At 69.7% G+C, this 451,433-nt stretch carries 392 protein-coding genes, 1 tRNA gene, 1 other RNA gene and 1 riboswitch (2 of these 395 running past the window's edge); of the genes, 210 read left to right on the forward strand and 184 right to left on the reverse strand.

Translation table 11 applies throughout. The annotated features are described in order from the left end of the window. Window positions 1-59 carry the 3' portion of a branched-chain amino acid ABC transporter permease gene (locus BM393_RS17885; RefSeq protein WP_091729494.1) on the forward strand. The gene continues 919 nt to the left of window position 1, outside the view, so only the last 59 of its 978 coding nucleotides appear in the window; the start codon falls outside the window, past its left edge; the stop codon is at window positions 57-59. Here BM393_RS17885 and BM393_RS17890 read toward each other — a convergent pair. Beyond that, window positions 43-648, reverse strand: a complete 606-nt coding sequence (locus BM393_RS17890; RefSeq protein ID WP_091729498.1) for a hypothetical protein — start codon at window positions 646-648, stop codon at window positions 43-45. The genes BM393_RS17885 and BM393_RS17890 overlap by 17 nt on opposite strands. A gap of 6 nt (window positions 649-654) precedes the next feature. Then, window positions 655-1,782, reverse strand: coding sequence for a helix-turn-helix transcriptional regulator (locus tag BM393_RS17895; RefSeq protein WP_091729502.1), 1,128 nt, complete (start codon window positions 1,780-1,782; stop codon window positions 655-657). Between the two features lie 192 nt (window positions 1,783-1,974). Here BM393_RS17895 and ubiA point away from each other — a divergent pair, with 192 nt between their 5' ends. Next, window positions 1,975-2,892: a 4-hydroxybenzoate octaprenyltransferase gene (gene ubiA / locus BM393_RS17900; RefSeq protein ID WP_091729505.1), complete on the forward strand. Its 918-nt coding sequence runs from the start codon at window positions 1,975-1,977 to the stop codon at window positions 2,890-2,892. 72 nt (window positions 2,893-2,964) lie between these two features. Here the strand turns inward: ubiA and BM393_RS17905 are convergent, their stop codons facing one another. The 5 genes from BM393_RS17905 to BM393_RS17925 all read right to left on the reverse strand — a co-directional run bounded on the left by BM393_RS17905 (window position 2,965) and on the right by BM393_RS17925 (window position 7,833). Beyond that, window positions 2,965-3,579: a DUF4337 domain-containing protein gene (locus tag BM393_RS17905; RefSeq protein ID WP_091729509.1), complete on the reverse strand. Its 615-nt coding sequence runs from the start codon at window positions 3,577-3,579 to the stop codon at window positions 2,965-2,967. A gap of 85 nt (window positions 3,580-3,664) precedes the next feature. After that, on the reverse strand, window positions 3,665-4,870 hold the full coding sequence (locus tag BM393_RS17910) for an HPP family protein (protein ID WP_404932657.1): 1,206 nt from the start codon (window positions 4,868-4,870) through the stop codon (window positions 3,665-3,667). A gap of 39 nt (window positions 4,871-4,909) precedes the next feature. After that, a complete protein-coding gene (locus BM393_RS17915) occupies window positions 4,910-5,470 on the reverse strand; it encodes a chorismate lyase (protein ID WP_091729518.1) in 561 nt (186 codons plus the stop codon). Window positions 5,471-5,536: 66 nt separating this feature from the next. Then, window positions 5,537-6,352 carry a pyrroline-5-carboxylate reductase gene (proC, locus tag BM393_RS17920; protein WP_091729521.1) on the reverse strand — a complete coding sequence of 272 codons (816 nt, stop codon included), beginning with the start codon at window positions 6,350-6,352 and terminating at the stop codon, window positions 5,537-5,539. A gap of 41 nt (window positions 6,353-6,393) precedes the next feature. Beyond that, window positions 6,394-7,833 (reverse strand): PLP-dependent aminotransferase family protein, encoded by a 1,440-nt coding sequence (locus tag BM393_RS17925; protein ID WP_091729525.1) that lies wholly within the window; start codon window positions 7,831-7,833, stop codon window positions 6,394-6,396. Between the two features lie 198 nt (window positions 7,834-8,031). On the opposite strand from BM393_RS17925, the gene BM393_RS25805 reads away from it, so the two are divergent. Further along, window positions 8,032-8,472: a hypothetical protein gene (locus tag BM393_RS25805; protein WP_175538398.1), complete on the forward strand. Its 441-nt coding sequence runs from the start codon at window positions 8,032-8,034 to the stop codon at window positions 8,470-8,472. Window positions 8,473-8,576: 104 nt separating this feature from the next. Here BM393_RS25805 and BM393_RS17935 read toward each other — a convergent pair whose 3' ends face one another. Beyond that, complete coding sequence (locus BM393_RS17935) at window positions 8,577-12,167, reverse strand: L-glutamate gamma-semialdehyde dehydrogenase (protein ID WP_091729531.1); 3,591 nt, start codon at window positions 12,165-12,167, stop codon at window positions 8,577-8,579. Between the two features lie 114 nt (window positions 12,168-12,281). On the opposite strand from BM393_RS17935, the gene BM393_RS17940 reads away from it, so the two are divergent. Together BM393_RS17940 and BM393_RS17945 are read left to right on the forward strand one after the other, a co-directional pair. Continuing rightward, window positions 12,282-12,752, forward strand: coding sequence for an Lrp/AsnC ligand binding domain-containing protein (locus tag BM393_RS17940; RefSeq protein WP_091729536.1), 471 nt, complete (start codon window positions 12,282-12,284; stop codon window positions 12,750-12,752). A 142-nt stretch (window positions 12,753-12,894) separates the two neighbouring features. Then, window positions 12,895-13,248, forward strand: coding sequence for a hypothetical protein (locus BM393_RS17945; protein ID WP_141225384.1), 354 nt, complete (start codon window positions 12,895-12,897; stop codon window positions 13,246-13,248). On the opposite strand, the gene BM393_RS17950 is transcribed toward BM393_RS17945, so the two are convergent. Next, window positions 13,249-15,540: an EAL domain-containing protein gene (locus BM393_RS17950; protein ID WP_175538399.1), complete on the reverse strand. Its 2,292-nt coding sequence runs from the start codon at window positions 15,538-15,540 to the stop codon at window positions 13,249-13,251. Between the two features lie 171 nt (window positions 15,541-15,711). Continuing rightward, complete coding sequence (locus tag BM393_RS17955) at window positions 15,712-17,772, reverse strand: NADPH-dependent 2,4-dienoyl-CoA reductase (protein WP_091729546.1); 2,061 nt, start codon at window positions 17,770-17,772, stop codon at window positions 15,712-15,714. 204 nt (window positions 17,773-17,976) lie between these two features. Here BM393_RS17955 and BM393_RS17960 point away from each other — a divergent pair, with 204 nt between their 5' ends. Beyond that, on the forward strand, window positions 17,977-19,266 hold the full coding sequence (locus tag BM393_RS17960) for a DUF4397 domain-containing protein (RefSeq protein ID WP_091729549.1): 1,290 nt from the start codon (window positions 17,977-17,979) through the stop codon (window positions 19,264-19,266). A 357-nt stretch (window positions 19,267-19,623) separates the two neighbouring features. After that, the gene (locus tag BM393_RS17965) at window positions 19,624-20,376 is read left to right on the forward strand and encodes a hypothetical protein (RefSeq protein WP_254783488.1); all 753 of its coding nucleotides are present in this window, start codon (window positions 19,624-19,626) and stop codon (window positions 20,374-20,376) included. Here the strand turns inward: BM393_RS17965 and BM393_RS25810 are convergent. After that, on the reverse strand, window positions 20,352-20,687 hold the full coding sequence (locus tag BM393_RS25810; RefSeq protein WP_175538400.1) for a DUF2834 domain-containing protein: 336 nt from the start codon (window positions 20,685-20,687) through the stop codon (window positions 20,352-20,354). The genes BM393_RS17965 and BM393_RS25810 overlap by 25 nt on opposite strands. 121 nt (window positions 20,688-20,808) lie before the next feature. Here BM393_RS25810 and BM393_RS17975 point away from each other — a divergent pair, with 121 nt between their 5' ends. The 3 genes from BM393_RS17975 to BM393_RS17985 all read left to right on the forward strand — a co-directional run bounded on the left by BM393_RS17975 (window position 20,809) and on the right by BM393_RS17985 (window position 23,889). After that, a complete protein-coding gene (locus tag BM393_RS17975; RefSeq protein WP_091731775.1) occupies window positions 20,809-21,600 on the forward strand; it encodes a helix-turn-helix domain-containing protein in 792 nt (263 codons plus the stop codon). Between the two features lie 122 nt (window positions 21,601-21,722). Then, window positions 21,723-22,211 carry a GFA family protein gene (locus BM393_RS17980; protein WP_091729563.1) on the forward strand — a complete coding sequence of 163 codons (489 nt, stop codon included), beginning with the start codon at window positions 21,723-21,725 and terminating at the stop codon, window positions 22,209-22,211. 88 nt (window positions 22,212-22,299) lie between these two features. After that, entirely contained in the window at window positions 22,300-23,889 is a 1,590-nt protein-coding gene (locus BM393_RS17985; RefSeq protein ID WP_254783489.1) for a thioredoxin fold domain-containing protein, read from the forward strand. Between the two features lie 34 nt (window positions 23,890-23,923). Here the strand turns inward: BM393_RS17985 and gstA are convergent, their stop codons facing one another. Continuing rightward, window positions 23,924-24,532 (reverse strand): glutathione transferase GstA, encoded by a 609-nt coding sequence (gene gstA / locus BM393_RS17990; protein WP_091729567.1) that lies wholly within the window; start codon window positions 24,530-24,532, stop codon window positions 23,924-23,926. Window positions 24,533-24,734: 202 nt separating this feature from the next. On the opposite strand from gstA, the gene BM393_RS17995 reads away from it, so the two are divergent. From BM393_RS17995 to BM393_RS18010, 4 genes are all read left to right on the forward strand, one after another. After that, entirely contained in the window at window positions 24,735-25,232 is a 498-nt protein-coding gene (locus BM393_RS17995) for a MaoC family dehydratase (RefSeq protein WP_091729572.1), read from the forward strand. A gap of 66 nt (window positions 25,233-25,298) precedes the next feature. Beyond that, complete coding sequence (locus BM393_RS18000) at window positions 25,299-26,882, forward strand: alpha/beta fold hydrolase (RefSeq protein ID WP_091729575.1); 1,584 nt, start codon at window positions 25,299-25,301, stop codon at window positions 26,880-26,882. Continuing rightward, the gene (locus tag BM393_RS18005; RefSeq protein WP_091729580.1) at window positions 26,879-27,694 is read left to right on the forward strand and encodes an ATP-binding cassette domain-containing protein; all 816 of its coding nucleotides are present in this window, start codon (window positions 26,879-26,881) and stop codon (window positions 27,692-27,694) included. Before BM393_RS18000 ends, BM393_RS18005 begins: the two co-directional genes overlap by 4 nt. Beyond that, the gene (locus BM393_RS18010) at window positions 27,691-28,869 is read left to right on the forward strand and encodes an ABC transporter permease (protein WP_091729585.1); all 1,179 of its coding nucleotides are present in this window, start codon (window positions 27,691-27,693) and stop codon (window positions 28,867-28,869) included. The genes BM393_RS18005 and BM393_RS18010 overlap by 4 nt, the downstream gene beginning before the upstream one ends. Before the next feature lie 2 nt (window positions 28,870-28,871). Here BM393_RS18010 and BM393_RS18015 read toward each other — a convergent pair whose 3' ends face one another. Next, the gene (locus tag BM393_RS18015) at window positions 28,872-29,117 is read right to left on the reverse strand and encodes a hypothetical protein (protein WP_091729590.1); all 246 of its coding nucleotides are present in this window, start codon (window positions 29,115-29,117) and stop codon (window positions 28,872-28,874) included. 362 nt (window positions 29,118-29,479) lie between these two features. Between BM393_RS18015 and BM393_RS18020 the strand changes: the two genes are divergently transcribed. The 4 genes from BM393_RS18020 to BM393_RS18035 all read left to right on the forward strand — a co-directional run bounded on the left by BM393_RS18020 (window position 29,480) and on the right by BM393_RS18035 (window position 33,981). Next, window positions 29,480-30,193: a helix-turn-helix transcriptional regulator gene (locus BM393_RS18020; protein ID WP_091729594.1), complete on the forward strand. Its 714-nt coding sequence runs from the start codon at window positions 29,480-29,482 to the stop codon at window positions 30,191-30,193. Between the two features lie 125 nt (window positions 30,194-30,318). Continuing rightward, window positions 30,319-30,507, forward strand: coding sequence for a hypothetical protein (locus tag BM393_RS18025; RefSeq protein ID WP_091729598.1), 189 nt, complete (start codon window positions 30,319-30,321; stop codon window positions 30,505-30,507). A gap of 56 nt (window positions 30,508-30,563) precedes the next feature. Next, complete coding sequence (locus BM393_RS18030; protein ID WP_183493285.1) at window positions 30,564-31,808, forward strand: HlyD family secretion protein; 1,245 nt, start codon at window positions 30,564-30,566, stop codon at window positions 31,806-31,808. Then, the gene (locus tag BM393_RS18035) at window positions 31,801-33,981 is read left to right on the forward strand and encodes a peptidase domain-containing ABC transporter (protein WP_254783490.1); all 2,181 of its coding nucleotides are present in this window, start codon (window positions 31,801-31,803) and stop codon (window positions 33,979-33,981) included. The genes BM393_RS18030 and BM393_RS18035 overlap by 8 nt, the downstream gene beginning before the upstream one ends. Before the next feature lie 219 nt (window positions 33,982-34,200). Here BM393_RS18035 and BM393_RS18040 read toward each other — a convergent pair whose 3' ends face one another. Both BM393_RS18040 and BM393_RS18045 read right to left on the reverse strand, forming a co-directional pair. After that, window positions 34,201-35,202 (reverse strand): tripartite tricarboxylate transporter substrate binding protein, encoded by a 1,002-nt coding sequence (locus BM393_RS18040; RefSeq protein ID WP_091729606.1) that lies wholly within the window; start codon window positions 35,200-35,202, stop codon window positions 34,201-34,203. 90 nt (window positions 35,203-35,292) lie between these two features. After that, window positions 35,293-35,553: a YkgJ family cysteine cluster protein gene (locus BM393_RS18045; protein ID WP_091729611.1), complete on the reverse strand. Its 261-nt coding sequence runs from the start codon at window positions 35,551-35,553 to the stop codon at window positions 35,293-35,295. A 209-nt stretch (window positions 35,554-35,762) separates the two neighbouring features. On the opposite strand from BM393_RS18045, the gene mnmG reads away from it, so the two are divergent. The 4 genes from mnmG to BM393_RS18065 all read left to right on the forward strand — a co-directional run bounded on the left by mnmG (window position 35,763) and on the right by BM393_RS18065 (window position 40,129). After that, a complete protein-coding gene (gene mnmG / locus BM393_RS18050; protein ID WP_091729614.1) occupies window positions 35,763-37,730 on the forward strand; it encodes a tRNA uridine-5-carboxymethylaminomethyl(34) synthesis enzyme MnmG in 1,968 nt (655 codons plus the stop codon). A 48-nt stretch (window positions 37,731-37,778) separates the two neighbouring features. Next, entirely contained in the window at window positions 37,779-38,459 is a 681-nt protein-coding gene (gene rsmG, locus BM393_RS18055; RefSeq protein WP_091729617.1) for a 16S rRNA (guanine(527)-N(7))-methyltransferase RsmG, read from the forward strand. Window positions 38,460-38,547: 88 nt separating this feature from the next. After that, complete coding sequence (locus tag BM393_RS18060; RefSeq protein WP_091729619.1) at window positions 38,548-39,321, forward strand: ParA family protein; 774 nt, start codon at window positions 38,548-38,550, stop codon at window positions 39,319-39,321. A gap of 190 nt (window positions 39,322-39,511) precedes the next feature. Further along, on the forward strand, window positions 39,512-40,129 hold the full coding sequence (locus BM393_RS18065) for a GNAT family N-acetyltransferase (RefSeq protein ID WP_175538401.1): 618 nt from the start codon (window positions 39,512-39,514) through the stop codon (window positions 40,127-40,129). 26 nt (window positions 40,130-40,155) lie between these two features. On the opposite strand, the gene BM393_RS18070 is transcribed toward BM393_RS18065, so the two are convergent. Together BM393_RS18070 and argC are read right to left on the reverse strand one after the other, a co-directional pair. Continuing rightward, window positions 40,156-40,605 carry a GNAT family N-acetyltransferase gene (locus BM393_RS18070; protein ID WP_091729627.1) on the reverse strand — a complete coding sequence of 150 codons (450 nt, stop codon included), beginning with the start codon at window positions 40,603-40,605 and terminating at the stop codon, window positions 40,156-40,158. Further along, window positions 40,605-41,570 carry an N-acetyl-gamma-glutamyl-phosphate reductase gene (gene argC / locus BM393_RS18075; RefSeq protein ID WP_091729632.1) on the reverse strand — a complete coding sequence of 322 codons (966 nt, stop codon included), beginning with the start codon at window positions 41,568-41,570 and terminating at the stop codon, window positions 40,605-40,607. Before argC ends, BM393_RS18070 begins: the two co-directional genes overlap by 1 nt. A 79-nt stretch (window positions 41,571-41,649) precedes the next feature. Between argC and BM393_RS18080 the strand changes: the two genes are divergently transcribed. From BM393_RS18080 to BM393_RS18100, 5 genes are all read left to right on the forward strand, one after another. Next, window positions 41,650-42,240, forward strand: coding sequence for an alpha/beta hydrolase (locus tag BM393_RS18080; protein WP_091729637.1), 591 nt, complete (start codon window positions 41,650-41,652; stop codon window positions 42,238-42,240). Between the two features lie 86 nt (window positions 42,241-42,326). Beyond that, the gene (locus tag BM393_RS18085) at window positions 42,327-43,235 is read left to right on the forward strand and encodes a ParB/RepB/Spo0J family partition protein (protein ID WP_091729640.1); all 909 of its coding nucleotides are present in this window, start codon (window positions 42,327-42,329) and stop codon (window positions 43,233-43,235) included. A gap of 425 nt (window positions 43,236-43,660) precedes the next feature. After that, on the forward strand, window positions 43,661-45,583 hold the full coding sequence (locus BM393_RS18090; RefSeq protein WP_091729643.1) for a PrkA family serine protein kinase: 1,923 nt from the start codon (window positions 43,661-43,663) through the stop codon (window positions 45,581-45,583). A gap of 31 nt (window positions 45,584-45,614) precedes the next feature. Further along, complete coding sequence (locus BM393_RS18095) at window positions 45,615-46,904, forward strand: YeaH/YhbH family protein (protein ID WP_091729645.1); 1,290 nt, start codon at window positions 45,615-45,617, stop codon at window positions 46,902-46,904. Window positions 46,905-47,017: 113 nt separating this feature from the next. Next, entirely contained in the window at window positions 47,018-48,526 is a 1,509-nt protein-coding gene (locus BM393_RS18100) for a SpoVR family protein (protein WP_254783525.1), read from the forward strand. Here the strand turns inward: BM393_RS18100 and BM393_RS18105 are convergent, their stop codons facing one another. After that, entirely contained in the window at window positions 48,527-49,894 is a 1,368-nt protein-coding gene (locus BM393_RS18105) for an FAD-binding oxidoreductase (RefSeq protein ID WP_254783526.1), read from the reverse strand. Window positions 49,895-50,162: 268 nt separating this feature from the next. On the opposite strand from BM393_RS18105, the gene BM393_RS18110 reads away from it, so the two are divergent. Beyond that, complete coding sequence (locus BM393_RS18110) at window positions 50,163-50,474, forward strand: hypothetical protein (protein WP_091729652.1); 312 nt, start codon at window positions 50,163-50,165, stop codon at window positions 50,472-50,474. Between the two features lie 67 nt (window positions 50,475-50,541). Beyond that, complete coding sequence (locus BM393_RS18115) at window positions 50,542-51,156, forward strand: cob(I)yrinic acid a,c-diamide adenosyltransferase (RefSeq protein WP_091729656.1); 615 nt, start codon at window positions 50,542-50,544, stop codon at window positions 51,154-51,156. A 4-nt stretch (window positions 51,157-51,160) separates the two neighbouring features. Here the strand turns inward: BM393_RS18115 and BM393_RS18120 are convergent, their stop codons facing one another. Next, window positions 51,161-52,141 (reverse strand): YafY family protein, encoded by a 981-nt coding sequence (locus BM393_RS18120; protein ID WP_091729660.1) that lies wholly within the window; start codon window positions 52,139-52,141, stop codon window positions 51,161-51,163. Window positions 52,142-52,301: 160 nt separating this feature from the next. Between BM393_RS18120 and BM393_RS18125 the strand changes: the two genes are divergently transcribed. Then, window positions 52,302-53,390: a hypothetical protein gene (locus tag BM393_RS18125; RefSeq protein ID WP_091729664.1), complete on the forward strand. Its 1,089-nt coding sequence runs from the start codon at window positions 52,302-52,304 to the stop codon at window positions 53,388-53,390. A gap of 24 nt (window positions 53,391-53,414) precedes the next feature. Here BM393_RS18125 and BM393_RS18130 read toward each other — a convergent pair whose 3' ends face one another. The 9 genes from BM393_RS18130 to BM393_RS18170 all read right to left on the reverse strand — a co-directional run bounded on the left by BM393_RS18130 (window position 53,415) and on the right by BM393_RS18170 (window position 59,637). Next, entirely contained in the window at window positions 53,415-53,633 is a 219-nt protein-coding gene (locus BM393_RS18130; RefSeq protein WP_091729668.1) for a hypothetical protein, read from the reverse strand. Window positions 53,634-53,648: 15 nt separating this feature from the next. Further along, window positions 53,649-54,131 (reverse strand): putative toxin-antitoxin system toxin component, PIN family, encoded by a 483-nt coding sequence (locus BM393_RS18135; protein ID WP_091729672.1) that lies wholly within the window; start codon window positions 54,129-54,131, stop codon window positions 53,649-53,651. After that, window positions 54,128-54,460 (reverse strand): AbrB/MazE/SpoVT family DNA-binding domain-containing protein, encoded by a 333-nt coding sequence (locus BM393_RS26210; protein ID WP_221211156.1) that lies wholly within the window; start codon window positions 54,458-54,460, stop codon window positions 54,128-54,130. The genes BM393_RS18135 and BM393_RS26210 overlap by 4 nt, the downstream gene beginning before the upstream one ends. A 3-nt stretch (window positions 54,461-54,463) precedes the next feature. Next, window positions 54,464-54,982, reverse strand: coding sequence for a GNAT family N-acetyltransferase (locus tag BM393_RS18145; RefSeq protein ID WP_091729677.1), 519 nt, complete (start codon window positions 54,980-54,982; stop codon window positions 54,464-54,466). 151 nt (window positions 54,983-55,133) lie between these two features. Next, on the reverse strand, window positions 55,134-55,796 hold the full coding sequence (locus tag BM393_RS18150; RefSeq protein WP_091729682.1) for a PolC-type DNA polymerase III: 663 nt from the start codon (window positions 55,794-55,796) through the stop codon (window positions 55,134-55,136). Continuing rightward, the gene (locus tag BM393_RS18155; protein ID WP_091729686.1) at window positions 55,793-56,107 is read right to left on the reverse strand and encodes a nucleotide pyrophosphohydrolase; all 315 of its coding nucleotides are present in this window, start codon (window positions 56,105-56,107) and stop codon (window positions 55,793-55,795) included. Before BM393_RS18155 ends, BM393_RS18150 begins: the two co-directional genes overlap by 4 nt. A 394-nt stretch (window positions 56,108-56,501) precedes the next feature. Continuing rightward, window positions 56,502-57,149, reverse strand: coding sequence for a 7-carboxy-7-deazaguanine synthase (gene queE, locus BM393_RS18160; RefSeq protein WP_091729689.1), 648 nt, complete (start codon window positions 57,147-57,149; stop codon window positions 56,502-56,504). Further along, window positions 57,146-58,258 (reverse strand): 6-carboxytetrahydropterin synthase, encoded by a 1,113-nt coding sequence (locus BM393_RS18165; protein WP_091729693.1) that lies wholly within the window; start codon window positions 58,256-58,258, stop codon window positions 57,146-57,148. The genes queE and BM393_RS18165 overlap by 4 nt, the downstream gene beginning before the upstream one ends. Before the next feature lie 338 nt (window positions 58,259-58,596). Next, a complete protein-coding gene (locus BM393_RS18170) occupies window positions 58,597-59,637 on the reverse strand; it encodes a S1/P1 nuclease (protein WP_175538402.1) in 1,041 nt (346 codons plus the stop codon). A 203-nt stretch (window positions 59,638-59,840) separates the two neighbouring features. On the opposite strand from BM393_RS18170, the gene BM393_RS18175 reads away from it, so the two are divergent. The 7 genes from BM393_RS18175 (at window position 59,841) to BM393_RS18205 (ending at window position 71,540) form a co-directional block, all read left to right on the forward strand. Further along, complete coding sequence (locus tag BM393_RS18175) at window positions 59,841-60,059, forward strand: molybdopterin-binding protein (protein WP_091729700.1); 219 nt, start codon at window positions 59,841-59,843, stop codon at window positions 60,057-60,059. A 36-nt stretch (window positions 60,060-60,095) separates the two neighbouring features. Next, window positions 60,096-60,716 (forward strand): alpha/beta hydrolase, encoded by a 621-nt coding sequence (locus BM393_RS18180; protein ID WP_091729704.1) that lies wholly within the window; start codon window positions 60,096-60,098, stop codon window positions 60,714-60,716. A gap of 118 nt (window positions 60,717-60,834) precedes the next feature. Then, a complete protein-coding gene (locus BM393_RS18185; protein WP_091729709.1) occupies window positions 60,835-61,959 on the forward strand; it encodes an L-dopachrome tautomerase-related protein in 1,125 nt (374 codons plus the stop codon). A 138-nt stretch (window positions 61,960-62,097) separates the two neighbouring features. Next, entirely contained in the window at window positions 62,098-62,544 is a 447-nt protein-coding gene (locus tag BM393_RS18190; RefSeq protein WP_091729712.1) for an SRPBCC family protein, read from the forward strand. A gap of 427 nt (window positions 62,545-62,971) precedes the next feature. After that, window positions 62,972-65,242, forward strand: a complete 2,271-nt coding sequence (locus BM393_RS18195; RefSeq protein WP_091729715.1) for a protein-disulfide reductase DsbD — start codon at window positions 62,972-62,974, stop codon at window positions 65,240-65,242. A gap of 70 nt (window positions 65,243-65,312) precedes the next feature. Continuing rightward, entirely contained in the window at window positions 65,313-65,975 is a 663-nt protein-coding gene (locus tag BM393_RS18200) for a redoxin domain-containing protein (protein WP_217648466.1), read from the forward strand. Between the two features lie 138 nt (window positions 65,976-66,113). Then, entirely contained in the window at window positions 66,114-71,540 is a 5,427-nt protein-coding gene (locus tag BM393_RS18205) for a diguanylate cyclase (RefSeq protein WP_091729718.1), read from the forward strand. Between the two features lie 45 nt (window positions 71,541-71,585). On the opposite strand, the gene BM393_RS18210 is transcribed toward BM393_RS18205, so the two are convergent. From BM393_RS18210 to BM393_RS18250, 10 genes are all read right to left on the reverse strand, one after another. Then, entirely contained in the window at window positions 71,586-72,506 is a 921-nt protein-coding gene (locus BM393_RS18210) for a TIGR02285 family protein (RefSeq protein ID WP_217648467.1), read from the reverse strand. A gap of 288 nt (window positions 72,507-72,794) precedes the next feature. After that, on the reverse strand, window positions 72,795-73,961 hold the full coding sequence (locus BM393_RS25350; RefSeq protein ID WP_141225386.1) for a hypothetical protein: 1,167 nt from the start codon (window positions 73,959-73,961) through the stop codon (window positions 72,795-72,797). A 638-nt stretch (window positions 73,962-74,599) separates the two neighbouring features. After that, entirely contained in the window at window positions 74,600-75,559 is a 960-nt protein-coding gene (locus BM393_RS18215) for a sulfate ABC transporter substrate-binding protein (RefSeq protein WP_091731796.1), read from the reverse strand. A gap of 258 nt (window positions 75,560-75,817) precedes the next feature. Next, window positions 75,818-78,631 carry a TonB-dependent receptor gene (locus BM393_RS18220; RefSeq protein ID WP_091729725.1) on the reverse strand — a complete coding sequence of 938 codons (2,814 nt, stop codon included), beginning with the start codon at window positions 78,629-78,631 and terminating at the stop codon, window positions 75,818-75,820. 178 nt (window positions 78,632-78,809) lie between these two features. After that, entirely contained in the window at window positions 78,810-79,757 is a 948-nt protein-coding gene (locus tag BM393_RS18225) for a CysB family HTH-type transcriptional regulator (protein WP_091729729.1), read from the reverse strand. A gap of 188 nt (window positions 79,758-79,945) precedes the next feature. After that, window positions 79,946-80,869 (reverse strand): CysB family HTH-type transcriptional regulator, encoded by a 924-nt coding sequence (locus BM393_RS18230; protein WP_091729733.1) that lies wholly within the window; start codon window positions 80,867-80,869, stop codon window positions 79,946-79,948. A gap of 52 nt (window positions 80,870-80,921) precedes the next feature. Continuing rightward, window positions 80,922-81,995 (reverse strand): sulfate/molybdate ABC transporter ATP-binding protein, encoded by a 1,074-nt coding sequence (locus BM393_RS18235; RefSeq protein ID WP_091729738.1) that lies wholly within the window; start codon window positions 81,993-81,995, stop codon window positions 80,922-80,924. Continuing rightward, window positions 81,992-82,882, reverse strand: coding sequence for a sulfate ABC transporter permease subunit CysW (gene cysW, locus BM393_RS18240; protein WP_091729742.1), 891 nt, complete (start codon window positions 82,880-82,882; stop codon window positions 81,992-81,994). The genes BM393_RS18235 and cysW overlap by 4 nt, the downstream gene beginning before the upstream one ends. 1 nt (window position 82,883) lies before the next feature. Beyond that, window positions 82,884-83,765, reverse strand: coding sequence for a sulfate ABC transporter permease subunit CysT (gene cysT, locus BM393_RS18245; RefSeq protein WP_091729746.1), 882 nt, complete (start codon window positions 83,763-83,765; stop codon window positions 82,884-82,886). A gap of 51 nt (window positions 83,766-83,816) precedes the next feature. Then, a complete protein-coding gene (locus BM393_RS18250; RefSeq protein WP_217648468.1) occupies window positions 83,817-84,869 on the reverse strand; it encodes a sulfate ABC transporter substrate-binding protein in 1,053 nt (350 codons plus the stop codon). Between the two features lie 483 nt (window positions 84,870-85,352). Here BM393_RS18250 and BM393_RS18255 point away from each other — a divergent pair, with 483 nt between their 5' ends. Together BM393_RS18255 and BM393_RS18260 are read left to right on the forward strand one after the other, a co-directional pair. After that, complete coding sequence (locus BM393_RS18255; RefSeq protein WP_091729749.1) at window positions 85,353-85,856, forward strand: GAF domain-containing protein; 504 nt, start codon at window positions 85,353-85,355, stop codon at window positions 85,854-85,856. Continuing rightward, complete coding sequence (locus tag BM393_RS18260) at window positions 85,853-86,302, forward strand: response regulator (RefSeq protein ID WP_091729751.1); 450 nt, start codon at window positions 85,853-85,855, stop codon at window positions 86,300-86,302. Before BM393_RS18255 ends, BM393_RS18260 begins: the two co-directional genes overlap by 4 nt. On the opposite strand, the gene BM393_RS18265 is transcribed toward BM393_RS18260, so the two are convergent. Further along, the gene (locus BM393_RS18265; protein WP_091729754.1) at window positions 86,280-87,092 is read right to left on the reverse strand and encodes a glycosyl transferase; all 813 of its coding nucleotides are present in this window, start codon (window positions 87,090-87,092) and stop codon (window positions 86,280-86,282) included. The genes BM393_RS18260 and BM393_RS18265 overlap by 23 nt on opposite strands. Before the next feature lie 241 nt (window positions 87,093-87,333). Here BM393_RS18265 and BM393_RS18270 point away from each other — a divergent pair, with 241 nt between their 5' ends. The 4 genes from BM393_RS18270 (at window position 87,334) to BM393_RS18285 (ending at window position 91,202) form a co-directional block, all read left to right on the forward strand. Continuing rightward, the gene (locus BM393_RS18270) at window positions 87,334-88,269 is read left to right on the forward strand and encodes a TauD/TfdA family dioxygenase (RefSeq protein WP_091729757.1); all 936 of its coding nucleotides are present in this window, start codon (window positions 87,334-87,336) and stop codon (window positions 88,267-88,269) included. A 150-nt stretch (window positions 88,270-88,419) separates the two neighbouring features. Further along, window positions 88,420-89,403 carry an ABC transporter substrate-binding protein gene (locus BM393_RS18275; protein WP_222617131.1) on the forward strand — a complete coding sequence of 328 codons (984 nt, stop codon included), beginning with the start codon at window positions 88,420-88,422 and terminating at the stop codon, window positions 89,401-89,403. 2 nt (window positions 89,404-89,405) lie between these two features. Further along, window positions 89,406-90,302: an ABC transporter ATP-binding protein gene (locus BM393_RS18280; RefSeq protein WP_091729764.1), complete on the forward strand. Its 897-nt coding sequence runs from the start codon at window positions 89,406-89,408 to the stop codon at window positions 90,300-90,302. 9 nt (window positions 90,303-90,311) lie between these two features. Further along, window positions 90,312-91,202 (forward strand): ABC transporter permease, encoded by an 891-nt coding sequence (locus tag BM393_RS18285; protein WP_091729769.1) that lies wholly within the window; start codon window positions 90,312-90,314, stop codon window positions 91,200-91,202. On the opposite strand, the gene BM393_RS18290 is transcribed toward BM393_RS18285, so the two are convergent. Together BM393_RS18290 and BM393_RS18295 are read right to left on the reverse strand one after the other, a co-directional pair. Beyond that, window positions 91,177-91,611, reverse strand: coding sequence for a type II toxin-antitoxin system VapC family toxin (locus BM393_RS18290; protein ID WP_254783491.1), 435 nt, complete (start codon window positions 91,609-91,611; stop codon window positions 91,177-91,179). The genes BM393_RS18285 and BM393_RS18290 overlap by 26 nt on opposite strands. Next, a complete protein-coding gene (locus BM393_RS18295; protein ID WP_091729773.1) occupies window positions 91,608-91,811 on the reverse strand; it encodes a hypothetical protein in 204 nt (67 codons plus the stop codon). The genes BM393_RS18290 and BM393_RS18295 overlap by 4 nt, the downstream gene beginning before the upstream one ends. A gap of 395 nt (window positions 91,812-92,206) precedes the next feature. Between BM393_RS18295 and BM393_RS18300 the strand changes: the two genes are divergently transcribed. The 5 genes from BM393_RS18300 (at window position 92,207) to BM393_RS18320 (ending at window position 97,284) form a co-directional block, all read left to right on the forward strand. Next, the gene (locus BM393_RS18300; protein WP_091729777.1) at window positions 92,207-93,622 is read left to right on the forward strand and encodes a pyridoxal-phosphate dependent enzyme; all 1,416 of its coding nucleotides are present in this window, start codon (window positions 92,207-92,209) and stop codon (window positions 93,620-93,622) included. After that, window positions 93,619-94,824 carry a PLP-dependent aspartate aminotransferase family protein gene (locus tag BM393_RS18305; RefSeq protein ID WP_091729781.1) on the forward strand — a complete coding sequence of 402 codons (1,206 nt, stop codon included), beginning with the start codon at window positions 93,619-93,621 and terminating at the stop codon, window positions 94,822-94,824. The genes BM393_RS18300 and BM393_RS18305 overlap by 4 nt, the downstream gene beginning before the upstream one ends. A 287-nt stretch (window positions 94,825-95,111) precedes the next feature. Further along, a complete protein-coding gene (locus BM393_RS18310; RefSeq protein WP_091729784.1) occupies window positions 95,112-96,050 on the forward strand; it encodes a LysR family transcriptional regulator in 939 nt (312 codons plus the stop codon). 108 nt (window positions 96,051-96,158) lie between these two features. Beyond that, on the forward strand, window positions 96,159-96,872 hold the full coding sequence (locus tag BM393_RS18315) for a Bax inhibitor-1/YccA family protein (protein ID WP_091729789.1): 714 nt from the start codon (window positions 96,159-96,161) through the stop codon (window positions 96,870-96,872). 10 nt (window positions 96,873-96,882) lie between these two features. Then, window positions 96,883-97,284 carry a hypothetical protein gene (locus tag BM393_RS18320; protein ID WP_091729794.1) on the forward strand — a complete coding sequence of 134 codons (402 nt, stop codon included), beginning with the start codon at window positions 96,883-96,885 and terminating at the stop codon, window positions 97,282-97,284. 17 nt (window positions 97,285-97,301) lie between these two features. Here the strand turns inward: BM393_RS18320 and BM393_RS18325 are convergent, their stop codons facing one another. From BM393_RS18325 to BM393_RS18335, 3 genes are read right to left on the reverse strand one after another with little or no spacing between them, the layout of a single operon-like run. Next, a complete protein-coding gene (locus BM393_RS18325) occupies window positions 97,302-97,943 on the reverse strand; it encodes a glutathione S-transferase family protein (RefSeq protein WP_091729797.1) in 642 nt (213 codons plus the stop codon). A gap of 31 nt (window positions 97,944-97,974) precedes the next feature. After that, a complete protein-coding gene (locus BM393_RS18330) occupies window positions 97,975-98,535 on the reverse strand; it encodes a GNAT family N-acetyltransferase (RefSeq protein ID WP_091729800.1) in 561 nt (186 codons plus the stop codon). 44 nt (window positions 98,536-98,579) lie between these two features. Beyond that, window positions 98,580-99,623 (reverse strand): Gfo/Idh/MocA family protein, encoded by a 1,044-nt coding sequence (locus BM393_RS18335; protein WP_175538404.1) that lies wholly within the window; start codon window positions 99,621-99,623, stop codon window positions 98,580-98,582. A 228-nt stretch (window positions 99,624-99,851) separates the two neighbouring features. Here BM393_RS18335 and BM393_RS18340 point away from each other — a divergent pair, with 228 nt between their 5' ends. Next, window positions 99,852-102,074, forward strand: a complete 2,223-nt coding sequence (locus BM393_RS18340) for a M3 family metallopeptidase (RefSeq protein WP_091729808.1) — start codon at window positions 99,852-99,854, stop codon at window positions 102,072-102,074. A gap of 36 nt (window positions 102,075-102,110) precedes the next feature. Here BM393_RS18340 and BM393_RS18345 read toward each other — a convergent pair whose 3' ends face one another. Then, window positions 102,111-102,713: a DUF2242 domain-containing protein gene (locus tag BM393_RS18345; RefSeq protein ID WP_217648469.1), complete on the reverse strand. Its 603-nt coding sequence runs from the start codon at window positions 102,711-102,713 to the stop codon at window positions 102,111-102,113. A 90-nt stretch (window positions 102,714-102,803) separates the two neighbouring features. Then, window positions 102,804-103,088, reverse strand: a complete 285-nt coding sequence (locus BM393_RS18350) for a hypothetical protein (protein WP_091729815.1) — start codon at window positions 103,086-103,088, stop codon at window positions 102,804-102,806. 245 nt (window positions 103,089-103,333) lie between these two features. On the opposite strand from BM393_RS18350, the gene BM393_RS18355 reads away from it, so the two are divergent. The 3 genes from BM393_RS18355 to BM393_RS18365 all read left to right on the forward strand — a co-directional run bounded on the left by BM393_RS18355 (window position 103,334) and on the right by BM393_RS18365 (window position 104,490). Continuing rightward, window positions 103,334-103,528 carry a hypothetical protein gene (locus tag BM393_RS18355; protein WP_091729820.1) on the forward strand — a complete coding sequence of 65 codons (195 nt, stop codon included), beginning with the start codon at window positions 103,334-103,336 and terminating at the stop codon, window positions 103,526-103,528. A 34-nt stretch (window positions 103,529-103,562) separates the two neighbouring features. Then, the gene (locus tag BM393_RS18360) at window positions 103,563-103,880 is read left to right on the forward strand and encodes a BON domain-containing protein (protein ID WP_091729824.1); all 318 of its coding nucleotides are present in this window, start codon (window positions 103,563-103,565) and stop codon (window positions 103,878-103,880) included. A 178-nt stretch (window positions 103,881-104,058) separates the two neighbouring features. After that, window positions 104,059-104,490 (forward strand): response regulator transcription factor, encoded by a 432-nt coding sequence (locus tag BM393_RS18365; RefSeq protein WP_091729826.1) that lies wholly within the window; start codon window positions 104,059-104,061, stop codon window positions 104,488-104,490. Here BM393_RS18365 and BM393_RS18370 read toward each other — a convergent pair. Beyond that, window positions 104,468-105,100, reverse strand: a complete 633-nt coding sequence (locus tag BM393_RS18370; RefSeq protein ID WP_091729829.1) for a response regulator transcription factor — start codon at window positions 105,098-105,100, stop codon at window positions 104,468-104,470. The two genes, BM393_RS18365 and BM393_RS18370, sit on opposite strands and share 23 nt — an antisense overlap. A gap of 47 nt (window positions 105,101-105,147) precedes the next feature. Between BM393_RS18370 and BM393_RS18375 the strand changes: the two genes are divergently transcribed. The 4 genes from BM393_RS18375 to BM393_RS18390 all read left to right on the forward strand — a co-directional run bounded on the left by BM393_RS18375 (window position 105,148) and on the right by BM393_RS18390 (window position 111,828). Next, complete coding sequence (locus BM393_RS18375; RefSeq protein ID WP_091729834.1) at window positions 105,148-106,602, forward strand: CHASE3 domain-containing protein; 1,455 nt, start codon at window positions 105,148-105,150, stop codon at window positions 106,600-106,602. A gap of 155 nt (window positions 106,603-106,757) precedes the next feature. Continuing rightward, entirely contained in the window at window positions 106,758-107,204 is a 447-nt protein-coding gene (locus tag BM393_RS18380) for a BON domain-containing protein (RefSeq protein ID WP_091729838.1), read from the forward strand. A gap of 236 nt (window positions 107,205-107,440) precedes the next feature. Then, window positions 107,441-109,588, forward strand: coding sequence for an esterase-like activity of phytase family protein (locus BM393_RS18385; protein ID WP_091729843.1), 2,148 nt, complete (start codon window positions 107,441-107,443; stop codon window positions 109,586-109,588). A 116-nt stretch (window positions 109,589-109,704) separates the two neighbouring features. Beyond that, window positions 109,705-111,828, forward strand: coding sequence for a M13 family metallopeptidase (locus BM393_RS18390; protein WP_091731804.1), 2,124 nt, complete (start codon window positions 109,705-109,707; stop codon window positions 111,826-111,828). 115 nt (window positions 111,829-111,943) lie between these two features. Here BM393_RS18390 and BM393_RS18395 read toward each other — a convergent pair whose 3' ends face one another. Beyond that, window positions 111,944-112,294, reverse strand: a complete 351-nt coding sequence (locus BM393_RS18395) for an H-NS histone family protein (protein ID WP_310732154.1) — start codon at window positions 112,292-112,294, stop codon at window positions 111,944-111,946. Window positions 112,295-112,626: 332 nt separating this feature from the next. Here BM393_RS18395 and BM393_RS18400 point away from each other — a divergent pair, with 332 nt between their 5' ends. After that, window positions 112,627-113,373 (forward strand): GntR family transcriptional regulator, encoded by a 747-nt coding sequence (locus BM393_RS18400; RefSeq protein ID WP_175538405.1) that lies wholly within the window; start codon window positions 112,627-112,629, stop codon window positions 113,371-113,373. 72 nt (window positions 113,374-113,445) lie between these two features. Here the strand turns inward: BM393_RS18400 and BM393_RS18405 are convergent, their stop codons facing one another. Then, window positions 113,446-113,913, reverse strand: a complete 468-nt coding sequence (locus tag BM393_RS18405) for an Lrp/AsnC family transcriptional regulator (protein WP_221211160.1) — start codon at window positions 113,911-113,913, stop codon at window positions 113,446-113,448. Between the two features lie 89 nt (window positions 113,914-114,002). Between BM393_RS18405 and ilvB the strand changes: the two genes are divergently transcribed. After that, window positions 114,003-115,865, forward strand: coding sequence for a biosynthetic-type acetolactate synthase large subunit (gene ilvB, locus BM393_RS18410; RefSeq protein WP_091729853.1), 1,863 nt, complete (start codon window positions 114,003-114,005; stop codon window positions 115,863-115,865). 33 nt (window positions 115,866-115,898) lie between these two features. Here ilvB and BM393_RS18415 read toward each other — a convergent pair whose 3' ends face one another. Continuing rightward, window positions 115,899-116,387, reverse strand: a complete 489-nt coding sequence (locus tag BM393_RS18415) for a nucleotide-binding protein (protein WP_091729856.1) — start codon at window positions 116,385-116,387, stop codon at window positions 115,899-115,901. Further along, window positions 116,388-117,443, reverse strand: a complete 1,056-nt coding sequence (locus BM393_RS18420) for a helix-turn-helix domain-containing protein (RefSeq protein WP_091729861.1) — start codon at window positions 117,441-117,443, stop codon at window positions 116,388-116,390. Window positions 117,444-117,547: 104 nt separating this feature from the next. On the opposite strand from BM393_RS18420, the gene pcaC reads away from it, so the two are divergent. Beyond that, on the forward strand, window positions 117,548-117,946 hold the full coding sequence (gene pcaC / locus BM393_RS18425) for a 4-carboxymuconolactone decarboxylase (protein ID WP_091729866.1): 399 nt from the start codon (window positions 117,548-117,550) through the stop codon (window positions 117,944-117,946). Window positions 117,947-117,953: 7 nt separating this feature from the next. Here the strand turns inward: pcaC and BM393_RS18430 are convergent, their stop codons facing one another. From BM393_RS18430 to dnaA, 9 genes are all read right to left on the reverse strand, one after another. Further along, a complete protein-coding gene (locus tag BM393_RS18430; RefSeq protein WP_141225388.1) occupies window positions 117,954-118,775 on the reverse strand; it encodes a M15 family metallopeptidase in 822 nt (273 codons plus the stop codon). After that, window positions 118,759-120,615: a hypothetical protein gene (locus BM393_RS18435; RefSeq protein ID WP_141225389.1), complete on the reverse strand. Its 1,857-nt coding sequence runs from the start codon at window positions 120,613-120,615 to the stop codon at window positions 118,759-118,761. Before BM393_RS18435 ends, BM393_RS18430 begins: the two co-directional genes overlap by 17 nt. A 9-nt stretch (window positions 120,616-120,624) precedes the next feature. Further along, complete coding sequence (locus BM393_RS25970) at window positions 120,625-122,142, reverse strand: cell wall hydrolase (protein ID WP_217648470.1); 1,518 nt, start codon at window positions 122,140-122,142, stop codon at window positions 120,625-120,627. Further along, the gene (locus BM393_RS18445; RefSeq protein ID WP_091729876.1) at window positions 122,139-123,878 is read right to left on the reverse strand and encodes a hypothetical protein; all 1,740 of its coding nucleotides are present in this window, start codon (window positions 123,876-123,878) and stop codon (window positions 122,139-122,141) included. Before BM393_RS18445 ends, BM393_RS25970 begins: the two co-directional genes overlap by 4 nt. 111 nt (window positions 123,879-123,989) lie before the next feature. Further along, entirely contained in the window at window positions 123,990-124,574 is a 585-nt protein-coding gene (locus BM393_RS18450) for a DUF3617 family protein (RefSeq protein ID WP_091729880.1), read from the reverse strand. Between the two features lie 50 nt (window positions 124,575-124,624). Continuing rightward, entirely contained in the window at window positions 124,625-125,137 is a 513-nt protein-coding gene (locus tag BM393_RS18455; RefSeq protein ID WP_091729883.1) for a hypothetical protein, read from the reverse strand. Further along, window positions 125,134-127,662, reverse strand: coding sequence for a DNA topoisomerase (ATP-hydrolyzing) subunit B (gene gyrB, locus BM393_RS18460; RefSeq protein ID WP_091729886.1), 2,529 nt, complete (start codon window positions 127,660-127,662; stop codon window positions 125,134-125,136). The genes BM393_RS18455 and gyrB overlap by 4 nt, the downstream gene beginning before the upstream one ends. Window positions 127,663-127,780: 118 nt before the next feature. Beyond that, window positions 127,781-128,905, reverse strand: a complete 1,125-nt coding sequence (gene dnaN / locus BM393_RS18465) for a DNA polymerase III subunit beta (RefSeq protein ID WP_091729890.1) — start codon at window positions 128,903-128,905, stop codon at window positions 127,781-127,783. A gap of 70 nt (window positions 128,906-128,975) precedes the next feature. Next, the gene (gene dnaA, locus BM393_RS18470; protein ID WP_091729893.1) at window positions 128,976-130,505 is read right to left on the reverse strand and encodes a chromosomal replication initiator protein DnaA; all 1,530 of its coding nucleotides are present in this window, start codon (window positions 130,503-130,505) and stop codon (window positions 128,976-128,978) included. Window positions 130,506-130,810: 305 nt separating this feature from the next. On the opposite strand from dnaA, the gene rpmH reads away from it, so the two are divergent. The 5 genes from rpmH to mnmE all read left to right on the forward strand — a co-directional run bounded on the left by rpmH (window position 130,811) and on the right by mnmE (window position 135,166). Continuing rightward, window positions 130,811-130,945 carry a 50S ribosomal protein L34 gene (rpmH, locus tag BM393_RS25815; RefSeq protein ID WP_067065970.1) on the forward strand — a complete coding sequence of 45 codons (135 nt, stop codon included), beginning with the start codon at window positions 130,811-130,813 and terminating at the stop codon, window positions 130,943-130,945. A 233-nt stretch (window positions 130,946-131,178) separates the two neighbouring features. Continuing rightward, on the forward strand, window positions 131,179-131,481 hold the full coding sequence (locus BM393_RS26445; RefSeq protein ID WP_404932658.1) for a ribonuclease P protein component: 303 nt from the start codon (window positions 131,179-131,181) through the stop codon (window positions 131,479-131,481). A 26-nt stretch (window positions 131,482-131,507) separates the two neighbouring features. After that, window positions 131,508-131,837: a membrane protein insertion efficiency factor YidD gene (gene yidD / locus BM393_RS18485; protein WP_091729896.1), complete on the forward strand. Its 330-nt coding sequence runs from the start codon at window positions 131,508-131,510 to the stop codon at window positions 131,835-131,837. After that, a complete protein-coding gene (gene yidC, locus BM393_RS18490) occupies window positions 131,830-133,512 on the forward strand; it encodes a membrane protein insertase YidC (RefSeq protein WP_091729900.1) in 1,683 nt (560 codons plus the stop codon). Before yidD ends, yidC begins: the two co-directional genes overlap by 8 nt. A gap of 277 nt (window positions 133,513-133,789) precedes the next feature. Further along, window positions 133,790-135,166 (forward strand): tRNA uridine-5-carboxymethylaminomethyl(34) synthesis GTPase MnmE, encoded by a 1,377-nt coding sequence (mnmE, locus tag BM393_RS18495; protein WP_091729905.1) that lies wholly within the window; start codon window positions 133,790-133,792, stop codon window positions 135,164-135,166. A gap of 12 nt (window positions 135,167-135,178) precedes the next feature. On the opposite strand, the gene BM393_RS18500 is transcribed toward mnmE, so the two are convergent. From BM393_RS18500 to BM393_RS18515, 4 genes are all read right to left on the reverse strand, one after another. Continuing rightward, on the reverse strand, window positions 135,179-135,739 hold the full coding sequence (locus tag BM393_RS18500; RefSeq protein WP_091729909.1) for an adenine phosphoribosyltransferase: 561 nt from the start codon (window positions 135,737-135,739) through the stop codon (window positions 135,179-135,181). Window positions 135,740-135,774: 35 nt separating this feature from the next. Beyond that, entirely contained in the window at window positions 135,775-137,289 is a 1,515-nt protein-coding gene (locus BM393_RS18505) for a diguanylate cyclase (protein ID WP_175538407.1), read from the reverse strand. A gap of 162 nt (window positions 137,290-137,451) precedes the next feature. Further along, on the reverse strand, window positions 137,452-138,711 hold the full coding sequence (locus BM393_RS18510; RefSeq protein ID WP_091729918.1) for an acyl-CoA dehydrogenase family protein: 1,260 nt from the start codon (window positions 138,709-138,711) through the stop codon (window positions 137,452-137,454). Window positions 138,712-138,798: 87 nt separating this feature from the next. After that, the gene (locus BM393_RS18515; protein ID WP_091729921.1) at window positions 138,799-139,545 is read right to left on the reverse strand and encodes a histidine phosphatase family protein; all 747 of its coding nucleotides are present in this window, start codon (window positions 139,543-139,545) and stop codon (window positions 138,799-138,801) included. 204 nt (window positions 139,546-139,749) lie between these two features. On the opposite strand from BM393_RS18515, the gene BM393_RS18520 reads away from it, so the two are divergent. Further along, window positions 139,750-141,855: an acyltransferase family protein gene (locus tag BM393_RS18520; RefSeq protein ID WP_175538408.1), complete on the forward strand. Its 2,106-nt coding sequence runs from the start codon at window positions 139,750-139,752 to the stop codon at window positions 141,853-141,855. 58 nt (window positions 141,856-141,913) lie between these two features. On the opposite strand, the gene BM393_RS18525 is transcribed toward BM393_RS18520, so the two are convergent. Next, complete coding sequence (locus BM393_RS18525) at window positions 141,914-143,911, reverse strand: monovalent cation:proton antiporter family protein (protein ID WP_091729928.1); 1,998 nt, start codon at window positions 143,909-143,911, stop codon at window positions 141,914-141,916. Window positions 143,912-144,192: 281 nt separating this feature from the next. Here BM393_RS18525 and BM393_RS18530 point away from each other — a divergent pair, with 281 nt between their 5' ends. After that, window positions 144,193-145,464 carry a Glu/Leu/Phe/Val dehydrogenase gene (locus BM393_RS18530; protein WP_091729933.1) on the forward strand — a complete coding sequence of 424 codons (1,272 nt, stop codon included), beginning with the start codon at window positions 144,193-144,195 and terminating at the stop codon, window positions 145,462-145,464. A gap of 221 nt (window positions 145,465-145,685) precedes the next feature. Here the strand turns inward: BM393_RS18530 and BM393_RS18535 are convergent, their stop codons facing one another. Both BM393_RS18535 and BM393_RS18540 read right to left on the reverse strand, forming a co-directional pair. Next, on the reverse strand, window positions 145,686-146,264 hold the full coding sequence (locus BM393_RS18535; protein ID WP_091729937.1) for a DJ-1/PfpI family protein: 579 nt from the start codon (window positions 146,262-146,264) through the stop codon (window positions 145,686-145,688). A 70-nt stretch (window positions 146,265-146,334) separates the two neighbouring features. After that, the gene (locus tag BM393_RS18540) at window positions 146,335-147,084 is read right to left on the reverse strand and encodes a phosphatase PAP2 family protein (RefSeq protein WP_254783492.1); all 750 of its coding nucleotides are present in this window, start codon (window positions 147,082-147,084) and stop codon (window positions 146,335-146,337) included. 170 nt (window positions 147,085-147,254) lie between these two features. On the opposite strand from BM393_RS18540, the gene BM393_RS18545 reads away from it, so the two are divergent. Genes BM393_RS18545 through BM393_RS18570 form a run of 6 tightly spaced genes read left to right on the forward strand, consistent with a single transcriptional unit; the run spans window position 147,255 to window position 152,356 of the window. Then, entirely contained in the window at window positions 147,255-147,917 is a 663-nt protein-coding gene (locus tag BM393_RS18545) for a response regulator transcription factor (RefSeq protein ID WP_091729941.1), read from the forward strand. Then, window positions 147,914-149,224 (forward strand): ATP-binding protein, encoded by a 1,311-nt coding sequence (locus BM393_RS18550; RefSeq protein WP_254783493.1) that lies wholly within the window; start codon window positions 147,914-147,916, stop codon window positions 149,222-149,224. Before BM393_RS18545 ends, BM393_RS18550 begins: the two co-directional genes overlap by 4 nt. A gap of 30 nt (window positions 149,225-149,254) precedes the next feature. Beyond that, window positions 149,255-150,244, forward strand: a complete 990-nt coding sequence (locus BM393_RS18555; protein ID WP_091729944.1) for an SIS domain-containing protein — start codon at window positions 149,255-149,257, stop codon at window positions 150,242-150,244. Then, complete coding sequence (locus BM393_RS18560) at window positions 150,244-150,876, forward strand: HAD family hydrolase (protein ID WP_091729948.1); 633 nt, start codon at window positions 150,244-150,246, stop codon at window positions 150,874-150,876. The genes BM393_RS18555 and BM393_RS18560 overlap by 1 nt, the downstream gene beginning before the upstream one ends. Next, window positions 150,876-151,583 carry an LPS export ABC transporter periplasmic protein LptC gene (lptC, locus tag BM393_RS18565; protein ID WP_091729953.1) on the forward strand — a complete coding sequence of 236 codons (708 nt, stop codon included), beginning with the start codon at window positions 150,876-150,878 and terminating at the stop codon, window positions 151,581-151,583. Before BM393_RS18560 ends, lptC begins: the two co-directional genes overlap by 1 nt. Further along, entirely contained in the window at window positions 151,580-152,356 is a 777-nt protein-coding gene (locus tag BM393_RS18570; protein WP_091729957.1) for an SDR family oxidoreductase, read from the forward strand. The genes lptC and BM393_RS18570 overlap by 4 nt, the downstream gene beginning before the upstream one ends. 166 nt (window positions 152,357-152,522) lie before the next feature. Here BM393_RS18570 and BM393_RS18575 read toward each other — a convergent pair whose 3' ends face one another. Further along, window positions 152,523-153,023, reverse strand: coding sequence for an RNA-binding protein (locus tag BM393_RS18575; RefSeq protein WP_091729962.1), 501 nt, complete (start codon window positions 153,021-153,023; stop codon window positions 152,523-152,525). Between the two features lie 296 nt (window positions 153,024-153,319). Here BM393_RS18575 and BM393_RS18580 point away from each other — a divergent pair, with 296 nt between their 5' ends. The 5 genes from BM393_RS18580 (at window position 153,320) to BM393_RS18600 (ending at window position 159,780) form a co-directional block, all read left to right on the forward strand. Continuing rightward, on the forward strand, window positions 153,320-154,252 hold the full coding sequence (locus tag BM393_RS18580; RefSeq protein ID WP_254783494.1) for a helical backbone metal receptor: 933 nt from the start codon (window positions 153,320-153,322) through the stop codon (window positions 154,250-154,252). 8 nt (window positions 154,253-154,260) lie between these two features. After that, window positions 154,261-154,992 carry a two-component system response regulator CreB gene (gene creB, locus BM393_RS18585; RefSeq protein ID WP_091731831.1) on the forward strand — a complete coding sequence of 244 codons (732 nt, stop codon included), beginning with the start codon at window positions 154,261-154,263 and terminating at the stop codon, window positions 154,990-154,992. 6 nt (window positions 154,993-154,998) lie between these two features. Next, window positions 154,999-156,516, forward strand: a complete 1,518-nt coding sequence (gene creC, locus BM393_RS18590; RefSeq protein ID WP_091729966.1) for a two-component system sensor histidine kinase CreC — start codon at window positions 154,999-155,001, stop codon at window positions 156,514-156,516. 62 nt (window positions 156,517-156,578) lie between these two features. Next, window positions 156,579-158,006 (forward strand): cell envelope integrity protein CreD, encoded by a 1,428-nt coding sequence (gene creD / locus BM393_RS18595; RefSeq protein ID WP_091729970.1) that lies wholly within the window; start codon window positions 156,579-156,581, stop codon window positions 158,004-158,006. 70 nt (window positions 158,007-158,076) lie between these two features. Next, window positions 158,077-159,780, forward strand: a complete 1,704-nt coding sequence (locus tag BM393_RS18600; protein ID WP_091729981.1) for a GMC family oxidoreductase — start codon at window positions 158,077-158,079, stop codon at window positions 159,778-159,780. A gap of 21 nt (window positions 159,781-159,801) precedes the next feature. Here the strand turns inward: BM393_RS18600 and BM393_RS18605 are convergent, their stop codons facing one another. Together BM393_RS18605 and BM393_RS18610 are read right to left on the reverse strand one after the other, a co-directional pair. After that, window positions 159,802-161,178: a M17 family metallopeptidase gene (locus tag BM393_RS18605; RefSeq protein ID WP_091729984.1), complete on the reverse strand. Its 1,377-nt coding sequence runs from the start codon at window positions 161,176-161,178 to the stop codon at window positions 159,802-159,804. 174 nt (window positions 161,179-161,352) lie between these two features. Next, the gene (locus BM393_RS18610) at window positions 161,353-161,757 is read right to left on the reverse strand and encodes a thioredoxin family protein (RefSeq protein ID WP_091730006.1); all 405 of its coding nucleotides are present in this window, start codon (window positions 161,755-161,757) and stop codon (window positions 161,353-161,355) included. A 207-nt stretch (window positions 161,758-161,964) separates the two neighbouring features. Between BM393_RS18610 and BM393_RS25825 the strand changes: the two genes are divergently transcribed. Beyond that, window positions 161,965-162,129, forward strand: coding sequence for a hypothetical protein (locus BM393_RS25825; protein ID WP_158238893.1), 165 nt, complete (start codon window positions 161,965-161,967; stop codon window positions 162,127-162,129). A 58-nt stretch (window positions 162,130-162,187) separates the two neighbouring features. Here the strand turns inward: BM393_RS25825 and BM393_RS18615 are convergent, their stop codons facing one another. The 4 genes from BM393_RS18615 to BM393_RS18630 form a co-directional block, all read right to left on the reverse strand. After that, window positions 162,188-164,518, reverse strand: a complete 2,331-nt coding sequence (locus BM393_RS18615) for a DEAD/DEAH box helicase (RefSeq protein WP_091730009.1) — start codon at window positions 164,516-164,518, stop codon at window positions 162,188-162,190. Window positions 164,519-164,567: 49 nt separating this feature from the next. Next, window positions 164,568-165,581, reverse strand: a complete 1,014-nt coding sequence (locus tag BM393_RS18620) for a hypothetical protein (protein ID WP_091730012.1) — start codon at window positions 165,579-165,581, stop codon at window positions 164,568-164,570. A gap of 230 nt (window positions 165,582-165,811) precedes the next feature. Continuing rightward, complete coding sequence (locus BM393_RS18625) at window positions 165,812-166,315, reverse strand: hypothetical protein (RefSeq protein ID WP_141225393.1); 504 nt, start codon at window positions 166,313-166,315, stop codon at window positions 165,812-165,814. Continuing rightward, the gene (locus BM393_RS18630; protein ID WP_175538409.1) at window positions 166,312-166,977 is read right to left on the reverse strand and encodes an RNA polymerase sigma factor; all 666 of its coding nucleotides are present in this window, start codon (window positions 166,975-166,977) and stop codon (window positions 166,312-166,314) included. Before BM393_RS18630 ends, BM393_RS18625 begins: the two co-directional genes overlap by 4 nt. Before the next feature lie 617 nt (window positions 166,978-167,594). On the opposite strand from BM393_RS18630, the gene BM393_RS18635 reads away from it, so the two are divergent. Then, a complete protein-coding gene (locus BM393_RS18635) occupies window positions 167,595-168,356 on the forward strand; it encodes a TSUP family transporter (RefSeq protein WP_091730025.1) in 762 nt (253 codons plus the stop codon). A gap of 155 nt (window positions 168,357-168,511) precedes the next feature. Then, window positions 168,512-169,330: an HDOD domain-containing protein gene (locus BM393_RS18640; RefSeq protein ID WP_091731834.1), complete on the forward strand. Its 819-nt coding sequence runs from the start codon at window positions 168,512-168,514 to the stop codon at window positions 169,328-169,330. Between the two features lie 70 nt (window positions 169,331-169,400). On the opposite strand, the gene BM393_RS18645 is transcribed toward BM393_RS18640, so the two are convergent. Next, entirely contained in the window at window positions 169,401-170,699 is a 1,299-nt protein-coding gene (locus BM393_RS18645) for a diguanylate cyclase (RefSeq protein WP_091730028.1), read from the reverse strand. Between the two features lie 276 nt (window positions 170,700-170,975). Further along, a riboswitch (FMN riboswitch) is annotated at window positions 170,976-171,148 on the forward strand. A 107-nt stretch (window positions 171,149-171,255) separates the two neighbouring features. Here BM393_RS18645 and BM393_RS18650 point away from each other — a divergent pair. After that, complete coding sequence (locus tag BM393_RS18650; RefSeq protein ID WP_091731838.1) at window positions 171,256-171,738, forward strand: 6,7-dimethyl-8-ribityllumazine synthase; 483 nt, start codon at window positions 171,256-171,258, stop codon at window positions 171,736-171,738. A 175-nt stretch (window positions 171,739-171,913) separates the two neighbouring features. On the opposite strand, the gene BM393_RS18655 is transcribed toward BM393_RS18650, so the two are convergent. From BM393_RS18655 to BM393_RS18665, 3 genes are all read right to left on the reverse strand, one after another. Further along, window positions 171,914-172,846 (reverse strand): pseudouridine synthase, encoded by a 933-nt coding sequence (locus BM393_RS18655; protein ID WP_091730032.1) that lies wholly within the window; start codon window positions 172,844-172,846, stop codon window positions 171,914-171,916. 120 nt (window positions 172,847-172,966) lie between these two features. Then, complete coding sequence (locus tag BM393_RS18660) at window positions 172,967-173,797, reverse strand: hypothetical protein (RefSeq protein ID WP_091730036.1); 831 nt, start codon at window positions 173,795-173,797, stop codon at window positions 172,967-172,969. A 113-nt stretch (window positions 173,798-173,910) separates the two neighbouring features. After that, window positions 173,911-175,212 (reverse strand): UDP-N-acetylglucosamine 1-carboxyvinyltransferase, encoded by a 1,302-nt coding sequence (locus tag BM393_RS18665; RefSeq protein WP_091730040.1) that lies wholly within the window; start codon window positions 175,210-175,212, stop codon window positions 173,911-173,913. A 233-nt stretch (window positions 175,213-175,445) separates the two neighbouring features. Here BM393_RS18665 and BM393_RS18670 point away from each other — a divergent pair, with 233 nt between their 5' ends. Beyond that, window positions 175,446-176,570: an RDD family protein gene (locus tag BM393_RS18670; protein ID WP_091730043.1), complete on the forward strand. Its 1,125-nt coding sequence runs from the start codon at window positions 175,446-175,448 to the stop codon at window positions 176,568-176,570. Window positions 176,571-176,770: 200 nt separating this feature from the next. Here the strand turns inward: BM393_RS18670 and BM393_RS18675 are convergent, their stop codons facing one another. Continuing rightward, on the reverse strand, window positions 176,771-177,595 hold the full coding sequence (locus tag BM393_RS18675) for a rhodanese domain-containing protein (protein ID WP_091730046.1): 825 nt from the start codon (window positions 177,593-177,595) through the stop codon (window positions 176,771-176,773). A 143-nt stretch (window positions 177,596-177,738) separates the two neighbouring features. Here BM393_RS18675 and asd point away from each other — a divergent pair, with 143 nt between their 5' ends. From asd to BM393_RS18695, 4 genes are all read left to right on the forward strand, one after another. Beyond that, window positions 177,739-178,587, forward strand: coding sequence for an archaetidylserine decarboxylase (gene asd, locus BM393_RS18680; RefSeq protein WP_091730050.1), 849 nt, complete (start codon window positions 177,739-177,741; stop codon window positions 178,585-178,587). Window positions 178,588-178,730: 143 nt separating this feature from the next. Next, entirely contained in the window at window positions 178,731-180,044 is a 1,314-nt protein-coding gene (locus tag BM393_RS18685; RefSeq protein ID WP_091730054.1) for a tryptophan--tRNA ligase, read from the forward strand. A 153-nt stretch (window positions 180,045-180,197) separates the two neighbouring features. Continuing rightward, window positions 180,198-181,901, forward strand: coding sequence for an AMP-binding protein (locus tag BM393_RS18690; protein WP_091730058.1), 1,704 nt, complete (start codon window positions 180,198-180,200; stop codon window positions 181,899-181,901). A 33-nt stretch (window positions 181,902-181,934) separates the two neighbouring features. Next, entirely contained in the window at window positions 181,935-182,339 is a 405-nt protein-coding gene (locus BM393_RS18695; RefSeq protein ID WP_091730062.1) for a YkvA family protein, read from the forward strand. Window positions 182,340-182,346: 7 nt separating this feature from the next. Here the strand turns inward: BM393_RS18695 and BM393_RS18700 are convergent, their stop codons facing one another. Both BM393_RS18700 and BM393_RS25360 read right to left on the reverse strand, forming a co-directional pair. Further along, window positions 182,347-183,243, reverse strand: coding sequence for a LysR family transcriptional regulator (locus tag BM393_RS18700; RefSeq protein WP_310732156.1), 897 nt, complete (start codon window positions 183,241-183,243; stop codon window positions 182,347-182,349). Between the two features lie 426 nt (window positions 183,244-183,669). Then, entirely contained in the window at window positions 183,670-183,993 is a 324-nt protein-coding gene (locus BM393_RS25360; protein ID WP_221211165.1) for a DUF4148 domain-containing protein, read from the reverse strand. Between the two features lie 397 nt (window positions 183,994-184,390). Between BM393_RS25360 and BM393_RS18710 the strand changes: the two genes are divergently transcribed. Further along, the gene (locus tag BM393_RS18710) at window positions 184,391-185,059 is read left to right on the forward strand and encodes a LysE family translocator (RefSeq protein ID WP_091730075.1); all 669 of its coding nucleotides are present in this window, start codon (window positions 184,391-184,393) and stop codon (window positions 185,057-185,059) included. A 78-nt stretch (window positions 185,060-185,137) separates the two neighbouring features. Beyond that, window positions 185,138-186,484, forward strand: coding sequence for an MFS family transporter (locus BM393_RS18715; protein WP_217648471.1), 1,347 nt, complete (start codon window positions 185,138-185,140; stop codon window positions 186,482-186,484). A gap of 19 nt (window positions 186,485-186,503) precedes the next feature. On the opposite strand, the gene BM393_RS25830 is transcribed toward BM393_RS18715, so the two are convergent. From BM393_RS25830 to BM393_RS18730, 4 genes are all read right to left on the reverse strand, one after another. Then, window positions 186,504-188,153: a SulP family inorganic anion transporter gene (locus BM393_RS25830; protein ID WP_175538410.1), complete on the reverse strand. Its 1,650-nt coding sequence runs from the start codon at window positions 188,151-188,153 to the stop codon at window positions 186,504-186,506. 71 nt (window positions 188,154-188,224) lie between these two features. Then, on the reverse strand, window positions 188,225-189,010 hold the full coding sequence (locus BM393_RS25835) for a hypothetical protein (protein WP_175538411.1): 786 nt from the start codon (window positions 189,008-189,010) through the stop codon (window positions 188,225-188,227). Window positions 189,011-189,150: 140 nt separating this feature from the next. After that, window positions 189,151-190,287 carry an HD-GYP domain-containing protein gene (locus BM393_RS18725; RefSeq protein ID WP_091730086.1) on the reverse strand — a complete coding sequence of 379 codons (1,137 nt, stop codon included), beginning with the start codon at window positions 190,285-190,287 and terminating at the stop codon, window positions 189,151-189,153. 177 nt (window positions 190,288-190,464) lie between these two features. Continuing rightward, window positions 190,465-191,580, reverse strand: coding sequence for an alkene reductase (locus BM393_RS18730; RefSeq protein ID WP_091730091.1), 1,116 nt, complete (start codon window positions 191,578-191,580; stop codon window positions 190,465-190,467). A 96-nt stretch (window positions 191,581-191,676) separates the two neighbouring features. On the opposite strand from BM393_RS18730, the gene BM393_RS18735 reads away from it, so the two are divergent. Continuing rightward, window positions 191,677-192,588, forward strand: a complete 912-nt coding sequence (locus tag BM393_RS18735; RefSeq protein ID WP_091730094.1) for a LysR family transcriptional regulator — start codon at window positions 191,677-191,679, stop codon at window positions 192,586-192,588. A gap of 3 nt (window positions 192,589-192,591) precedes the next feature. On the opposite strand, the gene BM393_RS18740 is transcribed toward BM393_RS18735, so the two are convergent. Continuing rightward, window positions 192,592-193,527 (reverse strand): alpha/beta fold hydrolase, encoded by a 936-nt coding sequence (locus BM393_RS18740; protein WP_091730098.1) that lies wholly within the window; start codon window positions 193,525-193,527, stop codon window positions 192,592-192,594. Window positions 193,528-193,672: 145 nt separating this feature from the next. Between BM393_RS18740 and BM393_RS18745 the strand changes: the two genes are divergently transcribed. Then, window positions 193,673-194,590 (forward strand): LysR family transcriptional regulator, encoded by a 918-nt coding sequence (locus BM393_RS18745; RefSeq protein ID WP_091730103.1) that lies wholly within the window; start codon window positions 193,673-193,675, stop codon window positions 194,588-194,590. Here BM393_RS18745 and BM393_RS18750 read toward each other — a convergent pair. After that, window positions 194,523-195,017: a Cd(II)/Pb(II)-responsive transcriptional regulator gene (locus BM393_RS18750; protein WP_091730107.1), complete on the reverse strand. Its 495-nt coding sequence runs from the start codon at window positions 195,015-195,017 to the stop codon at window positions 194,523-194,525. The two genes, BM393_RS18745 and BM393_RS18750, sit on opposite strands and share 68 nt — an antisense overlap. 57 nt (window positions 195,018-195,074) lie before the next feature. Between BM393_RS18750 and BM393_RS18755 the strand changes: the two genes are divergently transcribed. Next, window positions 195,075-197,447, forward strand: coding sequence for a cation-translocating P-type ATPase (locus BM393_RS18755; protein WP_091730111.1), 2,373 nt, complete (start codon window positions 195,075-195,077; stop codon window positions 197,445-197,447). A gap of 267 nt (window positions 197,448-197,714) precedes the next feature. Next, window positions 197,715-199,256 (forward strand): peptide MFS transporter, encoded by a 1,542-nt coding sequence (locus BM393_RS18760; RefSeq protein ID WP_091730114.1) that lies wholly within the window; start codon window positions 197,715-197,717, stop codon window positions 199,254-199,256. A 63-nt stretch (window positions 199,257-199,319) separates the two neighbouring features. On the opposite strand, the gene BM393_RS25365 is transcribed toward BM393_RS18760, so the two are convergent. Continuing rightward, window positions 199,320-200,024, reverse strand: coding sequence for a hypothetical protein (locus tag BM393_RS25365; protein ID WP_141225395.1), 705 nt, complete (start codon window positions 200,022-200,024; stop codon window positions 199,320-199,322). A 176-nt stretch (window positions 200,025-200,200) separates the two neighbouring features. Here BM393_RS25365 and BM393_RS25370 point away from each other — a divergent pair, with 176 nt between their 5' ends. Then, window positions 200,201-200,557 carry a hypothetical protein gene (locus BM393_RS25370; RefSeq protein WP_141225396.1) on the forward strand — a complete coding sequence of 119 codons (357 nt, stop codon included), beginning with the start codon at window positions 200,201-200,203 and terminating at the stop codon, window positions 200,555-200,557. A 16-nt stretch (window positions 200,558-200,573) separates the two neighbouring features. Here BM393_RS25370 and BM393_RS18770 read toward each other — a convergent pair whose 3' ends face one another. Further along, window positions 200,574-201,470 (reverse strand): hypothetical protein, encoded by an 897-nt coding sequence (locus BM393_RS18770; RefSeq protein WP_091730121.1) that lies wholly within the window; start codon window positions 201,468-201,470, stop codon window positions 200,574-200,576. A 380-nt stretch (window positions 201,471-201,850) separates the two neighbouring features. On the opposite strand from BM393_RS18770, the gene BM393_RS18775 reads away from it, so the two are divergent. Genes BM393_RS18775 through BM393_RS18785 form a run of 3 tightly spaced genes read left to right on the forward strand, consistent with a single transcriptional unit; the run spans window position 201,851 to window position 207,795 of the window. After that, window positions 201,851-203,044, forward strand: coding sequence for an efflux RND transporter periplasmic adaptor subunit (locus BM393_RS18775; RefSeq protein WP_091730125.1), 1,194 nt, complete (start codon window positions 201,851-201,853; stop codon window positions 203,042-203,044). An 18-nt stretch (window positions 203,045-203,062) separates the two neighbouring features. Further along, a complete protein-coding gene (locus BM393_RS18780) occupies window positions 203,063-206,359 on the forward strand; it encodes an efflux RND transporter permease subunit (protein ID WP_091730129.1) in 3,297 nt (1,098 codons plus the stop codon). After that, complete coding sequence (locus BM393_RS18785) at window positions 206,356-207,795, forward strand: efflux transporter outer membrane subunit (protein WP_091730132.1); 1,440 nt, start codon at window positions 206,356-206,358, stop codon at window positions 207,793-207,795. Before BM393_RS18780 ends, BM393_RS18785 begins: the two co-directional genes overlap by 4 nt. Before the next feature lie 91 nt (window positions 207,796-207,886). Here BM393_RS18785 and BM393_RS18790 read toward each other — a convergent pair whose 3' ends face one another. From BM393_RS18790 to BM393_RS18830, 9 genes are all read right to left on the reverse strand, one after another. Beyond that, entirely contained in the window at window positions 207,887-210,043 is a 2,157-nt protein-coding gene (locus tag BM393_RS18790; protein WP_254783495.1) for an alpha/beta hydrolase domain-containing protein, read from the reverse strand. A gap of 96 nt (window positions 210,044-210,139) precedes the next feature. Further along, complete coding sequence (locus tag BM393_RS18795) at window positions 210,140-210,952, reverse strand: LytTR family DNA-binding domain-containing protein (RefSeq protein ID WP_091730137.1); 813 nt, start codon at window positions 210,950-210,952, stop codon at window positions 210,140-210,142. Between the two features lie 66 nt (window positions 210,953-211,018). Next, the gene (locus BM393_RS18800; protein ID WP_091730142.1) at window positions 211,019-212,158 is read right to left on the reverse strand and encodes a sensor histidine kinase; all 1,140 of its coding nucleotides are present in this window, start codon (window positions 212,156-212,158) and stop codon (window positions 211,019-211,021) included. 86 nt (window positions 212,159-212,244) lie between these two features. After that, entirely contained in the window at window positions 212,245-213,000 is a 756-nt protein-coding gene (locus BM393_RS18805) for a class II glutamine amidotransferase (RefSeq protein ID WP_091730145.1), read from the reverse strand. A gap of 30 nt (window positions 213,001-213,030) precedes the next feature. Beyond that, window positions 213,031-214,269, reverse strand: coding sequence for a geranylgeranyl reductase family protein (locus BM393_RS18810; RefSeq protein WP_091730150.1), 1,239 nt, complete (start codon window positions 214,267-214,269; stop codon window positions 213,031-213,033). An 86-nt stretch (window positions 214,270-214,355) separates the two neighbouring features. Next, window positions 214,356-217,043 (reverse strand): TonB-dependent receptor, encoded by a 2,688-nt coding sequence (locus BM393_RS18815; protein WP_175538412.1) that lies wholly within the window; start codon window positions 217,041-217,043, stop codon window positions 214,356-214,358. Between the two features lie 588 nt (window positions 217,044-217,631). Beyond that, window positions 217,632-220,370: a TonB-dependent receptor domain-containing protein gene (locus BM393_RS18820; protein ID WP_091730157.1), complete on the reverse strand. Its 2,739-nt coding sequence runs from the start codon at window positions 220,368-220,370 to the stop codon at window positions 217,632-217,634. A gap of 359 nt (window positions 220,371-220,729) precedes the next feature. Beyond that, entirely contained in the window at window positions 220,730-223,417 is a 2,688-nt protein-coding gene (locus BM393_RS18825) for a TonB-dependent receptor (protein ID WP_091730160.1), read from the reverse strand. Between the two features lie 352 nt (window positions 223,418-223,769). Beyond that, entirely contained in the window at window positions 223,770-225,968 is a 2,199-nt protein-coding gene (locus tag BM393_RS18830) for a malate synthase G (protein ID WP_091730165.1), read from the reverse strand. Between the two features lie 221 nt (window positions 225,969-226,189). Between BM393_RS18830 and BM393_RS18835 the strand changes: the two genes are divergently transcribed. Together BM393_RS18835 and BM393_RS18840 are read left to right on the forward strand one after the other, a co-directional pair. Beyond that, complete coding sequence (locus BM393_RS18835; protein ID WP_091730169.1) at window positions 226,190-227,116, forward strand: LysR family transcriptional regulator; 927 nt, start codon at window positions 226,190-226,192, stop codon at window positions 227,114-227,116. Further along, window positions 227,113-227,568 (forward strand): DUF2214 family protein, encoded by a 456-nt coding sequence (locus BM393_RS18840; RefSeq protein ID WP_091730173.1) that lies wholly within the window; start codon window positions 227,113-227,115, stop codon window positions 227,566-227,568. The genes BM393_RS18835 and BM393_RS18840 overlap by 4 nt, the downstream gene beginning before the upstream one ends. A 168-nt stretch (window positions 227,569-227,736) precedes the next feature. Here BM393_RS18840 and BM393_RS18845 read toward each other — a convergent pair whose 3' ends face one another. Beyond that, window positions 227,737-228,060, reverse strand: coding sequence for a PsiF family protein (locus BM393_RS18845; protein WP_091730178.1), 324 nt, complete (start codon window positions 228,058-228,060; stop codon window positions 227,737-227,739). A 165-nt stretch (window positions 228,061-228,225) separates the two neighbouring features. Continuing rightward, window positions 228,226-229,608 (reverse strand): serine/threonine-protein kinase, encoded by a 1,383-nt coding sequence (locus BM393_RS18850; RefSeq protein WP_091730183.1) that lies wholly within the window; start codon window positions 229,606-229,608, stop codon window positions 228,226-228,228. 85 nt (window positions 229,609-229,693) lie between these two features. On the opposite strand from BM393_RS18850, the gene argS reads away from it, so the two are divergent. The 10 genes from argS to BM393_RS18900 all read left to right on the forward strand — a co-directional run bounded on the left by argS (window position 229,694) and on the right by BM393_RS18900 (window position 242,018). After that, window positions 229,694-231,448 (forward strand): arginine--tRNA ligase, encoded by a 1,755-nt coding sequence (argS, locus tag BM393_RS18855; protein WP_091730186.1) that lies wholly within the window; start codon window positions 229,694-229,696, stop codon window positions 231,446-231,448. Beyond that, on the forward strand, window positions 231,445-232,122 hold the full coding sequence (locus BM393_RS18860) for an SPOR domain-containing protein (RefSeq protein WP_091730190.1): 678 nt from the start codon (window positions 231,445-231,447) through the stop codon (window positions 232,120-232,122). Before argS ends, BM393_RS18860 begins: the two co-directional genes overlap by 4 nt. A 95-nt stretch (window positions 232,123-232,217) precedes the next feature. Continuing rightward, entirely contained in the window at window positions 232,218-232,895 is a 678-nt protein-coding gene (locus BM393_RS18865) for a thiol:disulfide interchange protein DsbA/DsbL (protein ID WP_175538413.1), read from the forward strand. Window positions 232,896-233,108: 213 nt separating this feature from the next. Continuing rightward, window positions 233,109-234,032, forward strand: coding sequence for an SPFH domain-containing protein (locus tag BM393_RS18870; RefSeq protein ID WP_091730196.1), 924 nt, complete (start codon window positions 233,109-233,111; stop codon window positions 234,030-234,032). Window positions 234,033-234,045: 13 nt separating this feature from the next. Continuing rightward, the gene (locus BM393_RS18875) at window positions 234,046-234,306 is read left to right on the forward strand and encodes a hypothetical protein (protein ID WP_091730200.1); all 261 of its coding nucleotides are present in this window, start codon (window positions 234,046-234,048) and stop codon (window positions 234,304-234,306) included. A gap of 67 nt (window positions 234,307-234,373) precedes the next feature. Then, complete coding sequence (locus BM393_RS18880) at window positions 234,374-235,003, forward strand: TetR/AcrR family transcriptional regulator (protein ID WP_091730204.1); 630 nt, start codon at window positions 234,374-234,376, stop codon at window positions 235,001-235,003. 353 nt (window positions 235,004-235,356) lie between these two features. Next, a complete protein-coding gene (locus BM393_RS18885; RefSeq protein ID WP_091730209.1) occupies window positions 235,357-236,643 on the forward strand; it encodes a solute carrier family 23 protein in 1,287 nt (428 codons plus the stop codon). Between the two features lie 214 nt (window positions 236,644-236,857). Beyond that, on the forward strand, window positions 236,858-238,888 hold the full coding sequence (locus tag BM393_RS18890; RefSeq protein WP_175538414.1) for a GGDEF domain-containing protein: 2,031 nt from the start codon (window positions 236,858-236,860) through the stop codon (window positions 238,886-238,888). Next, a complete protein-coding gene (locus BM393_RS18895; RefSeq protein ID WP_141225397.1) occupies window positions 238,885-240,942 on the forward strand; it encodes a diguanylate cyclase in 2,058 nt (685 codons plus the stop codon). The genes BM393_RS18890 and BM393_RS18895 overlap by 4 nt, the downstream gene beginning before the upstream one ends. 83 nt (window positions 240,943-241,025) lie before the next feature. Continuing rightward, complete coding sequence (locus BM393_RS18900) at window positions 241,026-242,018, forward strand: tripartite tricarboxylate transporter substrate binding protein (protein ID WP_091730221.1); 993 nt, start codon at window positions 241,026-241,028, stop codon at window positions 242,016-242,018. 18 nt (window positions 242,019-242,036) lie between these two features. On the opposite strand, the gene BM393_RS18905 is transcribed toward BM393_RS18900, so the two are convergent. Further along, window positions 242,037-242,822 (reverse strand): exodeoxyribonuclease III, encoded by a 786-nt coding sequence (locus BM393_RS18905; protein ID WP_091730225.1) that lies wholly within the window; start codon window positions 242,820-242,822, stop codon window positions 242,037-242,039. A 340-nt stretch (window positions 242,823-243,162) separates the two neighbouring features. On the opposite strand from BM393_RS18905, the gene BM393_RS18910 reads away from it, so the two are divergent. The 3 genes from BM393_RS18910 (at window position 243,163) to BM393_RS18920 (ending at window position 247,027) form a co-directional block, all read left to right on the forward strand. Continuing rightward, window positions 243,163-245,421, forward strand: coding sequence for a TonB-dependent receptor (locus BM393_RS18910; protein ID WP_091730229.1), 2,259 nt, complete (start codon window positions 243,163-243,165; stop codon window positions 245,419-245,421). A 203-nt stretch (window positions 245,422-245,624) separates the two neighbouring features. Beyond that, window positions 245,625-246,302: an orotate phosphoribosyltransferase gene (gene pyrE, locus BM393_RS18915; RefSeq protein ID WP_091730233.1), complete on the forward strand. Its 678-nt coding sequence runs from the start codon at window positions 245,625-245,627 to the stop codon at window positions 246,300-246,302. Further along, complete coding sequence (locus BM393_RS18920; protein WP_091730238.1) at window positions 246,302-247,027, forward strand: hypothetical protein; 726 nt, start codon at window positions 246,302-246,304, stop codon at window positions 247,025-247,027. Before pyrE ends, BM393_RS18920 begins: the two co-directional genes overlap by 1 nt. Window positions 247,028-247,094: 67 nt before the next feature. Here the strand turns inward: BM393_RS18920 and gatB are convergent, their stop codons facing one another. From gatB to gatC, 3 genes are read right to left on the reverse strand one after another with little or no spacing between them, the layout of a single operon-like run. Further along, window positions 247,095-248,549, reverse strand: a complete 1,455-nt coding sequence (gene gatB, locus BM393_RS18925) for an Asp-tRNA(Asn)/Glu-tRNA(Gln) amidotransferase subunit GatB (protein ID WP_091730242.1) — start codon at window positions 248,547-248,549, stop codon at window positions 247,095-247,097. A 16-nt stretch (window positions 248,550-248,565) separates the two neighbouring features. Then, complete coding sequence (gene gatA, locus BM393_RS18930) at window positions 248,566-250,056, reverse strand: Asp-tRNA(Asn)/Glu-tRNA(Gln) amidotransferase subunit GatA (RefSeq protein ID WP_091730246.1); 1,491 nt, start codon at window positions 250,054-250,056, stop codon at window positions 248,566-248,568. After that, complete coding sequence (gene gatC / locus BM393_RS18935) at window positions 250,053-250,352, reverse strand: Asp-tRNA(Asn)/Glu-tRNA(Gln) amidotransferase subunit GatC (RefSeq protein WP_091730250.1); 300 nt, start codon at window positions 250,350-250,352, stop codon at window positions 250,053-250,055. Before gatC ends, gatA begins: the two co-directional genes overlap by 4 nt. A gap of 361 nt (window positions 250,353-250,713) precedes the next feature. Here gatC and BM393_RS18940 point away from each other — a divergent pair, with 361 nt between their 5' ends. From BM393_RS18940 to rodA, 6 genes are all read left to right on the forward strand, one after another. Further along, window positions 250,714-251,757, forward strand: a complete 1,044-nt coding sequence (locus BM393_RS18940; protein WP_091731851.1) for a rod shape-determining protein — start codon at window positions 250,714-250,716, stop codon at window positions 251,755-251,757. A 52-nt stretch (window positions 251,758-251,809) separates the two neighbouring features. Continuing rightward, window positions 251,810-251,891: non-coding RNA, sX9 sRNA (locus BM393_RS18945), on the forward strand. A 41-nt stretch (window positions 251,892-251,932) separates the two neighbouring features. Then, window positions 251,933-252,898 (forward strand): rod shape-determining protein MreC, encoded by a 966-nt coding sequence (gene mreC, locus BM393_RS18950; RefSeq protein ID WP_091730253.1) that lies wholly within the window; start codon window positions 251,933-251,935, stop codon window positions 252,896-252,898. Then, window positions 252,895-253,416, forward strand: coding sequence for a rod shape-determining protein MreD (mreD, locus tag BM393_RS18955; protein ID WP_091730257.1), 522 nt, complete (start codon window positions 252,895-252,897; stop codon window positions 253,414-253,416). Before mreC ends, mreD begins: the two co-directional genes overlap by 4 nt. 22 nt (window positions 253,417-253,438) lie before the next feature. Further along, the gene (gene mrdA, locus BM393_RS18960) at window positions 253,439-255,571 is read left to right on the forward strand and encodes a penicillin-binding protein 2 (RefSeq protein WP_091730260.1); all 2,133 of its coding nucleotides are present in this window, start codon (window positions 253,439-253,441) and stop codon (window positions 255,569-255,571) included. Next, the gene (rodA, locus tag BM393_RS18965) at window positions 255,568-256,722 is read left to right on the forward strand and encodes a rod shape-determining protein RodA (protein ID WP_091730263.1); all 1,155 of its coding nucleotides are present in this window, start codon (window positions 255,568-255,570) and stop codon (window positions 256,720-256,722) included. The genes mrdA and rodA overlap by 4 nt, the downstream gene beginning before the upstream one ends. Window positions 256,723-256,737: 15 nt before the next feature. On the opposite strand, the gene BM393_RS18970 is transcribed toward rodA, so the two are convergent. From BM393_RS18970 to BM393_RS18980, 3 genes are all read right to left on the reverse strand, one after another. Further along, window positions 256,738-257,304 (reverse strand): Uma2 family endonuclease, encoded by a 567-nt coding sequence (locus BM393_RS18970; protein WP_091730268.1) that lies wholly within the window; start codon window positions 257,302-257,304, stop codon window positions 256,738-256,740. Between the two features lie 152 nt (window positions 257,305-257,456). Continuing rightward, the gene (locus tag BM393_RS18975) at window positions 257,457-258,962 is read right to left on the reverse strand and encodes a sensor histidine kinase (protein ID WP_091730271.1); all 1,506 of its coding nucleotides are present in this window, start codon (window positions 258,960-258,962) and stop codon (window positions 257,457-257,459) included. Window positions 258,963-259,015: 53 nt separating this feature from the next. Beyond that, window positions 259,016-259,687 (reverse strand): response regulator transcription factor, encoded by a 672-nt coding sequence (locus BM393_RS18980; protein WP_091730277.1) that lies wholly within the window; start codon window positions 259,685-259,687, stop codon window positions 259,016-259,018. Window positions 259,688-259,999: 312 nt separating this feature from the next. Between BM393_RS18980 and recA the strand changes: the two genes are divergently transcribed. The 12 genes from recA to BM393_RS19040 all read left to right on the forward strand — a co-directional run bounded on the left by recA (window position 260,000) and on the right by BM393_RS19040 (window position 272,100). Beyond that, on the forward strand, window positions 260,000-261,043 hold the full coding sequence (gene recA, locus BM393_RS18985) for a recombinase RecA (RefSeq protein ID WP_091730281.1): 1,044 nt from the start codon (window positions 260,000-260,002) through the stop codon (window positions 261,041-261,043). A 15-nt stretch (window positions 261,044-261,058) separates the two neighbouring features. Beyond that, on the forward strand, window positions 261,059-261,664 hold the full coding sequence (locus tag BM393_RS18990; RefSeq protein ID WP_091730285.1) for a regulatory protein RecX: 606 nt from the start codon (window positions 261,059-261,061) through the stop codon (window positions 261,662-261,664). Between the two features lie 400 nt (window positions 261,665-262,064). Next, the gene (gene sucC / locus BM393_RS18995) at window positions 262,065-263,225 is read left to right on the forward strand and encodes an ADP-forming succinate--CoA ligase subunit beta (RefSeq protein ID WP_091730289.1); all 1,161 of its coding nucleotides are present in this window, start codon (window positions 262,065-262,067) and stop codon (window positions 263,223-263,225) included. Between the two features lie 27 nt (window positions 263,226-263,252). Next, the gene (sucD, locus tag BM393_RS19000; protein WP_091730292.1) at window positions 263,253-264,146 is read left to right on the forward strand and encodes a succinate--CoA ligase subunit alpha; all 894 of its coding nucleotides are present in this window, start codon (window positions 263,253-263,255) and stop codon (window positions 264,144-264,146) included. Window positions 264,147-264,339: 193 nt separating this feature from the next. Continuing rightward, entirely contained in the window at window positions 264,340-265,071 is a 732-nt protein-coding gene (locus tag BM393_RS19005) for a TerC family protein (protein ID WP_091730296.1), read from the forward strand. Window positions 265,072-265,089: 18 nt separating this feature from the next. Next, window positions 265,090-266,160, forward strand: coding sequence for a serine/threonine-protein kinase (locus BM393_RS19010; protein ID WP_091730299.1), 1,071 nt, complete (start codon window positions 265,090-265,092; stop codon window positions 266,158-266,160). After that, complete coding sequence (locus tag BM393_RS19015) at window positions 266,157-266,951, forward strand: Stp1/IreP family PP2C-type Ser/Thr phosphatase (RefSeq protein WP_091730304.1); 795 nt, start codon at window positions 266,157-266,159, stop codon at window positions 266,949-266,951. The genes BM393_RS19010 and BM393_RS19015 overlap by 4 nt, the downstream gene beginning before the upstream one ends. Before the next feature lie 39 nt (window positions 266,952-266,990). Further along, window positions 266,991-267,647 (forward strand): FHA domain-containing protein, encoded by a 657-nt coding sequence (locus BM393_RS19020; protein ID WP_091730306.1) that lies wholly within the window; start codon window positions 266,991-266,993, stop codon window positions 267,645-267,647. Between the two features lie 244 nt (window positions 267,648-267,891). Then, window positions 267,892-268,674 carry an MBL fold metallo-hydrolase gene (locus BM393_RS19025; RefSeq protein WP_091730310.1) on the forward strand — a complete coding sequence of 261 codons (783 nt, stop codon included), beginning with the start codon at window positions 267,892-267,894 and terminating at the stop codon, window positions 268,672-268,674. Window positions 268,675-268,943: 269 nt separating this feature from the next. Beyond that, complete coding sequence (locus BM393_RS19030; protein WP_091730315.1) at window positions 268,944-269,369, forward strand: pilin; 426 nt, start codon at window positions 268,944-268,946, stop codon at window positions 269,367-269,369. 98 nt (window positions 269,370-269,467) lie between these two features. Next, the gene (tfpZ, locus tag BM393_RS19035; protein ID WP_091730319.1) at window positions 269,468-270,229 is read left to right on the forward strand and encodes a TfpX/TfpZ family type IV pilin accessory protein; all 762 of its coding nucleotides are present in this window, start codon (window positions 269,468-269,470) and stop codon (window positions 270,227-270,229) included. Between the two features lie 68 nt (window positions 270,230-270,297). Next, the gene (locus tag BM393_RS19040; RefSeq protein ID WP_091730324.1) at window positions 270,298-272,100 is read left to right on the forward strand and encodes a PglL family O-oligosaccharyltransferase; all 1,803 of its coding nucleotides are present in this window, start codon (window positions 270,298-270,300) and stop codon (window positions 272,098-272,100) included. A gap of 28 nt (window positions 272,101-272,128) precedes the next feature. Here BM393_RS19040 and BM393_RS19045 read toward each other — a convergent pair whose 3' ends face one another. Both BM393_RS19045 and moaC read right to left on the reverse strand, forming a co-directional pair. Beyond that, entirely contained in the window at window positions 272,129-273,694 is a 1,566-nt protein-coding gene (locus tag BM393_RS19045; protein WP_175538415.1) for a sulfatase-like hydrolase/transferase, read from the reverse strand. 38 nt (window positions 273,695-273,732) lie between these two features. Further along, window positions 273,733-274,212: a cyclic pyranopterin monophosphate synthase MoaC gene (gene moaC / locus BM393_RS19050; RefSeq protein WP_091731854.1), complete on the reverse strand. Its 480-nt coding sequence runs from the start codon at window positions 274,210-274,212 to the stop codon at window positions 273,733-273,735. 61 nt (window positions 274,213-274,273) lie between these two features. Between moaC and BM393_RS19055 the strand changes: the two genes are divergently transcribed. Further along, the gene (locus tag BM393_RS19055; protein ID WP_175538416.1) at window positions 274,274-275,845 is read left to right on the forward strand and encodes a M48 family metalloprotease; all 1,572 of its coding nucleotides are present in this window, start codon (window positions 274,274-274,276) and stop codon (window positions 275,843-275,845) included. Window positions 275,846-275,932: 87 nt separating this feature from the next. Here BM393_RS19055 and BM393_RS19060 read toward each other — a convergent pair whose 3' ends face one another. Beyond that, window positions 275,933-276,289 (reverse strand): phage holin family protein, encoded by a 357-nt coding sequence (locus tag BM393_RS19060; protein WP_091731857.1) that lies wholly within the window; start codon window positions 276,287-276,289, stop codon window positions 275,933-275,935. 293 nt (window positions 276,290-276,582) lie between these two features. Between BM393_RS19060 and BM393_RS19065 the strand changes: the two genes are divergently transcribed. The 9 genes from BM393_RS19065 to BM393_RS19105 all read left to right on the forward strand — a co-directional run bounded on the left by BM393_RS19065 (window position 276,583) and on the right by BM393_RS19105 (window position 286,471). Further along, window positions 276,583-277,572, forward strand: coding sequence for a TerC family protein (locus tag BM393_RS19065; RefSeq protein ID WP_091730334.1), 990 nt, complete (start codon window positions 276,583-276,585; stop codon window positions 277,570-277,572). A gap of 355 nt (window positions 277,573-277,927) precedes the next feature. Continuing rightward, a complete protein-coding gene (locus BM393_RS19070) occupies window positions 277,928-280,201 on the forward strand; it encodes a catecholate siderophore receptor Fiu (RefSeq protein WP_091730337.1) in 2,274 nt (757 codons plus the stop codon). A 91-nt stretch (window positions 280,202-280,292) separates the two neighbouring features. Beyond that, the gene (locus BM393_RS19075; RefSeq protein WP_091730341.1) at window positions 280,293-280,973 is read left to right on the forward strand and encodes a Fe2+-dependent dioxygenase; all 681 of its coding nucleotides are present in this window, start codon (window positions 280,293-280,295) and stop codon (window positions 280,971-280,973) included. A gap of 18 nt (window positions 280,974-280,991) precedes the next feature. Further along, window positions 280,992-281,669 carry a PepSY-associated TM helix domain-containing protein gene (locus BM393_RS19080; RefSeq protein ID WP_091730346.1) on the forward strand — a complete coding sequence of 226 codons (678 nt, stop codon included), beginning with the start codon at window positions 280,992-280,994 and terminating at the stop codon, window positions 281,667-281,669. A gap of 118 nt (window positions 281,670-281,787) precedes the next feature. Next, a complete protein-coding gene (locus BM393_RS19085; protein WP_091730350.1) occupies window positions 281,788-282,324 on the forward strand; it encodes a DUF2271 domain-containing protein in 537 nt (178 codons plus the stop codon). A 40-nt stretch (window positions 282,325-282,364) separates the two neighbouring features. Beyond that, window positions 282,365-283,201: a DUF4198 domain-containing protein gene (locus BM393_RS19090; RefSeq protein WP_091730354.1), complete on the forward strand. Its 837-nt coding sequence runs from the start codon at window positions 282,365-282,367 to the stop codon at window positions 283,199-283,201. Continuing rightward, on the forward strand, window positions 283,198-284,283 hold the full coding sequence (locus BM393_RS19095; RefSeq protein ID WP_254783496.1) for an FAD:protein FMN transferase: 1,086 nt from the start codon (window positions 283,198-283,200) through the stop codon (window positions 284,281-284,283). The genes BM393_RS19090 and BM393_RS19095 overlap by 4 nt, the downstream gene beginning before the upstream one ends. Beyond that, window positions 284,283-285,755, forward strand: a complete 1,473-nt coding sequence (locus tag BM393_RS19100; protein ID WP_091730359.1) for a sulfite reductase subunit alpha — start codon at window positions 284,283-284,285, stop codon at window positions 285,753-285,755. Before BM393_RS19095 ends, BM393_RS19100 begins: the two co-directional genes overlap by 1 nt. A gap of 296 nt (window positions 285,756-286,051) precedes the next feature. After that, on the forward strand, window positions 286,052-286,471 hold the full coding sequence (locus BM393_RS19105; RefSeq protein ID WP_091730363.1) for an SWIB/MDM2 domain-containing protein: 420 nt from the start codon (window positions 286,052-286,054) through the stop codon (window positions 286,469-286,471). Between the two features lie 102 nt (window positions 286,472-286,573). Here BM393_RS19105 and BM393_RS19110 read toward each other — a convergent pair whose 3' ends face one another. Beyond that, a complete protein-coding gene (locus tag BM393_RS19110; protein WP_175538417.1) occupies window positions 286,574-286,951 on the reverse strand; it encodes a response regulator in 378 nt (125 codons plus the stop codon). Window positions 286,952-287,256: 305 nt separating this feature from the next. Here BM393_RS19110 and BM393_RS19115 point away from each other — a divergent pair, with 305 nt between their 5' ends. Continuing rightward, window positions 287,257-288,045 carry an MHFG family PEP-CTERM protein gene (locus BM393_RS19115; RefSeq protein ID WP_091730373.1) on the forward strand — a complete coding sequence of 263 codons (789 nt, stop codon included), beginning with the start codon at window positions 287,257-287,259 and terminating at the stop codon, window positions 288,043-288,045. A gap of 69 nt (window positions 288,046-288,114) precedes the next feature. Here BM393_RS19115 and uvrA read toward each other — a convergent pair whose 3' ends face one another. Further along, complete coding sequence (gene uvrA / locus BM393_RS19120) at window positions 288,115-291,009, reverse strand: excinuclease ABC subunit UvrA (RefSeq protein ID WP_091730377.1); 2,895 nt, start codon at window positions 291,007-291,009, stop codon at window positions 288,115-288,117. A 292-nt stretch (window positions 291,010-291,301) separates the two neighbouring features. On the opposite strand from uvrA, the gene BM393_RS19125 reads away from it, so the two are divergent. From BM393_RS19125 to BM393_RS19135, 3 genes are all read left to right on the forward strand, one after another. Beyond that, complete coding sequence (locus BM393_RS19125) at window positions 291,302-293,311, forward strand: bifunctional diguanylate cyclase/phosphodiesterase (RefSeq protein WP_141225399.1); 2,010 nt, start codon at window positions 291,302-291,304, stop codon at window positions 293,309-293,311. Between the two features lie 164 nt (window positions 293,312-293,475). After that, a complete protein-coding gene (locus BM393_RS19130; protein WP_091730383.1) occupies window positions 293,476-293,658 on the forward strand; it encodes a hypothetical protein in 183 nt (60 codons plus the stop codon). A gap of 270 nt (window positions 293,659-293,928) precedes the next feature. Further along, complete coding sequence (locus tag BM393_RS19135) at window positions 293,929-294,198, forward strand: hypothetical protein (RefSeq protein WP_091730386.1); 270 nt, start codon at window positions 293,929-293,931, stop codon at window positions 294,196-294,198. Between the two features lie 151 nt (window positions 294,199-294,349). Here BM393_RS19135 and recQ read toward each other — a convergent pair whose 3' ends face one another. Continuing rightward, a complete protein-coding gene (recQ, locus tag BM393_RS19140) occupies window positions 294,350-296,218 on the reverse strand; it encodes a DNA helicase RecQ (protein WP_091730388.1) in 1,869 nt (622 codons plus the stop codon). Between the two features lie 111 nt (window positions 296,219-296,329). Between recQ and BM393_RS19145 the strand changes: the two genes are divergently transcribed. Together BM393_RS19145 and BM393_RS19150 are read left to right on the forward strand one after the other, a co-directional pair. Next, complete coding sequence (locus BM393_RS19145; protein WP_091730391.1) at window positions 296,330-297,298, forward strand: diguanylate cyclase; 969 nt, start codon at window positions 296,330-296,332, stop codon at window positions 297,296-297,298. 223 nt (window positions 297,299-297,521) lie between these two features. Beyond that, window positions 297,522-298,067, forward strand: coding sequence for a single-stranded DNA-binding protein (locus BM393_RS19150; protein ID WP_091730396.1), 546 nt, complete (start codon window positions 297,522-297,524; stop codon window positions 298,065-298,067). 124 nt (window positions 298,068-298,191) lie between these two features. On the opposite strand, the gene BM393_RS19155 is transcribed toward BM393_RS19150, so the two are convergent. The 3 genes from BM393_RS19155 to BM393_RS19165 form a co-directional block, all read right to left on the reverse strand. Continuing rightward, window positions 298,192-299,256 (reverse strand): beta-propeller fold lactonase family protein, encoded by a 1,065-nt coding sequence (locus tag BM393_RS19155; protein WP_217648473.1) that lies wholly within the window; start codon window positions 299,254-299,256, stop codon window positions 298,192-298,194. Between the two features lie 84 nt (window positions 299,257-299,340). Further along, window positions 299,341-299,796 (reverse strand): VirK family protein, encoded by a 456-nt coding sequence (locus BM393_RS19160; protein ID WP_091730400.1) that lies wholly within the window; start codon window positions 299,794-299,796, stop codon window positions 299,341-299,343. 193 nt (window positions 299,797-299,989) lie between these two features. Next, window positions 299,990-300,871, reverse strand: coding sequence for an aldo/keto reductase family oxidoreductase (locus tag BM393_RS19165; protein WP_091730403.1), 882 nt, complete (start codon window positions 300,869-300,871; stop codon window positions 299,990-299,992). Window positions 300,872-300,988: 117 nt separating this feature from the next. Between BM393_RS19165 and BM393_RS19170 the strand changes: the two genes are divergently transcribed. Continuing rightward, window positions 300,989-301,885, forward strand: a complete 897-nt coding sequence (locus BM393_RS19170) for a LysR family transcriptional regulator (RefSeq protein ID WP_404932659.1) — start codon at window positions 300,989-300,991, stop codon at window positions 301,883-301,885. A gap of 69 nt (window positions 301,886-301,954) precedes the next feature. On the opposite strand, the gene BM393_RS19175 is transcribed toward BM393_RS19170, so the two are convergent. From BM393_RS19175 to BM393_RS19205, 7 genes are all read right to left on the reverse strand, one after another. Continuing rightward, window positions 301,955-302,641, reverse strand: a complete 687-nt coding sequence (locus BM393_RS19175) for a YoaK family protein (RefSeq protein WP_091730414.1) — start codon at window positions 302,639-302,641, stop codon at window positions 301,955-301,957. Next, window positions 302,638-303,090 carry a DoxX family protein gene (locus BM393_RS19180; RefSeq protein WP_175538418.1) on the reverse strand — a complete coding sequence of 151 codons (453 nt, stop codon included), beginning with the start codon at window positions 303,088-303,090 and terminating at the stop codon, window positions 302,638-302,640. Before BM393_RS19180 ends, BM393_RS19175 begins: the two co-directional genes overlap by 4 nt. 79 nt (window positions 303,091-303,169) lie before the next feature. Beyond that, on the reverse strand, window positions 303,170-305,068 hold the full coding sequence (locus BM393_RS19185) for an amidohydrolase (protein ID WP_175538419.1): 1,899 nt from the start codon (window positions 305,066-305,068) through the stop codon (window positions 303,170-303,172). Then, entirely contained in the window at window positions 305,061-305,399 is a 339-nt protein-coding gene (locus BM393_RS19190; protein ID WP_091730422.1) for a XapX domain-containing protein, read from the reverse strand. Before BM393_RS19190 ends, BM393_RS19185 begins: the two co-directional genes overlap by 8 nt. A gap of 29 nt (window positions 305,400-305,428) precedes the next feature. Next, on the reverse strand, window positions 305,429-306,082 hold the full coding sequence (locus BM393_RS19195) for a hydrolase (RefSeq protein ID WP_091730426.1): 654 nt from the start codon (window positions 306,080-306,082) through the stop codon (window positions 305,429-305,431). A 97-nt stretch (window positions 306,083-306,179) separates the two neighbouring features. Then, window positions 306,180-307,169, reverse strand: coding sequence for an alpha/beta fold hydrolase (locus BM393_RS19200; protein WP_091730431.1), 990 nt, complete (start codon window positions 307,167-307,169; stop codon window positions 306,180-306,182). 168 nt (window positions 307,170-307,337) lie between these two features. After that, a complete protein-coding gene (locus BM393_RS19205; protein ID WP_091731869.1) occupies window positions 307,338-307,970 on the reverse strand; it encodes a response regulator transcription factor in 633 nt (210 codons plus the stop codon). Window positions 307,971-308,147: 177 nt separating this feature from the next. Here BM393_RS19205 and BM393_RS19210 point away from each other — a divergent pair, with 177 nt between their 5' ends. The 3 genes from BM393_RS19210 (at window position 308,148) to BM393_RS19220 (ending at window position 312,753) form a co-directional block, all read left to right on the forward strand. After that, on the forward strand, window positions 308,148-308,915 hold the full coding sequence (locus BM393_RS19210; protein ID WP_141225400.1) for a response regulator transcription factor: 768 nt from the start codon (window positions 308,148-308,150) through the stop codon (window positions 308,913-308,915). Window positions 308,916-309,021: 106 nt separating this feature from the next. After that, entirely contained in the window at window positions 309,022-312,210 is a 3,189-nt protein-coding gene (locus BM393_RS19215) for a sensor histidine kinase (RefSeq protein WP_091730440.1), read from the forward strand. An 81-nt stretch (window positions 312,211-312,291) separates the two neighbouring features. Further along, on the forward strand, window positions 312,292-312,753 hold the full coding sequence (locus BM393_RS19220) for a hypothetical protein (protein ID WP_091730443.1): 462 nt from the start codon (window positions 312,292-312,294) through the stop codon (window positions 312,751-312,753). Window positions 312,754-312,981: 228 nt separating this feature from the next. On the opposite strand, the gene BM393_RS19225 is transcribed toward BM393_RS19220, so the two are convergent. From BM393_RS19225 to mnmA, 3 genes are all read right to left on the reverse strand, one after another. Then, entirely contained in the window at window positions 312,982-313,629 is a 648-nt protein-coding gene (locus tag BM393_RS19225; protein WP_091730445.1) for a response regulator transcription factor, read from the reverse strand. Between the two features lie 32 nt (window positions 313,630-313,661). Further along, a complete protein-coding gene (locus BM393_RS19230; RefSeq protein ID WP_141225401.1) occupies window positions 313,662-314,900 on the reverse strand; it encodes a histidine kinase in 1,239 nt (412 codons plus the stop codon). A gap of 230 nt (window positions 314,901-315,130) precedes the next feature. After that, entirely contained in the window at window positions 315,131-316,237 is a 1,107-nt protein-coding gene (mnmA, locus tag BM393_RS19235; RefSeq protein WP_091730450.1) for a tRNA 2-thiouridine(34) synthase MnmA, read from the reverse strand. Between the two features lie 257 nt (window positions 316,238-316,494). On the opposite strand from mnmA, the gene BM393_RS19240 reads away from it, so the two are divergent. Next, entirely contained in the window at window positions 316,495-317,373 is an 879-nt protein-coding gene (locus BM393_RS19240) for a response regulator (protein ID WP_175538420.1), read from the forward strand. Between the two features lie 24 nt (window positions 317,374-317,397). Here BM393_RS19240 and BM393_RS19245 read toward each other — a convergent pair whose 3' ends face one another. Both BM393_RS19245 and BM393_RS19250 read right to left on the reverse strand, forming a co-directional pair. Beyond that, entirely contained in the window at window positions 317,398-317,892 is a 495-nt protein-coding gene (locus tag BM393_RS19245) for an NUDIX hydrolase (protein WP_091730456.1), read from the reverse strand. A gap of 223 nt (window positions 317,893-318,115) precedes the next feature. Continuing rightward, window positions 318,116-318,598, reverse strand: a complete 483-nt coding sequence (locus tag BM393_RS19250; RefSeq protein WP_091730459.1) for a hypothetical protein — start codon at window positions 318,596-318,598, stop codon at window positions 318,116-318,118. Window positions 318,599-318,793: 195 nt separating this feature from the next. Between BM393_RS19250 and BM393_RS19255 the strand changes: the two genes are divergently transcribed. From BM393_RS19255 to BM393_RS19295, 9 genes are all read left to right on the forward strand, one after another. Then, a complete protein-coding gene (locus tag BM393_RS19255; protein WP_091730463.1) occupies window positions 318,794-319,912 on the forward strand; it encodes a Re/Si-specific NAD(P)(+) transhydrogenase subunit alpha in 1,119 nt (372 codons plus the stop codon). Window positions 319,913-319,981: 69 nt separating this feature from the next. Continuing rightward, complete coding sequence (locus BM393_RS19260; protein WP_091730467.1) at window positions 319,982-320,311, forward strand: NAD(P) transhydrogenase subunit alpha; 330 nt, start codon at window positions 319,982-319,984, stop codon at window positions 320,309-320,311. 3 nt (window positions 320,312-320,314) lie between these two features. After that, window positions 320,315-321,736, forward strand: a complete 1,422-nt coding sequence (locus BM393_RS19265; RefSeq protein ID WP_091730472.1) for an NAD(P)(+) transhydrogenase (Re/Si-specific) subunit beta — start codon at window positions 320,315-320,317, stop codon at window positions 321,734-321,736. A gap of 185 nt (window positions 321,737-321,921) precedes the next feature. Further along, window positions 321,922-323,817 (forward strand): hypothetical protein, encoded by a 1,896-nt coding sequence (locus BM393_RS25840; RefSeq protein WP_175538421.1) that lies wholly within the window; start codon window positions 321,922-321,924, stop codon window positions 323,815-323,817. Between the two features lie 141 nt (window positions 323,818-323,958). After that, complete coding sequence (locus BM393_RS19275; protein WP_091730475.1) at window positions 323,959-326,019, forward strand: sensor histidine kinase; 2,061 nt, start codon at window positions 323,959-323,961, stop codon at window positions 326,017-326,019. Window positions 326,020-326,163: 144 nt separating this feature from the next. Next, window positions 326,164-327,837 carry a long-chain-fatty-acid--CoA ligase gene (locus tag BM393_RS19280; protein WP_091730479.1) on the forward strand — a complete coding sequence of 558 codons (1,674 nt, stop codon included), beginning with the start codon at window positions 326,164-326,166 and terminating at the stop codon, window positions 327,835-327,837. An 87-nt stretch (window positions 327,838-327,924) separates the two neighbouring features. Next, entirely contained in the window at window positions 327,925-328,470 is a 546-nt protein-coding gene (locus tag BM393_RS19285; protein WP_091730484.1) for a hypothetical protein, read from the forward strand. Between the two features lie 44 nt (window positions 328,471-328,514). Beyond that, window positions 328,515-329,072 carry an NADPH-dependent FMN reductase gene (locus BM393_RS19290; protein WP_091730489.1) on the forward strand — a complete coding sequence of 186 codons (558 nt, stop codon included), beginning with the start codon at window positions 328,515-328,517 and terminating at the stop codon, window positions 329,070-329,072. Between the two features lie 15 nt (window positions 329,073-329,087). Next, window positions 329,088-329,819: a 16S rRNA (uracil(1498)-N(3))-methyltransferase gene (locus tag BM393_RS19295; protein WP_254783497.1), complete on the forward strand. Its 732-nt coding sequence runs from the start codon at window positions 329,088-329,090 to the stop codon at window positions 329,817-329,819. Here BM393_RS19295 and BM393_RS25375 read toward each other — a convergent pair. From BM393_RS25375 to BM393_RS19335, 9 genes are all read right to left on the reverse strand, one after another. Continuing rightward, window positions 329,799-329,984, reverse strand: a complete 186-nt coding sequence (locus BM393_RS25375; protein WP_141225402.1) for a hypothetical protein — start codon at window positions 329,982-329,984, stop codon at window positions 329,799-329,801. The genes BM393_RS19295 and BM393_RS25375 overlap by 21 nt on opposite strands. Before the next feature lie 95 nt (window positions 329,985-330,079). Next, entirely contained in the window at window positions 330,080-330,337 is a 258-nt protein-coding gene (locus tag BM393_RS19300) for a hypothetical protein (protein WP_091730495.1), read from the reverse strand. A 78-nt stretch (window positions 330,338-330,415) separates the two neighbouring features. Beyond that, complete coding sequence (locus BM393_RS19305; RefSeq protein ID WP_091730498.1) at window positions 330,416-331,702, reverse strand: class I SAM-dependent RNA methyltransferase; 1,287 nt, start codon at window positions 331,700-331,702, stop codon at window positions 330,416-330,418. Between the two features lie 86 nt (window positions 331,703-331,788). Beyond that, the gene (locus BM393_RS19310; RefSeq protein WP_091730501.1) at window positions 331,789-333,312 is read right to left on the reverse strand and encodes an RNA polymerase factor sigma-54; all 1,524 of its coding nucleotides are present in this window, start codon (window positions 333,310-333,312) and stop codon (window positions 331,789-331,791) included. Between the two features lie 14 nt (window positions 333,313-333,326). Then, entirely contained in the window at window positions 333,327-334,094 is a 768-nt protein-coding gene (gene lptB / locus BM393_RS19315) for an LPS export ABC transporter ATP-binding protein (RefSeq protein WP_091730505.1), read from the reverse strand. Beyond that, window positions 334,091-334,714 carry a lipopolysaccharide transport periplasmic protein LptA gene (gene lptA / locus BM393_RS19320; protein WP_091730510.1) on the reverse strand — a complete coding sequence of 208 codons (624 nt, stop codon included), beginning with the start codon at window positions 334,712-334,714 and terminating at the stop codon, window positions 334,091-334,093. Before lptA ends, lptB begins: the two co-directional genes overlap by 4 nt. 179 nt (window positions 334,715-334,893) lie before the next feature. Then, window positions 334,894-336,585 carry an ABC transporter ATP-binding protein gene (locus BM393_RS19325; RefSeq protein WP_091730514.1) on the reverse strand — a complete coding sequence of 564 codons (1,692 nt, stop codon included), beginning with the start codon at window positions 336,583-336,585 and terminating at the stop codon, window positions 334,894-334,896. A gap of 4 nt (window positions 336,586-336,589) precedes the next feature. Further along, entirely contained in the window at window positions 336,590-337,642 is a 1,053-nt protein-coding gene (locus tag BM393_RS19330) for an ABC transporter permease (RefSeq protein ID WP_175538422.1), read from the reverse strand. After that, a complete protein-coding gene (locus tag BM393_RS19335; protein WP_091730516.1) occupies window positions 337,639-338,577 on the reverse strand; it encodes an ABC transporter permease in 939 nt (312 codons plus the stop codon). Before BM393_RS19335 ends, BM393_RS19330 begins: the two co-directional genes overlap by 4 nt. Before the next feature lie 392 nt (window positions 338,578-338,969). On the opposite strand from BM393_RS19335, the gene BM393_RS19340 reads away from it, so the two are divergent. From BM393_RS19340 to BM393_RS19355, 4 genes are all read left to right on the forward strand, one after another. Further along, window positions 338,970-340,769 (forward strand): ABC transporter substrate-binding protein, encoded by a 1,800-nt coding sequence (locus BM393_RS19340; protein ID WP_091730518.1) that lies wholly within the window; start codon window positions 338,970-338,972, stop codon window positions 340,767-340,769. 22 nt (window positions 340,770-340,791) lie between these two features. Continuing rightward, window positions 340,792-342,690 (forward strand): ABC transporter substrate-binding protein, encoded by a 1,899-nt coding sequence (locus BM393_RS19345; protein ID WP_091730521.1) that lies wholly within the window; start codon window positions 340,792-340,794, stop codon window positions 342,688-342,690. 20 nt (window positions 342,691-342,710) lie between these two features. Next, window positions 342,711-344,633 (forward strand): ABC transporter substrate-binding protein, encoded by a 1,923-nt coding sequence (locus BM393_RS19350; RefSeq protein ID WP_254783498.1) that lies wholly within the window; start codon window positions 342,711-342,713, stop codon window positions 344,631-344,633. 78 nt (window positions 344,634-344,711) lie between these two features. Continuing rightward, window positions 344,712-346,754: an acetoacetate--CoA ligase gene (locus BM393_RS19355; protein WP_091730523.1), complete on the forward strand. Its 2,043-nt coding sequence runs from the start codon at window positions 344,712-344,714 to the stop codon at window positions 346,752-346,754. Between the two features lie 66 nt (window positions 346,755-346,820). On the opposite strand, the gene BM393_RS25380 is transcribed toward BM393_RS19355, so the two are convergent. Both BM393_RS25380 and BM393_RS19360 read right to left on the reverse strand, forming a co-directional pair. Further along, complete coding sequence (locus BM393_RS25380; protein WP_141225403.1) at window positions 346,821-347,243, reverse strand: hypothetical protein; 423 nt, start codon at window positions 347,241-347,243, stop codon at window positions 346,821-346,823. A gap of 24 nt (window positions 347,244-347,267) precedes the next feature. Further along, complete coding sequence (locus tag BM393_RS19360) at window positions 347,268-347,741, reverse strand: hypothetical protein (protein ID WP_091730526.1); 474 nt, start codon at window positions 347,739-347,741, stop codon at window positions 347,268-347,270. A 462-nt stretch (window positions 347,742-348,203) separates the two neighbouring features. Between BM393_RS19360 and BM393_RS19365 the strand changes: the two genes are divergently transcribed. From BM393_RS19365 to BM393_RS19385, 5 genes are all read left to right on the forward strand, one after another. After that, window positions 348,204-348,794 carry a PEP-CTERM sorting domain-containing protein gene (locus BM393_RS19365; RefSeq protein WP_091730530.1) on the forward strand — a complete coding sequence of 197 codons (591 nt, stop codon included), beginning with the start codon at window positions 348,204-348,206 and terminating at the stop codon, window positions 348,792-348,794. Between the two features lie 10 nt (window positions 348,795-348,804). After that, window positions 348,805-350,997, forward strand: coding sequence for a phosphocholine-specific phospholipase C (locus BM393_RS19370; protein ID WP_091730533.1), 2,193 nt, complete (start codon window positions 348,805-348,807; stop codon window positions 350,995-350,997). 172 nt (window positions 350,998-351,169) lie between these two features. Next, entirely contained in the window at window positions 351,170-351,973 is an 804-nt protein-coding gene (locus tag BM393_RS19375) for a hypothetical protein (RefSeq protein ID WP_091730538.1), read from the forward strand. Between the two features lie 219 nt (window positions 351,974-352,192). Beyond that, window positions 352,193-353,725 (forward strand): FAD-dependent monooxygenase, encoded by a 1,533-nt coding sequence (locus BM393_RS19380; protein WP_091730542.1) that lies wholly within the window; start codon window positions 352,193-352,195, stop codon window positions 353,723-353,725. A 93-nt stretch (window positions 353,726-353,818) separates the two neighbouring features. Further along, the gene (locus tag BM393_RS19385; RefSeq protein ID WP_091730547.1) at window positions 353,819-354,394 is read left to right on the forward strand and encodes a hypothetical protein; all 576 of its coding nucleotides are present in this window, start codon (window positions 353,819-353,821) and stop codon (window positions 354,392-354,394) included. Between the two features lie 35 nt (window positions 354,395-354,429). On the opposite strand, the gene BM393_RS19390 is transcribed toward BM393_RS19385, so the two are convergent. Beyond that, window positions 354,430-355,896, reverse strand: coding sequence for an ATP-dependent DNA helicase RecQ (locus BM393_RS19390; RefSeq protein WP_175538423.1), 1,467 nt, complete (start codon window positions 355,894-355,896; stop codon window positions 354,430-354,432). A 281-nt stretch (window positions 355,897-356,177) separates the two neighbouring features. Here BM393_RS19390 and truD point away from each other — a divergent pair, with 281 nt between their 5' ends. The 4 genes from truD (at window position 356,178) to BM393_RS19410 (ending at window position 360,126) form a co-directional block, all read left to right on the forward strand. Then, on the forward strand, window positions 356,178-357,191 hold the full coding sequence (gene truD / locus BM393_RS19395) for a tRNA pseudouridine(13) synthase TruD (protein WP_091730555.1): 1,014 nt from the start codon (window positions 356,178-356,180) through the stop codon (window positions 357,189-357,191). Between the two features lie 105 nt (window positions 357,192-357,296). After that, a complete protein-coding gene (locus BM393_RS19400; protein WP_091730559.1) occupies window positions 357,297-357,698 on the forward strand; it encodes a GntR family transcriptional regulator in 402 nt (133 codons plus the stop codon). After that, on the forward strand, window positions 357,695-358,648 hold the full coding sequence (locus tag BM393_RS19405) for an ABC transporter ATP-binding protein (RefSeq protein ID WP_254783499.1): 954 nt from the start codon (window positions 357,695-357,697) through the stop codon (window positions 358,646-358,648). The genes BM393_RS19400 and BM393_RS19405 overlap by 4 nt, the downstream gene beginning before the upstream one ends. Next, window positions 358,645-360,126 carry a hypothetical protein gene (locus tag BM393_RS19410; RefSeq protein ID WP_091730562.1) on the forward strand — a complete coding sequence of 494 codons (1,482 nt, stop codon included), beginning with the start codon at window positions 358,645-358,647 and terminating at the stop codon, window positions 360,124-360,126. Before BM393_RS19405 ends, BM393_RS19410 begins: the two co-directional genes overlap by 4 nt. Window positions 360,127-360,136: 10 nt before the next feature. Here BM393_RS19410 and BM393_RS19415 read toward each other — a convergent pair whose 3' ends face one another. Further along, on the reverse strand, window positions 360,137-360,664 hold the full coding sequence (locus tag BM393_RS19415; RefSeq protein WP_091730566.1) for a flavin reductase family protein: 528 nt from the start codon (window positions 360,662-360,664) through the stop codon (window positions 360,137-360,139). A gap of 35 nt (window positions 360,665-360,699) precedes the next feature. On the opposite strand from BM393_RS19415, the gene BM393_RS19420 reads away from it, so the two are divergent. Continuing rightward, window positions 360,700-361,656, forward strand: a complete 957-nt coding sequence (locus tag BM393_RS19420) for a M48 family metallopeptidase (RefSeq protein WP_091730570.1) — start codon at window positions 360,700-360,702, stop codon at window positions 361,654-361,656. Window positions 361,657-361,787: 131 nt separating this feature from the next. Beyond that, window positions 361,788-363,389 (forward strand): ATP-binding protein, encoded by a 1,602-nt coding sequence (locus tag BM393_RS19425; protein WP_091730575.1) that lies wholly within the window; start codon window positions 361,788-361,790, stop codon window positions 363,387-363,389. 32 nt (window positions 363,390-363,421) lie between these two features. Here BM393_RS19425 and BM393_RS19430 read toward each other — a convergent pair whose 3' ends face one another. Both BM393_RS19430 and BM393_RS19435 read right to left on the reverse strand, forming a co-directional pair. Beyond that, the gene (locus tag BM393_RS19430; RefSeq protein ID WP_091730579.1) at window positions 363,422-364,069 is read right to left on the reverse strand and encodes an MBL fold metallo-hydrolase; all 648 of its coding nucleotides are present in this window, start codon (window positions 364,067-364,069) and stop codon (window positions 363,422-363,424) included. 139 nt (window positions 364,070-364,208) lie between these two features. Further along, window positions 364,209-364,580: a YciI family protein gene (locus BM393_RS19435; protein WP_091730584.1), complete on the reverse strand. Its 372-nt coding sequence runs from the start codon at window positions 364,578-364,580 to the stop codon at window positions 364,209-364,211. 329 nt (window positions 364,581-364,909) lie between these two features. On the opposite strand from BM393_RS19435, the gene rsgA reads away from it, so the two are divergent. Further along, window positions 364,910-365,974: a ribosome small subunit-dependent GTPase A gene (gene rsgA, locus BM393_RS19440; RefSeq protein WP_091730588.1), complete on the forward strand. Its 1,065-nt coding sequence runs from the start codon at window positions 364,910-364,912 to the stop codon at window positions 365,972-365,974. A 7-nt stretch (window positions 365,975-365,981) separates the two neighbouring features. Here rsgA and BM393_RS19445 read toward each other — a convergent pair whose 3' ends face one another. Continuing rightward, complete coding sequence (locus BM393_RS19445; protein ID WP_091730593.1) at window positions 365,982-366,473, reverse strand: plastocyanin/azurin family copper-binding protein; 492 nt, start codon at window positions 366,471-366,473, stop codon at window positions 365,982-365,984. A gap of 346 nt (window positions 366,474-366,819) precedes the next feature. On the opposite strand from BM393_RS19445, the gene BM393_RS19450 reads away from it, so the two are divergent. Together BM393_RS19450 and BM393_RS19455 are read left to right on the forward strand one after the other, a co-directional pair. Then, on the forward strand, window positions 366,820-367,191 hold the full coding sequence (locus BM393_RS19450) for a hypothetical protein (protein ID WP_091730598.1): 372 nt from the start codon (window positions 366,820-366,822) through the stop codon (window positions 367,189-367,191). 87 nt (window positions 367,192-367,278) lie between these two features. After that, window positions 367,279-367,608, forward strand: a complete 330-nt coding sequence (locus tag BM393_RS19455) for a four-helix bundle copper-binding protein (RefSeq protein WP_091730603.1) — start codon at window positions 367,279-367,281, stop codon at window positions 367,606-367,608. A 145-nt stretch (window positions 367,609-367,753) separates the two neighbouring features. Here the strand turns inward: BM393_RS19455 and BM393_RS19460 are convergent, their stop codons facing one another. Both BM393_RS19460 and ribA read right to left on the reverse strand, forming a co-directional pair. After that, entirely contained in the window at window positions 367,754-368,320 is a 567-nt protein-coding gene (locus tag BM393_RS19460) for a hemerythrin domain-containing protein (RefSeq protein WP_254783501.1), read from the reverse strand. Between the two features lie 7 nt (window positions 368,321-368,327). Then, a complete protein-coding gene (gene ribA, locus BM393_RS19465) occupies window positions 368,328-368,921 on the reverse strand; it encodes a GTP cyclohydrolase II (protein ID WP_254783531.1) in 594 nt (197 codons plus the stop codon). A 237-nt stretch (window positions 368,922-369,158) separates the two neighbouring features. On the opposite strand from ribA, the gene BM393_RS19470 reads away from it, so the two are divergent. Next, window positions 369,159-370,895, forward strand: coding sequence for a M14 family metallopeptidase (locus BM393_RS19470; RefSeq protein WP_091730607.1), 1,737 nt, complete (start codon window positions 369,159-369,161; stop codon window positions 370,893-370,895). A 99-nt stretch (window positions 370,896-370,994) separates the two neighbouring features. On the opposite strand, the gene ypfH is transcribed toward BM393_RS19470, so the two are convergent. The 4 genes from ypfH to BM393_RS19490 form a co-directional block, all read right to left on the reverse strand. Further along, the gene (gene ypfH / locus BM393_RS19475) at window positions 370,995-371,696 is read right to left on the reverse strand and encodes an esterase (RefSeq protein ID WP_091730612.1); all 702 of its coding nucleotides are present in this window, start codon (window positions 371,694-371,696) and stop codon (window positions 370,995-370,997) included. A 16-nt stretch (window positions 371,697-371,712) separates the two neighbouring features. Beyond that, on the reverse strand, window positions 371,713-372,051 hold the full coding sequence (locus BM393_RS19480; RefSeq protein WP_091730617.1) for a thioredoxin family protein: 339 nt from the start codon (window positions 372,049-372,051) through the stop codon (window positions 371,713-371,715). A 77-nt stretch (window positions 372,052-372,128) separates the two neighbouring features. Then, window positions 372,129-374,354 carry a HAMP domain-containing sensor histidine kinase gene (locus tag BM393_RS19485; protein ID WP_091730621.1) on the reverse strand — a complete coding sequence of 742 codons (2,226 nt, stop codon included), beginning with the start codon at window positions 374,352-374,354 and terminating at the stop codon, window positions 372,129-372,131. 10 nt (window positions 374,355-374,364) lie between these two features. Next, window positions 374,365-375,075: a response regulator gene (locus tag BM393_RS19490; protein ID WP_091730625.1), complete on the reverse strand. Its 711-nt coding sequence runs from the start codon at window positions 375,073-375,075 to the stop codon at window positions 374,365-374,367. Window positions 375,076-375,241: 166 nt separating this feature from the next. Here BM393_RS19490 and BM393_RS19495 point away from each other — a divergent pair, with 166 nt between their 5' ends. Continuing rightward, entirely contained in the window at window positions 375,242-376,552 is a 1,311-nt protein-coding gene (locus BM393_RS19495; RefSeq protein WP_091730629.1) for an SPFH domain-containing protein, read from the forward strand. Between the two features lie 5 nt (window positions 376,553-376,557). Beyond that, complete coding sequence (locus tag BM393_RS19500; protein WP_254783502.1) at window positions 376,558-378,285, forward strand: hypothetical protein; 1,728 nt, start codon at window positions 376,558-376,560, stop codon at window positions 378,283-378,285. 105 nt (window positions 378,286-378,390) lie between these two features. Here BM393_RS19500 and BM393_RS19505 read toward each other — a convergent pair whose 3' ends face one another. The 3 genes from BM393_RS19505 to pyrF all read right to left on the reverse strand — a co-directional run bounded on the left by BM393_RS19505 (window position 378,391) and on the right by pyrF (window position 384,679). Then, complete coding sequence (locus BM393_RS19505) at window positions 378,391-380,232, reverse strand: type II toxin-antitoxin system HipA family toxin (protein WP_091730633.1); 1,842 nt, start codon at window positions 380,230-380,232, stop codon at window positions 378,391-378,393. 128 nt (window positions 380,233-380,360) lie between these two features. Then, the gene (locus tag BM393_RS19510) at window positions 380,361-383,612 is read right to left on the reverse strand and encodes a PAS domain S-box protein (protein ID WP_091730635.1); all 3,252 of its coding nucleotides are present in this window, start codon (window positions 383,610-383,612) and stop codon (window positions 380,361-380,363) included. 236 nt (window positions 383,613-383,848) lie between these two features. After that, on the reverse strand, window positions 383,849-384,679 hold the full coding sequence (gene pyrF / locus BM393_RS19515; protein ID WP_091730638.1) for an orotidine-5'-phosphate decarboxylase: 831 nt from the start codon (window positions 384,677-384,679) through the stop codon (window positions 383,849-383,851). Window positions 384,680-384,827: 148 nt separating this feature from the next. Here pyrF and BM393_RS19520 point away from each other — a divergent pair, with 148 nt between their 5' ends. The 5 genes from BM393_RS19520 (at window position 384,828) to BM393_RS25975 (ending at window position 388,995) form a co-directional block, all read left to right on the forward strand. Beyond that, complete coding sequence (locus BM393_RS19520) at window positions 384,828-385,595, forward strand: GNAT family N-acetyltransferase (protein ID WP_091730642.1); 768 nt, start codon at window positions 384,828-384,830, stop codon at window positions 385,593-385,595. 99 nt (window positions 385,596-385,694) lie between these two features. Beyond that, window positions 385,695-386,402, forward strand: a complete 708-nt coding sequence (locus BM393_RS19525; RefSeq protein WP_091731895.1) for a winged helix-turn-helix domain-containing protein — start codon at window positions 385,695-385,697, stop codon at window positions 386,400-386,402. Beyond that, window positions 386,402-387,715, forward strand: a complete 1,314-nt coding sequence (locus BM393_RS19530; protein ID WP_091730647.1) for an ATP-binding protein — start codon at window positions 386,402-386,404, stop codon at window positions 387,713-387,715. Before BM393_RS19525 ends, BM393_RS19530 begins: the two co-directional genes overlap by 1 nt. A gap of 207 nt (window positions 387,716-387,922) precedes the next feature. Then, entirely contained in the window at window positions 387,923-388,498 is a 576-nt protein-coding gene (locus BM393_RS19535; protein ID WP_091730649.1) for an outer membrane beta-barrel protein, read from the forward strand. Between the two features lie 287 nt (window positions 388,499-388,785). Further along, window positions 388,786-388,995, forward strand: a complete 210-nt coding sequence (locus BM393_RS25975; protein WP_217648474.1) for a hypothetical protein — start codon at window positions 388,786-388,788, stop codon at window positions 388,993-388,995. Between the two features lie 27 nt (window positions 388,996-389,022). Here BM393_RS25975 and purB read toward each other — a convergent pair whose 3' ends face one another. Further along, a complete protein-coding gene (gene purB / locus BM393_RS19545) occupies window positions 389,023-390,390 on the reverse strand; it encodes an adenylosuccinate lyase (RefSeq protein ID WP_091730657.1) in 1,368 nt (455 codons plus the stop codon). A gap of 217 nt (window positions 390,391-390,607) precedes the next feature. Here purB and BM393_RS19550 point away from each other — a divergent pair, with 217 nt between their 5' ends. Continuing rightward, window positions 390,608-393,439: a polysaccharide deacetylase family protein gene (locus tag BM393_RS19550; protein WP_254783503.1), complete on the forward strand. Its 2,832-nt coding sequence runs from the start codon at window positions 390,608-390,610 to the stop codon at window positions 393,437-393,439. A 161-nt stretch (window positions 393,440-393,600) separates the two neighbouring features. Continuing rightward, window positions 393,601-394,110 carry a GNAT family N-acetyltransferase gene (locus BM393_RS19555; protein WP_091730663.1) on the forward strand — a complete coding sequence of 170 codons (510 nt, stop codon included), beginning with the start codon at window positions 393,601-393,603 and terminating at the stop codon, window positions 394,108-394,110. Between the two features lie 28 nt (window positions 394,111-394,138). On the opposite strand, the gene BM393_RS19560 is transcribed toward BM393_RS19555, so the two are convergent. From BM393_RS19560 to BM393_RS19570, 3 genes are all read right to left on the reverse strand, one after another. Then, window positions 394,139-394,807 (reverse strand): glutathione S-transferase family protein, encoded by a 669-nt coding sequence (locus tag BM393_RS19560; RefSeq protein ID WP_091731899.1) that lies wholly within the window; start codon window positions 394,805-394,807, stop codon window positions 394,139-394,141. Between the two features lie 96 nt (window positions 394,808-394,903). Then, the gene (locus BM393_RS19565; protein ID WP_091730668.1) at window positions 394,904-396,034 is read right to left on the reverse strand and encodes a M48 family metallopeptidase; all 1,131 of its coding nucleotides are present in this window, start codon (window positions 396,032-396,034) and stop codon (window positions 394,904-394,906) included. Further along, window positions 396,034-397,230 carry a YjgN family protein gene (locus BM393_RS19570; RefSeq protein ID WP_175538424.1) on the reverse strand — a complete coding sequence of 399 codons (1,197 nt, stop codon included), beginning with the start codon at window positions 397,228-397,230 and terminating at the stop codon, window positions 396,034-396,036. The genes BM393_RS19565 and BM393_RS19570 overlap by 1 nt, the downstream gene beginning before the upstream one ends. A gap of 229 nt (window positions 397,231-397,459) precedes the next feature. Here BM393_RS19570 and BM393_RS19575 point away from each other — a divergent pair, with 229 nt between their 5' ends. The 4 genes from BM393_RS19575 (at window position 397,460) to metW (ending at window position 402,135) form a co-directional block, all read left to right on the forward strand. Continuing rightward, complete coding sequence (locus BM393_RS19575) at window positions 397,460-398,092, forward strand: glutathione S-transferase family protein (protein ID WP_091730676.1); 633 nt, start codon at window positions 397,460-397,462, stop codon at window positions 398,090-398,092. 214 nt (window positions 398,093-398,306) lie between these two features. After that, window positions 398,307-400,178, forward strand: coding sequence for a signal peptide peptidase SppA (sppA, locus tag BM393_RS19580; protein WP_091730683.1), 1,872 nt, complete (start codon window positions 398,307-398,309; stop codon window positions 400,176-400,178). Between the two features lie 188 nt (window positions 400,179-400,366). Next, window positions 400,367-401,554: a homoserine O-acetyltransferase gene (locus BM393_RS19585; protein ID WP_091730687.1), complete on the forward strand. Its 1,188-nt coding sequence runs from the start codon at window positions 400,367-400,369 to the stop codon at window positions 401,552-401,554. Beyond that, window positions 401,551-402,135, forward strand: coding sequence for a methionine biosynthesis protein MetW (gene metW, locus BM393_RS19590; protein WP_091730690.1), 585 nt, complete (start codon window positions 401,551-401,553; stop codon window positions 402,133-402,135). Before BM393_RS19585 ends, metW begins: the two co-directional genes overlap by 4 nt. Window positions 402,136-402,164: 29 nt before the next feature. Here the strand turns inward: metW and BM393_RS19595 are convergent, their stop codons facing one another. Beyond that, window positions 402,165-403,151, reverse strand: a complete 987-nt coding sequence (locus tag BM393_RS19595; RefSeq protein WP_217648475.1) for a succinylglutamate desuccinylase/aspartoacylase family protein — start codon at window positions 403,149-403,151, stop codon at window positions 402,165-402,167. 66 nt (window positions 403,152-403,217) lie between these two features. Between BM393_RS19595 and BM393_RS19600 the strand changes: the two genes are divergently transcribed. The 3 genes from BM393_RS19600 to BM393_RS19610 all read left to right on the forward strand — a co-directional run bounded on the left by BM393_RS19600 (window position 403,218) and on the right by BM393_RS19610 (window position 406,822). Next, window positions 403,218-404,066, forward strand: coding sequence for an alpha/beta hydrolase (locus tag BM393_RS19600; RefSeq protein WP_091730700.1), 849 nt, complete (start codon window positions 403,218-403,220; stop codon window positions 404,064-404,066). A gap of 91 nt (window positions 404,067-404,157) precedes the next feature. After that, window positions 404,158-405,633, forward strand: a complete 1,476-nt coding sequence (locus BM393_RS19605) for a M20 family metallopeptidase (protein ID WP_091730703.1) — start codon at window positions 404,158-404,160, stop codon at window positions 405,631-405,633. A 142-nt stretch (window positions 405,634-405,775) separates the two neighbouring features. After that, a complete protein-coding gene (locus BM393_RS19610) occupies window positions 405,776-406,822 on the forward strand; it encodes a LysR family transcriptional regulator (RefSeq protein ID WP_091730706.1) in 1,047 nt (348 codons plus the stop codon). Here the strand turns inward: BM393_RS19610 and BM393_RS19615 are convergent, their stop codons facing one another. After that, window positions 406,823-407,962, reverse strand: a complete 1,140-nt coding sequence (locus BM393_RS19615; RefSeq protein ID WP_091730710.1) for an aminoglycoside phosphotransferase family protein — start codon at window positions 407,960-407,962, stop codon at window positions 406,823-406,825. A gap of 203 nt (window positions 407,963-408,165) precedes the next feature. On the opposite strand from BM393_RS19615, the gene BM393_RS19620 reads away from it, so the two are divergent. From BM393_RS19620 to rsmA, 3 genes are read left to right on the forward strand one after another with little or no spacing between them, the layout of a single operon-like run. Beyond that, complete coding sequence (locus BM393_RS19620) at window positions 408,166-410,580, forward strand: LPS-assembly protein LptD (RefSeq protein ID WP_091730713.1); 2,415 nt, start codon at window positions 408,166-408,168, stop codon at window positions 410,578-410,580. 10 nt (window positions 410,581-410,590) lie between these two features. Next, window positions 410,591-411,985 carry a peptidylprolyl isomerase gene (locus tag BM393_RS19625; RefSeq protein WP_141225404.1) on the forward strand — a complete coding sequence of 465 codons (1,395 nt, stop codon included), beginning with the start codon at window positions 410,591-410,593 and terminating at the stop codon, window positions 411,983-411,985. Between the two features lie 18 nt (window positions 411,986-412,003). Then, window positions 412,004-412,777 (forward strand): 16S rRNA (adenine(1518)-N(6)/adenine(1519)-N(6))-dimethyltransferase RsmA, encoded by a 774-nt coding sequence (gene rsmA / locus BM393_RS19630; protein WP_091730722.1) that lies wholly within the window; start codon window positions 412,004-412,006, stop codon window positions 412,775-412,777. A 94-nt stretch (window positions 412,778-412,871) separates the two neighbouring features. On the opposite strand, the gene BM393_RS26305 is transcribed toward rsmA, so the two are convergent. The 3 genes from BM393_RS26305 to BM393_RS19640 form a co-directional block, all read right to left on the reverse strand. After that, entirely contained in the window at window positions 412,872-412,994 is a 123-nt protein-coding gene (locus BM393_RS26305) for a hypothetical protein (RefSeq protein WP_255488907.1), read from the reverse strand. 41 nt (window positions 412,995-413,035) lie between these two features. Continuing rightward, a complete protein-coding gene (locus tag BM393_RS19635) occupies window positions 413,036-413,467 on the reverse strand; it encodes a barstar family protein (protein ID WP_091730726.1) in 432 nt (143 codons plus the stop codon). Between the two features lie 347 nt (window positions 413,468-413,814). Further along, entirely contained in the window at window positions 413,815-416,112 is a 2,298-nt protein-coding gene (locus BM393_RS19640; RefSeq protein WP_091730730.1) for an NADP-dependent malic enzyme, read from the reverse strand. Window positions 416,113-416,345: 233 nt separating this feature from the next. Here BM393_RS19640 and BM393_RS19645 point away from each other — a divergent pair, with 233 nt between their 5' ends. From BM393_RS19645 to BM393_RS19665, 5 genes are read left to right on the forward strand one after another with little or no spacing between them, the layout of a single operon-like run. Continuing rightward, window positions 416,346-418,445 carry a sensor histidine kinase gene (locus tag BM393_RS19645; RefSeq protein ID WP_091730733.1) on the forward strand — a complete coding sequence of 700 codons (2,100 nt, stop codon included), beginning with the start codon at window positions 416,346-416,348 and terminating at the stop codon, window positions 418,443-418,445. Beyond that, the gene (locus tag BM393_RS19650) at window positions 418,442-419,098 is read left to right on the forward strand and encodes a response regulator transcription factor (RefSeq protein ID WP_091730740.1); all 657 of its coding nucleotides are present in this window, start codon (window positions 418,442-418,444) and stop codon (window positions 419,096-419,098) included. Before BM393_RS19645 ends, BM393_RS19650 begins: the two co-directional genes overlap by 4 nt. Window positions 419,099-419,135: 37 nt before the next feature. Further along, a complete protein-coding gene (gene thiL / locus BM393_RS19655; protein WP_091731904.1) occupies window positions 419,136-420,110 on the forward strand; it encodes a thiamine-phosphate kinase in 975 nt (324 codons plus the stop codon). Then, window positions 420,107-420,628 carry a phosphatidylglycerophosphatase A gene (locus BM393_RS19660; RefSeq protein ID WP_091730746.1) on the forward strand — a complete coding sequence of 174 codons (522 nt, stop codon included), beginning with the start codon at window positions 420,107-420,109 and terminating at the stop codon, window positions 420,626-420,628. The genes thiL and BM393_RS19660 overlap by 4 nt, the downstream gene beginning before the upstream one ends. A 56-nt stretch (window positions 420,629-420,684) precedes the next feature. Beyond that, on the forward strand, window positions 420,685-421,185 hold the full coding sequence (locus tag BM393_RS19665) for a CinA family protein (protein ID WP_091730750.1): 501 nt from the start codon (window positions 420,685-420,687) through the stop codon (window positions 421,183-421,185). 76 nt (window positions 421,186-421,261) lie between these two features. On the opposite strand, the gene BM393_RS19670 is transcribed toward BM393_RS19665, so the two are convergent. The 9 genes from BM393_RS19670 to BM393_RS19710 all read right to left on the reverse strand — a co-directional run bounded on the left by BM393_RS19670 (window position 421,262) and on the right by BM393_RS19710 (window position 431,354). After that, window positions 421,262-423,676, reverse strand: a complete 2,415-nt coding sequence (locus BM393_RS19670; protein ID WP_091730754.1) for a bifunctional diguanylate cyclase/phosphodiesterase — start codon at window positions 423,674-423,676, stop codon at window positions 421,262-421,264. 7 nt (window positions 423,677-423,683) lie between these two features. Beyond that, entirely contained in the window at window positions 423,684-424,337 is a 654-nt protein-coding gene (locus BM393_RS19675) for a methylamine utilization protein (RefSeq protein ID WP_254783504.1), read from the reverse strand. Window positions 424,338-424,439: 102 nt separating this feature from the next. Then, window positions 424,440-425,507: a DNA polymerase III subunit delta gene (gene holA, locus BM393_RS19680; RefSeq protein WP_091730758.1), complete on the reverse strand. Its 1,068-nt coding sequence runs from the start codon at window positions 425,505-425,507 to the stop codon at window positions 424,440-424,442. A gap of 19 nt (window positions 425,508-425,526) precedes the next feature. Beyond that, window positions 425,527-426,036 carry an LPS assembly lipoprotein LptE gene (gene lptE / locus BM393_RS19685; RefSeq protein ID WP_091730762.1) on the reverse strand — a complete coding sequence of 170 codons (510 nt, stop codon included), beginning with the start codon at window positions 426,034-426,036 and terminating at the stop codon, window positions 425,527-425,529. Between the two features lie 4 nt (window positions 426,037-426,040). Further along, complete coding sequence (gene leuS, locus BM393_RS19690) at window positions 426,041-428,674, reverse strand: leucine--tRNA ligase (protein ID WP_091730766.1); 2,634 nt, start codon at window positions 428,672-428,674, stop codon at window positions 426,041-426,043. Window positions 428,675-428,763: 89 nt separating this feature from the next. Then, entirely contained in the window at window positions 428,764-429,246 is a 483-nt protein-coding gene (locus BM393_RS19695) for a biopolymer transporter ExbD (RefSeq protein WP_091730768.1), read from the reverse strand. A 26-nt stretch (window positions 429,247-429,272) separates the two neighbouring features. After that, window positions 429,273-429,917, reverse strand: a complete 645-nt coding sequence (locus tag BM393_RS19700; protein WP_091730771.1) for a MotA/TolQ/ExbB proton channel family protein — start codon at window positions 429,915-429,917, stop codon at window positions 429,273-429,275. 40 nt (window positions 429,918-429,957) lie between these two features. Continuing rightward, complete coding sequence (gene dapB / locus BM393_RS19705) at window positions 429,958-430,764, reverse strand: 4-hydroxy-tetrahydrodipicolinate reductase (protein WP_091730773.1); 807 nt, start codon at window positions 430,762-430,764, stop codon at window positions 429,958-429,960. Then, window positions 430,761-431,354: an outer membrane protein assembly factor BamE gene (locus BM393_RS19710; RefSeq protein WP_091730776.1), complete on the reverse strand. Its 594-nt coding sequence runs from the start codon at window positions 431,352-431,354 to the stop codon at window positions 430,761-430,763. Before BM393_RS19710 ends, dapB begins: the two co-directional genes overlap by 4 nt. Before the next feature lie 83 nt (window positions 431,355-431,437). Here BM393_RS19710 and fur point away from each other — a divergent pair, with 83 nt between their 5' ends. Continuing rightward, a complete protein-coding gene (fur, locus tag BM393_RS19715; protein ID WP_091730779.1) occupies window positions 431,438-431,869 on the forward strand; it encodes a ferric iron uptake transcriptional regulator in 432 nt (143 codons plus the stop codon). An 81-nt stretch (window positions 431,870-431,950) separates the two neighbouring features. Here the strand turns inward: fur and hprK are convergent, their stop codons facing one another. The 3 genes from hprK to hpf form a co-directional block, all read right to left on the reverse strand. Then, on the reverse strand, window positions 431,951-432,913 hold the full coding sequence (gene hprK, locus BM393_RS19720; RefSeq protein ID WP_091730781.1) for an HPr(Ser) kinase/phosphatase: 963 nt from the start codon (window positions 432,911-432,913) through the stop codon (window positions 431,951-431,953). A 49-nt stretch (window positions 432,914-432,962) separates the two neighbouring features. After that, window positions 432,963-433,433: a PTS IIA-like nitrogen regulatory protein PtsN gene (gene ptsN, locus BM393_RS19725; protein WP_091730784.1), complete on the reverse strand. Its 471-nt coding sequence runs from the start codon at window positions 433,431-433,433 to the stop codon at window positions 432,963-432,965. A 288-nt stretch (window positions 433,434-433,721) separates the two neighbouring features. Continuing rightward, on the reverse strand, window positions 433,722-434,063 hold the full coding sequence (gene hpf, locus BM393_RS19730; protein WP_091730788.1) for a ribosome hibernation-promoting factor, HPF/YfiA family: 342 nt from the start codon (window positions 434,061-434,063) through the stop codon (window positions 433,722-433,724). Between the two features lie 725 nt (window positions 434,064-434,788). Between hpf and corA the strand changes: the two genes are divergently transcribed. Continuing rightward, window positions 434,789-435,778 carry a magnesium/cobalt transporter CorA gene (gene corA, locus BM393_RS19735; RefSeq protein WP_091730793.1) on the forward strand — a complete coding sequence of 330 codons (990 nt, stop codon included), beginning with the start codon at window positions 434,789-434,791 and terminating at the stop codon, window positions 435,776-435,778. A 588-nt stretch (window positions 435,779-436,366) separates the two neighbouring features. On the opposite strand, the gene BM393_RS19740 is transcribed toward corA, so the two are convergent. After that, the gene (locus BM393_RS19740; RefSeq protein WP_091730796.1) at window positions 436,367-436,987 is read right to left on the reverse strand and encodes a glutathione peroxidase; all 621 of its coding nucleotides are present in this window, start codon (window positions 436,985-436,987) and stop codon (window positions 436,367-436,369) included. 175 nt (window positions 436,988-437,162) lie between these two features. Between BM393_RS19740 and BM393_RS19745 the strand changes: the two genes are divergently transcribed. The 4 genes from BM393_RS19745 to BM393_RS19760 all read left to right on the forward strand — a co-directional run bounded on the left by BM393_RS19745 (window position 437,163) and on the right by BM393_RS19760 (window position 440,070). After that, on the forward strand, window positions 437,163-438,044 hold the full coding sequence (locus BM393_RS19745; RefSeq protein ID WP_091730800.1) for an acyl-ACP desaturase: 882 nt from the start codon (window positions 437,163-437,165) through the stop codon (window positions 438,042-438,044). Between the two features lie 181 nt (window positions 438,045-438,225). Beyond that, the gene (locus BM393_RS19750) at window positions 438,226-438,645 is read left to right on the forward strand and encodes a VOC family protein (protein WP_091730804.1); all 420 of its coding nucleotides are present in this window, start codon (window positions 438,226-438,228) and stop codon (window positions 438,643-438,645) included. 41 nt (window positions 438,646-438,686) lie between these two features. After that, entirely contained in the window at window positions 438,687-439,583 is an 897-nt protein-coding gene (locus BM393_RS19755; RefSeq protein ID WP_091730809.1) for a DUF3034 family protein, read from the forward strand. 46 nt (window positions 439,584-439,629) lie between these two features. Then, window positions 439,630-440,070 (forward strand): group 1 truncated hemoglobin, encoded by a 441-nt coding sequence (locus BM393_RS19760; protein ID WP_091730814.1) that lies wholly within the window; start codon window positions 439,630-439,632, stop codon window positions 440,068-440,070. A gap of 98 nt (window positions 440,071-440,168) precedes the next feature. On the opposite strand, the gene BM393_RS19765 is transcribed toward BM393_RS19760, so the two are convergent. The 5 genes from BM393_RS19765 to rsmB form a co-directional block, all read right to left on the reverse strand. Continuing rightward, window positions 440,169-440,244: transfer RNA gene (locus BM393_RS19765), tRNA-Phe, on the reverse strand. A gap of 75 nt (window positions 440,245-440,319) precedes the next feature. Continuing rightward, entirely contained in the window at window positions 440,320-441,054 is a 735-nt protein-coding gene (locus BM393_RS19770; RefSeq protein ID WP_091730817.1) for a response regulator, read from the reverse strand. Window positions 441,055-441,067: 13 nt separating this feature from the next. After that, entirely contained in the window at window positions 441,068-443,311 is a 2,244-nt protein-coding gene (locus BM393_RS19775) for an ATP-binding protein (RefSeq protein WP_091730822.1), read from the reverse strand. 55 nt (window positions 443,312-443,366) lie between these two features. Beyond that, a complete protein-coding gene (locus BM393_RS19780) occupies window positions 443,367-443,981 on the reverse strand; it encodes a DUF4390 domain-containing protein (protein WP_091730826.1) in 615 nt (204 codons plus the stop codon). A 30-nt stretch (window positions 443,982-444,011) separates the two neighbouring features. After that, window positions 444,012-445,406: a 16S rRNA (cytosine(967)-C(5))-methyltransferase RsmB gene (rsmB, locus tag BM393_RS19785; RefSeq protein WP_091730829.1), complete on the reverse strand. Its 1,395-nt coding sequence runs from the start codon at window positions 445,404-445,406 to the stop codon at window positions 444,012-444,014. A 116-nt stretch (window positions 445,407-445,522) separates the two neighbouring features. Between rsmB and folE the strand changes: the two genes are divergently transcribed. Then, the gene (folE, locus tag BM393_RS19790; protein WP_091730833.1) at window positions 445,523-446,239 is read left to right on the forward strand and encodes a GTP cyclohydrolase I; all 717 of its coding nucleotides are present in this window, start codon (window positions 445,523-445,525) and stop codon (window positions 446,237-446,239) included. 22 nt (window positions 446,240-446,261) lie between these two features. Here the strand turns inward: folE and BM393_RS19795 are convergent, their stop codons facing one another. Both BM393_RS19795 and queC read right to left on the reverse strand, forming a co-directional pair. Then, window positions 446,262-446,810: a LemA family protein gene (locus tag BM393_RS19795; RefSeq protein ID WP_091730837.1), complete on the reverse strand. Its 549-nt coding sequence runs from the start codon at window positions 446,808-446,810 to the stop codon at window positions 446,262-446,264. 14 nt (window positions 446,811-446,824) lie between these two features. Next, window positions 446,825-447,589, reverse strand: coding sequence for a 7-cyano-7-deazaguanine synthase QueC (gene queC / locus BM393_RS19800; protein WP_091730841.1), 765 nt, complete (start codon window positions 447,587-447,589; stop codon window positions 446,825-446,827). Between the two features lie 85 nt (window positions 447,590-447,674). On the opposite strand from queC, the gene BM393_RS19805 reads away from it, so the two are divergent. Then, complete coding sequence (locus BM393_RS19805) at window positions 447,675-449,291, forward strand: DUF4139 domain-containing protein (RefSeq protein WP_175538425.1); 1,617 nt, start codon at window positions 447,675-447,677, stop codon at window positions 449,289-449,291. Window positions 449,292-449,330: 39 nt separating this feature from the next. Here the strand turns inward: BM393_RS19805 and BM393_RS19810 are convergent, their stop codons facing one another. Then, window positions 449,331-450,605, reverse strand: coding sequence for a glutamate-5-semialdehyde dehydrogenase (locus BM393_RS19810; RefSeq protein WP_091730849.1), 1,275 nt, complete (start codon window positions 450,603-450,605; stop codon window positions 449,331-449,333). A 127-nt stretch (window positions 450,606-450,732) separates the two neighbouring features. After that, window positions 450,733-451,433, reverse strand: partial view of a pitrilysin family protein gene (locus BM393_RS19815; RefSeq protein WP_254783505.1) — the final stretch only. Its footprint extends 2,182 nt past the window's final position; 701 of the gene's 2,883 nt are visible here — the last part of the coding sequence; its start codon lies beyond the right edge, outside the window; the stop codon is at window positions 450,733-450,735.

The raw sequence follows: 451,433 nt of genomic DNA on the forward strand, positions 1-451,433 counted from the left end.
GCCGCGGACTGGTGGGCGAGGCGGGGGCGCTGTGGGAGCGGGTCAGGAAGAACGCGTGAGCTCCGGGCCAAAGACCTTCAGGAAGGTCTTGTGCTTGGCCGCACGCCAGGAGGCCGGGAGATCGCCGTTGCGGTCGAGTGCCTCGTAGATTTCGCGGACGAGCGCGTTATCGATCAACTTGGCCGTGCGCAACTTGGCCAACAGTTCATGCCCATGAAGCACCTCGATGTCGAAGGTGCCGGCCAGATCGTGCATGGCCAGGTCATCCGTGACGATCGTCGCTCCATGCGTCTGTCCGAAGGCCAGGACGCGGCAGTCCACCCGGCTCGGTGGTGTCCGTCCCCTCGACGCGAAGCTCACAGCCTCTTCCACGACCCAGTCATGCAGGAACCTGGCCGCAATCTCGAGCTCCTGACGTTGCGCCGCCGTCAGCCGGACGCTCTGCGCGAGGCGTTCAGCGGCCGCGGTCTGATCGCTGGAGAACCAGGGAAAGAGATGGCGCAGACGTCCGCTGCGCAGCACTTCCTGCTCGACGTCAGGCAGCACCGTCAACACATACCGCTTCTGCCCGAACTCGACGCCGAGCAACGGCTTCACGCGACGCGCCAATCGCAGGTACGCGCAGGTATCGAGCAACAGCAGCGTCAACGGAGATCACCTCATCAGCGCCGCATGAAGTGAGGTCGCATCGGAGAGCGGCAGATCCAGGATCTGCTGCAGATATGCGGGGCCGGTGCCGTGGGCCCTGAACATGCGCTGCAACGAGGGGAAGAATTCGCTGCGGAACACGTTCTGGGCCGCCGCCAGATAGGCGGCCGGTTCAGGCGGCTCGCTCCCGAAGAGATCCTGCGCGACCGTCCTGCCACGAATCGCGCTTCGAACCGCGTGGATGTCGGCCCCCTCGTTCAACGCCAGCGGCTTCGCTTCATGCGCCATGGCGTAATCCTGCACCTGACGGTACACGGTGAAGAGCGAGATCTCGTGCTCCGCAGCGTGACGCTTCAACGCGGCGATGACATCGGCCTTGCGACGGCAGGCGCAGACCTCGCGCCATGCCCGTTCAGCAAGCGCTTGAGGGAACAGCAACGCTCCGGCAAAGGCATCGGCGAAATCCTCGCCATCATCGGTCCCGGCCAGCTGCGGCGTATAGACGTGCGCCAGCTCATGCGCCATCCAGAACTTGAAGTCCTCGATCCGGGCGTCAAGATTCAAGTAGATGAAGGTGACGCGCGTGGCGGGAAGCAGGATGTGCAGCGCGTTCTCGTGGCGACTCTTCTCGCCCCAGAGCACGGGCACGATGAAGGCGTCGTTCGCGGCGAATTCGCTGATGAGCACCGAATACGCGAGCTTCACGTCCTGCCCGATGCCCAGCTTGGTTCGCGTCTGGCTGACGGCCCTTTGCAGGTTCGCGTAAGCGACGCTCGGGTTGGGCAGTTCGGTGCGAAGCGCCTTCAGTTCCGGGAGCGAGGGCACCAACGCCCGCAGCAACTTTCCGCGGGTGACCGCATCGTCGACATGCTGTTGGGTCGTCTTGGTGGCAGCCCGCTTCCTGAACGCGATCACGGGACGGTCCGGATCCTCGGACTTGACCAGTTGCCCCAGCGACAGCTTCAGCGTGGTGGCGAGCTTCAGGAGCTTGTCCGGCCGCGGAAGGCCTTCTCCCTTGAGCCACAAGGTCACCGCTTGCGCGGACACATCCAACGCCTCGGCCAACTGCTTCTGCGTCCACCCCTTCTGGGCAAGGGCGGCCCTGATGTTCTCGCTGTGGACAACCTTGTGCATAGCCGGTGGATTGTCTGCGTTGCCTGCCGCTGGATCAAGTTTTTTCAAGTTGTGGACGCCCCACCGTCGTGGGTCGATGCTCGTTAAATCGAGCCTTATCGACTTAACGCTCGATTTAACGAGCATTGCACGGAGCGACCAGTCGTTTCCTCCCGCCCCCCAATCAGAGGCGCGAGCGCGACAATCCCCGCCATGACTCCCGCCGCCCCCTCCCCCGCCGCGCCGTCGCGTCTGTCGCTCTACCTGAACCTGATCCGCTGGGATCGGCCGGCCGGCACCTACCTGCTGCTGTGGCCGACGCTCTCCGCGCTGTGGATGGCCGCCGACGGCTGGCCGGGCTGGCACCTGCTGCTGGTCTTCACGATCGGCACCTTCCTGATGCGCAGCGCCGGCTGCGCCGTCAACGACGTCGCCGACCGCGACTTCGACAAGCACGTCAAGCGCACCGCCCAGCGGCCCGTCACCGCCGGGCTGGTGTCGGTGAAGGAAGCCCTGGTGCTCGGCGCGGTGCTGTCGCTGGTCGCCTTCGGCCTGGTGCTGACGACCAACCCGCCCACCATCCTGCTGTCCTTCGCCGCGCTCGCGGTGACCATCCTCTATCCGTTCACCAAGCGCTGGGTCTCGATGCCGCAGGCCGTGCTGGGCGTGGCGTTCTCCTTCGGCATCCCGATGGCCTTCTCCGCGGCGCTGGGCGGGCGCGAGTGGAGCCTGCAGGCGATCGCCGCCTCGGTGCCGCTGTCGGCCTGGGGACTGCTCGCCGCCAACCTGTTCTGGGTGCTGGCCTACGACACCGAATACGCCATGGTCGACCGCGACGACGACATCCGCATCGGCATCAAGACCTCCGCGCTGACGCTGGGCCGCTTCGACGTCATCGGGGTGATGACCTTCTACGTCGTCTTCCTCGCGCTGTGGGCGGCGCTGGGCCTGCGGCTGGGCATGGGCCACTGGTTCCTGGCTGGCCTGGCCGCCGCGGCGGCGCAGGTGGTCTGGCACTACACGCTGATCAAGGACCGCGGCCGCGACGGCTGCTTCAAGGCCTTCCGCGAGAACCACTGGGTCGGCTTCGCGATCTTCGCGGGCACGGTGCTGGACCTGGCGCTGCGCTGAGCGCCGCGGTCGCGATCCCATGGCAAACGGGCGCCTGGTGCGCCCGTTCCCACGTCCAGCCCGGCGCGCGGCTCAGGACAGCAGCTGGACGATCAGGTCCGGATGCAGCGGCCAGCCGCCCAGGCCCGCCAGGCCCATCAGCACGCCGAACACCGTCGGCACCATGGCCACCGCGAAGAGCGCCCACATCTGCGTGAGCGCCGTGATCGCCAGCAGCGCGATCGCGATGGCCAGCAGCGCATCGGACAGGTCGAACTGGTCGTCGCGGAAATTGAGCGCGTCGTAGCGCTGCTGGTCGGCCTCGGCCTGCTTGCGCAGTTCATCCTTCTTGGCCGACTGCTCGGCCGCCAGCGTCTCGTAATGCGCGATCGCCTGCCGGTAGCCGTCGGCGGCCGACTCCGGCGCGCCAAGCGCCTGCAGCCTCAGCTGCGTCAGCGCCGCCTTGGCGATCTCCTCGCGGGCGTTGCGGGCCTGGTAGAAGGCCCAGTGGTCGATCTTGTCGGCCTGCGCCTGCTGCATGTTCTGGTTGATGTTGTCGTCCTTGACCTTGCAGATGCCCATGAAGGTCGCCAGCAGCGCGACGGTCACCGCCACGACGGCATTGAGCCGCGATGGGCGCGCGGCGGCCTCGGGCCGGTCCACGGCCTGGCGGGCGTTCTCGATCAGTTCTTCGGGGTCGATGTCCATCGGCGCGGCATCCAGGAAAACGGAGCGGCCGCAGCATACCGAGCGAACCTGAGCGGGACCTGTACGGATCGCCGCGCCAGGCGGCCTACAGGCGATCCACCCGGGCCAGCGCCGCGACCAGGTCGGACTGCGTCAGGATCCCGACCAGCCGCGCCTCGTCGCCGACGATGGGGATGTGGTGGTGCCCAGTCGCCGCGAACAGCGGCACCAGGTCCGCCAGTGGGCGGTCCGCGCTGGCCACCCGCACCTGCCGGCTCATGATCTGGCCCACGACCTCCGCCTTGTCGCTGTGCGTCGAGGGCGTCGGGCGGATCAGCTGTCGCAGCCGGGTCGCCCAGTCCGCGTGCAGGTCGAGCGCGGCGCCGCGCAGGAAGTCCGCCAGTGTCACGATGCCGACCACGCGCCGCGCGCGGTCCACCACCGGCAGCGCCTTGATATGGTGTTCCCGCAGCAGCGACCAGGCCTCCTGCAGCGGCGTGCCCCACTCCACCGTCTTCACCTCGCGCGACATCACGTCGGCGCAGCGCAGCGTCGTCATCCGCCGCCGCGCGGCCAGCAGGCCGGCCTCGTCGACGATGGCCTGCAGGTCGTCACGGGGGATGTCCAGCACCTGGTTGTAATGGGCCAGCACGGTCTCGAGGTCGGCGCCGCTGAAGGCGGTCGCCTCGCCGGCCGGACCGCCCCCGGCCGGCGCCGCGGCAGGCGCGGCCACCTGCGGGTGGGGATAGCGCCGGCCGGTGACGCCGTTGTAGAGCATGCCCGCCGCCACCAGCAGCGCCGAGTTCGGCAGCACCGTGTCGAGCGCGACGTGCCAGTCGTGCGCGCCCGACAGCACCATCAGCAGCGCCGCCGCGCCGCCGGGCGGATGCAGGCAGCGCAGCAGGAACATCAGCCCGATGGCGCCGCCGACGGCGATCGCGGCGGCCAGTTCCGGCACGCCGCCGAACAGGTGCACGCAGGCGATGCCCACCAGCGCCGACGCGGTGTTCCCGACCACCACCGACCACGGCTGCGCGAGCGGGCTGGCGGGCACGCCGAAGACCAGCACCGCGCTCGCGCCGAGCGGCGCGACCAGCCGCGGCACGCCCGGCGCATGGCGCGAGAGCAGCTCCATCAGCACGGCCGTCACCAGCACGCCGGCGATCGCGCCGGCCACCACGCGCAGGCGCTCGCCGGCATCGACGCGCATCGGCGCCGGCCGCAGCGCCTGCAGCCAGCGCCGGAACGCGCCGACCAGGCGCTCCGCGAGCGTCATCGGCCCGGCATCGGCAGGGGAAGTCGGATCAGGCATCGGCGTCTCCGGTGGGCGTCACGCGCGGCTCGGCGGCGTTCAGCGCCGAGGCCGCGACTTGCGCCGCAGCGGCCCGGGGTCGCGCAGCGCGACGTCGGGCACGAACATCTCCATCACCCGCAGCTGCTGCCCGTGCCGGGTGAAGACGGAATTGCGCGACCACTGCATCCGCGCGGGCGCCTCGGTGCCGGTCGCGGCCAGCCATTGGCGCTGCATCTGCCGGTGGGTCGCGCCATGGCGGGTCACGCGGCGCGGCTGCAGCTCGCTGCGATGGATGCGGGGATCGTCGTAGAGCAGATGGCCCAGGGGCCGGCTGCCCAGTCCCTTGAGCGCCTTCCAGGGCCCCGCCAGCGAATGGCCGTGCACCGCCGAGCGCGCCCACACCAGCGGCTGGCCGTCGACATGCAGCAGCACCTCGCGCACGACGGTCAGGCCGCGACGCGGCAAACCGAGCGCGGCGCGCTCCTGCGGCCGCAGCGGCGCCACCGTCTGGCGCAGCACCAGCACCTCGTAGCGGCGGCCGGTCGCGGCCAGGCGCTTGCTCAGCGAGCCCGGCGCGCGCAGCCACGCGCGCAGGCCCCAGCGATCGGCGATCCCCATCGGTCGGAACGGAACTCTGGATCAGGACATCGGCGGACGTCGGCGCAGCGCGTGAAGCACGGGGCTTCAGCCGCGGCCGAACTCGTCGCCCAGCTCGCCCGCGCGCCGATGCGCGGCCTTCACCGCGCGCTCGATCGCATCGCCGACGCCGTCCGCCTGCAGGCTGGTGATCGCCGCATGCGTGGTGCCGCCCTTGGAGGTCACCTTCTCACGCAGCGCGGTCGGCGATTCCCCCGACTGCACAGCCAGCGCGGCGGCGCCGCCGCAGGTCGCCAGCGCGAGCTCGCGGGCCTTGGCCTCGTCCAGGCCCAGCGCCCGGGCGGCGGCGACCATGTGCTCGACGAGGAAGAAGAAGTAGGCCGGGCCCGAGCCCGACAGCGCGGTGACGGTGTCGAGGTCGCCCTCGGCATCGACCCACAGCGTGCGACCGGTCGCCTGCAGCAGTTGCTCGACCAGCGCGCGATCGTCCGCGGTCACGGCGGCGCTCGCATGCAGTCCGGTGATGCCCTGCCCGATCAGCGCCGGCGTGTTGGGCATGCCGCGGACGACGCGCGCGGCGCCCGTGGCGCGGGCGATCGCGTCGGCGCGCAGGCCGGCCATCACCGACAGCTGCAGCGCGCCGCCCACATGCGGCGCCACCGGCTCGGCGGCTTCCTGGAACAGCTGCGGCTTGACCGCCCAGACCACCGCGCGGGCACGCGACAGCGCGGCATCGGCGGTCGCCATCGGACGCAGGCCGAAGTCCACGGCCAGGCGCTCGCGCTGGGCCTCGAAAGGCTCGACCACCAGCAGGTCCTCGGCCGGATGCCCGGCGCGGCGCAGGCCGCCAATGATGGCGCTGGCCATGTTGCCGCCACCGATGAATGCGATGCAGGAACTCATGGGCCGGCAGTGTAGCCGCGGGCCCTCGGGCGGGAGGACGGTCAGCGCCCGCGCAGCATCGACGCGCAGAGCTGCCCCAGCGTCGCGATGGCGCGCCGCTGCGCCTCGTCCATCGGATTGCCGGCGTTGATGCGGATGAAGTTGTCGAAGCGGTCCGAGTTCGAATACATCAGGCCCGGGCCCAGCCGCACGCCCTTCTCCAGCGCCGCGTCGAAGAGCGCCAGCGACGACAGGCCCTCGGGCAATTCCACCCACAGGCTGGGGCCGCCCGGCGGCATGGACAGGCGCGTGCCGGTCGGCAGCTCGTCGGACAGCGCCGCGGCCATCTGCTCACGCTGCGTGGCGAGCTTCGCGCGCAGGGCCCGCAGGTGGCGGTCGATCTGGCCGCCGGCCAGGAACTCCGCGAGGATCGCCTGCCCCAGCATCTCGTTCGGCCGGCTCTGCGCGTACTTGAGGATCTCCACCCGCGGCTGCCAGCGCCCGGCGGCGATCCAGCCCACGCGCATGCCCGGCGCCAGGGTCTTGTGCAGCGAGGAGCAGAAGATCACCCGCCCGGTCGTGTCCCAGGACTTGATCGCGCGCTGCGGCGTGTCGCACAGCAGCGCGTAGGTGTCGTCCTCGATCAGCGCCAGGTCACGGGCCTCGCAGCGCGCCAGCAGGGCCTGCTTGGCCGTGTCCGGCATCACCGCGCCGAGCGGGTTCTGCAGGTTGGGCACCACCACCACCGCCTTCAGCCGCGGCTCCTGCGCGGCGGCGGCCTCGAGGGCCTCGACCGACAGCCCCGTGTGCGGGCTGGTCGGAATCTCGAGCGCGCGCAGGCCCAGGCTTTCGAGCAGCTGCAGCAGGCCGTAGTAGGTGGGCGATTCGACGGCGACCGCATCGCCAGGCGTCGTCACCGCGCGCAGCGCGACGCTCAGCGCCTCGGTACAGCCATGGGTGATGACCAGCTGCGAGGGGTCGAGCTGGATCTGCGCGTTGAGCGCCAGTCGCGACAGCGCCTGGCGCAGCCCGAGCAGGCCCTGCGGATCGGGCTGCGTGCCGAGGATCTCCGGGCGGCGGCGCAGCAGGCGCTGGCCGTGCAGCGCCAGCGCGCGGGTCGGATACAGCGAGGGATGCGCGCAGGCGCCGGACAGATTGACTTCGGGCTTGGCCGCGATGCCGCGGGTGAGGATGTCCGAGATGCGCTCATGCACGCCGACGAAACGCGCCGGGTCCGCCTGCGTCTGGCGCGGTTCGGCGGCGCGGGCCAGGCGCGTCGGCCGCGGCGGGCGGACGAAGTAGCCGGCGCGCTGCCGGGCCTGCAGCAGGCCCTGGCTCTCCAGCAGCCGATAGGCCTGCAGCGCGGTGCTGAGGCTCACCCGGTGCAGCCCCATCAGCGTGCGCACCGACGGCATCCGGCTGCCCGGCGGCATCGTGCCGGCGGTGATGGCCTGGCGGTAATGCGCGGCGACCTGGGCGTAGAGGGGGTCGGTGGCGTCCATGGCGGCGATTCTGCGCCCGGCAATCCGCGCGACACCGGAACAGCGGGCGGGCAGTGGATACGGAACAGCAGGCGCGCGAGCGCTGTTGCGCAGAACAAATCGGTCCGCTGTACCTGTCGTGACGCGGCGGTGATCGGAACACTGGTCCCCATCATCTTCATGGCGCCCCAGACCCGCGACAGGTCAGGCGATGACCTCATGTTCCTCACCCATGTCCTGAGATGGCTGCCCGCGACCTGGTCTGGGCAGCACGCGTTGACCCGTCTGGCGAAGGCGAAGGCGAACGTGATGGCGCCAAGCCAAGCGCTAGGCCAAGGCCACGCCCACGCGCGCTCGGAATCGCAGTCGGGAGCGACGCCAGCATCCGCATCGGCGCCGGGCCCGGCGCTCCACGCCGACGCTCACGCGCTGGCGGCCGGTCAGTCGACGCTGCTGCGGCTGGCCCGCGGCACGGTGCTGCACCTGCGCGGCGGCGAGGTCAGCGTCGAAGACGCGCCCGCGCTGTGGGCCGACCACTGCTGGCCGCAACCGATGCGCCTGCGCGCGGGCGAGACCTGGATCGTGCCGCGCACGGGCTGGTGGCGGATCGACGGCCGGCCCTCCCGGGACGGCGTCGGCCGGTTCAGCCTTCGGCGCTGAGCGCCGGGTGCCGAGCACCGAGCACCGAGCACCGAGCACCGAGCACCGAGCACCGAGCGCCGGGCGCTAGGCACGCGGCGCTGGGGGCGCTGAAGCGCAGAGGCTCAGTGCACGCCTGCCAGCAGCGCGGCGTTGCCGCCGGCGGCCGCGGTGTTGATCGTCAGCGTCTGCTCGGCGACCAGGCGGTAGAGCTGGCGTGCATCCGCCAGTTCCATCATCGGCACGACCGGCAGGATCGCGCCGTCGCGGCCGGCGAGCTCGCGCTGCGCCGCCAGCTGCAGGCCCGCGGGCGCGATCACGCCGGCCAGCTTCGCCGCGCGCAGCACCGCGCCGAGCTGGTCGGCCGGCAGCAACTGCATCGCCGCCGCCGCCACGCCCCCGCGCATCAGCGCGGTGCGCAGGTCCTGCGCCGTGTCGCCGCCGCCCACCACCGCCACCGCGTTGCCCGCCACCAGCGCCGCGCCCAGCGCGCGCGCCAGTTCCTCGGTCGACGCCCCCTGCGCCAGCACCGCGATCACGCCGCGGCCGTGCAGGCGCAGCTCGTTGCTCTCGCCAGTCGGGCCGGGCAGCTTCACATCCACCAGCGCACGACGCGCGGCCGCGCCCAGCGTGCGCCAGGCTCCGGCCACCACTGGCGGCTGGCCGGCGCTGGCGCGTTCCAGCGCGGTAGCGCGCTCGTCCAGCGCGCGCTCGGCCCAGGCCTCGTGCGCCGCGAACAGCGGCCCGAGGTCCGCGCCGGCGACCGTCGTCACCAACGCCGGGGCCGCGGCTTCGGTCGCCTCGACCTTGGGCTGCGCCGCGAAACGCAGCAGGTAGTGCGGGCCGCCCGCCTTCGGGCCGGTGCCCGACATGCCCTCGCCGCCGAAGGGCTGCACGCCGACCACCGCGCCGATGATGTTGCGGTTCACATAGACGTTGCCGATGCGCGCCTGCGACGCCAGGCGCAGCGCGCGGCTGTCGATGCGGGTCTGGATGCCCAGCGTCAGGCCGTAGCCCAGCGCGTTGATCTCACGCACGACGCCGTCCACATCGCCGCTCCAGCGCACGACATGCAGCACCGGGCCGAAGATCTCCTGCTTCAGCGAGGCGATCGTCGGCAGCTCGACCGCCACCGGCGGCAGCAGGCGCGGGCAGGCATCAGCCGGCACGGCCTCGGCGATCAGCGTCGCCTCGCGCTTGAGGCGCTGGACTTCCCGGGAGACGCCCTGGAAGGCCTCGTCGTCGATCAGCGGGCCGACATCGGTCGCCAGGTCGGCGCTGTCGCCGACGCGCAGTTCCTTGACCGCGCCGCGCAGCATCTCGATGACGCCATCAGCCACCGCCTCATGCACCGCCAGCAGGCGCAGCGCCGAGCAGCGCTGGCCGGCGCTGCGGAAGGCCGATTGCACGACGGCGTCGATGACCTGCTCGGGCAGCGCGGTGGAGTCCACGATCATCGCGTTCAACCCGCCGGTCTCGGCGATCAGCGGCAGCGCCGCGGCGCCGGGCTTGGCCGCCAGCTGGCGGTTGATGATCTGCGCCACCTGCGTCGAGCCGGTGAAGCACACGCCCGCCGTCTGCGGCGCGGCCACCAGGCGCGCGCCGACGGTCTCGCCACGGCCATGCACCAGTTGCACCGCGTCCTCGGGGACGCCGGCGGCATGCAGCAGCTTCACGCATTCGGCCGCGACCGCGGGCGTCTGCTCGGCCGGCTTGGCGGCGACGGCATTGCCGGCGGCCAGTGCGGCCACCACCTGGCCGGCGAAGATCGCCAGCGGGAAGTTCCACGGCGAGATGCAGACGAACACGCCGCGGCCGTTCAGCGCGACGCCATCGGCGGCCAGGCGCTCGGCCTCGTCGGCGTAGTAGCGCAGGAAGTCGATGGCCTCGCGGACTTCGCTGATCGCGTCGCCGAAGCTCTTGTAGGCCTCCTTCACCAGCAGCGCGCAGTACTGCGGCAGCTGCGCCTGCAGCGCGTCGGCGGCGCGGCGCAGCACCGCGGCGCGCTCGGCCACCGGCGTCGCGTTCCAGCCGGCGAAGCCGCCCTGCAGGCGCGCCATCACCGCGTCCACTTCATCGGGCGAGGCTTCCGTCAGCGTCGGCACGCTGCAGGCGGCCAGCGCGTCCAGCAGCGGCTGGCGCTGCGCCGGCACCGCCAGGTCCAGGCCCGCGGAGTTGTCGCGGCCGCGGCCCGCCGCGTCGCGGTACAGCGCCACCGGCAGCGGCAGCGCCACGGCCTCCTGGATCTGCGTCATCGGCGAGGCCAGCAGCTCCTCCGGCGCTACCGTCGGATCGGCCAGCTGGTGGACGAAGGAGGAGTTGGCGCCGTTCTCCAGCAGGCGGCGCACGAGGTAGGCCAGCAGGTCGCGGTGCTCGCCGACCGGCGCGTAGACGCGGCAGGGGATGCTGCCGTCCTTCAGCACCTCGCGGTAGATGCCCTCGCCCATGCCGTGCAGGCGCTGCATCTCGAACTTGGCGCCCAGCGCGCGGGCCATCTGCAGGATGGCGGCGATGGTGCCGGCGTTGTGGCTCGCGAACTGCGGGTAGATGACGTCGTGGTGCTGCAGCAGCGCCTGGGCGCAGGCCAGGTAGGACACGTCCGTGTGCGGCTTGTGCGTGTAGACCGGGTAGCAGGGCAGGCCCTGCTCCTGGGCGCGCTTGATCTCGCCGTCCCAGTAGGCGCCCTTCACCAGTCTCACCATGAAGCGCAGCCCATGCCGGCGGGCGATCGCGGCGACCGCCTCCACCACGTCACGCGCGCGCGTCTGGTAGGCCTGGACCGCCAGGCCGAAGCCGCGCCACTGCGGGAAGTGGGTGGCGATGCGCGCCGCCAGCGCGTCGAGCAGCTCCAGCGACAGCTCCAGCCGGTCGACCTCCTCGGCGTCGATCGTCAGGTTGATGTTGGCTTGCGCCGCCTTCTCGACCAGCTGCCACACGCGCGGCAGCAGCTCGGCGTAGACGCGCTCGCGCTGCAGCACCTCGTAGCGCGAGAACAGCGCCGACAGCTTGATCGAGATGCCGTCGCTGCCCTCCGGCGACTCGGCCTTGCGACCGGCGGCGATCGCGGCGATCGCATTCAGGTAGGAGGCCTGGTAGCGCTCGGCATCGCGCTCGGTGCGGGCGCCCTCGCCCAGCATGTCGTAGGAGAAGCGCAGCTGGGCCTGCGCCTTGCGCGCGGCGTCGGCCTCCTTCATCGCCTCCTGGATGTTGCGGCCAAGCACGAACTGACGGCCCAGCAGCTGGATCGCCCGCACCGTCGCGGCCACCACCGTCTGCGCGCCCAGGCGCTTCATCAGGCCGCCGTCGGACTCGGCATCCGGCAGGAACTTCTTGGACAGCGAGATCGCGCTCGCCGCCAGGCCGGCCAGCATCTTGTGCGGGCCGTCCGAGCCGCCTTCGAAGTCGGCGCGGCCGAGCTGGTCGGCGGTCAGCGCGATGGCGGTCTCCGCATCGGGCACGCGCAGCAGCGCCTCGGCCAGGCGCATCAGGGCCAGGCCCTCGGCGCTGGTGATGGGGTACTCGCGCAGCAGCGACTCCATCGCCCAGAACGGCGCCGGGTTGGCGCGCACCTGCTGCACCCAGGGGCGCGCCTGGTCGACCACCGCCGGCCAGTGCAGCGTCTGCAGCGGCGCGGCCAGCGCGCGCACCAGCGGCAGCTCCTCGCGGTAGGGGTCGGGCAGGCGGGAGGTCTCGGGCGGCAGGGCGAAAGCGGTCATGGGATCCTCGAATGTTCGTGCGAGGGGCGCTCCCCTAGCGAATATCGGGAGTGTAAAAAGGAGGGCTCCGAATTAATCTCCAATGTTTAGGCCATCCACCGCACGGAATCCAGCATGAGCGACCTCCAGGACCTGGACAAGATCGACCGGCGCATCCTCGCGCTGCTGCAGCAGGACGGGCGCATCAGCAACCTGAAGCTGGCGGAGGAGGTGCAGATGTCCGCGACGGCGGTGCTGGAGCGGGTGCGGCGGCTGACGCGCGAGGGCTTCATCCTCGGCTACGAGGCGCGCCTGAATCCGGCCAAGCTGGGCGCGCAGATGCTGGTGTTCATCGAGATCCTGCTGGACCGCACCGTCCACGACGTCATGGACAACTTCCGCGCGGCGGTGCAGGCGCGGCCGGAGATCCTGGAATGCCACCTGGTGGCGGGCGGCTTCGATTACCTGCTCAAGACGCGGGTGTCGGACATGGCGGCCTACCGCGAGTTCATCGGCGCCGTCATCTGGACGCTGCCCGGTGTGCGCGAGACGCGGACCTACGCGGTGATGGAAGAGGTGAAGCACACGACAGCGCTACCGCTGTGACTTGCACACACCGCCGGCGCCGGCAAGTGATTTCAAGGGGGAGATGTCCTCCCCCGCCAGCCCCTCCATCTGCGGGCTGACGGCCGCGGGCCGACAGGATCACCATGGAGTGCCCCTTCCCCGTGATCCCGGAGTTCCAGCGATGAAGTACCGGTCCTCCCTCCCACAGCTCCCGCCCGCGGCGTCCAGGCCGATGGCGACCGGCGGCGGGTCCGACAGCCTGTATCCCAGCCATTACGGCGAGAGCCGTTTCAGCCATGGCGAGAGCCAGTACGCGGACAGCGGCAGCAGCTTCGGCGACTCCGAGTTCGGCTTCGAACCCCCGCCCAAGCGCACCGTCGCCGGTCCGGTCGAGAGCTGGCATGACTCGAGCTATGTCCTCAGGCGCGGCCTGGAGGTGCGCGAGATCAGCGCCCGCGAATGGCGGCTGTGGGTCAGCGAGCCGGCCCCGCCGACCGCGCCCCGGCGCCGCGTGAACGGCGACGGCGACGCCTGATCAGGCCAGCTGCAGCCGCTTGGCCGGCGCGCGGCGCAGCGGCTCGGGCGGCGGCGTGAGCACGAAGTCCTCGGCCGGCATCGGGCGGCCGTAGTACCAGCCCTGGGCCCAGTCGCAGCCTTCGCGGCGCAGCCACTCGGCCTGCTCGAGCGTCTCCACGCCCTCGGCCAGCACGTCCAGGTTGAGGCTGCGCGCCAGCACGATCACCGTGCGCGCGATCGCGGCGACGTTGGCGTCGCTGCTGAGCTCGTGGACGAAGCTGCGGTCGATCTTCAGCGTGCTGACCGGCATCCGCTTCAGGTAGGCCAGCGAGGAATAACCGGTGCCGAAATCGTCGATGGCCACGCGCACGCCGCGCTTGGAGATGCGGGTCAGCAGGCTGATGGCCTGCTCGGCATCCTCCAGCAGCAGGCTCTCGGTGACCTCCAGCTCCAGCGCGCTGGGCGGGCAGCCGGTCTCGCCGAGGATGAAGTCCAGCGTCTCGATGAAATCGGGCTGGCGCAGCTGGCGGGCGGACACGTTGACCGCGACCTGCTGCGGCTTGCCCTCCTGGCCCTGCCAGCGCGCCACCTGCGCGCAGGCCTGCTCCAGCACCCAGCGCCCGATCGGGATGATCAGGCCGGTCTCCTCGGCCAGCGGGATGAAGTCCGCCGGCGAGATCGGCCCGCGCGTCGGATGCCGCCAGCGCAGCAGCGCCTCGGCGCCGATCAGCTGGCCGTCGCACAGGCGCACCTGCGGCTGGTATTCGAGGCGGAACTGCGCGGCCTCGTTGGCCTGGCGCAGCGCGTGGGTCAGCTCGAAGCGCTGCTGCACCGCCTGGGTCAGCTCCGGCCGGTAGGCCTGGACCGAGCCGCGCGCATGCAGCTTGGCGCGCACCATGGCGACCTCGGCATTGCGCAGCAGCTCGTCGACCTGCGTGCCGTCGGCCGGAAACAGCGCCAGGCCGATGCTGGCGCCGACATTGAAGCGGTGGTTGTCGATCACGACCGGCTCGTCCATCGCCTGGATCAGGCGGTCGCCCAGGCGCATCGCGGTTTCCTCGTCGACCAGGCCGGACAGCACCACGACGAATTCATCCGCGCCCACCCGCGCCACCGAGTCGCTCAGCCGCGTGACATTGGCGAAGCGCGCCGCTGCCGTCAGCAGCACCTGATCGCCGGCGGCATGGCCGGCGATGTCGTTGACGTCGCGGAAGCCGTCCAGGTCGATGTAGAGCACCGCCACGCAGGTGTGCTCGCGCTGCGCGTTGCCGATCTGGCGCGAGATGCGGTCGCGCAGCAGCGCCGCGTTGGGCAGGCCGGTCAGGCTGTCGTGCAGCGACTGGTGCAGCAGTTCGGCCTCGGTCTGCTTGATGCGGGAGATGTCGGTCAGCACGCTCAGGTACTGCACCTGGTCGGGATCGCCCGACGGCGCCGGCACCTTCACGAAGGTGGCCCACATCGGGATCGATTCGCCGTTCTTGTGGCGCTCGGTGACCTCGCCGCTCCACTTGCCGCGGGACTCGATGTCGGCCCACAGCGCGCGCAGCTTCTCGGGGTCCTGCTCGGCCTCGCGCAGCAGCAGCGGGCGCTTGCCCAGCAGCGTCTGGCGGTCGTGGCCGACCATCGCGACCAGCGCCGGATTGACGTCGACGATGCGCAGGTTGTGATCGATGACCATGATCCCTTCGCCGCAGTGCTCGTAGACGGTGGCGGCGCGGCGGGCGGCATCGGTGGCCTGCTGCAGCTGGGTGATGTCGCGCGCGATGGCGACCTGGCCGAGGTACAGGTCGTCGTCGACGACCGGCGCGCTGAGCACGTCCAGGCAGCGGGCGCCGCCGTCGGCGCCATCGCGCCAGGTGAGCGTGCGGCCGTCGGCCTGCGTGTCGACCCAGCCCGGCGGGTTGGGCAGGTCGGCGTCGCGGCGGCCGATGATCTCCTGCTCGCTCAGGCCGACGGCGCGCTCGAAGGCCGGATTGCAGCCCTCATAGGCGCCGTTCGCGTCCTTGAAATACATCGGGTCGGGGATCGCGTTCAGCAGCGCGCTGAGGCGGGCGCGCTCGCGGCGCACGCGCTTGAGTTCCTCGCGGCGGCGTTGCAGCCGGCCGCGCTGCTGCACGAACAGGCTGACCATCACGCCCAGCGTCAGGCCGCCGATCACGCAGCCGGCGCCCAGCCAGAACACGGTCGAGCCGGAATCGATCCACGCCGGCAGGCGCGAGGCCATCCCGGTCGCCGCCGCCTGGACCGACGCAGGCGCGGACGCGCCGGCCCATGCCGTCGTGCTCAGGCACGCAGGCAGCAGCGCGGACACGGCAAGGCATCCCCAACGACGGGTCAGGCGAAGACGCATGGCTCACCCAAGCTTTTCTTATGAATGGAGGGGCAACAGCTGGCCCCATGTCGGCGGCGGCCGCGTGTGGCGGCCGCTCCCTTTGGCTCGACCTTCGGAGTATCGGCGCGCGGCTGAAGGGGCCGCTAGGGTTTACAGCGAGGCCGCCACCTGGGTTCCCTGCAGGATTGCACGCTTTGCGTCCAATTCTTTCGCCTCGGCCGAACCGCCGATCAGGTGCACCGACCGGCCCGCCGCGCGCAGCGGCGCCTCGAGTTCGCGCAAGGGTTCCTGGCCGGCGCACAGCACGATGGTGTCGCAGTCGATGCGCTCGGGCTCGGTGCGGTCCTCGCCCCGGCTGATCCACAGGCCCGCCGCGTCGATGCGCTCGTACTGCACGCCGCCGATCATCCGTACACCGTGCGTCTTCAGCGCCGCGCGATGGATCCAGCCGGTGGTCTTGCCCAGGCCGGCGCCGAGCTTGCCGGCGCGGCGCTGCAGCAGCGTGATCTCGCGCTCGGCCGGCTCGGGTTGCGGACGCGCCAGGCCGCCGCGGGTCTCCTGCGGATCGCCGACGCCCCAATGCCGGCGCCAGGCGGGCGCATCCAGCGCCAGCGAGTGCCCCTGCTCCAGCAGGAACTCCGACACGTCGAAGCCGATGCCGCCCGCGCCGACCACCGCCACGCGGCGGCCGACCGGCTTCTCGCCGCGCAGCACTTCCAGGTAGGTCAGAACCTGGCCCCGCGCGACGCCTTCCTCCTGGCCGGGGATGCGCGGGTCGCGCGGCGTGACGCCGGTGGCGAGCAGCACCTCGTCGTAGTCCATCAGGTCCTGGGCGCCGACGCGCCGGCCCAGCTGCGGCGTCACGCCCAGCAGTTCCAGCCGCCGCTTGAAGTAGCGCAGCGTCTCGTGGAACTCCTCCTTGCCGGGGATGCGCTTGGCCAGGTTGAACTGGCCGCCGATCTCGGTGGCGGCGTCGATCAGGGTGACGGCATGGCCGCGCTCGGCCAGCGTCGTCGCGGCGGCCAGGCCAGCCGGTCCGGCGCCGACCACGGCCACGCGCTTGCGCCGCTGCTCCGGGGCCACCGGCACGATGCGCAGCAGCGTCTCGTGGCCGGCGCGCGGGTTGACCAGGCAGGACGCGACCTCCTGCTTGAAGACATGGTCCAGGCAGGCCTGGTTGCAGGCGATGCAGGTGTTGATCTCGTCGGCGCGGCCCTCCGCGGCCTTGCGCACGAAGGCGGGGTCGGCCAGCAGCGGCCGCGCCATCGAGACCATGTCGGCCGAGCCGTCGGCCAGCACCGACTCGGCGACCTCCGGCGTGTTGATGCGGTTGCTGGTGATCAGCGGGATGCGCAGGCCCTCGGCGTGCAGCTGGTCGCGCAGCTTCTTCGTGACCCAGGCGAAACCGGCCCGCGGCACGCTGGTGGCGATCGTCGGGATGCGGGCCTCATGCCAGCCGATGCCGGTGTTGATGATGGTCGCGCCGGCCTGGGCGACGGCGCGCGCGAGCTGCAGCACCTCGTCCCAGCTGCCGCCGTCGGGGACCAGGTCCAGCATCGACAGGCGGTAGATGATGATGAAGTCCGGCCCGACGGCCTCGCGCATGCGGGTCAGGATCTCCACCGGCAGCCGCATGCGGCGCGCGAAGTCGCCGCCCCAGGCATCGTCGCGCTGGTTGGTCGCGGCGACCAGGAACTGGTTGATGAAGTAGCCCTCGGAGCCCATCACCTCCACGCCGTCGTAGCCCGCTTCGCGCGCCAGCACGGCGCAGCGGATGAAGGCGCGGATCTGGCGCTCGATGCCGCGCTCGCTCAGCGCATGCGGCGTGAAGGGCGAGATCGGCGACTTCAGCGCCGAGGGCGCGACGTTGAACGGGTGGTAGCCGTAGCGGCCGGTGTGCAGGATCTGCAGCGCGATCTTGCCGCCCTCGGCATGGACCGCGCGCGTGATGGCCTGGTGCCGCCGCGCGGCGCCGCCGGTCATCAAGGTGCCGGCGAAGGGCTTGGCCCAGCCGGCGATGTTGGGCGCGTAGCCGCCGGTGACGATCAGGCCGACCTGGCCGCGGGCGCGCTCGGCGAAGTACTCGGACAGGCGCCCGATGTGCTTGCGCGAGTCCTCCAGCCCCGTGTGCATGCTGCCCATCAGCACGCGGTTCCTGAGGGTGGTGAAGCCCAGGTCCAGGGGCGACAGCAGCTGCGGGTAGGCATTCATGGCGCGGATGCTAGCGGCGCGCCCGCCGGCCGTTTAGAGAGTGGAACCCAGGAGGGAAGACCCCAGGTGCGCCCCGCGCTGGGCCGGGCGCCAGCAATGCTGTGTCGGTCTTGATATGGAACTACACAAACCTGGCAAGCGGCCACAAGCCGCAGCAACACGGGCCTCGTTCAATCCCGCCATCCTCAATCGGAGTGTCGGACGATGCGATTCAAGACCTGGGCCTGGGGCCTGAGCGTGGCCGCGGCCACCCTGCTGACCGCCTGCGGGGGCGGCGGTGACAGCAGCACGGCGCAGATGCGCCTTCTCAACGCCAGCATCGGCTATGCCGCGCTGGACATGTCGGTGGACAGCACGACGGTCAACTCCGCCGTGGCCTACGCCGGGGTCGGCAGCTATGCCGACGTGAAGACCTCCGCCACCGGCACCGAGATCCAGAGCAACAGCGTCGGCAGCACGCTGGCCTCGTCCACGCCGACGCTGGCGGCCGGCAGCCACTACGCGATGATCGCCTACGGCTCGGCGGGCTCGCTGCAGACGACGCTGCTGCAGGAGGACCAGGAAGCGCCGGCCTCCGGCAAGTCCAAGCTGCTGGTGCTGAACCTGGCGCCGGACGCGGGCTCGATGGACGTCTACGTCACCGGCGCGGACGAGACGCTGGACACCGCGTCGACGGTGGCGGCCGGCATCGCGGCCGGCTCGGGCAGCGGTTACGTGTCGCTGAACAGCGGCACCTTCCGGGTCCGCCTGACCGCCGCCGGCTCCAAGAGCGACGTGCGCCTGGACATCCCCAGCATCACCCTGCCCTCGGCCGGCGTCTCGACGCTGGTGCTGACCGGCAGCGCCGGCGGCGTGCTGGTCAACGGCATCCAGCTGATCCAGCAGGGCGCGACGACCAACTTCCCCAACACCACCGCGCGGGCGCGGCTGGTGGCGGCGGTGGGCGGCAGCGCGCTGGTGTCGGGCTCGGTCGGCCAGACGGCGCTGATGCCGACCTCGGTCGCGCCGACGATCGGCGATTACACGACCCTCACGGCCGGCGCGGCCGACCTGTCGGTCTACGTCAACGGCCAGCTGATGTCCTTCGCCAAGCCGACGCTGGTGGCGGGCAACGACTACACGCTGATGGTGTGGGGCCCGGCGGCGAGTCCGCAGCTGGCGGTGCTGACCGATGACAACCGCCTGCCCACCAGCCCGACGACGACCGCCAAGATCCGCCTGGTCAACGGCGTGGCGAGCGCCGCAACCGGCCTGACGCTGAACGTGGACTACAGCGCGCTGGCGTCGAACGTGGTGGCCGGGACCGCCTCGACGGCGCAGACGACGCCGGCCTCGACCTCGGCGCTGCTGACGGTGACCTCGCCGTCGTCGACAACGCCGGTGTACTCGCTGAGCGATCTGGGCATCACGGCGGGTTACGTCTACACCGTCTTCGTGATGGGCGACAGCACCGCGATGGTGGGCTCGCTGCGCCGCGAACGCACCAACAACTGACGCGCCGAAAGCGCTGAAATGCGCCGGCCGGGCTCTGGCCCGGCCCTCGGGCCCGTCGATCCGGGCCCAGCAACTTCCTCCCTGTTGGCCACGTCCTCTCACGAGGCGTGGCTTTTTTTCTCCTGTTGAGATCCTCGCCCACCTTTCGCGGTCCGCATGGCTGGACCGGAAGAGGTCTGTCGGGTTTAGGGCTCCCATCAGAACCTTTATGAGCCCTGATAGTCGCCATGACGTCCATTATTCGACCGGGCGGCGTGATAGGCGACGGGGCGCGTGGTAGCACGTGTCCAGGCCCGCCGGGCAAGCGCGTCAGGCAGCACCGCGCATGCCGCGACGTGGCTGCTGCCGGGTTTCGCCATGCCTGTCGGGCAACATCGCCGGATGTCCTCGCCGCCGCTCCGTCCCACCGTGATCCAGATCCGCCGCCTGCGCCAGCTGTGGCGCTCGGCGGGCTGGCCGTGCCAGGACATGCTGGAGGTGGAGCTGCTGGCGCTGGGCTGGCTGGAGCGCCAGCAGGACGCGCACGGCCGCGAGACGCTGCGGCTGACCGCCCCCGGCATCGAGGTCCTGCACCTGGGCCTGCGCAGGAACCGCGCCGCCCGCGACCGGCACGAGGACCTGGTCGGCCGGATGGCCGTGGAGCTGCAGCGCGCGGGGCGCGTGGTCTGGCGCGGACTGTCGCTGCGCGCCGGACTGCCGCGCGAGGACGAACCCGACCGCCTGCGCTGGGTCAACGCGATGCCCGACGTCTATTCGGTGCGCAACACCACCGTCGAGGACTACCTCGAACCGGCCGTCCACGAGATCAAGGTCAGCCGCGCCGACCTGCTCTCGGAACTCCGCCGCCCGGCCAAGGCACAGGCCTACCTCGCGCTGAGCGGCCAGTGCTGGTACGTGCTGCGCGCAGGCATCGCCGCGGTGGAGGAAATCCCGCCCGCCTTCGGCGTGCTGTTCGCGCATGAGCTGGGCGAGGGCTGGCGCTTCGAGCTGGGCCGTCCGGCGCCGCGCCGGCCGATGAAGCCGGACTTCGGCACCTGGATGGCGCTCGCGAAGGCGGCGCCCGAAGCGCCGCCGCTGGACGAGGGTCAGGACTTGCTGGGCGAGGCCTGAAGGCCGTCGGCCCGGGGCGCCGGCGCGGTCGCGGCCTTGGGCGCCAGCAGCAGGTACAGCAGCGGACCGACCGAGCCGGCCGCCAGCGTGATCACCGCATACGGCCAGAAGCGACGGCCCTGCTGCCGCGCGTCGCGCCACAGGAAGCCCAGCAGCAGCACGCAGGCGATCATCAGGTCGGCCACCGCCTGGCGGCTGCCGGGCCGCTCGAACAGCGACATCCACAGGCCGACGTAACCCAGCTCCACGACGACGTGCATCGAATACGCACCGAACACGGCCAGCACCAGGGCGAGGGAGATCTTCAGCATGACGGGCTCCTTGAGGTCATCGACGGGTTGAACATGGCGGTCAGTCTCGTCGGCGGCGCGCGCCGGCTCAATGACCTCCGAGGTCATTGCCGCCCTCCACCCCGCGGCTAGCATGCCCCGCATGAACACGTTCACCGCCTCGACCTCCGCGACCTCCCCCGTCACGGTGCTGCTGCCGCAGCTGCGCCGCGAGCGCCGCCTGAGCCAGCTCGAGCTGTCGCTGCGCGTGGGCGTGTCGCAGCGCCACCTGAGCTGCATCGAGACCGGCCGCGCGCGGCCCAGCCGCGAGATGCTGATCGCGCTGCTGGACGCGCTGGACGCGCCGCTGCCGCGTCGCAACGAGGCGCTGCTGGCCGCCGGCTACGCGCCGCACTATCCGCGCCGCTCACTCGACGATCCCGACCTCGGCGCGGTGCGCGAGGCGCTGCGCCGTCTGCTCGACGCGCACGACCCCGCGCCCGCGCTGGTGCTGGACGGCGGCTGGAACCTGGTGATGGCCAACCGCGGCGCGCACCGGCTGATGACGCTGCTGGGCGTCGACGCCGAGGCGATGCTCCAGCCGGGCTTCAACCTGCTGCGCGCCTGCCTGCAGCCGGGCGGGCTGCGCGCGCTGTGCGAGAACGAGGCCGAGGTCTGCGCCGCGCTCTGGAGCCGCGCCCAGCACGAGGCCGCGCATTTCGCCGAGCTCAAGCCGCTGCTGGAGGAACTGCGTCCGCATGTGCCGCAGCGCGTCACGCCGCACGCACACACGCCGCTGCTGCACACGCGACTGCGCTCGTCGGCGGGCGTGCTCAGCCTGTTCTCGGCGTTCACCAGCTTCGGCTCGCCACTGGACGTCACGCTGGCGTCGCTGCGCGTGGAGCATTTCTTCCCCGCGGACGCCGCGACGCGCCGCGCGCTCGCGGACGGCTGAGCCCTGCTCCGCCGGCGACGGCCGCGAGCCGCGCCGTCCCCGTTTCGCGCGGCGGCGCGGCACTGGCACTCGCCGTTTTCGGCCGGCTATCCTGCGCCCTCCGCATCAGGAGGAGACACGCCATGAGCGACACCCCGGAGAGCTTCGAAGGCGGCTGCGACTGCCGCCAGGTCCGCTACCGCATGACCAGCCGGCCGCTGTTCGTCCACTGCTGCCATTGCCGCTGGTGCCAGCGCGCCAGCGGCGCGGCCTTCGCGCTCAACGCGCTGATCGAGGCGGACCGCGTGGAGCTGCTCGCAGGCGAGCCGGTGCCGGTGATGAATCCGTCGGCGAGCGGCAAGGGCCAGAAGATCTGGCGCTGCCCGACTTGCTGGATCGCGGTGTGGAGCAACTACGCCGGCGCCGGCGACGCGATGCGCTTCGTGCGCGTGGGCACGCTCGACGAGCCGGACCGGCTGCCGCCGGACATCCACATCTTCACCGCCTCCAAACAGCCCTGGGTGCAGCTGCCGCCGGGCGCCGTCGCCGTGCCCGAGTACTACGACGCCCGCGAACGCTGGCCCGCCGAGAGTCTGCGGCGCGGCGCGATCCTGCGGGGCAAGCAAGGTTAGAAGCGTCCCGCATATCGGGCGGGCCGGCGCGGCGCCACAATGCCGCCTTCCCTCGACACCGACGGCTCACGAGGCCGCGCGTTCCGCCATGACTTTCCGCACCTCGACCGCCCGGCGCCTGCGCTCGGCCGCCCGCCTGACCGTTCTTGCCGCCGCGCTGTCCACGATCGGCGCGATCCCGGCGCTGATGCCCGTGGCGACCGCCGCGAGCGCGGCGTCCTCGGTGTCGTGGCAGGAAGCCTCCGGCGACGCCGACATCGAGCGCGCCTTCGCCCAGGCCCGCGGCGAGAAGAAGCCGGTGCTGCTGTACTGGGGCGCCAAGTGGTGCCCGCCGTGCAACCAGCTCAAGGCCACGCTGTTCAACCGCGCCGACTTCATCGAGCAGTCGCGCGCCTTCGTCGCGGTGCACATCGACGGCGACAACCCCGGCGCCCAGCGCCTGGGCGCGCGCTTCAAGGTGCGCGGTTATCCGACCATGATCCTGTTCGGCAACGACGGCCAGGAGCTCACGCGCCTGCCGGGCGAGGTCGACGCACCGCAGGTGCTGCGCGTGCTGCAGCTGGGCCTGGCCGGCGGCCGGCCCGTCAAGACGGTGCTGGCCGATGCCCAGGCGGGCCGGAAGCTGTCCGCCAACGAGTGGAAGCTGCTGGGTTTCTATTCCTGGGAGACCGACGAGCAGCAGCTGGTGCCCGCCGCGCAGCGGCCCGCGCTGCTGGCGCGGCTCGCCGCGGCGAGCCAGGGCGTCGATGAGGAAACCACCACCCGGCTGTGGCTCAAGGCGCTGGCCGCCACCGAGGGCGGCGGCGCGCTCAAGGCGGATGCCGCGCTGCGGTCCCGCGTGGAGCAGGTGCTGGCGGATCCGGCCGCTGCCCGCGCGCAGATGGATGTGCTGAGCAACAACGGCGACGACATCGTCCGCGCGCTGGCGCCCGCCGCGGGTCCGGAGCGGCAGGCGCTGGTCGCGAAGTTCGACGTGGCGCTCAAGCGCTTCGAGGCCGACGCCTCCCTGTCGCGGGCCGACCGCCTGCAATCGCTGATCGCGCGGGTCGAGCTGGCGCGGCTGGACCAGTCCAAGACCGAGCTGACGCCCAAGCTGCCCGCACCGCTGCTGGCGGAGGTGAAGGCGCATGCCGCCAAGGTCGACAAGGAGGTCACCGACGGCTATGAGCGTCAGGCGGTGATCACGTCAGCGGCCTTCCTGCTCGGACGCGCCGGCCTGTGGAGCGACAGCGACGCGCTCCTCAAGGCCAGCCTGGCCAAGAGCCACAGCCCGTATTACCTGATGAGCTCGCTGGGCGGCAACGCTCGCAAGCAAGGTCGCAAGGAAGAGGCGCTGCGCTGGTACGAGGAGGCCTTCAACAAGAGCGAAGGGCCGGCGACGCGGTTGCAGTGGGGGTCGAATTACCTGAGCGCGCTGGTCGAGCTGGCGCCGCAGGACGCGGCACGCATCGAGAAGGCCGCCTCGCAGCTGCTGGCCGAGGCGGGGAAGGACAAAGGCGCGTTCTACGAGCGCAGCGCGCGTGCGCTGCAGAAGGTCGGCAGCCAGCTGGTGGCGTGGAACGCGAAGGGGCAGCATGAGGCCACCCTCGCGCGGCTGCGGACGCAGCTCGATGGCGTGTGCGCGAAGCAGGACGCCGATGACAAGGGCGCCTGCGAGTCGCTGCTGAAGAAGGGGTGAGGCCGCTGGCCCTCACCCCCACCGAGGGCCCCGACTACTTCAGCAGGCCTTCCGCCTTCATGGCTTCCTGAACGGCCGGCCGGGCCGCGACGCGTCCGCGGTAGGCCACCAGATTGGGGTAGCCGGCGAGATCCACGCCCACATGCTGGGCCCAGTTCGAGACGGTGAACAGGTAGGCATCCGCGACCGAGAACTGCTCGCCCATCAGGAACTGCTTGCCTTCGAGCTGGCCGTCGATCCACTTGAAGCGCTCATGCAGCTTGCTGCGGAACACGCCCTTGGCGTCCTCCGAGACCGCCGGGTTGAACAGCGGGCTGAAGGTCTTGTGCAGCTCGGACGTGATGAAGTTGAGCCACTCCTGCAGCCGGTAGCGCGCCATCGTGCCGTTGGCCGGCGCGAGCTGCTTGTCGGGCGCCTGGTCGGCGATGTACTGGACGATCGCCGGCCCTTCGGTCAGCCGCTGGCCGTCGTCGAGCTCCAGCAGCGGCACATACCCCTTGGGATTGATGCCGTAGTAATCGGTCCCGTCCTGCAGCTTGTGGGTCTTGGTGCTGGCCAGCACCGGCTCGAAGGCCAGGCCGGCCTCGCGCAGGACGATGTGCGGCGACAGCGAGCAGGCGCCGGGGCTGTAGTAGAGCTTCATGGGGTCTCCTTCGACGTGGCCCGCTCGGCAGCGAACGGGCGATGGGGGAACGGATTGGGGAAGCGGAACCCGGGGACCATACGCGCCCAACCGGACGGGCGCAATGCCGAGGGCGGCGCGCGGGGATGTCGCCGTCGCGCCAATCGCCCGTCGGCCGCGCGCCTACAGTCGCCCGGTCGCGACTTGTCCGAGGACCTGACCGATGAGCACCCCTACGCCCGCCCCCGCCCCGACTGCCGCTCCGGCCTCCTCCCCGACCCATGCCTTCGAGGACTTCAGCGTCGGCCAGGTCCGCGAGTTCGGCTCGCGCCTTGTCGACCGCGAAGAGGGCCTGGCCTTCGCCGCGGCCTACGACCCGCAGCCGCTGCACCTGGACGAGGACGCCGCCAAGGCCTCGGTGCTGGGCGGCCTCTCGATCAGCGGCTGGCACACCTGCGCGCTGGTGATGCGGATGATGTGCGACGCCTACCTGCTGGACTCGACCAGCCAGGGCTCCCCCGGCATCGACCAGCTGCGCTGGCTCAAGCCGGTGCGCCCCGGCGACACGCTGCGGGTGCGCATGACCGTGCTCGAGACCAAGGACAGCCGCAGCCGCCCGGCCATCGGGCTGGTGCGCTCGAGTTGGGAGGTCTTCAACCAGAAGGACGAGCTGGTCATGACCATGGACGGCTGGGGCATGTTCGGTCGCCGCGGGACCTGACCGAAGGCACCCGGCCGCGTCTCTCCCGCTGGCCATAATCGCCGGGCACGACGGAGGAGAGAGTCCATGTTGACGCGTCCCGGGGCAAGGCCTGCCCCCCGAGCCCGGCCGGTCCCGGCCCTGCGACCGAAGGCGGCGGCTTCAGCAGCAGCGTTCGCAGCGGCGATCGCGGCAGCGCTCGCGCTGGCCGCCGGCGGCGCCCGCGCCGCATCGCCCGAGGCGGCCCCACCGCTGAAGGCCTGCCGCGTCGACGGTGTCTCCACCGAGGTGCTGTGCGGCCAAGTCAGCCGGCCGCTAGATCCAGCCCGGCCCGACGGCGTGCGCATCGACATCCGCTATGTCGTGGTGCCCGCGCTGGCCCGCAACAAGCTGCCCGACCCGGTGCTGCTGCTGGCCGGTGGTCCCGGCCAGAGCGCCATCGCGCTGACGGCCTCGGTGATGCCCCGGCTGTCGCGGTTGAACTATCGCCGCGACCTGGTCTTCATCGACCAGCGCGGCACCGGCCGCTCGGCGCCGCTCTCCTGCCCCGACAACAGCGACCGCAGCCTGGACGAGCTGCTCAAGCCCGGCGCCAAGGTCCGGCTGCTCGAGCAATGCCGCGACGCGCTGCAACGGCTGCCCCACGGCGACCTGCGCTTCTACACCACGACGATCGCGATGCAGGACATGGACGCCGTGCGCGCGGCGCTCGGCGTCGAGCGCTGGAACCTGATCGGCGCGTCCTACGGCACCCGCGCGGCGCTCGAGTACCAGCGCCAGTTCCCCGACCGGGTGCGCCGCGCCGTCATCGACGGCGTCGCGCCGCCGGACATGGTGCTGCCGGTCAGCTTCTCGCAGGACGCGCAGCGCGCGCTGGACCTCAGCTTCGCCGCCTGCGCCCAGGCCGCCGACTGCCAGGCCCGCTATCCCGCGCTGAAGGCGGAATGGCAGGCGCTGCTCAAGGGCATGCCGCGCAAGGTGGCCTTCACCCATCCGCTGACCGGGCGGCCGGAGGAAGTCACCCTGACGCGCGAAGGCCTGCTGGGCCTGGTGCGCCCGCCGCTGTACGCGCCCCAGGTCGCCGCGGCGCTGCCGGCGGCCATCCATGAAGCCTCGCTGGGCCGCTTCGACGCGCTGGCGGGGCTGGCCGGCCAGCTCGGCGGCGGCTCGCGCGCGATGCGGATCTTCGAGGGCATGCACTTCTCGGTGATCTGCGCCGAGGACGCGCCCCGCATCGCCGCCTCGACCGAGGCGCCCTCGCCCGACTTCGGCACCCTGGACCGCGACCTCTACGCGCGCGTCTGCGCCAGCTGGCCGCGCGGCGCGGTCGAGCCCGCGTTCTATGCCCTCCCGCCGGCCCGCCATCCGGTGCTGATCGCCAGCGGCGGCAACGATCCCGCCACGCCCGAGCGCCACGGCCAGCGCGTGCAGGCCGCGCTGGGCGCGCAGGCGCGGCATGTGGTCGTGCCCACCGCGGGCCATGGCGTCGTGCTGGCGCTGCCCTGCATGCGCGACGTGCTGTTCCGCTTCATCGACGCACCGCGGGATGCCGATGCCCTGGCCGTCGACGCGAATTGCGCCCTCAAGCTGCCGCGCCCGCCCGCCTTCCTGCCCCCCACCCCGGCGACCCTCGCGGCCGCCGCCTCCGCCGTCCGGGAGTCCGACCGATGATCCGCCTGCATGCCCTCCACAAGGCCTTCCAGACGCGCGGCGGCGGCGGCTCGCTGGCGGCCCGCTTCGGCCGCAAGGGCCCGGCGCGCACCGTCGTCGCGGTCGATCACCTGGACCTGGACGCGCCCAACGGCCGCATCACCGGGCTGCTCGGCCCCAACGGCGCGGGCAAGACGACCTCGCTGCGGATGCTGGCGGGCCTGTTCCCGCCGGACCGGGGCGCGATCGAGGTCGACGGCGTGGACGTGCTGCGCTCGCCGCGCGAGGCGCTGTCGCGCATGGGCATCCTGGGTGACGCCCATGGCCTGTACCCGCGCCTGACCGCGCGGGAGAACATCGTCTACTTCGCGCGGCTGCAGGACCTGCCGATGGAGCAGGCCCAGGCGCGGGCGGAGTCGCTGGCGGAACTGCTGGACATGCGCGCCATCCTGGACCGCCGCGCCGAGGGCTTCAGCCAGGGCGAACGGATGAAGACGGCGCTGGCCCGCGCGCTGGTGCACGACCCGGCCAACATCGTGCTGGACGAACCGACCAACGGGCTGGACGTGGTCGCCACGCGCGCGCTGCGCGAGGTGCTGCGCCACCTGCGCTCGCCGGCCGGCGGTGCCAAGTGCATCGTCTTCTCGAGCCACATCATGCAAGAGGTGGAACAGCTCTGCGACCAGGTCGTGGTGATGTCGCATGGGCGCTCGGTCGCGACCGGCACCGTCGACGGCCTGCTCGCGCAGACGGGCCGCCAACGCTTCGAGGACGCCTTCGTCGACCTCGCCTTCCCCGAGGCCGCGCACGCGCGCCACCTGGAGTCCGCATGAACGGTCCCTTCCTCAAGGCTTTCCGCACCGTCTTCGCCAAGGAGATCGTCGACGCGCTGCGCGACCGCCGCACGCTGCTGCGCCTGCTGGTGCCGGCGGTGCTGATGGGGCCGCTGCTGCTGATGCTGATGTCGGGCCTGACGGCCTCGCTGCAGGAACGCGCCGAGCAGCGCGAGCTGCTCGCCGTGGGCATCGAGCATGCGCCGACGCTGCGCAACTACCTCGAGCGCCAGACCTACACGATCAAGACCGCGCCGGCCGACTACGAGGCCCAGCTGCGCGCGTCCACGCTGAGCGATCCGGTGATGGTGGTGCCGGCCGACTTCGAGACGCTGCTGGCCGGCGGCGAAGCGCCGCGCATCGAGATCGTCACCGACAGCGCCAACCAGCGCGCCGAGGCCGGCGTGGGCACGATCAGCCGCCTGCTGCAGGGTTTCGGCAGCGAGCGCGCGACGCTGACGCTGGCGATGCGCGGCATCGGCGCGCGGCAGCTGCAGCCGGTCGAGGTCCAGGAACGCGACCTCGCCAGCCTGCAGGCGCGTTCGACGCGGCTGACCCAGATCCTGCCGATGTTCATCATGATGGCGGTGCTCTACGGCGCGCTGACCGCCGCGCTCGACAGCACCGCCGGCGAGCGCGAGCGCGGCTCGCTCGAGCCGCTGCTGGTCAATCCGGCGCCGCATGCCGCCATCGTCGCCGGCAAGTGGGCCGCGGTGATGATGGCGGGCCTGGCGGTGGCCGTGCTGTCCAACCTCAGCTTCCTGCCCGGCCAGTGGCTGATGCGCAGCGATGCGCTGGCGGCGATGTTCCAGTTCGGCTGGAGCGAGGCGCTGCGCTTCCTGCTGCTGCAGATCCCGCTGGCCGCGGGCCTGGCGGCGGTGCTGATGGCGCTGGCCATCCGCACCAAGACCTTCAAGGAAGCGCAGGCCAGCACCACGCTGGTGGTGACCGCGATCTCGCTGGCGCCGGTGGTGGCCATCATCCATCCCGGCGGCGAGGCCTCCTGGCACCTTTGGGTGCCGGGGCTGGGCCAGAACCTGCTCATGATGCAGGTGCTCAAGGGCGAGCCGCTGACCTTCGCGAAGGTGATGCCGACGGTGATCGTCGGCGCCGCGCTCACCGTGGCCGGGCTGGCGCTGGTGGCGCGCTCGATGCGCGCGGCCGTGGCGCGATGAGCTCAGTGCCGCGTCGCGAGCGCCAGCTGCACCTGCTCCTGCCACGGCAGCGTGTGCACGATGCCGTTGAGCTGGATGGCCGATTCGATGGGAGCGAGCACCTCGCCCTCGCCATTCAGGAACTGGAGATTGGTCACCAGTGCCATCGGATCGACCATCGACACGATGCCGTAAGGCATGCGCACCCAGTCCCAGGCCACGCCGGCGGCGCCGAATTCCGACTCGCCACTCCACAGGGTTTGCCCCATGGCCGGGTGATCCTCGTCTCCCGCCACCAACACGCGCGTGCTCAAATGCGCGAACTGTAAGCGGGGTAGACGCTGCACATCACACAATATTCGTGGCCACGCGTACACAATCCAAGCTGGTGTCATTGTCAGAATTGTTTGGTTTGGCTATTGCGGATCGGCGGTTGCTGCTTCTCCCCTTGACCAGCAGTGTGGTCATGATGGGCACGACCCGCCAGCTGTAAACCCTGTCAGGGGCGTGAATGCGTCACGTGGCCTATGCGGTCGCAGTGGGCGCGTGGCGGAACCCCGACGAGCCCGGCGCCCCCCGCGACAGCCACCCGAAGAGGCCCACAAGGCCGGCCGATGGGCCGGAGCGATCAATGCTGCAAGGCGGTTATCAATCAGTCCTGGAAGCGCGCTCACGCGAAGAGTTCCGCAGTGAGGTGATCCGCTTCGCGCAAAAACTGGATTTCCAGACGGTCTCGGCGATCACGGTGGTGGACCACACGCTGGCCGACACCGAGTTCATCACCATCGACAACTGCCCCGCCGGTTATGCGGAGGTGATGCACGCGCCCGAATTCGGCCGCCGCGATCCGGTCATGCAGCACTGCAAGCGCAACAGCATGCCCATCGTGTGGGACCGCCAGACCTACGCCCGCCACGGCGCGAGCGACATCTGGGAATCGCAGGCGCAATTCGGCTACAGCACCGGCATCTGCCTGGCGCTGCACCTGCCCGAAGGGCGGCACTTCGTGCTTGGCGTCGATCGCGACCAGCCGCTGCCCAGCGATTCGGGCCAGCTCACGCGCATGGTCGCGGACCTGCAGCTGTTCGCGGTGCACGCGGTCGACACCGCGCTGCGCGTGCTGCTGCCGGAGGAGAAGGTCACCGAATCGCCGCGGCTCACGCCGCGCGAGCTCGAGTGCCTGCATTGGACGATGGAAGGCAAGACCGCCTGGGAAGTCGGCGCCATCCTCAGCATCACCGAACGCACGGCGGTGCTGCACATCAACAATGCGATGCACAAGCTGGGCTGCTCCAACAAGCATCAGGCGGTGCTGAAGGCGCTCCGGCTGGGCCTGATTCGCTGATGCTGCCCGCGGCGGCACCTTGTAAACACTGTAAGAGCTGACAGTTATGCGTCAGGCGGCGCGCTGCTTCAATGCGTCCCGTGCTCAACACTTTTCCGGGCACGTCACCGAATCTGGAGCCTCTTATGCAAGCCCAACCGCAAAACGTCGCTGTCACCACGCAAGTCGAAGAAGGTCTGGTCGAGTTGGACCTGCAGGCCCTGGTTCACGTCGGCGGCGGCGCCCCGAAGGGCACCTGGCTGGTCGGCAGCGATGCCACGCTGGCCGCGGCCGCATCGGCGGACGTGGAACCCGCGCCCAAGGGCACCTGGTGAGCCCTCGCGGCTCACACGCGATCCGTCAGGTTCGCAACCAGGCGTAGCAAATCGTGGTGGCGCTCTTCCGCGCCGAAGCCCAGGCCTCGCAGCAGCAGGCCTGGCTGGGATCGGTGCAGCTGCATCGGCCCGCCACCTTGCGCTGGTTGAGCCTTCTGGCGCTGGGGGGTGTCGTCGCGGTCGGCGCCTTCCTGTTCAGTACCGAATACACCCGCAAGGCCCGCGTCAACGGCCTGCTGGTGCCCGAGCGGGGCGTGATGCGGCTGAGCGTGCCGCAGAGCGCCACCGTCGTGGCACGGCCCGTCCAGGATGGGCAGCAGGTGCGTGAGGGCGACGTGCTGTTCGTGTTGTCCCTGGACAGCGCGAATCCGACGGGCGACAGCCTGTCGCGGACCTTGAAGGACCGCGAGCAATCGCTGGGTGCCGCGCAGGCGCAGCAGCGGGAACTCGCGCAGAGCCAGGCGGCCTCGCTGAAGGCGCGGATCGCCACGCTCGAATCCACGCTGCGGCAGGCCGATGCCGAGCTGCAGCTGCATGCCCAGCGCGAGGCGCTGGCGCAGCAGAGTCTGGGACGGCTGGAATCGCTGGCGAAGGACCAGTTCGTATCGAGCGCCCAGGTCCAGACCAAGCGGGAGGAGTTGCTTGGCTTGCAGGCCCAACGGCAGGCACTTTCGCGCGAGCGCGAAAACCTGCAGCGGGAGGCGTTGGGCTTGCAAGCTGAGCTTCAGGCGATTCCCTTGAAGGCACAGGTCCAGCAAGGGGAACTCGCGCGCGACATCGCCGCGCTGCAGGCGCAGGGCGTCGAGAACGAGGCGCGCCGCCGGCTCGTGCTGCGCGCCCCGAGCGACGGCCAGATGAGCACCGTGCTGGCCGAGCCGGGCCAGGTCGTGCAGGCCGGCACGCAACTCGCCGCCCTGCTCCCCGCCCGCACGCCGCTGCAGGCGCATCTCTACGCCCCGTCCAGCGCCGTCGGCTTCCTGCGCCCGCACCAGGCGGTGTTGCTGCGCTACCAGGCCTTCCCGTACCAGAAATTCGGCCAGCAGGCCGGCGAGGTCCTGCAGGTCGCGCGCACCCCGCTGCAGGCCGCGGAGCTCGCCCAGCTCGGCCTGCCTGCCGCGATGGCGCAGGGCGAGCCGATGTACCGCATCACCGTGCAGCTGCAGCGCCAGTCGGTCGAGGCCTACGGGCAGGACCAGACGCTCAGCCCCGGTATGCTGCTCGAGGCCGACGTGCTGCTCGAGCGGCGCCGCCTGATTGAATGGATCTTCGAACCGCTGCTGAGCCTCGCCCGCCGTGTCTGACGTCCCAGCTTCCGGCGCCCCGCCAGGCGCTCCGCCGCCGGGCGCCGCGCCCACCGGCTTCCTGGCGAAGCTGAACCTCGGCTGGCGCCGCCGCCGTCCCGTCATCCTGCAGACCGAGGCCGCCGAGTGCGGCCTCGCCTGCCTGGCCATGGTCGCCGCGGCGCACGGCCAGCGCTGGGCACTGGGCGAGCTGCGGGACCGCTTCGCCGTCTCGCTCAAGGGCCTGACGATGGCGGACCTGGTCCGCATGGGCGCGCAGCTCGGCCTCACCGCCCGCGCGCTGCGCGCCGAGCCGCACACGCTGCACAAGCTGCACACGCCCTGCATCCTGCACTGGGACTTCAACCACTTCGTCGTGCTGGACCGCGTCGACGGCGACCGCGCGGTCGTGCTCGATCCCGCGCACGGCGAGCGCCGGCTGCCGCTGGCCGAGGTCTCCAAGCACTTCACCGGCGTCGCGCTCGAACTGCGGCCCGGCATGGACTTCGCCCGCAAGGCGCCGGCGCCGGCGCCCCAATGGCGGCAGCTGCTCGGCCACGTCAGCGGGCTCAAGCGCTCCATCGCGCAGGTGCTCGCGCTCGCGCTCGGACTTGAGTTGCTGGGCCTGCTCGCGCCCTTCCTGCTGCAATGGACCGTCGACGGCGTCATCGTCAGCGCCGACCGCGACCTGCTCGTCACGCTGGGCATCGGCTTCGCGCTGCTCGTGCTGCTGCAGGTCGGCATGGGCCTGCTGCGCTCATGGGCGGTGATGATCCTGTCGGCCTCGCTCAACCTGCAGTGGCTCTCCAACGTCTTCTCGCACCTCCTGCGGCTGCCGCTGGCCTGGTTCGAGAAACGCCATCTCGGCGACATCTGGTCGCGCTTCTCCAGCGTCCAGGAGATCCAGAAAACGCTGACCGGCAGCTTCATCGAGGCCGTGCTGGACGGCCTCATGGTCCTGCTCACGCTGGCGATGATGGTGCTCTACAGCGGCCGCCTCACGGCGGTCGCGCTCACCGCGGTGGCCGGCTACGCGCTGCTGCGCTGGGCTTGCTTCCGGCCGCTGCGCGACGCGCAGGAAGAGGCGCTGACCCACGAGGCGCGCCAGAGCAGCCACTTCCTCGAATCGCTGCGCGGCGCGCAGGCGATCAAGCTCTTCAACGCGCAGGCCGATCGCGGCGCGCGTTTCGCCAACCTGGTCGTCGAGCAGATGAACGCCTCGCTCACCGGCCGCAAGCTCGAGCTCGGCATGACGCAGGGCAACAAGCTGCTGTTCGGGCTCGAGCGCGTCGCCATCGTCGCGCTGGGCGCGATGCTCGTGCTGGACAAGGAACTCTCCGTCGGCATGCTGTTCGCGTTCCTCGCCTACAAGGACCAGTTCAGCCAACGCATCGCCGGCCTGATCGACAAGGTCGTCGCGCTCAAGATGCTGCGCCTGCAGGGCGAGCGCCTGGCTGACATCGTCCTCACCGCGCCGGAGGCCGACCTGGACGCGCCCGGCCGCGCGGTGCCGCGCGAGGCGCCGCTGGAGCTCGACGGCCTGCGCTTCCGTTACGCCGACGGCGAGCCGGAGGTCATTGCCGGCTGCTCACTGCGCATCGAGCCTGGCGAATCGGTCGCCATCGTCGGCCCGTCGGGCTGCGGCAAGACCACGCTGATGAAGCTCATGCTGGGCATCCACGCGCCGCAGCACGGCGAGATCCGCATCGGTGGCGTCGCCCTCGCCCAGCTGGGCACCAATGCCTGGCGCGAGCGCATCGGCACGGTCATGCAGGACGACCAGCTCTTCGCCGGCAGCATCGCCGACAACATCAGCTTCTTCGACCTCAACGTCGATCCTGACTGGGTCCGCGAATGCGCGCGACTGGCCTGCGTCCTGGAGGACATCGAGGCCATGCCGATGCGTTTCCAGACGCTGATCGGCGACATGGGCTCGAGCCTGTCCGGCGGCCAGCGCCAGCGCATCCTGCTGGCCCGAGCGCTCTACAAGCGCCCGCAGTTCCTGTTCCTGGACGAGGCGACGAGCGCGCTCGACGTCGAGCGCGAGCGCCTCGTCAACGCCAGCCTGCGCCAGCTCTCGCTGACGCGCATCGTCATCGCGCACCGCCCCGAAACCATCGCCGCCGCCCAACGCGTCGTCAGCCTGCAAGGCGGCCGCGTCGTGCAGGACCTGCGCTCGGTCCAGCACCGCTGACCCAACCGACAACCCCACGCCCCCACCCCCTGCCACGCCTCACGGCATCAGCGAGTGTCACGCGCACGCGGTGTCAGCGAGCGTCTGTGGGGCCGGAATGATGCGGGGGGTTCCCGGACGGGACGCCCCCCGCGTCGTGGAGAGCCCGCGCTTGGCCAACCGCAGTCGCCCTCCCGAGGGCACCCCAATTGGCCCCCCGGAGGGGTCACAGAAGCCCCCTCAATCGGGCTTGATCTTCGCCCGTGCCACCACCTGCTTCCAGCGCTGCTGTTCCTGCGCAATGAACGCCGCGAATTGCGCCGGCGTATTGCCGATCGGTTCCGCCGCATCGTGGCTGAGGCGCTCCTTCGCAGAAACCGATCGGATGGCCTTCGCCGATTCCACGGCGAGTTTGTCCGTGTTTGCCGCCGCGAGATTGGCCGGCGCGCACAGCCCGTACCACTGGGTCATTTCGAAGCCTGGATAGCCTTGCTCGGCGACGGTTGGCACGTCGGGCAATTGGGGCAGGCGTTCCTTCGAGCCGGTAGCCAGGCAGCGCAGCTTCCCGGCCTTGATGAATTGAAGGATGGCCGGCGCGCCGACCGACGCGGCCTCGAGCCGTCCCGCCAGCAGGTCGGTCAATTGCGGGCCGGTGCCGCGGTACGGAACGTGGAGGATGAACAGGTCGGCGACCATTTTGAGGTACTCCATCGCCAGGTGCCCCGCGCTGCCGTTACCGGCCGAGCCGTAGCTGAATTTGCCAGGGTTCTTGCGCACCAGCGCGACCCATTCCTTGAGGTTCTTCGCCGGCACGTCGGGATGGACGACGTAGAGGCTGGGCACCTTGGCCAGCAGCGTGATCGGCTTGAAGTCGCGGTTGGGGTCGTAGGGCAGTTTGTCGTAGATGTACGGGTTCACTGCCAGCGTCCCGATGTGGCCGAGGATCAGCGTGTGCTGGTCCTCCGCGCGCGCCACCTCCACCATCGCGATGTTGCCGCCGCCGCCGGGTTTGTTGTCGACGTAGACCGCCTGGCCCAGCGTCTTGCTCAGTTCGGCGGCGGTGGCGCGGGCCACGATCTCGCTGCTGCCGCCGGGCGCGAAGGGCACGACCAGCCGCACGTTGCGCGACGGCCAGGTGGATTGCGCGAAGGCGGGGGCGCTTGCGCCGAGGGTCGTGCCCGTGGCGCCGAGCGCGGCGGATTGGAGGAGGAAGCGGCGGCGGTCCTCGTTCGTGGGGGTCATGCGATGTCTCCGGTCGGTTCTTCTGGAGAGGATGACTCTACGAACACGCGCTTTCAAGGCGCTGTCGGTCCGTCGGCGCCGCGTGAGGGCCTAGGCCGGGGGCGCGGTCTGCTCCTCCATCCAGCCGAGCCAGCGCATCGCCTGCTCCCGGGAGTCGCCGCACATGTCCTCCGATGGCGGCAGCGATCCGCAGACCGAGGGCCGTTCCGGCCGGCCGAAGATCCGGCAGCGCAGCTCGTCGTCGAGCTGGATGCAGCGCACGCCGGCCGGCTTGCCGTCGGGCATGCCGGGGATCGGGCTGCTGATCGACGGGGCGATGCAGCAGGCGGCGCAGTGGGGGCGGCAGTTCATGACGGCGGGATTGTCGCCGCACGCCCTTCGCAGACGCCAACAAGGTCCGCCGCCATCTCCCTGAGGCAGTGACTTATCCACAGCCCCGCGTAAAATCGCGCCCTTCCCTCATCTGAACGCCAGCCGGCTGTCCATCGCCTGGATTCGCGCCTTCCGCGCGCCGCGATGGCCTCGATCGACCGATCGCCGATTCCGCTGGACGCCTTGCCATGCTTTATCCGAAAGAGTTCGACGTGATCGTGGTCGGCGGCGGCCATGCCGGCACCGAGGCCGCACTGGCGGCGGCCCGCATGGGCGTCAGCACGCTGCTGCTGACCCACAACATCGAGACGCTGGGCCAGATGAGTTGCAACCCGTCGATCGGCGGCATCGGCAAGGGCCACCTGGTCAAGGAAGTTGACGCGCTGGGCGGCGCGATGGCCGCGGCGACCGATGAAGGCGGCATCCAGTTCCGCATCCTCAACGGCTCCAAGGGCCCGGCGGTCCGCGCCACCCGCGCGCAGGCGGACCGCATCCTCTACAAGGCCGCCATCCGGCGCCGGCTGGAGAACCAGCCCAATTTGATGCTGTTCCAGCAGGCCGTCGACGACCTGATGGTCGAGGGGGACCGCGTCGTCGGCGCGGTCACCCAGTCGGGCCTGCGCTTCCGCGCCCGGGCGGTCGTGCTGACCGCCGGCACCTTCCTCGACGGCCGGATCCACATCGGCCTGGACAACTATGCTGCCGGTCGCGCCGGCGACCCGCCGGCCGTGTCGCTGTCCGGCCGGCTCAAGGAATTGAAGCTGCCCCAAGGCCGTTTGAAAACCGGCACCCCGCCGCGACTGGACGGTCGCACCATCGATTTTTCCAAGTGCGCCGAACAGCCCGGCGACCTGGACCCGGCGCCGGTATTCAGCTTCATGGGCAGCGCCGCGCAGCATCCGCAGCAGTTGCCCTGCTGGATCACCCACACCAATGCCCGCACCCACGAGATCATCCGCTCCGGCTTCGACCGCAGTCCGATGTTCACCGGCGTGATCGAGGGCGTGGGTCCGCGCTACTGCCCGTCCATCGAGGACAAGATCAACCGCTTCGCAGACAAGGACTCGCACCAGATTTTTCTGGAGCCCGAAGGCCTGACGACGCACGAGTTCTACCCGAATGGGATCTCGACCTCCCTGCCCTTCGACATCCAGTTGGCGGCCGTCCAATCCATCCCCGGACTCGAAAACGCGCACATCCTGCGCCCGGGCTATGCAATCGAGTACGACTACTTCGATCCGCGCGAGTTGAAGTCCAGTTTCGAGACGCGGGCCATTGGTGGCCTGTTCTTCGCCGGCCAGATCAACGGCACCACCGGCTATGAGGAAGCTGCCGCTCAGGGGCTGTTCGCCGGGCTGAACGCGGCGCTGCAGGTTCAAGGCAGGGACGCCTGGCTGCCCAGCCGCGACCAGGCCTATCTCGGCGTGCTGGTCGACGACCTGATCACCAAGGGCGTCACCGAGCCCTACCGGATGTTCACGAGTCGCGCCGAGTTCCGGCTCCAACTCCGCGAGGACAACGCCGACATGCGGCTGACCGAAGCGGGGCGGCAACTGGGCCTGGTGGACGACGCCCGTTGGGATGCCTTCAACCGCAAGCGTGATGCTGTTTCACGTGAAACAGAGAAGCTGAAGTCGACCTGGGTGCATCCGAACATCCTGCCGGCCGCCGACGCAGAGCGCCTCGTCGGCAAGCCACTCGAGCGCGAGTACAACCTGATCGACCTGCTTCGCCGCCCCGGCGTCACCTTCGACACCATCGCTGAAGTGGCTGCAATTGCACGCCCGGAAGCCGGCGTGTCGCGCGCCGCGCTGGCCGCGTCCGTCGGCGCGGACTTGAGCGATGCGGTGGTCGAGCAGATCGAAATCAGCGTCAAGTACGCCGGCTATATCAGCAAGCAGCAGGAGGACGTCGCCCGCGCCTCCAACTACGAGCACCTGAAGCTGCCCGAAGACCTGGACTACGGCTTGGTCACCGCCCTCTCCTTCGAGGCCAGACAAAAGCTGAACAAGCATCGTCCCGAAACCCTGGGCCAAGCTTCGCGCATCTCGGGCATCACACCGGCGGCGATTTCGCTGCTGCTGATCCACCTGCGCAAGGGCCGCTTCAAGGGATTTACCGACCAGGATGCAGCCGCCGAATCGGCCGCCGCCTGATTCATCCCTTCCCACGTTCCGATCCTGAATCGACCGACCACGCCGTTGATGACCGACCTCGACCTGCGCTCCCGACTTGCCGCCGCCGCCCAGACCATGGCGCTCGGTCTGAACGACCAGCAACTGGATCAGCTGATCGCCTACCTACAGCTGCTGTCGAAGTGGAACAAGGTCTACAACCTGACGGCCGTCCGGGATCCGGAAGCGATGCTCACCCAGCACCTGGTCGATAGCCTCAGCCTGATTTCGCCCCTGCGCCGCCATGCCGCCGGCCAGCCGCTTCGCCTGATGGACGTCGGCAGCGGTGGCGGCTTGCCTGGCGTGGTGATCGCGATCTGCGATCCGAGCATCGATGTGACCTGCGTCGACACCGTCGGCAAGAAGGCATTCTTCATCGCTCAGGTCGCGGCGGAAATCGGCCTGCCCAATCTGCATGCAGAGCACTCCCGCGTGGAGCAGCTGAAGACGGCGCCGTTCGACGTCATCACCTCGCGGGCTTTCGCCTCGTTGGCGGATTTCACCGAGTGGACCCGCATGCACCTGAAGCCCGGCGCCGTGTGGGCAGCCATGAAGGGGCAGCAACCGGTCGAGGAGCTTGCTGAACTCCGTCAACGGGCCCCGGACCTGAGCGTGTTTCACGTGGAACAGCTGATCGTGCCCGGGCTTGACGCCCAGCGCTGCCTGCTCTGGATTCGCCCCATTGGGGCGGAAGCGACATCCGCAGCCTGAGGTCGCCCTCTCCCGGCGACTCTGCGTCGCCGACCCTTGCGCCAGCGGTTAAGCTGCGCCCTCTCCCGAGTTCGTTCTCCCAGCATTCATGGCCAAGATCTTTTGCGTTGCGAACCAAAAAGGTGGCGTCGGCAAGACGACCACCACCGTGAATCTGGCCGCCGGCCTGGCCAAGGTCGGCCAGCGCGTGCTGGTGGTCGACCTGGATCCGCAGGGCAACGCGACGATGGGATCGGGCATCGACAAGCGCGCCCTCGCCCTCACCGTCTACGACGTGCTGCTGGAATCGGCCACCATCGCCGAAGCCCGGCAGCGCAGCGAGAAGGCGGGCTATGACGTGCTGGGCGCCAACCGGGAACTGGCGGGCGCCGAGGTGGAGCTCGTCGAATTGGAACGCCGCGAGCAGCGCCTGAAGACCGCGCTGGCCGCCGCCGCGCAGGATTACGACTTCGTCCTGATCGACTGCCCGCCCTCGTTGTCCATGCTGACGCTCAACGGCCTGTGCTCGGCTCACGGCGTGGTCGTGCCGATGCAGTGCGAGTACTTCGCGTTGGAAGGCCTGACCGACCTGGTCAATACGATCAAGCAGATCCACGCCAACCTGAACCCGGACCTGCAGATCATCGGCCTGCTGCGCGTGATGTTTGATCCGCGCATCACGCTGCAGCAGCAGGTGAGCGAGCAGCTGAAGGCGCACTTCGGCGAGAAGGTCTTCGACACCGTCATTCCCCGCAATGTCCGTCTTGCCGAGGCGCCCAGTTACGGTCTGCCCGGCGTGGTCTTCGATGGCGGCTCCAAGGGTGCGCATGCCTTCATCGACTTCGCCAAGGAAATGGTGAAGCGCGTCGGCGGCATGCGCTGAGCGCGTCCCATCGATGTCGCCGGAACTGGAAGCCCTCGCCCGCCGCGCCGAACTGGCCGGCCTCAACGCAGCGTCGGCGCCACGTGAAGCCCAGGTGGAGGGGTGGCTGCTGCGCTTGTCGCCGGGCAAGGCCAAGCGGTCTCGCTGCGTGAACCCACTCGCGGGGGGATCGCTTCCCCTGGAAGAGCTGTTGCGCCGCTGCCGTGTCAGCTTCGAGCAGGCCGGGTTGCCGCTGATCCTGCGCCTCACCCCGTTCAGCCAACCGGACGACCTCGACGACCGCCTCGCCGCGATGCACTGGCATCGCTTCGATCCGGCCGACGTGATGGTGCTGCCGTCCCTGGACGGCTTCGGCGAGCCTGGTTCGTCGGAGCGGCTGACGCCGCTTTCCGCAGCCGACTACGCCGCGCTGATCGGCGCGCTGCGCCGCTCCAGCGTCGAGGAGATCACCGGCCATGCGCGGCGCCTCGAAGAAGCCAGCGTGCGTCACCAGGCCTTCAAGCTGGAACGCGATGGCGTGCTGCTCGCCTGCGGCCAGGTGGCCATCGATCCCGGGCCGGCCGGCACCTCGGTGGGCGGCATGGCGGGACTCTTCGACATCTTCACGCCCGAGGACCAACGCGGTCGCGGGCACGGCCATCGGCTCTGTGCCGCGCTCCTGGCCCAGGCGCGCCTGCAGGGCGCCACGACGGCCTATCTCCAGGTCGGCGCCGAGAACGACGCCGCGCAACGCCTCTATGCCCGCCTGGGCTTCCTGCAGGCCTACCGCTACCACTACCGCAGCGACGATCCCCGCGCTTGGGCCTGAGCGCCCTCGTCTCGCGGCGGCGAGGCTCAGTCGCGCGCTTGCCAGACCTTCAGCAAGGTGTGCCGGGTGAAGCCCGGCACGAAGTCGTGGACGTGGCTGATGCAGGCGTAGCCGAGGTGCTCGTAGAGCTCGGCGACCTCGTCCAGCAAGGTTTCGATCAGCGCATCGACGCAGCCGCGCTGCAGGGCCAGCGCCTCGAGCTGGCGCAGGCAGTCGCCGCCCAAGCCTTGGCCGCGGTGGTCGGCCTCGACCCACAGGTAGCTGATGTAGAGCCGCTGGAACTCCGTGCGGCCAAAGCCGCCGGCGATCAGCACGTCGCCGTCATAGAGCGCCACCGCGATGTCGCGGGCGTCGCTGCCCTGGGTCTGCTGGCGTCCGTGGGTGATGACGCCGTCGCGGATGGTGTCCAGGTCAGCCTGCGGAACGGCGCCATCCCGGCGCCATTCGCGGCTGGCGATCCGCGTCGGATCCGCCATCAGATGCTGTTGAGGTCCGGACCGGTCAGGCCCAGCGATTCGTCGACGCCCAGGTGCACGTTCATGCTCTGCACTGCGGCGCCGCTGGCGCCCTTGCCCAGGTTGTCCAGACGCGCCATGACGAGGATCTGCTGCTCGCTGCCAAAGACGAAAAGGTCGACGTTGTTGGTGTCGTTGCAGGCCTGCACGTCGAAGAAGCCACCCGCCAGCGTGTCCGGGTCGCGCAGCGGTTTCACGTGGACGAAGCGTTCGCCCTCGTAATGCGCAGCCAGCGCGTCGCGGACCTGCTGCGGCGTCGTGCCGGCGCGCAGCTGGCTCAGGTGCAGCGGCACCGTGACGGCCAAGCCCTTGTAGAAGTTGGAGACGATCGGCATGAACACCGGCGCCTGCTTCAGGCCGGTGTGGGCCATCATCTCCGGCAGATGCTTGTGGGCCAGGCCCAGCGCGTAAGGACGCGGCGCCGTCAGCTTCGGCTGACCGCCGGCCTCGTACTCCGCGATCATCGACTTGCCGCCGCCGGAGTAGCCGGTGATGGAGGTCGCGGTCACCAGCGCGTCGGGCGACAGCAGGCCGGCATCGACCAGCGGGCGCACCGCCAGGATGAAGGCGCTCGCATGGCAGCCGGGGTTGGCGATGCGTTTCGATTCGCGGATCGCGGCGCGCTGGCCCTTGGCCAGTTCCGGCAGGCCGAAGGCCCACCCCGGCGCGGTGCGGTGCGCGGTGCTGGCGTCGATCAGGCAGGTCTTGGGATTGGTCACCATCGCCGCCGCCTCGCGCGAGGCGGCGTCCGGCAGGCAGAGGAAGGCGACGTCGGCGGCGTTCAGCAGCCGGGCGCGCTCGTCGGGATCCTTGCGCTTGTCGGCGTCGATGCGCAGTACCTCGATGTCGGCGCGCTGCGCCAGATATTCATTGATGCGCAGGCCGGTCGTGCCTTCCTGCCCGTCGACATACACCGCGTACTTCATCGCCGCTCCTGCAAAATCCGCTGCCGCCGAGGCCCTTCCCCGATGGCGCCAAAGAAAGCGCGAAGCATAAGGCCAACAGATGTCACAGCATGCCCTTCCCTCGAATGACCTCGACGATCCCCTTTTGGCGGGTCCGGTCTACCTGCTTCCGGGTTGGTTGAATTCCGATCCCGACCATTGGCAGAGCGAGTGGCAACGCCGCCATGGCGACACGCGTGTCGAACAGGACGACTGGGAATGGCCACGCCGCGGCGACTGGATGGCGCGCCTGGACGAGGTGCTCCAGCAGGATGCGCGCCTGGTCGAACGACCCGCGCTGCTGGTCGCGCACAGCCTGGGCTGCCAGCTGGTGGCGGCCTGGGCCGACCACTCCAGCCACACGCGCCTGGTGGCCGGCGCGCTGCTGGTCGCGCCGCCCGACACCGAGCGCGAGGACACCCCGCCCCAGCTGCACAACTGGCGGCCCATCCGCCGCCCGCGCCTGCCGTTCCCGGCGATCGTGGTCGCCTCCACCGACGACCCTTTCTGCCGCCCTGAACGCGCTGCCGGCATGGCCGCGGACTGGGGTGCCGAATTCGTCCTGGCGGGCCCGCTCGGCCACCTGAACGCGGCGTCCGGACTCGGCGCCTGGCCCGAAGGGCGGGCGATGCTGCAGCGCCTCGCCCGCTGAAGCACCCGGTCGGCCGCGAGCCTCCCCCGCAAGGCGGTCGGCGGGGGCCGTCGGAAGAGCGAAGGAATCACGGAGAATCGCGCCCCATGGCGACAAAGAAACCCAAGGGCCTGGGCATGGGCCTGGAGGCCCTGCTGGGCCCCAAAGTGAGCGACGCACCGGCGGTGCGCGAAGGCGAACCCGGCGTGCTGCCGCTGGCGCAGATGCAGGCCGGCAAGTACCAGCCGCGCACCCGCATGGACGAGGGCTCGCTGTACGAGCTGGCCGAGAGCATCAAGGCGCAAGGGATCATGCAACCGATCCTGGTGCGCCCGATCGCGCCCCAGGGCGCGGTCCGCTACGAGATCATCGCCGGCGAACGGCGCTTCCGCGCCGCCAGGCTGGCCGGGCTGGCCGAGGTGCCGGTGCTGGTCAAGCCGGTGCCGGACGAGGCCGCCGCGGCGATGGCGCTGATCGAGAACATCCAGCGCGAGGACCTCAACGCGCTGGAAGAGGCGCAGGGCCTGAAGCGGTTGGTCGACGAGTTCGGCCTGACCCATGACCAGGCGGCGCAGGCGGTGGGCCGTTCGCGCAGCGCGGCGTCCAACCTGCTGCGCCTGCTCAACCTGGCCGAGCCGGTCCAGAACATGCTGATGGCCGGCGACATCGACATGGGCCATGCCCGCGCGCTGCTGGCGCTCGACGGGGCCCACCAGATCACCAGCGCGACCGAGATCGCCGCCAAGAAGCTCAGCGTGCGCGAGGCCGAGAAGCTGGTCCAGCGCCAGCAGGGCGCGGGCCGCCAGGCCCCGCTGCTGCGCGTGAAGTCGGACAAGAGCCGCGACGTGCTGCGCCTCGAGGAAGAGCTGTCCGACCTGCTGACGGCGCAGGTCGAGATCCGCGTCCGCAAGAAGACCAAGCGCGGCGAACAGGGCGAGGTGGCGATCAGCTTCGGCTCGCTCGACGAATTGAACGGCTTGCTGCAAAAGCTGCGTCCGCCAGGCGCGGAGGAGTGAGCGCGGACGGGCCGCGTTGCGCGCCGGTCCGCCGACTAATCCATGAGGATGGCACGCGGGATGCGTGCTGTCTTCTTCGTACTTCCCACAGGTGCCCCACACACGGGGGGGCGTCAACGGCAGTGCTTCACAGACGTTGCACGAGGGAGTACAACGGGGTCACGTCTTGCTATCGCGCATCGCTCTCGATGGGCGTAGCATGGCCTCCAAAGCCGCGCCGCCCTTGAGGTTGTCGATCGCGATCCGCGACAGGGCGAAGGACTTTGGGCCAGCATGGGCTGGCCGTTTGCTGAATGCTTGCTGAGCTCGGAAAGCTCTGATGACGCCTTGAGTCATGGACGTCGCCAGAACTTCCTGGACGATGCGAGGTCCGTGGTCACACCTGGACGCGCGTCGCCTCCCTACGAACTACTCCGGAGGTCAGCATGGATGTGATCAGCCATTTCGCGGCTCGTTATGAACGCAGCAAGGTCGAGGAACTCACGCTGGAGGAGTACCTGGACGAGTGCAAGCGCAACCCCCTTGCCTACGCCACCGCGGCCGAGCGCATGCTCAAGGCGATCGGCGAGCCCCAGATGCTGGACACGCGCAACGACCCGCGGCTGTCCCGCATCTTCCAGAACAAGGTCATCAAGATCTATCCCGCCTTCGCCGAGTTCTTCGGCATGGAGGACGCGATCGAGCAGGTCGTGAGCTACTTCCGGCATGCCGCGCAGGGGCTGGAGGAAAAGAAGCAGATCCTCTATCTGCTCGGGCCGGTGGGCGGCGGCAAGAGCTCGATCGCCGAGCGCCTGAAGCAGCTCATGGAGCACGTGCCCTTCTACGCGCTGAAGGACAGCCCGGTGAACGAAAGCCCGCTCGGGCTGTTCGACCCGGTCGAGGACGGCCCGCTGCTCGAGCGCGAGTACGGCATCCCGCGTCGCTACCTCAATCGCATCCTGAGCCCCTGGGCGGTCAAGCGCCTGGACGAATACGGCGGCGACATCCGCAAGTTCAAGGTCATCAAGCGGCTGCCCAGCGTGCTCAAGCAGGTCGGCGTGGCCAAGACCGAGCCCGGTGACGAGAACAACCAGGACATCAGCTCGCTGGTGGGCAAGGTCGACATCCGCAAGCTCGAGACCTACGCGCAGGACGACCCCGATGCCTACAGCTATTCCGGTGGCCTGTGCCTGGCCAACCAGGGGCTGCTGGAGTTCGTCGAGATGTTCAAGGCGCCGATCAAGGTGCTGCACCCGCTGCTGACGGCGACCCAGGAAGGCAACTTCAAGGGCACCGAGGGCTTCGGCGCGATCCCCTTCGACGGCATCGTGCTCGCCCACAGCAACGAGAGCGAATGGAAGAGCTTCCGCAACAACAAGAACAACGAGGCCTTCCTCGACCGCATCTACATCGTCAAGGTGCCCTACTGCCTGCGCGTCAGCGAGGAAGTGAAGATCTACGAGAAGCTGATCCGCAACTCCTCGCTGGCCGAGGCCAAGTGCGCGCCCGGCACGCTGAAGATGATGGCGCAGTTCGCGGTGCTCACGCGGCTGAAGGATCCGGAGAACTCCAGCGCCTTCAGCAAGATGCAGATCTATGACGGCGAGAACCTGAAGGACACCGACCCCAAGGCCAAGTCCATCCAGGAGTACCGCGACTACGCCGGCGTCGACGAAGGCATGGCCGGCATCTCCACGCGCTTCGCGTACAAGATCCTGTCGAAGGTCTTCAACTTCGACTCGACCGAGGTGGCGGCCAATCCGGTCCACCTGATGTACGTGCTGGAGCAGCAGATCGAGCGCGAGCAGTTCCCTCAGGAAGCTGAACAGAAATTCGTCGGCTTCATCAAGGAGGTGCTTGCGCCGAGGTATGCCGAGTTCATCGGCAAGGAGATCCAGACCGCCTACCTCGAGAGCTACAGCGAGTACGGCCAGAACATCTTCGACCGCTACGTCACCTACGCCGACTACTGGATCCAGGACCAGGAGTACCGCGACACCGACACCGGCGAGGTATTCGACCGCTCCGCGCTGAACGCGGAACTCGAGAAGATCGAGAAGCCCGCGGGCATCAGCAATCCCAAGGACTTCCGCAACGAGATCGTGAACTTCGTGCTGCGGGCGCGGGCCAACAACGCCGGCAAGAACCCGACGTGGACCAGCTACGAGAAGCTGCGCACGGTGATCGAGAAGAAGATGTTCTCCAACACCGAAGAGCTGCTGCCGGTGATCAGCTTCAATGCCAAGGCCAGCGCCGACGAGGCCAAGAAGCATGAGAACTTCGTGCAGCGCATGGTCGACAAGGGCTACACGCCCAAGCAGGTCCGGCTGCTGTGCGAGTGGTACCTGCGCGTGCGGAAGTCGAGCTGAGCCGAACGGACGCCACCGGAAAGGTCCCTACATGACAGGCCTTCAACAGATCATCGATCGGCGGCTGTCGGGCAAGAACAAGTCGATCGGGAATCGGGAGCGCTTCCTGCGCCGCTACAAGGACCAGATCCGCGAGGCGGTGCGGCGGGCGGTCGACAAGCGCGGCATCCGGGACATGGAGCGCGGCGAGGACGTGCACATCCCCAAACGCGACCTGAGCGAGCCGGTCTTCAGCCACGGCGAGGGCGGCATCCGCGAGGTGGTGCGGCCCGGCAACACCGAGCACATCAAGGGCGACCGCATCGGCAAGCCGCAGGGCGGCCAGGGCGGCGGCGGCGGGTCGCAGGCGAGCGACTCCGGCGAGGGCGAGGACGACTTCGTCTTCCACCTCAGCAAGGAGGAGTTCATGCAGGTCTTCTTCGAGGACCTGGCGCTGCCCAACCTGGCGCGCACCACGCTCGCCGAGACGCCCGAGTACAAGACCGTGCGCGCCGGCTACGTCACCGACGGCACGCCGACCAACCTGCATGTGGTGCGCTCGATGCGCGGGGCGCTGGGGCGCCGCATCGCGCTGGGCATGGAGAAGCGGCGCGAGCTGCATGAGCTCGAAGCCCGGCTGCAGACGCTCACGCAGGAAGAGGACGCGCGCAAGCCGGAGGTCCAGGCGCTGATCGCGGAGACCGAGGCCCGCATCGTGCTGCTGCGCCAGCGCCTGTCCAACATCCCCTTCCTGGACCCGATCGACCTGCGCTTCCGCAACCGCATCAAGGTGCCGCAGCCGACCACGCGGGCGGTGATGTTCTGCCTGATGGACGTGTCGGGCTCGATGGACGAGAGCCGCAAGGACCTGGCCAAGCGCTTCTTCATCCTGCTCTACCTGTTCCTGACGCGGCATTACGAGAAGATCGAGGTCGTCTTCATCCGCCACCACACGCAGGCGCAGGAAGTCGACGAGCAGAACTTCTTCCACGCCACGGAGACGGGCGGCACGGTGGTGTCCTCGGCGCTGGTCCTGATGGAAGAGATCATCCGGGCGCGATACCCCTCCGGCGACTGGAACATCTACGGCGCGCAGGCCAGCGACGGCGACAACTGGCATCACGACAGCGGCCGCTGCCGCGAGCTGCTGGCCGACAAGATCCTGCCGCTTTGCCGCTACTACGCCTACGTGCAGGTGGCGGAAGCCGAGCAGAACCTGTGGGAGGAGTACGCGAAGCTCGAGGAGGACGTGCCTCACTTCGCGATGCGCAAGGCGGTCGAGGTCGCGCAGATCTACCCGGTCTTCCGCGACCTGTTCAAGAAGGAAGGGGCGGCCGCGTGAGCGCGACGCCGGAGGACAGCACCATGAGCAGTCTCGAGAACCGTCGCCAGGTGGGCGTGGGCGTGGGCGCGAACGAGTACGGCGGTCGCCGCGTGCGCGCGCCGCTGACGAAGATGCGGCCCCTGGAGAAGCGGCCCGACCGGCCGCTCGAGTCGCCCAGCGACTGGACCTTCGACCTGATCGAGCAGTACCACGAGGTGATCCGCCAGACCGCGGAGCGCTACGGCCTGGACACCTACCCGAACCAGCTGGAGGTCATCACCGCCGAGCAGATGATGGACGCCTACGCGTCGGTCGGCATGCCGGTGAACTACCGGCACTGGAGCTATGGCAAGGAGTTCATCTCGACCGAGCGCCACTACAAGCGCGGCCAGATGGGCCTGGCCTACGAGATCGTCATCAACTCCGACCCGTGCATCGCCTACCTGATGGAGGAGAACACGATGGCGATGCAGGCGCTGGTGATCGCGCATGCCTGCTACGGCCACAACAGCTTCTTCAAGAACAACTACCTGTTCCGGATGTGGACCGATGCGTCGTCGATCATCGACTACCTGGTCTACGCGAAGAACTATGTCGCCGACTGCGAGCAGCGCCACGGGCTCGATGCGGTGGAGTCGACGCTGGACTCCTGCCATGCGCTGATGAACCACGGCGTGGACCGCTACCGCCGCCCGGCCAAGCTGTCACTGGCCCAGGAGCAGGCGATGCGCAAGGACCGCGAGTCCTACGCCCAGCAGCAGGTCAACGACATGTGGCGCACCCTGCCGCGCCGGCCCGAGGACGAGGCCAAGGCGGAAGAGAAGCGGCGCTTCCCCGACGAGCCGCAGGAGAACCTGCTGTACTTCATCGAGAAGAACGCGCCGCTGCTGGAGCCCTGGCAGCGGGAGATCGTCCGCATCGTCCGCAAGATCGCGCAGTACTTCTACCCGCAGCGACAGACCCAGGTGATGAACGAGGGCTGGGCCACCTTCTGGCATCACAAGCTGCTGAACACGATGTACGACGACGGTTATCTGTCGGACGGGATGATGATCGAGTGGCTCAAGTCCCACACCAACGTGGTGGCCCAGCCGCCGATGGCGCAGCTCAATCCGTATGCGCTGGGCTTCGCGATGTACACCGACATCAAGCGCATCTGCGAGCATCCCACCGATGAAGACCGCGAGTGGTTCCCGGCGATCGCCGGCAGCGACTGGCTGCCGACGCTGGATCACGCGATGCGCAACTTCAAGGACGAGAGCTTCATCGCGCAGTACCTGAGCCCGAAGATGATGCGCGACTTCCGGCTGTTCTCGATCCTGGACGATGAGCATCAGGCGGAGTACGAGATCTCCGCGATCCACGACGAGCAGGGTTACCAGCACGTGCGCCAGACCCTGTCCCGGCAGTACGACCTGTCCACGCGGGAGCCCAACATCCAGGTCTGGAACGTGAACCTCAGAGGCGACCGCTCATTGACCCTGCGCCACCAGCAGCACCTGGACCGCCCGCTGCACGACGACGCCCAGGAAGTGCTCAAGCATGTGGCGCGCCTGTGGGGCTTCGGCGTCCACCTGGAGAGCGTCAATGCGCGCGGCGATGTCACGCGCCGGTGGAGCGTGCCGGCACCGCAGCATTGATCAGGCGAAGACCTTCCCCGGATTCATGATGTCGTTCGGATCGAGCGCCCGCTTGAGCGCTCGCATCTGATCGACCGCGCCCTCCCCGGCCTCCTGGAGCAGGAAGCCCTGCTTGTGCAGGCCGATGCCGTGCTCGCCGGTGCAGGTGCCTTCGAGCGCGATCGCGCGCGCCACCATCCGCGCGCTCAGCGCCTCGGCGGTTGCGCGTTCAGCGGGAATGGTGGGATCGATCAGGTAACCCATGTGGAAATTGCCGTCGCCGACGTGGCCGACGATGAAGTACGGTAGCCCGCTCGCTTCGACTTCCTCCACCGACGCATTGATCGACTCCGCCAGGCGCGAGATCGGCACGCAGGTATCGGTTGTCACCGCGCGGCAGCCGGGCTTCATCTGCAGCGCGGACAGGTAGGCGTGATGCCGGGCCGTCCACAAGCGCGTGCGCTCCTCCGGCGTGGTCGCCCACTCGAAGCCGGTGCCGCCGTGCTCGGCGGCGATCTCCTGCACAGTGGCCGCCTGCTCCGCCACGCCAGCGTCGGAGCCGTGGAACTCCATCAGCAGCATCGGCGCCTCGCGCAGCGTGAGCTTGTCATGGCGGTTGACCGCCCGCACCGCATGAGCATCAAGCAGCTCGCAACGCGCGATCGGCACGCCCATCTGGATGATCGCGATCGTGGTCCGGACCGCGGCATCGATCGATTCGAACGAGCAGACCGCCGCCGACACCGCCTCCGGCAGCGGGTACAGCCGCAGCGTGATTTCGCAGATCGCGCCCAGCGTGCCCTCGCTGCCGACGTACAGGCGCGTGAGGTCGTAACCGGCGCTGCTCTTGCGCGCGCGGGAGCCGGTGCGAATCAGTCGCCCGTCCGGCGTCGCGACCGTCAGCCCGAGCACGTTCTCCTTCATCGTGCCGTAGCGCACCGCATTCGTGCCGCTGGCCCGCGTGGCCGACATGCCGCCGATCGATGCATCCGCGCCGGGGTCGATCGGGAAGAACAGTCCCTGGTGCCGGATCTCCGTATTGAGCTGGTTGCGCGTGACGCCGGCCTGCACGGTCACCGTCAGGTCCTCGGCGTTGACGCTGAGGAGGCGCTTCATCCGCGACAGGTCCAGGCTCACGCCGCCCTGCACCGCCAGCAGGTGGCCTTCGAGCGAGGTTCCGGCGCCGTAGGGGATCACCGGCACGCGATGCGCGTTGGCCAGGGCCAGCACCGCGGCGACCTCGTCGTTGCTTTCGGCGAAGACGACCGCCTCCGGCGGCGGCACGTCGAAGGGCGATTCGTCGCGACCATGCTGCTCGCGCAGGGCCATCGCAGTGCTGCAGCGGTCGCCGAAGCGCGCCTTCAGCGCCTCCAGCATCGCCGCCGGCATCGCGCGCGGGGCGTAGACCGGCTGGTGCGGCGCGCCGGGGTCTCCCTGGTCGTCACCGAGTTCTCGAGGCGCGTTCATCGTGGTCTCCTGGTGCCGCCGTTCCCGGATCGGCAGCACCGATCGGCCGGCGGGTCATCGCTCGTCGATGCGATGGATTCTAGGAAGACGCGTCGCTGCATTCACTTGCATCGTCCCGCTTGCGCCGCGACCCGCACAGTGACAGCATGAACGGATCGCGCGCCTGGTCGCGCGCCACGAGGAGTCCGCCATGTCCCACCTGTGGTTATGGACGATCTGGGCCCTGCTGCTGGCGCTGGTGGTGCTGGCCACCCTGCGCATGGATTGGCTGAGGGTCTGGTGGATGGATCAGCTGCGCCACCTGCCCGGCGACGCTGCCGACGAGGACATCGATCCCGGACAGCCTGCCCGCGGCCACCTCGAACCTGGCGGCCGTCAGCCGGCGCCGCATGTGCCCCGGCCGGTCGGCATCCCGAGACACACCGTGCACGACGTGCATGGCCATGCCGCCGCCATGTCGCACCATCGCCCGGTCTTCCATCGCAGCGGCAGCCGCAACTGACCGCCTTCCCGGTCGAGTTGCGGCAAGATGCCGGGTTTGCACTTCCGCAGCCCGCGCGGCATCCGCCATGGCCAATCGACTTTCCCAGATCGCGACCCGCACCGGCGACGACGGCACCACCGGCCTCGGCGACGGCACCCGCGTCCCCAAGGACCACCTGCGCATCCAGGCGATGGGCGATGTGGACGAACTGAATTCCCAGATCGGCGTGCTGCTGGCCGAGCCGCTGCCCGACGAGGTGCGCGAACTGCTGGTCACCATCCAGCATGAGCTGTTCAACCTGGGCGGCGAGCTGTGCATGCCGGGCTACAGCCTGCTCAAGGAAGCGGCGGTGCTCCACCTCGACCAGGCGCTGGCCGACCACAACGCCGCCCTGCCCCGCCTGGCGGAGTTCATCCTGCCGGCTGGCACCCGCAGCGCGGCGATCGCGCATGTCTGCCGCACCATCGCCCGCCGCGCCGAACGGGCGGTGGTCACGCTGGCCGCGAACGAGGCCGTCAACGCCACGCCGCGGCACTACCTGAACCGGTTGTCGGATTTGCTGTTCGTGCTGGCGCGGGTTCTCAATCGCGCCAACCTCGACGGCAAGGGGGGTGATGACGTCTATTGGAAGAGCGAGCGGTTGGCGCGCTATGAGGCGCAGGAGGCTCAAGAGGCTCAGGAAGACCGCGGACAGGGGTGAGGGCTCAGGCAAGGGCAGCTGCAGCAGCGGTAAGGCGCTTCGCGTAAGCCTCCCGCAGCGCTGGCGGCGACAGCACGTCGACCTGGCCGGCATGGCGCAGCAGGTCCATCAGCAGTTCCGTCGCGTCCACGAAGGGCAGTTCCAACTGCCAGCGTCCATCGGACAACCATTCGCTGCGCTGGGACGGATGCCATTCCTCGCTCGACACCCACGCGGCGATCTGCGCGCTGAACACCACCGTCGCCCATTGCGGATCGCCACCCGCGAAGATCCCGTAGCCCTGGTCCAGTTCCCCTTCGAGCTCTTTCAACGGCAGGCTGCGCGCGGCCTGCCCTTCGAGGACTTCCGCATCCTCCATCGCGTCGAGCGCGAACCGTCTCAGCCCATCGCTGGCGTGGCACCACGCGTCCAGGTACCAGGTATTGCGGTAATGCACCAGGCGCTGCGGTGACACCACGCGCTCGCTGACCGAGCCGCCTCCCGCTCCCCGCTTGCGATAACGCAGCCGCAGCCGCTGGCGCTTCACGACCGCGCTGCCCACGGTCTCGAAATGCTCCGACGGCACTCGGCGCCGCGCCGTCGAGATCAGCTTGATCCGCCGCGTCATTTCCTGCGCTTCGGCGGCATCGCCGCCCAGCATGCCGGTGAGCTTGTCCAGCATCGGCTGCAGGTGCCGGCTCAGCAGGCCGTTCTCGTCGAGGCCGGCCATCATCTGATGCATGGTGAGCAGCGCGTGCAGCTCCTTCTCGCTGAACCAGACGCCCGGCAGCTCATGCCGCTGACCCCGCCATTGCTGCCCGAAGCGATAGCCGTTCTCCGTGGCGTCGTATTCGATCGGCGCATCCATCCGCTCGCGCAGGTACTGCAGGTCGCGCTTGAGCGTTGCCGGCGACACCTCCAGCAGCTCGCGCATCTCCGCGAAGCTCACGCAGCCGCGGCTGCGGATCAGCATCTCGATCTTGTAGAAGCGCTCGGTGCGATCCATGCGGGGGGCCTCCTGACAGATTTAGGTGGGTCAGCCCCGACTTTCTACTGACCAATTTCGGGGTGGCTCATTCTATGAGCTACCCAACTTGAATACTTGATCCCAAGCCTGAAGCAGTAGCCGCAGGCCACCCGGTATCCCAGTCTTCAAGGAGCAGCCCATGGTCGCCACGATCCACCGCAACGCCGACGACATCACCCTCCAGCAACTGGCCCTGCCGATGACGGCCGCCGACACGCTGGAGGACCGGAAGGACGAAGCCGGCGCGTCGAGCCATGAGCGCGTCGGCTTCGAACTGGGCTGGGACTATGCCCATCACGGCTTGACGCCACCGGTGGAGCAGCTGTTCCGCCAGTCGCCGCTGCAGCAGGGATGGCAACTGGGACGCTCGACCTTCGGTGCCCGCACGCTGAAGTCTCATCGGCACACGCAGCTGTGGCTCTCGCTGCGCTTGCATGCCTGGCAGCGCGGCCGCAGCTTCGAAACCCTGCTGGTCACGCCCAACTACCTGCAGCAGCTGGACACCAGCCATTGCCCGGTCAGCCGCCTGCCGTTCAGCGACGAAGCGGACCACCCGCAGCGCCGCTCGATCGACCGGGTCCGTGACGACGCCGGTTATGCGGCTGGCAACCTGGCGCTGATGAGCCACGCCGCCAACGTCGCGAAACTGGACCGCGGCTGGCAGCAATGCTGGGCCATGGGCCAGAGCCTGCGCCAGGGCCCGATGACGATGGCCGGCGGTTTGAACGCCGAGGCCTGGGAACGGATGGCGATCCTGGCGAGCTTCGTCACGCCGATGGCGCACGAGCTGGCCGCGCAACTGCCGATGCTGGTGCTGCCGCCCAATCGGCTGCGCCTGTTCAACCCCGTCCAGGCGCTGCAGGCGCTGGTGACGCGCCAATTGGCGACGCCCGGCTGGAGCCAGCGGCTGACTCGCCTGGAGGCGCTGATGGCCACGCAGCAGCGCGCGGATTTCTCGAAGTTCGTGCTGGCGCTGGTGCCGCGCGTGCTGCGCTGCCAGTCGCTCACCGATCCGATGGAGATCCGCTGGGCTCTGGAAGACGCGTGGCGCGATCCGCTGCTGCAGAAGCGCTGGACGCACTTCGCGCAACAACTGACCCCCGAGCAAGCCGAACAACTGGTGCAGCGTGCCGCGAAGAAGCAGCTGAGCAACGTTCGCGTGCAGAGCCACGCCGCGCCGACCGACGGCTGGGCACTCGAGCGTCAGGGATTCCGCGCGGCGGCGTGAGAGGCGGCCCGAGGGCGGTGGGCCTCAGCCGGGCAGTCCGACGTGCAGCTTCTCCAGACCGCCGTTCTGGTCCTGCAACGCGACGTGATAACCGCGCTCGATGAACCAGTGAGCCCAGTTGCGGGCGAGGGTCTTCTCCGGCAACCAGGGGCCGGTGCGGTCGAGGTGGACGCGATTGCCGCGGCGTTCATAGAACACCACGCGCCACATGTTGGCAGGGATGCGGTCTTGGAAGCTGGCCATATGCGACCGCGGAATCTAGCAAAGCAGCAGGTCGCGTTGGGAGGGGGGCAACACCTGGAACCATGCGGACATCGGCTGAACCGTGCAGAGTTGCCGCGCGGCCTGGCTTCGACTGTTCGCAGACCATTCCGCGAGCACCGCATCGTCGCTGAGCAGCAGTGAGGCCTCGCCTTGCAGCGCCAGTTCAACGAGGGCCTGGGCGTCCTCCGGCATACCAGCCAGACGCGCTTGCCGCTGCGGCTTCACGACCTGCGCATACGGCAGGAAATCAGCCAGCAGTTCCTGCTGCTGCGCCGCGGACAGCCGCAGCTTCGGATAGGCCAGCGCGCGCATCAGCGTCGATGCGAGCCCGGGACTGACCAGCGGGCGCAGCACGCCCTGCTGCCAGGCGCGACGCAGGCCCAGCGATTCGCCGCCGGACCTCAGCAAGGCATGCAGGATCAGGGCGGGATCGATGACGACGAGCACCGACGCCGCCGGCTTCGATCGACGGCTCATGCGGACTTGCGGGTCTTCTTGCCGGCGGCCTGTTTCGCGGCCGGGGACTTCGCAGTTCTCGCCGGCTTTTTCGCCGCCACTTTTGCCGCCGCTTTCGCAGCCGGCCTGGCGGCCTTGGACGCGAAGGCGATCGCCTGCGCGACCACCTCGTCACCGAGCTCGAGTTCCGCCAGCTTGGCCCGCACCGCATCGCCGCGCTGGATGCGCACCGGCGTCAACAGCACCTGGCCAGCCTGCAGCTGGACCTCGAAGTACTGCACTGGACCGAGCTTCTCGGTGACGCTTTTCGGCAGGGTGAGCTGGTTCTTGGACGTCAGCTTCGCCAGCACGGCTCAGACCAGCGAGCGCTGTAGGCGCAGTTGCTCCAGCGGCTTGCCCTCGACGTCCACCGCCTTGACGCTGTCCGACTCGGCGCGGAAGCCGGCGATCTCGAAGAAGCGCATCGCGCGCTCGTTGTTCCTGTAGGTCCAGAGCGTGACGCGGGTGCAGCCCTCTTCCTGCAAACCTTCCTGCGCCGCCTCGACCAGCGCCTGGCCGACGCCCTTGTCCCAGTGGGACGGTGCCGCGTACATGGCCCAGATCTCGCCCGTCGTCGACGGCGTGCCCTTGTCGCGCGAACGGTCGAAGCCGACGAAGCCCATGACCTCGTTGTCCAGGTGCGCGACCAGCACCTGCGGCTCGCACATGTTGATGGCCTCGCGCCAGTAGGCCTGGCGCTGGGCGACGGACAACCCGTTGAGGGCGGTGTCGGGCCAGAACGCCTTGTACGCGTCCTGAGCGGAACTCACCTGGATCTGGGCGATGGCCTTGGCATCACGCAGCGTGGCCGGGCGAATCTGAATACTCGACATACCTTGAGAACAAACGCAATTCAGGAAAGGGCGGGATTGTCCCAGCCAATGCGGCGAAACGGGCACCTTGACAGCAAATGTTTTGCTGACCTTTGATCGCCGGACGCAGCGTCGACGGGACGAGGCGCCCGAACGTCACCACATCCGAACTTCAGACCAGCGACGCCTGCAGATGCCGACGGAAATCGCGCGCGAAACCGGTGGCCGCCTTGTGCCATTGCGGCCGCGCGACCGCCTGCAAGCGCAGCAGCAGTTCGTGCTCGACGGACAACTCGCCAAGGAACTCGGCAAGTTCGGTGCCGATGTCGCGCTGCATGCGCTGCACCAGCTGGGCGGTGGTCATCGCATCGGCGAGCGCTCGGTGCGCGCGGCCGTTGTCGGGCAGGCTGTGGAATTTGGCCAGCGTGCCGAGCTTGCAGTTCGGCGACTCCGGATAAAGCCGCCGAGCCAGCTTCACGGTACAGGCGAACTCCGGCGCGATGCGGGGCGCGGCTTCCGCGCGGTCCAGTTCGTGCAGCCAGAAGCCGCGATCGAAACCCGCGTTGTGCGCGACGAAGCCGCAGCCGGCGGTGAACTCGGCGACCTCGCGCATGACGCGGGCCGCGTCGGGGGCGTCCTCCAGCATCTCGTTGCTGATGCCGGTGAGGCGCTCAATCATCGGCGGGATCCAGGCGCCGGTGTTCATCAGGCTCTGGTACTGGCCGACGATCTCGCCGTCGCGCAGCAGCACGACGCCGATCTCGGTGGCGCGTCCCCCACCCTGCGGCGAATGGCCGGTGGTCTCGAAGTCGATGACGGCGATCGTGCGTTTCATGCGGTCGGTGCGGGGTACTTCTTCGCGTTCATCGCGATCTTGCGGTCGACCGCCGCCGGCACGTCGATGCCGGCGCGGTCCGCGATCTGCAGCAGGTACATCAGCACGTCGGCCACTTCCTCGCCAAGGTAGCGATGCTCGTCGGGCGACAGCTGCTGCGACTCCTCGGCCGTCTTCCACTGGAAGATCTCGACGAGCTCGGCCGACTCCACCACCAGCGCCATGGCCAGGTTCTTCGGCGTGAGGTAGGGGTCCCAGTCGCGGGCCGCGGCGAATTCGCGCAGCCGTCGTTGCAGGTCGGCAATGTCCATGGGTCGGCAGTGTGCAAGTCCGGCGTCGCCCGCTCAAGCGGCCTGTGCGCAGGAAGCGCCCCACAGCAACGCCGGGACGAAATTTCCTGCCTCTCTTTTCAACATCAAGGTTTTATATATCTCTCTGGTCGTCTTAGTAGAGGGCTGTAGTTTCTGTGGACAAGTCGATATTTCTCTTTGGAACCAACGACTTGTCGGCATCCAAACCCTGTGCGTGGAGGGCCGGTTTGGCATTGCATGAACCGACAACAAGACCGGGCGGACCCTCTCCGGCTGTGGAGAAGGCCCCGGTTGCCAGAAAGTTTTCCACAGCGTTGTTGGCTTTACAGCCCGCCCTCGGATGCGCTAGCGAGCGCCGAACTGGGGACAACTGCCGCCCGTTCCTGGCATCGCGTCAATCGATCCCGACCACCTTGTGCATCTGGATCGACAGCTTCCACTGCGGATGCGCCATGCAATACGCGACGGCCTCGCGGGTGTTCTGCTTCTGCAGGATCGAGTCCATCGGCTGCAGGAAGAAGTGGTCGAAGTCCAGGTCGGCGAAGCGCTCGGGCAAGGCCAGCGGCTGTGGATAAACCAGCTTCAGCTCGTTGCCCCGGGTCAGCACGAGTTCGGCGTCCGCCTTGGGACTGACGCAGATCCAGTCCAGCCCCTCGGGCGCTGGCTGGGTGCCGTTGGTCTCGACGGCGATCTCGAACCCCAAGGCCTTCAGCGCGGTGATGAGCGGCCCGTCGAGCTGCAGCAGCGGTTCGCCGCCGGTGCAGACGACGTAGGGCGTGCCGGTCTTGCGGCCATCGGCGTCTTTGGGCCACTGCGCGTCGATCGCCTCCGCGAGCGCATCGGCGGAAGCGAACTTCCCGCCACCCTGCCCGTCGGTGCCGACGAAGTCGGTGTCGCAGAAGCTGCAGACGGCCTTCTCGCGGTCCTGCTCGCGACCGGACCACAGGTTGCAGCCGGCGAAGCGGCAGAACACGGCCGCGCGGCCGGCCTGGGCGCCCTCGCCTTGCAGCGTGTAGAACATTTCCTTGACGGCGTAGGTCATACCGGGATCAGCTCCTCGAACGGACCGTGGCTGACGATGACGCCGCTGCCGCGGGTCTCGTAGAGGTCGACGCGCTCCAGCGGCGGCAACTGGGCCTTGGCCTGGCGCAGCACCCACGCGGCCAGGCTGGCGGTGTCGGCGTCCGGCAATCCGGCCAGCTCATGCAGCGGATGGTGGTCCATGGCCTTGAAGATGGGACCGAACAGCAGCTTCACGTCGCTGAAGTCCATCGCCCAGCCGAAGACCTGGTCCAGCGCGGCGCTCAGGTGCAGTCGGAGCGTGAAGGTGTGGCCATGGATGCCGGCCAGCGGATGGTCCGCCGGCGCCCGGTTGAGCTGCACCGCGCTGTCGAGGGTGAATTCCTTCCAGATCCGGTAGCGCTCGCCGTCGAAGTTCGCACCGCTGGAGCCGGTCTCGTACACCGTCACCCAGCTCAGTTCCGGCAACTGCGGCTTGAGCCGCGCCCAGAGCCAGGACGAGATCAGCTCGCTGGTCGGATTGGACAGACCTTCGATCTCATTGAGGCAGCGGTAGTTCAGCTGCGCATGGAACGGCGCCCAGAGCTCGTCGAGGTGGTCGTAGTCGATGCTCAGGTCGCGCTCGCCGAGGTCCTGGTTGGCATGCAGGATCAGCTCGAAGCCATGACCATGCATGCGGCCGCACTTGTGGCCCATCGGGACATTGGGCAGCTGGTGGGCGGCCTGGAAGCGATAACGGCGCCAGACATGGGCATGGCCATTGGCGTCCAGGTCCACGCCCGAGTTCGAGGTGCTCTGGATGCCGACCTGGGTGATGCCAGGCACCTGGAATTCGGATTCGAGGCGCTGACGGATCCAACGGGCGATGTTCTCGTCGGTCGGCTGCGGGATGTGCGTGTTCAGCAGCCCATGGTCCAGCGGGGCGATGCAGCGCTCGAGGCAGTCGCGCAATGCGCTGACTTCAGCGCCGGGAAACGGGGCCCAGCCGGCGGGAAGCTCGGCGCGGATGGTGGCCAGGTAGCTGTGGCCATGCAGGCCGCGCGAGCGGTGGCCGGGGGGCAGCGCGTCGATCTGGCAGGCCGACTCGAAGCCGGCCGAAGCGGTGAAAAGGGAAGCAGGAAAAGCAGACATCCCGACAGTGTGACACGCCCGGTTTTCTTATCTCCTTGTGTTGAATATCTCTTTGGTCGTATTGGTAGGTGTTGGCCGGTTTCTGTGGACAACCACCGTTTCCCCTGGCCCGACAAGGACTTGCGACCGGCGCAACGGTGTGGGCCGGACCCGGGGCAACAGCGGGATGGCGAGACAACAACTTCCGGCGCGCCCACGCCGCTGTGGACAAGCGCCGAGTTGTTCAAGCGCCATCCCCAGGCTTGTGCACAGGTCCGTTCTCAAGACCGGATCGTCCGTCAGGACGAAAAAAAGCCCCGCTATCGCGGGGCGCTGACCACGAGGCCGGGTTCAAGGGCTCAGGGCTTGTCCGGCCAGATCGACCGCAGCAGCTGCGCCAGACGCGCGCCGCCCTTGATGACGTTCTCGCGGGTCTGTTCCAGGCTGCGGGCTTCATAACCGGCCGGCGGCGTGCCCATCCAGCGGGGGCCGCGCAAGCTCTGCTGGCGGGCGCCGAAACTCATGCCCTCGAAGGCCTCCTTCGCGCCGATCAGCGATTCACTTGCCCACAGCACCGGCCAGTCGTCCGGATTCCCCGCCGTCGGCGGCACGGCCTTGGCGAGCGCCGGCATCGCGGCCAGCTGCTCGGCGCTCAGGCGCCCGGGCAGGCCGTCCCAGTAGCTGTGCAGGTTGCCGCCCGGCGTGCCGTCCGGACGCGGCATCGTGATCGCATTGCCGCCGACCGTGTGCGTCAGCGCATCCGCGCCCTGCCGGTCCGGGTCATAGGGCTTGCCGTCGGCGTCCAGGTAGAGCGAGCCCATGTGCAGCGGCTGGTGCATGTCGCCCAGCGCGTGGACCACCAGCGCCAGCGCCTCGCGCTCGTTGAAATCCATCGGCGGCGTCTGCCGGCCGGTCTTGAGCACGAGGATCGCGGCCTTCAGCGCCGGCACGATGTCGTGGTCGCTGGTTCCGATCGCGCCCGGCACATAGCGGCCTCGCTGGATCGCGACGTTGGCGTAGTGGTACTGCTTGTTGCAGGATTCCTCGCCCGGCTTGGGTCCGCATTGCTCGAAATTGCGCTTCACGTAGTCGCGCATCCGGGCCTCTTCCTCGGCGTTGTTCTCGAAGACCGCGCACTCGGGAAAGCGGCCGGTCACGGCGTACTTGAAGTCGTTGCCGGTGTCGATGCCCTTCACGCAGTCGTCCCAGACGGCGATGTCGCGCAGCGAGACCGGTCCGAGGATGCGCTGGACCTCGGCTTCGGCGCGATGACCCTTGATCAGCTGGGCGGCGATGTCGCCGACCGCGTTGTGGCCGGCGGCGCCGAAGCCGAAGGCGGAGCCGCAGCAGGCGGCGAGCAGCGACAGCGCGGCGATGCCGCGCGCGAAGGAAGTGGTCATGACAGGAACCCGTGTCGGACGATGCGCCGGCGGTGCGCCGGCAAGGGATCGCGGATTGTGCATGGCGCCTTGTGACGGACATCAACGGAGATCCCCGGGGTCCGGGGCTTATGCGCCGGCCGCATGTCCATGGGCAAAGCGCTTCGTTCGGCAAATGAAGGGCGCTGCCTAAGCTGATCGTCACCTTTTCAGGAGCCCCTCGCATGACCATCACCGCCATCAATGTCCGCAACCAGTTCCGCGGCACCATCAAGGAGATCGTCGAAGGACCGGTCGTGTCCGAGGTCGACGTGCAGACCGCCGGTGGACTGATCGTCACCTCGGTGATCACGACGCGCTCGGTCAAGGAACTCCAGTTGACGGTCGGCAAGGAAGTCGTCGCGCTGGTGAAGTCCACCGAGGTGTCGATCGCGACCCTCTGACGCGCGCTGTCCGCATCGACCCCGCAGGAGACCGCCATGGCGCTCTACCCTCACCGCTCCGCGCAGCACAACGGCAGCGCCGAGCCGCGGCTGCTGATCATCCCCGGCCTGCACGACAGCGGGCCGGCGCACTGGCAGAGCTGGCTCGAGCAGCAGTACCGTGACGCCCACCGGGTGCGGCAGCGGGACTTCAGCCAGCCCGACCTGGAGCGCTGGTCGGACCGCATCCACGCGCGGATCGACAGCGCCGGCCCCGGCGAATGGATCGCCGTGGCGCACAGCTTCGGCTGCCTGGCGCTGGCGCATCACCTGCAGCGCCATCCCGATTCGCCGGTGCGCGAGGCCTTGCTGGTCGCCCCCGCCGAGCCCGACAAGTTCGGCCTGGCGGAGAGCCTGCCGCACCAGCGGCTGGGCCGGCCGACGGCGCTGATCGCGAGCCAGAACGATCCCTGGATGAGCGCCTCCAGCGCGCTGCGCTGGGCGACGCGCTGGGGCAGCAGCTACAGCAACATCGGTCTGGTGGGCCACATCAACAGCGAATCGGGCTTCGGCCCCTTCCCGCTGGCCAAGCGCTGGGTCGAGGCCGCCCGGGCCCGCGCCGCGCGCGAGCGCCGACCGGCGCGGGCCAGCATCCTGGAGTGGTCGTTCTCGGTCTGATCGGGTGGGCCGGCTTCAAACGAGGCTTGAAATAGGTTCAACGGTTGACCCGTTCATTGAAAGTCGGCCCGGCGGAACACTGCGTCCCGTCTCCACCGATTGTCTGAACGAGGACTCCATGAACCGCCATCCTTCGAAGCCATCCGCCCGCTCCCACTCGATCCATCGCGCCGCGACCGCACTGGCCGGCGCGCTGACTTTCGCGCTCGCTGCCGTCCCCGCCCTGTCTGCCCGCGCGGCGACCCCCGGAGAGCTCGAAGTCGTCGCCGAACTCCCGATCCGTCCCGGCAACGTGGCGCCCGGGCCCGGGGGCCGACTGTTCGCTACCGTGCATCCGCTGGGCGCGCCCGCCGCGGCGCAGTTGATCGAGATCACCGGCCGGGATAGCTTCAAGCCCTGGCCGTCCACCGAGCTCCAGCGTGGCACGTCGACCGCCAGCGACGATCGCATCGACACGCCGCTGGGCATCATCGGCGACGGCCTCGGCCGCATCTGGATCGTCGACATGGGCCTGAACCTTGGAAAGACCCGGCTCTGGGCCTTCGAGGCCGAATCGGGCCGGCAGGTCCAGCGCATCGAGTTGCCGCCGGAGATCGCGCCCAAAGGCAGCTTCGTGCAGGACCTGGTCGTCGACGACCGCGCGGGCTGGGTCTATCTGGCCGACATCGCCAACCCGGGCCTGATCGCCGTCGAGATCGCGACCGGTCGTGCCCGCCGCTTCGGCGGTCACGCCGCGCTGCAGGCCGAGCCGCAGGCGCGGATGGTCATCGGCGGCCGGCCGATCCAGTTCCAGGGCAAGCCGGCGAATGTCGCGGTCAATCCGATCACGCTCTCGGCCGATCGCGAGACGCTGTTCTTCGGCGCGATGAACGGTCGCAGCTGGTACTCGGTGCCGGCGCGGCTGCTGCGCACCGGCGTCCCGGACGCCGAGACCGCCGCGGCGATCCGCCGCGTTGGCCCGAAACCAGTCTCCGACGGCGCCGCGACCGACGCGAGCGGACGCCACTTCTTCACCAACGTCAACGAGGGCGGCATCGACCGCCTCGGTACCGATGGCAAGCTCGTCCCGCTGGTGCGCGACGCACGGCTGGACTGGCCCGACAGCGTCCATGTGGGCGACTCGTCCTGGCTCTACATCTCGGTGAACCAGCTGTACAAGACGCCGGCCTTCACCGGCGGGCGGGACGAAGGCAAGCCGCCTTACCGGATCATGCGGGTGTGGGCAGGCGACACGGCGCGCTGAGCCCCCGCGCCGGGACCCTGCGCTGACACGCCGGGCCGAGGTCCCGGGGAATCCCTGTCAGGGGCGAGGAGTCTCGCGCCGGACACGATCCAGGGCTATGGTCCGTCTCCCATTCGTGCATGAATCCAGGAGACACCGATGCCCTTCACCCTCCGCCTGCACCGCGTCCTGAAGGCGCCGCCGGAGCGCGTCTATCGCGCGTTCACCGACCCGGCGGCGATGTGCAAATGGCTGCCGCCGCATGGCTTCACCGGCACCATGCACCACATGGAACCGAAGGTCGGCGGCAGCTGGCGCATGTCCTTCACCAACCTCTCGGCCGGAGCAACCCACACCTTTGGCGGGAACTACCTGGAGCTGCAGCCCGGCAAGCGGCTCCGCTACACCAGCAAGTTCGACGACCCCAACCTGCCGGGGGAAATGACCACCACGGTGGAGCTGTCGCAGGTCTTCTGCGGGACCGAGATGCAGATCACCCAGGAAGGCATCCCGGACGTGATCCCGTCGCAGGCCTGCCATCTGGGATGGCAGGAGTCGCTGGCGCTGCTCACCCAGTTGGTCGAGCCGGACATTCCGAACGGCTGATTCCGAACGGCTGATCGGTGGCTCGATCGGGCGGCCCGATGGGGCCTCCCTGGTTTTGCCTGTTTTGCCTGTTTTTCTGCCCCTCTGATTTTTTGGAGCGCCGGCGCTGCCCGGCGTCGGGTTGCGGCTGTCAGGGCTTGTCAGGCTCTCCTCATTTTTTTCGCCGTCGCCCAGGGTCCTCTCCTGCGTTTCGCCAAGCGCGGGCTCTCCACAGGGCATGGGGGATCCCTCCTGGACCCCCAAGCCCTGTTCCGGCCCCAGCCGCGCTCGTGGTCGTCGACGTCGTGGCCGAGAGAATGACTCGGGGGCGTCACGGATCGAGCGAATCCAGGATCACAGGGACACCGGATTCTTCGAATCCAGGGAGTAAGGAAACAAGGAAGCCGACGCCTTGTGAGGGTCGGCCCCATTCCCTAGCATCGCGCCCATGCGTCTTTTCCGACTCGCCATCGCGCCAGCACTCGCAGCGATCACCCTTGCGGCCCTCACGAGCGCGTCGCTCGCCGCGCCACCCTCGGATCGCGCCGCCACCGATGAAGTCCAGGTCCGGTTGATCAGCGACAGCACCCAGGTCGCGCCCGGCCAGACCCTGCTGCTGGCGCTCGAGCAGAAGATCGCACCCCACTGGCACACCTACTGGAAAAACCCCGGCGACTCCGGCCAGCCCACCAGCATCGAATGGAAGCTGCCCCAAGGCGCCACCGCCAGCGACATCCTCTGGCCCGCCCCCAAGCGTTTCGATGTCGGCCCCATCACCAATTACGGCTACGAGGACCGGGTCGTCCTCCTGACTGAAATCCGCCTGCCGCAAGGCCTGACCCCCGGCTCCACCGCGACGATCGGCGCCGAAGCCACCTGGCTGGTCTGCCGCGAGGAATGCATCCCGCAACAGGCGACGCTGTCGCTCTCCCTGCCGGTGGGGCCCACGGCCAAGCCTTCGCTCGAGCACAGCGCGCTTGCCGTGGCTCGAGCCGCGCTGCCCGGTCCGGCGCCCTTTGCCGCCGTCGCGCGGCTCGAAGGCCGGGACCTGATCGTGAGCTGGCCGTTCACAGGTGCCGGCGGCGCCTCAGCCAGAGAGGCCCATCAGGCGCTGTTCCTGCCGGAGGCCTGGGGACGCATCCAGCATGCGGCGAAGCCCCAACTGGATCGCGATGGCCAGCAGTGGCGGCTGCGCATGCCGGTTGGCGATGAGCCGCCTTCAGCCGGCAAGCCGCTGGACGGCCTGCTGCTGATCGACGGCCAGGCCTGGGCGGTCAGACTGCCCGTCAGCGGGAGCCTGGACACGGGTGGCGGGACCTTGTCGTCCAACACGGCCAATGCGACGAACGCGACGAACGCCGGGAACGTCGCCAATGCGACCAATCCCGCGACTTCGCCCGCCGCGACAACGACGAAGACCCCAGGCGCCACCGCAACCGCCACCGCCGGTGCCGGTGCCGTTGAGGCCGCTGGTCTCGGCCTGTGGGCCGCGATGGGCTTGGCGCTGATCGGCGGCCTGATCCTCAACCTGATGCCCTGCGTGTTTCCGGTGCTGGCCATCAAGGCGTTGGGCTTTCTGCACGGCAGCGCATCCACGCATCGCCGTCAGGGGCTGGCCTATACCGCCGGTGTGCTGGCCGCATTCGCCGCGCTCGGCGCGGTGCTGCTGGCCCTGCGCGGCGCCGGCACGGGCGTGGGATGGGGCTTCCAGTTCCAGTCGCCGCTGTTCGTGCTGCTGCTCGCCTGGCTGATGTTCGTGCTCGGCCTGTCGTTGGCCGGGCTGCTGTCGATCGGCGCTGGTTTCGCCGGTGTCGGACAGGGCCTCGCGGAGAAGCCGGGTCTCAGCGGCAGCTTCTTCACCGGCGTGCTGGCGACCGTCGTGGCGACGCCATGCACCGCGCCCTTCATGGGCGCTGCCATGGCCTACGCGCTGGCGCAGCCGGCCGTGGAGCTGATGGCGGTGTTCCTCGCGTTAGGTCTGGGGCTCGCGCTGCCCTACCTCGCGCTGGCCTGGTGGCCGGCGTTGCAGCGCCGCATGCCTCGGCCCGGGCCCTGGATGGACCTGCTCAAGCAGGCGCTCGCCTTCCCGATGTTTGCCGCGGCGATCTGGCTGGTGTGGGTGATCGCGCAGCAGGCCGGACCGATGGGCGTGCTGGTGGCGCTGGCCGGCATGGGTCTGCTGGCGCTGGCCGCGTGGATCCGCACAGTGAGTCGTCACGCGACGCCGCGTTGGCGGTGGACGGGCGCGGGCGCCGCCTTGGCTGCCGTCGTCGCCGCGGCGGCGCTGGTGCCGACGCTAGGCACGGTGGTCGGCGAGGACGTCGCACGCGCCGGCGGCTCGGGCAGCACGAGCGGTCCGTCGGCGAGCGCCGATCACGAGCCGTATTCGCCGGAGCGCCTGGCCCAGCTGCGCGCGCAGGGCAAGCCGGTGTTCGTGAACCTGACCGCGTCGTGGTGCATCACCTGCCTGGTCAACGAGCGCGTGGCCCTGTCCACCGACGAGGTGCGCGAGGCCTTCGTGCGCGAAGGCGTGACCTACCTGAAGGGCGACTGGACGCGCCAGGACCCGCGCATCACCGAGCTGCTGAAGCAGCACGATCGCAGCGGCGTGCCGCTCTACCTGTTCTATCCGGCCGGCACCGGCAACGACGCCCAGGTGCTGCCGCAACTGCTCACGCCGGGCATCGTTACCACCGCGCTGCGTGGCGGTGCCGCCTGAGCGAGCTTCCCGATCGATCCCCCGGATCCGATCAACCCTCGGCTTCGATTTCATCCCTGGAGACTGCAACATGACCCGCTCGATGACCTCCAAGACCCCTTTCCTGCGTGGCCTGCTGTCGCGCCGCACCGTGCTGGCCGGCGCCGCGACGACGGTGCTGCTGGCCACCGGCGGCCTGGCCCGAGCCCAGGCGCAGCTGGACCAGCCCGCGCCCGCGTTCACCGCGACGACGGCCGAAGGCAAGACCGTCTCGCTCGACAGCTACAAGGGCAAGACCGTCGTGCTGGAGTGGACCAACCACGATTGCCCCTTCGTGAAGAAGCACTACGGCAGCGGCAACATTCCCGCGCTGCAGAAGGAGGCGACGGCGCAAGGCGTCGTGTGGCTGCAGGTGATCTCGTCGGCGCCGGGCCAGCAGGGCCATGTGGACGGGCCGACCGCGCTCAAGCTGAACAAGGACCGCGGCGCCGCGCCGACGCAGGTGCTGCTGGACCCGAGCGGCCAGATCGGCAAGAGCTACGGCGCGCAGACCTCGCCCCACCTGTTCATCGTCAATCCGCAGGGCGTGCTGGTCTACAAGGGCGGCATCGACAGCATCGCCACCGCCAAGGTCGACGACATCCCCAAGGCGGATCCCTACGTGAAGACCGCGCTGGGCGAACTGGCCGCCGGCAAGAAGATCACGCACGCCAGCACCAAGCCCTACGGCTGCTCGATCAAGTACGGCAGCTGACGCGGCGATCGGCGCGCCGCGCGCCGATCTGTCGCTTTCTTCCGTTTCCGGCCGCATTCGTCGCGGTACTGGCGCCGACGCGACGCGGTGCCGGGCCGGTCTCCCGTTACAGTCCGTCGACAACCGAGAGCGGACGGGATGACGGACAGACGAGCGTGGGAGGCGGCCGATCCAGAGGCCTGGCAGGCGGAGCGGACGATCCATCAGGGTCAGCGGAGCGAGGTCCTCCAGGTCGGCGACGGCCGGGGCGGGCGGGCGCTGCTCAAGCGCCTGCGCGACGCCCGGCCGGACGCGGCCGCCATCGCCCGGCTGCGCCGCGAATATGAACTGGCCCAGCGCCTGGATCCCGCCTTCGTGCTGCGACCGCGCGCGCTGGTCGAGCATGACCAGCGTCCCGCGCTGTTGCTGCCCGAGCTGGAAGGCGAGACGCTGCGGCAGCGCCTGCGGCGCGGCACGCTGGACAACGACGCGCTGATCCGGATCGCGCTGGATCTGGTGGAGGCGCTGCAGCACCTGCATGGCCAGGGTCTGATCCATCGCAACCTCGGGCCCGGCCAGGTGCTGCTGCTGCCTGGCGCGGGCCGCGAGGCCGGCCGGACGCTGATCGCGGACCTCGGCCTGGCCGCCGAGATCGAGCGCGAACGGCCGCTGGTCCAGCGCGCCGAGCTGATCGAAGCCTCGCTGGCGACGTTGGCGCCCGAGCTGACCGGCCGGATGAGCCGCGATGTCGACTACCGCGCGGACTTCTACAGCCTCGGCGCCACGCTGCTGGAGGCGCTAACCGGCGCGCCGCCCTTCAGCGTCGACGATCCGGCGCGGGCGGTGCATGCGCACCTGGCGCTCGCCGCGCCGATGGCGACCAGCCGCAATCACCAGGTCTTCGCGCCGCTGGCGCAGGTCGTCGCCCACTGCCTGCACAAGGAGCCCGAAAGCCGCTACCAGAGCCATCAGGCCCTGCGCCAGGATTTGCAGCTTTGCCAGGCGGCGCTGGCACAGGGCCGCGACCTGCCCGGCTTCGAACCCGGCCATGGCGATGCCGCCGTGCGCTTCCAGCCCAGTGGCCGGCTCTACGGTCGCGAGTCGGCGCAGGCGCAGCTCGGGCAGGCCTTCGACGAAGCCGCGTCGGGCCTGGCCGGCGGGCCGGGGCTGGTGGCCGTGGCAGGCTTCTCCGGCATCGGCAAGACCGCGCTGGTGCTGGCCGCGCAGCGCAGCCTGCTGGCCCAGCGCGGCCACTTCGCCGCCGCCAAGTTCAACCAGTACGGCCAGGACCGGCCCTACGGTCCGCTGCTGCACCTGCTGCAGCAGCGCGCGGCGCAGGTGCTGTCGCTGCCCGATGAACATCAATCGAGCTGGCGCGATCGCCTGCGGGAGCGCCTGGGCGCGAATGCCGCGCTGCTCGCGCAGGCGCTGCCGGAGATGGCGCCGCTGCTGACGCCGGACGCGCCGCTGGTGCCGGTGGGCCCGGCGGAGGCGGAGAACCGCTTCCTGCGCAGCATCAGCCAGGGTTTCGCGGCGCTCGCGCGCGAGGGCGAGCCGCAGACGCTGTTCCTCGATGACTGGCAATGGGCCGACCGCGCGTCGCGCCGGCTGCTGCGCGAATGCCTGAACGACGCGACGCTGCGCCACACCCTGTTCGTCATCGCCTACCGGGACAACGAGACTCCGCCCGGCCATCCGATCGCGCAGGAACTGACGGAACTGCGCCAGCAGCTCGGCGAGCGCTTCACGCCCTTGCGCGTCGGACCGCTGGGCCTGGACGACACGCGGCGCCTGCTCGCGGACAGCCTGCGTCGCGATCCCGAGGTCGAGGATGCCGGCCTGGATGAACTCGCGCGCCTGTGCCAGACCCGCACCGCCGGCAATCCGTTCTTCCTGCGCCGCCTGCTCGAGGACCTGGTGCGCCGCGGCCTGATCCACTACGACGCCGCGACGCAGCGCTGGGACCATGCGCTCGAACGCATCGCGGCGACGCGCACGGCGGACAACGTCGTCGCGCTGATGCTGCAGCAGCTCGAGCGCCTGCCCGATGCGACGCGCCAGGCGCTGAGCGTGGCGGCGCTGCTGGGCGCGAACTTCGGCCTCGACGGCCTGGCCACCGCGCTGGACGTGCCCGCCGACGCCCTGGCCACCGACCTGCTGCCGGCGCTGCAGGCGCAGCTGCTGGTGCCGGCGAGCGCGCTGTACCGCTACGCCCCGCAGCTGCAGGGACAGGCCAGCGAGGGCGTGCGCTACGCCTTCGCCCATGACCGCGTGCAGGAGGCGGCGCTGCAGCGCATCGCGGCCGACCAGCGGCCGGCGCTGCAACTGCGCATCGGCCGGCTGCTGCGTGACAGCCACCTCGCCGCCCATTCCGAGCTGCCGCTGCCCTACACGGTCCTGCATCACCTGAACGCGTCGCGGCTGCTGCTGTGCGAGCCGGCGCACGAAGCGGAGCGCGAGGCGCTGGCCGCGTTCAACGCGCAGGCCTCGTTCCAGGCGATGGACGCCGCGGCCTTCGAGCCCGCCGCCGACTACGCGGAGCTCGCGCTCGAGCTGGCGCCCCTGGCGCCGCAGCGGGCCGCGTGGCTGCATCACGCGGCGCGTATGGCCTACCTCGCGGGCCGGCCGTCGCGGATGGATGCGCTGCTCGAATCGGCGCTCGCCGATGCCGCGGACAACGCGCAGCGCGCGCGGCTGCTGGAAGTCCGCATGGAGGCCTTCTACGCGCAGGGGCGGCTGGCCGAGACCGTCGACCTGGGACTGGAGCTGTTCCTGCTGCTGGGCGCGGAGCTGCCGCGCGCCGCGGGGCCCGACCCGATGGCGCAGGTCATGGAATTGCTGGCCGGATTGCAGCGCGAGATCGCCGCGATCGGGCTGGACACGCTGGCCGCGCGCGCACCGATGCGCGACGAGCAGCGGCTGCTGCTGATCTCGATCGCCGCCAAGATGACCGCCGCCGCCTACATCGTGCGGCCCGCGCTGCTGCCCTTGCTGACGCTGTTCCAGGTCCGCCTGATGGTGGACCACGGCCATGTGCCGCAGGCGCTGTCGGCGTATTCGGTGCTCGGGCTGATGTGCGCGGAGTTCCTAGGCGACTACCGCTTCGCGCATGACCTGGGCCGCATGTCGACCGAGCTGGTGAGCCGGCACGGCTGGATGCAGGTCTACGCGCATGCGGGCTTCTCCTTTCATGCCTTCCTCAGCCACTGGGTGCAGGGCCTGCGCGTGAGCATGGACGGCCTGATGCAGACGCATCGCAATGGGCTGGAATTCGGCAACCTGCGCCATGCGGGCCTGGGCCTGTACGTGCACGACGCGCATGCCTTCCTGGCCGGCATGCCGCTGCCGGCGCTGGAGGAGCAGCTGGTGACGCACGGCCGGCGCCTGCGCGCGATGCGCCAGCCGGTCGCGGCGGACTACGAGGACGCGCTGCTCGCCCTGGTGCGGACGCTGCAGCAGCCGCGGCTGCCCGAGGACGGCTTCGACGGCCTGGAGGCGTTCGCGCGCACCTATGGCGAGCGTCAGGACCAGACCGGGCTGATGTTCCTGCACGGCTGGCAGGCGGTGCTGCACTTCGTGGCGGACCGGCCGGAGCCCGCGCTGCGGCTGGCGCTCGAAGCGCGCGGCCTGTTCGCGGCCGGCCGCGGCATGCATGCGCAATCGCTGCTGCTGTTCATCGCGGCCTGGGCGGCGCAGCGCGTCGCGCTGGCCGGCGGGGCGCGCGACCAGGCGCTCGAGGACGACGCGCTGCGGCGCCTGCAGCGCTGGCAGGACGCGGGACCGGGACACCTGGCCGATCGCGTCGCGCTGCTGCGGGCGCAGCAGGCGATGCTGGCCGGTGAACCGGACGAGCAGATCGCCGCGGCCCTGGACCGGGCGCTGGCAGCGGCGGAGGGGCGGCAAGGCACGCCGCTCGATGTCGCGGCCGTGCTGCGCGCGCAGGTCGACTGGTGGCGCGAGCGCGATCCAGCGCAGGCCGACCGGGCGCGTCAGCGCCTGCAGCTGGCGTGGAAGGACTGGGGCGTGATCGCGCTCGCCGGCGAGGCGCTGGTGCTCGCGCCCTTGTCCGATGCGCCGGGCAGGTCGGCCGGTGCCACCACCGAGGGCACGGAGATCCGCGCCGATGCCGCCGACCTCAGCACGCTGACCAAGGCGGTGCAGGCCATCAGCAGCCAGCCGGACCTGCCGCGCCTGCTGCGCCGCCTGCTGGAGGTCGTCGCCGAGAACGCCGGCGCGCAGCGCGCGGCGATCGTGCTGGCCAGCGGCACGGCGGGCGCGTCGCGCTGGGTGCTGCAGGCCGAGGCGACCCTGGGCGAGCAGCCCCGGCTGCACCTGTTGGAACAGTTGCCGCTGGAACGCGCCGGCGCGCAACTGCCGCTGGCGCTCATGGCTCGGGTGCTTGGCGACGGGCGACGCGAGCTGATCGTCGACGCGCGGGGCCTGGCGACGATGGAGGACTACTTCCAGCGCCATGCGGCGCCGCCGCGCTCGGTGCTGGCGCTGCCGCTGCTCAAGCAGGGGCAGACGGTGGGCGCGCTCTACCTGGAGAACGCGGCCGCGGCCGGCGTGTTCACCGAGGCGCGGGTGAGTTTCCTGGAGCTGCTCTGCGCCAACGTGGTGAACGCGGTGGACAACGCGCGACTGGTGGCGGAGCTGCAGGAGCTCAACGCCAGCCTGGAGCGCCGCGTGACGCAGCGCACCCGCGAGCTCGCCGACAGCGAGGAGCGCCTGCGCGCCGTGCTGGACCACGCGCCGATCCCGATGGTGGTGACGCGCGAGCGCGATGCGCTGATCGTCTATGCGAATGGCCCGTCGGCCGTCATCGCGGGACGCACGCTGGATGAGCTGGTCGGCAAGCCGGCGATCAGCTTCTACCGCGACCCGGGCGATCGCGAGCGCATGCAGCTCAAGTTCAAGGAGGAAGGCCGTCTGCAGGGCGAGGAGGTCTGCCTGCTGGCGGCCGACGGCGGCGAGCTGTGGATGCTGCTGTCGATGGTGCCGGTCGTGTACGACGGCGAGCCCTCGGTGCTCAGCACGCTGGTCGACTTCACCGACCGCAAGCGGCTGGAGCTCGAGCTGCAGCGGCTGGCGACCACCGATGCCCTGACCGGCGCGGCCAACCGGCGCTGCTTCCTGGACCACGCGGAGGCGGAGGTGGCGCGCAGCCGGCGCTACGGGCTGGAGATGGCGCTGGTGATGATGGACGTCGACCACTTCAAGCGCATCAACGACACGCTGGGCCACGCGCGCGGCGACGCGGCGCTGTGCCGCCTGGTGCAGCTGTGCGCGCAGGTCGTGCGCAAGCAGGACCTGCTGGGACGGCTCGGCGGTGAGGAGTTCGCGCTGCTGCTGCCGCAGACCTCGCTGGCGCATGCGATGCAGTTGGTCGAGCGGCTACGCCATCACATCGAGACCAGCGGCATGGCCTTGCAGCCGGGCCTGCCGCCGGCGTCGCTGACGGCGAGCTTCGGCGTGACGGCCCTGCGCCCCGAGGACCTGCGGGTGGACGAACTGCTCGGCCGCGCCGATCAGGCGCTGTACCGCGCCAAGGACGGCGGACGCAACCGCGTCGAGTACCAGGTCTGATGGGCGGCGGCGGTCCTGAGGTCGCTGCCGGCATCGGCACCGGCATCAGGGATCGATGCGAGAGGGCTTGGCGCGTTCGCGATAGAACGCGTCGAAGCGGGCTGCGTAGTGGGCCTTCGTTTCCGGCGTGAGCCAATGCATCAGGCCCTTGCGCAGGCTGGCGGCGCCTTCGGGGCGGCCGTAGGCCTTGTCGATGCCCCGGATCGCGGCCAGGCCCCAAGGCGTGCGGGGACAGGCGATGCCGGCCATGACCAGCTCACTGGCGCCGTGGATGGGGACGCTGACGAGGTCCGCCGGATGTCCGGCCATGACCAGCGCCATGTCGAGTTCGACTGAATAGTCCGCGCGCCCGAGGCTGATCATCTGCAGCAGGCGCGCGCCGAAGTCCTTGGGCGAGTACAGCGAGACGGCGCTGTCGGCCGGCCGTGCGGCGAGTGCCTCGTCGAGCACCGGCCCATAGCTGCGGCCGTCGATCAGCGCGCCCCGCATCGAGGTGTCGGCGAGCAGGCGTGGCAGCACCACTTCGCCGGCGCCGTTGCGCGGCAGCCGCTTGAGCAGCTCGCGTCGCACGATCAGTTGCGGCGGCGGCGTGAGTTGCGTGTTGATGAAGTAGGCGGCCCGCTCGCGCTCCGGCGTGCGGACCACGTTGGCGCGGCACACCTCGTCGCCGTTTTCGATCATCTGCCAGCTGCGCTTGGCGTTGGCGAAGACGATCTCGTGCCGGACGCCGGGCCAGCGCCTGTCGAGGTAGGTGATCACGTGGCCGGTGACGCCACTCGCGCTCGCCCCGGTCATCTGCGGCGCGTGGTCGGAGGCGAGCCAGGTGATCTTGGCGACCACTGGCGGCGCGACCGCCGCCACCGCCACGGCATCCCCCTGCGCGTGCGCGGACGCCCCGCCCAAGAGCGAGGCGGCCAACGGAAGCGACGCGACGAGACGGCCGCGGGTCGAGGCAAGGGGGTTCACGGCGGGCAGCATACGGGGATCACCCGCGACGCTCGTCCGCCATCCTTCACGCCGGAGCCGCGGAGCGGTAGTTGGTCACTCCCGGCGTGTCTTCGAGCGCGGAGCGTCGGGCCGGCCCTCCGGCCAATACGCCAACCAACTCGTCAATCAATCCGCCAAATAGCCCGCCATCGATGTCTGTCAAATTCAGCGGCCTGGGTCTGGCCCGGATGGTCTGAACCGAACTGGCAGCGGGCAACAACGAGACAAGGTCCAGGTCTGGGCGTCTGGGCGCAATGCTTCCTGAACTCAGGTTCGTGGCCCGCGTGGGTTGTTCGGACGCGAAAAGATTCGGGCGTGGTTGTTGTTCGGGTTTTGCGGATCGCCCATCAGCTCGGTCGGATAGTGCCCCACGTCGAATGGGCCACGGTGTGCCGGAGTCGCCGAGCCATTGTCCAGATGACGGGCACGCGAACGGGCGTGGTTTGAGCCCTGTACGGTCTGCGCTCCATTCCTGCGCTCGCCTTGGTCGGCTGCCGGGGAGCGCCGGTCTGCGGTCTGTGTTGAAGGGCTCGGGTTGTTCGACAGCACCGGCGGGTTCGCGGTCACAAGGGTCAGCAGACTGCTGGCCAGCTGTTCCGGGTTGTCGTGCCACCGTTGTGCCGCCTGCCGCACGCCTGCATGCAATGACGAGAAAGGCTGCGTCACGATGTCCCGCAGATGGCCGGCCACATCGCGCCGGTTTTGCTCGGTGGCCTGCGGCATGCCGGTGCCGCGCGCCACCAGCACGACGGCGTCACCAATCACTTCTGCGCTCGGCACGGTCGGCGGCTGAACCGATGAGGTCGCTCGTGTGGACAGCACCGGTTCTTTCCTGGTCACAAGACGCAGCAGGTTGAGCACCAACTGCTCGGGGTCGCCGTTCGCCCGGGTCGCGGCCCTTGCCACCTGCGCATTCAGACCGCCAGAGGGCGGCGAGTGGATGTCCTGCAGATGATCGACCAGGTTTTGCGTGTTGCGGCCCGCCACGGCCGTCAAGTCGATGTCGTGCATGCCGGTGAGCATGTCCATGGCGTCATGCAACATCGCTGTGCGACGGTCGGCATTGGACTGGACGTCCTGCCTGGGCATGTTTGTATGGCTGGGGCGGTTGGTCGCCCGATCAGGCTGATTTGCGGGGGCCGAGGCCAACAACTGATCGCCAGGACGTATTTCCGATCTCTGGCTTCGCGGCAATACCGGCGAGTCTGACGTCACCAACGCCAACAGGTTGCGCACCAGTTGTTCCGCGCTGCCGCTGCCTCGCTGCGCAGCTTCGACGACCCGTGGGTCGAGGCGAGATGCGGGCAGCATGGCGATCTGGTGGACGTGATTGGTCACGTGGAGCACCTCTTGATGGCTCATGCCTGTGATGTTGGAGCGGTCTGTCCCACCCAATAGGCGCAACGCGCCTTCCATCACTTCACGGTTTGGCATGCGCCCAGGGCCAGCCACGGTCGCGCCAGCTGCCGCCCCAGCGTGGCGTGCTGCATCGCTGCGTGGCGTGGGATTGCCGATCTGCACTCGATGCCTGCGTCCATCTTCAGCCGTGGCCGCAGCCTGATGGCGCCGCCCGGTCGGAATACCGTAAGGCGATGCTGGCGCGTTCTGCGAGGCTCGTGCCTCGGGAGCCGTCTCTTGGCGTTGCGCTGGCGAGCTACTGGATTCCGCAGAGGGCGTGCGATTCGTCCGGAAGAGATTGCGAAGATTGTTGATGGTCATCTGTACTGCCAGGTGTGCCGGCGGTCGGCGCCGGTGTCGAAGACGTTCCACAGACCTTATGTGCGGTCTCGGCATCGAACCTTGCCGGCGCGAAAACTCCTTCAACGATGCGAAGGCGCGGGCGCCGCAGCGATGACGCGGCGCTCCGGAGTCTCCCGCTAGCAAGCGGCCGTTCCCCATTCACGAATGTTCATGGGGTAGCTACGAGAACGTCAGGACAAAAAAAGCCCCACCGGCCATCGCCAGCGGGGCTGCTCGCACAGAGCGAACGGTCTGATTGCCTGTGACGCCGCTTGCGCGGCGCCCGAGACCGACCGAGGAGACAAACAGGTGTTCTTGCTCGAGGCGCCGGATCAGCGCTTCTCGTTGATCTGGTCGAAGACGCCGCCGTCGTCGAAGTGGGTCTTCTGTGCATTGCGCCAGCCGCCGAAGACCTCGTCGATGGTGACCAGCTTCACCGGCGCGAACTGCTTGGCGTACTTGGCGGCGACCTTCGGGTCACGCGGACGGTAGTAGTTCTTCGCGGCGATCTCCTGGCCTTCCGGCGAATAGAGGTACTCCAGGTAGGCCTGCGCCACCTTGCGCGTGCCCTTCTTGTCCACCGTCTTGTCCACCACCGACACCGGCGGCTCTGCCAGGATCGACAGGCTGGGCGTGACGATCTGGAACTTGTCCGGCCCCAGTTCCTTCACCGCCAGGTAGGCCTCGTTCTCCCAGGCGATCAGCACGTCGCCGATACCGCGCTCGACGAAAGTCGTCGTCGCGCCGCGTGCGCCGGAATCCAGCACCTTGGTGTTGGCATAGATCCGCTTGACGAAGGCCTTGGCCGATTCGGCATTGCCGCCCGGCTGCTTCAGCGCATAGGCCCAGGCCGCCAGGTAGTTCCAGCGCGCGCCGCCAGAGGTTTTCGGGTTGGGCGTGATCACGTCGATGCCGCCGCGGGCCAGGTCCGGCCAGTCGTTGATGTGCTTGGGATTGCCCTTGCGCACCAGGAAGACGATCGTCGAGGTGTACGGCGACGCGTTGCTCGGCAGGCGCTTCTGCCAGTCGGCGGGCAGCAGCTTGCCGTGGTCGTGCAGCGCGTCGATGTCGTAGGCCAGCGCCAGCGTCACCACGTCGGCGTCCAGGCCGTCGATGACCGAGCGCGCCTGCTTGCCCGAGCCGCCGTGCGAGTTCTTCACCGTCACGGTCTCGCCGGTCTTGGCCTTCCAGTACTTCGCGAACGCGGCGTTGAAGTCCTGGTACAGCTCGCGCGTCGGGTCGTAGGAGACGTTGAGCAGCGTGACCGCGCCCTGCGCATGGGCCTGGGGCATCAGCGCGGCACCCCCCAGCAGAGCGGCGGTGGCAAGCAGCGAGACGGTGCGTCGGAGTGCGTTCACGGGAGTCTTCTCTTCACGGGGGGGTTGAGGGGAGCGCCCAATGTAGGCAAGCGCACCGGCCAAGGGAACGAAGAAGATCTGCTTTGCTTTGCAGCCTTGCCTGGAAAAAGGGCCGCTCCCTCGTGAGGAGCGGCCCGCAATGCCGGCGCGGGGTCGCGCCAGCAGTCGGATCGACGCGAGGGACCGCCGCGCTCAGCCGCCGAAGCGGTAGTCCAGCTCGATCCAGGCCTGCCGCCCATGCGGCAGGTAGTAGCCGACCGGGTAGTACGGCCAGGTCGCGCTGGGATCGCGGCGGATGCTGTCGAACAGGTTGTTGACGATGACGCTGACGCGGGTGCGCTTGTCCAGTTGCCAGGCGGTGCTCGCGTTGACGTTCCAGTACGGGCCCAGCCAGCCGTCCTGCGCCTCGCGGGCGATGCGGCCGTTGCGCTGCGCGGCCAGCGTGTGCGTCCAGTCGCCGACCTGCCAGGACAGGCTGGCGTTGAGCTTGCTCGGCCAGTCGCTGAAGTCCGGCGTGCCCACCAGGTTGCGGTTGTCGTCGCCGGCGAACTGCTGGTACTTGAAGCTCTTGACCCGCGTGTACTTCGCGTCGGCCGTCCAGCGGCCCCAGGTCGCCGTCGTCCAGCTGTAGCGCGCGCCGACATCCACGCCCCAGGTCGATTCGTTGGCCGCGTTGATCGGGTTGACGCGGATCTCCGCCACCTCGCCCGGCCGCACGAGCGCATCCAGTGGATTGCGGCGCACGCGCGCCACCGCGTCCTGGCAGGTCGGCGACTGCGCGTCCTTCACGCCGGTGCGGCAGTCCGCCTCGGTGCGCAGCACGCCGTCGGCGCTGAGGTCGGTGACCAGGTCGCGGATGGCGATCTTCCACAGGTCCACAGAGAGATCGAAGGACGCGGCCGGCTGCCACACGGCGCCCAGTCCCCAGGAGCGGCCGCGTTCGGACTTGAGGTCCGACGAGCCGGTGCGCACGTAGTTGAAGCCCGGTGACACGCCGGCGAAATCGCATTGCGACAGCGGCTGGCCGGCCTGCGCGCAGCGGTAGTAGTCGGTCGACGACGAGTAATAGCCCTTGGTCTGCTGCGCGAAGATGTAATTCATGTCCGGCGCGCGGAAGCTGGTTGCGTGCTGCGCGCGCAGCAGCAGCGTGGACAGCGGCCGGAACTCGAGGCCGGCGTTGTAGGTTGTGCTGCCGTCGCTGCGACCGGCGAATTCATAACGGTCATGGCGCGCGGCGACGGTGGCCGTCAGCTGGCGGGTGATCGGCGCGTTCAACTCACCGCCCAGCGCCAGCCGCTCGCGCGTGCCGCGCACCGTCGGCGAGGCGCTGGTGTTGTAGAAGACGCCCTGCCCCAGTCGCGGGTCGGCCTCGTTGCGGAAGCCCTGCGTGCCGGCCTCCGCCACCACCGCGGCCCGCACCGGACCACCGGGCAGCCGGAACCACTCCCCGCTCGCAGAGGCGCTCAGCTGCTGGTTCCAGCTCGCGTTGCGCGTCCAGCTGCGGTCGCTGACGCTGTCGATCTCCTGCGGCGTGAGCGGGCGGAACAGCCGCGCCGGATCGGCCGAGTAGATCGCCACGCCGTCCGCGTCCGTCCCGATGCGCGGGCCGAGCAGCAGCGACTCGATGCCAGCGGTCAGGCGCGGCGTCGTGGTGCGGTTGAGGTAGTAGGAGCTGTTGGCCGCGACCTCGAAGGTCCAGCTGCCGGTGAGCTCCCCGCGCGCGCCGACCGCCACGTTGTGCGTCGCGTCCCGCCACTGGCGGTTGAAGCGGTCCACGCCGCCCAGCTCTTCGGGCGCGAAGCGCCGGGTCCAGATCTCCAACTGGTCGGTCGCGGCATTGCGGAAGTAGCCCTTGCCGGCGGCGTCCGAGGTCCAGCTCGGACCGCGGGTGTTGTTCTCGGTCCGCGCCCAGCCGAACTGGCCTTCGGCGAACAGCTCCAGCCCGCCATCGAGCTGCCAGGTCAGGCCCCCGGCCGCCTGCGCGCTGCGGTTGCCGGTCTGCGTGGTCCAGTAGGTCGGCGAGGCCCGACCGCTGCCGCAGTAGGTGCCGTTCCTGGCTTGATAAGGCGCGACCGAGCCCTCGAAGAGCCCTCCGGCCGCGGCGCAGCCGTCGCTGGGCGTGAGGTAGGCGCCGCCGGTGGCGTTGCGGCGGCCGAAGACCACCGTCGGCGCCGCGCCGCTCAGGGTGGTGTCGGCCATGAAGTCGCGCTGCCGGCTCCAGATCGGCTCGCGGCCGCTGAGCTCGATGCCCCACACGCCCTGCAGCCGGCCGCCGTCGAAGCCGCCGGTGACCTGGGCCCGGGCGTTCTCCCCGCCGCCGCGCTGCGTGCCGCCGGCGCGCAGGTTTACCGAGACGCCCTCGACCCGCTTCTTCAGCACGATGTTGACCACGCCGGCGATCGCGTCCGAGCCGTAGACCGAGGACGCGCCGCCGCTGAGCACCTCGATGCGGTCGATCAGCGCGGACGGGATGTTGGCGATGTTGACGAAGTTGACCGAGCCCTCGTAGGCGGTCGGGTAGTCGGCGACGCGTCGGCCGTTGACCAGCACCAGCGTGTGGTTGGGCCCCAGGCCGCGCAGGCTGATCGCATTGGCGGCCGGCGTGAAGGTGTTGCCGAAATCCTCGCCCTGGGTGAAGCCGGTGTTTTCGGTCAGGCCGCTCAGCGCGTCGGAGACGTTCTTGTAGCCGAGCCGGTCCAGGTCCTCCGACTTGATGACGGTGACCGGGCTCGGCCCTTCGCTGTTGACGCGCGAGATGCGCGAGCCGGTGACGACCACCGACGGCAAGGGCGCGTCCTTCGCGTCGTTGACCGCCTTGGCGTCCTTGGGATCTTTGGCCGGACTGGCGTCCTGGGCGGGCGCCGTGGCCGGAACCTGGGCGTGAACGCTGCCGACGGGAAGGACAGCGATGGAAAGGACGGCGATGGGAGATGCGGCCGCCAGTGCGGCGGCCAGCGTGGCGGCCGATCCGGTGAGGCGGGCCGCGTGCTCGACGAAGGGCTTCAAGAGACTTCCTCGTGGGAGTGAACTGGTGAGCCCGTCACTCTAGGAAGCGCCCTCAGGTCGATGAAGCAATCGTTTCTGCTTTGCTTTGTTGTGCGGTCCGGTTATGCACATGCGGAATTTCTTCCGGCACCCCCGGCGGTCCTCACTCCGCCGGTCAGCCGGAGCTTCCGCGAGGCCCTCAGTCCGACCCGTTGGGCGACACCCGCGCCTGCTCGACCAGGTCACGCGTCAGCGGCGGCGCGAAGGTCTCGATGAAGGCGTAGACATAGTCGCGCAGGTAGGCGTCGCGCCGCACCGCGAGCCGCGTCAGGTTGTCGGCGAAGAGATGGCGCGCATCGATCGCGCGCAGATGGCGGTCGCGCTCCTCGTCGTAGGCGATCGCCGCGACGATGCCCACGCCCAGCCCGAGCTCGACGTAGGTCTTGATCACGTCCGCGTCCATCGCCACCAGCACGACGTTGAGGTCGAGCCCGGCCGCCGCGAAGGCGTCGTCGATGTGCGAGCGGCCGGTGTAGCCGGTCTCGTAGGTGATGACCGGGAACTCCGCCAGACGCTCCAGCGTCAGCGGCGTGCCGGCGCTGGCCTCGGCCTCCAGCGGATGGCCCGGCGGCACCAGCACCGTGTGGGTCCAGCGGTAGCACGGCAGCGTCAGCAGCTGCGGATGCAGCGCCAGCGCTTCGGTCGCGATGCCGATGTCGGCCTCGCCGTCGATCAGCAGCCGTGCGACCTGCTGCGGCGAGCCCTGCGTGAACTGCAGGCTGACCTCGGGATGGGACTCGCGGAAATCGCGCACCGCCGGCGGCAGCGCGTAGCGCGCCTGGCTGTGCGTGGCGGCGATGCGCAGATGCCCGCTGTCGGCGCGGGCGAAGTCCTCGCCGGCGCGGCGCAGGTTCTCGGCCTCGCGCAGCAGCCGCTCGACGATGGGCATCACGTTGCGGCCCGGCTCGGTCAGGCCGGTCAGGCGCTTGCCGGCGCGCACGAAGATGTCGATGCCGAGCTCGTCCTCGAGCTCGCGGATCTGCCGGCTCACGCCGGGCTGCGAGGTGTGCAGCGCCTGCGCCACCTCGGTCAGGTTGAAGTTGCGGCGCTGGGCCTCGCGGACGGATCGGAGTTGCTGGAAGTTCATCGTCGGCAGTCACATCGGGGGGAGGGCTCGCCGGCCTCGACGGCATTCGATGAACGTCGCGAAAGCGGCTTGCTTATGCGGATTGATTATTCGAATCCGCGCCGCCGATGTCCTCCAACAAATTCCGATAAGCAATCCCGCGGCGCCCGCATGAGCAATGCAGGCGCGATGCGCCTGCGCTTCAGGCCTCAGGCGTCGGGATCCATCGCCTCGCGGACCGCGTCCTCGGTCAGCTCGGCCACGCATTCCTGCAGGAAGCGATAGGCGAAACCGCGCAGGTAGTGGCCGCGCTTGAGCGCGATGCGCGTCGTGTTGGGCGGGAACAGGTGGCTCGCGTCGACCAGCTGCAGGCCCGAGTCGCGACCCGGCTCGAAGGCCATCGCCGCGATGACGCCCACGCCCAGCCCGATCTGCACGTAGGTCTTGATGACGTCCGCATCGAGCGCCGACATGACCACGTCGGGCGCCAGGCCCGCGGCGGCGAAGCTTGCGTCGATGCGGGCGCGGCCGGTGTAGCCCTCGTGATAGGTGATCAGCGGCTGCTCGGCCAGCGCCTCCAGCGTCAGCGGCTGGCGCGTGAGCGCATGGCCCTCGGGCACGACCACCGCATGGCGCCATTCGTAGAACGGGAAGGTGACGAAGGCGTCGTCCTTGCCGAGCGCCTCGGTGGCGATGCCGATGTCGGCCTCGCCCGACTGCAGCAGCGAGACGATCTCCGACGGACTGCCCTGGTGCAGCACCAAGTGCACGCGCGGGTAGGCCGCCTTGAAGCGCGCCACCACCTGCGGCAGCGCGTAGCGCGCCTGCGTGTGCGTGGTGGCGATCGTCAGCTGGCCTTGATCCGCACTGCTGAACTGCTGCGCCAGCCGCTTGATGTTGCGCACGTCCTGCAGCATGCGGTCAACGACGACCGCCAACTCCTTGCCCGGCTCGGTCAGCCCGAGCAGCCGCTTGCCGCGGCGCTGGAAGAGCTCGACGCCGAGCTCGTCCTCCAGGTCCTTGATGTGCTTGCTGACGCCCGACTGCGAGGTGAACAGCGCCGCCGCCACCTCGGTCAGGTTGAAGTTCTGCTGCACCGCCTCCCGGACGATGCGGAGCTGTTGGAGATTCATGGTCGGAGGACTCGAGGGATCGCGCGCTCTGCGGCTCGCTGATCGAGGGGGATCAAGCAGCCTGATCGATGCCGAACAGGCTCAGGCGCGAGGCCTGCAGGCGGACGCGCTGGCCCGAGGCCAGCTGCAGCGCCTCGGCCTGTTCGCGGCTGAGTTCGGCTTCCAGGTGCTCGCCAGAGGCGCCGCGCAGTTCCACGCGCGCGGCGGCGCCGAAGGCCAGCACGCGCTCGACGGTGGCGGGCAGGCCCGGCGCGTCCTGCGTCGGGATGATCACCAACTCGTGCGGGCGCGCGTAGGCCTGCACCAGGCCCTGCTGGGCACCTTCGATCGCTGCGGCCGCGCCCTGCGCCAGCGTCTGGTCGCCGACGCGCACGATGCCGCTGTCCACGCGGCCTTCGAAGCGGTTGACCGCGCCGAGGAAGCCGTAGACGAAGGGCGTGGCCGGACGCTGGTAGACCTCGGTCGGCGAGCCGACCTGCTCCACGCGGCCGTGGTCCATCAGCACGACGCGGTCGGCGACTTCCAGCGCCTCTTCCTGGTCGTGCGTGACGAAGATGCTGGTGATGTGCAGCTCGTCATGCAGGCGGCGCAGCCAGCGGCGCAGCTCCTTGCGCACCTTGGCGTCGAGCGCGCCGAAGGGCTCGTCCAGCAGCAGCACGCGCGGCTCGACGGCGAGCGCGCGGGCCAGCGCGATGCGCTGGCGTTGACCGCCGGACAGCTGCGGCGGATAACGATCGGCCAGCCAGTCCAGCTGCACCAGCTGCAGCAGCTCGTGGACCTTGCGCTTGATCTCCGACTCGGGCGGTCGCTGCTTGCGCGGCTTCACGCGCAGGCCGAAGGCGACGTTGTCGAACACCGTCATGTGGCGGAACAGCGCGTAGTGCTGGAACACGAAGCCGACCTCGCGCTCGCGCACGTGGGTGTCGGAGGCATCGGCGCCGTCGAGCAGCACCTGGCCGCGGTCGGCGGTCTCCAGGCCCGCGATGATGCGCAGCAGCGTGGTCTTGCCGCAGCCCGAGGGACCCAGCAGCGCGGTCAGCTCGCCGGTGGGGAAGTCCAGGCTGACGTCGCCCAGCGCGGTGAAGCTGCCGAAGGACTTGTGGATGTTGCGGACCTGGATGCTCATGCTTCTTCCTTGATCACATTGCGCGAGGCCTGCCACTCGACGAACTGCTTGAGTCCGAGCGTGACCAGCGCCAGCAGCGCGAGCAGCGACGCGACGGCGAAGGCCGCGGCGAATTGGTATTCGTTGTAGAGGATCTCGACCTGCAGCGGCAGCGTGTTGGTCTGGCCGCGGATATGGCCCGAGACCACCGATACCGCGCCGAACTCGCCGAAGGCGCGCGCGTTGCACAGGATCACGCCGTAGAGCAGGCCCCACTTGATGTTGGGCAGCGTCACATGCCAGAAGGTGCGCCAGCCGCTGGCGCCCAGCACTGTGGCGGCTTCTTCTTCATCGCGGCCCTGCGCCTGCATCAGCGGGATCAGCTCGCGCGCGACGAAGGGGAAGGTCACGAAGACGGTGGCCAGCACGATGCCGGGCACGGCGAAGATGACCTTGATGTCGTGCTCCGCAAGCCAGGGCCCGAACCAGCCCTGCGCGCCGAAGATCAGCACGTAGATCAGGCCCGCCACCACCGGCGAGACCGAGAACGGCAGGTCGATCAGCGTGATCAGCAGCTGCTTGCCGCGGAAGTCGTGCTTGGTGATCGCCCACGCGGCGCTGACGCCGAAGACGACGTTCAGCGGCACTGCGATGACCGCGGCGATCAGCGTCAGCTTGATCGCGGAGACGGCGTCGGGCTCGATCAGCGAGGCCAGGTAGGTGTCCCAGCCCTTGCGCAGCGCCTCGGTGAACACCGCGGCGAGCGGCAGCAGCAGGAACAGCGCGAAGAAGGCCAGCCCCAGCGTCAGCAGCGTGTAGCGCACCCAGCGCTTTTCCGCGGTGGCGGGGTTCCCTTGATAGTGACCGGCCGAGCGGGCCCGGCCGAGCGATGCGGCGGATCCGGCCATGTCAGCGCTTCCCGTCCAGTCCGTTGCGGCGCAGGCTCCAGGCCTGCAGTCCGTTGATGCCCAGCAGCAGCACGAACGAGAACACCAGCATCACCACCGCGATCGCGGTAGCGCCGACGTAGTCGTACTGCTCGAGCTTGGTGATGATCATCAGCGGCGTGATCTCGCTGACCATCGGCATGTTGCCGGCGATGAAGATGACCGAGCCGTATTCGCCCACGGCCCGCGCGAAGGCCAGCGCGAAGCCGGTCAACAGCGCCGGCGTCAGCATCGGCAGCACCACCAGGCGGAAGGCCTGCCAGCGGTGCGCGCCCAGCGAGGCGGCGGCCTCCTCGAGCTCGGTGTCCAGGTCCTCGAGCACCGGCTGCACCGTGCGCACGACGAAGGGCAGGCCGATGAAGATCAGCGCCACCAGCACGCCCAGCGGCGTGAAGGCGACCTTGATGCCCAGCGGCTCCAGCCACTGTCCCATCCAGCCATTGGGCGCGTACAGCGCGGTCAGCGCGATGCCGGCCACGGCGGTGGGCAGGGCGAAGGGCAGGTCGATGAGCGCGTCCACCAGCTTCTTGCCCCAGAAGTCGTAGCGCACCAGCGACCACGCCAGGATGAAGCCGAAGATCACGTTGATGAAGGCACCCAGCAGCGCCGCGCCGAAGCTCAGGCGATAGGACGCGAGCACCCGCGGCGAGGTGGCCGCGGCCCAGAAGGCCTCGACGCCATGGCCGGCGGACTTCAGGAAGACCGCGCAGAGCGGGATCAGCACCAGCAGCGAAAGGTAGAAGAGCGTGAAGCCCAGCGTCGGCGCGAAGCCGGGCAGCACGCGGCGTCGCTTGCGGGCGGGCGCCGGGGCGGCCTGCGTCGCGGGGAGCACGGCGGTGTTCATCGGATCAGTCGGTCAGGAATCGGCGGGGAGGGCGGACGGCGCGGGCTTCGATCAGCGGCGCGCGGCCATGATCTGGTCGTAGGTGCCACCGTCGGCGAAGTGCGTCTTGCCGACCTTGGCCCAGCCGCCCAGCGTCTGGTCGACGCTGAACAGCTTGATCGGCGCGTAGCGCTTCTCGTGCTTCTTGAAGATCGCCGGATCGCGCGGGCGGAAGTTGTTCTGGGCAATGATTTCCTGGCCCTCGGGCGTCCACAGGAAGTCCAGGTAGGCCTTGGCCAGCGCGGCCGAGCCCTTCTTGGCGACGACCTTGTCGACGATGGCCACCGGCGCGTCGGCCTCGACCGAGATGCTGGGCGCGACGACCTCGAAGTTGCCCTTGCCGAATTCGTTCTCGATGAGCTCGGCCTCGGACTCGAAGGTCAACAGCACGTCGCCGATGCCGCGCTGGGTGAAGGTGGTGGTGGCGCCGCGGCCACCGCCGTCCAGCACCGGCACGTTGGCCAGCACCTTGGAGACGAAGTCCCGGGCCTGCGCGTCGCTGCCGCCCTTGGCGATGACGCTGCCCCAGGCGGCCAGGTAGCCGTAGCGGCCGTTACCGGTCACCTTGGGGTTGGGAATGATCACCGAGATGCCGGGACGGGCCAGGTCGGCCCAGTCCTTGATGCCCTTGGGATTGCCCTTGCGCACCAGGAACAGCATGGTCGAGCTGTAGGGCGCGGCGCCGTTGGGGAACCTGCTGCGCCAGTCGGCGCCGGTCAGGCCCTTCTCGGCCAGCGTGTCGACGTCGGTGGCCTGGTTCATCGTGACCACGTCCGCCTCCAGCCCGCCGATCACCGAGCCGATCTGCTTGGACGAGCCGCCGTGCGACTGGTTCACCGTGATCGTCTGGCCGGTCTTGGCCTTGTACGCGGCGACGAAGGCCGGATTGATCTGCTTGTAGAGCTCGCGCGCCACGTCGTAGGAGACGTTCAGCAGCGTCGTGGGCTGCTCGGCCGAGGCCAGCATCGGCACGCCCAGCAGCGGCGCCGCGGCGGCCAGCATCAGGGCCCGGCGGCGCGTGGCGGAGAACAGGGAGCGGTTCTTGTGGGCGTTGTTCTGGAACATGGCAAGCAGGCGGAGCCGGCGACGTTGAAGGTCGGGCTGCGAAGCTTGCCAAACAGTCCTTATTCCAGGAACGATTGTTTGAGCATTTGCTTATCTCGCATATCGAATATGCGAGGCGGGCGGGATGAAAGGCGCCAGGACCGCGATCGGGCTCCGCCGGAAGCGCCTCCCCCAAGACCCCGAGGGCGGCCCCCGGTCGCGACCTGGGCTTTCACCATGCCTTCCCGGCGACCCTACTGCCGCCGCCGGCGGGGGCGACATGGGCGCGCCCCGTGGAACGGAGTCTGGTGCGGGTCGCTCGTCGTCGCCAATGCGGAATGCAAGTGAGCAGCGTCGGCCGGCTCATATGGGACGGGCACCGGCCGCGTGCGACAGGCCGCGCTGTCCTCCCTCCGATGGACGAGGGTGGTGGCGAGCGCTGGGGGAGTCGGCTAGGCTGCGCAGGGAGCACGAACCCCACCGCAAGAGCGAGGAACCGCCTCCATGATGACTGCCCCGATCCCCGCGAACGAAGCGGAGCGGATCCAGGCGCTGCGCGAGCTGCTGATCCTGGACACGCCGCCCGAGGAGCGCTTCGATCGCATCGTCGAGTTCGCCGCCGAGGAGTTCGGCGTGCCGATCGCGCTGATCAGCCTGGTCGACGACGACCGCCAGTGGTTCAAGGCCCGCTTCGGCCTGGCGGTGTGCGAGACCGACCGGCGCAGCAGCTTCTGCGGCCATGCCATCCATGTATCGGAGGTGATGGTGGTGTCCGATGCCACCCAGGATCCGCGTTTCGCGGACAACCCGATGGTGCTGGGGCCGCCGCACATCCGCTTCTACGCCGGCGCGCCGCTGGAGATCCGCCCGGGCGTCCGTGTCGGCACCCTGTGCCTGATCGATCGGCGTCGCCGCACGCTGGACGACACCGACCTGGCCATCCTCACGAGCCTGCGGGACGTGGTGGTCTCCGAACTGCTCGGGAAGGCCGCGGAGTCGGGTTCATGAGCGCCGTCGCGCCGCCCCAGCTGCTGCTGGTCGACCCGCATTCGCTGTTCCGCCGCACGGTCGCGATGGTCGCGCGGCAGCTGGGCATCGCGCAGGTGCATGAGTCCAGCAGCCTGGAGGCGGCGCAGCGCCTGCTGGAGCACCAGTCGATGGACGGCCTGCTGCTGGACATCGGGCAGGGGCTGGACGCGCTCGCGCTGCTGCAGAGCGTGCGCGCCGGCGCCCTGCGCTGCCCGCCGTCCACCCCGGTGGCCTTGACCGCCGAGGCCTGCGACCTGCCCACCGCCCAGCTCTACAAGGAGCTGCAGGTGCGCCGCATCATGCTCAAGCCCTTCAAGGTCAAGACCGCGCTGGAGGTCATCCAGGACCTGGCTCGCCCCGAAATCGGCCCAGTGAGGGCCGCGTGCACACGCCCGACGGGGGTCACTCCACCCAATGCTGGGTGAGCCAGGGGGTGGGCAGCACGTAGCTGCGCAGATGGCGCCAGCGGTGCTTGACGCCGCCAGCGAAGGCGGCGCGGAAGTGGTCCCACGGCTTCTCGTGCGGCGGGTCCTGGGTGTTCCAGCGGCCCAGCATCACGTCGGCCGGGTTCGGGCCGCCCGGGAAGGTCACGATGCGCGCGCCGGCCGGCAGCTTGGCCGGCTTGAAGTAGCGCAGCGGGAAGGCCGGCAGGCAGTGCAGGCGGAAATGGCGCGTCCACAGGTGCGGCCAGAACTTGATGCCGCCGGGCACCGACGCGGTCACCCAGTGCTGCTCGAAGCCATGCTTGTCGGCCACGGCCTGGGGGTCGGCGCGGAATTTCTCGATGATGTGCGGGTACTTGCCGACCGGGAAGCGGAACACCGAGGTCTGCCCCAGGCGCTGCATCGGCTTGGCCCAGTTGCGGGCCAGCACCACATCGTCGGGATGGCCGTGGGTGAAGTAGCCGTCGATGTTGTCGACGATCACCGAATCCAGGTCGATGAACAGCACCGGGCCGGACAGGCCGGTCTTCTGGCCCAGGTCGGCGCTCCACATCACCAGCTTGCGCCACTTGCCCAGGGACTTCTTCGGCCATTCGCAGCCGAGCTCCTCCAGCGGGTAGGCATCCACCTCCGGGCGCAGGCCCTCGGCGTTGTCGGTCAGGCAGACCAGGCGGAAATCGCCGGTCACATGCCGGCGCAGCATGCCGTAGAGGCGGTTGACGTATTCCGGGCCGTAAGCGGTGCCCCACTTGACGCAGATGACTTGTTTCATGGGGGAGCGATGGCTCATTTTGGTTGTGGTCTCACCCAGATAGGGAAGGACCACACTATACGCAGCTGCCTGTAACTGGATTGCAAACGGGGCTTTCCGTCTCGATGAGGCGGGACATCGGGCGCCCCGCCGGGCGACTGACGCACCCGCCGCCGGACTGGCTTCGATATGCGATGGGCGCAGTTGGACATGCCAGGACCTTCGTTCCGGCGAGGAAGCGCGCTGCCTAGAGTCGGCGCCCATGACAGCCCTCGCCCCGCCCCTGACCGTCCCGCCGCCGCGGCCCGCCGCGTTCGTGGAAGACGCCGACGAGCCCTCGCAGGCCTTCCAGATCCAGGCCTTCGACGCGCCGCTTGGCGCCGAGGTGCTGGGGCTCGACCTGGCTCGGCCACTGAACGACGCCGACTTCGCGAGACTCCACCGCGCGCACCTGGACCACCACGTCCTCGTCTTCCGCGACCAGCGGATCACGCCCGCGCAGCACATCGCCTTCAGCCGGCGCTGGGGGCCCTTGCAGATCCATGTGCTGCGCAACTTCCAACTGCCGGGCCATCCGGAGATCCTGCAGGTGTCCAACCTCCGCGATGCGCAGGGCCAGCCGGTCGGGCTGGGCGACGCCGGCCAGTACTGGCATTCCGACCTCTCCTACAAGGAGCGCCCCAGCCTGGGTTCGCTGCTGCATGCGCAGGAACTGCCCGCGGAGGGCGGGGACACGCTTTTCGCGAACCAGCATCTCGCCTACGACGGCCTGCCGCTGGCGCTGAAGACCGCGGTCGCCGGCAAGCGGGCGGAGCACAGCTACCTGGCGAAGTACGAGGAACTGCGGGCGCGCAATCCCTGGCGCCCGAAGCTGACGCCGGCGCAGATCGCCGAGGTCAAGCCGGTGTCGCAGCCGGTCGTGCGCATCCACCCGGAGACCGGCCGACGCGCGCTCTTCGTCAGCGAGCACTTCACGACGCGCATCCTGGACCTGCCCGAGGACGAAAGCCGCGACCTGCTGGCGCAGCTCTTCCAGCACAGCAGCCGGGAGAGCATCGTCTACCGCCACCGCTGGCAGGCGCACGACCTGGTGTTCTGGGACAACCGCTCGCTGCTGCACCTGGCCGCGGGCTGTCCGGATTCCCTGCGCCGCCACCTCCACCGCACCACCATCGAGGGCGACGTGCCGGTGGGATGACCCACCCCGTTGCTGCGTCACCCGCCCCTTCGAGGGCCCCCTCTTGATCGCCCTCCAGCGGGCGAGCCCGAGGTCCCTGGCGCCACTGGCGTCCCGCACATCGTCCGATCCCACTTCCCCGCCATGACCTCTTCCTTCAAGAAACCCCTGATGGCCGCCCTCGGACTGGCGCTCGCGCTGGCCGGCACCGCCTCGCAGGCGGAAGGCAAGCTCCGCATCGCCGAGCAGTTCGGCATCGTGTACCTGCTGCTCAACGTCGCCCAGGACCAGCAGCTGATCGAGAAGCACGGCAAGGCCGCCGGCGTCGACATCCAGGTCGAGCGCGTGCAGCTGTCCGGCGGACCGGCGATCAACGAGGCGCTGCTGTCCGGCAGCATCGACATCGCCGGCGCGGGCGTCGGCCCGCTGCTGACGCTGTGGGACAAGACGCAGGGGCGGCAGAACGTGCGCGGCATCGCCTCGCTGGGCAACTTCCCGTACTACCTGACCAGCAGCAATCCCGCCGTCAAGAGCATCGACGACTTCAGCGACAAGGACCGCATCGCGCTGCCGGCGGTGGGCGTGTCGGTGCAGTCGCGCATCCTGCAGCTGGCCTCGGCCAGGCGCTGGGGCGATGCACAGTTCAACCGGCTGGACCGCCTGCAGGTCGCCTTGCCGCATCCGGAAGCGACCGCGGCGCTGATCAAGGGCGGCACCGAGATCAACGCCCACTTCGGCAACCCGCCGTTCCAGGAACAGGGCCTGGCGGGCAATCCCAACGTGCATGTGGTGCTCAGCAGCTACGAGGTGCTGGGCGGGCCGGCGTCGGCCACGGTGCTGTACACGACGGAGAAGTTCCGGCGCGACAACCCGAAGACCTACAAGGCCTTCGTCGGCGCGCTGGCCGAGGCGGCGGACTTCATCGCGAAGCACCCCGAGCGCGCGGCCGACATCTACATCCGCAACGAGAACTCCAAGGTGCCCAAGGACCTGCTGCTGAAGGTGATCAAGAACCCGGAGGTGCAGTTCAAGATCACGCCGCAGAACACCTTCGCGCTGGCGTCCTTCATGCATCGGATCGGCGCGATCAAGAACAAGCCGGCCTCCGCGCAGGATTACTTCTTCGACGATCCGCACAACGCGGCGGGGAGCTGAGCATGAGCGCGGTGCTGGAACGGCTTGACGCGATCGACACCCGGCCTGGCTGCGAGGTGTGCGAGGCCGGCGGCCAGGCGGCGGGCGTGCCGCTGGCGCAGCAGGCGCGGTTGAGGGTGGAAGGCGTCAGCCTCGAATACCGCGGCGAGCGCGGCCCGATCCGCGCGACCCATCGCGTCGGCTTCGACGTGATGCCGTCGGAGCGCTTCGTGCTGCTTGGCGCGTCGGGCTGCGGGAAGTCCTCGCTCCTGAAGGCGGTCGGCGGCTTCATCGCGCCCGCCGAGGGCCGGATCCTCGTCGACGGCCGACCGATCGACGGACCCGGGCCGGACCGCATCGCGGTGTTCCAGGAATTCGACCAACTGCCGCCGTGGAAGACGGTGCTGGAGAACGTCGCGTTCCCGCTGATCGCCTCGGGGTCGTCGCCGCGCAAGGTGGCGCTGGAGCAGGCGGGGGACTGGCTCGCCCGCGTGGGCCTGGCGGACTTCGCGTCGGCCTATCCGCATCAGCTGTCCGGCGGCATGAAGCAGCGCGTCGCGATCGCCCGCGCGCTGGCGATGAAGCCGCGCGTGCTGTTGATGGACGAGCCCTTCGCCGCGCTGGATGCGCTGACCCGACGTCGCATGCAGGACGAGCTGCTGGCGCTGTGGGAGCAGGAGCGCTTCACCTTGCTCTTCGTGACCCATTCGATCGAGGAGGCCTTGATCGTCGGGCACCGGGTGCTGGTGCTGTCGCCGCATCCGGGACGGGTGCGGGCGGAGTTGAATGCGCAAGGGCTGACGCCGGCGCAGCGGGCCGCGCAGGCCAATCGCATCGAACGACTGCTGTTCGGCGACCCGGCGGCGGTCGATGCGATCAGCGAGCCGGTGGCTGCTGAACGGGCCGCGGCCCTGACTTGAGGAGGCGCGATGACCGTGACCGCGTTGCCGACATCTCGGCTGCTGGATCCCGCCGCGCGCGCCGAGCGCGAATTCGCGCTGACCGACGCCCCGCCGGTCGAGGCGACGCCCGTGCCGCTGTGGCGGCGCGCGCTGGACTCGAGCGCCTGGCGCCAGGCCGCGCTGCTGGCGCTGCTGGCTGCGTTGTGGGAGATCGCCGCGCGCGCCGCCGGCAACGACCTGCTGTTGCCGACCTTCACCGCGGCCGCGAGCGCCCTCTGGGAGGGGCTCGCCAGCGGGGAGTTGCTGCAGCGGGCGTTCATCTCGCTGAGGCTGCTGCTGCAGGGTTATGCGCTGGGCGTGACGCTCGCGCTGGGTTTGACGGCGCTGGCCACTTCGTCGCGCTGGGGCCGGGACCTGCTGTCCAGCCTGACGGCGATGTTCAATCCGCTGCCCGCGATCGCGCTGCTGCCGCTGGCGCTGCTGTGGTTCGGACTGGGCTCGGGGAGCCTGATCTTCGTGCTGGTGCATGCGGTGCTGTGGCCGCTGGCGCTGGCGGCTTCGGCGGGGTTCGCGGCGGTGCCCGAAACGCTGCGCATGGCGGGCCGCAACTATGGCCTCAGGGGGCCGCGCTATGTCGCGCAGATCCTGCTGCCCGCGGCGCTGCCGGCCATCCTGTCGGGGTTGCGCGTGGGCTGGGCTTTCGCGTGGCGGACGCTGATCGCCGCGGAGCTGTTCTTCGGCGCCTCCTCGGGCCAGGGCGGCCTGGGCTGGTACATCTTCCAGAACCGCAACGAGCTGATGACCGATCGCGTCTTCGCGGGACTCGCGTTGGTGATCCTGATCGGATGGCTGGTCGAGCGGCTGGTGTTCAGCACGATCGAACGCGTGACGGTCAGGCGGTGGGGCATGCAGCGCTGAAGGCCTTGTCGAGGGGCGCATGCGGTCTGGCCGGCGTCTCGGCGTGAGCGATGCCCAAACGCCTCGCGAGCGCCGCGAGTCGCCTGTCTGTGGCCCAAAGGCACGCGCCAGGCGTCTTGAGCGTTGACATCAGCAATGCGATGTCGACCAGCCCGCAACCCTTGCCGAAGATCCGCTGTCCTTCGATCAGGCCGATCACCTCGTCCACGTCGACCGGCGCGCTCAGCTCCAGGTCTTCCAGCGTCGAGAGCGCGGTCGTCCGCGGCTCCGGCAAGGTGCCGCAACGAAGCTCCCCGAGGATCATCGGATGCGCGAGCACGACGTCCAGTTCGAGGAGTGCCAGGAGCGATGGATTGGCGCGGCGGAAGTGGTCGATCCAGACCGAGGTGTCCACGACGACCTTCATCATTGCAGGTCCCTCTCGTCCTCCGGATCCTGCCGACGACGCGGAATGTCGGGCAGGTGGGGGGCTATGCCACCCATCGTGGCCAGGCGAAGTTGCGCTTGGCGAGCAATGAACCAGCGCAATGCCGTGTTGATGAGCTGCTCGCGACTCATGGGCTGGTCCGCGACTTCGAGCGCGCGTTGGCAAAGCGCTTCGTTGATCATGACTGTCCCCGGGGTGCGTTGAAGAAGGGCATGAGCTTGCCCCGCCTCGCCCCCGCCGTCAGTGGCCTGTTCCTATGCCGCTGCCGGACCGACCCACCGACTCCAGTGGTGCCGCCCCCAAAAACAAACGCCCCGGCCGAAGCCGGGGCGCTGCTCGCATCGGATGACAAGGGTCAGTTCATGGCTGGGTCTTGGACTTCCTCATGCTGGACGACATGGATAAAGGGTAGGGACGCGGCGCCACGCCGGGAACGAAGCGAAGCGGATAAGCTGCGGCGACAACCGCGCTTGGAGCGACCCGCTCCCGGCAGATAGGCTGCGCGGTTTGCCCGCGTCCGGTACCACCCCGCCGGACGCGTCGCCGGACCATCCCACCAGGATCACAAGGAGCGCCCATGAGTGCCAAGGAGACCTCTTCCCCCACCGCGTCGCCAGCGATCGAGCGGCCCGACCGCCCCGCCGTGCTGGACCTGATCGGCAACACGCCGCTGGTGCCGGTGAACCGGCTCGACACCGGCCCCTGCCAGCTCTTCCTGAAGCTGGAATCGCAGAACCCCGGCGGCTCGATCAAGGACCGCATCGGCCTGTCGATGATCGAGGCCGCCGAACGCGACGGCCTGCTCCCGCCCGGCGGCACCGTCGTCGAGGCCACGGCCGGCAATACCGGGCTCGGGCTCGCGCTGGTCGCGCGGGCGAAGGGCTACCGGGTCGTGCTGGTCGTGCCGGACAAGATGTCGGCCGAGAAGGTGCTGCAGCTCAAGGCGCTCGGCGCCGAGGTGCACATCACCCGCTCCGACGTCGGCAAGGGCCACCCCGACTACTACCAGGACCGCGCCGCGCGCCTGGTCCGGGACCTCCCCGGCGCCTGGTACGCCGACCAGTTCAACAACCCCAACAACCCGCTCGCGCACGAGACCACCACCGGTCCGGAGATCTGGCAGCAGGTCGGCCACCGGATCGACGCGCTGGTCTGCGGCGTCGGCTCCGGCGGCACGATCACCGGTCTGTCGCGCTTCTTCGCCAAGGTCCGGCCGGGCCTGGACGTGGTGCTGGCCGATCCGGCCGGCTCCATCCTCAAGGACTTCATCGAGACCGGCAGCTTCGGCGAGGCCGGCTCCTGGGCCGTCGAGGGCATCGGCGAGGACTTCGTGCCGCCGATCGCGGACCTGAGCGGCGTGCGCCACGCCTACGCGATCACCGACGAGGAGAGCTTCGCCACCGCGCGCGACCTGTACCGCGCCGAGGGCATCCTGGCGGGCTCGTCCACCGGCACGCTGCTGGCCGCGGCGCTGAAGTACTGCCGCGCGCAGACCACGCCCAAGCGCGTGGTGACGCTGGTCTGCGACACGGGCACCCGCTATCTCTCCAAGGTCTACAACGACCCGTGGATGTTCGACCAGGGCCTGCTCAAACGCGAGAGCAAGGGCGACCTGCGCGACCTGATCGCGCGGCGGCCGGAGGATGGCGCCGTCATCAGCGTCAGCCCCGAGGACACGCTGGCCACCGCCTTCTCGCGCATGCGCCAGGCCGAGGTCTCGCAGCTGCCGGTGCTCAAGGACGGGAAGCTGGTGGGCCTGCTGGACGAGTCCGACCTGCTCGCGCAGATGCACATGGACGCGCGCCACTTCAAGGACAGCGTCGACAGCGCGATGAGCCATGATGTGCAGACGCTGCCGCCGGGCGCGCCGCTGTCCGACCTGATCGCGCAGCTGCGCAAGGGCCTGGTGGCCGTGATCGCCGACGATCGCGGCTTCCACGGCCTCGTCACCCGCTTCGACCTGTTGAACCACCTGCGAAAGGGCTTGTCATGAGCCATTCCCCCGAGAAAGACAACGACCATCCGGCCGACGCCGACCTGCGCTTCGACACGCGCGCGATCCATGGCGGCCAACGCCCCGATCCGCTGACCGGCGCGGTGATGCCGCCGATCTACGCGACCTCCACCTACCGCCAGCGGAGCCCTGGCGTCCACCAGGGCTACGAATACGGCCGCACCCACAATCCGACCCGCCAGGCCTATGAGCGCGCGATCGCCAGCCTGGAGGGCGGCGTGCAGGGCTACGCCTTTTCGTCGGGCCTGGCCGCGATGGCGACGGTGCTGGACACGCTGGACGCGGGCTCGCACATCGTCGCGGGCGACGATCTCTACGGCGGCAGCTACCGGCTGTTCGAGCGCGTGCGCAAGCGCAGCGCCGGCCTGCAGGTGAGCTACGTCGACAGCAGCGATCCTGAGAACGTCCGCGCCGCGCTGCGGCCCGAGACGAAGATGATCTGGATCGAGACGCCCAGCAACCCGCTGCTGAAGCTGACCGACCTGGCCGCCGTCGCGAAGCTCGCGCGCGAGCACGGCGCGCTGGCCATCGCCGACAACACCTTCGCCAGCCCCTGGGCGCAGCGTCCGCTGGAACTGGGCTTCGACGCGGTGATGCATTCGGCGACGAAGTACCTCAACGGGCACAGCGACGTCATCTCCGGCGTGGTCGTGGTCGGGGGCGAGCAGCGCCAGGCGGCGCTGCGCGAGCAGCTCGAGTTCCTGCACAACGCGGTGGGCTCGATCGCCGGCCCCTTCGACAGCTTCCTCGCGCTGCGCGGGCTCAAGACGCTGGCGCTGCGCATGGCGCGCCACAACGAGAGCGCGCTGGCACTCGCCCGCTGGCTGGAAGGCCAGCCCAAGGTGCGCCGTGTCCACTATCCGGGCCTGGAAAGCCATCCGCAGCAGGCGCTCGCCCAGCGCCAGATGCGCGGCGGTGGCGGGATGATCAGCGTCCAGCTCGACACCGACCTGGCCGGCGCGCGCCGCTTCCTGGAGCGGGTGCGGATCTTCTCGCTGGCCGAGAGCCTGGGCGGCGTCGAGAGCCTGATCTCGCTGCCGGCGCTGATGACGCACGCGTCGATCCCGGTGGAGACGCGGGCGCGGCTGGGCATCACCGATTCGCTGGTGCGGATCTCCGCCGGCATCGAGGACCTCGAGGACCTGCGCGACGACCTGAAGGCGGGCCTGGACGCCGTCTGACCGAGGGGCGCGCCGCGGGAATTCCGCGGCGGACGAACGCGCCGGGGCCGGGAGGCCGCCGGCGCGTTCTGCTTTTCCGAACCGCTGGCCGCACAAGAATCGAAGTGCGACGTGAAGAATGCGTGAAGATGCGCGCGTCAAACGCGCGAAGCGTTGCGCCGCCAAGTGGCGAATCCACGCGCACCGGATTTGTTGGCTCGTCGGAAAAACCTTCGACAAGTCTTTCTTAACTTCCGTTTAAGCGAAGTTATTTATGATCCGGCTTCGTTTTTCTCGGAGGCCCTCTCATGTCTGCCCTCAACTACCGCCATCTGCACTACTTCTGGGTCGTCGCCAAGGAGGGCGGCTTCGCCCGGGCGGCGGATCGCCTCGGCATGGCGGTGCAGACGATCAGCGCGCAGGTGCGGGAGCTCGAGCGCTCGCTGGGCCATCAGCTGCTCAAGCCGGAAGGCCGCGGCCTGGTGCTGACCGAAGCCGGCCAAGCCGCCTTCGCCCGCGCCGAGGAGATCTTCCAGATCGGCCAGATGGTGCCGCACGAGGTCCACGAGGCGGCCACGCAGCGCGTGCAGCGCCTGTCGGTGGGCTTGTCTGACGGTCTGTCCAAGCTGGCCGCCCATGCCCTGCTGGCGCCGGTCCTGGACACGCCGAACCTGCGCCTCGTCTGCCATGAGGGCGAGGTCGACCAATTGATCGGCGAGCTGGCCCTGCACCACCTGGACCTGGTGCTCACCGACCAGCCCGCGCCGGTGAATCCGACGCTGCGCATCACCAGCCAGCTGCTGGCCAGCACCTCGGTCGACTGGTACGGCCCCGCGGAACTGGTCGAGCGCGCCCGTCGCGCGCCGAACAAGGGCTTCCCTCACGTGCTGGAGACGCTGCCGGTGCTGCTGCCGACGCGCCACGCCTCGCTGCGCGCGGGCCTGGAGCGCTGGTTCGAGCAGCACCACATCCGGCCGCAGATCGTCGGCGAGTTCGAGGACAGCGCGCTGATGAGCGTCTTCGCCGCGCGCGGGCTGGGCGTCTTCCCGGTCAGCCGATTGGGCGCGGACGACCTGTCGATGATGGCCGGCCTGCACCTGCTCGGCCAGACCGAGGTCGTCGAGGACGTCCACGGCATCTACTCGCGCCGCGGCCAGAACCATCCGCTGGTGGCCAAGCTGCTGCAGCGTCGCGGCACGCAGGAACCGGCGATGGACAACGAATCGGAAATTGCTTCAGAAGAATGAGATTGAAGCAGGTTTATACGAAGTGAAGACGACGTTAAGGTCCGCACCTCGTGCGCGCGAGAGCGCGCGTTCCGTCCAACGGCTCACTCGGATCCAGGAGAACCAGTCATGAGCGACTACCAACGACATCCGGCGTCCCCCTCGGCCTGGACGCCCGCCACCGCCAGCGGCGGCGATTCGGTCTTCACCCAGCGCGCCGACGTGGCGCGCGTGCTGCGCAACACCTATGCGCTGCTGTCGATGACGCTGCTGTTCAGCGGCGCGGTGGCGGCGGCCGCGGTGGCGTTCAAGCTGCCCGCCCCGGGCATGATCCTGACGCTCATCGGCTACTTCGGCCTGCTGTTCGCGATCCACAAGACGCAGCATTCCGCCGCGTCGGTGCCGCTGGTCTTCGCGCTGACCGGCTTCATGGGCTACACCCTGGGCCCGCTGCTGAGCGCCATCCTGAACCTGCCCGGCGGCGCCAACACGATCGCCCTGGCGCTGGGCACTACCGGCGCGACCTTCCTGGTGCTGTCGGCCTATGTGCTGGCGACCAAGAAGGACTTCAGCTTCATGGGCGGCTTCCTGTTCGCCGGCATGATCATCGCGATCCTGGCGTCGCTGGCCAACCTGTTCTTCCAGCTGCCGATGCTGGCGATGGTGGTCTCGGGCGTCGTGGCGCTGCTGTCGGTGGGCATGATCCTGTTCCACACCAGCATGATCGTGAACGGCGGCGAGCGGAACTACGTGATGGCCACGGTCAGCCTGTTCGTCTCGCTGTTCAACCTGTTCACCAGCCTGCTGAGCATCTTCGGCTTCGCCGGCTCCAGCGACGACTGACGGCGCGACGATGAAGACCTTGCTGTGGTCCTTGACCGGCGTGTTCGCGCTGGTCTGGAGCGGACTGGCCTGGGCGGCGGCCGGCCTGGTGCGCTGGACGGTGGAGGCGCTCTCCACCGGCCGCGCCACCGAGCTTGGCAAGGCCGCGGTCGAGTTCAAGTTCCCGGCCTGGGCCGAGCCCTTCCTCGACACCGGGCTGCTCGAGATGCTCCAGTCCTTCGTGCGCTGGCTGATGGAGATGGCGGGCACCGGCGCCCCGATGGCCGGGACGGCGATCGGCTGGCTGGTGCCGGTGGTGTGGGTCACCTGGGCCTTCGGGCTGACGGCGCTGATCGTGATCGCGCTGCTGCTCAATCACCTGATCAAGAGCCTGCCGCGCACCGGCGGCGGCACAGCAGCGGCGACACGCTGACGCGTCCCCGGCCTCGTTCAGCCCCCGCAGGGCTGGACGAGGCCGTCGCCATGAGGCGCGGCGCGGAACTCGGGCAGCTGCTCGACCTCGGTCGCATAGGCGATCAGCGTCTGCAGCCGCTCCGCCGGCGGCAGCAGCTCCGGCGTCATCTGCCGGACGAATTCCCACATCACGCCGATCGTGATGCCCGCCAGGCCGATCGCGTCGCGCTCGGCCGAGAGCGGCGCCTTGCCCATCTCCGCCTCGAGCTCCAGCAGCGCGGCGCGCAGCTGGGCGCCCACCCGCTCGAGCCAGGGCGCATGCTGCTTGTCGTCCGGGCGCAGCTGCTGCTCGTACACCGCCTGCACGCTCTTGTCGGTGGCCGCCAGCGCCAGGCCGATCAGCCGCAGTGCGCGCTTGAGCGCCGGATCGCTGGGCGGCAGCAGCGCCCGTCCCGGCGACAGCGACTGCGCGTACTGCAGGATCAGCGTCGAATCCATCAGCACCGTGCCGTCGTCGCAGACGAAGGTCGGCGCCTTGACGACCGGGTTGATGCGGCTGAATTCGTCGAAGGTGCGGAACACCGACAGCGAGCGGTGCTCGAAGTGCAGGCCCAGCAGCTGCATCGCGATCGCGGCGCGGCGGACGTAGGGGGAGTCGAGCATGCCGATGAGCTGCATGGCGGAACTTTCGTGAGGGGACGTGGTGGGCTCAGGCGCCGGCGGGCAGCGCCACGGTGAAGCGGTAGAGGCAGCACTCGTCGCCGTGGAGGGTGCGGACCTCGCGATCGATCTCGCCGGCGGCGCGGCCGCGGATGACGCCGGGCCAGAACTGCGCGGCGGGGGTGTTGGCCATCAGGTGGTAGACCTCCCAGCGGCCCGGGAAGCGCGCCAGCACCTCGCCGGCCGCGCGCGCCGCCAGGCCGTGGCCGCGATAACCCCGCGCGAGGAAGAAGTAGCCCATGTTGTGGTCGGACTGGCTGTCCTCGCAGTCGCGGTCGACCACCGCGAAGCCGGCCAGTTCGTCGCCGACCCAGATCAGGAACGGATGCACGTCCGGCTGCGCCCAGTACGGCGCCTTGGGCCGCAGCTGGTAGCGCCCCTCGGGCGCGAACGCCACCGGCGTCCACTCGCTGAGGTCGTAGTTGTAGAACTGCATCAGGTTCTCGATGCGCGGCAGGTCGTCGGGCGCCGCGCGCTCGATCCGTAGCGCCGGGCTGTCGGGACGCGGCACGGGGATCGAGTCGGAAAAGGCGCCGGGTCGTGTCTCCATGAGGCCTCGCTGCTGGCTGTTCCTGTGGTCTTCTCCCGGCCGCGTCAGCGCGGCGGCGGGAAGTCGTCGTCGAAGGGATAGCGCACGCCGGCCAGCGCGCGGATGCGATCCATCCAGCCGAGCACCGCCAGCGTCTCCGCATGCGGGACCACCGGGCTTTCGATCTCACCGGCGCGGGCGCAGCGCATCGCCTCGCGGATCTCGTTCTCGAAGCCGTTGATCTCGAAAGGGCGCTCGATCGTCTCGACCGTGCCGCGCGCCGGCAGCCACTGCAGACGCGTCGCTTCCCAGAAGGTCTCCGGCAGCACGATGGCGCCAGCCGCGCCCAGCACCTGCATCGTGTTGGGCGCGAAGGTGTCCACCGCGCAATGGAACTGCGACACCAGCCCGTCGCCGAAGTCCAGCGCCACCGCCAGCCGCGCGTCCACGCCGGTCGGCGCGAGCTTGGCCCGCACCTGCAGGTCCACCAGCGGCGGCACCTCGCCGAGCGCGTGCTGCAGCACCCAGCGCGTGGCGGTCAGGTTGTAGATGCCGACGTCCAGCAGCGCGCCGCCGGCCAGCGCCGGGCTGAAGATGCGGCTGTCGGGGTCGTAGGGCGCGGGGAAGCAGAAGCTCGATTGCAGCCCGTGCAGCGCGCCGAGGCGGCCGTCGCGCAGCCAGGTCGCGAGTTCCTGGTAGGCCGGCAGGAAACGCGTCCAGACGGCTTCCATCAGGAAGCTCCGGTGCGTGCGCGCGGCCTCGACCAGGCGGCGGCCCATCTCCTGATTGGGCACCAGCGACTTCTCGCACAGCACCGCCTTGCCGGCGCGCAGCGCGGCCAGGACGGGCTCGTAGTGCTGGCCATGGGGCGTGGCCACGTAGACGCCGTCGATGGCCGGATCGGCCAGCAGCACCGCCGGATCGGTGTGGGCGAGCACGGCGGGTTCTCCCGCTGCGGACCAGCGGTCGGCGAACTGCTGCGCGCGATGGGCATCGCGGCCGCAGACCGCATGCAGGCGGCAGCCGTCGAGGCGCGCGACGGCATCGGCGAAGCGATGGGCGATCGCGCCCGGGCCGATCACGGCCCACTGGAAGGTGGAGTCGGACATGGGTCGGTGGGGAAGCGGGCCGGTCCCGCGATGTGCGGCAAGGGGAGCCGACATGCTAATCGCCAACGCCGTCGTGACGTCTTGCCGCGGAAGGCCTCAGGGTTGTCCCGGGGCAGGGTTCGCCACGGGGGCGGACGACGCCCATGCCCTTCGTTCCCGGCGGGGTCATCGGCTAAGGTGGCGGCCTCGCACAACACGAATGCCTGTGACCCACGCGGGCCGTCTCCCATGAGGATTCCCTTCGTCCTGGCCGCCACCGTGGCCCTCGCCGCGCCCGTCCTGGCGCAGACCGTCACGCCCGCCGCGGCCCCGGCCTCCGCCGTGGCGTCGGCCGCCACCGGCGCGCCGTCCGCCAACCTGCTGCTGGCGCCGAGTCCGCTGCCGCTGCAGTACCCGCCGTTCGACCGCATTCCCGACGCCGACATCGGCCCCGCGCTCGACCAGGGCATGGCGGAGCAGCTGGCCGAGGTGGCCGCGATCGCCGACAACCCGGCCGCGCCGACCTTCGACAACACCATCGTGGCGCTCGAACGCGGCGGCCGCACGCTGGGCCGCGCGACCACGCTGCTGATGAGCCTCACCGGCGCCGACGCCAACCCCGCGCGGCTGAAGCTGCAGGCCGACTACGCCACCCGCCTGGCCGCGCACCGCGATGCGATCCAGCTCAATCCCAAGCTCTTCGCCCGCATCGAGGCGCTGTACCAGCGCCGCGCCGCGCTGGGCCTGGGCGCGCAGGAGCAGCGCCTGATCGAACGCCAGTACCAGCAGTTCCTGCGCGCCGGCGCGAAGCTTGACGAGGACGGCAAGGCCCGCATGAAGGCGATCAACGCCGAGATGGCGCAACTGGGGGCGCGCTTCAACCAGAACGTCCTGGCGGAAGTGAACGACTCGGCGGTCGTCGTCGACAGCCTGGAGGAGCTCAAGGGCCTGGACGAGGAGCAGATCTCCGCCGCCGCGGCGGCTGCGAAGGCCCGCGGCCTGGACGGCAAGTACCTGATCGCGCTGCTGAACACGACCGGCCAGCCGGTGCTGGCGCAGCTGGAGAACCGCGCGCTGCGCCAGCGGGTGTACGAGGCCTCGGTGGCACGCGGCTCGCGCGGCAATGCCTTCGACAACACCGCGCTGGTCTCACGCGTGGTCACGCTGCGGGCCGAGCGGGCGCGGCTGCTGGGCTTCGCCACGCATGCCGACTTCGTGCTCAAGGATGAGACGGCCAAGACCCAGCAAGCCGTCAACGGCATGCTGCGCCAGCTGGCGCCGTCGGCGGTCGGCGCGGCCCGGCGCGAGGGCGCCGAACTGCAGGCCGTGATCGATCGCGAGCAGGCCGCGCGTCATCAGCCCTCGTTCAAGCTGGCCGCCTGGGACTGGAGCTTCTACAGCGAGAAGCTGCGGGCCGAGAAGTACGGCTTCGACGAGTCGCAGCTCAAGCCCTACCTCGAGATGAGGAACGTGCTGGAGAACGGCGTGTTCTACGCGGCGGGGCAGCTCTACGGCCTCAAGTTCAAGGAGCGCCGCGACCTGCCGGTCTACCACCCCGACGTGCTGGTCTACGACGTCTTCAACGCGGACGGCTCGCAGCTGGCGATCTTCCTGGCCGACCTGTACGCGCGGCCCTCCAAGCGCGGTGGCGCGTGGATGAATGCCTACGTCGACCAGAGCGGGCTGATGAACCAGAAGCCGGTGGTGGCGAATCACCTCAACATCCCGAAGCCGGCCGACGGCAAGCCCACGCTGCTGACCTGGGACGAGGTGACGACGCTGTTCCACGAGTTCGGGCATGCGCTGCACGGCATGTTCTCCAACGTGAAGTACCCGAGCATGGCCGGCACCAAGGTGCCGCGCGACTTCGTCGAGTACCCGTCGCAGGTCAACGAGATGTGGGCCGATTGGCCCAGCGTGCTGGCGAACTACGCGAAGCACTACAAGACCGGCGAGCCGATGCCGCGCGCGTTGCTGGACAAGGTGCTGGCGGCCAAGCAGTTCAACCAGGGTTTCGCCTCGACCGAGTACCTGAGCGCCGCGAGCCTGGACCAGCGCTGGCACCAGCTGCCGCTGGACCGGATCCCGGCGGCCGACGGCGTGATGGCCTTCGAGGCCCAGGCGCTGCGCGAGGAGGGCTACGACTACGACGCGGTGCCGCCGCGCTACCGCACGCCCTACTTCAGCCACATCATGGGCGGCTACGCGGCCGGTTATTACGCCTACGTGTGGTCGGAGGTGCTGGACGCCAACACGGTGCAGTGGTTCAAGGCCAATGGCGGCCTCAAGCGCGAGCTGGGCGACACCTTCCGCGCCAAGCTGCTGTCGCAGGGCGGCAGCCAGGACGCGCTGACGCTGTTCCGCGGCGTCGTCGGCCACGAGCCGCAGATCCAGCCGCTGCTGGAGCGCCGCGGGCTGGTCCTTGAGAAGACCCGCACCGCCGGGTCGCCGCAGCAGGCGGCGCAGCCCTGATCGCAGGCGGCGCCCGCCGCGAGCGGGCGCCCGTCCTCAGCCGCCGGTCTTGTCGAGGTCCTTCGTGTCGTCGGCCCCCTGCTGCGTGATCAGCCGCTGCATCAGCGCGAAGAAGCGGTCGTAGAACTGTCCGGCCGGGATGGTCTCGGACGCGACCTTGACCAGCGATTCCGAGGTCGACGACAGCGGCACCGAGATCGAGCCGATCGCGCTCACGCCGAGGCTCGTGGAATTGGCGCTGCGCTTGACGTTGTAGCGGTCCTGCAGCGCGGACACGTAGGCGGTGGCCAGCTTGCCGCTGCCGCCCTCGGGCACGCAGACGATGGTGAAGCTGATCTCCACGTGCACCTCGCCCTCGGGCTGGAAGCGCTTCGTGCCGGCGATCGAGTCCGGCGTCGCGGTGTTGATCACGTAGCCCTGGCTCAGCAGCGCGCGCCGCGCGGCCTCGCAGGTGTCGTTGACGCTGGCGTCGAACAGGCGCGAGAAGGTCTCGTCCGCCGCGAAGCGCTCGTTCTGGTAGACGGAGTTCTTGCGCGCGGCGCTGCCCGGCCCGAAGGCGCCGCAGCCGGCCAGCAGCGCGGCCGCCAGGGACGCCATGGCCCAGGGGCGAAGGGAATCGGAAGTGAGGCGTCGGATCATCGTCGTCGGGCCGTGATCGGCCAGCGGCGGATTATCCGTGTCCGGGCTGACGACGCCCCGTCGTCATCGCACCGCTGTGCGGCTGCGGGCTCAGTGGGCCAGCTGCGAGGTCAGCAGCGTCTCCCATTCGCCGTCGATGCAGACCTGCAGGCGGCGCGCGCTGCCGGGGCAGCGGTGCCAGTGCTCGCTGGCCGCGGACATCAGCGCCGGCCATAGCGGGCGGTCGCCGTCGCAGCGGCTGCGCGGGATCACCAGGGCCAGTTCGCGTTGCGTCTCGTGGCCGTCGGCTTCAATGAAGTCCAGCCGCGCCCGCACGACCACCGTCAGCGGGGTCGACAACAGCAGTTCGGCATTCACAATTTCCAGCGTTTCCATGGCCGCGATCGTAGGCAGGGCGCATGCCCGTGGGTGTCGGGGTCGCCCGCGACGCCCTGTAGGACATTGCCTCATCCCGCAGGCGGTGATCGCCCTCGCCGCCTTTGACCCGAACCGCGGGCGCGCCATTCGCCGGTGATCTCCGCTTGTCCTACACAACAACGCGCATGCGGACGACAGGGCCGGCTGTTCGGCATACGTAGAGTCAGTTCCAGCGCACCGCGGGGTGCACAAGGAGCCGACAGATGGGTATCGCCGACCACCATTCCCTCGCCCTGCATGTTCATGAGATCGCCTGCCAGGTCCAGTGGACCGCCGTCGGCGACCACGAACCGGTCCTGGGACTGGAAGCGGCCCTGCCCTACCTGATGGACCACGCCCCCGCGACGTTCGCCGAGCCGGCCCCTGCCGTCGTGTCGACAGACCGCCACGCCGCGTGAGTCCGAGCCCTGTCATCAATCCAAGGAGATCAACATGATGATTCGAGCCACCGTTCTCGCCCTGGCCACCGCTGTGGGCGCCATCACGATGCTGCCGGGCTGCGCCGTCACCCGCGGCCAATCCTCGGTCGGCGAGTACGTCGACGATGCCGCCGTCACCACCGCGGTGAAGTCCAAGTTCGTCGAGGCCAAGACCGTCGACGCCAGCTCCATCCACGTCGAGACGCTGCAGGGCGAGGTGATGCTGTCGGGCTTCGCCAAGAGCGCCACCGAGAAGGCCGATGCCGAGCGCCTGGCCCGCGAGGTCAAGGGCGTGAAGCGCGTCAAGAACGAGATCGCCATCCGCAACTGATCGGGTGACCGATCGGGCCGCGGAGGCCCAGCCTGACGCGCTGACGCGCGACCGACACGCGCCCGGTGGCGGCCTGACCGACCGCCCCGGGCGCTGTGCGCGAACGGACGGTGTGCCTCCGCATCCCGTCCGTTCGCGCGCACCCGCTTGTGGTTCCGAGAAGTACACGAGTCCCGCCATGGAGTCCCAGCCCGCCAGCGCCGCCCTCACCTGCTTCCTCGTCGAGGACAACGCCGTCATCCGGGAGAACCTGGTGGCGACGCTCGAGGAGATGGTGGACTTGCGCGTGCTCGGTCACGCGGAGGACGAGCGCGGCGCGCTGGACTGGTTGTCGGAAACCCATCCCGGCTGCGACCTGCTGATCATCGACATCTTCCTGGCCCAGGGCACCGGGCTGAACGTGCTGCGCGCCGCCAGCGAGCGGATGCCGCAGGCGCGCCGCGTGGTGCTGAGCAACTACGCGACGCCGGACATGCGCCAGCGCTGCTTCGCGCTGGGCGCCGACAAGGTGTTCGACAAGTCAGCCGAGCTCGAGGACCTGCTCGCCTACTGCGGCGGCCTGGCCGATGCGGCCCATCGCGATGCGGCTACTCGATCAGCCCGTTCTTGAGGGCGTAATACGTCAGCTCGCTGTTGGTGTTCAGCGCGAGCTTCTCCAGCACGCGCGAGCGGTAGGTCGAGACCGTCTTCACGCTCAGCGACATGCCGTCGGCGATGTGGCCGACGGTCTCGCCGCGGGCCAGGCGCAGGAAGACCTGCAGTTCGCGCTCGGACAGGGACTCGTGGGGCGCCTGGTCGGCCGGCGCGCCCAGGCCCTCGGCCAGCAGCTCGGCCACCGCGGGCGTGATGTACTTGCGACCGCGGAACACGGTGCGGATCGCGGTGGCGATCTCCTCGGGGTCGCATTCCTTGTTCAGGTAGCCGCTGGCGCCCTGGCGCAGCAGCGTGGTCGCGTAGTGGGTCTCGGGGAAGCCGCTGAGGATCAGCACCGGCAGCTCGGGCTTGCGGGCCTTGATGGCGGCCAGGGTCTCGACGCCGCTCTGGTCGGGCAGCGAGAGGTCCATCAGCATCACGTCGACTTCGCCGGCGCGGGCCAGGTCCAGGGCCTCGCGGCCGGAGCTGGCTTCGCCGGTGACGCGCAGGTCGACCTGTTCGGAGAGGAATTGCCGCAGCCCGGCGCGGACAATCGCGTGGTCGTCGACGATGGCGATTCGGATCATGGTGAGGCGATGGTCAAGCGAGCGAAATCGCTCGGGGAGTGTAGAGGATGAGCCTGAAGGACACCGTCACGAACCTCGGTCGCAAGACCTGGGCAATGCCGCTGGGCGTGTTCGTGGCCCTGTTGATGATCCTGATCAGCGAGTTGGCCTATTTCGGCGCCGTGTCGCAGATGGACCGCCTGGACACGCTGGGCCGGGCCCGGATGGAACTGCTCCGGCTGATGGCCCGCGTGACCGACGCGGAGTCAGGGCAACGGGGATACCTGATCACCCGCCGGCCGGAATACCTGGACCCCTACCGCTTCGCCGCGGAAGACGCCTCGCAGGGGCTCAGCGCGCTGCAGCGGATGTACGCGCAGGTCGGCGCCGAGGATGCCGAGCGCCGCAGCAAGGAGATCGCCAGCGCCGTCGGCGCCAAGCTCAGCGAGCTGCAGGAGGTGCTCAAGCTCTATGAGAGCGGGCGCGAGGCGGCCGGCCGGGAGCTCATGATGACCGACATCGGCCGCGACCAGATGGAGCAGATCCGCCGTCGCTCGGCCGAGCTGCTGGCCGACGAGAACCGCCGCATCGCGCTGGGCACCGGCCAGGTCTACGACACGTTGATGCTCAGCCGCATCGGCGTGGCCGGCATGACGCTGCTGAGCCTGATCGTGTTCGTGCTGTTCGTGCGCAAGAGCCGCGCGCTCGACGACCAGCGCGCCGAGCAGGCGCAGGAAGTGCGCGCCGAGCGCGACCGGCTGGAGGTCGAGGTGGCGCGCCGCACCGCCGAGCTCACCCAGCTGGCCCGCCACCTGCAGACCGCGCGCGAGGACGAGCGCGCCCGCCTCGCCCGCGACCTGCATGACGAGCTCGGCGCGTTGCTGACCGCGGCCAAGCTCGACGTCGCGCGGCTGCGGCCCAAGCTGCAGGCCGGGGCGCCCGACCTGATGCAGCGGCTCAACCACCTGACGGAGACGCTCAACAGCGGCATCGCGCTCAAGCGCCGCATCATCGAGGACCTGCGGCCGTCGACGCTGGACCAGCTCGGCCTGGTGCCGGCGCTCGAGATCCTGTGCCGCGAGACCTCCGAGCGGCTCGGCGTGCCGATCCGCATGAGCCTGGATCCCGCGGTCGAGCTGCCGCCCAGCGCGCAGTTGACGGCCTTCCGGCTGGTGCAGGAGGCGCTGACCAACACCGCCAAGTACGCCCGGGCCACCGAGGTCGAGGTGACGCTCAAGCGCGAATACGCGCAGGCCATGGTCGTGGTCGCCGACAACGGCCAGGGCTTCGAGCCGGACCGGCTTACGCTGGGCTCGCACGGGCTGCTGGGCATGCGTTTCCGCGTCGAGGCCGAGCGCGGCCAGCTGCGCCTGCGCAGCGCGCCGGGGCAGGGCACCGAGGTCTGCGCCTGGCTGCCGCTCAAGCGCGATGAGCCGGAGATTCCGCGCATCGACTTTCCGATTCCCGGGATGGCGGGGATGCCCGGGGAAGGTGGCGCCTCGTCTGCGGGTGGCGGGCTGTAGGCGGGCTCCTACGAGCGTCCGGGACGCCCGGCGACCGTCGCTTCCGGTGGCCGCCGACCCGGCGGCGCCGGGCGCCTGCCTAGAGTGAGGTCATGGATCCGCGGCCTTCCGCGGAATTTCCGCGACACCGCGATATCCCCGAAAGGAGCCTCGCCATGAAGCACTCTTCCCGCCCCAGCCAATTTGCCCTGCTGCTGCCCGCCGTGGTGGCCGCCGTCGCCCTGACCGCCTGCGGTCGTGAGGACGACGGTCGCACCGCCGGCCAGCGCCTGGACGACGGCATCTCCAAGATGGAGCAGAAGTCCGAGGAAGCGAAGCAGGACACTCGTCAGGCCATGGACAACATGGGCAACAAGATGGACCGGACCGCCGACAAGGTCGGCGCCGCCGTCGACGACGCCCAGATCACCACGTCCATCAAGACCGCGCTGGCGGGCGACCCCAAGCTCAGCGCGCTCGACGTGAAGGTCGAGACCGAGAAGGGCCACGTGACCCTGGACGGCACCGCGCCCGACCTGGCCGCGCGTGACCGCGCCGGCTCGATGGCCCTGGCCGCCAAGGGCGTCCAGTCGGTCAACAACCGCATCAAGGTCAACGGCTGATCTCCTCCTCTGCAGCCGGCTGACCGGGGCCCCGGCCCGCGTCGCCCGACGCGGTGCCGGGGCTTTCTGCTGTCGGCCTTCGCCCGGGGTATTCCCGGTTTCCTGTCGTATTCGTGACGATTCGTTAACGCGCTTCACGGGGCTGTCATCCGCGCTGCCTAGCGTGCCGCCCTGTCGCCACCCGGCCCCGTCGAGGGAGACCGGGCCGCAGCGTCCTCGAGCCACGAAAGATCGACATGAAGAAGACGACCGTCCGTTCCGTTCCCCGCCTGTGCCGCCCCAGCCGGCTGGGCCGGACCCTGATGAGCCTGGCCGCGATCGCGGCGCTGAGCGCCTGCAACACCAAGGACAACGACGGCTACGACATCCCGGTCGTCGTCCAACCGACGCAGGGTCGGCTCGTCGATGCGCCGGTGGAGGGCGTCAGCTACCAGGCCGCGCCGTCGGCGATCTCCGGCAAGACCGGCGCGAACGGCGTCTTCACCTGCAAGGCGGGCGACACGGTGAGCTTCAGCGTCGGCGGCGTCATCGTGGGCAGCGCCGCCTGCGCGGCAACCGTCGCCGCGGCGGACCTCGCCGGGACCAGCACGCTCAGCGACGTCAAGCTGCAGAACCGCCTCGTCTTCCTGCAGGCGCTGGACGAGGACGACGATCCCACCAACGGCATCCGCATCACGGCCGCGGTGCACGACGCGCTGACCAAGGCGCTGGACTTCAACCTGGCCGCGGCCGACTTCGACAAGGCCTTCGCCGCGCTGCTGCCGGCCGGGCAGAACGACGTCTACGGCCAGCCCTACGCCGGCCGCGCGATGAGCGCCAGCCGCCGCGCCGCCGCGGTCGACCACTACGAATCGACGATGGCCACGCTGCTCGGCAAGACCGAGACCAGCAGCGCCACCCAGGACAGCGCCGGCGGCGCCGTCGCGATCACCAAGTTCCAGATCCGCGCCGCCGACAACCAGTACGTGCCCTACGAGGGCAGCAACGCCGACGCGAAGAAGGACTTCCCCAAGGGCTTCTATCCGGCGGTCGGCTCGGGCCTGGCCTACAAGGGCAGGAACGCCGACGGCGCGCTGGAGTTCTGGGGCATCACCGACCGCGGCCCCAACGGCGACAGCCCGAGCGCGCCGCGCCCGGACACCGGCGCGGTCGTGACGACCAAGATGTTCCCCGCGCCAAGCTTCGCGCCGTCGATCGGCGTGATCACGCTGGGCAAGGACGGCGCCGTCATCGCCAGCCTGAATCCGCTGAAGAACCCGGATGGCTCGAAGGTCACCGGCCGCCCGCTGCCCTTCGGCGCCGTCGGCAACAGCGCCGAGGTGCCGCTGGCCGACACCCTGAAGTTCGACCAGACCAAGGGCAACTTCGACGCGAACGGCCTGGACAGCGAGACGCTGGTCCACGACGCCGCCAACAAGGTGTTCTGGACCTCGGACGAGTACGGCCCCTTCATCGTGAAGATCGACGCGGCCAGCTTCCAGGTCGTCAAGCGCTACGCGCCCGGCACGACCGCCGGCAGCCTGCCCGAGGTGCTGAAGCATCGCCGTCCCAACCGCGGCATGGAGGGCCTGACGATGGACGCGGCGACCGGCCGGCTGCATGGCTTCCTGCAGAGCCCGATCGATCCGGTGGACGCCGCCGGCAAGAGCATCGAGGTCGTCGACAGCGCCGACATGGACCAGGACGGCAAGACCACCGACAAGGTCAAGGTGCGCGACTTCGCCCAGTTCGCGCGCTGGATCGAGTTCGATCCCAAGACCGAGACCTCGCGGCTCTACGCCTATCCGCTCAGCTACCCGCTCGCCGCCAAGGGCGAGAAGTGGGACCGCAACCGCACCGGCAGCGCCAAGCTCGGCGACCTGGTCTCGCTGGGCAACGGCAGGTTCATCGTCATCGAGCAGGGCGCCGACTCGACCGGCGCGGTGCGCAACTTCCTGATGCTGGTGGAGCTGCCGGCCGCGGCGACCGACATCGCCGCCATCGGGACCGAGCTCGAGCGCAACAGCATCGATGGCGTGACCGCCTCGGCGGTGACCTGGGCCAAGGTCGTGAAGCTGAAGAAGACGGTGCTGCTGGACCTGAACGCCGCCGGCTGGAAGGCCGAGAAGGCCGAGGGCCTGGCGGTCGTCGACGGCAACACGCTGGCGCTGATCAACGACAACGACTTCGGCCTGAAGTCGACGCTGGTGGACGCGAAGGGCAAGCCGCTGGCCGGCGATCCGACCGAGTGCAGCGTCGACGCCAACGGCGTGATCGTCCAGGACGGCAGCTGCGCGGCCGGCGCGGTCACCGCGCGCGTGACCCGCGGCAACGAGGTCGACCGCCTCACCCACCTGTGGCTGTTCAAGTTCCCGAAGGCGCTGAGCAGCTACGTGGCACCCTGACCGGCCGGCGGCCCGGCCCTTGGCGGTCGGGTCTACCCGAGGTGTCCTCCGGCACCTCGGCGGCCGCGGGACGCTGACGGAGAATGCCCGCCAGCAAGAACTCCAGGCTGTCGCGCATGACCCGTCACCCCCTCGCCCGCACCACGGCGGCCGCGCTTGTCGCGGCCGTTTCCCTTGGCGCCGCCCCCTTCGCCCAGGCCGCGACGCCCGCGCCCGGCGCGGCCGCGTCCGCACCCGCCGCCGCGCCCGAAGCGCCGCTCGACCAGCTGCCCTACACGCCCAGCCTGGACACCGCGGCGATGGATCGCAACGCCGATCCCTGCGACGACCTCTACCAGTACGCCTGCGGCGGCTGGATGGCGGCCAACCCGATCCCGCCGGACCAGGCGCGCTGGTCGGTCTACGCCAAGATGGCCAACGAGAACCAGCGTTATCTCTGGGGCATCCTGGACAAGCTCTCGGCCGCCGATCCGGCGCGCAGCGCCAACCAGGCGCGCATGGGCGACTACTTCGCCGCCTGCATGGACGAAGCGGCGGCCGAGCGCCACGCGCTGGCGCCGCTGCGGCCGCTGCTGTCGCGCATCGACGCGCTGAAGGACCGCCGCGATCTGCCGGCCCTGCTGGCCGCGCTGCACCTGGCGACCAACAACGAGCGCGTGCTGTTCCACTTCAGCTCGGGCCAGGACATGGCCGACTCGACGCGGGTCATCGCCTTCGCCTACGCCGGTGGGCTGAGCCTCCCGGACCGCGAGTACTACTTCAAGGCCGACGAGAAATCCCGCACCCTGCGGGACCAATTCATCGCGCACGTCGCGCGCAGCTTCGAGCTGCTCGGCGACGCGCCCGAGGCGGCGCGCACGCAGGCCAGGCAGGTGATGGCCCTGGAGACCGCGCTGGCGCGCGCCTCGCTGAGCCGCGTCGACAAGCGCGATCCCTACAAGGGCTTCCACCCGATGAAGGCGGCCGGGCTGCAGGCGCTCACGCCGGGCTTCGACTGGACGGCCTACCAGCGCGCGCTGGGCCTGGACCCGCAGGCGGCCTACAACGTGACCGAGCCGGCCTTCTTCAAGGCCATGGCCAGGGAGCTGCGCCAGCGCGACCTGGCGCAGTGGCGCCATTACCTGCGCTGGCAGCTGGTCAGCAGCCAGGCGCCGACGCTCTCCGGCGCCGCGGTGCAGGGCAACTTCGAGTTCTTCGGCCAGACGCTGCAGGGCGTGCCGCAGAACAAGGCGCGCTGGAAGCGCTGCGTCGAGCTGGTCGACGCGCAGCTCGGGGAGGCGCTGGGCCAGGAGTTCGTCGCCCGCAACTTCAGTCCCGACCTGAAGGACAAGACGCTGACGATGACCAAGCAGATCGAGGACGCGATGGCCGCGCGCATCCGGTCGCTGAGCTGGATGAGCGAGACCACGAAGCAGCGCGCCCAGGAGAAGCTGCATGCGATCGTCAACAAGGTCGGTTATCCGGACCGCTGGCGCGACTACGGCGCGCTGACTGTCGCGCGGGACGACTTCGCCGGCAACGTGATGCGGGGCAATGCCTTCGAGCTCCAGCGCCAGCTGGCCAAGATCGGCAAGCCGCTGGACCGTGGCGAATGGGGCATGACGCCGCAGACAGTCAACGCGTATTACGACGCGCAGATGAACGACATCAACTTCCCGGCCGGCGTGCTGCAGCCGCCGCTGTTCGACCCCAAGCTGGACGACGCGCCTAACTACGGCAACACCGGCGGGACCATCGGCCATGAGTTGATCCACGGCTTCGACGACGAGGGCCGGCAGTTCGATGCCAAGGGCAATCTGCGCGACTGGTGGACGAAGAAGGACGGCAAGGCCTTCGAGCAGCGTGCCGCCTGCGTGACGAAGCAGTACGCGCAGTACGTGGTCGTCGACGACATCCGCATCAACAGCAAGCTGACGTTGGGCGAGGACCTGGCCGACCTGGGCGGCCTGGTGCTGGCGCATGCGGCCTGGAAGGCGCAGATCGCGGACATGTCGCCGCCGCCGGCGGACCGCGACGGCCTGACGCCGGAGCAGCGCTTCTTCGTCGGCTTCGCGCAGTGGGACTGCAGCCACGCGCGGCCGGAGTACGCGCGCGTGCATGCGTTGACCGACCCGCATTCGCCGGGGCGCTACCGGATCAACGGGGTCGCGGTGAACATGCCCGAGTTCGAACGGGCCTTCCACTGCAAGCCGGGCCAGAAGATGGTCAAGCCCGACGCCGAGCGCTGCCGCATCTGGTGACGCGGCCCGGCCGGCCTCGCGGCGCGAGGGCCCGCCGACCCGGGCCGCTGACATCGATGGTCGGCCGCGGCTGCCAGGCGGCGCCGCGGATCCTGCGAATCAGCCGATCGGCAGATCAACCGATCAGCAGGTCCTCGGCCGTCTTGCCGGCGGCCAGCGCGTCCTTGAACCAGGTGGGCCGCTTGCCGACGCCGGTCCAGGTGCGACCGGCGCCATCGTGGTACTTCGGCGTGCCGGCGCCGCGCGGCGCCTTGCGCTTGGCGGTGGTGGCCGCGCGGGCGGGTTTCGCGGCGGCCTTGCGGCCGGCGCGCGGACGCTGCAGGGTCGCGCCGAACAGTTCCTCGGGGGTCAGGCCGTAGTGATCGATGGCCTCGCGGATCCGCGCGACCACGCCGGAGATTTCCTTCGCGCGCAGCGCCTCGGCTTCTTTCTGAAGTTTCTCGATCTGACTCAGGACTTGTTTCAAGGATTTCGCCATTCGGCTGACTCCATTCGGGGTGAATTGACCTGGGCATCTGCCTCTGTGTCGCTGACCTCCCGGGCGCGACTGTAGCGCCCTGCGAGCGAGCGATGCGGAAACGACACAGCCTGTCCCATTGACACGGGGTGACTCGACTGATTCCAGTAGGGCGCAGGGCGACATATATGTCGATTGCGCAGTCCATGCCGGGACGAGACATCGGTTCATTGCGCTTCGGCAAGAACGCGGGCGGCGACGCGATTCGCCGGGAATGGACAGGGAGCGCGCTCCTTAGAGTGAATCGTTCATTCACCGCAATTGCTGGACGGAGTGCCGCGATGGTTCGATCCACACACCCGATCAATGCGCCGACCTACCTGCGCCTGCGCGACCAGATCCGCGCCGACATCGAGGACGGCTGCTGGCGCCTGGGCCAGCACCTGACGCTGCACGAGCTGAGCGCGCATTACCAGGTCAGCAACGTGCCGGTGCGGGAGGCGCTGCTGCAACTGCAGGGGGACGGCATGGTGGACATGCGGATGAACAAGGGCGCGGTGGTGCGGGCGGTGGACGCGCGCTTCATCGAGGAGTATTTCGACGTACGCGAAGCGCTGCACACGATGCTGCTGGCCCAGGCCTGCGGGCGGCCCGAGGCCCGCGAGGCGGCGCAGGGGCCGCAGATCGAGGCGCTCGTGCGCGCGGTGGAGGAGGCCGCCCGGGATGGCCGTGCTCAGGAGCTGCTGGCGGCCGATGAGACGCTGCAGGAGGAACTCGCGCGCTGGGGCGGCAATGCGCAGGCGCTGGGGATGCAGGCCTCGCGCGGGCGGCTGCTGGAGGCGGTCCGGCGCTCGCGCATGGCCTTGTGGGCGTCGGAGCTGGACGTGTTGGCTGTCCAGGACCGGGCGATGGTGGAGGCGATCCGGCAGGCCGACCCAACCACCGCGGGCGAGGCGATGCGCCGCCATGTCGCGGCCGCGCGGACCTACATGCTGCGCCTGCTGCGGCTACCCGAGCTGCCGGCGCGGGTCGAGGGCGCGTCGTTCGCGCCGGGTTCGACCTCGAGTGAGGCGCCGGACGCCGACTGAGCGGTCTCGATCGGAGGTCGCGCCGACCGCGGCAGTCCACCATTCTGCGCGGCGCCGTTCACGGGGCGCCGTTCACAGGGGCAGGGAGCTCGCCTTCAGGCAGCGCAGCACGAAGCTGGACTTGCTGTGGCGCACGCCGGGGATCTTGTAGAGCTTCTCGCGCAGCAGGCGTTCGTAGTCGCGGGTGTCGCGCACGGACAGGCGCAGCACGTAGTCGTAATCGCCGGAGACCAGGTAGGCATCGATGACCTCGGGGATGGCCTCGAGGTGGCGGGCGAATTCCGCCATCGCCGCGTCGGTGTGCTTGTTCAGGGTGAGCTGCACGATCAGCTGCTCGGGCCGCCCGATCTTCTCGGCGTTCACCTTGACGGTGTAACCCTCGATCACGCCGGATTCCTCCAGCCGCTTGATGCGCGTCCAGCAGGGCGAGGTGGTCAGGCCGACCTCCTCGCTGACCTCCTGCAGGCTGGCGCGAGCGTTGCGCTGCAGCGCGCGCAGGATGGCGCGGTCGAACTTGTCGAGCTTGATTTGCTGATCCATCGCGCTTTGGAAGGAAGATTTGCTGTGCGGCGAATTCTATGAGGCAAGAACGGCAACCCTTTCCGAGCCAGTGCCGGGACACTGGACGCATGAATGCCAGGTTCGACGGCGCCCAGGTCAGCGCCCGCGGCGCGGTCATCGACGCGCCCTGTTCTCCCTCCTCCCCTTCATCGCCGGCCAGCGCCGGTCCTGTCGCGCCGCTCGGGAACGCGCCACCGCGCAACGGCGCCCAGACGCTGCTGGACACGCTGGTGGCCTGCGGCGTGGACACCGTGTTCGGTTATCCCGGCGGCGCGGTGCTGCCGCTGTACGACGCGCTGCACGGCGAGCCGCGCCTGCGCCACATCCTGGTCCGCCACGAACAGGCGGCCGTGCATGCGGCCGAGGGGTATGCGCGCAGCACCGGCCGGCTGGGCGTCGTGCTGGTGACCTCGGGCCCCGGCATGAGCAACACGACGACGGGCCTGCTGGACGCGCTGTGCGACTCGGTACCGGTGCTATGCATCAGCGGCCAGGTGAATAGCGCGGCGATCGGCACCGACGCCTTCCAGGAGTGCGATGCGCTGGGCATCTCGCGGCCGGTGACCAAGTGGAATGCGCAGGCGCGGCCCGGTGGCGACGTCGCGGCGCTGGTGCGCAAGGCCGTCGAGATCGCGCGGGGCGGTCGTCCGGGCCCGGTGCTGCTGGACGTGCCGAAGGATGTGCAGCTGGCGCCGGCGCGGCCTGATGAGAGGCTTGATGCCAGGCCCACCGCCCGGACCGCACACGAGCGGCCGCAAGCGGCGGCGCTGCCCGTCTCGCCCATCGTCGACGTGCGTGCGGTGGAAACGGCCGCGGACTGGATCGCCACCGCGCGCCGGCCGGTGTTCTATGGCGGCGGCGGCCTGATCAACGCCGGCGACGAGGCCTGCGCCGCGTTCGCGGCCGCGGTGGCGCTGGCCGGCGCGCCCTGCACGCTGACGCTGATGGGGCTGGGCGCGGTGCCGGCGTCGTCGCCGCACTGGCTGGGCATGCTGGGCATGCACGGGACGCTGGAGGCCAACCTGGCGATGCATCACGCCGACCTCATCGTCTGCGCCGGCGCGCGCTTCGACGATCGGGTGACCGGCCGGCTCGATGCCTTCGCGCCCGGCGCGCGCGTGATCCACCTCGACATCGACCCCGCGTCCATCGACAAGGTCCGGCGCGCCGACCTCGCCCTGTGCGGGGACGCGCGGACGCTGCTGCCGCGCCTGCGCCGCGCGCTGGAGCGACGCCCGATGCCACCGGAGCGCTTGGCCGACTGGTGGGCGCGGATCCAGGACTGGCGCTCGCGCCGATCGCTGGCCTTCGAGGACACGCCGGAGGTGATCGCGCCGCAGGCGCTGATGGCGCGTCTGCAAGCGCAGCTCGCCGGCCGGGACGCGATCGTGTCGACGGACGTCGGCCAGCATCAGATGTGGGCGGCGCAGCACCTGGCCTTCGAGCGCCCGCGGCGCTGGCTCACCTCGGGCGGCGCCGGCACGATGGGCTACGGCCTGCCGGCGGCGATCGGCGCGCAGGTGGCGCATCCGGGGCGGCTGGTCGTGTGCGTCAGCGGCGATGCGTCGATCCTGATGAACCTGCAGGAGATGGCCACGGCGCGGCAGCACCGCGCGGGGGTCAAGGTCGTGCTGTGCAACAACGGCCACATGGGCATGGTGCGGCAGTGGCAGGAGCTGCATCACGGCGAGCGTTACAGCCACAGCTACAACGCCTGCATGCCGGATTTCGTCGCGGTGGCGAAAGGCTTCGGCTGGGAGGCGGCGCGGGTCACGCGGCGGGATGCGCTCGATGCGGCGCTCGCCGAGTGCCTGGCGAGCGACGGCCCGTATTTCCTCGACGTGGCCGTCGCGCCGGTGGAGAACTGCTTCCCGATGATTCCGGCGGGGAAGGGGCATCACGAGGTGATGTTGGCGGCCCGGACGCCCTAACCCCCGCGGCAACTTGTCATCGACCGTGCGGGATCAAGTCGCCCATTCCTTGAATCGCCGTTGGCACTCTTCCGAAGGGAATCGGGCACCCGCCGCCAACATGCGATGAAGGGCCGCCGCGAGCGCGCTTTCGTCGACAACCGCGTGCGCCAGCAGTTGATCGAGCAGCCACAGCGCGCCGTGCACCGCCATGCCGTCCTTCTGGGCTTGCCTGCGCAGCCGGCCATCGCCGGTCAGCAAGGGCAAGCCGGACTGCCGCGCCAGGTAATAGCAGGAAACGTCCGCCAGAGAGCTGTTGTTGTGCTCGGCAGTGAGGTGCATGAGGTCCGCCACGGCCTCGCTGCCAAGTGATTCCACGATCAGACCGCGCCGGGTCAGCTCTTCGTGGGCAAGGTCCTGCAGTTCGTGGAGGACAAAGTCGGTGCTGCAGAAGCGGAACGGGAGTCGGAAAAGGACGTCCAGGAGATCAGCGTTCCGGAAATCAATCCAGATGTTGGTATCGCTGACGTAGACCCGCTGCATTCATGCTCCCACCGGCGCTGAGAGGGCGGGCTCGAGCGTGTCCAGCGGACGTTGCAGGAACTCGGCGGCACGGGACGGGGTGAAGAGGCCCTCGGCCAGGCCCCAGAACACGAGCGACTCGAAACGTCGCGGTTGCTCCGGCAACAGCGCCTCCGGCTCCGCGGTGCGCCAGCCAGCCTGGGAGAACTGGATGACCGCTGCCTTGTAGCCGGCCTCGTTCAGCAGGCCGAGATCCTTCAGGCGACGAAGGGCCACCTGCATCGAAATCCCGTAGCGCCGCTTTGCATTCAGGAGCTCCGCAGGATGCACGCGTGATCGGCGGTGACTGCCGAAGTCGAGCAGCACCTGTGCGCCGGGATAGAGAAACGCGCCGGCGAAGCGATGACAGCATCGCTCCTTGTCGGCTTCGGACATGTCCTCCGGCAAGGCCATCACCCAGTGGCCGAGCTCATGTGCCGCCGTGAAGCGCATGCGCTCACCTGGCCGCGCGGTATTGAGCGCGATCAGCACATGTTCGTGATCCTCCGTGGCGGCGCACGCACCGTCGAAGTCATCTTGCGCATCGAGCAGCGCCACCTTGATGCCGCGCTCTTCCAGCAACTGCGTCAGGTTCGCGATGGCATCGCCGCCGATGCCCCAGTCGCGGCGCAGGCGCTCCGCCGCGCTCTCCGCCGCGTCGAAGGACTCGACCTGAAGGATCTGAGGGGCCGTCGGGGCGATGCGGACATTGACGGCGTCGAAGCAGCGCTCGAGACCGATATAGCGTTCGAGGTGGTCGCGCATCTGCTCTTCCACCTGTCGCTGCCGGTACTTCGGCATGCGGGCCAGCTTGCGGAACTCGAGCGGCGACAAGGTCACGGCTTCAGCGCGGAAGAAGTACTCGGGTCGCACGCCCAGAGCTTTGGAGAACTGGAGCAGGCGCGTCGAATTCGGGATGGCGTCGCCGCGCTCGAACTTGCTCAGTGCTTGCTTGGTGATGTCACCGATGGCCTGGGCCAGTGCGTCAAGGCTGAGCCCTTTCAAGACGCGGGCCCGCCGGAGTCGGTCGTGGATCATCGCGTGCTCCTAGGTTGACGGGAATTCTATTCCTGATCGTTTCGTCAACCAACGACTGATTCAAGTAGCGTGTCCAGTCGCGCACCGGCTACAGGAGACCCTCAATGACTCGCCCCTTCGCTCCGAGCAATCCCGAGCTCTTCGAGCAAGGCCTGCAGACCCGACGAGAGGTGCTGGGCGATGCCTACGTCGATGCGTCGATCCGGAACGCCACCGACTTCACCATCGACATGCAGGAGCTGGTGACCCAGTACTGCTGGGGCGATGTCTGGAACCGGCCGGGGCTGGACCGGCGCTCGCGCTCGCTGCTGAACCTGGCGATGCTGACCGCGCTGGACCGGCCGCATGAACTCAAGATCCACGTGCGCGGCGCGCTCAACAACGGGCTCACGCGCGAGGAGATCAAGGAGGTCTTCCTGCAGACGGCGATCTACTGCGGCGTGCCGGCGGCGATCGATGCGTTCCGCTCGGCCGCCGAGGTCTTCAAGGAGATCGACGGCTGAGCCGCGGTCAGGGATTGCGGCGGGCCAGCTCGAAGTGCATGCCGTCGACGTTGCTGCTGAAGTGGCCGCCCCACGCGAAGCCCTGGGCGGCGAAGAGCGGCACCAGCGGGGTGAGGTCGCCTTGCTGGCCGGGCGACGCGGGGGGATGGCCGGCGCCGTTCCAGCGCGCGTTCAGGTCGATCGCGACGCCCCAGCTGTGGGAGCTGAGGTCCGGATTGCCCGGATCCCAGTTCTTGTGGCGGGGCACCCAGCCGCCGTCGAAGGTCTGGATGAGCGAGCCCAGTCCGAGCGCGTCGATGCGGTCGAACACGGCCTGGAAGTGCGGATGGGCCAGCCGGTGCAGGCTCACCGCCGGATGGCCGAGCGCCGCGAGCACCGGATGGCTGAAGGGCGCGATGTGCTGCGTCACCCAGGCCGCCGGCGTGATGACGATCGAGCCGCGCTGCGCGCCCGGCGTCGACTGGAAGGCGCCGAAGGTGCCGGCCAGCTCCGCCTGCGAGAGCGGCAGGATCGTGCCGTTGCCCCGCCGCCGCACGTCGGGCGCGACCGCGCCGGCCGGTGCCGCCGGCACCGGCGTGGCGGCGTCCTCGAACTGGGCGGCGCCTGACCAGAAGTAGTGCTCGCGCCCTTCGACGCCATACCAGGCGCGCCGTCCCAGGTAGGCCTCACCGTCGATGACGCGATCGACCATCAGGGTGTCGCCCGGCTCGAGTCGGCCGATGCGGGCGAAACCGACCGCCGGCCCGCCGCGCAGGTTCAGCTTCTGCTCGATGCGCACGCGGCGCGGCGGTGCGAGCGGCGTCGCGACTGGCTTAGGCGAGGTAGTCATCGTCATTGCTCCCGGGAGCCAGGCCGAGCAGTTCCTGGATCTGGACCAAGGTCAGCTCGGCCGTCTGCGCCTGCCCGCGCTCGCCCTGCCAGGTCTTGATCGCGGCGCGCGTGCGGCCATCGAAGAGCGCCGTCACCTCGGCGCCGGTGAGGCCCAGGCCCCGCTGCACCCGCTCGACCTCCTGCGGCGACAGGCCGCGCTCGGCATCGTTGAGCGCGTCGCTCATCGCTTCCGGGGGCGCTTCTTGCGTCGCACCGGGCGCGGCGGTGGTGGGCGTGCGGGCCAGCATCGACTTGGGAGGCTCCGCGGCACTCGCGGCATTGGCGGCCGCGGGCGTTTCCTGGGCCTTCGTGCCGGCGGCGCGCAGCTTGACCAGCCGGTTCAGCAGATCGAACCAGAACGGTCCGCCCAGGGTGCAGGCCACTGCCGTCATGCTCCAGCCCAGCAGCGCGATCAGCAGGTTGCCCCACCAGCCGCCATCGCCGATCCGGTCGCCGAGGTGGCAGGGGACCACCTTCCCGGCCGGATCGCAGGCTTCGTCGAAATAGGTCGGCCAGGCGGATCCCGTCCAGCCCAGCGGCAGGCCGATGCTCTGCAGCGTGTCCAGTTCCGCCAGGCGCGTGCAGTAGGACTTGGCCGCCACGTCGTCCCCGAAGCGCTCGCACTGGCGCGGGATCTCCTTGCCCGTCGGCTTGACGAGACGGGCGAGCGCCGTCGGCGCCGAAGCGGCGCCCGGCGCGGCCGTAGCCGCCGCCGTGGGCGTGACGAGGGCCAGCCGTACCGGCTCGAACAGCGCGCGCAGCTCGGCATGCGGCTCGCCGGGCAGGAAGGCCTGCTCCAGCGCGGCGCTCGATCGGGCGATGGCCTGCGCATCGGGCGGGGTCGCGTTGAGCGCGCCGCGCAGCGTGATCGCGGCACGCAGCAGCGTCTCGAGCGGCTGGCGGACCTGCGCGTCGCTGGTGTCCGCGAGTCGCTTGAGCAAGGCGGCATTCAGGGGCTGCAGCGACGCCTGGGCCCGCGCGAGTGCCGGAGCCGGCAGGCCCGGTGTCTTCGAGGCCGCTGCAGCCGCGGGGGGCGATGCGGCGGGGATTGCCGGTGCGGCGGCAGGCGCGCTGACCGGCGCCGCGGGGGGCGTGACGGCCGGCTTGTCCGCGGCGGACACCTGCTGGTTGTAGTTGGTGGCGACCTCCTGCGCGACGGTCAGCGTGGCCTTGCGCAGCGCCTCGTCCTGCCAGAGTCGCGCGGAGATCAGGATGGGGTTGATGTTGGCGACCATCGCGGCGAGGAAGCCGAAGACGAACAGCGTCACCTGCGTATGGCGCTTGAACCAGCCGATCGAGCGTTCGCCGACCGCGTCGTACCAGGCCGCGAGCCGGGCTTCGAAGGCGGGCCAGTCCTGCTCCACGCCCATGGCGAGCCCGCGCATCGCGTCGACGAAGGCCGGGTTGGGCAGGGCGCCCGACGAGGCACCACCGGCGCGCTGCGAGGCGTCCGTGACGGTGGCCACGAACTCTGCCGGCGTGGCCGGACGCAGCCCGGCCAGGTGCTTGTCGCAGAGCAGCGCGATCAGGGAGCTGATGACGGCGTCCGCGTTGATGTAGGACGGCTTGCGGTCCTCCGCGCGGGTGGCCTTCGAGAGCGCGACGATCAGCGGGTGCGCGAGCAGGCCCTTGGCGAAGACGGGGTCGTCGCCGAAGAAGGAGACCACCGCGCGTTCCATGTACTTGCCGCGCAGCGACCGGATGGACGCCCAGAGCTCCTGCAGGGCCGTCGCGAGCAGGCTGGTGATCGCGAACACCAGCGCCACTCCGATCACGACGTCGATCATCCGGGTGTCCATCGTTTGGCCTCACGGAATGTCGTTGAAGAACAGGTGCGCGCCGATGCGCGCGCAGGGCCGATGGCCGGCGGCCCACCGGGGCGGCGGCGCCAGCCGCGCGGCGTGGTAATGGGTGGCGCCGGCCGTCGGGTCGCCGCGCAGCCGTTCCTGCGGACGATCCTGTTCCTGGGCCATCAGCCGCCGCGCGATCGCGAGCGCCTGGGCGAAGCGCGCGTTGGTGGCGTCCACCGCGAGCAGCTGCGGCAGGTTGGGATCGTTGCGGTTCCAGCAGCTGAACTGCCAGGGCTTGCGGCAGACCTCGACGACATCACGGCCCCAATAGGTCGCGCGCCGGACGCGGTTCAGCACCACGTGGGCGACGGCCTCCATCCCGTCGATCTGGCCGCGCTCGCCGCGGGCCTCGCCCCAGACGGTACGGGCCAGGATGACGACGTCCTGCCCGGCCGGGCCGGCCGCGGCGGGAACCGCGGTCGAGCTCGCGGGGACCGACGCCGGACCCGGTCCAGCCATCGGCGCGGGTACGGGCGCCGCCGGCGTCGCGAGAGGCCCGGCCCGGACCAGCGGCTCATCCCGGCGCACGAGTTCGGCGCCGGCCCATGCCAGCACCGGCGCGATGGGAACGGCGATCGCGCAGCGCAGGCCCACGCCATCGGGGGCGACGCCGGCATGCAGGCCGACCAGCTCGTCGCGGCTGTTCCAGATCGGCGCGCCGCTGTCGCCGCCGAGCGTGGCCTCGTCGGGCGTCCAGCACAGCGCGCCATCGAGCAGGTAGGGGCGGGACTCGTCGCCGGCGATGCACAGGCTGGCGCCGAACAGATGCGGGGCCTGGCCGCCGATCGCGCGGCCGCGGGTGCGGATGAACAGCTGGTCGTCGGCCAGCGCCGAGGCGGTGCCCACCGGCCACTCCGCGCCGCGACCGGCGAGCGGCCGCAGCGCCGCGGCGGACACCTCCACGAGCGCGGCGTCCACGGCGCAGGTGACCGGCAGCGCCTGGAAATTGGGCTGCCAGTCGAAGAGGCGCCCGTTGATCGGGGGCGCGTCCGGTTCGCCGTCCAGCCACAGCGTCACGTCGTCGCCGCGGGCGCTCGGCCGGGCCGCGGCCAGCACATGGCCCGAGGTCAGCGCCAGCAGGCTGGACGGGCGCGCGGTCCGGCGCAGCACGGCGGTCAGCGTGCCTTCGAGGAAGCGGTTGGAGGCGTTCTCGGCGCGGACCCAGGCGGCCTGGGCGTGGCCGAACCGTCCGCCACGGACCGCGTCGACGGGCATCGTCTCGCCGGTCAGCGGCGAGCGGAGCGCGCGCGGCAGCTGCCGTCCCGGACAGTCATCGCCGAAGGCCAGGGTGAGGCGCCGCGGCCCTTGGCCGCCCACCAGCGGCAGGCGCCACCAGTGAAGCGCGCGCGCCGCGTCCGCCGACAGCCCGAGCCGGGCGGCCAGTGCCTCGTCCTCGCGACGCGACGTCATCAGCGCGCCGAGGGCGGTCCGCACGGCGAGCAAGGGAGCGGCGTGGGCGGCCATCGTCCCGCTCACGGCTTGCAGTCGCCGCGCCCGGCGGCCTTCTGCGTGGCGTCGTCCCACTCGCCGGTCTTCGGGGCCGCGCCCTTGGCCTGGCAGCGGTCGATGGCGGCGTAGAGCTCCGCCTCGCTCGCGGGCGGCGTCAGGCCCATCTTCCGCTGCGTGTCGGCATCGATGGCGGGCAGTTTCCGGCGCGCGCCGGTCGCCTCGATGATGGACAGGCTGACCGCATGCTCGGCGCTGCCGTCGCGGATCGTCAGCAGCGCGGTGTCGCCGGCCTTGACGTCCTTGGCCGTGTAGTCGACGCGGAACTGCCCACCCTGCACCTGGACCGGCAGCGAGCTCGTCTTGCCGTCCACCTCCACGTCGGCCGAGGGCACGCCGCCGGTGCTGCTGACGAAGAAGGGCTGCGTCTTGCCGAGCTCGAGCGGCAGGCTGGTCGCGTCGGGCGAGACCCGCAGGGTGGTGTTGTTGATCTTCATCGTGCAGGCCGCGATGGCCTTGCGCGCCTTCGCGGCGCCACTGCCGGCGACGTTCGCCGCGATCTCGTCGAGGCTCGATGTCGCCTCCTGCAACTCCAGCGTGAGCTGCGCGAGGTCTCGGAGACGGGCGCGGTCGCCGGCGCTCAGCGCGCGGACCTGCCGGGCCGTTCCCTGCGATTCGCCGGTGGCCGACGCGCCGCCAGGCGCCGATGCGGGCGTCGACGCCCCAGTGACCCCGGCGCGCTTGAAGCCGTCTTCCAGCGCACCGGCCACCGGCCCCGCGGCCTTGATGGCGGCCAGCACGGCCGTCTGGTTGGGGATCGTCTTGTCGACCTCCTCGCTGACCTTGAGCTGCACGGCCACGGCGCGGGCCCACAGGTCCGAGGCCGCGCCTTCGATCAGGTCGATCGCACGATCCGCGCGCCGCCGGGCCCGGTTGCCGTCTTCCAGGCTGGCGCGGGCCTCCTTCATGGTCTGGATGGCCTCCGGGGCTGCGGGGAGGGTCTCGGTCCGTTCCGACGTCGAGACACAGTCGCGATCCCATGTCGCCTGCTCACGCAGGCAGGCGGACCGGTTCAACAGCTTCAGTTCCTCGGCGGTCGCGCCGGCGGGCGCCGCCGGGCAGGCTGGCCTGGGGCGCGGGCAGCTGCGCGTCCGCGCCGGGACGATCCTGAGTTCGGGCTGGTCCACCTCCTGGGACTGGCGCATCGCCACGCGCAGCTCGTCGCTGCGTCGCGCCACGGCGGCCTTCAGGCCATAGAGGGTGTCCTTGTAATCCGGATCGTCGGGCTCGCCGACGAGGCGGGCCTTGTTCCGGAACGGAGCCGCCGCGTTGAGGCCGCATTGGAGCGCCTCGGCGCCGGCGCGATAGACATCGATGCGCGCGCGCACGATGAAGAGGTTGCCCGCCGCATAGCTCGCGGCGCCGACACCGGCGATGCCCGCGACGGTGCGCGCGCTGCCGTCTCCCAGCGCCACGGCGGCGCCCGCGGCGGACAGGCCCAGCAGCCAGGCGGACAGCTGCGGACTGGCGTTGGACAGGTCGCTGACCGCCGAGACGTAGCGGCCGCGGACCAGGGCGACCTCCTTGTAGACCTCGTCGAAGGTCTTGGGCTCGTCGTTCTTGTCGAGCGTGTATTCGCCCGACACGTTCTTCGACGCCGTCAGGTGCCTGGAAAAGATCTGCGGCTGCAGCGCGGTGCTGCAGCCGGCGATCAGCACGAGCACCGGCAGCGTTGCCCGGCGCAGGCAGCGGTCAAGGCTGTTCACGGTGGGACCCTCCTGGGGGAGGCAGGATCGGGGCCACCGGCGGTGGGCGTCATCCTCAAGCTTGAGGACCGCCCCCCGCTTCGCGGGGCGGGTCAGGCGCCCCGCCGGGGATCAGCGCATCAGCTCCATCAGCGACGGATCGATGCCGGGCGGCGGTGCGCTGCAGTCGCTGCCGATCCACTTGTGCACCGACGTCGATTCATAGGTGATCGGCATGCCCTGCGCGGTCGTGCCCTTGAACGTCACCTTGACGGTGGCGCTGGACTTGTCGGTGACTTGGTAGGAGCCGTTGCCCATGCCGCTGGCCGTCGCGCTCTTGCAGCTCATCGTGAAGGTGCCGCTGGTGGCGTCGCCGGGCTTCACTTGCGTGGTGCAGTCGTCGACGCTCTGCGGCTTGGGCAGGGCGAACTCGGGGCTCTGCTGGCAGTCCAGATGCGGGCTGCCGCCGGTAGGCAGGCCGACCTTGGCCATCGCGGCGGCGAGGCTGCTCTTCTGCTGCGGCGTCAGGGCGCCGTTGATGTCGAAGATCGTGGGCATCTTCCGGCCGTTGAGCGTGTTGACGCTCGCGCTGGCCCACAAGCCGGGCTTGACGCTGATGGATTGGGCCTGGGCGGGCGCCGACAGCGTCAGCAGGCCCAGCGACAGGGCGAGCGCCGAAGCGGCGGCGGAAGCGAGAGGGGAACGGGAAGCGCGCATGCGTGAGCCTCGTGGAATCGGACGACGAGGCGCAGTCTCCACGGGCGCGGCTACCGCTGTCGAGGCGGCTTGCCCCCTTCAAAGGGGGCGGGTGTGACCGAGGTCATGTCGGCCGGTGGACCGGCGTGCCATGCCGTACCGTCCTCGAAAGTGACCCGCGTGACGGCGGCGTGGGATTGCGGGCAGCGCATCGGACGGGCCGGTGACTGATCACGCGGCCGGTCGAATTCATGGCTCATGTCGACGTGATGCGCCGGCGCGATGCTGCCGTCGCTGATCGAAACGCCGGCGAACTCGCTGAGCACCTCGTGGCCGGTGCCGCGCTCGCGGACGCAACCGAGCTCGACAGCGACGATGCCCCGCGGGCCGCGGTTGGTCAGCACCAGGGCGAGCTCGCCGCGCACCGGCTTGAGCTCGAGCACCATCGGCGCGGTCGGCAGGTCGATCCAGTCGGGCGGATAGACCGGAGGGGAATGCGGCTCCGATTGCCCGAGCGCGGGCAGGCCGGCGATGGCGAGGAGCAGGCCGGTGAAAGGGGGAGCGAGGCGGGAACGGGTGATCACACGTCGATGTTGGCCGCGCGCAGCGCATTCGTCTCGATGAACTCCCGGCGCGGCTCCACCTCGTCGCCCATCAGCATCGTGAACACGCGGTCCGCCTCGATGGCGTCCTCGATCTGCACGCGCAGCAGGCGGCGGACCGTCGGGTCCATCGTCGTTTCCCACAGCTGCTCGGGGTTCATCTCGCCCAGGCCCTTGTAGCGCTGGCGGCCCACGCTCGATTCCGCCTGCGTCATCAGCCAGGCCATCGCGCCGCGGAAGTCCGTCACCTTGCTTTCCTTGGCCTTCTCGCCTTCGCCCTTACGGATCACGGCTTCCTCGCCCACCAGGCCCTTGAAGGTCTTGCCGGCCTCGGCCAGGACTTCATAGTCCGCGCCGTGCACGAAGTCCGCCGTGATGATGCTCGAGCGCACGTTGCCGTGATGACGACGGCTGATGCGCAGCAGCTGCTTGTCGGTGCGCGGGTCCGTCTCGGCCGTCACCACCGCGTCGTGCAGCGCCGAGGCCAGCGCCGTCGCGGAGATCTCCGCCGCGTCCTTCGTGTCCAGGTTCAGCGACAGGCCCGACGCCAGCAGGTGCAGCGCCTCGCCGTCCATCCAGGCGGACAGGCGCTCGATCACGTTCTGCGCCGCCACGTACTGGCGCGCCTTGGTCTCCAGGTCCTCGCCCTTGAGCACCGGACCCGCGCCCACGCCGGCGGTGTGCAGCTCGGCATCGTTCAGCGCGACCTTCAGCAGGAAGCCGTCCAGCTCGTGGCCGTCCTTCAGGTACTGCTCGTGCTTGCCGACCTTGACCTTGTACAGCGGCGGCTGCGCGATGTAGATGTGGCCGCGCTCCACCAGCTCCGGCATCTGCCGGTAGAAGAAGGTCAGCAGCAGCGTCCGGATGTGCGCACCGTCCACGTCCGCGTCGGTCATGATGATGATGCGGTGGTAGCGCAGCTTGTCCGGATTGAAGTCGTCGCTGCCCGCGCCGCGGCCGATGCCGGTGCCCAGCGCCGTGATCAGCGTGATGATTTCATTGCTGGTCAGCAGCTTCTCGTAGCGCGCCTTCTCGACGTTCAGGATCTTGCCGCGCAGCGGCAGGATCGCCTGGAACTTGCGGTCGCGGCCCTGCTTCGCGGAGCCACCGGCGGAGTCACCCTCCACGATGTAGATCTCGCACAGCGCGGGATCCTTCTCCTGGCAGTCCGCCAGCTTGCCCGGCAGGCCCATGCCGTCCAGCACGCCCTTGCGCCGCGTCATCTCGCGCGCCTTGCGCGCCGCTTCACGCGCCCGCGCCGCCTCGACGATCTTGCCGCAGATGATCTTGGCGTCGGTCGGGTTCTCCAGCAGCCAGTCGCCCAGCTTGCTCGCGACGATTTCCTCCACCGGGCCGCGCACTTCGCTCGACACCAGCTTGTCCTTGGTCTGCGAGCTGAACTTGGGCTCCGGCACCTTGACGCTGACCACGCAGGCCAGGCCTTCGCGCATGTCGTCGCCGGTGACGTCGACCTTGGCCTTCTTGGCCAGTTCGTTGTCCTCGATGTACTTGTTGATCACCCGCGTCATCGCCGCGCGCAGACCCGTCAGGTGGGTGCCGCCGTCGCGCTGCGGGATGTTGTTGGTGAAGCACAGGACGCTTTCATTGAAGCCGTCGTTCCACTGCATCGAGACCTCGACCCCGATGTTGGTGTTCTGCTCCGACATCTTGTCGCCCTGGGCGTGGAAGATGTTGGGGTGCAGCGCCGTCTTGCCCTTGTTGATGAACTCGACGAAGCCGCGCACGCCGCCCGCGAAGGCGAAGTTGTCTTCCTTGTTGTTGCGCTCGTCGACCAGGCGGATCTTCACGCCGTTGTTCAGGAACGAGAGCTCGCGCAGGCGCTTGGCCAGGATGTCGTAGTGGAACTCGGAGTTCTGCGTGAAGATCTCCGTGTCCGGCAGGAAGTGGACTTCCGTGCCGCGCTTGTCGGTCTCGCCGACGATCTTCATCGGGCTGGTCTCGAAACCGTCGCGGACCTCGATCAGGCGGTCCTGCGGCACGCCCTTCTTGAACTCCAGCTGATGGACCTTGCCTTCGCGGCGCACCGTCAGGCGCAGCGTCTTGGACAGCGCGTTCACGCAGGACACGCCCACGCCGTGCAGGCCGCCCGAGACCTTGTAGCTGTTCTGGTTGAACTTGCCGCCGGCGTGCAGTTCCGTCAACGCGATCTCGGCCGCCGAGCGCTTGGGCTCGTGCTTGTCGTCCATCTTCACGCCGGTCGGGATGCCGCGGCCGTTGTCGATGACGGAGATCGAGTTGTCGGTGTGGATGGTGATGACGATGTCGTCGCAGTAGCCGGCCAGCGCCTCGTCGATCGAGTTGTCGACCACCTCGAACACCAGGTGGTGCAGGCCGGTACCGTCCGAGGTGTCGCCGATGTACATGCCGGGGCGCTTGCGCACCGCCTCCAGGCCTTCCAGGATCTGGATGCTGGACTCGCCGTATCCCGCGCCGTCGTTTTGAGGCGCGGGAGCCGGGGTGTTGTCAGGAGTGCTGTTATCGGTCATCGGAGGGGTACTCAGGCCGCCGCGGCGGCCGCTGAAAAAACTGGCTGGAACCCCCGCCTGGCGGGGGCAGGGGGTGCGCAACGTTCACGCTCCGAGGAGCGAAGGTCGCGCAGCGACCTTAGATCCTCATCGGCATGACGACGTACTTGAAGCCGGTGTGTTCGGGGATGCTGAGCAGCGCGCTGGACGAGCTGTCGTTCAGGTCCACCCGCACCATGTCCTGCGACATGTTGGCCAGCACGTCCATCAGGTAGGTCACGTTGAAGCCGGTTTCGATCTGGTCGCCGCCGTAGTCGATCTCGAGTTCTTCCTTGGCCTCTTCCTGCTCGGCGTTGCTCGAGGCGATCGACAGCAGGCCCGGCTCGAAGGACAGGCGCACCGCCTTGAACTTCTCGCTGGTCAGGATCGCGGCGCGCTGCAGCGCGGCCAGCAGCGGCTGGCGGCCCAGGATCACGTGGAAACGGTGGTTCTTCGGGATGACGCGGTTGTAGTCGGGGAACTTGCCCTCGACCAGCTTGGTCACGAACTCCATGCCGCTGAAGCTGAACTTGGCCTGGTTGCCGGCGAAGCGCATCTCGATCGGAGCGCTCTCGTCGTCGCCCTTGCCGCCGTCCTTGAGCAGGCGCATCAGTTCCAGCACCGTCTTGCGGGGCAGGATGACTTCCTGCTTGGGCATCTCGGTGTCCGTCTCGGCCTGGGCCAGCGCCAGTCTGTGGCCGTCGGTCGCGACCAGCGTCAGGGTCTTGCCCTCGGCCACGAACAGGATGCCGTTCAGGTAGTAGCGGATGTCATGCACCGCCATCGCGAAGTGGACCTGGTTGATCAGGCCCTTGAGCGTCTTCTGTGGCACGCTGAACGCGGGACCGAAGTCGGCCGCTTCCTGCACCAGCGGGAAATCGTCGGCCGGCAGCGTCTGCAGCGTGAAGCGGCTCTTGCCGCCCTGCAGCGTCATCTTGTTCTGGTTGGACGTCAGGCTCACCGTCTGGTCCGACGGCATCGAGCGCAGGATGTCGATCAGCTTGCGCGCGCCGATGGTGGTGGAGAAGTCCCCGTCGTCGCCCTCGAACTCGACCGTGGTGCGCACCTGGATTTCCAGGTCGCTCGTGGTCAGCTCCACCTGCTTGCCCTGCTTCCGGACCAGCACGTTGGCCAGGATGGGCAGGGTGTGGCGCCGTTCCACGATGCCGGACACCGCCTGCAGCGCGGCAAGCACTTTGTCCTGGCTGTCTTTCAACACGATCATGTCAACCTCTCTCCACTGTTGGCTGTTCGGGCGAACGCGGCATTTTCGCTGAAGGCGAAGGCGTTTTTCCTCATCCCTTCAGCGTTTGCTCCAGCACATGCAACTGCTGGTTCAACTCGGTGTTCTTCTGACGCTCGCCGCCGATCTTGCGGACCGCATGCAGCACCGTCGTATGGTCGCGGCCGCCGAACAGCTCGCCGATCTCCGGCAGGCTCTTCTGCGTCAGCTCTTTGGCCAGGTACATCGCGATCTGGCGCGGCCGGGCGATGCTGGCCGGGCGCTTCTTCGAGTACATGTCCGCGACCTTGATCTTGTAGAAGTCGGCCACCGTCTTCTGGATGTTCTCGACCGAGATCTGCCGGTTCTGGATCGAGAGCAGGTCCTTGAGCGCCTCGCGCGCGAGCTGGATGTTGATTTCCTTGTGCGAGAAGCGGCTGTAGGCCAGCACCTTGCGCAGCGCGCCCTCGAGCTCGCGCACGTTGGCGCGCACGTTCTTCGCGATGAAGAAGGCCACGTCCTCCGGCATCGGCGCGCTTTCGGCCTCGGCCTTCTTGATCAGGATGGCGACCCGCATTTCCAGCTCGGGCGGCTCGATCGCGACGGTCAGACCGGCGTCGAAGCGGCTGGTGAGGCGCTCGTCGATGTCCACCAGGCCCTTCGGATAGGTGTCCGAGGTCATGATGATGTGGGCCCGCTTGGCCAGCAGCGCCTCGAACGCATTGAAGAACTCTTCCTGCGTGCGGTCCTTGCCGGCGAAGAATTGCACGTCGTCGATCAGCAGCAGGTCCAGCGAGTGGTACTTGGCCTTGAGCTCGTCGAAGGTCTTGCGCTGGTAGTTCTTGACCACGTCCGAGATGAACTGCTCGGCGTGCAGGTAGAGCACGCGGGCGTCGGGGCGGTCCTTGAGCAGTGCGTTGCCGACGGCGTGGATCAGGTGGGTCTTGCCCAGGCCGACACCGCCGTAGATGAACAGCGGGTTGTACATCTGGCCCGGCGCGCCGGCGACGTGCAGCGCCGCGGTGCGCGCCATCTGGTTGGCGCGACCGGGGACCAGCGTGTCGAAGGTCAGGCTGGTGTTGATGCGGTGGCGGGTGGCGCTGGGCGGGACGTTGGGGGTCGCGCCCGGCTGGATCAGGCTGGCGGCGGTGGCCGGCGCCGCGGGCGGCTGGGCGGCCACGGGCGCGGCGGCCGGACGGGCGGCCACCGAGGCCGGCACGGCCGGCCGACCGGCCGCCGGCGCGCCCAGGCCGTGCTGGTTCAGCACCTGGCCCATGGTCATGTTGGACGGCTGCGTGCGCGGCAGCGGCGCGATCGCCTCGCGCGGCGCCAGCGACAGTTCCAGGCGTGCCGGCTTGCCGGCGAGCTCGGTCAGGATGGCCTCGATGCGGCCGGCGTACTGGCTGCGGATCCAGTCCAGCTTGAATCGGTTGGGGACACGGAGGGACACCAGGACGGCCTCGTGGCCGTTCTCTTCCTGCTGGGCGACCTCTGCCGGGGGCAGCGGACGGATCCAGGTATTGAATTGCTGCTCAGGCAGTTCGGCGGCCAGGCGTTCGCAGCCGCGCTGCCACAAGGCCGCCCCTGACAAGTCTGCGCTCATTGTGGAAAACTTATTCTTCGAGCGGCCGGATTGTACCGATGCGAGACCGCGAAGCCAGGGTTATCCACAGATTTTTTGCCCCGGTCAAGTGCTGGTAATCCCCGTGCCTGCCAGCCTCCGGATTGACCCTGATGCAAATCTTTGCTGTAATCGCGGGTTTTCCGGACGCCCGGACGTTGCTGCGTGGGCCTCCGCTTTTCGAGCGGCTTGCGACATCCCTCCGAGATGTCCACCGTCGCCACCGTCCGCGGCGCCAAGGTGGCGCGAGGCGACGGGAAGTACCGAAGATTTCCAAGAGGTTGAACATGAAACGCACTTATCAAGGCTCCAAGACCCGTCGCGCCCGCACCCACGGCTTCCTGGTCCGCATGAAGACGCGTGGCGGCAAGGCCGTCATCGCCGCTCGCCGCGCCAAGGGCCGCAAGCGCCTGGCCGTCTGAGCGAAGCGCAAGACGACTCCGACAGCACCGTGATCGGCCGCATCGTGCGATCGGCCGATTTCGAGCGCGTGCTGGGCACCCCCAGCCGCGCGCGCAGCGCGCACTTCGCCGTGCATCACCTGGCCGCCAGCCCCTCGCTGCCGAAGCGCCGTCCATCCACAGGAACGGCTGACTTGTCCACAGGTGATGCACCGATTCATCCCCAAGCTGTGGATGAACCGTCCTCCGCGAACGTGGCGCCCACCCCCGTTGAATCGGTTCCAGCCGCGCCCGACCGGGCCTGGCTGGGCTACGTCGTGCCCAAGCGGCACGCGAAGCGCGCCGTGACGCGGGCGCTGCTCAAGCGCCAGATCCGCGCCGTGTTCGGCGACCTGCCGACGCTGCCGCCCGGCCTCTGGGTGGTGCGGCTGCGCATGCCCTTCGACCGCAAGCAGTACCCCAGCGCCTCTTCCGATGCGCTGCGCGCCGCCGCGCGCGCGGAGCTGCTGCAGCTGACCCGCAAGCTCGCGCCACCGCCCCCGGGCGCCGCCGGCTGACCGGATCGCGGTTCGGAACAGCGAGCATGGACGACCGCCCCGGCCTGCCGACGCGACTGCTGATGGGGCTGGTGCGCGGCTACCAGCTGCTGTTCAGCGCCTGGTTGCGCGCGGGCTGCCGCTACAGCCCGAGTTGCTCGAACTACGCGATGCAGTCCCTGCGCCGCCACGGCGCCGCCGCCGGCACCTACCTTGCGGTCGGACGGGTCCTGCGTTGCAACCCTTTCTGTCTGGGCGGACACGATCCCGTGCCCGACAATCCGCCCCGCCTGTTCACCCGGTTCACCGAGCGTCCCTCCAGATGCCGTCCGGGGTCAGCCTCTTCAACCGCCAATCCAAAAGCTTCCCATGACTGATATTCGCCGCACCATCTTGTGGGTGGTGTTCACGATGTCGCTGGTCCTTCTGTGGGACGGGTGGCAGCGGCACAACGGCCAGCCGTCGCTGTTCCATCCGGCGCCGGCCAAGGTCGCCACCGCACCCGCCGCCCCGGCATCGGCCGCTTCCGCCGCCGCGCTGCCGGCCGCCGCGGCTGCTTCCGGCGCCACTGCCGGCGCGCCGGTCGCGCCCGTCGTCAAGAACGAGCTGGTCACCTTCAGCACCGACGTGGTCAAGGCCACCATCGACACCCGCGGCGGCAGCCTGGTGCGCGTCGAGCTGCTCAAGCATGCCGACGACACCAACCCCAGCGGCCACGTCGTCGTGCTGGATCCGATGCGCAACTACAGCGCCCGCTCCGGCCTGCTGAACGTGCCGAACGCGCCCAGCGACCAGACGGTGCTGACGCTGGTCGACGGCCCCAAGGAGCTCAAGGATGGCCAGGACACCCTGGTCGTGCGGCTGGAAGGCGAGCAGGGCGGCGTGAAGCTGGCCAAGACCTACACCTTCAAGCGGGGCGACTACGCCATCGCGGTGAACCACGAGGTCACCAACACCGGCGCGGCCGCGGTCACGCCGCAGCTGTACCTGCAGCTGGTGCGTGACGGCCATGTCGAGCACACCGGTCCGTCCTTCGCGCCGACCTCGTTCTCCGGCCCGGCGATCTACACCGACAAGGCGAAGTACCACAAGCTCGCGTTCGACGACCTCAAGAAGGGCAAGGCCGAGTACGAGAAGAACGCCGACGACGGCTGGGTCGCGATGGTCCAGCACTACTTCGTCAGCGCCTGGATCCGCAACGAAGCCGGCCCGCGCGAGTTCAACGTCCGTCCGCTCAACCAGGACCTGTACACCGCCGGCATGGTGATGAACTTCCCGGCCGTGGCGCCGGGCGCGTCGGCCAAGCTGGACAACCTGCTGTACGTCGGCCCGCAGGAAGAGAAGAAGCTGGAAGTGCTGGCCCCGGGCCTGGAGCTGGTGAAGGACTACGGCATCTTCAAGATCCTGTCCAAGCCGCTGTTCTGGCTGCTGGACGTCCTGCACACGCTGCTGGGCAACTGGGGCTGGGCGATCATCCTGCTGGTCGTGCTGCTGAAGGTCGCGTTCTACGGCCTGAACGCCAGCGCGTACCGCAGCATGGCCAAGATGAAGGCGGTGAATCCCCGCATCCAGGAGATGCGCGAGCGCCTGAAGGACAAGCCGCAGCAGATGCAGCAGGAGATGATGCGGATCTACAAGGAAGAGAAGATCAATCCGCTGGGCAGCTGCCTGCCGATCTTCCTGCAGATGCCGTTCTTCATCGCGCTGTACTGGGTGCTGCTGTCCAGCGTCGAGATGCGCGGCGCGCCGTGGGTGATGTGGATCCACGACCTGTCCAAGCCCGACAGCCTGTTCGGCCACCTGTTCGGCGCGCCGATCGGCCCGCTGCCGCTGCTGATGACGGCCTCCAGCCTGCTGCAGGTGTGGCTGAACCCGCAGCCGGCCGACCCGGTCCAGGCCAAGATGATGTGGATCATGCCGCTGGCCTTCAGCGTGATGTTCTTCTTCTTCCCGTCGGGCCTGGTGCTGTACTGGTTGGTGAACAACATTCTGTCGATCGCCCAGCAATGGATGATCAACAAGCAGATCGGCGTCAGCGGCTCGAAGAAGTGATCGACGGCGGCGGGGGATTCGCCAATTCCTCACGCCGATCGCAGGAGCCCCCGCACCCCGGGGGCTTTTTTTCGTCCGCGCGCAGGCGCTTAATCGAGTCCATGCGGGGATCGCTTCTCCACCTGACTCGGGACGGTGGGGGACCGGAGGCGCAAGACGCCGGCTCACGAGAGGCGGCGACGAGGCCTGCCCCGCGCCATCCACGATGACGGCGATGCGGCCTGGCGGCCCATCGCCGTTGTTCTTGGTGCCCGGACGCTGCGAGACAATCGCGCCCATGCTGTCGCGACACCAGGATCCCATCGCCGCCATCGCCACTGCGCCCGGACGCGGGGCCGTCGGCATCGTGCGGGTGTCCGCGCCACAAGACCTGGCCCCGCTGGTGACGGCGATCTGTGGCCGTGCGCTCAAGCCTCGCGAGGCGACCTACCTGCCTTTCCGTAGCGCCCAGGGCGAGGCGATCGACCACGGCCTGGCGCTGCTCTTCCCGGCGCCGCATTCCTACACCGGCGAGCATGTGCTGGAGCTGCAGGCCCACGGCGGCCCGGTGGTGCTGCAACTGCTGCTGGCGCGCTGCCTGGAGGCCGATCCCGCGCTGCGGATGCGGCTGGCCGAGCCGGGTGAGTTCACGCGCCGCGCCTTCCTCAACGGCAAGCTGGACCTGGCGCAAGCCGAGGCCGTGGCCGACCTGATCGACGCCAGCACCGAAGCCGCCGCGCGCAGCGCCGGTCGGGCGCTGGCCGGTGCGCTCAGCGGCGAGGTCGGCGGGCTGCGCGATGGCTTGATCCAGCTGCGGATGCTGGTCGAAGCCACCCTGGACTTCCCCGAGGAGGAGATCGATTTCCTCGAGCAGGCCGATGCGCTGGGCAAGTTGCGCCGGTTGCTGCAGCGGGTGGAGGCGCTGCTCGATCGCAGCCGCCAGGGCGCGATCCTGCGCGAGGGCATCAAGGTCGTGCTGGCGGGGCAGCCGAATGTCGGCAAAAGCTCGCTGCTGAACGCGTTGGCCGGCGCCGAGCTGGCGATCGTGACGCCGATCCCGGGCACGACGCGGGACAAGCTGAGCCAGACCATCCAGATCGAGGGCGTGCCGCTGCACATCAGCGACACGGCCGGCCTGCGCGACACCGAGGACGAGGTCGAGCGCATCGGCGTGGCCCGCAGCTGGGACGCGATCGCGGATGCGGACGTGGTGCTGTTCCTGCACGACCTGACGCGCGTCGGCCATGCGGACTACGAGGCCGAGGACGCCGAAATCCGCGGCCGCCTGACGAGCGTCGATCCGGCGCGGATCCTCCAGATCTACAACAAGGCCGACGCGCATGCGCCGGCGGGCTTGCCGGCGGACGCGCTGACCTTGTCGGCGAAGACGGGCGAGGGCCTGGACGCTTTGCGCCGACGCCTGCTGGAGCAGGTCGGCTGGCACGCGGTGCCGGAGGGGCTGTTCATCGCGCGCGAGCGCCACGTGCAGGCGCTGCGCCGCACCCAGGAGCACATCGGGCTGGCGTTGGCCCAGGCCGAGACCGAGCCGCCGGCGCTGGACCTGATGGCGGAGGAGTTGCGCCTGGCGCACGACGCGCTCGGCGAGATCACCGGCGCGTTCACCGCCGACGACCTGCTGGGGGAGATCTTCAGCCGGTTCTGCATCGGGAAGTGAGCGCCGAGGCCCTCAATGCCCCTCGAACGCCACCAGCGAAAACACCTTCAACCCGCCCTCCCGCAAGCGCTTCGAGCCGCCCAGCTCCGGCAGGTCCACGATCGCCGCGCCCTCGATGACCTCGGCGCCCAGCCGCTCCAGCAGCCGCTTGCCGGCCATCATCGTGCCGCCGGTGGCGATCAGGTCGTCGATCAGCAGCACCCGATCGCCGGCCTTCACCGCGTCGGTGTGCATCTCCACCGTCGCGCTGCCGTACTCCAGCTCATAGGTCTCCTGCACCGTCGTGAAGGGCAGCTTGCCCTTCTTGCGGATCGGCACGAAACCGACGTTGAGCTCATAGGCCAGCACCGAGCCGATGATGAACCCACGCGCATCCAGCCCCGCGATCGCATCGGGCCGCAGGTCGAAGTAGCGGTGCACGAACTGGTCGATCAGCACGCGGAAGGCCCGCGGGTTCGCCAGCAGCGGCGTGATGTCGCGGAACTGCACGCCTGGCTCCGGCCAGTCCGACACGGTGCGGATCTGCTGCCTCAGGAAGGCGATCGGGTCAGGGGTGAGGTCGGTGTGCGGCATGGGCGCGATTGTCGCGCCGGCCGGGCTCGGCGGGGTCAGGCCGTCTGCTGCTGGCAGATCAGGCGGGCGCGGCCAGCCTGCTTGGCTTCGTAGAGCGCGGCGTCCGCCGTCTGGATCAGGCGCTGGGCCTCTTCGCCGCTGCGCGGGATCAATGCCGCCACGCCGATCGACAGGCTCACCGAGCGCCGCACCGGCGAGCCCACATGCTCGATCGCGGCCAGCCGCACGCTGTCCAGGCAGCGCTGCGCCACCACCTGCGCGCCGGCCAGGTCCGTGTCGACCAGCAGCACCGCGAATTCCTCGCCGCCGTAGCGGCACACCGATTCACCGCCGCGTCCGGCGCAGCTGCGCAGCAGCGTCGCGACGCGCCGCAGGCAGTCGTCGCCGGAGACGTGGCCGTAGCAGTCGTTGTATTGCTTGAAATGGTCGATGTCGACCATCAGCAGCGCCAGCGGCCGGCCCGCGCGGGTCGCGCGCTGCCACTCCGTCTGCAGCAGCTGGTCGAACAGCCGCCGGTTGCCGACGCCGGTCAGCCCGTCGGTGGTGGACTGCCGGGCCAGCAGCTCGTTGGCGCGGCGCAGCCGCTCCTCCTGGCGCTTGCGCTCGGTCAGGTCGGTGACGATGCAGACGTAGAGGTGGATCGTGTCGGTCCGGACCTCGGCGATCGCCAGCTGCAGGTGCAGCGCCTCGCCGCTGCGGTGACGGGCGGTGAACTCGCGCGGCTGGCCCAGCAGCGAGCGCGGGTCCAGCGGCGCCTCCTGCGTCGCACCCGCACCACCCGCCGCCGCCGACGCGGCGCCCAGCAGCATGCCCAGGTGGACGCCCTGCAGCTCCGAGGCGGTGAAGCCGAACAGCGACTCGCAGCTCGGGTTGGCCTCGAGCACATGGCCGCCGGAGTCCAGCGTGAGGATGCCGTTGGCGGCCGACTCGATCGTGGCGCGCAGTTGCGCCCGGCTCGCCGCCAAGCGCTGCTGCTCGTGGATCAGGTCGGTCACGTCCATGCGCACGCCGACGATGCCGCCGGATGGCGTGCGGGATTCGTAGATGCGCAGCCACATGTCGTCGTGCACCCGCTGCAGCAGCGGCGACACCTGCTTGCCGCGCGCCTGGCGGCGCTCTTCCAGCCATTCGGGTTCGCGGCCGCGCGCCTCCGGGATGCCGCCGCGCGCCAGGGACTCCCGCACCAGGTCCTCGAAGGTGCTCTTGCGCTGGAAGTGCCGCAGCATGTGCGGGTAGATCTCGACCAGGCGGCGGTTGTAGGCGATCAGACGGTCCTCGGCGTCGAAGATCTCGACGCTGGCCGGCAGCGCGTCGATCGCTTCCTCCATCGTGCGCTGTGCCAGCCGGGCGCGGGCCTGCGTGCGCGCCAGCGTCGACACGACCGCCACCGCCAGCAGCACCGTCAGCGCCAGCGAGGCCACGCCCACCCACGCCAGCCAGCCGTCGACCGCGTCGCCGCCGAGGGTGACCGTCAGCACGATGGCCTGCAGGCCCACCAGCAGCGCGAACGCCAGCAGCGGCCAGGTGCGGACTTCGGCGGATCGGTTCATCGCGGAGCGCGGCGCCGGCGGCGACGCCATGGAAAAGGGTGGCTGATCCTAGCCAGCCCGCTCCGCGATGAATACCGCTCCACGGGGGGAGAAGCGGGTTCGGGCGACGTCCCCTCGTTGGTGGGGTGCCACGCTTTGTGAGCGACGGTGTACGGGGACGGGTCAGCCGCCGCGGGTGACCGGCATGTCGCCCGCGTTCGGCAGGCTCATGTGGCGCGCCAGTTCCAGCTTGGCCAGCGAGTTGCGGTGCACCTCGTCCGGGCCGTCCGCGAAGCGCAGCGTGCGCTGTCCCGCCCACATGTAGGCCAGCGGGGTGTCGTCGCTGACGCCCATGCCGCCGTGGACCTGCATCGCCCAGTCGATCACCTTCAGCGCCATCGTCGGCGCCACGATCTTGATCATCGCGATCTCGGCCTTGGCGACCTTGTTGCCGACGGTGTCCATCATGTAGGCTGCCTTCAGCGTCAGCAGCCGCGCCTGCTCGATGCTGCAGCGCGCCTCGGCGATGCGCTCCTGCGTCACCGTCTGCTGCGCGATCGTCTTGCCGAAGGCGACCCGGGAGATCGCCCGCTTGCACATCAGCTCCAGCGCCCGCTCCGCCGCGCCGATCGAGCGCATGCAGTGGTGGATCCGTCCCGGGCCCAGGCGCCCCTGCGCGATCTCGAAGCCGCGGCCCTCGCCCAGCAGGATGTTCTCCACCGGCACCCGCACGTTCTTGAGCTCGATCTCCATGTGGCCGTGCGGCGCGTCGTCGTAGCCGAAGACGCTGAGATGGCGCTTGACCGTGATGCCGGGCGTGTTCGCCGGCACCAGCACCATGGACTGCTGCTCGTGGCGGCCGGCGTCCGGGTTGGTCTTGCCCATCACGATGTAGAGCGCGCAGCGCGGATCGCCGGCGCCCGACGACCACCACTTCGTCCCGTTGATGACGTACTCGTCGCCGTCCCGTTCGATGCGGCACTGGATGTTGGTCGCGTCCGACGAGGCCACGTCGGGCTCGGTCATCAGGAAGGCGGAGCGGATCTCGCCGCGCAGCAGCGGCTCCAGCCAGCGGTCCTTGAGCGCTTCGCTGGCGTAGCGCTCCAGCGTCTCCATGTTGCCGGTGTCGGGCGCGGAGCAGTTGAAGACCTCCGGCGCCCAGTACACGCGGCCCATGATCTCGCACAGCGGCGCGTACTCGAGGTTGGACAGCCCTTCCGGCGCGCGCGCCGAGCGCGGCAGGAACAGGTTCCACAGCCCGGCGGCGCGCGCCTTGGGCTTGAGCTCCTCGATCACCTTCGTCGGGATCCAGGCGTTGCCGGCGCGGCGGTTGGCCTCGATCTCGGCGTGGTAGCGATGCTCGTTGGGATAGATGTGCTGGTCGAAGAACGCCAGCAGGCGGTCGCGCAGCTGTTCAACCTTGGGGCTGTAGTCGAAGTTCATGGAGGAGTCTCCCGGTGAGGCGTTCTTGATGCGTTCTTGATGCGTTCGTGAGGCCGTGAGGCGCGCGGCGGGTCGGCGCAGCGCGCGTCAGCCGCGCTGGCCGCGATAGCGGAGGTACTGCGCGTACAGCGCCTCCATCGTGGTGGACCGTTCGTCCGCATGCAGCGGATGCGAGGGTGCGAAGTTGCAGACGCGCAGCAGCCAGTCGCCGGGCGCGTCGCCGGTCGGCGGCGCGACGTCCAGCACGTTGATGCACGCCGGCGACTGGACCCAGCTGCCGAGCATCAGGCGCTGGCCGCCGGTGACCGCATGCGACAGGATCGCGGCGTTGACGACGCCGTGCAGCACCAGCAGCGCACAGTCCCAGTCGGGATCGGCCTGCAGGCGGGCGACGCCGCCCAGCACGCGGTCGAGCAGCTCGCCGACGCTCTCGCCGTTGAGGAAGCGCTGCGATTCCGGGACCGGGCTGCGCTGCAGGCCGGTGAAGGTGCGCGCGAGTTCATCGGTGGGGATATCGCCGAGGCGGCCGCCGCGGATCTCCTGCCACTCGGGCCAGACCTGCGGCGAGAGCTCGCCCTGGCCGGCGTGGCGCAGCACCAGGTCGGCGGTCTCGACGGTGCGCGGCAGACCCGACACGATCACGCGATCGAATCGCACGCCAGCCGCGCGGAACGCCTCGCCGGCGGCCTGCGCCTGCGCGATGCCGTCGTCGTTCAGACGCACCTGCTCGGGCAGCACCGGGCGCCCGGTCGTGCCATCGAAGTAGGTCACCGCGCCATGCCGCATCAGGTAGACGCGGCGGCGTTGCGGGCTGCGGGGCTGGGTGTCCAACATGGGCGGCAGTGTGGCGCAACGACGCAGGCCGCACTGTCACGCAGGCGGCAGGCCCGCGGACCGGGCCACAATTCGCCGCCGTGCCGTGCCGTGCCGTGCCGTGCCGTGCCGTGCCGTGCCGTGCCGTGCCGTGCCGTGCCGTGCCGTGCCGTGCAGCGGCGCGCCCGTGCCGCTTTCGTTCCCCGCCTCCGTCCTGACGCCTTGGTGACAAGCCCCGCTCCGCTCCCCCCTCATCGCCCGCCGAGCCCGCACGCGGCCGGCGAGCCACCGCTGCGCGACGACATCCAGGTACTGCGCGCGGTCGCCGTGCTGTGGGTGCTGCTCTATCACGCGCAGGTCCCCGGCGCGTCGGGCGGCTACCTCGGTGTCGACATCTTCTTCGTCATCTCCGGCTACCTGATCACCGGCCTGATCCAGCGCGCGCTGCGGCGCGGCGACTTCTCCTTCCGCGCCTTCTACGGCCGGCGCGCGCGGCGTCTGCTGCCGGCGGCCTACGTGGTGCTCGGCGCGACGCTGCTCGTCGCGCCGTGGGCGCTCAACCGCCGCGAGCAGATCGACTTCGTCGGCCAGTTGCTGGGCGCGCTGGGCTTCGCCAACAACCTCGTGCTGTGGAAGCAGACCGGCTACTTCGAGGGCGCCAGCGACCTCAAGCCGCTGCTGCACTTCTGGTCGCTGGCGCTGGAGGAGCAGTACTACCTGGTGCTGCCCGCGCTGCTGGTCTTCAGCCCCGCGCGGCTGCGGACGGCGACGGCCATCGCGGTGACGCTCGGCAGCCTGGCGCTGCTGGTGTGGTGGCAGCCGATCGACGCCGGCGGTGCGTTCTACCTGCTGCCCACGCGGGCCTGGGAACTGGGCCTGGGATCGATCGGCGCGCTGATGACGTCCGTGTCGGCGTCGATGGCGACAGCAACGGCGACGGCGAGGTCCTTGGCCGACACGGCCGACGCGCGCGCCCTGCGCTGTCAGCGCGTCCTGAGGACGCTGACGCTGCCGTCATGGGCGCTGCTGCTTGTCGTCCCCGCGGCGCCGCAGTTCTTCGGCACCGCGCACCCGGGGCCGGCGGCGCTGGTCGTCGGCCTGGCGACCCTGGTCCTGCTGCTGCGCGAGCCCCAGCGCTGGCCGCGCGTCGCGGCGCCGCTGATCCGCATCGGCGACTGGTCGTATGCGCTGTACCTCGTGCACTGGCCGCTGATCGCGATCCTGCACAACGCCTGGGTCGGGTTGAAAGCCGATCCGCAGGCGCTGATGGCCTGGCGCATCGGCGCGGTGCTGCTGTCGTTCCCGCTGGCGTGGCTGCTGCACCGTGGCGTCGAACGGCCGGCCAAGGCGGCGCTGACCGGGCCTCGCGGGGCCTGGATCCTGGGCAGCGGCACGGCGGCGCTGGCGCTGGGAGGCATCGGGCTGGCGCTGCACAAGCCGGCGCCGGGGGCGATCGACTTCGTCGAGCTGCGCAAGCCCAACTACGGCCTGTCTGCCAACTGCGATGCCGAGGAGCCCTTCGACGGCCGCGAGGACTGCCGCACGCGGCCGGGCGCGCGCTGGATGGTCTGGGGCGATTCCTACGCGATGCACCTGGTGCCGGGGTTGGTCCGCGTGGCCAGCGACCAGGGGTTGGCGCAGGCGACGAAGTCCTCCTGCGGCCCGTTCCCCGGGCTGACGCCGGTGCGACCGGGACTGGGCCGCGGCAACAGCTTCGCTTCACCGTGGATCGAGCAGTGTCAGGCCTTCAACGCATCGGTGCTGCGCTGGCTGGCGCGGCATCCGGAAATCGAGACCGTGGTGCTGTCCAGCTTGCTCACGCAGTACCTGGATGCGTCGAAGTACGAGTTGCAGCGCACGCGCGGCGATGCGTCGGACGACGGACGGGTGCGCGGCGAGCGGGCGATGAGAGAGGCCCTGCTGGCGGACATGGCCGAGACGGTGAAGCGTCTGAGGGCGATGGGCAAGCGGGTGATGGTGGTGGCGCCGCCGCCTTCCGCTCCGTTCGACATCGCGGGCTGCCTGGAACGCCGGCAGGCGCGTCGCTGGATGATCGGCGCCACGCCGGGCTGCGTGATCGATGTGAAGGACGACGAGCAGCGGCGCGCCTCCGAGCATGCGTTCATCGAGGCGCTCGCGAAGGCGGAGGCGCGGCTGCCGGTGCTGCGCTTCGAGCCGCTGCTGTGCGACGGCACGAGCTGCCAGGTCGAGCGCGACGGCGTGCCGCTCTACCGCGACCAGGGCCACCTCAGCCGCGAGGGCTCGAGACTGCTGATGCCGGCCGTGATGTCGGAAGCCGTGGGCGAACGGCAGCTCGCGTTGCGAAATTGAACTGAATGAGTCCCTCGCCGAGGGAGTTCTGGGAGTGGCAGATCCCGCAGGGGCGGCGTCAGCCGACCAGCAACCCGTGCTCGGCGCGCGCGAGCGCCTCGGGCGTGCCGGAGATGACCAGCGTGTCCCCGCCCTGCAGCACCAGGTCGTCGCTCGCGTCCTTCACCGCGCCGTTGGGGCGGCGCACCGACAGCACGCTGACGCCCCATCCCGCCAGCCCGAGCTCCCCGAGCGTGCGGCCTTCCAGCGCGCTCGCCATCGGCAAGCTGATCGACTGCAGCCGCGCCTGATCGCGTTCCTCCGAGGTGTCGTCGTCCGCCCCGTGGAAGTAGCCGCGCAGCAGCCCATAGCGCCGGTCCCGCGCATCGCGCGCGATGCGCAGCACGCGCCGCATCGGCACGCCGACCAGCGCCAGCGCATGGCTGGCCAGCATCAGCGACCCTTCGATCGCTTCCGGCACCACCTCGGTGGCGCCGGCGGCGCGCAGCTTCTCCAGGTCGGTATCGTCGATCGTCCGGACCACCACCGGCACATGCGGCGCGTGCCCGCGCACCTCGTGCAGCACCTTCAGCGCCGACGGCGTGTCGTGGTACGAGATGACGACGGCGCTCGCGCGCGTCAGGCCCGCGGCGATGAGGCTGGGCAGACGCGCCGCGTCGCCGAACACCACGCTCTTGCCGGCCGCCGCGGCCTGCCGCACCCGGTCCGGATCCAGGTCCAGCGCCATGTAGGGGATGTGCTCCGCCTCCAGCAGCGTCGCCAGGTTCTGCCCGCTGCGGCCGTAGCCGCAGATGATCACGTGGGCATCGGTCTTGATCGACTTCTTCGCGATCGTCGTCAGCTGCACCGACTGCAGCAGCCAGTCGCTGGCCGACAGCTTCATCACGATGCGGTTGCTGTGCTCGATGATCAGCGGCGTCATCAGCATCGACAGCACCATCGCCGCCAGCACCGGGCTGACCCATTGCGCCGCGATCAGGTTGTGCTGCGCGCCCAGCGTCAGCAGCACGAAGCCGAATTCCCCCGCCTGCGCCAGGTACAGGCCGGTGCGCAGCGCCACGCCGGTCGGCGCGCGGAACAGCTTCGCCAGCCCCGCCACGAGCACGAACTTCGCGGTCGTCGGCACCAGGGTCAGGATGATGACCAGCGGCCACTGGAAGACCAGCGTCTGCCAGTCCAGCCGCATGCCGATGGTGATGAAGAACAGCCCCAGCAGCACGTCGTGGAAGGGCCGGATGTCCAGCTCCACCTGGTGCTTGTATTCGGTCTCCGCGATCAGCATGCCGGCGACGAACGCACCCAGCGCCAGCGACAGCCCCGCATGCTCGGTCAGCCAGGCCAGACCCAGCGTCACCAGCAGCAGGTTGAGCATGAAGAGCTCCTGGCTCTTGCGCCGCGCCACCAGCGTCAGCCAGCGGCGCATCAGGTGCTGGCCGCCGGTCAGCAGCAGCACCAGCAGCAGCGTCGCCTTCAGCGCCGCCCAGCCCAGCGACTCGATCATCTGCGTGCCGCTGCCGCCCAGCGCCGGGATCAGCACCAGCAGCGGCACCACGGCCAGATCCTGGAACAGCAGCACGCCGATCACGCGCCGGCCATGCTCGCTCTCGAGCTCCAGCCGCTCGGCCATCAGCTTCACGACGATGGCGGTGGAACTCATCGCCATCGCGGACCCGAGCACCAGCGAGCCCTGCCAGCCCAGGTCCCAGGGCCAGCCCATCAGGCCGAAGAACCAGCGCAGGAAGAGGTTGCCCGCCATGGTGCCGCCGATCGTCACCACCACCTGCAGCAGCCCCAGCCCGAACACCATCGCGCGCATGCTGTGCAGCTTGGGCAGGTTGAACTCCAGGCCGATCGCGAACATCAGGAACACCACGCCGAACTCGGCCAGGTGCTGCACGCCGGGGACGTCGCTGGCCAGCGCCAGCGCGTTCGGACCGATCAGCACGCCCACCACCAGGTAGCCCAGGATCGGCGGCAGCTTCAGCGAGCGGCACACCACGACGCCCAGCACGGCGGCGATCAGGTAGATGAGGGTCAGGTCCAGCGCGGAAAGCATGGCGGCGATGGTACTGGCCCCCCGGCCCCAGGCGGCCCCGGATGCAGCAAGGACAGGCCTCGCCATAGGGCCGGCGAGCGGCGCCCCAGCCAAGCGGGCGCGGGTCGCGACGCGCGGTCCGCCGCTGCGGGACGGGGCTGGCTTTGGTCACGCGTCAGGCGCAAACTACCCGCCTTATGCATCGGGCGCATGCCCGCATGTGTACTCGGCTTTGCCGGACGTGGCGGACGCGCAGGGCTTCGGGGTACCGTTCGCGCCACCGAAAAGTTACGGAGCATTTCATGCCCAACCTGAGTTTCGTTTCCCCCACGCGCAACAGTCCCTGGGGCACCTACCTGTCCCAGATCGACGCCGTCGAGCCCTACCTGGGCAAGCTGGCCCGCTGGGTGGAAACGCTGCGCCGCCCCAAGCGCGCGCTGATCGTGGACATCCCCATCGAACTCGACAACGGCACCATCGCCCACTACGAGGGCTACCGCGTCCAGCACTCGCTGACTCGCGGTCCCGGCAAGGGCGGCGTGCGCTACCACCCGGACGTCACGCTGGAAGAAGTGATGGCGCTGTCGGCCTGGATGACGGTCAAGAACGCCGCGGTGAACCTGCCCTACGGCGGCGCCAAGGGCGGCATCCGCCTGGACCCCAAGACGCTGTCGCTGAAGGAACTGGAAAAGGTCACCCGCCGCTACACCAGCGAGATCGGCATCATCATCGGCCCGACCCAGGACATCCCCGCGCCTGACGTCAACACCAACGGCCAGATCATGGCCTGGATGATGGACACCTACTCGATGAACGTCGGCGCCACCGCCACCGGCGTCGTCACCGGCAAGCCGATCCCGCTGGGTGGCTCGCTGGGCCGCGTGGCCGCCACCGGCCGCGGCGTGTTCGTCGTCGGCCGCGAAGCGATGCGCCGCCTGAACATCAACATGGAAGGCGCCCGCGTCGCGGTGCAGGGCTTCGGCAACGTGGGCTCGGTGGCCGCCAAGATGTTCGCCGCCAACGGCGCGATCGTCGTGGCCGTGCAAGACCACACCGGCACCATCCAGAACGACAGCGGCATGGACATGGCCTCGCTGCTGGAGCACGTCGGCCACACCGGCGGCGTCGCCGGCTTCAAGGGCGCGGACCGCATCGACAACGAGAACTTCTGGGACGTGAAGTCCGACGTGCTGATCCCCGCCGCGCTGGAAGGCCAGCTGTCGGGCGAGCGCGCCAAGCGCGTCCAGACCCGCCTGGTGCTGGAAGGCGCCAACGGCCCGACCACGCCCGACGGCGACGCCGTGCTGGCGGACCGCGGCATCATCGTCGTCCCCGACGTGATCGCCAACGCGGGCGGCGTGACCGTTTCCTACTTCGAGTGGGTGCAGGACTTCTCGTCGTTCTTCTGGACCGAGGACGAGATCAACGTCCGCCTGGACAAGATCCTGGTCGGCGCGTTCAAGGGCATCTGGGACACGGCCGAGCAGCACAAGATCCCGCTGCGGACGGCGGCGTTCACGGTCGCTTGCACGCGCGTGCTGCAGGCCCGTGAAGAGCGTGGTCTGTATCCCTGATCCACAGCCGCGGGTTTCTCGCGGTTACGGAGTGGATGGGCCCCATGTGGGCCCATTTTTCATGGGTCGGCGGAGGGCGCAGGTGGAGTTCATGCGCAGGCCGGGGCGTTGGCCGCCAGGGCATGGGGCCTTGGCGGCGAGCGCCAAAACCCCACGCCCTGCCGTCCCCCATCACCTCCGTCCTTCGACGGTTTTGCGAGCGGGGACTTTGGGGGAGGAGGTCAGTGGCTGATCTTCGTGCCGAGCACCTGCAGGAACTGTGCGATCCAGGCGGGGTGCGCGGGCCAGGCAGGCGCCGTGACCAGCTTGCCGTCGGTCACCGCCTGGTCGACCGGGATGTCGGCGTAGCTGGCGCCAGCCAGTTCCACTTCCGCGGCGCACGCGGGGTAGGCCGATACCTTGCGGCCACGGATGATGCCGGCGGCGGCCAGCAGTTGCGCGCCATGACAGATCGCGGCGATCGGCTTGTCGGCCTGGGAGAAGTGCTGCACGAGCGGCAGGACGCCAGGCATCGTGCGCAGGTACTCGGGAGCCCGGCCACCCGGAATCACCAGTCCGTCGTAGTCCTGCGGCTTGATCGCGTCGAAGCTGGCGTTCAGCGTGAAGCGGTGACCCGGCTTCTCCGAGTAGGTCTGCGCGCCCTCGAAGTCGTGGATGGCCGTGAGCACGAAATCGCCGGCCTTCTTTCCCGGACAGACGGCATCGACCCGGTGTCCCACCGCCTGCAGCGCCTGGAACGGCACCATCAACTCGTAGTCCTCGACGTAGTCGCCCGCCAGCAGCAGCAGCTTCTTGCCCATCGCATCTCTCCAGAGTCGGTTGAGGGAGCGCCGATTCTGGGAGGCCAGGGCCGTCAGGTCGATGAATCCCTCATGTACCCGCGTCGGCGTCGCGGGCTCGCAGCGCCGGCGCGGCAGCGACCGCGAGCGTCCAGCAGATCCAGGCGGTCCACATCGTGTGGCTGGGGTAATGCGCGCCGCGCGCCATCTGCGCCAGGCCGTACAGCGTGCCCATCACGAGCACCGCGCCCAGTGCGATCCGCGCCTGCCGCGGATAGGCGCGGCGCAGCATGAAGAAGAGGCTGAAGAAGGCGAAGGCGGAACTCGCATGACCCGATGGGAAGCAGTGCCCCGGTCCGCCGTCGCCGACGCCAAAGCGCCAGTGCGACACGTAATGCGCGACGCCGCCGAATTCGGCCAGGTCCCACGGGCAGCTGGTGTTGCTGCCCTGCTTCATCAGCGGAATCAGCACCAGGCTGACCGCTGTCAGCGCGACGGCGCCCCAGCGCTCGCGGCGCGTCAGTCCCGGCCACAGGGGTCGCAGCGCGTTGATCAGCAACACGACCGCCAGGCCGGTCGCCACCCAGCGCCCGCCCTGGTGCAGCAGGCCCGAGGTGAGCCAGTGGTCGCGCAGCGCGAAGCCGTGCGCATCGGCGAAGAGCCGCACCACGGCCAGGTCCCAGCCGGCCGCATCCCAGAGCAGCAGCGCAGTGAGCCCCGCCAGCGCGACCAGCCAGCCGCGGCGCAGGTCCGGCAGGCGCAGCGCGCCGACAGGGGACAGGACGGGCGCCGACGCCGATCCGGCGCCCAGCGGCAGGGGGGAGAGGGGAGGCGTGTTCACGGCCTCGCAGTGGGCACCGCCGCCCTGAAGTTCGACTGAAGCCAAGCTGAAGGCCGGCTGAAGTTCTGCGACAGTCCGCACAGTGCGCGCCGCGGCCGGACCGACCGGTGGCCGCTGGTATCGTTTTCGGCCCGACGGCCCCCTTTCCCGCGGCTGCCCGCCGCACGCCCATGCGACTCCTGCTGCTCGAAGACGACGAATTGCTCGGCGAGGCTCTGCGCGATTTCCTGCGCGACGAAGGCCATGCCGTGACCTGGGCCCGCCGCCTGGCCGAACTGCTGCCGCGCCAGCATGAGGACTTCGATGCGCTGCTGGTCGACTGGCAGCTCCCGGACGGCTCCGGCCTGGACTGGCTGCGTGGCCTGCGCCAGCGCGGCGTGTCGATCCCGGCGCTGATGCTGACCGCGCGCGACCTGCTCGCCGACCGGCTGCAAGGCCTGGACAGCGGCGCCGACGACTACCTGGTCAAGCCCTTCGCGCCCGAGGAGCTGGCGGCCCGCTTGCGCGCCGTCAGCCGCCGCCACGCGGGCGCGAGCAGCTCGCAGCGCCGCCATGGCGACGTGGTGCTGGACCTGGCCGCCAAGCGGGCCACGCGCGACGGGCAGCCGGTCGAGCTCACCGCGCGCGAGTGGGCCGTGCTGGAGGCGCTGGTGCAGCGCGGCGGCCGGCTCTATCCGAAGCGCGACCTGGAGCTGCAGGTGCTGGGCGACGACGCGGAGGTGCTGAGCAACGCGCTGGAGGTCCATGTGTCGAGCCTGCGCCGCAAGCTCGGCCGCGAACTCATCGAGACCGTCCGCGGCCTGGGCTACCGGCTCGGCCCGGAGGCGCCGTGAGCGGCACGCCGGGGCCGCGCCGCCCGTCCATCGCCGGCCGCCTGGCGCGCCAGCTGCTGCTGATCTCGGCGTTCTGGGCGGTGCTGGCCGGGGTGAGCGTCTGGCTGGTCGTGCAGGAGGAGGTCGACGAGCTGCTCGACGAGACGCTGCAGGCGTCCTCGCAGGTGCTGGGCCAGCTGCTGCGCCAGAGCCAGGCCATGCCGGCCCAGATCGCCGACAACGACGACCTCAGCACCCATTTCGCCTGGCAGCTGGTGGCGCCGGACGGCGCCTTGCTGCATCGCTCGCCGCTCGCGCCGATCAAGGCCTGGAAGCTGCCGCCGGGCTTCAGCGACTGGCAGGACGACGGCAGCGATGGCGACGACTGGCGCGTGCACGTGCGCCCGCTGCCGACGGCGGCCGGCCCCGGCTGGCTGATGGTGGCGCAGACCAGCGCCGAGCGGAAGGAGGTGCGCAGCCGCGTCGGGCTGGCCAGCGCCTTGTCCGCGCTGCTGGTCGGCGGGCTGTGCATGGTGTGGATGAACCGGCGCGCACGCGCCGAGCTCGCGCCGCTGGGCGAGTTGTCCGCCGCGCTGGGCGGCTACGACCCGCTCGACACCCGGCAACTGCTGCCGGAGCAGCCGCGCAGCGAGCTGGCGGAGATCCGCGCCGCGGTGCTCGACCTGGGCCAGCGCCTGGCCCAGCGCGTCGCCAACGAGCGCGCCTTCAGCGCGCATGCGGCGCATGCGCTACGCACGCCGCTCGCGGGCATGGACGCCCAGCTCGCGATGGCGCTGCGCGAGGCGCCGCCCGAGTCGCGCGCCCGGCTGCAGCGCACCCGCGAGGCGGGCGACCGGCTGCGCCGCGTGGTGACCGCGCTGCTGACGCTGTTCCGCACCGGCATGAGCCTGCGCTGGCAGCGCCTGGACCTGGTCGAGCTGATGCAGCTCCTGCCCCTGCCCGACGGCCTGGTGCTGGACCTGCCGCCGGAGGCCGGCATCGACGCCGATCCGGACCTGCTCGCCGCCGCGCTGATCAACCTGATCGACAACGCCTGGCGTCACGGGGCCTCGCAGGTGCGGCTGCGCCTGAAGGCCCAGCTGGACGGGGGGATGACGCTGGAGCTCACCGACAACGGCGAGGGCGTGGCCGACTGGCAGCGCGTGGACCTCAACGACGCGCTGGAGCGGCAGCAGTACGAGGGGCGCATGGGCCTGGGCCTCATGATGGCCGACCTGGTGGCCCGCGCCCACGGCGGCGACCTGCGGCTGCCGGCCATGGAAGCGGGCTTCGGCGTGGCGCTCAGACTGGGGCCGGCGCCGGACTGAATCGACCCCGGCGGCTACACTTTCGCCCTTATGACGACCCACGCCGCCCTCACCCATTCCCGCGCGCTCGACGTGGCCCGCGCGGCCTTGCAAGTCGAGGCGGACGCACTGCTCGCGCTTGGTCCCCGCCTGGGCGAATCGTTCGAACAGGTGGTCCGCAAGATCCTGGATTGCTCCGGTCGCGTCGTCGTGATGGGCATGGGCAAGAGCGGCCACGTCGGCCGCAAGATCGCCGCCACCCTGGCCTCCACCGGCACGCCGGCGTTCTTCGTCCATCCCGGCGAGGCCAGCCATGGCGACCTCGGCATGGTCACGCCCGGCGACATCGTGCTGGCGCTGTCGAATTCCGGCGAAAGCGACGAGCTCAACGCCATCATCCCGGTGCTCAAGCGCCAGGGCGTGACGCTGATCGGCATGACCGGCGGGCTGTCGTCGTCGCTGGCCAAGCATGCGGACTTCGTGATCGACTCGCGCGTGGCGCAGGAGGCCTGCCCGCTGAACCTCGCGCCGACCGCCAGCACCACCGCGCAGATCGCGCTGGGCGACGCGCTGGCTGTGGCGCTGCTGGATGCGCGCGGGTTCCGCGCCGAGGACTTCGCCCGCTCCCATCCGGGGGGCTCGCTCGGCCGGCGCCTGCTGACCCATGTGCGCGACCTGATGCGTGGCGGCGACGCGCTGCCGCGCGTGAATGCCGAGCTGCCGCTGCTCGACATGATGCGGGTGATGTCCGACAAGGGCCTGGGCTGCGCGGTGCTGGTCGGCGCCGACGGCAAGGCCGGCGGCATCTTCACCGACGGCGACCTGCGCCGGCTGATCGAGCGCGGCGGCGACCTGCGCGGCCTGACGGCCGGCCAGGTCATGCATCCGAATCCGCGCACCGTGGCCGCCGACGCGCTGGCCGTCGACGCGGCCGACCTGATGGAGCAGGCCCGCATCACGCTGGTGCTGGCCGTGGACGACGAACAGCGCCTGGTCGGCGCGATCAGCATCAACGACCTGATGCGCGCGAAGGTGATCTGATGAGCGCTTCCTCCCCGACTCCCGCGGACGCGGACGCGCCGGTCGTGCGCGAGCTCCAGCCCGCGCTGGCCTTTCCGCCGGAACTGCTGCTCAAGGCGCAGGGCCCGGCGCTCGGCCTGCGGGCCGCGATCTTCGACGTCGACGGCGTGCTGACCGACGGCCGCATCTACCTCAGCGCGCAGGGCGAGGAGTTCAAGGCCTTCGCGACGCTGGACGGCCACGGGATGAAGCTGCTCGCGCAGGGCGGCATCGTGCCGATCGTCATCACCGGCCGCGATTCGCCGGCGGTGCGGCGGCGGGTCGCCGACCTCGGCCTGCCGCACGCCGTTTATGGCGCCAAGAACAAGCTGGCCGCCGCGCAGCCGCTGCTCGACCAGCTCGGCCTGCGCTGGGAGCAGGTGGCGGTGATCGGGGACGACTGGCCCGACTTGCCGCTGATGGTGCGCGCCGGTTTCGCCTGCGCGCCGGCCCAGGCGCATGCCGAGGTCAAGGCGGCCGCGCATCACGTCACCACCGCCGCCGGCGGCCACGGCGCCGCCCGTGAGTTCTGCGACCTGCTGCTGATGGCCGCGGGCCAGTACGCGCGGCTGCTGCACGGCCACCTCGAGACCCTGGACGGGAGCGGCCACTGATGGCGGCGCTCGCTCCGCCGCCGACCTCGCCGCGGCGCCGCGTCCAGCCCTTGCTGTGGCGCCTGCAGTCGATGCTGGCCAGCTACGTGCCGCTGCTGCTGATGGCGATGCTGGCCGGCTTCACCTGGTGGCTGATCAAGAACACGCCGCAGCTGGAGACGCCGCGCGAGAAGGCCGCGCCCAAGCACGAGCCCGACTACCGGATGAACGGCTTCGAGGTCGAGCGCTTCAGCAGCGACGGCCGGTTGACCGGGCGCATCATCGGCACCGAGATGCGGCATTACCCCGACAACGACACGCTGGAGATCGACGCGCCGCAGCTGCGCGCCTACGGCAAGCAGGGCGAACTGCTGGTCGCCGACGCGCAGCGCGGCCTGTCCAACGGCGATGGCAGCGAGGTGCAGCTGCTCGGGGACGTGAAGGTCAAGCGTTATCCGGACGGCGATCCGTCGCAGCCGCCCGACCTGGAGCTGTATGGCGAGTTCCTCCATGCCTTCGTCCCGCAGCAGCAGATCCGCTCGCATCTGCCGGCGCGCGTCATCGGCATGGGCGGCGAGATGCAGGTGAAGAGCTTCGTCTACGACCAGCTCACCGGCCGCCTGAGCTTCAGCGGCGGTGGCCGCGCCACCTTCGCCGCCCGACCTGGCGCGCGCGCCGCGGCACCGGCCGCCAAGGCCTCGGCGCCGACGCCCGCACGCAAGCCATGAATCGACTCGTCTACATCACCGGTGCCTCGAGCGGCATCGGCCAGGCGCTCGCGCTCCAGTACTACCGCGAGGGCTGGAACCTCGCGCTGGTCGCGCGCCGCGTCGAGGAACTCAGCGCCTGGGCGGAGCAGCAAGGCCTGGCGCCGTCACGCTGGCGGGTCTACCGCGCCGACGTCAGCGACATCGAGGCCATCACCGCCACCGGCCGCCGCTGCATCGCCGAGCAGGGCCTGCCCGATGTGGTGATCGCCAACGCGGGCATCAGCATCGGCATGGACACGGCGATCCATGAGGACCTGGCCGTGATGCAGCGCGTCTACGCGACCAACAACATCGGCCTGGCGGCGACCTTCCATCCCTTCGTCGGCCCGATGCGCGAGCGCCGCGGCGGCACGCTGGTGGGCATCGCCAGCGTCGCGGGCATCCGGGGACTGCCGGGGCACGGGGCGTATTGCTCCAGCAAGGCGGCGGTGTTCAGCTATTGCGAGAGCCTGCGCGGCGAATGCCGGCCCGATGGCGTGAAGGTCGTGACGATCGCACCGGGGTATGTCGATACGCCGCTGACGCGCGAGAACCGCTACAGCATGCCCTTCCTGATGCAGCCGGACGACTTCGCGCGCAAGGCCTACGCCGCGATCGAGGCCGGCGCCCGGGTGCGCTTCATTCCCTGGCAGATGGGGCTCGTGGCGCACGCGATGCGCCTGCTGCCGGGCGCGGTCTTCGACCGGCTGCTGGCGGGGCGTCCGCGCAAGCATCGGCAGGGCGAGCGCTGAGCGGCAGCGCCCTTCGGGGCGCTCGCGCCCACCGGGGTGGGCCGACGCGCGTCGGCCGCCGTGGCGCCGATGACGATTCCCGCGATGCTCTGCCATGCGGGCAAAAGAAAAGGCGCTCCGAGGAGCGCCTTGTTCATTGCGAGGCGGGGATCAACCCCGCCGTGGCTCAGTAGCCGCCGCGACCGCCGCCGTAGCTGCCGCCGCCGCCACCACCGTAGCCGCCGCCGCCACCACCGCCGCCGTAGCCGCCACGGCTGCCGCCGCCACCGCCGTAGCCGCCGCGACCACCGCCGCCGCCGCCACCACCGTCGCCGCCACCACCGCCGCCGCCGCCGTAGCCGCCACGGCTGCCGCCGCCGCCACCGAAGCCGCCGCGACCACCGCCGCCGCCGCCACCGAAGCCGCCGCCCGGACGGTCTTCACGCGGACGCGCCACGTTGACCACGATCGCGCGGCCTTCCAGGGCCTGACCGTTCATGCCGTTGATGGCGGATTGCGCTTCGTCGTCGGTCGACATTTCCACGAAGCCGAAGCCCTTGGAACGGCCGGTCTCGCGGTCCATCATGACCTTGGCGGAGATGACGGTGCCGAATTGCGAGAATGCCTCCTGGAGCGACTCATCTCGCACGCTGTAAGCGAGGTTGCCCACGTATAGCTTGTTTCCCATGGGGGAAGCCCTTTCAAAACCAAATAACCCAATGTGCTGCTTCAACCCATCGTGAACCACTCATACGAAGGCGCTGCATTCAGGCGATCCGATTATGTGTGACAGGATTGGCGGTTCGCAACGCGTCAAGCCGGTTGTTGTTTTTCGGCTTATGCGCGCAAACCCCGAGCAGTGTCGGAAGCGCTGGAAATCCCTCGCCCCCGGCTTTACATCGGGGCAAAACCGGCTCCCGAGACCCCCCGCCGGCACTCGGTGTTTTCCACTATGCGGGTGAACCCGCCCCCTGATCGCACAAGGTGACGCCCATCGCCCTCCAGCGCCCGCCGTCCACACCCGTCCCGCTCACGCCCGAGCTGCGCATCGTCTCGCTGGTTCCGTCGGTGACCGAACTGCTGTTCGCCCTCGGACTGGGGCCTTGGGTGGTCGGTCGCACCGGTTTTTGCATTCATCCCGCGCCGGCGGTGTCAGCAATATCAAAGATCGGTGGCACCAAGGACGTCAATCTCCGCAAGCTGCGGAGGCTGGCCCCCAGCCATGTCATCGTGAACGTTGATGAAAACCGGCTCGAGACGGTCCAGGCCCTGCGCGAATTCGTCCCCCATGTGGTGGTGACGCATCCCTGCGCACCCGCTGACAACCTGACCTTGGTCACCCAGATGGTGGAGATGGTGGAGGTATTTGCCGCCGATTGGAGGGTCAGGTCTGAACTCACCGGCAGAAATCTCCAAGGCTCGGAAGAAAGTTCGACAGGGGCGAGTTCGCTCCCGCATGTCCCCGATCTCCGTGACCGGGCGAACCGGCTGGCCGACGCCCTGCGGGAGGAATTGGCGGCCTGCCTGGCCCTGCGGACATCCGGCGAGGGGCGGCCGACGCCGCGCGTCCTCTACCTGATCTGGCGCGACCCCTGGATGACGGTCGCCCGCGATACCTATATCTCCTGCATGCTCGCGGAGGTGGGCTGGTCGACCTGGCCCCCGGTCGAGGGCGGCGAGCGCGGCGCGGCGCGCTATCCGGTGCTGACGGGCGACGAGCCCTGGCTGGCCGGCGTCGACGAACTGCTGCTCAGTTCCGAGCCCTACCGGTTCGGCGCCCAGCACCTGGCCGAAGCCCAGGCGCTGTGCCCGAACGCGAGGGTGCGCCTCGTCGACGGCGAGTTGGTCAGCTGGTATGGCCCGCGCGCCGCCGAGGGGCTGCGTTACCTTCGCGGACTGTCCGCCGCTCCGCGATGATCGCGCCCATGAGTTCGACCGCGCCCGCCCCGTCCTCGCCCACCCTGCCGCCCGCGCCGTTTGCCGGCCAGGTCCTGCTGCTGGAGGACGACCCCGCCATCGCCCAGACGGTCAGCTTCGTGCTGGAACGCGAGGGCTACAGCGTCCGCGCCTGCGGCTGGCTGCACGAGGCCCGCGCCGCGCTGGCCACGACCCCGCCGGACCTGGCGATCCTGGATGTGGGCCTGCCCGACGGCAACGGCCTGGACCTGTGCCGCGAACTGCGCCAGGGCCCGCTCGGGCGCCTGCCGGTGCTGATGCTGAGCGCGCGCAGCGAGGAGAGCGACAAGGTGCTGGGGCTGGAACTCGGCGCGGACGACTACCTCGCCAAGCCCTTCAGCAACCGCGAGCTGGTGGCGCGGGTGCGGGCGCTGCTGCGGCGGGCCCAGGCCCCGGCGGAACCGAGCGCGCCGGCCGTGGCCGGTTTCCTCGTCGAGGCCGAGGGCTCCCGCGTGCGTTTCCATGGCGAGCTGCTGCCGTTGACCCGCCGCGAGCTCGGCCTGCTGCTGCGACTGCTGAAGGCGCCCGGCCGCATCCACAGCCGCGAGAGCCTGCTCGATGCCGTCTGGGGCCTGGACGCCGACAGCGGCGACCGCACCGTCGACACCCACATCAAGACGCTGCGCGCCAAGCTGCGCCAGGTGCGCCCGGAGCTGGACCCCATCCGCACGCACCGCGGCATGGGCTACTCGCTGGAGTGACGGCGCATGCGCCTGGGCCTGCGGCTGTTCCTCGGCTTCTTCCTGGTGGCGGGCCTGAGCGCCTTCATCCTGCTGCGCGTGGTGCTGGGCGAGTTCAAGCCCAGCGTGCGCGAGGTGATGGAAGACATGATGGTGGACACCGCCAACCTGGTGGCGGCGCTGGCCCGCGATGAACTGGCCGCGATGCCGCCCGGCGGCGACCTGGTGGGCACCGCTTTCGCGCAACGGGTGAAGGACTACGCGGAGCGGCCGGTGGACGCCCGCATCCTCAGCGCCCGCAAGCGCACGCTGGATTTCCGCATCTATGTCACCGACGCCGCCGGCCGCGTGGTGCTGGACACCAGTCCCGCGCCGGCGGTCGGGCAGGACTACTCGGCCTGGAATGACGTCGCCCGCACGCTGCGCGGCGAATACGGCGCCCGGACGACGCCGGAACAGCTGACCCCCTACGGCAACGCCGGCGACCTGGGCAACGGCAAGGACGCGCAGGGCAGCCCGGTGATGTACGTGGCCGCGCCGGTGCGCCTGGACGGCCGCACGATCGGCGTGGTCACCGTCGCCAAGCCGGCCGCCGCGGTGCAGCAGATCATCTACCGCGCCGAGCGCCGCATCTGGATCGCGGGACTGTCGCTGCTGGCCGTATCGCTGGCGGTGGGCGTGGCGGTGACGGCCTGGATGATCGTCACGGTGCGGCGCCTGCGCCGCTACGCCCAGGAAGTGCAGATGGGCGAGCGCCAGGCGCCGCCCAAGGTGCCCGGTGAACTCGGCGACCTGGCCCATGCGATGGACGCGATGCGGGAGCGGCTCGATGGGCGCGAGCGCCTCGAGCACATGGCGCGCGCGCTCACGCATGAGCTCAAGAGCCCGCTGGCGGCGCTGCGCGGAGCCGGCGAGCTGCTGCAGGACGACCTGCCGGCGCCGGACCGCCAGCGCTTCGCCGCGCAGGTGGTCTCGCAGAGCGAGCGCATGACGGAACTGGTCGAGCGGCTGCTGGCGCTGTCGACGCTGGAGTTGCGGCGCGGGCCGGCGCATCCGCGGCCGGTGGCGCTGGCGGCCACGGTCGACGAGGTGCTCGCGCAACTCGACGACCGCCTGGCGCAGCAGGCGCTGACGGTGCGCTGGCTGCGCCGCGACGAGGTCGAGCTGCAGGCCGACGCCGAGATGCTGATGCTCGCCATCAGCAACCTGCTGGTCAACGCGATCGACTTCTCGCCCGCCGGCGCGGAGCTGACGCTGCAGGTCGGCATCGAGCCCGCGTCCGGGGCGGGCGGCCGCCGCGCGTTCTTCGAGCTCCGCGACCAGGGGCCCGGCGTGCCGACCGCCGCGTTCGCGCAGCTGGGCGAGCGCTTCTTCTCGACGGCGCGACCGGGCAGCCTGCGCAAGGGCTCCGGCCTGGGCCTGGCGATCGTGCGCCAGATCGCCGGCCTGCACCGCGGCGACCTGCGCTTCGAGCCGGCCGAGCCGGGCCTGCGCGTGCGGCTCTCCTTCCCCCACTTCACGGCCGCCACACAAACTTCGTCCTAAGCTCACCCCGCCTGCCGAGACTGCCGCCTTCCCTAAATGGCCCGCGGGCAAGGAGAGGACGAATGCAGAGCAAGGCGCTGTGGTGGAAGCTGCTGATCCTGGGCGGGGTGACGCTGCTGTTGCTGATGGTGCTGATGCGCATCGGCTGGCTGGTCGACGAGCGCCAGCAGCGCCAGCGCGCCGCCGAGGCCAGCGTGGCGCTGGCGCAGGCCGGACCGCAGGTGCTGCTCGGGCCGGTGCTGCAGCGCAGCTGCACCGAGGAGTGGGAGAACGTCAGTGGGACCGGCAAGGACCAGACACGCACCGCCGAGCGGCGCGACTTCGTGCTGTCGGCGGTGCCGGCCGAACTGGCCGTCGACGGCACGCTGAACCAGGAACAGCGCCAGCGCGGCCTGTTCAAGGTGAACGGTTACGCGGGCGAGGTCGCGCTGCAGGCACGCTGGGCGTCGCTCGGCGCGCTGGTGCCGGTGGCCGAGCACAAGGGCCGGTTGAACTGCGAGGACCCGCGCGTGATGGTCGCCGTCAGCGACGCGCGCGGCCTGCGCGCGGTGACGCTCAAGCGCGGCACGGAGGCCCTGGCGGTGCGCCCGGGCACCCGCCACGGCAGCTATCCGCATGGCCTGCATGCCGTGCTGCCGGACTCCGCGCTGGACCAGCCGCTGAGCTTGACGGTGGCCATCAAGCTGATCGGCATGACGGACTTCGGCATCGTGCCCGCCGCGTCCGCGACGCAGGTGAAGCTGCGCTCGAACTGGCCGCATCCCAGCTTCGGCGGCCGCTTCCTGCCGATGTCCCGGCGGATCGACGACAGCGGCTTCGAGGCGCAATGGCAGGTCACCGAGCTCGCCACGACCGCGCCGCGCGACGTGCTCGCCGGCTTCGCGCTGCCCGGCGTGGCGCGGGACCCCGATGCCGGCCCCGCCGCGTATGCGCCGGCCCGGGTCGCCGCGCAGGACGGCCGCGCCGAGGTCGTGGCGGACACGCTGGCCTTCTCGATGATCGACCCGGTCAACCCGTATGTGATGAGCGATCGCGCCATCAAGTACGGCCTGATGTTCATCGTGCTGACCTTCGTCAGCGTCGGCTTGCTGGAGCTGCTGTCCGGCCGCCGCGTGCATCCGGTGCAGTACCTGCTGGTCGGCCTGGCGATGACGCTGTTCTTCCTGCTGCTGCTGAGCCTGTCGGAGCACCTGAGCTTCCCGGTCTCCTATGCGCTGGCGGCTGGCGCGGCCGTCGGGCTGCTGGCTTTCTACGGGGCTTCGATGCTCGGCGCGGCTTGGCGCGGCCTGGGCTTCGGCGCGCTGGTCGCGGTGCTCTACGGCGCGCTGTACGTGCTGCTCAGCCTGGAGACGGCCTCGCTGCTGGTCGGCGCGACCCTGCTCTTCGCGGTGCTGGCCGCGGTGATGGCGCTGACGCGGCGCATCGACTGGTACGCGCTGGGCGGGCGCACTGCGGATCCGCCGGAGGTCGCGCCCGCGGGCACTCCGTGACAACGCGGTTGCCGCCCGCCCGCGGCTCGGTCAGCATGGGTCTCCACGGACCCTGGACGACAAGAGAGACATGGGCGGAGACAACCCTGCGGGCGGGCCGGCGACGGTCCGCGAGGCGGCCTCGGGCCGCTTCGACTTCATCATCGTGGGCGCCGGCACCGCCGGCTGCCTGCTGGCCAACCGGCTGTCGGCGGACCCCGCCAAACGCGTGCTGCTGCTCGAGGCCGGCGGCCGCGACGACTACCACTGGATCCACATTCCCGTCGGCTACCTGTACTGCATCGGGAACCCGCGCACCGACTGGCTCTTCAAGACCGAGCCCGACGCCGGCCTGAACGGCCGCAGCCTGCGCTACCCGCGCGGCAAGGTGCTGGGCGGCTGCTCCAGCATCAACGGGATGATCTACATGCGGGGCCAGGCCCGCGACTACGACGGCTGGGCCGCCGCCTCCGGCGACGACGCCTGGCGCTGGGACGCGGTGCTGCCCTACTTCCGCCAGCACGAGGACCATTGGCGGCTGGACGACGGCGCCGAGCGGCCGCCGGGGTTCGATCCCGCCCTGCATGGCCACGGCGGCGAGTGGCGCGTGGAGAAGCAGCGGCTGCGCTGGGCGGTGCTGGACGCGTTCGCCGCGGCCGCGCAGGAGGCCGGCATCCCGGCGACGCCGGACTTCAATCGCGGCAACAACGAAGGCGTCGGCTACTTCGAGGTCAATCAGCGCGCCGGCTGGCGCTGGAACACGGCCAAGGCCTTCCTGCGACCGACCTGCTATCGCCGCCCCAACTTCGAGATGTGGACCGGCACGCAGGCGCAGCGGCTGCTGCTCGAGCAGGTCGACGGCGCGACGCGCTGCGAGGGCGTGCTCGTGCGCACGCCCCAGGGGCTGGAGGAGATCCGCCTCAACCCGGGCGGCCAGGTGCTGCTCGCCGCCGGCGCGATCGGCTCGCCGCACCTGCTGCAGCTGTCGGGTCTGGGCCCGGCGGCGCTGCTCCAGCGACACGGCATCCAGGTCGTGCGCGACCTGCCGGGCGTCGGTGGCAACCTGCAGGATCACCTGCAGATCCGCGCGGTGTTCCAGGTGGAGGGCGTCAGCACGCTCAACACGCTGGCGTCGAGCTGGTTCGGCAAGGCGCGCATCGGGCTCGAGTACGCGCTGCGCCGCACCGGACCGATGAGCATGGCGCCGTCGCAGCTGGGCGCGTTCGCCCGGAGCGGTCCGGACAAGGCCTGGCCCGATTTGCAGTACCACGTGCAGCCGCTGTCGCTGGAGGCCTTCGGCGAGCCGCTGCACGGCTTCAACGCGTTCACGGCCAGCGTCTGCAACCTCAATCCCACCAGCCGCGGCAGCGTCGCGATCCGCAGCGCGGATGCGACCGACGCGCCCCTGATCGCGCCCAACTACCTCAGCACCGCCGAGGACCGCGAGGTCGCCGCGCGCAGCCTGCGACTGACGCGACGCATCGTCGAACAGCCGGCGCTGGCGCGCTACCGGCCCAGCGAATACAAGCCCGGCGTGCAGTTCCAGACGGACGAGGAGCTGGCGCGGCTGGCGGGGGACATCGCGACGACGATCTTCCATCCCGTCGGCACCTGCCGCATGGGGCGCGGCGACGACGACGGCGCGGTGGTCGACAGCCGCCTGCGCGTGCGCGGCGTGAGCGGCCTGCGTGTCATCGACGCCAGCGTGATGCCGACGATCACCAGCGGCAACACGAATTCGCCGACGCTGATGATCGCGGAGCGCGCCGCCGCCTGGCTGCGCGCCGGGGAATGACCGACGGGGAGGGAGCGGCGGTCAGCCGCTGAAGCGCTCCTCCAGGTAGGCCAGCAGCGTGCGGAGGGTCTGGGCTTCGCCGCCGACCGGGCGGCCGGGGCGTGCGATGTCGTTCCAGGCGAAGAGGTCGACATGCAGCCAGTCCTGCTCGGCCGGGATGAAGGCCTCGAGGAACAGCGCGGCGTTGATCGCGCCGGCCAGCGCGCTGCGACCGGTGTTCACGATGTCGGCGATGCTGGAGGTGATGCCTTCCTTGTAGGGCGCCCACAGCGGCAGGTGCCACAGCGGGTCGTCCATCTTGAGGCCGAGGTCGACCAGGTCGCGGGCGGTGTCCATGTGCCTGGCGAAAAGCGCCGGCAACTGCGCGCCCAGCGCGACGCGCGCGGCGCCGGTCAGCGTCGCCAGGTCGATGATCAGCTCGGGCTTGAACTCGGCCGCGTAGGCGAGGGCGTCGCACAGGATCACGCGGCCTTCGGCATCGGTGTTGCCGATCTCGATGTGCAGGCCGGCGCGCGTCTTGATCACGTCGCCGGGCCGGTAGGCATTGCCGCTGATCGAGTTCTCCACCGCCGGGATGAGCACCTGCAGGCGCACCGGCAGCTTCAGCGCCATGATCAGCGTGGCCAGGCCCAGCGCGTTGGCCGCGCCGCCCATGTCCTTCTTCATCTGGCGCATGCCGTCGGCCGGCTTGATGTCCAGGCCGCCGGTGTCGAAGCACACGCCCTTGCCCACCAGCGTCAGCCGCGGATGCTTGTCGCTGCCCCAGTTCAGCTCGACCAGGCGCGGCGCGCGGGTGCTGGCGCGGCCGACCGCGTGGATGGCGGGGAAGTTCTTCTTCAGCAGGTCGTCGCCGACGATTTCCTTGAACTTGGCGCCATGCTGCTTGCCCACCACGGCGGCGGCCTTCGACAGCTCCTCCGGGCCCATGTGCTCGGCCGGGGTGTTGACCAGGTCGCGCACGGCGGAGATCGCGGTCGCGATGGCCAGCCCCCGCTGGCCGTCCGCGCTGCTCTTGATCAGCAGCTGCGCCGGCTCGCGCTTGCGCGGCTTGTAGAGGTCGAACTGGTAGCAGCCCAGCTCCCAGGACAGCGCCGCGGCCTCGTCCTGCAGCGCCAGGCCCTCCGGCGACAGCGTGTAGTTGCCCTCGGGCAGCGCCAGCGGCAGCGCGGACAGCGCGAACGGATGGGCGGCATGGGCCACGCCGGCGAAGACCTGGGCCAGCTTGCCGTCCTCGCCCGGCACCAGCGCGAAGGTGTCCGGCGCCGCCGAGAAGCCGAGCGTCGCCAGCCATTGCTGGGTGCGCTTGGGCAGCTTGGGGCCGAGGGCCTGGTAGGTGGCGCGATCGAGCGCCAGGATGGGCGTGGCGCGAGCCACAGAGTTCTTGAATTGGACGTTCATCGATGCACCGGTCCGTCGCGGGTCGCGCGGGAGGCCGGCCTGGGGGTTGGCGGTGGCGCATTCTCGCTCGCGCTTCCCTCGGTGGAGGGGGTCATGCCGCCGTCCGGGGGCACGCCGCCGACGAGCGTCGCCCGATGGCGGGTCGCCGTCAGGAACCGGTGAGGGAAAGGGCGATCAGCAGGACTGCCGCAGGCGCGACAGCAGGGCCTGCGCCGCGGCGGTGGTGCCGACCGGCGCGCTTGGGCTGGCGGCGGACATCGCCGGGTTGTCCTCGGCCGCCTGGATCAGACGCTGCGCCGCGCCCGGGCCGGGAAGCACCGGGCCGATGAAACACAGCCGCTCGCCCTGGCCGATCAGCAGCGTGGGGAAGGTCTCGACCTCCAGGTCGTCGACCAGTTCGGCGTCGTCCTCGATGTCGACCCAGAGGAAACGGGCGCCGGGATGCAGTTGGCGCAAGCTCGCGAAATCGTCCCGATAGGTGTCGCAGGTGCGGCACCAGGCGGCGCACAGGCAGGCGACCAGCAGTTCGGACGAGGGGGCCGACGGGCGAGACGAGGGGGACGGCGACACGGCGGACATGGGAGGCGAGCTTAGCGGGAAAGCGCCAGACGCGATCGCGTTCGAATTGCGTCCTATGCACCTGATTGGTGCGTCATGCGTGACGATGGCGCGAGCTTTGTTCAGATTTGTGAGGGCGCTGTCAACGCAGTCCCAAAGGCTTGCGTTAGCTGGCACAAAGCGGTCATCCCCCGCTTCCCGACGCTGAAAAGCCAGAGGTCCCCGACCATGATGAAGTTCCAGACCCGTACCGAATCCCAGCCGCGCCGCCTTCCGATGCCGGAACTGGCGAACCACGACAAGGGCCGCAAGCACGAGGCCTTCGAAGTTGCCAGCCTGGGCTGCGACCGCCGCAGCGTCGCGCGCGCCCTGCGCTTCGATCGCAAGCGCTGATCCCCGGCGCGGAAGCCGCCCCTGGTCCGGGGCCGGCTTCCGCCGCCACAGCCGCCGCTCAGTCCTCGTCCTCCGGTGACTGCAGCGGCGCCAGCAGCCGATCAATCTCGTCGGCGCTGAATTTCTCCAGACTTTCCCCGCCATCGCGGCCCAACAGGCCGTCAGCCAGCGCCCGCTTGCGGGCCTGCAGTTCGAGCATCCGCTCCTCGATCGAGCCTTCGATCACCAGCTGGTGGACGAACACCGGCCGCGACTGGCCGATCCGATGCGCGCGCGCGTGGGCCTGGGCGTCGACCGCCGGGTTCCACCATGGATCGACCTGGATGACGGTATCGGCGGCCGTCAGCGTCAACCCGACGCCGCCCGCCTTCAGGCTGACCAGCATCAGCGGCGCCTCCCCCGCCTGGAAGCGCCGGACCACCTCGCCCCGCCGCCCTTCGGGGGTGTCGCCGGTGAGCTTCATCAGCGGCACGCCCGCGTCGCGCATCGCGTCCTCGATCAGCGCCAACATGCCGGTGAACTGGGAGAACACCAGGATCGTCCGCCCCTGGGCGATCATCTCGGGCACCTTCTCCCGGAGCCAGGCGAGCTTGGCCGTCTCCATCCCTGGGGCCATCTCGATGCCCGGCACCAGCCGCGGGTCGCAGCAGACCTGGCGCAGCTTCAACATGGCGTCCAGCACCGACATCAGGCCGGAGCCGAAGATCTCAGACTCCTTCAGCAGCCGTCGCACCAGGTGGTCGGCGCCGATCCGGACGCTTTCGTACAGCTGACGTTGCCGCCCCAGCAGCGGGATGCGTTGGGTCAGCACCGTCATCGGGGGGAGATCCCGCGCGACCTCTTCCTTCAGCCGGCGCAGGATGAATGGCCGCACGCGGCTCGCGAGCTCCCGCGCGCGGCGGGCATCCCCGGTCTGCTCGATCGGCTTGCGCCAGTGGCGGGCGAAGGAGCGCGACTCGCCGAGGTAGCCCGGCATCAGGAAGTCGAACTGGGTCCAGAGCTCGCCGAGGTGGTTTTCGAGTGGCGTGCCAGTGAGCACGATCCGCTGCCCGGCACGCAGCCGCCGCAGGGCCCGTGCGGCGCGCGAGCGCGGATTCTTGACCGCCTGGGCCTCGTCCAGCACCAGCACCGAGAACGTCGGCCGGGTCAGCGCCCGCACTTCGCGCCAGGCCAAGCCGTAGCTGCACAGCAGCAGGTCGATCTCGCCCAGGCGCTTGAGCACCTCGCCGCGCTCCGCCGGATCGGCGAGCGCGGCCACCCGCAGGCCCGGCGCGACGCGCGCCGCTTCCTGCGTCCAATTGAAGATCAGCGAGGTCGGAGCGACGACCAGCGCCGGCGCCGTCAGCCGCCCGGCCTGCTTCTCGACCCACAGGTGCGCGAGCGCCTGCGCCGTCTTGCCCAGGCCCATGTCGTCGGCCAGGATGCCGCCCAACTGCTGGCGCGCCAGGTACTGCAGCCACGCCAGGCCCTGCAACTGGTACGGGCGCAGCGTGATCCCCAGCCCGGGCGGCTCGGCCGGCACGGGCGGCGGCCCGGCATCGCGCAGGCGTTGCCACATCGTGCGCAACTCGTCGGCGCCGTAGACCTGCCAACGGCTGTCCGGCGTGTCGAGCGCCGCCAGCCGCGCCGCCTCCCAAGCGGTGAGCGCCACTGGTCCGCGCCTCGATCGCTGCGCGACCAGCACGTCCAGCAGGTTGAGCATCAGCCGCTTGAGCGGCGCAGCGGTCGTGTGCAGGCGACGTCCGCCCGGCGCCTTCAGGCCCACGATCGCGTCGTCGTCGATGCCGGCGATCGCCTCGGCGTAGAGCCAGCGGCGGTCCTTGCGCAGCAGATCCCAGATCATCGGCGCCAGATCGACGCGAGTTCCCTGCACGGTCACCCCCAGGCTCAGCAGCCACGACCCTTTACGGCGCGACAGCGCCAGGCCGGGCAGCCGGTCGGCCTGGCCGGGCATCTCGGGCCGGAATCCTTCATCCGGCACGTCACCCGCGGGCTGGACCTCCAGCGACCAGGCATCGATCGCGACGCTGTGATGCGCGAAGCCGGGCAGACACTCGATCTCCCAGCCGAGACCGCGCAGCCGCGGCAACTCGTCGGCGGCGAAATCGGGAAACAGATCTTCCTGTTCCAGCGTCCAGCAGGGCGTCAGGCCATGGCCGAACGAGGCGTCCCGCCACTGCAGCATCTCCACGTCGACCGCATGCAGGGGCAGCGCCTGCCACTGCTCGAGCGCGGCCGGATCCGCCGGCCAGCGCTCCAGCCGCAGCAGCGTCACGCGATCGCCGCGCGGCCCCAGCTTGCCGTGCGGCCGCATCCCGAGCAGGCCATCGCCGCGGCTCAGGGTCTGCAAGGTCAATTTCGGCGGGAGCGGAACGGGCGGTGCGGTCATCGGGCGCGATTGTCGGTGCCGGCCGCGACGCGCGAGTCGGACCGGCCGCCTAGCCTTCCTTGCGCTCCCTGGCGTCCTTGGGCGCCCGCGGCTTGGGCAGGCCCGTCTTCGCATAGTCCGCCGGGACCTGCATCAGCGCGGCATCCGGCTCGGCGCGGCGAATGTTGCGCAACTGGTAGTTCTGCTCGCCACTGCGCGGATCTCTGGTCTGCGCGCTGACGGTGACCTTGAGATCGGGCGAGGTCCACACCTCGCGGGAGATCACGATCGGCTTCTCGTTCCCGATCTTGCCCGCGGGGATGATGCGCGTTGCCCGACCGCCGGTGACCTTGAGGCCCTCGATCTCCTTGGGCGGCAGGTCGCTCAGCGGCCCGTCGACGCCGGGGACGGTCAGCGGTTCCAGACGCAGAGCCAGGGCCGCCGGGAGCGGCGGCATCGGCGGGGTGGGGCTCGTCGGGGTTTCGACGCGGATGACGCGGACTTCCTGGCCGCCCTCGCCCGGCGCGATCACCACTGGCGTCGCCACGCGCGGCGCGGCGGGCGGCGACGGCGGCCGGAGCGTGTCGCCGCGCGGGGTTGGCTCACCGTGGGCGAAGTTCTCCTGCGCCCAATCGCGCATCTTGCGACCGTATTCGCGCATCTTCTCGTTGTAGTCGCGCATCTTGTCCTGGTACTCGCGCATGCGTTCGCCGTATTCGCGCTGCGCTTCGGCCGAGGCGCGGCCGCCGCCCAGGTAGCGGGCGGTCTTGCGCTCGGGGTCGAGCAGCCAGTTCTCGCCGCTGACCGCGTCGCGCAGGTAGACCATCTTGCGGCCCTGGCGTTCCACCTCCTGCCGTGTGCGGCCCTCGCCGTCCCGGCACAGCTGGCTGGTCTGCTGCCGGACGATGCGATTGCCGTCGGCCAGGGCCTGGACAGTCTCGTGCACGGCTTGCGCGCAATAGGGCGCGCCCTTGACGACGCGCTCGGCGCTCAGGATGTGCGTGGCGACGCCCGACTCAGCAATCAGTTCGGCGACGTCGGGGACCGGAGGCGTCGGCGGGACGGGCGGCACGACGGCGGGCATCGCGGGCGGGGAAGGTGGCGACGGGCGCGGCGAAGCCGACCCATGTGGTTGAGGCGCGGGTCGCGCGTCGGGGGCGGGCGCTGGCTGCGCGTGGACCGCGGTGGCGGCGAACGCCAGGGTGAGGGCTGCGAGTGGGGGGAAGGCGGTGTTCATGGCGGTCTCCAGGAAGCAGGGCAGCGGGAATGAAGAGGCAGGGCGATCCATGTCGAGCGATGAGGACGTCGGTCGGTTCAGGGCATGACGCGCATCGCGAGCACGTCGCCGGAGGCGTGGACGAGCAGTTCCGCCCGCACTGGGGCTGCGGCGTCCGTGGGGTCGTAAGGCAGGCCCAGCAGGGCCAGCCGCTCGCGCGGAACTTCAGCGGGAACGAGCCAGGCGGTGCTCGCGCCGGCCTTCTCGTACGCAGCCCAGCGGTCCGCCGACACCAGCACGATGAAGCCGCTGCCGGGGTTGCCCATCACGGTGGCGCCGGACTCGCCCGGCGGCGCCGAACCCAGCAGCCACACGCAGGCGACCAGCACCGACGCGCAGAGCGCGGGCCCCGCCAACGCCCAGCGCCACCGGCCGGCCTTGGCGGCCTTCTGCCGGGCGTCGAACTGGCGCCGCATCGCGTCGAGCACCGCGTCATCGCGTTCGCGCGACGGGGCGCGTTGTCTCAGGTCCTGCGCGACGGCCCAGAGCCAGTCGGCCAATCGAGCGGTGCGAGGCGGGGAGGAGTCGGTGGTCTTCATCATGCGGACTTCGATGAACGGTCGAACGCGGCGGTGTCGGCCCCGGGCCGGCACTCGTCCTGCAAGGCGGCCAGCAACCGGGCGCGGCCCCGGTGCAGGCGGCTGCGCAGCGTGTTGAGCTCGACGCCCGCGATGCGCGCCGCCTCGGCATAGGGGCGCTCCTGCAGGTCGACGAGCACCACCGCTTCGCGAAAGGTCCAGGGCAACTGCGCCAGGGCCGCCCACACGCGCGCCTGGTCCTGTGCGCGGACCAGTTGCTGCTCGGGCGCCTCGGCTGGGTCGTCGGCGGTCTCGGCGTCGGTTTCGTCATGGGCGACCGGGCGGTCCCGCCAGCGGCTCAGCAGGTGATGTCTGGCCATGCCGGCGAGGTAGGCACCGAGCGTCCCGCGGCCCGCGTCCCAGCCCTCGGGCCGGCCGGCGAACTGCACGAAGGCCTCCTGCATCGCGTCCGCCGCCCAGTCAGCTTGGCCGCACAGGGCCAGCGCGTAGCGATAGACGCCGGGCGACTCGCTGCGATACAGCGGTTCCAGCGCGCCGGCATCGCCCTGGCGCAGGCGGCGCACCAGCGCCGCGCTGGTGACGCAGGAGGTCGACGCCGAACGGGCGTCGGGCTCGGCGTCAGGGTTCGGGCGGGCGCGGCCGGCCAGGCGGGTCCACAAGCTCATCGGCGTTCGGCGTGGTCGTTGCGTCGGTGGCGGAACGGCGACCGGCGGTCGCCGAGGAGTTCGGCAGCGCGAGACCGCGTCTCGCAGCATGACCGTATTGCGCGAGCGGCGCCAAAAGTTCCCGGCACGCAAAAAAGAACAGCCCGCCAGCGCGCGCACCACCCCCATGTTTCAGGGAAATGACACCTTCGCGCCACACCGGCGGCCCTCGCCCGAGCGCGAGAACAGTGCGGCGTGCGATGTTCGCAAATCGTTTTCGTTGGGGCCATTTTGCGCAAGTGAGGGCCGGCTAACCGTTCCATCTTGGTGCATGCGCCGGGTGAAAACCCCAAGTGCGTGCATGGGGACCGGGTCCTAGCATCCATCCCACTCGACGCGACACCCGTCCCGCGCCAGCGACAAGCCGACGCCAAGGGGGTTGCCTACGGGGGCTGAGGAGACAAACAGATCAAACCAACACCAACGAATCGCAGTGACACTGTCACAATTCGCGGGCACCTGAATCAGGTGCCCGTTTTGTTTTCGGGGTCCGGTGTTGTGCGTTCCCAGCGATCGTTCGCGGCCCATGTCCGCAGCCTCGCGACCGAGGCTGCTCCTGCCCTTGCGAATCGCTGTTCATGATCGAGTTGTTCACCGCGGCCGTCGCGTCGCTGCTGGCCGGTTTTGTCGATGCCGTCGTGGGCGGCGGCGGGTTGATCCTGGTCCCCGCGCTGTTCAGCGTCTATCCCAACGCGGCGCCCGCCACCCTCTTCGGCACCAACAAGGGCGCCGCCATCTGGGGGACTGCCTGGGCCACCCATCAATATGCGAAGCGCGTGTCGCTGCCCTGGCTGGCGTTGATGCCGGCGGCGGGCGCCGCGTTGGTCGGCAGCTTCGCGGGCGCCTGGGCGGTGACGCAGGTGGATCCGAGCGGGCTGCGCAAGGCCTTGCCGGCGATCCTGCTCGGCGTGCTGCTGTACACGCTGGCGAAGAAGGACCTCGGCCGGCACCATGCCCCCCGTCACGAGACGACGACGCAGACGCTCATCGCCAGCGCGATCGGCCTGACGATCGGCTTCTACGACGGTTTCTTCGGCCCGGGCACCGGCAGCTTCTTCGTCTTCCTCTTCGTGCGCCTGCTGGGCTTCGATTTCCTGCACGCCTCCGCGACCGCCAAGCTGCTGAACACGGCGACCAACTTCGCGGCGCTGGTGCTGTTCGCGGCCAAGGGCCACGTCTGGTGGCACGTCGCCGCGGTGATGGCGGTGGCCAACGTCCTCGGCAGCCTGGTCGGCACGCGCATGGCGCTGGCCAAGGGCGCCGGGTTCGTGCGCGGCATGTTCGTCGTCGTGGTGTCGCTGCTGATCCTCAAGACCGGCTACGACGCCTTCCTGCGCTGACACCGCGCCGCGAACCACGCCGCGGCCGCCGGCGTACACCGTCCCCGGGAACGCCAAACGCCCCGTGAACAACTCGTCACTGGCTGTCCGCCAAAGGCGGGATGCCGGCGTCCCGCCGCCCGGGCTACCATCCGACCAAACAACCGCTGCTCACCATGCCTGTCGATCCTCAACTGCGTGCGCTGGATATCGAGATCCCGACCCAGCCGGAAGTGCTGGTCAAGCTCTCGCTGCTGATGGCGGACGAGGACATCGACCTGCAGGCCGTCTCCTCCCTGGTGGAAACCGACATGGCGCTGGCCGCCGCCGTGCTGAAGGCGGTGAATTCCTCGCTCTACGGCCTGCGAGGCCGGGTCCAGACGGTGCACCAGGCGCTGACCTACCTGGGCATGCGCGAGGTCGCCGCGATCACCTTCGAGATGGGCCTGCGCGCCGCCTTCCCGCCCGCCGTCGAGCTTGAACCCGTCTGGTCTCGCGCCGCCAAGCGCGGCCTGCTGATGGGCCGCATGGGACAGATGCTCGGGGTGGACCCCTGGGCGGCGCACTCGGCCGGCCTGTTCGAGGAATGCGGCAAGGCGGTGCTCTATCGCCACGCGCCCGGGCATTACCCGGCGATGCTGCGGGCGGCCGGCAGCGACAAGGAACTGGTCCAACTGGAGCACACCGCCTTCGGCGTCAGCCATGACGCGCTGGGCGCGGCCCTGTGCGAGAGCTGGGGCCTGGCGCCCGCGGCCGTGGCCAGCGTGAGATACCACGTGCAGGTGCAGGATGAGCTGCAGATGCCCGAGGCCATGCAGCGCCGCGGCGTCGGCGCGATCTCGCTGGTCGCCTGGACGCTGATGAACAAGCCGGAGTCGCTCGACGAGACGGTGATGGAGATCGCCCCGCAGGCGCAGCTCGACGAGACGCTGATGCTGCGCGCCGCGCGCCGCGTTGAAGAGCAGCTCCAGCAGGCGGAATCGCGCGGCCGCTGATCGCGCCGCACCGCGCCCGTTGCCACGACGGCCGCCCTCCGGGGCGGCCGTTCCGTTTGGGAAGACGGGTTCAGGACGCCAGGCAGAGCCGGTCGCGGCCCATGTGCTTGGCCAGGTAGAGGGCTTCGTCCGCCGCCTGCATCAGCGCCTGCGCGCTCAGGTAGGGATGGCCGGGTTGCGAGGCCGCCAGGCCGGCGCTGAGGGTCACGATGCCTTCGTCCGGTGCGCCGTCGGGGAGCGCGCCATGCGGCACCGCGAGCGAGCGCCACGCATCGCACAGCGTCTCCATCAGCCCTTGCGCCGCCTCGGCGTCCAGGCCGGGCAGCAGCACGGCGAATTCCTCGCCGCCCAGGCGGGCGACCAGGTCGGTGTCGCGCTGGAAATGATCCGCCAGCAACCGGGCCAGGCGGCGCAGCACCTCGTCGCCGGCGCCGCGGCCGTGGTGCGCGTTGAACGGCTTCAGGTGATCGATATCCAGGATCGCCAAGGCCAGCCGGCCTTGATCGCGCTGCGCCCGCTTGAATTCGCGCCGCAGCGCCGCGTCGAACTCCCGCCGGTTCGCGATGCCCGTCAGCGCGTCGTGCCGCTCCATCGAGGCCAGCTCCCTGCGCTTGGCCTCCAGCGACCGCTCCGCCTGCTGCAGGGCCCGATGCTGGCGCGCGATTTCCTCGCGCATCTCGCGCCCACGCGACTGCTCGCGATGCAGCTCGTCGCCGAGCGAGGTGCGTACGTGGTCGATGGCCTGCTCCAGCTGCAGCAGTTCGCGCGGTCGCGGCTCGTGGGCCTCCGGCCAGAACGGCGAGGGCGGCGGCAGTGTCGGATCGAAGCGGCTGGCCTGCTCGGACAGCCGCCGCAACTGCTGCAGCACCCAGCGGTCCAGCAGCAGCACCGCGGCCAGCCCGAGCGCCGTCGCGATGGCCAGGTGGATGAGCGTGCTGCGCAGCAGCGGATCGCGTCGCAGGGTATCCAGCACGGTCGCGGCGGTGGCCTGCAGGCGCAGCTCGCCGGTGTCGGCGAGGGAGAACTCGGCGCTCTCGCCGGGCTCGCCGTCGTCGTCGGACAGGGCACGGAACTGCTCGCCGTCCGGCGTGCGCAGTTCCACGCGGCGCAGCTTGTGGCGGGTCAGGATGTGATGCAGCAGGCCATGCACGGCTTCCGGCTTCTGGGGGCGTTGCTGCAGGCTGTAGGCGAGGGGGCCGGCATACATCAGGGGGATGGCGCTCAGCTCCGCGCCGGTCTCCGCGGCGCGCTGCAGCGTGGTCTGGCGCAGCTGCCAGCCGCTGGACAGCACGATCAGCAGCAGGCCCAGCGCGAGCAGCGCCAGCAGCGGGCGCGCGCCGAGCGAGATGCGGATGGCCTTGTGGGTCATGGGTGGATGCCAGGGCCGCGACCGGAGTCGCGGCGGGTCGCCGTCAAGTCACCGTCGAGCCATTGTGCCGAGCCGCGCCCGGCGCTTTCCCCGGGGAAACTCCAAGCGGGACGTCGCCCGGCGTTCCCCGCGGCGATCCGGACGGGCCGTCGGCGGATCGAGGATCGCCCCACCGACCCTTCCCTTCAGGGTCTTGCGCCGAGGCGACATCGACGCCGCGCCGCGCTGCCTAGAATCCGCCCGCCCCGCCGCGCTTTCCCCCGAAGGCGCGAGGGGCAGCGTTCTCAGGGCGGGGTGGAAGTCCCCACCGGCGGTATCCGGGACGCGGTCGTCAGGCCGTCGATCCCGGGAGCCCGCGAGCGCCCGGCATCGCCCTTGCGGTGCCGGGGTCAGCAGACCTGGTGAGAGGCCAGGGCCGACGGTCACAGTCCGGATGAAAGAGATCGCGTCCATCGTCGGCCTCGCGGGCCGGCGCAAGCGTTCGCGCCTGCGCCGCCGGGCGGCCGCGTTGTGCGTGCGCGCCCTGATTCATCGTTCCACCTTGCAAAGGGTTCACATGAATCAGACCCCCCTCCACTCCCCCTCCTCCGCCGTCCCCCGCGTGGCCATCGTGTCCGCGAGCTGGCATGCCGACCTGGTCGGCCGATGCCGGGAGGCCGCGATCCGCGGCCTCGAGGCTTCAGGCCCCGTTCGCGTCGAGACCTTCGAGGTCCCCGGCGCCTTCGAGATCCCGCTGCATGCGATGAAACTCGCCCGCGGCGGGCAGTTCGATGCGGTGCTCGCCTGCGCGCTGGTCGTCGACGGCGGCATCTACCGCCACGACTTCGTCGCGCAAGCCGTCATCGACGGGCTCATGCGGGTGCAGCTCGATACCGGCGTGCCGGTGTTCTCGGCGGTGCTGACGCCGCTGGCCTTCCACGAGCATGCGACCCACCACGGGTTCTTTCACGAGCACCTGGTGGTCAAGGGCACCGAGCTCGCGAGCGCTTGCCGCGCGACCTTGGCGGCGTTGCGGCGGCTCGATGCGTTGACGGCCTGAGCGGCGCTCGACGCGCTCGATGCGCTCGACGTTGCGAGGCGTGCGGGGCGCTTGAGCGCCCTGCTGGCGGTGCTCGCGTGCCGTCGCCAAGCGCGGCCCATCACAGGGCATGGGGCGTCCCGTCCGGGAACCCCAAGCCCTGTTCCGGGCCCAGTGAGATCCAGGCGCTCGGGCCTTATCCAGGCGCGGGGGACCCGGCCAGCTTCAGGGAAGTCACGAACTTCCGCGGCTGGCCGCTGATCGGATCGGTGAAGGCGATCTCGCGCGCCAGCAACTGCAGCGGCCGGCTGAAATCCACCTCGTCCTCGACCGGGCGCAGCACCGGATAGATGCGGTCGCCCTCGATGGGCAGACCCAGCGCGCACAGCTGCGCTCGCAACTGGTGCTTCACGCCGCTGTGCGGCCGCAGCTCGTAACGGGCGCGGTCCGCGGCCAGGCGCTCGATCAGCGCAATGCGCGTGCGCGCGTTCGGCTCGCCCGCCACCGTGCGCATCTGCATGAAGTCCACCGGATGCTCCTCGAGACGACTCTCGTAGTCGAAAGGGAGCCGCGCGGCGACCTCGTCGCGCCACGGGGCAATCGCCTCGTAGACCTTCTCCACATCGCGATCACGGAAAAGGCGCTGGTAGGCGTCACGCGTCGCGGGCCGGACCGAGAACAAGGTCAGCCCCGCGGTCTCGCGGTCAAGCCGGTGGATCGGACTCAGGTCCGCCAAGCCCGTCTCCCGGCGTAGCCGCGTCAGCAAGGTCTGCTGCACGTAGCGGCCCTTGGGCGTCACCGGCAGGAAGTGCGGCTTGTCCGCCACCAGCAGGTGCTCGTCCAGATGCAGCACGCGCACCTGGCCCGGGACCTCGGGCTCCGCCGCGAGCCAGCGCCAGTAGTAGAGGCGCCGCTGCGCCCGGTAAGGTGCGTCCGGCGAGAGCGGCGTGCCGGCGTCGTCCAGCACGTCGCCGCGCTTCATGCGCATCGCCCAGTCGTCGCGTGCGACCAGCGGCAACCGCTCGGCCAGGAAGTCCAGCACCAGCGGCCATGACCCCGGCGGGCAGGCCAGCGCGCTCGCGGCAACACCGTCTCGCAGCGGCAGTTCGAGCTTGGGAGGGCGGGCCATGGCGAGTCGTCGAAGAGCGTCGAGGGAGTGGCGGTGAGCGCGGGCGGCGGTGAGCGGGACCGGTGAGCGAGGTCGGTGGGCGGGAGGGGATCTGAGGAGGGCGGTCGTTCGATCAGGCGATCACTCGATCTGTGCGGGTCCGCGCGCGCGTTCGTCGAGGAAGCGGTTCAGTCGCTGCAGGTCGTCGGCGTCGATCGGGGTGCCCTTGCGCCAGGCCCTGATCCAGGCCTCGCGCTGCGGATCGGCGGCGAGCTGGCGCACCGCCTGGTCCATGGCCTCGATCGCGCGCCGGCCGTCCGGCGTGCGGCTGCAGCCGGCGGTGGCCACCAGCGTGCTGCGGCCCTCGACCAGCGGCAGCTTGACCAGCTCCGGGGGTCCGGCGTGGCTGGCGCTGAAGTCGTCGACGGTCACCGGGTACTCGAGCGTGTAGTCCATCCGCCGGGCGCGCAGCATCGGCAGCAGATGGGCGCCGCGGCCGGCGACGACCGAGCGCGGCGCCCGCTCGGGATGCTCCGCGAGCATGCGGTCGATGCGCGGTCCGAAGCTGCGGTCGCGCGGCAGCAGGCCGGTGAGGTCGGTGCGGCGCAGCAGGTCGGCGAGCTGCAGGGGCTGGCCGTTCGACGCGAACTTCGCCAGGTCCTCGCGGCGCACCACCACGTGGATCTGGCGCGAGAGCATCGGCGGATGAAGCGTGGTGAAGTACAGCCACTGCAGCCGCTCGGGCGTGCGCACGTGCAGCACGGAACAGATCGTCTCGCCCTGGCGCACCTGGGCCTCGAAACGCGGCAGGCTCAGCTCGATGAACTCGTGGCGGTACTGCGGCATGCGCTCGATGAGCAGCCGCAGGAAGCCGTCGACCTCGCCGTCGCCGAGATCCTCGACGCGCTGCGGCGGCCGCTTGTCGCGGTAGGCGAAGTGCGGCGGCATGTCCTGCACCAGCCAGCGCAGCACGGGCGGCGCGGAGGGGGCGGCCGCTGTCGCCCCCGGCGTTGCGGCCGGTGTCGCGCCCGGCGGTGTCGGCTGCGCGGCGGCGCAGGCCGCCGTCAGAATCGCCCAGGTGGCGATCAGTCGCCGTCGACCCATTCCACCTTGGCGCCGAGGCGGGTGATGTTCTCGGCGAACTGCGGATGCGCGCGACGGACTGGCGTCGCGTTGCGGATGACCGACTTGCCGGGGATGCTGGCCGCCACCATCAGCAGCGCGATCGCGACGCGGATGATGTAGGGGCTCTCGACCTCGGCCGGGCTCAGCGTCTTGCCGCCGAAGGTCACCATCCGGTGCGGGTCGGACAGGAAGGCATGGGCGCCGAACTTGGACAGCTCCGTGGTCCAGCCCATCGCGCCGTCGTAGACCTTGTTCCAGAACATCACGCTGCCCTCGGCCTTGACGCCCAGCGCGACGAAGATGGGCAGCAGGTCCACCGGCAGGTAGGGCCAGGGGGCCGCCTCCACCTTCTGCAGGATGTTGCGGGTGAAGGGCTCCTTGACCTTGAGCTTGCCGTCGACCACCGCGTGCGACCAGCCGTCCTCGTGGACGATCTGGACGCCGAACTTGGCGAAGGTGCGGTCGATCAGCGGGAACTGTTCCGGATGCGAGTTCTTGACTCTCACGTCGCCGCCGGTGATGGCGCCCAGGGCGAGGAAGGTCACGATCTCGTGGAAGTCCTCGGCGAAGGTGAACTCGCCGCCGCCCAGTTCCTTCACGCCGTGGATGGTCAGGCGTGAGGTGCCCAGGCCCTCGAGCCTGGCGCCCAGCATCTGCATGAACTGGCAGAACTCCTGCACGTGCGGCTCGCTGGCCGCGTTCATCAGCGTCGAGGTGCCGTGCGCCAGCGCGGCGCAGAGCACGAAGTTCTCGGTCGTGGTCACGGACGCGTAGTCGGTCCAGTGGTCGTTGGCCTTGAGCTGGCCGGGGACCTGCAGCAGCAGGCCGTCCGCGGCGCGGTCAACGCTGGCGCCGAAGCGCTCGAAGACCTCCACGTGCGGATCGATCTCGCGCGCGCCCAGCGTGCAGCCCTTGACGTCGTCCTCGATGCGCGCGGCGCCGAAGCGCGCCATCAGGCCCGGCACCAGCATGATCGACGAGCGCATCTCCTCGGGCAGGTGGTCCTTGGCCGCGTCGAAGTGGGTGTCCCGGTGATGCAGGTCCAGCACGCCGCTCTTGAAGTCCACGGCGACATGGCTACCGAGATTGCGGAAGACCTCGAGGATCTTCTTGACGTCGGTGATCTCCGGCACGCCGTGCAGCCGCACCGGTTCGCGGGTCAGCAGCGTCGCGCACAGGATGGGCAGGACGGCGTTCTTGTTGGCCGAGGGAACGATGCGGCCCTTCAGGGGCGAGCCGCCGTGGACGATGAGATTGGACATGGCCTGGCGCGGAGCGCGCGGTGGGAATCGGTGGGCGAGCGCGAATTATCGGGGGTCGTTCGATGGCCCGGCGCCCGGTCGGGACATGGGGCGACATCTTGCAACGCGGCCGGACCGCCCGCCAGCGCGCGTCCCTTCCGGCGCCGGAGGAAAACTTCCGCCCGCTCGCTGCGTCGCCGCTAGGGGAAGTCATGGGCCTGCGGGCCGGGTCCCGCTCGCGACAATGCCGGCCCATGACCACGCCCGTCGATCCGTCCCCGTCGGCTGCCGCCCCGGCGCTGCCCGACAGCCCGGCGCCCGTTCCCCTCCCCACCACCGCAGCCGCTGCCGCCTCTGCCACCACCGCGGCCGCAGCCGTCGCCTCTGCAACCGTCGCCTCCGCCGCGGTTCCCGCTCGCGCTGCCCCGACCGCCCCGAGCGCTGCGACCGGCGAGGCGCCGCAGGACCCGCGCGACTGGATCACGCCGGAGGACCTCAACGTCGCGCCCGCGCTGCTGGGCCTGCCGCTGGCCTCGCCGTGGCAGCGCGCCAAGGCGATGGCGGTCGACGTGACCCTGGTGACGGTGCTTTCCAACTTCGGCAACACGCCGCTGCTGGCGGGCTTCTGCTGGATCGCGTGGCGCTGGCACAAGCACCAGCGTGCCTCGCGCGGCGAGTTGCGGGCGGACAGCGGCTGGCTCGGCTGGGCGCCGGCGCTGTGCCTGGTCGCGTTCGGGCTGTACTCGAGCACGATGGAGCACATCGACGAGCCGACGAAGCAGGCGCGCCGCGAGGCCGTCGCCGCCGCTTCCCCCGACCGGAACGACCGCTCGGACGACGAGTCGGACGAGGCCGGTGCCGAGACGAAGGACCTGGTGAAGGCAGCGGTCGCCGCGGCGGCCTCGGCCGCGAGCGCGGGCGAACTGGATCTGGCGCGGCTCGAGCACGACCGGGAGTTGCAGCGCAAGGCCGACCGGGTGCGCATCAAGGCCTTGCAGGAGGAGGTCCGCAAGCTCAAGGACGAGGCCAAGCGCTCGCCGATCGAGAAGCTGCGGCACTGGTGGGAGCTGGTGGGCCTGAACCTGGCCTGGGCCTTCGCGTATTTCGTTGCTTTCCCGCTGATCTGGCCGGGCCAGACGCCGGGCAAGAAGCTGATGGGCCTGCGCATCGTCGAGCTCACTGGCAAGCCGCTCAAGCCGATGCTCTGCGTGCGCCGCTACGGTGGCTACGCGGCCGGCGCCACCACGGGCGGCATGGGCTTCCTGCAGATCCTGTGGGACGCCAATCGCCAGGGCCTGCACGACAAGGCTGCCCACACCGCGGTCATCGACATCCGCAACCCCCGCCGCCTGCGCCTGACGGAAGACCTCACCGGCTGACCGCCCCGGCCGCTCTGCCAAGGCCCTACGTCAGCGAGCGCCCGTCCCGCGCTCACGAAAGACCTCGCCGGCGACCACCCCGGCCGCTTCGCCAAGGCCCGCCGTCAGCGAGTGCTTGTGGGGCCGGAACGATGCGGGGGGTTCACGGACGTGATGCCCCCCGCGTCGTGGAGTGCCCGCGCCTGGCCCAACGGAGTCGATCAGCCTTTCGAAGGATCCAAGCGCCTCGCCCGCGCCAACCGCCAAGCCTCGGCCGGATCATCCCCATAGACCTCTTCCGCCGTCGTATCGGTCTCCCTCCGCTGGGTGTCGATCGCGATGCGCTTGTCGAAGACGAAGCACTCTCCGCGCCAATCCACCTCGGCATCGGGCATCTGTTCGAAGTAGTTGAGGATGCCCCCATCGAGCTGCCGCACCGTCAAGCCGCGCTCGGCCATCCAGCCGGACATTTTTTCGCAGCGGATCCCACCGGTGCAGTACATCGCGACGGTCTTCCCCTCGCGACGCCAGGTTTCGGCGTGCGCTTCCACGTACGCGGGGAAGTCGCGAAAGTGCCGCACGCCGGGGTCGATGGCGCCTTCGAAATGGCCGAGCGTGAACTCGAAGTGGTTGCGGTTGTCGAGCACGACGACGTCGTCTCGCCGGATCAGCTCGCGCCATTCGCTGGGCGAGACGTGGGTGTCGCGCGGGTCGGCCAGGCCGGTGACGCCGTCCAGTCCGAAGGCCACGAGTTCCGGCTTTTCATGCACCTTGAGCAGCGTGAACGGCCGCGTGGTGCAGAAGCTGCGTTTGAAGCGCAGGTCGGCGAAGGGAGGTTCGGCGCGCAAGGCGGCCTCGTAGGCGTCGAGCGCCGGCACGGGGCCGCCGAGTGCGCCGGTGATGCCTTCGGGCGCCAGCAGCAGGTTGCCGCCGATGGTGTTCCCGAGGGTCTGGTTGAGCTCGCGCAGGCGCTGGGCGAGCGCGGTCGTGTCGTCCAGGCGGACGAACTTGTAGAACGAGCTGTGCTGGTGCTCGGGGGCGGCCATCGGGGGGCAGAGGGGTGCAGAAGAGGGAAACCGCGATGGTACCGGGGGACGCGCGCCGCCCGGGACCAACCCGGGTGCGGGACCGTTCCTTGCCCGCCTAGAATCCGCCACCCTTTTTCCCGCCCTTCCGGGGGCCCACCGCTGTGTCCGATCGCCTTGCCGTCCTGCCTCAATACCTGATGCCCAAGCTGGCCATGACGCGCCTGGCCGGGCGCTTGGCGAGCGCGGAACTGGGCGGCTTCACGACCTGGACGATCCGGCGCTTCATCGACCGCTACGGCGTGAACATGGCCGAGGCGGCCGAGTCCGATCCCGCGGCGTACGCGACCTTCAATGAGTTCTTCACCCGCGCGCTCAAGCCCGGCGCCCGCCCGCTGGCGGATGCGCCGCTGATCTGCCCGGTCGATGGCGCCATCAGCCAGTTCGGCCCGATCCGCGCGGACCAGCTCTTCCAGGCCAAGGGCCACCAGTATTCGACGGCGGCGCTGCTGGGCGGCGACCAGCACCTGGCCGCGCAGTTCCGCGACGGCCACTTCGCGACGATCTACCTCAGCCCGCGCGACTACCACCGCATCCACATGCCCTGCGGCGGCCGCCTGGTGCGCATGGTGCATGTGCCGGGCGACCTGTTCTCGGTGAACCCGGTCACCGCGCGCGGCGTGCCGGGCCTGTTCGCGCGCAACGAGCGCGTGGTCTGCCTCTTCGAAGGCGAGTTCGGCCCCTGGGTGCTGGTGCTGGTCGGCGCGACCATCGTCGGCTCGATGGCCACGGTCTGGCATGGCGTCGTCAATCCGCCAAGACCGGGCCGTCCCCGTACCTGGCATTACGAGAACGAGCATTTCAGCTACGAGCGTGGCGCCGAGATGGGCCGCTTCCTGCTCGGCTCGACCGTCGTGATGCTGTTCCCGAAGCACCTGCCGATGCAGTTCAACGCGCATTGGCAGCCCGGCAGCGCGGTGCGCCTGGGCGAGCCGATGGCGACGCTGGGCTGACGCGCCTCCCCGGCGTCCCCCTCAAGGGGTCCCCCCACGCATTCCCCGGCGCCTCCCCCAACGCATCGCCATTGGAGGGGGCCCGCGCCGGTCCGCCTTTGCGGGACAATCGCCGTTTTGCGAAACGACGGCGACGAGCTCCCATGACCCTGCGTGTCCTGACCGGCATCACGACCACCGGCACCCTGCACCTCGGCAACTATGTCGGCGCGGTGCGCCGCGCCATCGCGGCCAGCCGCGAGCCCGGCGTCGAGAGCTTCTTCTTCATGGCCGACTACCACGCGCTGATCAAGTGCGACGAGCCGGCCCGCATCGAAGCCTCGCGCCTGCAGATCGCCGCCACCTGGCTGGCCGCCGGCCTGGACACGAGCCGGGTGGTGTTCTACCGCCAGAGCGACATCCCCGAGATCCCCGAACTGACCTGGCTGCTGACCTGCGTCACCTCCAAGGGCCAGATGAACCGCGCCCATGCGTACAAGGCCTCGGTGGATGCCAACGTCGCCGCGGGCGAGGACCCGGACGCCGGTATCACGATGGGTTTGTACAGCTATCCGATCCTGATGGCCGCGGACATCCTGATGTTCAACGCCCATCGCGTGCCGGTCGGCAAGGATCAGGCGCAGCACATCGAGATGGCGCGCGACGTCGCGCAGCGCTTCAACCACACCTTCAAGGCCGAGCTGTTCGTGCTGCCCGAGGCCAGCATCGACGAGGAGATGGAGCTGCTGCCGGGTCTGGACGGTCGCAAGATGTCCAAGAGCTACGACAACGTGATCCCGCTGTTCGAAGGCGGCGCGAGGGCCCTGCGCGAGGCGATCTCCAAGATCGTGACCGACTCGCGCCTGCCCGGCGAGCCCAAGGAGACCGAGGGCTCGCACCTGGTCCAGATCTACGACGCGTTCGCCACGCCGGCGCAGCGCCAGGCCTTCCGCGCTGCGCTGCACGGCGGCCTGTCCTGGGGCGAGGCCAAGGACCAGCTGTTCGCGCTGGTCGATGCCGAGATCGGCCCGATGCGCGAGCGCTACGACGCGCTGATGGCCAACCCCGAGAAGATCGAGGCCATCCTGATGGAAGGCGCCGCCAGGGCCCGCGCCATCGCCGCGCCGCTGCTGGCCCGCGCCCGCGAGGCCGTCGGCCTGCGCCGCTTCCAGCCGCTGGCCGCGCCGGTCGCGCAGGCGGTCAAGGTCAAGTCGACCGTCCCCGCGTTCAAGCAGTACCGCGAATCCGACGGGCTCTTCTACTTCAAGCTGCTCGCCGCCGACGGCACGCTGCTGCTGCAGAGCACCGGCCTGCCGCAGGGCAAGGAAGCCGGCCAGTGGGTCGCCAAGCTCAAGCGCGACGGCGCTGCGGCGCTCGATGGCGCGCCGGTGTCCAGAGAAGTGGGCGACGGGCTGCTGCTGCCGGCGCTCGAGGCGCTGGTCGCGGCGGAGCTCGAGGCGGCGGCCGCCAAGGGCTGAGCGTCTACCCCCGTGTCCAAAGGAAACCCTGGTTTAGGGTGCCAAGTCGATCACGGTCATCGAAGAAACCCGCTCGTTGCCTCGCGCGGGCCGGCGTAGTCTCCGGCGCTGATTCCGTCCGGTTTCAGCACCATCACAACAAGGAGACCACCGATGTCCACGACCCGCCTGCCGGCTGATTCCCTCGCGTTGCAACGCCTGTACGCCTGGGAGCTCGACACGCCGAACCGGGTCACGCTGCGCCAGCCGATGGGCGGCGGCGTGGTGAAGGACTTCACCTGGAAGGAAGTCGCGGACCAGGCCCGCCGCATGGCCGCCCACCTGAAGACGCTGGGCCTGGAGCAGGGCTGGGAACCGGGCGCGCGTGTCGCCATCCTGTCGAAGAACTGCGCCTGGTGGCTGATGAGCGACCTCGCCATCTGGATGGCGGGCTACGTCAGCGTGCCGCTGTACCCGACGCTGGCCGCGGACACCATCCACCAGATCCTCAGCCACAGCGAGTCCAAGCTGCTCTTCGTCGGCAAGCTCGACGGCTGGGAAGGCATGCGGCCCGGCGTGCCGCTGGGGCTGCCGTGCATCTCCTATCCGGTCTCGCCGGAGGACGCGCAGGACGCCTACGACCACTGGGACGCGATCTGCGCCGAGACGCCGCCGCTCAAGGGCAAGCCGACCCGCGGCGCCGATGAGCTGGCCACCATCATCTACACCTCCGGCACGACCGGCGCGCCCAAGGGCGTGATGCACTCGTTCGGCAACTTCGCCTGGGCGATCGGCTCGGGCCTGAAGCGCATCCCGCTGACCGAGTCCGACCGCATGCTGTCCTACCTGCCGCTGGCGCATGTGGTCGAGCGGGCGCTGGTCGAGCACGGCTGGCTGCACACCGGCATGACGGTGTACTTCGCCGAGAGCCTGGACACTTTTGCCGCCGACCTGCAGCGCGCCCGGCCGACGGTCTTCTTCTCGGTCCCGCGGCTGTGGACCAAGTTCCAGCAGGGCGTTCAGGCCAAGGTGCCGCAGCCCAAGCTCGAGCGGCTGCTCAAGCTGCCGATCATCGGCAAGCTGGTGCGCAGGAAGATCCTCAAGGCGCTGGGCCTGGACGAATGCAAGTTTGCCGCCGGCGGTGCCGCGCCGATGCCGGTCGCGCTGCTGAAGTGGTACCGCGCGCTGGGCCTGCCGATCAACGAGGGCTACGGCATGACCGAGAACCTGGCGCTGTCCCACATCACCGTGCCGGGCCAGGACCAGATCGGCAGCGTCGGGCCCGCTTACGACGGCGTGCAGGTGCGCCTGGATCCGATCACCGGCGAGCTGCAGATGAAGAGCCAGGCGCTGATGCTGGGCTACTACAAGCAGCCGGAACTGACGGCCGAGACGCTCACCGCCGACGGCTGGCTGCACACCGGCGACAAGGCGGAGATCTCCGACAAGGGCGCGCTCGCGGGCTGCGTGCGCATCACCGGCCGGGTGAAGGATCTCTTCAAGACCAGCAAGGGCAAGTACGTGTCGCCGGCGCCGATCGAGGACCGGCTGTCGACGCATCCCGCGATCGAGGCCTGCGCGGTGACCGGCGCCAACTTCGCGCAGCCGGTGGGCATCGCGATGCTGTCGCCCGAGGCCGCCGCGCGCGACCGCGGCGCGCTGGAGCAGGAACTGGCCGCCCACCTGGAGAAGGTCAATGCGCGCCTGGACCCGCACGAGCAGCTCGAGTGCCTGATCGTGACGGCCACGCCGTGGACGGTCGACAACGGCCTGATCACGCCGACGTTCAAGGTGCGCCGCAACCGGGTCGACGAGGTCTACGGCCCGCGCCTGGAAAACTGGATCGGTCAGCGCCGGAAAGTCATCTGGGCCGACTGAGCCCCGCTCGCGCGATGAGGGCATGATGCGCGGATGAAACGCGGATCCCTCAAGCGCTGGGCGGCCCTGCTCAAGGGCGAGCTGCTCACCGTCTTCTACGCGGCCCGCGATCCCGAGGCGCCCTGGCTGGCGCGCCTTGTCGCGATCGCGGTCGCCGCCTACGCGCTCAGCCCGATCGACCTGATCCCGGATTTCATCCCGGTGCTGGGCCTGCTCGACGACCTGATCCTGGTGCCGCTGGGCTTCTGGCTGGTGCTGCGCCTGATGCCGCCGGCGGTGATCGCCCGGGCGCGCCAGCGCGCCGCCGCGCAGCGCGGCCGCTTGCCGCGCAACCTCAAGGTGGCCGGCGCGATCGTGGTGGTGTGGGTGCTGCTGCTGGCGCTGCTCGTCATGTGGCTGGTGGGCCGCTCCGGCGGCGCACCCGCCGGGACCGTCTGAGCTCGCGTCAATCGGGCCCGAGGCCCTTCTTCGCCAGCGTCTCCGCCACCCACTCGATGAAGACGCGCATGCGCGCCGAGACATAGCGGTTGGGCGAATAGACCAGGTAGACCGGCACCGCGTTGTGATGCCATTCGGGGAACAGCGGCACCAGCTCGCCGCTGTCGAGCTGGTCCTGCACCGCGTACCGGGCCAGCTGCACGACGCCCAGGCCGGCCAGGCCGGCCGCGACATAGGCGTTGCTGTCGTTGACGTCCAGCCGCCGACGGCCCTCGATCTCGACGCGCTCGTCGCCGCGATGGAAGACGAAGGGGAACACCCGCCCGGTGCGCGACGAGAAGTAGCCCACCGCCTGATGCGGCTCCTGGTCCAGGTCCTGCGGCGCCAGCGGCGTGCCGTGCTTCTGGAGGTAGGCCGGCGCGGCGCAGGTGCAGAACTGGATCTGCCCGACCCGCCGCGCCACCAGCCCGGCATCCTGCACCGCGCCCACGCGCAGCACGAAATCGACGTTGTCGACCAGCAGGTCGATCGCGCGGTCGCTCACGCCCAGCGCGATCTGGATGTCGGGGTAGCGGTCATGGAAGTCCGCCAGCGCCGGGATCAGCACCCGCGAGCCGGTCAGCGTCGTCACGTCCACGCGCAGGCGGCCGCGGGGCTTGCTCTGGTCGTGGAGCATCCCCTGGTCGATGGCCTCCAGCTCGCTGAGCAGGGCCATGGTGCGCTCGTAATAGGCGGCGCCGTCCTGCGTGACGCTCACCTTGCGGGTGGTGCGCGTCAGCAACTGCACCCGCAGCCGCGCTTCCAGCGCCTGCACCAGGCGCGTCAAGCTGGCCTTGGGCAGGTCCATCGAGTCGGCCGCCTTGGTGAAGCTGCCGGTTTCCACCACCCGGGCGAACGCCCGCATTTGCACGATCCGGTCCATCGACACCCTCGCTCTGGCGGCCCGGAAGATGGGGGACTGCTGGCGGGCCGACGGGCGATTCTCAGGGAATCCGCACGGTCGTGCGCGTTCCGCTCCGAATCGGCCTTTTGCGCCGCGTTCTGGTGCCCCGTTTCAGCGCGCCGGGGCGAATATCGATTGAATATCTCCTCGGTCGACACGAGTATCGATTCGCGCATCACCCTGAATTCGGCTTAAATACAACTTAAGTAAAAGAAAACCCCCTCGGCGAGCAGTGGCTCATCCGAGGGGGGTATAGGCGGTCGGCGACGGACAGGAGGGTGGAGTGCGGAGAACCGCCGCCGACCAGGGCCGAAGCCCTTGACCCAAAAATCGCTCTCAGGAATCTATTGTTCGAGTTCTCTCAGGAGGGGACAGGAAACGAGTCGCTCAGCGGCCGGCGACGGCGGTGGCCGGGGCGCTGCCGCCGAACTTCTTCACCAGGGTCGCGTAGTACGGCGAGCTGCGCAGTTCGGCGTAGCGCGCCTTGGCGGCATCGCGGCGGGCGTTGTCGTAGCCGTAGGTCTCCGACTGCTCGACGGCGGCCAGGCCCGATTCGCGGTAGATCTCCAGGTCGGCCAGCACTTCGGCGCGGCTCACGGCGCTGGGGGTGTTGACCGGCTGGGTGTGGGGGTTGTCGTTGGCCATCGCACTGCCGGCCACCAGGGCGGCGGAAGCGAACAGGACGGAAGCGAGGATGTTCTTGGTGCTCATGATCTTTCCTTTCGGTTTCGGTCCCAGGGCGATCAGCGAAGGGGCACGGGTGGAGGATTCGACCCGACGATTGCGCTTGGGATGCCACTGGGTTTCTCTTGAATTCCGCCGGTTGCCCGGAGGTTTCAGCCGTCGCCTCGTGGAAATTTCCTGGAGCGGTTTCGATGTGTCGATGGGCTGAACTATGAGCGATAAGGGTTGACCCTTAAATCCATTCGCTTGCAACACTCCGTTGAAAAGATCGGAACAATCGGCATTCGCGCCGGCGGCGGCCGATATTCCCGCGCGCAGTGCGCGCGGCGTCCCCCGGAAGGGGCGTGATGGCGCATGGCGCCCGCCGCGCGGGGGGGAAGGGCGAGGGGCAGGCATGATGTCGGCCTTTCGGGAGACGCCTTCGATGCTCGGTACCCTCGACCTCGGCCTGTTCATCGCCTCCGGGCTGCTGCTCAACATGACACCCGGTCCGGACTCGCTCCTGATCATGGCGCGCAGCGCCACCCAGGGTTTCCGCGCCGGCTCCGCGGCCGCGCTGGGCATCGGGGCCGGCACCTGCGTGCATGTGCTGGCGGCGGCGCTGGGACTGTCGGCGCTGCTGTCCGCTTCGGCGGCGGCCTTCACCGTGGTCAAGCTGCTCGGCGCGGCCTACCTGATCTACCTCGGCGCGGGGATGCTCTTCAAGCGTCGCGCCGCCGCGGCGGAGAGCGGCTCCCCCGGATCCCTCCAAGGCATGCCCCCGCCGGCGCCATTGCCGCTGCGCCGGATCTTCGCGCAGGGCTTCCTGACCAATGTCTTGAACCCCAAGGTCGGGCTGTTCTTCCTGGCCTTCGTGCCGCAGTTCATCTCGGCCGACGCGCCGAGCAAGGCCGCCGCCTTCCTCTTCCTGGGGGCGATCTTCAACGTGAACGGCATGGTGTGGTGTCACCTGCTGGCCTGGTCGAGCGCCGCCGCGGGTGCCCGCGCGCGCGGTCAGGCCTGGGCGCAGGTCCTGGGCCGCTGGCTCAACCGCGGCATCGGCGCGCTGTTCCTGGCCTTTGGCGTGCGCTTGGCGGTCGCCGAGGTGGGCTAGCCCGACCGCGGTGCGCGTGGCGTTCGGTTCGTCCGAACCGGACGTGAGGGATTTCCATCGCGGGAGTAGTCTGCCGGCATGACTGCCAAGACTCCTCCCCTGACCGGCGGTGCGATGCCGCCGGCCTCCGGCCAGCCCGGGCGCTACACGCCGCACGAGAAACGCGATCGCATCCTGGCGATCGTCGGCGCCTCCTCCGGCAACCTGGTCGAGTGGTTCGACTTCTACGTCTACGCCTTCACCTCGATCTATTTCGCGCACGCCTTCTTCCCGAAGGGCGACCCGACGGTCCAGCTGCTCAACACGGCGGGCGTGTTCGCAGCCGGTTTCCTGATGCGGCCGATCGGCGGCTGGCTGTTCGGCCGCATCGCCGACAAGCAGGGCCGCAAGACGGCCATGATGATCTCGGTCCTCATGATGTGCGGCGGCTCGCTGGCCATCGCCTTCATGCCGACCTACGAAACCATCGGCGTGATGGCGCCCACCCTGCTGCTGCTGGCGCGGCTGTTCCAGGGGCTGTCGGTGGGTGGCGAGTACGGCACCAGCGCCACCTACATGAGCGAGGTGGCGCTGCGCGGGCAGCGCGGCTTCTACGCGTCCTTCCAGTACGTGACGCTGATCGGCGGCCAGTTGCTGGCGGTGCTGGTGGTCGCGATCCTGGAGCAGACCCTGACCGACGCCCAGATGCATGCCTGGGGCTGGCGCATCCCGTTCGTGGCGGGCGCCGCGACCGCGGTGATTGCCTTCTACCTGCGCCGCTCGCTGGCCGAGACCGCCAAGGCCGAGCAGCTCGAGCGCAAGGAAGCCGGATCGATGCGCGAGCTCTTCAGCAAGCACATGAAGCCCTTCCTGATCGTGCTGGGCTTCACCGCGGGCGGGTCGCTGGCCTTCTACACCTACACCACCTACATGCAGAAATATCTGGTGCTGAGCGTGGGCATGGACAAGAAGGTGGCCAGCACCGTGATGACCGCGGCGCTGTTCGTCTACATGTGCATGCAGCCGCTGTTCGGCGCCCTGTCGGACCGCATCGGGCGGCGCACCTCGATGCTGTGGTTCGGCCTGCTCGGGGCGCTGGGCACCTGGCCGCTGCTGTCGGCGCTCAAGGGCGTGCACAGCCCCTATGCGGCCTTCGGGCTGATCGTCGTGGCGATGGCCATCGTCTCGCTGTACACCTCCATCGGGGGCCTCATCAAGGCGGAGATGTTCCCGCCCGAGATCCGCGCGCTGGGCGTCGGGCTCTCCTATGCGATCGGCAACGCGATCTTCGGCGGCTCGGCGGAGTACGTCGCGCTCAGCCTCAAGGCGGCGAATGTCGAGAGCGCGTTCTACGTCTACGTCTCGGTGATGTGCCTGTTCGCCTTCCTCGTCTGCTTCCTGATGCCGGACCCGCGCAGGCATGGGCACCTGAACGACGTGCATTGACGCCGGAAGGCGGGAGCGATCAGCGCCCTTCCCGGTCCTGCATGCCCAGGTGGTGGGACAGGTACAGCCGGCCGCGGAACCAGGACTCCCAGCCACTGACCTTGAGCCGGTCCAGCACCGGCCCCTTGACCTCGCTGAGGTCGAGACGGCGGCCCTGGCGCTCCAGCGTCTCGTGCAGCTCCTTGAGCGCGCTCAGGCCGCTGAAGTCGATGGCGTTGACCGGCGACATCTGCAGCAGCACCCGCTTCGTCGTCGGGTGCGTGTCCAGGTGGGCCTGGACGACGTCGGCGAGGCTGCGGCCGTTCAGGAACAGCAGGCTCTCGTCGATGCGCAGGCCCAGCACCTCGGGGTCGAGCACGACCTGGTGGCGCTCGACGTTGCGGTAATGCTCGGTGCCGGCGATGCGGCCGATCAGGGCCACATGCGGCCGCGCGCTGCGCTGCAGCAGCAGCGCGATCGCGCCGGCCACGCCCAGGCCCAGCGCGGCGGTGATGCCGACGAAGATCACCAGCAGCGTGACCGCCACCATCAGCAGCGCCTCGGCGCGCGCGTAGCGCCAGGCGTCGGCATAGGGGCCGAACTTCAGCCCCGACAGGACCGCCACCATGATGCTGGCCGCCAGCACCGGCTTGGGCACCCAGGCCAGCAGCGGGGAGAGCGTCAGCAGCACCACGCCCATCAGCGCGGCGACGAAGACGCCAGTCATGCGGGTGCGGCTGCCCGCGTCGCTCATCAGCACGCTGCGCGAGAAGCTCGCCGCCGCCGGCATGCCGCCGGACACCGCCGCCGCCAGGTTGGCCGCGGCCAATCCCATCAGCTCGCGCCGCGCATCGACGCGCTGCCCGACCCGGCGCGCCAGCGATTCCGCGACCGCCAGGCTCGAGACATAGCCCAGCAGCCCGATCAGCGCCGCGCCGGGCAGCATCGCGGTCCAGAGCTCGGGATCGAGCCGCGGCGGCGTGAAGACCAGCGCCAGCGGCGGCAGCTCGCCGACGCGCGGCAGGCCTTGCGGGTCCCAGGCCCAGGCGATGCCGATGCCGGCCAGCAGCACCGCCAGCGGCGCGATGCGCGAGACGAAGCCCTTGGGCAGGCGCCGCACCGCCACCAGCGTCAGCAGCGAGACGACGCCGAACAGCGCCGCGACGCCGCGCCCGTCGAAGCCGTGGGCGCTCAGCGAGCGCCAGAGTTCCGGCAGCGTGCCGCCGCTGGCGGCCGAGCCGATCAGCACCGGCAGCTGGCTGGCGGCGATGGCGATGGTGGCGCCGGACTCGAAGCCGTGCAGCACCGGCACCGACAACAGCGCGGCCAGCGCATGCAGGCGCAGCAGCGCCGCGGCACCGAGGAACAGCCCGACCTCGGCGGCCAGCACCAGGGCGGCCTCGCTGGGGCTGACGCCGGCCGGCGCCAGCTGCAGCGTCTGCATGATCATCAGCGCCAGCACCGCGACCGGGCCGATGTTCAGGAAGGGACTGGAGCCCAGCGCCGCGTAGAACAGCGGCGGCAGCAGGCTGGCGTAGAGGCCGACCTGCGGCGGCAGGCCCGCGAGCATCGCGTAGGCCAGGCTCTGGGGGATCAGGAGCACGCTGACCACCACGGCGGCGACGAGGTCGTCGCGCAAGGCGTCGCGCAGGTAGGGCCGCAAGGCGGCGAGGGACGGCAACGGCGGCATGAACGGGGGCGCCGCGGCAGCAGCGCGGCGCGCGGCAGTATAGGGGCCGGGCCGCCTGCCGCCGCCCGTGCTCAGAGGATCAGCGGCCCCGCGGACGGTCCCGTCGGCAGCGGCGGCAGGCGCGGCAGCAGCAGGTCCAGGCTCAGGCGCAGCGTCAGTTCCTCGCCGCGCGGCAGCGGCGCCAGCCGCGGCGCGTCCGCCGTCCACAGCCCCAGCTGGACCGAGTTGCGCGTCGGATGGCGCTCGAAGCGCAGCGTGTCCAGCGGCGCGGCCGCGCGCGCCAGCACGAGGCGGCCGCCCGCGCCGCTCAGCGAGGCGACGCCGCACCAGGGCTCGCGCAGCTCGACGCGGCCGCGCTCGATGCGGCGCACCAGGTCCATGGTGTCGTCCAGCCAGGCGGCGTCGGCGAAATCCTCGGGAAAGTGCATCAGCCAGCCGAAGCGCGCCGGCAGCGGCATGCGGCTCAGGTTGCGCACCGACAGCGACCACTCCAGCCGATGCTCGTCCAGCCGCAGGGTCTGGCTCGCCTGGAAGCCCCAGGTGCCGGGCGCCGAGCGGCCGGGATGCAGCATCAGCGTCACCTGGTCCGGCAACTGCTGGGTCACCTGCCAGGGCTGGTCGAAGGTCATCGGGTCCGGGACCAGGGCGTCCATGCCTTCGGCCACCTCGGTCGGCGCCTCGAGCCGGGCCGCCGCGCCGCCCACCAGCGCGCCGCGCTCGGTGATCAGCGGTCGCAGCCACGGCTCGTGGCCGCCCGGTCGCGCCTGGCCCAGCCAGCGCAGGCGTCCGCCCCGGGCCGGCGCGACCACCGCCCGCCACGTTCCCGACTTCAGTTCCAGCTCGCGCCTCACATGCATCCCCCGTTTGATCGAACGGGTCGCAGTCTGCGCGGGCGGGCGCGCCAAGGCGTCCACCCATAGGAAGGCGGCCCCCGACAGGTGCCACCCATCGGGGTGGGCGGAAAGCAAGAGTGAGCCGGTGCCCGACCGGCGATGCCTCAGGCGCCGGCGATCAGCGTCGCGATGCGCTCGTCGGACAGGCGGATCGGCGCGGCGTGGGCCGGCAGCAGCGCGACCACCGCGTGGTCGTCGCGGCTGCTGTCGCGCAGCACCGGGGTGTGGCGGGGCTCGCCATTGGCGTTGGTCAAGACGCTCACCATCGGGCGATGCGCCTTCTCGCCATTGCGCACGACCAGGCCGACCTCGCCGCTGGCCAGTCGCACCAGGCTGCCGGGCGGGAAGATGCCGAAGGCCTTGATCAGCGCCGCCGCCAGCGGACTCTGCGCCGCCATCTGGTGGAGCTCGCGGCCGGCCTGCGCCGCGCTCATCGCCGGCCGGTTGGCGCGGCTGCTCAGCCGCGCGGTGTAGACGTCGGCGTAGCGCAGCATCTCGGCCAGCTCGCCGATGTCGCCGATGCCGTGCGGGTAGCCGCGGCCGTCCGGCGTCTCGTGGTGCTGCAGCACCGCTTCCAGCCAGTCGTGGTCGTCGATGCCGGCGGCGCTCAGCATCTCGACGCTGCGGATCGGATGCTCATGGATGGCGTCGCGCTGCATCGAGGTCAGCGGCGACACCTGGCTGGACAGCCGCGCCTGCAGGTCCAGCATGCCCAGGTTCATCGTCAGCGCGGCCTGGAAGGCCCGGCGCTGGTCCTCCGGCCCCCAGCCGAGGTAGCGCGCCGCCGCCTGGCAGGCGGTCGCGGCGTGCAGGGAGTGCGTCACGCCGTAATGCCCGGTGCCCGTGCCGGGCTGGCGCACCACCTGGGCGAGCGCCACCTCGGGCGAGCTGTCGATCAGCGAGAGCAGCAGCGTCGTCGCGCCGTCGAGCGCTTCGGCCATGCGGTCGGGCGTGGCGGACAGCGCATTGCGCACGTCCTGCATGCCGCGGTCCCATTCCTCGGGCAGGCGGTCGCGCAGGTAGGCGGGCGAGCGCGTCGGCTGCGGCTGGCGCATCGCCTCGGTCAGCTCGTGGACCTCCACCAGCGCGCCGCGGCCCATCAGCGCACGGAGCTGGGCCTCGTCGGCGATGACCTGCCCGCGCGCCAGCAGCAAGGTCCGGTCGGCGTCGCGCACGCTGAAGGCGAGCGGCTGGCCGAGGACGATGCGGTTCTTGACCGATGACAGTGAACAGACACGCATGAAGGGGCGCGGTGAGCGGAGGGAGGACCGGCCGCGCTCGACATGTCTGAAAGTTGTAACGCGGGCGGCCCGGACTCTACATCGTCCATCCCCCGCCGGGCTGAAGCCCGGGGCCCGCCCCTCCCCCTGCCGGGCGAGGGAAGCGCCGACTCCGTCACGAATGGGGAGGACGGGGGGTCAGGTCGCGGTGATCGCGGGGTAGTCGCTGTAGCCGGCCGCGCTCCCGCCGAACAGCGCCTGGCCGTCGAAGCTCGCCAGCGGCAGGCGGCCCGCAAGCCGGGCCGGCAGGTCCGGATTGGCGATGAACGGCCGCCCGAACGCGACCAGGTCCACCAGCCCCGACGCCAGCAGCGCCTCGGCGCGCGGGGCGTCGTAGCGGCCCGCGACGATGATCCGGCCGGCGAAGGCCCGGCGCAGCGCCCGGCGGAAGTCCTCCGGCACCTGGGGCGCGTCGTTCCAGTCCGCCTCGGCCAGGTGCAGGTAGCCCACGCCGCGGCGCGACAGCTCGGCGGCGGCCTCGAGGATGGTCGGGATGATGTCCGGGCAGGCCATGTTGCGGGCGGTGATGTAGGGCGCGACCCGCACGCCGATGCGCTCGGGCGCCACCTCGGCGGCCACCGCGTCGACGACCTCCAGCAGGAAGCGCAGGCGATGCGCGCGCGGTCCGCCGTAGGCGTCGTCGCGATGGTTGGAGGTGGTGCGCAAGAACTGGTCGATCAGGTAGCCGTTGGCGGCGTGGATCTCCACGCCGTCGAAGCCGGCGCGCATCGCGTTGGCGGCGGCGCGGCGGAAGTCGTCGACGATGGCGCCGATGCCTTCGGTCGTCAGCGCCTGCGGCACCGGGCAATCGACCATGCGGCCGACGCCGTGCTCGTCGGCGACCCAGACCTGAGCCTCGGGCGACAGCGCGGACGGCGCCACCGGCAGGCCGCCGTCGTGGAAGACCGGATGCGACATCCGGCCCACATGCCAGAGCTGCAGCACCATGCGGCCGCCGGCGCGGTGCACGGCGCGGGTCACCAGGCGCCACCCCTCGACCTGCGCCTCGCTGTGGATGCCCGGCGTGAAGCTGTAGCCCTGGCCCTGGGGCGAGACCTGCGTGGCCTCGCTGACGATGAGCGCGGCGCTGGCGCGCTGCGCGTAGTACGCGGCCATCAGCGCATTGGGCACATTGCCGGGCTGCGAGCTGCGCGCCCGGGTCATCGGCGCCATCACGACGCGGCTGGGCAGCGTCAGCGGGCCGAGGGTCAACGGGGTGAAGAGGTCGGTGGAAGGGAGAAGGGAAGCGGTCATCGTCGTTCCAGGTTGTTTGATGGTCGCCAGTCTGGAAGCGATGGCCGGCCAGTTGAGCCGGGTGGCGGTCGAAGCTTTTTCAAAGAAAATCGAACGATGACCCGGATCACCGACCTCGAACTGCTGGTGCGCATCGCCGATCTCGGCAACCTCACGGCGGCGGCCAAGGCGCTGGACTGGTCGCCGGCCGCGGCCAGCGCCGCGCTCAAGCGGATGGAGGAGCAGCTCGGTTTTCCGCTGTTCGTGCGCAGCACGCGCAGCCTGCGGTTGTCGGGCGAGGGCCAGCGCTACCTGCCGCATGCGCGGGCGGCGCTGCGCGCCCTGACCGACGGGCGGGACGAGGCGCTCGCCGGGCGCGAGGCGCTCAGCGGCGTGCTGCACCTGACCGTGCCCTCGGACCTGGGCCGTCATGTGCTGCTGCCGTGGCTGGAGCAGTTCCAGGAGCGCCATCCGGCGCTGACGCTGCGCCTGCAGATCGGCGACCCGCTGACTGACCTGCTGCGCCGGCCGGTCGACGCCGCCGTGCGCTATGGGCCACCGGCCGGCAACGCGCAGGTCGCGCTGCCGCTGCTGCCCGATTGCCGCCGGGTGCTCGTCGCCGCGCCGCATTACCTGGCGCTGCACGGCCTGCCGACCTCGCCCGAGGACATGGCGCGCCACGAGGCGCTGCGCTACCTGCGCGCGGGCGAAGTGCCCACGCATTGGTCGGTGTCTATCGCCGGCGAGCCGGTGAACCTGCCACTGGCCGGCCGACGCGTCGCCGACGACGGCGAGGTGGTCAAGCGCTGGGCGCTCGCCGGGCTGGGCATCGCCTACAAGTCGTGGCCGGACGTGGCCCAGGAACTCGCCAGCGGGCAGCTCGTCCACGTCCATCCGCACTGGCGCGGCGACCCGTCGCCGCTGCATCTCGTCCTGCCGGGCCGCGCGCAGCTGTCGCCGGCCCTGCGGCAGCTGCGGGATGAACTGCGCCGGCGGCTGGAGGAGTTCGCGCGCTCGATGCCGCGCTGAGGCTCAGCCGAAGGTCGCGCGGATCTCGGCCGCCACCCGCGGCGCATGCTCGTCCAGCACGAAGTGCCCGCCTTCCAGCCAGACCAGCTTCGCGTCCGGCAGGTCCTTCAGGTAGGCCCGCGCGCCGGCCGGGACGAAGATCGGATCGTGCTGGCCCCAGACGATCAGCGTCTTCGGGCGATGCCGGCGGAAGGCGGCCTGCCATTCGGGGTAGAGCGCCACGTTGGTCCGGTAGTTTTCCAGCAGGTCGAGATGGGCCTCCTGCATGCCGGGGCGGTCCAGCAGCGCCTGGTCGATGAGCCAGTGGTCCGGGTCGATGCGCGCCGGGTCCTGCGCGCCGACCAGCCAGTGCCACTTCGTTCCCTCCAGGCTGATGAGGTGGCGTGCCGGCGCTTCGGTCGCCGGCGTGCGGCCGGCCCACAGCGGCTGCAGCACCGACTTGGCCTCGTCGCCGACGCCATCCAGGTAGGCGTTGGCGTTCTGGATGATGAAGCCGGTCACCTGCTCCGGGCGCTGCTGGAACAGGCGGAAGCCGATCGGGCCGCCGTAGTCCTGCATGTAGAGCGTGTAGGCCTTCAATCCCAGCAGGTCCACCAGGCCGGCGACATGCGCCGCCAGCTGGTCGAAGCTGTAGTCGAAGTCCTCAGGCGAGGGCGCGTCCGAATGGCCGAAGCCGATGTAGTCGGGCGCGATCACGTGGAAGCGGTCCGCCAGCAGCGGTATCAGCGGATTGAACATGCGGCTGCTGGTCGGCAGGCCGTGCAGCAGGAGCAGCGTGGGGGCGGCGGGGTCGCCGGCCTCGCGATAGAAGACCTGGCGGCCCAGCACGGTGGCGTGGCGGTGGAAGACCGCGGCGGCCGGGGCAGCGAAGGCTCCGGCCGCCGGGTTGGAGGCTTGTGCGGGGACGTGAGCGGGGACGTGGGCGTGGGCGGTGCTCATGACGGTTCCTGGCGCCGTTCCCCGGGTCGGTGACCCGCGTCGGAAGGCATGGCGCCAGTCTCTTGCTTCCCGGATTTCGCGGGAAGCCGCTAGGATCGGGAGCAAGCCTCTCGAAATCCGGGAGGGTTGTCGCACGCTGGACCCGATGGATCGATTCGATGCAATGGCGATGCTGATCGCCGCGGTGGAAGCCGGCAGCCTGTCGAAGGCGAGCCGGCGCCTCGGGCTGCCGCTGGCGACCCTCAGCCGCAAGGTGGCCGACCTCGAGAAGCACCTGCGCGCGGCGCTGCTGATCCGGTCGGCCAAGGGGCTGGAGCTGACCGACGCGGGCCGGGCTTATGTGGAAGCAGCCAAGGCCATCCTGGAGCAGCTCGACGAGGCCGAGCGCGCCGCGGCTGGCGAATACACCGAGCCCCGAGGCGACCTGATCGTCACCGCGCCGGTGATGTTCGGTCGCCTGCACCTGCTGCCGACGGTGACCGGCTTCCTGGAGGCCTATCCGGATGTCGCGGTGGACCTGAAGCTCACCGACCGCATCACCCATTTCCTGGACGACCAGATCGATGTTGCGCTGCGCATCGGCGCCCTGCCCGACAGCGGCCTGATCGCGACGCGGGTGGGCGAGGTCCGGCATGTGGTCTGCGCGGCGCCGGACTACCTCGCCACGCACGGCGCGCCGGCCACGCCGGACGAACTGGCGCGGCATCGCGTGATTTCGTTCGAGAGCGTGTCCACCGGCGGCGCCTGGCCGTTCCGCCAGGACGGCGTGGCGCGCACCGGCGCCTTCCGATCTCGGCTGAGCGTCAACACCATCGATGCCGCACTGGACGCCGGCCGCGCGGGCGCCGGGCTGGTGCGGGCGCTGTCCTACCAAGTGAACGACGACGTCCGCGCGGGGCGGCTGCGGCTGGTGCTCGAGGACTTCGAAGCCGCGCCGCGGCCGGTGCACCTGGTCTACACGCCGCAGGGCCGCCTGCCCCTGAAGCTGCGAGCCTTCATCGATTTCGCGGTGCCGCGCCTGCGGGACCGGCTGACGCGGGCCGCGCTGCCGCTGGCGCCTTGAGGTCCGGGTGGCAGGCGCAGGCCTCGCCATGCGCGGCGGACACGAGTTCCTCGAGGATGCCGCAGGCGTGGTGGTCGTGGTCGGCGTCGCAGCGCTTCTGCAGCGCGACCAGCTGGGCCTCCAGCGCCTGCATGCTCTTGAGCCGGGCGCGGACCTTGCCGAGCTGCGAGGCGACCAACGCATCCACCTGCACCAGGGCCTCGGGGTCGCGGCTGCCCAGGCTGTCGAGCAGCAGCGCGACGTCCGCCAGCGACATGTCCAGCGCGCGGCAGTGCCGGATGAAGGCGAGCCGCTCCAGATGGGCGTGGGCGTAGTCGCGATAGCCGTTCTCGCTGCGCGCGGGCGGCGGCAGCAGGCCGCTCTTCTCGTAGAAGCGGATGGTCTCGATGTCCACGCCGGTGGACTTGCTCAGTTCGCCGATTCGCATGCCGGGCAGGATAGCCGCTTGACCTTGGAGCGGCTACAGACTATCCAATCCACCCCCATGGCACATCAGGAACACGATCACCGTCCCGCCGCGCCCGAGCCCGCGCCGGCGTCCTGCGGCGGCTGCTGCGGTCACCCGGCGGCGCCCGCGCCCGCCCGCGAGATCCGTGAGGACCGCGGTCACGGACACGGTGACGGACACGCGCACGCGCATGACCACGGCCACGACCACGACCACGACCACGACCACGGCGACGTGGCCGTCGAGCGCGCGCCGCGGGTCTCGGCCGAGGCCCTGGCCGGGACGACGCGGCAGCGCTACTTCATCGCCGGCATGGATTGCCCGACCGAGGAGGGCCTGCTGCGCAAGCAGCTGCAGGGCAAGGACGGCGTGGTCGCCCTGGAGTTCGACCTGATCAATCGCCTGCTCGACGTCCATCACCGCCTGCCCGACGACGCCCCGCTGCGCGCCGCGATCTCGGCCGCCGGAATGAGCGCCGAGGCCGTCGACACCGCCGCCGCGCCGCCCGCGCCGCCGCCGGCGATCTCGACCGGCCTGCGCTGGCGCATGGCGCTGGCGGGCGTGGCCGCGATCGCCGCGGAGTCGCTGGCCTTCGCCGGCTTCGACGAATCCGGTCCGCTGGTGATCGCGCTGGCGGTGGCGACCATGCTGCTCGGCGGCCTGCCGACGCTGCGCAAGGGCTGGATCGCGCTCAAGAGCGTGACGCTCAACATCCACCTGCTGATGAGCCTGGCGGTGATCGGCGCCATCGTGCTCGGCCAGTGGCCGGAGGCGGCGATGGTGGTGTGGCTGTTCGGCCTGTCCGAGATGATGGAGAGCCTCAGCCTGGCCCGCGCCCGCGATGCGATCCGCGCGCTGACGCAACTGGCGCCGGAGACCGCGCAGGTCCAGGGCGAGGACGGACGCTGGACCACCGTCCCGGCGGCGCAGGTGGCGATCGGCGCGCGGGTGCGCGTGCCGCCGGGCGAGCGGGTGCCGCTGGACGGCCGGCTGCTCAGCGGCCGCTCCAGCCTGAACGAGGCCGCGCTGACCGGCGAGGCCATGCCCGTCGACAAGGCCCCCGGCGACACGCTGCTGGCCGGCAGCATCAACGGCGACGGCCTGCTGGAGATGGCGGTGACGGCGGACAAGGGCCACACGCTGCTCGACCGCATGGCCGCGGCCGTGCAGCAGGCGCAGTCGCAGCGCGCGCCGACGCAGGCCTTCATCGACCGCTTCGCCCGTGTCTACACCCCGGCGGTGGTGCTGGTGGCGGTCGCGCTGGCGGTGCTGCCGCCGCTGCTGGGGCTGGGCGCCTGGGGCGACTGGATCTACAAGGGCCTGGTGCTGCTGGTGATCGCCTGCCCGTGCGCGCTGGTGATCTCGACGCCGGTCACCGTGGTCAGCGGCCTGGCCGCGGCCGCCCGGCGCGGGATCCTGATCAAGGGCGGGCTGTACCTCGAGCGCGCCCGGCAGTTGAAGACCCTGGCCTTCGACAAGACCGGCACGCTGACCGAAGGCCGGCCGCAGCTGGCGGCGGTGCAGCCGCTGTACCCGTCGGTGAGCGTCGACCAGGCGCTGCATCTCGCCGCGCGGCTGGACGCCGGCAGCGCGCATCCGCTGGCGCAGGCCATTGTCGCGGCCCATGCGCAGCGGCTGGGCACGGCGCTGGAGCCGGTCGAGCATCTGCGCAACCTGCCCGGCCTGGGCCTGACCGCGCAGCTGGAAGGTCAGGACTTTGCCCTCGGCAACGAGCGGCTGGCCGAGCAGCGCGGCGCCGTCGACGACGAGGCGCGATCGGCGGCCCGTTCGCTGCAGGCGCAGGGCCACACGCTGGTCTGGCTGATGCGCGGCCCGCAGACGCTGGCGCTGCTGGCGCTGTCGGACACGCCACGGCCCGAGGCCGCCGAGGTGCTGCGCACGCTGCGCGCTCGCGGCCTGGCGCTGACGATGCTCAGCGGTGACCAGCGTGCCAGCGCGGTGGCGATGGCGGGCCGGCTCGGCCTGCCGGAGGACGCGGTGCGCGCGCCGCTGCTGCCGCAGGACAAGCTCGACGCGATCGCGCGGATGGCCGATGAACAGGGGCCGGTCGCGATGATCGGCGACGGCGTCAACGACGCGCCGGCGCTCGCGCGTGCGGACATCGCCATCGCCATGGGCGCCGCCGGCAGCGCGACCGCGCTGGAGACGGCCGACATCGCGCTGATGCAGGACGATTTGCGCAAGCTGCCGGAGCTGATCGGCCTGTCCGAGCGGGTGGCGACCGTGCTCAAGCAGAACATCGTCGTGGCGCTGGGCTTGAAGGCGATCGTGGCGGCGCTCACGCTGGCGGGCATCGGCTCGTTGTGGCTGGCGGTGCTGGCCGACGCGGGCGCGAGCCTGCTGGTGGTGCTCAACGGCCTGCGTCTGCTGCGCGAGGAGCGCCCCTGAGCCGTCGACGCGGCGTGAACCGGCCATGGACGCCGTGCGAGGGCGCTGGAAAAGGTCCGCGCGACCTAGGGTGAGCCCTAATCCCGAGGCGGCGGTTGACGCTGACCTTTCGCTGACAATGGCGCGCCTGCCGCTGGCGGGCCCCAAGGGATCGACCGGTCCGGGGCCTGGACCAGCGGCAAACGCGTTCTGATCCCTGGAACGCGGTTTCCCGTGACCCGGAGCGCCGGGTCATCGATCCCTCAGCGATCCATCACGGAGCGTCGTTTGAACACAATTCAAACTCCCGGAGCGCGGCAGACCATCCTCGGCCAGCCCAACAGCCTGTTCGTCCTGTTCTTCACCGAGATGTGGGAACGGTTCTCCTACTACGGCATGCGGGCGCTGCTCGTGCTGTACCTGATCTCGGCCACGACCAAGGGCGGCTGGGGCTGGACCCGCGAGGAAGCCACCAGCCTCTACGGCTGGTACACGATGCTGGTCTACCTGACGCCCATCATCGGCGGCTACATCGCGGACCGGATGCTGGGCACGCGGCGCTCGGTGGTGCTGGGCGGCTTCATCATCGCGGCCGGCCACATCGCGCTGTTCTTCGACACCAAGGCGACCTTCTACGTCGGCCTGGGGCTGGTGATCCTGGGCACGGGCCTGTTCAAGCCGAACATCTCGGCGATCGTGGGCCAGCTGTACTCGAAGGACAACGAGGGCCAGCGCGACGGCGGCTACACGCTGTTCTACATGGGCGTGAACGCGGGCGCGTTCTTCGGCATCTCGCTGTGCGGCTACATCGGCGAGAAGATCGGCTGGCACTACGGCTTCGGCCTGGCGGCGATCTTCATGATCCTGGGCGCGCTGCAGTTCTGGTTCGGCCAGGGCATCTTCGGCGACATCGGCGGCGCGCCGAGCAAGGACGCGCCGATGGTGGACGCGAGCGAGCCGCTGGACGACACGCCGGCGCACATCGTGCGTGACCGCCTGATCGCGATCGGCGTGTTCTCGTTCTTCACGATCTTCTTCTGGTTCGCCTTCGAGCAGGCCGGCGGGTCGATGACCATCTTCGCGGCGGACTACACCGACCGCGCGCTGGTGGGCACCAGCGGGCTGGTGTTCAAGATCGTCAATTCGCTGATGACGCTGATCCCGGTGGCGATCCTGAGCTGGCTGCTGGTCAAGCTCTCCCGCAGCACCGAGGGCAAGTACGCGCTGTCCAACGGCCTGCTGGTGGTGGCGCTGGCGCTGATCTGGGGCTTGTCGCTGTGGATGCTGGGGCGTGAGTTCCAGATGGAGCAATCGGAGATTCCGGCCACCTGGTTCGGGGTGCTGAACTCCTTCTTCCTGGTGATCCTGGCGCCGATGTTCAGCAAGATGTGGGAGCGTCACTGGAACCCGAGCGGTCCGGTGAAGTTCGGTGTCGGCCTGGTGCTGCTGGGCCTGGGCTTCGCGGCGCTGTCGTATGGCGCGTCGGGCATTCCGGCGGGCGCCAAGACGGCGCAGGTCAGCATGATCTTCCTGACGCTGGCCTACCTGCTGCACACGATGGGCGAGTTGTGCCTGTCGCCGGTGGGGCTGTCCTACATCTCGAAGCTGGCGCCGGCACGGCTGCTGGGCCTGATGTTCGGCGTCTGGTTCGTCAATGCGGCGATCGCCAACAAGATCGCGGGCGCCACGGGCTCCTACATCGACGCGATCTCGTCGACCTATTCGATGTCCACCTTCTTCCTGATCTTCACCATCATCCCGGCCGCCGCCGGCGTGCTGCTGATGCTGCTCAGCCCGTGGATGAAGAAGCTGATGCACGGGGTGCATTGAGCGCGACCCTTGCGAACCCGGATGGGTTCGCCCCCTCGAAGAACCCGGGCTTGCCCGGGTTTTTTATTGAAGGCGGTCCATTCCTTGGGAGAGAGCCGCGGCGAGTTCTTGCTGGATGACGCGGACGTTGCGGAGGTCTTCCTCGTTCAGCAGCGCCCTGACCTCGCCTGCACATTGGTCCCAGTACTCGTTGCCTTCGGGGGCGGCAAGGGCGACCACCTGCAGATAGGCATAGGAACGAGGTAAGTCCTTGGCCACCTGCTCGCCGGACTGCAACTTCATGGCGAGTGCTTGCAACGCCTCCAAAGAGCCCGCGCGAACCGCGAGCTCCAAACCCTTCATCGCGTCTTCGATCAACGCGGGGCGTCGCGGGTCGCCGTCGGGAAGTCGATCCGCGGTATTCAGCGCAGCGAAAGCTGCAATCCAATAACCGCCTCGAGCGGCGATCCGCATCCAGTTTTCCTTGTGTTCCGGGGTCCAGTTCTTCGGGGCCATGGCATCCTGCTGGTCGAAGCTGGGAATCACTGCCCAAGGCCCACGACGCTCGGTGGATTGAGCGAACGAATACATCGTGTATGCGGCCGTGGCATCGCCTTCGCTGCTTTGCGTGATGAGCGCTTCCAGAAACGGGGCCGCCGCAAATGGATCCTCCAAACGGACACGCCGCTCGTGTGCTGCCTCCGATTCAAAGCCGATCCAATCGGCCCAAGGAGCTGCGTATTCCGAAGTCCGGACGTCGGTCGCGGTAGAAATCTTCCGATTGGCCATGTAGCGATTTTGGAGGCGGTAACACTGACTTATCTCAGTGGGCAAATTGACCAATGAAAGTAATGGTTCTCGCGTCGGCCTCCCGGTAGAACGAGAAGTGCGAGCCAGTATCTGAACCAGCCAGCCAATGGCCGTTTCAACGGTCCCTCCCTCTTGCAACCGAAGGAGATACTGGCTTGTTCGCCTTTCATCATTCCCGCGCCGCATTCAATTCGCTGATCCTGCTCCTGGGAAGCGAGCATGCGTTCGGCCAAAGCCCTCGTCTCGAGCCGGCATGCCACGAAGAGCGCTTGGCGATGGATTCCATCAAGGCCGAAATTCTCGCGTATCAACTAGGAGCAACTTCAGAAGTTCCTGGCAGTGAAATCATGGCCGTGTCCTATTGGGGGCACATTGGAGGAAGCACGAGACAAGCGAAATCTATCGCACGGCGAAGTATCTTTGGCCACTCGGGCAAGTTTACGCAATCAGGAAGAGGGTGGAAATTCACTTCATGGGCCGCGGCGATGCGCTCAGAGTCACCCTCGCTTTGACATTCCAAGGCCCGCGTCAGCGGGCCTTGTTGCTTTCGAGCGCTTTCGCCAGACGCTCCTGCATGGAACGCGCGAACTCGATGTCGATAGGGCGGAGGCCGGGCCGAATCTTCTCGGCCTGCTCTGAGAGGAATGAGTCCCCGGTCGCCGCCGCTGCGACCTGCAGGTAGGCAAAGGACTTTCGCAGGTCCTGCTGCACCAGTCTTCCGTCGGAATGCACCCGTGCCAGGGCCAGGATGCACTCGAGGCAACCGCGCCTGGCCGCATAGTCCAACGACAACACCGCATCCGAGATCGTGTCCGCGCGATGCGGATCCGAGGCGGCCATGAACTCGGCCTCCTGGAGCATGCTCATCGGCGGGGACGGGTCCCCGCTGAACACGGCCTGCCGCCGCCAAGCCCGCCGCTGTTCCCTGGTCCAGCTCTTCGGGACAGAGCAATCAAGCCGCACATATCCAGGCGGTAGCTGGGCGTCGCCACGATGGGCATCACAGTATTCGGCCAGGTCATGCAGCCGCAGCGCCGCTTCAGGCTCTTGCCTCGACGCGCGCTCCAGGAGGTCGCGCAGGTTGTCGACGGCGGTGAAGGGATCGCTTCGCAGTTGCCTGGCCCCTCGTTGGTCGTCCGTCTCGAGCTGCAGGAGTTGCGGCCATGCGGCGGGGAACTCGATGCTCGTCGCGGAGGGGCCGCTCGCGGCCGACACCGGCCGCGCCGTTGACGTCGGCGGCAATTTGGCGACCCTCGGCGCCGCAGAGGGCGCGACGCTGCTCGCTACGAGATCTGGGATCTTCACGCTTGCGCTGATGACGCGTTCTTCCTGGTCCAGCCAAGCCCAACCGAGTGCCCCTGTCAGCAAGGCGACCACCACGCCGGCCGTCGTCTTCGCGAGCGCCCATCTTTTCGTTTGCGTCATTTGCTTCCTTCGTTCAGCCGTCGTATTCGACCGCACCAGTCGGTGACGCGTTCTCCCGGTTCGAACTCGCCCCAAAAAGCCGCACCCGCTTCGAACACGCCGCGCTTCAATCCCTAGCAGGCGCGCTCCTCCTTCGGGCGTCTCGACTGGCCGTTTTCAGAGGGAGTCCGGCGTCCTTGCCTAATCCTCCTGACGTTTTCCGGCATCCGGCCCAACGAGACTTGCGCACAACCTTGCCCAGGCAGTCAATGTCGTCCTGACAAGGCCTGAGCTTCAGGGACAGGTATTGCCCTCGGCACTTTGCGGTCATTCACCGACCGCTTACATTCCGCCGCACGCTGCGGTGCAACAGATGCCGCGGGCGTTTTCGGGAGTGATGCATGGTCGGACCGTCTTTCCATCGCAATGCCGTCGCTGGCGCCTTCGTGGCGCTGCTGCTGACCGCCTGCGGACAACAACAGGATCAACAACAACAGCATGGCGGCCCCCCGCCCGTGACGGTCGCCCCGGCGATCGCGCGCGAAGTCCAGGACTTCGATGAATTCACCGCGCGCCTGGAAGCGCCCGACACCGTGGAGATCCGCGCCCGCGTCGCCGGCACGCTCGACAAGGTGCACTTCCGCGAGGGCCAGGTGGTCAAGAAGGGCGACCCGCTCTTCACCATCGACCCCCGCCCCTTCCAGGCCGAGGTCGCCCGCGCCGAGGCCCAGCTCGCCGCCGCGCGCACCGCCGCCGAGCTGTCCAAGTCGGACCTCGGCCGCGCCGAGAAGCTGGTCTCGATCCAGGGCGTCAGCCAGCAGGAGATCGACCAGCTCAAGGCCGCCGTCCGCAACAACGACGCCAACATCCGCGCCGCCGAAGCCGCGGTGACCCAGGCCCGGCTGAACCTGGAGTTCACCCAGGTCCGCGCCCCGGTCACCGGCCGCAGCTCGCGCGCCAACGTCACGCCCGGCAACCTGGTCAACGTGGGTGAGCCCGTGCTCACGACCGTCGTCTCCAGCGACAAGGTCTATGCCTACTTCGACGCCAGCGAGGCGACCTTCCTGAAGTACGCCGCCGCCGCCCGCGCCGGTGGCGCCAAGCGCGAGCAGGCCAGCAAGGTCCACCTCGGCCTGGCCAACGAGCAGGGCTACCCGCACGAGGGCCGCATGGACTTCGTCGACAACCGCCTGAACCCGGCCACCGCCACCATCCGCGGCCGCGCCGTCTTCGACAACAAGGACGGCGCCTTCACGCCGGGCCTGTTCGCCCGCGTCAAGCTCGAAGGCACCGGCAGCTACACCGCCACGCTGATCCCCGAGCGCGCCATCGGCACCGACCAGGCCAACAAGGTCGTGATGGTGGTGGGCGCCAACAACATCGTGGCGCCCCGGCCGGTGGTCGTCGGCGCCCAGTTCGACGGCTACCGCGCGGTGCAGGGCGTCAAGCCCGGCGAGCTGGTGATCGTCGACGGCCTCCAGCATGCGATGCCCGGCGCGCCGGTCACGCCGCAGCAGGCCAAGCTCGACGACAAGGGCCGCGCGGTCGCCCCGCCGCAAGGCGCCGCTCCCGCCGCCCCGGCCGCGTCGAAGTAACCCGGCGCGAGGTCGTTCATGGATATCTCCCGCTTCTTCATCGAGCGGCCGCGCTTCGCGTCGGTCCTCTCGATCTTCATCTTCCTGGTGGGCCTGCTGGCGATCTTCCGGCTGCCCATCTCCGAGTACCCCGAGGTCGCGCCGCCGCAGGTCGTCGTGCGCGCCCAGTTCCCCGGCGCCAACCCGCGCGTGATCTCCGAGACGGTCGCCACGCCGCTCGAGGAACAGATCAACGGTCTGGAAAACGTCCTGTACTTCGACAGCCAGGCCACCGCCGACGGCGGCATGACGCTGACGGTGACCTTCAAGATCGGCACCAATCCGGAAGCCGCGGAGACGGCGGTGCAGAACCGCATCAACCGCGCGCTGCCGCGCCTGCCCGACATCGTCCGGCAGATCGGCGTGACGACCGAGAAGTCCAGCCCCAACCTGACCATGGTGGTGCACATGGTCAGCCCGGACAACTCGCGCGACGCGCTGTACCTGCGCAACTACGCGCAGCTGCAGGTGCGCGACGAGCTGCTGCGCGTGCAGGGCATGGGCTCGGTGCAGGTCTTCGGCTCGGGCGACTACGCGATGCGCATCTGGCTGGATCCGGCCAAGCTCGCCGGCCGCGGCCTCACCGCCACCGACGTCACCAACGCGATCCGTGAGCAGAACACGCAGGTCGCCGCCGGCGTGGTCGGCGCGCCGCCGGCGCCGAAGGGCACCGACTTCCAGCTGCAGATCAACACGCAGGGCCGCCTGGTCACCGAGGAAGAGTTCGCCGACGTCATCATCCGCACCGACACCGCCACCGGCGGCCTGGTGCGCGTGCGCGACGTCGGCCGCGTCGAGATGGGCCCCGGCACCTACGCGCTGCGCAGCCTGCTCAACAACAAGGAAGCGGTCGGCATCGGCATCTTCCAGGCCCCGCAGTCCAACGCGCTGAACATCTCCAAGGACGTGCGCGCGACGATGGAGCGGCTCAAGGCCAACTTCCCGGCCGGCGTCAGCTACGACATCGTCTATGACCCGACGCGCTTCGTCGCCACCTCCATCGAGAAGGTGATCCACACCCTGATCGAGGCGGTGCTGCTGGTCGTGCTGGTGGTGATCATCTTCCTGCAGACCTGGCGCGCGTCCATCATCCCGCTGTTGGCCGTGCCGGTGTCCATCGTGGGCACCTTCGCGGTGCTGCTGCTGCTGGGCTACTCGATCAACACGCTGACGCTGTTCGGGCTGGTGCTGGCCATCGGCATCGTGGTCGACGACGCGATCGTGGTCGTCGAGAACGTCGAACGCAACCTGGAGGACGGCCTCACGCCGCACGCGGCGACGATCAAGGCGATGCAGGAGGTCTCCGGGCCCATCATCGCGATCGCGCTGGTGCTGTGCGCGGTGTTCATCCCGCTGACCTTCGTCCCGGGCCTGTCGGGCCAGTTCTATCGCCAGTTCGCGGTCACGATCGCGATCTCGACGGTGATCTCGGCGTTCAACTCGCTGACCCTGTCGCCCGCGATGGCGGCCTTGCTGCTGCGTCCGCACGACGCGCCCAAGGACCCCATCATGAAGGTGATGGACAAGCTGTTCGGCCGGTTCTTCCACTGGTTCAACTGCTTCTTCCAGCGCCGCAGCGAGGGCTACAGCCGCGGCGTCACCGGCATCCTGCGCCGCAAGTCGGCCGCGCTGATCGTCTACGCCGTGCTGCTGGGCCTGACGGCGCTGCTGTTCACGCGCATCCCGTCGGGCTTCGTGCCGGCGCCGGACAAGCAGTACCTGATCGGCATCGCGCAGCTGCCGGCCGGCGCCACGCTGGACCGCACCGACGAGGTGATCCGCCGCATGAGCGACATCGCGCTGAAGGTGCCGGGCATCCGGGATTCGATCGCCTTCCCGGGACTGTCGATCGCGGGCTTCTCGGCCGCGCCCAACGAGGGCATCGTGTTCTTCGGCCTGGACGACTTCGAGAAGCGCACCTCGGCCGACCTGTCCAAGGATGCGATCCTGGGCAAGGTCAACGGCGCGATCCAGCAGATCCAGGGCGCGCGCATGTTCGTCGTGCCGCCGCCGGCGGTGGACGGCCTGGGCAACGCGGGCGGCTTCAAGGTGCAGGTGCAGGACCGCAACGGCCTGGGCGAACAGGCGCTCTACGGCGCCGTCTGGGGCACGCTGGGGCCGATCTACGGCGACCAGAAGAGCGGCATCGGCACGCCCTTCTCGACCTACGACATCAACGTCCCGCAGCTGTTCGCCCACGTCGACCGGACCAAGGCCAAGCAGATGGGCGTGAGGCTGCAGGACATCTACGACACGCTGCAGATCAACCTGGGCTCGCTGTACGTCAACGACTTCAGCCGCTTCGGCAAGACCTACCAGGTCATCGTGCAGGCGGACGCGCCCTTCCGCGCCAATGCCAGCGCGATCACCGACCTGAAGACGCGCAACGAGCGCAATGAGATGGTGCCGCTGGGCGCGCTGATGAACGTCGATCCGACCTTCGGCCCGACGCGCGTGACGCGCTACAACGGCTTCCCGAGCGCCGACATCAACGGCGCCGCGAAGCCCGGCTTCTCCAGCGGCCAGGCCGAGGCGGAGATGGAACAGCGGCTGAAGAACCTGCCGCGCGGCATGACCTACGAGTGGACCGAGCTGACCTACCAGGACCGGCTCACCCGCGACATCAAGGCGGGCAGCTTCTCCATCCCGACGATGGCGGCGGTGCTGGCGATCTCGGTGCTGCTGGTGGTGCTGGTGCTGGCGGCGCAGTACGAAAGCTGGACGCTGCCGCTGGCCATCATCCTGATCGTGCCGATGTGCATCCTGTCGGCGCTGTTCGGGGTCTGGCTGTCGCACTTCCCGCCCTTCATGCAGGCGGGGGACCTCAACATCTTCACGCAGGTGGCGCTGGTGGTGCTGGTGGGCCTGGCCTGCAAGAACGCGATCCTGATCGTCGAGTTCGCCAAGGAGCTCGAGGAACGCGGCGAGTCCATGGTCGACGCCGTGATCCATGCCTGCCGCATGCGTCTGCGCCCGATCCTGATGACCTCGATCGCGTTCTGCGCTGGCGTGATCCCGCTGATCCTGGGCACCGGCGCGGGCAGCGAGATGCGCCGCGCGATGGGCATCGCGGTGTTCTCCGGCATGGTGGGCGTGACGCTGTTCGGCATCTTCCTGACGCCGGTCTTCTACTCGCTGCTGCGCAAGGGCACGGAGAAGCAGCGCGCCCATGCGGTGGAGCTGCGTCATCAGATCGATGCCGCCGCGCACCCGTTCCACCCGGGCGTCGACGACGCCGACCCGCCCAAGGGCACTTCGCCGAAGGGGCACGCATGATGTTCTTCCGAGTCTCTCTGATGGCCGCCGCGGCGGCCGCCACGGTCGCGCTGACCGGGTGCTCGACGGCGCCGGCGCCGAAGAAGTCCGAGGTGCCGCTGGCGTCCGGTTTCGCCAACGCGCCGCAGGGCGATGCCGGCACGCTGGCCCAGGCGCCGGTGGGCCGCTTCTGGCAGGGCTTCAATGACGCCGGGCTGGACGCCCTGGTGCAGCGCGCGCTGCAGGCCAACACCGACCTGCGCGTGGCCTCGGCCAACCTGCGCGAGGCCCGTGCGCTGTCGCGCTTCGCCGATGCGCAGCTGTTCCCGACGGTGGACCTGAACGCCGGCGCCGCGCGGGTGCGGGCGCCGGACTATCAAGGCAACCCGCAGACCAACAACGCGTTCTCGGTCGGCTTCGACGTGCGCTGGGAAGCCGACCTGTTCGGTCGCCTGTCCGACGAACGCCGGGCGGCCGCGGCCGACCTGCTCGCCGGCGAGGCGGGCCTGCGGTCGGCGCAGGTCAGCGTCGCGGCGGAAGTGGCGCGCAACTACTTCGAGCTGCGCGGCCTGCAGGAGCAGCTGCGCGTGGCCCAGCAGTCGCTGGACACGCAGCAGGGCGCGCTGAAGCTGGTGGCTGGCCGCCAGGAGGCGGGCCGGGGCACCGGCTTCGACACCGAGCGCGCCCGTGCGCTGGTCCAGAGCACGGCCGCGACGATCCCGGCGCTGGAGATGGCGCTGGCGCGCACGCGCTATCGCCTGGCGGTGCTGACCGGCCAGCCGCCGACGGCGCTGGACGTGGAACTGTCGGACGTCAAGCCGTTGCCGGGCCTGAAGACGATCGCGCTGGACCGCATCGGCACGCCCGAGGACCTGCTGCGCCGCCGCCCCGACGTGCGCGCGGCCGAGGCGCAGGCGGCGGCCGCGGCGGCGCGCGTGGGCGTGGCGCGTTCGGCGATGTTCCCGCGCATCACGCTGGGCGGCACGATCGGGCAGAACGCCTCGCGCATCGGCGACCTCAACGACGGGCCGGCCTATGCGTACAACCTGGGCGCCCAGCTGGTGTGGAACCTGCTCGACTTCGGCCGCATCCGCGCGCAGATCGCGGCGGCGGATGCGCGCAACGAAGCGGCCTTCGCCAGCTACGAGCGCACCGTGCTCGCCGCGCTGGAGGAGACCGAGGGCGCGCTGGTGACCTACAACCGCAGCCAGCAGCAGGCGCAGGCGCTGTTCGACGCGGCCGTCTCGGCGGAGCGCGCCGCCAACATCGCGCGCGAGCGTTTCAAGGTCGGCATCAGCGATTTCCTGGCGGTGCTTGACGCCGAGCGGGAACTGCTGACCGCGCGCAACCAGCTGGCGCAGTCGCAGACGGCGGCCGCGACCTCGCTGGTGGGCGTCTACAAGGCGCTGGCGGGCGGCATCGACGGCGAGGCGCCCGCGCAGACCGCGGCTCGCTGAGGGGTCTGACCGCGGGGACCCCTCGCCCCCACCCCCCTCTCGCGCGCTCCCGCGCTGCGGGAGAGGGGCCTCGATGGCTTGGTGAACTGCCTCACCGGAGCACGTCGCTGGACGCTGCCTCCTTCAACAACCGCTCACGGTCGGCCTTCAGCAGGAAACCTTGCGCCATCGCGCGGTCCGCGGCCTTCCGCACAGCCGCGACATAACCGGCGTGATCGCCGTAGCGCTCCTCCAGCGACAGGCGCGGATCGCCGTTGGCCTCGCGCTCGGCGCGGGTGCGTGCGAACGGCACGTAGCCGCCGGCGTAGTTGCACACCTGGCCGGCGTGGAGGCCATTGGCCGTGATGTTCCAGCCCAGGTAGGTGCCCAGCGGCGCCATCGTCAGCACGGTCGGCACGCCGCCGAGCTCGTTGCCGTCGGCGTCGACCCGCGGCACCTTGGCCGGCAGCACGCGGCGGATCGTCGGCGGGATGCGATCCGGCACGCCCGCGGCTTCGACACGATCGAAGCCCGGCCCCCAGTCGTAATCGAAGACCGGGAACACGAAGTTCTCGGGCCTGAAGACGCTGTCCGGAATACCCGGCACGCCGGGCGGAAAACCCATGGCTTCACGCGTCGGATCGACCAGCTCGCCGCGCGCCAGCGTCGGATAACGGCTCGGCGGCGGTGGCGTTCCCTTGAGCACCCAGTCGCGCATCGCCGCGCTCAGCAGGTTGCGCAGCTCGCGATGCGGCACCGGGTTCGGCGCCAGCGTCGCCTGCCCGAACTGGTTGCCCGGACAGCTGAACGGCGTCGCCCCGCCGGCGTGCCGGAAGCCGCCCGCCCCGCCACCGTGCGGGCTGCCGGCGACGTAGTAGCGGCGCACGTCCGGCGCCAGCGGGATGTCGACATCGGCCGACGACCCCACCCATTCGAGCGAGAGCTTGAGCGCATAGACCTCGGCGGCGCCGAAATGCTCGAACACCTTGGGGCAGGTCTTGCTGGCGGTGCAACGCGTGAGCAGCCCCTTGGCGGGAAGCTCGCGGACGCGGTCCGGCCAGTCGACCCACCATTGGGGGCCCTCGCTGCCCATCTGGTAGAGCTCGAGCACGCCGTCGGGCTGCGCCCAGCGGGCGTTCGCCGCGACGCGGCGGCCCGCGATGATGGCCCAGGCGCCGTCATGGACCTGCCGGCCGGCCTCGTCCTGGTTCAGGCCCATGAAGAGGAACTGCCGGACCATGTTCCCCGATTGGGAGACACCGCGGATCGCGCTGCCGCGCACCTGGCCGGCGATCGGATTGGGCGTGCCGGCGTCGTCCGCCTTCTCATGGCGGAAGAAGGCGCCGACGTCGCGGAACGCCGCCATGCCGACGCCCAGCACGTAGGCGTTGCCCGCCGTGTAGGTCAGCTGGTAGACACGGTCCGCCTGGAAGCCGTGGCGCAGGCAGACGTGGATCGGCAGGTTGTCCGGCGCGCGCGTGGGATCGATGTCGACCGGCGTGCCGGGGAACGGGTGCTCGGCGTCGCAGCGGGCGAAGGCCCAGTCCTTCGGATCGACGGTGCCGGCCGTGGTGACGCGGCCGTCGACGGTCTCCTGCGTGTGGATCGTCAAGGTGGCGCGCGAGGTGTCGAGCGAGACCGGCAGGTAGGGAACCGGGTTGCCCTGCACCAGCAGCGGCTGCGAGTCGGCACCGCGGCGGTTGACGATGCGCGCCATCACCGTGCCGGTCACCGGCGCGCCGTCGATGCGGGCGATGGGCACGCGGACGTAATGGTGGCGCGCCGCCTCCGGGCGCCAGCGCGGCACGCCGGTGCTGCCGGCGTTGTCGGCCTGCCAGCCGCTGCGCAGACCGATGTCGCCCGCGGCCAGCTCGCCGGCCTGCAGCCGGACCTCGCCGCCGCGGTTGGGCACGTCGTGCCACAGGAAGCCGCTCGCGGTCTTACGGCCGACCGGACGGGTCAGCACCCAGTTCGTCTCGTAGCGCACCTTGCCGTCCGGGTCGGCGCCCAGGCGCAGGTCGGTGATCACCGCGTTGCGCGGGTCGGCCGGGTCGAGCTCGCCGAAGGCGCGACCGCGCAGCCGTTCGTAGCCGCGCTGCTCGCCGATCAGCGGCGTCACCTCGTCGATGACGATGCGCGTCACGCGCGCCTGCACCGGGGACGCGCCCAAGGCCGCGATCGCCAGCAGCAGGGCGGCGCGCGCGGTGCCGTTTCGGGGATCGCGACCGCGTTCGCGCCGGTCGCGCGAGGACGTGATGCCGTTGCGCATGCGGGTGGGCTCCGTCAGGCCGTGGGCCTCGTGGAAGAAGCCTTCGTTGTACCTCGACGGCGCCCCTCCCGCGCCCCGCCTCCGCACGAACCGGCGTCACTGGCCCTTGAACAGCCCCTGGAACTGCCGCGAGACCGGCAGCTTCTCCGCGCAGCCCTTCAGCGACAGCTGCATCGTGTTCTCGTCGACGCGCGTCGCGCTGGCGATGAAGCGGCTGTTGACCAGCACCGAGCGGTGCACCTGCCAGAACACCGAGGGATCGAGGTCGCTCAGCAGTTCCTTGAGCGCGGTGCGGATCCAGGCTTCGCCGTCGCGGTGGACCACCCGGGTGTAGCGGCTGTCGCTCTGGAAGAACAGGATGTCGTCGGGCGCGATCAACTGGATCTCGCGGCCCTGGCTGGCCTGGATGGGGCGCATCGCGGGGCGCTGGGCCGGCAGCAGCTGGCGCAGCAGCTCGAGTGTCGCGGCCGGCATCGCCGGCAGCGGGGCCCCGGCTTCCGACGCGCCGTCCGCGCCGTCCGTCCCGGCGGCGCCCTGGGCCTGACGCTGGCGCAGGCGCTGCAGGCAGTGCTCCAGGCGGGCGTCCTCCACCGGCTTGAGCACGTAGTCGACCGCGCCGGCCTCGAAGGCCGACAGCGCGTGGTCGCCATAGGCGGTGACGAAGACGACGCGCGGCGGCTCCGCCAGCTGCGCCAGGCGCTGTGCCACCTCCAGGCCCGACATGCCGGGCATCCGGATGTCGAGGAAGCACAGTCGCGGCTCATGTTCCAGGCAGTCGTCCCAGGCGTCGCAGCCGTTGACGCTGGCGGCCACGATCTCCAGTTCCGGCGCCAGTCGTGCCAGCGCGGCGCGCAGCTGCTCGCGCGGGCCTTCCTCGTCGTCCGCGATCAGCGTGCGGATCTTCGTCATGCGTTGTTCTCCCCTCGATGTGTCCTTGTCCTGCCGCGAGGCGGGGCGCCGTGTCGCGCGCCGCGCTCAGGCGGTCGGCAGCTCGACCCAGGCCAGGCAGCCGGGCGCCTGGTCCGGCGCGGGCTCCAGGCCGAGCCGGGCCTCGGGGCCGAACTGCGCCTGCAGCCGCTCCCGCGTGTTGGCCAGCCCCAGGCCGTCGCAGGCGCCCGGCGTCAGGCCCTGGCCGCCGTCCTGCACCTCCAGCCGCAGCCGGCCGTCCGCCGCCTTCACCCGCACGGCGATGTGGCCGCCTCTCAGGCTGGGCTCGATGCCGTGCGTGATCGCGTTCTCCGCCAGCGTCAGCAGCGTGCCCGGCGGCAGGCTGGCGCCGGCGATCACGGCGCCCGCCCCGGCTTCCGTGTCCAGCGACCAGCTGAGCCGCTGCCCCAGCCGCGCCTGCATGATGTCCAGGTAGCTGCGCACGATCTGCAGTTCCTGCTCGAGCGGCAGCCGGTCCTGCTCGAACATCGGCAGCGTCGCGCGCAGGTAGCGCGTCAGCGAGCGCAGCATCGGGCCGGCGCGGTCGTCGCGGGTGTCGACCCAGTGCTGCAGCGAGGCCAGCGTGTTGAAGAGGAAATGCGGCTGGATCTGCGCCGTCGCCAGCCGCTGCGCCATCGCGATGCGTTCGTCCTGGGCGTCGAGCTCGGCCAGCCGCGCGCCCAGCTGCTGCGTGCGGTACAGCGTCAGGAACCACCAGGACGACACCGTCAGCGTCATGCCGCCGGCGGCGAAGGGCAGCAGGTCGCGCGCCTCGTCGCGGTAGCCCAGCTTCACCATCACCAGCGTGATCAGCACCATCAGGATGCTGAGCGCCAGCGTGGCGCCGTTGAAGCGGGTGCGGGTCGGCTGGCGCCACAGCCAGCGTCCGACGCCCAGTCCCAGCGACGCCATCGCCAGCCCGCCGATCAGGATCACGTGCGCCAGGTGGCGCGGCAGCATCGTGTAGAAGACCAGTCCCAGCACCAGCACGTTGCTCATCACGTAGCAGTCGATGCCGCTGGACCAGCCCTTCAGGCCGGAGCGCGCGATCTCGGCCTCGGAGAAGCGGCGGCGCGGGCCGGGGAACAGCCAGTAGGCCCAGTCGAAGCGGACCCCGGCGCCGGCTTCGGCGGCGGGCTTGGCCGGCACGGCGGTGGCGGCTTCGGCGGGAGCGCTGGGCGAGGTCATGGGGCGAGTCTAGGCCAGGGGTGCGGGGCGGGCCGCCGGATGCGGCGAATGGCGGTTGGCGGGGACGACTGGCCCGCAGCCCGGGCTCAGCAGAGTGGTTCGCCGCCCAGGAACACCTTCAGCGTGCCCGGCTCGATCGGCACCCAGGCTTCGCCGCGCGTCAGCGGTTCGGTGGCGACGATGGCGATGCGGTCGTCCTCGGTGGTCTTGGCGGACAGGTCGACGCTCAGGTCCTCGTCCTGCAGCGTCACATGGCCGAAGGGCGGCTGGCGCAGCAGGTAATGCAGCTTGGTCGAGCCGTGCGCCCACAGCGCCTGGCCGTTGGACAGCAGCATGTTGAAGGTGCCGTGGCGGTTGAGCTGGGGCAGCAGCTCGCGCAGCGTGTGGTTCAGTTCCTCGATGGCCGGCATGTTGGCGTGGGCCTTGGCCAGCTCCTGCATCAGCCAGCAGAAGGCCTGCTCGCTGTCGGTCTGCCCGACCGGCTTGAAGGCCGCGTGCAGCCGGGGCGCGAAGCCCTTGAGGTCGCCGTTGTGCGCGAACACCCAGTAGCGGCCCCAGAGCTCGCGCACGAAGGGATGGGTGTTCTCCAGCGAGACCACGCCCTGCGTGGCCTTGCGGATGTGGGCGATGACGACGTCGCTGCGGATCGGGTAGGTCTTGACCAGCTCGGCCAGCGGCGAGACCCGCGCGCTGTGGTGGTCGACGAAGTGCCGCAGGCCGCGGCCCTCGAAGAAGGCGATGCCGAAGCCGTCCTTGTGCTCATGGGCCCGCGTCGCGAGTCCGGCGAAGCTGAACATGACGTCGGTCGGTCGGCGGGCGTTCATGCCCATCAGCTGGCACATCGCGGTCTCTCCAGGCTCAGGTCGCGGCGCTCATTCGAGGAACAGCCGCGTGATCCCCTTCAGGCTCACCAGGTTGCCGGGGTTGCTGGTCTCGTTGAGCACGCCGCTCATGCGTTGCAGCAGGCGCGGGCTCTTCTTCGCGCGCCAGATCAGGAGGTCGGCCAGCCACGGGAAGCGGTTGACGCGGTTGCCGCGCTCGTAGAGGTCGTACTTGGGCTGCAGCGCGCGCAGGCCCTGCTCGTATTGGGCGCGGACCTTGGCATCGAAGCCGTCGACGCCGGTGGCGTGGGCCAGGATCGCCTCGGCCGCGAGCAGGCCGGTCTCCATCGCCTTGCCGATGCCTTCGCCGGTGAAGGAGTAGGTCGAGCCCGCCGCCTCGCCGGTCACCAGCAGGCCGGGGCGGGTCCAGCGCGCGCCCTTGAGCGTGCAGCGCAGCGGCGCGCCCTTGAGTTCGCCGACCAGTTCGCCCTCGGCCATCAGGCGCTTGGCGGGCGGGTAATGCGCGACGAAGGCGTCGAAGATGGCGCGCAGGTTGACGTCCTTCTTCTGGCCCTTGCCGGCCAGGTCCTGATGGCTGTCGGTGACGCCCACGCCGATGTTGAAGCTGCCGTCGGGCGCCGGGAAGATCCAGCCGTAGCCCGGCTGCACCGGCTTGCACCAGACGACTTCCAGCGCCTTGATCTCGCCGACCATCGACGGCGCGTGGACGTAACCGCGCAGCGCGACGCCGCTGGGTGTGTGGCGCTCGCACATGCCGGCGGCCGTCAGCGCCTTGGGCACGGCGCCGGTGGCCAGGATGACCCAGTCGGCGGCGATCTCGTGCGGCTGGCCCTCGATCGAGAAGCGGGCGCCGCGCACCCGGCCCTGGGCGTCCTCGAGCGCCGCCTCGAAGCGCGCCGGTGCCAGGAAGCGCGCGCCGGCCTCCTGCGCGCCGAGGTTGAGGAGTTCGTCGAGCTGCCTGCGCGGCAGCACGGCGAGGTGGCCGGGGACGTCGATGCGGCCGCCGCGCGGTCCGACGCAGCCCACGTGCGCCGAGCGCTGCGCCTTGGCCATCACCCGGTCCAGCAGGCCCAGGCGCTCGAGCGCCTGGTGCGCGTCGGGGATCAGGCCGTCGCCGCAGACCTTGTCGCGGCCCAGCGGCTGCTGGTCGGCGAACACCACGTCCACGCCCGCCCGGGCCAGCCAGCGCGCCGCGGCGCTGCCGGCGGGGCCGGCGCCGATGATGAGGACCTGGCACCGCGACGGCGGCATGGAAGAGGTGTCGGACATACGGGGACGGAGGCGGCGGAAAACGGATCCGGACAAAGAAAAGGGCCCCGGATGGGGCCCTCGGATTGTGTCGGATTTCCCGGCGATCAGAAGTCGTAGGAACCGCGGACGTAGAAGGTGCGGCCGGTCGGATCGGTGTAGCGCGGGTCGAAGCCGGCCTGGAAGACCTGGGTCTGGAAGCTCAGCGGGGGATCGCGGTCCGCGATGTTGCGCACGCCCAGCGTCAGCGAGGCGGGCTTGATCGGACGCCAGGAGGCGTACAGGTCCGCCGTCGTGTAGCTGCCGACGTGGTTGGTCGGCGTCACGTCGATGTAGCCGGACTTGTAGTGACCGGTCAGGCCGACGGTGAACTTGTCGTAGGACCACACGGCCGACAGCGTGTGCTGCCAGCGGAAGACCGGGCCGGCACCGGAGTAGACGCCGACGTTCTGGTTCCACGGACCGTCCTGCAGGTCCTGGTACTCGTACTTGGTCACGTAGGTGCTGTTCAGGCCCAGCATGACGTTGCCGGCACCGGCCAGGCGCAGGCGGTAGTTGGCGTTCAGGTCGAAGCCGTTGGTGTTGTTGCCGCCCAGGTTGAGCTGGCGCACGTCCACGTAGCCGCAGTCGGTGCCCGGGCACTGCGAACCGTCGACCGAGAGCTGGCCTTGCGAGTTGCGGTGATAGAACTGACCGAACTTGTCCTGGTTGGCAGGGTCGAACAGCGACGCGTCGCCGATCACGCCGATCAGGTTCTTCACGCGCAGCCACCAGAAGTCGACGCCGAAGCTCAGGTCGTTGAGCGGGGCGAACTGGAAGCCCAGCGACGCGCTCTTGCTCTTCTCGGGCTTGAGCTGGTCGTTGCCGCCGTTGCGGACCATGAACTGGGCGTCGCACAGGTTGATCGTGGTGCCGCCGTTGGCGCACAGCACCGGGTCGTTGACCGTGCTCGAGTTCGTGTAGGTCGGCGCGGCATGCAGCTCATACAGCGAGGGCGCGCGGAAGCCGGTCGAGTACGAACCGCGGATCAGCACTTCCTTGGACGGCTGGAAGCGGAAGCTGACCTTCGGATTGGTCGTGCTGCCGAAGTCGTTGTACTTGTCGTAGCGGACCGCGGCGGTGACATCCAGCGTCTTGAGCAGCGGCACGTTCAGTTCGCCGTAGACGGCGTAGACGTCGCGCTTGCCGGAGCTGTAGATGTTGGGGTCGATGCCGGTCGAGGCGACCACGGTCTGCGCATAGGCGTCCTGCGCGTCCTGCGTGAACTTCTCCTGGCGGAACTCCGCGCCCAGCGCCAGGGCGGCGGCGCGGCCGGCACCCAGCCAGTCGCCCAGCTCGCGGCTGGCGTGGGCGTCCAGGTTGGTGGTGCGGCCCTTGCCGATCATCAGGCGGCCCAGCGCGTTGGCGCTTTGGAGGTAGGCCGTGCCAGCCGCATCCTGGTCGCCGAACGGGTTGATGATGCCGGTCAGGATGCCTTCGGTGATCTTGTTGCCGTCCGTGTAGCCGCTGATCAGGTCCTCGGTGACCTTGTTCTGGTTGTAGCTCAGGCCGGCGGAGTAGTCCCAGCCCGCCAGCGTGCCGTCCAGCGACAGCACCAGGCGCTGCTGCGTGTTGGTGTTCTTGTCGCCGCGCGGGCCGTTCGGGGCGTCACGCCACTTCAGCGTGATGTAGCCCGGCTGGATGGTCGCGCCGCCGTCGGTCATCGTCTGGCCGGCGTAGTTGTCGCCGTCGTAGGTCGAGCTGAGCGCGGGGTTGTTCGGATAGAACGGGTTCGGCGAACCGTCCGGACGCAGGCGGTTCTGCACCAGGAAGCCATACGGCACCGGCGCGATGCGCGTCTTCACCTCGGAGCGGGTGATGAAGTACTCGGCGCCGAAGGTGTGGTCGTTGCTCAGCTTGACGGTGCCCTTCAGCATCGCCGAGGCGCGCTGGCTTTCGGGCACGTAGTCCACGAAGCGCGAGGTCGACATCGTGCAGGACGTCTGGTCCGCGTTCGGCACGAGGAAGATGCCGCTGGCGCAGGTCGGGGCGGCCGGGTTGTAGACCGTGCTGCCGTCCTGGTAGTAGTTGGCCGGCAGGGTGGAGCCGGACTTGCCGCCGACGAAGCGCGTGTTGTAGTCGCGCTGCGTGCCGCCGATCGGGTCCTGCTTCTGCAGGTCGACGAAGCCGAACAGGTTGAAGCCCTGCTTGTCCAGGTCGCCGTAGCCGAAGCCGGCGTTGGCGTTGCGGGTCTTGCCGCCGGCGTGCTGCGGCGAGTCGTAGCCCAGCGTCACGGTGCCGCCCTGGTAGTCGGAACGGGTGATGAAGTTGATGACACCGCCGATCGCGTCCGTGCCGTACAGCGAGGAGGCGCCGTCGCGCAGCACCTCGATGCGCTCGATGGCCGCCAGCGGGATCATGTTCAGGTCGGGGGCCGAGCCGTCGAACGCGTTGTTGGCGATGCGACGCCCGTTCAGCAGCACCAGCGTCTTGTTCGCGCCGATGCCGCGCAGGTCGGCGAAGGAGGCGCCGCCGGTCGACGAGCCGACGGCCTGGCTGGTGCCCAGGCTGCTCTGGCTGGCCGTGAGGGTGCTCAGGATCTGCTCCACCGTCGTCAGGCCCTGCTGACGGATGTCGCTCATCTTGAAGGTCGTCACCGGCACCGACGATTCAGCGTCGAGCCGCTTGATCGCGGACCCCGTGACGACGACTCGTTCGAGCTGGCTCTGGTCTTGTTGGTCCTGGGCCAGCGCCGGGAAGGACGCGGCCGCAATGGTGGCGGCGACTGCCAGGCTCACCGCGTTCAGCTTGTACATATGCACCTCTAGGGGGAGAGTGCCCGCCCTCCTTGTGGGTGCGGCGAGCCGGAATTGAAACGGCCCCGCATCGCGAGGCCTGGGCAAAAGTGTGCTGATGAATCCCCAGAGGTCATAGGTCCGTGTTCGTAAATCGCACTGGATCTGACGGCTACCTGTCGAACCTGCATTTTTTGCGGGTTTTTCCTTACTGTTTGGTGACATTTCGGTCGTGCCTGCGCCACAGTTTCCGCATTTACATGGGCATTACTCTCACAGAAATGTCGGATATGGAGATGGATTCAAAACCATCGTATTTCGCACCAAACGTTGATAACCCGTTTGTATGACGTGAAGATACTGAGAAGGCGCGTATGGAATCGGCAACGCGCAGTTGGGGCCGGGCGCCGGTGAAGTATGAAAAAACCGATTTAATTCAACGACTTGGAATTTCATTGAGGCGATGGAAACATTACTTCACGTGCCGGTCGGGCGGATTCCAGTTGCCAAGGCGCCGACGCTGGTGGCAGGACAATAAAAAAGGACCCCGAAAGGGGTCCTTGTGTGCGGTGCGGGATTCGCCGCGGATGCGGCGAATCGCAGGTCGGATCAGAAGTCGTAGCTGGCGCGCGCCTGGAAGGTGCGTCCGATCGGGCTGTAGTAGCGGTAATCGAAGCCCAGCATGTGGCCGCCCTTGACGCGCAGCGACAGCGGGGGTTCCTTGTCGAACACGTTCTTGATGCCCAGGGACAGCGTCAGCTGCTTGTTCCAGGTATAGGCGGTCTGCCAGTCCAGCGTCACGTACGGCTTGACCTTCAGGCGCACCACTTCCGTCTCGCCATTCGCCAGGTTCTCCACCTCGGTGGGGAAATCCTTGTAGCCCGACTGGAAGTTGATGTTGGCCGCATGCACCCAGTTGCCGGTCTGCAGCGTGTTGGTCCACTGGCCCTTCCAGCGGAAGGTCACGTCGCCGATCGACGGATGGTTGTCCGCGATGGTCGAGAAGTATTCGCCGCCGGCCAGCAGCTGCTGCTTGTCGTTCAGCATGTAGGTGGCGCGGACATTCGACGTCAGGCGGCCGATCGGCGTGTTGACGCGGCCGGTCACGTCGAAGTCGATACCGCTGCTGAACGACTTGCCCAGGTTGGTCGTGCTGGCGTTGTAGGCCAGGAATTTCTCGCCGGTGACCGGATCGGTGTAGACCAGCCACAGGTTGGAGTACTTCTGCGGATCGCTGAAGGCCTCGTTCTCGTCCACCGAGCCGAAGGTCTTGTCGATGCCGACCCACCACCAGTCGGCGCCGAACGAGAAGGTGCTCGTCGGCTCGACGCGGAAGCCCAGCGTGGCCTGCTTCGACTCTTCCGGCTTCACCGTCTTCACGCCGCCGGTGAACACGTTGTACTGCTTGTCGCCGGCCTGGCAGGTCGCACCCAGGCTGGCGGCCATGGCGGCCATGCCGGCATTGCAGGTGTAGGGCTCGGCGGTCACGCCGAATTCCTGCAGCGGGCGGTACAGCTGGCGCAGCGTCGGCGCGCGGAAGCCGGTGCCGATGGAACCGCGGACCAGCAGTTGCGGCATCGGCGTGTACTTGAACGACAGCTTGCCGTTGGTCGCGCTGTCGACGTGACGGTAGTTGTCGTAGCGCACGCCGGCGGTGACTTCCAGGTTCTTCACGACCGGGACGATCACTTCGGCGAAGGCGCCCATCGAGTCGCGCTTGGCGCTGTACGGGATGACGACGGTGCTGTCGCCGAAGCGCTGGTCGTCGCCATTGACGCCGCCTTCGCCGCGCGCCACGGCGCCCGGATCGTCGGTGACCTTGTCCTTCTGGAAGGAGGCGCCCAGCGCTAGGTAGGCGCCGCCAGCGGAAGTCGAGAAGATCTCGCGCTGGGCACGGACGTCGGCGTTGAACAGGGTGCTCGTCTCGGTGTCGTAGACGCCCGAGATCATGATCTGCGAGGCCGCGTCGCGCGCCGCCTGCGACTGCTGGCCCGGCAGCACGAACGGGTTGTACAGGCCGCTGCGCAGCAGGGCGCCGAAGGCCTTGGCCAGCGGATAGCCGGAGTTGCTTTCCTCGACCACGGCGCGTTGGTAGCCCGCGGTGGCGGTGTAGTCCCAGCCGGCGAGCTGGCCGTCGAGCTGCAGCCACAGCGCCTTGTTGTCGCGATCGAAGGTGCTGGTGCGGTTGCCCAGGTCGTAGGCGCGATAGGACACCGACGCGATGCGGTTCGGGTCCAGGCCGATGGATTGCAGATAGGCGGGGGTGTAGCCGACCGCCGCCAGCTCGTTGGCGAACGGGCCGTTCGGATCCACGGCGACCGAGCCCGGCACGGCGGCGATCTTGCCGCTGGTCTTGGTCTTGCCCAGCAGCAGGTCGGCACGCAGCGTGTGGTTGCCCAGCTTCACCGAGGCGGAGCCGAACAGGTTGGTGCGCTTGCGGTCCGGGAAGGCCTGGACCGTGCCGGCATAGTCGAAATAGCAGGACTGGCCCACCTGCACGGTGCGCTCGGCACACTTGCCGTTCTGCGCCAGGTAGACGTTGCGCAGTTCCGAGCTCAGTTCGCCGTCCTCGATCACCGGCACGTTCACGTTGCCCGGAATGGACGAGGGCGAGCCGTTGAAGAACTGGTACTGGTTGCCGTTGTGGCTGAAGTTGATGACGCCGGTCTTGGTGAAATCGCGTTGGTCGGCCGTCAGGGCGTCGCGCTTGTCCACCGACAGGGCGGCCATGATGTTGAAGCCGTCGCTGTCCAGGTCGCCGAAGCCACCGGAGATTGACGCGCTGCGCTCCTTGCCGCCCTTGTGCTGCGGGACCGAGACGTTGGCGCTGATGTTCTTGCGCGTCGAGTTGTTGCGGGTGATGAAGTTCACCACGCCCGCCACGGCGTCCGAGCCGTAGAGCGCGGACGCGCCGTCGGTCAGCACGTCCACGCGCTCGATGATCGACAGCGGGATCATGTTCAGGTCCACCGCCCCGCCGGCTTCGCCGATCAGGCGGCGGCCGTTCAGCAGCACCAGGGTGCGATCGCCGCCCAGGTTGTGGATGGACACGGTGGCCTGGCCGCCGCCGCCGCCACCGACGGTGTCACCTTCGGTGATACCGCCCTGCACGGACGACAGGTTCTGCATCAGTTCCACGACCGAGGTCACGCCACTGCGCTCGATCTCGGCGCGGGTGACGGTCTGCACGGGCAGCGAGCCCTCGGCGGCGATGCGCTTGATCGCCGAGCCGGTCACGACGACGCGTTCCAGCTGGGCTTGTTCCTGCGCCTGGGCCAGGGCGGCCGACGACGCGGCGGCGAGGGTGGCGGCGACTGCCAGGCTCACCGCGTTCAGTTTGTTCTTCAAAAGACACTCCTAAAGTGTTGAGCGGCGGCGCTTTTGGCGGCGCGCAAAACGTTACCGGACGGCGGTCGGACGTTTTGAATGCGTGACTGCCGTGTGAAAAGAGTGTCAATGAACGGCCTTCGCCGATCGGCGGGGGTTCCTACCAATTGAGCCGGCGGCGGGCGGTCGGACGCGAGCGGCGCCCTGCAGCGAAAAACCCGCCGTGGCCAGGGTCACGGGTGACTTTCGGCCAGTGGCGGGGATGCGGGCGATGTCGCGAAGGGGACAAACCCGGAGGCGTTATGCGCCCAGCCCGTTGCGACTCGGCAACAGGCTGTCGTCCGGCCGCGACAGGCGGCCGGGGTTTCACGACAACGCGATCAGAACCCGTAAGCAGCGCGCAGGAAGAACGCGCGGCCCAGCGGGTCCGAGTAGCGCGGATCGAAGCCGCGCTGCGAACGCGTCGACTGGTTGGAGAACGGTGGGTCGGTGTCGAACAGGTTCTTCACGCCCAGCGTCAGCGACGTGGCCTTGTTGAACTTGTAGGTGCCCGACAGGTCGACCAGGGTGTACGAGTCGACATTGCCGTAGAACGACGGGCCGCCCACGACGGTGGTCGCATCGTTCTGGTCGCGATAGCCGGACTGGTGACGCACCGCCAGGCGCGCGCCCCAGTTGTTCATCGCCCAGGCGGCCGAGATGTTGTGCTTCCAGCGGAAGACCACGCTGTTGTCGTTGTAGTAGGCCAGACGGCTCTTGAACTTGTCCTCCGGGCTGGTCTGGTACTCGTACTTGTGAACGTAGGTGGCTTCGTACGCCAGCGACAGGTTGCCCCAGCCACCCAGGCCCTGGCTGTAGGCGGCGCTCAGGTCCAGGCCGTCGGTCTTGATGCGGCCGATGTTCTCGTTGTGCGTGATCAGGTAGGCGATCGCCGGGCCATTCACCCACAGGCCGGAGCAGCGCTGCAGGTTGGCCTGCTCGGACACCGGCAGCTGGTTGCATCTGACGATGCGGTCGGCGTAGCGGGTGGAGTTGGCCAGCAGCGTGTCCACCGGCAGCACGTCGATCTGGTCGCGCAGCTTGATGTTCCAATAGTCGACCGCGACGGTCAGCGCCTTGGTCGGCTCGAACACCGCGCCCAGCGTGAAGGTCTTGGACTTCTCCGGACGCAGGTTGGCGTCACCGCCGTTCTGCACCTGCGGCTGCTGGCGGCAGTCGCGGCTGCCGATGCCGCCCAGGGCGACGATCGGGTTGCCGTTGGCATCGCAGAGCACCGGGTCGTTCTTGGCGCCGGAGGTGAAGGTGACCGACTTGGGGGCGTACAGGTCGTCCAGCGCCGGGGCGCGGAAGCCGGTGTTGTACGAGCCGCGGAAGGCCAGCTCCTTCATGGGCTGGAAGCGCAGGCCGATCTTCGGGTTGGTCGTGCGGCCGGCGTCGGAGTAGTCGTCGGTGCGCAGCGCCAGCTGGACCTCGACCATCTTGTGCACCGGCAGCAGCAGCTCGACGCCGATCGCCTTGACTTCGCGCTCGCCGCCGACGTGGTTGGGCGAACGGCCGGCCGACGGAATCGCCAGCACGACGGCGTCGTTGGTGTCGTTCTTGTAGAACTCCTTGCGGAATTCACCGGCGACCGCGATCGCCGCGCGGCCACCCGGCAGGTCGAAGATCTCCTTGCTGACGCGGGCATCGACGCTCTTGGTCGTGCCCAGCGCGTTGGCGAAGACGCCGGCGCGCTTGGCCTGCTGGATGACCGCCAGCTGGGCCGGGGTGGCCTCGCCGAACGGGTTCAGGTTGCCGGCGGCGACCTGGGCACGCACGAAGGGCGCGTTCACGTAGCCGTCCACGGCCGCGTCATTGGCGGTACTGCGCGAGTACAGGGCGCCGACCTTGTAGTCCCAGCCCGCGATCACGCCCGACAGGTCGGCCACGACCCGCTGCGCTTCGGCATGGGCGCCGTTGGTCCGCGAACCGGCCGGCACCATGCGCCAGCCGACGCTGATCGGCTGCGTCAGGTTGATGCCGGGATAGGTGCTCGGGAAGAACGGGTTGCTCGGCTGCATCGTGATGCCGGTCACCGGATCCGGCGCGATGCGCGAGATGTTGTCGTTGACGGTCTGGTTGCCTTCCAGCGAGAACTGGTGGTCGTCCGACAGCTTGAAGGTGAAGCGGCCCGCGAGCGTGTCCTGCTTGGTGTCGGGAATGATGTCGATCGTCGAGCTGAAGTCGAAGATGCAGTTCGCCGCGTTGGTCGGGCTGACCAGCGACAGCGGCGGTTGGCAGGTCGGGGCGGTCGGGTTGCCGCTGAAGGTGCTGCCTTGGGTGAAGTTGCCCGGGAAGGTGGTGCCGGAGCTGCCCGACACGCCGCGCGACGGGATGATGCCGGTGCGCGCGAACTCGCGGTCCAGCGCGCGCACGCGCTGCTGACGGCGCTGGTCGTACGAGGCCCAGAAGTTGATGCGGTCCTTGTCCAGGTCGCCGAAGCCGATCGTCACCGATCCGCCTTCCTTCTTGCCGCCATCGTCCTGCGGACGGGTGGCTTCCAGCACGATCTGGCCACCGCGGTAGTTGGTCTTGGTGATGAAGTTGATGACGCCGCCGATGGCGTCCGTGCCGTACACGGCGGAGGCGCCGTCGCGCAGCACCTCGACGCGGTCGATGACGGCGAAGGGGATCGAGTTCAGGTCGACCGCCGTGGCGCCGAAGGCGAATGCCGTCATCCGGCGGCCGTTCAGCAGGACCAGGGTCTTGTTGGTGCCCAGGCCGCGCAGGTTGGCATAGGCCGCGCCGCCGGTACTGGAACCGATCGAGTTGGAGCCGGTGTTGCTGGACTGGCTGGATGCCAGCAGGTCGATGATCTGCTCGACGCTGGTCACGCCCGACTGGCGCAGTTCCTCGGCCTTGATGACCGAGATGGGCAGCGCGCCCTCGTCGGCGATCGAGCGCTTGATGGCGGAGCCGGTGATTTCGATGCGTTCCAGCTGCTGCGGTTGCGCGTTCTGTGCGTGCGCACCCATCGAGGCCGCGAGGATCGCTGCGGCCAGGCTGACTTGGCGAAGGGAGTGGGACATGCCTGTTCCGTGAAATGGCAAAAATGACAAGCAGCCTCCCGGCCCAGGCGGTGGCCATGTGACGGGATGCTGCGCAGAGGTGAAGAAACTTTAAGGAACAGGTGTTGCCGGCCATCCAAGGGCTGTTCCCTACGGGATTTCCTCCATTGCCGGACGGTTTGCGAACAACTAACGACCGGTGATGCCGGAAGTCATCCTTCGGCGCGGGGCGATGAATGCCGGAAAACGGCAAAAGTGACACGCGCGGAAACGACGAAGCGGCCCGAGGGCCGCTCCGAAAGATCTCCCTTACGCCGCACGATGGCGGCGGTTTGAAGCAGATGGTCGTCGTTGCGCTGGCGTTGTCCCGACCTTATTGAGCGCTCGTCGCCTTACGCCGCTGCCGCCACGCATGCAGCAGCGGTTCCGTGTACCCGCTGGGCTGTTCCCGTCCTTGGAACACCAGATCCAGTGCCGCCTGGTACGCCATGCTTTGCGGACGGCCTGCCATTGCCTCGTAGAGCGGGTCTGCGGCGTTTTGCGCATCCACCACGGCCGCCATCCGTTCGAATGTCGCCCGAACTTGTTGTTCCGTGACGACGCCGTGATAAAGCCAGTTCGCCACGTGCTGGCTGGAGATGCGCAGCGTGGCGCGGTCCTCCATCAAACCGACACCGTTGATGTCCGGCACCTTGGAGCAGCCGACGCCCTGGTCGATCCAGCGCACCACGTAGCCCAGGATGCCCTGGATGTTGTTGTCCAGCTCCTGCTGCTTCTCGGCCTCGGACCAGTTCGGCGCGTCCGTCACCGGGATGGTGAGCAGGCGCTGCAGCAGTTCGGCGCGATCGACGCCAGCGGCTTCCGCCTCGATCTGCTGCTGCACCTGCGCCACGCTGACCTGGTGGTAATGCAGCGCGTGCAGCGTGGCGGCGGTCGGGCTCGGCACCCAGGCGGTGTTGGCGCCGGCCTTCGGGTGCGCGATCTTCTGCTCGAGCATCGCGGCCATCAGGTCGGGCATCGCCCACATGCCCTTGCCGATCTGCGCGCGGCCGCGCAAGCCGGCGCTCAGGCCCACCAGCACGTTGTTGCGCTCGTAGGCCTGGATCCAGGCGCTGGTCTTCATGTCGCCCTTGCGCAGCATCGGGCCGGCCAGCATCGCGGTGTGCATCTCGTCGCCGGTGCGGTCGAGGAAGCCGGTGTTGATGAAGGCGACACGGCTGGGCGCCGCGGCGATGCAGGCGGCGAGGTTGACGCTGGTGCGGCGCTCCTCGTCCATGATGCCCAGCTTCACCGTCGATGCCGGCAGGCCCAGCAACTGCTCAACGCGGCCGAACAGCTCGTTGGCGAAGCCGACCTCGGCCGGTCCGTGCATCTTGGGCTTGACGATGTAGATCGAGCCGCGGCGCGAGTTGCGCAGGCCCGAGCCCGATAGCTGCTTCAAGTCATGCAACGCGATCAGCGTCGTGATGACGGCGTCCATGATCCCTTCCGGGATCTCGCGCCCGCCGTCCAGCAGGATGGCCGGATTGGTCATCAGGTGGCCGACATTGCGCACGAACAGCAGCGAACGTCCCGGCAGCACGACGTCCTGGCCAGCGTCCGCCGCCTTGTAGACGCGGTCCGGGTTGAGGCGGCGCACGAAACTGCGGCCGCCCTTGCTGACTTCCTCGGTCAGCGAGCCCCGCAAGATGCCCAACCAGTTGCGGTAGGCGAGCAGCTTGTCCTCGGCATCGACGGCGGCGATCGAGTCCTCCAGGTCGAGGATGGTCGACAGCGCCGACTCCATCAGCAGGTCGGACACGCCGGCCGCGTCGGTCTTGCCGATCGGCGAGGCGCGATCGATCTGCACTTCGATGTGCAGGCCGTGATGGCGCAGCAGGATGGCCGTCGGCGACGCGGCGTCGCCCAGGTAGCCGACGAACTGCGACGCGTCCGCCAGTCCAACGTCGCGACCGTCCTTCAGCGCGACGGCGAGCGCGCCGCCATTGACGCGATAGCCGGTGGCGTCAGCATGCGAGGCGCCCGCGAGCGGCGCGGCCTGGTCCAGCACCTGGCGCGCGAAGGCAATGACCTTGGCGCCGCGGGCCGGGTTGTAGCCGCCGGCGCGTTCGGCGCCGTCGGTTTTGGGAATGACGTCGGTTCCATAGAGCGCGTCGTACAGCGAGCCCCAGCGCGCGTTGGCCGCGTTCAGCGCGTAACGCGCGTTCAGGATGGGGACCACCAGCTGCGGGCCGGCCTGGATCGCCAGTTCCGCGTCCACATCGGCGGTCGTCGCCTTCGGATCGGCGGGCAGCGGCGCCAGGTAGCCGATCTGCTGGAGGAAGGCCTGATACGCCGCCATGTCGCGGATCGGACCGGGGTGGGCGCGATGCCAACCGTCCAGTTCGGCCTGCAGCCGATCGCGCTCCGCCAACAGGGCGGCGTTCTTCGGCGCCAGGTCATGGGCCAGCGCATCGAAGCCCTGCCAGAACGCGGCGGGCTCGATGCCGGTGCCGGGCAGCGCCTCGGTCTCGATGAAACGGGCCAGGGCGGTGTCGACCTGGAGGCGGTGGTGTTGGCTGCGTGCGCTCATGGCGGCTCCCAAGATGCGAAGGAATGGCGACCGGAAGGCGGGGGCAAGACACGGGCCGGCGCGCGGTCGTCCCCCATCGGAACGCACCGACTGTAGGCTGCGGCACGGCACCGATTCATGTCGACGCCGGTCGGAGATCCCTGACTTTTTTGCACAAATAACAACGCATCGGGTCAGCATTCATTGCCTGGCGCGGTGCAACGGCCCAACAATCGCCGGCCATGGACCGCCTCAAACAGATCGAGTCCTTCGTGCTGGTCGCGACCAAGGGCAGCCTGACGGCCGCGGCGCAGGCCGAGGGCGTGGCACCCGCGGTGATGGGCCGCCGCCTCGACGCGCTGGAGGCGCGGCTGGGCGTGAAGCTGCTGCTGCGCACGACCCGCAAGCTGACGCTGACGCATGAAGGCATCGCCTTCCTGGAGGACTGCCAGCGCCTGCTTGTCGAGTTCGCGAGCGCTGAAGCCAGCGTCAGCGCTGGCGGCGTGAAGGCCAGCGGTCACCTGCGCATCACCGCGCCGGCGGGTTTCGGCCGTCGTCACGTCGCGCCGCTGGTTCCGGCCTTTCTCGCGCGGCATCCGGAGGTCAGCGTCTCGCTGAACCTCAGCGACCGGGTGGTCGACATCGTCAACGAGGGTTTCGACTGCGCCGTCCGCGTGGGCGACCTCAGCGATTCCAGCCTGATCAGCACGCGGCTGGCCGACAACCGACGGCTGTGCGTGGCTGCGCCGTCCTACCTGCGGCGTGCCGGCACGCCGCGGCATCCGTCCGAGTTGATGCGGCACGAGTGCCTGACCTTGAGTTCCGATGCGAGCCAGACGCGCGGCTGGGCCTTCCGTGTGGACGGGCAGGTGCAGCATCTGCGACCGAGTGGTCGGCTCGATTGCAGCGACGGCCAGGTGTTGCACGACTGGTGTCGGCAAGGCCTCGGGCTGGCGTGGCGCAGCACCTGGGAGGTGGCCGCGGCCTTGCGCGCCGGTGAACTGGTCAGCGTGCTGGACGATTTCGCGGCGCCGCCGAACGGCATCTTTGCCGTGCTGCCCCAGCGCAAGCACCTGCCGCTGCGGGTGAGGCTCTGGATAGACTTCCTGAAGGAACACTACGGCAGCGTCGACTACTGGACGCGTGCCGCCACCTGGGAGACCTCATGACGCTCGAAGCCCTGCTCGCCGGCCTGCACATCCTGGCGATCCTCAGCCTGGTCGTATTCCTGTCGAGCCAGGCGGCGCTGTGCCGTACCGAATGGATGAACGCGGCGGTGGTGCGGCGGCTGTCGCGGCTGGACATGATCTACGGCATGACCGCGGTTGCGGTGCTGCTGACGGGCTTTGCTCGGACGTGGTGGGGCATGAAGGGGCTGGGCTGGTACTGGGGCCAGCCGCTGCTGCACCTCAAGTTCGGGCTGTTCGTGGTGATCGGCCTGATCTCCATCAAGCCGACCTTGACCTATCGCCGCTGGCTCAAGGCCTTGGACGGCGGTGGTGGTCTGCCGAGCGACGCCGAGGTGCGCGCCACGCGACGCCTGGTCATGATCCAGGCCCACTTGCTGATGCTGATTCCGATCGCGGCCGTGATGCTCGCGCGCGGCGTGCTGACCAAGTGAACGCACCGCAACCGCCCGAGAGAACCGCTGAAATCGGCCGAGTGAGCTGCTGAGATCGGCCGAGTGACGCGACGCTGCATCGGGATGCTCCGCTAGGCGCAAACCGCAGCCATAGCAGCGCTATGGCGAGGATTTGCAACAACGCGGAGCGCCCGATGCGGCGTTGCGTCATTTGGCCGAGAGGCATTCCTTCATGAATGTCTTGCGCTCGTCGCCGGTCTTGCCCTTGGCCTCGGCGTTGCAAGTCGTCATCTTGGTTTGCTGGGCGGTCTTGGCCGGCGCGGTTTCGCCCTTGAGGCAACTGCTCATGAAGGCCTTGCGCTCGTCGCCGGTCTTGTCCTTGGCGTCGGCGTTGCAGGACTTCATCAGCTGCTGCTGCTTGAGCTGCTTCTCGGACGGCGCTTTCTTGGCATCGTCCGCGGCGTGCGCGCCCAGGGCGGCCAGCGCCAGCAGCGCGCCGGCGAACAGCGAGGTCGGGGTCAGGCGTTTCATCACTCTCTCCTACAGGGCTACAGGGGGTTGGGGAAGGACCTGGGGGCAGTGGAGCACACCAGCGAGCGGCCCTCAATAGCGGTTGATGCCGGTCAAGAGCCGCGCTGACTCGGGTCGGTTGACGCGGATGCGAGCCCGGCCTGGAAGAACCGGTCGGCGCCTGACTCACATGATCCGGCGCGGAGACGCCAGCGCCTCATGCGCAAGATGGAGTCGCCTGACCAGGACCTGGATGAATGCGCGGTCGAACCGGTGCTGGCACTCGGGGCTGAGCTGTCCCAGCGAATCCGGCGTGAAGGACACGGTTGTACAAAGTTGGGTCACCCGGATGTCGGTGCTGTGGCGCCGCAGGTCGGGATTCGGCGCGAGGTAGGCCATCTCGCCGACCGAGGTGCCGGTACCCAGCGTCGCGACCAGCGCGCCGTCGCGCCAGACCTCCACCTCGCCCTGCGTGATGATGTGGAAGGTGTTGCCCTCCTGGCCCTTCTTGAACAGCAGATGGTCCAGCGGATAACGCCGCCAGCGCGCGCGTCGCACCACTTCCCACAGCTCGACGTCGCCGAAGCCGGCGAAGAACTCCAGGTCGCGCAGGAGGTTGAAGCGCTCCGAGTCCTTGACCTCGTTGAGGCGCGCCAGCGGCACCAGCTGCCGGGCCACCAGCTCCGACAGCGCCTGGCCGAAGGCCTCCCAGTCGGCATGGCGCTCGTGCGGATGCTTGGCCAGCGCCTTCTGGATGACCGCGTCCAGCTCCGGCGTCACGCCTCCGCGCTGGCCCAGCAGCGGCTGGGGCGCCTGGTGGTAGATCTGATGCATCAGCGCCATCTGGTTGGGCGCGTCGAAGGGCGGGCGGCCGCAGACCATGTGGTACAGCACCGCGCCCAGCGAATAGATGTCCGCCTGCGCGCCCACGTCGCCGCCCTCGATCTGCTCCGGCGGCATGTAGGCCAGCGAGCCGACCCGGTGCACCTGCGTCATGTCGGCATTGAGGTTGAGCGCGCTGCCGAAGTCGCTGACCTTCACGTCGGTCACCTGGCCCTGGCTGTCGAGCACCGCCAGCAGGTTGGCGGGCTTGATGTCGCGGTGGACCACGCCCTGGCGGAACACGTAGGACAGCGCCATCGCGCACTTGAAGCCGAGCTCGACGATCTGGTCCAGCGGCAGCAGCCGGTCGTTGCGGCAGAAGTGCTTGAGCGTCACACCATGGACGTACTCCATGACGAGGTAGGGCAGGTCGCCGTCCTGCACCGCGTCCAGGATCTGCACCACGTTCGGATGCTGGAGTCGGCCCGCCAGCGCGGCCTCGGCGGCGAAGAAGCGGATGCTGAGCGTGTCCTCTTCCGCCGGGCCGCCGCCGGACCAGGCGCGCATGCGTTTGATCGCGACTTCCTGGCCCTTGAAGTCGTCCATCGCCAGGAAGACGTCGCTGGTCGCGCCCTCGCCCAGTCGGCGCAGCACGCGGTACTTGCCGATCTGCTCCGGCAGGTCGGCCAGACCGCCGAGCGTCGAATCGGTGAAGCTGGCGGGGCGTGGATCGACGGGGGCGCTCATCGGAGGGGCATCCTGCCCCACGAGGAGGGCGCCGGCAAGGGGGCGTACGGCCTCTTACGGGGGAGGTCCCCTAAAATGCGGCGCCATGATCCAAGCCAAGCAGGAATTGCTCGCCGCCCTCGGCACCGTGCTCCAGGGCCTGAGCCAGGAGGCCGTCGACGCCGGCCTCGTCGCCGCCGCGCCGGTGGCCGCATTCGAGACCCCCAAGCAAGCCTCCCATGGCGATTTCGCCTGCACGGCCGCGATGCAGCTGTCCAAGGCGCTGAAGAAGAACCCGCGCGAACTGGCGACGACGCTGATCGCCCAGCTGCAGGCGCAACCGGCCTTCGAGCGCTGGGTCGACGCGCTGGAGATCGCCGGCCCCGGCTTCATCAACATCCGCCTCAAGCCCGTGGCCAAGCAGGCCGTGGTGAGCGAGGTCTTCGCCGCGGCCGAGCGCTTCGGGCACCAGCCCCGGCGCGACACCTCGGCGCTGGTGGAGTTCGTCTCCGCCAACCCGACCGGGCCGCTGCACGTCGGCCATGCCCGCCAGGCGGCGCTGGGCGATTCCCTGTGCCAGCTGTTCGCGACCCAGGGCTGGAACGTCAGCCGCGAGTTCTATTACAACGACGCGGGCGTGCAGATCGGCACCCTCGCACGCAGCACGCAGCTGCGCGCCCAGGGGGTCAAGCCAGGCGATCCGGTCTGGCCGACCGATCCCGGGAATCCCGAGAGCAAGAACTTCTACAACGGCGACTACATCCAGGACATCGCCGACGCCTTCTTGCGCAAGGAGACGGTGAAGGCCGACGATCGCGAGTTCACCGCGTCGGGCGACCCGGAGGACCTCGATTCGATCCGCCAGTTCGCCGTCGCGTTCCTGCGCCACGAGCAGGACCTGGACCTGCAGGCCTTCGGCCTGCGCTTCGACAACTACTTCCTCGAGTCCTCGCTGTACACCGGCGGCCAGGTCGAGGACGCGGTCGCGCGCATGATCGCCAACGGCAAGACCTATGAGGAGGGCGGCGCGCTGTGGCTGCGCTCCACCGAGTACGGCGACGACAAGGACCGCGTGATGCGCAAGTCCGATGGCACCTACACCTACTTCGTGCCGGACGTCGCCTACCACGTGAACAAGTTCAAGCGTGGCTTCTCGAAGTGCATCAACATCCAGGGCACCGACCACCACGGCACGATCGCCCGGGTGCGCGGCGGCCTGCAGGCCACCGGCGTGGGCATCCCCGAGGGCTTCCCGGACTACGTGCTACACAAGATGGTCACGGTCATGAAGGGCGGCGAGGAGGTCAAGATCTCCAAGCGCGCCGGCAGCTACGTCACGCTGCGCGACCTGATCGAATGGACCAGCCGCGACGCGGTGCGCTTCTTCCTGATCAGCCGCAAGGCCGACACCGAATTCGTCTTCGACGTCGACCTCGCGCTCAAGGCCAATGACGAGAACCCGGTGTTCTACGTGCAGTACGCGCATGCGCGGATCTGCTCGGTGCTGCGCAAGGGCGCGGAGCAGGGCCACGACGCAGCCTCGGTCGCCGGCGCCGACCTCTCGCTGCTGACCGCGCCGACCGAGTACGCGCTGATGCTCAAGCTGGCGGACTACCCGCGCATGCTGGCCTCCGCCGCGCAAGACCTGGCCCCGCACGACGTGGCGTTCTACCTGCGCGACCTGGCGGGCGCGCTGCACAGCTACTATGGCGCCGAACGCGTGCTGGGCGACGACCCGGCCCTGACGCGCGCGCGCCTGGCGCTGCTGGCCGCGACGCGGCAGGTGATGCGCAACGCGCTGGCGGTGCTGGGGGTGTCGGCCCCGGACGCGATGGAACGTGACTCGCAGGAGCAGCAATGAGCAAAGAAAAGCAGCGTGGCGGATTCGCCATGGGCCTGATCGTGGGCCTGCTGCTGGGGCTTGGGATCGCGCTGGGCGTGGCCCTGTACGTGACGAAGGCGCCGGTGCCGTTCGTCAACAAGCTGCCGCAACGCACCGCGGAGCAGGACGCCCAGGAAGCCGAACGCAACCGCAACTGGGATCCGAATGCGCCGCTGGCCGGCCGCGCCGGCGCGAAGGCCGCCTCGGGCGTGGTGACGCCGGCGGTCGTGCCGCCGCCCGCGCAGACGCCGCAGGTCACCGCCGGTCCGACGGCCGCGCCGGCCGTCGAGGGCCGTCCCGCCGAGCGCGCGCCCGCCGCGCAGCCGCAGGCCCAGACGACGCCCACGCCGGCCGCCAGGCCCGAGCAGCGTCCCGCCGAGACGCGCACGGCCGACGGCGCCCGCGCCGACGGGTCGCGCGGCAGCTTCTTCGTCCAGGCCGGCGCCTACACCCGCATGGAGGACGCCGAGCAGCAGCGCGCCAAGCTGGCCATCCAGGGGTTCTCGGCCAAGGTGATGGAACGCGAACAGGCGGGCCGCACCGTCTTCCGCGTGCGCCTGGGACCGTTCGACACCCGCGACGAGGCCGAAGCGCAGCAGAAGAAGCTCGAAGGGGCCGGCGTCGAGGCCAACCTCGTCGCGATCCAGCGCTGAGCCGCCGGCGGTGGTTAATGCCACCCTAAGTTTGACTTTCTAGGATGGCCGGCCGCCGCGCTGCCGGTCGCCGCGGAACTACCAAGGAATCGAAGATGAAGCGTCGCGAATTCAACACCCTCACGGTCCTGTCGACCGCCGCGGGCGGTGGCCTGCTGCTGAGCGGCGCGCCCGCCCAGGCGCAGGGCGGCCCGATCGAAGGCCGCCAGTACCAGCGCCTGGCCAAGCCGGTGCCCGGCTCGACGCCCGGCAAGATCGAGGTGATCGAGTTCTTCTGGTACGGCTGCCCGCACTGCTACGTCTTCGAACCGACGATCGAGGCCTGGGCCAAGCAGCTGCCCGCCGACGTCGTCTACCGCAAGGTCCACGTGGCCTTCCGCGCGAACGTGAAGATCCACCAGCAGATGTTCGTGACGCTGGAAGCGATGGGCAAGGAGGCGCAGGTGCGCCCGGCCATCTTCAACGCCATCCATCGCGGCGGCCAGAGCCTGACCGACGTGGACGCGATGGCCAAGTTCCTGGCGCCGCTGGGCGTGGATCCGGCGAAGTTCAAGGAGACCTACAACTCCTTCACCGTGCAGACCCGCGTGCAGCAGGCGACGAAGCTGCAGGACCAGTACAACATCGACGGCGTGCCGACCGTCGCGATCGGCGGGCGCTTCCTGACCTCGCCGGCGATGGCCGGTTTCGGCCTGCGCGTCAGCGAGGAAGAACTGGGCCAGCGCTGCATCGCCGTGGCCAACTTCCTGCTGCCGCTGGCCCGCAAGGGCTGAGCGCCCACGGGCGCCGCGCCAGCGCGGACGCTCTGCGCTCCCTCCAAAGCGCTCCCTCGAAAGCGCTCCCTCGAAAGCGCCCCTCATGGGGGCGCTTTCTGCTTTCTGCGGGACTCTCGCCCGGCCCCTCTCTTGGGGGTGGCTCCGCGTCGGCCCTTGCGCGCCGAGGGCGGTTGCGCTTAAAGTGATATCACCTTTTTGGAGGAGCTGGTGATGAGCACGACCGCAGTCCCGAAGAACAAGCCCTCGCCCGGCGCGGCGCCGACGCCGCTGGAGCGGCGCGCCGGCACGGCCAACGGTTATGCCGCGTTGCTCATCGGCCTGGGCCTGCTGGCTTTCGCGATCTGGCGCTTCGCCGCGCTCGGCCATGACGCGGTCGGCCTGCCGCAGCTGGCCTTGGTGGTGACCGGCGTCATCTTGCTGACCGGCCTGTACATCCAGCAGCCCAACGAGGCCCGCGTGCTGACGCTCTTCGGCCGCTACGTCGGCACCGACCGCACGCCCGGCCTGCGCTGGACGATCCCGCTGTTCATGATGAAGCGCCGCCTGTCGCTGCGCGCCCGCAACCTCGACGCGCCGACGCTGAAGGTCAACGACAAGCGCGGCAACCCGGTCGAGATCAGCGCCGCCGTGGTCTGGCGGGTCGAGGACACGGCCCGCGCCGTGTTCGAGGTCGACGACTTCGAGCAGTACGTCAGCATCCAGGCGGAGGCGGCGATCCGGCATGTCGCCTCGCAATTCGCCTACGACGAGGGCGATGACCTCGACAGCCGCGAGATCACCCTGCGCGCCGGCGCCGACGAGGTGATGGCCGCGATGATCGCGGAGCTGCAGGCGCGCCTGCAGCCGGCGGGGGTCAGCGTCGAGACGGCGATGCTCACGCACCTGGCCTACGCCCCCGAGATCGCCCAGGTGATGCTGCGCCGGCAGCAGGCCGAGGCCATCATCAGCGCCCGCAAGAAGATCGTGCACGGCGCGGTCAGCATGGTCGAGGAGGCGCTCAAGGGCCTGAGCGAGCGGGAGATCGTCCAGCTCGACGACGAACGCAAGGCGGCGATGGTCTCCAACCTGCTGGTGGTGCTGTGCTCCGACAAGGACACGCAGCCCATCGTGAACGCGGGGACGCTCTACAACTGAGCGGCGGGCGCAGATGGCCAGTCCCGCGAAGAAGCAATTCCCGCTGCGCCTCGATCCCGCGCTGTGGGAGGAGATCGAGCGATTGGCCGCGATCGAGCTGCGCTCGTCCAATGCCCAGATCGAGTTGTTGCTGCGGGAGGCGCTCAAGCGCCGCGGCATCAAGCCGGAGCCTTCCCCGGCGCCGCGTCGCGGACGCCCCCCGGCGGGCGCTGCCGAGGACACCGGGCAGGCGATGGACGACGCGGCGCCGCACGCCGACTCCAGCAACGAATAACCCGGCCGTCATCCGTGGCATTCGGGGACCGCGGCGGGTTTCGCACGACCGTGCTAACTTGCGCGCCATGGAAGCCAAGACCGCCCGCAGCGAACTGACGCAGAGCGCCATCGTCGATGTCGCGCTGGAGATGGCCCGCCTCGACGGCCTGGACAGCCTCTCGATCGGCGAGGTCGCCAAGCGCCTGAACCTGTCCAAGAGCGGCGTCTTCTCGCGCATCGGCTCGCGGGAGGCGCTGCAGGCCGCGGTGCTGGACGCTTTCGAGAAGACCTTCCAGCAGGAGGTCATCCTGCCGGCGCTGCGCGAGCCGCGCGGCCTGCCCCGCATGGACGCGATGGTGCGCGCCTGGTTGGGGCGCGTCGGCGGGCCGCACGGCAACTGCCTGTACGTGGCCGGCGCCTTCGAATACGACGACCGCGACGACGCCATGCGCGAACGCCTGCTCGACGGTGTCCGGCGCTGGCGCTCGACGTTGCGCCGCACGCTGGTCCAGGCGCAGGACGCGGGCCAGCTGCGCGAGGACGCGGATCTCGATCAACTGATCTTCGAGCTGGACGGCCTCTTCACCGCGCTGGTCCGCGAAGTGCGCTTCCTGCGCACGCCGGATGCGGTCGAGCGGGCCTGGACCAGCTATCTGCGCCTGATGGCGCCGATGCTGACGGCGCCGCCCACCTCGGCCTCAGAAGCCTCCTGCTGACACACCCGCCATGCCTTCGCCCGTCCCCCATCCCTGCCTCAATTTCGCACGCTCGTGCGAACTGATTCGTTTCCCTCTTCCCTGAGCCCAAGGAGCCCTGCCATGACCATCCTGCTGATCCTGAGCCTGCTGACCGGCGGCGCGCTGTGGCGTGCCTGGGCGTCGTGGCGCCGGCTGCTGCGCATGCTGCCGCGCCACAACCGCGACATGGTGCTGTTCTGAGCGACGGCGCGTGCATCGCATGCGCCATCCCGTCAAGCCTCCGCCGGGCCGCCTGGTCACGGGATATGCCCGGAGTGGCGATGTGATGGGGCCTCCTTACACTCCCTGGCTTGTCCCGTTGAGGAAAGTCCATGGCGTGGTTGATGCGCTGGCGGCCCGTGACCGTCGGCCCCGAGAAGGCGATTGCCCCCGATGAACGCCTGTCCTGGCCGCAGACCGCGGCGCTCGGCCTGCAACATGTGATCGCCATGTTCGGTGCCACCGTGCTGGCGCCGCTGCTGATGGGCTTCGATCCCAACGTCGCCGTGCTGATGAGCGGCGTGGGCACGCTGCTGTTCTTCTTCCTGACCGGTGGCCGGGTGCCGAGCTACCTGGGCTCGAGCTTCGCGTTCATCGGCGTCGTCATCGCCGCGACCGGGTACGCCGGCAGCGGCCCCAATCCCAACCTGCCCCTGGCGCTGGGCGGCATCGTCGCCTGCGGCGTGCTGTACACGGCGATCGGCCTGCTGGTCTCGGCCACCGGCAGCGGCTGGGTCGAGCGACTGATGCCGCCGGTGGTGACCGGCGCGGTGGTGGCGGTGATCGGCCTGAACCTGGCGGCGGTCCCGATCAAGAACATGGCGCCGACGCCCTTCGACGCCTGGATGCAGGCCGCGACCTTCCTCAGCGTCGCGCTGGTGGCGGTGCATGCGCGCGGCATGCTGCAGCGGCTGCTGATCCTGGCCGGCCTGGTCCAGGCCAGCCTGATCTACGCGCTGCTGACCAACGGCTTCGGCCTGGGCACGCCCATCGATCTCAGCAAGGTCGCGGCCGCGCCGTGGTTCGGGCTGCCGAGCTTCCATGCGCCGGTCTTCGACGGCGCGGCGATGCTGATGATCGCGCCGGTGGCGCTGATCCTGGTGGCCGAGAACCTGGGCCACCTGAAGGCCGTGGGCGCGATGACCGGGCGCGACATGTCGCCCTTCCTGGGCCGCGCCTTTGTCGGTGACGGCCTGGCGACCATCGCCAGCGGTGCGGTCGGCGGTACCGGCGTCACCACCTACGCCGAGAACATCGGCGTCATGGCCGCGACCCGCATCTACTCGACTGCCGTCTTCGTCTTCGCCGCGCTGATGGCGCTGGTGCTGGGTTTCTCGCCGAAGTTCGGCGCGCTGATCCAGGCCATCCCGCTCGCGGTGATGGGCGGCGTCAGCATCGTCGTGTTCGGCCTGATCGCGATCGCTGGCGCCCGGATCTGGGTCGACCATCAGGTCGATTTCCGCGACCCGCGCAACCTGATGGTGGCGGCCATCACGCTGGTGATCGGCACCGGCGACTTCACCTTGAAAATGGGTGGGTTTACCCTGGGTGGCATCGGAACTGCCACCTTCGGCGCGATCCTGCTGCATGCGCTGCTGCGGCGAGGCCGCACGGACTGACCCCACGCCGCGTGCGCGGGCGCCGACTCGTGCAGGCTTCACGGGAACCCGGGGATCGGCGCTCAAGTCACGAGACCTACCACTCGACATCAGCACGATGAGCATGCTTGGGGTGTTGCGAGCAACGGAGCAAGCGAGGACGGCCACCGGCCGGGCCGGCGCACGCCCACGCGCGCGCGCGCCAGAATGGGCCGCCGCGCTCCTGGCGCTCGCCTTGAGCCTGGCGATGCCGCTGCTGAGCGGCTGTGGGCCGCAGGGCGGCGTCGACACCCGCGACGCGGCGGCCTCCGCCACCGGCGTCCAGGACCGGGCGCTGCAGGCCGAGCTCGAGCAGCAGGAACGCATCGCCTCGGCGCACCCGCGCGAGCACCTGCGCGAGCTGCAGGCGATCGAATCCCGTGCCGCGCCGGGCAGCGCCGAGCGGCTGGAAGCCCTGAGCCAGCGCGCCGCGCTGCTCGCCCAGCTGCGGGACCGCAGCGGCCACGAGGCCGCGGTGGAAGCGCTGAAGGCCTGGCCGGAGAGCTCGCCGGTGCGCGCGCAGATTCCACTGGCCCTGATGCTGGCGCGGGCGCAATGGCTCAAGGCCAATGGCGAACTGGGCGCCGGCGTGCGCCTGCTGGGCGGCCTCGCCGACATGGACGCGGCCCAGGCCGACCGCCGGATGCTGTGGCGCGCGACCGAGCTGCGCGCCTACATGCAGGGGGACTACGGCGAGGTCGACGCGGCGGTCGAAAGCGGCCTGAAGGCGCTGGAGCAGGCGCGCGCGATGGGCTCGCGCTGGCGGGCCGCCACCAACGACGCCACGCTCGCCTTCAACTACTTCCGCAGTCAGCAGTTCGACCATGCCCTGCGTGCCGCGCGCGAGGCGCTCGAGACGGCGCAGCAGGACCCGGATCCGGTGCTGATGTACTCGGTCTACACCATCCTGGGCATCGTCCACTCGCAGGACGAGGACCCGCGGCTGAGCCAGCAGGCCCGCGAGCAGGCGCTGCAATACGCCCGCGAGGCGCAGGCGCCCGGCCTGCAGGCGCTCGCGCTGGGCAACCTGGCCGACTACGAACTGCGCAGCGGCAACTACGCCCGGGCGCTGGAGCTGTCGACGCAAAGCCTGGCGCTGGCGCATGAGGGCGGCGAGATCTCGACCGAGATCCTGGCGCGCCACAACATGGGCATCGCCAAGATCGGGCTGAAGCGGCTGGACGAGGGCAAGCGCGACGTGCTGCAGGCCATCACGATGGACGCGCAGCGCGAGGCCGGCAGCTACACCGCCGAGGCCTGGCTGGAGCTGGGCGGCTACCTGGAGAAGGTCGACGACCTGCCCGGCGCGGTCGACGCCTACCACCGCGCGCGCAAGGAGTTCGACGCGGTGCTGCGCGACGAGACCCGCAAGGCGGTGCTCGAGGCGCAGGCGCGCTTCGAGGACCAGCAGCGCCAGCGCGAGATCCGGCTGCTCAACCAGGACAACAGCCTCAAGGCCGAGCAGATCCGCACCCGCGACCTGCAGCTCAAGCTCTGGGCGGAGGTCGGTGGCTGCGTGCTGCTCTCGGGCGCCTTGCTGGCGCTGGCCTACCGGCGCATCCGGCGTACCAACGCCGCGCTCGCGCAGACCAACGAATCGCTGCGCGTGCAGAGCGAGCGCGACCCGCTGACCGGGCTCGCGAACCGGCGCCATTTCCAGCAGGCCATCGCGCAGCGCACGCGCGAAGGCGGCCTGCGCGGCAGCCTGTTCCTGATCGACATCGACCACTTCAAGCGCATCAACGACCAGTGGGGCCATGCGGCCGGCGACACCGTGCTGGTCGAGGTTGCGCGGCGCCTGAGCAGCGTGCTGCGCGAGCAGGACCTGGTCGTGCGCTGGGGCGGCGAGGAGTTCCTGATCCTGGTGAACTCCGAGGCCACGGAGGATGCGCGCCAACTGGGCCAGCGCCTGCTCGACCAGATCGGCGGGCAGCCGGTCGACCACGGGCCGCTACGCATCCCGATCAGCGCGTCGATCGGCTTCGCCAGCTTCCCGATGGCGCCGCAGGACCTGACGCTCGAATGGGAGCGGGCGATCGACCTGGTCGACACCGTGATGTACATGGCCAAGGCGCATGGCCGCAACAAGGCCTACGGCGTGGCGGCGATGCAGGCCCGCGACCGCGACCAGCTGCTGGCCCTGGCCGGCCGCATCGAGGCCGCCTGGCACCAGGGCCAGGTGCAGCTGGTCAGCCTGCTCGGCCCGGTGCAGGAGGGGCGCGCATGATCCGGCCGCTCGCCGCCGTCGTGAAGGCCACGCTGCTGGCCATGCTGCTGAGCGGCGCGGCCGCGTGGGCGGCGATCCCCGACCGTGCGCTGGACGCGCAGCTCGTGCAACTGGACCGCTACGGCTACAACGAGCCGGAGAAGGCCGCGCAGCAGCTGCGCGCGCTGGCGGCGGACCCGGCGCACGCCGGTCAACGCCTGCACCTCGACTACGCGCTCGGCCGCAACGCCGTCTACGCCGGGCATCCGGAGACGGTGCGCCGCATCGCGGCGGACCTGGAGCAGCGGCCCGGCGGCCAGCCACTGGCGCGCATGCTGCTGGCCGAGCTGCAGGACCGACAGGGCCAGACCGGCCGCTCGGGCGACATGGCGCGGCAGGCGCTCGAGGCCCTGTCGCCGCCCTGCCCGTCGCAGGCGGCGCAGGCGGTGCCGCCCAACTGCGACGCGCGCGTCGCGCTGCAGGCCCTGCGGCTGATCGCGCGCGCGCAGGGCGCGCGGGGCGAGTACGCCTTCGCCGACACCTCGCTGCGCCGCGCGCTGGCGCTGGCGCAGGCGCTGCAGGACCACACCGCGACCGGCGCGATGATGGGCTCGCTCGCGGTGAACAGCCAGGTCCGCGACGAGACCGCGGCCGCGCAGCAGTGGATGACGCAGGCCTGGCAGATGGCGCAGGGCGATGCGTCCGCGATGAGCCGGGCGAAGATGGTCGAGTCCATGGTCGCGTCGCGACGCGGCGATCGCAACCAGCAGCTGGCGGCGCTCGAGGATGCGCTGCGGCTGGCCCAGCAGTCGGGCGGACGGCGCGACGTCGCGCTGCTGCAGAACAACCTGCTCGACGCCTACATCCACACCGACCAGGCCGCCAAGGCGGTGCAGCTGGCGCGGCTGGCGCTGCCGGTGGTGCAGTCCTACAACGACCAGACGGTCGAGCGCACGTTGCGCCACAACCTGTCGGTCGCGCTGGTGCTGCAGCGCCAGTTCGAGCCGGCGCGGCGCGAGGTCGCGCGGGTGCTCGAGCTGGCGCAGGGCGACTTCGATCCGGTGCGCCGCGCGCTGCAGCTGCGCGAGCTCGGCGAGGCCTACGCCAAGGTCGGGCAGTGGAAGGAGGCGCTGCGGCTCTATCACGAGGAGCGCGCGCTGAGCGCGGAGACGGCCCGGCGCAACCGCGACTCCGCGCTGCAGCAGCTGCGGCTCAAGTACGACAGCGAGGCCAGGCAGCGCGACCTGGAGCTGCTGCGCCGCGAGCAGACGCTCAAGGACCGCGAGCTCGGCAACCGGCGGCTGGCGCAGTACGTCGGCGTCGGGCTGGCGGCGCTGCTGGGGCTGTCGCTGATCCTGATGGGCGTGATGCTGGCGCGCGTGCGCGAGGCCAACCGCAGGCTCAAGGCCAACCAGAGCCTGCTGCGCGCCCAGAGCGAGCGCGACCCGCTGACGGACCTGGCCAACCGGCGCCACTTCCTCGCGGTCATGGACCGCCATGCCAAGGACGTGTTCACCGGCGCGCTGCTGATGATCGACATCGATCACTTCAAGCATGTCAACGACCGCCACGGCCACGCGGCCGGCGACGCGGTGATCGTCGAGGTCTCGCGGCGCATCGCGCAGGCGGTGCGGGCGGAGGACCTGGTGGTGCGCTGGGGCGGCGAGGAGTTCCTGGTCTTCGCCCGCAACGTGGCGCCGGACCAGTTGCAGCTGCTGGCCGAGCGCATCCTCTTCATCGTCGGCGAGCAGCCGGTGCAGACCGCGGCCGGCGCGCTGCGGGTGACCTGCTCGATCGGCTTCGCGCATTTCCCGCTGCCGCCGGCCCAGCTCGCCCTGCATTGGGAACAGGCCGTCAACTGGGCGGACATGGCGCTCTACACGGCCAAGTCGCAGGGCCGCAATCGCGCGCGCGGCATCGTGACCGTCGAGGCCGGCGACGCGCAGGCGCTGATCCAGATCGAGGCCGACTTCGATGCCGCCTGCAGCTCCGAGCGGGTGCAGCTGCAGACCCTCCTCGGTCCGGAGCCGCCCGGGTTGCCGGATTCGACGGCGTCGGTGGAGTCGGCGGACTAGCCGGGCGGGACGGACATCCCCGCCGCATCACGATCGCATCGCCGCCGACGACCCGCATCGAGATCACCACGAGGAGACGTTCCATGAGCCTGAACCGTCGCGCGTTGCTCGCGCTGTCCTCCGCGGCCTGTCTGCCGGGCCTGGCCCGCGCCCAGCAGGGCTGGCCTGTGCGGCCGCTGCGCATCGTCGTGCCCTTCCCGCCGGCCGGCACCACCGACCTGCTGGCCCGCGCGATGGCGCCCGAGCTGCAGAAGGCGCTGGGCCAGCCGGTGATCGTCGAGAACAAACCCGGCGCGGGCGGCAACACCGGCTCGGCCGAGGTGGCGCATGCGACCGACGGGCACACGCTGCTGATGGGCACCGTGGGCACGCACGCGATCAATGCCTCGCTCTATCCCAAGATGCCCTTCGACCCGGTCAAGGACTTCGCGCCGGTCACGCTGGTCGCCGCGGTGCCCAATGTGCTGGTGCTGAATCCGGCCAACGCGCAGAAGTACGGCATCCAGAGCGTCGCCGACCTGGTGCGCGTGGCCAGGGCTCAGCCGGGCAAGCTCAACATGTGCTCGAGCGGCAACGGCACGTCGATCCACCTGGCGGGTGAGCTGTTCAAGAGCCTGACGGCCACCTACATGATCCATTTCCCGTATCGCGGCTCGGGACCGGCGCTGCTGGACCTGATGGGCGGGAACATGGACCTGATGTTCGACAACCTGCCTTCGGCGTTGCCGCACATCCGGTCGGGCAAGCTCAAGGCGCTCGCGGTCACGAGCGCGCGCCGCAGCGAGGCGCTGCCCGAGCTGCCCACGATCGCGGAGAGCGGCGTGCCGGAGCTCAAGGCCTTCGAGGCCTCGTCCTGGTTCGGGTTGCTGGCGCCGGTGGCGCAGCCGGCGGATCAGGTCGCGCGGGTGCAGCGTGAAGCCGCGAAGGCGCTGGCGACGCCGGCGATCCGGGAGCGCCTGGCGTCGCAGGGCGCGGTGCCGGGCGGCGGCACCAGCGCGGAGTTCGCCGCGCTCATGGCGAGCGAGACCGCCAAGTGGGCCAAGGTGGTGAAGGTCTCGGGCGCCAAAGTGGATTGACACCCGGATCGGTGAGCTTCAGATCTTGAAGTCGTAATCGATCGTCAGCGGCGCGTGGTCGCTGAAGCGCTGGTCGAGGTAGATGGCCTCGCGGGTGGCCAGGTGCGCCATGCCGGGCGTGGCGAGGTGGTAGTCCAGGCGCCAGCCCACATTCTTCGCCCAGGCCTGGCCGCGGTTGCTCCACCACGTGTACTGGTCGGGCTTGTCGTTGAGCACGCGGAAGACGTCCACCAGCCCGACGTCCTGCTCCAGCAGCTTGGTCATCCAGGCCCGTTCCTCGGGCAGGAAGCCGCTGTTCTTCTGGTTGCCCTTCCAGTTCTTGAGGTCGATCTCCTTGTGGGCAATGTTGACGTCGGCCACCAGGATGAACTCGCGTTCGGCGCGCAGTGCCATCAGGTAGGGATACATCTCCGCGAGGAAGCGGAACTTCGCGGCCTGGCGTTCCTCGCCGCTGGAGCCGCTCGGGAAATAGCAGCTGATCAGGCTCAGCTTGCGGCCGGGCTTGTCGAAGCGCTTCTCGACCCAGCGGCCTTCCAGGTCGAACTCCGAGCTGCCGAAGCCGACGATGACATCGCTGGGCGTTTCCTTCGTGTAGAGCCCCACCCCGGAGTAGCCCTTCTTCTGGGCGTAATGGAAGTGGCCGCTGAGGGTGTCGTAGCCGGCGAACTGCGACTCGACGACGTCGGCCTGCGCCTTCAGTTCCTGGACGCCGACCACGTCGGCCTGCTGCGGCGGCAGCCAGTCGAACACGCCCTTGGTGGCGGCGGAGCGGATGCCATTGAGGTTGAGGGTGATGAAGCGCATGGAGGGGCCCCTGGAAGAGGGCGGCAGTATCGCAAAGCCGCCTGCCAAAGATGACAGCAGCCGCCCCACGCGTTCGCGAGGCCCGGGAGCTGCACCACATGGCGCGGTGAGCGTGCGCCGTCCACGCCCATTCGGGCGACACGCGAGCGGGTGCAGTGTTTGGACAACAGAAAACGCACCACCGAGGTGCGTGGGGTGACGTGTTTATGACGAACTTGCTAGATTCGCGTCCACCGCGCTACCCCGCACCCACATTTTTGCCAGCTGTGAACCCGGAGCACCCCTCGGGACACCGCCGGCCTCCCCCCGGTTTCCCCATCCTTCCCCCGGAGTTCCATCCATGAATCGATTCGCCACCCAGCGCGCTGCCGTCCCGGCCCTGCGCGAGGCCGCCGCGGCCGTGTCGCTGGCCCTGCTCGCCTGGCCCGCGCTGGCCCAGGACGCCACCGACGCGCCGGCCAAGGAGAAGGGCCAGCTGGAGACGGTGACCATCACCGCCGAGCGCCGGGTCGAGAACATCAAGGAAGTGCCGAACGCCGTCAGCAAGATCTCGGGCGAGAAGCTGGACGTGCTGAACTCCGGCGGTCAGGACGTGCGTTTCCTGTCGGGCCGCGTGCCCAGCCTGAACATCGAATCCTCGTTCGGCCGCGCCTTCCCGCGCTTCTACATCCGCGGCTACGGCAACACCGACTTCCGCCTGAACGCATCGCAGCCGGTCTCGCTGGTCTATGACGACGTGGTCCAGGAGAACCCGATCCTCAAGGGATTCCCCGCCTTCGACCTGGCCGCCGTTGAAGTGGTGGCCGGTCCGCAGGGCACGCTCTACGGCCGCAACACGCCGGCCGGCGTGGTCAAGTTCGATTCGGTGAAGCCCTCGCAGCGCCAGGAAGGCTACCTGAACGTCTCCTACGGCAACTACGGCACGATGAGCCTGGAAGGCGCCGCCAACGTGCCGCTGACCGGCGACTGGGCCGCCCGCATCTCGGCGCAGATCCAGCACCGCGACGACTGGGTCAAGAACCAGGTCCCGACCGGCAAGACCGGCGAGCTCGAGGGCTACGACGACCGCGCCCTGCGCGTGCAGGCGCTGTACCAGCCGCACAAGGACTTCAGCGCGCTGTTCAACTTCCACGGCCGCGACCTGAAGGGCAGCGCGCGCGTGTTCCGCGCCTCGATCATCAAGCCCGGCACCAACGACCTGGTCGACGGCTTCGATCCCGAGAAGTCCTACACCGACGGCGTCAACGAGCAGACGCTGCACGCCACCGGTGGCAGCGCCCGCCTGCGCTGGGGCCTGGGTCAGATCAACCTGTACTCGATCACCGGCTACGAGTCGGTGCGCCCGTTCAGCCGCGGCGACGTGGACGGCGGCTATCTCTATGGCGGCACCAAGCCGTTCACGCAGGAAGGCCAGGCCGGCTTCCCGGCCGAGTCCTCCAGCTCGATGAGCGGCCACCGCCAGGTCACGCAGGAGTTCCGCGTCGAATCCGCCACGCCGGGTCCGCTGCGCTGGCAGGGCGGCCTGTACTTCTTCGACGAGCGCTACACCGCCCGCAGCACCGACTACACGACCTCGACCGGCCTGGCCGCCGGCTACGTCGACACCTACCAGAAGAACACCGCGTGGGCGGCGTTCGGCTCGGTGAACTATGCGGTCACGCAGGACTTCTCGCTGCGTGGCGGCCTGCGCTACACGCATGACAAGAAGGACGTCAACGTCAGCAGCAGCTACACCGACCTGAACACCAGCACCGGCGTGTCGGCCAACACCGCCGACAAGAAGTGGAACTGGGACGTCTCGGGCACCTACGCGCTGACCAAGGAAACCAACCTGTACGCCCGCGTGGCCACCGGCTTCCGCGCCTCGTCGGTACAAGGTGCGTCACGTTTCGCCGGCCAGTCGCAGGCGACGCCGGAAAACGTCACTTCCTATGAGGTCGGCGTCAAGTCGGACTTCTGGGATCGTCGCGCGCGCCTGTCGGCCAGCGCCTTCACCTACACCGTCAAGGACCTGCAGCTGACCGCCGTCGGCGGTCAGAGCAACGCCAACCGCCTGCTGAATGCGAAGAAGGCCACCGGCAACGGCGTCGAGCTGAATCTGGAACTGCTGCCGGTCGACCAGTTGCTGATCACCCTCGGCGGCAGCCTGAACAACACCAAGATCAAGGACCCGAGCCTGTCGCTGCCCGCTTGCGGCGGCGGTTGCACGATGACCGATCCGCTGGTGGCCGGTTCGACGACCAACTACAGCATCGACGGCAATCCGCTGCCGAACGCGCCCAAGTGGGTCGCCAACCTGACCGCGCGCTACGCCTTCCCGACCGCGGCCGGCAACGAGTTCTACATCTACACCGACTGGGCCTACCGCTCCAAGGTCAACTTCTTCCTGTACGAGGCCAAGGAGTTCACCGGCAAGGCGCTGACGGAAGGCGGCCTGCGCGGCGGCTACATCTGGAACAACGGCAAGTACGAGGCGGCGATCTTCGTCCGCAACATCACGAACCAGATCCGCATCACCGGCGCGATCGACTTCAACAACAACACGGGCTTCATCAACGACCCGCGGACCTACGGCGTGCAGTTCAAGGCGATCTTCTGATCGGCTGAACGACGCAGCGCAGCGGCTTCGGCCGCGCGCCTTGCAAGAAGCAGGCCCGCTCCGGCGACGGAGCGGGCCTTCTTTTTGCTTGGTATGCCTGGATTCCAGCGACAGCGTGTCCTGTGAAGCGCCCGGGCAGCGCAGAACCCCGGTCCTACAATTCCGCCCCACTTTCACTGTCACGTCTCGACGTCGCGCCCGCCATGACCACCGCCGCTCCCCAGGACGCCCTGGCCCAGGAATTCGTCGCCTTCGCCGTGGACACCGGCGTGCTGCGCTTCGGCGAGTTCAAGACCAAGGCGGGCCGCCTCAGCCCGTATTTCTTCAACGCCGGCCTGTTCGACGACGGCCTGAAAGTAGGCCGCCTGGCCCAGTTCTACGCGCAGCGGCTGCTGGACTCGGGCCTGGCCTTCGACATGATCTTCGGCCCCGCCTACAAGGGCATCACGCTGGCCGCGGCCGTCGCCATCGAGCTGGCGCGCCTGGGCCACAACAAGCCCTTCGCCTACAACCGCAAGGAAGCCAAGGACCATGGCGAGGGCGGCACGCTGGTCGGCGCCAAGGTGCAGGGCCGGGTGCTGATCATCGATGACGTGATCTCGGCCGGCACCTCGGTGCGCGAATCCATCGCGATGATCCAGGCCGCGGGCGCCACGCCCTGCGGCGTGACGATCGCGCTGGACCGCCAGGAGAAGGCCGCCGAGAACGGGCAGGACCTGCCATGGTCGGCGGTACAGTACGTGCGCGACCAGCTGAAGCTGCCGGTGGTCGCGATTGCAGGGCTGTCCGACCTGCTCCAGTATCTGCAGACGACCAGCAGTACCGCCGTCTCCGCGCACGCGGCGGCGGTCCATGCCTACCGCGATCGCTACGGAGTCTGATGCGTCCTTCCATCTCACGCCGCCTGCTGTCCCGACCGGCCGCGCCCGCGGCGCTCGTTGGCGCCCTGATGCTGGGCGGCGGCCTCGCGGGTCCGGTCCTGGCACAGACCAAGGCGCCGTCGTCGCCGACCATCTACACCTGCACGACGCCCGATGGCCGCCGGCTGACCTCCGACCGGCCGATCCCCGAGTGCCAGACGCGCGAGCAGCGCCTGTTGAATTCCGATGGCTCGGTGCGGCGGATGGTGCCGCCGGCGATGTCGCCCGAGGAGCAGGCCTCCGCCGAGCAGCGCCGACGCGCCGAGGAAGTGCAGCGCTCCGCGCAGCAGGACGCGGTCCGGCGCGACCGCAACCTGCTGCAGCGCTACGCTGACCAGGCCGCGCACCAGAAGGCACGCGAGGCCGCGCTCGACGACGTCCGCGAGGCGATGCGGCAGTCCGAGAAGCGTCTGCAGGCGCTCGCCATCGAGCGCAAGCCGCTGCTGGACGAGGCCGAGTTCTACAAGGGCAAGCGGGTGCCTTTCAAACTGCAGCATCAGCTCGAGGCCAATGAAGCCGCGGCGGCCGCGCAGCGCGAATCGATCGAGAACCAGAAAGCCGAGATCGGCCGCGTGAACAAGTTCTATGACGATGAACTGTCCCGCCTGAAGCGGCTGTGGGCCGGCGCTGCGCCGGGCTCGCTGGAAAAAGCGGCGCCGCAGGCGCCGTCCGCCAGCGGGCGCTGACAGCGTTGACGCCAAAAAAGAACGCCGGTGGATCGCTCCACCGGCGTTCTGCCTTTCAGGGGCCTGATCAGGCGCCGAGCTTCTTCTTCAGCAGCTCGTTCACGGCGGCCGGATTGGCCTTGCCCTTGGTCGCCTTCATCGCCTGGCCGACCAGCGCGTTGAAGGCCTTCTCCTTGCCGGCGCGGAATTCCTCGACCGACTTGGCGTTGGCCGCCAGCACCTCGTCCAGGATGCGCTCGAGCTCGCCGGTGTCGCTCATCTGCTTGAGGCCCTTGGCTTCGATCAGCGCGTCGACGTCCTGGCCTTCGCCGGTCCACAGCGCCTCGAAGACCTGCTTCGCCGCGTTGTTGGAGATCGTGCCGTCCTGGATGCGCTTGATCAGCGCGGCCAGCAGCGCCGGCGTCACCGGGGCGTCGTCGATGGCGCGCTCCTCGGTGTTGAGGCGCCGCGAGATCTCGCCCATCACCCAGTTGGCCACCAGCTTGGGCGCGCCGCAGGCCTCCCGCGCGGCCTCGTAGAAGCGGGCCGTCGCCAGGCTCTGTGTCATCATCGTCGCGTCGTAGGCCGGCAGGCCGTCGACCTCCTGGAAGCGCGCGGCCATCACCGACGGCAGCTCCGGCATCTCGCCGCGCACGCGCTCGACCCAGTCGGCGCCGATCATCAGCGGCGGCAGGTCCGGATCCGGGAAGTAGCGGTAATCGGCCGCATCCTCCTTGGTCCGCATCGCGCGGGTCTCGCCGGTGTCCGGGTTGTAGAGCACCGTTGCCTGCTGGATCTCCAGGCCGTCCTCGATCTGGTCGATCTGCCAGTTGACCTCGTAGTTCACCGCGTCGACGAGATAGCGGAAGCTGTTCAGGTTCTTGATCTCGCGCCGCGTGCCGAAGGGCTCGCCGGGCTTGCGCACCGAGACGTTGACGTCGCAGCGGAACGAGCCCTCCTGCATGTTGCCGTCGCAGATGCCCAGCCACATCACCAGCGCGTGCAGCGTCTTGGCGTACTCGACGGCTTCGGCGCCGGAGCGCATCTCGGGCTCGGACACGATCTCCAGCAGCGGTGTGCCGGCGCGGTTCAGGTCGATGCCCGACTGGCCGTGGTAGTCCTCGTGCAGGCTCTTGCCGGCGTCCTCCTCGAGGTGGGCGCGCGTCAGCTTCACGACCTTCTTCTCGTCGCCGACGAAGAACTCGATCTGGCCGCCCTGCACGACGGGGATCTCGTACTGGCTGATCTGGTAGCCCTTGGGCAGGTCGGGATAGAAGTAGTTCTTGCGGGCGAAGATGGACAGCGGCGCCACCTTCGCGCCGACCGCCAGGCCGAAGCGGATCGCGCGCTCGACGGCGCCGCGGTTCAGCACCGGCAGCGTGCCCGGCAGCGCCAGGTCCACCGCGCTGGCCTGCGTGTTGGGCGCCGCGCCGAATGCGGTCGACGAACCGCTGAAGATCTTCGAGACGGTCGAGAGTTGGACGTGGTTCTCCAGGCCGATGACGACCTCGTAGCCCCGCACCAGTTGGCTGTTCTTGCTCATCGCTTGCTCGTTGTCCTTACACGCCCGCCGGGGTCTGGCGGTGCCAGTCGGTAGCCTGCTGCAGCGCATGGGCGGCGTGCAGCAGCGTGCCTTCCTGGAAGTAGTTGCCCAGCAGCTGCAGGCCCACGGGCATGCCGCCCTCGCCCAGCCCCACCGGCACGCTCATGCCGGGCAGACCGGCCAGCGAGCCCGGCAGCGTGAAGATGTCGGCCAGGTAGACCTTGACCGGATCGTCCGCGCCTTCGCCCTGCTTCCAGGCCACCGTCGGCGCCACCGGCCCGGCGATCAGGTCGCACTGCTGGAAGGCCTGCTGGAAATCGTCCGCGATCATGCGGCGCAGCTTCTGCGCCTGCAGGTAGTACGCGTCGTAGTAGCCATGCGAGAGCACGTAGCTGCCGATCATGATCCGGCGCTTGACCTCGGCGCCGAAGCCCTCGGCGCGGGTCTTCTCGTACATGTCGATCAGGTTGCTGTAGTCCTTGGCGCGGTGTCCGAACTTCACGCCGTCGAAGCGCGAGAGGTTGGAGCTCGCCTCGGCCGGGGCAATGATGTAGTAGACCGGGATGGCCAGTTCGGTGCGCGGCAGCGAGACGTCGACCAGCGTCGCGCCCAGCTTCTCCAGCTCCGCCAGGCCGGCGCGCACGGCGCCGTTCACGTCGGACGAGAGGGCGGCCGGGAAGAACTCCTTGGGCAGGCCGATGCGCAGGCCCTTGAGCGGCTGCGCGGCGGTCGCGCCCTCGCGGGCGGCCAGCATGCGCGCATGGAAGTCCTGCGGCGGCTGCTGGACGCTGGTGGCGTCGCGCTCGTCGAAGCCGCTCATCGCCGAGAGCAGCAGCGCGCAGTCCTCGGCGGAGCGCGCCATCACGCCGGCCTGGTCCAGGCTGGACGCGAAGGCGATCATCCCGTAGCGCGAGCACACGCCGTAAGTCGGCTTGATGCCGGTGATGCCGGAGAAGCTGGCCGGCTGGCGGATCGAGCCGCCGGTGTCGGTGCCGGTCGTGGCCGGCACCAGGCCCGCCGCCACCGCGACCGCCGAGCCGCCCGACGAGCCACCCGGCACGCGCGTGCGGTCCCAGGGGTTCAGCGCCTTGAAGTAGGCGCTGTTCTCGGTGGCCGAGCCCATCGCGAACTCGTCGCAGTTGAGCTTGCCCAGCGACACGGTGCCGGCGGCGTTGAGCCGCTCGACCACGGTGGCGTCGAACGGGCTCAGGTAGCCGGCCAGCATCTTCGAGCCGGCCGTGGTCGGCATGTCGCGGGTGACGAAGATGTCCTTGTGCGCCAGCGGCACGCCGATCAGCGCGCCGGCCTCGCCGGCGGCCAAGCGCGCGTCGGCGTCCTTGGCGCGGGCGAGGGCGTAATCCGGGTCCACGTGCAGGAAGGCGCCGAGATCCTTCGCCGCGGCAACACGCGCAAGCAGATGTTGCGTCAGTTCGGTGCTGGAGACCGTCTTGGCGCGCAAGGCGCGGCCGAGCTCGGCGACGCCGAGTTGATGCAGGGGGGCGGTCATTCGATGACTTTCGGGACCAGGAACAGGCCGTCCTCGACGGCGGGAGCGCTGCGCTGGTTGAGCGCGCGCTGGTCGGTTTCGGTGACGCGGTCCTCGCGCAGCCGCAGGGCCACTTCCTGGACCGCCGACAGCGGCGTGTAGAGGGGATCGACGCCGCTGGTGTCGACCGCGCTCATCTGCTCGACGATCGAGAAGAAGCCGTTGAGCTGCGGCAGCAGCGCGGCCTGTTCGTCGCCGGAAAGTTCCAGCCGGGCCAGTTTGGCGATCCGGCTGACATCGTCGTGGGTGAGTGCCATGGGAATGTGCTCGAGGGCCGGTCCGGACCAGCGGTCCGCCGGGCGCGCGAAACATTCGCCGAACGCTGACGGAAGCCTTGCAGACGGGCCAAACCAAGGGGTGATCAGTTATTATCCCCGCTTATCTCCATGGCGCCGGGGCTGCTTCTGCAGCCTCGTTGCTTATGGCAAGGAATTTCGCTCGCGCGGACGCCGCCGGTCCGCGCGGTTACCCGACAAGAACCGCCCCGAATCGCAGCCGCCCGGACAGAACGCAGACGAACGCCGCCTGATGCCGTCGAATGCCGCCGATTGCGTGTGGTTCGACATGGACTGGCGGCTCCAGGTGCCGAAGCGTCCTGTCCTGGCCTTGCCCACACACATGCTCGCCTCACTGCGCCGCTACTTCTCCACCGACCTCGCCATCGACCTGGGCACCGCCAACACGCTGATCTATGTCCGCGGAAAAGGCGTCGTGCTGGACGAACCGTCCGTCGTCGCCATCCGTCATGAAGGCGGTCCCAATGGCAAGAAGACGATCCAGGCCGTCGGCCACGAAGCCAAGGCCATGCTGGGCAAGGTGCCCGGCAACATCGAGGCGATCCGCCCGATGAAGGACGGCGTGATCGCCGACTTCGTGGTCACCGAGCAGATGATCAAGCAGTTCATCAAGATGGTGCACGACACCAAGCTGCTGCGTCCCTCGCCCCGGATCATCATCTGCGTCCCCTGCGGCTCCACGCAGGTCGAGAAGCGCGCGATCCGCGACGCCGCGCTGGGCGCCGGCGCCTCGGAGGTCTACCTGATCGAGGAACCGATGGCCGCCGCGATCGGCGCCGGCCTGCCGGTGTCGGAAGCGTCGGGCTCGATGGTCATCGACATCGGCGGCGGCACGACCGAAGTGGGCGTGATCTCGCTGGGCGGCATGGTCTACAAGGGCTCGGTCCGCGTCGGCGGCGACAAGTTCGACGAGGCCATCATCAACTACATCCGCCGCAACTACGGCATGTTGATCGGCGAGCCGACCGCGGAAGCGATCAAGAAGAACATCGGCTCGGCCTTCCCGGGCTCCGAGGTCAAGGAGATGGAGGTCAAGGGCCGCAACCTGAGCGAAGGCGTGCCGCGCAGCTTCACGATCTCGAGCAACGAGATCCTGGAAGCGCTGACCGATCCGCTCAACCAGATCGTCTCGGCGGTGAAGAACGCGCTGGAGCAGACCCCGCCGGAACTGGGCGCCGACATCGCCGAGCGCGGCATGATGCTGACCGGCGGCGGCGCGCTGCTGCGCGACCTGGACCGCCTGCTGGCCGAGGAAACCGGCCTGCCGGTGCTCGTGGCCGAGGACCCGCTGACCTGCGTCGTGCGCGGCTGTGGCATGGCCCTGGAGCGCATGGAACGCCTCGGTTCGATCTTCACGAACGAGTAAGCCGGCCTACTGCGCGGGCGCCAGGCGTCGTTGGGCGGTGCTCGGAATCCTCACGTACAGGAAGTACGCTCCGGTTCCTCCGCTCCGTCCGCCTAGCCTGACACCCGCTCGCTACGGCCGATACGTTGTCAACCAGCGTTGTCGTCGGTCTTTCTGAAAGTCTGAGATCCCTGTCATGCCTCTGGGCACTCTGGATCGCAATCCGCCGCCGCTGTTCCGTGAAGGCCCGTCCGCGCTGACGAAGCTGGCCTTCTGCGCCGCGCTGGCAGTATTCCTCATGGTGGCGGACTCCCGCTTCCAGTTGACCGCACCCGCACGGGCCGGCCTCGCGCTCGCGCTGCATCCGCTGCAGCGCGCGCTGCTGGCGCCGGTCGACGCCTGGGAACAGGCCGGTGACTACGCCCGCGGCATGGAAAAAGCCACCGAGGCCGAGAACCAGGCGCGCCAGCAACTGGCCTCGCAGGCGGTGATCCTCAGCCGCGCGGCGCAGCTCCAGGCCGAGAACACGCGGCTGCGCGCCCTGCTCGACCTGCGCGAGGCGCTGCCGGTGAAAGGCCTCGCCGCTGAAGTCCTCTACGAGGCGCCGGATCCCTTCTCGCGCCGCATCGTCATCGACCGCGGCAGCCACCGTGGCGTGCGCCTGGGCGCGCCGGTGGTCAACGACGCGGGTGTGCTCGGCCAGGTGACGCGGGTCTATCCGCTGTCGGCCGAGGTCACGCTGCTGACCGACCGCGAAGCCACCATCCCCGTCCTCAACACGCGCACCCAGCAGCGCGGCGTCGCCTACGGCGGCGAACGCGGCGTGATGGAGCTGCGCTTCATCGCCGCCAACGCCGACATCAAGCCCGGCGACGCGCTCGCGACCTCCGGCCTGGACGGTCTCTACCCGCCGGGCCTGCCGGTGGCGAAGGTCGCCGAGGTGGAGCGCCGCGGCGACACCAGCTTCGCCCGCGTCGGCCTGGCGCCGGTCGCGCAGCCGGACAGCGCCCGGCACGTGCTGGTGCTGGAGCCGCTGCAGGGCCAGGAGGACGCCCGCATCGAAGCCGCGCAGGAAACGGCCAGCGCCGCGAGCGCCGCCGCCGCCGAATCCGGCGCCAGGCCGCGTCGCGCCGCGTCCGCGCCCAAGGGAGGCCACCGATGATCATGCCGCGTGGCGCGAGCCAGCTGCTGCTGCCCGCCAACCCCCTGTTCATCGCCTTCAGCCTGGTCGTCGGCCTGCTGATCGACATGGTGCCCGTCGGCCGCCAGCCCTGGATGCCGGACGTGCTGGCGATCGTGCTGGTGTTCTGGAATGTCCACCAGCCCCGGCGTGTCGGCGTGGGCTGGGCCTTCGTCTTCGGCCTGATGATCGACGTCCACCATGGCGCACTGCTCGGCCAGCATGCGCTGGCCTACAGCCTGCTGGCCTTCGGCGCGGTCGCGCTGCATCGCCGGCTGCTCTGGTTCACGCTCGGCGCGCAGGCGCTCCACGTGCTGCCGCTGTTCGTGCTGGCCACCGCGATCGCGGTGATCGTGCGACTGGTCGTCGGCGGCATGTGGCCCGGCTGGAGCCTGGTGCTGGCGCCGGTGCTGCAGGCGGCACTGTGGCCGATCGCCGCGGCGCTGCTGCTCGCGCCCCAGCGTCGCGCGCCGGATCCCGACGCGCACCGCCCGCTCTGAGCGCGCCGAGGACGGGCCCGCGATGACGGTCATCAAGAACCTCCAGGCGGAGCTGAGCCGGTTCCGGCTGCGGCTGGTCGCCGCGGCGGTGTTCGTGCTGTTCTGCTTCGGCCTGCTGGTCGCCCGCCTCGTCTACCTGCAGATCACGCAGCACGACTCGCTGCTCGAGCGCGCCGAGACCAACCGCGTCACCGTGCTGCCGATCGTGCCGAACCGCGGCCTGATCGTCGACCGCAACGGCGTCGTGCTGGCGAGCAACTATTCCGCCTACACGCTGGAGATCACGCCGTCCAAGGTGCCGGACCTGGAGGCCACGATCGACGCGCTGACCGCCGTCATCGACATCCAGCCGCGCGACCGTCGCCGCTTCAAGCGGCTGATGGAGGAGAGCAAGAACTTCGAGTCGCTGCCCATCCGCACCAAGCTGACCGACACCGAGGTCGCGCGCTTCGCCGCGCAGCGCTTCCGCTTCCCCGGCGTGGACATCAAGGCGCGGCTGTTCCGCAACTATCCGCTGGGCGATGTCGGCGCGCACCTGCTGGGCTACATCGGCCGCATCAACCAGGTCGAGAAGAAGGCGATGGAGGACTGGTCCGAAGAGGACATCGCCAACTACCGCGGCACCGAATACATCGGCAAGCTGGGCCTGGAGCAGGCCTATGAGCGCGAGCTGCACGGCCAGACCGGCTTCGAGGAGATGGAGACCAGCGCCGGCGGCCGCGCCGTGCGCCGGCTGCGCAACCGCCCGCCGACGCCGGGCAACACGCTGCACCTGTCGATCGACATCAAGCTGCAGGCGCTGGTCGAGCGCCTCTATGGCGACCGGCGCGGCGCGCTGGTGGCGATGGATCCGCGCAACGGCGAGGTGCTGGCCTTCGTGTCCAAGCCGACCTTCGATCCCAACCTGTTCGTCGACGGCATCGACGCCGACAGCTGGAAGGACCTCAACGAGGACATCGACAAGCCGCTGCTGAACCGGGCGCTGCGCGGCACCTATCCGCCGGGGTCGACCTTCAAGCCCTACATGGCGATGGCGGCGCTCAACACCGGCAAGCGCGCGGCCAACGTGGTGGTGCAGGACAACCTGACCTACAGCTTCGGCGGTCGGACCTTCGGCAGCGCGACCGGCGACCGCGCCGGCCCCAAGGACATGCGGCTGGCGATCGTGACCTCGTCCAACGTCTACTTCTACTCGCTGGCCAACGAGATGGGCGTGGACATGATCCACGACCAGCTGGAGCCCTTCGGCTTCGGCCGCAAGACCGAGATCGACCTGCTGGGCGAGGTCACCGGCATCCTGCCCAGCACCGAGTGGAAGCGTCGCGCCTACAAGCGGCCCGAGCAGCAGAAGTGGTACGCCGGCGAGACGATCTCGCTGGGCATCGGCCAGGGCTACAACAACTTCACGATGCTGCAGCTGGCCACCGCGATGTCGACGCTTGCCAGCGGCGGCGAACGCTACCGGCCGCGGCTGGTGCGGGAGATCGAGGACGTCGTCAAGCACGTGCAGCGGCGCACCGCCAGCGACGCGCTGTCGCCACTCGCGCTGCGCAAGGCCGACGTCGACGTGATCCGCAACGCGATGCACGACGTGACGATGGAAGGCACCTCGCGGATGGTGTTCGCCGGCGCGCAGTACCAGAGCGCCGGCAAGACCGGCACGGCGCAGGCGGTGGGCCTGCGCGCCGGCCAGACCTACAGCAGCATCAAGGCGGACGAGCGCAAGCGCGACCACTCGCTGTACATCTCCTTCGCGCCGTACCAGGCACCGACGATCGCGCTGGCGCTGATCGTGGAGAACGCCGGCTTCGGCTCCGAGTCCGCGGCGCCGATCGCGCGACGCGTCTTCGATTACGTGCTGACCGGCACGTACCCGAGCGAAGAGGACATCGCCAAGGTGCGGGTCGGCCAGGTGGGCGCGCCGATCGGCACGCCGCGCCGCGTCGAGGACATCCCGCTGCCGGGCGCCGCGGCCAGCGCGCCGGACGCTTCGGCCTCCGCAGCGTCCGCGCCGGTGGCGGCCTCGGGTCCAGCCGGACCGACACCCAGACCCGCCGCTCCGGCCTCGGCCGTGCCTGCCGCGATACCGGGCTCCACGGCGGAACGCCGCCTCGCGCCGGTCGCGCCGCGCCCCAACCCGGGAGCCTCACGATGAGCGCCGTCTTCAGCAAACCCAGCCTGCTGCAGCGCGTGAAACCGCTGTTCCAGGGTTTCGACATTCCGTTGCTGCTGGCCATGGGCTGGCTGATGGGGCTGGGGCTGATGTGCATGTACTCGGCCGGCTACGACCATGGCACGCGTTTCGTCGATCACGCGCGGAACATGGTGCTGGCGATGGGCGTGCTGTTCGTGACCGCGCAGGTACCGCCGCAGCGCTTGATGCAGCTCGCGCTGCCGCTCTACGCCGTTGGTGTCACGCTGCTGGTGGCGGTCGCGCTGTTCGGCATCAGCAAGAAGGGCGCGACGCGCTGGCTGAACGTCGGCGTCGTGATCCAGCCCTCCGAGATGCTGAAGATCGCGGTGCCGCTGATGCTCGCCTGGTGGTTCCAGAAGCGCGAGGGCCAGCTGCGCCTGCCCGATTTCGTCGCCGCCTTCGTGCTGCTGGTGGTGCCGGTCGGCCTGATCGCGAAGCAGCCGGACCTGGGCACCTCGCTGCTGGTGCTGGGCGCGGGCCTGTACGTGATCTTCTTCGCCGGGCTGTCGTGGAAGCTGATCATTCCGGCGCTGGTGCTGGCCGGTGCGGGCATCACCGCGCTGGTCTTCAGCGAGGACCAGATCTGCCAGCCCGACGTGAAGTGGGTGGTGCTGAAGGATTACCAGAAGGACCGGGTCTGCACGCTGCTGGACCCGACCAAGGATCCGCTGGGCAAGGGCTTCCACATCATCCAGGGCGAGATCGCGATCGGTTCGGGCGGCGTGACCGGCAAGGGCTTCATGAAGGGAACGCAGACGCACCTCGAGTTCATCCCGGAGCGGACCACCGACTTCATCTTCGCCGCCTATGGCGAGGAATTCGGCTTGATCGGGGCGCTGGGGCTGCTGCTCGGCTTCACCGCGTTGATCCTGCGGGGCCTGGCCATCGCGCACGAGGCGCCGACCTTGTTCTCCCGCTTGCTCGCCGGGGCGATCACGCTGAGCTTCTTCACCTACGTCTTCGTGAACATGGGCATGGTGACCGGCATCCTGCCCGTGGTCGGCGTACCGCTGCCGTTCATCTCGTACGGCGGCACGGCGATGGTGACGCTGGGGCTGTCGCTGGGGATGCTGATGTCGATCGCCAAGAGTCGCGGCGGCACGCAGCGCTGAGTCGACCGGCGGCCATCAGGCGGCCGCTTCCAGGTCGGCGAAGATGACCTCGCCCGGCAGGGCGAGATCGATCGAGGCCAGGTACACCACCTCGCCGCCGGCGTAGCGGGTCACCTGCCAGGAGCCGTCGATGGCCAGGCGGTGGACTTCCGTCGCGCGCTGCTCCCAGTCGACGACCAGATACTCGCTCAGCGCGGCCAGCCGGCGGTAGCGCGCGAACTTCCGGGTCCTGTCGTCGCGGGCGGAACTCCGGGACAGCACCTCGACGATCAGCGGGCAGGCTTCCATGCCGCGTGGACGCTTGTCCTTGTCGCAATACACCATCACGTCGGGGACCAGGCAGTTGCCGTCGTCGCACCGCACCTCCAGCGACAGGATGGCCCGGCAGGGCGCGCCGTGGAGATGCTGGCGCATCGCGACATAGAGGTTGCAGGCCACGATCTGATGGCCCTCGCTCGCGCTTTCCATGACGACCGTCTGGCCGTCGATCAATTCATATCGGCTGCCATCGCCAGAGTCCCAGGCCAGGAAATCGTCGCTCGTCATCTGCATCGTCGTTGCCGCCGGAAGTCGATATGCCATCAGAGTCACCTGCGCTTCAGTGGGGAAGGAGGCAGTGATTCTTCGAAAGCCCGGAAGGGTTGTCGCTAGCTCGAACTGAGGCGGGATCGCTCGCCGGCTCCAGGTTCAAGGCACCGAATGACGGATGGGTGGAGGATGCGTCGCCGCCGGGTTCAACGTTCGCCCTGGGCAAGCGGATGGGCGGCGAAGCGCACCGTGAACCGCGCGCCAGGGCCCACACCTTCCGCCTCCGCCTGACGGCGTGCCCGCGTGTCGTCGACCGCGATCTCCGCGTCGTGCTGCTGGACGATCTCGCGCACGATCGCCAGGCCCAGCCCCGAGCCGTCGACATTGGTGCCCAGCGCGCGGTAGAACGGCTGGAAGACCTGCTCGCGCTCCGCCTCCGCGATGCCCGGCCCCGAGTCCTCCACCTGCAGCACGCAGACCTGGCCGAACGGATCCTCGACCACCCGCACGGTCACCGTCCCTCCACTGGGGGTGTACAGCAAGGCGTTGTCCACCAGATTGCGGATCAGCTCGCGGATCAGCAGGGGATGGCCGTGGATGCGCAGGCCCGCCTGGCTGGCCTCCGGCCCCTCATAACCGAGGTCCAGGCGCTTCTCCATCGCGCGCGGCACGAAATCGCGCACCGTCTCGATCGCCAGCACCGCCAGGTTCACCTCGCTGCGGCGCGCGGCGTGCTCCTGGTCCTCGGCGCGGGCCATCGCCAGCAGCTGGTTCACCATGTGGGCCGCACGCTGGCTGGAGACCGCGATCTGCTTGAGCGAACGCCGCAGCTCCGACGGCGAGCTGCGACCCTCGTCGATCTCGCGCTGGGCGAGCTCGGCCTGCGTCCGCAGCCCCGCCAGCGGCGTCTTGAGCTGATGCGCGGCGTCGGCCAGGAAGTGCTTTTGCGCGCGGATCGATTGATCGAGCCGCTCGAGCAGGTCGTTGATCGCCTGCACCAGCGGGGCCACCTCGTCGGGGATGCGCTGCTCGTCGATGGGGCTCAGGTCGGAGCTGTCCCGCGAGCGGATGCGGCGCTGCAGGTCGTTGAGCGGCGCGATGCCGCGCGCCAGCGCCAGCCACACCAGCAGCACCGCCAGCGGCAGGATCACGAACTGCGGCAGGATCACGCCCTTGATGATCTCGTTGGTCAGCCGCGAGCGCTTGCCCAGCGTCTCCGCGACCTGGACCAGCATCATCTTGTCGCCACCGGCCATCCCCTCCGGCACCACCCACAGGTAGGACACCCGCACCGCCTCGTTGTTGACCTCGTCGAAGCGACGGTTGACCTCCCAAGGCACGATCGGCGGCTCGACCTCGGGCACCGGCAACTGGGCGTCGCCGCTCAGCAGTTCGCCGCGCAGGCCCAGCACCTGGTAGTAAACCGTGTCGGACTCGTCCGCCCGCAGCAGCGCCGCGGCCTCGGGGGCCAGTGCGTAGCGCGACCGCCCACGTCGCGTGGAGGCGTCGCCGGGCCCCGGCTCCGTCGCGACCTGCAGGCCGAGCGTGCGCGCCATTTCGTCGAGCTCGCGGTCGTAGGGCTTGTTCGCGATGCCCTGCGCCACCAGCCAGGTCAGCGCGACGCTGATCGGCCAGATGACCAGCAGCGGGGCGAGCATCCAGTCCAGGATCTCGCCGAACAGCGAGCGATGGCCGGACGATTCACCCGCCATGCCGCGCGTCCTCGATCAAGCGTGCGCCCAGGGGCTCCGGGACGCCCCGCGCCTCAGCCCGGAATCTTTTCAAGGCAGTAGCCGAGCCCGCGCACCGTCGCGATGCGGATCGGCCCCTGCTCGATCTTCTTGCGCAGCCGATGGATGTAGACCTCGATCGCGTTGTTGCTGACTTCTTCGCCCCACTCGCACAGGCGCTCGACCAACTGGTCCTTGCTGACCAGCCGTCCCGCGCGCTGCAGCAGCACCTCGAGCAGCGACAGCTCCCGCGCCGACAGTTCCACCATCTGATCGTTGATGTAAGCGACGCGGCCGGTGGCGTCGAACGTCAACGGGCCATGGCGGATCACGCTGGAGGCGGTGCCCAGGCCGCGGCGCGTCAACGCGCGCACACGCGCCTCGAGTTCCTGCAGCGAGAAGGGCTTGGCCATGTAGTCGTCGGCGCCAAGGTCCAGGCCCTTGACGCGCTCCTCGATGCTGTCCGCCGCGGTCAGGATCAGCACCGGCACGGACGATCCGCGCGCCCGCAGCCGACGCAGCACTTCCAGTCCATGCAGCTTCGGCAATCCCAGATCGAGGATCAGCAGGTCGAACTCATGCGAGGCGAGCGCGGCGTCGGCCTCGCTGCCGCTGCCGACCTGGTCGACGGCGCAACCCGAGGCTCGCAACGAGCGCAGCAGGCCATCGGCCAGGACCTGGTCGTCTTCGGCGATCAAGATGCGCATGTGTCGTCCCCTCTGGTTATGGAGACATTCTAGGGAGCGGTCCGGGGCGCTTCCCTAGGCGTTTCCGAGCCGTCCTCAGGTCGATGAGCGGGGCACCAGTCAGGTGGGCGACAGCTTGGGAGGCGGCTCTTCCCCCTCTTTGGCGAAAACGGGGGGAGTTGTGCGGCTGGCTCATCCTGTGAGCCACCTGCGGCCTAACATCCCGCCATCGACAGCGCCGAAGCCGCACCGACGGGCGGCACGGGTCGACAAAGTACTGTACAGATATACAGATTGCGCCATAATCCGCCGCAGCCAACAGGAGAAGATTGCATGGACGCCCCCGTGAAGAACGCCAACACCGAAAAAGCCAAGGCCCTGCAGGCCGCCCTCGCCCAGATCGAAAAGCAGTTCGGCAAGGGCTCGATCATGCGGCTGGCCGAAGGCGAGAAGATCGAGGACATCCAGGTCGTCTCCACCGGCTCGCTGGGCCTGGACATCGCGCTGGGCGTCGGTGGCCTGCCCCGCGGCCGCGTGATCGAGATCTACGGTCCGGAATCGTCCGGCAAGACCACGCTGACGCTGCAGGTCATCGCCCAGATGCAGAAGCTGGACGGCGTGTGCGCCTTCATCGACGCCGAGCATGCCCTGGACGTGCAGTACGCGCAGAAGCTGGGCGTCAACCTGCAGGAGCTGCTGATCAGCCAGCCCGACACCGGCGAACAGGCGCTGGAGATCGTGGACTCGCTGGTGCGTTCGGGTTCGGTGGACCTGATCATCGTGGACTCGGTCGCCGCGCTGACGCCGAAGGCCGAGCTTGAAGGCGAGATGGGCGACGCGCTGCCTGGCCTGCAGGCCCGCCTGATGAGCCAGGCGCTGCGCAAGCTGACCGCCACCATCAAGAAGACCAACTGCACCGTCATCTTCATCAACCAGATCCGGATGAAGATCGGCGTGATGTTCGGTTCGCCCGAAACGACCACCGGCGGCAATGCGCTGAAGTTCTACGCCTCGGTGCGCCTGGACATCCGTCGCATCGGCTCGATCAAGAAGGGCGAGGAAGTCATCGGCTCCGAGACCAAGGTCAAGGTCGTGAAGAACAAGGTGGCGCCCCCGTTCAAGACGGCGGAGTTCGACATCCTCTACGGCGAGGGCATCAGCCGCGAGGGCGAGATCATCGACATGGGCGTGACCGCGAAGATCGTCGACAAGTCGGGGGCCTGGTACGCCTACAGCGGCGAGAAGATCGGGCAGGGCAAGGACAACGCGCGCGAGTTCCTGCGCGAGAACCCCGACCTGGCGGTCGAGATCGAGAACAAGATCCGCGAATCGCTGGGTATCCCCCTGCTGGGCGCCGCGCCTGGCGACGCCGAGTAAGCACCGGGCGACGGCATGACTCCGTCCGGAAGCCGGCGGGGTTCGGCCTCGCAGCCGCTGTCGCTCAAAGCCAGAGCCGTGGCCCTGCTCGCGCAGCGCGAGCACAGTGCGATGGAGTTGCGCCGCAAGCTGCTGCGCATTGCCCGTGATCGACAAGCTGCGCTGATCGAGGTCGCCGCCGGCGAGGGCAATCCCTCTTCGAACCCTGGGCCGGGGGGCGGGCGTTCCGAGGCCGAGGATCCGGACAACTCCGAAGCCCAGGCGGTCAACCTGGTTGAAGAGGTGGATGCGGTTCTCGGCTGGCTCAAGGCGAACGGCTATCTCGACGAGTCGCGATTCGTCGAGTCGCGCATCCACGCGCGCTCCCGGCGCTTCGGACAGCGCCGCATCGAGCAGGAGCTCGCCCAGCATGGGTTGGCGCTCGACGCGGAGCAGCGATCGGCGTTGGCGGCTGGAGAGCTGGACCGCGCTTGTGAGTTGCTGCGTCGCAAGTTCGGCGAAGGAGCGCCGGTGGACGCGTCGGCGGAGGCCAAACGGCTGCGCTTCCTGATGGGGCGAGGCTTTGGATACGAACTCGCCCGCAAGGCGGTGCGCCGCGTCGCCGCCGGCCCTGACGCTTGAAGCGGTGACAGGCGCCGAAACCGCCTGAAACTTCGTGCGTCACGAGCACCTTTCGAGCCGCTGACAAGCCCACGCCAGTGCGCGGCACAACCGCGCCAAGGGCTTGATGCAACGCAGCATGCTACATTTTCGGCTTCGCAAACCAGCCCGCCGGCGTTCGTCCGCGGGCGTGTTTTTGCGTGTTTGCATCGGTTTATGTCTTTCACCGCCTCCCCCGAGCGCCATCCGCCGCAACGTCGCCGAACCGTCGACGCGAGGTCCTATGGCCGCGACGACGGGATCCTTGTCGCGGAGGCCCGGCTGAATCCGGCGCTGCAAACCCCATCTCAACGCCGGCATCGCGGAGCGTCCGCGGCATCGGCGGCCTCTTCCTGATTCATCCATCAAGCGAGACCTCCCTATGAAGATTCACGAGTACCAGGGCAAGGAAATCCTGCGCCAGTTCGGCGTGCCGGTGCCGCGCGGCATTCCCGCGTTCACGGTGCAAGAAGCGGTCGAAGCCGCGCAGAAGCTGGGCGGCCCGGTCTGGGTGGTCAAGGCGCAGATCCACGCCGGCGGTCGCGGCAAGGGCGGCGGCGTCAAGCTGGGCAAGAGCCTGGACGACGTGAAGGCGCTGTCCGAGCAGATCCTGGGCATGCAGCTGGTCACGCACCAGACCGGCCCGGCCGGCCAGAAGGTCCGCCGCCTGTACATCGAGGAAGGCGCGGACATCAAGAATGAGCTGTACGTCTCGCTGGTGACCGACCGCGGCACCCAGAAGGTGGCCTTCATCGCGTCGAGCGAAGGCGGCATGGACATCGAGGAAGTCGCCCATTCGACCCCCGAGAAGATCATCACCGAGTACATCGACCCGCTGACCGGCATCACCGCCGAGCAGTCGAAGAAGATCGCCGCGGCCATCGGCCTGACCGGCGCTTCGGTGGACCAGGCCGTCGACCTGTTCGCCAAGCTCTACAAGTGCTACATGGACACCGACGCGTCGCTGGTGGAAATCAACCCGCTGAACTGCGACTCCAAGGGCAACCTGATCGCGCTGGACGCCAAGTTCAACTTCGACGCCAACGCGCTGTTCCGTCATCCGGAAATCGTCGCCTACCGCGACCTGGACGAAGAGGATCCGGCTGAGATCGAAGCCTCCAAGTTCGACCTGGCCTACATCTCGCTGGACGGCAACATCGGTTGCCTGGTGAACGGCGCCGGCCTGGCCATGGCCACGATGGACACCATCAAGCTGTTCGGCGGCGAGCCGGCCAACTTCCTGGACGTCGGCGGCGGCGCCACCGCCGAGAAGGTCACCGAGGCCTTCAAGATCATGCTGAAGAATCCCGAGGTGAAGGGCATCCTCGTCAACATCTTCGGCGGCATCATGAAGTGCGACACCATCGCCGAAGGCGTGATCACCGCCTGCAAGGCCGTCAACCTGAATGTGCCGCTGGTCGTCCGCATGAAGGGCACCAACGAGGAGCTGGGCAAGAAGATGCTGGCCGAGTCCGGCCTGCCCATCATCGCCGCCGACACCATGGCCGAAGCCGCGACCAAGATCGTCGCCGCCGTCAAGTAAGCCGCAGACCCAGCCAAGGAATACGACATGAGCATCTACATCAACAAGGACACCAAGGTCATCACCCAGGGCATCACGGGCAAGACCGGTCAGTTCCACACCCTGGGCTGCCAGGCCTACGCCAACGGCAAGAACGCGTTCGTCGCCGGCGTGAACCCGAAGAAGGCGGGCGAGAAGTTCTCGGACATCCCCATCTACGGCACCGTGAAGGAAGCTGCCGCCCAGACCGGCGCGACCGTCTCCGTGATCTACGTGCCGCCCGCGGGCGCCGCCGCCGCGATCTGGGAAGCTGTCGAGGCTGACCTGGACCTGGCGATCTGCATCACGGAAGGCATCCCCGTCCGCGACATGCTGGAAGTGCGCAACAAGATGAAGGCCAAGGAACTGGCTGGCGGCAAGAAGACGCTGCTGCTGGGCCCGAACTGCCCCGGCCTGATCACGCCCGACGAGATCAAGATCGGCATCATGCCCGGCCACATCCACCGCAAGGGCCGCATCGGCGTCGTCTCGCGCTCCGGCACGCTGACCTATGAAGCGGTCGCGCAGCTGACCGAGATCGGCCTGGGCCAGTCCTCGGCCGTCGGCATCGGCGGTGACCCGATCAATGGTCTGAAGCACATCGACGTGATGAAGGCCTTCAACGACGATCCCGACACCGACGCCGTGATCATGATCGGCGAGATCGGCGGCCCGGACGAGGCGGAAGCGGCTCGCTGGTGCAAGGCCAACATGAAGAAGCCGGTCGTCGGCTTCATCGCCGGCGTCACCGCCCCTCCCGGAAAGCGCATGGGCCACGCCGGCGCGCTGATCTCGGGCGGCGCCGACACGGCCGATGCCAAGCTGGCCATCATGGAAGAGTGCGGCTTCACCGTGACCCGCAACCCGTCCGAAATGGGCAAGCTGCTGAAGGGCCTGCTGTAAGCAGCAGGAAAAACCTGATGAGGAAGATCGTTGGTGCGTAATTTCACGCACTGCGATCCCAGGGGTAGGGCGGGGACAATCCGCGCGCACCCCCTGAACCAAGGAAGGGGCCCAGTGGGCCCCTTCTCTCGTTCATCCCTCCAACGCTTTAGACTGGGCCCTCGTTGCGCGAGGCCCGGCGCGGGTTCCCTCCATGGACATGTTCACCAGCCCCGAGTTCTGGCTCGCCGTCGGCCAGATCATCCTGATCGACATCCTGCTGGGTGGCGACAACGCCGTCGTCATCGCGCTTGCCTGCCGCAAGCTGCCGCCAAACCTTCGCACGAAGGGCATCATGTGGGGCACTGCCGGCGCGATCGTGCTGCGCGTCGTGCTGATCTTCTTCGCGCTCACGCTGCTCAAGCTGCCGTTCCTGAAGCTGGTCGGCGGCGCGCTGCTGCTGTGGATCGGCATCAAGCTGCTGATGCCGGAAGCGGAGGATGACCACTCGAAGATGGAAGCGAGCGACAAGCTCTGGGGTGCGGTGAAGACCGTCATCATCGCGGACTTCGTGATGAGCCTGGACAACGTCATCGCGATCGCCGGTGCCGCGGAAGGTGCGGGCTCCCATCACCAGATGCCGCTGGTGATCTTCGGTCTGCTGGTCTCGATCCCGATCATCGTCTGGGGCAGCCAGCTGGTGATCAAGCTGATGGACAAGTTCCCGATCGTGATCACGCTGGGCGCAATGTTGCTGGGCTGGATCGCCGGCACGATGCTGGTCACCGATCCGGCGCTGAACAGCTGGGTGCCGATGCAGCCGGGCGACAAGCCCGGGACCACGGAAGTGCTGCCACAGGTCTATTACGCGCTGGGCGTGGGTGGCGCACTGTTCGTGTTGATCGTCGGCAAGCTGCTGGCTGCGCGCAAGCCGGCCGAAGCCTGACGAAAGGCCCGCCATGCCATGAGCGCCTCCGGCTTCCTGAAGCGATTGCTGGGCCGGGGCGCGTCCGACGAGGACGGGCATGGCGCGCCTGACACCCTGCCCACGACACAGCCGATGCCGCGCGCGGCCGGCGTGGCGCTCGACGACTACGAGATCGGCGAGGAACTCGGTCGCGGGGCGATGGCGGTGGTCAACCGTGCGATCGACCGGCGCAGCGGCGGAACGGTCGCGATCAAGCGGCTGGCCTTGCAACGCGAATTCGCGCCCGAGGACCTGATCGACGTCCGCGACCGCTTCATGCGGGAAGCCAGCGCGGCGCGACACCTGGATCACCCCGACATCCTTCGCGTCCTGGACGCCGGCGAATGCGCCGGCGACACCTGGATCGCCATGGAGTACGTCGTCGGGCAGGATCTCAGCCACCACACGCGAGCGGGGCAGCTGCTGCCCCTGCGGGAGGTGCTGCTGCTCGGCGCCCGGCTGGCGCGGGCCCTGTCTTACGCCCATGGACACGGCGTCGTGCACCGCGACATCAAGCCGGCGAACGTGATGCTGGAGCGCGAGTCCGGCAGCGTGAAGATCATGGACTTCGGCATCGCGCGCGTCGCCGACGGCAGCCGCACGCGGACCGGCCTGGTGCTGGGTACGCCGTCCTACATGTCGCCGGAACAGCTGGCCGGCCTGCAGGTGGACGGGCGCAGCGACTTGTATTCGCTGGGTGCGATGCTGTTCCAGCTGCTCACCGGCCATCTGCCCCACCAGTCCGAGTCGATGGCCACGCTGATGCATCAGATCACCAACCAGCCGGCGCCGGACATCCGTCGCCTGCGTCCGGAGCTCCCGGAATCGCTGGCGCTGATCGTCGCTCTCGCGCTGGAGAAACGCCCCGAGCTGCGCTACCAGCGCGGTGACCTGATGGCTCAGGATCTGGAGGCGGTGTTGAGCCAGATTCCGGTCGAATTGGCCAATAGCACAGGCGCCACACCCCCCCCGCCAGCGGGACAGGCATTCGAGCGAACTTTGCGGCTACAGTCCCAGGGCGCAGTGCACAATCCCCTTCCCCCAGCCGATCCCGCCAGCAAGACATGACCCTGGAGTTCTTCAGCGCCACCGACACCGGACGCGTGCGCGACAACAATGAAGACTCGGTCGCCCTGGAGCCGGGCGTCGGGCTGGCGGTCCTCGCCGACGGCATGGGGGGCTACAACGCCGGGGAAGTCGCCAGCCAGATGCTGACGACCTTCATCAAGTCGGAACTGGGGCGCTGGCTGGCTGAGAGCGGGCAGCATGCGACCGACATCGATGTGCGGCGTGCGATGGACATCTGCGTCGACAACGCCAACCGGGCGATCTTCAACGCCGCCAACACGAATCCGCGTTATGCCGGCATGGGCACAACGTTGGTCCTGGCAGTCTTCAGAGAACAGAGCCTGCTGCTTGGACACGTCGGCGACTCGCGCGCCTACCGCTTGCGGGAAGGGCAACTCGTTCAGTTGACTCGTGACCATTCGTTGCTGCAGGAACAGATCGATGCAGGTCTACTGACGCCCGAGGAAGCCGTCTTCAGCAGCAACAAGAATCTGGTGACGCGGGCTGTGGGTGTCGAGGACACGGTGATGCTGGAAGTCCATCAGCATGAGCTGCTGCCGGGCGACCAGATCCTGCTGTGCAGCGATGGGCTGTCCGACATGGTCGATGACGCCAGCGTGGCACAGGTGTTGCAAAGCCACGAAGACCTGCCTGAGGCGGCGCAGGCGTTGGTCGACGCAGCCAATGACATGGGCGGCAAGGATAATATTGCGATCGTTCTGGTTCGCGCGGAAAGTCGCACCAAGCCATGGGCGTGGTGGCCATTCAGTCGTAACAATGGGCGCCGTTGAGGCGGCCCGCTACAAATAAGACAGGACTCGAGGTCAAGCATGGGCAAGCTGGTGGTGTCGCTCGACGGCGTGGTGATCAAGGAAGTGCAGGTCACCAAGGACAAGACCACGCTCGGCCGTCGGCCGTACAACGACATCGTCATCGACAACCTGGCGGTCAGCGGCGAGCACGCCGTGCTGCAGATGGTTGGCGCGGATGTCTTCATCGAGGATCTGAACTCGACCAACGGCACGTACATCAACGGCAAGGCGATCAAGAAGCAGCTGCTCTCGCACAGCGACGTGATCGAAGTCGGGAAGTACAAGATCAAGTATCTGGTAGAGGACAACGCCGATTACGAGAAGACGATGATCCTGCGCCCGGGCACGGCCCCGAGCAGCGGTTTTGGATTGCCGTCCTCGTTCGGAGGCCTGGGCCCGGCGCCGGTGTCGACCGCGCCTGCCGCCATCAAGGTGCTCAACGGGCCGGCCGCCGGCCGTGAGGTCACGCTGACCAAGGTGGTCACGACGGTCGGCAAGCCCGGCGTGCAGGTGGCGTCGATCACCAAGCGGCCCAGCGGTTATGTCTTCGCGCACGTGGAGGGGGGCGCCAGACCGGTGGTCAACGGCGCGCCTCTGACCGCCGAGTCGGTCCCGCTGAAGAACGGTGACGTGATCGAGCTGGCCGGCACGCAGATGCAATTCGTGCAGGTCTGACGCTTCGCTCCGCAGATCCGGTCAAAGGGGCTCGCGAGCCCCTTTTTCACGGCCGTTTTGGCCAACTTGGGCGTTGGATCGTCGCCAATCCTGTATCCAGATGATTCAGCGCTGTCGGTCGATCACCGACACGCGTGCAGGTTTTCACGGCACACCCGCGGCGTCACGTAAACGACGGCAATAAGTCCCCGATTCGCGGATTCGGCGCTTAGCGCGGCGCAAGGCTGCCTCTACAGTCCCCGGCATGAAGATTCGCGTGCTCGGTTGCGCCGGCGCCCTGGCGGCCGGCTACAGGACCACCTCCTTCCTGCTGGACGACGATGTGCTCATCGACGCCGGCAGCGGCGTGGCCGAGCTCACCGTGGAGGCGATGGCCAAGGTCGACCACATCCTGGTCACGCATTCGCATCTCGACCACGTCCTGGCGATCGGCCTGCTGGCTGACACCGTCCAACGCCGACGCGCACAGGCGGGCCGCCCGCCAGTGAAGGTCCATGCGCTCCGGGAAACGCTGGAAGCCCTTCGAGCCCACGTGTTCAACGGCGTGATCTGGCCGGACTTCACCCGCCTGCCGTCATCGGATCGGCCCGCGTTGACCTTCCATGAGTTTGCCGTGGGCGATCGGTTGGATCTCGGCGATGGTCGCCGCATCGAGGTGCTTAGCGCTGCGCATACGGTCCCCGCGGTGGGTTTTGCCGTGGATGGCGGCGCGTCCGGTCACTGGGTTTTCACCGGAGACACAGGCCCGAATCCGGCGCTCTGGCAGCGGCTGTCGGAGATCAAGGTCGCGCATCTCATCATCGAATGCGCGTTTGGCGACGACGAATGTGGGCTCGCCGGCATCAGCAAGCACCTCTGCCCGACCACGCTGCGGGACGAACTCGCGAAGCTCGGCGGCTCGATTGACGTACATATCACCCACATCAAGCCCGGTGAACGGGACGCGGTGATGGAGGCAGTCATGGCGCTTCGTACGACGCATCGCTTGTCTGCCCTGGAGAACTTCCAGGAGTTCTCGCTGACCTGAAGTTGGCTCCCCTCTCGCCCCCGCCGCCCGCACCGATCTTCGCTGCGGGCGGCTTCGTTTCGGGTGGTCGCGTACCTTGGCCGACAAACTTTGGCAGCACCTCGGCGACTGACAAATCGTGGCAGGGCGGCTGACAAAAATGGTCACTTGAAGTCAGGTCGCCGCCGACAGGCTGTGAAGTGGGTCACGGAACGGAGAAGGAATGCGGCTGGCACGGCCCCTGCGTTCATGGAGGTCGTCTCTACCCCTAATCTCTCTTTGGAGTGTTTATGAAGCGCGTTCAACAAGGTTTCACCCTGATCGAACTGATGATCGTCGTGGCGATCATCGGCATTCTGGCTGCCGTGGCTCTGCCGGCCTATCGTGATTACATCATCAAGACGAAGGTCTCCGAAGTGATGACGGCCGCCACCCAGCCGAAGGCCGCGATTCAGGAGTTCTACACCGTCAAGGCGGCGATGCCGGACGTCGCTGATGTGCCGACCGACAACATCAAGAGCGTGTACGTGAAGAGCGTGGTTTGGGACAAGACTGCTCAGACCCTGACGGCCACGGCTCAGGCCATCGATTCCACGAAGATCGACGGCAAGAAGATTGTCCTGACTGGCAAGGTCACTGCTGGCAACGAGTCGATCGACTGGACCTGCTCGTCGCCCGATATCGACAAGAAGTACCTGGCTGCTTCCTGCAAGTAAGCGGTTTCCTTTCTGTATATTCAGATGGGGCTTCGGCCCCATCTGTCATTTCCGGCACGCACGCCACAATCGTGCCATTGCATCTACCTTCGCGGCCCATGACGCGCACACTTCGCGGACGCCTCAAGGCGTCCTCGCTGCACTTATTGTTCACGTTGATCGTGGCTGCCTCCGTAGCCGCCATCGTGTTTCTGCTTTGGTATCCCTGGCCATACGACGAGGTATCAGGCGGCTTCGGCCTCTTCGTGCTGATCGTTGGCGTAGATATGGTGCTGGGACCCACGATCACGCTCGTCGTTTTCGACGTCCGCAAGCCGCGCAAGGAGTTGTGGCGAGACATGTCCGTGATCGTCGGGATGCAATTGGCCGGACTGGCCTACGGTGCGCACACGATGTATGTCGCGCGTCCGGTCGTGCTTGCGCTTGAGGACGACCGCTTTCGCGCGGTGATTGCCGCCAGCGTGGTCGAGCAAGAACTGCCGGAAGCGCCTGAATCCTTGCGTTCACTATCGATCACAGGTCCGCGGCTTGTGAATACGCGGGCCGTAACGAAGGAAGAGAAGATGGATGCCATCTTCGCGGCCTTCGGCGGCGCTGATCTCGGGATGCGCCCGAGCTTCTGGCAGGAGTGGGGTGCCCCAGGCCGCGCGCAGGCTTTGAAGGTCGGCAAGCCGCTGGCGGAACTGCTGGGCCGGCGGCAAGCGCAGTCGGAAGTCATCCATGCGGCGGTCAACAAGACCGGCAAGCCGATTGAACAATTGATCTACATCCCACTTCTGGCGCGTCGTACGGACTGGTCCGTGCTGTTGGATAAGTCGACCGGCGACCCAGTCGGCTTTGTCGCCGTCGACGGGTTCTGAACGCGATGACCGATCCGGCGGCGCAAGGGCGTTAGAGTTCCGCCCTGTCCCCACGACCCGGACCGTTCATGACGCTAGCCGTGACGGCGCCTGCCGCCGATCTCTCCGTCTCTGCCTCTGCGCCGCATCGCCAGATCCTCGCGTTGATCGGACTTCTGCTTGGCGTCACCCTGGCGCCGCTCGTCGCGTACAACCAGACCCCGTCGGCGACGCTCTATAACCAGCTGCTCGCGTTCGCGGGAATGGGCTTGGCCGTCGCTGGCTTGGCCTGGAGCGGCTCGCTGCGGGCGGGTTGGCGCGTCGATGGCGTGTCGCTCGGTCTGCTGCTCATGACAGTCGTCGCCCTGGCGGCGCCGTCGACGAACGGCCTTCCGTGGTCGATGGCGCTGACCAGTGCGGCGATGCTGCTTGGCGCGCTGCTCGCCGTGCAGACGGGACGGGCGATCACGCCCGAACATCGCGACGACCTGCTTACCGCTTTCTGCGTCGCCCTCGTGGGTGCGGGTCTGCTGAGCGTGATCGTCAGTGTCGTGCAGATGTTCTTCCCCACCCTGGCCGACGGCACCTTCATCGCCCGCTCCGGGCTGATTGGCCGCGCAGTCGGCAACATGCGTCAGCCCAACCACCTCGCCAGCCTGTTGATGTGGGCTTGCGTTGCTTCGGTGTGGCTCGCGCAGGGTGGGTGGCTCGCGCGCCGCCTTGGCAGGGCGTTGTTGGGCACCCTCGCGCTGTACCTGCTGCTGTTTCTCTTCGTGTTCTGCGTGCTGCTCAGCGCCTCGCGCACCGGAATGATCGGCGTTGGGCTGCTGGCGCTCTGGGGCGCCGTGGATGGACGTCTGGCGCCGCGGATCCGCATCGCGCTGGGTGCCACGCTCGTGATGTTCGCCATCAGTTGGGGGCTGCTCGAGTGGTACACGGCCGTCAGTCATCACGCGTTCGGCGCGCAGTCCCGCGTGTCCGATGAAGGCGCCGGGTCCCCGACGCGTCTGGCGATCCTGAAGAACGCGATCGGCCTGCTGCGGCGGTATCCGCTGACCGGCGCCGGATGGGGCGATTTCAACTTCGCCTGGACCTTGACGCCGTTTCCAGATCGGCCCGTCGCGTTCTTCGATCACACCCACAACCTCGAGATGCAGTTGCTCGTGGAGATGGGTCTGCCGCTGGGTCTGTTGACGCTGGGCCTGCTCGGTTGGGGGCTGTGGAGCGGCTTCGCGCGTGCCGTGCGTGGCACTGCGGCGACGCGTTGCGCCGCGATGCTGGTCGCGATGATCGGCTTGCACAGCCAGTTCGAATACCCGCTCTGGTATGCCTACTTCCTGCTCCCAGCGGCGCTGGCGTTCGGCTTGAGCCTGGCGGAATCCGCGCCGGACGGGACCACGCGCAAGCCTGGCGCGCCATCCCTCGGGAAGCGCCGGCCGCTGCTGACGCTGCTGGGTCTCGCGATCGCGGCGGTGATGCCTCTGGTCATCGCGGACTACCTGCGCATCGTCCATATCTACGCGCCGCCCGCAGGGGCCTCTGCGCTGGAGGATCGCATCGCCGCGGGCCAGCGCTCGCCGCTGTTCTCCCTGCAAGCCGACTATGCCGAAGCGACCGTGCTGCCTCCGGGTGAACTGGCGCTGGACGCCGCCCAGCGCACAGGCCATCACCTGATCGACATCCGTTTGCTGATGGCCTGGGCGAAGTCGCTCAATGCCGTAGGTGAGACGGACAAGGCCCGCTATCTCGTCGAGCGCCTGCGCGAGTTCCACAACAGCGCCAGCGACGAATGGCTTGCCGAATGTGAGGAAGTGATATCGCTTGGCGCCGCGGCCAAGCCCTTCCAGTGCGAGCCGCCACAGCGCGAGTACGGCTTCCGCGAACTGCGCTGACGATCCAAGCCACCGCTTGCTTGGTCAGTCAGCGAGCTTCTTCCACAAGTTGGTCCCAGGTGGCTGTTTTGCCCAGACTGCGCTGGACGACACGTGACCGTTCTGCCGGAACCTCGGTCGAGGTCAGATCGAAGACACCTCTGCGACCGTCTTGATAGCGGATGCCAGCAGCGCCAAGCAGCGTCGGCACCAAATCGGCGTGCATCAATGGCGCGGTCAGATTGGCTTTCAGATGCCGCCAAGCTTCTGGATGGGCCTTTCGCCAAGCGGCGTTTGCCCAGAAGATTGCTGGTACCTGAACGTCCCAACGCGTCGGGTGGCGCATCGCGTGGCCGTAGATCTGACGGTGATCGTCGAGAAGAGCCTCTCCATGATCGGGCGAGTAAATCAGAAAGACGGCACCGGGTTCGCGTTCCAGCCTTGCGATCACTCCTCCTAGAAAGCTCATCGATGTGGAGACGGCGTTGCCGTAGACAGCCTTCCAGTCCGCAAGCGTGTCGGCTGTGGGCAGATTGCCCAGCCGCGCGCACGCATTTGTGAACGGTTGTGCGACATGCTGCGAGATCCGATCGCAGTAAGGCGAGTGCGCATCCTGTGTATGGAGGACGATTGCTCTTCGCGGATGTGGGTCGGCGAGCATTACGTCGAAGGGAGCGTTCAAGACATCCGCATCGAGGCCCGGGGCCGAGACCGCCTGGACGGTCTGCGCGTCTGGCCAGGCAATCGTTGCGTCCTGCGACGCCAGCCAATAGGTATGAAAGCCGACGCGCTCGAACGCCTTCAGGAATGTGGCATCTGCAGGCACTCGGCGCTGAAGGCCAGGAAGGTCGCGTGACACCATCAAGGGGACCGACGTGTGAGTGGCGTCCGAGCCCGCAGTCACGTTGCAAGCCACAAGCGCGTCAGAGGTCATCCTCGGCATCGCGGCCGGCGCTCCGCATTCGCGCAAGGCATCGGCGCGCACGCTCTCACCGATCACCAGGACAAAGGTCTCGCGCGTCACCTCACCAGCCACAGGTACGCGCGTGGCGCGCCAATCCTCGCCGGCCGGACGGGGGTTGCTGAGCGAGTTTTCAGGGAACAGGAGGCTGTCCAGAGCGCTCGATCCCGAGGCGCTCGCAACGGCGACAGCCACGGCATTCAAGGGCCACGCTCTGAGCCACAGCAGGCCGGGAATCCAAAGTGCCAAACCGCAGCCCAATGCGAGCAGGATCGCCGCGGAGCGACGCCGGGCAAGAGGCGGGGGGCTTGTGTCGACGCGGGCGGACAGGTGAGCAAGCACACCAAGCGCGACTGCCAGCCCACTGGCAGGAAGCAGGTATGGCGCGAGAGCAGACTCGATCTGCGTTGAAGGAAAGGTGCGGAGCATCAGTGCCAGCTCCAGCACGTCTACGTTGCGTAGCAAGGAAGATGTTGTGGCTACGATGCCCAACCACTGAAATGGCAGGCTGGCCCAGTAGAACGCCGTTGCAGGCAGCAGCAGGCGCGAGCCGCCAATGACCCACCCCGAGATGCACAGTAGCGAGTAGGGCGCGAAGTCCCAGGCATTGACTGAGCTGTAAACCGTGAGAGCCGGAGCGAAGAGCAGCAGCAACCAGACCAGCGGTACGAGACGTGCAATTGTGCGAACAGTCATGGGGTTGCCCAGGACCCCGACTTCCCGCCGTGCTTCTCCAGCACTCGGATCTGCTCCATGACCATGCCTCGGTCCGCCGCCTTGCACATGTCGTAGACAGTCAGGAGCCCCACCTGCACGGCGGTCAGCGCCTCCATCTCGACGCCGGTACGCCCCAGCGTCTCGACCTGCGCGGTGCAGACCACCGCGTTCGCCGCCTCATCGAGTTCGAACTCGACAGCCACCCGCGTGATCGGCAGCGGATGGCACAGCGGGATCAGATCCGACGTCCGCTTCGCGGCCTGGATCGCGGCAATGCGCGCGACGCCGATCACATCGCCCTTCTTTGCGTTCCCATCGCGGATCAAAGCCAGCGTCGCCGGCTTCATCCGGATGCGCCCCGCCGCGCGCGCCACGCGGTGCGTGACATCCTTGCCGGAGACGTCCACCATGTGGGCTTGTCCGTCGGCGTCAAAATGGGTCAGAGGCGAGCTCATGGGCGCGGCAACAATCGCGAAACCGAAGAGGCGTCATCATAGTTCCCGCCCTGGAGATCCCTTGAAGCGACCGAACCCCATTCCCTTCAGCCGTCGTTGCCTGGCGGTGCTGCTCAGCGCGACGCTGCTTGGCCAGGGCGCCGCTGCGCAGGTGAACCTGCCCGCCCTGGGCGACTCGGTGTCCGCGGACGTCAGCATCGGCGCCGAGAAGAAACTCGGCGACCAGGTCATGCGGCAGATCCGGCCGGACCCCGACTACATCGACGATCCGCTGCTGCTCGAGTACGCGCAGAACACCTGGCAGCCGCTGGTGAACGCGGCGCGCCGGCTCGGCAACATCAGCGACGACACCAGCGACCGTTTCGCCTGGGAACTCTTCCTGGTGCGCGACCGCTCGGTGAACGCGTTCGCGCTGCCCGGCGGCTACGTGGGCGTACACCTCGGGCTGATCGCCATGACGGGGGCGCGTGACGAATTGGCCTCGGTGCTGGGGCACGAGTTGTCGCACGTCACGCAGCGGCACATCGCGCGGAGCATCGTCGGCGATGCCCGGACCAGTGCGCTCGCGACGGTGGGGCTCTTGCTGGGCATCCTCGCCGCCGCGAAGAGCCGCAGCGTCGACGGCGCCCAGGCCGCGATCGTCACCAGCCAGGCGGCAGCGGCGCAAGCGCAACTGAACTTCTCGCGCGACATGGAGCGCGAGGCGGACCGGGTGGGCTTCCAGGTCATGACGCAGGCGGGCTACCAGCCCGCCGGCATGGCCAGCATGTTCGAGCGCATGGAGCAGGCTTATCACCTGATGGATTCGGGGGCTTATCCCTACCTGCGCAGTCACCCGCTGACCAGCGAGCGCATCGGCGAGGCGCGCGCGCGACTGGGCACGGCCGCGCAGACCAAGCTGGTCGGCACCTCGGAGCATGTCTTGATGGCCGCGCGCGCCCGTGTGCTGATGGACCAGCGCACCGATCCCTGGCGCGTGCTCCAGGGCCTGGACGCTGGCTCGAGAGCCGGCGAGAAGAACATCGATCAGCTCGCCGCGCGCTACACCAGCGCGCTGGCGTCGATCAAGCTGAGGGACTTCTCCCGCGCCGAGGCCACGCTGAAGACGGCCGACGCGCTGGCGGGCCTGCTCGGCGCCGACCCGGGCGCGAAGCGGCTGCTCGTCTACGCGCATGCTGAACTGGAGGTCGCCCGCGGCAGGCCGGACGCTGGTTTCGCGGCGCTGGAGCCGCTCAAGAACGAGCGCTCGCGCCCGATGCTGATGATCCGCGCGGATCTGGCGCAGGCGGACCCGCGGCCGGAAGTGAAGCGGGAAGCCGCCGAGGCGCTGCAGACCCACCTGGCGCTGCATGCGCAGGACGCGCTGGCCTGGCAGGAAAGCGGCACCTTGTGGCAGCAGCTCGGCCAACCGCTGCGCTCGCTGCGGGCTCAGGGCGAGAACCGCGCGGCACTCGGCGACATCACCGGCGCGATCGACCGCCTCGCGTCGGCGGAACGCCAGGGTCGCGCTCGTTCGGCGGACCAGTTCGAGGCGTCGGTGATCGACTCCCGGCTGCGCGATCTTCGTTATGAGCGCCGCCAGATGCTGATGGAGATGTATCCCCGCGGGGTGCCACCTGGCGCGGAGCCTTGAGCGCATCTCGCAGGCACCAGAACGAAGGCCGCTCGATGAGCGGCCTTTTTCATGTGGCGGAGGTGCCGTGGAGCCAGCGAGGTCGGCTCATTCGCTGTCGGGGAACAGCCGTTCGATCAGCACGTCGATCGCCATGCCGCACAGCGAGTAGATCAGCGAGCCGATCAGCGCCGCGCCGAATCCCGCGACGGTGAAGCCGTCCAGCACGGTGGCCGTGGCCCAGAAGAGCAGCGCGTTGATGACGAAGAGGAACAGGCCCAGCGTCAACAGCGTGACTGGCAGCGTCAGCAGCACCAGCACCGGTCGCAGGATCGTGTTGAACAAGCCCAGCACGAAGGCCGCGATCAGCGCCGTGCCGAAGCCCTTCACCTGGACGCCAGGGTAGAGATGCGCCACCAGCAGCAGCGCGGCCGCCAGAAGCAGCCAACGGGTCAGCGTTTTCATGCCGCTCAGCATACCGGCAGGCATCATCAGAAAAATACGAACTTGAAATCGCCAACAACACAAGATAATCCGAACCTTCCGAAAGGGGAGTAGCCACGCGGCCCAGGCCGCGGCAGACGCCCGTCAGTACGTTGCCTTGTTGGCAGCCGGGCTCTGCACCTGACACCGGACCGCCGTCACCGACGCGGCCTGGCGCCAGTCTTGCAAGACCTTTTGGCCGGACGGCGGTCGCTCGATCGTCGCGAGTGTCTTGGGGATCGGTACAGTCCGCCCCGTTCTTGCAAGGAGTCTTCATGAGCACGATCGTGCCCACCTGGTTGTGGGTGGTTTTCGTCGGCATCGTCGTGGTGTCGCTGTTCCTCGACTTCGTTGTCCTGCGCAAGCAGGGCGCGCACGAGGTGGGCGTCAAGGAAGCGATCAACTGGTCGCTGGTGTGGGTGGCGTTGAGCGTCGCCTTCATGGGCCTGCTGTGGTGGGCCGTCAAGGACGGCACCGGCGACACGGCGCTCGCCAACACCAAGGCGCTGGAGTTCATCACCGGCTATCTCATCGAGAAATCGCTGGCGGTCGACAACATCTTTGTCTTCCTGATGATCTTCACCTACTTCGCGGTGCCATCGGCCTACCAGAAGCGGGTGCTGATGATGGGCATCATCGGCGCCATCGTGCTGCGCACGGTGATGATCCTGGTCGGCGGCTGGCTGATCGCGCAATTCCACTGGATCCTCTATCTCTTCGGCGCCTTCCTGCTGATCACCGGCATCAAGATGTGGTGGGCGGCCGGCAAGGAACCGGACCTCGAGGACAACCCCGCGCTGAAGCTGCTGCGTCGTGTGCTGCCGGTCAGCAAGAACTTCGACGGCGAACGCTTCTTCACCGTCGAGAACGGCAAGCGCATCGCCACGCCGATGCTGCTGGTGATCGCGCTGGTGGGCATGACCGATGTGATCTTCGCGGTGGACTCGATCCCGGCGATCTTCGCGATCACCAGCGATCCCTTCATCGTGCTGAGCTCCAACATCTTCGCGATCCTCGGCTTGCGCGCGATGTACTTCCTGCTTGCGGCGATGGCGTCCAAGTTCCACCTCCTGAGCTATGGCCTGGCCGTCGTGCTGGTGTTCATCGGCGCCAAGATGATGCTGATCGACGTCATCAAGATCCCGGTGCTGCTCTCGCTGGGCGTGGTGGTGGCGATCCTCGCGATCACGATGATCTGGAGCCTGCGCACCGCGCCCAAGCTGCCCGAGCATCGCTCGAACGAGTCGCCGGACGCGCTGAACTGACGACCCGCTGACGGGCAGGGCGCTTCCCCGCCCGCCATCCCTCTCCGACCCGCGTGACGCGCCAGCGTCCCGCGGGTTTTTGCATTTCCGAGCAGATCCCGAGCAGGCCCAGGCGTCGCGCGTTCGCCACGCGGAAGCGCTATTCACCAGCAAATCTTTGACATGTACAAATGAGAATGCTTAGCATTTGCGGCCTTTGAGTCCAGAACCGGCCTCAATCACCCGCCACCGCCAGCCAGTCGCGATCAGGGAGGGGCCCGCCACCGTGCGCCGTGAAGCGTCGGGACGACGCCGCCAGCGCGCAGCCAGCCGAGCCGATTTCCATAAGAACTTCTCCCCCCGGAGCTCGATCCCCATGTCCCGCTACATCAAGAGCCGCAAGCACGCGGTGGCCCCGCTGGCCGCACTGGCCGCCTCCCTGACCCTCCCGCTGGCCCACGCCGCCGAAGCCACTGCCCCCGCCGACGCCGGCTCGACCGCCGCGTCCTCCTCCGCCGCGCCCTACCTGCCCCAGGTGAAGATCGAAGGCACCGCCCAGTCCGCCTACAAGGCCGACAAGAGCGCCTCCTCCAAGCTGACCCAGCCGCTGCTGGAGACGCCCAAGACGATCTCGGTGATCAAGAAGGAAGTGCTGCGCGAGCAGGGCGCCGTCTCGCTGATCGAAGCGCTGCAGAACACCCCCGGCATCACGATGCAGCTGGGCGAGAACGGCAACACCTCCGCCGGCGACACCTTCCAGATGCGCGGTTTCAGCGCCAGCACCTCGACCTTCGTCGACGGCATCCGTGACCTGGGCGCGGTGACCCGCGACGTGTTCAACGTCGAGCAGATCGAAGTGGTGAAGGGCCCGGCCGGTGCCGACACCGGCCGCGCCGCCAGCGCCGGCTACATCAACCTGATCACCAAGCTGCCGCAGATCGACGACTTCATCGATGGCTCGGTGACGATCGGCGACGCCAGCCGCAAGCGGGCCTCGGTCGACGTCAACCAGAAGATCTTCGACAACAGCGCCGTGCGCCTGAACGCGGTGTGGCAGGACTACGGCGTCCCCGGCCGCGACGAGGTCAAGCGCAAGAACTACGGCATCGCGCCCTCGATCGCGTTCGGCCTGAACACGCCGACCCGCTTCTTCCTGTACTCGCAGCACCTGCGCCAGAACAACCGCCCGGACGGCGGCGTGCCGACCATCGGCTGGCCCGGCTACACGGCGGTGTCGTCCGCGACGGTGACGCCGGCCCAGGCCGCCGCGCTGATGGCCGCGCCCAAGGTCGACCGCAAGAATTTCTACGGCAGCGTCCACGACTACGAGGACGTCAAGGCCGACATGGTCACCGCCAAGCTCGAGATGGACATCGGCAACCAGATGACGGTGCGCAACGTCTCGCGCTACGGCCGCACCTACATGGACCGCCTGGTCACCGGCATCAACTCGATCGTCGCGGTCGATCCGGCCGACCGCAGCACCTGGACGATCAGCCGCTCGCGCCAGCGCGTCAACCAGACCAACGAGATCCTGGCCAACCAGACCAGCCTCAACACCACGCTGGCCACCGGCGGCCTCAAGCATGACCTGTCCACCGGCATCGAGCTGATGTACGAGAGCCAGGACAACCGCGGCTACACCGCCGTGGTCCCGGCCGGCACCAACGTCGCCAACCTGTACAACCCGAACCCGAACGTCGACCTGGGCGGCTCGGTGCGCAATGCCGCCGCCGACACCTCGGGCAGCACGACCACCACCGCGATCTACGCGCTGGACACGATCTCGGTCACCGACGCGCTGAAGCTCACCGCCGGCCTGCGCACCGAGCACTACAAGGTCAAGTACAGCAGCGCCGCCACCGGCGCGCTGGACACCGGCAAGTGGGTGACCAGCTGGAACGTCGCCGCGCTGTACAAGCTGTCCGAGAACGGCACGGTCTACGCCGCCGCCGCCAACTCGCTGACGCCGCCGGGGGGCGCCAATTCGACGCTGGCCGCCTCGGGCCAGAACGCCACCGCCGCCGACGCGCAGGAGACCAAGAACTACGAGGTCGGCACGAAGTGGGACCTGCTGCACAAGCGCCTGAACCTGACGGCCGCGCTGTACCGCAGCGAGAACGACGGCCAGGTCAGCGTCGACGCGGTGACCAACGTTGCCACGCAGAGCGGCAAGACCCGCGTCCAGGGCATCGAGCTGGCGGCCGTCGGCCAGATCACCAACTTCTGGCAGATCACCGCCGGCTTCCAGACCATGGACGCCAAGGCGCTGAGCCTGCGCAGCTTCAACTCGACCACCGGCGTGCAGACCACCACCGATGGCGTGCGCTGGACGCCGAAGTGGTCGGCCACGCTGTGGAACTCGTACCAGTGGAACGACTTCACCATCGGTGGCGGCGTGCGCCACACGGCCGAGCAGAAGCGCATCGTCACCGTCAATGCCGCGCCGGCCAACGGCCTGGCGGCGCTGCCGGCCTTCACCGTCGTGGACGTGATGGGCGCCTACCGCGTCAACAAGAACCTCAGCCTGCAGCTGAACGTCACCAACCTGTTCGACAAGGAATACATGTCCTCGCTGAACAACGGCGGCAGCCGTCTGGTGCTGGGCGCTCCGCGTGCGGTGACGTTGATGGCCAACATCGGCTTCTGAGCCGATTGAGGTAGCGTACGCGCGGCCCGTTCCCGTTCTGGCGGGGGCGGGCCGTTCGTCCGTCCCGCCCCCGAACCGAATCGATCCGGACATGTTGCTTCACATCCCCGAAGTGCTCAGCAAGCAGGACGTGCGCGAGATGCGCAAGCTCCTGGATGCCGCCGACTGGACCGACGGCCGCGCGACCGTGGGCGAGCAGGGCGCGAAGGTCAAGCAGAACCGCCAGCTGCCGGTGGACCATCCGGTCGCGCGCGAGATCGGCGCCCACATCCGCCAGGTGCTGGCGCGGCATCCGCTGTTCATCTCGGCCGCGCTGCCGCTGCGCACCCTGGCGCCGCTGTTCAACCGCTACGAGGGCGGCGAGCAGTACGGCTTCCACATCGACGGCGCGATCATGCGCCAGCAGGGCACCGACCAGCCGCTGCGCAGCGACGTGTCCTCGACGCTCTTCCTCAGCGAGCCCGACGAGTACGAGGGCGGCGAGCTGGAGGTCGTCGACACCTATGGCACCCACGAGGTCAAGCTGCCCGCGGGCGACCTGATCGTCTATGCCAGCACCAGCCTGCATCGCGTCACGCCGGTGACGCGCGGCGCGCGCGTGTGCTCCTTCTTCTGGACGCAGAGCCTGGTCCGCCAGGACTGGCAGCGGGCGATGCTGTTCGAGCTCGACCAGACCGTCCAGAAGCTGCGCGCCCGGCTCGGCGACGACGCCGAGACGACCGCCCTCACCGGCCACTATCACAACCTGCTGCGGCTCTGGGCCGAGACCTGAGCGCGCGAGACCGTTCCGATGACGCCGGCCGACACTTCCCCCTCTTCCGCCGCCAAGCCCGGCAAGGGCCCCGCCGCGCGCGCGGCCTGGCTCAAGCAGCTGCACCAGTGGCACTGGATCAGCTCGGCGATCTGCCTGATCGGCATGATCCTGTTCGCCGTCACCGGCATCACGCTGAACCACGCCGCCGACATCGAGTCCAAGCCGGCGATCGTCGGCAAGACGGCGCAGCTGCCCGCCGAGCTCGCCGCGACGCTCAAGCCGCGCTCGGTCGACGAGGCCAGCGAGGCCGACCGCAAGGCCGCCGTACCCGCGCCCGTGCGCGCCTGGCTGGCGAAGGAACTCGGCCGGCCCATCGATGCCCGCGAGGCCGAATGGAACCGCGACGAGGTCTACCTCGCGATGCCGCGCCCCGGCGGTGACGCCTGGGTCCGCATCGCGCGGGACAGCGGCGAGGTCGAGTACGAGGACACCGACCGCGGCTGGATCTCCTACTTCAACGACCTGCACAAGGGCCGCCATGCCGGCGTGGCCTGGAGCTGGTTCATCGACCTCTTCGCCGTCGCCTGCCTGCTGTTCTCCGTCACCGGCCTGCTGATCCTGAAGTTCCATGCGGTCAGCCGGCCCAGCACCTGGCCGCTGGTCGGCCTGGGCCTCGTCATTCCCGCGCTGCTGGCGCTGCTGCTGATCCACTGACCTGATCCCCACACGACCCCGACCGGCGCCCGCCCCGTCCTTCCCGCTGTCCTTCCCACCCTTCTTCCCGTTCCGAGCCATCGCCAGGATCCTCCCGACCTCCACCGAGACATCGACCATGAATCGCTCCGCAAGTCGTACCCTCCTCACGATCGGTGCCCTGGGCACCCTGGCCACGGGCTCGTCCGCCTGGGCCGCCACCGTCCAGCTCAAGCTCGAGCTGCCGCGCCTGAACGTGGCCGAGTACCACCGTCCCTACATCGCCGTCTGGGTCGAGAAGGCCGGCGAGTCCGGCCCGGCCGTCGCGCAGCTGGCGGTCTGGTACGACATCAAGAAGCAGAACAACGCCGGCACCAAGTGGCTCAAGGACATGCGCCAGTGGTGGCGCCAGGGCGGCCGCAACCTGACGGTGCCGGCCGACGGCGTGAGCGCCGCCACGCGCGCGCCCGGCGAGCATGCGATCTCGCTGGACACGCATCCGGCGCTGGCCGCGCTGCCCCCGGGCAAGTACGACATCGTCGTGGAGTCCAGCCGCGAGGCCGGCGGCCGCGAGGTGCAGCGCCTGCCGCTGACCTGGCCGGTCAAGGCCGCGGCCACCGCCAAGGCGCAGGGCGAGCACGAGCTCGGCGCGCTGGAACTGAACGTCAAGCCCTGAGCGGCATCCCGTCCCCCGACACGACACGGAGCACTCCACCATGACGAAGACTTCGATCGCATCCCGCCTCGCCCCCGTCGCCCTGGCCGTCGCCGCGCTGCTGCCGCTGGCCGCGCACGCCCACATGACCTGGCTGCTGCCCAACAAGTCCGCCTTCGACGGCAAGGAGCCGGTGGCCTCCTTCGACGCGGCGGTCTCGGAAGACCTCTTCAACTTCGAGCGGGCGCTCAAGCTCGACACGCTGCGCATCACCGCGCCGGACGGCAAGACCGTCGAGGCCGAGAACCGCAGCACCGCCCGCCACCGCGAGAGTTTCGACGTGAAGCTGACGCAGGACGGCACCTGGCGCATCAGCAACGTCAGCCAGTCGATGATGGGCAGCTACAAGCAGGGTGGCGAGACCAAGCGCTTCCGCGGCACGCCGGCGAGCTTCGCCAAGGACGTGCCGGCCGACGCCGAGATCACCGCGCTGACGGTGATGACCAACCGCCAGCAGACCTTCGTCAGCAGGGAGGAGGCCGGCAAGGTCGACTTCAAGCCCGAGGGCGATGGCCTGGAGCTGCTGCCGCTGGGCCCGGTCACCGACCTGAGCCATGGCGACAAGACGCGCTTCCGTCTCGTGCTGGACGGCAAGCCGGCCGCCGACGTGCAGCTGAAGCTGGTGCGTGAAGGCAACCGCTACCGCTACAAGTTCGGCGAGATCGAGCTCAAGACCGACGCCCAGGGCGAGTTCACCGTCGAGTGGACCGAGCCGGGCCGCTACTTCCTCGGCGCGAGCACCGGCCCGGCGCGCGGCCCCAATGCGCCGGCCGGCACGCGCCAGGCGCCGGTGCAGCGCGCTGGCGTCAGCGCCACCTTCGAGGTGCTGCCCAAGTGAGCCCGGCGAGCGGGACGACCCACGCGCGGACGCCGGGCCTCGCGCCCGAGCCGCGCGTGCTGGTCCCGCTGCGCATCGATGGCGAGCCGCCGGCGCTGGGGCAGCTGCTGCACGCGCTGGACGGCGAGACGATGGGCACGACCTGGTCGGTGCGCTTCATCGGGCCGAGCGGGCTGCGGCTCGCCGCGATCGAGGCAGCCATCGTCCGCGCCTGCGATGAGGTCATCGCGCAGATGAGCGGCTGGGACGCCGCCTCCGACCTGAGCCGCTTCAACCGCGCGCCCGCCGGCACGGTGTGTCCTTTGCCGGACGACTTCGCGACGGTGCTCGATGCGGCGCTGAAGATCGCCGCCGCGAGCGGCGGTGCCTACGACCCCAGCGCTGGCGCGCTGGTGGCGTTGTGGGGCTTCGGTCCGTCGGGCGAGACGGCGCTCGCGCCACGCCACGACGATCCCGCCTTCCGCGCCCCGTCGCCGCAGGATTGCGCCCGCGTCCACTGCGGCTGGGACGCGCTGCCGTGGGACGGCGCGCGTCGCACGCTGACGCAGGCCGGCGGTGTCGCGCTGGATCTGTCGGCGATCGCCAAGGGGTTCGCCGTCGACCGTGTGTCGGAGCTGCTGGGTGCGCTCGGCCTGCGCGATCACCTCGTCGAGATCGGCGGGGAACTGCGGGGCGCGGGCTTGAAGCCCGACGGGCAACCCTGGTGGGTGGACCTCGAGCCGCCCGCCGCCGACTGCGGCCTGGCGCCGCTGCGCATCGCACTCCACGGCCTGTCGGTCGCGACCTCCGGCGACTACCGCAAGTGCTTCGTCGATACCACTGGCCAGTGGCGCTCCCACACCATCGACCCCCGCACGCGGCGGCCGGTCGAGCACGGCCTGGCCTCGGTCACCGTGGTGCATGACAGCGCGATGGCGGCCGATGGCTGGTCGACCGCGCTGATGGTGCTCGGGCCCGACGAGGGCCTCGCGCTGGCCGACCGGCTCGGCCTGGCGGCGCGGCTCGTGCGGCGCCGCCCACCGGCCGAAGGCGGTGGTTTCGAGGAGCGCTTCTCCGTGGCGATGCGCGCGCTGATGCTCTGATGACTGCGATCCTGTCCCGTCCCGCGGCGGCGCTGCTGCTGCTCGCGCTCTACCTGCTGATGTGCGCCGCGGTGTGGTGGCGGCATCGCCGCCGGCAACGCCAGGCGGCCGCGGAATCGGCCGCGCTGCTGCCGGCCGCCGATGCCGGCCCGCCGGTACTGGTGCTGCATGCGAGCCAGACCGGCCAGGCCGAGGAGATCGCCTGGCAGACCGCCAGGGCGCTGCACCTGGCCGGCATGCCGGTGCGCGTCGCCGCGCTCGGCGAGGTGGACCGCGAGGCGCTGCGCGGCGCGCGGCATGCGCTCTTCATCGCCAGCACCTACGGCGAGGGCGACGCCCCCGACAGCGCGGCACCGTTCGCGCGCGACCTGATGGCGGCGCAGGCCTCGGACGCGGCCACCGGCCTGGACCTGTCGTCGCTGCAGGTGGGCGTGCTGGCGCTGGGCGATGCGACCTACACCCACTTCTGCGGCTTCGGCCGCGCGCTCGACGCCTGGTTGCGCGAGCGCGGCGCGCGGTCGATGTTCGATCGCATCGAGGCCGACCGCACCGATGAACACGCGCTGTCGCAGTGGCGGCAGCGCTTGAGCCACCTGGCCGGCACCGCCGACCTGGCCGAGTGGGAGGCGCCGGTGTTCACCGACTGGCGGCTGGCGGCGCGCCGCCATCTGAATCCAGGGAGCCAGGGCGGACCGGTGTTCCACCTCGAGCTGGTGCCCGCGGGCGGATCGCCGCTGCCCGCCTGGGAGGCCGGCGATCTCGTGCAGGTGAGCGTGGCCGGGGAAGCGGCCCATGCGGCCCATGCGGCCCATGCGGCCGGCGCGGCCGACGCGATCGATGACGACGCGCGGCGACCGCGCGAGTACACGATCGCCTCGCTGCCCGCGGACGGCCGCGTCGAGCTGATGGTGCGCCGCACCGCGCGCGAGGACGGCTCGCCGGGCCTGGCGTCGGGATGGCTGACGGAGCGCCTCGCCGTCGGTGGGGACGTCGCGCTGCGACTGCGACCGCATGCGAGCTTCCGCATCGGCGCCAACGCCGACCGGCCGCTGATCCTCGTCGGCAACGGCACCGGGCTGGCGGGGTTGCGGGCGCACTTGAAGGTCCGCGCGCAAACCCGCATGAACACGGGGAACGGCGCCGTGAGGGCTTGGTTGCTCTTTGGTGAACGGCAATCGGCGCACGACGCGCATTACCGCGACGAGATCGAGGCCTGGCAGCGCGACGGCGTGCTGGCCCGCGTGGACTGGGCCTTCTCGCGCGACCAGGCGGAACGCGTCCATGTGCAGCACCTGCTCGCTCGCGAGGCGCCGCGTCTGCGCGAATGGATCGCGGACGGCGCGGCGATCTACGTCTGCGGCAGCCTGCAAGGCATGGCCGGCGCCGTCGACGCGGTGCTGCGCGAGACGCTCGGCGAGGCCGATGTCGACGCGCTCATCCGCGAAGGGCGCTACCGGCGCGACGTGTACTGAGCGGTCCGCGCCGGTGCTGTCGGCGCCGTGAGGCGCGCGTCGCGCGGACCACGGCGACCACGGGGAACCCCGTAGGCGCGCAGGCATCGCGCGTGTCGGACATGCGGAGATTGATGCGCGCCCGCGACAAACACGGGGGACGGCGTTGACTTCGAGGCCGTTTTCCCCCTGCCAGAGCCTTCTCAATGCAGGAGGTGCGCAGTACCATTGCCCGCGCAGGGTGCCAACGAGTACCGAAGGCGTCAGACCTTCACCAGGGCCCGGCACATCAACAACCCTTGATGGAGAGAATCGAAATGGCAACTGCGAAGAAGGCCGCGCCCGCCAAGAAGGCGGCACCGGCCAAGAAGGCGGCACCGGCGAAGAAGGCCGCCGCGCCCGCGAAGAAGGCGGCACCTGCGAAGAAGGCCGCGCCCGCGAAGAAGGCAGCTCCCGCGAAGAAGGCTGCCGCTCCCGCCAAGAAGCGCACCCCCAACGCCGCCTTCATGAAGGCCCTGACCCCCAGCCCCGCGCTGGCCGCGATCGTCGGCGACAAGCCGCTGCCGCGCACCGACGTGGTGAAGAAGGTCTGGGAATACATCAAGAAGCACAACCTGCAGGACGCTGCGCAGAAGCGCGTCATCAACGCCGACGCCAAGCTGAAGGAAATCTTCGGCAAGGCCAAGGCCGACATGTTCGAGATGACCCGCCTGATCAACAGCCACCTGAAGGATTGAGCGCCGAGGCCGCAAGGCCTCTTCCGCGTTCAGGACAAGGCCCGCCTCGCGCGGGCTTTTTTGCGTCCGCGCCGGTCCGTGGGCAGGCGCGGCGCGATCGCCTCAGAGCCGCTCGAGCGCGGCGCGCAGCTGGCGCACGTCGATCGGCTTGAGCCAGTAATCCTGGAAGCCCGCGGCGCGAGCGCGCTGGCGCTGGTCGTCCATCACGTCCGCCGACAGCGCGATGCAGCGCAACTGGGCCAGGCGTGCATCCGCGCGCACCAGCGCCATCAGTTCCAGGCCATTCATGTCCGGCAGGTTCATGTCCATCAGCACCAGCGAGGGCATGACGCGCGGCAGCATCTCCATCGCCTGGGCGCCGGTCTCGGCCACGTCCAGCGTCCAGCCGGGCATCAGGCGGAACACCTCCTCCATCAGCACGATGTTGATGCGGTCGTCCTCGACGTAGAGGACGTGGCGGGCGGCGGTGGGGGAGGACATGGCGAGGACAGGCAGGGGACAACGCACGATACCAGCGATTGCCTGGACGGCCCGTCTTGTCCATGCCGTCACCGCTTCTTCACCGTCCGTGCGATCTGCGGGAGCACCGTGACAAAAACCACGCGTGGCCATACCCCCGGCTGAGGGGGACGGCCCGATGCGACGGGCCTTCGCTCCCTACACTCGCCGCAACTCCTGTCACATCCGGTGATGCAAAGCGACGGATGGAAACAGGAGCCACAAACGGCAAGGCTTGACCCCGACGAGATGTCTCGCGGAGGCGGCCGCCGAAAAAGAGAACTGTCATGTCGTTGGTGGCCGCATTCGCGTTGGCCGCGTCTACCGTGACGCTGCCCAACTGTTCCTGGGACAAGCCGGGCGTCAATCCCTTCATGGGCGACCTCGTCGCGGCCGTGGACCGGTACAAGGACATCCCGGCGGCGACCCGCGCCAAGCTCAAGGCGCGCATGGCCGCGCGCCAGTACGACGAGATCGTCGACATCCACCGCGACAGCATCGTCGGCCGCTACGAGTACGGCAGCGAGATCCGCGACATGCATTTCGGCGCCGGCTCGGTCTGCCGCACGGTCACGCGGACGAAGTGGACGGCGCAGACGCTGGAGCGCGGCCTGGTCTATTGCGAGGACGGCCAATGCATCCTCGTCCCGACCGTGTGCCGCAACGTCAGCCGCATCGCGCGCGGACCGCTGAAGCCGGGCGCGGCCGGTGGCCCGACCGCCAAGGCCGAGGACGAACCACTGATGTTCGAGCCCCCGGCGGCCGGTGCGGCCGCCGACGGCGGCGCTGGCGATCCGGGCAGCTTCGCGCGCACCGCCGCGCTGCCGCCCACGGCCACCTCGGATACCAGCCTGATCGCGCCCACGCCGGGCGGCAGCGGCGGCGGGGCGCCGGTGGCGCCGCCGCCCACCGGCGTCGGCGGACCGGGCGTCATCACGCTGCCGCAGCTGCCGGCGGGCAACGGTGGTGGCGGCAACCTGCCCGTCGTGCCGGGGGTGCCGGAACCGCAGACCTGGGTGCTATTCGCGCTGGGCCTGGGCGCCCTGGCCATCGCGGCGAAGCGCCGCGCCGCCTGAACCGGCGCAGGCCTCAACCGCGCCCGCCTCAACCGCAGCCCCTCAACCGCGGCCCCGAGCCGCACGCCCTCAACCGCGCGCGAGCAGCGGCTTGAGGTAGCGGCCGGTGTGGCTCGCCTCGCAGGCGGCGACGTCCTCGGGCGTGCCCGCGACCAGCAGTCGCCCGCCACCGGAGCCGCCCTCCGGACCCATGTCGATCAGCCAGTCCGCGGTTTTGATGACGTCGAGGTTGTGCTCGATGATCACGATCGTGTTGCCCGCGTCGCGCAGCTGGTGCACGACCTTGAGCAGCAGCGCGATGTCGGCGAAGTGCAGGCCGGTGGTCGGCTCGTCGAGGATGTACAGCGTCCGCCCGGTGTCGCGCTTGGAGAGCTCCAGCGCCAGCTTGACGCGCTGCGCCTCGCCGCCCGAGAGCGTCGTCGCGCTCTGGCCGAGCTTCACGTAGCCCAGGCCCACGTCCATCAGCGTCTGCAGCTTGCGCGCCAGCGTCGGCACCGCGCTGAAGAACGCGAGCGCGTCTTCCACCGTCAGCCCCAGCACCTCGGAGATGTTCTTGCCCTTGTAGAGCACCTCCAGCGTCTCGCGGTTGTAGCGCTTGCCGCCGCAGGTGTCGCAGGGGACGTAGACGTCGGGCAGGAAGTGCATCTCCACCTTCAGCACGCCGTCGCCCTGGCAGGACTCGCAGCGGCCGCCGGCCACGTTGAAGCTGAAGCGGCCCGCGCCGTAGCCGCGCTCGCGCGCGGTGGGCATCTCGGCGAAGAGCTCGCGGATCGGGGTGAACAGGCCGGTGTAGGTCGCCGGGTTCGAGCGCGGCGTGCGGCCGATCGGCGACTGGTCGACGTTGATCACCTTGTCGAAGGCGTCCATGCCTTCGATCTCGTCATGCTCGGCCGGTTCGGCATGGCTCTGGTAGAGCTTGCGCGAGACGGCGGCGTACAGCGTGTCGTTGACCAGCGTGCTCTTGCCCGAGCCGGACACGCCGGTCACGCAGGTCAGCAGGCCGACCGGGAATTCGGCGGTCACGCCCTTGAGGTTGTTGCCGCGCGCGTTGACGATCTTCAGCGTGCGCGGATCGGCGCTGTCGCTGAGCGCGTGACGCTGCTTGGGCACCTCGATGCGCTCCACGCCGCTGAGATAACGGCCGGTGGACGATTCGAGATTCGCCGCGACCTCCTCGGGCGTGCCCTGCGCCATGATCCGGCCGCCATGCACGCCGGCGCCGGGGCCCAGGTCCAGTACATGGTCCGCGGCGCGGATCGCGTCCTCGTCGTGCTCGACGACCAGCACCGAGTTGCCCAGGTCGCGCAAGCGCCGCAGCGTCGCGATCAGGCGGTCGTTGTCGCGCTGGTGCAGACCGATGCTGGGTTCGTCCAGCACGTACATCACGCCGGTCAGCCCGGAGCCGATCTGCGACGCCAGCCGGATGCGCTGCGCCTCGCCGCCGGACAGCGTGTCGGCGCTGCGGTCCAGGCTCAGGTAGTTCAGCCCCACGTCGTTGAGGAAGTGCAGCCGCGAGGCGATCTCGCGGATCACCTTGTCGGCGATCTCCGCCTTCGCGCCCTTGAGCTTCAGCGATTCGAAATAGGCCAGCGCCTCGCGCAGCGTCGCGTGCTCGACCTCGTAGATCGGCTTGCCGCGCTCGCCCTCGGCGGCGTCGGCCGGCTGCAGCAGCACGTGGCGCGCCTCGCGTCTCAGGCGCGAGCCCTCGCAATGGGGGCAGGGCTTGGCGCTCTGGTAGCGCGCGAGTTCCTCGCGCACCGCGGCGGAATCGGTCTCGCGGAAGCGCCGCTGCAGGGTGGGGAGGATGCCCTCGAACGGGTGGGAGCGCCTGACGCTGCGCTTGCGGCCGTTGGCGCCTTCGGCCTGGTAGGTGAAGGTGATCTCGTCCTCGCCGGAGCCCTGCAGCAGGACCTGGCGCGCCAGCTCGGGCAGTTCCTCGAAGGGCTGTTCGATGTCGAAGCCGTAATGCTTCGCGACCGATTCCAGCATCGAGAAGGTGTAGGCGTTGCGCCGGTCCCAGCCCTTGACCGCGCCGCTGGCCAGGCTCAGCGTCGGGAAGGCGACGACGCGTTCCGGATCGAAGACGGTCACCAGGCCCAGGCCCTCGCAGGAGGGGCAGGCGCCCACCGGTGAATTGAACGAGAACAGCCGGGGCTCCAGTTCCGGCAGCGAATAGCTGCAGATCGGGCACGCGAACTTGCTGGAGTAGATCGACTCGGTGCCGCGGTCCATGTCGAGCACCAGCGCGCGGCCGTCGGCCAGGCGCAGCGCCGCCTCGAAGCTTTCCGCCAGACGCTGGCGCAGCTGGTCGGCGCTGTCGTGGCGCAGCTTGATGCGGTCGACGACGACATCGATGTCGTGCTTCTCCGCCTTCTTCAGCGCCGGCAGGTCCGGCACCTCGACGGTCTGGCCGTCGACGCGGAAGCGCACATACCCCTGCGCCTGCAGGTCCTGGAAGAGCTCGATGAACTCGCCCTTGCGGTCGCGCACGACCGGCGCCAGCACCATCAGGCGCGAGTCGTCCGGCATGGCCAGCACCGCGTCGACCATCTGGCCGACGCTCGAGGCCTCCAGCGGCAGGTGGTGGTCGGGGCAGAAGGGCGTGCCGGCGCGCGCGTAGAGCAGGCGCAGGTAGTCGTGGATCTCGGTGACCGTGCCCACCGTCGAGCGCGGGTTGTGGCTGGTGGCCTTCTGCTCGATCGAGATCGCCGGCGACAGGCCCTCGATCACGTCGACCTCGGGCTTGTCCATCAGCTGCAGGAACTGGCGCGCGTAGGCCGACAGGCTCTCGACGTAGCGGCGCTGGCCCTCGGCGTACAGCGTGTCGAAGGCGAGCGAGGACTTGCCCGAGCCCGACAGCCCGGTGATGACGACCAGCTGGTTGCGCGGCAGGTCGACGTCGATGTTCTTGAGGTTGTGGGTGCGGGCGCCGCGGACGCGGATCATCGGCGGCTCGTCCCCCATCCGCCCGAGCACCTGGCCCAGATACCGGCCGCCCGGGCCCGGCTGCGGCGCGGCCGTGGGCTCGGACGGGGCGGGGACGGCGGGCGGGACTTTCGTGGACATGGGGCCGGACACAGCTGGAGGCGAACTCGCCATGATAGGGCCAGCCCCGTTCCCGCGCCGATCCCTGCTGACACCGCGTGGCAGCGGGAGGAATGCCGAAATCCTTCCCCGCGACCCCGCCTTTGCGGGGGCCCTCCGGCCACATGGGGGTGCAGAATCGCCGCATCCCCTCCTGCCCCTTCCCCCCTCGATGAAGTTCAAAGCGCCGTCGCTGTCGCTGCGCAGTGTGATCCTGCTCGCGGTGGTGGTCGGGATCGCGGCGCCGGCCCTGGCGCTGCTCGCCTACAGCGATGCGTTCATCCGCCGCAGCCTCGAGCCGGTGCTGGAGGGCCAGCGCGCGGCCGTGCTGACGCTGGCCGCCAATGGCCTGGTCGAGCCGCTGTGGACGGTGGACAGCCCGGCGGTGCAGCGGGCGCTCGACCAGCTGCTGTCTGACGTCAACGTCTGCGCGGTGGAGCTCAACGAGGAGCGCGTCGACACCCGCGACATCGTGCGCGCCAAGTGCAGCCCCGGCTGGCCGACGGTCACGCTCGCCGCGACCATCCAGCGCGAGGGCCAGGTGCTGGGCAGCCTGCGGGTGCAGTTCGACGATGCCGCGCAGGAACGCATGCTTGAGGAGGGGCGCCGGCAGACGGCGCTGATCGTGGCCGCGCAGGTGGCGGTGGGCGTGGGCATCGTGCTGATGGTCTTCTATCTGCGGATGGTCCGCCCGATCGACCGGCTCAAGCGCCTGGCCAACGCGATCGCCGAGCGCCAGCCGGTGCCGCGGCTGCGCTGGAACCGCAAGGACGAGCTGGGCCAGCTGGGCGTGCACCTGGACCAGATGGGGCAGCAGATCGCCGGCCTGCTGGCGGACATGGAGAGCAAGAACGCGCAGCTGCATCAGCTCGCGATGTACGACCACCTCACCGGCCTGCCCAACCGGACGCTGTTCCGGGAAGTCTTCCTGCACGAGGCGGCGGTCGCTCGGCGCGAGCAGAGCCACCTGGCGCTGCTGTTCGTCGACCTGGACCGGTTCAAGGCGATCAACGATTCGCTCGGGCATGCCGCCGGCGACCGCATGCTGCTGCAGGCCAGCGAGCGGTTGCGCCAGGCGGTGCGGGAGTCCGACCTGGCCTGCCGCGTCAGCGGCGACGAGTTCCTGCTGCTGATGCGCGATTCCAGCGAGCACGTCGCCTCCGCGGCGCAGCGCCTGATCGAGGCGCTGAACGCGCCGCTGCAGCTCGAGGGCGGCGTGGCCAGCGTGTCGGCCAGCGTCGGCATCGCGCTGTTCCCGCGCGATGGCGACGACTTCGACACCCTGGTCCGCCATGCCGACCTGGCGATGTACCGCGCCAAGCAGCTGGGGCGCTCGCGCTACAGCTTCTTCCAGCAGGACATGGACGCGGCGGCGGTGCAGCGGATGGAGCTCGAGCGCGAATTGAAGCTGGCGCTGGAACGCGACGAACTGCTGCTCCATTACCAGGCCGTCGTGGATGCCCGCACCGGCGCCTGGTCGGGGCTGGAGGCGCTGATGCGCTGGCAGCATCCGCAGCGAGGGCTGGTGATGCCAGGTCAGTTCATCGAGCTGGCCGAGGAGACCGGGCAGATCCTGGACCTGGGCTGGAGCACCATCGAGCAGGCCTGCGCGCAGTTGGCGCGCTGGAAGGCCTCGGGGCGGCATCCGGGGCCGATCTCGATCAACCTGTCGGCCCTGCAGTTCCGCGAGCCCCGGCTGGCCGAGCGGATCGCCGAGGCGATGGGCCGCCACGCGGTCGCGCCCGGCGAACTGGCGATCGAGCTGACCGAAAGCTCGCTGCTGACCGACACCGACACGGTGCTCCAGACCCTGGCGCGCCTGTCCGAGCTGGGGCTGAGCCTGTCGGTGGACGACTTCGGGACCGGGTATTCCTCGCTCGCCTACCTGAAGCTGCTGCGCCCGGCGCGGCTGAAGATCGACCGGGCCTTCGTCCGGGACCTGCCCAGCAGCGCCGACGACCGGGCGCTGGTGCGCGCCATGATGGGCATGGCCGAGGCGCTGGGCATCGACGTGGTGGCGGAGGGCGTCGAGACCGAGGCGCAGCGCGATGCGCTGCTGGCCCTGGGCTGCTGGCAGCAGCAGGGCTATTTCTATTGCCGGCCGCAGCCGGCCGCCGCGCTGGCGGCGCGCCTGGCCGTCTGGCCGCCCCAGGTTGGGGCAGCACGGGCAGCGCGCGGCTGAAGCCCCGCCAGGATCGCCCCCCAGGACCCATTCGCCCGACCGACCGGCATTTCGGCGCGCGATAGCGGCAATTCGTCGCGTCGTCGTGGTCTTGCCGCCGGTGGCGGCGCACAGTGCATCCTCGTTGAAATGCCAGGACAGGGATCGCACCGCAGGGGACCACCATGAACGACGCCGCCAAGACTTTCCTCACCGCCCTGGCCGCCGTGGCCAGCGCCGCTGTCATCGCCTTGTGGCTGGCGGACACGAACGAGGCCGCGCGTCCGTCCCATCCCCTGCCCCTGCACTGGGCCGAGCAGACCATGCCGGGACCTCAGGCCGACCAGGCCAGCAAGCCGCGCGGATGACCCCGCGGCCTGCGCTCCGATAGACGCCACGCTTCCCCCGGCATTTCGAAGCCCGCCTGACCAGCGGGCTTCTTTTTTTTCGGCTCGATCGTCGGGAACATCGATGGAATGGGGCATCCCGGCGATCGACGGTCCGGGCTCATCCATTCGTCGCGGTTCCGCGCAGTTCACTCCGTCGCCGCGCGCATTCGTCGCTTGCGGCTCGCGGAACGGGGGCGCGATGACGACACTGACTTCACTGACACACGCAACCCCATCAAGGAGATCGACATGAGCACTACCTCTTTCAAGACCGCCCGCACCAGCTTCAAGGCCTTTGCCTTCGGCATCGGCGCCACGCTGGCGATCGCCGTCAGCCTGCTGCACGTGCAGGACCAGCGCGAGCAACGCGCGGCCGTCATCACGCTGGATCCGGTGGTCATCACCGCCAAGCGCGAACAGCTGCCCACCGTCTACATCACCGGCCGCCGCGACACCGCGGCCGACGGCCAGCAGCTGGCTTCGGCCGCGCCGGCCGGCTGCACGACCCAGCTCTGCTGAGCTCCGGCGGTTGCGCTGTCAAGGCGGCGACCGCGACGGTCCAGCTGTAGCGATCGCCCACGAGAACGCCCGGCAGTTGCCGGGCGTTCTTCTTTTCGTCGGTGAGTTTTGATGGTGACGATCGCGTGACGCGATCGAGGGCCCAAGCGGCTCAGTCCTCGGCCAGGACCCGCAGCAGCGCCTCGCCATAGGCCTCGAGCTTCTTCGCGCCGATGCCGCTGATGCCGGACATCTCGTCGAGCGAGCGCGGCTGCGCCCGCGCCAGCTCAGCCAGGGTGACGTTCTGGAAGATCACGTAGGCCGGCAGGCCGTGCTCGCGCGCCACCTCGGCGCGCCAGGCCTTGAGCGCGTCGAAGCGCGCCTGCGCCGCGGCGTCCAGGTCGGCCTCGGCCTCCGAGCGCCGGCTGGACGACGACCCGCCGCGGCTCGACTTGCTCTTGCGCGTCGGCACCGCGGGCTGGCGCAGCAGCATGCGCACCTCGCCGCGCAGCACGGCCTTGGCATCGCCGCCCAGCGACAGCGTGTTGTATTCGCCCTCGGTCACCGCATAGCCCAGCGCGATCAGCTGGCGGATCACCGCGCGCCACTGCTGCTCGCTGAGCGCGGCGCCGACGCCCCAGGTCGACAGTTCGTGATGCCGGTACTGGGCGACCTTGTCGGTCTCCTTGCCGCGCAGCACGTCGATGAGGTGGCCGGAACCGAAGCTGAAGCCGGTGACCTGGTGGAAGCGGTAGATGCACGACAGCGCCATGCGCGCCGCCTCGGTCGCGTCCCAGGTTGCGGGCGGATTCAGGCAGTTGTCGCAGTTGCCGCAGGGCTGGCTGTCCTCGCCGAAGTAGGCCAGCAGCCGCACGCGGCGGCAGTCGATGGCCTCGGCCAGCGCGAGCAGCGCGTCGAGCTTGCCGCGCTGCACCTGCTTGAATTCGTCGGACGACGGGCTCTCGTCGATCATGCGGCGCTGCTGCACCACGTCCGCCAGGCCGTAGGCCATCCAGGCCTGGGCCGGTTCGCCGTCGCGGCCGGCGCGACCGGTCTCCTGGTAGTAGCCCTCGATGTTCTTGGGCAGGTCCAGGTGGGCGACGAAGCGCACGTCGGGCTTGTCGATGCCCATGCCGAAGGCGATGGTGGCGACCATCACGATGCCGTCCTCGCGCAGGAAGCGGTCCTGGTGGCGCTTGCGCTGCTCCTGCTCCATGCCGGCGTGGTACGGCAGCGCGTTGATGCCCTTCGCGCGCAGCCACTCCGCCGTCTCGTCGACCTTCTTGCGGCTCTGGCAATAAACGACGCCCGCCTCGTCCTCGTGCTCGTCCTGGATGAAGCGCAGCAGCTGCTCGCGCGGGCTGTCCTTCTCGACGATCAGGTAGCGGATGTTGGGCCGGTCGAACGAGGCGACGAAGATCCGCGCGCTGTCGAGCTGCAGCCGCTCGATGATGTCGGCGCGGGTGATGTCGTCGGCGGTCGCGGTCAGCGCGATGCGCGGGATGTCGGGGAAGCGCTCGTGCAGCAGGCTCAGCGACAGGTATTCGCTGCGGAAGTCGTGGCCCCACTGGCTCACGCAGTGCGCCTCGTCGATCGCGAACAGCGCGAGCAGGCCGCGCTCGTACAGCGACTGCATCTGCGCGATGAAGCGCGGCGTGTTGACCCGCTCCGGTGCCGCGTACAGCAGCGTCAGGCGCCCGGCGAGCATCTCGCGCTCGATGCGCTGGGTTTCCTCGAGCGTCTGCGTGGAGTTGAGGAAGGCGGCCTCGACGCCCGCTTCCTCGAGCGCGCCGACCTGGTCATGCATCAGGGCGATCAGCGGACTGACGACCACGGTGACGCCATGGCCGGCGCGCTGCCGGGCGATGGCGGGGATCTGGTAACAGAGCGACTTGCCGCCTCCGGTGGGCATCAGCACCAGCGCGTCGCCGCCGGCGGTCACGTGGTCGACGATCGCCGCCTGCTGGCCGCGAAAGGCGCTGTAACCGAACACCTCTTGCAGGATGGCTAGCGGGACGGGATGATGCTTGGACGAACTCATGGAGCCCTCGATTGTCCTGCACATCGACGGGCCCGCCGTTCACCCGGTCCCGATCCGTCGTGGACGGCGCTTTCCGAGCGCCTTGCTCCTCCGCACCGCACAGACCTGCCCATGATCGCTGCGCCGTTGCCCGACGACGAGAATGCCCGGCTGGCCACGCTGCGCGTGCTGCAGGTGCTGGACACCGACCCCGAGGAACGCTTCGACCGCCTGACGCGCATGGCGCGGCGCCTGTTCGAGGTGCCGATCGCGCTGGTCAGCCTGGTCGACGCCGACCGGCAGTGGTTCAAGTCGGCGCAGGGCCTGGACGTGCCGGAGACCCCGCGCGACATGAGTTTCTGCGGCCACGCCATCCTGTCGGACGACATCCTGCTGATCCCCGACACCCATGCCGATCCGCGCTTCGTCGACAACCCGCTGGTGACCGGGGCGCCGCACATCCGCTTCTACGCCGGCTGCCCGGTGCGGGCGCCGAGTGGCCACCGCCTCGGCACGTTGTGCCTGATCGACCGGGTGCCGCGCGGCTTCGACGCCGACGACCAGGCGACGCTGCGCGACCTGGCCTTCATGGTCGAGCAGCAGTTCGCGGCGATGTACATGGCGATGGTGGACGAGCTGACCGGGCTGGCGAACCGGCGCGGCTTCGAATCGCAGGCCGGACATGTGCTGGCGCTGTGCCGGCGCAAGCAGTGGCCGGCGACGATGCTGTACTTCGACCTCGACCACTTCAAGCATGTCAACGACCGCTATGGCCATGCGGAGGGCGACTGGGCGCTGAAGTCCTTTGCGGACATCCTGCGTTTCTGCCTGCGGGCCTCGGACGTGATCGCGCGCACCGGCGGCGACGAGTTCGTGGTGCTGCTCAGCGGCACGGCGACCGAGCAGATGTCGCCCGCGCTGGAGCGGGTGCGCACGCAGGTCGGGGCGCTCAACCTGAGGGCGCAGCGGGGCTATGCGCTGGATTTCAGCGTCGGCGACGCCGCGATGGCCGCCGACCGACCGCTGACGCTGGAGGAGCTGATGCAGCAGGCCGACGCGGCGATGTACGCGCACAAGCAGAGCCGGCGCCGCATGGGCTGACGGCCCGCCCGCGCGGGCGCGGCGGCCACGGCGGCCCTGAATCCGGTGATCGGCTGCCACGAAGCAGGCAGCGGATCGGCGTTTCCCGGGGATCGTCGGCGGAATGGGCGGGCGGCATAATCCGCCCCCTGCGCCGCTGTTTCCGACCCGATGTCCCGGGCGATGGGCGGCGCCGAGTTTCCCATTCCGAACATTCAACGACACGCAAGCGAAGGCAACCCTCATGGCCTCGGTCAACAAAGTCATCATCCTCGGCAACCTGGGCCGTGATCCCGAACTCCGCTACACGCCCAGCGGCAGCGCGGTGTGCAACGTCAGCATCGCGACGACGCGCAACTGGAAGAGCCGTGAAGGCGGCGAGCGCCAGGAAGAGACCGAATGGCACCGCGTGGTGTTCTACGACCGCCTGGCCGAGATCGCGGGCGAGTACCTGAAGAAGGGCCGTCCGGTCTATGTCGAGGGTCGCCTGAAGACCCGCAAGTGGCAGGACAAGGAAGGCAAGGACAACTACACGACGGAAATCATCGCCGAGCAGATGCAGCTGCTGGGCGGCCGTGAAGGCGGCGGCGACGACATGGGCGGCGGCGGTGGTGGTGGCTACAGCCGTGAGCGCTCGTCGGAGCGCGGCAGTGGCGGCAGCGGTCGCGACAGCGGCGACTTCGACGCACCGCGCGCGCCGGCCCCGCGCGCCGCGGCGCCTCGCGCCCCTGCCCCCGCGCCGAAGCCGGCGACCGGCTTCGATGACATGGATGACGATATTCCGTTCTGATCGATAGCGATCCCGGCTGTCCCGGGATCGGATGATCACGATGAAGGAAGCCCGTTGGCGTTCACGCCGCGGGCTTTTTTCCTTTTCGGGCCGGACGCCCACCTTCGGCCGAAATGGCCGCCGCTCAGGGCAGGTCCACGATCTCGATCCAATTCGCGGCCCGTCCCACGGGTTGACGGCCGATCAACCGGAGCGCGCCGCTGTCCGGATCGATGCGGTACACGGACAGCCGGTCCGATTTCTCGCCGGCCACGAGCAGGAACTTCCCGGTCGGATCGATGCGGATGCCACGCGGCTGCGTTTCCGTCGGATAGGCGTCCACCAGGCTCGGCTTGCCGGACGCCGCGGCAAGCGTCAGCAACGAGATCGTGCTGCTCGTCCGTTCGGACGTGTACATGAACCGGCCGTCCGGCGTGATGGCGATGTCGGAGGACCAGATGCGTCGCTGCTCGTCGCTCGCCGGCACCGTGAGCGTGGTCGAGAGCTCGGTGAGCGTCCCCCGATCGCGATCCCTCCCGAACTGGATGACGTTGCCGCTCAGCTCGCCGATCACATAGAGGAATCGACCGTCGGGGGAGAACTCGATGTGCCGCGGGCCGTTGCCCGGCTTCGTCTTGACGAGCGGCGGATCGAGCGGCGTCAGCGTTCCGCTGGCGGCGTCGAATCCGAACTGCAAGATCTGATCGCTGCCGAGGTTGGTGACGTACAGGAAGCGATTGCCGGCGTCGATCCGGATGCTGTGTGCCTTCTCGCCGGTGGGCAGGACCTGGATGGCGCCCTGCTCGACCAGGCCGTCCTTGATCGCGCTGATCGCGATCCGGCTTCCGTCATAGGAGGCCGTGAACAGGAAGCGTCCGGTCCGGTCGGTGGACGCGTACGCCATGCTGTCCGGGAGCGGCGCGTCGGCCTTCTGGCGCAACGCGCCGCTCGCGGCATCGATGTCGTAGGTCAGCACGCGGAATGGCTCGGAGCGCACGACCGCGTACAGATGCCGTCTGGCGGGATCCACCGCCATCGGCATCACGAGCTTGCCGGCCGCCGTCTTGCCCAGCGGCGTGAGCGCGCCGGTGGCATCCATCTCGAACGCGTCGATGACGCCGTCCTGCGCCGCGGAGACATAGACGTAGGTCTTGGCCGAGACCGGGACGGCGGCAGCGATCGCCATGGCGGCGGCGCTGGCGATCTTCATCATTCCACTTCTGAGCTTGCGCATCGACTCTGCTCCGGGCCTGTCATGAATGCTGGTGCGCCCGCATTCTGCCGGCGCGGAGTGTCACCAGCCGCGACGTGCGGTCCGGAACTCCACGCCATTGCCGATGGTGCAGTTGAAGCTCGACTGGCTCACGAGGGCGTAGTCCGGCAGGTTGAAGAGCACCTGACGGAAGTTCACGCTGCCATCGACCTTGACCTGATAGCGCAGCGTCTGGAACAGCGGCGCGGCGCTGTCGGACGCCGTGAAATGCGTGTCGGCGAAGGAGATGGTCCCGTCGGGCAGGACGCGATAGGCATCGATGGCCAACAGGCCGCCCTTGGTCTGCGACGGCCGGCCGCCGGCCTGGGGCTGGCAGCGGCTCAGGTCGATGGTGACGGAGACCTTCTGGCCCGCGTCGAGCGCCTCCAGGAGCGCCGCGGGTTGGTTCAGCGTGGTCGTCGGCTCGGCGTGGCTGAGCGCGGCGCCCAGCAGCAGGGGCAGCATGACGAGCGACTTCTTGGGGAACACGGAGGTCATGGCAATGGCTATGGCGTTGAAGAGAACGTCAGCGTGCCATGTCTTGCCTGGCCGGAGAGCGGCCAGGCGCCGCGTTCGCGGCCGAGTTTGCAATCAGCGGTTGAAGCCCGTAAACGACTGAAATTGTCTCGATGGAAGTCTCTATGGGATCCTCGCCGATCGCAGCGAGGGGCCCTGCATCACCAGCGTCCGGTCATGCGTATGGAGCGACCTCGGCCATCCGATCCAGACGCCCCACCGCTTCCTCGGGCAACCGCAGTTCAGCGGCCACGAGGTTCTCCCGCAGATGCTGGACCGATGAGGTGCCCGGAATCAGCACCAGGTTGGGCGAGCGCTGCAGCAGCCAGGCCAGTGCCACCTGCATCGGCGTGGCGTCGAGCTGGCTGGCGACCTCCGACAAGGCGCTCGACTGCAAGGGCGTGAAGCCACCGAGCGGAAAGAACGGGACATAGGCGATGCCGTCCCCGGCCAGCTGCCGCACCAGCGCGTCGTCGTTCCGATGGACGAGGTTGTAATGGTTCTGCACGCAGACGATGGCGCAGAGGCGACGCGCATCCTCGACCTGCCGCGCGGTCACGTTGCTCAGCCCGATGTGCTGGATCAGGCCCTGCCGTTGCAGTTCGGCCAAGGCGGTGAGCGGCTCCTCCAGCGAGCCCTCGGCCGGCCCGTGGACGTCCAGCATGCTGCGCAGGTTGACGAGCTCCAGCGACTCCAGACCGAGGTGGCGCAGGTTGTCGTGTACCGCCCTCGTCAGCTCGTCGGCGGACAGGGCAGGCAGCCACGACCCATCGGCCCCCCGCTTGGCGCCCACCTTGGTGGCGATGAGCAGATCCTGGCGATAGGGGTGCAGGGCCTCGCGAATGATCTGGTTGGTGATGTGCGGGCCATAGAAGTCAGCGGTGTCGATGTGGTCGACACCGCGCTCCACGGCCGCCCGCAGCACCGCCACGGCGGCTGCCCGGTCCTTGGGAGGGCCGAAGACGCCGGGTCCGGCGAGCTGCATCGCGCCGTACCCGAGGCGCTTCACGTTGCGGTTGCCGATGCGGAAGGTGCCGGCCTTGTCGAGTGAGTTCATGAGCATGTCCTTTCGAAGGTGGCTCACTCTAGGCAGCGCCGCGGCGTACGATAAGTGGATCCAATCCGCACGGGCCGTGCGGAAATCAGAACAGTGGCGGGTGCGATGGCGGATCACATGGCCGATCTGGCGGTTTTCGTGGCGGTGGCGCGCGCCGGAGGCTTCCGGCAGGCGGCGCGCGGCGAGGGCGTCAGCGCGTCCAGCCTCAGCGAGGCCCTGCGCAGGCTGGAAGCCCGCCTGGGGGTTCGGCTGCTCCACCGCAGCACGCGCAGCGTCGTGCCCACCGAAGCGGGCGCGCGACTGCTTCATCGGCTGGGGCCCGCGTTGGGCGAGGTGGAAGCGGCGCTCGACGAGATCAATGGCTTCCGTGACCGTCCGGCAGGCACGCTGCGACTGAACGTCCCCGTCAGCGCGGCGCGCCTGGTGCTGCCGGCCCTGGTGCCGCCTTTCCTCGCCGCCTATCCGGACATCCGACTGGAAGTGGTGGTCGACGAAGGCTTCGTCGACGTCGTCGCGGCGGGCTGCGATGCCGGCATCCGCTACGAGGAACGCCTGGAGCAGGACATGATCGCCCTGCCCATCGGCCCACGTCGCCAGCGCATGGCGACGGCCGCCGCGCCGGGCTATCTCGCGCGCAGCGGCCGGCCGCTGCATCCCCGCGACCTGCTGCAGCACGCCTGCCTGCGGGTGCGCTTCGCCAGCGGGGCCATGCCGCCCTGGGAGTTCCAGCGCAAGTCGGAGGTCGTAACGGTCGATCCGGCCGGACCGCTGGTCGTGCGGGCCGGCGGCGGCGTGGACCTCGCCATCGATGCGGCACTGGCCGGCAGCGGGGTCATCCACCTGTTCGAGGACTGGCTCCAACCCCATCTGGCCAGCGGTGCGCTGGAGCCGTTGCTGCAGCCATGGTGGCGCCCGTTCACCGGGCCGTTCCTGTACTACCCCGGCCGGCGCCACGTGCCCGCGCCCTTGCGGGCCTTCGTCGACTTCCTGCGGGCCCGTCACGCCGAAGGCTGAGCGGCGGCCTGGGCGCATGCCCGCGGCGCACGCGGCGCACGCGGCACAGACGACAGGCCACCGGCCGGCTCAGCCCTTCTTATCCGCCTTCACATCCATCACCACCAGCCCGGCCAGCATCACCAGCGGCAGCAGCAGCGCCCAGAACTTCCACGCCGCATACGCGAATGCGCCCGTGAGCGCGCCCACCGCGAAGGCCGCGACCGGCCAGATGAAGCGGCCCAGCCGCTCCCGCACGTCCGGACCGGCCGCGCCGCGCAGCAGGTCCACGCCGTCGATCACCACCTGCGTCACATTGCCCGTCATCACCGTCGTCGGTGTCAGCGCCGGCCAGGCCAAGCGGCCCGCCGCGTTCTGCACGCCCATCGCCGCGGTGATGAACAGGCCGGTGGCCATCGCCCACGGCGCGTCGGGCGCCAGCGCCGCACCCGCCGGCACGCTGCAGATCAGCGCCACCACCAGCAGCGCCGCCTGCATCACCAGCAAGGGCCGGCTTGCCACCGTCTTCGTCCGCTCGCAGCGCAGGGCCACCATCCGCGCCAGTGCCACCGACACCACGAAGGTCGGGAACACCAGCAGCTTCAGCAGCACGCTGCCGCCGCTGGTGCGGCTCAGCTCCGCGCCGATCAGCACGAAGTTCCCGGTCACGTGCGCCGTGAACAGCCCGAACAGCGCCACGAAGCCCACCGTGTCCACATAGCCGCCGATGAAACCCAGCGTCAGGCTGGCCACCAGCAAACGCTTCACGCCCGTCATGCCAGCACCTTCCTTTCCAGCACCGCGATCCGCGCCGCGCAGGCCAGCCCGGCGATCAGGCCCAGGTGCTCGAAGAAGGCGTTCTTGGCCATGAAGCGCGCCTGGCCGCTCAGGTGCCAGAAGTCGTTGGCCACCAGCATCGCCACCAGCGTCAGCACGCCCAGCGCGCCGGCCGCCAGCCAGACCCAGCGGTTCAGGATCAGCAGCAACGCGCCGATCAGTTCCACCGCGATCGCCAGCACCGCCCACAGCACCGCGGGCTGCAGGCCGAAATGCGCCTGCTCCGCCACCGCGCCGGGAAAGTCCATCGCCTTGTCGATCCCACCGATCAGGTAGGCCGACGCCAGGCACAGGCGCAGCATCACCCCGAAGGTGGGCCACTGCAGCACCGCCTCCACCCAGCGCGGTGCGGCGGGGGAGAACAGACGGGTGGATCGGTACTCGCTCATCGTGGGGCCTCCAGGTGCCGTCGGTTGTACCCGGCTTCGGCGCGCCGCATCGGGGCGGCTCGTGTGTCCAAGTCCATCATCAGACCGCCCAGCACGCGCATCCCAGCGCGCCCCAGAAGCTCTTCAGGTCGGAGGCGGGCACCTCCGACGCCCAGGCATTCGCATGCGCATGACCATGGACGCCGCAGGCGGTGTCGCAGCACGCGGTGCGCCGCATCGCCGCCTGCAGCGGCTTGCCTTCCGCGCCCCAGGCGCCGTAGCCGCCGTAGCGCCGCACCGGCGACCAGTCCGGCATCGCCGGCGGCGGGGCCGATTCATCCAGCGACGCGAAATCGCCGGCGCCCCACACCACCTTGCCGCCGACCATCGTCAGCAGCGCGCTGGTGTCGGCGATGTCCGATTCGGCGCAGCCGAAGAAGTCGCGGTCCGGCACGACCAGGTCGGCCAGCTGGCCCGCCGCGATCTGCCCCTTGTTGCCCTGCTCGTTCGAGAACCAGGTGACGTTCTCCGTCCACATGCGCAGCGCCGCCTCGCGGTCCAGGCAGTTGCGCTGCGGCGTGATCTGCAGGCCGCCGACGGTACGGCCGGTGACCAGCCAGGACAGCGACACCCACGGGTTGTACGAGGCCACCCGCGTCGCGTCGGTGCCGGCCGAGACCTTCATGCCCCGGCGTAACATCTCGGCCACCGGCGGCGTCGCCTCGGCGGCGCGTGCGCCGTAGCGCTCGACGAAATACTCGCCCTGGTAAGCCATGCGGTGCTGCACCGCCACGCCACCGCCCAGCGCCGCGATCCGGTCCATCGAGCGCGTCGAGATCGTCTCCGCGTGATCGAAGAACCAGTTCAGCCCGTCGATCGGCGTGTCGCGATGGACCTTCTCGAACACGTCCAGCGCACGCGAGATCGTCTCGTCGTAGGTGGCATGCATGCGCCACGGCCAGCGGTTCTGCACCAGGATGCGCACCACCTCCTCGAGCTCGCCTTCCATCTGCGGCGCCATGTCGGGCCGCGGCTGGCGGAAGTCCTCGAAGTCCGCGGCGGAGAACACCAGCATCTCGCCGGCGCCGTTGTGGCGGAAGTAGTCGTTGCCCTGCTTGTAGGGGACCGACTTCGCCCAGTTGAGGAAGTCCTCCTTCTCCTGCCCCGCCTTCTGGGTGAACAGGTTGTAGGCCAGGCGGATCGTCAGCTGGCCGGCGTCGGACAGCTGCTGGATGACCTGGTAGTCCTCGGGATAGTTCTGGAAGCCGCCGCCCGCGTCGATCGCGCCGGTGACGCCCAGCCGGTTGAGCTCGCGCATGAAGTGGCGCGTGCTGTTGAGCTGGTACTCCGGCGGGAGCTTCGGCCCCTTGGCCAGCGTAGCGTACAGGATGGACGCGTTGGGCTTGGCCAGCAGCAGGCCGGTGGGATTGCCGGCGCTGTCGCGCAGGATCTGGCCGCCGGGCGGCTCGGGCGTGTCGCGGGTGTAGCCGACGGCGCGCAGCGCCGCGCCGTTCAGCAGCGCGCGGTCGTAGAGGTGCAGGATGAAGACCGGCGTGTCCGGCGCGACGGCATTGAGCTCGTCGATGGTCGGCAGCCGCTTCTCATGGAATTGGTGCTCGGTGAAGCCACCCACCACCCGCACCCATTGCGGCGCGGGCGTGATGTCGACCTGCGCCTTCAGCATCGCCATCGCGTCGGCGAGGCTGCGCACGCCGTCCCAGCGCAACTCCATGTTGAAGTTCAGGCCGCCGCGGATGATGTGCAGGTGGTTGTCGATCAGGCCCGGCAGCACGCCGCGGCCTTTCAGGTCGATGCGGCGCGTCGTCGCGCCGGCCAGCGCCAGGATCTCCTGGTTGCCGCCGACGCTGAGGAAACGTCCGTCCTGGATGGCCACCGCCTCGGCGCTCGGCCGCGTGCGGTCCAGCGTCGTGAAGCGGCCGTTGAACAGCACCAGGTCGGGCGTCATGCCCGCGGTGCGGGAGAAGGAGGTGTCAGGCATCGTGGGACTCCGCGTTCGCCGCCGGGGCCGTGCTCGCGCGCCGGGCGGTGGTCGCCTCGGGCGCCGCGCCGGGGGCCGCCGCGGTCTTCGTCTTCTCGCATCCGGGCATGTGCCCGAACATGTGCGGGCGCAATTTCTGGTCGACCCAGCTGACCTGCGCCGGATCGCGCTGCAGCCACTGGCGCACCAGCGGCGGGATCTGCTCGCCGGCGAGGATGCCCAGCAGGCCCACCAGCGCGATCACCGGCGGCGCCGGCGACCTCACGTTGAGCAGGCCGTAGATCACGCCGACGAGCAGGCCCACGGCGGCCGACAACACATATGCATTCATGAGGACCGCCTTTGCGCTGCCGTCGAAGCTCAGCCCTCGTGGGCGTTGAACATCGTCTTGGCGTAGTTGATGCCGATGCCGTAGGCGCCGCCGACCTTCTTCGCGATGCCGGTGGTCATGTCGTAGGTCTCGCCGCGGGCCCAGTCGCGCTGCAGCTCCAGCAGGTACTGCAGCGAGGTGATCGGCTGCGCGCCGGCCTGCACCATGCGCTCGACGGCGCGGTTGTGCGCTTCCAGCGAGACGTCGCCGCAGGCGTCGGTGATGACGTAGACCTCGAAGCCCTGGTCGATCGCCGACAGCGCCGGACCGACGATGCAGACGCTGGTCCACAGGCCGGCCAGCACGATGCGGTCCTTGCCGATGCGGTTGATCTCCTCGATCACCGCCACGTCCTCCCAGGTGTTCATCGAGGTGCGGTCCAGCATCTTCTTGCCGGGGAAGGGCGCCGTGACCTCGTCGAACATCGGGCCGGAGAAGCTCTTCTCGGCGACCGTGGTCAGGATGGTGGACACGCCGAAGCCGGCGGCCGCCTGCGCCACCAGCGAGGCGTGGGTGCGCAGGTTGTTGGCATCGATCGAGTGCGTGGCGAAGGCCATCTGCGACTGGAAGTCGATCATGACCAGCGTGTGGTCGGTGGGGTTCAGCAACTTGGCGCCGGGAACGGCCTTGGCGAGCTTGCTCATGGGGGTCTCCTGGAGGGACGAGGAAACGAAGGTCCGCGCGGCGGTGAAGAACGGCGCGGACCCTCGAGGGGATCGTTGAAGCGGACTACTGGCGGGATCAGGACTTCGCGAAGGCCAGCAGGTCGGCGTTCAGCTGGTCCTTGCTGGTGGCGGCCAGGCCATGGCTGCCGCCCTTGTAGACCTTGAGCGTCGCCTTGGGGGCCAGCTTCACCGACAGCTCGGCGGAGTTGCCGATCGGCACGATCTGGTCGTCGTCGCCGTGGATGATCAGCGTCGGCACGGTGATCTTCTTCAGGTCCTCGGTGAAGTCGGTCTCGGAGAACTGCTTGATGCAGTCGAACTGCGACTTCAGCGAGCCTTGCATGCCCTGCAGCCAGAAGCTGTCGCGCATGCCTTGCGAGACCTGCGCGTTCGGGCGGTTGGCGCCGAAGAAGGGCGTCGTCAGGTCCTTGTAGAACTGCGAGCGGTCCTTCTGCACACCGGCGCGGATGCCATCGAAGACGTCCTTGGGCAGGCCGTTCGGGTAGGCGGCGGACTTCATCATCGTCGGCGGCACGGCGCCGACCAGCACGACCTTGGACACGCGCTTGACACCGTGGCGGCCGACGTAGCGGGTGACCTCGCCACCGCCGGTGGAGTGGCCGACCAGCATCGCGTCCTTGATGTCGAGCTTGTCGAGCACCGCGGCCAGGTCGTCGGCGTAGGTGTCCATGTCGTTGCCGCTCCAGCTCTGGCTGGAGCGGCCGTGGCCGCGGCGGTCATGGGCGATCACGCGGAAGCCGTTCTGGCCGAGGAAGAGCATCTGGTCTTCCCAGGCGTCGCTGCTCAGCGGCCAGCCGTGGGAGAAGACGACGGGCTTGCCGCTGCCCCAGTCCTTGTAAAAGATCTGGGTACCGTCCTTGGTGGTGACGTAGCTCATGGGGGCTCCTGGTAGGGGGTGTTGGGAGGGGGTGGAGGGGGAGGAAGAGGCCGCGGCCTCGGCGCCGTCGGCCAGCGCCAGCGGCAGCGCCGCGGCGAGCGCGAGCTGGCCGCCCAGCGCGAGCAGGTCGCGGCGGGTGAGGTCCGAGGGGGTCGAAGGAATCGTCATCGAGGGTCTCCGAGGGATGAAGGCATCCTAGGAAACCGATGTCCGGCGCGACAGCCGCCGATGGCGCAGCCAGCGCTCTCCCGTCAGAGGCAGGTGGTGGACGATCCCCTCACCCTCGCCCTCTCCCCCCGCGGGGGAGAGGGAATGAGCGGGGACGCTCGGGGGAGCTCAGAGGCGCAGCAGGCCGCGCTTGAGCGCCAGCACGACGGCGTGGGTGCGGTCGCGGGCGTCGAGCTTGGACAGGATCATCTTCACGCGCGCCTTGATCGTGTCCTCGGACAGCGAGAGCAGGCCGCCGATCTCGCGGTTGCTCAGGCCCTGCGCGATGTGCTCGAGCACGTCGATCTCGCGCCCCGAGAGCTGCTCCTGGCCGGCGTGCGCGGCGATCTCCTGGGCGACCTCGTTGGGGATCCACCGGTTCCCGCGATGCACCGCGCGGATCGCGTCCAGCAGCTCGGTGCGCAGCTGCGTCTTGAGCAGGTAGCCCGAGGCGCCCAGCTTGAGCGCCTGCCAGGCCTGGGCATCGGCCTTGAAGGTGGTCAGCACGATGACCCGCGCGCCAGGGCTCAGCGTGCGCAGCCGCGACAGCGCCTCCAGGCCGTCCATGCCCGGCATCTGGATGTCCATCAGCGTGACGTCGGGGCGCAGCCGCTCGAAGGCCTGCAGGCCCTGCCAGCCGTCGGCCGCCTCGCCCACCGGCGCCATGTCGGGCTGCTCGCCCAGCACCGCGGCGATGCCCTCGCGCATCAGCGGGTGGTCGTCGACCGTCAGGACGCGGATGGGTTCGGGCGCGGGCAGCATGGCGGCGATCATAGGGCGACCCCCTTCGGGGCGTCCCTCTTCCAGGGGGCCACTACCCTTTCGGGTAGCGGGCATCGACTCGACCGGGGCTATCGCGGTGCAGCATGGCTTCCGATGATCGGCGCAGTCCTCCGGCGCCCCCGCGCCACCGCCTTCACCGCCCCCCGGGAGCTGTCCATGTCCCTGATCGAGCGCCCCCCCGCCGTCCTCGACGCGATCGTCGTGCATCGCAATCCGCTGCTGCGCGCCGGCATCGCCGCCGCGCTGTCGCCCTTCTTCCGCGCGCACGACACCGGCGACGACGGGCTGCCGTCCGGCTTCCCGTCGCTGGGCGCGGCGGGGCCGGGCAGCCGGAGCACGTCGGTGCGGTTGGTGATCGCGGATCATGAGGGCGCGCTGCAGTCGCTGGCCGGCGCGCCGCGCCGCGGCGGCGCCGGCACGGCCTCGGGCGGCGTGCCTGCGCCGCAGTGGCTGGTGGTGAGTCCGGTCACGCACGGCGGCCGCGTCCGTCACGCGATGGCGGCGGGCGTGCTCGGCTATGTGCATGCGGCCTGCGCGCTCGAGGAACTGCGCGACGCCGCGCGTGCCGTCGCGGCCGGACGGCGTTATCTCTGCCGCACGGCGGCCGGTGCCGTGGCCGAGGGCTGGCTCGGGGACGAGCTCACGCCGCGTGAGCGCGACGTGCTGCGCATGCTCTGCCTGGGCCTGGACAACAAGTCGATCGGCCTGCGGCTGGGCGTCGCGGCGGGCACCGTCAAGACGCATGTGAAGACGCTGCTGCAGAAGCTGGGCGCGCGCAGCCGCACCCAGGCCGCCACCGAGGCGCTGCGCCGCGGGTTGCTGGACGACGAGCCGGTGGCCGACGATCCGGTGCCGCTGCCGGCGCGTCCGTCGCGCGGCGCCGCGCAAGGGCTCTACCGGCTCCAGCCGCTGCCGGCCGCATGACCGGGACGACGCGCGCTTGACCGCAGGGGGCCCGGGTCGGCACAGTCGCCGGCCGGCATGGCACCGGACGGAGGGAGGTCGAGTGGCGAGGTGGTGGATCGGATGGATGCTGGTGGTCGCGCTTGCGGCCGCGACCGCCCACCCTGCGGGGGGGGCCGCCGCCGAGGGCCTGCCCGATTTCTCCCATCGCTCCTGGAACGTCCGCGACGGCGCGCCGGCGGATGTCTGGACGCTGGGCGGCGGGCGAGAGGGCGTGCTGTGGCTGGGCACCGGCATGGGGCTGTACCGCTTCGACGGCCTGCGCTTCGAGCGTTACCGGCCCGGCGACCAGCCGCTGCCGGCGTTCAACATCAACGCCTTGCTGGTCGACGAGGACCGCACGCTGTGGATCGGCCTGTTCGAAGGCGGCGTGCTGCGCCTGCGCGACGACGGCGTGACCCGCTACGGCGCGGCGCAGGGGCTGCCCGGCGGCCGCGTGCTGCGCCTGGCGCGCGCCGGCGGGGCGCTCTGGGCCGCGGCGGGCAAGGGCCTGGCGCGTTTCGACGGCCAGCGCTGGCAGCGCATCGGCGAGGCGCAGGGCTATCCCGCGGCCGGCGCCGAGTACCTGTTCCGCGACCGCCAGGGCACCTTGTGGGTCAGCTCCGGCGAGCGCCTGTACCGGCTCGCCGCCAATGCCGAGCGCTTCGAGGACACCGGCGTGCCGCTGGGCCGCAGCGCGGTGATGGCGCAGGACGGCCAGGACCGGCTCTGGATCGCGGACGGCCGCGGCGGCGTGCGGCCGCTGGGGGTGCCGGGCTCCTGGCGCTCGTGGGCGCAGCTGCCCGACACCGCGCCGGCGCCCGCGCCCGTGCGGATGGACGACCTGGCCGCGGCGCCCTTCTCTCCCAGCGTGGTGTCCGAGCGCGACGGCCGGCCGTCCACGCTGGTCAAGCAGATGCTGTTCGCCAGTGACGGCGGGCTGTGGGTGACCGTCAACGGTCGCGGCGTGTTCCGCACCGAGGCCGCGGACGCGGCCCGCCTGATGGCGGGCGAGCAGCTGGACTGGTCGCGCGGGCAGTGGTTCACCGTCGCCGACGGCCTGGGCTCGTCCATCACCGTGCCGCTGGTGGAAAGCGACGACGGCGAGATCTGGGTCGGCACCAACGTCGGCGTCAGCAGCCTGCGCCAGCACCGCATCCGGAGCGTCACGCGGCTGGAGGATGCCGCCTCGACCGGCTTCAACGTGCAGCCGGACGGCAGCGGCGTGCTGCTGTCGAGTTCCTCGGCGAGCTGGCGGGTCGATCCGCCCGGCGGTGCGGTGCGCGAGACCGGCATCGATCCGCGGCCGAGCTCGCGCCGGCCGGCCACGCAGGCGGTGCGGGCGACCGACGGCTCGCTCTGGCTATGGGACAACGAGACGCTGTGGCGCGCGCCGCCGGGCGGGCGCTGGGAGCGCTGGGCCCAGCCGCTGCCCGCCGGGACGCGGGCCGCCGCCAGCGGCATGGCCGCCGATCCGACCGGCGGGCTGTGGCTGTCGCTGCACGAGGTCGGCGTGTTCCACGCGACGCGCGCCGGCATCGCCCGCGTCAGGGAAGGCGAGCTCGACGGCCAGCCGCCGGGCTCGCTGGCGGTGGACGCGGACGGGGCCGTCTGGTTCGGCCACGACGGCGTGCTCACCGCCATCGACGACCTGGGCCGGCGCCTGCGCTTCGGTCCGGAGCAGGGCCTGCGCACCGGCCGGATCCTGACGGTGCGCAACACCCGCCACGGCCTGGTCGTCGCCGGCGAGAACGGCGTCGCGCTGGGCCGGGACGGCCGTTTCGCCACCATCCCCATCGAGCGCGATCCGGCCTTCGGCCGGGTGTCGGGCATCGTCGAGTCCTTCGACGGCGACCTCTGGCTCAACGGCGGCCGCGGCCTGGTGCGCCTGGCCGCGGCGGAAGTGCCCGCGCTGTTCGAGGCCTCGGCCAGTCCGCTGAGCTACCAGCTGCTGGACGCGGCGGACGGCCTGCCCGGCATCGCCCGTCAGGCCTCGGCGACGCCGACCGCGGTGCGCGACGCCCGCGGCCGGTTGTGGTTCGTGACCAACCTCGGGGTGGTCTGGCTGGACCCGGCGCGCACGCCGCGCAACTCGCGCGAGGTCGGCGTCGACGTGCAGGCGCTGATGGCCGGCGGGCAGAGCTATCCGGCCGCGCAGGGCCAGCAGCTGCCGCAGGGCACCAATGCGCTGACGCTGCGCTACGCCGCCCGGGTGCTGAGCAAGGCGGAGCAGGTGCGCTACCGCTTCCGACTGGTGGGCGTCGACGCGGACTGGCGCGACGCCGGCACGCAGCGCGAGGCGACCTACGCCAACCTCGGTCCGGGCGACTACCGCTTCGAGGTGCTGGCCTCCAATCCCGACGGGCTGTGGAGCCGCCGGCCGTCGGTGCTGGCTTTCCGCATCGCGCCGGCGCTGCACGAGTACGCCGCCTTCCGCTGGGGACTGGCGTTGGCGCTGGTGGGGGCCATCTGGGGCGGGTATCGCCTGCGGGTGCGGGCGCTGCAGGCGCGGCTGCGGATGCGGCTGGAGGTGCGCCATCGCGAGCGGGAGCGCATCGCGCGAGACCTGCACGACACGCTGCTGCAGGGCTTCCAGGGGCTGCTGCTGGGGCTGGATGCGAGCGTGCGACGCGTGACCGACCAGGCGCTGCGGCACAAGATGGAGCGCGACCTGACGCGGGCCGAGGGGCTGCTGGCCGAAGGGCGCGATCGCGTCGGCCAGCTGCGTCAGCGCATCGACGACGAGGACGCCGCCGAGCGCGGCGGCTGGGGGGATGACGACGAGGGCGACGACGACGCAAACGGCGGCGAGCGCCGGGGCTCGGACCGTCGGTTGGCCGAGCGGCTGGCGCGCGCCGGCCAGGACCTGGTCCGGCCGCCGGGCCAGTTCCGGATCCGGGTGACCGGCACGCCGCGGGCGCTGGCGGCCTCGATCGAAGATGAAATGCTGCTGATCGCGCGCGAGGCCCTGACCAATGCCGACCGCCATGCGCGGGCGAGCGAGGTGAGCCTGGAGCTGGACTACCGCGCCGACGGCCTGACGCTGACGGTGCGCGACAACGGCATCGGCCTGCCGCCGGACTGGGAGGCGCGTCAGCCGCGCGACGGGCGCTACGGCATGTGCGGGATGCGCGAGCGGGCGCGCCTCATGGCGGCGTGCCTGTCGGTGCGCAGTACGCCGGGCGCCGGCACCGAGCTGGTGCTGCACGTGGCCGATGCGCCACGCGCCGGCTGGCGGGCGCGCTGGCGGCAGCAGCGCGCGGCCGTCTCCCCGTGAAGTCCCCGAGGGTCAGGGCATACCCGGCTTCCTAGAATCCGCGCGACGTCGAAGTTCCGACGTTTTCACGAGGGAAGAGTGATGAAGAAGTTTGCCGCGCTGTCCGCGCTGTGCCTGTCCTTGGCCGCCGCGCTCCCCGCCTTCGCCGATCCGGCGCCGGTGCCCGATGCCACCCAGGCGCAATCGCTGCGCGATGCCGTGCGGGCCGACCGCAAGGGCGTTGTCCTCAAGGCGCTGCAGCTGGACGAGGCGCAGACCAAGAAGTTCGTGCCGGTCTACGAGGCCTATGAGCGCGAACTGGCCACGCTGAACCGCCAGTTCACCCGCATGTCGGTGGAATTCGTGCAGATCGGCGACAAGCCGACCAATGCGCAGTCGAAGTACTTCTCCAAGGGCTACCTGGGGTACGTCGACGCTGAGCAGAAGCTCTACAAGAAGTACCACCCGCGTGTGGTGAAGGCGATCGGCGAAGTCGGCGCCGCGCGCTTCCTGTCCGTGGAACGCCGCATCCGCGCGCTCCAAGACTACGACCTCTGGATCTAAGAGCGAGGGCTACTGCGCGAACGCCAGGCGTCGTTGGGCGGATGCTCGGAATCCTCACGTACCGAAGTACGCTCCGGTTCCTCCGCTCCGCCCGCCTAGCCTGACGTCCGCTCGCGACGCCCCGATCGACCGAGCCAACGAGGCGGTGGTCAGATCCCGCCCAGATCGATCGCGCGCAGCACCGCCTGCGTGCGGTCAAGGATGCTCTTCTTCGCGAACATCGCGAGGTCAGATCCAGCCCAGATCGATCGCGCGCAGCACGGCCTGCGTGCGGTCGCGGACGCCCATCTTCGCGAACACCGCGGAGCAGTGGTTCTTGATGACGCCTTCGCTGTTGCCCAGCAGCGCGGCGATCTCGGTGTTGCTGCGGCCGCTGGCCACCAGGCGCAGCACCTGCAGCTCCTTGGGGCTGAGCGGCTCGGGCTCCGCCGTCGCCGCGAAGGCGCGCTCCACCGGCGCGCGCTCCATGCGCTCGGTCAGCAGCGGACGCAGCGCCGTCGAGCCACCCACCACGTCGCGCAGCGCCTGCACCAGCGTGTCCGGGCTGATCGCCTTCAGCAGGAACCCGCGCGCCCCCGCGCGCACCGCCTCGTCGAAAGCCGCCGTGTCGTCGAAGGTGGTCAGCAGCACCACCGGGATCTTCAGCGCCCGCGCCGCCAGCGCCCGGATCAGCCCGATCCCGTCCAGCCGCGGCATCCGCATGTCCGACAGGATCACGTCCGGCTGCTCGCGCGCCAGCAACTCCAGCGCCTCCGCGCCGTCCGACGCCTCGCCCACCAGGCGGATGTCGTCGTGCAGCGCCAGCAGGCCCTTCAGCCCCTCGCGCACCAGTTGCTGGTCTTCCACCAGCAGCAGCTTGATCGTGTTGTCGCTCATGTCGTCTCCTTGCTGGATGGCGCAATCCCGGTTCAGGCGCGCCGCGGGCAGTTCAGTTCGATCAGGAATCCGGGGTGATGCCGCAGCACCTGCATCGTCCCGCCCAGTTCGGCCATGCGTTCCTGCATGCCCTTGAGGCCGTTGCCCTCGCGCAGCTTGCGCGTGCCGCGGCCATTGTCGTCAACCCGCACCCGGACCTGCGGACCGGATTCGTCCACCGCCTCCAGGCTGACGCGCACCCGCGTCGCGCCGGCATGGCGCACCGCGTTGGTCACCGCCTCCTGCACGCAGCGCAGCAGCGCGTGCGCGCAGCGCGGCGTCAGGTCCTGCGCGACCGGGTCCAGCGCCAGCTCGATCTGCGTGCTGGCGATGCCGTCGGCCAGCGTGCGCAGCGCGGCCTCGAGGTTGATGCGCTGGCTCTCCCGTTCGCGCGATACCGCCGCGCGGACCTCCGCCAGCAGCCCCGCCGCGCCCAGCTTGGCCTTCTCGACCGCCTGCGCGGCGCCGGGCTCGTCGTGGCGGCGCAGCAGCGCCTCGCTCAGCTGCAGGTGCAGGTTGAGCGCGGTCAGGTGATGCCCCATCACGTCGTGCAGCTCGCGCGCCATGTGCAGGCGCTCGGCATACCGCAGCTGCTCGATCTGCAGCCGCTCGCCCGATTCCTTCTCGGCCAGCATGGCCTGGAACCAGCGTCTGCGCTCGGCCTCCGCCGCGGCCAGCCGGCCCAGCCCGAAGGCCATGCCGTGCAGCGCCACCATCGACATCGACAGCCCCAGGCTGTTCAGCCACCAGGGCAGGTCGGGCTGGAGCTGCTCGAGCCGCTGGGCCTCGCTGGGCAGCAGCCAGTACAGCGCCACGCTGATCACGACCTGCGCGAGCGCGAAATTGAAGGCGCGCCGCACGTTCAGCAGCAGCGCCGCCAGCACGGTCACGAGGAAGGGCAGCCCCGGCGTGACCAGCAGCGCCAGCACGTTCAGCAGCAGCACGCGGGCGAGCGCGTCGGCCGGCGGCAGGTCCAGGTGTTGCTGGCGTGCCAGCCGCCAGAAGTGCCACGCGAACAGCATCACCAGCGCCAGGCAGGTGAGCACGAAGGGCGCGTCGTGGGTGTCGCCGCCGGTGCGGCGGTAGAGGCTGGCCAGGACGCCGTCGTAGGGCTCGGTCGCGTTGCCCATCAGGCCCCAGACCGCCGAGCCCAGCTCCAGCAGACAGATCGCCAGGGCGGCAATGCGCAGCACGAAGGCGGGCTGGGCGATGCGGGCGAGCAGACGATCCAAGGGGTCCATCCAGGCGAGGCGGCAACACGCCAGCGTGCCACAGGCGACGTCCGGCAGGGAAGGTGCGCATTGTCATGGGACACCGGCCGCGGCGGTTCCGGCCATGCGACGAGTGCCCCGAATCGCTGGATGAGCTGCCGGCGGGCGTGCGACGGGCAGCGGACCGCCGCCGCGCCGGCCCCGGTCGGCTGGGCACGCGGGACGGCCCGCCAGCGGACGCGGCCTTCGGACTACGCGATCGCTTCCGCGATGACGCCGCCGCCCAGGCAGACGTCGCCGTCGTAGAGCACCGCGCTCTGGCCGGGCGTGACCGCCCATTGCGGCTGCGGGAAGTCCAGGCGGATGCTGCCCTCGCCGGGGGTCAGCGCGCAGGGCGCGTCGGCCTGCCGGTAGCGGGTCTTGGCGCCGAAGCCGCCGAAGGCCGGCGCCTGGCCGGTCCAGCTCAGGTCCTGCGCCACCAGACCGCGGCTCTGCAGCAGCGGGTGGTCGCGGCCCTGGACGACCACCAGCGTGTTGCTCGCCAGGTCCTTGCGGGCGACGAACCAGGGCTCGTGCTCGCCGCCGCCGCGCGGCGCGCCCTTCTCCTTCACGCCGCCGATGCCCAGCCCCTGGCGCTGGCCCAGCGTGTAGAAGGACAAGCCGACGTGCTCGCCCAGCTTGCGGCCGCGCTCGTCCTTGATCGGGCCGGGCTTGTGGGAGAGGTAGCGGTTGAGGAACTCGCGGAAGGGCCGTTCGCCGATGAAGCAGATGCCGGTCGAGTCCTTCTTCTTCGCATTGGGCAGCCCGATCTCCTCGGCCAGCCGGCGCACTTCGGTCTTGGGCAGCTCGCCGACCGGGAACATCGTCTTGCGCAGCTGCGCCTGGTTGAGCCGGTGCAGGAAGTAGCTCTGGTCCTTGAGCGGATCCAGGCCCTTGAGCAGCTGCACCTGGCCGTCCTGTTCGCGCACCCGGGCGTAATGGCCGGTGGCGATCTTCTCGGCGCCCAGCCGCATCGCGTGGTCCAGGAAGGCCTTGAACTTGATCTCGGCGTTGCACAGCACGTCCGGGTTGGGCGTGCGGCCGGCCTGGTACTCGCGCAGGAACTCGGCGAAGACGCGGTCCTTGTACTCGGCGGCGAAGTTCACATGCTCGATCTCGATGCCGATCACGTCGGCCACCGCCGCCGCGTCGACGAAGTCGATGTTGGAGGAGCAGTACTCGCTGTCGTCGTCGTCTTCCCAGTTCTTCATGAAGATGCCGACGACCTCATGGCCCGCCTGCTTGAGCAGCCAGGCGGACACGGCGGAATCAACGCCGCCGGACAGCCCGACGACGATGCGTTGCTTCTTGGGATTCATGGGGCGCGATTGTCCCAAAGGTCCGCAAGACCTGTCCGGCGCGGGGCCGGCCGCCGCCCGACGGGCCTCGGCGCCCCTTCACCCACCCCCTCCACCCCCGATTTCGTGACGCCGTTCACGCCCCACGGCGCCCGGGGGGAGGCGTGTCAGGAATGGCTGACACGCGCTGCGCGATTCGACGCACAGCGGGGCCGGTGGTCGCCGACTCCTCCGCCTCGCGGCGTCCGAAGAAACTGAATGAAACAGGGAGACCGATCATGAACGTCGTCATCGTCGAAGGGTCCATCACCATCCGGGCGCAACTGCAGGCGCTGCTGGCGCGAGAACGCCGGATCCAGGTGGTGGGCGAGGCGGCTTGCGAGGCCTCCGCGATCGAGACGATCACCCGGACCCAGCCCGACGTGGTGGTGATGGACCTGGCGCTGCAACCCGGCAGCGGGCTGCGGGTGCTGAGGGCGATCCGGCAGCTGGGCATCGGCGCGCGGGCGATCGTGCTGAGCAACAGCTATTACGAGGACATGCGGCGCGCCTGCGCCGAGCACGGCATCTCCGGCTTCTTCGACAAGGGCACCCAGGCCGAGGAGGTGCTGGCGCTGCTGCAGGGCTGGCTGCCGCCGCTGCGGGCGGACGAGCCGGCGCGGCAGGCGGCCGTCGACGGGCTGGACCTGCCGCCGCGCGGCCACTCCGCCTTCGACGAACTGGCCGACCTGGCTTGCGACATCAGCGGCGGCGCGATGGCCGCGGTCGGCCTGGTGGATGGCGAGCAGCTGCGGCTGATCGGCACCTCCGGCCTGCCGCTGCGGACGATGCCGCGCGCACGTGGCTTGTGCTCGCACGTGATGCATCACGGCGGACTGCAGGAGGTGCCGGACACCTGGCACGACAGCCGCTTCCTCGACCACCCGCTGGTGCAGGGCGCGCCGTATGTGCGCTTCTATGCGTCGGTGCCGCTGTCGCTGTCCACCGGCGAGGTCGTCGGCAGCCTGTGCGTGATGGACCGCCTGCCGCGGCGCCTGCGCGAGCGCCAGCGCGAGTCGCTGGTGACGCTGTCGCGCTGCGCGATCAATGAGCTCGAGGCCCGCCGGCGCGAGCCGCGCCACATCGACCAGGCGATCAGCGCCGCGATGACGCTCTGAGCGCGATCGCGGCGCCGGCCGCGCTCAATGCGGCCAGGCGCGCGGCGCGTACAGCGACGGGTGGGCCGCGACGGCCTCCAGCGGCAGCCGGCGGCCGGCGGCGTGGTCCTCGATGCACTGCAGGATCAGCGGGCTGCGATGGCGGTCGCGGCTGGCGCGGATCTCGTCCAGCGTCAGCCAGAGGGTGCGCTGGATCGGTTCGTCGAAGGGGCGGCCGGGGATCTGGTCGCCGACCCGGCCGGTGAAGGCCAGTCGCACGTAGGTCACGTCGTCGCCGCGGTCCGGGCGCAGGAAACGCGACATGTAGACGCCGAGGAAGGCGTCCGGCGTGAACGGCCGGGCGGTTTCCTCGAGGACTTCGCGTTTGACCGCGTCGATCGCGGACTCGGCCTGCTCCAGATGGCCGGCGGGATTGTTGAGCAGCAGGCCGTCGCGGGTGAGCTCCTCGACCAGCAGGTAGCGGCCGTCCTGCTCGATCACGGCGGCGACGGTGACGCTGGGCTTGAATCGTTCGGTCATGGTCCTTCCTGGGGGGCGGCTGGTCCGGCGGCAGGGGATGCCGGGGAGCGCCACCTCGATGTGGGAACGGGGCCGCATTGTGAGGGGGCCTGGTGACAGCGGCGGCGAACAGCGACCATGCCGGCGAAAGCGTGTCCCCTGAACCCGTCGGCGCACCCGTCCGACATCGCCCAAAAGCAAAACCCCGGCAAGCCGGGGTTTTCTTCATTCTTCAGCGAGAGGCTCAGTTGCCCCGGCCGTGTCCGTGGCCGCGGTCATCGTCGCGGTCCTTGTCGTGACCGTGTCCGCGGCCGTGACCCTTGCCGGGACCGCGATCGTCATCGCGGTAATCGCGGCGGCCATCGTCGCGCCAGCGATATTCGGTGTGTTCCCGGCGGTATTGCGGGGCGTACACCTCGCGGTACCAGTTGTCCCGGACGAAATACACCGGCCGGCCGCACGCGTTGTAGCGCGCGCAGTGCTTGGCCCAGTTCTTCTCATGGCCCGGCGGCACGCGGAGATAGACCGCCGGCGCGGGCGCCGGCACCCGGGTCACCAGCACCGGCCGCTCGTACACCACCTGCGGGCGCACATTGCCGATGTCGATCTGTCCATAAAAACCCGGTTCGCCAATGCTCACCGAGACCCCCACATCGGCGGCCCGGGATGCCATCGGCATCAGGGCCACCAAGGCCAACGCACTGCTGAGGAGAATTTTCTTTGTCATGGTCTGACTCCTTTCGGTCGTCATTTAACGCCGCTTTGACTCCCTTCGACGACTCTAGTTCACCATTCGAAACAGCTTTGCCTCACATTGCTCATGGGTTTGGTTGGTGAAAACCCCAGTCGCGGGCGCGTCCCGCCCGAGGCGGTCCCCCGGTTAAGCTCGCCCGGACCCTGATTCAGGATGGAGGGATTCCAGATGCTGATCGGTGTGCCGCAGGAAACCGCGGCGGGGGAAGCGCGCGTCGCCGCGACGCCGGAGACCGTCAAGAAGCTGGTCGCGCAGGGCCACACGCTGCGCGTTCAGCAAGGTGCCGGCCTGAACGCCAGCGTGACCGACGAGGCCTACGCCGCCGCCGGCGCGGAACTGGTCGGGCGCGAGGCGGCCTTCGCCTGCGACCTCGTCCTGAAGGTCCGTGCGCCGGAGCCCGGCGAGATGGCGCTCTTCAAGCCCGGCGCGGTGCTCGCCGGCATGCTCAATCCCTTCGACCGCGACGGCCTGCAGCGCCTGGCCGAGGCGCGGCTCACCGCCTTCGCGCTCGAGGCCGCGCCCCGCACCACCCGCGCGCAGAGCATGGACGTGCTCTCCAGCCAGGCCAACCTGGCCGGCTACAAAGCGGTGATGCTGGCCGCCTTCCATTACCAGCGCCTGTTCCCGATGCTGATGACCGCCGCCGGCACGATCAAGGCCGCGCGGGTCGTCGTGCTGGGCGTCGGGGTCGCCGGCCTGCAGGCGATCGCCACCGCCAAGCGGCTGGGCGCGGTCATCGAGGCCTCCGACGTCCGCCCCGCGGTGAAGGAGCAGGTCGAGTCCCTCGGCGCCAAGTTCATCGACGTGCCCTACGAGACCGACGAGGAGCGCCAGGCCGCCGAGGGCGTCGGCGGCTACGCCCGCCCGATGCCGCCGAGCTGGCTGCAGCGCCAGCAGGTGGAGGTCGCCAAGCGCGTCGCGCAGGCCGATGTCGTCGTCACCACCGCGCTGATCCCCGGACGGCCGGCGCCGGTGCTGGTGACCGAGGAGATGGTCCGCGCGATGAAGCCGGGCTCCGTCATCGTCGACATCGCGGCGCCGGCGGGCGGCAACTGCCCGCTCACCGAGCCGGGCCGGACGGTGCGCAAGCACGGCGTGACGCTGGTGGGCGAGACCAACCTGCCGTCGCTGGTGGCGGCGGACGCGTCCGCGCTCTACGCGCGCAACGTGCTGGATTTCCTGAAGCTGGTGCTGACGAAGGAAGGCGGCTTCGCGCTGCCGGCCGACGACGACATCGTGACCGCCTGCCTCGTCGCGCACGAGGGCCAGGTGCTGCGCCAGGCCTGAGCGGCCACCCTGCTGGAGGCCGCGAGGCCGCATGACGACCGGGCCGCGCGCCCGCAAGGAGAGTCCCGGATGGATGCCGTTTCTCCCACCCTCATCAACCTGACGATCTTCGTGCTGGCGATCTACGTCGGCTACCACGTCGTCTGGACCGTGACGCCGGCGCTGCACACGCCGCTGATGGCCGTGACCAACGCGATCTCGGCCATCGTCATCGTCGGCGCGATGCTCGCCGCCGCGCTCACCGAGACCTCGCTGGGCAAGTTCATGGGCACCTTCGCCGTCGCGCTCGCGGCGGTCAACGTCTTCGGCGGCTTCCTCGTCACGCGGCGGATGCTGGAGATGTTCAAGAAGAAGGAGCGCAAGACTCCCGCCGATGGCCACGGCAACGCGAAGGGCTGACCGATGTCGATGAATCTCGTCACCCTGCTTTACCTGATCGCGAGCGTCTGCTTCATCCAGGCGCTCAAGGGCCTCTCTCACCCGACCACCTCCATCCGCGGCAACGTCTTCGGCATGGTCGGCATGACCATCGCCGTGCTCACCACCGGCGCGCTGATCCTGAAGCTGGCCGGCGGACAGACGCTGGGGCTGGCCTATGTCCTGGGCGGCCTGGTGGTCGGCGGCGGCATCGGCACCGTCATGGCGCAGCGCGTCGAGATGACCAAGATGCCGGAGCTGGTGGCCTTCATGCACAGCATGATCGGCCTGGCGGCGGTGTGCATCGCGGTGGCCGCAGTCGTCGAGCCTCATGCCTTCGGCATCGCGCCCCGCGACGCGCCCATCCCCGGCGGCAACCGCATCGAGCTGGCCCTGGGCTGCTTCATAGGCGCGGTGACCTTCTCTGGCTCGGTCATCGCCTTCGGCAAGCTCAGCGGCAAGTACAAGTTCCGCCTGTTCCAGGGCGCGCCGGTCACCTTCCCCGGGCAGCACTGGCTCAACCTGGCACTGGGCCTGGCGGCGGTGTTCTTCATCTTCGGCTTCTGGCACTCGCAGAGCGCGATGGACTTCCTGCTGGTCGCGGCGCTGGGCTTCGTGCTGGGCGTGCTGCTGATCATCCCGATCGGCGGCGCCGACATGCCGGTCGTCGTGTCGATGCTCAACAGCTACTCCGGCTGGGCCGCGGCGGGCATCGGCTTCTCGCTCAACAACAGCATGCTGATCATCGCGGGCTCGCTGGTGGGCAGCTCGGGCGCGATCCTGAGCTACATCATGTGCAAGGCGATGAACCGCTCGTTCTTCAACGTGATCCTGGGCGGCTTCGGCGCCGAGGGCACCGCCGCCGCCGGGGCCGCGCAGCAGCGCAATGTGAAGAGCGGCAGCGCGGACGACGCGGCCTTCATCCTCGGCAACGCGGAGAGCGTGATCATCGTCCCCGGCTACGGCCTGGCGGTGGCGCGCGCGCAGCATGCGGTCAAGGAGCTCGCGCAGAAGCTGATCGAGAAGGGCGTCACCGTCCGCTATGCGATCCATCCGGTGGCGGGTCGTATGCCGGGTCACATGAACGTACTGCTCGCCGAGGCCGAGGTGCCCTACGACCAGGTCCATGAGATGGAGGACATCAACGCCGAGTTCGGCCAGACCGACGTGGCCATCATCCTCGGCGCGAACGATGTGGTGAACCCGGCCGCGCTGCAGAAGGGCAGCGCGATCTACGGCATGCCGATCCTGGAGGCCTACAAGGCGCGCACCGTCATCGTCAACAAGCGGTCGATGGCGGCCGGGTATGCGGGCCTGGACAACGAACTCTTCTACATGGACAAGACCATGATGGTCTTCGGTGATGCGAAGAAGGTGGTCGAGGACATGGTCAAGGCGGTGGAGTGACCGAGGGGTGTGAGGCGGTGTGGTGCGATCCGCGCGATCGGCGCGTGGCCGTCCTCCCCGGCTAGTTTCAGTAGGACACCTACCGACTGAAGGGGAAGGCGTCCAAGCGCACCACCGCTGAAGGTCGATGCGCATCCGAGTGCGCTTGAACAGACTGCGAGGCTTTCCATCGCCGTCTGTTTGCCATGACCACTCCCTCCGATCCGTTGTCCCGTGTCCGTGCCGTGATGTCGCCGGCGCCAGGGGGCGATGCGCCATCGCGCCGTCGTCGCGACGAGGACGACCTCGACGCAGCGCCGCCCGCTGACCCGGATGCGCCCGCGCGCGATGGCGCGCCGCCGCCACCCGCCACGCCGGCAGAGCCCACGGAGCCGCCAGCTGCGGACGCCGGCGCGCCGGTGAAGGCGGATGCCGATGGCGCCGACGCGTCGCGCGCCGATCGCTCCAGCGCGCTGCTGGCCTCGGGACTCGGCCTGCTCGGCGTGGGCGGCGCGGCCAGCGTCGCGGTGGCCGCCGCGGGCGGCTCGAGCAGCAAGCCGCCCGTGGCCGAGGTGGAGCGACCGAAGCCCGAGACGCCCAAGCCGGAACGCCCCGAGCAGGAGCAGCCCGGACCGGAGCAGCCGAAGCCCGAAGCCCCAGGGCCCGAGCAGCCGAAACCCGAAGGGCCGAAGCCGGAGAAGCCCGAATCGGAGTCCCCGAAGCCCGAGCAACCCAAGCCCGAGCAACCCAGGCCCGAGCAACCCAGGCCCGAGCAACCCAGGCCCGAACAGCCAAAACCGGAAGAGCCAAAGCCGGAAGAGCCCCAGCCCGAGCGACCGAAGCCCGAGGAGCCCAAGCCGGAGCCCGAGCAACCGAAGCCGGAGGGGCCCAAGCCCGAGCAGCCGAAACCCGAAGAGCCCAAGCCCGAGCAACCGAAACCGGAACAACCCGGTGGCACCGACCCTGAGCCGAACCCCGACGTCCCCGCGCCGCAGCCGCGCCTGGTGATGGACACCGGCGTGTCGGACCACGACGGCATCACCTCGCGCGCGGACGTCCAGGTCGACGCCCTCCTGGGCAGCGGCCGCTGGCGCTACAGCCTCGACGGCGGCGAGTCCTGGGTCGCGGGCAGCGGCGATCGCATCACGGCCGCGGCCTTCGGCGCGGACGGCCGCAAGGACCTGATCGTCGAGCAGTTCGATGCGCAGGGCCACCGCAGCGTCTCGAGCCGGCTGTCGTTCGAGCTCGACACGCAGGCGCCGGCGGGGTTGGCGCCCTCGGCGCCGGCCAATGGCTGGCTGGGCCGCGACGGCGACATCCATGTCGGCCGCCTGGACCGCGACGCGCACTGGCAGTACAGCCTCGACGGCACGACCTGGCGCCCCGGCACCGGCGGCGGGCTGCGCGGCGCCGAGGTCGGCCAGGAGGGCGAGCAGCAGATCTGGCTGCGCCAGGTCGACCTGGCGGGCAACGCGAGCGAGGCGAGTCGCGTCACCGTGAACGTGGACCTCACCCCGCCGAAGGGCGCGCTGATCCGGCTGCCGGTCGACCCCCCGATCGACGGCCCGTTCACCACCGCTCCGCACATGAAGCACGGGACCATCGACGTGGCGGCCATGGACGGCTGGGCCTACAGCTGGGACGGCCAGTCCTGGCTGACCAATGCCGACCATGGGCGCAGCGTCAGCACCGCGGGGCTCAAGGACGGGGCGCACACGCTGCAGGTCCGTCAGCAGGACCTGGCCGGCAACGTGACGATCACCGAGCGGTCGTTCACGCTGGACACCGTCAAGCCCGTCGCGCCGACGGTGCAGCTGGTCAACGACACCGGCTACTGGAACAACGACAGGATCACCTCCGACGGCACCCTGCGCCTGGGCAAGCTCGAGCCCAACGCGGAGTGGTGGCTGAAGGTCACCGTCAACGGCAAGGAGTACTACCAGGGCGGCAAGGGCCACACGATCACCACCGCGGACATGGGGCTGCCGGCCGGCACGGCGGGCCAGGTCGAGGTCTTCGTCCAGCAGGTGGACCTGGCCGGCAACCAGAGCCTCCCGGCCCACTTTCAGTTCGAGCTCTATGTCCAGAGCGCCGTGATCTGAAGCGGACGGGACAACGCCGCCCCTAGGTCCAAGGTTGTCCCGCCCCGCCCCTTGACCTAGCATCGGCCGCGCCGGTTCCATCGGGCCGGCGTTCCTTTTGGCGATGCCGTGGGGGGCCACTTGGCGGTATGGACTCGCGCGATGGAGGCGCGGCCGGCGACGTCGGCGATCTCGATCCGCCGGCTTGCGCTGCTGGTGGTGCTGCCGCTGCTGCTGCTGGGCGCCGTCCACCTGTTCTCGCAGCAGTACGGGACGGCGATGCCGCCCCAGGTGCTGCGGCTGGCCGAGGCGCGCCTGCTGCCCGGCGACGCCCTGGACCCAGCGCAGATCCCCGGCGCCTTGCTCGATCCGCAGCTGCCGGCGCCCGCCGCGTCGGCCATCGTGTCCCGCCCGCTCGAAGCGACGGCCACGCCGACGCCGATGCCATCGACGGCGCCGACGACGCCGGTGACCTCCCTCGCGCCAGGCCACGTCGTGGCGCTGCCGGTCCAGATCCACGACACCGATGCGCCGGGCCCGCTCTGGTTCGCGCTCGACTTCCGCCTCGATCGGCCGGCGCAGGTGCCGTACTGGCTGGTGATCCAGCATCGGCCCGCGGCCTCGATCTACCTCGACGGCCAGTTGATCGCCACCTCGGGGCCGGGCGTCGGCTACGTGTCCGAGGACGAGGACGACCTCGCGCAGCGCGGCCTGCTGCTGGCGGGCCGACGCCTGCAGGTCAGCATCCCGCCGGCATTGCTGCCTGCCGGACCGCATCGCCTGAGCCTGCGCCTGGCGCGGCCGGGCTTCGAGGGCGCGGGGCTGTCGGCGCCGCTGCTGGGTCCGGCGTCCCAGATCCGCGCGCTCCAGGAGGGACGGCGGTTCTGGCAGGTGGCGCGCGTGACGACGACCCTCGCCGGTCTGGTCATCGGTGCCTTCATGCTGATGGTGTGGCTGGCGCTGCGGCAGGAGTGGCTCTACGGCGTCACCGGCGTCTTCTGCCTCTGCACCGCGCTGCTGCTGTCGCCCTACCTGCTCAATGGCGCGCTGTTCCCCGCGCCGTGGTGGCGCGTGGCCCTCGACGTCGCCGACGTGCTGTCCAAGGCGCTGCTGCTGTTCCTGGTGGCGCGGCTGTCCGGCTTGGCCGCGGGCTGGGCGGAGCGGATGGCCGCGGCCTACCTGGGCCTCGGGCTGGTGATCGACGCCGCGGCGGCGATGCTCGGCTGGAGCTGGACCGACTTCCACCATCCCTGGCCCTGGTGGGCGTTGGGCAGTCGCTTCGTCGTGCTGGTGGCCGCGGCGGCGCTCGCCGCGCGCGCCGCGCTGGCGTCCGGCCGTCGTGCCCACCTCGCCGCGGCCTGCGCCGTCGCGCTGTCGGGCTGGGTGTGGCTTTACGTCAGCGCCTTCGCGCTGGTCATGTCGCGCCAGATGAGCGTCGTGGACATCAACGTCGTCGGCCATGCGGTGCTGATCGCGATCGCCGGCGTGGCGCTGCAGCGGCGCTTCGTCGGCTCGCTGCGCGACCAGGCGATGGCGCGGGTGCGGCTGGAGCAGGCGCTGGACGCGCGCACCCGCGAACTGCAGGACCGCTGGGAAGACCTGCAGGACAGCGAGCGGCAGCGTTCCGCGGCACAGGAGCGCGAGCGCCTGCTGCAGGAGATGCACGATGGCCTGGGCTCGCAGCTCGTGACCGCGCGCCTGTGCGCGGAGCGCGGCGTGCCGTCGCAGGCGCTGGTGGGCCAGCTCGACGAATGCATCCGCGAGATGCGCCTGACCGTCGATGCGCTGGCCGTCACCGACGGCGACCTGACGCTGCTGCTGGCCAACCTGCGGCACCGGATGGCGCCGCGCCTGCAGGACGCAGGCCTGGAGCTCGACTGGCAGCTGACCGACGTGCCGCTGCTGCCCACCTTGCGCGGCACCGGCGGCCGCGAGCTGATCCGGATCGTGCAGGAGGCGCTGAGCAACATCATTCACCACGCCGGGGCCACGCGGGTCCGGTTCTCGACGCGCGTGGACGCGGCCCGCGGACAGGTCCTGCTGTCGATCGTCGACAACGGCCGCGGCATGGCCGTCGGCCTGCGCCAGGGCAATGGCCTGCGCGGCATGCGCCGGCGTGCCGAGCGGATCCGCGCCGCCATCGACTGGCGCCCGCCCGAGGATGCCGCCGTCGAGGGCGGCACCGAGCTGCTGCTGCGCCTGCCGCTGCACGCCGATGACTGAACGTCAACGCGCGATCGACACCGATCGCGGTCGTTCCCGGTGCGTTCTGGAGTCATCTCTCCACTTTGTGCGCTCTATCGAATCCCCTGATGGGGGGCGCATGGCGATCAGCGAGAATCCGCGCCGTACCTTGGAGACAGAACAATGGAGAAGAACTGGCTGAAGCACTATCCGGCCGGGGTGCCCGCCGAGATCGATGCGGATGTCTATCCCTCGCTGGTGGAGCTGATGGAGGCCGCGTTCAAGCAGTTTCCCGAGCGCGCCGCCTACAAGATGCTGGGCCGCTCGATCAGCTTCGCGCAGATCGACGAGGCCTCGCGCGCGCTGGCCGCGTACCTGCAGGGCCTGGGCCTGGAGAAGGGCGACCGCGTCGCGATCATGATGCCCAACGTGCCGCAGTACCCGGTCGCCGTCGCGGCCGTGCTGCGGGCCGGCTTCGTCGTCGTCAACGTCAATCCGCTGTACACGCCGCGCGAGCTGGAGCACCAGCTCAAGGACGCCGGCGCCAAGGCCATCGTCATCATCGAGAACTTCGCCGCCACGCTGCAGCAGGTGCTCGCGAGCGTGCCCACCAAGCACATCGTGCTGGCGGCGATGGGCGACATGCTGGGCTTCGCCAAGGGCATGGTCGTCAACTACGTGGTGCGCAAGGTCAAGAAGCTGGTGCCGGCCTTCGAGCTGCCATCGGCGGTGCGCTTCAACGACGCCGTCGCCAAGGGCCGCGGCCAGACCTACAAGCGCCCGACGGTGGGCCCCAATGACATCGCGGTGCTGCAGTACACCGGCGGCACGACCGGGGTGTCCAAGGGCGCGGTGCTGCTGCATCGCAACCTGGTGGCCAACACGCTGCAGTGCGAGGCCTGGTACCAGCCGGCGCTGAAGAAGAAACCCGCCGACGAGCAGCTGATGAGCGTCTGCGCGCTGCCGCTGTATCACATCTTCGGATTCACGACCAACCTGATGCTGTCGATGCGGGTGGGCGGCTGCAATGTGCTGATCCCCAATCCGCGGGACCTGCCGGCCGTGTTCAAGGAACTGAGCCACCACAAGATCCACAGCCTGCCGGCGGTCAACACGCTCTTCATGGCGATGGCCAACCATGCGCAGTTCAACACGGTGGACTGGAGCGGGCTGGTGATCTCGGTCGGCGGCGGCATGGCCGTGCAGCAGGCCACCGCGCGGCTGTGGCTGGAGAAGACCGGCTGCCCGATCGTCGAGGGCTACGGCTTGTCGGAGACCTCGCCGGTCGCCTGCTGCAACCCGACCGACAGCACCGCCTACACCGGCTCGATCGGCCTGCCGCTGTCCGGCACCGAGGTGACGCTGCTGGACGATGACGGCAACGAGGTGCCCCCCGGTGGCACCGGCGAGATCGCGATCCGCGGTCCGCAGGTGATGGCCGGCTACTGGCAGCGGCCGGACGAGACCGCCAAGGTCATGACCGCCGACGGCTACTTCCGCACCGGCGACATCGGCACCGTGGACGATCGCGGCTTCTTCCGCATCGTCGACCGCAAGAAGGACATGATCCTGGTCAGCGGTTTCAACGTCTATCCCAACGAGATCGAGGATGTGCTGACGCAGATGCCGGGCGTGCTGGAATGCGCGGCCGTGGGCGTGCCCGACGAGAAGGCGGGCGAGGCGGTGAAGGTCGTGATCGTGCGCCGCAACCCGGCGCTGACCGAAGCCGACGTGAAGGCCTTCTGCGAGGCCAACCTGACCGGCTACAAGCGGCCGCGGATCATCGAATTCCGCACCGAGCTGCCCAAGACGCCGGTGGGCAAGGTGTTGCGCCGTGAATTGCGCGACAAAAAGTAGCAGTCGGTAGCAGTTTTCGGGAATGCTCGCGGGCGAAAACCGCCCGTGTCCGCCTAAAGTTCGCCCTCCTGTGGAGGAGACAAGGCCGTGCTCGAAGAACGTTACGAAAAGACCGAGGCCGGGAGAGCGGAAATCAAGTCGCGCGCGCTGGTGCAGGCGCGCGTGGCCCGCAATCTGCTGCTGGTGATCGACGCCAGCAAGACCGGTGCCGACTGGGTGGCGATGGTGCAGGGCGCCGCGCCGGCAGACCTGGAACTGCTGATCCAGCACCAGCTGGTGAAGGCGACCGCCGGCGCGCCGCTGTCGCGGCCCATGGGGCCGGCGTCGATCGCGACGCCGATGGGCGCGGGGCCGTCCTCGCGCATGAGCGGTGCCTCGCCGTCGCGGCCGGCGCCCTCGCGCCTGGCCGGGGTGCCGACCTCGTCGCTCGACTACGCGCAGCTCTACACTGCGCTGAGCACCTTCGCCAAGCAGCAGGGGCTGCTCAAGGGTTACAAGCTGGCGCTCGAGGTCGAGCAGTGCAGCGACATGAACCAGCTGCAGACGCTGGCGCTGGACATCATCGACCGCGTGCGCGCCACCAAGGGCGACGCCGCGGCCCACGAACTGCGTGCGACACTGGGCTTCAACTGAACCGACCGCCCTGGGGCGGTCCTTCCTTTGTTGGGAGCACATCCATGTCCTCGCCCTATCGCGTCGCGGTACTCGTCGGCAGCCTTCGCAAGGCTTCGTTCAACCGCAAGCTGGCCCTCGCGCTGGCGCAGCTGGCCCCGGCCGAGCTGAAGCTGGAGATCGTCGAGATCGGCCAGCTGCCCTTCTACAACGAGGATGAGGCGGCCGAGCCGCCGGCGTCCTGGGTCGAGTTCCGCAACGCCATCAAGGCGGCGGACGCCGTGCTGTTCGTCAGCCCCGAATACAACCGCTCCATCCCCGGCGCGCTGAAGAATGCGCTGGACGTGGGCTCGCGGCCCTACGGCCACAACGCCTTCGACGGCAAGCCGTCGGCGGTGATCACGCTGTCACCGGGCGCGCTGGGCGGCTTCGGCGCCCATCACCACCTGCGTCAGGTGCTGGCCTGCCTGAACGCGCCGCTGCTGCCGTCGCCGGAGGTCTACCTCGGCGGCGCGAACGAGATGTTCAAGGACGATGGCAGCCTGGCCAAGCCGGAGACGGAAGCCTTCCTGCGCAAGGTCATGACCGCCTTCGCCGCCTGGGTGCAGAAGCTCAAGGGGTGAGGTTTGGCGGCGAGGTTGTTTGTCGAGCAGCCGCTGGGCGCGCTCGCGCTCGAGGCTGAACTGGCGCTGCCGCCCGGCGCGGCGCGCCATGTGCAGGTGCTGCGGCTGCAGCCCGGCGATGAGGTCACCTTGTTCGACGGCAGCGGGGACGAGTGGACCGCCGCGGTGACGGCCATGGGCCGCAGCGAGGTCCGCGTGGCGCTCAAGTCCCGGCAGCCGGTCGATCGCGAGATGAAGCGCGCGGTGACGCTGGCGGTCGTGATGCCGGCCAACGACCGCATGGACGGCATCGTCGAGAAGGGCTGCGAGCTGGGCGCGGTGGCGATCCAGCCGCTGATGAGCGAGCGCTCGGTGCTGCGGCTGCAGGGCGATCGGGCGGAGAAGAAGCGGGCGCACTGGCAGGGCGTCGCGATCGCGGCGGCGGAGCAATGCGGGCGGTCGAAACCGCTGCAGGTGGCGCCGCTGAAGACGCTGGCGCAGTGGCTGGCGGAGCTGCCCGACGATGCCGATGAACAGCGCTGGCTACTGAGCCCGGTGGCGGCGCAGCCCTTGTCGGCGCTGGCGTCGAAGGCGGACGATGCGGGAGGCATCGTGGTGCTCAGCGGCCCCGAAGGCGGCCTCAGCGAGGCCGAGGAGCAATCGGCCCGCGCGCGAGGCTTCAGCGCCGCGAAACTGGGTCCTCGGATCCTGCGGGCGGATACGGCGCCGCTGGCGGTGCTGGGTTGGCTATCCCTCAGCGGATCCTGAAGCGTCCTCTAGCGCTTCGATTCCCAATTCGCGGTAGAGCTGCTCAAAGGCCTCGTCCACCGGGATGTACTCCGACGATGGTGTCGCCAAGCGACGGTCCAGCAGTTCGCGGAATGCCTGATAGCGTTCCGCTTGCTGTCGGAGCGTGTGCGGGATGTCGTTCATGTCAACGGTCTCGACTATTCAAAGGCGCGCAGTAGCCGGGCGGTGTCGCGCGCCGTCGCGCAGGTCGTCCAATGCCTCCGGCTGGAGGCAGACCTTCATTCGTCGCGATGCCTCAGCAGAGGGAACTCTGCACGCAAAGTCTCGAAGGCCTCATCCAGAGGGATGCCCTTCCCGGCCTTGATGTCCGCGACGGCTCGGTCAACCGAGGCATCGAAGGCGCGCAGTTGCGCCTCCCGCCAGTCCTTCAACTCCTCGCTGTCGCGCAGCACCTGCGTGCGCGACGAATACTTTCCGCTCTCGATCAGATCCAGCACGATGGCCTCCAGGTCGGGTCCAAGTTCGGCGTGAATCATCTCGGTCCTTCCGTCGGAAAGAAATCGCATCGTAGGGGGTGACCGCATCCCCAACAAGGAGGCCCCCACCCGGCGAAGTTATTCGTCGGAGTCAGTGGTCCCGGCGTTCTGCCGGCGCGCGGAGCCGGCCACCAGGTCGAACTTGAACAGCCGGCATTCGATCGGGCCGTTCCACATCGGGATGCGGCGCGACTCCTTCAGCCGCATCTTGCTCGGCAGCTTCATCTCCGGACACAGCAGCCAGGCCGTCCATCCCGCCTCGTGCTGCGTGTAGGCGCGCTTCCAGTGCGCGGACAGGCGCGGGAAGAAGTCGTCCCCAGCGTCGCGTTCCTCGGACAGCGCGCCGCCGTCCATCCGGTGCGCACCGGCCTTGCCGCGCACCTCGATCCGCTCGCCATACGGCGGGTTCAGCATCAGCGTGCCGGGCATGTCCGCCGGCAGCTTCGGCGCGGGACGCTCCAGCGCATCGCCGCCGTTGAACTGGATGTACTGCGCCACGCCCGCGCGCTCGGCATTGCGGCGCGCGAAGTCGACCATCCGGAACGACACGTCGCTGGCGAAGATCGGGACCTCGGGCGGATGCTCCGCGGCGCGCGCCTGGTCCTTCATCGCGCGCCAGGCCGGCAGCAGCGGCTGGAACGGCGCGAGCTTCTCGAAGGCGAAGCGGCGCTGGATGCCCGGCGCGATGTTGCAGGCGATGGTCGCCGCCTCGACCGGGATGGTGCCCGAGCCGCAGCACGGATCGCTCAGCGCGCCGCCCGCCTCGCGCGTGCCCTTCCAGCCCGCCGCGGCCAGCATCGCCGCGGCCAGCGTCTCCTTCAGCGGCGCATCGCCCTTGTCCTCGCGCCAGCCGCGCTTGAACAGCGATTCGCCGGAGCTGTCGACGTAGACCGTCGCCAGGTATTCCGTGAGGTGCAGCTGCAGCGGCAGGTCCGGCCAGCGCGTGTCGACGCTGGGGCGCTCGCCGCTGGCCTCGCGCAGCACGTCGCAGACGGCGTCCTTCACCCGCAGCGTCGCGAAGTTCAGGCTGTGCAGCGGCGAGCGTTGCGCCGTCGTGTCCACCCGCAGCGTCTGGCGCGGGGTGATCCAGCGCGTCCAGTCGACGGTGCGCGCGATCGCGTAGATGTCGTCCTCGTGGCGGTATTCCTCGCGCGCCACTTCGATCAGCACCCGCTGCGCGAGCCGGCTGTGCAGGTTCAGCCGCATCACCGCGGCCAGCGTGCCGTACAGGCCCACGCCGCCGCGGAAAGCCTTGGGCCCGTCCAGGCATTCGTCCGGGCCGAGGATGTCGCGAACCTCCGCCTCCAGCCAGTCTTCGACGCCGGCGGCGCAGGGCAGGAACAGGTGGTAGGCGGTATCGGACATCGTGGGGCGGCGTGAGGAAGCGAGCGCCGCGGCGCCCGGGGATCAAGCGGCGGATTGTCCCACCGACAGGCGATCGGGGCCGGCGCTCAGCGCGCCTTGCGCAGGTTCGCTGGCGCGAGCTTGAGCGCCTCGCGGTACTTGGCGACGGTGCGGCGCGCCACGGTGATGCCCTGCTCGCCGAGCATCGTCGAGAGCTGGCTGTCCGACAGCGGGCTGGTGGCGTCCTCGGCGGCGATGAACTGCTTGATCAGCGCCCGCACCGCGGTGCTCGAGGCATTCCCGCCCGCCTCGGTCGACAGGCTGGAGCCGAAGAAGTACTTCAGCTCGAAGGTGCCCCAGGGCGTGGCCATGTACTTGGCCGTCGTGACGCGCGAGATGGTCGATTCGTGCAGCCCGAGTTCATCGGCGATCTCCCGCAGCACCAGTGGCTTCATCGCCAGCTCGCCATGGGTGAAGAAGCCGCGCTGGCGTTCGACGATCGCCTCGCTGACGCGCTGGATGGTGTCGAAGCGCTGCTGGATGTTCTTGATGAACCAGCGCGCCTCCTGCAGCTGCCCGCCCAGCGGCGAATTGCTGACGCCGCCGCGCGTGGCGCGCAGCGCCTGCGCGTACAGCTCGTTGATGCGCAGCTTGGGCAGCACGTCCGGGTTGATGGAGACGCGGAAGTTGCGGCCGGCCTTCTGCACGATCACGTCCGGGATGACCGGCCGGTTGTCGCTCTGCGCGTAGCGGCGGCCGGGCTTGGGCTCCAGGCCGGCGATCAGCGATTGCGCGTCGCGCAGCAGTTCCTCGTCGGCGCCGGTCAGCGACATCAGCCGGCGCCAGTCGCGCTTGGCCAGCAGGTCCAGGTGGCGGCGGCAGACGACGACCGCCAGCGCCTGCTCCGGCGAGCGCGGCAGCGTGCGCAGCTGCAGCTCCAGGCATTCGGACAGGTCGCGCGCGCCGACGCCGGACGGCTCCATCGACTGCAGCCACTTGAGCGCCACCTTGAAGCGGTCCAGCAGCTCCTCTCGCTGCTCCGCGTCGGCCTCCTCGCCCAGGATCGCGGCGACCAGCTCCTCGAGCGGATCCTCGAGGTAGCCGTCCTCGTTCAGCGATTCGATCAGCGCCAGCAGCGCCGCGCGGTCCACCGCGCTCAGGTTCATGCCGGGGATCTGCGCCCGCAGCACGTCCTGCAGCGATTCCGACGGCGCCTCCGTCTCGGGCCGCTCGTCGTCGTCGCCCGAGGACGAGGCCGCGCTGCCCGGCGTCTCGCGGATGCCATCGAAGTCGTCGCCCTCGGTGCCGTTCTCCCAGTCGTCGCGCTCGGTGGTGCCGAATTCCTCGGCGCGCATCTCCTCGCCCGCGGGCGCGTCGCCGGACGGCGCCTCGGACTCGGTCTGCGCGACGCGCTCCTCGCGTTCCTCGCGCTCGGTCAGGCGCTCCTGCGTGGCGGTGGGCAGCGGGGCGTCGAATTCCTCGTCGGTCTCCAGCAGCGGATTGCTGGCGAGCATCTGCTCCACCTCCTGGTGGAGCTCCAGCGTCGACAGCTGCAGCAGACGGATGGACTGCTGCAGCTGAGGCGTCAGCGCGAGATGCTGGGACAGGCGAACCTGTAGCGTCGGCCTCATGTCCGGCTCCGGCCCTACATCTTGAAGTGTTCGCCGAGGTAGACCCTGCGCACGTCCTGGTGCTCGACGATGTGCTGGGGCGTGCCTTCGGCGAGCACCGCCCCCTCGCTGATGATGTAGGCGCGATCGCAGATGCCCAGCGTCTCGCGCACGTTGTGGTCGGTGATCAGCACGCCGATGCCGCGCTGCTTGAGGAAGCGGATGATCCGCTGGATCTCCAGCACCGCGATCGGGTCCACGCCGGCGAAGGGCTCGTCCAGCAGGATGAAGCGCGGCTGCGTGGCCAGCGCGCGGGCGATCTCGACGCGGCGGCGCTCGCCGCCGGACAGCGCCGGCGCGGGCGTGTCGCGCAGCTTCTCGATCGAGAGCTCGTTGAGCAGCTTGTCCAGCTCCGCGTCGATGCGCGCGGACGACCAGGCCTTGCCCTTGTCGTCGAGCTGCAGCTCGAGCACGGCGCGGATGTTCTCCTCGACATTGAGCTTGCGGAAGATCGAGGCTTCCTGCGGCAGGTAGCTCAGCCCCATGCGCGAGCGCTGGTGGATGGGCAGGGTCTGCACCGGGCGGCCGTCGATCTGGATCTCGCCGGCATCGGCGCGGACCAGGCCGACGATCATGTAGAAGCTGGTCGTCTTGCCGGCGCCGTTGGGGCCCAGCAGGCCGATGACCTCGCCGCTGTGCAGGTCGAGGTGGACGTCCTTGACCACCTTCCTGACGCCGTAAGACTTCTGCAGCCCCCAGGCCTGCAGGCGGCTCCGGGAGGTGTTCGTGCGGGCTTGGGTCATTGCTGGGGCGACTGGCGGGGCGTCAGGTTGATGCTGGGACGCAGCGGCAGCGGGGCGCTGCTGGCCGGCGGCGGTTCGCTCGCGGCATTGCGCGGCATCAGCACGACGCGACCGCGGCCGCTGGGATGCGGCGAGGCGGCGCCGGTCTCGACGACCAGGCGCTCGGTGCGGTTGTCGTAGTTCAGCGTGGCGCCGGACAGCGCCTGCTTGAGCTGGTCGCCCTGCATCACCCGCGCCTCGGCGTTGCCGACCAGGCGGATGGTCTCGGTGCGGGTGTCGTATTCGATCTGGTCGGCGCGGCCCTCGATGCGCTCGCCCGGGGTGTCACGGTCCTGGCGGAAGTGGACCTGCTTGGCGGAGGTGCCGTTGGCGTAGGCCTGGTAGTAGCCGTCGCTGGTCTCCTGGACGTCCATGCGCTCGGCGCGCAGCTCCATGGAGCCCTTGGTCATGATCACGTTGCCGTTGAACTCGGACCGCTGGCGCACCTTGTCGATCGCGCCTTCGCGGTCGAAAACCAGGTTCAGCGGCTTCGTGCGGTCGTCCTTGGAGGCCTGCGCCCAGGGCGCGGCGAGGGCCAGCGCGAGCGCGCTCGACAACAGCAAGGGGCGACGAAGCGACATGGGGGAATCCTGACGGCACAAAACTTGCGAGCCATTCTAGCCACCGCTTCGCGAGGGAGCAGGAGGTCCCCCGCGCGAGCGAGGGACCTGGACTTCGCGATTGTGCAAAGTTCCCTTTTGGTGCAGGGATGGTGCAGGGGGCGGGGCGGCGTTCCCCGTCCGGTCGGCGTCGGATGGGCTCAGGCCACGCTGGCGGCGGGCTCCGCGCCCTGATAGCCGCGCGGCACGGCGCCGAGCAGGCGCTTCGTGTACTCCTGCTTGGGCGCCAGGAGCAGCGCGCGGGCGTCGTTCTGCTCGACCACGTCGCCGTGCTGCATCACCAGCACCTCGTCGGAGATGAACTTCACCACCGCCAGGTCGTGGCTGATGAAGATGTAGCTCAGGCCGAACTCGTCCTGCAGGTCCTTGAGCAGGTTCAGCACCTGCGCCTGGACCGACACGTCCAGCGCCGACACCGCCTCGTCCAGCACCAGCACCTCGGGCTTGAGCGTCAGGCAGCGCGCGATCGCGATGCGCTGGCGCTGGCCGCCGGAGAACTCGTGCGGGTACTTGTGCAGCGCGCTCTCGTCCAGGCCGACCTTGCGCAGCAGCGCGCTGGCGGTGGCCAGGCGCTCCTCGTGGCTGGCGCCGATGCCGTGGATCTCCATCGGCTCCAGCAGCGTCTGCGAGATGGTGAAGCGCGGGTTCAGCGACGCATACGGGTTCTGGAAGACCACCTGGATCCGGCGGCGCATCTTCTGCCAGTCCGGGCCCGTCATCTTCAGCAGGTCCCGGCCCTCGAAGAGCACCTCGCCGCCGGTGGGTTCGTGCAGGCGCAGCAGGGTCAGGCCCATCGTGGTCTTGCCGGAGCCCGACTCGCCCACCACGCCCAGCGTGTGGCCCTTGCGCAGCTGGAAGTCCACGCCCTTGACGGCCTTGAACTCGGTCTTGCCGAACAGGCCCGACTTGAAGAAGAAGCTCTTGCGCAGCCCCTTGACCTCCAGGATCACCGGCGCGGCCGGATCCTTGGCCTTGCCCGCGCCCTGCGCCGCGCGCCCGGCGATGTGGTCGTCGATGACCATCAGCCGCGCCGGGTTCTCGGTCAGCGAGGGCCGGCAGGCCAGCAGCGCCTTCGTGTAGGCGTCCTGCGGGTTGTGGAAGATGTCGGCCACCGGTGCCTGCTCGCGGACCTTGCCATGGCGCATGACCACGACCTGGTCGGCGATCTCGCCCACCACGCCCAGGTCGTGCGAGATGAACAGCATGCTCATCTTGTGCGTGTCCTTGAGCCTGGCCATCAGCTCCATCACCTGGCGCTGGATGGTCACATCCAGCGCGGTGGTGGGCTCGTCGGCGATCAGCAGCTTGGGATTGCAGGCCAGCGCCACCGCGATCATCACGCGCTGCTGCTGGCCGCCGGACATCTCGTGCGGGTAGCTCTTGAGCCGCCGCTTCGGGTCGGGGATGCCGACCTCGTTGAGCAGCTCCTCGGCGCGCACCAGCGCCTGGCGCCGGCTCATGCCCAGGTGCTTGATCAGCGGCTCCATGATCTGGTCCGCGACCGGGAACACCGGGTTCAGCGAGCTCATCGGGTCCTGGAACACGCAGGCGATCTCGCGCCCGCGCACCGACTGCAGCTCCCGCAGCGAGGTCTTGAGCAGGTCGCGCCCCTGGAACAGGATCGCGCCGCTGCGCTCGGCGTTGTCGGGCAGCAGGTTGAGGATGGACATCGCCGTCACGCTCTTGCCGGAGCCGGACTCGCCCACCAGCGCGACGGTGCGGTTCTCGGGGATGTCGAAGCTGACGCCCTTGACGGCCAGCTGGCGCTGCATCACGCCGCCGGTCCTGCCCATGCGGAAGGCGACCTTCAGGTCTTGAATGCTCAACAGCATGGCGTTACTCCAGACCGCGCAGTTTGGGATCGAGCGCGTCGCGCAGCGCATCCGTGAAGAGGGCGAACGCGGTGACGAACACCGCCATGAAACCGGTCACGGCGGCCAGCTGCCACCAGTAGCCCAGGATCAGCTCGCTCTGGGCTTCCGCCAGCATCGTGCCCCAGGACACCTGGTCCACGCTCACGCCAAGGCCCAGGTAGGACAGGATGACCTCGCTCTTGATGAAGCCCACGACGTGCAGCGACAGCTGCACCAGCGCCACGTGCGACACGTTGGGCAGGATGTGCTTGAACATGCGCGAGGCCTTGCTCGCGCCGATGGCCTCGGCGCTGCGCACGTACTCGCGCACCGAATGCTTCATGAACTCGGCGCGCACCAGGCGGTAGATGCCGGTCCAGCCCGCCAGGCCCAGGATCATCACCACCGGCAGCACGCCGCGGCCGAAGACGACGGCGAACGCGAAGATCAGCAGGATGTTGGGCATCGCCGTGAAGACGTTGTAGACCCACTCCAGGAAGTCGCCGACCTTGCCGCCGTAGAAGCCCGACAGCGCGCCCAGCACCGTGCCGATGAGGGTGGCCACCAGCGCGGCCAGCACGCCCACCATGATGGAGATCTCCGCGCCCTTGATCGCCTTGGCCAGCACGTCGCGGCCCAGCCGGTCGGCGCCGAAGGCCAGCGTCTGCGCGCGCGGCGCCTCGTCGGTCTTGTACTGCTTGGCCCGTTCGGTCCACTCGGCGTACTTGGGCGCGAGCGGGTCGATGTCGCTGAGGTCGACGTTCGGCCCCTTGGGCTGGGCGATCGCGCCGGCCGCCTCGGCGGGCGCGGGGCCCATGAAGGTCGGCGGCGCGTTGGGCACGCCGGTCTCCTTCTGCCAGTCGCGGGCCACCAGGCCCAGGCCGGCGGCCAGCACCAGCAGCAGCGACAGCGCCACCACCACCATCGAGAACACGCCGACCTTGTCGGACTTCAGACGTCGCCACGAAGCGGCCCACACGCCCTGCGAGCGCTTCGGCGCCGCGACCGCGGCCTGGTTGGACAGCACTGCGCTCATTTGAGGACCACCCGGGGGTCAACCAGCTTGTAGAGGAGGTCGGTGACGAGGTTCACCACCATCGTCAGCGCCGCGATGTAGATCGCGAAGGCCTGGATCACCGGATAGTCGTTGCGGTTGACCGCCAGCAGGATCTCGCGGCCCAGGCCCGGGATCGAGAAGAAGACCTCCAGCAGGAAGGAGCCGACGAACACGCCGGGCAGCGCCACCGAGATGTTGGTCATGATCGGGATCATCGCGTTGCGCAGCACATGCTTGAGCAGGATGGTCTTCTCGGTCAGGCCCTTGGCGCGTGCGGTGCGGACGTACTCGTGGCCGATCTCGTCGAGGAAGAAGGTGCGGTACAGCCGCGTGTACGGCGACAGCGCCACGGCCACCGCGACGAACACCGGCAGCGGCGCGTAGGTCGTCAGGTTGGTCCACAGCGAGTCGCTCCAGCCCTGCACCGGGAACCAGCCCAGCCGGAAGGCGAAGACGTACTGCGCCACGATCACGTAGACCAGCAGCGAGATCGACACCGCCACCGTCGTCAGGATCATCACCGCGCGGTCGGTCAGGCTGCCCCGCATGTAGGCCACGGCCAGCGCGAAGGGGATCGCCAGGATCACCTCCAGCACCAGGATGGGCAGCATCACCGTCAGCGTGGCCGGCATGCGCGTGGCGAAGAGGTTGGCCACCGACTCGTTGGTCGCCCAGCTCTTGCCCCAGTCGAAGGTCACGATCTGCTGCAGGAAGATCAGCAGCTGTTCCCACACCGGCTTGTTCAGGCCGAGCTGCTCGCGGATGGCTTCGATCTGGTCCTGGCTGGCGTTCAGGCCGCCCAGCACTTCGGCGGGATCGCCGCCAAACCATTTGAAGAGGAAGAACACCAGCAGCACGACGCCCAACAGCGTGGGGATCATTTGCCACAGGCGCCTGATGAGATATGCCGCCATGACCGCGGGACTCCAAGCAAGCGCCGCCGGGATCGCGCGAGCGTCCGGCGACCGATAAAGACAAACCCCGGACGCTTGTGACGGCCGGGGCCTGCGGGTCGAAAAATCACGCGCGAGTCTACGTGAGCGCCTCTCGCCGCCGCACCGGCATTTGCCCTGAATCCATCGAAGAAAACTGATGAAGCACGCTCGTGGAAGCAGGCGCATCCATCCGCAGTGCGCCCTGGCGACGGGGCAGGTCCCGCTCTCGGGGTTGTTGGCATGGCGGGCGCGGACATCGCCCACTAGACTGGCGCGCTTTCGAATTCAAGGACGGCTTCCAGATGCGACGCGGCATGGCCGGGACACAATCCCAGGCGCTCTTACTTTCGGCATCCCTCGCGGCCTTGGCGATGTTCACGGTGATCCCGTCGACCGCCCGCGCCGCCGACGAGGCCGCCACCCCCGCGCCCAAGGTGCTGCGCTACGCGATCCGCGTGGCGGAGACCGGTTTCGATCCGGTGCAGGTCACCGACCTGTACTCGCGCAACGTGACCTCGGCGATCTTCGACGCGCCGCTGCGCTACAGCTTCCTGGGGCGGCCCTACCGGCTCGAGCCCAACATCACCGACGGGCTGCCCGAGGTCTTCGACGACCACAAGCGCTTCGTCTTCAAGATCAAGCCCGGCATCTACTTCGCCGACGATCCGGCGTTCAAGGGCCACAAGCGCGAACTGGTGGCCGAGGACCTGGTCTACACCGTCAAGCGCCACTACGACCCGCGCAACAAGAGCGGCCACCTCTACCGCCTGGAGGGCGCGAAGATCCTGGGCCTGTCCGAGGTGCGCGCCGAGGCGCTGAAGAACAAGACGCCGTTCGACTACGCGCGCCCCGTCGACGGCGTGCGCGCGCTGGACCGCTACACGGTCGAGATCCGCGTCGCCAACAGCGATCCGCGCTTCCTGTACCACTTCGCCGATCCGATGGTGGGCATCGTCGCGCGCGAGGTCGTCGAGGCCTACGGCGACCGCATCATGGAACACCCCGTGGGCACCGGCGCCTGGCGCCTGGCCGAGTGGCGCCGCTCCTCGCGCATGGTGCTGGAGAAGAACCCCAACTTCCGCGACGTGCGCTATCACGAGGAGGTCGGCCCGGACCGCCCGGCCGCGCTGGTCGAGGCGGTCAAGAAGCTGCAGGGCCGCAAGCTGCCGATGGTGGACCGGGTCGAGATCTCGGTGATCGAGGAATCCCAGCCGCGCTGGCTCGCCTTCCTGCGCAAGGAATTCGACTTCATGGACGAGCTGCCGGAGGACTTCGCGCCGGTGGCGATCCCGCAGAACAAGCTCGCGCCCAACCTCGCCAAGGATGGCATGCGGGCAATCCGCTACGAACGCGCGGACATCTCGGCGTCCTACTTCAACATGGAGGACCCGGTCGTCGGCGGCTACACGCCGGAGAAGATCGCGCTGCGCCGCGCGATCGCGCTGGGCGTGGACGTCGAGCGCCAGGTGCGGCTGCCCCGCAAGGGCCAGGCGATCCCGGCGCAGGGCATCATCTCGCCGGGCGTGACCGGCTACGACAAGGCCTTCAAGACCGAGATGAGCCAGTACGACCCGGCCCGCGCCAAGGCGCTGCTGGACCTGTATGGCTACGTCGACAAGGACGGCGACGGCTGGCGCGACCTGCCCGACGGCAGCCCGCTGGTGCTCGAGTACGCGACCCAGCCCGATGGCCGCAACCGCCAGCTCGTCGAGCTCTGGCAGAAGGACATGGATGCGCTGAAGGTGCGCATCAAGTTCAAGATCGCCAAGTGGCCGGAGAACCTGAAGGCCGCCAACGCCGGCAAGCTGCAGATGTGGGGCATGGGCTGGAGCGCCGACATCCCCGACGGCGAGAACTTCCTGGGCCTGGCCTACGGCGGCAGCAAGGGGCAGTCGAACAAGGCCCGCTTCGACCTGCCCGAGTTCAACGCGCTCTACCGCAAGCAGCATTCGATGGCCGATGGTCCCGAGCGCGTCGCGGTGATGCAGGATGCGCAGCGGCTGCTGACGGCCTACATGCCCTACAAGGTCGAGGTGCACCGCATCTACACCGACATCACCCAGCCCTGGGTGCTGGGCTACGACAAGAACCTCTACCAGCGCGACTTCTACACCTTCGTCGACATCGACACCGACGCGCTGGCCAAGGCCCATGTGAACAAGAAGCCCTGAGCGCTTCGACGACCGCCCCGCCATGACGACGATCCGCGCCCGACGCCTGTCCTCGAACCTGCGCGGGGCCGTCCTCGCGTCCCTGCTGGCGCTGGCCGGCCTGAGCGCCGCGCAGGCGGCGGACGGCGCGAGCGCGCCCGCGACGTCCCCGGCATCCGCGGCGTCCCCGGCCTCGGCCTCGACCCCCAAGGTGCTGCGCTACGCGTTCCGCGTCGCCGAGACCGGCTTCGATCCGGCCAAGGTCAGCGACCTCTATTCGCGCATGGTCACGCCCCACATGTTCGAGGGGCTCTACACCTACGACCAGCTGGCGCGTCCCGCGAAGATGAAACCGCTGACCGCGGCGGCGCTGCCGGAGAGCGCCGACGACTACAAGCTGTGGACGGTCAAGCTGCGCCCCGGCATCTACTTCTCGGACGATCCCGCCTTCAAGGGCAGGCGGCGGGAGCTGACGGCCGAGGACTACGTCTACACCTTCAAGCGCTTCGCCGACCCGGCCGTGGCTTCGCCGTCGTGGAGCGAGGTGGAGGAGCTTGAGCTGGTTGGCCTCAACGAATACCACGCGCAGGTGCGCAAGTCCGGCAAGTCCTTCGACTACGACAAGCCCATCGAGGGCCTGCGCGCGCTGGACCGCTACACGCTGCAGTTCCGGACGAAGGAGACGCGGCCGCGGCTGATGGAGGTCTTCGCGCAGGGCGACCTGTACGGCGCGGTCGCGCGCGAGGTGATCGAGGCCTATCCGGGCGACTCGATGGCGCATCCGGTGGGCACCGGGCCCTTCGTGCTCAAGCAGTGGCGGCGCAGCTCGTTGATGGTGCTGGAGCGCAACCCGCATTACCGCGAGCGCTTCTACGACCAGGAGGTCGATCCCGCGCCGGACGATGCCGAGGGCCAGGCGCTCAAGGCGCGCTTCAAGGGCCGCCGCCTGCCGATGATCGATCGCGTCGAGATCGGCGTCATCGAGGAGAACCAGCCGCGCTGGCTGTCCTTCCTCAATGGCGAGTACGACTTCATCGAGCGCACGCCGGAGGACTTCATCAACCAGGCGATGCCCAACGGCAAGCTGGCGCCCAACCTCGAGAAGCAGGGCAAGCATGCGTACCGGACCGTGGCCTCGGACGTGCTGTTCACCGTGTTCAACATGGAGGACCCGCTGGTGGGCGGCTACACGCCGGACAAGATCGCGCTGCGCCGGGCGATCGCGCTGGCCATCGATGTCGAGCGCGAACTGCGCCTGGTGCGCCGCGGCCAGGCGATCCCGGCCCAGTCGCTCTACATGCCGGGCACGACCGGCTACGACCCGGCGTTCAAGAGCGACATGAGCAGCTTCGACCCGGCGCGCGCCAAGGCGCTGCTGGACCTGTACGGCTATGTCGACAAGGACGGCGACGGCTGGCGCGACCGGCCCGACGGCACGCCCCTGGTGCTGGAAAGCCTGACCACGCCCGAACAGTTCCAGCGCCAGATCGACGAGATCGTCCAGAAGAACCTCAACGCGGTGGGGCTGCGCATCGCGTTCAAGCCGGCCAAGTGGCCCGAGAACCTCAAGGCGCTGCGGGCCGGCCGCTACCAGATCTGGTCGCTGGCGACCTCGGCGGCAAAACCCGATGGGCAGGACTCGCTGGCGCGCATGTACAGCGGCCAGATCGGCGCGCAGAACTACGCGCGCTTCCGGCTGCCGGCCGTCGACAAGCTCTACGACGAGGCCTCGCACCTGCCCGACGGGCCGGAGCGGCTCAAGATCTTCGACGAGACCAAGCGCTACGCCACCGCCTACATGCCCTACAAGTACCGCGGCCACCGCTTCATCACCGACATCGCCCAGCCGCAGCTGATCGGCTATCGCCGGCCGCAGTTCTGGCAGAACTGGTGGGAGTACGTGGACATCGATCCCGACGCCGCCGCGAAGTTCAAGCACTAGCCTCCGAGGTCCCGACGTCCATGCCCGCACGCCGCCCCGCTCCGAATGCCGTCCCGCGCGGCGTCTTCCTCGATCGGATCACCGGCGCCATGCGCCGCGGAGCCTGGACGCTGGGGCTGATGGCGGCCTCGCTGGCCGTCACGACGGGCGCCGGCGCCGCGGCGTCCCCGCCGCCGGCGGGCGGCTCGCCCTCGGTCCAGACGCCCGCGGCACAGCCGGAGAAAGTGCTGCGCTACGCCTTCCTGGTGGCCGAGACCGGCTTCGATCCGGCGCAGCTGAGCGACCTGTACTCGCGCATCGTCACGGCCCACATCTTCGAGTCGCTCTACAACTACGACTACCTGGCGCGGCCGTTCAAGCTCAAGCCCAACACGGCCGCGGCGATGCCCGAGGTGTCCGAGGATTTCCGCACCTGGACGATCCGGCTGCGGCCCGGCATCTACTTCGCCGACGACCCGGCCTTCAAGGGCCGGCGCCGCGAGCTGACCGCCGAGGACTACGTCTACAGCCTCAAGCGCTTCTACGATCCGGCGACCAAGGCGCCGCTGTACTCGACCTTCAAGCAGGAAGGGATCCTCGGGCTGGAGGAGTTGCGGGTGGAGGCGCTGAAGAGCAAGCGCCCGTTCGACTACGACCGGCCGGTCGAGGGCGTGCGCGCGCTGGACCGCTACACGCTGCAGTTCCGGCTCGCCGAGCCGCGTCCGCGCTTCCTCTACAACCTGGCCGGCGGCGACACCTACGGCGCGGTCGCGCGCGAGGTCATCGAGGCCTACGCCGGCAAGACGATGGAGCACCCGGTGGGCACCGGGCCCTTCATGCTGGACCGCTGGCGGCGCAGCTCGCTGATCCGCCTGGTGCGCAACCCCGGCTACCGCGACGTGTTCTACGACGCCCAGCCCAATCCCGGCGATGCCGAGGGCCAGGCGCTGCTGGCGCGCTTCAAGGGCCGCAAGCTGCCGATGATCGATGCGGTCGAGATCAGCATCATCGAGGAGGGCCAGCCGCGCTGGCTGTCCTTCCTGAACCGCGAGTTCGACCTGCTCTACCTGCTGCCCGAGGAGTACGCGGAGGTGGCCGCGCCGCACGGCAGGATCGCGCCCAACCTGCAGAAGCAGGGCATCCAGCTCTACAGCGTGCTGGCCAGCGACCGCACGATGTACTACTTCAACATGGAAGACCCGACGGTCGGCGGCTACACGCCGGACAAGGTCGCGCTGCGGCGCGCGATCGGCCTGGCGACGGACATCGCCACCGAGATCACCCGCACGCGCCGCCACCAGGCGGTGCCGGCGCAGTCGGTCGTGGCGCCGATGACCTGGGGATACGACCCCGACTACAAGAGCGAGAACGGCGACTTCGACCTGGCGCGCGCCAAGGCGCTGCTCGACACCTACGGGTATGTCGACAAGGATGGCGACGGCTGGCGCGACCAGCCCGACGGCCGCCCGCTGGTGCTGGAGATCGCGTCCTCGCCGGACTCGCGCTCCAAGCCCTACGACGAGCTGTGGAAGCGCGACATGGACAAGCTGGGCGTGCAGATCCGCATCCGGACCGCACAGTGGCCGGAGAACCTGAAGTCGGCGCGCGCCGGGCAGCTCATGATCTGGCAGCTGGGCTTCAACAGCTCGACGCCGGATGCGCAGCTCGGGCTGGAGCTGATGTACGGGCCGGCCTCGGGCGGGCAGAACCTGGGCCGCTTCAAGCTGGCGCGCTACGACGAGATCTATCGCCGCATGATGGTGCTGCCCGATGGCCCGGAGCGCGCCGCGCTGCTGCGCGATGCGCAGAAGCTGCTGACCGCCTACATGCCGCAGAAGTTCCGCGTGCACCGGATCGTCAACGACCTGGCCCAGCCCTGGCTGATCGGCTTCCGCCGCCCGTACTTCAACCAGATCTTCTGGCCCTACGTCGACATCGACACGACGAAGCTGCCCCCGCGCTGACTCTCACTCCCGGTCGCACGCGTGACGCGCCCCCCGCCGGATCTGCGCTACCTTCCCGACCTCGACAAGGAGAGTCGCATGGTCCCGACGCCGCAGATCGACCACTACCGCCGCTTCCTGCGCGAGCAGCGCGGCCTGGTCTTCGATGACTACGCCTCGCTGTGGGCCTGGTCGGTGACGGAGCTGGACGCGTTCTGGCGCAGCATCTGGGACCACTTCGACCTGCGCTCATCCACGCCGTTCGAAGCGGCGCTCTGCGAGGAGCGCATGCCGGGCGCGGTGTGGTTCCGCGGCGTCACGCTGAATGTCGCAGCACAGGCGCTGCGCCACGTCGACGCGGCCGACGCCGCCGGCCACCCGGCCATCGTGCATGCCGACGAGGCGATGCTGGCCCGGGGCGAACTCGGCGAACTGAGCTGGTCCGCGCTCCAGCGCCAGGTCGGCGCGCTGGCGGCCGCGCTGCACGAGCTCGGCGTGCGCCGCGGCGATCGTGTCGTCGCCTACCTGCCCAACGTGCCGGCGACGGCGGTGGCTTTCCTCGCGGTGGCCAGCCTGGGCGCGGTCTGGTCGGTGTGCTCGCCGGACATGGGACCGGTGGCGGTGCTGGACCGTTTCCGTCAGATCGAGCCCCGCGTGCTGATTGCCGCCGACGGCGTGCGCTACGCCGGCCAGGAGATCGACCGCATGGGCATGCTGGCGCAGCTGCTCGACGAGCTGCCCACGGTGGGCGATGTCGTGCTGCTGGCCAACCTCGACCCGCGGGCGGATCCCGCCTCGCTGGTTCGGGACGCCGGCTCGGGCGGCCCGGCGCGGCGTGCGCATCGCTGGGACGACCTGATCGCCCATCCGGTGTCGCGCGCGCCGGAGCCGGTGCCCTTCGACCATCCGCTGTGGATCGTCTACTCCAGCGGCACGACCGGCCTGCCCAAGCCCATCGTGCACGGGCACGGCGGCGTGCTGCTGGAGATGCTCAAGGGATCGATCCACAACAACGTCGGCGCGACGGTGGACACCGGCGACCGCTTCCACTGGTACAGCTCGACGGGCTGGATCATGTGGAACTGCCAGGTCGGCGCGCTGATGGGCGGCACGACGATCTGCCTGTTCGACGGCAGTCCCGCCGGCCCGAAGGACGCGCCGGACTGGAGCACGCTGTGGCGCTTCGTGGCCTTGTCGGGCGCGACCTTCTTCGGTGCGGGGGCGGCGTTCTACGCGAGCTGCCTGAAGGCGGGCGTCGAGCCCCTGCGCCATGGCGACCTGAGCCGCCTGCGCGCGGTCGGCAGCACCGGCAGTCCGCTGGCGGACGAAAGCTACGACTGGATCTGGGCGCACTGCCCCAAGCCGGACGGGCAGCCGATCTGGATCTGCATCATCAGCGGCGGCACCGACTTCGCCGGCGCCTTCCTGACCGGTCTGATCACCGAGCCGCTGGTGCGCGGCCAGATGCAGGTGCGGAGCCTGGGCGCGGCGGTGCATGCGTTCTCGGAGGCCGACGCGCAGGGCCAGGGCCGCGCGCTGATCGACGAAGTCGGCGAGCTGGTCTGCACGCGGCCGATGCCGTCGATGCCCTTGTACTTCTGGGGCGACCAGGACAACGAGCGCTACCTGTCGAGCTACTTCGACATGTACCGCGGCCCGAACGGCGAGGGGATCTGGCGGCATGGCGACTGGCTGCGGATCACGCCGTCGGGGGGCGGGATCATCTACGGCCGCTCGGACGCGACGATCAACCGGCATGGCATCCGCATGGGGACGGCCGAGCTGTATCGCGCCGTGGAGGCGCACCCGGAGGTGCTGGACAGCCTGGTGGTGGACCTGGAGTACCTCGGACGGCCGAGCTGCCTGCTGCTGTTCGTGCAATTGCGGGACGGGGTGGCGCTGGACGCGGACCTGGAGCAGCGGCTGCGGGCGTCGATCAAGAAGGCGCTGTCGGCGCGGCATGCGCCGGACGAGATCCACCAGGTGACCGCGATTCCGCGGACGCTGTCGGGCAAGAAGATGGAGCTGCCGATCAAGAAGCTGCTGCTCGGCGCCGCGGCGGAACAGGTCATGAAGCGCGATGCGATGGCGAATGCCGATGCGGTGGCTTGGTACCAGGCGTTCGCACGGAGCCGGGCATAGCGGCGCGGCGGTGGCCAACGGAGTGGCAGCGCCGTAGCGGGCCGTCATGGCATCGGCGAAGGCGTGTCATCGTGTCCTCCTTTTGCCGCTCCTTGGCGACCCGTTGGACTGGTCACATTGCTTGAGGAGGTCGGCGGTCGAAGTCAGTTGAGCACTTACGAACTGGCGCGGGAGGTGGCCGTGAATGCTGTAGTCCGCGAACGTGCGTCGGTCCCTTTGCTCGCGAAGCTGCTTACCGATCGCCTTCGAGCGCTGGGCCTGCAAGGGACTGCAATGCCGATGTGGGCTCTCCAGGCGGCTGATGAGGCAGGCGTGAACGCCATGCACCCCGGTATCGCTGCCGCGTCGCGGCAGCTGCCGCTCCCAGTCCAGGCACCGGTGATAGGCCGCGTAGTAGGCGCGGCTGATGGCCGCTCGCAAGGTCGCTTCGTCCGTGCTGGTGGATAAGCTGCGTGCCAGGGTAAAGAGATTGCGGCTGCTGACAGACATGGAGTCCTCACGCGGCGATTGACGTCAATGCGGGCCGCGCGAAAGCAGCCAGATCTGGAAGCACTCGACGCGGAGGTCGCGATTCGCGACTACGTCATCGAAGCGGTCTTGCCAGACCGCGATGTCTGGCCCGATCAGCGCCGTATGAATGTCGAATCGTGCCCAGATGTCGCATTCATCGTGGTGGGTGCATAACCACGGCGACCCTTCGAGCGGAATCTCGTGGTGCCGCATGAACTCCGCCGCCAGGCGCAACTTCGCCAGGACCTGTGCCGGCGTGACGCCGTAGCGATCGAGGATCTGCCTCATGGCCGCAGTGGTCGCATCCCAATCGGCCATCTCGCATCGCGTGAAGAGCTGGGAATTGGCCATGTCGTCGAACAGGGCCTGCGGATGGCGAAGCGCGTGGATCAGGTGCTCGAACGAGTCCGCGGCGGCAGGGGCCGTCTGGCAGGCGCTCGAGGGCGTGGCTGGAAGCAATCGGGTCATGGCGCTCATGAGCGGCTCCTTCGTGCGGGTCCCATGACCCGAAGGCCTGCAGTGTCGGCAGCCGCCGGCCGCGTGTCTCTCCTCCAAGTTGCGGGATCGATGGGGGAACTGATCGAGGGAGGCGGGTCCCCCTGCGCATCCTGATCATGGGGGTGTCCGTCAGGCCCGCGACAGGTGACCCGGCGATGCATCGCGTCACCGTCGACACCCTTGCTCGCAGACGCGCAACACCCAGGGTTACATGACAGCCGCGCGTCGGTTCGGGGACGCGCCCCCGCTTCGGGCGACAGCGCCGCCCGGGGTGGGTGCCCAGCCTGTCGATGACATCGACCGTTCACCGGTCTGTCACCTCGGCCTCTGAACATCCGCCGCGTTCCACCGCCCCTGCGCCGTCAAGGCCTGACCCTCCAGTCGGGCCCGTGCGTGCCGCGCCGCGGTGGCAATCCCCATCCCGACCTCCCTGGAGTCCTCATGCGCAAGCCTCTTGCCCGCCACTTCGCCCGCGTCTGCCTGCCGCTGACGCTGGCCCTGGCCGCCTCGTTCGCGTCCGCCACCGTCGTCACCTTCGACGACCTCGCCACCGACGGCATCGTCCCCGCCAACTACGCCGGCCTGGACTGGTCCGCCAGCTCCTGGTTCCAGTACGCCGGCGAGCAAGCCCCGTACACGCCGCATTCGGGCGACCGCCGCGCCACGCTCGGCTTCGACGGCAGCAGCGCCACCAGCGCCATCGGCTTCCTGACCCCCAGCACCTTCCAGGGCGCCTGGTTCGCCGGCTTCGACGGCGTCAACGTCGCGATCGACCTGTACCGCGGCGGCCTGCTGGTCGCCTCGACGTCGACGCTGAACCTGGGCGAGACGCCCACCTTCCTGGCCAGCGGCTACACCGGTCTGGTCGACCGTCTGGTGTTCCGCAGCAACGATCCCGCCTTCTTCGTCATGGACGACCTGAGCTTCGCCGCCGCCGTCCCCGAGCCGGCCTCCGGCGCGCTCGCGCTGGGCGGCCTGGCCGTCGCTGCGCTGGTGATCCGCCGCCGCCAGGCCTCCCAATCCGCCACCTGAGGAACCCGCCATGACGCAGCAGCAAGCCCCCCGCCGCCAGTTCCTCCGCGCGGTCGCGACGGCCGCCGGCGCCACCGCCGCGATGACCAGCTTCCCGCCGGCCATCGCCCGCGCGTTGTCCATTCCCGCGGCCGTGCGCACCGGCACGATCCGGGACGTCGAGCACATCGTCATCCTGACGCAGGAGAACCGCTCCTTCGACCACTACTTCGGCACGCTCAACGGCGTGCGCGGCTTCGGCGATCCCTTCCCCGCGCCGGTGGCCGACTCGGCCAACGTCAAGGGCCGCTCGATCTGGGTCCAGCCCACCGCCAACAACGCCGCGCCCGGCGCGATCGCGCCCTTCCACCTGAACACCGCGCAGAACTTCGCCTTCATGCGCGTCAGCGGCACGCCGCACTCGTGGACCGACGCGCAGGCCGCCTGGGACCACGGCCGCATGAACAGCTGGCCCAAGGCCAAGCAGAACCACTCGATGGGCCACTTCACGGCGCAGGACCTGCCGTTCCAGTTCGCCCTCGCCAACGCGTTCACGCTCTGCGATGCCTACCACTGCTCGACGCAGACCGGCACCAACACCAACCGCCTGTTCCTCTGGACCGGCACCAACGACCCGCTGCGCCTGGGCAACGGCCCGTCCACCGACAACAGCCACGACTGGTTCAACCCGAACCCGCTGGACGACTACACCTGGACCACCTACCCCGAGCGCCTGCAATCGGCCGGCATCAGCTGGCAGGTCTACCAGAACATGGCGGACAACTTCACCGACAACTCGCTGGCCGGCTTCAAGGTGTTCCGCGACGGCTGGTACAACCGCCCGGGCTACTCACAGGTGCTGAAGGACCGCGGCATTTCCACCCGCGACCTGGACCTGCTGCGCGAGGACGTGCTCAACAACCGCCTGCCGCAGGTGTCTTGGATCGTGGCCACCGCCGAGGGCTCCGAGCATCCCGGCCCGTCCAGCCCGGCGCAGGGCGCGGACTACACCGCCAAGGTGCTGGACGCGCTCACCGCCAATCCGGACGTGTGGGCCAGGACCGTCCTGTTCATCAACTTCGACGAGAACGACGGCTTCTTCGACCACATGCCGCCGCCGGCCGCGCCGTCCTATGTGAGCTGGAACGCCAACCCGGCACAGGCGGTGCTCGCTGGCGGATCGACGGTGGACACCACCGGCGAGTACTGCGAGATCCTCAACGGCGCCTCGCCGACCTACCTGCACCGCCCCTACGGCATGGGCCCGCGCGTGCCGCTGTACATCGTGTCGCCATGGAGCAAGGGCGGCTGGGTCAACTCCCAGGTGTCCGACCACACCTCGGTGCTGCGCTTCATCGAGGCGCGCTTCGGCGTCAAGGAGACCAACATCGGCGCATGGCGTCGCGCGGTCGCCGGCGACCTGACCTCGTGCTTCAACTTCGCCGATCCGGAGGACAGCGAGTTCTTCTCGAAGCTGCCCGGCACCGTGGCGCTCGCCAACCAGGCCCGCGCGCTGCCCGGCACGACGACGCCGCCGGTGCCCGGCGCGCTGCAGCTGCCGTCGCAGAACGCCGGCGTGCGCCCCGCGCGACCACTGCCCTATGACCTGCAGGCGACCGCGGCGCTGAGCACCGGCGCCGGCCCCAATGCGACGACGATCGCGATCACCTTCCAGAACACCGGCACCGCCGCGGCGGTCTTCCACGTCTACGACCGCACACGCCTGAACGAGATCCCGCGCCGCTACACCGTCGAGGCGGGCAAGCAGCTCACCGGCAACTTCGTGCCGCAGGCGACGGGCGCCTACGACCTGTGGATCCTCGGCCCGAATGGCTTCCATCGCCACATCGCCGGCAACGCGCGTCGCGCGGCGGCGGCCGGCCAGCCCAATCCGGACGTGATCGCCCAGGCCGCGCCAGCCAACGGTGAACTGGTGCTGACGCTGGTCAACACCGGTCCGGTGGCGGCGACCTTCAGCGTCGCCCACAACAAGTACCAGACCGGCGCGCCGCGCAGCGTCAACGTGCCGGCGCGCAGTCGCAGCGAGCTGCGCCTGGGCGTCGCGGTCGCCGCGCATTGGTACGACGTGTCGGTGCGGGTCGGCGGCCAGCCCGACTTCCTGCGCCGTTTCGCCGGCCACATCGAGACCGGCGCGCCGTCGGTCAGCGATCCGGCGATGGAGGGCCTCGCGAAGGCGGACCAGTACCGCGTGCAGGGCGCCTGACCGACCGGCGGGCAGGGGCGCGGGAGCGCCTCTTGCCCAGCCCGGGCCTCCCCATGAAAACACGGAGGTCCTCATGCCCGTCATGCGTCTTCGTCCTTCCCGCGCCCCCGGCCGGCGCGCCGCTGCCTTGCGTGCCGCCTGCGCGGCGCTGGCATGGCTCGGTGTTGCGGCCATGGGCGCCCAGGCCCAATCGACGGTCGTGCCGCCGGACGCGCCCGGCTTCACCGAATACGTCGCGAGCCAACTGCGCCAGCAGCTGGGCGATGCGACCGTGGTCGTCCGCGAGCCGCTGACGCTGGGCATCGCCAGCGAGCGCACGCCGCTCGACAAGCTCTACGCGGCGTGCCAGGGCAACCGCAGCCATTGCGCCGACGACGTCAACGCCTTCGTGAAGACGCGGACGCAGGCCTTCCGCGCGGCGACCATCCCGGCCACGCGCGAGACGCTGCGGCTGGCGGTGCGCACGGCCGCGTCGGTGCAGCAGGCGCAGCGCGAGGTCGGCGGCGACGCGACCACCTTCCGTCCGCGGCCCTTCGTCGGTCCGCTGGTGACGGTGCCGGTCTTCGACACGCTGCGCGCCTCGCGGCTGATCAGCGAGAAGGACTACAAGACCTTGAACCTGTCGGTGGACCAGGTGCGCGAGACCGCGCGCAAGAACACCTACGACTCGATGCCGCAGGTGCTGCAGACCGCCAAGCCCGCGGCGCCCGGCGAGGTGGGCAAGCTCGACGGTCCGGTGCCGCAACCCAGCCGCCTGGTCTTCATCGACGACTGGAAGCCGCTGGCTGACGCGCAGAAGGGCAAGCTGATCGTCGCCGCGCCGTCCAATGACACGGTGCTCTACGTCGGCGACGACGATGCCGCGACGATCGACGCGCTGCGCGCGCAGGTGCGCGAGATCATGGGCAAGTCCGCCAATCCGCTGACGGACGTGCTGCTGCGCTGGTCGCCGTCCGGGTGGACGGTGATGCCCTGAATGCGGTGAATGCGGGGGAGGGGCGCTACACTCCGCCCGTCGAAAAAGGCAGATCTGGTCTGGTAAGCCCAGGTCCTTCCTCACGGAAGCTCTGACTCTGCCCGCGCATGGGTCCCCACGACGAACGTCCGATGCAGTCCTGCATCGCCGGGTTCGTCGGTGGGGTTCTCAAGACGAAGAATCGCTCCGGCCGAACGGTCATCGAGAGAGGAAACGTCCATGCGCGCGATCCCCCAATACGACGTCATCATTGCGGGCGCAGGCCCTGTCGGCTTGATGCTGGCCTGCGAGCTCCGGCTCGCCCGTTGCTCGGTGCTGGTGCTCGAGCAGGCCACCAGCCCCGATTCACCGCTCAAGCAGCCGCCATTCGGCGTCCGCGGCCTGTCCATCCCCACGCTCGAGGCGCTGCACCGCCGCGGATTGCTCGACGCCGTCGTCGGGACCGCGGGCAGCGGCGATACCGTGCCGCCGCCACCATGGGCGCAGCAACCTCGACGACCTGGTGGCCACTTCGCGGGGATCCAGTTCTTCCACGACAGGATCGAGACCGCGCGCTGGCCCTGGCGCCTGCCAGGCCCGTTCAGCGAGAGCCAGCCCAGCACCATGGCCCGTATCGAATCGGCGCTTGCGGCGCGCGCTACGGCGCTGGGCGTGGAGATCCATCGCGGGGTGCGCGTGGAGGACCTGACGCAGTCGGACGACAGCGTCTGCGTGCGGGCCGACGGCCAGGCGATGCACGCGCGATGGCTGGTGGGCTGCGACGGCGGTCGCAGCCGGGTGCGCAAGGCCGCTGGCTTCGAGTTCGCCGGCACCGAGCCGGAGTTCACCGGCTACTCCGTGGACGTGGACCTGGCCGATGGCGCGGCGCTCGCTCCGGGCCGTCACTACACGGCAACCGGCATGTACACCTACCAGCCGCCCGGCGTCATCGCGATGGTCGACTTCGATGGCGGTCATTTCCACGGCACCGCGCCGATCACCGCTGAGCATGTGCAGACGGTGCTTCGCCGCATCAGCGGCACGGGGGTCCGCGTCAAGGCGCTACGCCTCGCCACGACCTGGACCGACCGGGCCCGCCAGGTCACGTCCTATCGCCGCGGTCGCATCCTGCTGGCCGGCGATGCCGCCCACATTCATTCGCCGCTGGGCGGGCAGGGACTCAACCTTGGGATCGGCGACGCCATGAACCTGGGATGGAAGCTGGCGGCGACGATCCGCGGCGATGCCCCCGAAGGCCTGCTCGACAGCTACACCGCCGAGCGGCATCCCGTCGGCGCTCAGGTGCTGGACTGGTCGCGCGCGCAAGTGGCGCTGATGCGGCCGAGCCCGGCGACGCGAGCGCTGGCCGCGATCATGCGCGACCTCATCGAGACCCGCGACGGGGCGACGTATTTCGCCGAACGCGTCTGGGGCGCGACGCTGCGCCACGACCTCGGCGACGCCCACCCGTTGGTCGGCCGAAGCGCGCCGGACTTGGCGCTGGATGACGGGACCAAGCTGGCGACGCATCTGCAAACGGGCCAGGGGTTGCTGTTGGACATGGACGCCGCGGCACCGCTGCGCGAGTGGTCACGGGGCTGGACGGACCGCATCGCCTATGTCGCCAGCGGCGTGAAGGAGGACCGCGGCATGCGCACATTGCTCGTACGACCCGACGGCGTTGTCGCGTGGGCTGGCAGCGGCGGCGATGACGCGGAGTTGGAGCAGGCTGTTCGGCGGTGGTTTGGCGAGCCGTCCGTCGAGCGAGGTTGATGCCGGTGGCAGGCAGCACCACGACCTAGGTCATGCCGACGGCCCTCGGCGATTCGCTATCGTCGCCCGCTGACTCCATGTTGAAGGGCCGTCATGCTCGACCTGCATCAGTTCATCGCGCTTTTCCAGGGCCGTCCGGTGCCCGAGGACCTCATCCGCCTCGGCGGCTTCCAGAACGTCGTCAAGACGCAGTACACGCAGAGCCTGTGGCTCACCGACCATGAGAAGCGCGGCCTGGAGGCCGGCTGGTCCAAGGACGCCGCATTCCTGGAGCGGCTGGTGGCCATCGGCGTGGCCAACGGCTCGGGCTCGTTCTACGCGCTGTGGAATCCGGATGACGGCAGCGAGCCGGCGGAATGGCCGGTGGTCGTGTTCGGCGACGAAGGCGGCGAGTGGGTGATCGCGCGCAACGTGCGCGAGTTGCTGCAACTCAGCGGCCTGGACGTCGAGCCGTATGTCGACCACGAGAGCGCGTATTTCTTCATCGACGAGGACGAAGAGGGCGGGGACGAGTACGCGAGTGACGCGATCGAGGACTACCGCGAGTGGCTGAGCGAGGTCGCTCAGCTGGACCCGCTCACCGATCCGGATCCGGTGGTCGAGCGCGCCCGCGCGCAGTGGCAGGCGCAGTTCGACGCGTGGAAGGCGCCCTACCTGGACGGGCGCTGAGAAGACCTTGGCCGGTCGCGACGGCGGGTGCGCCGTCAGGCGGAGGCGGTCGTCATCTCGCGCTCATGCGCATCCATCCGCTCGCAGCTGTCGCAGCCGTGGCAGCGATCGAAGACCGCCGCCTCGTCCAGCGCCTCCAGGATGTCCCGCCACCGGCAGCGCCCCGACTGCGCATACGACACCATCTGCTCCAGGCGCCGCCGGTCCTGCTCGCCTTTCGCTTCATAACGGCCCATCAAGGCGCGCAGGGCCTGGGCGTCGCCCGGCGGTGGATCGACCAGCCGCAGGCTGTCGTCCGAGGTCGACAGCCAACCCTCCTCCGCCAGCAGCGCCGCCAGCGCGCGCAGCTTGGTGAGCGGCCGCCGAAGACGGCGATGCAGCGCGTCCAGCGTCCATCCCGCTTCGTCGGGCGGCGTCTCGCGCAGCACCTCGATCAGGGCCTGCGCGTCCGCCGGCACCGGGTAGCGGCCATTCAGGAAGAACTGCTGCACCGACCGGTCGCCCGACACGAACAGCAGCGTGCAGTCCGCGCGCTCGCCGTCGCGGCCCGCCCGGCCGGACTCCTGGTAATAGACGTCCAGCCCCGCCGGCAACTGGTAATGGACGATGCGGCGGATGTCCGGCTTGTCGATGCCCAGGCCGAATGCATTGGTCGCGACCATCACGCGGACTTCCCCGCGCATGAAGCGATCCTGCGCCTCGTGCCTCGCCGCCGCGCGCAGGCGGCCGTGATAGAGCGTCGAAGCCACGCCCGCGGCGAGCAGCGCCTCGTGGAGCGCCTGCGCTGACTTCACCGTCGCGGTGTAGACGATGGTGGAGGGTCCGGCATCCGCAGCCTCGATCGCATCGCTCTCGGGTGACTGCGCGACGATCTCGATCAGGCGCCGCAGCTTGTCCGCGTCGTTGGCCAGGGGCTCAACGCGGTAATGCAGGTTGGCGCGATAGCTGCCGCCGATCAGGCAGCCGGCGGCGGGGATGTCGAGCTGACGGGCGATGTCATCGATCACCTCGCCGGTGGCCGTCGCGGTCAGCGCCAGCACCGTCGGTGCGCCCAGCGCCTTGCGCGCGGCGCCCAGACGCAGGAAGGCGGGGCGGAAGTCGTGTCCCCATTCGGAAATGCAATGGGCCTCGTCGACGACCAGCAGGTCGGTGGGCCGCTCGGCCAGGCGCGCGACCCAGTCGCTGTCCTCCAGACGCTCGGGCGTGAGCAGCACCACCTGCGCGGTGCCGTCCAGCGCGGCGGTCTCCTGCTCCGACAGCGCCGCGGCCGGCAGGCCGCTGTGGGCCTGCGCGCAAGCGATGCCCAACGCGCCAAGTCGTTCGCACTGGTCTTTCATCAAGGCGATCAGCGGCGACACGACCACCGTGCGTCCCGGCAGCAGGGCCGCCGGCAGTTGATAGCACAGCGACTTGCCTGCGCCGGTGGGCATCACCGCCAGCGTGTTCAGGCCACGCAGCACGCGGTCGATGACCTCGCGCTGGCCGGGCCGCCACGTGCGCAAGCCAAAGCTGCGCAGCTGGCGTTCGAGGGTGCGTTGAGAGGGAGGACGACGACGCGGCATGGAGAACGGACATTGAACGCGGAGGATGCGCAGCCGGCCTCAGCAAGCCGCGCGCCCGGGTCGACTGCCAGCGGCGGCTTCTCCGCGTGCGGCTGCGATGGCGGTCGCTTCCGTCGACGGCCGCCGAGGCATTCGGACAGCGAGGGACAATCGCCGCCTCGACGGCCCCGGGCCGGCTCGACCGCCTTTCCTCCTTCACACCGGGTGCCGCCAGACCGCTCATGACCGACCCTCAATACACGACCTTGCCGCAATGGCCCAACGCCTATCCGGCCACCGGTGCCAGCGCCACGCTGAAACGCCTCAACGAGGACTTCATCGTGACCGAACTGCCGCTGCAACTGCCCTCCGGTGAGGGCGAGCACCTCTGGCTGGACATCGAGAAGAACGGCGCCAACACCGCCTTCGTCGCCCAGCAGCTGGCCGCAGCCGCCGGCGTGCAGGACCGGGACGTCGGTTATGCCGGCCTCAAGGACCGCTACGCCGTCACCCGCCAGTGGTTCAGCATCTATCTGCCCAAGGGCGAGACGCCCGACCTGACGCTGCTCCAACATCCGGAGTTCAAGGTGCTGAGCCAGAGCCGCCACGTGAAGAAGCTGCGCCCCGGCGATCTGCGGGGCAACCGCTTCCGCATCGTGCTGCGGGAAGTGACCGGCGACCGCGAGGCCATCGAGGCCAACCTCCAGGCCGTGGCCTCGCAGGGCGTGCCCAACTACTTCGGCGCCCAGCGCTTCGGCCACGACGGAGGCAACGTCGAGCAGGGCCGCGCCATGCTGGCGCGCGAGATCCGCGTGCGCAACCCGAAGAAGAAGGGCATCTACCTGTCGGCGGTGCGCTCCTTCGTCTTCAATGAAGTGCTGGCGCTGCGCATCCAGCAGGGGCTCTGGGGCCAGACCCTGCCCGGCGACGTGATGGACGAAGCGGGCCGGCCCACCGGGCCGCTCTGGGGACGGGGTCGCGTCAGCACCACCGACCAGGCGCAGGCCCTGGAGAACGGCGTGGCCGAGCGTCACGCCACCCTGTGCGACGGCATGGAGCACGCTGGCCTGGACCAGGAGCGCCGCGCCCTGGTGGCGAGCCCCGCGGAGATGTCGTGGGAATGGCCGCAAGCCGATCAACTGGTGCTCACCTTCTCGCTGCCCGCTGGCAACTACGCCACGTCCGTCCTGAGCGAAATCCTCCGCGCCTCGGAGCCGGACCGGCACACCGAGGACGAGCCAGCCGCCATCGAGTGAGCGCCCCGCAGGCGCCGCAAGCGCGGGGTTGACGTCCCGCTCCCTGCTGTATTACTGTAGCGATACACGTCGACGACGCCGGTCGACGTCGCCAACGATCCGCCGATGGACACCGACCTGCTCTTCAGCATCAACCCCGGCTCTTCCGAGCCGATCTACCGCCAGTTGGTGGAGCAGCTGCGCCGCCGCGTCGCCAGCGGCCAGCTCGTGGCCGGGCAGGAGATCCCGTCGGTGCGCGAGCTGGCGCAGGCGCTGGCGGTGAATCCGATGACGGTCTCCAAGGCCTTCGGGCTGATGGAGGCGGAGGGGCTGGTGGAGCGTCGCCGCGGGCTGCCGATGGTGGTGGCGGCGCAGCACCAGAAGGCGATGAAGACGCGGGGTCGCGTCGAGCTGCTGCGGCCGGTGCTCGCCCAGGCCGCCGCCGAGGCGCGGCAGCTCGAGCTGCCGCCCGAGCAGGTGCTGGCGCTGTTCAAGACGCTGCTGGAAGACAAGGGAGAGACGCGATGACTCAAGCGATGGAATCGGCGATGACCCACGCGCTGGCGGTGGGCGACCGTGCCTCGGCGCAGGCCCTGGCGGATGACGCGCTCGGCGCGCCGCCGGTGCGCGCGAGCGGCCTGCGGGTCGACTTCAAGGGGCAGCCGGGCGTGATCGCCGGGCTGGACTGGGCGCTCGCGCCGGGTCAGGTCGTGGGCCTGCTGGGCCGCAACGGCGCGGGCAAGACCACGCTGCTGGAGACGCTGCTCGGGCTGCGTGAGCCGCAGGCCGGCGAGGTGCGGCTGTTCGGCCAGTCCGCGCTGCTGCCCGACGACGCGCTGCGCGCCCGGCTGGGCTACGTGCCGCAGCAGGCCGCGCTGTTCGAGGACTTCCAGGCCGGGGACCTGCTGCGCTATTTCCGCAGCTTCTATCCGCGCTGGAACGACGCGAAGGTGGACGGCCTGATGTCGCGCTGGGACATCCCGCGCGACCGGCGCGTGGGCCAGCTGTCGCAGGGGCAGCAGCAGCGGCTGTCCATCATCCGCGCGCTCGCGCATGAGCCCGACCTGCTGGTGCTGGACGAGCCCGTCGCCAGCCTCGATCCCGTCGGTCGGCGCGACTTCCTGCGCGAGCTGGTCGACCAGGTGCTCGACCGCGGCACCACGGTACTGTTCTCGACGCACATCCTCTCCGACCTCGAGCGCGTGGCCTTCAACATCGCTTTCCTCAGCCGCGGTCGCATCGCGCTGCAGGCGCCGCAGGACGTACTGGCCGACGAGGTCCGGCTGCTGGCCGGTCCGGTGGGACGGCTGCAGGCGGCGGTCGACGCCCATGGCGGCCAGGTGCTGAGCCGGCGCGACCTGGGCGAGCAGCCGCGCTGGCTGGTGCGATTCGCCGAGGGGAACGCCCCCGCGCCCGATGCCGTGCTGCGCTGCGAGGCGCTCAACCTCGAGGACCTGTTCCTGGAGCTGACGCAATGAGCGCCGCGCTGCCGCTGCCCGGCCTGGGCGGCCATGCCGCGGTGCTGCGGGCGATGGGGCGCAAGGTCGGGCGCGTCTGGTGGCTGCTCCTGCCGGTGCTGGGTGCGACCGCGCTGGCGACGATGAGCAACCAGCCGCTGGCCGTCGCCGGGACCTTCTGCGTGACGCTGGCCATCGCGCTGCACCTGGCCTGGTGGGCGGCGGCGAATGCGCTGCTGGGCCTGAACGATCCGCTGTCGGCCCACCTGATGCCGGGTCAGTTGCGGCGGCTGCGCGAGTCGGCGCTGGGCGTGTTCCTCGGCGTGGCCGCGGCCTGCGGCGGACTGCTGGGCCTGGTCTTCGACCATGGGCTGGCGTTCACGATGGGCGCCGCGGCGTTGATGCTGTCCTTCGCCATCTGCCTGCGCTGGCCGGTGATGTGGCTGGTGATCTGGGTATTGCCGTGGATCGCGTTGCCGCCGCTGCGCGAGCTGCCGTTGGCGCTGCAGGTGATGGACATCGCGCGCGAGTGGCATGCGCGCCAGCCCTTCACCCAGACCGGCGCGGTGCTGCTGTTGCTGGGCGCGGGCCTGTGGCATCTGTTCCAGGCCGGCGGCGCCGCGCATGCCCAATCCTGGGCTCAGCGCCAGCGCGTCCAGCACCTGATGACGATGCAGGGCAGCGCGGTGCCGGCGACCACGGTCTGGTCGCGCGGACCGCTGGCCTGGCTCGGCCGTTGCTTCCAATGGGCGCATCCGCTGTGGCGGGAACACCTGCTGCGCACGGCGCGGCCGACCACGGCGAGCGTGACCGCGCGCGCCGAATTCGTCGCCTTGCGCGGGCTGCACTGGTCGGCCACGGCCTCGACGACGCTGCTGCTTTTCGTCGTCTTCCTGATCGCCGAAGTGGCGCTGCTGGTCTTCCTGCCGGACCGCGCCGGGCGGGTGATCAGGGCAGCCCTGCCCGGCCTGTCGATCGGCCTGATGAGCGCGATGATCGGTCCGTTCTTCGGGCTGGACGCGACGCTGCACCAGACGCGCCGCGAGCAGGCGCTGCTGTCGCTGGTGCCCGGCATGCCGCGTGGCATCGAGATGAACCGCGTGATCGGGCTGCGGCTGTTGCGGCATCACCTGGTGCTGTGGGGCACCGGCGTGGCGATGATGATGGCGCTGCAGGCGCTGGCGCCCGGGCATGACGACGGCTGGGGCAGCCCGCTGCTCGGCCTGAACTTCGCCGCGGTGGCGCTGCCCGCCACCCTGCTGGTCTGGCGCGACTGGTCACGCCAGGGCCTTCCCAAGGGCGCGCGTGTGGCGATGCTGACGATGCTGATGGTGGCGCTGACTGGCCTCAGCATTGCGGCGACCCATCGCTGGCACATCCCGGCGTTGTGGCAGGTGGCCGCGTCGGTCCTGGTGACCGTCGCGCTGGGCGCCTGGCGCTGGCGCGCGCTGCAACGGATGGCGCCCTTCTGGCCGGTCGGCCGTCACGCGGGCGAGTGAGGCCCAGGCCTCAGATCGGCAGCTCGGTGTAGTAGCGGCCGCCGTGGAAGATCAGCGGCTGCGCCTGCTCGGCGCGGCTGCAGGCCTCGACCTCGCCGACGAAGATGACGTGGTCGCCTTCCTCGTACTGGCTGCGGTTGGCGCATTCGAAGACCGCGGCGCAGCCCTCGAGCACGGGCGCGCCGCCGCAGCCCTCGCGGAAGGCCACGCCGGCGAAGCGGTCGATGTCGCGCGTGGCGAAGCGCTGCGCGAGCGCCTTCTGGTCCGCGGCCAGGATGTTGATCGCGTAATGCGAGCCACGGCTGAAGACCGGCATCGAGCCCGCGCGGCGGGCCAGGCTCCACAGCACCAGCGGCGGCGACAGCGAGACCGAGTTGAAGGAGTTGGCCGTCAGGCCCACCAGCGTCCCGTCCTCCGCCCGCGCGGTCACGATCGTGACGCCGGTGGCGAACATGCCCAGCGCGGCGCGGAACTGCTGCGGGTCGAGCGGCGAGGTGGCACAGGCCGGGGACGGCGTGATCAAGGGCGGCTGGGACATGATGGGGGGCATTGTCGCCTCCCTAGAATGCCGCCATGGTTGACGCTGACTTCCTCCCCGATGCCGACCCGCAGCTGCCGGGTGCTCCCGCCGGATTCGGCCATTGCGATTGCCGCCGCTGCGGCGTGGACCGCGCGCCCGCGCACCCCGCCCGCCGCCTGTTCACCGGACTGCTCGCCGCCGGCGGCGTGTCGGCGCTGACGCCGGCCTGGGCGCAGGAGGGCGTGGACGTCGGCAAGCAGAGCCGCTTCACCAAGCTGGTCTCGGCCGAGCAGGTCGAGGCCGCCGCGCAGCAGCAGTACGCGCAGATGATGCGGCAGGCGCAGGCGCAGAAGGCGCTCGCGCCGGCCAATCATCCGCAGGTGCTGCGCCTGCGCGCGATCGCGCAGCGCATCATCCCGTTCGCCGCGACCTGGAACCCGCGCGCGCAGCAGTGGCGCTGGGAGGTCAACCTCATCGGCAGCCGCGAGCTCAACGCCTTCTGCATGCCGGGTGGAAAGATCGCCTTCTACTTCGGCATCCTGCAGCAGCTGCAGCTCAGCGACGACGAGGTCGCGATGATCATGGGCCACGAGATGGCGCACGCGCTGCGCGAGCATGCGCGCGAGCGCATGGGCAAGAACATGGCCACCAACGGCGCGATCGAGATCGGCGCGGCGCTGCTGGGCCTGGGCAACATGGGCCGCGGCATCGCCAACATCGGCGGCCAGCTGCTGTCGCTGACCTTCAGTCGTGAGGACGAGAGCGAGGCCGACCTGGTCGGCATGGAGCTGGCCGCGCGCGCCGGTTACAACCCCCAGGCCGGCGTGACGCTGTGGCAGAAGATGGGACAGGCGAGCAAGGGCGCGCCGCCCCAGTTCCTCTCCACGCACCCGGCCGGCCCGACCCGCATCCGCGACATCGAGCGCACACTGCCGCGCGTGCAGGGGCTGTATGCCCGCGCGCCCAAGCCCGAGCAGCGCTTCCAGCCGCCCGCACCGGCGAAATCCTGACCCTCGGCGCGCCGTCGCGGCGCGCGCAAAGCCCGATGCCATCGGCCCTCTCCCGAATCAGGGGGCGGCACGGTGATTGCCGGGCCGGCGAATGAGGTCCACACTGGCGCCTCGTCCACCGGGGGGCGTTCATGCCGCGTCAAGAGCCGTCGCACGGATCGGGTGCATCCGCCGCACCTGAAGATGGCGCCGCGCATGTCGGCGCGGCGCTCGACTACGTCACCGACGCGGTGATCCTGCTGCGGCACGACTGGACCATCGAGTTCGTCAACGTCGCCTTCGAGCGCGCCACCGGCCGGCAGCGGGAAGCCCTGATCGGCCGCAACTACTGGCAGTCGCTGCCCGGCGTCATGGGGGCGCGCTTCGATGTCGAGGCGCGCGCCGCGATGCAGTCGCGCACGGCCCATCTCTACGAGGAATTCAATGCGCGCCTGAGCAAGTGGTTCGAGTGCCGCGCGTTTCCCTGCGAGCTCGGGCTGGTGGTGCTGTTCATCGACATCACGATGCGCAAGGCCGACGAGCTGACGCGGGTGGACCTGGAGGAGAAGCTGGTGCGCATCCAGCGCATGGAGTCGCTGGGCACGCTGGCGGGTGGCGTGGCGCATGACTTCAACAACATCCTGGCGGCGATCCTCGGCCATGCGGGCATGATGCTGGACGAGCTGCCGGCCAACTCGCCGCTGCGCGGCCACATGCAGCAGATCAAGCGCGCCGGCGACCGCGCGCGGGACATCGTGCAGCGCATCCTCGCCTACGCCCGGGGCAGCGGCCAGGAACTGGCCAAGCATCGCCTGCGCCCGCTGGTGGAGGACAGCATCGGCCTGCTGCGCTCGACCCTGCCGGCCACGGTGCGGCTGACGGTGGACCTGCATGGCGACGACTGCGTGGCGACGGTGGATCCGGCGGAGGTGCAGCAGGTGGTGCTGAACCTGTGCACCAACGCGTGGCAGGCGATGCCGGGCGGCCACGGGCATCTGCATGTGGGACTGCGCGCGGTGCACTTCGACGCGCCGCGCGCCTTCGCGATCGGCCGCGTGGCGCCGACGCGTTATGCGGCGCTGAGCGTGCGCGACGACGGCCACGGCATGAGCGAGGACGTCACGAAGCGGCTGTTCGAGCCGTTCTTCACCACCAAGCCGCGGGGGCAGGGCACCGGCCTGGGCCTGCACATCGTGCATGGCATCGTGCATGCGCACGGCGGGGCCATCGATGTGCAATCGGCGCCGGGGCGGGGCACGCAGTTCTGCGTCTACCTGCCGGTGGTCGGCGACGAGGCGGCGCCGCTCGATACGGCGGCGCTCAGCCGCGTGGCCGATCCGGGCGAGGGCGAGCATGTCGTCTACGTGGACGACGACCCGATCGTGCTGCTGATGGTGGAGGCGCTGCTCAAGAAGGCGGGCTACGACATCCGGACCTACGCGTCGCCCGACGACTGCCTGAAGGACATCGAGCAGGGGCGAACGCCGATGCAGCTGCTGATCACCGACTTCAACATGCCGGGCATGAACGGGCTGGAGCTGGCCGCGGCCGTGCGCGCGACGCTGCCGTGGGTGCCGGTGATCATCACCACCGGCTACATCGGCGAAGAGCTGACCGACGCGGCTGACCGCATGGGCGGCGTGGCGGTGCTGCAGAAGGAACGCAGCTTCGAGGAACTCGTCGAACTGGCGGCGCTGGCGCTGCGCGGCTTTCCGGAATCGCGCTTCCTGGACACCGGCCTGTCGCCGCTGTGAGCGCGGGCGCGGGGTTGCCTGCGCGGCGCCGCTCAGCCCCAGCGGCCGCCGACGAACGGGTTGGTGCGTCGTTCCTCGCCGAAGCTGCTTTCGGGACCGTGACCGGGGATGAAGACGGTGTCGTCGCCCATCGGCCAGAGGCGCTCGGTGATGGAGCGGATCAGCGTGTCGTGGTCGCCGCCGGGGAAGTCGGTGCGGCCGATGCTGCCGGCGAAGAGCACGTCGCCGACGAAGCAGCGCCGCGCGGACGCCGAGTGGAACACGACGTGGCCAGGCGTGTGGCCGGGGCAGTGCCGCACGGTCAGCGTTTCCTGGCCGATCTGGACGGTGTCGCCGTCCTCGAGCCAGCGGGTCGGCGTGAACATCTCTGCCGGCGGGAAGCCGAACATCGCGGACTGCTGCGGCAGTGCGGTGATCCAGAACTGGTCACCCTGGTGCGGGCCGATGATGGGCAGGCCGCGCAGGCGGGCGAGCTCGCCGGTGCCGCCGGCGTGGTCGATGTGGGCGTGGGTCAGCCAGATGGCCTTCAGCGTCAAGCCGAGCCGCTCGACCTCGGCGAGCAGCCGAGGCACCTCGCCGCCCGGGTCGATGACGGCGGCCTCATGGGTGAGGTCGCACCAGACGAGGGAGGCGTTCTGGCGGAACGGGGTGACGGGGACGGTGTGGTGGCGCAGGGGCATGGGGTCGCGGCAGGGGTGGCCGCGCGGAGGCGGCGTCGACGGCAATGTATCGGACTCGCGACCCGCTCGCGCGCCAAGGCAATGCCGCGACGCGGCGACCCGCGGCGACCCGCGGCGTATCCGTGATTCCGCCCCGTCCTCAGCGACCCAGATAGAAGTCCATCGGAATCAGCTCGACCGCCCATCCGCCTTCCTCGCCCAGCGTGGCGGCCGGGTGCATGGACGCGATGCGCAGCGCTTCCTCCTGGCTGTCCGCCTCGATGATGAACAGGCCGCCGACCATTTCCTTGGCCTCGGTGTAGGGCCCGTCGGTGACCTGCGTCTTGCCGCCGCGCGGGCGCAGCGTCTTCCAGCCTTCCAGGTCGCCCAGCGAGGCGGAGACCAGCACCTTGCCGGTGGCGCGCATCTTCTCGTCCAGCGCCGGGCACTGGCTGACCAGAGCCTTGACGTCTTCGGGCGCCATCGCGGCGAAGGCTTCGGGGGTGTAGTAGGCGAGGCCGAGGTATTTCATGGGCAGTCCTTGAGGGGGTTGATGCAGGGACGACGAACCGGTGCATCCGAAATCGACATCTTGCCGAAATTGACGTCGTTCCCCGTCCGCTGCAGACTTGCGACCTTCATCCACCCACCCCGACAGGAGAAGACCATGGAACAAGCAGATCGTGTCGACCTTCTCGTGTCCGGCTGCCTGAGCGCCCAGCGCTCCTGACTCCGCGCTCCACGCGGGTCCATTGATCGTCGCGCCAGTCGCGGCCGGCTTCCCACTCAGCTCACGCCATGCGCCATCGCGCGTGGTCGGGTTCGCGCCTGCGCGAACGAAGCCAAATTCAATGGACTCCCATGATCGACATCGACTTCGAGACGCTGCAAGCGCTCGGTCTCACCCCCTTGATCGCCTCCCGCGCCGCGCAGCTCGGCGCCCCTGAACCCAATTCGCGCCTGGCGCGAGTGATCGAATCCCAACGCGACTGCTTCACGCTGCACGACGGCCACGGCGAGCGGCTCGCGCGTGCGCTGCCCCGGCTGGTGCAACAGCTGCAGGCCAGCGCGCAGGCGCTGACGATCGGCGACTGGGTCAGCATGCAGGTGGACATCCACGGCCAGGCCTGGATCACCGATCGCGTTGACCCCGTCACGCAGATCGCGCGGCGCGCGAATGACGGGCGCCGCCAGCCGCTGGCGAGCAACGTCGACACGGCGCTGCTCGTGATGGGACTGGACGCCGACTTCAACGCGCGCCGGATGGAACGCTACATCGCCATGGTGACGGCCTGCGAGGTCACGCCGGTCGTCGTGCTGACCAAGCGCGACCTCGCGCCCGACGCGCCGGAGCGCATCGCGGAGATGCGCAGCCGCCTGCCCCCGACCGTCCCGGTGCTGCCGGTCAACGGCCTCTCGCCGGCGACCTGCGCCGAACTCGACCCCTGGATGCAGGCGGGACAGACGCTCGTGGTGCTCGGTTCCTCGGGCGTCGGCAAGTCGACCTTGATCAATACGCTGGCTGGCGCCGCCCAGGACACGGGCGGCGTGCGCAAGGGCGACGGCCGCGGACGGCACACGACGACGGCCCGCTCGCTGCATCGCAGCGCGCTGGGCGCCTGCATCATCGACACGCCGGGGCTGCGCACCTTCCGGCCCGATGCGGACGCGCGCACGCTGGCGTCGTCCTTCGACGACATCCAGTCGCTCGCGCAGCATTGCCGCTTCCGGGATTGCCACCATGAAGGCGAGCCCGGGTGCGCCGTGGCGGCGCAGGTCGACCCCGACCGGCTCGACAACTACAAGAAGCTGATGCGCGACGCGCAGCGCGGCGAGATGACGGCGCTGGAGCGCATCGCGCTGCGAGGCAAGTGGAAGGCGATCGGCAAGGCGGGCAGCCAGCGGGCGCGTGACAAGCGGTCGTGAGCGGCCATCACTTCACGATCACCTTGCCGACCATGCCGGCCTCGAAATGCCCCGGCTGCAGGCACGCGAACTGGAACTCGCCGGGCTGGGTGAACTGCCAGACGATGTCGCCGGTCTGGCTCGGTTTGACATGCGCCATGTTGGCGTCGTCATGTTCCATCTTGGGAAACCGCTTCATCAGCGCGGCGTGCTGGGCGATGGAGTCCGTGGTGCCCAGCACCATCTCGTGCAGCACCTGGCCGCTGTTGTGGACGACGAACCGGATCGTCTCTCCCTTCCTGACCGTCACGTCGGACGGCGTGAACCGCATGTTGTCGGCCATGTTGACCTGGATGGTTCGAACCACCTGCCCCGGTCGGCCCTCCTGGCCGAAGGCGGTCGCCTCGACCTTCCCGTCGTCATGGCGGCGGGGCTTGGCGGGGTCCTCGTCGCCATGGGCGATAACGGCGACCGAGGCGAGGGACAGCACGGCGAAGGCACAGGCGTGCAGCGTTTTCATGGGGACTCCTTGGGTGACCGGCATGGCCACGGGGTTGGCGAACGTCGAGGGGTGTCGGCGTCGGGCCAAGGGGCCCGCGACTCGAGGAGTCTGGACCTTGCCCCAGTGGGAAGGTCAAGCGGCCTGGGCTGTCCTCCAACTGCGCCGACGCGGCCGAAGCAGACGTTTTTTGCCGCATCACGGAGGTTCGCCACGCGGGTCGTCGCCACGCTGGCGAGGGGCGGGCGGGGCGCGTCGAAGGCACCGCGTCGTTGTCGGGCGGGGAACGGCACTTGCCCGCAGCAGGGCTCTTCCCGGGAGCAGGCATGTTGCTGGTATCAAGGTCGAGCGCGATGGCGAGGTCCAAGTGGCTGCGCTGTTGATGCGACTGCGGTCGCCGCTGCTGCGGCGCCTGCTGGTGGCGTTCATGCTCGGCACGATGGTGCCGGTGTCGACGGCATCGGTGATCTGCCAGATGCTCTGCGCGGTGTCGGCAGATCACGGCGAGAGCCATGCGCACGGCGAATCCCCCGACCACCCCATGACCGACGCGCCGGCTGCCGACACCGGCACGCACGGCCTCTTTCACGGCCCCTGCCAGCTCGCTGCCGTCCCGACCGCGCCCTCCGGCGCCGCGTCGGCGGTGCTGCTCAAGCTCACCTTCGAGTGGGCGCGCAAGCCGCCGTTCGGGATGGCGTCCCATGTGCTGCCGCCGCCCGACCCACCGCCCAAAGCCTGAGCGTCTCCGCAAGCGGCCGCTTCGCCCGCGAAGCGGCCTCCATCCCTTTTTGCCGGCCTTGAAGCGGCCGGCCTACCGGAGACCGACATGTCCCATCAAGTCAACCAAGCCTGCGTCGAGGCTTGCAACGCCTGTGCCGATGCCTGCGACCACTGCGCCACCGCCTGCCTGCGAGAGCAGGACGTCAAGATGATGGCGAAGTGCATTGCCCTCGACATGGACTGCGCCGCCATCTGCCGACTCGCGGCGAGCTACATGGCGCGAGGCAGTCAGTTCGACCGCCAGCTCTGCCAGCTGTGCGCCGCCGTGTGCGATGCCTGCGGCGAGGAGTGCGCCCGGCACGAGCATCCGCATTGCCAGGATTGCGCGGTCGCCTGCAAGCGTTGCGCGGACGAGTGCCGCCGCATGGCGGCGTAATCGGCCGCAGCGCCGCTTCTGACTTTCGCTTCTGACCTCGCAGATCCTTGGCGCTGGCATTGCGCCGAGGATCTGCGCCGCCCGGTCAGGAAACCGACGACGGGCGGTTCCGGGGCCCACGGCCTGCGCGCCGCGGCGTGAACCGTCACCTGGATGGAGGCGCCGCCTCGTCCCTGGGCGTGACGGGCCACGGCGTCTTCCGTCGGCCGGCCATTTCCGCGCCCATCGTCTGGAGCTCCGGCCCGGTCAGAGCTTCGAGCGCTGCCGGATAGGCCGCGTGGTCCTCGACCTCGATATGCCCGCGGTACAGCGTCGCGAAGCGGTCCCAGCGCTCGCGCGCGCCGGGCAGCTCATCGTCGCGCAGGCGGCCATCGCGGATTGCCTCGAGCGCGGGCGCGATCGCGGCCCACTGCGCTTCCATCTCGCGATGCTCGGCGCCCAGCCGGTCGGCGAGCGCGCCCTGGCCACGTTCGCGCAGCCGCGGCAGCACATGCCGTTCCTCGTCCTCGTGGTGCAGCGGCGCTGCCAGGGTGAAGTAGCGCAGCACGTCGCCGGCCGCGTCCCGCGCCTGACCGTCGCAGCCGTGCGCCGCGACGTGGGCGCCCAGGCGCACCAGCAGCGCCAGCGTCCGCGCCATGCGCTCGTGGCACGCCCCCATCAGCTCGAACGGCGCGTCGAAGCCGGCGGTGGGTGCGGCGTGCAGCGGGCTCACGCCGGGATCACTCCAGGTAGTGGCCCATCCGCTTGCGCTTGGTCTCGAGGTAGCGCTCGTTGTGCGGATTGGCCGCGATGCGCAGCGGCACCAGCGCCTCGACCTCGACGCCACCGGCCACCAGCGCGTCGCGCTTCTGCGGGTTGTTGGTGATCAGCCGGACGCTCTTCACGCCCAGCAGGCACAGGATGTCGATGGCGTCGGCGTAGTCGCGCTCGTCCTCGGCATGGCCCAGGCGCAGGTTGGCGTCGATCGTGTCCACGCCCGCCTCCTGCAGCGCGTAGGCGCGCAGCTTCTCGACCAGGCCGATGCCGCGGCCCTCATGGCCCCGCATGTAGATGACGATGCCGCCTTCGTCCTTCAGCAGGTCCAGCGCGCCTTGCAGTTGCGGGCCGCAGTCGCAGCGCAGCGACTGGAAGACGTCGCCGGTCAGGCATTCGCTGTGCACGCGCAGCAGGCCGCCGCGCTCCTGCAGCGGACCGACCGACAGCACCAGGTGCTCCGAGCCGGTGACCGGGCTGCGGAAGGCCCGCGCCTGGAAATCGCCCAGCGACGACGGCAGATGCACCACCTCCCACTCGGTCGCCCCTTGCGTGCCCAACGGGATCTTCTCGCAGTGATTCACAGCCATCTCTCCAGCAGTCACCTCGGCGCCCTCGCGAGCGGCCTCGTCGTTCATGTCGTGCGGTGCGCGCCCGTCGTCGTCGACCTGCGCGCCCAAGGGCCGCAATTTAACCGTTCTCAGGGTAAACGCGCTGTCGCGGGCTGGAGAGGCCTCTCGGTCGCAGGGGCCTGGGCATGCAAAATCGGCCGCACCGCCACCGCCCCTGGGACGCCCATGACCGCTCTCCCGCCCGCCGCCGCGCCCGCGTCGACCCCCACGCTGCCGAGCCCGCGCTTCGACGAGTTCCCCCGCTACGAGGCGCTCACCCAGCTGCTGTTCAGCTACGCGGAGGCCTGTCCCAACCTGGTGTCGGTGCGGTCGATCGGCAAGAGCTTCGAGGGGCGGGAGATCTGGGTCCTCATCCTGACCAACACCGCCACCGGCATCGACGTCGAGAAGCCCGCCTTCTGGCTCGACGGCAACATCCACGCCGCCGAGCTGACCGCCTGCACCACCTGCCTGTACTACCTGCACGACCTGCTGAGCAAGTACGGCACCGACGCGCAGGTCGCCCACCTGCTGGACACGCGCACGATCTACATGGTCCCGCGCCTGAACCCCGATGGCGCCGAGCTGGCGCTGGCCGACCGGCCGCGCCACATCCGCTCGTCCACACGCCCGTATCCGTTCGACGAGGAGGCCGTCGAGGGCCTGAGCGTCGAGGACATCGACGGCGACGGCCGCATCCTCACGATGCGGGTCCCCGACCCGCACGGCGGCTACAAGAAGCATCCCGACGACCCGCGCCTGATGGTCGCGCGCCAGCCCGGCGAATTCGGCGGCGAGTACTACCGCCTGATGCCCGAGGGCCTGGTCATCAACCACGACGGCCTGACCATCAAGGTCAACCGCGACAGCGAGGGCCTGGACCTGAACCGGAACTTCCCCGCCGGCTGGCGCCAGGAGTTCGAGCAGGTCGGCGCCGGCCCTTACCCGACCAGCGAGCCCGAGGTGCGCGCGATGGTCGACTTCATGGTCGGCCATCCCAACATCGGCGCGGCCATCAGCTTCCACACGCACAGCGGCGTGATCCTGCGGCCTTGCGGCACGCGCAGCGACGAGGAGATGGCGCCCGAGGACCTGTGGGCCTACCAGCGCTTCTCCAGGCTGGGCGAGCAGCACACCGGTTATCCGGCGGTGAGCATCTGGCACGAGTTCAAGTACCACCCCAAGGAGGTCATCACCGGCACGCAGGACTGGGTGTACGAGCACCTGGGGGCGCTGTTCTGGGTGGTGGAGCTGTGGTCGCCCAACAAGGAGGCGGGCATCACCGGCTACAAGTGGATCGACTGGTTCCGCGACCATCCGGTCGAGGACGACCTCAAGCTGCTGAAGTGGAGCGACGAGCACTGCGGCGGGCAGGCGCATGTCGAGTGGACCGCGTTCATGCATCCGCAGCTGGGGCCGGTGGAGATCGGCGGCTGGGACAAGATGAACTTCTGGCGCAACCCGCCGCCGCACCTGCGCGAGCGCGAGGCGGCCCGCTTCCCGGCGTGGATGAACCAGATCGCGCTCAGCCTGCCGAAGCTGGAGCTGCTGAGGACGGAGGTCCGGGCGCTCGGGCCGGATACGTGGCGGGTGCGGATGGCGGTGGGCAACAGCGGCTGGCTGCCGGCCTACGTGACCAAGCAGGCGCTGGCGCGCAAGCAGACCCGCGGTGTGATGTTCGAGATCTTCCTGCCGGTGGATCCCGAAGTGGGGCTCATCAGCGGCAAGCCGCGGATGGAAGGGCCGCAGCTGGAGGGGCATGCGCCGAAGCAGACGCAGCTGGCGTTCCTGCCGGAGCGGGATATCACCGGCGATCGCGCCTATGGTGAATGGGTGGTCAGAGCGCCGCAGGGCACGCGGTTGAGCCTGGTCGCGTGGGCCGATCGGGCCGGCACGGTGAGGACCGAGGTCACGCTCGATTGAGGTTTGCTCCCTCTCCCGCTTGCGGGAGAGGGCAGGGGTGAGGGCCAGCGGCCGTCGCAGTACGCGGCTCGCTCTCCCGCTTGAGGGAGAGCGCGAGCGTCAGTGCCTCGGCTCGCTCTTGTCCTGCTCGGCGGCCGCGAGCACGGCCTCGCGCCACAGCCGCGCGGGGATGAAGGTCCGCAGCTGCTCCATCGCGCGCTCGATGAGCTCCGGATGCAGCTCATGGCCCACCTTGGGCAGAACGTCGGCGGTGATGTCGGCACCCAGCGCCATCAGCTCGCGCGCCGCGTTCAGCAGCGCGGGATACGGCAGCTCCGCATCGTCCTTGCCATGCAGCAGGTGGATCGACACGTCCTTCGGCGCATGCTGCGGCCAGTAGGCATACGCGCCGCCGAAGGCCAGCACGCGCCCCGCCAGTTGCTCCTCCTGCTGCAGCGCCTCCAGCGCCAGGATGGCGCCCTGCGAGAACCCGCCCAGCGCCACGCGCTCCCAGCTCATCTCCAGCTTCGCCGCCCAGCGGCGCACCAGCGCTATCAGCTCGGGCACCGCCGCCGTCAGGCGCGCTGCCTTGGCCGCGTCGTCGCCCTGCTCGGAATACCACTGGAAGCCCGCCCCGCCGCCCGGGATGGCGTCGAACGGCTCGAAGCCCTCGGGCAGCACCAGGGCCGCACGCGGGTACTGGCGATGCAGCGCCTCGGCCAGCGGGCGCATCTGCTCGGCGTCGGCGCCGGCACCGTGCAGCAGCACGAACAGCAGGTCGGGCGATCCGTCCTTGGGGATCAGCACATGGGCTTGGGTCATGGGGCGCGATTCTCCGTCAGGGGCCGTCGATGCGTTCCAGCGCGGCCCGAATGTCCGCGGCGTTCGTGGGCCTGACCAGCCGCTCCACCTCCTGGCCGTCGCGCATGAAGATCAGCGTTGGCCAGAGCTTGACCTTGAAGGAACGCCCGAGCGGCTGCCCCTTCCCGTCCTCGACCTTGATGTGCTGGATGCGCTCGTGGCCGCCGCCGAAGGCCTCCACCAGCAGGGGCTGCGCGGCCTCGCAGATCGGGCACCACGAGGCGCCGAACTCCACCAGCAACGGATGCTCCTTGGACAGCGTGTCGACGGCATCGCGGATCGGCTCGGTCAGCGCGTAATGGGGATTCATCGGCATGGGGAACTCCTGCGGGGTCGGGCCGGAAGGGCGCGCAACGCGAGGCCACGTCGGGCCGCTCCGGCGGGTTTCAAGCCTCAGGCCGCGGCGCGGCGCAGGCTCATCTCGAACACCACGCCTTCCGGCACATTGAATGCCCGGATGCTGCCATCCATCTTCGCCAGGTAGGTCCTGGCGACGAACAGACCCTGCCCGCGACGTTCCCCGGCGGCTTGCGGCGCGGTGTCGGAGACGCCGTATTCGAAGATCGTCTCCAGCATCGCCGCGTCGATCGGCGGCCCCTGGTTGTGGATGCGCAGCAGCACCACGCCGGGCTCGCCGGCCTCCAGCGTGAGGGCAATGGGCGTGCCCTCGGGCCGGTAGCGGTCCGCGTTGCGCAGCACGTGGGTGACGGCGTCCTCCAGCGCATAGGCCTCGGCCCGCACTGGCAGCGGCTCGGGCAGCGCCGTCGAGAAGCTGACGCCGTCGATGCCCGCGTAATGCGCGTTGGCCGCGATTTCCCGGCAGAAGGCGACCAGGTCGAGCGCCTGCGGATGCAGGTCGGCGGAGGCCAGCGCCTCGCTCGGCGGCGCGCTGCCGTAGAGCACCTTCACCGCCTGCTGCATCCGCTGCACGTAGCGGTGGCTGGCATCGTCCGGCGCGCCGTGCAGCACCATCAGCGATTGCAGCGGCGACATGATCTCGTGGCCCACCGCATGCCACATCTCGCGCTCGCGCTCGGCGCGCAGCTGCTCGCGACGCAGGCCGTCCTTCACGCGGCTGAGCGCGTCGGCCAGGCTGCCGGCCAGGATGCCGAGTTCATCGCGGCCGCGCAGGTCGGCCACGTCGAGCTCGCCGATGCGCTGGTCCGCGCGCGCGTCCTGCATGTTGTAGGACACCGCCGCCGCGCGCTTGGTCAGCACGGCGATGCCGCGGATCAGGCCCAGCTCCACCATCAGCCAGGCCAGCGCGACCGCGGCCAGCATCGCGGCCGCCAGCCAGGCCAGCGGCCGCGCCTCGAGCGCGAGCTGGCGGTCCAGGCTGCGCAGGTCGCCGCGCAGCTCGAGCCGGTAGCGGCCGCTCGGTGTGGCGACCTCGTCGGAGGCGGTCAGCCAGCGCACCTCGGCAGCATCGGTGCCGGCGCCCACGCCCAGCACCTCGCCGCGCACCGGCAGGCGGCGCATCACGTGGATCAGCCAGGGCAGCGCGCGCTCGGACAGCTCCGGCCCGCGCCGCTCCGCGATGGTCTGCGGCTGCCGGCCCTGGCGCTCGATGCGCAGCGTCTCGCCGGGCTGCAGCGAGGCGCCGATGCGGTCCAGCGACTGCGCCAGCGACGCGCCCGGCCGTGCGCTGTCGAACAGCACCGGGCCGTCGCCACGCGCAGCGTCGCTCGCGGGCGGGTCAGCCGCCGCCGCGGCCATCGATGCGCCCGGGGCCGACCTCGCCGGCTCGGCGGGACCGAGCAGTTCCACCCGCACCCGCGCCTGGTCGAGGTCGGCCGGCGGCCACACCGGCCGCGCGCGCTGCCCGGCGGCGTCGAAGAGCGCCGCCTGGAAAGCCTCCACCGGCAGCCGGATCGAATAGAAGGTCCGCCGCGGGCAGTCCGGACCGCTGCTGCCTTCGGCGCAGGGGCCCTCGCGCCAGAGCCAGCCGCGGAACTCGCGCACCGGCCGGGCCTTGCCGGGCAACTGCGGCCCGGCGCCGACGAAGCCGGTCAGGCGGCCACGCTGCGTGCCGTCGACCGCGGCAGCGCCTTCGAACGGCGCGATCCAGGTCTGGGTCTCACCACGCAGCGTCAGCGTGACGCGGGCGCGATGCACGCCGGCCAGGTCGAGCGCGCCATGCTGGCGCCCCGTCAGCGGGCCGCTCTCCAAGCTGCCGACGAGATAAAGAAAGCCGCCCGCATAGGCGTTCGCGCCGACGGCGGCGCACAGGCTTGCGCCGTCGGGCCAGCGCAGACCGCAGCCGGCCATCTCCACGGCGCGCTGGGCCTTGTTCTGGTCGTCGAAGTCGATCGCCGAGAACGGCAGCAGCACCGGCGCCTGGCCGTCGCGGCCGCCGGCGCTCATCGTCGGATTGAGCAGCGCGAGCTGGCCGCTCGGATGGCGCAGCTGCAGCACGATCTCCGCCAGCGACTGCCGGAAGCCCTGCGCGTAGCGCTGGTAGGCGCGCTGTTTCTGGTCGATCAGCACCGTCAGCACGAGGCCCACCGTCGCCAGCGCCAGCAGCAGGAAGGCCAGGTGCACCACCGCGCGACGCCGGAACGCCGCCAGCCCCAAGCGCGGCACGGCCAGCGCCGGCAGCTCGACCGGTCCGAGCTTCATGCGGACGCCTTCATCGCGGACCGTGCCACCTGAATCCCCGCATCGGCACGTTCTCGATCGCGTCGAAGGCGGGATCGACCTCCTTCAGCGCCTCGCGCAGCGTGGACACATGCTTGCGCACGTTGTCGCGGGTGCGGCCGCTCTTCACGACGTCGTAGAGCTCCTCGTACGACACCACCTCCGGCGCGCGCTGATGCAGCGTGGCGAGGATGCGCTGCGCGGTCAGCGGCAGGTTGATGCGCTGACCCTTCCACAGCGGGCTGCGCTGCCAGAGCGGGTCCAGCTGCAGCGCGTGCGGCGCGGCGGCGGCCGGCTCGGCGCTGGCGCGGGCCCGCGCGGCGCGCAGGATGTCGAGGAAGGTGTCGATGAATTCGGCCTCGTCGAAGCTGGTCTTCTGCAGGTAGTCCCAGGCGTCGAGCGCCTTCATGATCCCGCGGTAGATCGCCGCCGGCATCGCCGACACCACCAGCACCGGCGTGCCGGCGCCCAGCTTGTTGATCTCGTTGATCAGCGCGATGCCGGCATTGCGCTCGCGGCCGAGCTCGATGTCGAGCACCACCATCTCGTAGCGCTCGCGGGCCAGCGCGGCCTCGGCGGCGTCGCGGTCGAACCATTGATCGACCTGCAACTCGGGCCGCGCGGCGCGGATCCAGCCGGCCAGTTGCTCGCTGGTGGGGCGGTCGTCCTCGATGACGGCGACCTTGTTCCTGGGGATGACCATGGCGCCGGATTATGGACAGCCCCGGCCGCCCGCGCGCCGCCGCCCCGTGAAGGTTTCTTCCGGACCGTGAAGGGAGGCGCCACCCGCCCGCATTGAGGCTTCCGCGCCGTCTCCGGACCATGAGCGACATCCCAACAGCCCGTGAGCGGGCACCCCGGAGGACCTCATGAACGACCGCCTGCAATCGATCCGCAACGCCGCTGCCCGGCTGAAGGCTCGACTGCCCGGCTTCTCCCGCCGCGCCGGTGCCGGTCTTGGCACCGACCTCGGCGACGAAGGCGCCGGCCTCGAGCGCACGACCGCCGGCGCCGACGGCTTCGGCCAGCGCGCCGGCGCGGGCCTGGTGCGCGCGCTGCCCTGGCTGGCTGGCCTGACGGCCGTGGCCGGCGCGGTGGCCTTGCTGGTGACGCACCCGCCGGTGCACGAGGTGCCGCGCGGCGCCGTCACGCTGCGCACCAACACGCTGACGGGCGGCATCACCGAGGCGCGCTCGGGCTCGGTGCTGAAGCTGCCCGGCCTGCATGAGGTCCGCGACCTGCCGGTGCGCGACCGCAGCTACCACCCGACCCGCTTCGCCCGCGCCGATGGCGAGGCGCCGCTGCAGTCGCTCGAAGGCCTGTCGCTGGGCCTGGACCTGACGGTGCGCTGGACCGTCGACCCGAGCCGCCTGCCGCAGCTGGCCGCCTCGCTGCCCGACGACATCGAGGGCGACGTGATCGCCCCGGCGCTGCAGGGCATCGTCTATCGCCAGATCGCCACGCACACCGTGCGCGAGATCTTCTCGACGCAGCGCGGCCCCATCCAGGCGGCGCTCGAAGGCGAGCTGCGCCGCAAGCTGGCGCTGGACGGCATCGTGCTGCGCGGCCTGGAGATCGGCAACGTCGACCTGCCCCACGAGTACCGCGAAGGGCTGGAGAACCTGCTGGCCGAGGGCCTGGCGAGCGAGAAGATGCGCTACACGCTGGAGCTCAAGGAGAAGCAGGTCAAGCAGACCGAGCTCGAGGCTGCGGCCGAGAAGGTGCGCCGCGAGACGGCCGCCGAGGCCTCGGCGCGCGAGCAGGTCATCGCCGCCAAGGGCCAGGAGGAGGCGATGAAGCATGTGCTGCCCTTCAAGCAGCGCCAGGTCGAGCAGCGCCAGCTGGAAGCGGAGGCGGAGCGCGTCGCGCGGGTCCGCATGGCCGAGGGCAACGCGCAGGCGCGTGGCATCGAGGCCGACGGCGAGGCCAAGGCGCGCGAGAAGCTGGCCGACGCCGAGGCGTATCGCCAGACGCGCATCGGCAAGGTCGCCGTCGACCAGATGGCCGCCGAGGGCGCGCTGCTGAGCCGCCATCCGCTGCTGATCCAGAAGGCCATGGCCGACAAGCTGTCCGACAAGGTGCAGGTGATCATCGCGCCGCCGCCGGCCGATGGTGGCTTCATCGGCAAGACGCTGCTGGGGACGAAGCAGGAGCCCGCCCAGGAACAGGGTGCCCAGTGAAGGCCATGAATGCCATGAACGCGATGAACGCCAGGAACACCTTGACGACCTTGAACACCCCGGCGGCCGATGCCGTCGGGAAGGGGAATGCCATGGGCCGCATGAAGCTCGTGATGGCCGCCGCCATCGCCGCTGTCGCCGTGCAACTGCTGTGCGTTCACACCGCCGACGCGGCGACGGACGATGTCGCGCCGAAGCCGCCGATCAAGCGGGCGGGCGCCGCTGACGGCATCGCGCCGGTGCGCACGGCGCTGGTGGTGCAGGACAACGTCGCTCTGCGCGCCGCGGCGAAGGACGGCTCGCCTGCCCAGGCGCAGCTGTGGCGCGGCGAGGCGCTGGAGATCCGCGGCGAGCGCCCGGATCATTTCCAGGTCTACGACTACCGCCGCGAGCGCGGCGGCTTCGTGCGCAAGGCCGCGCTGCTGCCGCTGGCCGGCCCGGCCGCGCAGCCGGAGGCGCTGCTGGCCGCGCTGCGCGTCGTGCGTCAGCAGCCGGGCGCGGAGTCGCTCGGGCTGGGCCTGGCCGCCGCCTACGTGCAGGCGGCGAGCGCGGAAGAGATCAACGGCGCGGACGGTGCCGAGGCGCTCGACGCGATGGGCACGCTGGCCGAGCGGCTGGCGGATCGCGCTTCGCGTGTGCAGCCCAAGGCGGATGGCTCGACGACGGCGGCGGAGACGCAGGTGGCCGCGCAGCTCGACGTGGCCGCGCGCTACGGCCTGCGCTTCCGCTCGCTGGAGCGCGAGGCCGGCGCGATGCAGCTCTGCTACGACGGCGAGGCGTTCCGGCGCGTGCTGGCGATGCCGGCCTCGACGCCCGAGCAGAAGGCGCGCGCGGCGCTCGCGCTGACGCGTGTCGACTGCCTGGATCCGGCCGCGACGCCGCCGAAGCGGGAGCAGATGGACCAGTGGCGCGCGGACGTGCTGGACAAGGTCGACCTGCGCGATCCGGCGCTCGCGACGCACTGGCGCAATCGCGTGCTGATGCGCCAGTCGGGCGTGTGGAGCAGCCTGTCCTTCATCCGCGCGCGGCGTGCCGGTGCCGGTGCCGGTGCCGGCGAAGGCGTGCCGGTCGCGAGCTTGCAGGTGGATGCGTCGTCGGCCGCGTCGCGTCGAGCGCTGGAGGCCTTCGCGCGCATCGTGCCGGCTGAGCTGTCGGACGACGATCAGCGCGACTACAACGACGCGGCGATGCGCGGCAACGCGATGCGCTGGGCGGCGTTGCCCGCGGGGCCGTCGACGCAGACGCTGGGCGGTTTCACGTTGACGGTGCTGCCGGGCCAGCCGGGCGAAACCTGCCTAACGCTTGCCATGAACGGCGCCAAGGAGGGCAGTCCGCCGCTGCTGCGCCACTGCGCGTGGGGGCTGGTGATGACGGCCTCGGCGCGGATCAACCGCGAGGGCAATGCGATCGCGATCGCCTCGGTGCCGGCCGACGGCTGGCGCGAACTCTGGCTGCTGCGCCGCACCGCGCAGGGCTGGCGCATGACGGCGCTGCCGCCGGTGGCGGCGCAGCCGGGCCTGGGCTACGCGGAATTCGCCGGCTGGGTGCCGGGCGGCAAGGAGCTGCTGGTCGCGCGCGAATCGCGTGCCGAAGGCCGCTACAAGCGCAGCTACGAGCAGGTCGACCTCGACACGCTGGAGACGAAGCGCCAGGCCGGCGATGCCGCGATGCTGGGCGCGTTCCAGCGATGGCAGTCGGCGGATTGGAAGGGGGCCAGCCTGAGCGCCAGATGAGGAGGTCCGCTGCGCGCCGCCGCGCCACTGCGTCGCGGCCGCGTTCCTGGTGAACGGATGAACGGTGGACGGTGGACGGTGGACGGTGGACGGATGGGGCGCCGATCAATCGAAATCCCGCACACGCTCCCGCGTCACCTGGAGCGCCCGCTCGCTCAGCGCGAGAGCCGCCGAGTCAGCTTGGAGGGACGGGGGCAAGGCGAACTGGTCCAGCGCCGCCGTCATCGACGCCAGCATCTCGTCGATGGCGGCTTTCGCGTCGCCCGCCCGCAGGTCGGCGATCGCCGCCAGGGCCAGGAAATCGGCGCGGCGCAGGCGCTGGGCCTTGCCGTTCACCTTCAGCGCCATGGCGTCATGCTGGAGCCCGGGGAAGACGCGGGTCGTCAAGGTGTCGTAGACCGGCGCGAGCCGCACGTGCCGGAACGTGGCAGCGCCTTCCTGGGCGGTCTTGAGCATCGCCATGTTCTTGAGGTGCATGTCGCCGTCGCCGATCAGCCAGGCGAAGAGCGCCCGGCGCAGCAAGGTCATGATGTCCTCGTCGGGCGACGTCGACAGCGCGCGCACCGCACGGGCCACGCGCTCCATCGTGCCGGTGTACTTGTCCCTGGGATCGAGCGCGAGCACCGAGCACAGGTCTTCCATCGCCAGGAGACGGGTGTCGTCCAGCTGAAGGCGGATGTCGAAGCGCTCCACGATCAGCGCCGCCGGCAGGTCGTCGGGCATCGCGACAAGCGCGTGATCAGGGACCTCGAAGCCCACGCCGCGGGCCAGCCTCAGCCCGATCCACTCCGCCACCGGAAGTCCTTCGAAGCCGGCGGCACCTGCCGGCTTGAGGATGTGGGTGAAGGGCAGGTGCGTGGCGATCAGCAGCGTGCCGTCCGCCGCCAGGTGCATGGGGGCCTTGACCTGCACGCCTGACAGCCGCGGCGTCTGCTGGTTCGCGAAGAGCTGCGCCAGGCGGTGGGCGAAGTCGGCGTCCATCGCGTCGCGCCGTGGCCCGGCGTAGTGGCCGCTGAACATGCCGTCCCGCGTGAAGTCGGCCAGTCGCGTCGTCAGCCTGTCCTGCGGCAAGGCGGCCAGTTCCGCGCGTCGCTCCGAGATCGTGATGTTGGACATGTAGCGCTTGCCGCGCCGCAGGACGTCACGGTCGCTCGCGTCGTGCAGGACGGACTCCAGCCAGCCTTCCGGCAGCAGCGACACGATGAAGGGCGGCAGCCGTCCCGGCGTGGTCTGGCGGATCAGCGGCGGCAGCACCGGACCGGCGCTGCTGGCGTTCCAGCGCCATTCGGTGCCGTCATGGGCCAGGTCTCCTAGCGCAAGGCCATGCCAGGCGACGGTCAGGTCGAACGCAGCCTCATTGCGCATCGGGCCGTCCGACTGCTGCTTCAGGAAGCGTTCGGCGCCTTCGCCCTCGCGGTACCACTCGTTGTCGCGCGCCAGTGTCCACAGCGCATCGGCAGCGCGTTGCGCGTCGCCGTACTCCTGCACGAGTCGCGCGGCCAGGGCCTCGCGCATCGCCAGGTCCATCGACTGGGCGTGCTCGCTGCGCAGGCGAAACGCCTCGAGGAAGCGCTGGCGCAGGGAGGACACCGGGATCGGCAGCTCGCCCCATCCATCGGCGACCACGGCGTCGATCGTGGATGGGCGCGCCGGGGCGCGGTTCTGGACGATCTCCAGGCCGCGCAGCCGTGTGCGTTGACTGCGCTGCCCCGAGATGTAGAGGCGACCATCACGGGTCGGCGCGAGCAGCACGGCGCTCGCGGCCGAGAGAAAGGCGCGGGGGTAGAGATAGCGCGCGATGCGCACCGCATGCCGCAGGACGAGGTCGTCCGCGTCATCGCCGGCGTCCACGTAGATGCCGCGCATCAGCTGGATCAGTTCGCCTGTTTCCGCTCTGCGGTAGCCGCGGTTGGCGTCCAGGTTCTCGCCGACGAGGTAGAGGCTCATGTGATTTTCTCGCACTTCAAGTGCGCGAAAATTACCAGACTGGCCGCCCTATCTCAAGATTCAGCGGTTGCGGAGCGGATATCGTGGTTTTCGCGCACTTGAAATGCGAGAAAACCACGTCATGGCCATCACCCCGCCGTCAGCCTCACCAGCACCTGCCGCAGCCGCTGCGCGTCGATGGGCTTGGTGAGGAACTCGTTCATCCCGGCGCCGAGGGCCTCGTCGCGCTCCTGCACCAGTGCCGCGGCGGTCAGCGCGACGATGGGCAACTGCGCGGGGTCGTAGCGCTGGCGCAGCTGGCGCGTGGCCTCGTGGCCGCTCATGACCGGCATCTGCACGTCCATCAGCACCGCGTCGAAGGGCTTGCCCATGCTGGCCGCCGCCGTCACCGCCTCCACCGCCTGGCTGCCGTCGCTGGCCTGCGAGACCTCCGCGCCCCACTGCTCCAGCATCGCCACGGCGATCATCATGTTCACCGGGTTGTCCTCGACCATCAGGATGCGCCGCCCCGCGAGCTCCGCATCGTCCGCCGGCGCGCGGCGCTGGGCGCTCATCGGTGCGGGCGCGGCGGGCAGCGGCAACTCGGCCCAGAAGGTCGCGCCGGCGCCCGGCTGGCTCTCCACGCCGACCTGGCCGCCCATCAGCGTGGCCAGCTCCCGGCAGATCGACAGCCCCAGCCCCGTGCCGCCGTAGCGGCGCGTGGTCGATTCGTCGGCCTGGGTGAAGGGCTGGAACAGCCGCTCGTGCATCGCCTCGGCGATGCCGGGGCCGGTGTCGCTGACCTCGATGCGCAGCCGCCGCTCGTCCAGCCGGCGCACCCGCACGGCGACGCTGCCCTGCTCGGTGAACTTCAGCGCGTTGCTCAGGTAGTTGCTCAGGATCTGGCGCGTGCGCACCGGATCGCCGATCACCCAGCCGGGCACCGCGTCCTCCACGTCGATGCTGAAACCCAGCCCGCGCGCCTGCGCCAGCGTCAGGTAGCCCATGCGCATGGTGGCGAGCATGTCGCGCAGCGCGAAGGGCACCGTCTCCAGCGTCAGCCGGCCGGCCTCGATCTTGGACAGGTCCAGGATGTCCGACATCAAGCCCGACAGGCTTTCCGCGCTGTCCACCATCTGGTCCAGGTAGTGGCTGCGGGTGTCGCCGGCCAGGTCCGGCTGCTGCAGCAGCCGCGCCAGGCCCACCAGGCCGTTGAGCGGCGTGCGGATCTCGTGGCTGATGTTGGCCAGGAAGGCGCTCTTGGCGCGGTTGGCCGCCTGCGCCTCGTCCTTGGCCTGCGCGAGCGCCGCCTCGACGCGCCGGCGCTCGGTGACGTCCTCCATGATCCAGATCGTGCCGCCGCGGCTGGGGTGGTTAGGGTCCACCGCGCGGGCCAGGATCCGGCACAGGAAGCGGCTGCCGTCGCGGCGCCGCATCAGGCGCTCGGCCTCGACCTGCTCGCCCGCGGCCAGGCGCGGACCGAGTTCGCGGCCGACCGCGTCGTAGTCGTCCATGCCCGGCCACACCACGCTGCCCGGCTGGCCGATCAGCCCGCCGGCGGGCCAGCCGAACATCTCCTCCACCAGGCGGTTGGCCTGCACGAAACGCTGGTCGCGCGTGAGCGCGATGCCGATCGAGGCGTTCTCCAGGATCGCCGCGTGGACCAGCCGGGTGCGCTCGGTGTCGCTGACGTCACGCCCGTTGACCACCAGGTAGGACACGCCGTCGAGCACGAACGGCGCCGCCGACAGCAGCATCGGGATCGCCTGGCCGCGCCGGTTCACGAAGGTGGCCGACATGTCGCTGACGCGGCCCTGCTGGCGCAGCGCCTCGATCAGCCGCTCGCGGTCTTCCATGTCCTGCCAGATGCCGACTTCCTCGGCGGTGCGGCCCAGGACCTCGTCGGCGCTGTAGCCGCTCATCGACTCATAGGTCTTGTTGACCATCACGTAGCGGCCGCTGACGGTCTCGGTCAGGGTGACGACGTCGGGGCTGGTCGCGAACAGGTGCGACAGCAGCGCCTCCGAGCGCCGCAGCGCCTCCTGCGCGCGCGAGGTCTCGGTCTGGTCGATGAAGAAGGACAGCGTCGCCGGACCGGTGGCCGCGTCCACGCGCACGCTGGTGGCCTGCACCAGGCGGCGTCGGCGCGACAGGGTGCGCAGCCGGAATTCCGTCATCGGCAGCATCGCGCCCACCGGCAGCGCTTCGATCTTGGCGGCGCGCTGGCGGGCGCGTTCCTCGTCGCCGGGCTCGTAATGCGAGAACAGGTCCTGGCCGATCATCGACGAGCGCTGGGTGTAGCCGAACATCGCCATCGCCGCCGGATTGGCGTCCATCACCCGGCCCCAGCGGTGCAGCACCAGCGGCGAGGGCGAGCGGCGGAACAGCTCGCGGTAGCGGGTCTCGGTGGCCACCATGGCCTGCTCGGTCTGGACCTCGTCGGTGACGTCGCGGCCCACGCCCCAGTAGCCGCGGAAGTTGCCCTTGGCGTCGAAGCGCGGCTCGCCGCTGATCGAGACGTAGCGCAGCGTGCCGTCCTCGGCGGTGCGGCGCATCACCAGGCCGCGGAAGGGGCGGTGCGATTCGAGGTCGGCGCGGTGCGCGTCGAGCTCCTCGTCGGACAGGCCCAGGTGCTCGATCTCCCAGGGCGCGCGGCCCAGCCGCTCGGCGATGGACAGGCCGGACGCGCCGGCGTGGTGCTCGGCCAGGTGGGTGAAGCGGAACTGGCGATCCATCTCCCAGTACCAGTCCGCCGCCATGTTGAGCAGGTGGCGGAAGCGCGAGTGGCGCTCGTTGACCTCCTGCATCGCGCGCCGGATCAGCTTGGCGGTGCCCAGGCCGACGACCAGGCCGGCGCTGAGCAGCAGCAGCTGCGTGATCAGCCGCGCGGTCAGGCCGACCGGCGCGGTGCCGACGTGGATCCAGCCGCCGAGCTCGGCCGATGCCAGTCCGCCCAGCGCCGCCAGGCCCAGACCGAACAGCGACAGCCCCGCGCCCAGGCCGATCATGCTGGTGCCCAGCGCGACCATCAGCCCCATGATCCCGAGGCTGGCGGCGTTCAGCCCCAGCTGGCGCGAGACGGCGAGCGACAGCGCCGTCGCCATCGCCAGGCCCATCAGCAGGAGGGTGGCGGCCGGGCCGCGGTCGGCGGGCAGCTTCCAGAGCATGGCCAGCGCGGCGAAGGTGGTCACCAGCGCGAGCGCCGGCGGCACCAGGCCGCGCAGCGGCTCGGCCGCGCCGGCGCTGGCCAGCAGCAGCAGGCCCGCCAACCCGGACAGCAGCACGCACGCGGCCATGAACAGCCGCGCGGCGCGCCATTGCAGCGTCGCGGGCAGGCGGTCGCCGCGCGACAGCTCCTGCCCCACCAGACTGCTCAGATCGTCCTGGGAATCCTTGCTCACTCGACCTTGCCCAACTCGTTGTGTCCGGGGACCTTGCGCGGTCGCTCTCGCGGCGACAGGGGGACGAGGGCCGCGTCAGCCGGTTCGGCGCGCGGCGGCCTCGGAGTGCAACGTCCGGTAACGGAGTCTCGGCGAGCGGGGGCCGATCTGAAGCGTCGAGAAATCCCGAAACACGCGCCTGCCGGCTCGCGCCCGGGGTTTCTGCCAATTAGTTGGCGAGCGCCGTGAGGCCCCGGTCAGGCGGTGGTGGCGGGGCGCAGGCTGTCGCGTGTCGCCAGCGCCACACGGCGGGCGGCGGCGGCGAAGTCCTCGCCAGCGGACGCGTAGAGCACCGCCCGGGAGGAATTCACGATCACCGTGCCGGCGTCCCGGCGCCAGCCGGCGGCGACGGTGGCCGCGGCATCGCCGCCCTGGGCGCCCACGCCGGGGATCAGCAGCGGCAGCGTCGGCGCGAGTTCGCGCACGCGCTCGATCTCCTTCGGATAGGTCGCGCCGACCACCAGGCCGAGCTGGCCGTTCGTGTTCCAGTCGCCCTGCGCGATCGCGGCCAGGTGCTCGAACAGCCGCGGCTGGCCCGGCACGTCAGCCAGACGCTGCATCTGCCAATCGTCGCCGCCGGGGTTGGAGGTGCGGCACAGCAGGAAGGCGCCCTTGTCGGGATAACGCAGGTAGGGCTCCACCGAGTCGCGGCCCATGAACGGGGACAGCGTCACCGCGTCGGCCTGGTAGCGCTCGAAGGCCTCGCGGGCGTACTGCTCGGCGGTGGCGCCGATGTCGCCGCGCTTGGCGTCCAGGATCACCGGCACGTGCGGCGCGTTGCGCTTGATGTGGGCCATCAGCTGCTCGAGCTGGTCCTCGGCGCGGTGCGCGGCGAAGTAGGCGATCTGCGGCTTGAACGCGCTGACCAGGTCCTTGGTCGCGTCGACGATGGCGGCGCAGAAGTCGTAGATCCGGCCGGCGTCGCCCTTCCAGTGGGCGGGGAACTTGGCGGGATCGGGATCCAGGCCGACGCACAGCAGGGAGTCGTTCAGGCGCTCGGCGGCCTGCAGCTTCTGCATGAATTTCATGAGGTGTCCGGGAGAAAGTCGTTCGGGGGGCCGGGCGTGTCGGCGCTGACCGGGGCCGGCGGGGTGCGGTATTGTCCCGCTTTTGCCTGGCGGGCCCCGATCGGACCCGCCGGTGCCGGACGACGCTCACGGGCGCTGGGAGGCGCGGATGGAAGTCTTGAGGACGGCGCGGCTGCGGCTGCGGTGGTTTCGCCAATCGGATGCGGCCTTCGTCCGCGGGCTGCTCAACGAGCCGGCGTGGATCGAGCACATCTACGACGCGCAGGTGCGCACCGACGAGCAGGCCGCCGCCTGGATCCGCGAGCGCCTGGAGGCGCGCTACTGGCTGCTGGGCTTCGGCTTCTGGGCCGTCGAGCGGCTCGAGGACGGGGAACTGCTCGGTCTGGCCGGCGTGATCCAGCGCGAGGGGCTGCCGCATCCGGACATCGGCTACGGTTTCCCGGCGCGCTTCTGGGGCCACGGCTACGCGCGCGAGGCGGCGTCGGCGACCTTCGACTACTGCCGCCAGGTGCTGGGCATGCGGCACCTGATGGGCACGACGGCGCCGGAGAACCACCCCTCGGGCCGCGTGCTGGTGGCCATCGGCATGACCGACGAAGGCGAGCAGCAGACCGAGGCGCATGAGGGACTCTCGCGCGTCTACACCTGGCACGACCCGGTCGAGCGCAGCGACGCCGAGGAGATCGCCGCGCTGCGCCTGCGCTGGCGCGCGGCGCTGACCGGACCGGCGCGGGCGGCGCTGACCGCCTGCCTGACGCCGGAGGCCGTCGACCGCGTGATGGCCAGCCGCACCGACCTCTCGCCGCAGGCGCTGGATCACCTGGCGCAGCGCTGGGCGCCGCTGGCCGACGACCCGACGCTGCGGGCCGTGCGCACGCCCGCCGGCTGGCGCCTCGACGTGCCCGCCGACCGCTGACGGCCGGTCGTTGATCGCCGCGCGCGCGTATGCGCGGTGGCGCGCGCGCTTAAGCGTGGCTGAAGTCGACGGCAGGGGGCCTCGCCTATGCTCGCGGCCATGGACATTTCTGCTCAGAGCGCCGCGCGCATCCTGCTGATCGAGGACGACGAGCGCCTGGCGCAACTGGTCGCCGATGCGCTGCACAAGGCCAACTACGCCGTCACCGTCTGCGGCGACGGCCTGGCCGGCGAAGCGCTGATGCGTCAGGAGCCCTTCGAGCTCGTGCTGCTGGACGGGCACCTGCCGGGCAAGGACGGTTTCGACGTGCTGCGCGACACCCGGCGCGATTTCGCCGGCCGCATCGTCATGCTGACCGCCCGCGACGACGACATCGACCAGGTGCTCGGCCTGGAGGGCGGCGCGGACGACTACATCGCCAAGCCGGTGGCGCCACGCGTGCTGCTGGCCCGCCTCAAGGCGCTGCTGCGCCGGGACGCGCTGCCCGCCGCGCATCCGGTCGGCGAGGCGCTGCACTTCGGGCCGCTGACGCTGCTGCCGCAGTCGCGCGAGCTGCGCCTGCATGGCGAGCCGGTGGCGCTCACCACCGCCGAATACGAGCTGCTGAACTTCCTGGCGCAGCGCGCCGGCCAGGTGGTCAGCCGCGACGACATCATGCAGGGCCTGCGCGGCCTGGAGTTCGACGGCCTGGATCGCGCGATCGACGCGCGCATCTCGCGGCTGCGCAAGAAGATCGGCGACGACGCGCAGGCGCCGGTGCGGATCAAGACGGTGCGCGGGCAGGGCTACCTCTTCGCGATCGACTGATGGCCGCGATGACGCTGCGCGCCTCGCTGCTGCGGATGGCGCTGGGACTGGGGCTGGCGGTGCTGGCGCTGATCCTGCTTGTCGAAGGCCTGGTGCTGATCGGCGCGTCCGAGGTCACCAACGACTACGTGCGCAACTTCATGCGCGGCACGGTCGACCTGCTGGTGCGCGACCTCGCCCCGCTCGATCCGCCGGCGCGGCGCGAGCGCGTGCGCGAGCTCGATGCGCAGTTCGACTATCCGGTCCGGCTCGTGCGCACGGACCTCACGCCGCTCAGCGCCGAGCAGCGCCGCCGGCTGGGCCGCGGCGAGGTGCTGGTCACCGGCTTCAACCGCCGCATCTACGCCGCCTTGCCCGGCGAACCCGACCAGCTGCTGCTGCTCGGGCCGCTGGACTCCAAGCGCGCGGGCGAGCTGCCGAAGGAGCTCGCGGCGCAGCTGGGCGTGGCGGTGGTGATCGCGCTGGCGGTCGCGCTGATCGCGTGGTGGCAGCTGCGGCCGCTGTGGCGCGACCTGCGCGGCCTGCAGCGCGCGGCGGAACGGCTGAGCGCGGGACGCCTGGACACCGAGCTGCCGCCGCTCAAGAGCCGGCTGTTCGCGCCGGTGGCCGCCGCGACGCGCGCGATGCTGGAGCGGCTGGCGGCCGCGATGGCGACGCAGCGCGAGCTGACCGGTGCGGTCTCGCATGAGCTGCGCACGCCGCTGGCGCGGCTGCGCTTCGCGGTCGACGCGCTGGTCGACGAGGACGACCGCGATCGGCGCGAGCAGGCGGTGATGGCCTGCGAGCGCGACATCGACGAGCTCGACGAGCTGATCGACGCGAGCCTGACGCTGGCGCGGCTGGACATGGGCGCACTGCAACCGAACGTGGTGCAGGGCGACCTGGGCGACATGCTGGCGCGAGAGGCCGCCTCGCTGGCGCCGCTGCTCGACGGCAAGGCGCTCGACACCGACCTGCGCCTGCCCGCCGCGCTGCCCTTCGACGAGCGCCTGCTGCCCTATGCGGTGCGCAACGGCCTGCGCAACGCGGCGCGTTACGCGAAGGCCCGCATCCTGCTGTCGGCCTGGGTGGAGGCGGGGCAACTCTGGCTCGCGATCGATGACGACGGCGAGGGCGTGCCGCCCTCGCTGCGCGAGGCGGCCTTCGAGCCCTTCAAGCGGCTCGAGCGCAAGGGTCGCGGCACGCGCGGCTTCGGCCTGGGGCTGGCGATCGTGCGGCACGTCGCGCATGCGCACGGCGGTCACGCGCGCCTGGGCGAGGCGCCGCGCCTGGGCGGCGCGCGGCTGCTGCTGCACTGGTCGGCGCAAGGCTGAAGACCTCGCGCCGCGTGCGCAAGCCGCCCTGTGAAGCTTCGTGTTGCGCCGCGCGCGCCGCTGTCATCGACGGTCACACAAGCGCCCAACTCGGTCCACAGACACCGGCGGGTCGAATTCCCAGAATGAGCTCCATGTCGAACGAGCCTGGCGGTTGTCCAAGGCACCCCCGGACGACATCGATCAACAGCTCTGAAGGAGTTTCGAATGAACCGCAACAACAACAACGCCCGCACCTCGATCAACGGCAAGAAGGCCGGCCTGCTGGCGGTCGCCGCCGCGGCGCTGACCCTGGGCGTTGGCGTGGCGCACGCCGACCCGGTGACCCCGTACTACATCGGTGGTGACGTCGGCAAGACGACGCAGCGCGTGGATGGCAACTCGCAGAAGCGCACCTCGGACAGCTACAGCATCTTCGGCGGCTACAAGTTCAACGAGAACTTCGCGGCCGAGATCTCCTACACCGACCTGGGCAAGGTCAGCTTCGACGGCGTGACCGCGAAGAACAAGGTCTACGCGCTCGACGGCATCGCCCGCGCGCCGCTGGGCGCCGGTTTCGGCGTCTACGGCAAGGTGGGCCTGGCCTACGCCCAGCGCGACTTCAACAACGGCCTGGGCGACAAGGACAAGACGGGCCTGAAGCTGGGCGTGGGCGTCGACTACGCGCTGACGAAGAACGTCTCGCTGCGCGCCGAGGCGACTCGCTACAACGACATGCCGCAGGCCAACGGCTTCAACAAGAAGGACGATCGACTGAGCATGGGCCTGGCCTACCAGTTCTGATCGACCGTCACGGTTGACCGGTGCCGATTCCCCCCGGCACCGGCGCCTTCCGGGCTGCTCCTGAGCGACACCCGAAACCCCCTGATTCCCGGAAGGTGCGAGGGCAGTGCAGTGATGCACTGCCCTCTTTTTCATGAGCGAGACAGGTCCGCTGCGTCGGGGAATGTCCTAGACGCGCCTACCGATGAAGGTCATGGCGAGCGGTGGCCACGGGAGGTCGAATCGTGCCTCCTGCTGCCGATCGAGCCTTGCTCATGCCTTGCCTTCCAGACTTCGTTCTCCGTCTTGTGTCACGCCTGTTGGCCGTTACGCTTTTTTCCGCGTCGATGCTCCTCCTGCGCGATTGCTGCGCAAACTGGTCGTATCCAGCGCTGTTCGCGGCCATGGCCGGCGCCCTCGCAGGCATGGCCCTGGCGATCGCCGCACTGGACCGGGCGCTCCATGGGTGGTGTTCTGCGCTCAAGAACGACAAAGGCCCGGCAGAGCCGGGCCTTTGAACGTCATCGACCGCCGTCGCGGACGCGTCAGATCCGCTTGGCCAGCGCCTCGGCCGTGCCGATGTAGTTGCCCGGCGTCATCGCCAGCAGGCGCTGCTTCTCGGCCTCGGGCAGTTCCAGGCCCTGGATGAACTGCTGGATCGATTCGCGGGTGATCGACTTGCCGCGCGTCAGTTCCTTCAGCCGCTCATACGGGTTGGGCAGCGCGTAGCGGCGCATCACCGTCTGGATCGGCTCCGCCAGCACTTCCCACGACGCATCGAGGTCCGCGTCCAGTGCCGCCTGGTTGAGCTCCAGCTTGTCCAGGCCCTTGCTCAGCGAGTCATAGCCCAGCAGCGCGTAGCCCAGCGCCACGCCCATGTTGCGCAGCACCGTCGAGTCCGTCAGGTCGCGCTGCCAGCGCGAGATCGGCAGCTTCTGGCTCAGGTGCGTCAGCACCGCGTTGGCCAGGCCGAAGTTGCCCTCGGCGTTCTCGAAGTCGATCGGGTTGACCTTGTGCGGCATCGTCGACGAGCCGATCTCGCCCGCCTTGGTCTTCTGCTTGAAGTAGCCCAGCGACACGTAGCCCCACACGTCGCGCGACCAGTCCACCAGGATGGTGTTGGCGCGCGTCACGGCGTCGAACAGCTCGGCCATGTAGTCGTGCGGTTCGATCTGGATGGTGTACGGGTTGAAGCTCAGGCCCAGTTGCTGCTCGATGACCGAGCGGCTGAACGACTCCCAGTCCTTCTCCGGATAGGCCGACAGGTGTGCGTTGTAGTTGCCCACCGCGCCATTCATCTTGGCCAGCAGCTTGACTTCGGCGATCACCGCGCGGGCGCGGCGCAGGCGCGCCACCACGTTGGCGATCTCCTTGCCCACCGTCGTCGGGCTGGCCGTCTGGCCGTGCGTGCGGCTGAGCATCGGCGCCGCGGCATGCGCCTGCGCCATCTCGGTCATCTTGGCGATCACGCGGTCCAACGCCGGCAGGATCACCTGCTCGCGCGCGGCCTTGAGCATCAGGCCGTGGCTGGTGTTGTTGATGTCCTCGCTGGTGCAGGCGAAGTGCACGAATTCCCCGGCGCCCTCCAGCTCCGGCTTGCCGGCGAACTGCTGCTTGATCCAGTACTCGACCGCCTTGACGTCGTGGTTCGTGGTCTTCTCGATGTCCTTGATCGCCTGCGCGTCCCGCTCCGAGAAATCGGTCACCAGCGCGCGCAGGAACTCGCGCGTCGCGGCCGGCAGCGGCTTGAACTCGGCCAGGCCCGCATCCGACAGCGCGATGAACCATTCGATCTCGACCTGCACGCGGCGGTGCATCAGGCCGAACTCCGACAGCAGCGGGCGCAGCGCGGCCATGCGCGACGCATAGCGGCCATCCAGGGGCGACAGGGCGGTGAGGGCGGAGAGATTCATGGCGCGCGCCGGCCGGACCGGCCGTTCAGGGGGTGGGACAAACCCGCGGATTCTACAGAGGGGGTCACAATAGCCCCCGCTCCGGACCCGCCCCGCCCCCCGAGGCGCGGCCTCCGGCAGGCGCCAGCGCGGCGCCGACGAGGCGGCACGACCCGCCTCGCGTGAAGCTTCGAGGGAAGGCATGCAAGAGAGAAGTCAACGCAAGGGCGCCGTCTGGATGAGCGCCCTCACGACCGCGGCGTGCGCCGCCACGATGACCCTGACGAGCGGCTGCAAGCCGGCCGGTGACGCGCCCAAGCCGCTGGCCCCGCTGGAAGCGGCCTCCGCCAATCCGGCGATCAGCGCCACGCTGCTGCGCCAGAGCGACGAGCTGCTCGCGCGTCATCGCCAGATGATCGTGCTGATGGACGGCGAGGCCGCGCTCAAGCCCGCCGAACGCGAGGCGGTGCGCGCCGTCGGCCTGATGCTGTTCCACGACATGCAGGAGAGCATCCGCGCGCTCGGCGAGACGGCGGCCCGCAGCACCGATCCCGCCGGCCTGGCCGCGCTGTCGCAGCTGCTGGACCGGATCGAGCAGGAGCCGTCGTGGTTCGACGCCGACCGGCTCGCGTTCAAGGAGTTCCTGACGCAGCTCTCGCAGCAGTTCTCGACCTCGCAGAGCATCGCCGGCCTGAAGCTGGCCAAGCGCGCCAGCGAGGACCTGGGCGTGCTGGCCGAGATCGAGGACGCCTACGAGCAGGAACTGCGCGACACCTTCGGCCGCTTCGCGCAGCGCGGCATCGTGCCCAAGCGCGAGAAGTGGACCGACTACGTCGCCAAGCTCAAGGCGCTCTACGCGCGCGAGCGCATCCTGAAGGACTACGCGACCATCCTGCCCGACCTGCAGGCGCGTCCGAGCGTCGTCGCCGAGACGCCGGCAGGGACCGCGGCCACGGCGGGGACCGCGGCGTCGGCCGCCACGCGCGGCCCCGGCAAGGAGGAGCGCGAGTTCTTCGGCCGCCAGCTGCCGCCCAAGACGGTGCTGCTGACCTTCGACGACGGTCCGCATCCGCGCTACACCGACGAGATCCTGGAGATCCTCAAGCGCTATCAGGCGCCGGCCGTGTTCTTCGAACTGGGCCGCAACCTGGGCAGCGTCGACGCCAGCGGCAAGGTCAAGCCGGGGCCGGGCAGCGAGGTCGCCAAGCGGGTGCTCGCCGCCGGCCACCCGATCGCGAACCACAGCTTCAGCCATGGCGTGATGTCCAAGTTCGAGCTCGACAAGGTCCGCCAGGAGGCGAGCTCGACCGAGGCGCTGCTCGACGCCGCCGGCCGCGACGGCCAGGCGCTGTTCCGCTTCCCCTACGGCGCGCGCAACGACGCGGCGCTGGGCGCGATCGAGGCGCTCAAGCTGCGCTCGATGATGTGGAACGTCGATTCGCTGGACTGGTCCGATCCGATCCCGAAATCGATCGCCGCGCGCGTGCTGGGCGAGCTCGGCAAGCAGCAGCGCGGCATCGTGCTCTTCCACGACATCCACGCCCGCACCGTCGAGGCGCTGCCGCTGGTGCTGGACCAGCTCAAGGCCGAGGGCTACAAGTTCGCGGCCTGGAAGGACGGCCGGATCGTCGCCGTCGACGCGCCCGCGGTGGAGGCCGCGCCGGACCTGGCGGGCGCCAACCTCTACCGCGACAGCGTCGCGCTGGTGATCGGCATCGACCAGTACAAGAGCTGGCCGCGCCTGCAGCATGCGGTGCGCGACGCCCAGGCCATCCAGGAAACGCTGCGCACGCAATTCGGCTTCCGGCCCGAGAACATCACCACGCTGACCGATGGCGACGCCACGCGCGCCAACATCCTGCGCGCGCTCAACGCGATGGCGCGCAAGGGCGGGGATGGCCGGCTCAAGCGCGATGACCGCGTGTTCGTCTTCTTCGCCGGCCATGGCAGCACGCGCAAGCTGCCCAGCGGGCGCGACGTCGGCTACATCATCCCGGTCGACGCCGGCACCGACGACCTGCAGACCGACGCCATCGCGATGCCGCAGCTGCAGGAGCTCAGCGAGGCGCTGCCCGCCAAGCATGCGTTCTTCGTCATCGATGCCTGCTACTCGGGCCTGGGTCTGACGCGCGGTGGCGCGGCGGGCAGCAGCGCCAACTTCGTGCGCGACAACGCGCGCCGGCTGGGCCGCCAGATGATGACGGCCGGCGGCGCCGACCAGCAGGTGGCCGACGACGGCCCCGGTGGTCATTCGGTGTTCACCTGGACGCTGCTGCAGGCGCTGTCGGGCAAGGCCGACCTCAATGGCGACGGCCTCATCACCGCGACCGAGCTGGCCGCCTATGTCGCGCCGGCGGTGTCGGCGATCGCGCACCAGACGCCGGCCTTCGGCAGCCTGCCCGGCAGCGAGGGCGGCGAGTTCATCTTCGAGCTGGCGTCCGCGCAGGAGCAGGCGCTGAGCGGCGACAGCAACCAGCTCGACGCCAAGGCCAGCGCGCTGGCCAAGCAGGCCGATGACGCCCGCAATGCGCAGCTGCAGCCGGTCGCCCAGGCCACCGCGCCGGCGGGCGCCGCGCCGGGAGCGGCCGCGGCGAGCGCGACCGCGGTGCAGGTCACGCTCAAGGGCCTGGACGGCACGGACACGGCGATCGCGACCAGCGCCGCCCCCGCGCCGATCAGCGCGCGCGTCGCGGCGCAGCGCGCCAACGACCGCGGCCTGCAGCTCTACAAGGAGCGCCGCTACGACGAGGCCGAGGCCGCCTTCACCGAGGCGCTCAAGCTGCAGCCCAAGTTCGCGCTGGCCGCCAACAACCTGGGCTTCATCTACTACAAGCGCGACAAGCCGGCCGAGGCCGCGCGCTGGTACCGCAAGGCCATCGAGATGGACGGCAGTCGCGCGCTGGCCCACCTGAACCTCGGCGATGCGCTGCTGCGCGCCGGCGATGAGGCGGGGGCGCAGGCGGCGTACCGCGCGTTCATCGAGCTCTCGCCCCAGCATGCGCGCGCGGCGGGGCTGAAGGCCTGGATCGAGCATCCGGACAGCGCGCCCAAGCCGGAACCGCCGCGTTGATCGAGGGTCCGCGCAGCGGTGATCGGGACATCGATCACGGCATTGCCCCTGGCGTTGGACAGGCCCGACGCCAGGCGGGTTGTCCCTGATGTGAGGGGCGTGGGCTTGCTGCTTAATCCGGCCTTTCCCGCTCGGTTGACGTCTGGTTACCGCTTCGTCCCATGGTTTCGCTGGCTTCCGATGGCGTCGCACCGCGCCTGATCCGTGTGCATCAGATCGATCCCCTGGCGTGGGCGCCGCTGCTCGCGGCCAGCCAGGGCGAGGGCTGGCAGATGCTGGGCCGGCTGATGGACGAATGGCGCAGCGGCGCCAATCGCTACGAGCAACCCGGCGAATCGCTGTGGGCCTGGTTCGATGCCAACGGCCAGGCGATCGCGGTCGGCGGCCTGAACGTCGAGCCCGCGCCGGGACGTCCCGGCACCGGCCGCATGCGGCGCTTCTACGTGCACCCGGCCTGGCGAGGCCACGGCCTGGCGCGGCGGCTGGTCAACGCGGTGCTGGCCAGCGCGCAAGGCCACTTCAGCCGCCTGCATGTGAATTGCGAGAGCCCCGAGTCCGCGTCCTTCTGGAGCCGCTGCGGCTTCGCCCCGATCGACGCCCAGCGCGAGCCGATCGAGCGCCCGGCCCGCTACACCCACGTGCGGCTGCTCCCGCGCTACCAGGCGGCCTGAACGCGCGGCCGCGAGGGCTCGGGCCGCCTCAGGATGGCTTGGGCGGCCAGTGCTTCGCGCAGACCTCGGCGACGTGGGGCAGGGCCTCGATGCGCTGCAGCAGCGCGAAGAAGGCCGGCCGCTGTTCCTCGAGGAACTTCCGCGACCCCGACCACTTGGACACGATCACCGCCATCACGTCGAGCGCGCCCGGCCGGGCGCCGCTGAGCCATGGATCGCCGGGGAACATGTCCGCGAACAGCGCCCAGTGGTGATGCAGGCGGGCCTTCGTGCCGGCGACGATGGCGTCGTGATCGGCCTTGTCGGTGCGGGTGGTGTAGCGGCCCGGGTAGTCGATGACGCTGATGCAGCTGTAGCAGTTGGCCGCGATGTAGACCAGGCCGCGCAGCACGCGGTCACGCTGGCGCTCGTCGTCGCCGAGCAGCCCGGCCGCCGGGAAGCGCAGGCCCAGGTGCATCAGGATCGCGCCGCTTTCCGTCAGCACCTCGCCCTCGGGCGTGCGCAGCGTCGGGATCTGCATCAGCGGATTGAGCGCGCGCAGCGCCTCCTGCGCCGAGGCGTCCTCCCATGACGAGGCGTGCACCGTGCGGTAGGCCTGCTCGCACCAGCGCAGGCCGATCTCCACGATCGACGAGCCGGAGCCCTGGGTGCCGTACAGGACGTAGCCGGCGTCCGACGCCGGACTGGAGACGCTCATGTCGAACTCCACGGGAATGGGGAGCGGCGAGTGTAGGAGCCGCTCGTGCCGCCCGGCGGAAGCCCGCGTGCCGGGCAGGGCGGTGGGCCCGGCCGGTCAGCGTTCGAAGAACTTCATCCGCTCCTCGTCGGCCGGATGGGTGTTGAAGGCGATGCGCAGCAGCTCGCCAGCGCCCGCCTTGGCGTGCTCGCCGACCTCGCGGCCCAGCGTCTTCGGCTCGGAGGCGCGCTCGGCCTTGGCCTGCGCGGTCCTGGCCGCGCGCCACGCCCCGATGCGCTCGAACAGCAGCAGCATCGCGCGCGGCGAACGGCCGCTGTCGATCAGCAGGCGCTTGGCCTGCGCATCGGCCTCGCGCTCGAAGTCGCGCGAATAGCTGGCATGCGTCAGCGCCGCCGGCGCCGCCGCCAGCAGGCTGGAGAAGTCGCCGATCGCGAAGCCCAGCAGCGCGCCGCTCAGGCTGGCGCGCATCGTCAGCCGCAGCCCATGCTGCTCGCGAACATGGCCCAGCTCGTGGGCCAGCACGCCGAGCACCGCGTCGGGCTGGTCGCCCAGCAGCTTCAGCAGGGCGTCGGTGACGACGATGTGCCCGCCTGGCAGCGCGAACGCGTTGGGACCGATGGTGTCGCCGGCATCGCGGAAGTGCAGCTCGTAGGGCGTCAACTCGCCGGGCTGGCTCGCGACCATCGCCGCGAAGCGCGCGCGCCATTGCTGCTGCGCCTGCGCGTCCAGCCGGCTGGGCTTGAGAAGGTAGCCGTCGAGCTGGTCCATCGACTCGTCGCCGATCGACTCGCCCACCGAGGCCGGCAGATGCCGGGCGATGGTGTCGGCGGCCGCCGGCACGCCCCACTGCCAGACGACCGCGCCGACGGCGACGACCACGCCGAGCGCGACGACCGAATGCCGCCAGCTGGAGAACCAGCGCACCGCCAGCCCACCGCCGAGCCCGCGGCCCTGCGTCGCGGCCGCGGCCCAGTCGTCCCAGCCGACGGCGTCCCGCGTGCTCAGCACGCCGCCGTCGGGCAGCTGGGCCTGGCGCTGGCCATGGCGCGTCCGCTCCGGCCACTGCACCTGCCGGATCGGGTAGCGCCGCTCGACGCCGTCCAGGTCCTGGTCGTGGATGACGAGCTGCGCATGCTCCAGCCACAGACGCACCGGCCGCGCGCGGGCGCTGCGGCCGTCGAAGTAGTCCGCCAGCAGCGTCGGCGCGCCCGAGGCCTGGCCCGTCATCACAGGCCCATGTCGATGCCGAAGAAGTCGCCGGCGAGTTCGCCCGCGGCGTCCTGCGGGGCGCTGCCTTGTCCGGCCACCCAGGTCTCGGGGTCGCCGTCCATCGTCACGCTGACGGCTTCCAGCCGCAGGCGCGTGGTGTGCACGACCGCGAAGGGCCGGTACAGGCCTAGCGTGACCAGCGTCAGCACCCAGTTCTTCAGCGTCAGCCAGGTCAACGCGCCGACCTTCAACTGGCTGGTGAAGGACAGGTCCTCGGTGGTGGTGCCGTTCCAGACCAGGTTCTGGAAGCGGGCGGTGAAGAACGGTCCGAGCAGCGCGAAGTACAGCAGGTAGCCGACCATCGCGCCCACGACCGCCGCGGCGCTGGCGGCTTTCGGCGAGTGCAGGACGAACATGCCGATCGCGAAGCCGGCGCCCGCCAGCACCAGCATGAGGATGGTGATGAGCAGCGTGACGCCCAGGGTCTTCAGGCTCAGCCAGTAGACCGGGCCGGCGCCCAGTCGCAGCTCGCCGTGCTGGGCGGCGATCCGGTAGCCGTTGTGCTGGTAGCGCTTGGCCGCGGCGATCACCCAGGGCGTCAGCAGCAGGATGGCGCCGGCGACCAGCAGGACCACCTTCTCGACCATGCCGAAGCGCGGCTTGCCGTCCACCGGCAGCCCCGCCGGGCCGCCGACCACCTGCACCAGCAGGATCACGGCGGAGCAGATCCAGATCGGCAGCGCCGGGCCGTAGGCGCCCTTGAGCGTGCCGGCGAAGCCGAAGCGCAGGCCGCGCCAGCCGGTGTTGCCGAGCCGGAACTGCATGCCCGCGCGCCACAGCGCCGGCCAGATCGCGGCCATCACGCCGAAGGCGATCAAGCCGGCCATCGGCGAGAAGTGGCCCGCCGCCGAGTAGGTCCCCATCAGCACCAGCAGCAGCAGGTGGCCGCGGAACATCTTCCAGGGGTCGCCGTGGAAGGACAGCGCGTGGCCGTCGATCAGCGTGTTGGCGTAGAAGTAGCGGATGCGCCGCGCCTTGGCGAAGGGCCAGTACAGGCTGGCGGTGACGATCGTCAGGAGCAGGTTGACGATCCAGATCCGGAAATACTCGCTGCCCGATCCGGTGAACCGGATGTCGAGCTTGCGCTTGCGGAACTCCGACAGCGGCCATCCGGTCAGGCCGCCGGTCGCCGCGGCTTCTTCGTGCTGTTGCATGTTTCCCTCTTCTCGATGACCCCGGATTGGGGGGCCCTCCGTTGTTGTCCGCGCGGCGATGGTTCGCAGCGCGATCGTCGGCCGTGTCGGCCGCGGCCCGCTCAGCGGCGGGCGGGCGAGAGTGTGCGTCACCGGCGCAGGGGACGGCAATACACCCAAATGAGGGCAACCGACCTGTCGCTTGCGGGAGTCAGCGCGGGGAAGCGACTGGCTAGAATCCCGCGACACCATGAAACTCATCGGATCCCTCACCAGCCCCTACGTCCGCAAGGTCCGCGTCGTCATGGCGGAAAAGAAGCTCGACTACCAGTTCGAGCTGGAAGACGTCTGGGGCAGCGACAACATCCTCAAGGTGAACCCGCTCGGCAAGGTGCCGTGCCTGGTCATGGAGGGGCAGGATTCGATCACCGGCGCCGTGTTCGACTCGCGCGTCATCGTCGAGTACGTCGACACCCTGTCGCCGGTCGGCCGCCTGATCCCCGACCGCGGCCGCGAGCGCTGCGAGGTGCGGACCTGGGAAGCGCTGGCCGATGGCCTGATCGACGCCTGCGTCGCCGCGCGCCTGGAACACACCTGGTCCGGTCGCGCCCCGGGCGAGCGCAGCGAGGCCTGGGTGACGCGCCAGATGAACAAGGTCCATGCCTCGCTGCAGGCGATGGCGCATGGCCTGGGCGAGAAGACCTGGTGCTCGGGCAACCACTTCACGCTGGCCGACGTCTCGCTGGGCTGCGCGCTCGGCTACCTGGATTTCCGTTTCCCGCAGATCGACTGGCGCGCGGCCTATCCCAACCTGGCCCGCCACTTCGACAAGCTGATGACGCGCCAGAGCTTCCAGGACACGGTGCCGCCGGCCAACGCCTGAGCCCCGCGGGCCGGCCGGTCCGCCACCCATCCCACGGCCCCACGAACGCCCGGCCCAGCCGGGCGTCGTCGTTTCCACGCTCTCCCCCCTACGGGCGAGGGCGGCGCTGACTTCCCGCCGATGCGCCCGACTGGGCCCACAATCGCCCGATCCGGCCCGGGTCCGATCCCGACCCCGGCCGGCGCATTCCTTTGACAGATCCCGGGAGGATTGGATGGGTGTGAAGCGAGCGTTGGCGCCGATCGGGCGCTTGTTCGGCCGGCTGTGGTGGTTCCTGGACGGCACGCGGCGCGTGGTGTTCACGCTGCTGTTCTGGCTGATCGTGATCGGCCTGGTCTGGGCCGCCACGCGCGGCGGCAAGCCGCTGCAGGAGAAGACGACCCTGGTGCTGGACATCCGCGGCGATGTCGTCGAGCAGTTCTCGGGCTCGCCACGCGACCAGGCGATCGCCCAGATCAAGGGCGAGGACCGCGCCCAGACGCGGCTGCGCGACATCCTGCGCGCGATCGACGCCGCGGCCAAGGACGACAAGATCGTCCAGGTGCTGCTGGAGCTCGACCAGATGGGCTCGGCCACGCCGGCCGCGCTGCATGAGATCGAAGTGGCGCTGACCCGCTTCAAGGCCAGCAAGAAGCCGGTCGTGGCCTTCGGCCAGGCTTTCGACCAGCGCGCCTACTACCTGGCCGCGCAGGCCACCGAGGTCTACGTCCACCCGATGGGCGGCGTGATGATCGAGGGCTACGGGCGCTACCGCAACTACTACAAGGACGCGCTGGACCGCCTGGGCATCGCGCCCAACGTGATGCGGGTGGGCACCTACAAGAATGCGGTCGAGCCCTACTTCGCGAACGGGCCGTCCAAGGCGACGCTGGAAGCCGAGGGCTACCTGTACGACGAACTCTGGACCCGCTACCAGGCCAGCGTCGAGGCCGCGCGCAAGCTGCCCAAGGGCGCGATCCAGCGCGCGATCGACGAGCTGCCGCAGCGCCTTCAGGCGGTCGGCGGCGATCCCGGCAAGTTCGTGCTGGCCGAGAAGCTGGTCGACGGCCTGAAGACGCAGGACCAGGTCGAGGCGCTGCTGGAGAAGCGCGGCGCCAAGGACGAGAAGCAGCTGCGCCGCATCGGCCTGGGCGCCTATGTCGCCCAGCTGTCGCCGACGCTGCCCAAGCCGGAAGGCCAGGTCGGCGTGATCGTGGCGGAAGGCGAGATCGTGGACGGCAACGCCGGCCCGGGCCGCATCGGCGGCGACTCGATGTCCAAGCTGATCCGTCAGGCGCGGGAGGACGACAAGGTCAAGGCCATCGTGCTGCGTGTGAACTCGCCGGGCGGCAGTGCCTTCGCCTCCGAACTGGTGCGCCGCGAGCTGGAGCTGACGCGCGCCGTCGGCAAGCCGGTCGTGGTGTCGATGGGCGGCGTGGCCGCGTCGGGCGGCTACTGGATCTCCATGTCCTCGGACGAGGTCATCGCGGACCCCTCCACGATCACCGGCTCGATCGGCGTCTTCGGCATGCTGCCGACCGCCGAGAAGCTGATGGACAAGCTGTCCATCCACACCGGCGGCTACACGACCACCTGGCTGGCCAATGGGTATGACCCGCGGCGTCCGCTGGATCCGCGCCTGGCGCAGGTGGTGCAGTCGTCGATCGAGCACATCTATGCCGACTTCACCGGCAAGGCCGCCCAGGCCCGCAAGAAGACGCAGCCCCAGATCGACGCCGTCGGCCAGGGCCGCGTGTGGACGGGCGCGCAGGCGCTGGAGCGCGGCCTGGTGGACCGCAACGGCCTGCTGCAGGACGCGATCGCCAGCGCCGCCAAGCGCGCCAAGCTCGGCGACGACCCGACGGTGCGCTACGTCGAACCCGAGCGCAGCACGCTCGACCGCCTGCTGACCAGCGTCGGCGACGCGGCCGCGCCCTCGCTGCGCGGCATGGTGATGCACGCGCTGGGCGGCGTTCCGGCGATGCCGGCCGCGCTTCGTGAGGCCCAGGTCGACATGACCTGGCTGGCCGAGCAGGCCCAGGCGGGGCCGGCCGGGTCGAAGCCGCCGGTGCGCGCGATCGTGCACTGCCTCTGCACGGCGCCCTGAGCGCGGCGCGGTGCGCCTCCGGGGCGGCGGGCTCCGGAGGCGTGGCTATACTCCCGCCCCATGGCGCCGATTTGTCCGGCTTGCGGGCGCCCAAGAAATGCAGCTAAAGAGGGACACCCGATCCACGGATCGAGACCCGGTGTTCCGCTTCAAGCGCGGCGCCGGGTTTTGCTTTTTTGGGGTGTTTCATGGGATCTGTCGGTGACGTCACACCGCAGCGCTTGTTGTTCGACGAGCCGCTGACCCTGCGCAGCGGCGCCCGCATCGCGGGCTACGAATTGATGGTCGAGACCTACGGCCGCCTGAACGAGGACAAGTCCAACGCGGTGCTGGTCTGCCACGCGCTGAACGCCAGCCACCACGTGGCCGGCACGCATGCCGGCATCGAGAAGAGCGAGGGCTGGTGGGACAACCTGGTCGGACCGGGCAAGCCGCTGGACACCGACCGCTTCTTCGTCATCGGCATCAACAACCTGGGCTCGTGTTTCGGCTCGACCGGACCGATGCATCTGAATCCGGCCACCGGCCGCGTCTACGGCAAGGACTTCCCCGTCGTCACCGTGCAGGACTGGGTGGACGCCCAGGCCCGGGTGCTGGACCGCTTCGGCATCCAGCAGCTGGCGGCGGTGCTGGGCGGCTCGCTGGGCGGCATGCAGGCGCTGGACTGGTCGCTGCGTTACCCGCAGCGCATGCGGCACTGCATCGCCGTAGCGACGGCGCCCAACCTGTCGGCGCAGAACATCGCCTTCAACGAGGTCGCGCGGCGCGCGATCATCACCGACCCCGAATTCCACGACGGCTTCTTCTACGAACACGGCGTCGTGCCGCGTCGCGGCCTGCGGGTGGCGCGGATGATTGGCCACATCACCTACCTCAGCGACGACGTGATGGAAGAGAAGTTCGGCCGCCAGATGCGCGCCGCGGAGCTGGGCTACTCGACCTCGGACATCGAGTTCCAGATCGAGAGCTACCTGCGCTACCAGGGCGACAAGTTCAGCGAGTACTTCGACGCCAACACCTACCTGCTGATCACGCGGGCGCTGGACTACTTCGACCCGGCGCGCGAGCACGGCGGCGACCTGAGCCGTACCTTCGCCAGCGCGCTGTGCAAGTACCTGGTGGTGAGCTTCACGACGGACTGGCGTTTCTCGCCGGCGCGCTCGCGCGAGATCGTCAAGGCCCTGCTCGACAACAAGCGCGACGTCTCCTATGCCGAGATCGACGCGCCGCACGGCCACGACGCCTTCCTGCTCGAGGATCCGCGCTATCACGGCGTGCTGCGCGCCTATTTCGACCGCATCGCCGGAGAGCATGAACGGCCGGTGCCCGGTGGCACGGCGGCGGTCTCGCATCGCCTGCAGGGGGTGGCGGTATGAGCGACCGGGCCGTGATGGACATGATTGCCGAGTTGGTGCCGGCGGGGTCGCGGGTGCTGGACCTGGGCTGCGGCACCGGCGAGCTGCTGGCGCACCTGCAGGCCACCAAGGGCTGCACCGGCTACGGCGTGGAGTTGGACGACGCGAACGTGCTGGCCTGCGCGCAGCGCGGCGTGAACGTGATCCAGCTCAACCTGGAGGAAGGGCTGGCGATCTTTGAGGACCAGAGCTTCGACGTCGTGCTGCAGCTGGAGACGCTGCAGAACCTGCGCAACACCGAGGCGATGCTGCGCGAGACCGCCCGCGTGGGCCGCATCGGCATCGTCAGCTTCCCCAACTTCGCGCACTGGCCCAACCGGCTGCAGGTGCTGTCGGGCCGCATGCCGGTGACCCGCGTGCTGCCCTACCAGTGGTACGACACGCCCAACATCCGCGTCGGCACCTACGCCGACTTCCATGTGCTGGCGCGCAAGTGCGGCCTGCGGGTGCTGGACAGCTTCGGCGTCCAGGACGGCCGCCAGGTCCGCGTGCTGCCCAACCTGATGGCCAGCATGGCGGTGTTCAAGTTCGACCGGGATTGAGGACGGGCGCTCGCGTGCGACGGCGGGGGTCAGTCCTCGTAGCGTCCCAGCCGCACCATCGTCTGCCCGGCCACGCCGGCCCGCCGCGACGGCATGATCAGCACGCAGTCGTCGTGCGGCGTGAACCAGCGTCGCGCGCCGTCCTCGGCCAGCGGCGTGCCGGCCGCGGGAATGAGCTTCAGGTGATGCGTCGGCAGCAGGAAGCGGAAGTTGGGCGATGCCGCGGTCACGCCCTCGCCAACGCGCACCAGCCGCTGCCGCGCCGGCGTGGGCAGGCGCGGCGATGCCGCCATCCAGGCGTCGTCGATCATCCCCAGATGCCGCAGGAAGCGCAGCGTCACGTCGGTCGCCATCGTGGCGCTTGCCGGTTCCCAGTGCGCGCCGCACTCGACCAGCACCGCCTGCCGCGGACTCCGCGGATCCGAGAAGCCGCCGCGGTCGATCATCCGCAGCCCCGCCGCATGGCCGGTGTCGACCAGCAGCGTTTCCGGCTGCCCCAGCGCCCGGGCCAGCGGCACGCTCTTGTCGGTCATGCCGCAGATCGTCAGCGCCGGCGCGCCCGGCTCCTGCATCGAGTGCAGGTCCAGCAGCACGTCCGCCGCGTCCACGAAGGGCGCCAGCTCGCGCGCCCGGCGCAGCTCGACCGAGTCGCGCGGCCCGCGCAGCACCGCCTCGTCCCAGACCCGGTTCATGTCCTCGTCGACGCAGCGTGACGCGAACGGCGCCAGCGCGTTGAAGCGCCCATGGGCCTCGACATTCGCGAAGGCCAGCACCAGCCGGCCGCGCAGCGGCTTCAGGGACCGACCCAGCAGCCCGTCCAGCGCGATCGCGCCGCAGAGCTCGTTGCCGTGCACCAGCGCCACCACCATCGCCACCGGGCCCGGCCGGCCCGAGTCCAGCACGTGGACGAACGCCACGTCCGTGCCGGTACCGCGGCGCCAGCGCTCGAGGGGCGGCGGCTGCAGGCGCACTTCCGGGTTGAAGGCGGGGAAGGACTCGAGCATGGCTGGGGTCATCGTCGTCGGAACGGGGGGCGTCCCCGGCGGGAAGACTGGGCGCGGGCGATCCTACACTCCGGCCCCATGAAGACTCTGACCGGCCATGACGGCCTCCCGCTGCACTGGCGGGAATGGGGCGCCGACCTGTCGCTGCCCACCCGCGGCACCGTGCTGATCGTGCACGGCCTGGGCGAGCACATCGGGCGCTACGAGGCTGTCGCCGGGCGCCTGAACGACTGGGGCTGGCATGCCGCCGGTTACGACCAGCGCGGCCACGGCGCCTCCGGCGGACCGCGCGGCGACATCCCCGCTCACGACAGCCTGCTGCGCGACCTGGCCGCCGCGATCGACGGCCTGCGCGCCGACGACCGCAAGGGACGCGGCCCGCTGATCCTGCTGGGCCATTCGATGGGCGGCGCCGTCGCGGCCCGCTTCGTCGCCGGCGCGCTCGAGCAGGCGCCCTGGTCGCGCCCGGTCGACGGGCTGATCCTCAGTTCCCCGGCGCTCGACCCCGGCCTGTCGGCGTTCCAGCGCGGCCTGCTGGGCGCCACCCTGCCGCTGGTGCCGCACCTGGCCGTGGGCAACGGCCTGAATCCGTCGTGGGTCTCGCGCAGCCCGGAGGTCGTCCAGGCCTACAAGGACGATCCGCTGGTCCACGACCGCATCACCCCGACGCTGGCGCGGATGATCGCCAGCTTCGGCCCCGACACCCTCCCGCTGGTGCCGCGCTGGACCACGCCGACGCTGCTGATGTGGGCCGGCGCCGACCGCTGCGTGGCCCCGGCGGGCAGCGCCGCCTTCGCCGCGGCCGCCGCCGCGGGCGGCGCGGTGCAGGCCGTCCCCTTCCCGGGCCTGGCGCACGAGATCTTCAACGAACCTGAGCGCGAACAGGTCTTCGCCCGGCTGCGCGCCTGGCTGGGCGCACGCTCCTAGAATCGCCCGATTCACCCTTCCGCCCGGACCGGCCGCGACCGCGACCCCGGACCCAGCCACGGCGGCCCGACCGGCCGCGCAGGAGACCCGCATGAACGCACGTGACCCGTCGTTGCCGCTGCAAGCCGATGAAATCAGCGCCCTGGGCGCCTTCGCCGAGAAGGTGTGGGACCAGGAGATCGTCCCCGCGCTGACCGACTACATCGCCATCCCGGCCAAGAGCCCAATGTTCGACGCCGACTGGCAGGCCAACGGCTACATCGACCGCGTCGTCCGCGACGCCGCCCAGTGGGTGGAAAGCAAGAAGATCCCCGGCCTGAAGCTGGAGGTCATCCGCCAGGAAGGCCGCACGCCGGTCATCTTCTTCGAGCTGCCGGCGACCAAGGCCGACAGCACCGACACCGTCGTCCTGTACGGCCACCTGGACAAGCAGCCGGAGTTCAACGGCTGGCGCGCCGACCTGGGCCCGTGGACGCCCAAGTACGAGGACGGCAAGCTCTACGGTCGCGGCGGCGCCGACGACGGCTACGCGATCTACGCGTCGATCACCGCGCTGCTGGCGCTGGACCAGCAGGGCGTGCCGCGCCCGCGCTGCGTCGGCCTGATCGAGGCCTGCGAGGAATCGGGTTCCTACGACCTGCCGGCCTACATCGACCTGCTCAAGCCGCGGCTGGGCAATGTCTCGCTGGTGGTCTGCCTGGACTCCGGCGCGGGCGACTACGACCGCCTGTGGATGACCACCTCGCTGCGCGGCATGGTCTCCGGCGTGCTGAAGGTCGAGGTGCTGACCGAGGGCATCCACTCCGGCGACGCGTCGGGCGTGGTGCCCTCGTCCTTCCGCATCCTGCGCCAGGTGCTGGACCGGCTGGAGGACTCCAGGACCGGCCGCCTGCTGCCCGAGTCCTTCCACTGCGAAATCCCGGGCGTGCGCCACGAGCAGGCGCAGGCCACCGCCGCGATCCTGAAGGAAGAGGTCTACAAGCGCCTGCCCTGGGCCTGCGGCGCGGACGGCGGCCCGGTGCTGCCGGTGACGCAGGATCCGGTCGAGGTGCTGCTGAACCGCACCTGGCGCCCGACGCTGTCGGTCACCGGCGTGGACGGCTTCCCCGAACTGAAGAGCGCCGGCAATGTGCTGCGCCCGTACACCGCGTTCAAGCTGTCGCTGCGCCTCCCGCCGCTGATCGACGGCAACGAGGCCGCGCTCAAGCTCAAGGCGCTGCTCGAGGACAACGCGCCCTACAACGCCAAGGTCAGCTTCGTGCCGGACGGCCGCGCCGGCGCCTACGGCGCCACCGGCTGGAACACGCCGGAGCTGTCGCCGTGGCTGAGCCAGGCGCTGGACGAGGCCAGCCAGGCCCACTTCGGCCAGCCGGTCGGCTACATCGGCCAGGGCGGCACCATCCCGCTGATGAGCATGCTACAGAAGGGCTTCCCGGCCGCGCAGATGATGGTCTGCGGCGTGCTGGGCCCCAAGAGCAACGCCCACGGCCCCAACGAGTTCCTGCACGTGCCCTACGGCAAGCGCCTGACCGCCGCGGTGGCGCAGGTGATCGCCGCGCACCCCTGACGACGGACGGGGGCGCCGAGGCGCTTCCCCCAGCGCGGCGGCCTGGCCGTCGCGCACCCTGAGGCCGGTCTCCGGCGCATCGCGAAGTCATAGAGAGGCGACCGACGCGGGAACCCCGCGGCAGTCGCCCGGAGGAGACGGGATGGATCAGGTCAAGGCGATGCGGGTCTTCACCCGCGTGATCGACGAGGGCAGCCTCGCCGGCGCGGCGCGGGCCATGGACCTGGCGCCGGCCGTGGTCACGCGGCTGGTGGCCGACCTCGAGGAGCACCTCGGCGCGCGGCTGCTCAACCGCACGACGCGGCGGCTGTCGCTGACCGATGTCGGCGAGGGCTACCTGGAGCGCTGCCGCCGCATCCTCAGCGACATCGAGGAGGCCGAGGCGCTGGCCTCCGCCGCCACCAACGAGCCGCGCGGCAGCCTGCGCGTGCTGATGCCGCCGGCGATCGCGATCCACCAGCTGGCGCGCCACATGGCCCGCTTCCACGCGATGTACCCGCTGGTCAGCGTCGAGCTGGTCGCCCCCGGGCCGGTGGACACGCTGGACGAGAGCTTCGACATCACCGTCATCTCGACGCGCAGCCCGCTGCAGGGCGACTTCATCGCCCGCAAGCTGGCGCGCACGGAAGTGATCATGTGCGCCTCGCCGGAGTACCTCGCGCGGCGCGGCCGGCCGCAGCATCCGTCCGAGCTCAAGCAGCACGACATCATGCTGCCGCCCATCCATGAGCTGTCGCGCGGCGTGACCTTCGAGCGTTGCGGTGCCGACGGCCTCACCGCCGAGAGCTTCTTCGCGATCCCGTCGCGCCCGGTGATGACGACCTCGTCGGTGGACACCAAGTACGCCTGCGCGCTGCACGGGCTGGGCATCGCGGGGCTGCCGTCCTTCGTCGTCGGCGACGCGCTGATGGAGGGCGCGCTCGAGCGCGTGCTGTCGCAGTGGCGCATCTACAGCTACCAGCTGTGGGCGGCGATGCCGACGCGCAAGTTCGTGCCGGCGCGCACCCGCGCGTTCATGGATTTCCTGGTCGAGATCTTCGGCGGCCGCGACGAGGATCCGTGGCTGGCCGCCGCGGGCTGCCCCAGCTACCTGGCGGCCCAGGAGCTCCTCGCGCTCCAGGCCGCCCGCGAGGCCAGGGCCGCCAAGGCGTCGGCCGCATCGGCATCGGCGCCGGCCGACGGCGACTGATCAGCGCAGGCTGAAGCCGGTCTGGGTGTACTGCGGCTGCAGGTCCTCGATCAGGCGCAGCAGCGGCGACAGCTCGATGTAGCGGGTCGCCGTCTTGACCACGTAGGCATAGAAGCGGGGCAGGTCCTCGGCGTAATGCGGCTTGCCGTCGCGGTGCTTGAGCCGGCAGAAGATGCCCATGATCTTCAGCTGCCGCTGCAGCACCGTCCATTCCAGGCACCGCCAGAACAGGCCGAAGTCCAGCGCCATCTCATGCGGGTCCTCGCCGCCGGGATCCAGGCCGAACAGCCCGGCGCGCCGGGCGCCTTCCCAGTAGCGCACCGCCCAGTCGAGCTCCTCGGCCTCGTCCCAGGAGATGAAGGCGTCTCGCAGCAGCGAGGCGATGTCGTAGGTGACGGGCCCCATCACCGCGTCCTGGAAGTCCAGGATGCCGGGCGATGCGAAGGCGCCGGTGCCTTCGCCGGAGGGGCAGACCATCAGGTTGCGCGGCATGTAGTCGCGGTGCATCGGCACGCGCGGCTGGGCCGCGATGTTGGCGGCGAGCAGGGCGACCGTCCGGTCCCAGTAGCCCTGCTGTTTCTCGTTCCACTGCTTGCCGTGGTGGGCCTGGACGCACCAGTCGACGAAGATCTGCAGCTCCCGGCGCACGAAGGCCTCGTCGAAGACGGGCAGCGCGCCCTCGGCGCGGGCCGACGCGCTGGTCTGCCAGCGCAGCAGGGCCTGGGTGGCGTCGCGCATCAGCTGCCGCGGCAGCGCCTCGTCGCCCGCGCGCTGCGCCTCGAGCAGCGCCGCGATGTAGGACTGGCGGCCCAGGTCCTCCATCACCGCGAATCCCTGCGCGACATCGTGGGCCACCACCCGCGGCACATGCAGGCCGCGTTCGGCCATCAGCGCGCCGACATGCAGGAAGGCGGCCAGCTGATTCGGGGTCGCGGGATCGTCCATGACGACCAGCGTGCCGCCGGCGCTCGTCGCCACGCGCAGGTAACGGCGGAAGCCGGCGTCGCTGCTGGCGACGGCGAGCGTCTCGAGCCGCAGGCCCAGCGGCTCGACCAGCGGCGCGATCCAGGCGTGGAAACGGGCGGCGCGGTCGGCGTCGGGCCAGGGCACGGGCGCGGCGGTCGGATCGGAAGCGGTCATCGGCAAGGGCGCGGGCGCAGGGCCGGCGAGGCAGGGGCGGGAATCAGAAGGGCCGCTGCGCGAGCGGCCCCGGAGGACGGTGACAAGGCGCTTCGGCGGTCCTGCCGGCCGGCGAGCCTCGTGGATAATGATTCTACAAACCCCGGGCAGCGCGGCGCGACCGACGCGCGGCCGCCTGACCTCTGCAAGACGCTGCCCGCCTGATGCGCCCTCCGGTTTCCCGACCCCGTCCGATCTCCCTGGCCGCCGCCCTGGCGGTCGCGCTGCCCGCGGTCTCCGTGTCTACGGCGCAGGCGCAGGAGTCCGCCGGCCAGCCCTTGATCCTCAAGTCGGTCAAGCAGCTGCACCAGACCAAGCGCAAGGACGCCCGGCCCGCGATGGCGCTCAGCGCCGACCGCATCACCAGCGAGATGGACCAGACCTCGACCGCCGAGGGCGACGTCCAGCTGCGCTACGGCGGCATGCTGCTGAAGTCGAAGACGCTGCGCTACGACTACCCGCAGGACCTGGCCACCGCCGAGGGCGAGGTGGAGCTCAGCCAGAACGGCGCGGTGCTGCGTGGTCCCAAGCTGGAGCTCTTCGTCGACAAGTTCGAAGGCCAGCTCGAGAGCCCGACCTACTTCTTCGCCGCCACCGGCGGCAGCGGCAGCGCCAAGGCCTTGCACTTCCTCGGTGACCAGCGCATGCGCGCCGACGAGGCGACCTACTCGACCTGCCCGGTGTCGGACAAGGGCGAGCAGGACCTGCAGGACGCCAAGGCCGGCAAGAAGGGCCAGCGCGACTGGGAGCTGGTCACCAGCAGCCTGAACCTGGACTTCGACGCGGGCGAGGGCGTGGCCAAGGACGCGGTGGTGCGCTTCCTGGGCGTGCCCATCCTGGCGGCGCCGTCGCTGAGCTTCCCGCTCGGCGACCAGCCCAAGTCCGGCCTGCTGCCGCCCAACGTCAACATCGACAACCGCAGCGGCGTCGAGTACAGCCAGCCCTTCTACTGGAGCATCGCGCCCAACCGCGACGCGACCATCACGCCCTTCATCATGACGCGGCGCGGCCCCGGCGTGGACAGCCAGTTCCGCTACCTGGAGCCCGGTCATCGCGGCCAGATCGACTACGCGCTGCTGCCGCACGACCGCGTGACCGGCCGCTCGCGCTGGGACCTGCGCCTGAACGGCGACGGCGACATCACGCCCAACTGGACTTACAACGTCCACACCGAGCGTGTCTCCGACGACGACTACTGGAAGGACCTGCGCAGCCGCATGCTGTCCCAGACGCCGCGCCTGCTGTCGACGGACCTGCGCACGCAGCGCGACTTCAGCTTCAACTGGGGCGAGATGCAGACCTACGCGCGGGTGCAGAAGTGGCAGCCGCTGCAGGTCGCGCAGGTGGAGGACCAGTTCGCGTCGCCCTACCAGCGCTCGCCGCAGATCGGCGTGCGGCTGCAAACCGGGGCCGATGAATCGGTGCTGGCCGGCTACCTGCCCACCGGCCGTCGCGCGCGCCTGGAAGGCGGGCTGGAGGTCGAGTACAACCGCTTCGACCTGCCCGGCGGCGCGCTGAGTTCGCAGACCCAGACCGGCGAGCGCATGCACCTGCTGGGTCACGTCAGCCTGCCCTTCAGCGGTGCGGCCTGGTGGCTGATCCCCAAGCTGTCGGTCAATTCGGCCAGCTACAACCTGGACCAGCCCATCGACGCCACCGGCCGGCGCTCGATCGGCCGCACCATCCCGACCTTCAGCGTCGACCACGGCTGGATCCTGGAGCGCAACACCTCGCTGTTCGGCCAGGCGATGCGCCAGACGCTCGAGCCGCGCCTGCTGTACGTGAACACGCCGTACCGGGACCAGAGCCTGATCCCCAACTTCGACGCCGCGCCGCGCGACTACAACTTCGATTCGGTCTTCGCGGAGAACCAGTTCTCCGGCGTGGACCGCGTCAACGACGCCAACATGCTGGCCTTCGGCGCCACCACGCGCTGGATCGAGGACGAGAAGGGCGAAGAACAGCTGCGCCTGGGCATGGTCCAGCGCTACCTGTTCCGCAACCAGCGCATCACGCCGGATGGCACGCCGCAGACGCACCGCCTCTCGGACGTGGTGCTGCTAGCCTCGGCCCACCTGAACCAGGCCTGGTGGACCGACAGCACGCTGCAGCTGAACTCGTCCGACGGCAAGGTCGAGCGGACGGTGCTGCGGCTGCGCTACTCGCCGGGACCGTTCCGCACCGTCAGCGCGTCCTACCGGCTGGCGCGCGGCCAGAGCGAGCAGGTCGAGCTGGCCTGGCAGTGGCCGCTGTTCGGACCGGACCGCAAGTCGGTGGCGGGCGGACCGGGCTGCGCCGGCGCCTGGTACGGCGCCGGCCGCCTGCAGTACAGCATGCGGGACAAGCGCTTCACCGATTCCGTCATCGGCGCCGAATACGACTCGGGCTGCTGGATCCTGCGTGTCGGTGCCGAGCGCCAAGCCACCGGCCGCGCGGAAACCAATACCCGGCTGATCCTGCAGCTGGAGCTGGTCGGCCTGTCGCCGCTGGGCTCCAATGCCCTGAAGGTGTTGAGAGACAATATTCCGGGTTACCGGTCGCTCAGCTCCGAGCGGTCGGCTTTTGGCACTTATGACTGAACTGCGTTCGATGCGACATCTCAAGCCTGTGGCGGCCACGCTCCTGTCCCTGACCGCCGCCCTGGCCGGCTCGGCATCCTCGGCGCAGACGCGGCCAGCCGTCCCCGCCCCGGCCGCATCGGCCGCATCGGCCGCCGCCGCGACGCCCAACCGCCCGGTCGTCGAACAGCGCCAGCTCAAGCCCGGCGACTACATCGCGGCGATCGTCAACACCGACATCGTGGCGGCGTCGGAAGTGATCCAGCGCACCGAGCGCATGCGCGAGGAAGCCCGCCAGCGCGGCCAGAACGTGACCAACGAGCTGCTGCACAAGCAGGCCCTGGACAGCCTGATCGACGAGCGCGTGGTCGTCACCTACGCGCGCGAGAACGGTCCCCGGGTCGACGAGCCGGAGCTGGACCGGGTCGTCGCGAACGTGGCCACGCAGAACAAGCTGACGATGCCGGAACTCCGCCAGCGCCTGGCCGCCGAAGGCATCGACTTCAAGCGCTTCCGCGAGAACCTGCGCGACCAGATGCTGAGCGAGCGCGTGCGCGAACGCGAGGTGCAGGGCCGCATCCGCGTTACCGACGGCGACATCGACAAGTACCTGGACGAGCGCCAGGCCGCGTTGCAGGGCCGCGCGCAGCTGAACGTGGCGCAGATCCTGGTGCCGGTGCCCGAAGGCGCCGGCCCGGTCGTGCTGGCTGAGCGCAAGGCGCGCGCCGAATCGGCGCTGGCGCGGGTGAAGGCGGGCGAGGACTTCGCCAAGGTCGCCCGCGAGCTGTCGGAGGACGCCAACAAGAACCGCGGCGGCGAGATCGGCCTGCGGGCGGCGGACAAGCTGCCGGACGTCTTCGTCGATGCGGTCAAGGACCTGCAGCCCGGCGAGGTGCGCCCCGAACTGCTGCGCTCCGAGGCCGGTTTCCATGTGATGAAGCTGATCGAGCGCCAGACCGGCAAGGCCTCGATCAACGTGGTCGTGCAGACGCGCGCGCGTCACATCCTGCTGCGCCCGTCCGAGCAGCTGACGCCGGAGCAGGCCACGCGCCGGCTGGTCGAGTTCAAGCGCGCGATCGAGTCCGGCCGCGCCACCTTCGAGCAACTGGCCAGAGCCAACTCGGAAGACGGCAGCGCGCAGGAAGGCGGGGACCTGGGCTGGGTGTCGCCGGGTGGTTTCGTGCCCGAGTTCGAGCAGGCCATGGATGCGTTGCCGCTCAAGGGCATCTCGGACCCGGTGCCGTCGCGCTTCGGTATCCACTTGATCCAGGTGATGGAGCGCCGCGACGTGGTGCTCGACAACAAGCAGCTGCGCGAACAGGCGCGCAACGCGCTGCGCGAGCGCAAGTACGACGACGCGTACAACGACTGGATGAAGGAAATGCGCGCTCGCGCCTTCATCGAGACGCGCGAGTGGCTGGATTGAGCGGCCGGGACTGAGTTCATGGGACATGTCGCGCGCAAGCGCTTCGGCCAGCACTTCCTGACCGACAAGGCCATCATCGACGGCATCATCGACGCCATCGGCCCGGGCGAGGACCAGGCGATGGTCGAGATCGGTCCCGGGCTGGGCGCCATGACGCTGCCGCTGCTGCAGCGGCTGCCGGCCTCGAGCCAGCCGCTCACCGTCATCGAGCTGGACCGCGACCTGGCCGCGCGGATGCGCAAGCGCGGCGATGTGACCGTCATCGAGTCCGACGTGCTGAAGGTCGATTTCGCGGCGCTGGCCGCGGAACGGGGCCGCAAGCTGAAGGTCGTCGGGAACCTGCCCTACAACATCTCCTCGCCGATCCTCTTCCACCTGCTCGGCGTGGTGGACCATGTGGTGGACCAGACCTTCATGCTGCAGAAGGAGGTCGTCGACCGCATGGCCGCTGGACCCGGCGGCAAGGACTACGGCCGGCTGAGCGTGATGCTGCAATGGCGGTACGACGTCGAGGCGCTGTTCGACGTGCCGCCGGAAGCCTTCGATCCGCCGCCGCGGGTCGATTCGGCGATCGTGCGCATGGTGCCGCTGTCGGCGCCCGCCCGCATCGACGAGGCGCTGCTCAGCGAGCTGGTGGCCTCGGCGTTCTCCCAGCGCCGCAAGTTGCTGCGGCACTCGCTGGGGAAGTGGCTGGAGGCTCGCGGCTTCGGCGGGACCTTTGACCTGCAGCGCCGTGCCGAGGAAGTGCCGGTGGCCGAGTTCGTCGCGCTGGCGCAGGCGGTCCAGGGCTGAGCGGCTGCCAGCGGGCGCATGGGCCGGCGACGCCCAATGAAAAAGGCCTTCCGTCGCCGGAAGGCCTTGTGCGCAGAACCGGCGCTTCAGTCCATCAAGCGGCGCTGAGCCACATCGACGTGTCGAACGCGCTGCACATCATCGGCATGTTCATGCCGAAGTTGGGGTTCGGATTGGTCTTGGTGCTCTTGAGCACCGGCTTCGCTTCGGGGGCCACCTCAGTCGCCCGCTCCCATGACCCTGATTCTTGGGAGCGGGCTACTGAAAAGAATAGAAACACCTGAAGGAGATCTTCCGCTCGGCCCAGAAGTCGGCCGCCTCGCGGAAGACATCGAGCAACTGCTCGCGGGCCTCCCGATCGAATTTCGCGTGATCGGGCAACTGGTCCAACACCACGACGAACCCTGGTTGCGTGCCCGACTTGTGGACCAGATTGGTCATGCAGTCGTACAGCGCTTCCATGTTCTTGCCGAAGTGCGCCGGGAACAGGAAGTTGCTGGCAATCAGTTCCAGCACGTCCTGTTTGGTCTCGGCCGGAGACAGGTTGGCGTACAGGAAATGTTGGCCGGCGTCCTGCGCGGCCTGCATCAAGTCCTCGACCCGGTAGGCTCTGATCGCCTGCACGATGTTGGGACGGACTGTCTGCAAAAGCATTGTCGCGTTCCTCCTAGATGGGGTATCCGAGCTCATGTCTGGGTGGGGCCGTGCACCGGAACAGCGCCCGCGGGGCCTGTGATCGTCGGTGGGGGAGGGCTGAGCCAGCGAGGGTTAACCCTGAACTCTGAAACCAAGATGGTACAGAAAGGGCCTCGAATGCTCAAGCCGGGGGCTACCACAATGCCTTAAAAAGCGGCATTGTTAGCATGCGCACACATTCGCCCGAACGCTCACAAACGTGAGTAGTCATCCAGTGGAAATTGACTGGTGAGCCACTACAAACTTTTTCTATAGGCCGGACCGGAGGTCGGGATTAAAGGCCCTCCGGCGGCTTGGATGAGCGATACCAGGGCCTGTCCGGCCCCGGAATCGCCGCTGGCTCAGCGAGCCGCGTTCGCGTCCGCGACGGTCAGCGCCGTCATGTTCACGATGCGGCGAACGGTCGCCGACGGGGTCAGCACGTGGACCGGCTTGGCCGCGCCCAGCAGGACCGGCCCGATGGCGATGCCGCCGCCAGCCGCCGTCTTCAGCAGGTTGTAGCTGATGTTGGCCGCGTCGATGTTGGGCATGACCAGCAGGTTGGCCTCGCCGGTCAGGGTGCTGTTGGAGACCAGCTGCTCGCGGTAATGCGGGTCCAGCGCGGCATCGCCGTGCATTTCGCCGTCGGCTTCCAGCCAGGGCGCGTTGTCCTTGATCAGCGCCAGCGCGTCGCGCATCTTGACCGCGGACGGGCAGTTGCTCGAGCCGAAATTGCTGTGCGACAGCAGCGCCGCCTTCGGGCGCAGGCCGAAGCGCATCATTTCCTCGGCCGCCATCACGGTGATCTCGGCGATCTGTTCGGCGGTCGGGTCGTAGTTGACGTGGGTGTCGACCAGCATGACCTGGCGGCCCGGCAGGATCAGGCCGTTCATGCAGGCGAAGTTCTTGACGCCGGGGCGCTTGCCGATGACCTGGTCGATGTACTGCAGGTGCATCGCGGTGTTGCTCCAGGTGCCGCAGAGCATCCCGTCGACCTCGCCCTTGTGCAGCATCATCGCGCCGATCAGCGTGAGGCGGCGGCGCATCTCGATCTTGGCGAGCTGCTGCGTGACGCCCTTGCGCTCGGTCATCGCGAGGTAGGTCTGCCAGTAGTCGCGATAGCGGTGGTCGAACTCGGTGTTCACCACGTCGTAGTCGCGGCCCTCCTGCAGGCGCAGGCCGAAGCGCTCGCAGCGCTGGGCGATGACTTGCGGGCGGCCGATCAGCGTCGGGCGGGCGATGCCCTCGTCGACGACCACCTGCACCGCGCGCAGCACGCGCTCCTCCTCGCCTTCGGCGTAGGCGACGCGCTTGTGCTGCGCCTTCTTCGCGATCTGGAAGATCGGCTTCATCGTCGTGCCGGAGGCGTAGACGAAGCTCTGCAGCTTCTCCAGATAGGCCGGCATGTCCTGGATCGGACGCAGCGCCACGCCGGAGGCCTCGGCCGCCTTCGCGACGGCCGGGGCGATCTTCATCATCAGGCGCGGGTCGAAGGGCTTGGGGATCAGGTACTCGGGGCCGAAGCTGAGGTTGGCGCCGGCGTAGGCGGCGGCGACGACCTCGCTCTGCTCGGCCTGCGCCAGTTCGGCGATCGCGTGGACGGCGGCGATCTCCATCTCGTCATTGATCGTCGTCGCGCCGCAGTCCAGGGCCCCGCGGAAGATGTAGGGGAAGCACAGGACGTTGTTGACCTGGTTCGGATAGTCGGTGCGGCCGGTGGCCATCAGCGCGTCGTCGCGGATCGCGTGCACGTCCTCGGGCTGGATCTCCGGATTCGGATTGGCCAGCGCGAAGATGATGGGCTTGGCCGCCATCGACGCGACCATGTCCTGCTTGAGCACGCCGCCGGCCGACAGGCCGAGGAACACGTCCGCGCCGGCGATGACCTCGCGCAGGCTGCGCAGTTCGGTTTTCTGCGCGTAGACGGCCTTGTCGGGGTCCATCAGTTCGGCGCGGCCTTCGTAGACGACGCCGGCCAGGTCGGTCACCCAGATGTTCTCGCGCGGCAGGCCGAGCTTGACCAGCAGGTTCAGGCAGGCGAGGGCGGCGGCGCCGGCGCCCGAGGTGACCAGCTTCACCGAGCGGATGTCCTTGCCCGCGACCTTCAGGCCGTTGAGCAGGCCGGCGGCCACGACGATGGCGGTGCCGTGCTGGTCGTCGTGGAAGACGGGGATCTTCATCCGCTTGCGCAGTTCGCGCTCGACGTAGAAGCAGTCCGGCGCCTTGATGTCCTCGAGGTTGATGCCGCCGAAGGTCGGCTCCAGCGCGGCGATCACGTCGACCAGCTTGTCGAGGTCGTGCTTCTCGTCGATCTCGAGGTCGAAGACGTCGATGCCGGCGAATTTCTTGAACAGGACGCCCTTGCCCTCCATGACCGGCTTGGAGGCCAGCGGGCCGATGTCGCCCAGGCCGAGCACGGCGGTGCCGTTGGAGATCACGGCCACCAGGTTGCCGCGCGAGGTGTAGCGGAAGGCGTTGGCCGGGTCGGCGACGATTTCCTCGCACGCGGCGGCCACGCCCGGCGAGTAGGCCAGCGCCAGGTCACGCTGGTTGATCAGCTGCTTGGTGGCGGCGATGGCGATCTTCCCGGGGGTCGGGAACTCGTGATATTCGAGAGCGGCCTGGCGCAGCTGAGCGCGTTTTTCTTCGGACGTGGACATGGGGGACTCTTCTGGTTGAAACCGGTCCGCCGTCGTGGGCCGGGTCGGCGATTGTAGGAGTCCGACCCGGCGGCGACAGTGCGGACTATGCGTATGCTGCATGTCGCCCGGGCCGCAGGGGCATACGCGAAATTGCGCATCCGGAGCGCCTGCGCGGGCGCCATACTGCCTGCCCCGCACGCGCGCGAGGCCCTCGCCTGGACGCGCTCCCCCGTTTGCCTTCGCCCACCATCATGCTGTCCGCCCCCTCCACTCCCCTGGCACGCGGCGCCCGGCCGCGGCGCTGGCGGCGTGCGCTGCTGTGGGGCACGCTGGTGGGGCTGCTGCTGATCGCGCAGTCGCTGCTGCTGACGCTGACGCTGAGCCACGAGGCTGCGCGCGCGCAGGAGGCCTCCGATCTCGCCGCCGCCGAGGTGACCGCGCGCGCCAAGCAGCTGATCGGGCGCGACCTGCAGGGGCTGCAGGGCCTGATGTGGGCCGAGGACGACGACTGGCGCGGCAACGCCGCCGCGCAGCTGCGCCAGACGCGGGTGCTGCTGCGCATCGAGCTGCGCGACGAGCAGCGCCAGGTGCGCCGCGCGGTCGACACGCCCTATGCGCCGCCGCTGTTCTCGACGCTGTCGCGCGAGCAGCTCCAGATCGAGACCGAGCTCGCCTGCATCGCCGCGCTGCGCCAGGGCACGCCGCTGTTCTCGCGCTCGTACTTCGTGCCGGGCCCCGGCGGCGACGGCATGGAGGTCGCCGACCTGTGCCTGCCCCGGGTGCGCGCCGGCGAGCCGCGCTCCTACGTCGTGGCGACCATGGGGCTGCGGCCGCTGCTGGAGGAATCGGTCTCGCAGGAGCAGGCGCGCCGTTTCGAGATGTCCTTCGTCGAGGGCGACGGCACGCGGCTCGCGCGCACCGGCCTGACGCGCGGCAGCGGCTTCTACCTGTCCGAGCGCCTGCTCGACCTGCCCGGCCTGAGCCTGCAGTTGCGCGTGGACAACGCGACCGGCCGGCCGCAACTGATCCCCAACCTGGCGACGGCGCTGGTGATCGGCCTGTCGCTGGCGCTGTTCGCGCTTGTCATCGTGCTGGCGCGCGACACGCGCAAGCGCGCGCAGGCGGAGCACGCGCTGGCCGAGTCGCTCGCGTTCCGGCAGGCGATGGAGAACTCGCTGATCACCGGCCTGCGCGCGCGCGACCTGGACGGCAACATCAGCTACGTCAACCCGGCGTTCTGCGCGATGGTCGGGTACGCCGCGGAAGAACTGGTCGGCACCGGCCGCCCGCCGCAGGCGCCGCCGTACTGGCCGCCCGAGTTCATCGAGGAATACTGGCGCCGCCATCACGACCGGGAGGCGAGATGGGAGGCCGGCCTGCCGCCGCGCGAGGGCTTCGAGACGGTCTTCGCGCGCAGCACCGGCGAGCGCTTCCCGGTGATGATCTACGAGGCGCCGCTGCTCAACGCCGAGGGCCAGCAGACCGGCTGGATGAGCGCCGTGCTGGACCTGAGCGCGCAGCGCAAGGTCGAGGAGCTGTCGCGCCAGCAGTCGGACCGGCTGCAGGCGACGGCGCGCCTGGCCACGGTCGGCGAGATGGCCTCGCTGCTGAGCCACGAACTGAACCAGCCGCTGGCCGCGATCGCCAGCTACGCGACCGCGTCGATCAACCTGATGGTGCGCGAGGCCGACGACCCGCAGACGCCGGCGATGGTGCGGCAGGCCGTGACCCGCATCGCCGAGCAGGCCGAGCGGGCCGGCCGCGTGATCAAGAGCGTCCACGACTTCGTGCGGCGGCGCGAGGCGGCGCGCGAGTGGGTCCATGTCGAGCAGCTGCTCGACGCGGTGCTGCCGCTGGTGCGGCTGCAGGCGCGCAAGAGCGGCGCCCGCATCGAGATGGACCTGCCCAAGGGCCTGCCGCGGGTGCGCTGCGACCGCACGATGGTCGAGCAGGTGCTGCTGAACCTCACCCGCAACGCGATCCAGGCGATGGACGGTCCCACGCCGCTGGCGGACCGCGCGCTGGTGCTGCGCGTGCGACGCCTGCAGCCGCGCTGGCTGAGCTTCGCGGTGGCCGACCATGGACCGGGCATTCCGGCGGAAGTCGCGCGCCAGCTGTTCACGCCCTTCTTCACGACCCGCACCGAGGGCATGGGCCTGGGCCTGAGCCTGTGCCGCACGGTCGTGGAACAGCACGGCGGCGCGATGGACTTCGAGAGCCGCGTCGCCCCCGCGTCGCCGACCGGCACCGAGTTCCGCTTCAGCCTGCCGTGCGAGGATGCGCCTGGCGCGGCCCCCGGCACCGGGGCCGACCGGTTGCCCGTCACTGGATCTGGAGAGTCGTCCGCATGAAGCCGCAGTCCCTGCCGATGGTCTACCTCGTCGACGACGAGGATGTGGTGCGCGATGCGCTGGCCTGGTTGTTGCGCTCGCGCCGGCTGCTGTCCGAGGGCTTCGGCAGCGCCGAAGCCTTCGAGTCGCTGCTCGACGGCCTGCCCCGCGGCGGACGCGACTGGCCGTCGGCGCCCAGCTGCCTGCTGCTGGACGTGCGCATGCCGGGCATGAGCGGGCTCGCGCTGTTCGAGCGGCTCATCGAGCGCGGCCTGCTGGACACGCTGCCGGTGATCTTCCTGACCGGTCATGGCGACGTGCCAACGGCGGTGGCGGCGGTGAAGCAGGGCGCCTACGACTTCGTCGAGAAGCCTTTCTCCGACAACGCGCTGGTCGACCGCGTCGAACAGGCGCTGGCGCAGAGCGCCGAGGCGATCGCCGCGCGCGACGCGAAATCGGCGCTGGGACACCGTGTCGGTGAGCTGACCGAGCGCGAGCGCGAGGTCATGCAGCTGGTGGTGCAGGGCCTGCCCAACAAGCTGATCGCGGACCAGCTCAACATCAGCGTGCGCACCGTCGAGGTCCACCGCGCGCGGGTGTTCGAGAAGATGGACGTGAAGTCCGCGGTGGAGTTGTCCAACCTGCTGCGCGGCGACAATGCCGCCCATGGGTGATTCTTCTGATTCGCGCGAGCGACGGGACGGGCGGCCGCTGGGCGAGTTCGACCTGATCGACCGCTTCTTCGGCCGCGCCGCGCGCGCCGGCCGCACCGAGGGCGGCGCGGTGGCGCTGGGCATCGGCGACGACTGCGCGCTGCTGACGCCGACGGCCGGCCATCAATGGCTGGTGACGGCGGACATGCTGGTCGAGGGGCGGCATTTCCTGTCGACGGTCTCGCCGCGGCGCCTCGGCCACAAGGCACTGGCGGTCAATCTCAGCGACCTGGCGGCCTGCGGCGCGACGCCGCGGGCCTTCTTCCTCTCGCTGGCGCTGCCGCGCGTCGACGAGGCCTTCCTGGCCGGTTTCGCGCAGGGGCTGTTCGAGCTGGCCGATGCGCAGGGCATCGTGCTGGCCGGCGGCGACACCACGGCCGGGCCGCTCAACCTCAACATCACCGCGATGGGCGAAGTCCCCGCCGGCCAGGCGCTGCTGCGCTCGGGCGCGCGCGTCGACGACGACATCTGGGTCAGCGGCACCCTGGGCGATGCGCGGCTGGCGCTGGAGGTGTTCCGCGGCACGCTGTCCTTGAGCGCCGCGCAGTTCGATGAAGTCCGCCTGCGGATGGAGATGCCCGAGCCGCGCGTGGCGCTGGGCAAGGCGCTGCGAGGCCTGGCGACGAGCGCGGTCGACGTCTCCGACGGGCTGGCGGGCGACCTGGGGCACGTGCTCCAGCGCTCCAACGTCGGCGCGACGCTGCGCCTGGCGGACCTGCCGCGTTCGGCGGTGCTCGGCGCGATGCCGGAGGACCTCCAGCGGCTGTGCCTGCTGACCGGCGGCGACGATTACGAACTCGTCTTCACCGCACCGCCCGATGCGCGCCAGCGCGTCCTGGAGGCGGGCCGCGCCGCCGGCACGCCGGTCTACCGCATCGGACGGATCGAGTCGGCCCCCGGCCTGCGCGTGGTCGACGGCCTGGGGCATCCGGTGCAGGACCTGCCGCGCAGCTTCGACCACTTCAAGTCATGAGCGCCGTCCGACCGACCTTCGCCTTCATGGCGAGACACCCCGCCCACTGGATCGCGATGGGCTTCGGCAGCGGCCTGTCGCCGAAGGCGCCGGGCACCGTGGGCACGCTGTGGGGCTGGGCCGCGTTCGCGGTGCTGAACCTGTGGCTATCGCCGGCGCAGTGGGCGGTGCTGATCGCGGTCAGCCTGCCGGTCGGCTGGTGGGCGTCAACGGTGACGGCGCGGCACCTGCGCACCTGCGACCCGGGGGCGGTGGTGTGGGACGAGATCATCGCGATCTGGCTCGTGCTGTGGCTGCTGATGCCGGCGGGTTTCGGATGGCAACTGGCTGCCTTCGCGCTGTTCCGCTACTTCGACGCCGCCAAGCCCGGGCCGGTGCGCTGGGCCGACGGCCTCTTCAAGATCGAGCCCGGGCAGCCGGTGACGGTCTGGCAAGGCTTCGGGATCCTCTTCGACGATCTGGTCGCCGCCGGATGTACGCTCGTGGTGTTGGCCGGCGCGCGGGCCTTGCTGCATTGACGCTGCGAGCCGTGCCTTCACCCACGGATGCCAGATCCATCGACGAGGAGATCCCCATGCTGTTTCCCGACGAGTCCGAACTGATCGAGCGCATCGCGCTGGCGCTGATCCAGCGCAAGGAACGCATGGGCACCGCGGAGTCCTGCACCGGCGGGCTGATCGCCGCGGCCTGCACCAGCCTGGCGGGATCGAGCCAATGGTTCGAGCGCGGCGTCGTGAGCTACAGCAACGAGGCCAAGACCGAGTTGCTGGGCGTGCCGGCGGCGCTGATCGGCCTGCACGGCGCGGTCAGCGGCGAGGTGGCGGAGCAGATGGCCCGTGGCCTCGTCGCGCATGCGCCGATCGACTGGGCGATCGCGGTGACCGGCGTGGCCGGGCCGGGCGGCGGGACCGAAAGCAAGCCGGTGGGCACGGTGTGGCTGGCGCTGATGCATGGCCGCTCGCGGATCCGCGTGTGGAAGGAGCACTTCACTGGCGACCGCCACGAAGTCCGCGCGCGCACGGTGCGCGCTGGCCTCGAGGCGCTGTGCGATGCGCTGGAGGATCGGGACTCCTGAGCGCCTGGCTCGAGGGGTCGAGCCGCCCGGACATCAAGCCTCGAGCCCCTGAGCGACGCGACGCTCGGGCTCGTCGTCACAGCCCGGCCAGGATCGTGCTGGCGCGCGCATCGCCGAGGTCCGGCGGCTGCCAGTCGCGCAGCCACTGCGCGAACTGCTCGGCCGGCATCGGTCGCGACAGCGCATACCCCTGGCCCTGGTCGCAGCCCAGCGTCTGCAGCAGCGTCCATTGCTTGCCGGTCTCCAGGCCCTCGGCCACGACCGACAGGCCCAGGTTGTGCGCCAGCTCGATGGTCGAGCGCACGATCTTCGCGTCGTCGATGTCGCGCTCCATGTTCATCACGAAGCTGCGGTCGATCTTGAGTTCGTCGACCGACAACTGCTTCAGGTAGGCCAGCGACGAGTAGCCGGTGCCGAAGTCGTCGATCGACAGCTTGAAGCCCAGCGCGTGCAGTTGCTCCAGCGTCTGCAGCGCGCGCTGCGGGTCGTCCATGATCGCGGACTCGGTGATCTCCAGGCACAGGGCCGGCGGCGGCACGCCGGCCACCAGGTCCGCCACCTTGATCGGCAGGTCCTGGTCCATCAGGTCGCGCGTCGACAGGTTGACGCTGATCGGCAGCGCCAGGCCCTCGCGCTGCAGGCTCATCCAGGCCTGCGCCGAGGCCTGCAGCACCCACGCGGTGATCTGGCGGATGAAACCGGTCTGCTCGGCGAAGGGGATGAAGGCCATCGGCGGCACCAGCCCGCGCGACGGATGCTGCCAGCGCACCAGCGCCTCCGCACCCGAGATCTTCTGCGCATGCAGGTCCACCTTGGGCTGCAGGAACAGCCGCAGTTCCCCCGCGTCGATCGCGTGGCGCAGCTCGCTGAGCAGCGACAGCGACTCCTGGCTGGCCGCGTCCATGCTCGGCGCATAGACCTCGCAGCCGCTCTGGCCGCGCTTGGCCGCATGCATCGCCAACTCCGCCCGCGCGAGCAGCAGCATCGGATCGCGGCCGTGCTGCGGATACAGCGCCACGCCCATCCCGGCCGACAGGTCCACCGTCTGGTCGTCGATGCTGAGCGCGCGCTCGAAGTCCCGCTGGATGCGCTTGCAGATCGTCTCCGCGCGCGTCGCGCCGGCGCCCTCGATCAGCAGCACGAACTCGTCCCCGCCGACCCGGGCGGTCAGCCGCACCTCGTCCTTCAGCAGATGCTGCAGCCGGTCCGCCACCGCGCGCAGCAGCCGGTCGCCGAAGGCGCGCCCCAGCACGTCGTTGACATGCTTGAAGCGGTCCAGGTTCAGCATCAGCAGGGAAAAGCGCACCTCGCTCTCGGCCATGCGCCGTGCCAGCGCCTGGTGGAACTGCTCCCGGTTCGGCAGGTCCGTCAGCGGATCCCAGAAGGCGAGCCGGTTCACCTCCTCCTCGCGCGACCGGATGCCCTGGCGCATCGCCTCGAAGGCTTCGGCCAGGTCGCCGATCTCGTCGCTGGAGGGTCGCTCGACCGGCCGCGCATAGTCGCCCTGGCCCAGTCTGTGCGCCTCGCTGGCCAGCGCCTTCACCGGCCCGGTGATGCGGCGGGCGGTCAGCACCGCCCCGATCGCGAACAGCAGCACCCCGGCGACGCTCAGACCGAGCAGCATCCATTGCAGCCGCCGGTAAGGCGCGAGGGCCTCGTCCACCGAGCGCAGCAGCAGCACCGCCACCGACTTGTCGGTATCGCCGCCATGGTCGAGCGGCTGCAGGCGCGCCTGGAACTGCTCGCCTTCCAGTTCCAGATGGAAGGTCTGCACCGTGCGGTCCGTCGCGCTCAAGGTGGGCAGCGCCTGCACCGCGCGCGCCGTGGCGGTCGCGTCCAGCACGGTCGACAGCACCTGCCATTGCCCCGCGGCCGATTGCGCCAGCAGCACGCCCTGGATGCGCACGATGCGCTTGAGCTCCTGGAGCTGGTCGCTCTTCATCTCGAAGCCGGTGAAGATCCAGCCGCCCAGCCCGGCGGCCCGCATCCGCGCGACCACGACCTGATAGGCCTTGCCGCCCACCAGCAGCAGCTGGCTCTGCGTCCGGCCCTGCTGCTGGCGCGTGACGCCGCGCAACAGCGGCGCGACCTTGGCGGCAATCGGATCGGTCGCGGTCACCAGCTTGAAGCTGTCGTCCGCGTAGCCGATGAAGGAAGCGTCGCCCCGCGCGCTCAGGTTGGTGAAGACGTCCTGCAGCATCCCGCGCAGTTCCTCGCCCTGGATGCCGGCCGCGACCAGCTGGCGCAGGCCGTAGTCCGACTGCAGCAGGTCGGCCACCAGGCCGCGCTGCTCGTTGTCCTCCTCGATCAGCTGGACCAGGATACGCTCGCCCGCCTCGAGTTCCTCGGCCACCGAGGCCCGCGCATTGCGGCCGATGCCTTCGTTGATCAGCGCCAGGTTCAGCAGCTGTACGACCAGCAGCAGCGCCAGGAACAGCGCGACGATGCGCCCCTCCAGCCGCCGCAGGTTGAGGAAGTCCGGCCAGCGCATCGGCGCCTCAGTCCTTGAGCTCGACCTTGAGCACGCCCGCGGCGCCAGCGGCGACCACCAGCGGCTGCGAGCTCGGTGCGGCATTGCCCATGCGCGTCGCCCACAGCCGCAGGCGGTGCTCGCCCGGCGGCAGGTTCAGCGTCACCTCGCCCTTGGCGTCGGTGATGCCGAACAGCGGGGTGTCGACGACGACGATGTGGGCGCTCATCCGGTCGTGGATGTTGCAGCCCAGCTGCGCGACACCGGGCTTGTCGAAGACCACCGGCTCGGCCGGCGTGCCGGAGTACAGCTTGAGTTCGAACTTCTTCGTCGGGGAGAACGAATAGACGTGGTGTCGGACGGTGTCGAAGTTGGGGAAGTTCACCGCGGTGCCGGTCTGCACCACGAGCAGCTGGGGTTGGAACTGGCGATCGCGCTGGGGCATCGTGGCCGCGGCGCCGGTCGCCGGCCGGACGGGCTGGCCCTTGAGCTCGACGGCGACCGCTGCGTTCGGCACCGGAGCGCCGGCGGCGTCGCGCACCTGGAGGGTCCAATCCGTGGCCTGGCCCGCGGCCTGGCTCGCGCCGGCGCTGCCCAGCGCGATCGCCAGGGCGGCGAGCCGTCCCGGCGCCGAGGTCCACGCCTGCCGCGGCGAGGCGCGCCGCGCGCCCGGCGTCCCCATGCCGTCAGGGGACGGGCGGCAAGCGACGGTACCGGATCGGCCGGTCGACAGGGCTGCGGAGCGGAGCAGGCGCATCGGCGACGTCAGGTGGACGAGATGCCGTCAACCATAGCGGGTTTTCTGCGCCGGCGGACGCAGGGCTTGCTCCAACATGAGGGCCAGGCGCCCCAGCGCCTCCCACGGATCGGTGGGCCATTCGGGATGGCGCAGCCCCTTGACGATGCCGTCGCAGGTCTGCGCGGCCACCACCAGCCGGGTCAGCGCCGCGCCATGCAGCTGCGGCACGATGCGCTCGAACAGGCGCTCCTTCGGTCCCCAGATGCGGGATTCCCGCAGCGCCATCGGCAGCGGCTTGCCCGCCGCCACCGCGTCATGGACCCGCTTCAGGCCGCGGATGTCCTCGGCCATCGTCCAGTGCACCAGCACCGCCGCCTCGCCTTCGGCCTTCAGGCCCTCGAGCATGCGCAGCACGCGGCCGATCTTGCCGCCCAGCAGCGCCTCGCTGAGCTTGAAGACGTCGAAGCGCGCCACGTCCAGCACCGCCGCCTCGATCTGCTGCAGGCTGAGCTCGCCCGGCGGGTGCAGCAGCGCGAGCTTCTGCAGCTCCTGGTGGGCGGCGAGCAGGTTGCCCTCGACCCGGTCGGCGAAGAACTCCAGGGCCTGCTGGCCCTGCGCCCCGGAGGCCACCGACTGGCCCTGCTGCTGCAGGCGCCGGGCGATCCAGGCCGGCAGCTCGCGCCGTTCGACCGGATCGACCTTCACCGACACGCCGGCCGTGTCCAGCGCGGTGAACCAGGCACTGCTCAGCTGCGTCTTGTCCAGCCGCGGCAGCGTCACCAGCGTCAGCACGTCGGGCGGCAGGCCGTCGACGTAGCGTTGCAGGGCTTCGGAGCCGTCCTTGCCCGGCTTGCCCGTGGGAATGCGGATCTCGATCAGCTGCTTGTCGGCGAACAGGCTCATCGCCTGTGAAGCCGCGATCACCGGCGCCCAGTCGAAGTAGGCGCCGCTGACGGTGAACACCTGGCGCTCGCTGTAGCCCTGCCGGCGGGCCTCGGCGCGCAGCGCGTCGGCGGCTTCCTGCGCCAGCAGCGGTTCGTCGCCGTGCACCACGTACACCGGCTTGAGCCCCTTGGCCAACTGGCCGGCCAGCGCCTCGCCCTTGATCTGCATCCGCGCGTCCCGTCGGCGTTCAGTTGGGCAGGTGGACCGCCGCCAGGCGGCGCAGCAGCAGGCCGACGGCCTCCACCTGCATCGCCTTCTGCAGCGAGGCCTCTTCCTGCTCCTTGGCCAGCGCCGCGCTTTCGCTGTAGTTCATGTCGCGGGTCAGGCGCAGCTCGGTGCGCGGCAGCAGGATGTCCCCGCCGGCGGTGCGCAGCGAGTAGTCCAGCGACAGTCGCAGCTGCCATTCCGTGATCTGCCCCGCGGCGGTCGTCGCCACCGAGGTCTTGTCGCGCACCTCGCGCTCGGCGTCGATGATGACGTCGGCGCGGTTGGGGTCCTCGACCAGGCGCACCGTGCTGCGCTGCACCTGGCGGCGCAGCTCCTGCGCCAGCGGCGAGTGCGGCACGAAGCCGGTCAGCGCCAGCGTCTTGAAGTGGTAGACCGGTTCCTTGCGCAGCTCGAAACCGCAGCCGGGGAGCCCGGCCGCGGCGCCCAGCGCGCCCAGGGAAGCGAAGGACAGCAGGTGGCGGCGCTTCATGGCGTCAGACCACCACGTTGACGAGGCGGCCCGGCACGATGACGACCTTCTTGGGCGTCTTGCCTTCGGCGAACTTCTCGAACTCGGGATTGGCCAGCGCGGCGGCCTCGATCACCGCCTTGTCGGCCGACGCGGCGACCTTGATCGAGCCGCGCAGCTTGCCGTTGACCTGCAGCATCAGCTCGATCTGGTCCTGCACCAGCGCGCCTTCGTCGACCTGCGGCCAGGGGGCGTCCAGCAGCTCGCCCAGTTCGGCGGCGAAGCCCAGTTCCGTCCACAGCGCATGCGCGATGTGCGGGCAGGCGGGGTAGATCACGCGCAGCAGCACCGAGAAGCCTTCCCGCACGGCGGCCGACTGGCCCTCGGCCTTGAAGCCTTCCAGCGCGTTCAGCAGCTTCATCGCGCCCGACACGACGGTGTTGTATTGCATGCGCTCGTAGTCGTACGAGACCTGCTTGAGCACCAGGTGTACCTCGCGGCGCAGCGCCTTACCCTCGTCGTTCAGCGCGGCGAAATCGGCGCCGCCGGCCTTGATCGCCTCGGCCTGCTTCGCGCCGAAGCCCCAGACCCGCTTCAGGAAGCGGTGCGCGCCCTCGACGCCGGCGTCGTTCCACTCCAGCGTCTGCTCGGGCGGGGACGCGAACATCACGAACAGGCGGGCGGTGTCGGCGCCGTATTCGTCGATCAGCGCCTGCGGGTCCACGCCGTTGTTCTTCGACTTCGACATCGTCGTCATCTCGTACTCGAGCGGGAGGCCGTCGGCCTTCAGCGTGCCGCCGGTGGGCAGGCCATGCTCGTTGCGGATGACGTCGACCTCGTGCTCCCAGTAGTAGTGCTTGCCGGCGTCTTCCGGCTTGCGGAAGAAGGCGCCCTTGAGCACCATGCCCTGCGTCAGCAGGTTGGTGAACGGCTCGTTGAACTTGATGAGCTTCAGGTCGCGCATGACCTTGGTCCAGAAGCGCGCGTACAGCAGGTGCAGGATCGCGTGTTCGATGCCGCCGATGTACTGGTCCATCGGCATCCAGTAGTCGGTGCCGTTCGCGACCATCTGCTCGGGATTGGTCGCATCGCAATAGCGCATGAAGTACCACGAGCTGTCCACGAAGGTATCCATCGTGTCCGTCTCGCGCTTGGCGGCGGCGCCGCACTTCGGGCAGCTGCAGTTCAGGAAGTCTGCGCGCTTGTTCAGCGGATTGCCGCTGCCGTCGGGGATGCAGTCCTCCGGCAGCACGACGGGCAGGTCCTTTTCCGGGACCGGCACCGGGCCGCAGCTGTCGCAATGGATGATGGGGATGGGCGTGCCCCAGTAACGCTGGCGGCTCACGCCCCAGTCGCGCAGGCGCCAAGTCGTCTTCTTCTCGCCCAGGCCCTTGGTGCCGACGAGTTCGGCCACCTTGTCCACCGCCTGCTTGTGCGTCAGGCCGTCCAGCGCGCCGGAGTTGATGCAGGTGCCGCGCTGCTTGTCGCCGTACCACTCGGCCCAGGCGTCGGTCGAGTAGGTCTCGCCCTCGACGGCGACGACCTGCTTGATCGCGATGCCGTACTTCTTCGCGAACGCGAAGTCGCGCTCGTCATGCGCCGGCACGCCCATCACGGCGCCGTCGCCGTAGCTCATCAGCACGTAGTTGCCGACCCAGACCTCGACCTGTTCGCCGGTCAGCGGGTGCGTCACGAAGAGGCCGGTCGCCAGGCCCTTCTTGTCCTGCGTGGCCAGCTCGGCTTCGGTCGTGCCGCCCTGCTTGCATTCCTCGATGAAGTCGGCCAGCGCGGGATTCGTCTTCGCGGCGTGCGCGGCCAGCGGATGCTCCGGCGCCACGGCACAGAAGGTCACGCCCATGATGGTGTCGGCGCGCGTCGTGAAGACGTACAGCAGCCCGTCCTGGATGGGCTGGCCGTCCTCGCCCTGGATCGCATGCGGGAAGGCGAATCGCAGGCCCTCGCTCTTGCCGATCCAGTTCTCCTGCATCAGGCGCACCCGCTCGGGCCAGCCCGACAGGAAGTTCTTGTCCGACGGATCGGCGACCGCGGCCAGCAGCTCTTCCGCGTAGTCGGTGATCTTGAGGTAGTAGCCGGGAATCTCGCGCTTCTCGACCGTCGCGCCCGAGCGCCAGCCCTTGCCGTCGATCACCTGCTCGTTGGCCAGCACGGTCTGGTCGACCGGGTCCCAGTTCACGACCTGCGTGCGCCGCTCGGCGATGCCGGCCTCCAGCATCTTCAGGAACAGCCACTGGTTCCAGCGGTAGTAGTCCGGCTTGCAGGTGGCGATCTCGCGCGACCAGTCGATCGCCAGGCCCATCGCCTGCATCTGCGACTTCATGTAGGCGATGTTGTCGTAGGTCCACGCGGCCGGCGGCACCTTGTTCTTCATCGCCGCGTTCTCCGCGGGCAGGCCGAAGGCGTCCCAGCCCATCGGCATCAGCACGTTGTAGCCCTTCATGCGCAGCTGACGCGTCAACATGTCGTTGATCGTGTAGTTGCGGACATGGCCCATGTGCAGCTTGCCGCTCGGGTAGGGCAGCATGGAGCAGGCGTAGAACTTCGGCTTGGACGCGTCCTCGACGACGCGGTAGGCGTCACTGGCGTTCCAGTGGTCGCGGGCGGCCTGTTCGACCTCGGAGGGAGCGTATTTCTCGTTCATGGTGGCTCGGGCAACGTAGCCGCCGATTGTAGGAGGCCGCGCGCCGCCGCCCATCCTCCCGGTGGGCGCCACCCTGCGGGGGTGAGCGATCAGCGCTTCGCGGCGGGGTCGGGCGCTGCTCTGGCGGGGCCGGCCTCGCCGACTTCGCCGCCCTCGCCCTCGCCTTGTTCCGCGACGAAAGCGATCCGGTTCAGCCCCGCCTTCTGCGCCCAGCCGATCAACTGGGCGACCTTCCCATAAGGCACGGCCCGGTCGGCGCTCAGGCGCAGCTCGGCGTCGGGCTGGCGTGCGGCCAGCTGCACGAGGCGCTCGCGCACCGCCTTGGCGTCGAGCGGCTCATCCCCCAGCAGGTAGTCCCCCTCCGGGGTGATCACCAGGGCGATGAACTTGGCGCCCGGGCCGGGCGCGGCGGCATCGCTCTTGGGCAGGTCCAGTTTCAACGCGCTGCCCATCAGCGGCGCGGCGATGATGAAGATCACCAGCAGCACCAGCATGACGTCGATCAGCGGCGTCATGTTGATCTCGCCCATCGGCTTGGGCGCTTCGCGGCGTTCGAGGCGGCCGAACTTCATGGCATCAGCTCAGGTCGGGCGGGCGCTCACGCCTCGTCGATCAACTCGCGCAGGTCGTGCGCGAAGCCCTCGAGCTCCGCCTCGCAGGCGGCCACCCACTTGCCGAACAGGTTGTAGGCCAGCACCGCCGGGATGGCCACCGCCAGGCCGGCGGCGGTCATGATCAGCGCTTCGCCGACCGGGCCCGAGACCTTGTCCAGGCTGAAGTTGCCGGTCGAGGAGATGCTCAGCAGCGCGTGGTAGATGCCCCAGACGGTGCCGAACAGGCCGACGAAGGGCGCGGTCGCGCCGATGGTCGCCAGCATGACCTGGCCCCGGTTCAGGCCGCCCAGCACCGCGTGCAGCGCGTCGCGCAGACGGCGCGTGAGCTGCGAGGTTTTGCGCGCGGTGGCGGCCAGGGTGCCGGGCGCGCTGTCCTGCATCGCGGCGTCGATCAGCGGCAGCATCAGCGCGCCGCGGTCCAGCGGCGCCAGGTGCTCGCGTCCCTGGCCCAGGTCGGGCGCCGTCCAGAACACCGGCAGGCCGCGGCCCAGGTCGGCGCGGGCCCGCGCCAGCGTCCAGCCGCGCCAGAAGATCAGCACCCAGCTGCACACCGACATCGCCAGCAGCAGCAGGGAAACGAAACGGGCGACACCGTCGCCCGCTTGCCAGAGATGGATCAGTTCGGTCATCGCGTCGTTCGTCGATCGCCGGTGATCGAGCGCGTCGCGCTCAGGCCATGCCGAGCACGTCGTTCATGTCGAACAGCCCGGTCTTGCGCTCGCCCAGGAAACGCGCCGCGCGCAGGCTGCCCTGCGCGAAGGTCGCGCGGCTCGAGGCCTTGTGGCTGATCTCGATGCGCTCGCCGATGCCCAGGTACATCACCGTGTGGTCGCCGATGACGTCGCCGCCACGGACCGTCGCGAAACCGATCGTCGAGGGATCGCGCTCGCCGGTGACGCCTTCCCGGCCGTAGACCGCGCAGGTCTTCAGGTCGCGGCCAAGCGCCTCGGCCACCACCTCGCCCATCTTCAGCGCGGTGCCGCTGGGCGCGTCGACCTTATGGCGATGGTGGGCTTCGACGATCTCGATGTCATAGCCCTGCGAGAGCGCCTTGGACGCCTGCGCCAGCAGCTTCAGCACGACGTTGACGCCGACGCTCATGTTGGGCGCCATCATGATGGCGGCGCGCTGGGCGTACTCGCCGATCTTCGCCTTCTCGTCGGGGCTGAAGCCGGTGGTGCCGATGACGGTGCGCACGCCCAGTTCGGCGCACAGCGCCAGGTGCGCCATCGTGCCTTCGGGGCGGGTGAAGTCGATCAGCACGTCGGACCGCGACAGGCCGGCCCGCACGTCGCTGGTGATCGCCACGCCGGTGATCTGGCCGAGGAAGGCGCCGGCATCCTGGCCGAGCGCCGGGCTGCCGTCGCGGTCGAGCGCGGCGGCCAGCTCGAGGTCGTCGGCGGCGAGCACCGCCTCGACCAGCATCCGGCCCATGCGGCCGGACGCGCCGGTGATCGCGATCCGCAGACGGCTCATCGGCGCGGCTCCAGCGGGGGGTAGTCGCGGGTCGGTCCCATCGGCTCCGGCGCCGACGCCGCGGCGGTGCGCACCGGCGGCGGCAGCGCCTTGCGCTCTTCTTCGGTCAGCTCCAGCTTGGGTTCCTTGCCGGAGACCTTCAGCGTGTTGATCGAGGCGATGAATTCCTTCTCGGTCGGCAGGTCGTCCGGCGCGTCGATCTTGGACAGCTGGTCGCCGTCGAAGGTCAGCAGGATGTGGCGGTTCTGCGGCGCGGCCCCTTGGCGGCGGATCGTGAACACGTAGTCCCAGCGGGACTCATGGAAGACGTCGGTCAGCAGCGGCGAGCCCAGGACATCGCGCACCTGGACGCGGGTCATGCCCGGCTTGATCGCGGCCAGCTGCTCCTTGGTGACCACGTTGCCCTGCACGATCTCGACGCGGTAGGGCGTCACCAGGCCCAGCACCTTGTCGCCGCTCACCGAGAGCGCGTCGAACTTGGGCATCTGCGAGCAGCCGCCCAGCGCCAGGAGACCGACAACCAGGCCTGCCATCGCGGCGCCGGAGGCGTTCCGGCGGGCAATGCAGGCGATACGGGAATTCAATGACATGGCGCGGATTGGCCGAGGCGCAAGGGCTATGATCGCGAGATTCTAGCGGCACGCACCCACGCTTCCCCGCAGGCGCAAACCCCATGAACCGGTCAGACGAAATCAAGAACAGCGGGCTCAAGGCCACGCTGCCCCGCATCAAGATCCTCGAGATCTTCCAGACCGCCCAGCAGCGGCACATGACCGCCGAGGACGTTTACAAAGCTTTGCTCGATGAACGCGCCGACATCGGCCTGGCCACCGTCTATCGCGTCCTCACGCAGTTCGAGCAGGCCGGCCTGCTGTCGCGCAACCACTTCGAATCGGGCAAGGCGGTCTTCGAGCTCAACGAGGGCCACCACCACGACCACCTCGTCTGCCTGACCTGCGGTTTCGTCGAGGAGTTCTACGATCCGAAGATCGAGGAGCGCCAGCACGCGATCGCGCAGGAGCGTGGCTTCCAGCTGCAGGAGCACTCGCTCGCGCTGTACGCGAACTGCGTCAAGAAGGACTGCCCGCACAAGATGGCCCGCTGACCCGGACTGGCGATCGCGGCGTCAACGACAAGGGGCTCCGCGGAGCCCCTTCGTCATGCACCGTCGAAAGCGGCGCCGCGTTCAGTTGTTGTCGTTCAGTCCCTGCTCGATCGCGCGCTGGTGGCGCTCGACGAACTCGCGGTAGGTGTCGATGCCGCGCAATTGCAGGATGGTGTTGCGCACCGCGGCCTCGACCAGCACGGCCAGGTTGCGGCCGGCGTCCACGGCGATCACGACCTTGCGCACCGGCATGCCCAGCACGTCCTCGTAGAGCGGCTCGTAGGGCAGGCGCTCGAAGTCGCGCTCCATCGTCTCCTTGCGGACCAGGTGCACGATCAGCTTGAGCCGCATCTTCCGGCGCACCGCCGTCTCGCCGAAGATGGCCTTGATGTCCAGCAGGCCGATGCCGCGGACTTCCAGCAGATTCATCAGCAGCTCGGGGCAACGGCCCTCGATGGCCGTCTGCGCGATCCGGAAGAAGTCGACCGCGTCATCCGCCACCAGGCCGTGGCCGCGGCTGATCAGTTCCAGGCCGAGTTCGCTCTTGCCCAGTCCCGATTCGCCGGTCAGCAGCACGCCCAGGCCGAGGATGTCCATGAACACGCCGTGGCGTGTCGTGCGGTTGGCGCAGACGTGGGCCAGGTAGGCGCGCACCAGGTCGATGACGTGGCCGGCGCTCTCGGCGGTGGTGAACAGCGGGATCTCGGCGCGGTCGCACATCGCGACCAGCCGGTCCGGCGGCACCTGGTCGTCGGCGACGATGATGACCGGCGGCTCCAGCGTCACGATGCGCGAGATCCGGCGGTCCAGCACGTCGCCCGAGGCCTGGCTCAGGTAGGCGACTTCGCGCCGTCCGACGATCTGGACGCGGTAGGGGTGGATGTAGTTCAGGTAGCCGACCAGGTCGGCGGCCGACTGGGCGTCCCGCAGCGCGGCTTCGTCGAAACGGCGTTCAGGGTGCGCATGCCCGGCGATCCACTCCCAACGCAAGGCCTCGCGGTGTTCCTCGAACAACCGGTCCGCGCTGATGGAGGTGGCTTTCAAGTGGGGCGGGTGCTGGAGGTGGAGAGATCGTCTCGAAGCACTGGGCCGCTCAGGCCACCGACTTCAGCGGTTCCCAGTCGGCGATCAGGCGATGCACGGTGGCGGCCTCCGCCTCGGTCTTGAGGCGTTCGCGCAGTTCGCGGTCGGACAGCATCTCGGCGATCTCGGACAGGATCTCGAGGTGTCTCTGGGTCGCCGCCTCGGGCACCAGCAGGAAGATCAGCAGCGTGACCGGTTCGTCGTCGGGGGCGTCGAAGCCGATGGGCTGCTGCACGCGCAGCACCGCGGCCAGCGGGTTCTTCAGGCCCTTGATGCGGCCATGCGGGATGGCGACGCCGTGGCCCAGGCCGGTGGAGCCCAGGCGCTCGCGGGCGAACAGGTTGTCCGTGACCGCGGCGCGGGAGATCGAATGGTTGTTCTCGAAAAGCAGCCCGGCCTGTTCGAAGACCCGCTTTTTGCTGGAAGCGTCCACATCGACCAGCACGTTGCTGGCGGGAAGGATGGCGGCGAGACGGTTCATCGGGCATTTACCGGCCATGTCGACCGGCGAGCTGGGGAAGCAGCCTGCGCACCAGCGGGTACGCAGATTCGAGGGTTGAAGGACTGGATTATAGGAATCCCGCTACCGAGAGGGGGTGTGACGGATGCGACGCTTCTGTGAAAACGTCTCCGCTGGTGTTGCATCGCAACAATTCTCGGCAAAAAGGCGGCCCGATGGGCCGCCTTGCGGGGGATCTCCGGGTAATCCCTGAAGATCCGGCAGCGAGCCCGACGGGCCGGGAGGGGTCGTCGGATTCGCGGAGATCGGTTATCCGGCGCTCAAGTCCATGCGCTTGGCCGATTCATGGTGATGGTTCTGCACCCGATCCTTGTGGCGGCAGACCTGCCGATCCAGCTTGTCCATCAGCTCGTCGATGGCGGCGTAGAGATCGCCGTTCGAGTGTTCGCAGAAGATTTCCCGTCCCTTCACATGCAGCGTGACTTCAGCGCGTTGGCGTCGATCCTTTTCCTTTTGCTTCTCCACGGTCAGCAGGACGTTGACGTCCACGACCTGGTCAAAGTGGCGGAGCACCCGGCTGAGCTTGTTCAGCACGTATTCGCGCAGAGCCTGTGTCACTTCGAGATGGTGGCCGCTGATGGTCAGGTTCATAAAGCCTCCTTTCACAAGGGCTTGGTCGGAAACAGAGTCGGAGTCGGCGGTGGTTGCCGCGGGGAAAGAGCGGGCAGGGTCTTGGTGAGGTGGGGAGTCGGTGAGGGTCGGTCGGCACGTCGCCGGCATCGAGCTGGAGACGCGGGGGAAGCGGATGGAGTGTCGGAAACGGCTTGACGGGTGAGCGGTCCGCGAGGGACCCGGAAGGCCGCGAGGGCCGATGGCATGCGGGTTCTGAGGCGAAATCGATGAAGAAGACGAGTCCAGTCTGCTCCCGATCCCCAGCCTCGGCAAGTGATGGAAAGCAAGTTTGGGGGCGAATTTTCCCGCCTTGCAGCAGGGCGAGGTCCGTGCTGGAATGCTGGGTGTTGTGCGGCGCGGGCCTTCCGACCGGGCGTCCTCCTCGCGCTTCCTTGCTGGCCCTCGGGACGCGATGTGATAATCCCGCGTCCCGATTACTGGAGTCCCCCTTGGACAGCGACCACCCTCGGTGGCCGTCCACTCCAGCGTCAATCCGCCGCAGCCCCTGAGCGTTCTGCTCCACCGCATCCAACGCCGCCGCGACGCTTGTCCGGAGTGAGACGGGCCACCTCGACCCCCTGGCGCGCCGCCTGGCGTCGCCTGCTCCTGGCAACTCTCGCGCCGCGGCGACCCTCGAAGGGTCCGTCAACGCGCACTCCGGCTTGCGCGTTCGCCCGAGCGCGCACCGCCGACGAAGGATCCGCATGCTGAATGTGTTCACGCTGGACAATGGCCGCCTCAAGGGAGGCATGGTCCAGGAAGAGATTTCCACCGCCGCCGAACTGCTCTCGCTCGCCGGGGCCGACCGCAACCCGGTCTGGGTCGACCTGCAGTCGCCGACGCCGGAGGAAAAGGACTGGATCCGCGAACGCTTCCATCTGGTGATCCCCGAGGACATCGTCGACGAGGATCTCGAGGAATCGGCGCGCTTCTACGAGGAAGACAACGGCGAGCTGCACATCCGCTCGGACTTCCTGATCGACGACATGGAAGCGCCGCGCAACGTGCGGGTCGCCTTCATCCTCTTCGACAACGTGCTTTTCTCGATCCACAACGAGGACCTGCCGGTGTTCCGGCTGCTGCGCCTGCGGGCCCGTCGCATCCCGGCGCTGATCGAGGACGCCAAGGACGTGCTGCTCAAGCTCTATGACGCGGACGCGGAGTACTCCGCCGACGTGCTGGAGGGCATCTACGACAACCTCGAGAAGGTGAGCGCGCGGGTCCTGAAGAAGGACGTCAACGACACCGAGGCGGGCCAGGTGCTGGCGGCGATCGCCCGGGAGGAGGACTTGAACGGCCGCATCCGGCGCAACGTCATGGACACCCGGCGCGCGGTCAGCTTCATGATGCGCAGCCGCATGCTCAACGCCGAGCAGTTCGAGGAATCGCGCCAGATCCTGCGCGACATCGATTCGCTCGATTCGCACACCGCGTTCCTGTTCGACAAGATCAACTTCCTGATGGATGCCACGGTCGGCTTCATCAACATCAACCAGAACAAGATCATCAAGATCTTCTCGGTCGCGAGCGTCGCCCTGCTGCCGCCGACGCTGATCGCCAGCGTCTATGGCATGAACTTCGAGGCGATGCCGGAGCTGCGTTGGAAGTACGGCTACTTCTTCGCGATCGGGCTGATGGTGGCGTCGGTGGCGGCGCCCTTCATCTACTTCCGCCGCAAGGGCTGGCTGGCCTGATCAAGCCCGCTCGACGCTGACCAGGGCGCGCCAGGAGGCGCGCTTTTTTTCGGCTGGACGCCGCAAATGCAAAGGGCTTCCGCGAAGCGGAAGCCCTGGGTAGAAAAGTAGCCTCAAGACGCCCCTGGCCAACGAGGGAGGGAGGGAGGAGGAGGAGAAAGGCCTCGGGATTGCAGCTTCACGAAGAAGCAGGTCTTGCGGCTGAAAGTGGTTGCGTCGACTGTACTCCCATCGCTGATGGGGTCGGTGTAAACCCGCGGAATGCCCTCCCACGCTGCTGCGCCATCCGCCGTGTTTAAGTCAGCTCAAAGTGAGCGCTGTTATCGGCGTCGTCGCTTGCGTTTCTCATCAGCGATGTATTGATCGAGTCGTTATGGTGCAGCGCATCGACGCGGAAGTCATCCCGCCGAGCGACAAATACGTGAGCAACTGTCACTGCTGTCCCGGCTAGCCGGGACAGTTTTCAGGCTGATGAAGGCCCCTCGCCACAGGCGTGCCGATTGCCTCCTCCCGCGCCTTTCATTCAGCTTTTGCAAGCTGGAACGAGCGCAAGCGACAGGTTTTTCAAGTTGCCGCTGCGATGGTCGTTCACTGCGGCTGCGCCAGCAGCTTTTCCACGGCCTGGGTGAACGTCGAGCTGTCCGGGCTCACGCCCGACGCGAAGCTCATGACCTGCTTGCCGTCGCGCGAAATCAGGTACTTGTGGAAGTTCCACTTCGGCGCCTGACCGGTGCGCTTGGCCAGGTCGGCGAAGAGCGGGTTCAGATCGGCTTTTCCGGCCGCGACGCTGCTCTTGCTGAACATCGGAAATTTCACGTTGAAGGTGTTCTCGCAGAACTCGGCGATTTCCTTGTTGCTGCCGTACTCCTGGTTGCCGAAATCACCGGATGGAAAACCAAGCACCACCAGCCCCTTGTCCGCATAGCGCGCGGACACCGCTTCCAACGCCTTGTACTGGGGCGTGTAGCCGCAAAAACTTGCCGTGTTGACCACCAGGACCACCTTGCCGGCGTACTGGCACAGCGCCTGCGGCTTCTCGTCCTGCAGGCGAGGCATTTGCCGGTTCAGCAGCTCCGGGCAGGCTGCGCCGGAAGTCGCGGGCTCGGCCGCCGGTGCGGCATGGGCGGCCGTGGTGGCCAAGGCCATCGCGACCATCGCGAGGCCGGCGAAGGCGGCGCGCCGCAGGAGGGAACCGAAGGACGTGTTCATGGGCTGTGTCTCCAGGATCGGTGAATCCGAACGGTCGTGCTGCTTCGTAATAAGCGAACCCGGCGTGAGATCGGTCGGATGCGGGATTAGGCCAGATCGCCCCATGGGCCGATGCCGTAAGGGATTGTCATGGTGCGACCGGTAGAATCCGGCGCGCTTAACAGGACGCAGACAGATGCTTTATCCCGAACTCTTCAAGCAACTCGAGGCCGTGCGCTGGAACATGGACACGGATATTCCGTGGGACAAGTTCGACGCGTCCAAGCTGACCGACGACCAGGCGCGCACGATCAAGATGAACGCGATCACCGAGTGGTCCGCGCTGCCCGCCACCGAGATGTTCCTGCGCGACAACAAGGACGACAGCGACTTCTCCGCGTTCATGAGCGTCTGGTTCTTCGAGGAGCAGAAGCATTCGCTGGTGCTGATGGAATACCTGCGCCGCTTCCGTCCGGACATGGTGCCGACCGAAGCGGAACTGCACGAGGTGCGCTTCGAATTCGATCCGGCCCCGGCGCTGGAGACGCTGATGCTGCACTTCTGCGGCGAGATCCGTCTGAACCACTGGTACCGCCGCGCCGCCGAATGGCACACCGAGCCGGTCATCAAGGCGATCTACGAGACCCTGTCGCGCGATGAAGCCCGCCATGGCGGCGCCTACCTGCGCTACATGAAGCGCGCGATGAGCAAGTTCGGGGACGAGGCGAAGGCGGCATTCGCGAAGGTCGGCGTGCTGATGGCCAGCGCGCGCCGCACCGCGCAGGCGCTGCACCCGACCAACCTGCATGTGAACGCCAAGCTTTTCCCGCGCGACACCATCCAGAGCCGCCTGCCCGATCCGGAGTGGCTGGAGCGCTGGCTGGACAAGCAGATCCAGTTCGACAGCGTCTGGGAAAACAAGGTCGTCGAGCGCATCCTGCACAACATGAGCCTGCTGATGGAGCGCAGCTTCGTCAGCGTCCAGGAGCTCAATCGCTTCCGCAAGGAGCTGACGCAACGCCTGGCCCAGGCGACGCAGCAGGCGCCAGGTGGCGACGCCACGCCGCAGGCGACCTGACCCTCGCGGTTTCCGCTCGCACGAAGGCCCGCCGACGCGGGCCTTCTTCATTTGAGCCGCAGCGCTCCTCGAGGGTGTTCCCACGCATGCCCCCGCTGCATGCAAACCGCTCGCCGCCCGGCCACAATGCGCCGTCCGACCTCGCGTCGATTCCACTGTCCAACGCCATCCGACACCGCTCATGAAGTATCTGCACACCATGGTCCGAGTGACCGATCTCGATGCCTCGCTGAAGTTCTACCGCGACGCCCTGGGGCTGCAGGAGGTGCGCCGCAGCGAGCATGAGGCCGGCCGTTTCACCCTGGTCTATCTGGCCGCACCCGGCGACGAGGACGCGCAGATCGAGCTGACCTACAACTGGGATCCCGAGATCTATACCGGGGGTCGCAACTTCGGTCACGTGGCCTACGCGGTCCCTGACATCTACGCCGCCTGCCAGCGCCTGATGGACGCTGGCGTGACGATCAACCGCCCGCCGCGCGACGGCCGCATGGCCTTCGTGCGCTCGCCCGACAACATCTCGATCGAGCTGCTGCAGGACGGCCCGGCGCTGCCGCCGGCCGAGCCCTGGATCTCGATGCCCAACACCGGCGCCTGGTAAGCGCCAGCGCGACGTCTTCGGCATCCTCCCCGTCTCTGCTCATGGACCACCTGCTGCTGCGATTGATCGCGCCGTTGTTGATGGCCGCGCCGCTGGCCTGCGCCGCACAGGCGCAAGGCAAGCTGCTGTTGACCGGCGGGGTGAGCAGCATCGATGGCGCGGCTGGTGGCGGTTTGTCGCCATGGGCATTGACCGGCAGCTACGCGACGGCGGGCCAGATCGGTGCGACCGCGTACCTCACGCGCTTGCCGGTGCAGGACTACGGCTTCACCGGCTACGGCGCCGCCGTGGCTTCTGGCGAGCGCGCCGAGCTGTCGATCGCCAGGCAGGACTTGAGCGCTGGCGCCACGGGCGCAGCGCTGGGGTTACCCGGGCTCCGGCTCAAGCAGACGATCCTCGGCGCGAAGGTGCGACTGGGTGGCGATGCGGTGCTCGATGCCGACACCTGGATGCCGCAGCTCGCGCTGGGCGTCGAGTACAAGCACCTCGACGCGGGTGGCCTGGCGCCGACGCTGAGCGCGCTCGGCGCGAAGCGTCAGGGCGTGGACATCTATCTGAGCGCGACCAAGCTGTTCCTGGCGCAAAGCACGCTGGTGAACCTGACGCTGCGTGCGACGCGCGCCAATCAGAACGGCCTGCTGGGCTTCGGCGGGACGGCGAGCGGCAGTTATTCGCTGGTGCCGGAGGTGTCGATCGCCTACCTGCTGAATAAGCAGTGGGCGGTGGGCGTCGAGTACCGCGTGAAGCCCGACAAGCTCAATTCATCGATCCTGGGCGACGCGCTGCGAGAGGACGACTGGAAGGATGTGTTCGTCGCCTGGGCGCCCAACAAGCATGTGTCGCTGACGGCCGCCTATGTGGACCTCGGCAGCATCGTGCCGGGGATCCAGCCGCGTCGTCAGCGCGGCGTCTACGGTTCGATCCAATTCGCCTACTGACCGCGGCCTCGCCGCGCTCCGACGACTCGACCAGGAGGTCTGCACGATGCGATCCGCTCGAAGGCTGTGGAGGGCAGGCGCGCTGGCGCTGCTGATGGGCGTGGGCGCCGCGTCGATCGCCGGCGCGGCGGATGACGGGCTGTATCGCGCGCTGGGCGGCGAGGAGGGCATCGCCCACATCGTCGACGGCATGATCGATCGCGCCTATGCGGATGAGCGCATCAAGCGCAAGTTCGATGGCGTCAACCCGAAAGCGCTGAAGGAATCGATCCGCAAGCAGTTCTGCCAGCTCAGCGGCGGCCCATGCGTCTACGACGGCGAGACGATGGCGAAGTCGCATGCCCACCTCGCCCTGGACAAGGCCGACTTCAATGCGTTGGTCGAAGACCTGCAATTGGCGATGGACGCGCAGCGGGTGCCGTTTGCCGTTCAGAACCGCCTGCTGGCGCTGCTCGCGCCAATGCATCGGGACATCATCACGCGGTGAGCCCAGCCGCGTGTGCGGCGCTGGTTCGGCGTGTGGTGATGAGCGTCGTTGTAGCCGCAGAAAGCAGAAAGCCCGGCGGAGCCGGGCTTTCTTGAATCTGGTGGCCAAGGGCGGAATCGAACCACCGACACGCGGATTTTCAATCCGCTGCTCTACCAACTGAGCTACTTGGCCATGAGACTGGGTCTCTGTCTCCGTTGTTCCGGGTCTTGCGACTCGTGCTGAACAACGAAGACCGCGACTATAGCACTAAATTCCGCTGCCCCGCTTGTTTCTTGAAAGATCGACGCCGAGCTGCTTCAGCTTGCGGTACAGGTGGGTCCGTTCCAGCCCCGTCTTCTCGGCCACGCGGGTCATCGAGCCATTCTCCTTGGCCAGGTGGAACTCGAAGTAGCTCTTCTCGAACGCGTCGCGCGCCTCGCGCAGCGGTCGGTCCAGCTCGAACACCTGCTCGGAGGCCAGGCCCTGGTGCGGCAGGGGCGCCACCGGCGCCAGGCCGGCCGAGGGCATCGGCAGCGTGCCGGCCGTCATCGCGGGCAGCACCTCGGGGCGGGGGTAGCTGTTGCCGATGTTGAGGCCCACACCCACCACCGGCGCCGCCGGCGGGGCCGGGCGCGGCGTGGTCTTCACCAGCGCCTGCTCCACCGCGCGCAGCAGCTTCTGCAGCGTGATCGGCTTTTCCAGGAAGGCCATCGCGCCGAACTTGGTCGCCTCGACCGCCGTGTCGATCGTGCCGTGGCCGCTCATCATGATCACCGGCATCGTCAGCTGGCCGGAGCTGCCCCATTCCTTCAGCAGCGTCACGCCATCGACGTCAGGCATCCAGATGTCCAGCAGCACCAGGTCGGGCCGCGAGCGCTCGCGGGCGGCGCGCGCCTGCTGGGCGTTCTCCGCGAGCTCGATCGTGTGCCCCTCGTCCGAGAGGATTTCAGACAAGAGGGCGCGGATGCCCAATTCGTCGTCAACAACAAGAATGGTTGCCATGTATGCCTACTGTTCACGCGGGCCGAGGCGCGTCCTGCGCAGGGCTCGGTGCAGTCGCGAGTTTTGAAAATGATAACGAAACTTGTGCGCCGCTCGGCGGCAGATCGGCGCCGCTGGCGGCTGGGAGATTCACCAGCCGGATGCGCGCGCCATGCTCATCCGCGATTTTCTTCACCACCGCCAGCCCCAGGCCGGTCCCCTTGGTCTTGGTCGTGACGTAAGGCTCGAAGGCCCGCTTCAGCACGTTCTCCGCGAAGCCGTGGCCGTTGTCGGTGACGACCAGCCGGAGCGCCCGCAGCTCGCCGGCCTCGTTCATCGCCTTCTGCGTGCGCACGGTCACCCGGCCGTCGGGGCGCTCGCTGACCGCGTCCAGCGCGTTCTGCACGAGGTTGTGGATGACCTGCCGCAGCTGCGGCGCGTCGCCCAGGATCGCCGGTGGATCGGACGCCAGGTCCGCGCCCAGATGGCCGGATTCCTGCGCCTCGGCGTACAGCGTCAGCACCTCGGCCACCAGCGCGTTCAGGTCCAGCGGCGCCAGCTTGGCGGCCGGCAGGCGGGCGTAGTCGCGGAACTCATTGACCAGCTGCTTCATCGCCTGCACCTGGTTCACGATCGTGCCGACGGAACGCACCAGCATCGCCTGGTCGGTGCCCTCGAGCTTGGACTCCAGCTTGAACTGCAGCCGCTCGGCCGACAGCTGGATCGGCGTCAGCGGGTTCTTGATCTCGTGGGCGAGCCGGCGCGCGACCTCGCTCCAGGCCGCGGAGCGCTGCGCCGACACCACCTCGCTGATGTCGTCGAAGACCAGCAGCCGCGCCTCCTGCGGCAGCAGCGCGCCACGCACCAGCAGGGTCAGCGCGGTCTTCTCGTCCAGCTGCAGCTCGAAGGAGTCCTGCCAGTGCTCGCGCTCGCCGGATTCCGGACTCTGCAGCTCGAAGCGCTGCCAGATGTCCTTGCCGAAGGCCGCCAGCGCCGGCAGGTCCTCGAGCGGCCGGCCGACGTAGGCCGACAACGGCAGTTTCAGGATGCGGGTCGCGCCGGGATTGACCGTCTCGATGCGGCGGTCGCGGTCGAACACGATGACGCCGGCGGTCAGGTTGTCCAGGATGGTCTGCACATGGGTGCGCGCGCTTTCCAGCTGCGTCACGCTGAGCTCCACCTGGGCCCGCGCGTCGGCCAGCTGCTGGGTCATGTCGGCGAAGGACCGCGTCAGCCCGCCGAGTTCGTCGCGCGAGCGGAACACCGGCTTGGCCTTCAGGTCGCCGGTCGCGACCTCGCGCATGCCCTCGGCCAGCAGCAGCAGCGGCTGCACCAGCTGGTTGGACAGCGCCACCGCCAGCAGCAGCGCCGCGAACACCGCCAGGATCAGCACCAGCGTCAGCGTGCCCAGGTACATGCGCCGCAGGCCGTCGCGCAGCAGCGAGCGCTGCAGGTACTCCTGGTTGGCGGCCGACACGTTCAGCGCGTTGCTGATGACCTTGCCGGAGATCTGCTTGACGACCATCAGGTAGCGGTCGCTGTTGGTCAGCTGCAGCGCGCTGCTGGGCAGCAGCGCCAGCGAGCGGATGCGGGCTTCGCCCAGCACCGCCTGCTGCTCGTCCTCCAGGCCCTCCAGGCGCGAAGCGACGCCGTTGTTGCGCGCCTGCGCCAGCAGCGTGCTGCTGGGGCGCTCGGGGATTTCGCTCGACTCCCCGCCGGCGGACAGCACGACCTGCCCGTTCCCGGCGATCAGCGCGACGCTGCGCGCGTTCATCTGGTCGCGCAGCCGCTCCAGCGCCAGCGGCGCCAGCGCGCCGTCCTCCCAGCGCTCGGCCGCGGCGCGGGTGCGGGCGTTCTGTTCGGTGCGCAGGTTCTCCAGCGTGTCCTGGCCCAGCGCGAGGCCGGCTTCCAGCGCACTGGCCAGGCGCTGGTCGAACAGGCTCTCGATGCTGCGGTTCACGAACTGGTAGGACACCGTGTAGATCAGCAGCCCCGGCACGACCCCGACGATCGCGAAGATGCCGGCCAGCTTCAGCAGCAGCCGGCTGCCGAAGCGGCCGCGCTTGACGCGCAGCGCCAGCCGCGTGCCGGCGGCGCCGATCACGATGAGCAGCGCGGTGGCGACCGCCACGTTCACCCAGAACAGCCAGACGAAATGGCGCTCCAGGAAGCCGCGCTGCGCGGTGGTGCTGATGGACAGCAGGAAGGCCAGCATGCCGCAGGCGCCCGCGATCGCGGCCACGGAGATCAACCACGCCAGGCGTGCCGACTTGGTCACGGGTCAGGATCCTTGCTGAGTCACGAGAGGCGGGAACGGATGGGGCGACGCGCGGTCAGGGCTGCGGCTTGTTGGGCGGCGGCGCGGCCGGCGCCTCGAGCGTGAGCGTCAGCGTGCGGTCGACGCCCAGCGTCCAGCCCTGGCTACCGCCCAGGCCGATCTGCAGCGGTCTGGGCAGCTGCGCGGTGTCCAGCTTGTAGCTGAACTCCAGGTAATAGCGGCCGTCGTCCTCGATCTCCTTGGCGTCCGCGACGCGCCAGCCGGAGACACCGCGCAGCGAGGCGATCGCCTCGCCCAGGGTGTCGAAGCTCTGATGCAGGCCGCCGGTGCTGACGCGGTACTGGCGGGTCAGCGGCTGCCAGGTCAGGCGCCAGGTGCGGTTGGCCTGGGCGACCCGGGCATCGCGCCAGTACCAGCGGCTGCGCAGCACCTGGACCTCGGCGACGAAGTAGATCGCCACGCCCTTGAGCAGCGCGTCCTCGGCCTGCCGGGGCAGCTCGAAACGCGTGCTGAAGCTGACCGCCAGGCCGTCCTCGGCGCGCTCCGCGTTGAGCAGCTGCAGCGCCACGCCTTGCGCCAGCGCCCAGCCGTGCAGCACCAGCAGCGCGCCGACCAGGGTCAGGCGCTGCCACCAGGCACGCAGCGGAACGGAACGGGACGGCGGGGACACGCGGACGGGATTCGACGAGGAGTTCGGGGATCAGGCCTTGTGCAACAGCGCGTAATAGAAGCCGTCGGTGACGGCCGCCGCGCCGGGCGCGAGGTCCTGGCGGGCATTGTCCGCGAGCGGCAGCAGATGCCCGGCCCCCTGGTCGAACTGACGCGACCGCGCATCGCCATGGCGTTGCAAAAACGCGTCGATCTGGTCCTGGCCCTCGGACCGGAAGACCGAGCAGGTCGCGTAGAGCAGCCGGCCGCCCGGCTTGAGCAGCGGCCACAGCGCCTCCAGCAGCTCGGACTGGATCCGCGCCAGCGCCGGGATGTCGTCGGGGCGGCGCAGCCAGCGCACGTCGGGATGGCGGCGCACGATGCCGGAGGCGCTGCAGGGCGCGTCCAGCAGGATCGCGTCGAAGGCGCGACCGTCCCACCAGGCGGCGGTGTCGCGGGCATCGGCGGCGCGCACCGCGCCCTCCAGCCGCAGCCGCTGCAGGTTCTGGCGGACCCGCTCCAGCCGCTTGGCGTCGGCGTCCAGCGCCAGCAGATCGAGGCCGTTGCCGGCCAGTTCCTGCAGATGGGCGGTCTTGCCGCCGGGCGCCGCGCAGGCGTCCAGCACCCGCGCGCCGGCGCCGAGCACCGGCCAGTCCTCGCCGGGGGCCAGGTCTTGAGGCGGGCGCTGGCCGAGCAGCAGCGGCGCGGCGAGCTGCGCCGAGGCGTCCTGCACCGACGCATGCCCGTCGTCGAAGCCGGGCAGGGCCTGGACCGGACGCGGCTCGTCGAGCACCACCGCCTGCGGGAACAGCGCGCCGGCCGGATGGGCGGCGATGCCGGCCTCGCCCAGCCGGGCGAGGTAGCCGTCGAGGTCGTCGTGGGCCGGGTTGACGCGCAGCGTCATCGGCGGCTTCTGCTGGTTGGCCTGGAGCAGGCCTTCCCAGGCGGCGGGCCAGTCCGTGCGCAGCCGGTCCTGCCACCAGCGCGGATGGTTGAAGCGGGCGACCGGATCGGCCTGGGCGGCGGCGACCAGCGCCTCGCGCTCGCGCAGGAAACGGCGCAGCACCGCGTTCACGAAGCCGGCGCTGTTGGGCGCGCGCTGGCGGACCGCATGGACGGCCTGGTCGACCAGCGTGTGCTCGGCGTAGGCCGATTCGCCGGGCCAGAGCAGCGCCAGCGCGGTCAGCAGCAGCGCGTCGACGCGCGGCGGCGGATTCTTGGGCGCGATCGCCGCGCGCACCGCCTGCGCGGCGCCCAGACGTCGCAGCACGGTGAAGCTCAGCGCCTGCACGCCGGGTCGGATCTCGGCAGGGCAGCGCGACAGCCAGTCGGTCAGCGAGTGGCCGTCGCGCACGGCCTGGACCGCGTCGGAGGCATTGGCCAGCAGCCGGTGCAGCGGGGGCGCGCCGCCGCTGGCGGCGTTCTTGGGGGAGGGGACGGAAGACACCGCGCGAGTTTAGTGGGCCCGTCCCGACCGGGCCCCGCGCAAGGCCAAGCCCCGGCTTTCGCAATCCCGGGCGGAAGCCGCGACAATCGCCGGTCCCCCATGAGAACGCAGGCTTCATGACGAGCACCCCGATCCTGAGCCCCGAGGACCTGGCCGCGCTGCCGGCCTCGGAGCGCATCCGCTACCGGCTGGTCCAGGCCGGGCGGCGCCACCACGCCAACGACAACATCGCCGAATTCATCGAGGCGGGCGAGCTCGACCAGCTGCAGGCCGAGGTGCAGGCGCGCATGCAGGGCGTGCTGGAGGCGCTGGTCATCGATACCGACAGCGACCACAACACCCAGGAGACCGCCAAGCGGGTGGCCAAGATGTTCCTGAAGGAGGTCTTCGCCGGCCGCTACGCGCCGCCGCCGCCGGTGACCGAGTTCCCCAACGCCGAGCGCCTGAACGAGCTGATGATCGTCGGCCCGATCACGGTGCGCAGCGCCTGCTCGCACCACCTGTGCCCGATCATCGGCAAGGTCTGGATCGGCCTGCTGCCCAGCGAGCATTCCAACCTGATCGGCCTGTCCAAGTACGTGCGCCTGACCGAATGGATCATGAGCCGCCCGCAGATCCAGGAAGAGGCCGTCGTGATGCTGGCCAACGAGCTGCAGGAGCGCGTCCAGCCCGACGGCCTGGCGATCGTGATGGACGCCGACCACTTCTGCATGCACTGGCGCGGCGTCAAGGACATGGACTCGACGATGACCAACAGCGTCATGCGCGGCTCCTTCCTGAAGGACGCGACGCTGCGGGCGGAGTTCCTGGCGCTGATGAAGCAGAAGGGCTGAGGCGCCGCAGGTGCTCAGCGGCTCAGAGGCTGCGCGCCTCGCTGAAGCCGACGAAGCTCATCAGCACGCGGGTGGGGAACTGGCGGATCGCGGCGTTGTAGGCCTCGACCGCCTGGTTGAACACCTGGCGCGAGAACGCGCGCTGGCGCTCGATCATCTTGAGCTCGTCGACGGCGCCGGCCAGGTCGGGCTCGATGCTGAGTTCGGCGTGATGCTCCACCAGCGACACCAGCCGCGTCAGCGCCGCGCCATGCACCGCCGCGGCCACCGCCAGCGTCGCCACCGGATCGGCCGCATGCGGCCTGACGCGCACCGCCTGCGTCGCGGCGCGCGCCTCCACCTGCGCCGCGGCCAGCGCGTCCAGGCTGGCCTGCTCGCTGGGCAGGCGCTCGCGCAGCCGCTCCAGCAGCAGGTCGCCCTGCGCGAAGCGCCGGGTCAAGGCGTCGTCCAGCTGCGCGAAGGCCCTGGCGATCTCATTGCGCAGCAGCATCACGCGGTTGTAGGCGCCGATGCTCCAGAACACCAGCACCGCCGCCAGCGCCCACAGCCCCCAGTTCCAATGCCACTGCATCGCGTCCGCCGCGCTCAGGGCGAGACCGCCGCGCCGCCGGAGCGGGCGCGCTGGAACTCGTCCCAGCCCCGGGCGCGCAACTCGCAGGCCGGGCAGTGGCCGCAGCCCCAGCCCCAGGCATGGCGGGTGGTGCGCTCGCCGAGGTAGCAGGTGTGCGTGTGCTCGACGATCAGGTCGTTGAGCGCCGTGCCGCCCAGTGCCTCCGTCATCGCCCAGGTCTGCGCCTTGGTCAGGAACATCAGCGGCGTGTCCAGCGTCATCGGCGTGTCCAGGCCCAGCGACAGCGCGACCTGCAGCGCCTTGAGCGTGTTGTCGCGGCAGTCGGGGTAGCCGGAGAAATCGGTCTCGCACATGCCGCCGACCAGCACCGACGCGCCCCGCCGGTAGGCCAGCGTCGCGGCGAAGGTCAGGAAGAGCAGGTTGCGGCCCGGTACGAAGGTGTTGGGCAGGCCGTTGGCCTGCAACTCGATCTCGCGCTCCTGGGTCAGCGCGGTGTCGGAGATCTGGCCCAGCAGGCCGAGGTCGAGCAGGTGGTCCTCGCCCAGCTTGGGCGCCCAGTGCGGGAACTGCGCGGCGATCTCGGCGCGCACGGTCCGGCGGCAGTCCAACTCGATGCGATGGCGCTGGCCGTAGTCGAAGCCCAGGGTCTCGACCTCGGCGAAGCGGTCCAGCGCCCAGGCCAGGCAGGCGGTGGAGTCCTGGCCGCCGGAGAACAGCACCAGCGCCTTGCGGCGCGAGGCGTGGACGGCGGGGATCGGGGCGGGGGCGGCGTCGGACATGGCGGACCAGCGGTTGACAAGGAAAACGGCAGGCCGGAAGTGTGCCAGCACCGTGATAGCGTGGCCGGCCCAAGGAGGAAAAGCAATGCAACGACTGTTCACGACGCGCGCCGTCGCGGGCGCCGCGTTGGCGGCGCTGGCGGCCGGCCCGCTGGCCCTCGGCGAGGCCCGCGCGGCCGCCGGTTCCGCGGGGGTGTCCACCATTTCGCAGGTCCTGCTGTACCCGGGTGGCGCGCAGGTCGATCGCGCGCTGCGCGTGCCGGCTGGCGCGGTCCAGGCGCGCTTCGCCTGTCTGCCCGCCAGCCTGGAGCGCGACGCGCTGCAAGTCCAGGCGCCGCCGGGCGTGAACCTCGGCGAGCTCAAGATCGAGCGCGCCCCGCGCGACTCCCTGCCGGAATGCCGCCAGCGCGATCCGCGGGTGCGCGACATCGAGCAGCAGCGCGCCGCCGTGGAAGCGGAGATCGCCGGCGTCGACCTGGCGCTCGGCTACCTGAAGGGCCTCTCCGATCGCGAGGCGCGGCCTGGCGCCGCGCTCGGCGCCAGCCTGGACACGCTGCGCCGCAACGGACAGGAGCTGACCGCGCGGCGTCAGACGCTGAAGGACCGGCTGACCGATCTCGGCAACGACCTGGCGGCGGCGAAGGCCGTGGCGCCGACGGCATCGGCCCAGGTGTCGGTGGTGACGCTGCGGCTGTCGACGGCCGAGGCGGCCGATGTCGGGCTCTCCTATCGCGTCGCGGGCGCGGGCTGGCAGCCGCAATATCGCGCGCGCCTGGACACCGCGACCGGCGCGCTGGCGATCGAGCGCCTGGCGCAGATCGCGCAGACCAGCGGCGAGGACTGGACCGATGTGAAGCTCAAGCTCTCGACGGTGCGGCCGCGCGACGCCGTCGCGCTCGAGCCGCTGGTGCCGTGGACGCTGGCGGTCCAGCAGGAAATCTTCGAGAAGATGACCCGTTCCCGGATGGCGATCGCACCGGTGGCGATGGCCGCACCGGCGCCGGCTGCGGATCTGCGTTCCGTCGAGGTGACCGGCTCGCGCGTCGCGGAGACGATCCGCTTCGATCCGAGCGTCTTCGAAGGGGAGTTCGGCGCCGAATACGACCTGCCGCAGCGCGTGACGCTGCGCGCGGACGGCGCGATGTCGACGGTCAGCCTGGGCCGCACGGCCGAGCAGGCCCGGGTGCTCGCCCGCGTGCAGCCGCGGACCGAGGCGGCGGCCTACCTCGTCGCCGAGCTGCCGCGCCCGCAGGGCTCGTGGCCCGCGGGGCCGGTGCAGTTGTTCCGCGACAACGCGCTGATCGGTCAGGTGCCGCTGCAGTTCGGCGGCGAGACCACGTGGACGCTGCCCTTCGGCCTCGACGACCGGCTGCGCGTGCGCGTGGAGCCCGACAAGCGCGATGGCGCGAACGGCGGCTTCATCGGCGGGCGCCGCGAAGTCGTGGTGACGCGCCAATGGCAGGTCGAGAACCTGCGCGGCAAGCAGGTCACGCTGCAGGTGCTGGAGCCGGCGCCGGTGTCCGAGCACGAAGACATCCGCGTGCAGACGCAGTTCACGCCGCCGGTGACCAAGGCCGACTGGCGCGACCAGCGCGGGATCCAGATGTGGGAGCTGCCGCTGGCGCCGAACCAGACGCAGCGCTTCCAGGCGGTCTACAAGGTCAGCGCGCCCAAGGACGCCAACGTTCCGAACCTGCCCTGAGGCTGCGCGCCGTCGGGCGGCCGGGCGGGCGGGATCGCGTCAGGTCCTGATCTCGCCCTGGCCCAGCACCACCCACTTCATCGAGGTCAGGCCTTCCAGGCCCACCGGGCCGCGGGCGTGGAACTTGTCGGTGGAGATGCCGATCTCGGCGCCCAGGCCGTACTCGAAGCCGTCGGCGAAGCGCGTGCTGGCGTTGACCATCACGCTGGCCGAGTCGACCTCGCGCAGGAAGCGCATCGCGCTGAGGTGGTTGGTGGTGAGGATCGCATCGGTGTGATGCGAGCCATGGCGGTTGATGTGCGCGATGGCCTCGTCCAGCGAGTCGACGATCTTGATGCTGATGACCGGCGCCAGGTATTCGGTGTCCCAGTCCTGCGGCGTGGCGGGCTTGAGGAGGTCGCGCGGCACCGCTTCCAGCAGCGCCAGCGCGCGCTCGCAGCCGCGCATCTCCACGCCCTTGGCCGCGAACACCATGCCGATGCGCGGCAGGAAGTCGGCGGCCTGCTTCGCATGGACCAGCAGCGACTCGGTCGCGTTGCAGGGGCTGTACTTCTGCGTCTTGGCGTTGTCGACGACGGTCACCGCCAGGTCCAGGTCGACCTCGGCGTCGACGTAGCTGTGGCAGTTGCCGTCCAGGTGCTTGATCACCGGCACGCGGGCCTCGCGGCTGATGCGCTCGATCAGGCCCTTGCCGCCGCGCGGAATGATCACGTCGACGAAGGCCGGCATCGCGATCAGCAGCCCGACCGCGGCGCGGTCGGTGGTGTTGACCAGTTGCACGGCGGTGCGCGGCAGGCCGGCTTCCTCGAGGCTGTCGGCCACCAGCGCCGCCAGCGCCAGGTTGCTGTGCAACGCCTCGGAGCCGCCGCGCAGAATGCAGGCGTTGCCGCTCTTGATGGCGAGCGACGCGGCCTCGATGGTCACGTTCGGGCGGCTCTCGTAGATCATGCCGAAGACGCCCAGCGGCACGCGCATCTGGCCGACGCTGATGCCGGTGGGGCGACGCTTCACGCCGGTGATCTCGCCGATCGGATCGGGCATCGCGGCGATCTGCTCGCAGCCCTCGGCGACGGTGGCAAGCACTTTCGGGGTCAGGCGCAGGCGGTCGACCATCGGCGCGTCCAGGCCGGCCTCGACGGCGGCGGACAGGTCGCGCTCGTTCGCGGCGGCCAGGGCCGGGCCGGCCTCGCGCAGGCGGCGGGCCAGCGCCAGCAGGGCGATGTTCTTCGCGGCGGTCGGCGCGGCGGCCATCAGCGTCGCGGCCGCGCGGGCCGCCTCGCCGACGCCGGTCATGTAGGCGGTGAGGTCGGTCATGGACGGGGATTCTGACCGATGCCCCGCGGTCTCCGCCGCCCTGGGGCCATCGCAAGCGGCCAGCCTAGCCTTCGCGAAGCTTCATCCCCTCTTCCCGCGAGGGGAAGAGGGCGTTGCCGAAGCCCGGTCAGGGCTTCGCGGCGGAGGACGGCATCGACGGCGCGGTCACGCCGACCGGCGCGCCCTGCGGATCGCGGATCTCCAGCGGCTTGCGGCCCAGCGCCTCCAGCTGCGGCAGCACCTTGGCCTTGTCGCCGACGGCCACGACGATCAGCGCCGCCGGGTCGACGTGGGTCCTGGTCGCCTGGTAGGCGCTGTTCGCGGTGACCGCGGCGAACTTGCGGGGCAGCGCGGTGATGCTGTCCGCCGGCATGCCGACCGCCCACTCGCTGGCGTAGCTCGACGCCACGACGCGGTTGGTGTCGAACAGGCCCGGCAGCGCCAGCAGCTGCGCGTTGCGCACCCGGTTCAGTTCCTCGGCGCCCATCGGCTTGGCGCGCATGCCCTCGATCTCCTTGAACATGTCGCTCAGCGCCGGACCGGTCACGTCGGTGCGGACGCTGCCGCGGATGCCGAACATGCCGCTGTCGCGGTTCATCGTGTAGGCCGAATAGATGCCGTAGGTGTAGCCCTTGACCTCGCGCAGCTGCGTGTTGATCCGCGAGGTGAAGAGGCCGCCCATCGCGGCGTTCATGACCTTGATGTCCTCGGCGTCGGGCGTGCCGGCCTTCGGACCCGGAGCCACAACGCTCAGCGCCGTCTGCGGCGCGCCCGGCTTGTCGACCAGCACGACACGCGCGGCCACCGGCTGCGGCGCGGCGGTGTTCA

The sequence above is a fragment of the Mitsuaria sp. PDC51 genome (assembly GCF_900113225.1).
Classification (GTDB): Bacteria; Pseudomonadota; Gammaproteobacteria; order Burkholderiales; family Burkholderiaceae_C; genus Roseateles.

What these genes read in the sequence shown, in the direction of transcription:
- BM393_RS17895 (WP_091729502.1), bottom strand. Translation starts at nt 1,782, where the DNA reads ATGCACAAGGTTGTCCACAGCGAGAACATCAGGGCCGCCCTTGCCCAG.
- ubiA (WP_091729505.1), top strand. Translation starts at nt 1,975, where the DNA reads ATGACTCCCGCCGCCCCCTCCCCCGCCGCGCCGTCGCGTCTGTCGCTC.
- BM393_RS17905 (WP_091729509.1), bottom strand. Translation starts at nt 3,579, where the DNA reads ATGGACATCGACCCCGAAGAACTGATCGAGAACGCCCGCCAGGCCGTG.
- BM393_RS17910 (WP_404932657.1), bottom strand. Translation starts at nt 4,870, where the DNA reads ATGCCTGATCCGACTTCCCCTGCCGATGCCGGGCCGATGACGCTCGCG.
- BM393_RS17915 (WP_091729518.1), bottom strand. Translation starts at nt 5,470, where the DNA reads ATGGGGATCGCCGATCGCTGGGGCCTGCGCGCGTGGCTGCGCGCGCCG.
- proC (WP_091729521.1), bottom strand. Translation starts at nt 6,352, where the DNA reads ATGAGTTCCTGCATCGCATTCATCGGTGGCGGCAACATGGCCAGCGCC.
- BM393_RS17925 (WP_091729525.1), bottom strand. Translation starts at nt 7,833, where the DNA reads ATGGACGCCACCGACCCCCTCTACGCCCAGGTCGCCGCGCATTACCGC.
- BM393_RS25805 (WP_175538398.1), top strand. Translation starts at nt 8,032, where the DNA reads ATGTTCCTCACCCATGTCCTGAGATGGCTGCCCGCGACCTGGTCTGGG.
- BM393_RS17935 (WP_091729531.1), bottom strand. Translation starts at nt 12,167, where the DNA reads ATGACCGCTTTCGCCCTGCCGCCCGAGACCTCCCGCCTGCCCGACCCC.
- BM393_RS17940 (WP_091729536.1), top strand. Translation starts at nt 12,282, where the DNA reads ATGAGCGACCTCCAGGACCTGGACAAGATCGACCGGCGCATCCTCGCG.
- BM393_RS17945 (WP_141225384.1), top strand. Translation starts at nt 12,895, where the DNA reads ATGAAGTACCGGTCCTCCCTCCCACAGCTCCCGCCCGCGGCGTCCAGG.
- BM393_RS17955 (WP_091729546.1), bottom strand. Translation starts at nt 17,772, where the DNA reads ATGAATGCCTACCCGCAGCTGCTGTCGCCCCTGGACCTGGGCTTCACC.
- BM393_RS17960 (WP_091729549.1), top strand. Translation starts at nt 17,977, where the DNA reads ATGCGATTCAAGACCTGGGCCTGGGGCCTGAGCGTGGCCGCGGCCACC.
- BM393_RS17965 (WP_254783488.1), top strand. Translation starts at nt 19,624, where the DNA reads ATGCCTGTCGGGCAACATCGCCGGATGTCCTCGCCGCCGCTCCGTCCC.
- BM393_RS25810 (WP_175538400.1), bottom strand. Translation starts at nt 20,687, where the DNA reads ATGCTGAAGATCTCCCTCGCCCTGGTGCTGGCCGTGTTCGGTGCGTAT.
- BM393_RS17975 (WP_091731775.1), top strand. Translation starts at nt 20,809, where the DNA reads ATGAACACGTTCACCGCCTCGACCTCCGCGACCTCCCCCGTCACGGTG.
- BM393_RS17980 (WP_091729563.1), top strand. Translation starts at nt 21,723, where the DNA reads ATGAGCGACACCCCGGAGAGCTTCGAAGGCGGCTGCGACTGCCGCCAG.
- BM393_RS17985 (WP_254783489.1), top strand. Translation starts at nt 22,300, where the DNA reads ATGACTTTCCGCACCTCGACCGCCCGGCGCCTGCGCTCGGCCGCCCGC.
- gstA (WP_091729567.1), bottom strand. Translation starts at nt 24,532, where the DNA reads ATGAAGCTCTACTACAGCCCCGGCGCCTGCTCGCTGTCGCCGCACATC.
- BM393_RS17995 (WP_091729572.1), top strand. Translation starts at nt 24,735, where the DNA reads ATGAGCACCCCTACGCCCGCCCCCGCCCCGACTGCCGCTCCGGCCTCC.
- BM393_RS18000 (WP_091729575.1), top strand. Translation starts at nt 25,299, where the DNA reads ATGTTGACGCGTCCCGGGGCAAGGCCTGCCCCCCGAGCCCGGCCGGTC.
- BM393_RS18005 (WP_091729580.1), top strand. Translation starts at nt 26,879, where the DNA reads ATGATCCGCCTGCATGCCCTCCACAAGGCCTTCCAGACGCGCGGCGGC.
- BM393_RS18010 (WP_091729585.1), top strand. Translation starts at nt 27,691, where the DNA reads ATGAACGGTCCCTTCCTCAAGGCTTTCCGCACCGTCTTCGCCAAGGAG.
- BM393_RS18015 (WP_091729590.1), bottom strand. Translation starts at nt 29,117, where the DNA reads ATGGGGCAAACCCTGTGGAGTGGCGAGTCGGAATTCGGCGCCGCCGGC.
- BM393_RS18020 (WP_091729594.1), top strand. Translation starts at nt 29,480, where the DNA reads ATGCTGCAAGGCGGTTATCAATCAGTCCTGGAAGCGCGCTCACGCGAA.
- BM393_RS18025 (WP_091729598.1), top strand. Translation starts at nt 30,319, where the DNA reads ATGCAAGCCCAACCGCAAAACGTCGCTGTCACCACGCAAGTCGAAGAA.
- BM393_RS18040 (WP_091729606.1), bottom strand. Translation starts at nt 35,202, where the DNA reads ATGACCCCCACGAACGAGGACCGCCGCCGCTTCCTCCTCCAATCCGCC.
- BM393_RS18045 (WP_091729611.1), bottom strand. Translation starts at nt 35,553, where the DNA reads ATGAACTGCCGCCCCCACTGCGCCGCCTGCTGCATCGCCCCGTCGATC.
- mnmG (WP_091729614.1), top strand. Translation starts at nt 35,763, where the DNA reads ATGCTTTATCCGAAAGAGTTCGACGTGATCGTGGTCGGCGGCGGCCAT.
- rsmG (WP_091729617.1), top strand. Translation starts at nt 37,779, where the DNA reads ATGACCGACCTCGACCTGCGCTCCCGACTTGCCGCCGCCGCCCAGACC.
- BM393_RS18060 (WP_091729619.1), top strand. Translation starts at nt 38,548, where the DNA reads ATGGCCAAGATCTTTTGCGTTGCGAACCAAAAAGGTGGCGTCGGCAAG.
- BM393_RS18070 (WP_091729627.1), bottom strand. Translation starts at nt 40,605, where the DNA reads ATGGCGGATCCGACGCGGATCGCCAGCCGCGAATGGCGCCGGGATGGC.
- argC (WP_091729632.1), bottom strand. Translation starts at nt 41,570, where the DNA reads ATGAAGTACGCGGTGTATGTCGACGGGCAGGAAGGCACGACCGGCCTG.
- BM393_RS18080 (WP_091729637.1), top strand. Translation starts at nt 41,650, where the DNA reads ATGTCACAGCATGCCCTTCCCTCGAATGACCTCGACGATCCCCTTTTG.
- BM393_RS18085 (WP_091729640.1), top strand. Translation starts at nt 42,327, where the DNA reads ATGGCGACAAAGAAACCCAAGGGCCTGGGCATGGGCCTGGAGGCCCTG.
- BM393_RS18090 (WP_091729643.1), top strand. Translation starts at nt 43,661, where the DNA reads ATGGATGTGATCAGCCATTTCGCGGCTCGTTATGAACGCAGCAAGGTC.
- BM393_RS18095 (WP_091729645.1), top strand. Translation starts at nt 45,615, where the DNA reads ATGACAGGCCTTCAACAGATCATCGATCGGCGGCTGTCGGGCAAGAAC.
- BM393_RS18100 (WP_254783525.1), top strand. Translation starts at nt 47,018, where the DNA reads ATGCGGCCCCTGGAGAAGCGGCCCGACCGGCCGCTCGAGTCGCCCAGC.
- BM393_RS18105 (WP_254783526.1), bottom strand. Translation starts at nt 49,894, where the DNA reads ATGCCGGCGGCGATGCTGGAGGCGCTGAAGGCGCGCTTCGGCGACCGC.
- BM393_RS18110 (WP_091729652.1), top strand. Translation starts at nt 50,163, where the DNA reads ATGTCCCACCTGTGGTTATGGACGATCTGGGCCCTGCTGCTGGCGCTG.
- BM393_RS18115 (WP_091729656.1), top strand. Translation starts at nt 50,542, where the DNA reads ATGGCCAATCGACTTTCCCAGATCGCGACCCGCACCGGCGACGACGGC.
- BM393_RS18120 (WP_091729660.1), bottom strand. Translation starts at nt 52,141, where the DNA reads ATGGATCGCACCGAGCGCTTCTACAAGATCGAGATGCTGATCCGCAGC.
- BM393_RS18125 (WP_091729664.1), top strand. Translation starts at nt 52,302, where the DNA reads ATGGTCGCCACGATCCACCGCAACGCCGACGACATCACCCTCCAGCAA.
- BM393_RS18130 (WP_091729668.1), bottom strand. Translation starts at nt 53,633, where the DNA reads ATGGCCAGCTTCCAAGACCGCATCCCTGCCAACATGTGGCGCGTGGTG.
- BM393_RS18135 (WP_091729672.1), bottom strand. Translation starts at nt 54,131, where the DNA reads ATGAGCCGTCGATCGAAGCCGGCGGCGTCGGTGCTCGTCGTCATCGAT.
- BM393_RS18145 (WP_091729677.1), bottom strand. Translation starts at nt 54,982, where the DNA reads ATGTCGAGTATTCAGATTCGCCCGGCCACGCTGCGTGATGCCAAGGCC.
- BM393_RS18150 (WP_091729682.1), bottom strand. Translation starts at nt 55,796, where the DNA reads ATGAAACGCACGATCGCCGTCATCGACTTCGAGACCACCGGCCATTCG.
- BM393_RS18155 (WP_091729686.1), bottom strand. Translation starts at nt 56,107, where the DNA reads ATGGACATTGCCGACCTGCAACGACGGCTGCGCGAATTCGCCGCGGCC.
- queE (WP_091729689.1), bottom strand. Translation starts at nt 57,149, where the DNA reads ATGACCTACGCCGTCAAGGAAATGTTCTACACGCTGCAAGGCGAGGGC.
- BM393_RS18165 (WP_091729693.1), bottom strand. Translation starts at nt 58,258, where the DNA reads ATGTCTGCTTTTCCTGCTTCCCTTTTCACCGCTTCGGCCGGCTTCGAG.
- BM393_RS18170 (WP_175538402.1), bottom strand. Translation starts at nt 59,637, where the DNA reads ATGACCACTTCCTTCGCGCGCGGCATCGCCGCGCTGTCGCTGCTCGCC.
- BM393_RS18175 (WP_091729700.1), top strand. Translation starts at nt 59,841, where the DNA reads ATGACCATCACCGCCATCAATGTCCGCAACCAGTTCCGCGGCACCATC.
- BM393_RS18180 (WP_091729704.1), top strand. Translation starts at nt 60,096, where the DNA reads ATGGCGCTCTACCCTCACCGCTCCGCGCAGCACAACGGCAGCGCCGAG.
- BM393_RS18185 (WP_091729709.1), top strand. Translation starts at nt 60,835, where the DNA reads ATGAACCGCCATCCTTCGAAGCCATCCGCCCGCTCCCACTCGATCCAT.
- BM393_RS18190 (WP_091729712.1), top strand. Translation starts at nt 62,098, where the DNA reads ATGCCCTTCACCCTCCGCCTGCACCGCGTCCTGAAGGCGCCGCCGGAG.
- BM393_RS18195 (WP_091729715.1), top strand. Translation starts at nt 62,972, where the DNA reads ATGCGTCTTTTCCGACTCGCCATCGCGCCAGCACTCGCAGCGATCACC.
- BM393_RS18200 (WP_217648466.1), top strand. Translation starts at nt 65,313, where the DNA reads ATGACCCGCTCGATGACCTCCAAGACCCCTTTCCTGCGTGGCCTGCTG.
- BM393_RS18205 (WP_091729718.1), top strand. Translation starts at nt 66,114, where the DNA reads ATGACGGACAGACGAGCGTGGGAGGCGGCCGATCCAGAGGCCTGGCAG.
- BM393_RS25350 (WP_141225386.1), bottom strand. Translation starts at nt 73,961, where the DNA reads ATGCCAAACCGTGAAGTGATGGAAGGCGCGTTGCGCCTATTGGGTGGG.
- BM393_RS18215 (WP_091731796.1), bottom strand. Translation starts at nt 75,559, where the DNA reads ATGCCCCAGGCCCATGCGCAGGGCGCGGTCACGCTGCTCAACGTCTCC.
- BM393_RS18225 (WP_091729729.1), bottom strand. Translation starts at nt 79,757, where the DNA reads ATGAACTTCCAGCAACTCCGATCCGTCCGCGAGGCCCAGCGCCGCAAC.
- BM393_RS18230 (WP_091729733.1), bottom strand. Translation starts at nt 80,869, where the DNA reads ATGAATCTCCAACAGCTCCGCATCGTCCGGGAGGCGGTGCAGCAGAAC.
- BM393_RS18235 (WP_091729738.1), bottom strand. Translation starts at nt 81,995, where the DNA reads ATGAGCATCCAGGTCCGCAACATCCACAAGTCCTTCGGCAGCTTCACC.
- cysW (WP_091729742.1), bottom strand. Translation starts at nt 82,882, where the DNA reads ATGGCCGGATCCGCCGCATCGCTCGGCCGGGCCCGCTCGGCCGGTCAC.
- cysT (WP_091729746.1), bottom strand. Translation starts at nt 83,765, where the DNA reads ATGAACACCGCCGTGCTCCCCGCGACGCAGGCCGCCCCGGCGCCCGCC.
- BM393_RS18250 (WP_217648468.1), bottom strand. Translation starts at nt 84,869, where the DNA reads ATGTTCCAGAACAACGCCCACAAGAACCGCTCCCTGTTCTCCGCCACG.
- BM393_RS18255 (WP_091729749.1), top strand. Translation starts at nt 85,353, where the DNA reads ATGATGACTGCCCCGATCCCCGCGAACGAAGCGGAGCGGATCCAGGCG.
- BM393_RS18260 (WP_091729751.1), top strand. Translation starts at nt 85,853, where the DNA reads ATGAGCGCCGTCGCGCCGCCCCAGCTGCTGCTGGTCGACCCGCATTCG.
- BM393_RS18265 (WP_091729754.1), bottom strand. Translation starts at nt 87,092, where the DNA reads ATGAAACAAGTCATCTGCGTCAAGTGGGGCACCGCTTACGGCCCGGAA.
- BM393_RS18270 (WP_091729757.1), top strand. Translation starts at nt 87,334, where the DNA reads ATGACAGCCCTCGCCCCGCCCCTGACCGTCCCGCCGCCGCGGCCCGCC.
- BM393_RS18275 (WP_222617131.1), top strand. Translation starts at nt 88,420, where the DNA reads ATGGCCGCCCTCGGACTGGCGCTCGCGCTGGCCGGCACCGCCTCGCAG.
- BM393_RS18280 (WP_091729764.1), top strand. Translation starts at nt 89,406, where the DNA reads ATGAGCGCGGTGCTGGAACGGCTTGACGCGATCGACACCCGGCCTGGC.
- BM393_RS18285 (WP_091729769.1), top strand. Translation starts at nt 90,312, where the DNA reads ATGACCGTGACCGCGTTGCCGACATCTCGGCTGCTGGATCCCGCCGCG.
- BM393_RS18290 (WP_254783491.1), bottom strand. Translation starts at nt 91,611, where the DNA reads ATGATGAAGGTCGTCGTGGACACCTCGGTCTGGATCGACCACTTCCGC.
- BM393_RS18295 (WP_091729773.1), bottom strand. Translation starts at nt 91,811, where the DNA reads ATGATCAACGAAGCGCTTTGCCAACGCGCGCTCGAAGTCGCGGACCAG.
- BM393_RS18300 (WP_091729777.1), top strand. Translation starts at nt 92,207, where the DNA reads ATGAGTGCCAAGGAGACCTCTTCCCCCACCGCGTCGCCAGCGATCGAG.
- BM393_RS18305 (WP_091729781.1), top strand. Translation starts at nt 93,619, where the DNA reads ATGAGCCATTCCCCCGAGAAAGACAACGACCATCCGGCCGACGCCGAC.
- BM393_RS18310 (WP_091729784.1), top strand. Translation starts at nt 95,112, where the DNA reads ATGTCTGCCCTCAACTACCGCCATCTGCACTACTTCTGGGTCGTCGCC.
- BM393_RS18315 (WP_091729789.1), top strand. Translation starts at nt 96,159, where the DNA reads ATGAGCGACTACCAACGACATCCGGCGTCCCCCTCGGCCTGGACGCCC.
- BM393_RS18320 (WP_091729794.1), top strand. Translation starts at nt 96,883, where the DNA reads ATGAAGACCTTGCTGTGGTCCTTGACCGGCGTGTTCGCGCTGGTCTGG.
- BM393_RS18325 (WP_091729797.1), bottom strand. Translation starts at nt 97,943, where the DNA reads ATGCAGCTCATCGGCATGCTCGACTCCCCCTACGTCCGCCGCGCCGCG.
- BM393_RS18330 (WP_091729800.1), bottom strand. Translation starts at nt 98,535, where the DNA reads ATGGAGACACGACCCGGCGCCTTTTCCGACTCGATCCCCGTGCCGCGT.
- BM393_RS18335 (WP_175538404.1), bottom strand. Translation starts at nt 99,623, where the DNA reads ATGTCCGACTCCACCTTCCAGTGGGCCGTGATCGGCCCGGGCGCGATC.
- BM393_RS18340 (WP_091729808.1), top strand. Translation starts at nt 99,852, where the DNA reads ATGAGGATTCCCTTCGTCCTGGCCGCCACCGTGGCCCTCGCCGCGCCC.
- BM393_RS18345 (WP_217648469.1), bottom strand. Translation starts at nt 102,713, where the DNA reads ATGATCCGACGCCTCACTTCCGATTCCCTTCGCCCCTGGGCCATGGCG.
- BM393_RS18350 (WP_091729815.1), bottom strand. Translation starts at nt 103,088, where the DNA reads ATGGAAACGCTGGAAATTGTGAATGCCGAACTGCTGTTGTCGACCCCG.
- BM393_RS18355 (WP_091729820.1), top strand. Translation starts at nt 103,334, where the DNA reads ATGGGTATCGCCGACCACCATTCCCTCGCCCTGCATGTTCATGAGATC.
- BM393_RS18360 (WP_091729824.1), top strand. Translation starts at nt 103,563, where the DNA reads ATGATGATTCGAGCCACCGTTCTCGCCCTGGCCACCGCTGTGGGCGCC.
- BM393_RS18365 (WP_091729826.1), top strand. Translation starts at nt 104,059, where the DNA reads ATGGAGTCCCAGCCCGCCAGCGCCGCCCTCACCTGCTTCCTCGTCGAG.
- BM393_RS18370 (WP_091729829.1), bottom strand. Translation starts at nt 105,100, where the DNA reads ATGATCCGAATCGCCATCGTCGACGACCACGCGATTGTCCGCGCCGGG.
- BM393_RS18375 (WP_091729834.1), top strand. Translation starts at nt 105,148, where the DNA reads ATGAGCCTGAAGGACACCGTCACGAACCTCGGTCGCAAGACCTGGGCA.
- BM393_RS18380 (WP_091729838.1), top strand. Translation starts at nt 106,758, where the DNA reads ATGAAGCACTCTTCCCGCCCCAGCCAATTTGCCCTGCTGCTGCCCGCC.
- BM393_RS18385 (WP_091729843.1), top strand. Translation starts at nt 107,441, where the DNA reads ATGAAGAAGACGACCGTCCGTTCCGTTCCCCGCCTGTGCCGCCCCAGC.
- BM393_RS18390 (WP_091731804.1), top strand. Translation starts at nt 109,705, where the DNA reads ATGACCCGTCACCCCCTCGCCCGCACCACGGCGGCCGCGCTTGTCGCG.
- BM393_RS18400 (WP_175538405.1), top strand. Translation starts at nt 112,627, where the DNA reads ATGGTTCGATCCACACACCCGATCAATGCGCCGACCTACCTGCGCCTG.
- BM393_RS18405 (WP_221211160.1), bottom strand. Translation starts at nt 113,913, where the DNA reads ATGGATCAGCAAATCAAGCTCGACAAGTTCGACCGCGCCATCCTGCGC.
- ilvB (WP_091729853.1), top strand. Translation starts at nt 114,003, where the DNA reads ATGAATGCCAGGTTCGACGGCGCCCAGGTCAGCGCCCGCGGCGCGGTC.
- BM393_RS18415 (WP_091729856.1), bottom strand. Translation starts at nt 116,387, where the DNA reads ATGCAGCGGGTCTACGTCAGCGATACCAACATCTGGATTGATTTCCGG.
- BM393_RS18420 (WP_091729861.1), bottom strand. Translation starts at nt 117,443, where the DNA reads ATGATCCACGACCGACTCCGGCGGGCCCGCGTCTTGAAAGGGCTCAGC.
- pcaC (WP_091729866.1), top strand. Translation starts at nt 117,548, where the DNA reads ATGACTCGCCCCTTCGCTCCGAGCAATCCCGAGCTCTTCGAGCAAGGC.
- BM393_RS18430 (WP_141225388.1), bottom strand. Translation starts at nt 118,775, where the DNA reads ATGACTACCTCGCCTAAGCCAGTCGCGACGCCGCTCGCACCGCCGCGC.
- BM393_RS18435 (WP_141225389.1), bottom strand. Translation starts at nt 120,615, where the DNA reads ATGGACACCCGGATGATCGACGTCGTGATCGGAGTGGCGCTGGTGTTC.
- BM393_RS18450 (WP_091729880.1), bottom strand. Translation starts at nt 124,574, where the DNA reads ATGCGCGCTTCCCGTTCCCCTCTCGCTTCCGCCGCCGCTTCGGCGCTC.
- gyrB (WP_091729886.1), bottom strand. Translation starts at nt 127,662, where the DNA reads ATGACCGATAACAGCACTCCTGACAACACCCCGGCTCCCGCGCCTCAA.
- dnaN (WP_091729890.1), bottom strand. Translation starts at nt 128,905, where the DNA reads ATGATCGTGTTGAAAGACAGCCAGGACAAAGTGCTTGCCGCGCTGCAG.
- dnaA (WP_091729893.1), bottom strand. Translation starts at nt 130,505, where the DNA reads ATGAGCGCAGACTTGTCAGGGGCGGCCTTGTGGCAGCGCGGCTGCGAA.
- rpmH (WP_067065970.1), top strand. Translation starts at nt 130,811, where the DNA reads ATGAAACGCACTTATCAAGGCTCCAAGACCCGTCGCGCCCGCACCCAC.
- yidD (WP_091729896.1), top strand. Translation starts at nt 131,508, where the DNA reads ATGGACGACCGCCCCGGCCTGCCGACGCGACTGCTGATGGGGCTGGTG.
- yidC (WP_091729900.1), top strand. Translation starts at nt 131,830, where the DNA reads ATGACTGATATTCGCCGCACCATCTTGTGGGTGGTGTTCACGATGTCG.
- mnmE (WP_091729905.1), top strand. Translation starts at nt 133,790, where the DNA reads ATGCTGTCGCGACACCAGGATCCCATCGCCGCCATCGCCACTGCGCCC.
- BM393_RS18500 (WP_091729909.1), bottom strand. Translation starts at nt 135,739, where the DNA reads ATGCCGCACACCGACCTCACCCCTGACCCGATCGCCTTCCTGAGGCAG.
- BM393_RS18505 (WP_175538407.1), bottom strand. Translation starts at nt 137,289, where the DNA reads ATGAACCGATCCGCCGAAGTCCGCACCTGGCCGCTGCTGGCGTTCGCG.
- BM393_RS18510 (WP_091729918.1), bottom strand. Translation starts at nt 138,711, where the DNA reads ATGAACTTCGACTACAGCCCCAAGGTTGAACAGCTGCGCGACCGCCTG.
- BM393_RS18515 (WP_091729921.1), bottom strand. Translation starts at nt 139,545, where the DNA reads ATGTTGGACACCCAGCCCCGCAGCCCGCAACGCCGCCGCGTCTACCTG.
- BM393_RS18525 (WP_091729928.1), bottom strand. Translation starts at nt 143,911, where the DNA reads ATGCTTTCCGCGCTGGACCTGACCCTCATCTACCTGATCGCCGCCGTG.
- BM393_RS18530 (WP_091729933.1), top strand. Translation starts at nt 144,193, where the DNA reads ATGCCCAACCTGAGTTTCGTTTCCCCCACGCGCAACAGTCCCTGGGGC.
- BM393_RS18535 (WP_091729937.1), bottom strand. Translation starts at nt 146,264, where the DNA reads ATGGGCAAGAAGCTGCTGCTGCTGGCGGGCGACTACGTCGAGGACTAC.
- BM393_RS18545 (WP_091729941.1), top strand. Translation starts at nt 147,255, where the DNA reads ATGCGACTCCTGCTGCTCGAAGACGACGAATTGCTCGGCGAGGCTCTG.
- BM393_RS18555 (WP_091729944.1), top strand. Translation starts at nt 149,255, where the DNA reads ATGACGACCCACGCCGCCCTCACCCATTCCCGCGCGCTCGACGTGGCC.
- BM393_RS18560 (WP_091729948.1), top strand. Translation starts at nt 150,244, where the DNA reads ATGAGCGCTTCCTCCCCGACTCCCGCGGACGCGGACGCGCCGGTCGTG.
- lptC (WP_091729953.1), top strand. Translation starts at nt 150,876, where the DNA reads ATGGCGGCGCTCGCTCCGCCGCCGACCTCGCCGCGGCGCCGCGTCCAG.
- BM393_RS18570 (WP_091729957.1), top strand. Translation starts at nt 151,580, where the DNA reads ATGAATCGACTCGTCTACATCACCGGTGCCTCGAGCGGCATCGGCCAG.
- BM393_RS18575 (WP_091729962.1), bottom strand. Translation starts at nt 153,023, where the DNA reads ATGGGAAACAAGCTATACGTGGGCAACCTCGCTTACAGCGTGCGAGAT.
- creB (WP_091731831.1), top strand. Translation starts at nt 154,261, where the DNA reads ATGAGTTCGACCGCGCCCGCCCCGTCCTCGCCCACCCTGCCGCCCGCG.
- creC (WP_091729966.1), top strand. Translation starts at nt 154,999, where the DNA reads ATGCGCCTGGGCCTGCGGCTGTTCCTCGGCTTCTTCCTGGTGGCGGGC.
- creD (WP_091729970.1), top strand. Translation starts at nt 156,579, where the DNA reads ATGCAGAGCAAGGCGCTGTGGTGGAAGCTGCTGATCCTGGGCGGGGTG.
- BM393_RS18600 (WP_091729981.1), top strand. Translation starts at nt 158,077, where the DNA reads ATGGGCGGAGACAACCCTGCGGGCGGGCCGGCGACGGTCCGCGAGGCG.
- BM393_RS18605 (WP_091729984.1), bottom strand. Translation starts at nt 161,178, where the DNA reads ATGAACGTCCAATTCAAGAACTCTGTGGCTCGCGCCACGCCCATCCTG.
- BM393_RS18610 (WP_091730006.1), bottom strand. Translation starts at nt 161,757, where the DNA reads ATGTCCGCCGTGTCGCCGTCCCCCTCGTCTCGCCCGTCGGCCCCCTCG.
- BM393_RS25825 (WP_158238893.1), top strand. Translation starts at nt 161,965, where the DNA reads ATGATGAAGTTCCAGACCCGTACCGAATCCCAGCCGCGCCGCCTTCCG.
- BM393_RS18615 (WP_091730009.1), bottom strand. Translation starts at nt 164,518, where the DNA reads ATGACCGCACCGCCCGTTCCGCTCCCGCCGAAATTGACCTTGCAGACC.
- BM393_RS18620 (WP_091730012.1), bottom strand. Translation starts at nt 165,581, where the DNA reads ATGCCCGCCGTCGTGCCGCCCGTCCCGCCGACGCCTCCGGTCCCCGAC.
- BM393_RS18625 (WP_141225393.1), bottom strand. Translation starts at nt 166,315, where the DNA reads ATGATGAAGACCACCGACTCCTCCCCGCCTCGCACCGCTCGATTGGCC.
- BM393_RS18630 (WP_175538409.1), bottom strand. Translation starts at nt 166,977, where the DNA reads ATGAGCTTGTGGACCCGCCTGGCCGGCCGCGCCCGCCCGAACCCTGAC.
- BM393_RS18635 (WP_091730025.1), top strand. Translation starts at nt 167,595, where the DNA reads ATGATCGAGTTGTTCACCGCGGCCGTCGCGTCGCTGCTGGCCGGTTTT.
- BM393_RS18640 (WP_091731834.1), top strand. Translation starts at nt 168,512, where the DNA reads ATGCCTGTCGATCCTCAACTGCGTGCGCTGGATATCGAGATCCCGACC.
- BM393_RS18645 (WP_091730028.1), bottom strand. Translation starts at nt 170,699, where the DNA reads ATGACCCACAAGGCCATCCGCATCTCGCTCGGCGCGCGCCCGCTGCTG.
- BM393_RS18650 (WP_091731838.1), top strand. Translation starts at nt 171,256, where the DNA reads ATGAATCAGACCCCCCTCCACTCCCCCTCCTCCGCCGTCCCCCGCGTG.
- BM393_RS18655 (WP_091730032.1), bottom strand. Translation starts at nt 172,846, where the DNA reads ATGGCCCGCCCTCCCAAGCTCGAACTGCCGCTGCGAGACGGTGTTGCC.
- BM393_RS18665 (WP_091730040.1), bottom strand. Translation starts at nt 175,212, where the DNA reads ATGTCCAATCTCATCGTCCACGGCGGCTCGCCCCTGAAGGGCCGCATC.
- BM393_RS18670 (WP_091730043.1), top strand. Translation starts at nt 175,446, where the DNA reads ATGACCACGCCCGTCGATCCGTCCCCGTCGGCTGCCGCCCCGGCGCTG.
- BM393_RS18675 (WP_091730046.1), bottom strand. Translation starts at nt 177,595, where the DNA reads ATGGCCGCCCCCGAGCACCAGCACAGCTCGTTCTACAAGTTCGTCCGC.
- BM393_RS18685 (WP_091730054.1), top strand. Translation starts at nt 178,731, where the DNA reads ATGACCCTGCGTGTCCTGACCGGCATCACGACCACCGGCACCCTGCAC.
- BM393_RS18690 (WP_091730058.1), top strand. Translation starts at nt 180,198, where the DNA reads ATGTCCACGACCCGCCTGCCGGCTGATTCCCTCGCGTTGCAACGCCTG.
- BM393_RS18695 (WP_091730062.1), top strand. Translation starts at nt 181,935, where the DNA reads ATGAAACGCGGATCCCTCAAGCGCTGGGCGGCCCTGCTCAAGGGCGAG.
- BM393_RS18700 (WP_310732156.1), bottom strand. Translation starts at nt 183,243, where the DNA reads ATGCGGGCGTTCGCCCGGGTGGTGGAAACCGGCAGCTTCACCAAGGCG.
- BM393_RS25360 (WP_221211165.1), bottom strand. Translation starts at nt 183,993, where the DNA reads ATGAGCACCAAGAACATCCTCGCTTCCGTCCTGTTCGCTTCCGCCGCC.
- BM393_RS18710 (WP_091730075.1), top strand. Translation starts at nt 184,391, where the DNA reads ATGCTCGGTACCCTCGACCTCGGCCTGTTCATCGCCTCCGGGCTGCTG.
- BM393_RS18715 (WP_217648471.1), top strand. Translation starts at nt 185,138, where the DNA reads ATGACTGCCAAGACTCCTCCCCTGACCGGCGGTGCGATGCCGCCGGCC.
- BM393_RS25830 (WP_175538410.1), bottom strand. Translation starts at nt 188,153, where the DNA reads ATGCCGCCGTTGCCGTCCCTCGCCGCCTTGCGGCCCTACCTGCGCGAC.
- BM393_RS25835 (WP_175538411.1), bottom strand. Translation starts at nt 189,010, where the DNA reads ATGCATGTGAGGCGCGAGCTGGAACTGAAGTCGGGAACGTGGCGGGCG.
- BM393_RS18725 (WP_091730086.1), bottom strand. Translation starts at nt 190,287, where the DNA reads ATGCGTGTCTGTTCACTGTCATCGGTCAAGAACCGCATCGTCCTCGGC.
- BM393_RS18730 (WP_091730091.1), bottom strand. Translation starts at nt 191,580, where the DNA reads ATGACCGCTTCCCTTCTCCCTTCCACCGACCTCTTCACCCCGTTGACC.
- BM393_RS18735 (WP_091730094.1), top strand. Translation starts at nt 191,677, where the DNA reads ATGACCCGGATCACCGACCTCGAACTGCTGGTGCGCATCGCCGATCTC.
- BM393_RS18740 (WP_091730098.1), bottom strand. Translation starts at nt 193,527, where the DNA reads ATGAGCACCGCCCACGCCCACGTCCCCGCTCACGTCCCCGCACAAGCC.
- BM393_RS18745 (WP_091730103.1), top strand. Translation starts at nt 193,673, where the DNA reads ATGGATCGATTCGATGCAATGGCGATGCTGATCGCCGCGGTGGAAGCC.
- BM393_RS18750 (WP_091730107.1), bottom strand. Translation starts at nt 195,017, where the DNA reads ATGCGAATCGGCGAACTGAGCAAGTCCACCGGCGTGGACATCGAGACC.
- BM393_RS18755 (WP_091730111.1), top strand. Translation starts at nt 195,075, where the DNA reads ATGGCACATCAGGAACACGATCACCGTCCCGCCGCGCCCGAGCCCGCG.
- BM393_RS25365 (WP_141225395.1), bottom strand. Translation starts at nt 200,024, where the DNA reads ATGGCCAATCGGAAGATTTCTACCGCGACCGACGTCCGGACTTCGGAA.
- BM393_RS18770 (WP_091730121.1), bottom strand. Translation starts at nt 201,470, where the DNA reads ATGACGCAAACGAAAAGATGGGCGCTCGCGAAGACGACGGCCGGCGTG.
- BM393_RS18775 (WP_091730125.1), top strand. Translation starts at nt 201,851, where the DNA reads ATGGTCGGACCGTCTTTCCATCGCAATGCCGTCGCTGGCGCCTTCGTG.
- BM393_RS18780 (WP_091730129.1), top strand. Translation starts at nt 203,063, where the DNA reads ATGGATATCTCCCGCTTCTTCATCGAGCGGCCGCGCTTCGCGTCGGTC.
- BM393_RS18785 (WP_091730132.1), top strand. Translation starts at nt 206,356, where the DNA reads ATGATGTTCTTCCGAGTCTCTCTGATGGCCGCCGCGGCGGCCGCCACG.
- BM393_RS18790 (WP_254783495.1), bottom strand. Translation starts at nt 210,043, where the DNA reads ATGCGCAACGGCATCACGTCCTCGCGCGACCGGCGCGAACGCGGTCGC.
- BM393_RS18795 (WP_091730137.1), bottom strand. Translation starts at nt 210,952, where the DNA reads ATGACGAAGATCCGCACGCTGATCGCGGACGACGAGGAAGGCCCGCGC.
- BM393_RS18800 (WP_091730142.1), bottom strand. Translation starts at nt 212,158, where the DNA reads ATGACCTCGCCCAGCGCTCCCGCCGAAGCCGCCACCGCCGTGCCGGCC.
- BM393_RS18805 (WP_091730145.1), bottom strand. Translation starts at nt 213,000, where the DNA reads ATGTGCCAGCTGATGGGCATGAACGCCCGCCGACCGACCGACGTCATG.
- BM393_RS18810 (WP_091730150.1), bottom strand. Translation starts at nt 214,269, where the DNA reads ATGTCCGACACCTCTTCCATGCCGCCGTCGCGGTGCCAGGTCCTCATC.
- BM393_RS18815 (WP_175538412.1), bottom strand. Translation starts at nt 217,043, where the DNA reads ATGTACAAGCTGAACGCGGTGAGCCTGGCAGTCGCCGCCACCATTGCG.
- BM393_RS18825 (WP_091730160.1), bottom strand. Translation starts at nt 223,417, where the DNA reads ATGTCCCACTCCCTTCGCCAAGTCAGCCTGGCCGCAGCGATCCTCGCG.
- BM393_RS18830 (WP_091730165.1), bottom strand. Translation starts at nt 225,968, where the DNA reads ATGAGCGCACGCAGCCAACACCACCGCCTCCAGGTCGACACCGCCCTG.
- BM393_RS18835 (WP_091730169.1), top strand. Translation starts at nt 226,190, where the DNA reads ATGGACCGCCTCAAACAGATCGAGTCCTTCGTGCTGGTCGCGACCAAG.
- BM393_RS18840 (WP_091730173.1), top strand. Translation starts at nt 227,113, where the DNA reads ATGACGCTCGAAGCCCTGCTCGCCGGCCTGCACATCCTGGCGATCCTC.
- BM393_RS18845 (WP_091730178.1), bottom strand. Translation starts at nt 228,060, where the DNA reads ATGAAACGCCTGACCCCGACCTCGCTGTTCGCCGGCGCGCTGCTGGCG.
- BM393_RS18850 (WP_091730183.1), bottom strand. Translation starts at nt 229,608, where the DNA reads ATGAGCGCCCCCGTCGATCCACGCCCCGCCAGCTTCACCGATTCGACG.
- argS (WP_091730186.1), top strand. Translation starts at nt 229,694, where the DNA reads ATGATCCAAGCCAAGCAGGAATTGCTCGCCGCCCTCGGCACCGTGCTC.
- BM393_RS18860 (WP_091730190.1), top strand. Translation starts at nt 231,445, where the DNA reads ATGAGCAAAGAAAAGCAGCGTGGCGGATTCGCCATGGGCCTGATCGTG.
- BM393_RS18865 (WP_175538413.1), top strand. Translation starts at nt 232,218, where the DNA reads ATGAAGCGTCGCGAATTCAACACCCTCACGGTCCTGTCGACCGCCGCG.
- BM393_RS18870 (WP_091730196.1), top strand. Translation starts at nt 233,109, where the DNA reads ATGAGCACGACCGCAGTCCCGAAGAACAAGCCCTCGCCCGGCGCGGCG.
- BM393_RS18875 (WP_091730200.1), top strand. Translation starts at nt 234,046, where the DNA reads ATGGCCAGTCCCGCGAAGAAGCAATTCCCGCTGCGCCTCGATCCCGCG.
- BM393_RS18880 (WP_091730204.1), top strand. Translation starts at nt 234,374, where the DNA reads ATGGAAGCCAAGACCGCCCGCAGCGAACTGACGCAGAGCGCCATCGTC.
- BM393_RS18885 (WP_091730209.1), top strand. Translation starts at nt 235,357, where the DNA reads ATGGCGTGGTTGATGCGCTGGCGGCCCGTGACCGTCGGCCCCGAGAAG.
- BM393_RS18895 (WP_141225397.1), top strand. Translation starts at nt 238,885, where the DNA reads ATGATCCGGCCGCTCGCCGCCGTCGTGAAGGCCACGCTGCTGGCCATG.
- BM393_RS18900 (WP_091730221.1), top strand. Translation starts at nt 241,026, where the DNA reads ATGAGCCTGAACCGTCGCGCGTTGCTCGCGCTGTCCTCCGCGGCCTGT.
- BM393_RS18905 (WP_091730225.1), bottom strand. Translation starts at nt 242,822, where the DNA reads ATGCGCTTCATCACCCTCAACCTCAATGGCATCCGCTCCGCCGCCACC.
- BM393_RS18910 (WP_091730229.1), top strand. Translation starts at nt 243,163, where the DNA reads ATGAATCGATTCGCCACCCAGCGCGCTGCCGTCCCGGCCCTGCGCGAG.
- pyrE (WP_091730233.1), top strand. Translation starts at nt 245,625, where the DNA reads ATGACCACCGCCGCTCCCCAGGACGCCCTGGCCCAGGAATTCGTCGCC.
- BM393_RS18920 (WP_091730238.1), top strand. Translation starts at nt 246,302, where the DNA reads ATGCGTCCTTCCATCTCACGCCGCCTGCTGTCCCGACCGGCCGCGCCC.
- gatB (WP_091730242.1), bottom strand. Translation starts at nt 248,549, where the DNA reads ATGAGCAAGAACAGCCAACTGGTGCGGGGCTACGAGGTCGTCATCGGC.
- gatA (WP_091730246.1), bottom strand. Translation starts at nt 250,056, where the DNA reads ATGACCGCCCCCCTGCATCAACTCGGCGTCGCCGAGCTCGGCCGCGCC.
- gatC (WP_091730250.1), bottom strand. Translation starts at nt 250,352, where the DNA reads ATGGCACTCACCCACGACGATGTCAGCCGGATCGCCAAACTGGCCCGG.
- BM393_RS18940 (WP_091731851.1), top strand. Translation starts at nt 250,714, where the DNA reads ATGCTCGCCTCACTGCGCCGCTACTTCTCCACCGACCTCGCCATCGAC.
- mreC (WP_091730253.1), top strand. Translation starts at nt 251,933, where the DNA reads ATGCCTCTGGGCACTCTGGATCGCAATCCGCCGCCGCTGTTCCGTGAA.
- mreD (WP_091730257.1), top strand. Translation starts at nt 252,895, where the DNA reads ATGATCATGCCGCGTGGCGCGAGCCAGCTGCTGCTGCCCGCCAACCCC.
- mrdA (WP_091730260.1), top strand. Translation starts at nt 253,439, where the DNA reads ATGACGGTCATCAAGAACCTCCAGGCGGAGCTGAGCCGGTTCCGGCTG.
- rodA (WP_091730263.1), top strand. Translation starts at nt 255,568, where the DNA reads ATGAGCGCCGTCTTCAGCAAACCCAGCCTGCTGCAGCGCGTGAAACCG.
- BM393_RS18970 (WP_091730268.1), bottom strand. Translation starts at nt 257,304, where the DNA reads ATGGCATATCGACTTCCGGCGGCAACGACGATGCAGATGACGAGCGAC.
- BM393_RS18975 (WP_091730271.1), bottom strand. Translation starts at nt 258,962, where the DNA reads ATGGCGGGTGAATCGTCCGGCCATCGCTCGCTGTTCGGCGAGATCCTG.
- BM393_RS18980 (WP_091730277.1), bottom strand. Translation starts at nt 259,687, where the DNA reads ATGCGCATCTTGATCGCCGAAGACGACCAGGTCCTGGCCGATGGCCTG.
- recA (WP_091730281.1), top strand. Translation starts at nt 260,000, where the DNA reads ATGGACGCCCCCGTGAAGAACGCCAACACCGAAAAAGCCAAGGCCCTG.
- BM393_RS18990 (WP_091730285.1), top strand. Translation starts at nt 261,059, where the DNA reads ATGACTCCGTCCGGAAGCCGGCGGGGTTCGGCCTCGCAGCCGCTGTCG.
- sucC (WP_091730289.1), top strand. Translation starts at nt 262,065, where the DNA reads ATGAAGATTCACGAGTACCAGGGCAAGGAAATCCTGCGCCAGTTCGGC.
- sucD (WP_091730292.1), top strand. Translation starts at nt 263,253, where the DNA reads ATGAGCATCTACATCAACAAGGACACCAAGGTCATCACCCAGGGCATC.
- BM393_RS19005 (WP_091730296.1), top strand. Translation starts at nt 264,340, where the DNA reads ATGGACATGTTCACCAGCCCCGAGTTCTGGCTCGCCGTCGGCCAGATC.
- BM393_RS19010 (WP_091730299.1), top strand. Translation starts at nt 265,090, where the DNA reads ATGAGCGCCTCCGGCTTCCTGAAGCGATTGCTGGGCCGGGGCGCGTCC.
- BM393_RS19015 (WP_091730304.1), top strand. Translation starts at nt 266,157, where the DNA reads ATGACCCTGGAGTTCTTCAGCGCCACCGACACCGGACGCGTGCGCGAC.
- BM393_RS19020 (WP_091730306.1), top strand. Translation starts at nt 266,991, where the DNA reads ATGGGCAAGCTGGTGGTGTCGCTCGACGGCGTGGTGATCAAGGAAGTG.
- BM393_RS19025 (WP_091730310.1), top strand. Translation starts at nt 267,892, where the DNA reads ATGAAGATTCGCGTGCTCGGTTGCGCCGGCGCCCTGGCGGCCGGCTAC.
- BM393_RS19030 (WP_091730315.1), top strand. Translation starts at nt 268,944, where the DNA reads ATGAAGCGCGTTCAACAAGGTTTCACCCTGATCGAACTGATGATCGTC.
- tfpZ (WP_091730319.1), top strand. Translation starts at nt 269,468, where the DNA reads ATGACGCGCACACTTCGCGGACGCCTCAAGGCGTCCTCGCTGCACTTA.
- BM393_RS19040 (WP_091730324.1), top strand. Translation starts at nt 270,298, where the DNA reads ATGACGCTAGCCGTGACGGCGCCTGCCGCCGATCTCTCCGTCTCTGCC.
- moaC (WP_091731854.1), bottom strand. Translation starts at nt 274,212, where the DNA reads ATGAGCTCGCCTCTGACCCATTTTGACGCCGACGGACAAGCCCACATG.
- BM393_RS19060 (WP_091731857.1), bottom strand. Translation starts at nt 276,289, where the DNA reads ATGAAAACGCTGACCCGTTGGCTGCTTCTGGCGGCCGCGCTGCTGCTG.
- BM393_RS19065 (WP_091730334.1), top strand. Translation starts at nt 276,583, where the DNA reads ATGAGCACGATCGTGCCCACCTGGTTGTGGGTGGTTTTCGTCGGCATC.
- BM393_RS19070 (WP_091730337.1), top strand. Translation starts at nt 277,928, where the DNA reads ATGTCCCGCTACATCAAGAGCCGCAAGCACGCGGTGGCCCCGCTGGCC.
- BM393_RS19075 (WP_091730341.1), top strand. Translation starts at nt 280,293, where the DNA reads ATGTTGCTTCACATCCCCGAAGTGCTCAGCAAGCAGGACGTGCGCGAG.
- BM393_RS19080 (WP_091730346.1), top strand. Translation starts at nt 280,992, where the DNA reads ATGACGCCGGCCGACACTTCCCCCTCTTCCGCCGCCAAGCCCGGCAAG.
- BM393_RS19085 (WP_091730350.1), top strand. Translation starts at nt 281,788, where the DNA reads ATGAATCGCTCCGCAAGTCGTACCCTCCTCACGATCGGTGCCCTGGGC.
- BM393_RS19090 (WP_091730354.1), top strand. Translation starts at nt 282,365, where the DNA reads ATGACGAAGACTTCGATCGCATCCCGCCTCGCCCCCGTCGCCCTGGCC.
- BM393_RS19100 (WP_091730359.1), top strand. Translation starts at nt 284,283, where the DNA reads ATGACTGCGATCCTGTCCCGTCCCGCGGCGGCGCTGCTGCTGCTCGCG.
- BM393_RS19105 (WP_091730363.1), top strand. Translation starts at nt 286,052, where the DNA reads ATGGCAACTGCGAAGAAGGCCGCGCCCGCCAAGAAGGCGGCACCGGCC.
- BM393_RS19110 (WP_175538417.1), bottom strand. Translation starts at nt 286,951, where the DNA reads ATGTCCTCCCCCACCGCCGCCCGCCACGTCCTCTACGTCGAGGACGAC.
- BM393_RS19115 (WP_091730373.1), top strand. Translation starts at nt 287,257, where the DNA reads ATGTCGTTGGTGGCCGCATTCGCGTTGGCCGCGTCTACCGTGACGCTG.
- uvrA (WP_091730377.1), bottom strand. Translation starts at nt 291,009, where the DNA reads ATGGGGGACGAGCCGCCGATGATCCGCGTCCGCGGCGCCCGCACCCAC.
- BM393_RS19125 (WP_141225399.1), top strand. Translation starts at nt 291,302, where the DNA reads ATGAAGTTCAAAGCGCCGTCGCTGTCGCTGCGCAGTGTGATCCTGCTC.
- BM393_RS19130 (WP_091730383.1), top strand. Translation starts at nt 293,476, where the DNA reads ATGAACGACGCCGCCAAGACTTTCCTCACCGCCCTGGCCGCCGTGGCC.
- BM393_RS19135 (WP_091730386.1), top strand. Translation starts at nt 293,929, where the DNA reads ATGAGCACTACCTCTTTCAAGACCGCCCGCACCAGCTTCAAGGCCTTT.
- recQ (WP_091730388.1), bottom strand. Translation starts at nt 296,218, where the DNA reads ATGAGTTCGTCCAAGCATCATCCCGTCCCGCTAGCCATCCTGCAAGAG.
- BM393_RS19145 (WP_091730391.1), top strand. Translation starts at nt 296,330, where the DNA reads ATGATCGCTGCGCCGTTGCCCGACGACGAGAATGCCCGGCTGGCCACG.
- BM393_RS19150 (WP_091730396.1), top strand. Translation starts at nt 297,522, where the DNA reads ATGGCCTCGGTCAACAAAGTCATCATCCTCGGCAACCTGGGCCGTGAT.
- BM393_RS19155 (WP_217648473.1), bottom strand. Translation starts at nt 299,256, where the DNA reads ATGAAGATCGCCAGCGCCGCCGCCATGGCGATCGCTGCCGCCGTCCCG.
- BM393_RS19160 (WP_091730400.1), bottom strand. Translation starts at nt 299,796, where the DNA reads ATGACCTCCGTGTTCCCCAAGAAGTCGCTCGTCATGCTGCCCCTGCTG.
- BM393_RS19165 (WP_091730403.1), bottom strand. Translation starts at nt 300,871, where the DNA reads ATGAACTCACTCGACAAGGCCGGCACCTTCCGCATCGGCAACCGCAAC.
- BM393_RS19170 (WP_404932659.1), top strand. Translation starts at nt 300,989, where the DNA reads ATGGCCGATCTGGCGGTTTTCGTGGCGGTGGCGCGCGCCGGAGGCTTC.
- BM393_RS19175 (WP_091730414.1), bottom strand. Translation starts at nt 302,641, where the DNA reads ATGACGGGCGTGAAGCGTTTGCTGGTGGCCAGCCTGACGCTGGGTTTC.
- BM393_RS19180 (WP_175538418.1), bottom strand. Translation starts at nt 303,090, where the DNA reads ATGAGCGAGTACCGATCCACCCGTCTGTTCTCCCCCGCCGCACCGCGC.
- BM393_RS19185 (WP_175538419.1), bottom strand. Translation starts at nt 305,068, where the DNA reads ATGCCTGACACCTCCTTCTCCCGCACCGCGGGCATGACGCCCGACCTG.
- BM393_RS19190 (WP_091730422.1), bottom strand. Translation starts at nt 305,399, where the DNA reads ATGAATGCATATGTGTTGTCGGCCGCCGTGGGCCTGCTCGTCGGCGTG.
- BM393_RS19195 (WP_091730426.1), bottom strand. Translation starts at nt 306,082, where the DNA reads ATGAGCAAGCTCGCCAAGGCCGTTCCCGGCGCCAAGTTGCTGAACCCC.
- BM393_RS19200 (WP_091730431.1), bottom strand. Translation starts at nt 307,169, where the DNA reads ATGACGATTCCTTCGACCCCCTCGGACCTCACCCGCCGCGACCTGCTC.
- BM393_RS19205 (WP_091731869.1), bottom strand. Translation starts at nt 307,970, where the DNA reads ATGCTGCCCGCGCCCGAACCCATCCGCGTCCTGACGGTCGACGACCAC.
- BM393_RS19210 (WP_141225400.1), top strand. Translation starts at nt 308,148, where the DNA reads ATGTCCCTGATCGAGCGCCCCCCCGCCGTCCTCGACGCGATCGTCGTG.
- BM393_RS19215 (WP_091730440.1), top strand. Translation starts at nt 309,022, where the DNA reads ATGCTGGTGGTCGCGCTTGCGGCCGCGACCGCCCACCCTGCGGGGGGG.
- BM393_RS19220 (WP_091730443.1), top strand. Translation starts at nt 312,292, where the DNA reads ATGAAGAAGTTTGCCGCGCTGTCCGCGCTGTGCCTGTCCTTGGCCGCC.
- BM393_RS19225 (WP_091730445.1), bottom strand. Translation starts at nt 313,629, where the DNA reads ATGAGCGACAACACGATCAAGCTGCTGCTGGTGGAAGACCAGCAACTG.
- mnmA (WP_091730450.1), bottom strand. Translation starts at nt 316,237, where the DNA reads ATGAATCCCAAGAAGCAACGCATCGTCGTCGGGCTGTCCGGCGGCGTT.
- BM393_RS19240 (WP_175538420.1), top strand. Translation starts at nt 316,495, where the DNA reads ATGAACGTCGTCATCGTCGAAGGGTCCATCACCATCCGGGCGCAACTG.
- BM393_RS19245 (WP_091730456.1), bottom strand. Translation starts at nt 317,892, where the DNA reads ATGACCGAACGATTCAAGCCCAGCGTCACCGTCGCCGCCGTGATCGAG.
- BM393_RS19250 (WP_091730459.1), bottom strand. Translation starts at nt 318,598, where the DNA reads ATGACAAAGAAAATTCTCCTCAGCAGTGCGTTGGCCTTGGTGGCCCTG.
- BM393_RS19255 (WP_091730463.1), top strand. Translation starts at nt 318,794, where the DNA reads ATGCTGATCGGTGTGCCGCAGGAAACCGCGGCGGGGGAAGCGCGCGTC.
- BM393_RS19260 (WP_091730467.1), top strand. Translation starts at nt 319,982, where the DNA reads ATGGATGCCGTTTCTCCCACCCTCATCAACCTGACGATCTTCGTGCTG.
- BM393_RS19265 (WP_091730472.1), top strand. Translation starts at nt 320,315, where the DNA reads ATGTCGATGAATCTCGTCACCCTGCTTTACCTGATCGCGAGCGTCTGC.
- BM393_RS25840 (WP_175538421.1), top strand. Translation starts at nt 321,922, where the DNA reads ATGACCACTCCCTCCGATCCGTTGTCCCGTGTCCGTGCCGTGATGTCG.
- BM393_RS19275 (WP_091730475.1), top strand. Translation starts at nt 323,959, where the DNA reads ATGGAGGCGCGGCCGGCGACGTCGGCGATCTCGATCCGCCGGCTTGCG.
- BM393_RS19280 (WP_091730479.1), top strand. Translation starts at nt 326,164, where the DNA reads ATGGAGAAGAACTGGCTGAAGCACTATCCGGCCGGGGTGCCCGCCGAG.
- BM393_RS19290 (WP_091730489.1), top strand. Translation starts at nt 328,515, where the DNA reads ATGTCCTCGCCCTATCGCGTCGCGGTACTCGTCGGCAGCCTTCGCAAG.
- BM393_RS25375 (WP_141225402.1), bottom strand. Translation starts at nt 329,984, where the DNA reads ATGAACGACATCCCGCACACGCTCCGACAGCAAGCGGAACGCTATCAG.
- BM393_RS19300 (WP_091730495.1), bottom strand. Translation starts at nt 330,337, where the DNA reads ATGATTCACGCCGAACTTGGACCCGACCTGGAGGCCATCGTGCTGGAT.
- BM393_RS19305 (WP_091730498.1), bottom strand. Translation starts at nt 331,702, where the DNA reads ATGTCCGATACCGCCTACCACCTGTTCCTGCCCTGCGCCGCCGGCGTC.
- BM393_RS19310 (WP_091730501.1), bottom strand. Translation starts at nt 333,312, where the DNA reads ATGAGGCCGACGCTACAGGTTCGCCTGTCCCAGCATCTCGCGCTGACG.
- lptB (WP_091730505.1), bottom strand. Translation starts at nt 334,094, where the DNA reads ATGACCCAAGCCCGCACGAACACCTCCCGGAGCCGCCTGCAGGCCTGG.
- lptA (WP_091730510.1), bottom strand. Translation starts at nt 334,714, where the DNA reads ATGTCGCTTCGTCGCCCCTTGCTGTTGTCGAGCGCGCTCGCGCTGGCC.
- BM393_RS19325 (WP_091730514.1), bottom strand. Translation starts at nt 336,585, where the DNA reads ATGCTGTTGAGCATTCAAGACCTGAAGGTCGCCTTCCGCATGGGCAGG.
- BM393_RS19330 (WP_175538422.1), bottom strand. Translation starts at nt 337,642, where the DNA reads ATGAGCGCAGTGCTGTCCAACCAGGCCGCGGTCGCGGCGCCGAAGCGC.
- BM393_RS19335 (WP_091730516.1), bottom strand. Translation starts at nt 338,577, where the DNA reads ATGGCGGCATATCTCATCAGGCGCCTGTGGCAAATGATCCCCACGCTG.
- BM393_RS19340 (WP_091730518.1), top strand. Translation starts at nt 338,970, where the DNA reads ATGTTCACGGTGATCCCGTCGACCGCCCGCGCCGCCGACGAGGCCGCC.
- BM393_RS19345 (WP_091730521.1), top strand. Translation starts at nt 340,792, where the DNA reads ATGACGACGATCCGCGCCCGACGCCTGTCCTCGAACCTGCGCGGGGCC.
- BM393_RS19350 (WP_254783498.1), top strand. Translation starts at nt 342,711, where the DNA reads ATGCCCGCACGCCGCCCCGCTCCGAATGCCGTCCCGCGCGGCGTCTTC.
- BM393_RS19355 (WP_091730523.1), top strand. Translation starts at nt 344,712, where the DNA reads ATGGTCCCGACGCCGCAGATCGACCACTACCGCCGCTTCCTGCGCGAG.
- BM393_RS25380 (WP_141225403.1), bottom strand. Translation starts at nt 347,243, where the DNA reads ATGTCTGTCAGCAGCCGCAATCTCTTTACCCTGGCACGCAGCTTATCC.
- BM393_RS19360 (WP_091730526.1), bottom strand. Translation starts at nt 347,741, where the DNA reads ATGAGCGCCATGACCCGATTGCTTCCAGCCACGCCCTCGAGCGCCTGC.
- BM393_RS19365 (WP_091730530.1), top strand. Translation starts at nt 348,204, where the DNA reads ATGCGCAAGCCTCTTGCCCGCCACTTCGCCCGCGTCTGCCTGCCGCTG.
- BM393_RS19370 (WP_091730533.1), top strand. Translation starts at nt 348,805, where the DNA reads ATGACGCAGCAGCAAGCCCCCCGCCGCCAGTTCCTCCGCGCGGTCGCG.
- BM393_RS19375 (WP_091730538.1), top strand. Translation starts at nt 351,170, where the DNA reads ATGGGCGCCCAGGCCCAATCGACGGTCGTGCCGCCGGACGCGCCCGGC.
- BM393_RS19380 (WP_091730542.1), top strand. Translation starts at nt 352,193, where the DNA reads ATGCGCGCGATCCCCCAATACGACGTCATCATTGCGGGCGCAGGCCCT.
- BM393_RS19385 (WP_091730547.1), top strand. Translation starts at nt 353,819, where the DNA reads ATGCTCGACCTGCATCAGTTCATCGCGCTTTTCCAGGGCCGTCCGGTG.
- truD (WP_091730555.1), top strand. Translation starts at nt 356,178, where the DNA reads ATGACCGACCCTCAATACACGACCTTGCCGCAATGGCCCAACGCCTAT.
- BM393_RS19400 (WP_091730559.1), top strand. Translation starts at nt 357,297, where the DNA reads ATGGACACCGACCTGCTCTTCAGCATCAACCCCGGCTCTTCCGAGCCG.
- BM393_RS19405 (WP_254783499.1), top strand. Translation starts at nt 357,695, where the DNA reads ATGACTCAAGCGATGGAATCGGCGATGACCCACGCGCTGGCGGTGGGC.
- BM393_RS19410 (WP_091730562.1), top strand. Translation starts at nt 358,645, where the DNA reads ATGAGCGCCGCGCTGCCGCTGCCCGGCCTGGGCGGCCATGCCGCGGTG.
- BM393_RS19415 (WP_091730566.1), bottom strand. Translation starts at nt 360,664, where the DNA reads ATGTCCCAGCCGCCCTTGATCACGCCGTCCCCGGCCTGTGCCACCTCG.
- BM393_RS19420 (WP_091730570.1), top strand. Translation starts at nt 360,700, where the DNA reads ATGGTTGACGCTGACTTCCTCCCCGATGCCGACCCGCAGCTGCCGGGT.
- BM393_RS19425 (WP_091730575.1), top strand. Translation starts at nt 361,788, where the DNA reads ATGCCGCGTCAAGAGCCGTCGCACGGATCGGGTGCATCCGCCGCACCT.
- BM393_RS19430 (WP_091730579.1), bottom strand. Translation starts at nt 364,069, where the DNA reads ATGCCCCTGCGCCACCACACCGTCCCCGTCACCCCGTTCCGCCAGAAC.
- BM393_RS19435 (WP_091730584.1), bottom strand. Translation starts at nt 364,580, where the DNA reads ATGAAATACCTCGGCCTCGCCTACTACACCCCCGAAGCCTTCGCCGCG.
- rsgA (WP_091730588.1), top strand. Translation starts at nt 364,910, where the DNA reads ATGATCGACATCGACTTCGAGACGCTGCAAGCGCTCGGTCTCACCCCC.
- BM393_RS19445 (WP_091730593.1), bottom strand. Translation starts at nt 366,473, where the DNA reads ATGAAAACGCTGCACGCCTGTGCCTTCGCCGTGCTGTCCCTCGCCTCG.
- BM393_RS19455 (WP_091730603.1), top strand. Translation starts at nt 367,279, where the DNA reads ATGTCCCATCAAGTCAACCAAGCCTGCGTCGAGGCTTGCAACGCCTGT.
- BM393_RS19470 (WP_091730607.1), top strand. Translation starts at nt 369,159, where the DNA reads ATGACCGCTCTCCCGCCCGCCGCCGCGCCCGCGTCGACCCCCACGCTG.
- ypfH (WP_091730612.1), bottom strand. Translation starts at nt 371,696, where the DNA reads ATGACCCAAGCCCATGTGCTGATCCCCAAGGACGGATCGCCCGACCTG.
- BM393_RS19480 (WP_091730617.1), bottom strand. Translation starts at nt 372,051, where the DNA reads ATGCCGATGAATCCCCATTACGCGCTGACCGAGCCGATCCGCGATGCC.
- BM393_RS19485 (WP_091730621.1), bottom strand. Translation starts at nt 374,354, where the DNA reads ATGAAGCTCGGACCGGTCGAGCTGCCGGCGCTGGCCGTGCCGCGCTTG.
- BM393_RS19490 (WP_091730625.1), bottom strand. Translation starts at nt 375,075, where the DNA reads ATGGTCATCCCCAGGAACAAGGTCGCCGTCATCGAGGACGACCGCCCC.
- BM393_RS19495 (WP_091730629.1), top strand. Translation starts at nt 375,242, where the DNA reads ATGAACGACCGCCTGCAATCGATCCGCAACGCCGCTGCCCGGCTGAAG.
- BM393_RS19500 (WP_254783502.1), top strand. Translation starts at nt 376,558, where the DNA reads ATGAATGCCATGAACGCGATGAACGCCAGGAACACCTTGACGACCTTG.
- BM393_RS19505 (WP_091730633.1), bottom strand. Translation starts at nt 380,232, where the DNA reads ATGAGCCTCTACCTCGTCGGCGAGAACCTGGACGCCAACCGCGGCTAC.
- pyrF (WP_091730638.1), bottom strand. Translation starts at nt 384,679, where the DNA reads ATGAAATTCATGCAGAAGCTGCAGGCCGCCGAGCGCCTGAACGACTCC.
- BM393_RS19520 (WP_091730642.1), top strand. Translation starts at nt 384,828, where the DNA reads ATGGAAGTCTTGAGGACGGCGCGGCTGCGGCTGCGGTGGTTTCGCCAA.
- BM393_RS19525 (WP_091731895.1), top strand. Translation starts at nt 385,695, where the DNA reads ATGGACATTTCTGCTCAGAGCGCCGCGCGCATCCTGCTGATCGAGGAC.
- BM393_RS19530 (WP_091730647.1), top strand. Translation starts at nt 386,402, where the DNA reads ATGGCCGCGATGACGCTGCGCGCCTCGCTGCTGCGGATGGCGCTGGGA.
- BM393_RS19535 (WP_091730649.1), top strand. Translation starts at nt 387,923, where the DNA reads ATGAACCGCAACAACAACAACGCCCGCACCTCGATCAACGGCAAGAAG.
- purB (WP_091730657.1), bottom strand. Translation starts at nt 390,390, where the DNA reads ATGAATCTCTCCGCCCTCACCGCCCTGTCGCCCCTGGATGGCCGCTAT.
- BM393_RS19550 (WP_254783503.1), top strand. Translation starts at nt 390,608, where the DNA reads ATGAGCGCCCTCACGACCGCGGCGTGCGCCGCCACGATGACCCTGACG.
- BM393_RS19555 (WP_091730663.1), top strand. Translation starts at nt 393,601, where the DNA reads ATGGTTTCGCTGGCTTCCGATGGCGTCGCACCGCGCCTGATCCGTGTG.
- BM393_RS19560 (WP_091731899.1), bottom strand. Translation starts at nt 394,807, where the DNA reads ATGAGCGTCTCCAGTCCGGCGTCGGACGCCGGCTACGTCCTGTACGGC.
- BM393_RS19565 (WP_091730668.1), bottom strand. Translation starts at nt 396,034, where the DNA reads ATGACGGGCCAGGCCTCGGGCGCGCCGACGCTGCTGGCGGACTACTTC.
- BM393_RS19570 (WP_175538424.1), bottom strand. Translation starts at nt 397,230, where the DNA reads ATGCAACAGCACGAAGAAGCCGCGGCGACCGGCGGCCTGACCGGATGG.
- BM393_RS19575 (WP_091730676.1), top strand. Translation starts at nt 397,460, where the DNA reads ATGAAACTCATCGGATCCCTCACCAGCCCCTACGTCCGCAAGGTCCGC.
- sppA (WP_091730683.1), top strand. Translation starts at nt 398,307, where the DNA reads ATGGGTGTGAAGCGAGCGTTGGCGCCGATCGGGCGCTTGTTCGGCCGG.
- BM393_RS19585 (WP_091730687.1), top strand. Translation starts at nt 400,367, where the DNA reads ATGGGATCTGTCGGTGACGTCACACCGCAGCGCTTGTTGTTCGACGAG.
- metW (WP_091730690.1), top strand. Translation starts at nt 401,551, where the DNA reads ATGAGCGACCGGGCCGTGATGGACATGATTGCCGAGTTGGTGCCGGCG.
- BM393_RS19595 (WP_217648475.1), bottom strand. Translation starts at nt 403,151, where the DNA reads ATGACCCCAGCCATGCTCGAGTCCTTCCCCGCCTTCAACCCGGAAGTG.
- BM393_RS19600 (WP_091730700.1), top strand. Translation starts at nt 403,218, where the DNA reads ATGAAGACTCTGACCGGCCATGACGGCCTCCCGCTGCACTGGCGGGAA.
- BM393_RS19605 (WP_091730703.1), top strand. Translation starts at nt 404,158, where the DNA reads ATGAACGCACGTGACCCGTCGTTGCCGCTGCAAGCCGATGAAATCAGC.
- BM393_RS19610 (WP_091730706.1), top strand. Translation starts at nt 405,776, where the DNA reads ATGGATCAGGTCAAGGCGATGCGGGTCTTCACCCGCGTGATCGACGAG.
- BM393_RS19615 (WP_091730710.1), bottom strand. Translation starts at nt 407,962, where the DNA reads ATGACCGCTTCCGATCCGACCGCCGCGCCCGTGCCCTGGCCCGACGCC.
- BM393_RS19620 (WP_091730713.1), top strand. Translation starts at nt 408,166, where the DNA reads ATGCGCCCTCCGGTTTCCCGACCCCGTCCGATCTCCCTGGCCGCCGCC.
- BM393_RS19625 (WP_141225404.1), top strand. Translation starts at nt 410,591, where the DNA reads ATGCGACATCTCAAGCCTGTGGCGGCCACGCTCCTGTCCCTGACCGCC.
- rsmA (WP_091730722.1), top strand. Translation starts at nt 412,004, where the DNA reads ATGGGACATGTCGCGCGCAAGCGCTTCGGCCAGCACTTCCTGACCGAC.
- BM393_RS19635 (WP_091730726.1), bottom strand. Translation starts at nt 413,467, where the DNA reads ATGAGCTCGGATACCCCATCTAGGAGGAACGCGACAATGCTTTTGCAG.
- BM393_RS19640 (WP_091730730.1), bottom strand. Translation starts at nt 416,112, where the DNA reads ATGTCCACGTCCGAAGAAAAACGCGCTCAGCTGCGCCAGGCCGCTCTC.
- BM393_RS19645 (WP_091730733.1), top strand. Translation starts at nt 416,346, where the DNA reads ATGCTGTCCGCCCCCTCCACTCCCCTGGCACGCGGCGCCCGGCCGCGG.
- BM393_RS19650 (WP_091730740.1), top strand. Translation starts at nt 418,442, where the DNA reads ATGAAGCCGCAGTCCCTGCCGATGGTCTACCTCGTCGACGACGAGGAT.
- BM393_RS19660 (WP_091730746.1), top strand. Translation starts at nt 420,107, where the DNA reads ATGAGCGCCGTCCGACCGACCTTCGCCTTCATGGCGAGACACCCCGCC.
- BM393_RS19665 (WP_091730750.1), top strand. Translation starts at nt 420,685, where the DNA reads ATGCTGTTTCCCGACGAGTCCGAACTGATCGAGCGCATCGCGCTGGCG.
- BM393_RS19670 (WP_091730754.1), bottom strand. Translation starts at nt 423,676, where the DNA reads ATGCGCTGGCCGGACTTCCTCAACCTGCGGCGGCTGGAGGGGCGCATC.
- BM393_RS19675 (WP_254783504.1), bottom strand. Translation starts at nt 424,337, where the DNA reads ATGGGGACGCCGGGCGCGCGGCGCGCCTCGCCGCGGCAGGCGTGGACC.
- holA (WP_091730758.1), bottom strand. Translation starts at nt 425,507, where the DNA reads ATGCAGATCAAGGGCGAGGCGCTGGCCGGCCAGTTGGCCAAGGGGCTC.
- lptE (WP_091730762.1), bottom strand. Translation starts at nt 426,036, where the DNA reads ATGAAGCGCCGCCACCTGCTGTCCTTCGCTTCCCTGGGCGCGCTGGGC.
- leuS (WP_091730766.1), bottom strand. Translation starts at nt 428,674, where the DNA reads ATGAACGAGAAATACGCTCCCTCCGAGGTCGAACAGGCCGCCCGCGAC.
- BM393_RS19695 (WP_091730768.1), bottom strand. Translation starts at nt 429,246, where the DNA reads ATGAAGTTCGGCCGCCTCGAACGCCGCGAAGCGCCCAAGCCGATGGGC.
- BM393_RS19700 (WP_091730771.1), bottom strand. Translation starts at nt 429,917, where the DNA reads ATGACCGAACTGATCCATCTCTGGCAAGCGGGCGACGGTGTCGCCCGT.
- dapB (WP_091730773.1), bottom strand. Translation starts at nt 430,764, where the DNA reads ATGAGCCGTCTGCGGATCGCGATCACCGGCGCGTCCGGCCGCATGGGC.
- BM393_RS19710 (WP_091730776.1), bottom strand. Translation starts at nt 431,354, where the DNA reads ATGTCATTGAATTCCCGTATCGCCTGCATTGCCCGCCGGAACGCCTCC.
- fur (WP_091730779.1), top strand. Translation starts at nt 431,438, where the DNA reads ATGAACCGGTCAGACGAAATCAAGAACAGCGGGCTCAAGGCCACGCTG.
- ptsN (WP_091730784.1), bottom strand. Translation starts at nt 433,433, where the DNA reads ATGAACCGTCTCGCCGCCATCCTTCCCGCCAGCAACGTGCTGGTCGAT.
- hpf (WP_091730788.1), bottom strand. Translation starts at nt 434,063, where the DNA reads ATGAACCTGACCATCAGCGGCCACCATCTCGAAGTGACACAGGCTCTG.
- corA (WP_091730793.1), top strand. Translation starts at nt 434,789, where the DNA reads ATGCTGAATGTGTTCACGCTGGACAATGGCCGCCTCAAGGGAGGCATG.
- BM393_RS19740 (WP_091730796.1), bottom strand. Translation starts at nt 436,987, where the DNA reads ATGAACACGTCCTTCGGTTCCCTCCTGCGGCGCGCCGCCTTCGCCGGC.
- BM393_RS19745 (WP_091730800.1), top strand. Translation starts at nt 437,163, where the DNA reads ATGCTTTATCCCGAACTCTTCAAGCAACTCGAGGCCGTGCGCTGGAAC.
- BM393_RS19750 (WP_091730804.1), top strand. Translation starts at nt 438,226, where the DNA reads ATGAAGTATCTGCACACCATGGTCCGAGTGACCGATCTCGATGCCTCG.
- BM393_RS19755 (WP_091730809.1), top strand. Translation starts at nt 438,687, where the DNA reads ATGGACCACCTGCTGCTGCGATTGATCGCGCCGTTGTTGATGGCCGCG.
- BM393_RS19760 (WP_091730814.1), top strand. Translation starts at nt 439,630, where the DNA reads ATGCGATCCGCTCGAAGGCTGTGGAGGGCAGGCGCGCTGGCGCTGCTG.
- BM393_RS19770 (WP_091730817.1), bottom strand. Translation starts at nt 441,054, where the DNA reads ATGGCAACCATTCTTGTTGTTGACGACGAATTGGGCATCCGCGCCCTC.
- folE (WP_091730833.1), top strand. Translation starts at nt 445,523, where the DNA reads ATGACGAGCACCCCGATCCTGAGCCCCGAGGACCTGGCCGCGCTGCCG.
- BM393_RS19795 (WP_091730837.1), bottom strand. Translation starts at nt 446,810, where the DNA reads ATGCAGTGGCATTGGAACTGGGGGCTGTGGGCGCTGGCGGCGGTGCTG.
- queC (WP_091730841.1), bottom strand. Translation starts at nt 447,589, where the DNA reads ATGTCCGACGCCGCCCCCGCCCCGATCCCCGCCGTCCACGCCTCGCGC.
- BM393_RS19805 (WP_175538425.1), top strand. Translation starts at nt 447,675, where the DNA reads ATGCAACGACTGTTCACGACGCGCGCCGTCGCGGGCGCCGCGTTGGCG.
- BM393_RS19810 (WP_091730849.1), bottom strand. Translation starts at nt 450,605, where the DNA reads ATGACCGACCTCACCGCCTACATGACCGGCGTCGGCGAGGCGGCCCGC.